Here is a 461,373-nt window from a genome sequence, read left to right as displayed (position 1 = left end):
CTGACCACGTCCCTACGCCTGTTGGGAGCAGACCCATGCAACTCACCACCGCCGCGCCCCAGCGCCGTAACGCCGTCCGTCGCGACGCCGACGGCATGGCCGTGGCGTCCTTCATCCTGGGACTCGTGGGCCTTCTGGTCTTCAACATCTTCCTGGGCCCCATCGCCATAGTCCTGGCGTCCGTGGCCCTCTACCGCAACACCACCCGCCCCGGCCGCGCCTACCTGGGCCTGGGCCTCGGCATCGCCGACCTCCTGGTCCTGGCGGCCTTCATGTCGGCGGACAACACCTTGTCGTGGAGCCTCGGCGGCTGACGGACCGGCCCGGCGGAGCCAGGAAACAGCGGGCTCTAGAATTGGGCCACCATGGCATACCTCGACCACGCCGCGACCACCCCGATGCTCCCGGAGGCGGTCGAGGCAATGACCGCCCAGCTGGGCGTCACCGGCAACGCCTCGTCCCTGCACGCAGGCGGCCGCCGCGCGCGGCGGACCGCAGAGGAAGCCCGTGAAACCCTGGCGGCAGCCCTCGGCGCACGCCCCAGCGAGGTGGTCTTCACCTCCGGCGGCACCGAGGCCGACAACCTCGCCGTCAAGGGCCTGTACTGGTCCCGCCGCGACGCCGACCCGGCCCGCACGCGGGTCCTGGCCAGCCCTGTCGAGCACCACGCCGTCCTCGACGCCGTGCACTGGCTTGGCGAACACGAGGGCGCCACGGTCGAGTACCTCCCGGTCGATCCGTACGGCCGCGTCCACCCCGAAGCCCTGCGCGAGGCCATCGCCCGTAACCCCGACGATGTGGCCCTCGCCACGATCATGTGGGCGAACAACGAGATCGGCACGGTGCTGCCGGTTCGCGAACTGGCCGACGTCGCCGCCGAGTTCGACATCCCGCTGCATGCCGACGCCGTCCAGGCCTTCGGCCAGGTCCCCGTCGACTTCGCCGACTCCGGTCTCGCAGCGATGACGGTCTCGGGCCACAAGATCGGCGGCCCGTACGGCATCGGCGCCCTGATCCTCGGCCGCGAGTACAGCCCCGTGCCGGTCCTGCACGGCGGTGGCCAGGAGCGTCACGTCCGCTCCGGGACGCTGGACGTGCCGGCCGTCGCCGCGTTCGCCGTCGCCGGGCGGACCGCCGCCGAGCAGCGCGAGTGGTTCGCCCGGGAGATCGGTGCGCTGCGGGACGACCTGGTCGACGCCGTACGCAAGGCCGTCCCCGACGCCATCCTCGGCGGCGACCCGGCGACTGAGGGCCGACTGCCCGCGAACGCCCACTTCACGTTCCCCGGCTGCGAGGGCGACTCACTGCTCCTCCTACTCGACGCCCAGGGCATCGAGTGCTCCACCGGCTCGGCGTGCACGGCGGGCGTCGCCCAGCCCAGCCATGTCCTCCTCGCCACCGGCACCGACCCCGACCTGGCCCGCGGCACTCTTCGCTTCTCCCTCGGCCACACCTCCACGGACGCGGACGTGGAGGCGGTCGCCAAGGCGATCGGACCGGCGGTGGAGCGGGCACGGACGGCGGGGCTCAGCTGACGAAGTACGTGTTGATGGAACGTGACGTGCCCTATGCCTGCGTGCTGCGCGCCTCTCGCACCATCCGCATGTACTTTTCCCAGTCCCAGCCGTCCCCAGGGTCCGTATGGGTCGCCTGCGGCACCTCCACATGCCCGAGGATGTGCTTCCGGTCCACGGGTATCTTGTGCCGCGCACATATCCGGGCGGTCAGCCGTGCCGAGGCGCGGTACATCTCGTCCGTGAAGTCCTCCGGACGCTCCACGAAGCCCTCGTGCTCGATGCCGATGCTCCGCTCGTTGTAGTCGCGGTTGCCCGCGTGGTACGCCACGTCCAGCTCGCGGATCATCTGGGCGACGTGCCCGTCCTTGCGGAAGATGTAGTGCGCCGCCGCGCCGTGCGCCGGGTTCTGGAACACCTTCACCGCCGAGTCGAAGCTGCCCTGGGTGACATGGATGATGACCATGTCGATCGAGTAGTCCGCGGGCCGGTCCGCCATCCGCCAGTTCGCCGACGACGCGGCGACCCACTGGGCGCCCGCGAAGTCGACCTCTCCCTCCTTCCGCGGCTTGCGCATGCCAGGGATCTTCCACATGTCCCGGGCCATCCCCTCGCGCATGGCGCCGTCCTGCGTCAACTGGTCCCAGCCCAGAACGGCCCCGCCCACGGCAGCCGCGGTCCCACCGACGATCAGCGCCCGCCGGCCGATGGGCCGCCCGTCCTCCTTCTCCCGGCGGTGTCTGCGAGGGGACTCCTGCCGAGGCTCCGGCAGGGACTCCTCCCGGGAGTCCGCAGCCCGCAGACCTGACCACTGATTCGTCCAGTCCTCTCCCATGAAAGGGCCAACGGATACCCGCGGGCCCCGGTTCCCGGGGACCCGTACCCTGGAAGGGTTATGACAGAGATCTCACAGCGCCCCCTCCGCGTACTCGCCGCCATGTCCGGCGGTGTGGACTCCGCCGTCGCCGCCGCCCGCGCCGCGGAAGCAGGCCACGACGTGACCGGTGTCCACCTCGCCCTTTCGGCGAACCCGCAATCGTTCCGCACGGGCGCGCGAGGCTGCTGCACCATCGAGGACTCGCGCGACGCCCGCCGCGCCGCGGACGTGATCGGCATCCCCTTCTACGTCTGGGACCTCGCCGAGCGTTTCCGCGAGGACGTGGTCGAGGACTTCGTCGCCGAGTACGAGGCCGGACGCACCCCGAACCCCTGCCTGCGCTGCAACGAGAAGATCAAGTTCGCGGCCCTGCTCGACAAGGCCCTCGCTCTGGGCTTCGACGCCGTCTGCACCGGCCACTACGCCAAGGTGATCGTGAACGACGACGGCACGCGCGAGCTGCACCGCGCCTCCGACATGGCCAAGGACCAGTCGTACGTCCTCGGAGTCCTCGACGACCGCCAGCTCGCGCACGCCCTCTTCCCGCTCGGCGACACGGTCACGACGAAGGACGAGATCCGCGTGGAGGCCGAGCGCCGGGGCCTGGCCGTCGCCAAGAAGCCGGACTCGCACGACATCTGCTTCATCGCGGACGGCGACACCCAGGGTTTCCTCGCGAACCGGCTGGGCAAGTCGGAGGGCGACATCGTCGACGAGTCGGGTGACAAGCTGGGCACCCACGACGGCGCGTACGGCTTCACGATCGGCCAGCGCAAGGGGCTTCGCATCGGCACGCCTGCCCCCGACGGCAAGCCGCGCTACGTCCTCGACATCTCGCCGGTGAACAACACGGTGACCGTCGGCCCCGCGGCCTCCCTGGACGTCCGCGCCCTGACGGCCATCAAGCCCCGCTGGTGCGGCGCGGCCCCCACCGGCCCCGGCACGTACACGGCCCAACTCCGCGCCCACGGAGGCGAGACGACGGTCACGGCCGAACTCGTCGACGACTCCCTGGAGGTCACCTTCACCGAGCCCGTCCGCGGCGTCGCCCCTGGCCAGGCGATCGTCCTGTACGACGGCACGCGCGTGGTGGGCTCGGCGACGATCGCGACTACGGTGCGGGCGACGTCGGCGGTTGCTTGATCGGCCTGGTCGGCGTCGGTCAGATGACTTCTACTTCGTAGAAGCACACGTGGTTCCTGATGTCCGCGACCTCCGGCTTCGGGTCCGGGTAGGTCCAGACGAGGTCGGGGGCGCCGGGGAGTGACCAGTAGGACGCGTCGCCCTTGAAGGGGCAGTGGGTGTGGGTGTTCGAGGGCGTCAGCAATTCGGTGCGTACGTCCTCGATGGGCAGGTAATAGCGCACGGGGAAGCCTGTTTCGCGTAGCAGCAGCGGGCGTGTACTCTCCGCGAGCACCTGTCCGTCGTGCACCACGCGTACGTGCTCGGTGCCTTGCTCGACGGTGATGCGGTGGCCTGCGGTCATGTTCCGGCTCCTCGGGTGGGGGTCTCACCGGGTGCAGCGCACGCCGCCGGCGGATTCTTCCCTGACGTCGTCCGATCGGGAGTCCCTATGGGAGCCACGCGACTGACCCGCTACCGCAAGAGCCTTGCCCATCAAGTGACTTACGCGCTGAAGCACCCGGAGAAGGTGCCCCCGTACGCCCGTCGGGCCGCGCGTGACGCCTGGCTGCGGCTCCGGTATCGCGACCACATCGCGTACTACCGGGCCGTGATGGCCTCCGACGCCGCGCGCAGCACGGAGGCGGCGGTGGGCCACAATCCGTCACGCGAGCGGTGGGAGCAGCTCGGGCGGATGCAGTTCGACTACCTGGTGAAGCACGGGCTGAAGCCGCAGCACAGGATGCTGGAGATCGGCTGCGGGAACCTGCGCGCCGGGCGGCTCTTCATCGGCTACCTGGAGAGCGGCAACTACTACGGGCTCGACATCTCGCCGGACATCCTGATCGCGGCCCAGGACACCCTCGTACGCGAAGGCCTCCAGGACAAACTGCCCCATCTGACGCTCACGGACGATCTGACCTTCGCATTCCTGCCCGACGCGTCCTTCGACGTGGTGCACGCGCACAGCGTGTTCTCGCATTCGCCGCCGGACGTCATCGAGCAGTGTCTGGCCAACGTGGGCCGCGTACTCGCGCCCGGAGGGTGGTTCGACTTCACCTTCGACCGGACCGAGGGCCGCGAACACCAGGTGCTGCACGAGGACTTCTACTACCGCACCGAAACGCTGGTCCAACTAGCCGCGAAACACGGCCTTTCGGCCAAGTTCATGGACGACTGGGAGAAGCTGCCCCACGGTCAGTCGAAGCTCCGCGTGACCGCGATGTCAGAGGCGGCCCGTACGGTGAAGTCGTGAATATCTGCGTCTTCCTCTCTGCCGCCGAACTCGACGAGCGCTATACGCGCCCCGCCCGCGAGTTCGCCGAACTCATCGGCAAGGGCGGGCACGCCCTGGTGTGGGGCGGTTCGGATGTCGGGCTCATGAAGGTCGTCGCCGACGGGGTGCAGGAGGCGGGTGGGCGGCTGATAGGGGTCTCCGTGGAGTTCCTGGCGGCCAGGACCCGGCCGGCCGCCGACGAGATGGTCGTGGCGCGCGACCTCGCGGAGCGGAAGAGACTGCTTCTGGAGAAGGCCGACGCCGTGGTGATCATGGTCGGCGGTACCGGCACGCTGGACGAGGCGACGGAGATCCTGGAACTGAAGAAGCACGGCCACACCACCAAGCCGGTGGTGCTGCTGAACACGGCGGGCTTCTACGACGGCCTCAAGGAGCAGTTCCGGCGCATGGAGGACGAGGGCTTCCTGCCGGTGCCGCTGACCGACCTGGTGTTCTTCGCCGAGGAGCCGGTGGGAGCGCTGGCCTACCTGGAGGAGTCGTTCGGCCAGCGGTGATGCGAGCATGGCGGGCATGGCTACACATGTGATCACCGGGGCCGGTTCCGGTATCGGCGCGGCCGTCGCCCGCCGGCTTCACGCGCGCGGGGACGAACTCGTGCTGCACGCGCGCGACGCGGGCCGCGCGAAGGAGCTGGCCGCAGAGTTCCCGGGGGCGAAGACCCTGGTCGGCGACCTCGCGGACCCGGACCGGCTGTCCTGGGCGTTCTCGCACCAGACCTTGCCCGACCGGATCGACTCGCTCATGCATATCGCGGGCGTCATCGACCTCGGCACGGTCGGCGAGCTGACCCCCAAGACCTGGCGCCATCAGCTGAACGTCAACCTGATCGCGCCGGCCGAGCTGACCCGGCACTTCCTGCCCCAACTCCGCGCCGCCCAGGGGCATGTGATCTTCGTCAACTCCGGCTCCGGCCTCAACGCAGGCCGCGAATGGTCCGCGTACGCCGCCTCCAAGCACGGTCTGAAGGCCCTCGCCAACTCGTTGCGCGAGGAGGAGCACGCGAACGGCGTCCGCGTCACCTCCGTCTACCCGGGTCGTACCGCCAGCCCCATGCAGGCCAAGGTCCACCAGCAGGAGGGCAAGGAGTACGACCCCGCGAAGTGGATCGACCCCGAGTCGGTGGCGACGACGATCCTGATGGCCCTGGACCTGCCGAGGGACGCGGAGGTCAACGACCTGACGGTGCGGCCGGGGCGCTGACCGCGCCCTCACGATTCCGTACGCTTCCGGCGTGAGCGACACTTCCCGCGTGAGCGAAAACAGCGAGTTCAGGCCCGGTCCCGCGACCGGGATCGGGTCGATGCCGGGCCAGGACGCCCGGGAGGCCGCCAAGACCGTGACCGGGACCCTTGAGGGGCCGGAGACGGGGATGCCGTATCTGGCGGAGCTGCCGGCCCGGGGGCCCGGGGCCGACATGATCGGGCGTACCGCCGGGATGCTGGTCGAGCTGTACGCGCGCGTGGAGCCCAGCGGATGGCGGATCGGGGACCGGCCGGGGCGGGACACCCGGCGGGCCAGGGCCTGGCTCCGTCAGGACCTCGACGCGCTGGAGGAATTCACGCAGGGGTACGAGGGGCCGCTGAAGGTGCAGGCGGTGGGGCCCTGGACGCTCGCGTCGGCGCTGGAGCTGAAGAACGGCCAGGCGGCGTTGTCCGACGCCGGTGCGTGCCGGGATCTCGCCGGGTCGCTCACCGAGGGACTGCGCGCCCACCTCGACGACGTACGGCGGCGGGTGCCCGGCGCCGAGATCGTGCTGCAACTCGACGAGCCCTCGCTCGTCGCCGTCCTGCGCGGGCAGGTGAAGACCGCGAGCGGTTACCGCACCCACCGGGCCGTGGACCGCCAGGTCGCCGAGAGCACGCTGCGGGACGTCGCCGGCGTGCAGGACGAGGGGCCCGTGATCGTGCACACCTGCGCCCCCGATGTCCCGTTCGCCCTGCTGCGGCGGGCGGGGGCTTCCGCGATCTCCGTCGACTTCGGTCTCCTCACCGAGCGTGACGACGACGTGATCGGGGAAGCAGTGGAAGGGGGCACGAAGCTGTTCGCGGGCGTCGTGCCGGGCACGGACGGCCCATTGTCAGACCCTGCCGGTAGCGTCATGGGTGTCAGGACGCTGTGGCGCAGGCTGGGGCTGAATCCGGGGCTTCTCGCGGAGTCGGTCACGGTCACTCCGACGTGCGGGCTCGCGGGTGCTTCGCCCGAGTACGCGCGCCGGGCGCTCGCCCGCTGCGTCCAGGCGGCGAGATCCCTCGCGGACAACCCAGAGTAACGGGAGGACGACACGGTGGCCGGCGACAAGGACGCACAGACTGGCTCGACTGCGGGGCCCGTGCCCGCCGAGGCACGGGAGAAGCACGCCCAGCTCGCGGAGCAGATCGAGGAGCACCGCTTCCGGTACTACGTGAAGGACGCGCCGGTCATCAGCGACGCGGAATTCGACCGGCTGCTGCGCTCCCTGGAGGCTCTGGAGGACGAGTATCCCGAGCTGCGCACCCCCGATTCGCCGACCCAGAAGGTCGCGGGGGCGTACGAGACGGACTTCACGGCCGTCCAGCACCGCGAGCGCATGCTGTCGCTGGACAACGCCTTCGATGACGCGGAGCTCGCAGCCTGGGCCGAGCGCGTCGCGAAGGAGGTCGGCACCTCCGACCACCACTTCCTGTGCGAGCTGAAGGTGGACGGCCTCGCCGTCAACCTCACCTATGAGCACGGCCGTCTCACCCGCGCGGCGACCCGCGGCGACGGCCGCACGGGCGAGGACATCACACCGAATGTCCGGACGATCGCCGAGATCCCCGACCGCCTGAGGGGCGACCGCATCCCCGACCTCGTGGAGATCCGCGGCGAGGTCTACTTCCCGATGGAGAAGTTCCAGGAGCTCAACGCCCGCCTGGTGGAAGCCGGCGACAAGCCCTTCGCCAACCCGCGCAACGCCGCCGCGGGTTCACTGCGCCAGAAGGACCCCCGCGTCACCGCCACCCGCCCGTTGCACATGGTCGTGCACGGCATCGGCGCCAGAGCAGGCTTCGACGGACTCGACCGGCTCTCGCAGGCCTACGACCTGCTGCGCGAATGGGGCCTGCCGACGACCCCGTACAGCAAGGTCGTCGACGACCTGGACGGCGTACGGGAGTTCATCGCGTACTACGGCGAGAACCGCCACTCCGTGCAGCACGAGATCGACGGCGTCGTCGTGAAGCTCGACGAGATCCCCCTCCAGGGCCGCCTCGGCTCGACCTCGCGCGCCCCGCGCTGGGCGATCGCGTGGAAGTACGCGCCGGAGGAGGTCAACACCAAGCTGGTCAACATCCGTGTGGGCGTGGGCCGCACGGGCCGTGTCACTCCGTACGCGCAGGTGGAGCCGGTCACCGTGGCGGGCTCCGAGGTCGAGTTCGCGACGCTGCACAACCAGGACGTGGTCAAGGCCAAGGGCGTCCTCATCGGCGACACGGTGGTGCTGCGCAAGGCCGGTGACGTCATCCCGGAGATCCTCGGCCCGGTCGCCGATCTGCGCGACGGCAGCGAGCGGGAGTTCGTGATGCCGGCCGAGTGCCCCGAGTGCGGCACACCGCTGCGGCCGATGAAGGAGGGCGACGTCGACCTGCGCTGCCCCAACGCGCGTACGTGCCCAGCCCAGTTGCGCGAGCGCCTCTTCTACCTCGCGGGACGCAAGGCGCTGGACATCGAGAACTTCGGATACGTCGCCGCCGCCGCGCTCACCAAGCCTCTGGAGCCGGCCGAGCCGCCGCTGAAGGACGAGGGCGACCTCTTCGACCTCACCATCGAGCAGTTGCTGCCCATCAAGGCATACGTCCTCGACCAGGACAGCGGCCTGCCGAAGCGGGACCCGGAGACCGGTGAGGAGAAGGAAGCCTGGGTCTTCGCCAACAAGGAGGGCGGGCCGCGGAAGAACGCGCTGGCGATGCTCGAGAACATCGAGGCCGCCAAGCAGCGCCCGCTCGCCCGTATCCTCACCGGCTTGTCGATCCGTCACGTGGGACCGGTCGCGGCCGAGGCGCTGGCCCGCGAGTTCCGCTCTGTCGACCGTATCGAGCAGGCCACGGAGGAGGAGCTTGCCGCCACCGAGGGAGTCGGCGCCATCATCGCGGCCTCCCTGAAAGAGTGGTTCGCGGTGGACTGGCACCAGGAAATACTGCGCAAGTGGCGGGCCGCCGGTGTCCGGATGGCGGAAGAGAGTTCGGGCGAGGACGAAGGACCGCGCCCGCTCGAAGGCCTCACCGTCGTCGTCACCGGAACGCTCGAACACCACACACGGGACGGCGCGAAAGAGGAACTCCAGAGCCGGGGTGCGAAAGTGACCGGATCGGTTTCGAAGAAGACGTCTTTCGTGGTCGTAGGTGACAATCCTGGATCGAAGTACGACAAGGCGATGCAGCTCAAAGTGCCTGTTCTGAACGAGGACGGCTTTGCCGTTCTGCTCGAACAAGGGCCGGAAGCAGGCGCTGAAGTCGCACTTCCGATCGAGGAGTAGGGATTGAAGGCCACCCGTTCGGCGCATACCAGATGCATGCGGGTGGCCTGGTCGCATTCGGGCAACCGTAGACGACCGGTGCCCGTAGAAGCCTTCTGCGGCCTACTGTTGAGATGTGCGCCTGCCGTGCCCAGCTGCGGTTGGGGCATCTTCCGCTCGTCAAGAGCGGGGGAAGAGTTTTCAGACGCGGTGCCGTTGAGGGTGTGTCGGGCATCGGGCCGCGTGGCGTGGGCACCGCCGGCTGTGAGAGGGACGGGAATGGAACCGACCGAGAGCGCCGCCCCGGACTCACGGCTGCGCCCGCGCTGGGTGACCGGCGTGCGGAGATGGGGGGCGTCCCTGGGGGCCGTCGGCCAGCGAGCCGTGGGTGGGCAGCGCAATGGAGTGGACGCGCAGGCGCCGGGCACGGACGCGCGCGGACAGGGGCGTGGGCAGGGCCAGATGAGCGCCGGCTCCGGGCTCGGGAATCCCGGCACCCGCTCCGGGCTCGGGAACCCTGGCACCCGCTCCGGGCTCGGGAACCCCGGCACTCGCCCCGCACTTGGGATGCCGGGCCGGGAGAGCACGGGTTCCGGGCTGGGAACATCCGGTCAGGGGAGCGCCGGCGCTGGGCACGGGCTGCCGGGACACGAATCCGAGCGGCACACGTACTGGCCCACCCTGCCCACCGCGGTCGTCGCGGCGGCCGGGTTCGTACTCGGCGCGGGCTTCTTCCGGGGACTCACCGGGCATCAGGCGCTCTTTCCGTCCGGCTCCGTCGGCTGGTCGCTCGCGGTGCTGGTCGGCATCATCGTCGGGCATCTGGTGGCGCTCGGCCGCGCCCGCTGGTGGGGCGGCACGGGCTCCGGCGCGGCCCTCACGCTCGCCGTCCTGCTGCTGTACGGCTGGGTGCCGGCCGGAATGGTCAGCCTCACCGTCGTCGTGCTCGTCGGCATAGCCCGACGGCACCGCTGGCGGCAGGGCGTGCTGCAAGGCGCGGTGGACATTCTCGGCATCGGCGGCGGTGCGCTGGTGCTCGCCGTGTTCGGCAGGGTCCCGTCCGTGGAGGAGCCCTGGAACCCGGAGAGCTGGACCGTCTACACCGCGCCCGAGGTGGTGTTGGTGGCCGTCGCGTACCTCGCTGTGACGCGCGCGCTCCTCTGGTACCTCCATGCGCCCCGTGCCGGAGTGCCGACTGTCGCCCGTACCGCCCTGGTCAGACACGGGCTGGTGGCCGTGGCGCTGCTCGGTATCGCCCCGCTGATCTGCGTCGTCGCCATGTCCCTCCCCGTACTGCTGCCGCTCTTCGCGATCCCCCTGATCGCGCTCGACTTCAGCCTGTGGATTGCCCGCGCCCGCGCTGAGGAACAACTGCGCGACCCGCTCACCGGGCTGCCCAATCGTCAGTGGCTCCTCGAACGCACCTGGACGGCGCTCGAGGACGCCGAGCGGATCGGTGCGCGTTCCGCGCTGATGCTGATCGACCTGGATCGTTTCCGGTCCGTGAATGACACGCTGGGGCATCTCGCGGGGGACCGGCTGCTGTTGCAGATCGCGGATCGGCTGCGGCTGGCGTTGCCGCGCGGGGCGGAGGCCGCGCGGCTCGGCGGTGACGAGTTCGCCGTACTGCTGCCCGTGGCCGACTCGACGACGTCCGCGACGCGGGTGGCTCGTAATCTCGTCGCCGCGCTCGGCTCGCCGCTGGATCTCGACGGGCTGACGCTCGTACTGGAGGCCAGTGCGGGGCTCGCCGTCTTCCCCGATCACGCGCTGGACGCGGAGGGGCTGCTGCGGCGGGCGGACGTCGCGATGTACCAGGCGAAGCGGGACCGTACGGGCGTGGAGGTGTACGAGTCCAAGCGGGACTCCAACACCCCCGACCGGCTGGGCCTGTTGGGGGATCTGCGCCGGGCCCTGGATTCCGGGGACGTCGAGCTGCACTACCAGCCGAAGGTCCGCTTCGACGGGCAGGTGGCTGGGCTCGAGGCGCTCGTACGGTGGGTGCATCCCGAGCGCGGGAAGGTGCCGCCGGACGAGTTCATAGCGATCGCCGAGTCGTCCGGACTGATGCCGCACCTCACGGAGTACGTGCTGGAGACGGCGCTCGGGCAAGTGGCCCGCTGGCGGGCTCAAGGGCTTTATGTGCCCGTGGCCGTGAATGTGTCGCCGCGCGATGTGCACACGCCTGGGTTCGCGGGATCGGTCGCCGCGCGGCTCGCACGGCACGGAGTCCCGGCGGGGGCCCTGCAGTTGGAGATCACCGAGCATGTGCTGCTCGAGGATCCGCACCGGGCCGCGGCCACGCTGGCCGCGCTGACCGGGCACGGCGTGAAGATGTCCCTCGACGACTTCGGGACCGGGTACTCCTCGCTGGTGCATCTGCGCCGGCTGCCCGTGAGCGAGCTGAAGATCGACCGGTCCTTCGTGGCCCGGCTGGCCGTCGACACGGAGGACGCCGAGATCGTCCGCTGCACCGTCGACCTCGCTCACTCGCTGGGGCTTCTCGTCGTCGCCGAAGGCGTGGAGGACGACGAGACGTGGGAGCGGCTCCGGGACCTCGGATGCGATGCGGTTCAGGGGTGGCTCGTCGCCGCGGCGATGCCCGCGGAGGAGACCACCGCGTGGCTCCGGGCTCGTGGATCCCGGGGGTGGCAGCGGCCACGGGCCGCCTTGCCCGCGGCTGCGGCGGACGATCCGGGGCGGGTCGTTTAGGGACCCCTCAGGGGCACGGTGCTCCACAGGGCGGGGGGCAGAACGGAAACCCGGGCGCAGCCACCCGCACCGGCGCCATAGGATTGGCGCAAAGCACACACACTCACCCCTGAGGATCGCTGCATGCCTGGCATCACGCGCGAGGAGGTCGCCCACCTCGCACGGCTGGCGCGTCTGGAGCTGAAGGGCGAAGAGCTCGATCACTTCGCCGGTCAGCTCGACGACATCATCGGCGCGGTCGCCCGCGTCAGCGAGGTCGCCGACCAAGACGTACCGCCGACCTCCCACCCGCTGCCGCTGACGAACGTCATGCGCGCGGACGAGGTCCGTCCGTCGCTCACCCCCGAGCAGGCGCTGTCCGGCGCCCCTGCCCAGGAGCAGCAGCGTTTCAAGGTGCCGCAGATCCTGGGGGAGGAGTAACCCGACATGACGGACAACAACGTCACCATCATCAAGCTCACCGCCGCCGAGATCGCCCAGAAGATCGCCGCCGGCGAGCTCACGGCCGTGCAGGTCACCGAGGCCCACCTGGCCCGTATCGAGGCCGTCGACGAGAAGGTGCACGCCTTCCTGCACATCGACCGGGAGGGCGCCCTCGCCCAGGCCCGTGGCGTCGACGAGAAGCGGGAGCGAGGCGAGAAGCTCGGTCCCCTCGCCGGCGTACCGCTCGCGCTCAAGGACATCTTCACCACCGAGGGGATTCCGACCACCGTCGGTTCGAAGATCCTCGAGGGCTGGATCCCGCCGTACGACGCGACCGTCACCCAGCGGCTGAAGGCCGCCGACGTCGTCATCCTCGGCAAGACCAACATGGACGAGTTCGCCATGGGGTCCAGCACCGAGAACAGCGCGTTCGGGCCGACCGGCAACCCGTGGGACCTGACGCGCATCCCCGGCGGCTCCGGCGGCGGGTCCTCCGCCGCCCTCGCCTCCTTCCAGGCCCCGCTCGCCATCGGCACCGACACCGGCGGCTCCATCCGGCAGCCCGCCGCCGTCACCGGCACGGTCGGCGTGAAGCCGACGTACGGCGGAGTGTCCCGGTACGGCATGGTGGCGTTCTCGTCGTCCCTCGACCAGGGCGGGCCCTGCGCCCGTACGGTCCTGGACGCGGCCCTCCTCCACGAGGTGATCGCCGGTCACGACCCCCTCGACTCGACCTCCATCGCCGCGCCCGTACCGCCCGTCGTCGAGGCCGCCCGCAACGGCTCCGTCGCGGGGATGCGCGTCGGCGTCGTCAAGCAGTTCCGCGGCGAGGGCTACCAGGCCGGTGTCGTCCAGCGCTTCGATGAGTCGGTCTCGCTCCTCAAGGAGCTGGGCGCCGAGATCGTCGAGCTGGACTGCCCGTCCTTCGACCTGGCGCTGTCCGCGTACTACCTGATCGCGCCGTCCGAGTGCTCCTCCAACCTCGCCCGCTTCGACGGCCTGCGCTACGGCCTGCGCACCGGCGACGACGGCAGCCGCTCCGCCGAGGACGTCACCTCCCTCACCCGTGAGGCGGGCTTCGGAGACGAGGTCAAGCGCCGCATCATGCTCGGCACGTACGCCCTGTCGAGCGGCTACTACGACGCGTACTACGGCAGCGCCCAGAAGGTCCGTACGCTCATCACCCGCGACTTCGAGAAGGCCTTCGAGCAGGTCGACGTGATCGTCTCGCCGACGACGCCGACCACCGCCTTCCCGATCGGCGAGCGCGCCGACGACCCGATGGCGATGTACCTCGCGGACCTGTGCACCATTCCGACCAACCTGGCGGGCAACGCCGCCATGTCGCTGCCCTGCGGTCTCGCGCCGGAGGACAACCTCCCGGTCGGTCTGCAGATCATCGCCCCCGCGATGCAGGACGACCGCCTTTACAAGGTGGGCGCCGCGGTCGAGGCCGCCTTCGTGGAAAGGTGGGGACACCCGCTGATCGAGGAGGCTCCGTCGCTGTGAGCAAGGCACTGTCGAAGGCCAAGGGCTTCAAGAAGTCGAAGTCCGGCACGTACCTGTCCATCGCCACGACCGCGTTCGGCGCGATCGGTGTCGCCAAGCAGATCAAGAAGGCGCGCATCGAGAACGACACACTGCGGCTCGTCGACGCCGTGGTGACCGCCGCCGGCGTCGTCACCGGTCTCGCACTGCTCTACCGCGAGCTGAAGCGGCTGGGCGACGACGACGTCCTGCTGGGCTGAGAGGGAAGTTTCACCGTGACCACCACGATCGACCTGGTGTCGTACGAGGACGCGCTGGCGTCGTACGACCCCGTCATGGGCCTCGAGGTCCATGTCGAACTCGGCACCAAGACCAAGATGTTCTGCGGCTGTTCGACCGAACTGGGCGCCGAACCGAACTCGCAGACCTGCCCCGTCTGCCTCGGCCTGCCCGGCTCCCTCCCGGTCATGAACGCGACCGGTGTCGAGTCCGCGATCAAGATCGGTCTCGCGCTGAACTGCGAGATCGCCGAATGGTGCCGTTTCGCCCGGAAGAACTACTTCTATCCGGACATGCCGAAGAACTTCCAGACCTCCCAGTACGACGAGCCGATCGCCTTCAACGGCTATCTGGACGTCCAGTTGGAGGACGGCGAGGTCTTCCGTGTGGAGATCGAGCGCGCCCACATGGAGGAGGACACCGGCAAGTCCACCCACGTGGGCGGCGCGACGGGCCGTATCCACGGCGCCTCGCACTCCCTCCTCGACTACAACCGTGCCGGCATCCCGCTCATCGAGATCGTCACCAAGCCGATCGTCGGTGCCGGCGAGCGCGCTCCCGAGGTCGCCAAGGCGTACGTGGCCGAACTGCGTGAGCTCATCAAGGCGCTCGGCGTCTCCGAGGCCCGCATGGAGATGGGCCAGATGCGCTGCGACGTGAACCTCTCGCTGCGCCCGAACGGCACCGAGAAGTTCGGTACGCGCTCCGAGACGAAGAACGTCAACTCGCTGCGGTCGGTGGAGCGGGCCTGCCGGTACGAGATCCAGCGGCACGCCGCCGTCCTGAGCAGCGGCGGCACGATCATCCAGGAGACTCGCCACTTCCACGAGGACACGGGCTCCACGACCTCCGGGCGCGTGAAGGAAGAGGCGGAGGACTACCGCTACTTCCCCGAGCCGGACCTCGTCCCCGTCGCTCCGACCCGCGAGTGGGTCGAGGAGCTGCGGGCGGGCCTGCCCGAACTGCCTCGCGTACGCCGCAACCGGCTGCGTGAGGAGTGGGGGATCTCCGAGCACGACATGCAGTCGATCCTCAACGCGGGCGCGGTCGATCTGATCGCCGCCACGATCGAGGCGGGTGCCGACTCGGTCTCGGCCCGCAAGTGGTGGATGGGCGAACTGGCCCGGAACGCCAACGAGTCGGGGCGTCCGATCGACGAACTGCCGATCACGCCCGAGCAGGTGGCCCGGGTGACCTCGCTGGTCAAGGAGGGCTCCCTCAACGACAAGCTGGCCCGTCAGGTCATCGAAGGCGTTCTCGCGGGCGAAGGCACCCCGGACGAGGTCGTCGAGAAGCGCGGCCTGAAGGTCGTCTCGGACGAGGGCGCCCTCACGACCGCCGTCGACGAGGCCATCGCGGGCAACCCGGCCATCGCGGACAAGATCCGCGGCGGCAAGGTGGCAGCGGCGGGCGCCCTGGTGGGCGCGGTCATGAAGGCCACGCGGGGACAGGCCGACGCGGCGCGCGTCAAGGAACTGATCCTGGAGAAGCTGGGCGTCGAGGGCTGATCCCTCGGGAGCGTGTCTGAACGCCGGTGGGGCTGGAGCACTCCAGCCCCACCGGCGTTCGTCGTTCAGGGGTCAGGGGCGGCGGTTCGGCAGCCGCAGCGCCATCGGCAACGCCAGTGCCATCAGCCCCACCCCGCACAGCAACGTCGTACGGAACCCGTCCGTAGCCGTCAGCAGCAATGCCGTCAGCGCTGTGCCGACGGACGCGGCGATCTGCATGATGATGTTCAACGATGTGCTGCCGGCCGCCACTTCACTTGGTTACGCCGCCGCCGGTGACCGGAAGCTCACCGTGCAGCCGGGGCGAGCGGTGGCTTTCGCGCATGCCACGCGGGATGCCCACGGCTGGTACGACGTGGAAGTGACCGCGGCCGGGGACGCCGCCTTCCGGAGGCGGCTGATGGGGCATATCGAGAACGGGCGCGCGAGGGTGTCCGGCTGAGACACGCGACTGCCCGCCGCTGAAACGCGCGAGCGTATCCGGCAGCCATTCGCCGCGTGGGGCGGACGCCGGGAAATGCGAGCGGGTTCACATATGCGCGCTGTGAACTCGCTCGCATTTCTGTGAGTAAGTCCACGAAAACGGCTAACGATCTCTACGGCCTGCAAGAGTTGTCCACGTATTGCTCATGTGTTCTTTGCTCGGCGGTTCCCGGTAAAGATCCACAGTCCCCACCCCCACTGGGAGCTCGTTCGTGGCAGCACTCGCACGCTGGTGTGTCCGGCACCGCCTTCTTGTCGTTCTGCTCTGGGTCCTGGCGCTCGGTGGTACAACCGTCGCCGCAATGGCTGCCGGATCCGCCTACTCGAACGACTACAAGGTGCCCGGCACGGAATCCGGCCAGGCGGCCCAGCTGCTGAAGAAGAGCTTCCCGGACATGGGCGGGGACAGCGACACCATCGTCTGGCACACCGCCTCCGACGCGGGTTCCGTACGCGCCGCCGACGTCGAGCAGACGATGAAGGGCACCCTCGACAAGATCGAGGAACTGCCCGGCGTGGCCTCCGTGACCGACCCGTACGACAGCCAGGGCGCCGGGCGGATCAGCGCCGACGGGCACACCGCCTACGCCTCGGTCACCTTCGACGAGCAGTCCAAGGACATCGACAAGGCCCACGTCCAGGCGGTCGTGGACACCGCAAAGGACGCCGAGACGGACGGCCTCCGGGTCGAGCTGGGCGGTAACGCCATCGGGCTCACCGAGTCCTCGGGCGGCCATATCGCCGAGGTCGTCGGCGTGATCGTCGCCGCCGTGGTCCTCTTTCTCGCCTTCGGCTCGCTTGCCGCTTCGCTGCTGCCGATCGCCACGGCTCTGGTGAGCGTCGGCACGGCGTACGCGGGGATCGTGCTGCTCGGGCATTTCATGACCGTCGCCGACTTCGCGCCGATGCTCGGCATGCTGGTCGGCCTCGGCGTCGGGATCGACTACGCGCTGTTCATCGTGACCAGACACCGGCGCGGTCTGAAGCGCGGGCTGCCGGTCGAGGAGGCCGCGCGCAACGCGGTGGCCACCACCGGGCGCGCGGTCGTCTTCGCGGGCGCAACGGTGTGTATAGCCCTGCTCGGCATGCTCATCCTGCGGCTCAGCTTCCTGAACGGCGTGGCGATCGCCGCGTCCCTGACCGTGCTGCTCACGGTCGCCGCCTCCGTGACCCTGCTGCCCTCGCTGCTCTCCTTCATCGGTATGCGCGCCCTCAGCGGACGCGAGCGCCGGCACCTGGACGAGCACGGTCCCGAGCCGGAGATCCCCACCGGGCTCGCCGCCCGCTGGTCCGCCTTCGTCGAGCGGCACCCCAAGCTGCTCGGAGTCGTCGCCCTCGCCGTCATGACCGTGCTGGCGCTGCCCACCCTCGGTCTGCACCTCGGCACCTCGGACCAGGGCAACAACCCGGAGACCGCCACCACCCGCCAGGCGTACGACCTGCTGGCCGACGGCTTCGGCCCCGGCGTCAACGGCCCGCTGACCCTCGTCACCGAGGTCGACGGCGGCCAGGACCGGCTCGCCCTCGACAACCTCGACGAAACCCTCCGGTCCACCGAAGGTGTCGCCTCGGTGACCCCGGTGACGTACGACCAGGGTGGCGACACCGCGTACCTCACCGTCATCCCTGAGTCCTCGCCGCAGTCCGAGAAGACCAGCGACCTCGTCGACCGGCTGCGCACCGACGTACTGCCGCGGGCCGAGGCGGACACCTCGCTGGACCTGCACGTCGGCGGTGTCACGGCCGGCTACGACGACTTCGCCGAGGTCATCATCGGCAAGCTGCCCCTGTTCGTGGGCGTCGTGATCGGGCTCGGCTGCCTCCTGCTGCTGCTCGCCTTCCGCTCCATCGGCATACCCCTGAAGGCCGCCGCGATGAATGTCGCGGCCGTCGCCGCCGCCTTCGGCGTCGTCGTCGCGATCTTCCAGTGGGGCTGGGGAAGTGAGCTGCTGGGCCTCGGCAGCGCGGGCCCGATCGAACCCTTCCTGCCAGTGATCATGGTGTCCGTGCTCTTCGGGCTCTCCATGGACTATCAGGTCTTCCTGGTCAGCCGGATGTACGAGGAATGGCTGGAGACCGGCGACAACCGGCGAGCCGTCCGCGTCGGCCTCGCCGAGACCAGCCGCGTGATCAACTCCGCCGCCGTGATCATGATCTCGGTCTTCCTCGCCTTCGTGCTCAGCGGCGACCGCGTCATCGCGATGTTCGGCATCGCACTCGCCGCCGCGGTCGCGCTCGACGCCTTCGTACTGCGTACGCTCCTGGTGCCCGCCCTGATGCACATGCTCGGCGGCGCAAACTGGTGGCTGCCACGCTGGCTCGACCGCCGCCTGCCCCGCATCAGCATCGAACCGCCCGACTCCGGCCCTGCCATCCCCTCCCATGCGACGATTCCGGCTGCGCGCGACGGTGCACTGATGGACGTACTCGTGAAGGAGCGGCAGCAGGATGTACGCGATATCCCTGGGTGAGGACGGCGCCGAACTGCGACCCCTGGAGCCCTGGCACGCCGAGGAGTTCCTGGCGCACTTGGAGCGGGGACGAGAGTTCATCGGGCAGCACATCCCCTTCGGGGTGAACGCCACGGATGCCGGCTCCGCGCGCGAACTCCTCCAGTCGTACGCCGACAAGCGCGCCGCCGACACCGGCAGCCTGCACGGCGTGTGGCTGGACGGGAAGCTCGTCGGCGGTGTGCTGTTCCTGCACTTCGACGCCGAGCTGGGCACCTGCGAGGTCGGCTGCTGGCTGGAGCCGGCCGGCGCGGGACGCGGACTGGTCACCCGCGCCATGCGGATCCTCATCGACTGGGCGATCGACGAGCGCGGCATCCACCGGGTCGAGTGGCAGGCGTCCACCGCCAACGAACCGAGCCTCAACGTGGCGCGACGGCTGGGCATGAGCCGCGACGGCGTGCTCCGGGAGAGCTACCCGTACCGGGGCGTGCGCCAGGACATCGAGGTGTGGTCCGTGCTCGCACCGGAATGGCGTGACGCACGCGCGCGTGCAGCGCGCGACGATCACTAAGACGCCTCGGCGATCATTAAGACACTTCTCAGACAGCGTCCGTACGGTGCGGGGCATGGGATCCAAGACAGTTGACGAGGCCGGCACCCACACCGGCACCGACGCAAAGCGCGACGAGGAGGACGTGCAGCTCACGAAGGACGGCGACACCGCCGCGGACCAGGCCGACGCCGAGGTGTACCAGGACGACGAGCAGGAACATCTGGACTCCGGTGACAGCGCCGGTTCGGCCGCCGGAGGCTCCGGTGTGGGCCAGGGTGCCGCCGCCGTCGTCTCCGCCGGGCTCGGCATCGTGTCGCTGACCGGCAGCTGGGTCGGCACGGTGGCCTCCGCGCGACAGGAGATCACCGGCCAGCTCGAGATGCAGGCCGCGGGCAACGCGAGCGTCGCCACGCAGCTCCAGGCGCTCTACGGCGATGCCTGGCAGGCCACCGCTCTGTGGGGCGGGCTCTTCGCGGTGGCCGCACTGATCGTCGGCGTCGTGGTGCTCGTGCGGCCCGCGTTCGGGAACCCCGACCGCGTACAGGCCCCGTGGATCAAGTCGGTCGCCTGGGCGGGCGTCTCGCTCGGCGTCATCGGTCTGCTGCTGGCGGCCCTCAAGTACTCCGGCGTCCTGCTCTCCGTGCCCTCCGCCGGCTGAACCACCTACCGGGAAGCAGTCTGGAACACCGCACGTCCTGAGGGGCCTTAGGTCCGCCGCGAGCTTCTTACGGCGGACCTAAGGCCCCTCCCGTGCGCAAGATGCGGAACTCTCCCGATGCGACGCACCCCCTTGGGAGACGAAGGTTGAGGCATCGCACAGAGCGACACCCGAAACCGACTTCTTCATGAGGGGTACGAGATGTTCGCGTACGAGATCCAGCAGATCCGTTCCGCCGAGATGATCCGCGAGGCCGACAACTACCGGATGGTGCGCGAGGCCATCCGCGCCCGCCGTGCCGCCCGCCGATCGGCGAAGGACACCGAAGGGCGGGTGAATCGCCGGCCGTATCCACGCCGCCACCGCTTCGCACGCGCGGCGTGATCGCGGCGTGATGGCGCCCGGGGAAGGCGCCGGGAGCGCCAGCAGCGCGACCGGAAGTGCCAGCAGTGCGACCGGAAGTGCCAGCAGTGCGACCGGAAGTGCCAGCGGTGCGACCGGAAGTGCCAGCGGTGCCGGGAGTCCGGGGGGACTCCCGGCACCGCGCCGTACGGGGCTGCCGCCGCGCCGTGCAGGGCAGTTGGGGACGGGCGGGGCGCCGGCGCCGGGGGACGGGCGGGCGCCGTTAATCGCTGCCGCGTTGTCAGCGCCCTGTGCGATGCTCGGCGTTGTGGAGACCAGGTCTGTGAGTCCGGTTTTCGTCGGTCGCGCCGACGAGCTGGACGTGCTGAACGACGCGCTCGCCCGCGCTGCCGGTGGGGGTACCTCCCAGGCGTTCAGCACTGGGGGAGAGCCACAGGCGTTGCTGGTCGGCGGTGAGGCGGGCGTCGGAAAGACACGGCTCATCGAGGAGTTCGCCGGCGCGGCCGACCGCGAGGGCGCTGTCGTGGCGCTCGGCGGCTGCGTCGAGATCGGCGCCGACGGGCTGCCGTTCGCCCCCTTCTCCACCGCTCTGCGCGCCCTGCGCCGTCAACTGCCCGACGAGCTGGCCGCCGCCGCGGCCGGGCAGGAGGAGGAGCTGGCCCGGCTGCTGCCCGAGCTGGGCGACACCTCGCGGGGGCGGCACGACGAGGAGGGCATGGCCCGCCTCTTCGAACTCACCGTCCGCCTCCTGGAGCGCGTCGCCGCCGAGCACACGGTGGTCGTACTCCTGGAAGACCTGCACTGGGCCGACGCCTCGACCCGCCACCTCCTCGCCTACCTCTTCCGTACGCTCCGCAGCGGCCGCCTCGTCGTCATCGCCACCTATCGCGCCGACGACGTCCACCGCCGCCATCCGTTGCGTCCGCTGCTGGCCGAGCTGGACCGGCTGCGCACGGTCCGCCGTATCGAACTCGGCCGCTTCAGCCGCGCGGAAGTCGGCCGCCAGATCGCCGGAATCCTCGCTTCCGAGCCCGCCCCGACCCTGATCGACGAGATCTTCGAACGCTCCGACGGGAACGCCTTCTTCGTCGAGGAGCTCGCCGTGGCAGCGAACGAGGGCTGCCGCACCGGCCTCACCGACTCCCTCCGGGACCTGCTTCTGGTCCGGGTCGAGAGCCTGCCCGAGAGTTCCCAACGGGTCGCCCGGATCGTCGCGGAGGGAGGCTCCACCGTCGAGTACGCGCTGCTCGCCGCCGTGGCGCAGCTCTCCGAGGACGATCTCATCGAGGCGCTGCGGGCCGCCGTGGGCGCCAACCTTCTGCTCGCGACACCCGACGGGGACGGCTACCGCTTCCGCCACTCCCTGGTCCGCGAGGCCGTCGCCGACGACCTGCTGCCCGGCGAGCGCTCCCGCCTCAACCGGCGGTACGCCGAAGCGCTGGAGGCCGACCCGACGCTCGTACCCGCCGATGAGCGCGCCGCACGCCTGGCCAGCTACTGGTATCACGCCAACGACGCGGCCAAGGCGCTGCCCGCCGTGCTCGAAGCCTCCGTGGCGGCCCGCCGCCGGCACGCCCACTCGGAGCAACTGCGGCTCCTGGAGCGGGCGATGGAGCTGTGGGACAGCGCCCCCGACGCCGTGCGGGCCGAGTTGCGCCCCGTCGACTACACCGAGGCCTATCCGCCCTGCGGCTGCGCCCCGTCTCCTGCGTGCGGCTGCGACCCGGGGAATCAGCCGCTGACCTATCTCGACCTGATGGCCGAGGCGGCCGTCGCGGGCCGGTACTGCGGGGAGCGCGAGCGCGCTCTGAAGATCACCAAGCGGGCCCTTCATCTCCTGGAGGGTGAAGACGAGGCCCTGCGCGCCGCCTGGTTCTGGACCCAGCGCTCCCGACTGGTGCAGGCGCTGGGCCGCGGCGACGGCTGGAAGGAACTCGGCACCGCCGAGGAGCTGGTGAGAGGACTGCCGCCCTCGGAGGTGCACGCCGAGGTCCTGACGTCCGTCGCCAACTGGTCGATGCTCCACACCCCGGGGCCCGACGCACTGACGGACGCCGAACGTGCCGTGGAGTACGCACGCATGGTGGGCGCCCGCGAGATCGAGCTGAACGCGCGCCTCACTCTCGGCGGCCTCATGGTCGAATCGGGCGATATCGAGGCGGGTCTCGCCGAGTTGTACGAGGTCCGGAGACAGTCGGTCGAGATCGGGGCCGCCCGGGAGGTGGGCCGCAGTCATGTGAACCTGCCGTCCATTCTGGAAGGCATCGGCCGCTCCAAGGAGGCCGTCGGCATCCTGCGGGACGGTCTTGAACTCACCCGCAGAATGGGTTTGTTGGAGTCGGAGTCCTGGGTTTGGGACAACCTCTCGGAGTCTCTCTACTCCCAGGGCCAGTGGGACGAGGCCAGTGAGGCCGCGATGCATGCTCAGCACGCCCTCCCGAGCGCCAAGCCGCGCGGCGGCTCTTTCCTGCGCCTCGTCGACATCGCGCTCGCCCGCGGGCACCTCGCAGAGGCGGGCCGCCACCTGGCCGCCGCCCGCGACGCGTACGGCACCCATGACCCCACGCCGCAGAACTCCCTGCCGCTGGCCCGGCTCACACTTACTCTCGCCGCCGCCCAAGGCCGCCTCCCCGACGCCCGCGCCGAACTCGACCGCGCCCTGGAAACCGGCCTGCCACCCGGCACCCAGCGCTACGGCTGGCCGCTGCTCCTCGCCGCCGCCACCGCGGAGGCCGACGCCCGCGGTCTGCCCGCCGCCGAGCAGGGCCGCGCCGAACACATCGAGCGCATCCGGGAGAACGCCAAGCCGCTCGCCACGAACGTGCCGCTCTGGCATGCGTACGAGCGCTGGGTGCGCGCCGAACTGCTGCGCGCCGAGGACCGGGACACCCCGGCCGACTGGTCCGCCGCCGTCGCCGCCTTCGAGTCGCTGGAGCGCCCCTACGACCTGGCCCGCGTCCGCCACCGCCTCGCCGAGTCGCTGCTGGTCTCCGGCCCGGGCGACGACGACGCCCGAGACCGAGCCACCGAGCTTCTGCGCCTGGCCGGAGCCGTCGCCGACCACCTCCGCGCCCGCCCGCTCATCGAGTCCATCGCCCTGCTCGCCCAACGAGCCCGTCTCACCCTGACGCACACCCCGGGGGCCCCGGAGCGGTCGGCCCTCGCCCCCGCCGACCCGGCCGAGGCGCTCGGCCTCACCAGCCGCGAGCGCGACGTCCTGCGCCTGGTCGCCGCGGGCCGCAGCAACCGCCGCATAGCCGAGGAACTCTTCATCTCCCCGAAGACCGCCAGCGTCCACGTCTCCAACATCCTCGCCAAACTGAACGTCTCCGGCCGAGGCGAGGCAGCGGCCCTGGCCCACCGGCTACGGCTGTTCCCATCCGAGACACCCGCTGCTGAAGCAGCCGGCTGAGGCCTAGGCTGTAAGGACCCCGGGCCGAGGGAGGCGCCGTGTTCAACATGTTCGAGGAACTGTTCGCCCCCGGCCGCAAGCACACCCAGGACGAGCGCAACCGTCTCGAGATGACCCGCGAGGACGCCGGGGACAGCGACCCGGGGCGGGGGCCGATAGACCTCACGTCCGGCAAGGTCGTCGTACGGCTGCCTGGTCTGGCGCCGCCGGAACCCGGCGCCGGGATGCCCACGGAACCGGACGCTGGGTCGCCCGCGAAGCCGGAGGCCGGGATGCCCGCGGAACCCGACGCCGGGATGCCCACGGAACCGGACGCTGGGTCGCCCGCGAAGCCGGAGGCCGGGATGTCCCCGGAATCGGACGCCGGGATGTCCCCGGAAGCAGATGCCAGGGCGCCCGCGAAGCCGGAGGCCGGGGTGCCCACGGAAGCAGATGCCAGGGCGCCCGCGAAGCCGGAGACCGGAGTTCCCGCGGAACCGGACGCCCGAGGGCGCACGGAACCGGACGCCGGGGCGCCCGCGAAGCCGGACCCCGGCGGGGACTGAAGGTACCCGGAGCTTCGGAGCTGCACCCCCAGCTACGTCACCTCCAGCTCAAGAATCTTGTCGTCCCCGTCCTCCGGGGTGCCCCGGCCGTCCGTTTCGCTGGTGACCAGCCACAGCTTGTTCTCGCCTGCCGAGACCACCGTGCGCAGGCGGCCGTGCTCTTCCTCCAGGAAGGCCTGGGGGTCGGCCGCCCGCTCCGTGCCGTTCAGGGGGATGCGCCACAGGCGCTTGCCGCGCAGGCCCGCCATCCAGATGGAGCCCTCCGCGTAGGCGATGCCGCTGGGGGAGGCCTCGGCCACGCCCCACTGGGCGATCGGGTTGTGGTACTGGGAGTCGTCGGACTCGCCCTCGGCGTCCGGCCAGCCGTAGTTGTCGCCAGGCTCGATGTGGTTCAGCTCGTCCCAGGTCTGCTGGCCGAACTCGGAGGCCCACAGGCGCTTTTCGGAGTCCCAGGCCAGGCCCTGCACATTGCGGTGACCGTAGGAGTAGACGGCGTTGTCGAAGGGGTTGCCCGGAGCCGGCTCGCCGTCCGGGGTCAGGCGGAGGATCTTGCCGCCCGGGGAGCCCTTGTCCTGGGCCAGGTCAGGTTCGTACCGCTCGCCCGTGCCGGCGTAGAGCATCTTGTCCGGGCCGAAGGCGATCCGCCCGCCGTTGTGATTCGTGCCCTTCGGGATGCCCCTGAACACCGTGTCGGGAGCGCCCAGTTGTTCACCGGCCGGCTTCTCCGCGTCGTACAGCATGCGCACGATGCGGTTGTCGGACGCCGAGGTGAAGTACGCGTAGACCATGCGGTCCGAGGCGTACTCCGGTGAGAGGGCGAGCCCCATCAGGCCGCCCTCGCCGGCGGCGGCGACGCCCGGCACCGTGCCCACCTCGGTCTTCTTGCCGCTCTTCGTGTCGACCCGGGTGATCGTCCCCTCGTCGCGCGAGGACACCAGCAGGTCGCCTTCGGGCAGTGGCGCGAGGCCCCACGGCGTGTTCAGGCCCTCGGCGACGGTCCGCACGACCTTCACGGAGCCCTTCGCGGGCGGCGCCTCACCGGTCGCCTGCCCGCCGGGGGAGGACCCCGGTTCCGTACGACTCGGGGCGGCGTTCGCTCCGCCGTCCGACCCCCCTTCGTCGCCGGAAGAACAGCCGGCCGTCAGCAGGAGGGCGGCAGCGGCCAACACGGCCGTCACAGCTCGACGTTGCACGATCTGGATCCCTTCGACGCGGCAGGTTCTACTGTTCATACACCGCAACCGCCTCACAGGTTCCCGATCTCAGAACGCGAAATGCGACGAGATCCGGCCGGGCATCACGGCGAGACCTTTACGAGCCCTCCGCACCACCCTCGCTCATCAACCTGTGAGTCTGTGCTCGAGCTGTAAGCCCGTGCTGCCGTGACCTCATGCTGCCGTGACCCCGTGCTGCGTTCCGCTCAGGCCGCTCCACTCAGCCCGTCCCGCTCAGTCCCACGACCCCTTAGCCGCAGGCAGCTCCGCCACCTCCGCCAGATCCCGCGCCGACAGCCGCAGCCCCGCCGCCCCGGCGTTCTCGGCCGCCCACCGCTCCCGTTTCGCCCCCGGCACCGGCACCACATGCCGCCCCTGCGCGAGCACCCATGCGAGCGCCACCTGCGCCGGAGTGACCTCCGCACCGGTCTCCTCACCGATCCGCCGTGCGATACGGCGCAGACCGGCCACGATCGGCTGGTTCGCGGCCATCATCTCGGCGGTGAAGCGAGGATGCCGGGCGCGTACGTCATCGGGTTCGAAGCCCTCGCCGGGCGTGAGCGTGCCGGTCAGGAAGCCGTTGCCGAGCGGCATCGCGGCCAGGAAACCCACGCCGCGCGCCTCGCACCACGGCAGCAGCCCGTCGAGTGCCTCCGGCGACCACACCGACAACTCCGCCTCCACCGCGCTCACCGGGAAGACCTGCTGCACCCGCTCCAGCTGCCGGATCGTTCCGTCGTGCAGGTGTGCCCCCGAGCGACGGCCGGAGCGGGCGCCCACCGCGCACAGCCCGAGTGCCCGCACCTTCCCGGCCGTCACGAGCTCGGCCATGGCGCCCCAGGTTTCCTCGACCGGCACCTCGGGGTCGGCGCGATGCAGCTGGTACAAGTCGATGACGTCCGTCTGCAGCCGCCGCAGCGAGGCGTCGCAGGCCCGTTTCACATACCCGGGGCGGCCGTTGGCCACGATGTGCTGCTCACCGACCAGCAGCCCGCACTTGGTGGAGACGAACGCCTCCGGCCGCCGCTCCTTGAGGACCCGGCCCACCAGCAGCTCATTGGTGAAGGGCCCGTACATGTCGGCGGTGTCGAGGAGGCTGGAGCCCCGGTCGAGGGCCGTGTGCAGGGTCCGCAGCGACTCATCGCCCCGCTGCCGGGAAGCCGAGTACGCCCAGCTCATCGGCATGCAGCCGAGCCCGACAGCCCCCACATCGAGCGCCGCAGCCCCGATCGTCCTCCGCTCCACCTGGCCGTGCCTCCCTTTTCCGACCCCCAAAACTAACCTCTGGGTCTGTCAATGCTTGGCCTAGCCTCCTGAGCATGACTTCCGAAGTGTGGCTCCCGTTTGATCCAGCCGACCTCGACGGCCGCCCCGAAGGCCTCACCTACCGTTTCTGGGACGGTGAGCAGGACTTCCCCGCCGATCCCGCCGACTGCGCCTTCTATGTCGTGCCCTACATGAAGAGCAGCGAGATCTCGGTGCGTCCGATGGCCGAAATGACGTCCGTACGGGTCGTGCAGACGCTGTCGGCCGGAATCGACCACGTCCAGCCCGGTCTCGGACTGCTGCCTACAGGCGTGCAGTTGTGCAACGCGCGCGGGGTGCACGACGCCAGTACGGCCGAGCTCACACTGACGCTGATCCTCTCCTCGCTGCGGGGCATCCCCGAGTTCGTACGCGGGCAGGAGCGCGAGGAGTGGCGGTCGGGGTTCCGCCCCGCGCTCGCGGACAAGTCGGTGCTGATCGTGGGCTACGGCTCGGTCGGTGCCGCGATCGAGGACCGGCTCGCGCCCTTCGAGGTCGCGCGGGTGGCGCGCGTCGCGCGCTCCGCACGTGAGACGGAGCGCGGGCCCGTGCATCCGATCACCGCACTGCCCGAACTCCTCCCGGACGCCGATGTGGTGGTGCTCATCACCCCCCTCACCGAGCAGACCAGGGGCCTGGCGGGTGCCGATTTCCTGGCGCGGATGAAGGACGGCGCACTGCTCGTGAACGTCGCCCGTGGCGGCGTCGTCGACACGAAGGCGCTGCTCGCCGAGCTGGAAAGTGGCCGGATCCGAGCGGCACTTGACGTCACCGACCCCGAACCGCTGCCCAAGGGACACCCGTTGTGGCATGCGCCGGGAGTGCTCATCAGTCCGCATGTGGGGGGCCCGACATCCGCGTTCTTTCCGCGCGCCGAGCGGCTCCTGGTGGACCAGTTCCATCGTTTTGTGAACCGGGAGCCGATGCGGAACGTGGTCCTTACGACGGGCGCGTAGCCTCTGCGAACACCCTCCGCAGTCCCCTGACTGCGGTCGGTTCACGTATCACCGCTGGTCGTCACGGAGAGTAGAGGGACTATGTCCCTGAGTGACGAGACTGGTGTATCGTCCGGACAGGGGATGCGCCGCGCACCGGACGGCGCCGGGGACGAGACGTGGACTGTGAGGGGGGCGACGGGCGATGTACGGCCTATGGACCAACGATCCGACGCGGCGGGGCCGCCGACGGCGAACCTCCCACGCACCACACAGAAGTGGCCACAGCCGCCCTGATCACCGCAGGCACAGCGGTCGCAGGTGGCACGCACCCCCACCCACGAACCGGCTTCGCACGGCTCGGGCGGGGACACCACCATCGGCAGGCCGGGACCAAAGGGACTCGGGGGCGGCGCGGACCGGAGGGGCACAGTGAGCTCCCAGGGGGCGCTGCTGGCCCGCCGTCCCCTCACCGCCGACGGCACGAGCGTGGTCCCGCAGGTGGTGCTGGCCCTGGTGTGCGCGGCCTACACCCTCGGCTGCGCGTTCAGTTGGGGCTCGGGGACGCTGGCGTTGATCATGGGTGACTTCGGGCTGAGCGCGGCCGCCGCCGCAGCGGCCGTCTCCTGCTTCCTCGGCGCCCGGCGCGGGCGCAGCCGTTTTCGACCCGCCTGGCTGCTGTTCGCCCTCTCCTCCGCGATGACGGCGGCGGGCAACTTCGTCTGGGGCTGGTACGAGGTCGTCCTGTCCCGCCCGATACCCAGCCCCAGCTACGCCGACCTGTTCTTCCTGTGCTTCGCCCCACCGGCCATCGTGGGACTCCTCGTGTTCGCCAAACGGCCCGTGACCAAGTCCGGCTGGATCTGTCTGTCCCTGGACGCCTGGCTCATCGGCGGCTCGCTGCTCACGCTCTCTTGGAGCCTCGCCCTGGCCCAGGCGGCCAAGACCGGGGGACCGAGTGTCGCGCACACCGCGCTGTCGCTGGCGTACCCCCTGCTGGACATCGCCCTGATCAGCATGGTCCTCGCGCTGCACTTCAGGCGGACGCTCGTTCATCGGGCCGCGGTGAACACCGCCATAGGAGCTCTCGCGCTGACGGTGATGTGTGACGCGCTGTTCACCTCACCGCTGCTGCACGACGGCTACCGCTCGGGCCAGTTGCTCGACGCCGGCTGGTTCGCCGGTTCGCTGCTGCTCGCCTACGCCCCCTGGGTGGGGCACCGACAAGGACAGACGGACACGGAAGAAGAGGGGCACACGCGCGTGGTGTCCGGCTACGTGCCACGGCCCCGAACGGGACAAGCAGCACCCCTGCCGGAACAACCGGCCCAGGTGCCCCTCCAGGAAGGAGGTTCCAGTCGGCATCCGGCAGGCCGGCCCATCGCCGGTTCGCTCGCGGCACTCACGCCCTATCTGGCCGCGGCCGTCTGCACGTTGGGCATTCTCTACAACGTGCTCAACGGCCGCAGCGTCGACCGCGTGGTGCTCATCACCGGCGGCACGGTCGTCCTCGCCCTCGTCGTACGCCAGGGCATCATGCTGCTCGACAACATCACCCTCACCCAGGAACTGGCCCAGACGGAGAGCCACTTCCGCTCCCTGGTGCAGGGCTCCAGCGACGTCATCATGATCGCCACGCCGAACGGCATCCTCCACTACGTCAGCCCAGCCGCCTTCGGCGTCTACGGACGGCCCGCGGAGGAGCTCGTCGGGACCGAACTCGCCTCGCTCATCCACCCGGAGGACCTGGGCTGCGTGGTGCACGAAGTGCGCCGCTTCCTCGCCGCCAGCCCCCTCGAGGAACCCACTACGCGCATCGAATGCCGCTTCCGGTCCGGCGACGGCGGCTGGCTCAACGTCGAGTCGACCGTCAACCGGCACCACGGCGGCCTCATCCTCAACAGCCGTGACGTGACCGAACGGGTGCGCCTGCAGGCCCAGTTGCAGCACAACGCCGAGCACGACCCGCTCACCGACCTGCCCAACCGCGCCCTGTTCACCCGGCGCGTCCAGCAGGCCCTGTCCGGCCGCCGCTCCTCCGACCGGGGCACCGCCGTGCTCTTCATCGACCTCGACGGCTTCAAGGCTGTCAACGACACGATCGGGCACCAGGCAGGCGATGAACTGCTCGTCCAGGCCGCCCGCAGACTCCAGGAGGCGGTACGGCACGGGGACACGGCCGCCCGGCTCGGCGGCGACGAGTTCGCGGCCCTCATCGTCGGCGACGGCACCCGCGACCGCACCGCGCGCGAGCGGCACATCCTCGAGCTCGCCGACCGGCTCCGCGTCACCCTCTCGCAGCCGTACTCCATCGACGGCAACGATGTCCGGGTGGCCGCCTCCATCGGCGTCGCCTTCGCCGAACCGGGCCTGGGCGCGGGCGAGTTGCTGCGCAACGCCGACCTGGCGATGTACCGCGCCAAGGCCGCGGGCAAGGGCCGAGTCGAGCTGTACGCGCCACAGATGCAGCAGGACGTCGTACGGAAGGCGGAGCTCGCGACCCGGCTGCGGGCCGCGCTGCACGACGGCGAGTTCGCGCTGCTGCACCAGCCCGTGGTCTGTCTCGACACCGGCCGGATCACGACGGTCGTCGCGCAGGCGCGCTGGCGCTCGGCACAGGGCGCGCTGCTCACGCCCGCCGACTTCCTGCGCGTTTCCGAGGACAGCGACCGTACCGCCGAACTCGGCCGCTGGATGCTGGAGGAGGCCATCGAGCAGGCCGCCGAGCGCGGTGCCACCGGGCTCGCCGTGCCCGTCGCCGTCCGGATGAACGCCCGCCGGCTCCTCGACCGTTCGATGCCCCTCAGCTCCATCGAGGCCCTGCTGACCCGGCACGGCGTGGCCTCCGGCGCCCTGGTCATCGAACTGGCCGAGACGGATCCTCGGGTCTCGATGGACGAGCTGGAGCGCCGGCTGAGCGCGCTCAGGCGTCTCGGCGTCCGGATCGCCCTGGACGGCTTCGGCAGCGGCTACGCGACGATCACCGCGCTACGGCGCCTCCCCGTCGACGTACTGAAACTCGACCGCTCCCTGGTCGAGGGCGTCGTCGAGTCGGCCCGGCTGCACAAGATCACCAGTGGGCTGCTCCGGATCGCCGGTGATCTCGGACTGCAGTCGGTGGCTGACGGCGTGGACCGGCCCGAGCAGGCCGTCGCCCTACGCGACATGGGCTGCACCCATGGCCAGGGCATGGCGTTCTCCGAACCGCTCGACGAGGTCCGGCTGCGCCGCGCGCTGGCCTCCGGCCGTTACCCCCTGCCCGGCCACCAGGCCGAGCCGGTCCTCGTGAGCGGCTCGGTGGCCGGGGTTTACGCAGGTGGAGGCTCTGGTGCCTATACGGTCGGCGGCCCTTCGGGGGCGTACGCCACTGGGACGGCTCTCCGCTCACATAATGAGACTCCCGTCCCACCCACTTGACAGGCACAGTGTGCCGGGGAGAGGGTCTGTGCCATGCGCACCCGAATTCTCGTACTTGGAAAGCGCGTCGGCTGAGCTGGGAACGACCGGATCGATGAACCGGAACTTCCAGCGACCGCACCCGACGCGCTCCCCTCGCTTGCCTCACGGCACGAGGGGTTTTTTGTTGCACAGGCCCAGCCGTACAAGAGTCGTACACCGCACAAACCTCGCAAAAACCCTCAGCATCGAGAAGAGAATGCCGATGACCGAGCAGGCCACCGGGGCCCACCATCCGCAGCCGCGGCCCCGTTCCTCAGGGCAGCCGTCCGCGCCCGAGCACATGACGGGTGCGCAGTCCCTCATCCGTTCGCTCGAGGAGGTCGGCGCCGAGACGGTATTCGGCATTCCCGGCGGCACCATCCTTCCCGCGTACGACCCGATGATGGACTCCAAGAAGGTCCGTCACGTCCTGGTCCGTCACGAGCAGGGCGCCGGTCACGCGGCCACCGGCTACGCGCAGGCCACCGGCAAGGTCGGCGTGTGCATGGCGACGTCCGGCCCAGGCGCCACCAACCTCGTCACCCCGATCGCGGACGCGCACATGGACTCCGTGCCGCTGGTCGCGATCACCGGGCAGGTCGTGTCCAAGGCGATCGGTACGGACGCCTTCCAGGAGGCGGACATCGTCGGCATCACCATGCCGATCACCAAGCACAGCTTCCTGGTCACCAAGGCGGAGGACATTCCCCAGGCGATCGCGCAGGCGTTCCACATCGCCGCCTCCGGCCGCCCGGGACCGGTTCTGGTCGACATCCCCAAGGACGTCCTCCAGGCGAAGACGACCTTCAGCTGGCCGCCGGCCATGGACCTGCCCGGCTACCGCCCGGTGACCAAGCCGCACGCCAAGCAGATCCGCGAGGCCGCCAAGCTGATCACCGCCGCCAAGCGGCCCGTGCTGTATGTCGGCGGCGGCGTCATCAAGGCCGGCGCGACCGGCGAGCTGAGGGTCCTCGCAGAACTCACCGAAGCGCCCGTCACCACCACCCTGATGGCGCTCGGCGCATTCCCCGACAGCCACCCGCTGCACGTGGGAATGCCGGGCATGCACGGTTCGGTCACCGCCGTCACCGCGCTGCAGAAGGCCGACCTGATCGTCGCCCTCGGAGCCCGCTTCGACGACCGCGTCACCGGCAAGCTGGACAGCTTCGCCCCGTACGCCAAGATCGTCCACGCCGATATCGACCCGGCCGAGATCGGCAAGAACCGCGCCGCCGACGTGCCGATCGTCGGGGACGCCCGCGAGGTCATCGCCGACCTGGTCCAGGCCGTGCAGAAGGAGCACAGCGAGGGCAACACCGGCGACTACAGCGCCTGGTGGAAGGACCTCAGCCGCTGGCGCGACAACTACCCGCTCGGCTACGACCAGCCCGACGACGGCTCGCTCTCGCCGCAGCAGGTCATCGAGCGCATCGGCCAACTCGCCCCGGACGGCACGATCTTCACGGCGGGCGTCGGCCAGCACCAGATGTGGGCCGCGCACTTCATCGAGTACGACAAGCCCGCGACCTGGCTCAACTCCGGCGGCGCCGGAACCATGGGCTACGCGGTCCCGGCCGCCATGGGAGCCAAGGCGGGGCAGCCGGACCGCGCGGTCTGGGCGATCGACGGCGACGGCTGCTTCCAGATGACCAATCAGGAGCTCACCACCTGTGCCCTGAACAACATCCCGATCAAGGTCGCCATCATCAACAACGGCGCCCTCGGGATGGTCCGCCAGTGGCAGACCCTGTTCTACAACCAGCGCTACTCCAACACCGTGCTGCACTCCGGGCCAGAGGCCGACGGCAAGCAGCCGAGCGCCGGCACCCGCGTCCCCGACTTCGTGAAGCTGTCGGAGGCCATGGGCTGCCACGCGATCCGCTGCGAGTCCCCCGACGACCTGGACAAGGTCATCGAAGAGGCGAACTCCATCAACGACCGTCCGGTCGTCGTCGACTTCATCGTCCACGAGGACGCGATGGTCTGGCCGATGGTCGCCGCCGGCACCTCGAACGACACGATCATGGCCGCCCGGGACGTCCGCCCCGACTTCGGCGACAACGAAGACGACTGAGCGAGCGAGACCGCAGAGACGAGAACACAGAGAAGAGACACAGAGAAATGTCCAAGCACACGCTCTCGGTCCTGGTGGAGAACAAGCCCGGTGTCCTCGCCCGGATCACCGCCCTGTTCTCCCGCCGCGGCTTCAACATCGACTCGCTCGCCGTCGGCGTCACCGAGCACCCCGACATCTCCCGCATCACCATCGTGGTCAATGTCGAGGACCTGCCGCTCGAACAGGTCACCAAGCAGCTCAACAAGCTCGTCAACGTCCTGAAGATCGTCGAACTCGAGGCAGGCTCGGCCGTTCAGCGGGAACTCGTTCTGGTGAAGGTCCGCGCCGACAACGAGACGCGCTCCCAGATCGTCGAGATCGTCCAGCTGTTCCGCGCCAAGACCGTGGACGTCTCCCCGGAGGCCGTCACCATCGAGGCCACCGGCAGCAACGACAAGCTGTCCGCGATGCTCAAGATGCTCGAGCCGTACGGCATCAAGGAACTCGTCCAGTCCGGCACCATCGCCATCGGCCGCGGCGCGCGCTCGATCACGGACCGGTCGCTGCGCGCGCTGGACCGGTCGGCCTAAGACGCCAAACGGGCGGTCGGAACGCGTCCGACCGCCCGTATTCCGAGACCCCGAGACTTCGCTTCCGCCCCCCGTCATACGGTGGGACGCAACACCTGCACTCCCGAGGAGAGAACCCAAAGTGGCCGAGCTGTTCTACGACGCTGACGCCGACCTGTCCATCATCCAGGGCCGCAAGGTCGCGGTCATCGGCTACGGCAGCCAGGGCCACGCCCACGCGCTGTCGCTGCGCGACTCGGGTGTCGACGTCCGCGTCGGTCTGCACGAGGGCTCCAAGTCCAAGGCGAAGGCCGAGGAACAGGGGCTGCGCGTGGTGACGCCGTCGGAGGCCGCCGCCGAGGCCGACGTCATCATGATCCTGGTGCCGGACCCGATCCAGGCGCAGGTCTACGAGGAGTCCATCAAGGACAACCTCAAGGACGGCGACGCGCTCTTCTTCGGCCACGGCCTGAACATCCGCTTCGACTTCATCAAGCCCCCGGCGAACGTCGACGTCTGCATGGTCGCCCCCAAGGGCCCCGGCCACCTTGTGCGTCGTCAGTACGAGGAGGGCCGCGGCGTTCCGTGTATCGCGGCCGTCGAGCAGGACGCGTCCGGCAACGCTTTCGCGCTGGCCCTCTCGTACGCCAAGGGCATCGGCGGCACCCGCGCCGGTGTCATCAAGACGACCTTCACCGAGGAGACCGAGACCGACCTGTTCGGTGAGCAGGTCGTCCTGTGCGGTGGTACGGCCGCGCTGGTCAAGGCCGGTTTCGAGACGCTGACCGAGGCCGGCTACCAGCCGGAGATCGCGTACTTCGAGTGCCTGCACGAGCTGAAGCTGATCGTGGACCTCATGTACGAGGGCGGCCTGGACAAGATGCGCTGGTCGATCTCCGAGACCGCCGAGTGGGGCGACTACGTCACCGGCCCGCGGATCATCACGGACGCCACCAAGGCCGAGATGAAGAAGGTCCTCGCTGAGATCCAGGACGGTTCCTTCGCCCGCGAGTGGATGGCCGAGTACCACGGTGGCCTGAAGAAGTACAACGAGTACAAGAAGCAGGACTCCGAGTCCCTGCTGGAGACCACCGGCAAGGAGCTGCGCAAGCTCATGAGCTGGGTCAATGACGACGAGGCGTAAGCCTTAGGCACGGGGCCGCAGCGATTGGCTGCGGCCCCTTTGCCGAACCCCCGGTAACCGCTCGTCCACGGCGCGCAGCCACGGATGAGTGATCCTTCCGCGGAGGCGCAGGACAGCCCCCGCAGCCGCACTAGACTGCTGAGATACATACGCGTCAGGCCCACAACGTCGTGCGTCTTCCACGCGGCCACCACCCTCCACCGCCTGCGGCCGTCGGGACGGCCGTCCGCATTGGACCTGTGAGGACTCACGTGAGCACTGCTGCCAACGGCAAACCGGTCGTACTCATCGCTGAAGAGCTGTCGCCCGCGACCGTCGACGCCTTGGGCCCGGACTTCGAGATCAGGCACTGCAACGGAGCGGACCGAGCCGAACTGCTCCCGGCCATCGCCGAGGTCGACGCGATCCTGATCCGTTCCGCCACCAAGGTCGACGCCGAGGCCATCGCGGCCGCCGGCAAGCTCAAGGTCGTCGCACGAGCCGGCGTCGGCCTGGACAACGTCGACGTCTCGTCCGCCACCAAGGCCGGCGTGATGGTCGTCAACGCACCTACCTCCAACATCGTCACGGCCGCCGAACTCGCCTGCGGCCTGCTCCTGGCCACCGCGCGCAACATCCCGCAGGCCAACTCCGCGCTCAAGAACGGCGAGTGGAAGCGCTCCAAGTACACGGGCGTCGAGCTCGCCGAGAAGACCCTCGGTGTCGTCGGCCTCGGCCGCATCGGCGCGCTCGTCGCACAGCGCATGTCGGCCTTCGGCATGAAGGTCGTGGCGTACGACCCGTATGTGCAGCCCGCGCGGGCCGCACAGATGGGCGTGAAGGTCCTCTCCCTCGACGAGCTGCTCGAGGTCTCGGACTTCATCACCGTGCACCTGCCCAAGACCCCCGAGACCCTCGGCCTCATCGGCCACGACGCGCTGCACAAGGTCAAGCCGTCGGTGCGGATCGTGAACGCCGCGCGGGGCGGGATCGTCGACGAGGAGGCGCTGTACTCGGCGCTCAAGGAGGGCCGTGTCGCGGGCGCGGGCCTCGACGTGTACGCCAAGGAGCCCTGCACGGACTCCCCGCTCTTCCAGTTCGACCAGGTCGTCTGCACCCCGCACCTCGGCGCGTCCACCGACGAGGCCCAGGAGAAGGCGGGCATCGCGGTCGCGCGTTCCGTGCGGCTCGCGCTCGCTGGTGAGCTCGTCCCGGACGCCGTGAACGTCCAGGGCGGCGTCATCGCCGAGGACGTCAAGCCGGGCCTGCCGCTCGCCGAGAAGCTCGGCCGCATCTTCACCGCGCTCGCGGGCGAGGTCGCGGTCCGCCTCGACGTAGAGGTGTACGGCGAGATCACCCAGCACGACGTCAAGGTGCTCGAACTCTCCGCGCTGAAGGGCGTGTTCGAGGACGTCGTCGACGACACCGTGTCGTACGTCAACGCTCCGCTGTTCGCGCAGGAGCGGGGCGTCGAGGTGCGGCTGACCACCAGCTCGGAGTCGCCGGACCACCGCAATGTGGTGACTGTGCGCGGCACGCTCGGCGACGGCGAGGAGGTGTCGGTCTCCGGCACGCTGGCCGGACCGAAGCACCACCAGAAGATCGTCGCAGTGGGTGAGTACGACGTGGATCTCGCCCTCGCGGACCACATGGTCGTCTTCAAGTACGCCGACCGCCCCGGCGTCGTCGGCACCCTCGGCCGCATCCTCGGCGAGGCCGGCATCAACATCGCCGGCATGCAGGTCGCCCGTACGGACCTGGGCGGCGAGGCGCTGGCGATCCTTACGGTGGACGACACGGTTCCGCAGAACGTGCTCAATGAGCTTGCGGAAGAGATCGGGGCGACGTCGGCTCGGTCGGTGAACCTTGTGTGAGGTGACCGCCACCTGAGGGCTCCGCCCCCAGACCCCCCGTGTCGGCCTAGCGGCCTCGTCCTCAAACGCCGGACGGGCTGGAAGCGTGGTTCGCTGCGGGTCCGTCGTGGCTGGTCGCGCAGTTCCCCGCGCCCCTAAGAGGCCTGCGGCCTCCTTAGGGGCGCGGGGGAACGCCTTAGGCGAGAGCCTTCTCGGACTCGCACGCGTACTCCATGGCCTTCGCCTCACGGGCCCGTACCCGCCGCAGTGTCACCGATGCCAGGACCGCCGCCCCCAGCAGCAGCACCGTCGCGGCGATCGCTGCCGCCTGCATGCCGTTGGTGAAGGCCTCGCGGGCCGTCGTCACCAGGGCTTCGCCCGTACGGTCCGGTAGCTGCCGGGCCACGGCGAGTGCGCCGCCGAGCGTCTCGTGGGCCGGGGCGGGTGCCGAAGCCGGGATCTCGTGGCGGTACACGGCCGTTCCGATGGAGCCCAGGACCGCCATGCCCAGCGCGCCGCCGAACTCCGCACCCGTCTCCAGGACGGAGGAGGCGGTGCCGGACTTCTCGGCCGGTACGGTGCCCAGCGCCAGGTCCATCATCTGGGACATAACAGCGACGATCCCGGCGGCGATGACACCGGAACCGGCGAGCACCTGCCACAGCGAGTCCGTACCGGCCGCGGTCAGCATCCCGTAGCCGCAGGCCGCGACCAGGAAGCCACCGGCGACGACGAACGCCCGGTTCACGCCCCGCTGCACCAGCTGCGCGGAGAGCGGAGCGGCGACTCCGACCAGGACGGAGGGCAGCAGCCCCCACAACGCGGCCTCCATGGAGCTCTTGCCGAGCACGGACTGGAGGTACTGCGTGGTGAAGTACGCCGAGCCCATCATCCCGAACGCGGAGAGCAGGTTCAGCGAGACGGCGGGCGCGAAGCCGTGGCCGCGGAAGAGGGCAGGCGAGATCATCGGGGAGGCGATGGTGCGCTGGCGGTGGACGAAGAGCGCGGCGAAGAGCAGACCGACCGTCACCGACATCACGTACCGCACGTTCCAGCCCTCGGACGGGATCTCCTTGATGCCGTAGATCACCGGCAGCACGGCGGCCATGGACAGCGGCACGCTCAGCAGGTCGAAGCGGCCGGGTGCGGGGTTCTTCGACTCGGGCAGCAGGACGGGGCCGAGGATCAGCAGGAGCGCCATCGCGGGCAGGTTGACCAGGAAGACCGAGCCCCACCAGAAGTGCTCGACGAGTACGCCGCTCATCACCGAGCCGAGCGCGACGCCGGCCGTCATCACGCCCGACCACATCCCGATCGCCTTGGCGCGCTGCGCCGGGTCCGTGAACATCGTGCGGACCAGCGACAACGTCGACGGCATCAGCGTCGCTCCGCCGATGCCGAGGACCGCGCGGGCCGCGATCAGCGTCTCGGCGCTGTCCGCGTACGCGGCCATCAGCGAGGCCGCGCCGAACGCCCCGGCGCCGATCAGCAGCAGCCTGCGTCGGCCGATCCGGTCGCCGAGCGAGCCCATCGTCATCAGCAGGCCGGCCAGGACGAAGGCGTAGATGTCGAAGATCCACAGCTGCTGGGTGCCGCTCGGCTCCAGGTCCGCGCTGATCGCCGGTACGGCGAAGTAGAGGACGGAGACGTCCATGGACACCAGGAGCAGCGGCAGCATCAGAACGCCGAGAGCGGTCCATTCGCGGCGTCCAGCGCGAGGGGGTGCGGGGCCGGTGGTGTCGCTCGGGCTCTTCGGATTCGTCATGCCGAGCAATGTACGAGCGTCTTAAACGTTTGTCTAGTACGAGCGTTTAAAACGTGCGTATGGGACGCTTGTCTGTCCCGGCGGTAGGCTGACTCGCATGGGACACCGTGAGGATCTGCTCGAAGGCGCCAAGCGCTGCCTGCTGGCGAAGGGCTTCGTGCGCACGACGGCGCGCGACATCGTCAAGGAGTCGGGGACGAACCTGGCGTCGATCGGCTACCACTACGGGTCGAAGGACGCGCTGCTCGCGGAGGCGTACGTCTCGATCGTCGAGGGGGTCTCCGATGCCTTCGACGCGGGCGAGCACGTATCGACCGGCACCGCGCCCGGCTCGATCGAGCGGTTCCACGCGGTCTGGTCGAACATCATCGGCACGATGATGGAGCCCGGTTCGGCGTGGCGGCTCAGTATGGAGATCGTGGTGATGGGCGACAAGGTGCCCGAGGTGCGCGACCATCTGGCCAAGGCTCAGCGTCGCGGGGCGAGCGGCATCATCCCGTTGTTCATGGGGGGCCGGGAGGAGGACGTCTCGGAGGAGGACGTCAACACGCTGGGCAAGTTCTACAACGCCCTGCTGCTGGGGCTCGTCGCACAGTGGACCTTCGACCCCGAGACGGCGGCCGACGCGGACGAACTCACCGAGGGCTTGCGGCGATTGATCGCAGGGATTCCAGAGAAGTCGTCCTGACGAGGCGGCCGTCCCGCATCTCCGCGATGCGGTCGCAGAAGTGGCGTACGAGTGCCATGTCGTGGCAGATGAACAGGTAGCCCAGGCCCAGGCGTTCCTGCAGCTCGGCCAGGAGGTTCAGGACTCCCGCGCGCAGGGACGGGTCTAGGGCGGAGACCGGTTCGTCCAGGATCAGGAGCTTGGGATCGCAGGCCAACGCCCGGGCGATACCGGCGCGTTGGCACTGTCCGCCGGAGAGTTCGTGCGGGCGACGGTCGCCGTGGGACGGGTCCAGGCCGACCTGCTCCAGGAGCTCGGCTACACGGGCGGGGCCGGTCGTACGGTCCCAAGTCCCCTGTACGCGCAGGGGTTCCGCGATGGCGTCGCGGATGCGGTGGCGGGGGCTCAGCGATCCGTACGGGTCCTGGAAGACGGGTTGCATCGCCTGCCGCAGCGGTCGGAGCCGGCGGTCGTCCAGGGCCGTCAACTCCTGGCCGTCGAACCAGACTTCGCCGCTGTCGGGGCGGCGGAGTTGCAGCACGGCCATGGCGGTGGACGACTTGCCGCAGCCCGAGGGGCCGATGAGGCCGAGTGTCTCGCCGGGGGCGATGTCGAAGGACACGTGGTCGACGGTGGTACGGGGGCCGTGGCGGACCACGAGTTCTCGCACATCCAGGAGGGGGCTCGCGCCTTGGGTCACTTGGTGCACTTGGCTCACACCGACTCCAGGAACAACTCGGCGGGGTTGTCGGGCAGTTCGCGCCAGTGGTGGCAGGCGATGGTTCGGCCGTCTTGGGTTTCGGGTGCGGGTTGCTCCGTACGGCAGAGGGTCGCGTCCGCTAGGGGGCAGCGGGGTTCGAAGGCGCAGCCTGTGGGGAGGGCGGTGGGGGCGGGGGGTGCGCCCGCGATCGCGGGGAGGCGTCGGAGCCCCGTGCTCCTGACGGGGTGCGCCTTCGGCAGCGACGCCAGCAAGCCCGCCGTATAAGGCGCCCGAGGCCCCGCAAAAACCTCCTCCACCGGCCCCTCCTCCACCAACCGCCCCGCGTACATCACCAGCATCCGGTCGGCGTGGTCCCGTACCGCCGCGAGGTCATGCGTGACCAGGACCAGAGCCGCGCCCGCGTCCCCCGTGCGGCGGGCCAGCAAATCCAGGACCTGCTTCTGCGTTTCCGGGTCCTGTGCCGTCGTCGGTTCGTCGGCTATGACGAGGTCCGGCTGGTGGAGCATCGCCATGGCGATGACTGCGCGCTGGCGCATGCCGCCGGAGAACTCGTGCGGGTACGCCCGTGCCTTGTCCGGTGCGATGCCGACCTCCTCCAGCGCGGCCACCGCACGGGCCCGCGCCTCCTTGCGGGAGACACCGTCCACGGACCGTACGGCGGCGGCGAGTTGGTCGGCCACCTGGTGTACGGGGGAGAGGGACGAGAGCGCGTCCTGGGGGACGAGCGCGACGCGGCGGCCCCAGAGGGCGGAGCGTACGGAGCGGGGGGCGTCGACGAGTTCGTCCGCGCCCAGGCGGACGCTCCCCGTCACCGTCGCACCGCGCGGTGGCATGCCCAGCAACGCCCGCGCCGTCAGCGACTTGCCCGCGCCCGACTCGCCCACCACGGCGAGGACTTCGCCCTCGTGTACGTCGAAGGAAAGGCCCCGTACCGCTTCGACTGCGCCGAAGGAGATGCGCAAGTCCCGTACGGAGAGGAGGACTTCGGTACTCGGCGTATTGCTCGGTGTGGTCATCGGGCGGGCTCCTTGAGAGACACCTTGGGCGACTCGTTCGGCAACTCCATGGGTGGCTGCTTGGGGGAACGGAGCGAGGCAAGAGCGACAGCGAACCGGCCGCGCCCCGAAGCCGAACCGGCCGAAGCCCCGGCCCCCGCGCCCCTCGCACCGCCCTCCGCATAAGCCGCCAACGACACCGCCAGCCCCGCCATCATCGCCAGCGCGACCGCCGGAGCCAGCGCCGCCCACGGGGCCCGTTCCACGTACGCGCGGGACTCGTCCAGCAGCAGCCCCCACTCCGGAGCGGGCGGCTGGGCGCCGAGCCCGAGGAAGCCGAGCGAGGCGAGGGCCAGGGCGATACCCGGTAGGCGCAGGAGCGCGTGGCGGCTGACCGGAGCCGCCACGGAGGGCAGCACGTGACGCGTGAGGATCCACCACGGGGTGGCGCCGATGGCCCGTTGGGCGTGCAGGAACGTCGAGGCGCGTACCTCCTGGACCAGTGCCGCCGCGTGCGCCGACAGCGCAGGCCAGGAGATCACGGCCACCGCGAACGCCGCGCCCCCCGTGCCGGGCCCCGAGACCGCGGCGACCAGGATGCCGGCGATGACCGGCGGCAGCGCGTTGGCGATGTCCGCGGCCCCGGACGCCACGGACGGCACGAAGCCCAGGGCGAGTGCGAGGATCAGGCCGACGAGGCAGACCGCGGCGGCCGTACCGACCGTTGACGCCGCCCCGTGCCCGAGCCGGGCCAGCACGTCACGGCCGAGACCGTCCGTGCCGAGCGGGTACGCCCAGGACGGGGCCTGGAGGCGTGCGGTCGTGTCCACGGCGTACGGGTCGCGCAGCAGGCCCCAGCCGATGCAGGTCAGCAGTACGACTCCGAGCGCCACCGGAATGGCCGGGTGCGCGCGGACCGGACGAACCGCGGGCAGCGTCAGTCCCGCGTCCCGCAGCGCCGGGCCCAGCATCTGGCGCCGTACGAGAGCCGCCAGCGCGCCCGCGATCAGGCCCAGCGTGAGCAGTGCGAGGACCGAGCCCTGGAGCAGCGGCAGGTCCTGCGACTTGGCCGCCCCCAGCGCCGTACGACCGATGCCCGGCACCGCGAACACGACCTCCACGGCGACCGCCCCGCCCGTGAGACCGACGGCGACCATGCCGAACTGCGGTACCAGCGGCGGCAGTACGCGACGCAGCGCGGCGGCCGAGATACGTGCCTGACGGACCCCGGCACCCCGCCACAGCTCCACACACCGCTCGTCGAGCACGGCGGGCAGCGCGTCGGCGACCAGGCGGCCGAGCAGACCTCCCGCGGGGATGCCCAGGGCGAGGGCGGGCAGCACCATGTACTGCGGGCCGACCCAGCCGGAGGTCGGCAGCCAGCCCAGCCACACCCCGCCGACCAGCAACGCGAGTGTGGCGAGCAGGAATTCGGGCAGCGCGACGATCATCGCGGCGAACGCCCCTGCCGACCCCCGGGCGCGTACGAGCACGGGCGCGACCAGGGCACAGGCGACCAGCAGCCCGACGCCGAGGGCCGCGCCCATCAGGGACAGTGACACCTGGAGACCGGCCACCACTGACGGCAGTACGTCGGTGCCCGACACCCACGAGGTGCCGAGGTCGCCGCGCAGCAGCCCGGAGGCCCAATTGCCCAGCAGGGAAAGGGGACCCGCGTCCAGGCCGAGGTCCGCGCGGATCGCGTCCAGCGCTTCCGGGGTAGCCTCCTGCTCGGCGGACCGGGCGCGCAGCACGGTGAGCGCGGGGTCGCGGCCGGAGAGCCAGGGGAGCAGTCCGACGGTGGCCAGGACGGCCACGAGGCAGCCGATCCGGGTGATTCCGGCCCGGCCGCTCGGTGTCCCCACCGCCTTCAACAGGCGTGCCACGAGCGTCACTTGACGTAGGTGTCCTTCGTGATCAGCTCACGCTCACGCGGGTCGTGCGCGACGTCCACGACGCCCGCCGCGTCACCCTGGATGACCCGCTCGTGCAGCATCGGGATGGCGCCGTCGGTGGCGAGCACCGCGGCCTCCGCCTCGATGACGGCCTTCCTGCGTGCGTCACCGGACTTCATCCCGGAGGCCTTGTCCAGGGCCGCGTCGACCGTCTTGTCCGACAGCTGGGAGATGTTGAAGGAGCCCTTGGAGCCGAAGTCGCTGTACAGGTACGCGGCCGGGTCGCCGGAGTCGAGCACGGTCGCCCGGGACAGGATGAAGGCGTCGAACTTGCCCGCCAGCGCGTCGGATTCGATGTTCGCGTACTCGCGCACGTCCAGCTTCACCTCGAACCCGGCCTTCTGCAGCTGCTGTTGCAGTGTCTGGGCCACCTCGGGGAGCTCGGCGCGGTCGGTGAACGTACCGATGGTGATGGTCTTCCCGGCCGGGTCACCGGCCTTGGCGCGCTTGACCGGCGTACGCAGGTCGGCGGCCCACGGCAGAGCGGGCCCGAGCAGGCCCTTCGCGACGTCGGCGCGGTCCTCGTACACACCCTTGACGATCGACTCGGCGTCGATGGCCTCGCGGGCGGCGGCCCTCAACGCGGCGTCCTTGAAAGGACCTTCGGAGGTGTTCAGGTACAGGGTGTTGGTGCGCGGCATCGGCACCTCGGTGATCTGGTCCTCTTCGAGCAGAGAGGCCTGCGAGACCGGTACCGCCTCGACGACGTCGGCCTCTCCGCTGCGCAGGGCGGCGGCGCGGGCGGTGCCGTCCGGCACGAACTTCACGTCGATTCCGGGGGACTTGGCCTTGCCGCCCCAGTAGTCGTCATAGCGGTCGAGGGTCGCGGAGGAGGTGCCGTTCACCTTCTTCAGCTCGAAGGGGCCGGTGCCCGCGCCGAGGGGGTTGACCGTCTTCCCCTTGTACGCCTTCGCCGACAGGATCGACAGCTGCGGCGAGCTCAGCCGCTGCGGGACGAGTGGGTCCTCGGTGGCGGTGGTGACGGCGACCGATTCGCCCTGGGCCTTCACGGTCAGGTCCACACCGTCGAGGATGCGGGGCTTGGGGGAGGCGCCGGCGGCCTCGGTGAGCGACCGTACGACGGCCTCTGCGGTGAGCTTCGTACCGTCGTGGAAGGTCACGCCGTCACGTATCTCGAAGGTCCAGGTCTTGCCGTTCTGCTGCCACTTGGTGGCGAGCGCGGGTTCGGCGTCACCTTCCACGTCGAGCTTGATGAGCGTCTCGGCGGTCGACCAGCGGGACAGCTTGAACGCGTCGTCGGACAGCGGCGAGAGCCCGGAGCGCGGCGGCAGCATGTGCGCGACGCGTACCCGCTTCTCGCCGCCCTCGGCGGAGCTGTCCGAAGCCGCTCCCGAGAAGCAGCCGGTGAGCAGGGCGGAGGCGGCGGCGACCGCGGAGACGGGGAGAAGGCGGGCGGGCAGACGCACGGGACCCTCCGGTAAAGGGGTGGTCAAAAGGGGTGGTCAGGAGACGTATGCATGACCGTAGCATGATGACAATCGTTTTCAGTAATCCCGTCCGAAATTCAACCTTCGGTGGGCTGAACTGTGGCTGATCTCTGATTGGCCTCTGCGTCAACGGCCGGTCTCTGGCCAACGCGTAACCCAGCGGTTACGCTTCTGGGTGTGGACGAACTGACCGAGGTGGCCGTAGCCGTCGCCGATCCGGTGCGCCGGGAGATCCTGGTCATGCTGCGCCACACCCCGCTGACGGCCGGCGAGATCGCCGCGCGGTTCAGCATCAGCCGGCCCGCGGTGAGCCGTCATCTGCGGGTGCTGCGGGAGAGCGGTCTGGTGCGGGACGAGCAGGTCGGACGGCACCGGCGTTACTCGCTCGTCCGCTCCCGGCTGGGCCAACTGGCCGCGTGGCTCGGCCAGTTCGACGACCGGCGCCCGGACTGGGCCACGCGCCTCGCGGCCCTAGACACCGAAGTGCACCGCACGCGCCGGGACCGCGGCCGGGCGGCGCCCGCCGACACCGCGCACCACTCCAGGGAGGACACGGCATGACTGACATGACCCCTGAACCCACCGGGCGGCTCGTACCCACGCCCACGGGATACGACCTGATCCTCACCCGCACCTACCGCGCCCCCGTCGCCGGCGTGTGGGCGAGCGTCACCGAGCCGGAGCGCACGGCCCGCTGGTTCGGGCCGTGGCGCGGCGCGGCGGGGCCGGGTCGCACCATCGAGGCGCAGATGGCCTTCGAGGACTCGGCACCCTGGATGCCGATGCGCATCGAGGCCTGCGAACCGCCGCACCGGCTCGCCGTCACCACCGAGGACGAGGCCGGCGTCTGGTCCCTGGAACTGCTCCTGGCCGAGACCGACGGCACCACCGAACTGCGCCTGATCCACCACCTCGCCTCCACGGACGACCTCGGCTCGACCGGCCCCGGCTGGGAGTACTACCTGGACATGCTCACCGCCGCCCGCACGGAGGGGCCCCGCCCGGACTTCGACGACTACTACCCCTCCCAGAAGGCCTACTTCGAGTCTCTGGCCTGAGTCGTCGCAGGCCATTTGCAGGATCCGCGACTTCGTACGCGCACGGGGCTGCGAGTCGATGATCGTTGCCGTTGCCGTTGCCGTTGCCGTTGCCGTTGCCGTTGCCGTTGCCGTTGCCGTTGCCGTTGCCGTCGCCGTCGCCGTGCGGCTGCAGGCGTACACTGCTGGATAAATCTGCTCTTAATTGTTCTTACCTTGCAATTCGGGCAGAAGTGCAGTCAGCACCGTCGGGTCCGGCGTCCGGTCTGCCCGAGGGGTCCGCAGCGAGTGGCCGTCTTCCGCAGTCTTGGGGGCGCGGGCAGATCACGTAGGCGCCAGGAGGAAGATGTCTCGATGACCTGGCCCGATGACCCGCGCACCGCGGCGGCCCGGGTGTTCGCCGAGGGCGGCGCGTTCGGCGAGCTTCTGGCAGGGATCGACTGGGCGGCGACGCCGCTCGGGCCCACCGTCTCCTGGCCGGGGCCCCTGGTGGACACCCTGCGCCTCATGCTCACCTCTGAGCATGCGATGGCTCTGTACTGGGGGGCCGAATTCGCCACGCTGTACAACCAGGGCTCCACACCCATTGTCGGCGCCAAACACCCCTGGGCGCTCGGCAGGCCCTACAAGGAAGTGTTCCCCGAGGTCTGGGCCCACCCCGTGAGCTCCCACTTCCACCATGTGACCGGCACCCGCAAGCCCCTGCTGGTCCCGAATGAGCTGCTCATCATGGAGCGCCACGGCTTTCTGGAGCAGTGCTACTTCGACTCCGCCTTCCAGCCCGTGCTGCTGGACGACGGCACCGCCGGCGGCGTGCTGCAGATCCTCACCGAGACCACCGGCCGGGTACTGGGCGAGCGCAGGCTGCGCCTGCTGAGCGAGACCGGCACGCGCACGGCCGGGCTGCCCACCCCGGGGGAGGTCGCCCGCGTGGTCGCCGAGGTGGCGGGCTCCTACCCCGAGGAGATCCCGTTTCTGGGCCTGTACCTGGCCTCCGAGCCGGGGATGCGGCGGCCGACGGCCTCCGCCGGGCTCCCGTCGGCGCCCGAGACCGGCTCGCCGAGTGCGGCCGATGGGTCGGAGGTGGCGGCCCGGCTGGCGCAGGTGGTCGACGACGGCGCCCCGGCCACGCTGCCGGCCGCCGCGTTCACCGGCGGCAGCACGGCCGGGCAGCACGCCGCGGCCACCTGGATCCCGGTCAAGGAGGCGCTGGCCCTGCCGCTGCACGGCGCGGGCCAGGTGGAGGGGGTCCTGGTGGTGGGCCTCAACCCTTGCTTCCCACCGGCCGGGACCTACCACGACTTCCTGGAAGTGCTCGCCTCCGCCGTGGCCGGGGCGCTGTCGGCCGGCCTAGCGCATGAGTCGGCCGCGCTCGCGCACGAAGAGCAGCGTCGGCGGGCGGAGGCGCTGGCCGAGCTGGACCGGGCCAAGACGACCTTCTTCGCCAACGTCAGCCACGAGTTCCGCACCCCGCTCACCCTGCTCCTGGGCCCGCTCCAGCAGGCCCTGGCCGACGAGGACCGGCCCGAGCGGCGCGAGCAGTTGGAGCTGGCCGAGCGCGGCGCCCTGCGCCTGCTGAAGCAGGTCAACACCCTCCTGGACGTCGCCAGGGCCGAGGCCGGGCAGACGCGCCCGGCCCTCGAACCGGTCGACCTCGCCGGTGCCACGGCCGATCTGGCCGGGGTGTTCCGCTCCGCCTTCGAGGCGGCCGGGCTGACGCTGGAGGTGGACTGCCCGCCGCTGCCCAAGCCGGTGCCCCTGGACCGGGAGATGTGGGAGAAGATCATCCTCAACCTGCTCAGCAACGCCCTGAAGTTCACCTTCACCGGGGGCGCCCGAGTGGAGTTGGTCGCAGCCGGTGACCGGGCGCGGCTGACCGTGACCGACACCGGCACCGGCATCCCCGCGGACGAGCTGCCGCGCCTGTTCGAGCGCTTCCACCGGGTCCGCGGCGCCCGCTCCCGCTCCCACGAGGGCAGCGGCCTCGGCCTGGTGCTGGTGAAGGACCTGGTGGAGGCGCACGGCGGCACCGTCGGCGTGGACAGCCGACCCGGCCAGGGCACCACCGTCACCGTGGACCTCCCCTTCGCCGCCGCCCACCGGCCGCGCCCGGCCCCGCCCGCGGCCGGCGCCGGATCCCCCGGGGAAGCCCCCAGGGAAGGCGGAGGCGGCCGGACCGGCCGCGCCGCGGCATTTGTGGACGAGGCGCTGGGCTGGCTGGCGGCCACGCCCGTCCCCGCCGCGGGCACGTCTGCTCCCGCCGCGGGCACGTCTGCTCCCGCCGCGGGCACCTCTGTCCCCGCCGCGGGCACGTCTGCTCCCGCCGCGGTCACCTCTGTCCCCGCCGCGGGCACCTCCGCGGCACGCACCCCGCAGGCCCTCGCGACCCACGATGCCCCCGACGCCCCCGGCCCGTACGAAACCGACCGCCCCCACCGGGCCCGCCTGCTGGTCGTCGACGACAACGCCGACATGCGCGCCTACCTCACCCAGCTCCTGCAGCCCGACTACGACGTGCTGCTCGCCGCCGACGGTCTGGCCGCCGTGGAGGTGGCCCTTGCGCAGCCGGTGGAACTGGTGCTCAGCGACGTGATGATGCCCCGCATGGACGGCTTCGAGCTGGTCCGGGCGCTGCGCGCCGACCCGCGCACCGCCCGCCTGCCCATCGTCCTGCTCACCGCCCGCGCAGGCGAGGAGGAATCCGTGCAGGGCCGGCACGCCGGCGCCGACGACTACCTGGCCAAACCCTTCTCCGCACGCCAGCTCCTGGCGCGCGTCCGCACCGGGCTGGAACTGTCCCGGCTGCGCGAACAGGCCCTGACCGAGACGCGCAACCAACTCGCCATGCTGGCCTCCCTGGCCGACGCCGGCCTGCGGCTGGCCGACACCCTCGACCCGGACCAGATACTGCGGACCGCCGGCCAGATCCTGCTGCCCGACTTCGCCGACCAGATCAGCATCCACCTCACCGCCACGGCACCCGACCCGGCGCAGTCGCCCCCGGCACACATGGCAGGCGCATCCCTTCTTGCCCACGAGGACCTGGCCACCGCCGCCACCCATGCGATCAACGGCACCGCCCCCGCCCCGGCCGGCCCGCCCCCGGCGCCCGCCGCCGTGCTGGCCCTGCCGCTGCACGCCCACGACCAGCCGCTGGGGGCCCTGGTACTGGTCCGGCACACCGGCGCGTACTCAGCGGTCGAGCACAAGTATCTGGAGAACCTCGCCAGCCGCCTGGCCCTGGCCTACGACAACGCCACTCGGTACCACAACGAGCGCCGCCTCGCCCTGACCCTGCAGGGCGCCCTGCTGCCCTACCGCCTGCCCCGGGTGCCCGGGGTGCGCCTGGCCACCCAGTACCGGGCCAGCAACCGCGGCGCCGAGGTCGGCGGCGACTGGTACGACGTGCTCGCCCTGCCCGACGGCGCCGTGGGGCTGGCCATCGGCGACGTCATGGGCCACGACGTGGAAGCCGCCACCGTGATGGGCCAACTCCGCTCCGCCCTGCACAGCCTCGCGATGGAGGGCGCCGGCCCGGCCCAGGTGCTGACCAGGCTGGACGCCTACCTGCAGTCGCTCGAAACCGACCGCTTCGCCACCTGCCTGTACGCGGTCTACGACCCCCACCGTCACCGTCTGCGTTACGCCGCGAGCGGGCACCCGCCGCCCCTGCTGGTGGCCGCCGACACCGCCTACCTGGAGCTGCCCCCGGCGCTGCCGCTGGGACTGGGCAGCACCCCGGTCCACCGCGAGGTGGCGTTCCCGCCCGGCACCAGCCTGCTGCTGTACACCGACGGCCTGGTGGAGAACCGGGCACTGTCCCTGGACGACGGCTTGGCGGCCCTGCGCCAGACCTGCGGCGCGTTGCCCGCCGCCGCCCGAACCGACCCCCAGCAGATCACCGAACGGGCCCTGGAGCTGCTGAACACCCCCGACAGGGTCGACGACGACGCCGCCCTGCTCGCCGCCACCGCCGAACCATCGCGTCGAACCGGTGTCGACCAGTAAAGATCAGAGGCGGAATCAGAGGCGGTGCGCCTTCAGCGTCATGTGCAGCAGAAGGCGGTCTTCGCCGTCGTCCAGGTCCAGACCGGTGAGCTGTTCGACGCGCGAGAGCCGGTAGTAGAGGGTCTGGCGGTGGATGCCCAGGTGGGCCGCCGTACGGCCCGCCTGCCCCGCGCAGTCGAGGAACGCCTCGGCGGTGCGGGCCAGTTCACGGTGCGCCGGGTCCAGCAGGGGGCGTACGACGGGGTCGTGGGCCGCCTCCGCGGGCAGCGCCGTCAGCAGGCGGTACGGCCCGATGGAGGCCCACTCGGCGATCGGGCCGAGCCCCGGTTCGGCCAGCGCCGCACCGGCGGCGGCCGAGGCCTCCTGCCAGGCGACGCCCAGCTCGGCGAGGCCACTGCGGGGCGCCGCGATTCCGGCCGCCGGGCCGCTGGAGGCCTCCCGCGTACCCGCTGCAGGGCCGCCTGAGACGTCCCGCGCCGCGTCCGCCCGGCCTCCTGAGGCCCTGCGGGTTCCCTCCGCCGGACCGGAGGTTCCTCGTGCTCCCGCCGCCGGGCCGCCCGAGGCCTCCCGCGTCCCGTCCGCCCGGCCACCCGGGGCCCTGCGGGTTCCCTCCGCCGGGCCAGAGGTCCCTCGTGCTCCCGCCGCCGGGCCGCCTGAGGCCTCCCGCGCCCCGTCCGTCGGGCCGCCTGCGGCCGCCCTGCGGGTTCCCTCCGCCGGACCGGAGGTTCCTCGCGTTCCCGCCGCCGGGCCGCCCGAGGCCTCCCGCGTCCCGTCCGCCCGGCCACCCGGGGCCCTGCGGGTTCCCTCCGCCGGGCCAGAGGTCCCTCGTGCTCCCGCCGCCGGGCCGCCTGAGGCCTCCCGCGCCCCGTCCGTCGGGCCGCCTGCGGCCGCCCTGCGGGTTCCCTCCACCGGACCGGAGGTTCCTCGCGTTCCCTCCACCGGACCGGAGGTTCCTCGCGTTCCCGCCGCCGAGTCGGCGTTGGCACCTCGCGGTCCTGCCACCTGGCCGTAGGCCCCCGTCGTTCCGGCCACCTCTCCGGAGGCACCCTGTGCTCCCCGGCCGGAGGCCCCCCGCATCCCCTCCGCCTCCCTCAACAGCCGCGCAGCCGCCGAAGTCGCCGGAGTCAGCACCGTCGACGAGCGCAGGCGCACCAGCAGGGCCAGGCTCTGGCCGGTGGTGCCCCACGGGACCGTGCACAGGGCCGTCGCCCCCGGGATCGTACGGACCGAAGGGGCGTCGTCCGGGTCGGCGGACGGCCAAGGGGTCACGCAGACCACCGTGTGCAGGCCCTCGCCTCGAATGCCCAGAGCCGTGCGGAGTTCCGCCACCGCCATGTCCCGTGGCCAGCCGCGTTCGGCGGTCAGGACGGCGCGCAGCTCACGGGTCAGGTCTGCGCCCGCCTGGGCCTCGTCGGCGAGGAGGTCGCCGATCCGGGCCGTCACCTCCATGGCCGCGTCGAGCTGCTCCTCGCTGGGGCCCGGTTCGTCGGCGAGCAGCCATACGTAACCGAGGACGAGCCCCCGATGACGTACCGGAAGGCACACCCGACCCCGATACACCCCGGCCTCCGGCGTCGGCGGGATACGGACCGGTCCTGTGGCATGGGCGATGCCGAAGCTCTCGAACCAGGTGCGGACCGCCGTGGTGGAGCGGCGGGTGAGGATCGAGCGGGTCCGCACGGGATCGAGGGCGGACTCGTCGATCTCGACGTCACTGTCGTACGCGCCGAAGGCGATCAGCTCGAAGTCCCGGTTCTCCAGCGTCGCGGGGGCGCCGAGGAGCTCCGAGATCTCGTCGACCAGTTCCTGGTACTCGCCTTTCGCCTCGTTCACTCGGGCATTCTCCCGCATTTCCCGCGCTCTTCATACAGATGTCTGAGATCCAGGGCACGGATGCGTGACGTCTGTCGATGGCCCACGATCGGAGGGATCCTTAAGTTTCACGGTGGTTCTCCGCGCCGTCGCCGCTCCGTTCACCCGCGAACGTTCGGCTACGGCCCCCTGCTGGTCGCTGTTGTGGAGGTTGCCCCGTGTTGGGACCCGTGATTCTCGCCGCCTCGCGCAGCGACAAGATGCGCCGGCTGGTGTCGGCGGCCCCGGTGACGAAGCCGGTCGTCCAGCGGTTCATCGCCGGTGAGGCGGTCGACGACGTCGTACCGGTCGTCAAGCACCTCACCGACCGTGGCCTCGAGGTCAGCCTGGACGTGGTCGGCGAGGACATCACCACACCCGAACAGTCCACTGCGGCGCGCGACGCGTACCTGAAGCTGATCGACCACCTCGAAGGCCTCGGCCTGGGCGAGCGGGCCGAGATGTCGGTCAAGCTGACCCTGTTCGGGCAGGCGCTCCCTGGTGGCCATGAGCTGGCGCTCGCCAACATCCGCCCCGTCGTCGAGGCCGCCGCGCGCATCGGTACCACCGTCACGCTGGACGCGGAGGACCACACCACCCTCGACTCGATGTTCGCCATCCACGAGGAGCTGCGGAAGGACTTCCCGCAGACCGGCTGCGTGATCCAGGCCTACCTGTACCGCACCGAGGCCGACGCCCGCCGTCTCGCCGCGAACGGCAGCCGCGTACGTATCGTGAAAGGGGCGTACAAGGAGCCCGCGTCGGTCTCGTTCCAGAAGAAGGCCGAGATCGACAAGGCGTACGTCCGCATCCTGAAGATCCTGATGGAGGGCGAGGGCTACCCGATGATCGGGTCCCACGACCCACGCCTGATCGCCATCACCCAGGAACTGGCCCGGCGCGTGGGACGCAAACTGGACGACTACGAGTTCCAGATGCTCTACGGCATCCGCGGCGAGGAGCAGACCCGGCTCGCCGCCGAAGGGCACCGCGTACGCGTCTACACGGCTTACGGCACCGACTGGTACGGCTACTTCATGCGCCGGTTGGCGGAGAAGCCGGCCAACCTGCGCTTCTTCGCCCGCTCGATCCTCACCAAGGGATGACGCTGTGGGTGGGCGGCAGCTGTCGACATCCGGGTGCATCCCGGGTGACGGCAGCTACCGCCCGACGGTCGACTGTGTCGACCCGGTTTTCCGGAAAGGAGTTACGGAAAACGTGACTCCGCCCCCGTGGGGGCTTCTCACTCGCACGCCGCAGCGAGCTCATGACGGTCAAGCCCTGACCGCCGCCCAACATACGTACACAACTTCGGCTCTCGTGGGCCGAAGGCCGGCATTCACTCGGAAGAGGTAGCTCATGGACGCTGTGACCCAGGTCCCCACCCCCGTCAACGAGCCGGTGCACGGCTACGCCCCCGGCTCTCCCGAGCGCACTCGCCTCGAGGCCAAGCTCAAGGAGCTGGCCGAGAACCCCATCGACCTGCCCTGCACCATCGGCGGCGAGAAGCGGATGGGCGGCGGCGAGCCGTTCCAGGTCGTGCAGCCGCACAACCGCAAGGCCGTGCTCGGCACCTTCCGCAACGCCACGCAGCAGGACGCGCAGGACGCGATCGACGCGGCCCTGGCCGCCGCGCCCGCCTGGCGCGCCATGTCCTTCGACGACCGCGCCGCGATCATCCTGCGCGCCGCCGAGCTGCTGTCCACGACGTGGCGCGAGACGCTGGCCGCCTCCACGATGCTCGGCCAGTCGAAGACCGCGCAGCAGGCCGAGATCGACACCCCCTGCGAGCTGATCGACTTCTGGCGCTTCAACGTCAAGTACGCCCGTGACCTGCTCGCCGAGCAGCCCGTGGCCAACTCGACGGGCGTCTGGAACCGTCTCGACCACCGCCCGCTGGAGGGCTTCGTCTACGCGATCACGCCGTTCAACTTCACGGCGATCGCGGGCAACCTGCCGACCGCGCCCGCTCTCATGGGCAACGTCGTCGTGTGGAAGCCGTCCCCGACGCAGACCCACGCGGCCGTTCTCCTCATGCAGCTGCTGGAGGAGGCGGGCCTGCCCAAGGGCGTCATCAACCTGGTGACGGGCGATGGTCTGGCGGTCTCGGAGGTCGCCCTGAACCACCGTGACCTCGCGGGCATCCACTTCACGGGCTCGACGAAGACGTTCCGTCACCTGTGGAAGACGGTCGGCGCGAACATCGACAAGTACCGCACGTACCCGCGTCTGGTCGGCGAGACGGGCGGCAAGGACTTCCTCGTCGCACACCCCTCCGCAGACCGCGCCGTGCTGAAGACCGCGCTGACCCGGGGCGCCTTCGAGTACCAGGGCCAGAAGTGCTCGGCGACCTCCCGCGCGTACATTCCGGCCTCCATCTGGAACTCCGGTTTCAAGGAGGAGTTCGCGGCCGAGGTCGACGGCATCAAGATGGGTGACGTCACCGACCTCTCGAACTTCATCGGCGCCGTCATCGACGAGCGCGCCTTCGCGAAGAACAAGGCGGCCATCGACCGGGCCGCCGAGGACCCGAAGTGCACGATCGTCGCGGGCGGTTCGTACGACGACTCGGTGGGCTACTTCGTCCGCCCGACCGTCGTCGAGTGCTCCGATGCGGCCAACGAGGTCTTCACGACGGAGTACTTCGGTCCGTTCCTCGCGGTGCACGTCTACGCCGACGAGAAGTACGAGGAGATGCTGACCCAGATGGAGTCGGTGTCCGACTACGCGCTCACGGGCGCCGTCATCGCGAACGACCGCGCGGCGGCGGCGTACACGGCGGAGAAACTCCGCTACGCCGCCGGCAACTTCTACATCAACGACAAGTCCACCGGCGCCGTCGTCGGCCAGCAGCCCTTCGGCGGCGGCCGCAACTCCGGCACCTGCGACAAGGCCGGCGCCCCCCAGAACCTCCAGCGCTGGACCCTCACCAGGGCCGTCAAGGAGACCCTGGTCCCGCCGACGGACTACACGTACCCGCACATGGGCTGATCCCTCGCCGGCCCAACAACCGCCCCCGCTCCGGTACTTCGGAGCGGGGGCGGTGTCGTATCGGTCTATCGGTCGTGTCGATCGGCCCGGTCAGCGGTCGCAGGTCGTGCGGCCCGGTGACCAGCGGCAGGCGAGGGCCGCGAAGCCGCCGTCCGCCACGACCGGGACGGTGATCGTGTCGCCACCGCGGACGACGCGCGGCTCCCGGACCAGGCCCGACGGGCCGTCGGTCACGGTCTCCACGAGCCACTTGCCCGCGCCGAGACGCATCGGTACGTCCACGTCCTGGGCCGCGCCCGCGAACGTACCGCCGATGAACCAGCGGCCGTCCGGCGCTTTCCGCGCGAGCACCGCGGACCGGGCCGGATCGCCGGTGAGCAGGCGGGTGCCCTCCCAGCCGGTGGGAAGCTGCTCCAGGTAGCGGCGGGCCTCGGGGCGGGCCTCGTACGACTCCGGGGTGCCCGCGAGGTTCTGGATGCCGGACTCGTAGAGGACGCTCAGGCCCAGCTCACCCGCGTCCGAGTTCACGTTGGGGCGGTACGGGCGGTGGAAGGCGCCCGGGGTGAAGTCCATGGAGCCGATGACGTTGCGGGTGAAGGGGAGCGCGGCCAGCTGCGCCGCCGTGTTGTTGCGCTTCTCCTCGCCGCCCACGCCCTCCAGTGTCATGACGTGCGGCCAGGTGCGCTGCATGCCCTTGGGGATCGTGGAGCCATGGAAGTTGACCATGAGGTGGTGCTTGGCGGTGTCCTCCAGCGCCTCGTCGTACCAGCGCATCCGCTCCTGCGACTCCGAGTCCATGAAGTCGATCTTCACGCCCTTGACGCCCCACTTCTCCAGTGTGGAGAGCCACTTCTCGCGTTCGGCGGGGTCGGTGAGCAGGGTGTAGTGCAGCCAGACCTGGATCTCGACGCCGCGTTCCTTGCCGTAGCGCACGAGCTCGGGCATCCAGTTGTTCGTCTGCCAGTCGGGGTCGATGACGTCCCACTCGCCGGGCTTGTAGTACCAGCCCGCGTCGACGACCTCGTACGGCCAGCCGCGCTCGGCCGCGTAGTCGACGTACTTCTTCTGAGCCTCCAGGCTCTGCCCCGCCTCCTTGCCGCCCGCGAGCCAGGTCCACAGCGCCGGGCCCGGCTTGATCCAAGAGGTGTCGCGGATACGGGACTTGGGCGCGAGGTCATCCGTGAACGTCGACTCGGTGACGGTCGCCAGGTCGCCGGTGACGACCGCGCGCCAGGGTGTGGTGAGCGGGCCGTCCGTCTGGACCGGCTCGTTGTTCCACAGACTCACACCGTACGTCGGCGAGTTGGCCGCGTGGCTGAGCTGGGCGCCCGCGTAGTCGCCGGTCAGGTCCGACTCGGCGACCAGGGCGTAGCCGCCGTCCGTCTTGAAGAGGCCCTGCATGGAATACGTGCCTTCAGGCGCGGCTGCTGCCGACTCGTAGCGGACGAAGGGGAGTTCGTTGTCCGCGCGGTAGCGGTTGATGACGGCTTCGGTGGTGGCGGGGAAGGTGAAGGCGGAGGCCTCGCGTACGACGTCGCCGTGGTCGCCCGGCAGGACGTACCGGTAGGCGACGCCGTCCCGGGCGACCCGCGTCAGCAGGTCGATGCGGGCGCCGTCTGCTGTACGGAACCGGAAGCGGGACTCGGTCATCCGGGCAACGCGCTGGTGGGACTTGCCGGTTGGGATGGTGTAGCGCTCGTTGATCGTGCGGTCGCTGCGGCCGGCGAAGGTCAAGTCCTTGGAGAAGTCGGCCTGTTCGGTGACGAGGCCGAGCGGGGACGGTTCGAGGACCGTACGGCCGGCGCGTCTCACGGTGAGCGTCGGCCGTCCTTCGTCGAGAGCCACCACGGCCGTGGGGGAGCCGTGCGGGCCGCGGACCTGCCAGGACGCGGGGGCCGCGGAGCCTTCGGGCGCCTCGGCGCGAGCGGGCAGCGCCGCCGTGGCGGTGGCGAGCAGTGCGGAACAGAGCGTCAACACGATGGTGCGGGCCCGGACTTGGACCGCCATGTGGAACCCCTCCTGTCACAGACATCGGATGACTGTGAGCGTGAAGGGGCTCAGGAGGGGTGTCAAGGAGTCTGACAGCAATAGACATCGGATTGCTGATGAGAGGTTCAGTACCAGGGAACCCGCTTCGTCAACGGGTTGACGCGTGGACTCCCGGCAAGTCGTCGAAGGCCGCGGAGTCGGGTCACGCCGTGCCCAGTTCATCCGTCGTGCCCACGCGCCCGGACAGCACATCCTCGGCGTAGTCGTCGTCCACACGGTGCGCGGCGAGGAACTCCCTCAGCGCTGCGCCGTTGCCGACGGGTGCGGGTGCGGGTGCGGGTGCGGGTGCGGGTGCGGGCGCCAGAATGGCCAGCCTGCGGCCGCCTCTCGTGATCACGATGGTCTCGCCGTGCTCTGCACGGTCGAGTACGGAAGTGAAGTTCCGGGAGACATCGGTTGCCGTCATCGTCTTCATGGAATCAGAGTGACGCGATGACCACCCGACTGCGTACCGCTCACACGGCCGATCTCGCCCCCGCAGAGCTCCGCGCCGTCCGCACCCTCCTGGACGACGCCTTCGAGGGCGACTTCAGCGAGGAGGACTGGGACCACACGCTCGGCGGCGTCCACGCCCTCGTGTACGACGACACCGGTCTCGCTGCGCACGGCGCGGTCGTCCAGCGCCGCGTGCTGCATCACGGCCGCTCCCTGCGCACCGGTTACGTCGAGGGCGTCGCGGTCCGCGCGGACGTCCGGCGGCAGGGGCTCGGCGGGCGGGTGATGGCTGCCCTGGAAGGGGTCATCGACCGTGCGTACGCACTCGGTGCGCTGTCCGCCACGGACGAGGGCGAGGGCCTGTATGCCGCTCGCGGCTGGCAGGAGTGGCCGGGACGGATCCACGCCTTCAGCCCGGACAGCCCGGACGGAATCGTGCACCTCCCGGACGAGGAGATCTGGCTCTTCCTCCGCCCTGTCCCCGCCGGTGCGCTCGACCCCGCGTACGAACTCGTCTTCGACTGGCGTGACGGTGACGTGCTCTGAGCGGATCGGGGATCGTCGCAGGTCAGCGAGGTGTGCCCCATTCCGCTGTCTCAGATAGTAGGAAGTCCGAATAATTGTGGAGACAGACGCTCCGTCCTCGCTTAGCTTTGTAGGAGCCGAACGTCTCGCTCGATCAAGCGAATGGCGGTCGCGAGCCGGAGCCCTAGGCAGGCAACCCCTGCGGCCCGCTCGCCCGCCCACCCGGCGTCTCGTAACCCTTTCCGCACTCCGTGCCGCCATAAGGAGTCGATTTCCCATGGCCGAGACGACCGCCCGCCGAGTCCGTCGCATCTCCCGTACGAGCGAGTCCGACCGTAAGAACGCCGCCGCCGCGCTCCAGCGCGCCCTCGACCGCAGGGACAACGGCGGCGAGACCGGCCACTGACCCATCGAGCCGTCGATGGGCCACTGAGCCCTCGAGTCGTCGATGTGCCGCTGAGCCCTCAGCTTCCGGGAGCCGCAACCCGTAAGTGGTGCGGCGCGGGCCTCAACTGCCGCGCCGCACCTCGAAGTAGTCGACGCGCCCGCCGTTCTGCGCGAGCGCCGACACCTTGAGCTTCGCGGACGAGCCGGTCTCCGCCTCGATTGCGAGGAACGAGAAGCCGGTGTATCGGACCCGGGACCACTCCACGGTCTCGGGGCGCTCCGACTTCCCCTTGGTCCAGTGGAAGCTGTCGACCGACTCCCGGTCGTTCACCTTGCCCTCGTAGCTGTCCTTCACCCCGTCAGGGAAGCCGTACAGCTTCTTGCCGGCGCCGCCCGCGGTGACGTACACGGTCCCGTCGCGCGTCGGATCGGTCGAGGCGCCCACGGGCACGCGCTTGCCCACCTTGCCGTCCTTGATCGCGTCGGTCCGTTCGTAGACGTGGTTGTGCCCGTTGATGACCAGGTCCACCTGGTGCTTGGTGAACAGCGGCAGCCAGGCGTCGCGCAGACCGCCGTCCGAGGCGTGCGTCGCCGTCGAGTACATGCAGTGGTGGAAGAACACCACAATGAAATCAACGGACTTGCGCAACTCCCCGAGCCGCTTGTCCAGCCACTCGCTCTGCTTCCCGTCCGAGTAGCCGAGGTTGGCGGGAATCTCGTACGAGACGTCGTTCGCGTCCAGCGCCACGATGCCTACATTGCCGTACCTGAACGAATAGACGCCCGGCGATTTCTTCGGATCGAAGCCGTTGTCGGGGAGTGACCAGCGGGCCGCCTGGCCGCCGTAGCCGTCGGGGGAGTACCAGGCCTCCATGTCGTGGTTGCCGGTCGTCACCATCCAGGGCACGGACTTCGCGACCGACTCGGTCTGCGCGAGGAACTGGTCCCAGACCCGGGCGTCGTACGTGTCCGAGTCCTTTCCATGGCCCGTCGTGTCCGCGTAGCAGATGTCGCCCGCGTGGAGGTGGAAGGACGGGTTCTGGCCGAGGATCACCTGGTCGCTGGCGAGTGCGTCGTAGCTGACGCCCTGGTCGCCGAAGGCCGTGAACACGAACTGCTCGGGGCGCGCGGGCGCCGTACGAAACGAGCCGATCGTCGACAGGCGTTCGGCCGACGTCGGGTCGAAGCCCTCGTGGCCGACGCCGTAGTAGTACGTCGTGCCGGGCTTGAGGCCGTCGAGCGCGGCGTGGAGGTAGTACTGCTCGACCGCGGGAAGCTTCTTCGACAGGGACGGGGTGCGCAGGTCCCGGACCTCGGCGTCGATCCTGCGGCTCAGATCCCAGGGCTTCGAACCCACCCGTACATAGGGCTTCTTGACGGCGAAGGGCACCTGCCAGGAGATCCGCATCTGCGTCTTGGGGTCGGCGCCGAAGGCCAGATGGCGGCCGAAGGGGGCGACCGCGGAGCCGGGGACGCGACCGGTGGCGGGATGCGTCACCGGTGCGGACGTCGTCCGCGCGGGGCTCGCCGAGTCGTCGCCCGTACAGCCGGACAGGAGTCCCGCGCCCGCGAAGGCGCCCGCGGTCACCAGGGCTCGTCGCGACAGTCTCGCCCGCAGGTACTCGTGCTGCTCGGCCATGCTCATACGGCGGGCCAGCTGCTCGGGGATGCCGACGTTCGGGACGGGGTGCTCGGGCGGTGACCCGCCGGGTGGAACAGTCATGGTGGGAAAACTGCCCAGCGAGCCCCAACACAGGCCTGACTTCTGGTTGAACGGAGATTGACGGGCCGATGCGGCGTCACCCGTCGGGTCGTCAGCCGTCGGCTCGTGGAAGGGCCGTAGACGGGCCGTAGACGGGCCGCCGACGGGTCCAGATGGGCCGTACGTGAGTCGTACATACGTGTCCGTATCGCGGACGTCCCGTGTCATCCCGTGGGATGGAGGAGTAGGGTGCCGACATGTCTCGCAGCCTCAATCTCGCAGTGATCCCCGGTGACGGCATCGGCCAAGAGGTCGTGGTCCAGGGGCTGAAGGTGCTCTCCGCCGTCCTTCCGCAGGATGTGAAGCTGGAGACCAAGGAGTACGACTTCGGCGCCAAGCGTTACCACGCCACCGGTGAGACCCTCACCGACGCCGACCTCGACGCCCTCAAGAAGCACGACGCGATCCTGCTCGGCGCGATCGGCGACCCGAGCGTCCCGTCCGGCGTCCTGGAGCGCGGCTTCCTGCTGAAGCTCCGCTTCGCCTTCGACCACCACGTCAACCTGCGTCCGTCGAAGCTGCTGCCGGGCGTCGCCACCCCGCTCGCGGGCCAGCCCGAGATCGACTTCGTCGTGGTTCGCGAGGGTACCGAGGGCCCGTACACCGGCAACGGCGGCACCATCAGGAAGGGCACCCCGCACGAGGTCGCCACCGAGGTCTCCGTCAACACGGCCTTCGGTGTCGAGCGCGTCGTCCGCGACGCCTTCGCCCGCGCGCAGGCCCGCCCGCGCAAGAAGCTCGCGCTGATCCACAAGAACAACGTGCTGACCTTCGCGGGTCACCTGTGGACGAACATCTTCAACAAGGTGGCGGAAGAGTTCCCCGAGGTCACCACCGAGTACATGCACGTGGACGCGGCGACGATCTACCTCGTCACGCAGCCCGAGCGCTTCGACGTGATCGTCACCGACAACCTCTTCGGCGACATCATCACCGACCTCGCCGCGGCCGTCTCCGGCGGCATCGGCGTCGCCGCGAGCGGGAACATCAACCCCTCCGGCGAGTTCCCGTCGATGTTCGAGCCGGTGCACGGCTCGGCGCCCGACATCGCAGGCCAGGGCAAGGCCGACCCCTCCGCCACAGTCCTGTCCGTCGCCCTCCTGCTGCGTCACCTCGGCTACGAGACCGAGGCCGCCCGCATCGAGGACGCCGTCTCCGCCGACCTCGCGGAGCGCGGCACCACGACCCGTACGACCGACGAAATCGGCGACGCGCTCGCCGCCCGAGTATCCGGCTGACCCGCCGGAACTCCTCGAGCCGCCGGGTCGCTTCCGCACCCGGCGGCTTTTCCTGTGCCCCGCCGGGTGCCACCATCATCCCCTGGGCCGCATTCACACCCATATCCTCCACGGCTCCGTTCACGCGATAATCGAACGCGGAGCCGCGGATTGAGGGAAAGCTCGGACGTCCTAACACTGGCCATCGGCCAGTATGGGCGTGAGCGCGGCCCGTACTGACAACCGGTGAAGGACAACCACTCATGACGACGCCCACGATCGAGCTCAAGCCCTCCGCGCACCCGCTCTCCGACGCGGAGCGGGAGGCGATCCTCGCCAACCCCGGGTTCGGCCGCCACTTCACCGACCACATGGTGACGGTCAAGTGGACCGAGGGCCGCGGCTGGCACGACGGGCAGCTCGTGCCGTACGGGCCGCTCTCCCTCGACCCCGCGACCAACGTCCTGCACTACGCGCAGGAGATCTTCGAGGGACTGAAGGCCTACCGGCAGCCGGACGGCTCGGTCGCCACCTTCCGTCCCGAGAAGAACGCCGAGCGTTTCCAGCGGTCCGCCCGCCGCCTCGCCATGCCGGAGCTGCCCGTCGAGACCTTCATCGAGGCCTGTGACCTGCTCGTCCAGCAGGACAAGGCATGGGTGCCGGCGCACGGCGGCGAGGAATCGCTCTATCTGCGCCCGTTCATGATCGCGACCGAGGTCGGTCTGGGCGTGAAGCCCGCGAACGAGTACCTGTTCATGGTCATCGCCTCCCCGGCCGGCGCGTACTTCCCGGGCGGCGTGAAGCCCGTCTCGATCTGGGTCTCCGACGACCGTGTGCGCGCCGTCCCCGGCGGCATGGGCGACGCCAAGACCGGCGGCAACTACGCCGCGTCCCTGCTCGCACAGGCCGAGGCCGCCGCGAAGGGCTGCGACCAGGTCTGCTACCTCGACGCCGTCGAGCACAAGTGGGTCGAGGAACTGGGCGGCATGAACCTGTACTTCGTGTACGGGAACAAGATCGTCACCCCGACGCTCACGGGCTCCATCCTGGAGGGCGTCACCCGCGACTCGCTGCTCTCGGTCGCCGCCGACCTCGGCTTCGAGTCCGAGGAGGCCCGCATCTCCATCGACCAGTGGCGCGACGACACCGCGAACGGCAGCCTCACCGAGGTCTTCGCCTGCGGCACCGCCGCCGTCATCACCCCCGTCGGCACGGTCAAGTGCCACACGGGCGAGTGGCAGCAGAGCGGCGGACAGCCCGGCGAGGTCACCGTCAAGCTGCGCGAGGCGCTGCTAGACATCCAGCGCGGGGTGAGCGAGGACAAGCACGGCTGGATGCACAACCTCGGCTGAACTTTGCGGTGAAGCCCAGTTGGTCCCCGCTCTCCTCAACTGGAGGGCGGGGACCGGCCGTTCACCCTCCCGGAACACCGATCACCTGACGCGCACGGACGCCTGACACACCGTCCAGGTTGTACGCAAACCGTCTGATTGACCCCGTACCGCTGATGCGTTTGTATCCCTGTGGGCCCCGGCACTGGGCCGGGGGAAACAGTGACCAACGGGGAAAACCGGGGGAGTTCATGAGCAGAGCCATGCGTGCCGTGTCCGTTGCGGCGATCGCACTGAGCACCATCGCGGTAAGCGCCACCACGGCGTCGGCCGCGCCGCGTCCGGACATCGAGCGAGTCACCGTGTCGGCCACCGGCGAGCAGGGGGCGGGCAGCTCGTCGGGGCCGTATCTGAGTGCCAACGGCCGCTACGCCGCGTTCGGATCCGATGCGCCGAACCTGGTGCCGGGCGACACGAACGACGCCGAGGACGCATTCGTGCGCGACCTGCGCACGGGCCGGCTGGAACGCGTCAGCGTCGCGACGGACGGCACCCAGGCCGACCGCGGGACCAAGCCCGCGGCCATCAGTGCCAACGGCCGGTACGTGGTGCTCGTCTCGACGGCCACGAACCTCGCCGACTGGACCGAGCCGTCGGTCGACTGGGCACAGGACGTGTACGTCCACGACCGCGCCACGGGCCGTACGGAACTGGTCAGCAAGACACCGAAAGGCGTGTCCTCGTACGCGAACGGATCCGCGGCGATCTCCGACGACGGACGCCACGTGGCCTTCAACGCCCGGCCCAGCCAGATGGAGACCGGCGACCAGCCCATCTATCCCGCCGTCTATGTCACCGACCGCCGCACCGGCACGATCGAGCGGATCACCAACCGCGCTCATCCGGGCCGGGGCTCGTACCACCTCGACATGAGCGCCGACGGCCGGTACGTGGCGTACTCACAGAACGACGTGCGCGGCGGAACGGGCCTGCTGATGGTGCACGATCGCCGCACGGGCGTCGAGGAGCAGGCCAATGTCACCCCGGACGGGTCCCCGGCCGCGCGGTTCGCCGTCGACCCGTCACTCTCGGCGGACGGCCGGACCGTCTCCTTCGACTACACGGGTGACGACCTGGTGGCCGGCGGCGCCGCGAACACGAACGCCTACGTACGCGACCTGAGGACGGACACGACCCGGGGTGTCGTCCATGACGGCGAGGGCGGCGCGGGGCTCTTCGGGTCCCAGCTCAGCGACGACGGCCGGTACGTCGCCTACACCTTCGTGGCGCCGCAGGGCGAGGAGAACGTGTACGTACGGGATCTGCGCACCGGGACGTCCCGGCTCGCCAGCGAGTCCGTCACGGGCGGCCCGGTCACGGACGGCGAGGTCTACGTCACGTCGTTCGGTGGCGGCGGCCGGTTCCTCGGCCTCGGGAGCGACTCCGCGCAGCTGGTGCCGGACGACACGAACGGCAGCTCCGACGGCTTCGTCCGGCGCCTGCGCTGAGTGACGTGACGTTCGCATACTGAGACACCCGGTGAACACGGGGGCGGTCTGTGCCAGACTGCCCCCGTGCTCTCGTTCGCCACGATTATTGGCAGCAGGCGCGCCGGTCCGCAGTGACCGCCCCGTACGACCACGTACGGGCGGACACCGTCGTCCTCGACCCGCGCGCAGACCTCTCGCACCCGCGAGGGGTTTTTCTGTTTCCCGGCCCAACCGCAGCCGGGGCCGGAGCGCGAGGATTATGAGGACGGTGGAGCCGGTCATTCCGGTAGACCGCATCCCACACAGGAGCCAGTAGAGATGACAGACGCAACCGACGAGAATCAGGGCCTCTCCCACGTCGACGACGACTTCCACGTCTTCGACACAACGCTGCGCGACGGTGCGCAGCGCGAGGGCATCAATCTCACCGTCGCGGACAAGCTGGCCATCGCACGGCACCTGGACGACTTCGGCGTGGGCTTCATCGAGGGCGGCTGGCCCGGCGCCAACCCGCGCGACACCGAGTTCTTCGCCCGCGCCCGGCAGGAGATCAACTTCAAGCACGCCCAGCTCGTCGCCTTCGGCGCCACGCGCCGCGCGGGCGGCAAGGCGGCCGAGGACGCCCAGGTCAACGCGCTCCTCGAGTCCGGTGCTCCCGTCATCTGCCTGGTCGCCAAGTCCCATGACCGGCATGTCGAGCTGGCCCTGCGCACGACGCTCGACGAGAACCTGGAGATGGTCCGCGACACGGTGGCGTACCTCCGCTCCCAGGGCCGCCGGGTCTTCGTCGACTGCGAGCACTTCTTCGACGGCTACCGCGCGAACCCCGCGTACGCGAAGGCCGTCGTACGGGCGGCCTCGGAAGCGGGCGCCGACGTGGTCGTGCTCTGCGACACCAACGGCGGCATGCTGCCGGCCCAGATCCAGGCCGTGGTCGCCACGGTCCTGGCCGACACCGGCGCCCGGCTCGGCATCCACGCCCAGGACGACACGGGCTGCGCGGTCGCCAACACCCTGGCCGCGGTGGACGCTGGCGCGACGCACGTCCAGTGCACGGCGAACGGGTACGGGGAGCGGGTCGGCAACTCCAACCTGTTCCCGGTGGTGGCCGCGCTGGAGCTGAAGTACGGCAAAAAGGTCCTCCCCGAGGGCGCGCTGTCCGAGATGACGCGCATCTCGCACGCGATCGCCGAGGTCGTGAACCTGACCCCGTCCACCCATGAGCCGTACGTAGGGGTCTCGGCCTTCGCGCACAAGGCGGGACTGCACGCCTCCGCCATCAAGGTCGACCCGGACCTGTACCAGCACATCGACCCCGAGCAGGTCGGCAACACCATGCGGATGCTGGTCTCCGACATGGCGGGCCGGGCGTCGATCGAGCTGAAGGGGAAAGAGCTGGGCATCGACCTCGGCGACGATCGCGAGCTGGTCGGCCGGGTCGTGGAGCGCGTCAAGGAGCGCGAACTCCAGGGCTACACGTACGAGGCCGCCGACGCCTCCTTCGAGCTGCTGCTCCGGGCGGAGGTCGAGGGCAAGGTCCGTAAGTACTTCGAGGTGGAGTCCTGGCGGGCCATCGTCGAGGACCGCCCCGACGGCAGCCACGCCAACGAGGCCACGGTCAAGCTCTTCGCCAAGGGCGAGCGCATCGTCGCCACGGCGGAGGGCAACGGTCCGGTGAACGCGCTGGACAAGACCCTGCGCGTGGCCCTGGAAAAGATCTACCCCCAGCTGGCCAAGCTGGACCTCGTCGACTACAAGGTCCGCATCCTGGAGGGCAAGCACGGCACCTCCTCCACGACGCGGGTCCTCATCTCCACGTCGGACGGTACGGGGGAGTGGTCGACGGTGGGCGTGGCGGACAACGTGATCGCCGCGTCGTGGCAGGCCCTCGAGGACGCGTACACGTACGGGCTGCTGCGGGCGGGGGTCGAGCCCGCGCAGTGACGTGCGGGGAGGCGGCACGGGCTCGTGCGGTGACGTGCGCTGAGGCGGAACCGGCTCGCGTGGTGAGCGTGCGTGGGAGGAGCCTGCGTGGGAGCGGTTCCGCATGACCTCTTGACGGGTTTCTGGGACGCCACTTGACTCTCGTTCTGCTGCCCAAATGACTGAGCCAGTACGAGAGTTGACCACCCCGCGTCCCGAAGCCCGGCCGAAGGGAAAGTCATGCGCAGAGCCGCCCTGCTCGTCTCCGCCTCACTTTTGGCGGGCCTGCTGCCGTTGGCCTCGTCGGCTGCCGTCGCCGACGAGGCACCGCAGCGGATCAGCAAAGACGCCCCCTACCTCAACGCCAAGCTGCCGATCAAGAAGCGCGTCGCGGACCTTCTTCCCCGGATGACCCTGGAGGAGAAGGTCGGCCAGATGACCCAGGCCGAGCGCGGCGCCGTCACCGACCAGAGCGACATCGCCACGTACGGCCTCGGCTCGATCCTCTCGGGCGGCGGCTCCACGCCCACGCCGAACACTCCCGAGGCCTGGGCCGAGATGATCAACTCCTTCCAGCGCAGCGCCATGTCCACCAGACTGCGGATCCCGCTGATCTACGGCGTCGACGCCGTACACGGCCACAACAACCTCGCCGGCGCCACGATCATGCCGCACAACATCGGCCTCGGTTCGTCGCGCGAACCCCAACTCGCGTACGAGGCCGCCAAGGTGACCGCCGCCGAGACCCGCGCCACCGGCATCCCCTGGGACTTCGCCCCCTGCCTGTGCGTGACCCGCGACGACCGCTGGGGCAGGGCGTACGAGTCCTTCGGCGAGGACCCGGGCCTGGTCGAGTCCATGGCGACGGTCATCCAGGGCCTCCAAGGAGCGCCCAGCGGCAAGGACCTGAAGCGGAACGACAAGGTCCTCGCCAGCGCCAAGCACTTCGTCGGTGACGGCGGCACCGAGTACGGCTCGTCCACGACCGGCACGTACACCATCGACCAGGGCGTCACCAAGGTCACCAGGAAGGAACTGGAGGCCGTTCACCTGTCCCCGTACCAGGACGCCGTGGACCGTGGTGTCGGCACGGTCATGCCGTCGTTCTCCTCGCTCGACATCGTCGGCGACGGCAAGGGCGCGGTGAAGATGCACGCCCGCGCGGACATGATCAACGGCGTCCTCAAGGACCGTATGGGCTTCGACGGCTTCGTGATCAGCGACTGGGAGGCGATCAACCAGCTCCCCGGGGACTATGCGAGCGACGTCCGTACGTCCATCAACGCGGGCCTCGACATGATCATGGTCCCGAACGCCTACAAGGACTTCCACAAGACACTGCTGGACGAGGCGAAGGCGGGCCGCGTCAGCGAGAAGCGGATCGATGACGCCGTCTCGCGCATCCTGACGCAGAAGTTCAAGCTGGGGCTCTTCGAGAATCCGTACGCCGACACCAGCGGGGCATCGAAGATCGGCTCGCCCGGACACCGCGCCGTGGCGCGCGAGGCGGCGGCCAAGTCGCAGGTGCTGCTGAAGAACGCGGGCGGCGTGCTGCCGCTGAAGAAGTCGCAGAACGTGTACGTCGCCGGGTCCAACGCCGACGACATCGGCAACCAGTCCGGCGGCTGGACCATCAGCTGGCAGGGCTCGTCCGGGGACATCACGGAGGGGACGACCATCCTGGAAGGGATGCGGAAGGCCGCTCCGGGCTCCACGATCACGTACTCCAAGGAGGCCACGGCCCCCACCTCCGGCCATGACGTGGGCGTGGTCGTCGTCGGCGAGACCCCGTACGCCGAGGGCATGGGCGATGTCGGCAACGGCCACGACATGGTGCTGAGCGCCGCCGACCAGGCCGCCGTGGACAAGGTGTGCGGTGCCATGAAGTGCGCGGTACTGATCGTCTCCGGCCGTACGCAGGTCATCGGCGACCGGCTCGGCGACATCGACGCCCTGGTCGCGTCCTGGCTGCCGGGCACGGAGGGCGACGGCGTCGCCGACGTGCTCTACGGGAGGCGGGACTTCACCGGGCAGCTGCCCGTCACCTGGCCGAAGTCGGAGGCACAGCTGCCGATCAACGTCGGGGACGCGGCGTACGACCCGCAGTTCCCGTACGGATGGGGCCTGACGACGCTGACGAAGGCGCCCGGCGGCGGGGCCGCGACCCTGAAGGGCCTCGCGGTCGCGGCGGCCGTGGCCGAGCGGATCGGGTCCGAGGAGGCGGGCCGCAAGATCGTCACCAAGGCGCGGCTGCTCGTGCAGCAGAAGATCGGCTCCGGGATCAACCAGGCGGTGGCGAAGCCGTTCGCCGAGGCCGACCGGCTGCTGCTGGCCGGGCGGTACGGGCAGGCGGTGGCGAAGCTGACAGCGGCGTACCGGGCGGCGTGACGGGCGCGGCGGCGGCGTGCCGGGTGACGTGACGGCGCGGCGGTGTGACACAGGGGGACGGTGCATGCGCCCGGCGTGCACCGTCCACCCCACTTTGCGCCGCACAGGAGTAACTTCGAAGGTATGAAGGCCGCACTCAACCGTGGACTGACCGTACTGGTGATCGCGTTCGCGGCCTTGGCGGTGCTCTCCGTCGGGGCTACACGCGCCCATGCCGCCACGGACGTGTCGGCGGTCGCGGAGGCTCTGAAGGAGAGCCCCGTGTACGTCGACCCGTCCATGTCCGGGCAACTGCCGAAGTCCGAAGCCGCCGCACTGGCCGACAAGATCGAGGACGCCGACAAGCCGGTCTTCGTCGCGGTACTCCCCGCCGACTTCCCGAAGCAGGACCTCTTCCAGAACCTGCGCACGGCGACCGGGGTCACGGGTCTGTACGCGATCCGGCTCGGTGACGAGTTCAACGCGAGGGCCGACTCCGTCGTCCTGCCGAAGGACGGCGTGCAGAACCTCGTCACCAGTGTCCGAGGCCAGGACACCGAGACGCAGCTCGACAACTTCACGGACCGCGCACTCGCCAACGTCGGCGGCTCCGCCCCCAGCAGCTGGACCGACGGCGGTAGTGCCGACCCGACCGGCGTGCTGATCGGAACGGGCGTCGTGCTCGCGGCCGGTGGCGCGGGCGCCTACACGCTCGTACGCCGCAACCGCCGCAAGAAGGAAGAGGAGCGGCAGGCCGCGCTCGAGAAGCTGCGCGTGGTCGTCGACGAGGACATCACCGCGTTCGGCGAGGAGCTCGACCGGCTGGACTTCCACCCCGCCGAGAAGGGCGCGGACGACGCGATGCGCGCCAACTACGAGCGCGCCCTCGACGCGTACGAAGAGGCGAAGTCGTTCATGGCCTCGGCCCAGCGCCCCGAGGAGGTGCGCGCGGTCACCCAGGCCCTGGAGGACGGCCGCTTCTCGCTCGCCGTGCTCGCCGCACGCCGTCAGGGCCGTCCGCCGCCCCCGCGCCGGGCGCCCTGCTTCTTCGACCCGCGCCACGGCCCGTCGGTCGCCGACGCGACGTGGACACCGGACGGCGGCACCCCTCGCGACGTCCCGGTCTGCGCCGCCGACCGCACCCGCCTGGCCGAGGGCCTCGAGCCCGTCGCCCGCGAGGTCGACACCGACACCGGCCGCCGCCCCTACTGGGAGGCGGGCCCGGCCTACGGCCCCTGGGCCGGCGGCTACTTCGGCGGCGGCATCCTCCCCGGCCTCCTCATCGGCACGATGCTCGGCTCGATGATGGCCAGCCCGTCGTACGCGGCCACCTACGGCTCCGGCTACGGCGACTTCGGAGGCGGCGGCTACGAGGGCGGCGACGTCTCCGGCGCCGACTTCTCCTCCGGTGACTTCGGAGGCGGGTTCGGCGACGGCGGCTTCGGCGGGGGTGACTTCGGGGGCGGCTTCTGAGGCGTCCCGAATGGAGTTACGGGTAACGGGAAACGGGTCCGGCGCGGAGAGCGCCGGACCCGCGTGCGTCCGTACGAGGCGAAGTCGGTCGGCGATCGTACGAGGCTTATGCCGGGCGTTCGGTCGTACGAGGCGAACGTCGACCGTACGAGCCTTACGCCGGGCGTTCGCTCGTACGAGCCCGACTTACGTCAGAGAGAAGCCGCCGCCGAAGCGATCGCCGAGGCGAACGCGGAGACCTCCGTGTAAACGCCCGGAGCGTTCGGCTGGGCGCAGCCGTCGCCCCAGCTGACTATGCCGACCTGGATCCAGTCACCGGCGTTGTCCTTGCGGAACATCGGCCCGCCGGAGTCGCCCTGGCAGGTGTCGACGCCGCCCTCCTCGAAGCCGGCGCAGATCTCTTCGCCCGGCACGAGGCCGCTGTAGTAACCGCCGTAGCCCTCACACGTGGCGTCGTCGATGAACGGCACGGTCGCCTTCAGCATGTATCGCTGCTGGCCCCCGCCCTGGGTGGCCGCACCCCAGCCGGCGACGGTGAAGTCACCGGTGTTGTACTGGCTGTTGGTGGCGATCTTCAGCGTCGGCAGGTTGATGGGCTGAGCGAGCTTGATGAGCGCCCAGTCCTTGCCGGTGCCGTTGTAGCCGGGGGCCTGGAGGACCTTGGTGGAGCGGACCTGGACCCGGCCGTTCGTGCTCTGCAGGTCCACGACGCCGGCGGTGGCCGTGATGCTGGTGTTGTTGCCCGAGCCGTTCACGCAGTGCGCGGCGGTGAGCACGATCTGCTGGGTGTAGAGCGAACCGCCACAGCCCATGGACAGCCGCACCATGAACGGGAACTCGCCCTGCGCGGCGCGGGTTCCGCCCACGACCGGCGGGGTGGCGGCGCTGGCGCTGACGGGCTGCAGGCTGACGATCGCGAGGGCGGCGGCGCCGAGAACGGCACATCTCTTGAACGCCTTGAGGAGCTTCTTCAACGTGATGCCTTCCGTGGGGGGTTGGGCACTGATGTTGAGAGTTGATGTTGGGGGTCGAATGACATCCATGGATGTCAGGCACATGCCAAAGAAGTAACAGACGATCGCGCCCTCAACGGCATGAGCTGGGGATTTCTGTTGGAGGATTATGAGAACGCGGTGCACGCCACCACAAGGCACGAATTCCGGCCACGCGTGTCCGATTCCCGGGCGGGAGCGTCCCGTTCGATCACCCGCCCCCGCCGCCCGCTCAATCGCACGCCCCTTCCGCCCGCTCAACTGACGCCGGGCCCACCGCTCACGAAGGTGGCCCAGGACGCGTGGTGAGCGTGGCGAGTTCGCCCAGGACTCGGGCCGCCGACGCCGGTTCGACCAGCCATTTCAGGTGGCTGCCCTCGAGAGTGCGGACGTCGTACGGGTTGTCCGGCGTCAGCTCGTTGCCCTCGCGGATCAGCCGGTCCTGCAGGGCGAGTGGCATGCTCGCGTCGTCGGCCAGGCGGACGAAGGTCTTCGGGACGCGGCCCCACGTCGCGGCCTGCGCCCGGTCGGTGGAGGCGCCTACGTCCAGGTTCTCGTCAGGCTGGAAGGTGCTCAGGAAGGTCAGGAACTCCTCGTCGGTGCCGTCGGCGAGGAAGGCCGCTTTGAGTGCCGCGAGGGCGTCGGGATCCGCGGTGCGGAAGTTGACGCGGAGCAGGCCGAGTTCGGCGGGGTTCCCGGCCATCGCCATGGCCAGAGAAGCGGCGTCGAACGTGGCCATCTCCGGCTCGGCGTAGTAGTCGCCGGCGTCGAGAGCGACCGGGCACCAGGCCGCGACATAGACGATGCGATCGATCAGGTCCGGCCGCGCGTTGGCCGCGGCCGTGGCCGTGACGCCGCCACGGCTGTGGGCGACGAGGATCACGGGGCCGTTCCGCTTGGCCCGTTCCAGGATCCCGATCAGGTGCGCGGCGTTGTCGGCGAGCGTGACACCCTTGATCGAACCGGGCGCGGTGGCGAGACCGTCCAGATCCTGCGGCGCCTGATAGGCGCGGGTGAAGGTAGCCCCGAAGCCGTGACCGGGCAGGTCGACGGCGACCGAACGGTGTCCCAGGAGGCCGAGTTCGGCCTGGAGCGGCGCCAAGGAGAAGGAGTTCGCGAAGGCTCCGTGAACCAGTACGAACGTCGGTTGCATCTGTCTACTCACTCTTCACTCTCTGGTCGCTGCGCCCTGTGTGGCGCACCGTCCCGCCGAAGCGACGTCTTGGTACGTGGCAAACGCTTCTGAGGATCCGGGGGTGGTTCAGCCGACATCCGGCAGAGCCAGCCACTCCTTCCACGACAGATCCCGCCCGATGAACCGCGGCCGCTCAAAGGGCCACGCCTCCTCGATCCACCGAGGCACGAACGCGTCGAGCTCCCGCTCCAGTTCACTCCCGACGACGTCGTCCACCACCCACCACGAGACCTCGGCATCAGCGCCCGCCTTCTCCGGCGGATCGATGTAGACACACCCGTACTCGGTGGTGCCCGCCGCGTCGAACAACACGTAATTGAACGACTCATGGGCGGCGATCTCAGCCGCATGCCGCTCAAGATCCGCCTTGTTCGCCTCATACGTGATGGTGGCGGCAGGCCATCCCCAGGCCTCCCCGAAGATGCTCCACAACCGCTCCCGCGACCCCATGACGGCGGGATAGTCGATGGGAGCGTCGGCTCCACTGATCGGCCGGAGGTACTGCCCACCTGGCAGTTCGACACGTACGGGATGGACGAAGTCCGAGGGAAGCCAGGTCATGGCGGAAGGGTACGGGCGAAGGGCTGGTCCCGCACCGGGTTAACAGCCGGATGGCCAACCCCCTCTGCCGAGAGGCGAGTCGCGAAAGCGTGACACTTTCCGGGAATGTGTCACGCTTTTCGCGGAGAGAGCGCCTGGACCTTCGGGGCATTCTCGTACGTGAGGACGGGGCGGAGCACTGTTCGACCTCGTTGGTCACACGGGCGGCGCCGCCGGAGCCGCGACGGCCCGACTCCGGCGGCCGGCCACTCCCACGACGAGGGCCACACCCACGAGCCCGGTACTCACCCACAGTGGCGAGCGATAACCGAACCCCGCCCCGATCACGACGCCACCGACCCACGGCCCCACCGCGGCACCGACATTGAACGCGGCCGTGGCGAAACCGCCCGCCAGGGTCGGTGCGTCAGCCGCCGCGTACAGCGCCTGGGAGATCAGCGTGGACCCGACGGCGAACGAGAGCGCGCCCTGAACGAAGGCGAGCACGACCGCGGCCACCGGATTCCCCGCTGTCAGCGCGAAGATGCCCCAGCCGACCAGCAGCGCCACCCCACCGACCACAAGGAGCGGTACGGGCCGGACATCAGCGATCCGCCCCCCGACACTCACCCCCACAAACGACCCCAGCCCGAACAGTGCCAACACGACGGGCACCCAAGCGGCCCCGAGCCCGGTGACCGAGGTGACCATCAGCGCGAGATAGGTGAACGTGCAGAAGGTCGCTCCGTTCACCAACGCACCCAGAAGCAGGGCCAGTTGAAGCCGAGGCCCGCGCAACGCCCGTACTTCCTGGCGCACGCTGACACGCGCGACGTCGGGAACCCCACCCGGCACGGACCGCAGAATCGCGAACAGGGCCGGTACGGACAGAACGACCACGGCCCAGAAGGCCGACCGCCATCCCCACATCTGCCCCAGCAAAGCCCCACCGGGGACCCCCGCCACACACGCGACGGGAACGCCACTGAGCAGCACGGACGTGGCCCGCCCCTTTTCCTTCGCGTCGACCATCCCGATGGCCGTCACGACAGCGACGGCAAGAAACCCGGCGTTGGCCAAGGCCCCCACGACCCGGGTGACCAGCAGCACGCCGAAGTCACTGGTGAGCGCCCCCACCACATGGACAACCAGAAAGGTCCCCAGAAACCCCAGCAGCGACCCACGCCGAGACCACCGCCGACTCACGACGGCCATCAACGGCGCCCCCACGATCATCCCGACAGCGAACGCCGAGGTCAGCGACCCGGCAGCCGGAACGGACACGCCCAGATCCCGCGCGATGTCCGGCACCAGCCCGGACAACATGAACTCAGAAGTCCCCTGAGCGAAGACAGCAAGCCCCAACAGATACAGCCCAAACGGCATGAAGAACTCCGCACACCCGAAAACGAACACGGCCGACGGCACGGCGTTCCGGCGACGGTGAGAGGTGACGTGGATCGTCGATCTTCGACCGCTGATCGCGAAGCTTCAGTCCAACATCCCAAACAGCCACCGGAGAGCCGGTGGCCGGAGTCTTGACGCCTCAGGACTGGACATGAGGGGCAGATTAGTTACGCCCGCTGCCCCCGGTCCAGTCAATTAACGCCGGGTCCGCCGCTCACGAACGCAGCCCAGGACGCGGGGCGACGGTGAGAACGAGGCCGGAAGGGACCGCCGCGGATGAACGATTTCCCGGCGCCCAAGGGCCGCCCCACATCCGGATCTTGACGAAGCACGTGCCCCGGCGCCGACAGGGCACGCAGACTGGACCGGTGATCGACATCACCGAGGAACTCGTGCGCACCCTGGTCTCGGACCAGTTTCCCGAGTGGAGTGACCTTCCGGTCGAGCCCGTGGCACGCCAGGGCTGGGACAACCGGACCTTCCGGCTCGGCGAGCAACTGGCCGTACGCCTGCCGAGTGCGGAGGGGTACGTGGCCGCCGTCGAGAAGGAGGACCGCTGTCTGCCTGTCCTGGCCGGGCACCTGCCGCTGCCCGTACCGGAACCGGTCGCCGTAGGCCGCCCGGCGGCGGCCTACCCGTTTCCCTGGTCAGTACGGCGCTGGTTGCCGGGAAACACGGTCGAGGCGTCGACGGACATCGGCCGAACCCGGCTGGCCCGCGACCTCGGCGGCTTCCTGACCGCTCTGCGCCAGGCCCCTGCCCGGCAGGGCCAGGCCGCCGGTGTCCACTCCTACTTCCGTGGCTGCCACCCCAGCGCCTACGGAGATCAGGTCGAGTCCGCCCTCGACAAGCTCAAGGGAGTCGTCGACGTAGCTGCCTGCGAGGCGATCTGGGCGAGCGCGCTGACCTCGGCCTGGCCCCTGCCACCGACGTGGTTCCACGGCGACGTCGCCGTCGGCAACCTGCTTGCCACCGACGGCGCCCTGTCCGCCGTCATCGACTTCGGCACGTCCGGCGTAGGCGACCCCGCCTGCGACCTCGTCATGGCCTGGACGTACTTCGAGGGCGCTGAGCGAAAGGTCTTCCGCGAGTCCGTCGGCCTGCCCGACGAAACCTGGCGCCGAGCCCGCGGCTGGGCCCTGTGGAAGGCACTGGTGACCATGGCCGGCCTGTCCAGCCCCGATCCCGAGGGCTTCCAGAGCCGGGTGCTCGTCCAGGTTCTCGAGGATCCGGTCGTCGACTGACTGACGTCTCGTCCTGATGGTCGTCAGGGGAAGTGTATTTCCGGCAAACGTACTTCCCTAAGTGCACCGACGCTGGGCTAGTAGGACAGAAATTGTCCTATGCCCGCCCTACCGTGCCCTCATGGACACTCTCGACGGCCTGGAGATCAAGGTTTTCGGCAGCGCGGAACAGCTGGACGCCTGGCTCAATGACCATGCCGGGAATGAGCGGGGGATCTGGCTGAAGGTCGCCAAGAAGGGCTCGGGCCGGACGACCGTCACTGCGGCGGAGGCCCTCGACGTGGTCCTCTGTCATGGGTGGATCGACGGTCAGCGTCGGCGCCATGACGAGACGTACTTTCTGCAGAAGTACACCCCTCGCCGGCCGCGCAGCGAGTGGTCCATGGTGAACGTGCGCAAGGTCGAGGCACTCACGGCGGCCGGGCGTATGCGGCCCCGTGGGCTCGCGGAGGTGGCGGCGGCCAAGGCGGACGGGCGTTGGGCGGCCGCGTACGAGTCGCAGCGGAACGCCACGGTTCCGGACGATCTGGCCGCCGCGCTGGAACGCGATCCTCGCGCGAAGCAAGCCTTCGAGCGGCTCGGCAGGACCGGGCAATACCAGGTCATGCTGGTGCTGTTGAGGGCCAGGACTCCGGAGGTCAGGGCCGCTCGGCTGGAGAAGGCGATCACCGAGCTGGGATCAGCCGGGCGCCAGGGTGGCCCGGGTCCAGGGCGGCCGGGGCCGGACAGACCCTAAGGCCGACCAGCCCCCGTCCAACGCCGAAAAGCCCCGGTCAAGCGCGCCGTCCAGCCTTCCTCCTGCGCGCCCTGCCCGTCAGCCTTCGTGTCCGGCGCATCCTTCGCGTACTTGATGAGCTGGGAGAAGTCGATCGCTCCGGGATCCCCGTGTTGATTTTCCGGGACATGCGTATGCCCGCAGACCCCTCTGAAGTCGTTCCACTCCGCGCTGCTCATCCGCTGCCCGCCCTCGTTCCCGTACGACTTCGGGTAGGCGGGCCACTCCTTCGGACCGGACAGGGGTACGTCGTGTTCGGCGTGCATCCAGGCCAGGAAGCGGGCGACGCCTTGCAGGGCCCAGTCGGGGGCCTTCGGCCAGTAGATGTGTGACTGGCCCGCCTCCTCCCACTTGGCGTGAGTGCTCGGGTCGCAGGTGCCGACGAGTTCGAGCTGGCAGACGTTGAGCGCGTTCGTCTCCACGCCGCCCGACTCGTTGACCAGGGCGCGGGACGAGGTCTCGATGTCGAAGTGCTGGTACCAGCGCAGCTTCTTGGCCGCCAGGTCCGGCACCGCCGTGAGGTTCGGGGCCGAGGCTCCGCCGCCGTAGTCCGGCAGGGTGCGGCCCTCCGTGGTGTGCAGGACTACGGCGTTGACCTCCATCGCGTCGCCGCCGTACTCGTCCTGGTACCAGTGCTTCCGGCTGGCGTAGGGGTAGCGCTGCGGTCCCGTCTTCGTGCTCAACTGCTTCTCCTGGAACTGGACTTCCCTGGACTCCCCATGCCGGGTCGCCAGGAACTTTCATCGTGCGTCAACAGCCGTACCGGGTACGGCTGTTGCACGTTACGCACACAAAAAGGTCGCAGGAGTTCCGCCCGGCAGGCCGGCCCAGAGCGGCGGGCCGTGACGGGGCGTGAGCAGAGACAGATCCCCAGGGATCAGCCGGCGTTCTTGATCGCCGAGATGTCGAAGTTCAGCTTGACCTTGTCCGAGATGAGCACGCCGCCGGTCTCCAGCGCCGCGTTCCACGTGAGGCCCCACTCCGAGCGCAGGATCTCCGCCTTGCCCTCGAAGCCGACGCGCTCGTTGCCGAAGGGGTCCTTCGCGGAGCCGTTGAACTCCAGGTCGATGGAGAGCTGCTTGGTGGTGCCGAGGATCGAGAGGTCGCCGGTGATGCGGTAGTCGTCGCCGCCGAGGGACTCCGCCTTGGTGGAGCGGAACGTCATCGTCGGGAACTCGTCCGTCTTGAAGAAGTCGGCGCTCTTGAGGTGGCCGTCACGGTCGGCGTTGCCGGTCTCGATGCTGTCCATCTTGACGTCGACGGTCGCGGTCGAGCGGGACGGGTCGCTGCCGTCCAGGTGCAGGGAGCCCGAGAGGTCGGTGAAGCTGCCCTTGACGTTGGTGACCATGGCGTGCCGGGCGACGAAGCCGATGGTGGTGTGGGACGGGTCGATGGTGTAGTCGCCGGTGAGGGCGGACAGGTCGGCGGTGGGGGTGGCAGTGGCGGTGTCGCCGGCGTCCTTGTTGCTGAAGAGACCCATGACTGGCTCCTTGGGGGACGAGCCTCGGCGCTGCACCGAGGCTGGTTTAATCTTCAACGAGGTCCCCGTGGGAAGTATTCCGGGTCTCAGGAAGTATCAGGAAGCATTTCGAGCCCCACGCGGACAGGACCCACGCGGACAGGACCCACGCGGACAGGACCCGCGCGGACAGGACCCGCGCGGACAGGACCCGCGCGGATAGGTCCCACGCGGGCACGGGAGTCGCGGGGTCGCTCGTACGGGGCACATTGAACCATCGGCGGCCTCGGGCGCCGGACCGGCCGGTTCCGGTCCCCACCAGGCCATCTCCCGTACCACTTCCGCTCGTTGACCGGTCAATCCTGGTCACGGGTCTAGGGACAGGCCATGCGACGCGCGTACGCTGATGTGGCATGGGGGAGCTACAAGCGGACTGGCGGTTGAGGCTGCGGCGCGGGGACGCGAGCGGGCCGGTGTGCGGTGCGGGCGTGCTGATCGATCCGGACCTCGTGATGACGTGTGCGCACGTGGTGACTGACCGCAACGACGTCATGTGGGTGGAGTTCGCCGAGAACCGGGAGATCGAACCGGTGGCGGCGCGCGTCGCCAAGGACGGCTGGCTGCCCGGCCCCGACGGTCAGGGCGAGGACGTCGCATTACTCCGGCTGGAGAGCCCGCGCCCGCAGGCCCGCCCCGCCACGCTGGAACCCCAGATGTGGGCCGGACTCCCGGTGTACGCCACGGGGTACGCGAAGGGCTTCGAAGATGGCATGGCCCTGCACGGCACGATCGGTGGCATGAGCGGTGAGTGGGTGCAGGTGGACTCCGTCCACCGCAGAGGGGTCGTCCGCCGGGGCTTCAGCGGCGCCGCCGTGTGCACCATGCCGGACGACCAGAATCCACCCCGCGTGGTCGGCCTGATCGTCAGCTGGCGCGGCGACAGGGGGATGCCGCTGCCCGAGGACAACGTGCTTGCCTTCTCGTATCTCATCCCCATCGAGCGCATTGCCGAACTGTCGCCCGGGGTCAAAGAGTTGATCGGTCCGGGTGCCTGGAACCAGGGCTTCGAGGACCGGCTGGGTACCTGGTTCGAGGACCCCCACGAGGATCCGGTGAAGATCACCGTCGTACCTCCGGGCAGCGGGAAGGACCGCGCGCTGCGGTTCCTGCTGAACCGCGCCGAGCTGCGCTACCAGGGCGGCCGCTCCAGCAGGCCCGCACTGGCAGACCGCGCCCTGGATTACATCGCGTACACGCCTGGACGAGAGTATCTGGCGTACTGGGACTGGCTGCTCGGCACCGGGCGCAGTCCGGGCGCGGTGAGGCTGCGCGAGCCTGAACCACCCGTCGCCGCGGTCGACGGCATGGACCAGAAGCCCAAGCCTCTACGACCCGTTGTCGCCGTCGACGGCATGGACCAGGAGGCCGACCCCCGGCCGCTGATAGAGCTTCTGGACAGGCTGCGCAGGGTGGGCTTCAGGCTGCTGATCGTCTTCCGTACCGAGGGCGGCACCGGCTGGACGGCGGCCCGCGACGTACTGCTGGCGCCCGCGCTCGAGGGCCACGCGGACCTGCTTCTCACCGATCTGAACAACTTCGAGGTCGACCACGCGGTAAAGATAGGTGTGGTCAGCAGCGGCTCGCTGGGCTCGGAGTCCTTGGTGGTCGATCTGCGTCGCACCGAACGCCGCGCGATCGACGGCATCAGCGATCCACAGGAGCGGCTGAAGCGGCTGCGCGAGCTGATCAAGAGGCTGCGCATGGACCTCAGCTTCTACAGGCGCGCGGGCCTCCGCTCCCACGGAGGACGGGCATGACCTCCTGCCCTCACCGCCGCTTCACCGGCGCCCCGTGCGGCGGCGCCGTCCTGCCCACCGGCTACTGCGCCGAGTGCGGTCGCGCCGCGACGAACGACCCGGGCCTGCCCCAACTCCCCGAGAAACCCATGGAGTTCGGCCCCAGGGAGCTGCTGGCCCTGCCCGAACACGACCCGCGGACCCCCGAGGAGCGCCTGATCAGCGCCGAGGCCCCGCTGCGTATCCGGATGACCTGCTCCAAAGCCGAGTGCGGCATCACCTTCGCCCCGCCCTACACCGAGGGCCCGGTGCCGATAGAGGGCCACTGCCCGGCCTGCGGCACGCCCTACTCGTACCGGCCCGAACTGACTCGGGGCGCCGTGCTGGGCGACAAGTACGAGATCATCGGGCCCATCGCGCACGGCGGCCAGGGTTGGGTCTATCTCGCCCGCGACAACAACCTCCGCGACTGGGTCGCCGTCAAGGGCCTGCTCAACCGGTACGAGGAGGACGGCCCCAAGCATGCGGACGTCGAGCGCCGCAATCTCGTCGCCATCCGCCACCCCCGTATCGTCCAGATCCGCGACTTCGTCAGCCACCGCGACAAGTCCGGCAAGGTCACCGGCGGCTACATCGTCATGGACGACGTAGGCGACCGTACCCTCCAAGCGGTCATGGAGGAGACCCGGCGAGGGGAGTACGTGCTCGACATCGAGGATGTCGCGGCGTACGGCTGTCAGATCCTCGAAGCGCTCGGTCATCTGCACGCCGGGGGCGAGAAGCAGTTCGTGTACGGGGACCTGAAGCCGTCCAACGTCGTGCACCACAAGGACGGCGTCAAAGTCATCGACCTCGGCGGGATGCGCGAGCAGGGCCAGAGCGAGCCGCCCGCCCACGTCACCCCCGGCTACATGGCGCCCGAGTCGGAGAACACCACCACCCTCACCGTCGCCCATGATCTGCACACCGTCGGCGTCACCCTGCGCGAACTGGCCACCTATGCCGTCGGCGACGACGTACCGGGGCTCGGCACCGCCTCCTTCCACTGGGTCGTCGAGCGCGCCACCCGTAGGGATCCCGGCCGCCGCTTCGCCGACGCCCAGGAGATGGCCGGCCAACTGCGCGGCGCGCTGCGCGAGATCCGGGCACTGCGCGGCAAGACCGACCCGCCCGAGCCCTCCGCGTACTTCCGGCCCTCCGCCCAACTCCTCGGCGCACGGCTCGGCACCGTGCCCGGACTCGACCACTGGCTGGCTCGCCCGCGCCGCGACCGGCACAGCCCGCCCACCGCGCCCGCCCTGGACCTCGGCGCACCCACCCCCACCGAGATCGCCCGCTATCTTCCGTTGCCACGGCGCTATCCAGGCGATCCGCAGACCAGCCAGTTCGAGATAAGCAGTGGCTACGACCCCGGCAAACTCCTGAGCCAGGACACCGAGAGGCCCACCTCGGTGGAGATCTGCCTGCACAACGTACGGGTCCTGGTGGGCCGGGACGGCAGGGACGACCTGGAGCGCGCCCAGGAGGAACTCGACACCGCCGACTCCATCCCCGGACCCCGGGCCGTACGCGACTGGCGGCTCCAGTGGCACCGCGGCCTGATCGCCCTGCGCCGCGCCGACCTTTACGACGATCCGCGCCAAGTCGCCGAGGCACAGGAGCACTTCACCGAGGTCCGCTTCGATCTGCCCGGCGAGTACGCGCCGAAACTGGCGCTCGCCTACTGCCTGGAAGCGCTCAGCGAGGCGGCCAGGGCAGGAGCGGGAGTGGGCGGGGGCGCCGAGCCCACCGCTCGGCAGCTGTACGAATCGGTGCTCGCCCGCAACCGCTCGCACGGCGGCGCCGCCCTGGGCCTGGCCCGGATCGCGCTGCGCGCCGGCGACCGCGCGGCCGCCCTGGACGTGCTCGGCCGGGTCCCCGTCGGCTCGCTCGACCACACCGTGGCCGCCATCGCCGCTCTGCGTGTCCGGGCCGCACGGCTGCCCGCCGGATCACACCTGCTGGCCGCCCCCGCCGACGTGGACGCCGGCCTCGACGAGCTGAAGCGCGCCGGCGAGCAGGTGCCGGGCGCCTCCGAGCTGCGGCTCTCCGAGGACGAGGCGCTGCGGCTGCGTACCGAGCTGTACGAGTGGAAGCTCGACGCGCTGTACGCACGCGGCGACCGTCTCGGGCCGCGCCGCCCACTGTCGGCCGCGGAGCGCGACGTACGCGAACAACTGGAGCAGCACTACCGGCAATTGGCCGTACGTCACCAGGACTCGGCCGCCGCGCACGAGCACCTGGTCGACCTGTCCCACGCGATACGACCGCAGACCCTCGTCTGACCCCGGCCCGACCCCGCACAGGCACAGCGACAGCCATAGCCGAAGCACACACGAGCGCACCAAGCCGAAGGAGCGCTGGAGGAGTCATGAGCAGCCCCACCCGGCCGCCACATCTGGACATTCGGCTCTCCGTCGATCACGAACGCGATCTGCGCCCGCATCGCGGCGCACAGCTCGAGGCCCATCTGCGCGTCGAGATCGCCGACACCGGCGTCCCCGCCGAACTCCCGGCCGTCGAACTCGCCGTGATCATCGCCCTCGACGTCGCCGAGCCGCGCCGCCACACCGTGCGGCACGCCCTGCCCGCAGCACTGCGCGCCCTCCCCGACGGCATCTCCTACGCCGTCCTCGGCTCCGGCCCCGAGCCGGACCTGTGCTACCCGGTCGGCGGCGAGGAGTGGGCCATAGCCGACACGCACGACAAGCGCCGCGCCGCCTTCGCGGCCCAAGCTCTCGCCCTCCACCGGGACGGCCCGCGCCCGGCCGGGTACGCCGTCTGGATGGCCCGGGTACGGGCCCTGCTCGCCGCCCGCCCCTTGTCCGTACGTCATCTGCTGCTGATCACCGACGGCAGCAGCGGCCCCGGCGAAACCCGCCTGGAGGAGGAACTCGACGCCTGCGCCGGGCAGTTCACCTGCGATGTGCTGGCCATCGGAAACGACTGGGCGCCCGACCCGCTGCTGACCATCGCCGAACGCCTGCACGGCACCGCCGAGTTCGTGGAGGAGCGGCTGGGCAACGCGATCACGGGGGCGATCCGGCGGCTGCGCCGGGTGCACAGCCCCGAGCTGCCCATCGAGGTGACCGCCCGGCTCGCCGTCCGCCAGGTCGCCCTCGGCGAGAAGGCGCCACGGCCGCACCGGCTCGGCGGCCTGTTCGAGCCGGGTGAGCCGGGACGCCCGCACCGCTGGCGGTTCCCCACGTACCAGTGGGAGTCCGGTGTCCGCGACTACCTGCTCACCCTGGCCGTCGACGCCGAGGGCGACCCGCTGGAGACCGACCTCCAGTTCGCCGTGGTCAGCATCGGCGATCACTCCGTGCCCGTGATAGCCCGCTGGCATCGCGCCGACGAGCGAAACCCCTGCGTCGTGGCCCCGGAAGGCGGCGCAAGCGTCCGCAGCATGCAGGACGTCACGGCCATGCACCTAGCTCTGCGCACCGGCCTCCGCGCCCTCGATCCGCTGCAACGCGAGCTCGCCGAGCGGCACTTGGGCGAGGCCGCGCGTCTCGCCACGCGGCTCGGCGTCGAGCGTGTGCTGGAGAACATACGTGTGTTCGCGGACATCATCGACGCCGAGGCGGGCCGGGTCCGGCTGCACGCCACGGTGAACACCGAAACGCTCGGCCAGAAGATCCTGTGGGCCGGATCGCGGCCCGGCGGACCGCTGATCGAGGCCCCGATCAGGACGGGCGGCGGCCCGCGCTGCAGGGAGTGTCAGCACCGCGCAGGTCGTGAGGCCCGCTACTGCATCAAATGCGGAGGACAACTGCTGTGAGCGACCAGGCGACGAAGCGCTCCGAAACACCGGCCGGCGCCCGCCCTCGCACAGGGACGGGGCCGTCAGCCGCGTACCGCAGACGACTCAGCCGCTACCGGACCCGCAGACTCCTGGAATTCCACCTCCTGGCGATGGCCCTCGCAGCGGTCGTCGCGGTCACCGCGCTGCTGGTCTCGTACCGCGAAGTGGCGCTGAGCGCCGACGGGCTGCGGTCACAGGCCGCCCCCGCCGTGCAGGACGTGGCCGCGACGCGGCTCGCGCTGCTGCGCGCCGACTGGGAGGCCAACTGGGTCAAGAAGAATCTCAACGGCGTGCCGGCAGCGGGGGAGAGTTATCAGTCGCAGCTCTCCGCGGCCGATCAGAGCCTGTCGCGGCTCGCCGAGAGAACCAGCGTCGACCTCGGCACGATCAACGGCCTGCTCGACTCGTACGGCACCTCCATCACCAACGGTGCCCTCTACTATCACGACGCCGGGCCTATGCAGGACCAGAAGTTCAGGGAGGCGCGCTCGCTGCTCATCCGCACCGACGTGGGCCTGGTGCCGCGCCTGGACAAGCTGCAGAACCGGCAGATGGATCGCGCGGAGGGGCTCGCCACAATGGGGGCACTCGGGTACACCGGCTGGGTCATCGCCGAACTCGCCCTGCTCGTCCTCGTGTTGGCACTGCTGTCCGCGCTGTGGGTACTGCGCGACCGCTGCGGCCGGGACTACAACCCATGGCTGCTCAGCGCCCTCGTACTCACCATCGCCCTCGCCGTGGTCCCACTCCTCGCTACGACAGTCACCCAGCGGCACATGGACAACGCCCGAGACAAGCTCACCGCGATCACAACCGTCGCGAAGCAGACCGAGCGCGAAACGAACGTGGACACCACTGACGCTCGCGTGAGGCTCGAAGGCGCCCAGACCGAGGTCTCCAAAAAGTCTCAGGAAGTACGCAAGGAACTCAGCGCAGGCGAGTGGCAGAACTCGGTGTACTACGGCGCGCTGGGCGGCGGCATCCTCGTCTTCCTCCTGCCCGCCACCGGCATCGGACGCAGGCTCAACGCCGACTACTGGAGGGCCCGTTGACCAGGTTCCGCACCGTACTCCTCGTCTGCGCCCTGCTCTTCACGGCATCGGGCTGTGAACTCGCCGCGCCGGGCCAGACGGAAAGCGAGGAGGAGGTCACCATCCTCGGCACCTGGACCGGCCCCCAGGAAACGGAGTTCAAGAAGCTCCTCGATAAACTCGACATCCCGTACGAGTACGAAGGCACCGCCGCGCAGCGCGAGGTGCTGCTCTCGCAGGTGCAGGCGGGCGAGCCTCCGGACATCGTGATCATGCCCGGCCTCGGTGAACTCGCCGAGTACGCCCATCAGGAGCGTCTCGAGAAGCTGGACGACGAGGTCTACAAGAAGAGCGAGTACGGCCCGCCCTGGCAGCCCTCCGGCAAGGGCGCGGAAGACGTGTTCTGGGTGCCGCTGAGGGCCGACCTGAAGAGCATCGTCTGGCATCGCAAGGGCACCGAACCGCCCAAATCGCCCGCACCGCCAACGAGTTGGTGCATGGGCATGGGCGAGGACGGCCCCTCGGGCTGGCCCGGCAGCGACTGGATCGAGGACCTGGTGCTACAGGGCTCCGGACCCAAGGTGTACGAGCAGTGGGTGCGAGGCGAGCTGAAATGGACCGACAAGCCGGTGATGGACGCCTGGAATGCCTGGGGTGACCTGCTCACGCAAGGCAAGAAGGGGTTGGCCGCGCGGGCGCTGATCGCCGACCACCGGGGGGCCGACGACGACAGCAATGGACTCCTGTTCAGCCAAAAGGGATGCTCGCTGGAGCATCAGGGGTCCTTCGCGCCCTTCTTCTATACCGAGGACAGCGCCAGGGATGTCGACTTCAACGAGAGAGCCAAGGATGTTGACTTCACGGACTCGGCCGACCTGCTGCCCCGCGGCCCTTACGGTGTGAAGGCCCACGAGGTGACCGGAGACTTCGCCGCCCTCTTCAGCAGCAGCCCTCAGGCCAAGGAACTGCTGAGCAAGCTCGCTTCCAAAGAGCACCAGCAAACTTGGGCCGACGACGCCGGAGTGTTCTCCGCCAACAACAAGGTCCGCTCCAGGAGGGGTGGCCTGGAGAGCGAAGTCGTCAAGCGGCTCACCTCTGAAGACACCCCCCGCTGCCTGGACGCCTCGGACGTGATGCCCCCCGCCGTACGCGACGTCTTCCACGAGGCGATCTTGCTGACCCTCACCCGCTACAGCGAGGGCAGGGGGAAGGGGAGCGTCAAGGACATCCTTGCCGACGTCCAGCGTGTGCAGGAGAACCAACCCAAGAACCAGTTCGCCCGCACCGACGTGTGCAGCACGCCACAGCAACCCCCTTTGTAGAACCCCAACAAGCCAGACCGCCCCTGAGCTGGTGGTTGACCCGCATGCCCCTGGCGTTCTGTTCAGGGGTACCAGGAAAACGACCCGGAGACTGTGAGGAATCGACGGCCCGGTTTCGACGGTGGACTTCGTAAGGTCGCTACATGACCGTTTTGGACGATGCCGGATCCTCCGCCCCAGAAGCCGCAGGAGAACCCACCGACGCCCGCGGGCGTGTGGCCGAACTGCACGCGATCCGTGCGGAGGCCCTGCGCGGACCCAGCGACAAGGCGACCGAGGCGCAGCACGCCAAGGGCAAGCTGACTTCCCGGGAGCGCATCGAACTCCTGCTGGACGAGGGCTCGTTCAACGAGGTCGAGCAGTTGCGCCGGCACCGGGCCACGGGCTTCGGCCTGGAGGCCAAGAAGCCGTACACGGACGGTGTGATCACCGGCTGGGGCACGGTCGAGGGCCGTACGGTCTTCGTGTACGCGCACGACTTCCGGATCTTCGGCGGAGCGCTGGGCGAGGCCCACGCCACGAAGATCCACAAGATCATGGACATGGCCATCGCCGCCGGGGCGCCGCTGGTGTCGCTGAACGACGGCGCGGGCGCCCGCATCCAGGAAGGCGTCAGCGCGCTGGCCGGCTACGGCGGCATCTTCCAGCGCAACACCAAGGCCTCCGGCGTCATCCCGCAGATCAGCGTGATGCTCGGCCCGTGCGCGGGCGGCGCCGCCTACAGCCCGGCGCTCACGGACTTCGTGTTCATGGTCCGCGACACCTCGCAGATGTTCATCACGGGGCCGGACGTCGTCAAGGCGGTCACCGGCGAGGAGATCACCCAGAACGGCCTCGGCGGCGCGGACGTGCACGCCGAGACCTCCGGTGTCGCGCACTTCGCGTACGACGACGAGGAGACCTGCCTCCACGAGGTGCGCTACCTCCTGTCGATGCTGCCGCAGAACAACCGCGAGAACCCGCCCCACGCGGACTCCGAGGACCCCGCCGACCGCCGCTCCGAGGTCCTCCTCGACCTGGTGCCCGCGGACGGCAACCGGCCGTACGACATGACCAAGGTCATCGAGGAACTCGTCGACGACGGCGACTACCTGGAGATCCACGAGCGCTGGGCCCGCAACATCATCTGCGCCCTGGCCCGCCTCGACGGCCAGGTGGTCGGCATCGTCGCCAACCAACCGCAGTCCCTGGCAGGCGTCCTGGACATCGAGGCCAGCGAAAAGGCCGCGCGCTTTGTGCAGATGTGCGACGCCTTCAACATCCCGATCATCACTCTTCTGGACGTCCCCGGCTTCCTGCCCGGCGTCGACCAGGAGCACGGTGGGATCATCCGCCACGGAGCGAAGCTGCTGTACGCGTACTGCAACGCGACCGTGCCCCGGATCTCGCTGATTCTCCGTAAGGCGTACGGAGGCGCCTACATCGTGATGGACAGCCAGTCCATCGGTGCGGACCTCACGTACGCCTGGCCGACCAACGAGATCGCAGTGATGGGAGCCGAAGGTGCCGCCAATGTGATCTTCCGCCGGCAGATCGCCGAGGCCGCGGACCCCGAGGCCATGCGAGCCCGCATGGTCAAGGAGTACAAGGCCGAGCTGATGCACCCGTACTACGCGGCCGAACGCGGCCTGGTGGACGACGTGATCGACCCCACCGAGACCCGCGAAGTACTGATCCGCTCGCTGGCGATGCTTCGCACGAAGCATGCCGATCTGCCGTCCCGCAAGCACGGAAACCCGCCGCAGTAACTCTGCGGTCCCCCTGCGGAAACCTCACTCACGGAGACTTACGCCCATGAGCACCCCTGACATCCGAGTCGAGAAGGGCCACGCCGAGCCCGAGGAGGTAGCCGCCATCACGGCCATCCTCCTGGCCCGCGCAGCCGCCACTCCCACGACCCCGACCCACCGCGGCCGCACCAAGGCCGGCTGGCGCCGCCTCGAGCGCGAGCCCGGCTTCCGAGCACCGCACAGCTGGCGCTAAGCCCAGCGCCCCGAAGGAGGCCGAAGGCCTTCTAGGGGCCGCGGGGAACTGCGCGAGCAACCACGACGGCTCGCAGGCGGCCAACTACACCTAGGGGCAGCCCGGTAGCCGCGCTAAGGCCAGAAAAGGGGGCGCCCTCTCCAACCGGAGAGGGCGCCCCCTTCGTGCACCGCGCGGCTAGCGCAACCGCGCCATCAGCGCATGCTCAACCAACGTGATCAGAGTCGACTTCGCATCGGCCCGATGCCGCGCATCAGTCGTGATGATCGGCGTATCCGGACCGATCTGCAGCGCCTCACGCACCTCGTCAGGGTTGTACGGCTGATTGCCGTCAAACCCATTGAGGGCGATCACAAACGGAAGCCCGCTGTTCTCGAAGTAGTCGACCGCCGGGAAGCAGTCGGCAAGACGCCGGGTGTCGACCAGGACGACCGCGCCGATGGCGCCGCGTACCAGGTCGTCCCACATGAACCAGAAGCGGTCCTGGCCGGGCGTACCGAAGAGGTACAGGATCAGGTCCTGGTCCAGGGTGATACGGCCGAAGTCCATGGCGACGGTGGTCGTCGTCTTGTCTCCGGTGTGGGTGAGGTCGTCGATGCCCGCGGACGCGGACGTCATGACGGCCTCGGTACGCAGCGGGTTGATCTCCGAGACGGCCCCGACGAACGTGGTCTTGCCCACGCCGAAGCCACCCGCCACCACGATCTTCGCCGAGGTGGTTGAGCGGGAAGGACCGCCGCTAGAGCTTGCGAAGTCCACTGAGCACCCTTTCGAGCAGTGTCACGTCTGGCTGGCCGCCGGCGTTCTCGTCGCCGCCGGGCTGATGGATGGCGACCAGGCCCGCCTCCGCCAAGTCGGCGACGAGAATCCTGGCCACGCCGAGAGGGATGGTGAGCAGGGCCGAGATCTCGGCCACCGACTTGATCTCCCGGCAGAGGTTGCAGATCCGCTGATGCTCGGGCAGCTGGCCCTGCATCTGGTGCGGCTGCGCGGTGGTGTGCACCAGTGCCTCGATGGCGAGCTGGTACCGCGGCCTGGTGCGGCCGCCCGTCATGGCGTACGGGCGCACCAGAGGGTTTGAGGCCCCGCCGGCAGGGGACGGCTCAGGGGAGCGGCGCTGCGGCTGTACCGGCTGGATGCGCGGCCCCGACGGCTGGTCGTACGGCGAGGGACCAGGGCCCTGGGGGCTCTGGGGCGCGTACGGTTGGCGCTGCCGGTGGCTGGGCGTGGAGGGGAAGTTGTACCGGTTCGGGTTCTGCGCACCGGCACCCTGGTCCTGGCCCTGGCCAGGACCGTAAGACCAGTTGCCCGAAGACGAACCGCCTGGGGGTGTTGCCACTTTCTCCTCCTCCGACTGTGCCGGGCACCCATCACTCTGGATAGCCGTGTCCGAAACCTTACGGCCACGGGACGCCAAAATGTATCGCTTGTCTGCTAGTTGAGAAGGCTGCCCTGGAGCTCAGCACGCAGATCAGGCGTCAGAACCGTACCGGCACGGTCCACCAGAAGGGCCATCTCGTACCCAACGAGACCGATATCCGCTTCCGGATGTGCAAGGACCGCGAGCGAAGAACCATCGGAAATGGACATGATGAAGAGGAATCCTCGCTCCATCTCCACAACCGTCTGGTTCACACTGCCACCCTCGAAGATGCGGGACGCGCCCGCGGTCAGCGAGGTAAGACCCGACGCGACGGCCGCCAGCTGGTCGGCGCGGTCGCGCGGAAAGCCTTCGGACATCGCCAGAAGGAGTCCGTCGGCGGAGACCACCACCGTGTGAGACACCCCGGGGGTGTTGTCCACGAAGTTGGTGATCAACCAGTTCAGGTTCTGCGCCGCCTGGCTCATCGGGCTCACACTAACGCTCCTGGTTGTAGGTGCTATCAGGACCGAAGCCCTGGCCGTTCGTTTCACTGCCTGCGTTACGTCCCCGCTGGACGCCCCGGCGCAGGTTGCTCAGCCTGCCCCGGACATCCTCGGGGGCGCGGGAGACCTGGGGGCCGCCCTGGTGGGTGGATTCGGCGGTGCCCTCGACCAGGTTGGCCTTGGGTACCCGCCGCGGCAGGCCGGAGGAGGTGACCCCGCCCGCCTTGGGCTTCTTCAGCTGTTCGGCGCGCTGCCACCGCTGGTCGTTGGCCGACCGCCAGTCGCCGCTGCCGTTGCTGCCGCTGCCGTTGGTGTCCGAGGTGGCCGGCGCTTCCTGGCTCACGGGCTGCCGACTGCTCGCGCCGTTCGCGGTGGAACCGCGGCGCGGAAGCCCGGCGTCGGTCAGCTCGTGGGCGGCGGAGGGGGCCGGTCCCGGACGATCGAAGCCTACGCGGTCCTGCTCGGCCACGTCAGCGGCCTGCGCGGATTCCGTTTCCGGAGCGTACTCGGACTGATACCCATTCCGGTATTCGTCCTGCTGGGGCCAGTCGTCCTGGTAGGACTGGGCTTCGAACGGCGAGAACCTGTCCTGCGAGGATCCGTGGGCCTGCGGCTGCTCCTCCTGCGCCGGCTCCGCATAGGACGGTTCCGGATAGCCGCCGTTCGACAGGTTCGACGGGAAGTACGTCTCGTCGTACGCCGGCTGCTGCTGCTCCTCGTACGCCGTTTGCTGGTCGTACGCGGGCTGCTCGGTGTACGCGGCCGGTGCGCCGTCGTACGCGGGCCTGCCCTCGTCGTAGGCGGGCTGCTGGGGCTCGTAGCCGGATTGGTTGCCGTCGTAGCCGGTCCGGCCCTCGTCGTACCCGGGCTGCTGCCGGTCGTAGTCCTCGCGGAAGGACCCGGCCTCGAGCTCCGGCTGCTGCGACTGGCTCTCCAGGGCCGCTCGGCGCTCCTCACGCATCAGCGAGCGGCCGACGGGGTCGAGCTCGCGTATGTCGTCCGGGACGTTGTCGTAGCGGCTGTCGTCGAAGCCCAGCTCGGCGGCCGTGCGCATGGGCGGACCCTGGAAGTTCTCGCCCTGGAAGGACTGCTGCTGCTCCGGGATGATCTGCGAGACGGTGAACTCGTCGCCCTGGAGGTTCTGATCGCCACCGCCACCATGGGTGATCGCGTCGGGCAGCATGACGAGCGACGTCGTACCGGCCTGCTCGCCGGAGGGGCGCAGCTGGACCCGGATGCCGTGCCGGTCGGACAGCCGGCCGACCACGAACAGGCCCATCCGCTGCGAGATCGCGGCGTCCACGGTCGGCGGGTTGGCCAGCTTGTGGTTGATGTCCGCGAAGTCCTCGGCGGTGAGGCCGATGCCCTTGTCGTGGATCTCGATCATCACGCGGCCGTCGGGGAGACGGGTCGCGGTGACGCGGACCTTGGTCTGCGGCGAGGAGAACGTGGTGGCGTTCTCCAGCAGCTCGGCCAGCAGGTGCACGAGGTCGGTCACGGCGCGGCCGTGGATCTCGGCCTCCGGGACGCCGGAGAGCTCGATGCGCTCGTACTGCTCCACCTCGGAGGAGGCGGCGCGCAGCACGTCGACCAGCGGGACCGGCTGGTCCCAGCGGCGGCCGGGCTCCTCGCCGGCGAGGACCAGGAGGTTCTCGCCGTTGCGGCGCATACGGGTCGCCAGGTGGTCCAGCTTGAAGAGGTTCTCCAGCTGGTCCGGGTCGGCCTCGTTGTTCTCCAGGTCGGTGATCAGGGTCAGCTGGCCCTCGATCAGCGACTGGTTGCGGCGCGAGAGGTTGGTGAAGATCGCGTTGATGTTTCCCCGCAGCAGGGCCTGTTCGGCGGCGAGCCGGACGGCCTCGCGGTGGACCTGGTCGAAGGCGCGGGCGACCTCGCCGATCTCGTCCGTGGAGGTGATCGGGATCGGGGCGACCCGGGTGTCGACCCGGCCGGGGTCGGTGCGCGAGAGCTGGTCGACCAGCATCGGCAGGCGCTGCTCGGCGACGCCGAAGGCCGCGTTGCGCAGCTGGCGCATCGAGCGGCTCATCTGGCGGGCCATGAGCGAGGCGATGATGAACGCGGCGAGCAGGGCGATGATGACGATCGCGCCGTTGATGATGGCGTCGCGCTGCGCGTCGGAGGCGATCTCACCCGCGTCGGAGACGGCCCTGTCGATGAGCTCGTTCTCGATCTGGTCGTAGCCGTCGAACTTGGCGGTGGACGCGGCCATCCAGGTGTCCGGGGTGATGCCCTTCGTGGCCAGTTCCTCGGGGCTCCTGGCGGCGACTCCCTGGACCATCTCGTTCAGCGCGGGCGGGGCCACGAACTCGCGGCCCGCGGCCTCGGCCTGCCGCTCGGCCTCGGCGACCCGCTGCTGGCCCTCCTGGGTCTTCTGCGCCATGACCGTTTTGAGCTTCTGGGCATCCTGCGCCGTGCCGCCGGAGATGTACTCCTGGACGGCGATGCCCTCCAGGTAGGCGTAGGAGGTGAACGCGACCCGCTGCCGGTTGTAGACGGCCTCGTCTTCGCTGGGCCTGACGAGCAGGTGCATACCGATCGAGCGCTGCAGCGAGGCGGCGCCCTTGGCCAGCGCGACGGCGTACACGGTCCGGCCGTAGCTGGTGATGTTTCCGGTGCCGAGACCCAGCTCGTTCGTGAACTCGAGCAGATAGTGCTCGATGTCGACGTAGTCCTCTTCGGTTTTCACCGGGTCCTGCGACGTTTTGAACGCGTCGTCGCGCAGTTTCGCGAGAGACGGCTCGGCCTTCTCCACGAGCTGAAGCCGGCGCTCCAGGCCGTATCCGGAGGGCATGCCCTCGACGGACTCGTGGAAGGCGTCGGCCTTCTTGTTGGTGGTGGCGCGGACCTGGTCGATGACCTTCTGGTCCTCTTCGGAGCGCTTCTCCTTGAGGAGCGGCTCGGCGGAGAGGTCGCGCTCGTTCAGCAGGGCCGCCGCGTACTCCGAGGCGGTTTCCACGATCTGCGCGATCTTCTCGGCGTCCTGGGCCTCGTTCCAGGTGTCGATCGAGGCCTTCACGTTGAAGCCGCCCATGACCAGGCCGACCAGCACGGGTATGAGCAGGATGGCATTCAGTCTGGTCGGTACGCGCCAGTTACGCGGAGACAACCGGCTGCCGCTGGACGCGGGTGGCGCCGTCGGCTCCGTCTTCCGGGGCACGGGTGCGGGTGCCGCTCCGCGCGGCGGCGGGGTGAAGTTGCCCCGCGCCGACGGCTCGGGACCGTTCTTGCTTCGCCTCACTCGACCAACAACCTCTCGGCGTCGGCACCAACGTTGTGCCGCGTGTGTCTTCCAGCCCTGGGCTACCGGGCAGTTCAGGCATTCCAGCACGTCAGGCTGTGCTCGTCCAAACACTCGGAACCGCGGATTCCGGGCTTCGTAAACCCCAGATAAAACGGTCATAAAGAGCGAGCCCCGCCAAAAGACGGGGCCGATGTGAGCACAGCGGCACCATGCGACCGCGACGCGTGTCGATGCCACTCAATTTCTCTGTCGAAACGTTATGAACAGCCTGGCCGGCCGTGTCAAAGGACACAGCCGGCTCCGAGGCTTCTACGACAAGTGTCGTATGGCATGGCTGATTTCGGTGCTACCGAAGACGCGCCATCAGCGCGTGCTCGACCAGCGTGATCAGCGCACTCTTGGCATCGGCCCGGTGCCGGGCGTCCGTCGTGATGATCGGGGAGTCGGGGCCGATTTGCAACGCCTCCCTCACTTCGTCGGGGGTGTACGGCTGGTGCCCGTCGAAGCCGTTGAGGGCGATCACGAAGGGCAGTCCGCTGTTCTCGAAGTAGTCGACCGCCGGGAAGCAGTCGGCGAGACGCCGGGTGTCGACCAGGACCACGGCGCCGATGGCGCCGCGTACGAGGTCGTCCCACATGAACCAGAAGCGGTCCTGGCCGGGCGTACCGAAGAGGTACAGGATCAGGTCCTGGTCCAGGGTGATACGCCCGAAGTCCATGGCCACCGTCGTGGTGGTCTTGTCTCCGGTGTGGGTGAGGTCGTCGATGCCCGCGGACGCGGACGTCATGACGGCCTCGGTGCGCAGCGGGTTGATCTCGGAGACGGCTCCGACGAACGTGGTCTTGCCCACGCCAAAGCCACCCGCCACCACGATCTTCGCGGAGGTGGTCGCCCGGCCTCCGTCAGAGCTTGCGAAGTCCACTGAGCACCCTTTCGAGCAGTGTCACGTCCGGCTGGCCGCCGGCGTTCTCGTCGCCACCGGGCTGATGGATGGCGACGAGTCCGGCCTCAGCGAGGTCCGCGACGAGAATCCGTGCCACGCCCAGGGGCATGGACAGGAGTGCCGACACTTCGGCGACAGACTTCACCTCACGGCAGAGGTGGCAGATCCGCTGATGCTCGGGGAGCAGCCCCATCAGCTGCGCCGGGTCGGCCGTCGTGCTGATCAGTGCCTCTATGGCGAGCTGGTAGCGCGGCCGGGTCCGGCCGCCGGTCATCGCGTACGGACGTACCAGCGGCTGGTCGCCCTCGTCCCCGTACGGCTCTGCGTACGGATCGTGAGAGGCGGTGGGCGGGGTCATGAATCCTCCGGGCGGGACAGCATGTCGGTCAGTCGTGCCGTCGATGAGGGCCGGTGGGGGAACGAGCGGCCTGACGGTGGTCTTGCCTTATGGGGCGATCTAGTGCAACAGGCTGCCTTGCAGTTCGGCCCGCAGATCGGGCGTCAGTACGGCGCCCGCACGGTCGACGAGCAGGGCCATCTCGTATCCGACGAGGCCGATGTCGCAGTCCGGGTGGGACAGGACCGCGAGCGACGAGCCGTCGGAAATGGACATCAGGAACAGGAAGCCGCGCTCCATCTCGACCACGGTCTGCGCCACCGTGCCGCCCTCGAAGATCCGGGAGGCACCGGCGGTGAGCGAGGTCAGTCCGGAGGCGACGGCCGCGAGCTGGTCCGCGCGGTCGCGCGGGAAGCCCTCCGACAACGCCAGAAGGAGCCCGTCGGCGGAGACGACGACGGTGTGGGACACCCCGGGGGTGTTGTCAACGAAGTTGGTGATCAACCAGTTGAGATTCTGTGCTGCCTGGCTCATCTGGCTCAACTAACGCTCCTGCTGGTGAGTGGGGCTGGGGAAGCTGCCGGTCTGGCCCGAACCGGCCTGGCGACCCTGTTGGATGCCCCGACGGAGATTGGTCAGCCGGCCGCGTACGTCATCGGGCGCACGCGAGACCTGCGGACCGCTTTGGTGCTGTTGCTGCTGAGCCGTCCCCGCGACGAGGTTCGCGCGGGGCACTCGGCGCGGCAGACCCGAGACGGTGACGCCACCCGCGGTGGGCTGGCGCACCTTCTCGGCCTGGCGGCCGAGTTCATCATTGGGAGAAGCACGCCAGGACGACGTGACGGCGGGAGCCGACTCCGGCGCCGGGCGCTGCGGGGCCTCGGGGGCCCGGCTGGGCGGCGGCGGGGTGTCCATGGCGGACGCCGAAGACGCCGACTCGGTCCGGGAGCCGTTGCTCCGGGCCTGGTCCTGGTCCTGCCCCTGGTGGAACCAGTTGGTCTCCAGGGTGTCGTACAGCGGCGTACGTCCGTCGCCGGGGCCCGTCGCCGGGGGCAGACCCTCCGGCTCCGGCACGCGCGGGGGCTGCGACGGCTGCGGGGGGAGCGAGGGGCGCCGACGCGGCTGCGGGCGCTGGGGGCGCCGATTGCCGTTCGCACCGTTCGTCCCGTTGGCTCCGGGGCGCTCGAACTGGCCGGTGTTGCCGCCGCCCTGGCCCTCTCGCTCCGGAGCGGAACCGTTGTAGCCGGACGCCGGGGTCCGCCCGTTCGCGGCCTGGTCCTGGCGGCCATCGCGGCCCGGAGGGGCGAACTGGCCGGTCGAGGACGGGTTCTGCCTGGCGGAAGGATTCGGCGGACCGAACACATCCGGGCGTACGAACTGCCCTGTGCCCTGGCCGGGACGAGGCATGTCGAAGTCGGCGGGACCCGCACCAGGACCGGAACCGGGACGCGGGGCGTCGAAGTCCGGCCGGGGGTACTCACCCGTGGAGCTCGGACCCTGACGGTCGTCGATCCGCGGGATCTCCTCGGTCGAACCCGGGCCCTGACGGTTGTCCACACGCGGTATGCGCGAGGTCGCGTCCGGCTCCTCGTGGCCGCGCGGGGCGTCCATCGGGTCGCGCCGGCCCGGCTCGTCGCTCCAACTGCTCACCTTCGGCTTGGGGTTGCCCCCGGGCAGCTCGGCACGCGGGCCACCGGGCGGCGGCAGCTGCGGCTGCCCGTCGGGACGACGGCCCTGCTCGGGGTGGTTGCTCTCGGGGCGCCGCTGCGGCGGTACGGGACCACGGCCGCCGAACGCCTCCTGGCGGCCGCCGCTGTCGCCGAAACCGTCGAAGCCCTGCGGAGCACCCGTACCGGCGGCCTGAAGACCCTGCGGCGCACCCGGCGCGGCACCTGCCGGAGCCGGCCTGCCCTGCGGGGGCGCGGGCGGCATGGGCGGCTGCGGACCACGCGAGCCGCCCGGCCCGCCCGGACGACCGCCCGAGTCGCTGCCGGTCAGCGCCGGACGCGGACCCGAGCCCGCACCGACCTGCCCGCGCTGCGGCCCGGAGTTCAGGCGACCGGGGCCACCCGGCGCACCAGCACCGGCACCCGCGCCGAGCGCGGGACCACTGCCGGCCCCGCCACGGCGGGCCGCCGCGACACCGGCCGCGGCCTGCGCGGCGGCCGGACCGCCGGAACCCGCGCCCTGGCCCGGCTTGCCCGGTGCCTTCTTGCCGCCCTGGGCGACATCGACGGGGAGCATGACCAGCGCGGTCGTACCACCGGAGTCGGACGGCCGCAGCTGAATGCGGATGCCGTGCCGCTGCGAAAGCCGGCCGACCACGAACAGACCCATGCGGCGGGAGACCGAGACGTCCACGGTGGGCGGCGAGGCGAGCCGCTCGTTGATCGCCGCGAGGTCCTCGGGGGAGAGGCCGATACCGGTGTCGTGGATCTCGATCAGTACGCGGCCGTCGGGCAGCGCGTGACCGGTGACCTTGACCTTGGTCTGCGGCGAGGAGAACGAGGTGGCGTTCTCCAGCAGCTCGGCGAGCAGGTGCACGAGGTCGTTGACGACGCGGCCCGCGACCTCGGTCGCCGGGACCGAGGACAGCTCGATGCGTTCGTACTGCTCCACCTCGGAGGCGGCGGCGCGCAGCACGTCGACCAGCGGGACCGGGCGGGTCCAGCGGCGGCCGGGCTCTTCACCGGCGAGAACGAGGAGGTTCTCACCGTTACGGCGCATGCGGGTCGCGAGGTGGTCCAGCTTGAACAGCGAGGACAGCTGGTCCGGGTCGGCCTCGCGGGACTCCAGCTCGGAGATCAGCGACAGCTGACGCTGGATGAGGCCCTGGGAGCGCCGCGAGAGGTTGGTGAACATCGCGTTGACGTTGCCCCGCAGCAGGGCCTGCTCGGCGGCCAGTCGTACGGCTTCGCGGTGCACGTCGTCGAAGGCCGCGGCCACCTGGCCGATCTCGTCCTTGGAGTGCACACCGACCGACTGCACGGAGGTGTCGACGTCCTGCGGGTCGGACTCGGACAGCTGCTTGACCAGCTCGGGCAGCCGGTCCTGGGCGACCTTGGTCGCGGTGTCCTGGAGCCGGCGCAGCGAGCGGATCATGGAGCGGGCCACCACGAAGGCGCCGACGAGCGAGACACCGAGCACGAGCAGGATCAGCGCACCGGAGATGATCGCTTCCTGCTCGGACTCGTTACGCAGCTCACGGGCCTTCTGCTCCATCTGGTTGAGCAGCGTGAGCTCGATCTTGGACATCTCCTGGATCTTGGCCGAGTCGGCGTCGATCCAGTCCAGGTACGAGCGCTTCTGGCGCTGCTCCAGGCCGTCCTCCCGGCCGAGCACGCGCTGCGCGTAGATGTCGGCTTCCTCGATGGTCGGGCTGCCCTCTTCGATCGGCCTCATCAGGGCCGCCGCGTTGCCCTCGTAGATGCTGGCGAAGCCGGAGAGTTCGGACCTCTGGTTGTCCAGCGCGGAAGCCGCGTACTGCCGGTCGTTCTCCGAGAGATTACCGAACGTCTTGTCGGTCGCGGGCAGGGCCGCGGCGATCACGGCGCGCTGGATGGACGCGTACTCCTTGGCGGAGGAGAAGGCCGTCAGGGCGCGCGTGCGCTGGATCATCTCCGGGTTGCTGGTCGCCTGGGCCATGTCCTGGGAAAGACCCAGCAGCCGGTCGATGAGCCGGTGGTACGCCTCGACCGTCTGCGCGGAGTTCTCGGTGTCCGCGTAGGCCTCGCTGCGGAGGGTCTTGAGCTTGCCCAGTTCGGTGGTGATGGAGACGACGTTGTCGCGGACACCGCCGATGGTCTCCTCGTTGCCCACGTCGTCGATCTCGCGCGTGCCCTCCTTGAAGGTGGCAAGCGCGCGGTCCGTCTTGTCGCGCAGACCCTTGACCGTGGGCTCGTCCGGCTCGGCGCCGTGCGAGAGCGGTCCGGCCGACTTGTCGCGCTCCTCCTGGAGCGCGGCGGCCAGCTCGGTCGCCTGCTTGGTCATGTCGGTCAGCAGCCTCATGTTGTCGAGCTGCTGGATGTCGTCCATGGAGTCGCTGATGCGCAGCGCACCGAGCGAGGTCGCGGCGACCACGGGGAGCGCGAGCAGCGACACCAGGCGCGTGGAGATGCGCCAGTTGCGCAGCGCTATTCGGGCGCCGGGGCCACTCGGACTCTTCGGATTCGCCGCGGGAGCGGCGGGCGCCGGGGCGGCGGGTCCGCCCGACGGGCCTCCCGGGCCTGGGCGCGAGCCGCGGTCACCGCTGTCGCCGGCCTGTGCCGGTCCTTGGTTCTGGGCGCGTTGGGGCGACGAACCGCGGTCGGTCCCGCCGTGCGGCTCCGGCTCCGCCGAAGCGCTGCCATCCCTCTTGAAACGTCCCTGCACTAGCGTCGCAACCTCTGGACCAGGCGTCCCTCCGCAGAACGGTTGGGACGGTGTCGGCGTCGTACCGGCGCAATGCGCCTTTTGTCGGTCTTTGGTGACCGGCGCTGCTCCCCCTATCCCGCCGCCATGCGGCGCTACGTTGCGCCCCCTGTGCGCCGGTTCGATCCCACGGCGGTTCGTGGAATTCCAGCACAGTGCCGGATCTCCAACAAGGGCCAAGGGTCATGCTGTGACCAACGTGACCCCTTGTGAGGGGCGGGTTACGGGTCGTAGAAAGTGATCCCACGCATAACGGGTACAATCCGGCGTCCCGCTCGTGCGCGAGGCGTGTCCCAGTCGCCATGATCAGCAGCGGAATGATGGCTTCAGGGGGTAAATGCCCGCTTTGTCGGTGTGAAAGTTCGGCGTGAATTGACCGTTTCGGTGGGCGGTTCGTGAGGAAACTCACACGGCAATCATGAGGCCTTCACAACTTTCTCCGGGAGCCGGACGTTTAGCCTGAGGCTTTACAGGTACAGCAAATCCGACAACATGCGCTTGTGCGACGGCCGTTGGCCGCGCAGGCGCCCGTACGACGGGGTCTAACACCGCACATGAAGACGCTGATGTTCCAGAACATAGCCAATCCGCGACGCACCACGCTGGCGCACCTCGAAGACGCCGACGAGCTGCAGATCCCGGAGCGGCGCGAACAGCAGGAGCACGCCGTCGAGCTCCCCGCCCAGACCGCCAACCCCCGCCGCACCGTCCTCGTGGACATCCCGGTGGGCGCGGGCGCCGAGAAGTAGGACGGCGGCAGGACTCAGAGTCCAGAACCAGGACTCCGAGTCCAGAACTCAGTGTCGAGGACGATCCCCACGGCCCCCGCGTAATCGCGTGAGGTCGCACCCCTTCCCCGCGTTAGCCTGGAGCGTCATACTCCGGCCGGCTCAGTAGAGGGGCGCAAAGTTCCCGTGCGCATCGCCAGGTTCTCCATCGACGGCAACGTCGCGTTCGGCGCGGTCGAGGGCGACAGCCCTCCTGGATCGACCGACGGGCTCGTCCTCGACATCATCAAGGGCATCCCCTTCACGGACTTCGAACTCTCCGGTACGAAGCTGCCGCTGAGCAAGGTCAGGCTGCTCCCACCGGTACTCCCGAACAAGGTCGTGGCCTTCGGCCGCAACTACGCGGAGCACGCGAAGGAACTCGGCAACGAGGTGCCCGACGCTCCGTTCGCCTTCTTCAAGCCGTCCACCTCGGTGATCGGCCCCGGCGACGAGATCGCGTACCCCTCCTTCTCCCAGGAGCTGCACCACGAGGCCGAGCTGGCCGTGGTCATAGGCCGGATGTGCCGCGAGGTCCCGCGCGAGCGCGTCAAGGACGTCATCCTCGGCTACACCTGCGCCAACGACGTCACCGCACGCGACGTCCAGAAGCGCGAGAAGCAGTGGGCGAGAGCCAAAGGCTTCGACTCCTCCTGCCCGCTCGGCCCCTGGGTGGAGACGGATCTCGACCCCTCCGACCTGACGATCCAGTGCACGGTCAACGGCGGGCAGCGCCAACTGGGCCGTACCAGCGAGATGATCCACCCCATCGAGGATCTGATCGTGAACATCACCGAGGCCATGACGCTGCTCCCCGGCGACGTGATCCTCACGGGCACCCCCGCGGGGGTCGGCCCCCTCAACGTCGGCGACGAGGTCGCCGTCACCATCGAAGGCATCGGCACTCTCACCAACAAGGTGATCAAGCGTGGCTAACGCGAACGTCCGCGTACGTTTCTGTCCCTCGCCGACCGGCAACCCCCATGTGGGCCTGGTCCGCACCGCCCTGTTCAACTGGGCGTTCGCCCGCCATCACGGCGGCAGCGGCGGTAAATTCGTATTCCGCATCGAGGACACCGACGCGGCCCGCGACTCCGAGGAGTCGTACGAGCAGCTGCTGGACTCCATGCGCTGGCTCGGCTTCGACTGGGACGAAGGCCCCGAGATCGGCGGCCCGCACGCGCCGTACCGCCAGTCACAGCGCATGGACATCTACAAGGACGTCGCCCGCAAGCTCCTCGACGCCGGCCACGCGTACTACTGCTACTGCTCCACGGCCGAACTGGACGCCCGCCGCGAGGCCGCCCGCGCGGCCGGCAAGCCCTCCGGCTACGACGGCCACTGCCGTGCCCTCACCGACGAGCAGATCGCCACGTACAAGACCGAGGACCGCGAGCCCATCGTCCGCTTCCGCATGCCGGACGAGGCGATCACCTTCACGGACCTGGTCCGCGGCGAGCTGACGTTCACCCCGGAGAACGTTCCGGACTACGGGATCGTACGAGCCAATGGGGCGCCCCTCTACACGCTCGTGAACCCCGTCGACGACGCCCTCATGGAGATCACCCACATCCTGCGCGGCGAGGACCTGCTGTCCTCCACGCCCCGCCAGATCGCCCTCTACAAGGCACTGATCGAGCTGGGCATCGCCAAGTCCGTCCCGGCCTTCGGACATCTGCCGTACGTGATGGGCGAGGGCAACAAGAAGCTCTCCAAGCGCGACCCGCAGTCCTCGCTGAACCTCTACAGGGAGCGCGGATTCCTCCCGGAGGGCTTGCTCAACTACCTCTCCCTGCTGGGCTGGTCGCTCTCCGCGGACCAGGACGTCTTCTCGATCGACGAGATGGTCGCGGCCTTCGACATCAAGGACGTCGTCCCGAACCCGGCCCGCTTCGACCTGAAGAAGTGCGAGGCCATCAACGCCGATCACATCCGACGGCTCGACCTGAAGGCCTTCGTCGAGGCCTGCGGCCCGTGGCTGAAGGCCCCGCACGCACCCTGGGCGCCTGAGGACTTCGACCAGGCCAAGTGGGAGGCCATCGCCCCCCACGCCCAGACCCGCCTGACGGTCCTGTCCGACATCACGCAGAACGTCGACTTCCTGTTCCTGCAGGAGCCGGTCTCCGATGAGGCGTCCTGGACGAAGGCGATGAAGGAGGGCTCGGACGCACTCCTGCGCACGGCCCGAGCAAAGCTGGAATCAGCGGACTGGACGAGTCCGGAGTCCCTCAAGGCCGCCGTCCTAGCGGCCGGCGAGGAACACGGCCTCAAACTGGGCAAGGCCCAGGCCCCCGTCCGCGTAGCCGTAACCGGCCGCACGGTAGGCCTCCCCCTCTTCGAGTCCCTGGAAGTCCTGGGCAAGGACAAAACCCTGACCCGAATCGACGCGGCCCTGGCGAAGCTGACCGCGTAGGGCCTCGTGCACGGAGGGGCGGCACCCGCGCCGGGTGCCGCCCCTCCGTGTTGCGTGCCGATGGTCAGGCGTCGTGCTCGTCGATCAGGTAGTGGCTCTCGTCGAAGATCTCCAGCACGACGACGACCATGATCGCGCCGGCCACCATGTACTCCAGCACCACGCCCGGGGCCACGTATGCCTTGCGCAGGTGTTCGTCTGGACCCAGCTGGGCGGTGGACGTCTTGCGGTAAGGATCGCGGGCCAGTATGCGCACGGCCTTGTCCAACTGGGCTCGGCGCTCTCCGGGCAGGGCGTCATACGCGGCGCGGGCCTCGACGGTGAACTGGACGCGATACTCGGTCATGGCTGTGGCTCGTGACTTTCGCTCGTGGGTCTCACCAGGTTAAGTCATCAGTGATGCGCAGGGCCGGGAAACGTGCGTCAGCTCTCGCCATGGGGTCTGGGGGGGAGCCCACAGTTTCGGGAAGGGGCGGGGCTGGGGAAGGTCACACCATGACGATCAGAGCCGTGGTCTGGGATGTGGACGACACGATCTTCGACTACTCCACGGCCGACCGCGCCGGAATGCGCGGACACCTCGCGGCCGAGGGCCTCCTCGAGGGGTACGCCTCCGTGGAGCAGGCCCTCGACCGGTGGCGGAAGGTCACCGACCAGCAGTGGGCCAGGTTCGCGGCAGGCGAGGCCTCCTTCGAGGGCCAGCGGCGCGACCGAGTGCGGGTTTTCCTGGGCGAGGAAATGACCGACGCCGAGGCCGACGCGTGGTTCCAGCGGTACATCACCCACTACGAAGCCGCCTGGGAACTCTTCCCCGACGTGCTGCCGGCCCTCGACACCCTCGCCGCCACCCACCGACACGCCGTGCTGTCCAACTCCAGCCTCCACGTCCAGGACCGCAAACTCCGCGTCCTCGGTGTATACGACCGCTTCGAGACGGTGCTGTGCGCAGCCGAGCTGGGCGTCTCCAAACCGGAGGCCCGCGCCTTCCACGCCGCCTGCGAGGCACTGTCGCTGCCCCCGCACCAGGTCGCATACGTCGGCGATCACCCGGAGATCGACGGCCAGGGCGCGGCCGGCGCGGGCCTCTTCTCGGTCTGGATCGACCGCACGGGCGTGAGCACGCTCACCGGAGAGGGCCCGGACACCGGCGTCGAGATCGCTCCGGATCAGCCCGCCGGCCTGCGCCGCATCACTTCTCTGGCCGAACTCCCCGTCCTCCTCGCGGCCGATACCCGTTTTGGAGCGCCGTCCACCTTCGGGTAATGTTCTTCCTGCGCCACCGCGAGCGGGCCGACAGGCCGGAACCGGGAAGCGCAAGCTAAGACAAAATCCCCGCCGGGGGTTGCGTTTCAGTGGCCTATGGTGTAATTGGCAGCACGACTGATTCTGGTTCAGTTAGTCTAGGTTCGAGTCCTGGTAGGCCAGCTCGCAGAGCTCATCTGCAAAAGCCCCCGTTGTGTAGCGGCCTAGCACGCTGCCCTCTCAAGGCAGTAGCGCCGGTTCGAATCCGGTCGGGGGTACAGATCCTTCCCAGGGAGCCAGTCCGGGTCGCACCCACTGGATCTCATGCAGGATCGCTAGGGCCCCCGTTGTGTAGCGGCCTAGCACGCCGCCCTCTCAAGGCGGTAGCGCCGGTTCGAATCCGGTCGGGGGTACGAACTGGTCTAAACCATATTGGTCTATGGTGTAATTGGCAGCACGACTGATTCTGGTTCAGTTAGTCTAGGTTCGAGTCCTGGTAGACCAGCTCGGATCTGCGGCGGTGCACATTAAACGCTTGCAAGATCCTCGCCCCCGTTGTGTAGCGGCCTAGCACGCCGCCCTCTCAAGGCGGTAGCGCCGGTTCGAATCCGGTCGGGGGTACGTCACGAAGAAGCCCTCCCCAGCAGGGGAGGGCTTCTTCGCGTTGGTTCTGCGAGGCGTTGGTTCCGCGAGCCGAGCTGAACTGAGCCGAGTTGAACGGCAGGACAACCTCAACTCCAGCCGGTCGCTGCGGCGTTGAAACGACCGGTTGGATCGACTCGGCGTATCAGCCGGTGCGGCGCAGCGCCTCCGAGAGGCGGGCCGCCGCGTCGATGACGGCCTGGGCGTGCATCCGGCCCGGGTGCCGAGTCAGGCGCTCGATCGGCCCGGAGACCGAGACGGCGGCCACCACCCGGTTCGAGGGCCCGCGCACCGGCGCCGAGACGGACGCCACGCCCGGCTCGCGCTCGCCGATCGACTGGGCCCAGCCCCGGCGCCGTACGCCCGACAGCGCCGTCGCTGTGAAGCGGGCGCCCTGCAGACCACGGTGCAGGCGCTCCGGCTCCTCCCAGGCCATCAGGATCTGAGCCGAGGAGCCCGCCTTCATGGTGAGCGTCGAGCCGACAGGGACCGTGTCCCTGAGGCCCGACAGACGCTCCGCCGCGGCGACGCAGATACGCATGTCGCCCTGGCGGCGGTAGAGCTGGGCGCTCTCGCCCGTGACGTCACGGAGGTGCGTGAGGACCGGCCCCGCGGTGGCGAGGAGGCGGTCCTCGCCCGCGGCGGCGGCCAGCTCGGCCAGCCGCGGACCGAGAATGAAACGGCCCTGCATGTCCCGCGCCACCATGCGGTGGTGCTCAAGTGCCACGGCGAGACGATGTGCCGTGGGTCGTGCCAGTCCGGTCGCCGCGACCAGGCCCGCGAGGGTGGCCGGACCGGACTCCAGGGCGCTCAGGACAAGGGCTGCCTTGTCCAGAACGCCGACGCCGCTACTGTTGTCCATGCAACGATACTCGCGTCTCACTCTGTGAAACGCAAGTTCAATTTTCCGTGGAACGCGCCACCCTGTACGTACAACGGCCCGTAGACCAGCGGGCCCGGCGGCAGACGTCCGGTGCGGGGGTGACGGACGCGGCCATCCCGAAGTCTCTAGTTGGGCCGGCGCCATTCAGGCCGGCCGGAGGGAAAGCGATGGGTAGGACACTCGCGGAGAAGGTCTGGGACGACCATGTCGTCCGGCGCGCGGAGGGCGAGCCCGACCTTCTCTTCATCGATCTGCACCTGCTGCACGAGGTGACCAGCCCGCAGGCCTTCGACGGCCTCCGCAAGAGCGGCCGTACGGTGCGTCGTCTCGACCTCACCATCGCGACCGAGGATCACAACACCCCGACCCTCGACATCGACAAGCCCATCGCGGACCCGGTCTCGCGCGTCCAGCTGGAGACACTGCGCAAGAACTGCGCCGATTTCGGCGTACGTCTGCACCCGCTCGGCGACGTCGAGCAGGGCGTCGTCCACGTCGTGGGACCCCAGCTCGGCCTCACCCAGCCCGGCATGACCGTGGTCTGCGGCGACTCGCACACCTCCACGCACGGCGCCTTCGGTGCTCTGGCGTTCGGCATCGGCACCTCCCAGGTCGAGCATGTGCTGGCCACCCAGACGCTGCCGCTGGCCCGCCCGAAGACCATGGCGATCACGGTCGACGGTGAACTGCCCGAGGACGTCACGGCCAAGGACCTGATCCTGGCGATCATCGCCAAGATCGGTACGGGCGGCGGCCAGGGCTACATCCTGGAGTACCGCGGCTCCGCCATCGAGAAGCTCTCGATGGAGGCCCGAATGACCATCTGCAACATGTCGATCGAGGCCGGTGCCCGCGCGGGCATGATCGCCCCCGACGAGACCACCTTCGAGTACATCAAGGGCCGCGCCCACGCCCCCGAGGGCGAGGACTGGGACGCCGCCGTCGCGTACTGGAAGACCCTCAAGTCGGACGAGGACGCGGAGTTCGACGCCGAGGTCGTCATCGACGCCGCCGCTCTCGCGCCGTTCGTCACCTGGGGCACCAACCCGGGCCAGGGAGCGCCGCTTTCGGCGTCCGTCCCCGATCCTGCTTCGTACGAGGACGCTTCGGAGCGCCACGCCGCCGAAAAGGCCCTGGAATACATGGGGTTGACCGCCGGACAGCCGCTGCGCGACATCAAGGTCGACACCGTCTTCGTAGGCTCCTGCACCAACGGCCGTATCGAGGACCTGCGTGCGGCCGCCGCGATCGTCGAGGGCCGCAAAGTCGCCGACGGCGTACGGATGCTGGTCGTTCCGGGCTCCGCGCGCGTGGGGCTGCAGGCCGTCGAGGAGGGACTGGACCTCGTCTTCAAGGAGGCCGGCGCCGAATGGCGGCACGCGGGCTGCTCGATGTGTCTGGGCATGAACCCCGACCAGCTGGCTCCCGGTGAGCGCTCCGCGTCCACCTCCAACCGCAACTTCGAAGGCAGGCAGGGCAAGGGCGGCCGTACGCACCTGGTCTCGCCGCAGGTCGCCGCGGCCACCGCCGTACTCGGCCACCTGGCGTCCCCCGCCGACCTGAACGACCAGTCTGCCGTCCGTACGCCCGCTGGAGTCTGAGAACCATGGCCATGGAAGCATTCACCACGCACACCGGACGGGCCGTCCCGCTGCGCCGCAGCAACGTCGACACCGACCAGATCATCCCGGCCCACTGGCTCAAGAAGGTCACCAGGGACGGCTTCGAGGACGGGCTGTTCGAGGCCTGGCGCAAGGACCCGTCCTTCGTCCTCAACCAGCCCGAGCGCAAGGGTGCCACGGTCCTCGTCGCGGGTCCCGACTTCGGTACGGGCTCCTCGCGCGAGCACGCCGTGTGGGCGCTGCAGAACTACGGCTTCAAGGCTGTCATCTCCTCGCGCTTCGCGGACATCTTCCGCGGCAACTCGCTCAAGAACGGTCTGCTCACGGTCGTTCTGGAGCAGAAGATCGTGGACGCGCTGTGGGAACTCACCGAGAAGGACCCCGAAGCCGAGGTCACTGTGGACCTTGAGGCGCGTGAGGTTCGTGCGGAGGGCATCACCGCCTCCTTCGAACTCGACGAGAACGCCCGCTGGCGGCTGCTGAACGGGCTCGACGACATCAGCATCACGCTCCAGAACGAGGCGGACATCGCCACGTACGAGTCCAAGCGCCCCGCCTACAAGCCGCGGACGCAACGAGTCTGAGCGGACGCACGGAGTCTGCGCGGAGAGCGAACGGACCCGAGCCCGCAAGGCTGATTCCAGCCAGCTCAACAGGCTTCAGTACCCCCAATCGTGGACGGTTGGGGGTACTGCCGTGTGTGCCGGAGGACGAGGTCAGCGGCCGGATCTGAATGGCTTCAACTCCCCTTGTTTCAAAGGGGCTTGTTGGGGTAACCGAGCCTTCGCACGGCCTTGTGCTGAGGTGTGCGGGAAGCGTCTGGCAGGCGGCAGTTGACCCTGCGCAGGCGACAACTCGCCCCAGATGGCACAATCTGTGCATGGAACACGACGGCCAACTCGAGCTCTATACGGCGGTCGCGTCCCAACTCAAGGAAGCGCACGCAAGGGTGCGCGCACTGCAAGTCCCGGAGGGCGTACGGATGGCGCTGACCCGGAAGCTGCTGGTCATTACGGCCGTGGCCAAGCACGATCTCGCCGAAGCGACGAGGCGTCTGGAGCGGTTCACCGCGGACCTCGATGAGGGGCGATTCCCCGAAGAAGGTCTCTGAGGAACTCCGCGACAGTCCTGGTTCGTTGCGGCACTAGGGTGATTAGCCCGTTTCGTGTTTGATTTGCGGTATATATCTGCCTAACGTGCGAAAAAGCTTGAACACTTTCGTTCTGGCAATGTCTCCGAAGGGGAAGACGTGAACAAGGCGCAGCTCGTAGAAGCGATTGCGGACAAGGTCGGCGGGCGTCAGCAGGCCGCCGACGCGGTCGACGCCGTACTGGACGCCGTGGTCCGTGCGGTTGTCGCAGGGGAACGGGTCTCGGTCACGGGCTTCGGTTCCTTCGAGAAGGTCGATCGTCCGGCCCGCTATGCACGTAACCCCCAGACCGGGGAGCGTGTTCGGGTCAAGAAGACCTCCGTGCCGCGCTTCCGCGCGGGCCAGGGTTTCAAGGACCTGGTGAGCGGTTCGAAGAAGCTCCCGAAGCACGATGTGGCGGTCAAGAAGGCGCCCAAGGGCAGCCTGTCCGGAGGCGCTGCCGCCACGGTCAAGAAGGCGGCGGCCAAGAGGACCGCCGCCAAGAAGGCGGCCACGCCCGCCAAGAAGACCACGGCCAGGAAGACGACCGCCAAGAAGGCGGCGCCCGCCAAGGCCGCGGCCAAGAAGACCACCGCCAAGAAGGCGGCGACCGGCAAGACCGCGGCTGCCAAGAAGACCGCTGCCAAGAAGGGGGCCGCCAAGAAGGCGCCCGCCAAGAAGTCGACGGCGCGCACGACCACCGCCAAGAAGACCACCGCCCGCCGGTAGACAGGGCGCTGGGACACTCACGCGCCGGGCCGGGCTCCGCACGGAAGAGAGCCCGGCCCGCGGCGTATTCACAGATCCCGAGGATCTTGGGTGCGGCCTTGAAGGTTTTCAGGGTGCCCAGAGGGGGGTCTTCACGGGCTGTTCAAGGGGCTTCAGAGGGTCTGCAGCGTGACCAGAGTGATCCGGCGCGCGTCCCCCTCGCCCTCCGTCTCGATCCGCACCCGCTGCCCCGGCCTGAGCAGCCTGAGCCCGCCCGCCTCGAACGCCGGGCCGTCGAAGGGCACCGGGGTGCCGTCGTCGAGCAGCACCTGACCGCTACGGGTCTCGGGGTCGTACGTGTACGCGGTCGCTTGCATGAGGCCAACCCTAGGCGACGTTCAGCTCGGCGACCGCCGCCGCCGTGCGCGGCCCCACGCCCAGGGCCAGAGCCGCTCGCAGATCGTCGCCGGTGTCCACGTCCTGGCGTACGGAATCCACTGCGTCCAGGGGGAGTTCCGCGGCACCCGAGGCCCGGTGCCGGGTGCGGGAATCCGGGCCGAACATGGGGAGCAATTCGCGGTCCGCGGACGCGGCCAGCAGAGTCGTGCCGGTTCCGGCGGCGTCCGCGAGAAAAGCGCGGGGGAATTCGGCGGCCGCGTCGAGGACGCGGGCCAATTCCAGGGGGCGCAGTGCGGGGAGATCGGCGTTCAGGGCCGCCAGGGGGCTTTCGGGGCTTTGGGAGCGTACGAGCGACGCCCCGTGTGTGAGGGCGGCGTTCAGGCCGCCCGCGGGCTCGTCCGGGACGATCCGGGCGCCCAGCGCGGCCAGTTCACGGCCGGCCAGCACATCGTCCGTGACGACCGCCACATCGCGTACCGCGGCGCAGGCGAGGGCCGCCGCCACGGTGTCCTGCGCGAAGGCGAGGGCGAGCCCCGGGCGCAGTCCGTCGGCGGCGGTGTCCGAGAGCCTGCTCTTCGCCCGCGTGAGGGCTTTCAGGGGTATGACCAAGGTCCACTGCACCGGAGATCCGTCCCTCTCTTGTCGCGCCCATTGTGACCTGGACGATGAGCCGGACACCCTGGCGGGGCTGGTCTCCAGGTGAGGGGGTGCGAAGCTCCTTGCAAGGGCGGGGGTGGGAGACGGGCGGGCGTAACGTGTTCTCGACAGACCGTCGGCCTGGAGCGACACTTGTGCGGCCCCCACCAGGCCCTAGAGGAAGGTGTCCGCGTGACCCGCCGCAGAATCGGCTTCTGGTACCGCTTCGCAGCGGTCCTCTGCAAACCACCCCTGGTGGTTCTGGTCAAGCGGGATTGGCGTGGAATGGAGAACATTCCGGCCGAGGGCGGATTTATCACCGCGGTGAACCACAATTCTCATCTGGATCCGTTCGCGTACGCGCATTATCAGTACAACACCGGGCGCGTTCCGCGTTTTCTGGCGAAGGCGGGGCTTTTCAAAAAGGGATTCATCGGAGCCGCGATGCGAGGCACCGGACAGATTCCCGTGTACCGCGAGAGCACCGACGCGTTGAGCGCCTTCCGGGCCGCAATCGCCGCGGTGGAACGCGGGGAGTGCGTCGCCTTCTATCCGGAGGGCACCATTACGCGCGATCCCGGCCAGTGGCCGATGACCGGCAAGACCGGTGCCGCACGCGTCGCACTGCAGACCAAGTGCCCGGTGATTCCGGTCGCCCAGTGGGGAGCCAACCTGCTGCTGCCGCCGTACGCGAAGAAACTCAACATCCTTCCCCGCAAGACCCATCACGTGCTCGCGGGCCCCCCGGTGGATCTGTCGCGCTTCTACGACAAGGAGATGACCCCGGAGCTCCTGAAGGAGGCCACCGAGGTCATCATGGCGGCGATCACCGCACAGCTGGAGGTGATCCGCGGCGAGACGGCACCCAGGACGCCGTACGACCCGAAACAGGTGCGCATCGAGCAGCGGCGCAGGGCGCGGGCACATGAGACGCGGCCACACGAAAAGGCAGAACAGGAAGAGGGGCACGGCAAGTGACGACATCCGGCAAGCCCGTCAGGGCGGCCGTCTTCGGGACCGGATCGTGGGGCACGGCCTTCGCCATGGTGCTCGCCGACGCCGGATGCGAGGTGACCCTGTGGGGACGGCGGGCCGAACTCGCCGAAGCGGTCAACTCCACACGTACGAACCCCGACTACCTGCCGGGCATCGAACTCCCGGAGAACCTCCGCGCCACCACGGACGCGGCCGAGGCGGCCCGCGACGCCGACTTCACGGTGCTCGCGATCCCCTCGCAGACGCTGCGCGGAAACCTCGCCGAATGGGCTCCGCTGCTCGCTCCCGGCACCGTCCTCGTCTCGCTCATGAAGGGCGTCGAACTCGGTTCCGCGATGCGGATGAGCGAGGTCATCGAAGACGTCGCCAAGGTCGGCGCGGACCGCATAGCGGTGGTCACGGGCCCCAACCTCGCCCGGGAGATCGCTGCCCGGATGCCGGCCGCCGCGGTGGTCGCGTGCAGCGACGAGTCGGTGGCTCAGCGCCTCCAGGCCGCCTGCCACACGCCGTACTTCCGCCCGTACACCAACACCGACGTCGTCGGCTGCGAACTCGGCGGCGCCATCAAGAACGTGATCGGTCTCGCCGTCGGCATCGCGGACGGCATGGGGCTCGGCGACAACGCCAAGGGATCGCTCATCACCCGCGGGTTGGCGGAGACGACCCGCCTGGGCCTCGCCATGGGCGCCGACCCGCTGACCTTCTCCGGACTCGCGGGCCTGGGCGACCTCGTGGCCACCTGCTCCTCACCGCTCTCGCGCAACCACACCTTCGGCACCAACCTCGGCAAGGGCATGACCCTTCAGGAGACCATCGCGGTCACCAAGCAGACCGCCGAGGGCGTCAAGTCCTGTGAGTCCGTGCTGGATCTGGCCCATCGCCACGGCGTCGACATGCCCATCACGGAGATGGTCGTCGGCATCGTCCACGACGGCAAGCCGCCGGTGGTCGCCCTCAAGGAGCTGATGGCGCGCAGCGCCAAGCCGGAGCGGCACTGACACTCGGGAGCCCGGCGGGCGCTGACTTGCCGTGCTACCTACGGGTACCCTCAACGCGATATGAGCACCGAGAACCTCCCCCAGAACCCTGGGCAGACGCCTCGTAAGCCGCGTGTGGCCGTCGTGTTCGGCGGCCGCAGCTCCGAACACGGGATCTCCGTCGTCACCGCCGGCGCCGTCCTGCGTGCCATCGACCGGACGAAGTACGACGTCCTGCCGATCGGCATCACCCAGGACGGCCGCTGGGCGCTCACGGCGGACGAGCCCGAGCGGATGGCCATCGTCGAACGGCGCCAGCCGAGCGTGGAGCAACTCGCCGAGTCCGAAGAGGGCGGGGTGATCCTCCCTGTCGACCCCTCCAACCGCGAAGTCGTCTACAGCGAGCCCGGTTCGGTCCCCAAGGCGCTCGGCGAGGTCGACGTCGTCTTCCCGGTGCTGCACGGCCCGTACGGCGAGGACGGCACCCTCCAGGGCCTCCTGGAGCTGTCCGGTGTCCCGTACGTCGGCTCGGGTGTGCTCGCCTCGGCCGTCGGCCAGGACAAGGAGTACATGAAGCGGGTGTTCACCTCCTTCGGGCTGCCCGTCGGCCCGTACACGGTGATCCGCCCCCGCGAGTGGGAGCTCGACGAAGCGGGGGCCCGCAGGAAGATCGTCGACTTCGCGGGCGAGCACGGCTGGCCGCTTTTCGTGAAGCCCGCGCGCGCGGGGTCGTCGATCGGCATCACCAAGGTCGATGATCTGGGCGGCCTCGAGGAGGCGATCGCGGCGGCCCAGCAGCACGACCCGAAGGTCATCGTGGAGGCGCTGCTGCGCGGTCGCGAGATCGAGTGCGGGGTCCTGGAGTTCGAGGACGGGCCGCGCGCCTCGGTGCCCGCCGAGATTCCGCCGGTGCAGTCCCACGAGTTCTACGACTTCGAGGCGAAGTACATCGACTCCGCCCCGGGGATCGTGCCCGCGCCGCTCACCGACGAGCAGACCGCCGATGTTCAGCGGCTGGCGGTCGCGGCCTTCGAGGCGGCGTCGTGCGAGGGTCTCGTACGCGCGGATTTCTTCCTCACCGAGGACGGCGAGTTCGTCATCAACGAGATCAACACGATGCCGGGCTTCACGCCGATCTCCATGTACCCGCGGATGTGGCAGGAGAGCGGGGTCAGCTACCCGGAGTTGGTGGACCTCTTGGTCCAGGCCGCGTTGCGGCGGTCAACGGGCCTTCGCTGAGCCCTGGCGCCCCCTTCGTAGAGTGCGATCTAGTCGGCGATCCCTTCTGGGATCGCCTTCTTGATGGGCTCGGCGAAGTCGACGAGCGGGCCCGCGCCCTTGGCGGCCTGCTCCTTGCTGAAGCCGATCTCCACGTACGCCTTGCGCAGGCCCGTGGTGAAGACGTACGAGCCGTCGTCCTCTTCCTGTACGAGCCAGGCCACGCCGTTCACCTCGGTCGTGGACGCCTTCGGGTCGAGCATCTCGGCGGGCCGCTCGACGCCGCAGCGCAGTATGATCGCCGGGCCTCCCCAGCCCGCGGTCAGTGTGGACCGGGGCTCGGGATCCTCCCGGTCGAGACCGTCCACCTTCGGCGGCAGCCGTTCGTCCAGGTTCTGGCACAGCTTGGTGACCTTCGCGTCCGGGCTGGGAACCGCGGCCGACGCACTGTCGTCTGCGGAGGAGCAGCCTGTGGCGGAGATCAGCAGGGCAAGGGCGGGAAGACCGAACAGCCGGGAACGGAGCGAGTTCACCGGCACAGGGTAGACGGGGGCTACAGGTGCACCACCGGGCAGGTCAGGGTACGGGTGATGCCGTCCACTTGCTGGACTTTCGCGACCACCATGCGGCCGAGATCATCAACGGTGTCGGCTTGGGCCCGCACGATCACGTCGTACGGTCCGGTCACGTCCTCGGCCTGGATCACCCCCGAAATCTTGCTGATCGTCTCAGCGACGGTCGACGCTTTGCCGACCTCCGTCTGGATCAGGATGTACGCCTGTACCACGGAACCTCCAGGGCGGCCACGAGGATCATGTGGGGAAAAGGAACGCCACGGTATCGCGTCGCCGCTCACCGCGGGGAGACCCGCGGGGGCCGATCTTGCACGCCGAGGTGTATGGACGACAGAAGTTGGCGGTCGACTCGACCGTACCCAGGTCGATGACGGCTCGCGACCGGGCAGCGGCAGTAACAGGCCGGGCAGCGGCAGTAACAGAAGGAGACGTACGACAATGAAGGGAACCGTGGGCGAGTTGGGGGAGTTCGGGCTCATCAGGGAGCTCACCTCACGGCTCACCACCACCCCGGCGGTACGCGTCGGGCCGGGCGACGACGCCGCCGTGGTGGCCGCCCCCGACCGCAGGGTCGTGGCGAGTACCGACATCCTCCTGGAGGGGCGGCACTTCCGCCGCGACTGGTCGACGGCGTACGACGTCGGGCGCAAGGCGGCGGCGCAGAACCTCGCGGACATCGCCGCCATGGGCGCCGTACCCACCGCACTCCTGCTCGGCCTGGTCGTCCCGGCCGAACTCCCGGCCACCTGGCCCTCCGAGCTGATGGACGGCCTGCGAGACGAGTGCCAGGTCGCTGGCGCGGCCGTGGTCGGCGGCGACGTCGTACGCGGTGACACCATCACCGTCTCGATCACCGCACTCGGCGATCTGCGCAACCACGAGCCCGTGACCCGCGGGGGAGCCCAGCCCGGCGACGTCGTCGCCGTCACGGGCTGGCTTGGCTGGTCCGCGGCCGGCCACGCGGTGCTCTCGCGCGGCTTCCGCTCGCCGCGCGCCTTCGTCGAGGCCCACCGGCGGCCCGAACCGCCGTACCACGCGGGTCCCGCGGCCGCCGGGCTCGGTGCGACTTCGATGACGGACGTCAGCGACGGGCTGATCGCCGACCTCGGGCATATCGCGGAAGCCAGCAAGGTACGGATCGACGTCCGCTCCGGCGCCGTCGACATCCCCTCGCAGATGAACGACATCGGACAGGCCGTCGGCGTCGATCCGCTCCAGTGGGTGCTCACCGGCGGCGAGGACCACGCGATCGTCGCCACCTTCCCCTCGGACGTGAAGCTGCCCGCTCGCTGGAAGGTGATCGGCGAGGTCCTCAACCCCTCGGCGCTGCCCCAGGTCACCGTCGACGGGGCGCCGTGGACCAGCAAGGGCGGCTGGGATCACTTCGGGGACATCGAGTCATGAGTGGCGAGGGTGGCGTGAGTGCCAGGGGGGCGGGCGTAGGGGGTGCTCCGCCGCGTGTGCTGACGGTCGCGGGTTCCGACTCCGGGGGAGGGGCCGGAATCCAGGCCGACTTGAAGACGATGCTCGCGCTCGGCGTACACGGCATGAGTGTGCTCACGGCGGTCACCGCCCAGAACTCCCTTGGCGTGCAAGGAGCTTGGGAGCTTCCGGTGGAGGCGGTGCGGGTCCAGTACCGCAGTGTGGTCGACGACATCGGGGTGCAGGCGGTCAAGACCGGGATGCTGTCCTCGGCCGAACTCGTCGAGACGGTCGCCGAGTTGATCGGGGGCACGGACGCGCCCGCCGTCGTCGACCCGGTCGGCGTCTCCAAGCACGGCGACTCCCTGCTGGCCGAGGACGCCCTGGATTCCGTACGTACGAAGCTGCTGCCCGTCGCCACCGTGGCCACGCCGAACCTCGACGAGGTCGCTCAACTCACGGGCGTACGGGTCGAATCGGAGGACGGGATGCGGCGAGCGGCGGCGGCCCTGCTCTCGTACGGGCCGCAGTGGGCGCTCATCAAGGGTGGTCATCTCGTCGGTGACGCCGTGGACTTCCTCACCGACGGATCCGAGGAGCACTGGCTGCGCGCTCCCCGTCTCGACAACCGGCACACCCACGGCACCGGGTGCACCCTCGCCTCCGCGATCGCCTCGGGGCTCGCGAAGGGGCAGTCCGTGCCGGAGGCGGTGGCGGCGGCCAAGGAGTACGTCACCGGGGCGATCGCGGCGGGGTTCGCGCTGGGGGGCGGGATCGGGCCGGTGGATCATGGGTGGCGGTGGGGAGCGGGGCGCGCGTAAGCGTTCGCGTAAACGATTGCGCAAGCGTTTACGCGAACGCTTACGTGAGAGCCGATGCAGCCGTGTTTGCGTCAGCGTTTACGCATCTGCCCGGAGCGCGCAGCAAAAAGCCGGCCCACCTTCCGGTGGACCGGCCATGCAGCGAACCAGCAGTGGCCGCGCGCTAGCAGAGCGTCAGCGCGAGACCTTGCCGGCCTTGATGCACGAGGTGCAAGCGTTCACGCGCTTCGGCGTCCCGCCCACCACGGTACGGACGCGCTGGATGTTCGGGTTCCAGCGACGGGACGTACGGCGGTGCGAGTGCGAGATGTTGTTGCCGAAGCCCGGCCCCTTGCCGCAGACGTCGCAGTTGGCAGCCACGGGTCACTCCAAAGACTTCAGATGCTCTTACGGTTGATCCCGGCATGCCGGGATCAAGATCAAGGAATCCAGGATCTGAGTGGCGGTGCCAGGGAGAAGGCCCGATCGGATCGGGCAACCGGAGCAGCATACAACGACTGCGTCCGTACAACGAAACTACCATGGTCGGCCCGGGGGCCTGCCCCGGGCCACTTCCGGCGGAAACCTGACCTGGGTCTACGCTGCGTCCCACGTTCGCTGCTCAAGGAGGCGCAGGTGCCGCAGGTGCCAGAGAGGGAGGGGCGGCCCGAAGGGCCTCGGTTGAGGGCGGCGGTGGGAGACGGGCGGGCATTGGACGCTCTCGCGGTGCGCGCCTGGTGCGGACTCGCGCTCGAGGCACTCGGCCGCGCGCGCGAGGAGATCGACGCGATCAACGTCTATCCGGTCGCGGACGGGGACACGGGTACCAATCTGTATCTGACCGTGGAGTCGGCGGCCGGGGCGGTCGAGGCGGTGTTCGCGGCGCACTCCGCTGTTTCAAGCGGTGTCTCCGGCGGTGTCTCCGGTGCCTACAGCGCTTCTAGTGAAGAGGCGGCGGGGGCGGCTGAGCGGCCGACGCTCGCCGATGCGGTACGGGCGATGGCGCACGGCGCGCTCATCGGGGCCCGGGGGAACTCCGGGACGATTCTCGCGCAGCTGCTGCGGGGCATGGCGCAGGTGCTGGCCGCCGCCAGCGAGACAGCCCATGCCGACGGCCAGGGGTTGCGGCTCGCCCTCAGGCAGGCGGCCGACTCTGCACGGCAGGCCGTCGCGCATCCCGTGGAGGGCACGGTGCTCACGGTCGCCTCGGCTGCCGCCGACGCGGCGTCCGGGGCCGAGGGCGACTGCGGGTCGGTGGCGAGGGCGGCGTACGAGGGCGCGCGGGCCGCTCTGGCGGCGACTCCGGGGCAGTTGGGCGCCCTGAAGCGGGCCGGAGTGGTGGACGCGGGCGGGCGTGGGCTCGTGGCCGTACTGGCGGCGCTGGTCGAGACGTTCACGGGGGAGGCGCCCAGCGCTGCGGGGGCGGTGCCGGTTCTTATGGGGCACGCGCGCGTGGATGACGCCCCCGTGGAGCCGCTGGGCGACGTGGGGGAGTGCGCGGACCCGGCCCCGGCCTTGGAGGAGGGTGGGCCCGCGTTCGAGGTGATCTACCTCCTGGAGGCGGAGGACGCCGCCGTGGACCGGCTGCGGGAGCGGCTCGACAGTCTGGGCGACTCGCTTGTCGTGGTCGGCGGTGACGGGCTGTGGAACGTTCATGTGCACGTCGACGACGCGGGCGCGGCCGTGGAAGCGGGCGTCGAGGCCGGGCGGCCGTACCGGATCCGGATCACGCACTTCGGGGCCGGTGACGCGCATATGGCGGGCGCCGCCGGGCGGCCGGTCCGTGAGCGGGTGCAGCGCGCGGTCGTGGCCGTGGTCCCCGGAGAGGGGCTGGCCGGGCTGTACACCGAAGCCGGCGCGACGACCGTTCTCGCGCGCCCGGAGGAGCCGCCCGCGAGCGGAGAGCTCGTCGAGGCGATACGGCGGGCCCACGCGCGCGAGGTGGTGCTGTTGCCCAACGACGCCGAGCTGCGGCACACGGCTGCCGCCGCGGCCGAGCAGGTCCGCGCGGACGGAGTCCGGGTCGCCCTGATTCCCACGCGTTCCGCGGTGCAGGGGATCGCGGCGCTCGCCGTGCACGAGCCGGAGCGGCGCTTCGACGAGGACGTCGTCTCGATGACCTCGGCGGCCGGGGCGACCCGCTACGCCGAACTCGCCGTCGCGGAACGGGAGTTCTGGACCAGTGCCGGCATCTGCCAGGCCGGGGACATCCTGGGCCTCATCGAGGGCGACGTCGCGGTGATCGGCTCCGACATCACGGCCACCGCCGAAACCGTCCTCGACCGCATGCTCTCGGCGGGCGGCGAGATGGTCACCCTGGTCCTGGGCGACGAGGCTCCGGACACGATCGCGGCCCACCTGGAAGCCCGGGTACGCGAGTCCTACCTGGCCGTCGACACGGTGGTGTATCGGGGCGGTCGGCAGGGCGCGTTGCTGCTGATCGGCGTGGAGTAGCCCCGAAGCCGAAGCCGAGGGCATGGGCAGGCCGCGCGCTCTACGGCTCCTGGTCCTCCGTTCCCGTCATGTACAGCAGTTCCTCCGCCTGCGCCCGTCGGGACGCCACCGTTTCGTCGTCATCGGTGGTGGTGTCGGCTTCCTTGCATGCCGCGAGAACCACGCGCGCGCGTGCCGCCGCCGCTTCGGGACGCCCGAGGTCGGCCTCCAGCCAGGCGGCGGCGAGTTCGGCGCCCGTACGACTGTGGAGGCCTGCCTCGCCCAGGGAGGCGAAGCCCGTGATGGCCCGTGTGATGTGGGCGAGGGACTCCTCGAACACGGCCTTGATCGACTCGTCGTCGGCGTCGTCGGTCACGGACCGGGCGATCAGGTCACCGAACTGCCTGTGCGTATCGGCGAGTTCGGCGATGAGCCGGTCACGCGCGGCGTCGTCCTCCGGTACGGCGGCCTCGCACTCCTGGACCGCCGCCGTCATCAACTCCCGTGCCGCGTCGAGCCCGGAACCCTCCTCGCGTGCCGCGACCCACGCGCGCGCCCGCAGGGAGCGGACCAGACCGTGGACGTTGCCGAGGGAGCGCCACAGGTCACCGGCGCGCTCATAGGCGCGCTCCGTCTGGTCGGGCAGCCCGGCGTTCCCCAGGGCCTCCGCTGCGAGGTGCGCGAGCATGGCGTGGTCGCGCTGCTCGGGCCAGTGCCGGGCGATCTCGGCGGCCTGGAGCAGGTGCTCGGCAGCTTCGCGGTGCTCTCCGAGCTCGGCGAGGCAGTCGCCGAGCCACCACCGGGTCTGTACGAGCGCACCCTCGCCGTGCGTCTCCGCGGCCAGCTCGGTCAGCGCCGACTCCAGTACCTCCGCTGCCTCCGCCCAGCGTCCCTGGTTCACCAGGAAGCCGCCGAGCTGATGCCGCGCCCAGGCGCCGAGTGTGGCCCCCTCGCCGCCCTCGTCGGCCCAGTACGCCGCCTCCAGTGCGTGATCCGCAGCAGGCCCGAACCGGCCGGTGGCGCCCAGGACTTCGGCCAGTTGGAGGTGCAGCTGGGCATGGCCCGTCGCCTCCAGGTACGGCCCACCGTGCTCCAGCGCCGCCCGGGCCGCCCGCTCCGCCGCCTCGGCATCACCCAGGTGGCGTGCCATGCCGGTGAGCCGGGCCTCGTACTCCACCGCGAACCACGGCAGCCCGGCCGCCACGAACGCCTCCGAGGCCCGCGTGAGTAGCTCTGTGGCCCTCTCCACGTCCCCGGCGTGCGCCGCGACCTCCCCGAGCATGGCGTGCGCCTCCGCGGCGCGTGCGGCGACCAGGAGGTCGTCCCCGGTGTGCGGCTCGGCGAGGGCCAGCAGCTCCCGCACGGCGGACTCCGCGGCGGCGAACGCTTCGTCTACCTCGCCTCCCTCGTCTCCGGAGAGGCCGTTCTCGCGCTCCTCCGCCGCCTCCTGCACCCGCTGCATCAGGATCCGGGCCCGCCCCACCAGCACGGAGGCGGCCTGCTGAACGCCGGTCCCGCCGTCCGCGAGGAGGGCGAGCATTTGCTCGTACGGCTCCGAGACCGCGGCCAGCGCCTCGTCGGTGCGCCCGGAGAGGGCCCGTACGTACGCTCCACGCGCGCGTGCCGCCAGGGCCTCGCCCGGGTCGCCGGCCTCGGTGTACAACTCGGCGGCGCGGGCGAACAGTTCCACGCCCTCGGGACCGAGGCCCATCGCCTGGTGGTCGGTCATCTCCGCGCGATCCCGGGGTGCCAGCTCCTTGTCACCGGCCGCCTCGGCGACCGCGGCCCACGCCGCCACGGACCCCGGGTGCAGCGAGGCCGAGAGCCGACGGGCCTCGGCGAGCAGTGCGGACAGGTCCGGCTCGGAGGGCGCGGCTGCGGCGGTCTCCGTGGCGGTCGGGGCGGACGTGGGCCTCAGGGGACCCGTCACGGTCCGGAACCGTATGCCCAAGGGCAGCCGGTCCACCAGCGGCTGCCGGCTCATACGCTCCCGGATGCGGGTGCCGACGTACGGCGTGCCGTTGCGTTCATCGAAACGGGCCGCCAGCGAAAGTGCCTCCCCGCGCGCGTGGGCGGCGAGTTCGCGTGCGGTCCAGCTACGTCCGGCCGGGCCGGGCACCGGCTGGTCGCCCCTGTCGAGTTCGGTGACGCGGTCCATCAGGAGGGCCACCACGGCCATGAAGTCGAGCTTGCTGAGCGGCTCCCCGGAGTCCGTGAAGTACGCCGGACGCTCCGCCAGCAGCTCCAGGCCGCGCGCTTCGTTGCCGGTGAGCGCACAGAACTCCACATGGTTGGCATACGCGCTCCGCATGCTCTCCATGGGCCGCACCAGCCGGAAGCCCCGCAGATGGTGGGCGCGTGCCTGGTCCAGGCGGCCAAGACGCAGCAGCGGGAGCAAGGAGGACGCCAGCGCCGCATGCGGCTCGTGGGCGCAGGTGTACTCGCCCTCCAGGACCGGCGACCACAGCTCCAGCGCACGGGCGTCCTCGACCCGCTGCGCCCGCCACCAGCCCTGGTCGTGCAGCTCACATGCGTGGCAGTCGGCCATGCTGTCCCGGTCGGCGGCCAGCCACGCCGCGAACGCCCGCTCGGCACGTGCCACGTCCCCGACGTGCGCGGCCACGCTGAACTCGGCGCTGCGCACGGCCCGTTCGGAGTGCCCGGCGAGGCGATAGCGGTGCTCCATCTCGCCGAGCCACTTCTCGATGGAGGCGAGCGGTATGTGCGGCTGGGTCAGCATGCCGGCCGACATCCACTTGAAGACCCAGTGCAGCGAGTGGGTCTCGTACTCGTCGAAGTCCTCGGGCCGTTCGTCCCACATGCGCAGCAGACGCGCGAAGGGGACGAACATCTTGTCGCTCTCGGAGCTGTAGTTGTAGACCTTCAGCTGGTGCCCGAGCGCCTCGATCACGGCGAGCGGGATGTTCAGCTTCTCGGCCTCCGCGAGCAGCTGCTCCGCGCGCGCGTTGCGGGCGGGGCCCTCCGGCCGCTCGTAGTTCTCGGCCATCGCCTGGCGCAGCGCCTCGAAGTCCATGGTCGCGCTCATCGGCCGCCCTCCTCGGGGGAGTTGCTGTGGGTGGCCCACTCCAGGAGGCCGATGAACGCGCGGTTCAGGAGTGCCGAATCCGCGGGGCGCAGCGGTCGCTGCGCCATCAGCAGGGCTTGCCCGTAGAGGGACTCCGTGGCCGTACCGATCAACTCCGGGTCGTCGAGTGAACTGACCTTCCGGATGAGCGGGTTGAGGTGGTTGAGCACCAGCCGCGCGCGTGGGGCGCTGCCGCGCAGAGAGCCGAGGATGCCCGCCCACAGGTCGTCGGCCTGTTCCTCGGCGTCCGCGCGCGCCTGTTCGTGACGCACCGACCGGTCGTCCAGGTGCAGCGCCGGCACGGAGAGGGGATGGAAGGCGCGCAGCACGACGTCGCACCCCAGGGGGTCGAGTTTCGCCCGCGCGGCCCCCAGGAAGCCGGACAGTGCCAGCTCCTCGGCCGGGTCGACCGCGTCCAGGTGGGCGGTCACCGTGTCGGCGTCCAGCTCGGCGACCACCGTTCCCGGGCGCACCGAGGGCAGCGCCTCGACGAGCTCACTGTCGTACGTGTAGCCGCCGTTGATCACCCCGACGCCCTGTGCGGAGGCGATCGGGGCGACCTGCCGGAACTCCTCCACGGTCCGCGTGAAGTGGACCACCGGGTGCCGCGACGCGAACTCCTCCAGGGACAGCCGTCCGTCGCTCGTCTCGAAGGGCAGCCACGGCAGCATCGTGCGCAGCATCTCCTTGTCGTGCCGCGCAAGGGACTTGACGCCCAGGTGGTGCACGGACAGGAAGGCCGCAAGCCGCTCCGGATCGCCCGCGGCGAGCCCGGTCAGCCAGGACCGGATCCGCTCGCCCAGCGCCTCCCGTACGGCCGCCAGGGTCTCGTCCTCGTACAGCGACTCCCTGGACGCGGTGGGCCGCAGACTGTCCGTGTCGATTACGCAGCGCACGAAGAACGCCCAGTCGGGCAGCAGTTGTTCGGCCCGCGCGGTGAGCAGCATGCCCTTCAGGTGCACACGATGACCGGCGCGCTGGGCGGGGCTGACCGCGGACGGCAGCACGTACGCGACTCCGCGGATCCCGGCGAGCGGCACGTCAAGGTCGATGGAGTCCAGCGGTGTGAAGCCGAACTGGTCGTGGCAGTGCCGCGCCAGGGCCACCCTTCGGGTGGCGGGAGACGGGTAAGAGCGGTCCCAGGGCGCCGGAAGGTCGGTCACGGCCTCGTCGCCCACCCGTACGTCGTACGGCAGCAACGAGCCGAAGTCCCGGGCCAACGCCAGCACACGCTCCCCGGACAGCCACTCGGCGGCGCCCGGGCGGGCCACCAGATGCACGGTCGTGCCCGGCTCTGTACGGGCCTCATCAGGCAGCGTACGGACCCGGTACGAGCCGTCGTCCGTCGCCGTCCACTCGACGGGCGGTGCCTCGGGCGTACGCGCGCTGCGGCTGACCACCCGGATGCGTTCGGCGACCACGAAACAGGCCAGCAGGCCTATCCCGAACTGCCCCAGGAAGTCGGAGCGCGCCGACTCAAGACCGTCGTCCCGCTTGGAGCTGCGGCCGATCGTCGCGAGGAGGTTGTGCACATCCGCCTCGGTGAGCCCGATCCCGGAGTCCTCCACGCGCAGCGCGCCGTCCTCCGCGAACAGACGCACCCGTGCGGGCGCCTCCGGCTGCTCGGCGCGGCGGGCCGTGATCGCGTCCACGGCGTTCTGCAGCAACTCGCGCAGGTAGACCTTGGGACTGGAGTAGAGATGGTGGGAGAGCAGGTCCACAAGTCCGCGCAGGTCGACCTGGAACGTATGGGGTGGCTGAGATGCCTGGGAGTTCTGAGAATCCGAAATCTGAGAGTCCATCGTCGCTGCGCCGGTGGGGGGACGTGCGACGGCGCGGGGTCGGGCGGTCCCGCGAGGTGACCGCGAACAAGGCCGGAGCGCGCCATCCTAGGCCTGAACGGACCCGCCTGACCAGCGGAATTCCGGGACGTATACGGCATTGTCAGTGGTGTGGTGTGCAATGGATCTCGTGCCCGCGCTAGAGGAACCACTGAGGAAGGTGCTCGGACCCGCCACCGCGAAGGTGATGGCCGAGCACCTAGGCCTGCACACCGTCGGCGACCTGCTGCACCACTATCCGCGCAGGTATGAGGAGCGCGGGCAGCTCACCCACCTCGCCGACCTGCCCATGGACGAGCACGTCACGGTGGTCGCCCAGGTCGCCGACGCCCGCCTGGTCACCTTCGCCTCGCCCAAGGCGCCCCGCGGGAAGGGCCAGCGCCTCGAAGTGACCATCACGGACGGCAGCGGCCGCCTCCAGCTGGTCTTCTTCGGCAAGGGCGTCCACAAGCCGCACAAGGAGCTCCTGCCGGGCACGCGCGCGATGTTCGCGGGCAAGGTCTCCGTCTTCAACCGCCGACTCCAACTCGCCCACCCCGCCTACGAGTTGCTGCGCGGAGACGGTGAAGAGGCCATCGACAAGTGGGCCGGATCGCTCATCCCGATCTACCCCGCCACCGCCAAGCTGGAGTCCTGGAAGATCGGCAAGTCCGTCCAGACCGTGCTGCCCAGCGCCCAGGAAGCCGTCGACCCGCTGCCGGACTCGCTCAGGGACGACCGAGATCTCCTCCCGCTCCCCGAAGCGCTCCTGAAGATCCACCAGCCGCGCACCAAGGCCGACTACACAGAGGCCCGCGACCGCCTCAAGTGGGACGAGGCCTTCGTCCTCCAAGTAGCCCTGGCCCGCCGTCGCCACGCGGACGCCCAACTCCCGGCCGTCCCCCGCAAACCCACCCCGGACGGCCTGCTCACCGCCTTCGACGCCAAGCTCCCCTTCACCCTCACCGAAGGCCAGCGAAAGGTCTCCAAGGAGATCTTCGACGACATCGCCACCGAGCACCCGATGCACCGGCTGCTCCAGGGAGAGGTGGGTTCCGGAAAGGCGCAGCCACTCGACTCCCTGGTCCTGACGCCCACAGGATTCAAGAGAATGGGCGACGTCTCGGAGGGCGATGCGGTGGTGACTCCCACGGGAGAAATCGCCCTGGTGGACGGAGTCTTCCCGCAGGGCCAGCGGGACGTTTGGCGGTTGATTCTGTCCGACGACACCGCCGTGGAATGCGATGACGAGCATCTGTGGATCGTGGGCACCAGTTGTGCCTGGGACCGGGGGCAGGCGCCGAAGGTGTTGACCACGCGGGAGATCAGAGCAGATACCTACAAGGCCAATGGCTCGTCGAAGTGGTATCTGCCTGAAGCGACGCCAGTGGACCTGAGCGACGGCACGATGCCGCCTCTGGATCCTTATCTTTTTGGACTGCTTCTGGGCGATGGATCATTTCGACACAACCTTCGTGTGTCGACGATCGACGAAGAGATTCTTGCTGCTGTGCGCTCCGCCGTGGTTCCGGATTGCGAGCTGGTGCCGGTGCCCGGCTCGCGCTGCGACTACACCATCAGACTGTCCGGGCCGAAAGGCGGGACACGGAGGAATCCGGTTATCGGTGTGCTGCGTTCGCTGGGGCTTTGGGGGGCAAGCTCGCACGACAAGTTTCTCCCCTCTGTCTTCATGAACACGTCGATCAAGGACCGCCTTGCCGTGTTGCAGGGGCTGATGGACACGGATGGGACGGTGGACGCTCAAGGCATGAGCGTCTCATTCTGTTCGGTCTCCAGGCAGCTGGCCGATGACGTTGCCTGGCTGGTCCGGTCGCTTGGAGGCCGGGCGAGGGTGCTGCCGAAGAAATCCGCCTTCAACGTGTCGATTGCCTTGCCCGAGGAGTTCGTCCCCTTCCGGCTTGCCCGGAAAGCGGGCCGCATGCGCCCCCGGCCGAAATACAACACGTTCCGGCGTGGGATCCGCGCCGTCGAGTACGTGGGGTGTAAGCCGGTCCAGTGCATCAGCGTCGCCCACCCGAGTCACGCGTATGTCACCGACAACTTCACAGTGACCCACAACACCATGGTGGCGCTGCGCGCCATGCTCGCCGTCGTAGACGCGGGCGGACAGGCCGCGATGCTCGCGCCCACCGAAGTGCTCGCGCAGCAGCACCACCGGTCGATCACGGAGATGATGGGGGAGCTGGCCGAGGGAGGGATGCTGGGCGGGGCCGAGCAGGCCACGAAGGTGGTGCTGCTGACCGGCTCCATGGGTGCCGCCGCCCGAAGGCAGGCGCTGCTCGATCTCGTCACGGGCGAGGCGGGGATCGTGATCGGCACGCATGCGCTGATCGAGGACAAGGTGCAGTTCCACGACCTGGGCCTGGTCGTGGTCGACGAGCAGCACCGGTTCGGGGTCGAGCAGCGGGACGCCCTGCGCGGCAAGGGCAAGCAGCCACCCCACCTGCTGGTCATGACGGCCACACCCATCCCGCGTACGGTCGCGATGACCGTCTTCGGTGACCTGGAGACCTCCGTTCTCGACCAGCTCCCCGCCGGACGTTCACCCATCGCCAGCCATGTCGTCCCCGCCGCCGACAAACCGCACTTCCTGGCGCGCGCGTGGGAGCGCGTACGGGAGGAGGTGTCCAACGGGCATCAGGCGTACGTGGTCTGCCCGCGCATTGGCGACGAGGAGGACGGTTCGGCCGGTTCGGCCAAGAAGAAGTCCCCGGAGGACGAGGCCGAGAAGCGTCCGCCGCTCGCCGTCCTGGACGTCGCCGAACAGCTCGCCAAGGGCCCGCTCCAGGGGCTCAAGGTCGAGGTGCTGCACGGCCGTATGCAGCCGGACGACAAGGACGCCGTGATGCGCCGCTTCGCCTCGGGCGAGACGGACGTCCTGGTCGCCACGACGGTGATCGAGGTGGGTGTGAACGTCCCGAACGCCACGGTGATGGTGATCATGGACGCGGACCGGTTCGGCGTCTCGCAGCTGCACCAGCTGCGCGGCCGGGTCGGCCGGGGCTCGGCCGCCGGGCTCTGCCTCCTGGTCACCGAGATGCCGGAGGCCAGCCCGGCCCGGGCGCGCCTCGGCGCCGTGGCCGCCACGCTGGACGGCTTCGAGCTGTCCCGCATCGACCTGGAACAGCGCCGGGAGGGAGACGTCCTCGGCCAGGCCCAGTCCGGTGTGCGTTCCTCGCTGCGCATGCTCACCGTCATAGAGGACGAGGACATCATCGCCGAGGCCCGCGAGGAGGCGACCGCGGTCGTCGCCGCGGACCCCGACCTCACGCGCCTGCCCGCCCTGCGCACGGCTCTGCAGGCCTTGCTGGACGAGGAGAGGGAGCAGTACCTGGAGAAGGGCTGACAGACTGGAACTGTCACAACCGCTCGTTCCACGACAAGGACAGAGATGACCCGCGTGATCGCCGGCCGGGCCGGCGGGCGCCGCCTGGCCGTCCCGCACGGAACCCGTACCCGGCCCACCTCCGACCGGGCACGCGAGGGCCTCTTCTCGACCTGGCAGTCCCTGCTAGGCGGCCCCCTGGAGGGCGAGCGCGTCCTCGATCTGTACGCCGGCTCCGGCGCCGTCGGCCTGGAGGCCCTGTCACGCGGCGCCGGACACACCCTCCTCGTCGAGGTCGACGCCCGAGCGATACGCACCCTCAGGGAGAACGTGAAAACGCTCGGGCTGCCCGGCGCCGAGGTGAGATCCGGCAAAGCGGCGCAGATCATCCGCGCGGGGGCGCCGACAGCCCCGTACGACCTGATCTTTCTCGATCCGCCGTACGACGTCCCGGACGACGATCTTCGCGAGATCCTGCTCACACTCGGTGCGGAGGGCTGGCTCGCGGGCGAAGCGCTCGTCACCGTTGAACGCAGTACTAGAGGCGGCGAATTCCGGTGGCCCGGCGGCTTCGAGGCACTGCGCTCCCGTCGTTACGGCGAGGGGACGTTTTGGTACGGTCGCGCCGCCTCAACGTGCGAAGACGCACGATGACCGGACTGGAGAGCGAGGGACCTCAGTTGCGCCGCGCCGTCTGTCCCGGGTCATTCGACCCGATCACCAACGGACACCTCGACATCATCGCCCGAGCGTCCAAGCTGTACGACGTCGTGCATGTCGCGGTGATGATCAACCAGTCCAAGAAGGGCCTCTTCGAGATCGACGAGCGGATCGACCTGATCCGCCAGGTCACCGCGGAGTTCGGCAACGTCGAGGTGGAGTCCTTCCACGGCCTTCTCGTCGACTTCTGCAAGCAGCGCGACATCCCCGCGATCGTCAAGGGACTCCGCGCGGTCAGCGACTTCGACTACGAGCTGCAGATGGCCCAGATGAACAACGGCCTCTCCGGAGTCGAGACCCTCTTCGTCCCCACCAACCCCACCTACAGCTTCCTGTCCTCCTCGCTCGTCAAGGAGGTCGCGGCCTGGGGCGGCGACGTCTCCCACCTGGTGCCGCCGCTGGTCCTCGAAGCCCTCAACGAACGCCTCAAGAAGGACTGAGACAGCACTCGGACGAGACCGGGACGGCCTCTGTGGGCTGACAGTGCGTCACCCGGTGTCGGATGGGGCGGGAGTGGCCGTACAGTCGATCCGTCCGTCTCCATCACAGCTGTAGAGAGTGGCGAGCACCGGTGGACGTGCAGAAGAAGCTCGATGAGATCGTCGCGGCGGTCGGCAGCGCCCGTTCGATGCCCATGTCGGCCTCGTGCGTGGTCAACCGCGCCGAGCTCCTCTCCATGCTCGAAGAGGTGCGCCAGGCGCTGCCCGGCTCCCTCGCCCAGGCCCAGGAACTCATCGGCGGGCGCGAGCAGTTGGTCGAGCAGGCCCGCGAGGAGGCGCAGCGGATCATCGAGTCCGCGCATGCCGAGCGCGGTTCGCTGGTCTCCGGCACCGAGATCGCCCGGCGCTCCCAGAACGAGGCGGACCGCATCCTCGCCGAGGCCCGTAAGGAGGCCGAGGAGATCCGCGCGGAGGCCGACGACTACGTCGACTCCAAGCTCGCCAACTTCGAGGTCGTGCTCACCAAGACCCTCGGCTCCGTCGGCCGCGGCCGCGAGAAGCTCCTCGGCACCGGACCCGGCCTCGACGAGCACGGCTACGAGGACGAGGACGCCCCCGAGCGCAGCCACGACCCCCAGACCCTGCGCCGCAACGCCGATGAATACGTCGACGTCAAGCTCGGCGCCTTCGAGGCCGTCCTCGCCAAGACCCTGGAGGCCGTCGGCCGCGGCCGCCAGAAGCTGCACGGCCGCATCGCCACCGACGACCTGGGCGCGCTCACGGACGACGGGACGCCCGTGCAGCACACCACCGACGCCGAGTACCTGGACGGCCTCGCGGCCCCTGCGGACGCCCCCGCCCGGCCGCCCGCCGAACCGGCCGCGGCTGTCCCCGCGCAGCAGTCGTACGGCCACCAGGATCAGCAGGGCCAGCAGCAGTACGCGTATCAGCAACAGTCCGACGCGTACGGCTATCAGCAGCCGTACGGCCAGCAGGATCAGCAATACGCGTACCAGCAGCAGGCCGATCCGTACGCCGCGTATCCGCAGCAGGGCTACGACCCGAACGTCCAGCAGGCCGGATACGACCCCAGCCAGGGGCAGCAGGCCTACGGGCAGCAGCAGCCCGAGCCGCAGGCGCACGCCCTCGACGAGACCAGCCTCTTCGACACGAGCATGATCAGCGCCGAGCAACTGCGTCAGTACGAGCAGGAGCGCGGCGGACGCTGACGAAGGGCGCCCACACCGGCGTACGCCGGTGCCCTGGACCGCCGGTGCGCACCGGATTGGGCCGAGAGCGCAAGGTCCAGTATCCTGGCTCTTCGGTCGCGCGTTCGTCCGCGATCTACGCTGCCCGGGAACATCTGGGGCGGCGAAGCTCTGAGTTTCAAGATCGAAAGCAGGAATGGCCCTGAACGCCCGCCTCGACCACCGCAACCCTCTCGTGTTCGACACGCACGAGCTGGGGCGACGTCCTGGTGCGCTGCAGCGGCTGACCCGCGCGGTCGACGCTCCCAAGGACCTCGGTATCCAGGGAGTGATCGGAGTGCCGGAAGGCGCGCCGGTGGAGCTCGAACTCCGGCTCGAGTCGGTCATGGAGGGTGTCCTGGTCACAGGGACCGCCCGGGCCGTCGCCGAGGGGGAGTGCGTAAGGTGTCTGGAGCCGCTTCAGCTGGAGCTCGAAGCGGACTTCCAGGAGATGTTCTCGTACCCCGACGCCGACGACCGGGGCCGCCCCAAGGCGGAGCCCGGCGACGACGCCGAGGAAGACGAGGACAGGCTTTTCATCGAGGACGGCTTGTTCGACCTCGAGCCTGTGCTGCGTGATGCGGTGGTGCTCGCACTGCCGATGCAGCCGGTGTGCCAGGAGGACTGCGAGGGACTGTGCTCCGAGTGCGGAGTGCGTCTCTCGGACGAACCTGGCCACCACCATGACGCCGTCGACATCCGTTGGGCGGCACTGCAGGGACTCGCCGGTTCACTCGAAGATGGCGAGAAGGACGAGATCAGCGGCGCCGAATCGGGCGTCGACGAGAAGCAGGAGAAGTAGCCGTGGCTGTTCCGAAGCGGAAGATGTCGCGCAGCAACACGCGCCACCGCCGGTCGCAGTGGAAGGCTGCGGTCCCCAACCTGGTTGCGTGTGAGCGCTGCCACGAGCCCAAGCTGCAGCACATCGCGTGCCCGGCTTGCGGCACCTACAACAAGCGCCAGGTCCTCGAGGTCTGAGCGGCTGGTGAGAGGCTTCATGTCTGACGCCAAGGCGGACGTAAACGCCAAGAAAAAGGCGGACACCACAGCCTCGTCCCACACGCTTCTGGAAGGGCGGCTCGGCTACAAGCTCGAGTCCGCCCTTCTGGTGCGTGCGCTGACCCACCGTTCGTACGCGTACGAGAACGGCGGTCTGCCCACCAACGAGCGCCTGGAGTTCCTCGGGGACTCCGTGCTCGGCCTGGTGGTCACGGACACGCTGTATCGCACCCACCCCGACCTGCCCGAAGGCCAGCTGGCCAAGCTGCGGGCCGCGGTGGTCAACTCGCGTGCACTGGCGGAGGTGGGCCGCGGGCTCGAACTCGGCTCCTTCATCCGGCTCGGCCGCGGTGAAGAGGGCACAGGCGGCCGGGACAAGGCGTCCATCCTCGCCGACACCCTTGAAGCGGTGATCGGCGCGGTGTACCTCGACCAGGGGCTGGACTCGGCGGCGGAGCTGGTGCACCGCCTGTTCGACCCGCTGATCGAGAAGTCCTCGAATCTCGGTGCCGGCCTGGACTGGAAGACCAGCCTCCAGGAGCTCACCGCGACCGAGGGGCTCGGCGTGCCCGAGTACCTGGTCACGGAGACCGGCCCGGACCATGAGAAGACCTTTACTGCTGCCGCCCGCGTCGGAGGCGTCTCGTACGGCACCGGCACCGGCCGCAGCAAGAAGGAAGCGGAGCAGCAGGCCGCGGAGTCCGCGTGGCGGGAGATCCGCTCCGCGGCGGACGAACGCGCGAAGGCGGCCGCGGAGGCCGACGGGGACGTCGGCGTCCCCTCGACCGCGGGGTCGGACGCGGCTCCCGCCTGACATACGGCCACAGCCGTCACCGATCGCCCGTCCCCGGCAGGGGGCGGGCGACCGTGTTCAGCAGCCACGGGCGGGCCCGGCCGAGCCCGCCCGAGGGGCGGCGGTACGCTGCGCGCGCGGCGCGACCAGCCACGGACGGCCCGCAGTTCCAAGCCGCCCTGCCGGCGGAGCGCCCACGCATCCGGAGGAGAAACCGTGCCCGAGCTTCCTGAGGTCGAGGTCGTACGGCGCGGGCTTGAGCGCTGGGTCAGCGGACGGATCGTCGCCGACGTACAGGTGCTGCATCCGCGCGCGGTACGTCGGCACATCGCGGGAGGCGAGGACTTCGGCGCCCGGCTCAAGGGGCACCGCATCGGGCTGCCTCAGCGGCGCGGCAAGTACCTCTGGCTGCCGCTCGCCGACCAGCCGAGCGCCGTCCTGGCGCACCTCGGCATGAGCGGCCAGCTGCTCGTCCAGCCCGAGGGCGCGCCCGACGAGAAGCACCTGCGCATCCGCGTCCGCTTCGACGACACCCTCACCACCGAGCTCCGCTTCGTAGACCAGCGCACCTTCGGCGGGCTCTCCTTGCACACGACCACCTCCGAAGGACTGCCCGATGTCATCGCGCACATCGCCCGCGACCCGCTGGACCCGCAGTTCGACGACGCCGCCTTCCACGAGAAGCTGCGGCGCAGACGTACGACCATCAAGCGGGCCCTGCTCGACCAGTCGCTGATCAGCGGCGTCGGCAACATCTACGCGGACGAGGCGCTGTGGCGCTCACGGCTGCACTACGACCGCCCGACCACCGGTTTCACGCGCCCGCGCACCGCCGAACTCCTCGGCCACGTACGGGACGTGCTGTACGAGGCCCTCACCGCCGGCGGCACCAGCTTCGACAGCCTGTACGTCAACGTGAACGGCGAGTCCGGCTACTTCGACCGGTCCCTCGACGCGTACGGGCGGGAGGGCGAGCCGTGCCGGCGCTGTGGCACCGCGATCCGGCGGCGGCCCTGGATGAACCGGTCCAGCTACTTCTGCCCGCGCTGTCAGCGAGTGCCGCGGGTCGCGTCGTAACGCTCGCGTGCCGTCAGGATCTCGCCCATGCGCCCCTCCACGAAGTGGATGAGGCTCAGCAGCCGCTCGGCGACCTCGCGGCCCAGCGGCGTGAGTTCGTAGTCGACGCGCGGCGGGTTCGTGGGCTGCGCCTCGCGGTGGACCAGACCGTCGCGCTCCAGGGCGTGCAGCGTCTGCGACAGCATTTTCTCGCTCACGCCGTCGACACGGCGGCGCAGCTCGTTGAAGCGGAACGGGCCTTCGTACAGCGCCCCGAGCGTGAGCCCGCCCCAACGCCCCGTAACGTGCTCCAGGGTGCCCCGCGAGGGACACGCCTTGGAGAACACGTCGAACGCGAGGTCCTGTGTCTCCGTGAGGTCCATACCTTCAGCGTACTCCGGCGCAGCGTGCACCGGCAGGTGGCGCTAACCAACAGAAACCGCTAGTGGGCGAATTCCAGCAGCCGAAGCTCAGTAGCCGAAATCCTGCGTCCACCAGGGGCCGCCCGGAGCGAAGTGGGCGCCGACTCCCAGGGTCTTGAAGTCGCAGTTCAGGATGTTCGCGCGGTGGCCGGGGCTTTCCATCCAGGCCGCCATGACCGCCTCGGCGTCGGCCTGGCCGCGGGCTATGTTCTCGCCGCCGAGGTTCGCTATGCCGAGCCCATCCGCACGGTCCCAGGGGGTGGCCCCGGTCGGGTCGGTGTGGTCGAAGAAGTCCAGTTCGGCCATGGCCTCGCTGAAGGACTGGGCCAGCTTGGCGAGCGTGTTGGACGCCGTCACCGGGCTGCAGCCCGCCTTCTCCCGCTCCTGGTTCACCAGCTTGAGCACCTCGGCCTCCGCCGCGGTCTGCGGGGACACCGCCTTGGGCGGGGTGGGCTTGGGCACCTTCGTGGCCGCACGCGGCGGAGTGGGCTTCGGCTTCTCCGGAGTCTTCGTGGTCGGCTTCGCGGAGGGTTCCTTGGTGGGTTCCTTCGTCGGCTCCGTGGGCGTCGGCGAAGGCGAAGGAGAACGGTTGGCGTCGCGGCTCGTACCGGAGTCGTCGCGGTCGTCCGAGGAGCCGTCCGCACCGCCCTGCGTGCCGAGGTCGGTCGGGAAGTCCGAGGTCTGCACCTTGCCCGCGTTGCTGCCGCCGACCGTGTTGGTGTCACCGCCGCCCGGGATCAGCCCCGAGGCGACCGCGACGGCACCCATCGCTACAGCCGCGGAGACACCGAGCAGACCGGTGCGCACCGGCACCGCGGCCTTGGCCTTCTTGCGGCGGCGGTGCGAGCCCCCTCCACGGGGGCCGGGGACGGACGCGAAGCTGGTCGTGGCGTAGGCGTCGACGTCGCTCGTCGCGTAGAGGTAGGCGGCGCTCCCCTGAGAGGTGTCGCCCGTCGCGAAGAGATATGCGTCACTGTGCGTGTAGGCATCGTTCTGCGGGTAGAGGGCATGCTGGTAGCGGCCCTGCCCGGCCGCCGAGATGGCGTCGGTCACGTAGTAGCCCGGGTCGGCCGTTGAGTAGCCGCCGGTGTGTGATCCGTACGTTTGCGTGACGCCGGTGGCGCGGCCTGTGGCGGCGCGGCCGGCGGCGGAGCGTCGGTGGCGTCCCATCTCCTGGCCTTCCTCATCTTGCAGTCAACGTTCCCCACTCGAACGAGTGAGGTGCATTGCGTCGGGACGGTACCGCATGACGCAAGAGTAAGAAGTGCTCAGAGGCCAAATGACTGGTTAGCGTGCAGCCATGAACGACGATGTGCGACTCGTGGCATGGGTGCGCGGAAGCGTCCAAGGTGTGGGTTTCCGCTGGTTCACCCGTGCCAAGGCGCTGGAGCTCGGCGGACTGAGTGGCTTTGCTCTCAATTTGCCGGACGGCCGGGTTCAGGTGGTCGCCGAAGGGCCGCGGGCCGGCTGTGAGGGACTGCTCGACTGGCTGCGGGGAGACGACACACCCGGCCGGGTCGACGGAGTCACCGAGATTTGGGACACACCCCGCGGCGGCTACGACGGCTTCGCCATCCGCTGAGATCCACTGTTCGTCACGGGCCGCAACACCGCAGGCCGGGGAGCGTGAGCGCTCTGGGGCACCTGCCCGAGGCAGAAACTAGCTGGTGGTTGCCAAGAACCGCTTGCCGTGGCAGGCTCGCGCAGCAAGGATGATCTCTACGCCCTCAGGGCCCCGAAGGAGACGCAGCGCCGCCCGTTTTCAGGCCGCGCGCCCCGGGTTGCCCGTCAATACGGGGCGTGATCGTGTTGACCGTCAAACTTTTTGGTGAGACGCTGAAAGCCCCGCGCACCTTAGCTGTTTGGCATGTAAGAACGGCAGCAACAACTGAACAGTGCCAAGCACCACGGGTGCGATTCCCTCACGACCCACACCGCTTCGGTCGGTCACTCATTGTGGAGGACCATCCATCATGGCAAAGGCGCTTCTCGGTTACGTCGGCGGCTCTGACCCGCGACTCCTCGCCGAGATGCGACGGCTCCAGCAGCGCGTCCAGGACCTGGAATCCGAGCTCGTACGGATCCAGGCCGAGAACGACGAGCTGACGGCTGCCGCTTCTCACGAACAGCTCCTGAAGAGCATCGACGTACCCCAGGCGGAGCCTGCGCTCACCTGACCACTCGGGCCCACAAGGCCGCCGGTGATCAGGCTGTCCGAGTCAGCCGCTAACCAGTGTTGCAAGGGACGCTTCGGCGTCCCTTCTTTTTGCCCCCGCCTCTGTCCCGCGCACTCTTTCACTCTCTTTAACGTCTGGTGTGCCCTGCACGTTCATGGGCGAAACCGTTCGTTCATGGAGTGAGACAGACCCGGAAGGTAGAGTCCGGCGGCGTGCACCTCAAGGCCCTGACCCTGAGAGGGTTCAAATCGTTCGCTTCGGCGACCACGCTCCGGTTCGAGCCGGGGATCACGTGTGTCGTCGGACCGAACGGTTCGGGCAAGTCCAATGTCGTGGACGCGCTCAGCTGGGTCATGGGCGAGCAGGGCGCCAAGTCGCTGCGCGGCGGCAAGATGGAAGACGTCATCTTCGCTGGCACCACCGGGCGCCCGCCGCTCGGCCGCGCCGAAGTCTCCCTCACCATCGACAACTCCGACGGCGCGCTGCCCATCGAGTACGCCGAGGTCACCATCACGCGGATCATGTTCCGCAACGGCGGCAGCGAGTACCAGATCAACGGCGATACGTGCCGATTGCTGGACATTCAGGAGCTGTTGTCCGACTCCGGCATCGGCCGCGAGATGCACGTCATCGTCGGCCAGGGCCAGCTCGACTCCGTACTGCACGCCGATCCGATGGGCCGCCGTGCCTTCATCGAGGAGGCCGCGGGCGTCCTCAAGCACCGTAAGCGCAAGGAGAAGGCGCTGCGGAAGTTGGACGCGATGCAGGCGAACCTCGCGCGCGTGCAGGACCTGACGGACGAACTGCGGCGCCAGCTCAAGCCGCTCGGCCGGCAGGCGGCCGTCGCGCGCCGGGCCGCCGTCATCCAGGCCGACCTGCGGGACGCGCGGCTGCGGCTGCTCGCCGACGATCTCGTACGACTCCGCCAGGCACTCCAGACTGAGATCGCCGACGAGGCCGCGCTCAAGGAACGCAAGGACGCCGCCGAGGCCGAGCTGAAGAAGGCGCTCCAGCGGGAGGCAGAGCTCGAGGGCGAGGTGCGGCGCCTCACCCCGCGCCTCCAGCGGGCGCAGCAGACCTGGCACGAGCTGTCGCAGCTGGCCGAGCGGGTGCGCGGCACGATCTCGCTGGCCGACGCCCGGGTCAAGAGCGCGACCTCTGTGCCCGCCGAGGAGCGGCGCGGGCGTGATCCCGAGGACATGGAGCGCGAGGCCGCACGGATCCGGGAGCAGGAGGCCGAGCTCGAAGCGGCCCTCGAGGCGGCCGAACGGGCACTGGAGGACACCGTTGCCCACCGGGCCGATCTCGAACGCGAACTGGCGGTGGAGGAACGGCGACTGAAGGACGTGGCTCGCGCCATCGCCGACCGCCGCGAAGGGCTCGCCCGGCTGAACGGCCAGGTCAACGCGGCCCGTTCACGCGCCGCCTCCGCCCAGGCCGAGATCGACCGCCTCGCCTCCGCACGGGACGAAGCCCAGGAGCGGGCGGTCGCCGCGCAGGAGGAGTACGAGGCGCTCAAGGCCGAGGTCGACGGCCTGGACGAGGGCGACGCGGAGCTGGCTGAGCGCCACGAGGCGGCCAAGTCGGCGCTTGCGGAGGCGGAGTCTGCCCTGGCGGCGGCCCGCGAGGCGGCCACCGCCGCGGAACGCAAGCGGGCCGCCACCCAGGCCCGCCACGAGGCCCTGGCCCTCGGCCTGCGCCGCAAGGACGGCACGGGCGCTCTGCTCGCGGCGAAGGACCGGCTCACCGGCCTGCTGGGCCCGGCCGCCGAACTCCTGACAGTCACCCCGGGCCACGAGGTCGCCCTGGCCGCCGCCTTCGGCACGGCAGCGGACGCCATTGCGGTCACCACTCCGAACGCGGCCGCCGACGCCATCCGCCTCCTCCGCAAGCAGGATGCCGGGCGAGCAGCCCTGCTGCTGGCGGGGGCACCCGAGGCGGTTCCGGCATCGGGAGACGGCGCTCCCAGCGACGTAACTCCGGAGCGCGACGGGCCTCTGTACGCCGCTGATCTCGTCCGTGGGCCCGCTGAACTCATGCCCGCCGTACGGCGCTTGCTGCGGGGCATCGTCGTGGTGGCGACCCTCGAAGACGCTGAGGACGTGGTGAGTGCGCGGCCGGAGCTGACCGCTGTGACCGCCGAAGGCGATCTGCTCGGGGCGCACTTCGCGCACGGGGGGTCCGCCGGGGCGCCGAGTCTGCTCGAGGTGCAGGCCTCCGTCGACGAAGCCGCGGCGGAGCTGGAAGAACTCGCCGTGAAGTGCGAGGAGTTGAGCGAGGCGCAGCATCTTGCTGCCGAGCAGCGGAAGGAACGGGTCGCGCTCGTCGAGGAGTTGGGGGAGCGGCGGCGGGCCGGGGAGCGGGAGCGGTCGGCGGTCGCCCAGCAGCTCGGGCGGCTGGCGGGGCAGGCCCGAGGCGCGGCAGGGGAGGCCGAGCGGAGCACCGCCGCGGCCGCGCGGGCGCAGGAGGCCCTCGACAAGGCCCTGGAGGAAGTCGAAGAGCTGGCCGAACGGCTCGCCGTGGCCGAGGAGATGCCCGTCGAGGAGGAGCCCGACACCTCCGTACGGGACCGGCTCGCCGCGGACGGCGCCAACGCGCGGCAGACCGAGATGGAGGCCCGGCTCCAGGCGCGTACGCACGAGGAACGCGTCAAGGGGCTGGCCGGACGGGCCGATTCGCTGGACCGGGCCGCGCGCGCCGAACGTGAGGCACGCGCGCGTGCCGAGCAGCGCAGGGCCCGGCTGAGGCACGAGGCCGCCGTCGCCGAGGCCGTCGCCTCCGGGGCGCGGCAACTGCTCGCGCACGTCGAGGTCTCGGTGAGCCGGGCGGAGGAGGAGCGGGCCGCCGCCGAAAGCGCCAAGGCCCTGCGCGAACAGGATCTCGTCGTGGCTCGGAACGAAGGCCGCGACCTCAAGGCCGAGCTCGACAAGCTCACCGACTCCGTGCACCGCGGCGAGGTGCTCGGCGCCGAGAAGCGGCTGCGGATCGAGCAGCTGGAGACGAAGGCGCTGGAGGAGCTCGGTGTGGAGCCCGCGGGGCTCGTCGCCGACTACGGCCCCGACCAGCTCGTACCGCCCTCACCGCCCGCCGAGGGCGAGGAACTGCCCGAGGACCCCGAGCACCCGCGCAACCAGCCCCGGCCGTTCGTCCGTGCCGAGCAGGAGAAGCGGCTCAAGTCGGCCGAGCGGGCGTACCAGCAGCTCGGCAAGGTCAACCCGCTGGCCCTGGAGGAGTTCGCCGCGCTCGAGGAACGCCACCAGTTCCTCAGTGAGCAGTTGGAGGACCTCAAGAAGACCCGTGCCGATCTCCTGCAGGTGGTGAAGGAGGTCGACGAGCGCGTCGAGCAGGTCTTCACTCAGGCGTTCTGGGATACGGCCCGCGAGTTCGAGGGCGTTTTCAGCAGGCTGTTCCCGGGTGGTGAGGGGCGGCTGATCCTGACCGACCCCGACAACATGCTCACCACGGGCGTCGATGTGGAGGCCCGGCCTCCGGGCAAGAAGGTCAAGCGGCTCAGCCTCCTCTCCGGCGGCGAGCGCTCGCTGACCGCCGTGGCGATGCTCGTGTCGATCTTCAAGGCGCGGCCCAGCCCGTTCTATGTGATGGACGAGGTCGAGGCGGCGCTCGACGACACCAACCTGCAGCGGCTCATCCGCATCATGCAGGAGCTGCAGGAGGCCTCGCAGCTGATCGTGATCACCCACCAGAAACGCACGATGGAGGTCGCCGACGCACTGTACGGCGTCTCCATGCAGGGCGACGGGGTCTCGAAGGTCATCAGCCAGCGGCTTCGCTAGCTCGGCTGCGCCGGCTCTCGGATCGCTCGGCGTTGCGTGGCGGTCACAACATGGGCACGGCATTTAAGCAACGAACACAAAATCCTTACCTGCTTATGGACTTGCTCTCATCTGCCCCGGTTGACTTCAAAACTTGAAGCAATAACCTCAAAAACGTTGCCTTTACCTTCAGTTCAAGGGCTTGCCCACCCCCCGGCAGCGAGGCCGGCGGCCCGAGGAGTACACGTGACCAGCGCAGCGCAGGTACCCAAGTCAGGAGCCCGGGAGGCTCATCCCGAACACCTCGGGCACGTCATCTTCATCGCGGCGGCGGCCGCGATGGGCGGCTTCCTCTTCGGTTACGACAGTGCCGTGATCAACGGTGCCGTCGAAGCCATCCGGGACCGCTACGACATCGGCTCCGCGGCCCTCGCGCAGGTGATCGCCATCGCGCTGATCGGCTGCGCGATCGGCGCAGCCACGGCGGGCCGGATCGCCGACCGCATAGGCCGCATCCGCTGTATGCAGATCGCGGCCGTCCTCTTCATCGTCAGCGCCGTCGGCTCCGCACTGCCCTTCGCGCTGTACGACCTGGCCTTCTGGCGCATTGTCGGCGGCTTCGCCATCGGCATGGCCTCAGTGATCGGCCCCGCCTACATCGCCGAGGTCGCCCCCGCCGCGTACCGCGGGCGCCTCGGCTCCTTCCAGCAGGCCGCGATCGTCATCGGCATCGCCGTCTCGCAGCTGGTCAACTGGGGCATCCTGAACGCCGCGGACGGTGACCAGCGCGGCACCCTGATGGGCCTGGAAGCCTGGCAGGTCATGCTCGGCGTGATGGTCATCCCCGCCGTCCTGTACGGACTGCTCTCCTTCGCCATCCCCGAGTCGCCCCGCTACCTCATCTCCGCCGGCAAGGAGACCCGCGCCCGCGAGGTGCTCGCCGAGGTCGAGGGCAAGGACGTCGACCTGGACGCCCGCGTGCGGGAGATCGAGCACGCCATGAAGAGCGAGCACAAGTCGACCTTCAAGGACCTGCTCGGCGGCAGCTTTTTCTTCAAGCCGATCGTCTGGATCGGCATCGGGCTCTCCGTCTTCCAGCAGTTCGTCGGCATCAACGTCGCGTTCTACTACTCCTCGACGCTGTGGCAGTCGGTCGGCGTCGACCCGACGGAGTCGTTCTTCTACTCGTTCACGACGTCGATCATCAACATCGTCGGCACCGTGATCGCCATGATCTTCGTCGACCGGATCGGCCGCAGGCCGCTCGCGCTCATCGGCTCCGTGGGCATGGTCGTCGGTCTCGCCCTGGAAGCCTGGGCCTTCTCCTTCGACCTCGTCGACGGCAAGCTGCCCGCCACCCAGGGCTGGGTCGCACTGATCGCCGCCCACGTCTTCGTGCTCTTCTTCGCTCTCTCCTGGGGCGTGGTCGTCTGGGTCTTCCTCGGCGAGATGTTCCCGAACAAGATCCGCGCCGCCGCCCTCGGCGTCGCCGCCTCCGCGCAGTGGATCGCCAACTGGGCCATCACCGCGAGCTTCCCGTCCCTGGCCGACTGGAACCTCTCCCTGACGTACGTGATCTACACCGTCTTCGCCGCCCTCTCCATCCCCTTCGTGCTCAAGTTCGTCACGGAGACCAAGGGGAAGGCGCTGGAGGAGATGGGATAGGCGTCGTAAGGCCCCCCGAACGCGAGGAGACGGGCCAAGTCCCCGCTGCCCCTCTCCTCGTCCCGTAAGGCGTACTGCCCCGGCTCAGCCCTCCGCGGCCTTGAGCCGGGGCAGCACGTTTTCGCAGAACAGATGCATGCTGCGCCAGCCCTCGTCGACCGGCATCCCGCCGGACAGCGGATGCAGTACGTAGTTCTCGAGGCCCTGAGCCAGGCACTCGTCCGGCGTCACGATCCGGTACACACCCTCCGCGCGCAGCTCGTCGACCGTCGTCGCCCCCGACTTCACCGCGGAACGGATGTCGCCGGACTGCCAGGACGCGTACGTCCGCGCCTCGTGCAGGAAGTGCCCGCCGTGCTCCGCCCACACCCGGTCCGGGTCCTCGGCCAGGTGCAACAGCGGGGTCTCGGCCGGAGGCATCATCGTCCAGCCCTCCGTGCCGTACTCCACGAGACGCTCCTTGTAGTACGCCTCCAGCTCCGGCAGATGCGCGCTCGGGAAGAACGGCAGCCCGAGCCGGGCGGCACGCCGGGCCGCCGCCTGCGAGGAGCCGCCGACCAGCAGCAGCGGATGCGGCCGGGTGTACGGGCGCGGGGTGATCCGAACTGTACGGCCCCGGTACTCGAACTCCTCGCCCGTCCACGCCTTGAGCAGCGTCTCCAGCAGCTCGTCCTGGAGCTTGCCGCGCCGCTTCCACTCGACGTCGAAGATCGCGTACTCCTCGGGGCGGTAACCGATCCCCGCGACCGTCACCAGCCGGCCGCCGCTGATCAAGTCGAGTACGGCCATCTCCTCGGCCAGCCGCAACGGATCGTGCAGCGGACCGATGATCGCCGAGACCGTGACCGCGATCCGCCGGGTGGCGCCGAAGACGGCTCCGGCGAAGGTGAAGGGGGAGGGCAGCCAGTTGTTGGCGGCGCCGTGGTGCTCCTCGGTCTGCACGGTGCTCATCCCGCGATCGTCGGCGTACTTGGCCATCTCCAGGGCGGCCTGGTAGCGGGCGCTGAGGGATTCGCTCGTCGCGTCGGGCTCCACCAGGTTGAAACGTACGACCGTCACGGGCATGGCGGGTCCTCCTTCGGGCGGGGTGCCGGAGAAGGGGGACGGTAGCTGACGGGGCGTCAGACGGCCAGGGGTCGACAGGCCCCTTTACGAGGGTTGTGGCAACCCACGTCATGAGCTGCCACAACCCCCTGTGCGCCTCGCGCACAATACGGGAACCGCATACTGGTCCCGTTGTGACTCCGCCCCAAGGGGCTTCTCGCCGAACCGAGGCCAGGCGACGGGCCAGCCCGGCCCGCAGGGAGGAAAAGTCCCTGCGAGGAGAACGAACGATCGCCCGACGGGTCACGCCATACTGGGTTGCGTTATGGAAATCGTCATCCTTCTTGTAGTCATCGCCGTAGTCGTGATCGGTGCGCTCGGCGGGCTCGTCGTCGGCAGCCGCCGACGGAAGCAGCCGCCCCCGCCGCCCCCCACCACGCCCGACATCACCGCCCCTCCGGCCGAGCCGCACGTCGGCGACGAGGCCGAGACGCCACGTGAGGAACCGCGCCGCACGATCGAGGAGGTGGATCTTCCGGACACCTCGGGGGCCGTCGCCGTCGAGGAACGTCCGGCCGCACCCGAGATCGAGATCCCGGAGCCGACCGCGGGGCGCCTGGTGCGCCTGCGCGCCCGCCTCTCCCGCTCGCAGAACGCGCTCGGCAAGGGGCTGCTCACGCTCCTCTCGCGCGAGCACCTGGACGACGACACCTGGGAGGAGATCGAGGACACGCTGCTCACCGCCGATGTCGGCGTGCAGCCCACCCAGGAGCTGGTCGAGGGGCTGCGTGAGCGTGTGAAGGTGCTCGGCACGCGTACGCCCGAGGAGCTGCGCGGCCTGCTGCGCGAGGAGCTGCTCAAGCTGGTCGGCACCGATATGGACCGCACCGTGAAGACGGAGCCCGAGGCCAGCAAGCCCGGCATCGTGATGGTCGTCGGCGTCAACGGCACCGGAAAGACCACCACCACCGGCAAGCTCGCCCGCGTCCTCGTCGCGGATGGCCGCACCGTCGTCCTGGGGGCCGCCGACACCTTCCGTGCCGCCGCCGCCGATCAGCTCCAGACCTGGGGCGAGCGGGTCGGGGCGTACACCGTGCGCGGGCCCGAGGCCGGCGATCCGGCCTCCGTGGCCTTCGACGCGGTCAAGGAGGGCAAGGAGATGGGCACGGACGTCGTGCTCATCGACACCGCGGGGCGCCTGCACACCAAGACCGGGCTCATGGACGAGCTCGGCAAGGTCAAGCGCGTGGTCGAGAAGCAGGCGCCGCTCGACGAGATCCTGCTGGTCCTGGACGCCACCACCGGTCAGAACGGCCTTGTCCAGGCCCGTGTCTTCGCCGAGGTCGTCGACATCACCGGCATCGTCCTGACGAAGCTCGACGGCACGGCCAAGGGCGGCATCGTCATCGCGGTGCAGCGTGAGCTGGGGGTTCCGGTCAAGCTCGTCGGCCTGGGGGAGGGCGCGGACGACTTGGCGCCGTTCGAGCCGGAGGCTTTTGTTGACGCTCTTATCGGAGATTGAGACCAGGTACGGAAATCCGTATGTGGTTGGAGAAGCGCCCGTCCCAAGGTGCAGTTGGGTCGGGCGCTTCGCTATGTGCGGCTACGCCCGCGACCGATGCGCCACGTAAGCCAGCGTCCCCAGTAACAGGCGAGCGGCGGGCGGCTTCGTCGCCGAGTCGAGGGCGGGGGAGCGGAGCCAGCGGACCGGGCCGAGGCCGGCGCGGTCGGAGGGCGGGGCCGTGATGTATGTGCCGGGGCCGAGGCCGTGCAGGTCGAGGGTGGCGTCGTCCCAGTCCCAGCCCATGCGGTAGAGGAGCTCGGGCAGTTCGGCCGCTGTGCCGGGGGCGACGAAGAAGTGGGCGCGGCCGTCCGGGGTCGCCGTCACGGGGCCCAGCGGGAGGCCCATCCGTTCGAGGCGGATCAGTGCGCGGCGTCCGGCGGGTTCGGCGACCTCGATCACGTCGAAGGCGCGCCCCACCGGGAGCATCATGGCGGCGCCGGGGAAGTCGGCCCAGGCCTCGGTCGCCTGGTCGAGGGTGGCACCGGCCGGGATGACCGGCGCGAAGTCCAGCGGGTGCGCGCCGGGTGCCGGGCAGTCGGCCCGGCCGCAGGAGCAGGAACCAGCTGCGGCCCGGGCGCCGGGCACCACGTCCCAGCCCCACAGTCCGGTGAACTCGGCCACGGTGGTGCATTCCGGCGTACGGCCGCGGCGACGTGAGCCGGGTCTGATCTCGCGCATCCCACGGCTACCGCCGATCGTGAAGCCCATGCCCCCTCCAACAGGTTCAGCGCACCGATGGTTACGTGACGGAATCGGAGCGTAACCCTGTGTTCCCGGCGCCGACTTGGGTCAAGCCGCGCCCGGAAGCGCTGCGGGTGGTGCGCTTGGCTGCGTGCGCCCCGGTGTGCTCCGTTCCGCCACTCCTGGCCGTCCTGTGTCAAGTGAATCGCGGACCGGCCACTGTGAGTTCATTCGAAGGGGTGGCGAATGGTGGCGTTTCCGCTTCCGCCATGGCCGGGGAGGTGATCGTAGGATTACTGTGTGTGCACGACTCCTGGGGGCGCTCGCACTCGTGAGTATGCCGGAGGCAAGTCGGCACTTCGTTCGACAGGTGAGAACCGCCGGACGGGCGACCGTATGTACCGGCAATCTGGTAGGGCTTGGCGCACACAGCGCAACAAGTGGTTTCAGAAATGGGGGCGTGCCAGTGGGCGGCAACGGCGGAAGCGGGACGAACGCCACGAACGCTGACAAGCGCCCCAATGAGCTGCTCGGCTCCTGGTTCGTGCGCAGCGGCTGGTCCAAGGGTGAGCTGGCGCGCCAAGTGAACCGCAGGGCCCGCCAGTTGGGCGCCAATCACATCTCCACGGACACCTCCCGCGTACGCCGCTGGCTGGACGGGGAGAACCCGCGCGAGCCGATCCCGCGCATCCTGTCCGAGCTCTTTTCCGAGCGCTTCGGCTGCGTCGTCGCCGTCGAGGACCTCGGCCTGCGCTCCGCCCACCAGTCACCGTCCGTGTCCGGTGTCGACCTGCCGTGGACCGCCCCGCAGACCGTCGCCCTGATCAGCGAGTTCTCCCGCAGCGACCTCATGCTCGCTCGCCGCGGCTTCCTCGGCACCTCGCTGGCGCTCTCCGCCGGCGCGTCACTGATCGAGCCCATGCAGCGCTGGCTGGTACCCAGCCCCGCGAACCCCCGCCAAGAACCCGAGCCCCAGTCCGGCCTGCGCCGCGCCAGCCGGCTGTCCAAGCCCGAGCTCGATCTGCTGGAGACCACCACGGTCATGTTCCGGCAGTGGGACGCGCAGTGCGGCGGCGGGCTGCGCCGCAAGGCCGTCGTCGGCCAGCTGCACGAGGTGACGGACCTCCTCCAGGAACCCCAGCCCGAGGCCACCGCCAAGCGCCTGTTCAAGGTCGCCGCCGAGCTGGCCGAGCTCGCGGGCTGGATGAGCTACGACGTCGGGCTGCAGCCCACCGCGCAGAAGTACTTCGTCCTCGCCCTGCACGCCGCCAAGGAAGCCGCAGAAAAGCCGCTCGGCTCGTACATCCTGTCCAGCATGAGCCGCCAGATGATCCACCTCGGGCGGCCCGACGACGCCCTGGAACTGATCCATCTCGCACAGTACGGAGGGCGTGACTGCGCGAGCCCTCGTACACAGTCCATGCTGTATGCGATGGAGGCCCGGGCGTACGCCAATATGGGCCAGCCCGGCAAGTGCAAGCGCGCCGTCCGGATGGCCGAGGACACCTTCGTAGACGCCGAGGATTTCGACGAGCCCGAGCCCGACTGGATCCGCTTCTTCAACGAGGCGGAGCTGCACGCCGAGAACTCCCACTCCTACCGCGACCTCGCCTATGTCGCGGGCCGCAGCCCCACGTACGCCTCGCTCGCCGAGCCCGTGATGCGCAAGGCCGTCGACCTCTTCGCGAAGGACACCGAGCACCAGCGTTCGTACGCACTCAACCTCATCGGGATGGCCACGGTGCACCTGCTGCAGCGCGAGCCCGAGCAGGGAGCGGAGCTCACCAGGAAGGCGCTCAGGGTCGCCAAGAAGGTCCGCTCCGAGCGGGTCAACACCCGTATTCGAAAGACCGTCGACACGGCCGTACGCGACTTCGGGGACCTCGCCGAAGTGGTCGATCTGACCGAGCAACTGGCCCTGGACCTGCCCGAGACCGCCGACGCGGTCTGACCCGCAAAGCCCCGGCCGCGGCCCGCCGTCCCTTACCGCCCGACTCGGCTCCCCACGCCAGGTCATCGGATGGCAGGCCGCGGTCGGCTGCCCGCCTTCGCCAGAAGGTTGCGCCACGATAACGATCGCGCGAGCGGACATCCGGCAGTTCATCAAGGCGTAACACGCGAGGGGTCTTCGTCACGGCGGCGAAACATCGAGGGGCTTCGACGGAAACGGCGCTGCGCCAATCTCATGGCGCATAACCGGCCCACCGCTCTGCCCGCTCAGGCTTCCCCCGCACGGGGCCGTACCAACGACGAGGAGACGCCGATGGCACCAGCCATCACCCTGGCCGCGGACGCACCCACGCTGTCCGCCGCCAACACCGGGTTCATGCTCATCTGTTCTGCTCTGGTGATGCTCATGACACCGGGCCTGGCCTTCTTCTACGGAGGCATGGTCCGCGTCAAGAGCACCCTCAATATGCTGATGATGAGCTTCATCAGCCTGGGGATCGTCACCATCCTGTGGGTGCTGTACGGCTTCTCCATGGCGTTCGGCACCGACTCCGGCAGCATCATCGGCTGGTCTTCGGACTACGTCGGGCTCAGCGGCATCGGTCTTACGCAGCTCTGGGACGGCTACACCATCCCGATCTACGTCTTCGCCGTCTTCCAGCTGATGTTCGCGATCATCACGCCCGCCCTGATCAGCGGTGCGCTCGCGGACCGTGTGAAGTTCACGGCGTGGGCCCTGTTCGTCGCCCTGTGGGCCACGGTCGTCTACTTCCCGGTCGCGCACTGGGTCTGGGGCGCCGGCGGCTGGGCCTTCGAGCTCGGTGTGATCGACTTCGCCGGTGGTACGGCGGTGCACATCAACGCGGGTGCCGCGGCGCTCGGCGTGATTCTGGTCATCGGCAAGCGCGTCGGCTTCAAGAAGGACCCGATGCGCCCGCACAGCCTGCCGCTGGTCATGCTCGGCGCCGGTCTGCTGTGGTTCGGCTGGTTCGGATTCAACGCCGGCTCCTGGCTCGGCAACGATGACGGCGTCGGCGCGCTGATGTTCATCAACACGCAGGTCGCCACCGCCGCCGCCGTACTCGCCTGGCTCGCCTACGAGAAGATCCGCCACGGCGCGTTCACCACTCTCGGTGCCGCCTCCGGCGCGGTCGCCGGTCTGGTCGCGATCACCCCGGCCGGTGGCGCGGTCTCCCCGCTCGGCGCGATCGCCGTCGGTGCCATCGCCGGTGTGCTGTGCGCCATGGCCGTCGGCCTGAAGTACAAGCTCGGCTACGACGACTCCCTCGACGTCGTCGGCGTCCACCTCGTCGGCGGTGTCGCCGGCTCCCTGCTCATCGGCTTCTTCGCCACCGGCGGCGGCCAGTCCGACGTGGCCGGTCTCTTCTACGGCGGCGGCCTGGACCAGTTCTGGAAGCAGTGCGCCGGTGTCTTCGCGGTCCTCGCCTACTCCCTCGTGGCCTCCGCGATCCTCGCCTTCCTGATCGACAAGACGATCGGGATGCGGGTCAGCGAGGATGACGAGGTCGCGGGCATCGACCAGGTCGAGCACGCCGAGACCGCATACGACTTCAGCGGCGCCGGCGGCGGCTCCGCTCGGAGCACCGCTCCGGCCCCGGCCCCGACGGAGTCCAAGAAGGTGGACGCATGAAGCTCATCACCGCAGTCGTCAAGCCCCACCGGCTCGACGAGATCAAGGAAGCCCTCCAGGCCTTCGGAGTGCACGGCCTGACGGTCACCGAGGCCAGCGGTTACGGTCGTCAGCGGGGACACACCGAGGTCTACCGCGGTGCCGAGTACACCGTCGACCTGGTCCCCAAGATCCGTATCGAGGTGCTGGCCGAGGACGACGACGCCGAACAGCTGGTCGACGTCATCGTCAAGGCGGCCCGTACCGGCAAGATCGGGGACGGCAAGGTCTGGTCCATCCCGGTCGAGACGGCGGTCCGGGTCCGGACCGGCGAGCGCGGACCCGACGCGCTGTAAGAAGAAGAAGAACAGGAGTCGCTGGGTGACGAGTACGGACGTACGTACGGAAGCAGAGGACTCGGGACCCAGCGGCTATGCGGCGGCCCGGCTGCGCCTCCTCCAGGAGGGGGCGCGGTCCGGGCCGCCGCGCCGTGCGGCCCTCGCGGAACTGACCGACGACTGGCTCACCGGTCTGTTCGACGCCGGAGCCGAAGGGCTGCGCGGCGTCTCCCTCGTGGCCGTCGGCGGCTACGGCCGCGGTGAGCTGTCCCCGCGCAGCGACCTCGACCTGCTGCTCCTGCACGACGGCAGCGCCGACGCTGACGCGGTCGCCGCCCTCGCGGACCGCATCTGGTACCCGGTGTGGGACCTCGGCCTCGCCCTCGACCACTCCGTCCGTACGCCCGCCGAGGCGCGCAAGACCGCGGGCGACGACCTGAAGGTCCAGCTCGGATTGCTCGACGCCCGCCATCTCGCCGGCGACCTCGGCCTGACCGCCGGACTGCGTACGGCCGTCCTCGCCGACTGGCGCAACCAGGCGCCCAAACGCCTGCCCGAACTCCAGGAACTGTGCGCCGAACGGGCCGAGCGCCAGGGCGAGTTGCAGTACCTCCTCGAACCCGACCTCAAGGAAGCGCGCGGCGGCCTCCGCGACGCCACCGCCCTGCGCGCCGTCGCCGCCTCCTGGCTCGCGGACGCCCCGCGCGAGGGCCTCGCCGACGCCCGCAAGCGGATACTCGACGTCCGCGACGCCCTGCACCTCGCCACCGGCCGTGCCACCGACCGGCTCTCGCTCCAGGAGCAGGACCAGGTCGCCGCCGAGCTCGGCCTGCTGGACGCCGACACCCTGCTGCGCCAGGTGTACGAGGCCGCCCGCGTCATCTCGTACGCCAGTGACGTCACTTGGCGTGAAGTGGGGCGCGTACTCAAGTCACGCGCTGTACGCCCGCGCCTGCGCAAAATGGCAAGGGAGCGTAGCGACTTCCTTAGAAGGGCGGTGGTGGGCGACGGGAGGGCGCTGGGCGGCGGCAAGCCCGCCCCCGAGCGGTCCCCGCTCGCAGAGGGCGTCGTCGAGCAGGACGGCGAAGTCGTCCTCGCCCGCGCCGCACGCCCCGACCGCGACCTCGTGCTGCCGCTGCGCGCCGCCGCCGCGGCCGCCCAGTCCGGACTGCCGCTCTCGCTGCACGCCGTCCGCCGGATGGCCGCCGCGGCCCGCCCGCTCCCCACGCCCTGGCCCGCCGAGGCCCGCGAACAGCTCGTCACGCTGCTCGGCTCCGGGCGCCCCACCGTCGACGTCTGGGAGGCGCTGGAGGCAGAGGGCCTGATCACCCAGCTGCTGCCCGACTGGGAACGCGTACGCTGCCGCCCGCAGCGCAACGCCGTGCACATCTGGACCGTCGACCGGCACCTCATCGAGACCGCGGTGCAGGCCTCCGAGCTGACCCGCCGCGTCGGCCGCCCCGACCTCCTCCTGGTCTCCGCGCTGCTGCACGACATCGGCAAGGGCTGGCCCGGCGACCACTCCGTCGCCGGCGAGATCATCGCGCGCGACGTGGCCGCCCGGATCGGCTTCGACCGCGATGACGTGGCCGTGCTCTCCACCCTGGTACGCCACCACCTGCTGCTCATCGACACGGCTACCCGGCGCGACCTCGAAGACCCGGCCACCGTGCGCTCGGTCGCCGACGCGGTCGGCTCACAGGGCACGCTGGAACTGCTGCACGCCCTCACCGAGGCGGACGCGCTGGCCACCGGACCCGCCGCCTGGTCCTCGTGGCGCGCGTCCCTGGTGGCCGACCTGGTCAAACGCGTCTCGGCCGTACTCGCCGGGGACGCCCCCGAGGAGCCGGAGAGCGCCGCGCCCACCGCCGAGCAGGAGCGGCTCGCCATCGAGGCGTTCCGCACCGGCAGCCCCGTACTCTCCCTGCGCGCCCAGACCGAACCGCCGGCCGAGGACCCCTCGGGCGAGCCCGAACCCCTCGGCGTGGAGCTGCTCATCGCGGTTCCGGACCAGCCCGGGGTGCTGCCCGCCGTGGCCGGAGTACTCGCGATGCACCGGCTCACCGTGCGTACGGCGGAACTGCGGGCGCTGGATCTGCCGGACTCCGTCCAGGACTCCGAGGGTTCCCCGGGTTCCGACGGCTCTGTACTGCTCCTCGACTGGCGCGTCGCCGCCGAGTACGGCTCGCTCCCGCAGGCCGCCCGGCTCCGCGCCGACCTCGTCCGCGCCCTCGACGGCTCCCTGGACATCGCGGGGCGGCTGGCCGAGCGGGACGCCGCGTATCCCCGCCGCCGGGGCATCATCGCGCCACCGCCGCGGGTGACGGTCGCCTCGGTCGGATCGCGGCGGGCCACGGTGATCGAGGTACGGGCGCATGACGCGCCTGGGCTGCTGCACCGCATCGGGCGAGCCCTGGAGGACGCGAACGTCCGCGTGCGCAGCGCCCACGTCAGCACCCTGGGCGCGAACGCCGTGGACGCCTTCTACGTGACGGGTCCCGAGGGGGCACCCTTGCCGGGCGAGGAGGCGGCTTCGGTGGCTCGCTCGCTGGAGGAGACGTTGCGGGAGTGAGGGCGTGACCTAGGGGGTGCGTGTACCGAGGTTTCCGTCCCTGCCCGCTGACTGCAGCGGGCAGGGACGATTCGCTTGCCGGGCCAGATACCCTGGAGGGCGACCCATACCCGTCACCGATGCGAGGACCGACGCCGCCGTGTTCGATACTCTCTCCGATCGCCTTGCAGCCACCTTCAAATCCCTCCGAGGGAAAGGCAGGCTGAGCGAGGCGGATATCGACGCCACGGCACGCGAGATCCGTATCGCCCTGCTGGAGGCGGACGTCGCGCTCCCGGTGGTGCGCGCCTTCATCAAGCAGGTCAAGGAGCGGGCGACCGGCGCCGAGGTCTCCCAGGCCCTCAACCCGGCCCAGCAGGTCATCAAGATCGTCAACGAGGAGCTCGTCGGCATCCTCGGCGGCGAGACCCGCCGGCTGCGCTTCGCCAAGCAGCCTCCTACCGTGATCATGCTCGCGGGTCTGCAGGGTGCCGGTAAGACGACCCTCGCCGGAAAGCTCGGCAAGTGGCTCCAGAGCCAGGGCCACGCCCCCGTGCTCGTCGCCTGCGACCTCCAGCGCCCGAACGCCGTGAACCAGCTGAGCGTCGTCGCCGAGCGCGCGGGCGTCGGCATCTTCGCGCCCGAGCCGGGCAACGGCGTGGGCGACCCGGTCCAGGTCGCCAAGGACTCCATCGAGTACGCGAAGCAGAAGCTGCACGACGTCGTCATCGTCGACACCGCGGGCCGCCTCGGTATCGACACCGAGATGATGCAGCAGGCCGCTGACATCCGTGACGCGGTCTCGCCGGACGAGGTCCTCTTCGTCGTGGACGCGATGATCGGTCAGGACGCGGTGAACACCGCGGAGGCCTTCCGGGACGGCGTCGGCTTCGACGGCGTGGTCCTGTCGAAGCTCGACGGTGACGCCCGCGGTGGTGCGGCGCTGTCGATCGCACATGTCACCGGCCGCCAGATCATGTTCGCCTCGAACGGCGAGAAGCTGGACGACTTCGACGCGTTCCACCCGGACCGCATGGCGTCCCGCATTCTCGGCATGGGCGACATGCTCACGCTGATCGAGAAGGCCGAGCAGACCTTCTCGCAGCAAGAGGCCGAGAAGATGGCCTCGAAGCTGGCGTCCAGCAAGGGCAAGGACTTCACGCTCGACGACTTCCTGGAGCAGATGGAGCAGGTCAGGAAGATGGGCTCCATCTCCAAGCTGCTCGGCATGCTCCCGGGCATGGGCCAGATCAAGGACCAGATCAACAACCTCGACGAGCGCGACGTCGACCGTACGGCCGCGATCATCAAGTCGATGACTCCGGCCGAGCGCCAGGAGCCGACGATCATCAACGGCTCGCGGCGCGCCCGTATCGCCAAGGGTTCCGGTGTCGAGGTCAGCGCGGTGAAGGGCCTGGTCGAGCGGTTCTTCGAGGCGCGCAAGATGATGTCGCGCATGGCCCAGGGCGGCGGCATGCCGGGTATGCCCGGGATGCCGGGCTCGGGCGGTGGCGCCGGCCGGACGAAGAAGGCTCCCAAGAAGGCCAAGGGCAAGCAGCGCTCGGGCAACCCGATGAAGCGCAAGCAGCAGGAGCAGGAAGCCGCCGCCCGCCGGGAGGCCGCCAGCCAGGCCGGCGGCGCCTTGGGCCTGCCGGGCGGTCAGCCGCCGCAGGACTTCGAACTGCCCGACGAGTTCAAGAAGTTCATGCGCTGACGGGTTCGTCCCACACGCTTTTCGCTCGTACGTCGCTGGGGGCGCCCTTCTTCGGGAGGGCACCCCCAGCGACGTATCTGCGCTACGGCGTACGCGCGATCAGGTACCTGAACACATTCGGCATCCACACCGTGCCGTCGTGCCGCTGATGAGCATGGAGTGCTTCCGTCAGCTCCTTGTCGACCTGGGCCTGGTCGGTCGCGGCGGCGGCCGCGTCGAAGAGGCCGGTGGACAGCAGTCCGCGTACGGCGTTGTCCATGTCGGCGTACCCGAAGGGGCAGGCCACGCGTCCGGAGCCGTCGGGCCGCAGGCCGGAGCGCTGGGCGACCTCCTCCAGGTCGTCGCGGCGGGCCGGGCGCCAGCTGCCCGGGCTGCGCAGGGGGTCCGCCAGTTTGGTGGCGACCCGCAGCACGGACGAGGTGGTGCAGCGTTCCGGCGGGCCCCAGCCGACGAGGACCACCGGGGTGCCGCGGGCGGCGAGCGGTGTCGCGGCCTGAAGGAGTTCACCGAGACCTTCGGAGTCGCCGGCCGTGCAGCCGATCGGTTCGAAGGCGGTCACCAGGTTGTACGCGGGCGCATCCGCGTTTTCGGCCTCCTCCGGGGGCCCGTCGACCAGCCGTACGTCTTGTGCGCCCGCACGCGCGCGCGTGCCCCACGCTTCGGGCAGCAGACGTTCCCGCGCGAGGGCCAGCCGTTCGGGTGTGCACGCGTCGACACCGGTGACCGTGGCGCCCCGTGAGGCCGCCATCAGGAGGGCGAGGCCGGAACCGCAGCCGAGGCCGAGTAGGCGGGTCGAGGGGCCTACTTCGAGTCGTTCGTAGACGGCTTCGTAGAGCGGGACGAGCATCCGTTCCTGGATCTCGGCCCAGTCACGCGCGCGTGAGCACGGGTCCACACGGGACGTGGGTCCAGTGTGAGGCAGGTGCTGCCGCACGAGCGTAGGTGTCATAAAGCGCCCCAATCCACCGAGAGTTGCTACTGTGCCCCGTTTCCTTTGCCCCCGTGCAGTGCGCTCCGCACTCCCCCCGTATGCCAGGAAACTCCGCGCTCGTCGTGGCGTCCAGGGGTTGAGGCCGTCTGCTTGAGTGCCACCCGTATGCGCCTCAATGCGCCCTGGCTGGTTGGCGTGCGGAGGAATAATTCGGTGACGATCGGGACAGTGGCCGCCGTACTCTTCGCGCCATGGCAAAGGCACCTGTTCTCACTCTCCAGGCGGACGATTTTCCGCGCTGGTACCAGGATCTGATCACCAAGGCCGAGCTGGCCGACAACGGTCCGGTCCGCGGCACCATGGTGATCCGACCGTACGGGTACGGGCTGTGGGAGCGGATGCAGCAGGACATGGACGCCCGCATCAAGGAGACGGGCACCCAGAACGCGTACTTCCCGCTCCTGATCCCGCAGTCGTACCTCGCCAGGGAGGCCGATCACGTCGAGGGCTTCGCACCCGAGCTGGCCGTCGTCACCCATGGAGGCGGCAAGGAGCTCGAGGAGCCCGCCGTCGTCCGCCCCACCTCAGAGATGATCACCAACGCTTCCTTCTCGAAGTGGGTGCAGAGCTACCGCGACCTGCCGCTGCTGATCAACCAGTGGGGGAACGTGGTGCGCTGGGAGCTGCGTCCGCGCCTCTTCCTGCGGACCACCGAGTTCCTGTGGCAGGAGGGGCACACCGCGCACGCCACGTACGAGGAGGCGCGTGATTTCGCGGCCCGCATCCAGCGCCACGTCTATGCGGACTTCATGGAGAACACCCTCGCGATGGATGTCGTCCTGGGCCGCAAGACCACCAGGGAGCGTTTCGCGGGCGCCATCAACACCCTCACGCTCGAGGGCATGATGGGCGACGGCAAGGCGCTCCAGTTGGGCACCAGCCATGAACTCGGCCAGAACTTCGCGAAGGCGTTCAACACCCGCTTCCTGTCGAAAGAGGGCACGCAGGAACTGGTCTGGCAGACCTCCTGGGGATCGACGACCCGCATGATCGGCGCCCTGGTGATGATGCACGGCGACGACGACGGTCTCCGGGTCCCGCCCCGACTCGCCGCCGTCCAGGCCGTCGTCCTCGCCGTGAAGGGCGATGACGCGGTTCTGACCAAGGTCCGGGAGTTGGGCGACCGGCTGAAGGCAGCGGGTGTACGCGTCCAGGTGGACGACCGTACGGACGTGCCGTTCGGCCGCCGAGTCGTGGACTGGGAACTCAAGGGCGTACCCGTACGCATCGAGGTCGGCCCCCGTGACCTGGAGAACGGCACCGCGATGCTGGCCCGGCGCATCCCCGGCAGCAAGGATCCGGTGGCGATCGACTCACTCGCCGGCCTGCTTCCCGCCGTCCTGGAGGACGACCAGGCGCTGCTCCTGCGGCAGTCGCGGGAGCGCCGTGAGTCCCGTACGGCTGCGGTGTCGACGATCGAGGAGGCCGTCGAGGCGGCGGCGTCGGGTGGCTGGGCGCGGATCCCGTGGGCCGCTCTCGGCGCGGAAGGTGAGGCCAAGCTGGCCGAGCACGCGGTGACCGTACGGTGTCTGGTCGCGGAGGACGGGTCGGTTCCCGAGTCCGAGGACGCACCCGGTAACGTCGCCGTTGTCGCGCGCGCCTACTGAGGCCCACTAGGGCCTGACGAGAGCGGCTGAAACGCCTCTTGCGCCGTTGATGGCCACAGGTGCCCCGGCGCGTGGACATGGTCTACGTGTCGAACAGAAGGGGTGGCCCGAAGGGGCTCGTTTGAGGGTGGCGGTGGGAGACGGGTGGGCGTACGTATTACTACGTACCGGCTTGGTATGAGCTGTGAGGCTTCTCCGCAGATCAGCGCACCCGCCCTCGTCCGGACGTATCAGCGGCAACTGACGGGTACGTGCAATTTATTTGGGATGCCCCGGAATAGGAACACACGGGCACTCAGGCTCGTTGTCACGACGTGAGCACGACACCACCTGTTCTCGCCGCAGAGCTGGCAGGGGCGTGGGCCGATATTCAGCGGCACCACCCCGAACTGCCGGATCTTGCCGCGCCCGAGTCCCTGATCGGAGAATCGTCGTCCGCCTGCGGACACGAGCTCTCCTTCGAACGACTGCTTCACGAAGCAGTCCACGGCATCGCCGCCGCCCGAGGAGTCCGAGACACCTCGCGCGCCGGCCGGTACCACAACCGCAGATTCCTGGCGATCGCCGAGGAGTTGGGCCTCGACCACCCCGAGGAGCCGCATCCCAGCAGTGGCTTCTCGCTGGTCACGCTCAGCCCCGAGGCGAAGCGGCGCTACCGCCCGACGATCGAGCGGCTGACCCGCGCCCTCAAGGCGCACTCCGCCGCGACCTCCGCCGACACGGCCCGCAGCTTCCGGGGCCCGGCCGCCCGGCACGGCTCCTCCGGAGGCGGTGTCCGGGTCAAGGCGGTCTGCGACTGCGGGCGTAACGTCCGCGTCGTCCCGTCGGTCCTCGCCCAGGCACCCATCGTCTGCGGCGGCTGCGGGAAGCCGTTCCGCATCCCCGAGGTGGTCGGCGCCGCAGCGGGCTGAGCGGCGCCCCGCACGGGGCCGGTGACGCCCGTGGCCGTCCTGGTGACGGCCACGGCCCCGGTTCGGCATGCCCGTCCACGTATGGCAGAATGGCTGGCTGTACTCGACAGCCGCACAGGACCCCTCTCTCCTCCGGCTGACGCGTCCATCGGGCACTCGGGTACCGCAACCCCACGCGGCAATCTCGCCGTGCCCAACCACGTCAAGACCAGGAGACACCACTTCCGTGGCAGTCAAGATCAAGCTGAAGCGACTGGGCAAGATCCGTTCGCCTCACTACCGCATCGTCGTCGCCGACTCCCGTACCCGCCGTGACGGCCGGGCCATCGAGGAGATCGGCCTGTACCACCCGGTACAGAACCCCTCGCGTATCGAGGTGGACTCGGAGCGCGCGCAGTACTGGCTGTCCGTCGGCGCCCAGCCGACCGAGCCCGTTCTCGCCATCCTGAAGAAGACCGGCGACTGGCAGAAGTACAAGGGCGAGCCCGCCCCGCCGCCGCTGCTGCAGCCGGCCGAGAAGGCCGCCCGTCCGTCGTTCGAGGCCCTTGGCGGCGACGACGAGGGCAAGGGTGAGGCCATCACCCCGAAGAAGAAGGCTGAGAAGAAGGACGAGGCCAAGGCCGAGTCTTCTTCCTCTGAGTCGACCGAGGCCTGAGCATGCTCGAGGAGGCTCTCGAGCACCTCGTGAAGGGCATCGTGGACAACCCCGACGATGTGCAGGTCGCCTCGCGCAACCTGCGCCGCGGACGGGTCCTCGAAGTCCGGGTGCACCCCGACGACCTCGGCAAGGTGATCGGGCGCAACGGTCGCACCGCGCGCGCCCTGCGCACCGTCGTGGGCGCCATCGGCGGCCGTGGAGTCCGCGTCGACCTCGTCGACGTGGATCAGGTTCGCTGACGTATTAGCAACACCGGCTCGGGCCGGGGAGGGCCACTGGGCCGTCCCCGGCCCGCAGTCGTCTACGAGTAGTGCCGTAGGCACACGACAGGAGACCGAACACAGTGCAGCTGGTAGTCGCTCGCGTAGGCCGCGCCCACGGCATCAAGGGCGAGGTCACCGTCGAGGTACGCACCGACGAGCCGGAGCTGCGGCTCGCGCCCGGCGCCGTACTGGCCACGGAGCCCGCCTCGGCAGGTCCGCTGACCATCGAGACGGGCCGGGTGCACAGCGGCCGGCTGCTGCTGCGCTTCGAGGGCGTACGCGACCGGAACGCGGCCGAGGCGCTGCGCAACACCCTGCTGATCGCCGAGGTCGACCCGGACGAGACGCCCGAGGAGCCGGACGAGTACTACGACCACCAGCTGATGGACCTGGACGTCGTCACGAAGGACGGCGCCGAGGTCGGACGTATCACGGAGATCTCGCATCTGCCTTCGCAGGACCTCTTCGTGGTGGAACGGCCCGACGGCAGCGAGGCGCTGATCCCGTTCGTCGCGGAGATCGTCGTAGAGATCGACCTGGAGGAGCAGCGGGCGGTCATCGACCCGCCTCCGGGGCTGATCGACGACCGGGCCGAAATCGTGTCCTCCAGGGAGGCCGAAGCGGAAATCGACTCCTCCAGGGAGGCCGAAAACGCGCCCTCCGGAGAAGAGGCGTAATGCGGCTCGACGTCGTCACGATCTTCCCCGAGTACCTGGAGCCCCTGAACGTCTCCCTCGTCGGCAAGGCACGCGCGCGTGGACAGCTGAATGTGCACGTCCATGATCTGCGGCAGTGGACATACGACCGGCACAGCACCGTCGACGACACCCCCTACGGCGGCGGCCCCGGCATGGTCATGAAGACAGAGCCCTGGGGCGACGCCCTGGACTCCGTGCTCGCAGACGGCTACGAGACCGGCTCTCACAAGCCCGCCCTGGTCATCCCGACGCCCAGCGGACGGCCCTTCACTCAGGAACTCGCCGTCGAGCTCTCGGAGCGCCCCTGGCTGCTCTTCGCGCCGGCCCGCTACGAGGGCATCGACCGCCGAGTCATCGACGAGTACGCGACCCGGATGCCCGTCCACGAGGTCTCCATCGGCGACTACGTCCTGGCCGGCGGCGAGGCGGCCGTACTCGTGATCACGGAGGCCGTGGCCCGGTTGCTGCCCGGAGTCCTGGGCAATGCCGAGTCACACAGGGACGACTCCTTCGCACCAGGCGCCATGGCGAGCCTCCTGGAGGGGCCCGTTTACACGAAGCCACCCCAGTGGCGCGGCCGAGGCATCCCGGACGTCCTGCTCAGCGGCCACCACGGGAAGATCGCCCGCTGGCGCCGGGACGAGGCCCTGCGGCGTACGGCAGCCAACCGGCCAGACCTCATCGAGCACTGCGACCCCTCGGTCTTCGACAAGAAGGACCGCGAAATGCTCTCCATCCTGGGCTGGGCGCCGGACCCGGAGGGGAAGCCCTACGGCCGATTTTGGCGCAGGCCAGAGGGCGTGGAAGAATAGAGCGCTGCTGTACGTCGTCCAGCGTGCGCCCCTGCCACAGGGGGATACGACGCCCGCCCCGACACGGCAGCCCACCTCCCGGAAACCTAGTTCCCGTTGATGACCTGTGGCATCAGCGAAGAAAGCAGACGATCATGTCTCACCTGCTCGACTCCGTCGACGCCGCGTCGCTGCGCAGCGACGTCCCGGCCTTCCGCCCGGGCGACACGGTCAACGTCCACGTCCGCGTCATCGAGGGCAACCGCTCCCGTGTGCAGCAGTTCAAGGGCGTAGTCATCCGTCGCCAGGGCGCCGGTGTCCGCGAGACCTTCACGGTCCGCAAGGTCTCGTTCTCCGTCGGCGTCGAGCGCACCTTCCCGGTGCACACCCCGATCGTCGAGAAGATCGAGCTCGTCACCCGCGGTGACGTCCGTCGCGCGAAGCTGTACTACCTGCGCGACCTGCGCGGCAAGGCCGCGAAGATCAAGGAGAAGCGCGAGAGCTGAGCTCGCGCCGGGTTCATATGCGGGCCGGATAGCATCTGGCCCGATGGACGCCGAAGCACAGTCGACGGAGCGCGACCGCTCCTCCCGCCCCACCGAAGCCGAGGAGATCTCGGCCACAGAGGGGACGGAAGGACGGTCGCGTTTCTCGTTGGTGTCCCGGACAGCCGACTGGCTTCCCGGTGGTCGCATCAGTCTCACAGTGCTCGCCTGCTTGGTTTTTCTGCTGCTTTTGAGTCGGTTTGTGATGCAGCCGTTCCAAATTCCCAGTGGTTCGATGGAGCCAGGATTGAGGATCGGGGACCGCGTTCTCGTAAATAAGTTGGCGTACCGTTTTGGTGCCGAGCCGAACCGCGGCGATGTCCTCGTGTTCGACGGCACGGGCCATTTCGGTGCCGCCGACTACATCAAACGAGTCGTCGGTGTGGGGGGAGACCACGTGGTCTGCTGCGACAGGCAGGGGAGGATCGAGGTGAACGGCCGGTCGGTCGACGAATCGACGTTTCTGTACCCGGGGAACAAGCCGTCCGAGGCGCCCTTCGACGTCGTTGTGCCGGACGGCACCCTGTTCGTCCTCGGAGACCACCGCGGCGACTCCAGCGACTCCCGCGACCACCTGGGCTCACCGGGCGGCGGCATGGTCCCCGTCGGCGACGTGATCGGCAGAGCCGACTGGATCGCCTGGCCCACAGACCACTGGACCCGCCTGGACCCCGCCGACGTCTACGCGCGCGTGCCCGAACCGGAGGCGAACGAGCTGAACACCACGGTCGGTGCGCATGGGTAACCGAGGACGACCACGCGGAAGCCACCGCGTCGACACCCGACTGCCCACCGGATACCGGCCGACGAGCGGCCGCGTAGGCCCCGGCCGGGCCGAGCGGCGCAAGCTCGCCCGCAAGGTCAAGCGGCGCAGGCAGCGCTCGGCGATCAAGGAGATTCCGCTCCTCATAGGTGTCGCCCTGCTCATAGCTCTCGTTCTGAAGACGTTCCTCGTCCAGGCCTTCGTGATCCCGTCGGGCTCCATGGAGCAGACCATCCGGATCGGCGACCGTGTCCTGGTCGACAAGCTCACCCCGTGGTTCGGCTCCAAGCCCACCCGTGGCGACGTCGTCGTCTTCAAGGACCCCGGAGGATGGCTCGAGGACGAGCAGCCGATCCCGAAGCAGGACGACCCCATCGTCGTCAAGCAGGTCAAGCAGGTGCTGACCTTCATCGGCCTGCTGCCCTCCGAGAACGAACGGGACCTGATCAAGCGGGTCGTCGCGGTCGGCGGCGACACCGTCAAGTGCTGCGACGCCCAGGGCCGCGTCACCGTCAACGGCATGCCCATCAATGAGGCTTACATCCATCCCGGCAACAAACCCTCCTCCTTTCGGTTCGAGGTGAAGGTGCCCACGGGCCGTCTGTGGGTCATGGGCGACCACCGGGAGAACTCCGCCGACTCCCGTTTCCACCGCAACGAGGCCTATAACGGCACCGTTTCCGAAGAGGAGGTCGTCGGCCGTGCCATGGTCATCGCCTGGCCCATCGGCCACTGGCGAGGCCTGGATGAACCGGAGACCTATGCGTCCGTACCCGACGCGCCAGGCGGGTCGACCACCGCCCTCGGCGCGTCGCATAGGGTGGCCAATGCGGATCGATATGGATTGATCCCGCTCCCGAGCCCTGCGGAACTCCCGCTCGTTATGGGAGTGGTGGGCCTGCGCCGCATCGGGCGCAGTCGGTGGCACGGAGTGAGGAGTGGATGTGGGGGATTTGGCGGTCGGAGCACGGTCCGGACACGAGGGTCCGGAGGACAAACCGGAGCGACCCGAGACGACGGCTCCCCCGGCCACTGAGCATGTCGTGCCCTCCGGGGGTGACTCCGGAGCCGGAGATGGCGGTGACGGGCACGAGCAGGGCGACGGGGATGCCCCGAAGCCGAAGAAGCAGCGGTCCTTCTGGAAGGAACTCCCGCTCCTCATCGGTATCGCCCTGGTCCTCGCGCTGCTGATCAAGACCTTCCTGGTACAGGCGTTCTCGATCCCCTCGGACTCGATGCAGAACACCCTTCAGCAGGGGGACCGCGTCCTGGTCGACAAGCTCACCCCGTGGTTCGGCTCCGAGCCCGAGCGCGGCGAGGTCGTCGTCTTCCACGACCCCGACGGCTGGCTGGCGGGCGAGCCGGCCCCCAATCCGAACGCGATCCAGACGGCCCTCAGCTGGATCGGCCTGATGCCGTCCGCCGACGAGAAGGACCTCATCAAGCGGGTCGTCGCGGTCGCCGGAGACACCATCGAGTGCAAGGGCACCGGGCCGCTGAAGGTCAACGGCAAGGAACTGGACGAGCCTTACGTCTACCCCGGGAACACGCCGTGCAGCGTCGACGACTCGGGCGGCCAGTTCAAGAAGACGGTACCCACGGGCAAAATCTGGGTCATGGGTGACCACCGGCAGAACTCGCTGGACTCCCGCTACCACCAGCAGGACGACAACAAAGGCTTCGTCCCCGTGGACAACGTCGTGGGCCGCGCCATCGTGGTCGCCTGGCCGCCCACCCGCTGGTCCACGCTGCCGGTGCCGGACACCTTCGACCAGGGACTCAGTGCCGCGGCTCCGGGCGCGCTCGGCCTCGCGGGCGCGGTGCCCCTGGTGTTGTGGCGCAGGCGCCGGATCACCGTTGAAAACGCCAGGGTTTCTGGGCGCGCTACCGCCAGGTAGGGTGCCGTCCCAGATCGCCGATCTTCCGAGGGCCGGAACCAGGGCTCCGGGGTCGATTCTCCGAGTTGGGGGAGCACTGGGATGAGCCAGACACGTCGTACGGACGAGGGCCACGGACGGCTCGGCAGCAAGCTGTCGAACCTGGCTGTGGCCCTCGGCTGTGTGCTCTTCCTCGGAGGATTCGCCTGGGGCGTCATCGTCTACCAGCCGTACACCGTGCCGACGGCATCGATGACGCCCACCATCGCGGTCGGCGACCGGATCCTCGCCGAGCGGATCGACGGCAGGGAGGTCCAGCGTGGCGACGTCGTCGTCTTCAGGCAGGACAGCTGGGGCAACGTCCCCATGGTCAAGAGGGTCGTCGCGGTCGGCGGCGACACGGTCGCCTGCTGCACGGACGGCAAGCTGACCGTCAACGGCAAGCAGATCGACGAACCGTACCTGGCCAAGGGTTCCGAGGCCCGGGCGAGCAAGATCCCGACCGTCAAGGTTCCCGAAGGCCGGCTCTTCCTGCTCGGTGACGAGCGCAGCGGCTCCCTCGACTCGACCGCCCATCTCACGGAGGCCGGCAACGGTTCGGTGCCGCGCAGCTCGGTGGACGCACGGGTCGACGCGGTGGTGTGGCCCATGAACGGGGTGCTGGACCGAGCCACCGGCTTCGAGACGCTCGGCGGCATTTCCCAGCCCGGGCCGCTGAGGCTGGTCCTCGCCGCGATCGTGACGGGCGCGGTACTGGTCCTCGGCGGCGCCGCGTACGGGCCGCTCGCTCAGCGGGCGGCGCGGCGGCGGAGCGCTACGCCGGCCAAGGAGCAGGTCCTTGCCGGCTGACGCGCCTCAGGATCTCGGTGAGCCTCCCAAGGGGCGGGAGGGACTCGGTGAGCTGCGGAAGGTCGCGCGGGTGGTGCTTCTCGATCCGCGGGACCGCATCCTGCTGCTGCACGGCCATGAGCCCGAGGATCCGTCGGACGACTGGTGGTTCACCCCGGGCGGCGGCGTGGAAGGCGAGGAGACGCGCGAGGAAGCCGCATTGCGGGAACTCGCGGAGGAGACCGGCATCACCGACGTCGAGCTCGGTCCGGTGCTCTGGCGGCGGACATGCTCGTTCCCGTTCGCAGGACGCCGCTGGGACCAGGACGAATGGTATTTCCTGGCCCGTACGTCTCAGACGGCCACCGAGGCCCTCGGTCTGACCGAGCTGGAACGACGCAGTGTCGCAGGAGCACGCTGGTGGACGTGCCAGGAACTACTCCAGGCACATGAGACGGTGTATCCGACCAGACTCGCCGGGCTGCTGAGCAGGCTGCTCGACGAGGGTCCCCCGGCCAGGCCCGAGATCCTGGACACCGAAATCGTCTAGGGGCTCGCGGGGCTGGCGCACAATAGGGGGACGCACGGCTGAAGGGGAACATGCCATGAGCGCCGAGGACCTCGAGAAGTACGAGACCGAGATGGAGCTGAAGCTCTACCGGGAGTACCGCGACGTCGTCGGTCTGTTCAAATACGTGATCGAGACCGAGCGGCGCTTCTACCTCACGAACGACTATGAAATGCAGGTTCACTCGGTTCAGGGTGAAGTGTTCTTCGAGGTGTCCATGGCGGACGCCTGGGTGTGGGACATGTACCGGCCTGCTCGATTCGTGAAGCAGGTCCGAGTACTCACGTTCAAGGACGTGAACATTGAGGAGCTGAACAAGAGCGACCTCGAGCTGCCGAGCAGCTGATTCGCAGCTGCTGGCGGCCGGTGATCCGGAGGTGCCGACGGCCGCTGACCGGAGGTACCGACGGTCGCTGATCACTCACAAGAGTGGCCGTCTTATCCACAAGCCCAGACTTGTCCACCAAGATCCAATAGCTTGCTGAGCTGCCCTCATCGTTGGCGCCGGAGGTGGTGCCGACATGAACGCACGCACTGCACGAGGCGCACTCGGCAAGTACGGCGAGGACCTGGCCGCGCGGCGGTTGGGCGAGGCCGGGATGACGGTCCTGGAGCGCAACTGGCGCTGTGGCAGGACCGGTGAGATCGACATCGTGGCCCGGGACGGCGACGCGGTCGTCGTCTGCGAGGTCAAAACCCGCCGGGCCGGTGCCTTCGAGCACCCGATGGCCGGCATCACGCCCCTCAAGGCGGAGCGGCTGCGGGGACTGGCCGAGCGCTGGGTGCAGGAACACGGAGGAGCGCCACCAGGCGGCGTACGGATCGATGTCGTCGGCGTTCTTCTCCCCGACCGCGGCGCGCCCGTCGTCGAGCATGTACGGGGGGCGGCCTGATGGGTTTCGCCCGTACGTGCTCAGTGGCGCTGGTCGGCGTAGAGGGCGTCGTCGTCGAGGTCCAGGCGGACCTGGAACCGGGGATCGCGGCCTTCACTCTGGTCGGACTGCCCGACAAGAGCCTGAGCGAGAGCAGGGACCGAGTCAGAGCGGCCGTCGTCAACTCCGGCGGCGAATGGCCCCAGAAGAAGCTCACCGTGGGGCTCAGCCCCGCCTCGGTGCCGAAGGGCGGCAGCGGTTTTGATCTTGCTGTTGCTTGCGCCGTACTGGGAGCCTCCGAGCGGATCGACCCCCGGGTCCTCCCCGACATCGTGATGATCGGGGAGCTCGGCCTGGACGGCCGGGTGCGGCCGGTACGGGGCGTACTGCCCGCGGTGCTCGCCGCGGCCGACGCCGGATACGAACAGGTGGTGGTACCCGAGTGCGCCGCTGCCGAGGCCTCGCTGGTGCCCGGCGTCTCGGTGCTCGGCGTCCGTAGCCTGCGCCAGCTGATCGCCGTCCTCACCGACGAGCCGGTGCCCGAAGAGGAACCGGACGAACCGGGCCGCCCCGACCCGCTCCTCGCGGGCTTGCGCATGCCGGGCACCCGTGCAGCTTCCGGGATGCACAGCATGGGCGCCGCACAGCACGACCATGGCCATGACCTCGCCGATGTCGTCGGCCAGCGTTCGGCGCGGACAGCGGTGCAGGTCGCCGCCGCCGGAGGTCACCATCTTTTCCTGGAAGGTCCGCCGGGTGCCGGCAAGACGATGCTCGCCGAGCGGCTGCCGGCCATCCTGCCGCCACTCGACAGGCAGGAGTCGCTGGAAGTCACGGCGGTCCATTCCGTCGCGGGCCTGCTTCCTCCGGGAAAGCCCCTCATCGACACCCCGCCCTACTGCGCGCCCCACCACTCGGCCACGATGCAAGCGCTGGTCGGTGGCGGCCAGGGAATCGCACGACCCGGCGCGGTGTCGTTGTCTCACCGTGGGGTTCTTTTTCTCGACGAAACCCCGGAGTTCAGCAGCCGGGCGCTGGACGCGCTGCGCCAGCCTTTGGAGGCGGGACACGTTGTGATCGCGCGCACCGCAGGTGTCGTGCGCTTCCCGGCGAGATTCCTGATGGTGCTCGCGGCCAATCCGTGCCCCTGTGGCCGCTTCTCGCAGACGGGCAACGCCTGCGAGTGCTCCACTCTGATGATCCGCCGCTACCAGGCCCGGCTCTCCGGTCCGCTGCTCGACCGGGTCGACCTCAGGGTCGAGGTGGACCGCGTCACGCGCTCGGAGCTGACCGACGCCGGTCTGCGGGGCGAACCCACCTCGACGGTCGCCGACCGGGTACGAGCGGCCAGGGAGCGCTCGGCGGCCCGTCTCAAAGGCCAAGGCCATGAAGTTATGGGCTGATGGCTGTTGTCGAGAGGATGTCGATGCTGATGGTGGCCTTGTAGGTGCGTCGGTCGACGCGGAGACTTTTATAGGCGTAGCGGGACAGGGGGCGTTTGACGGCGCGGGGGCTGACGCGCAGGCGGCGGGCGGGCATGAGCTGGTTCAGGACCGCGTGGCCGATGGCGCCGACGAGGTCGATGGTGGTGCCGGCGATCACGTTCGCGGCCTGGACGACCTGGTCGCGGGCGGCTTGGAGGGCGGCGGAGAAGCTTGCGCGGTCTGGGTCGGTGCCGGGGACGGTGCCGGTGGCGTCGGCGATGGCGGTCCTGATGGCCTGGTAGACGGTGAGCAGGGCGTAGACCTCCTGGGCGATGCCGGGCATGGTGCGGGCGCGCAGGACCCGGCGGCCGAGCATGGATTTCTTGATCGCGAAGTAGGCGGACTCCACTTCCCAGCGTTCGTGGTAGAGCTTGACCAGCTCGAACGCGGGATGGGTGCGGTGGTCGAGCAGGGTGGTCGCCAGACGGTAGACGCCGGTGTGGCGTCCGGCGGTGGTGGTGATGGTGATCTCGCATTCGATGATGCGGACGTCGACGGTGGCGATGCGGGAGAGGAAGGAGCCGTCCGGCAGGCGCCGCAGGAGGGGCGGTTTGCGGGTGGCGGTCAGGCGGGCCAGGAAGTCGGCTCCGGTGGCGGCGGTGTGCTCAAGGAAGGCGTTGCCGCTGAAGCCGCGGTCCAGCAGCACGATCATTCCGGGTGTCAGGGAGCGCAGCAGGCGCCGGCCGTAGGTGGTCTCGCCGGTGCTGCGTGGTCCGAAGGCCGCGTCCAGGACGGCGCGGGTGCCGCAGGCGACCAGGGCGGTCAGGCAGATCTGCGGGTAGCCGGCGGTGTTGAACCGGTTGGACCCCTTGCCCAGGCAGGCGCGGGTGTGGGGGCTGTCGGGGACGTCGAGGTAGGTGCCGTCGATGGCGACGACCAGCAGGTGGGCCCAGCGTGCCCCGGTGGTACCGATCGTGCTCGCCGGGCCGCGCAGGAGGTCGAACAGGGCCTGCAGCGGGCGGGGTCCCAGGCGGCAGCGGGCATGCCACAGGGCTGTTGCCGTGACACTCGGCAGCGGCAGCGCATCCAACGCGGCAGTCAGCTTGCCCCACACGGCGCGGTAGCCGCAGTCCTCGAACAACGCGGCGGCCAGCAGCAGGTAGACGACGACGCGGGCAGGCAGCTTGCGCAGCCGACGCTGAACGGCCCCGCACTCGGCGAGCACCGTATCGACCATCTCGAACGGCACGATCTGGGTCAGCTCGCCCAGATGGCCTGGCGCGTAGAGGCCCTCGGCTACCGCGATCTCGCGGGTGATGACACACTGCACGGACAGCGGAGCCTCCGGTCTTTGTGAACGACATGTCTTGGTCGACTGTCAGTTCTACCGGGGCTCCGCTTCCTGCACTCTGCGTTCCGCCAGATCAAGCACCCCTTGCCACCAGCCGCTGAACCATAACTTCATGGCCTTGTCTCAAAGGCACACCATGGCGGACGAACAGCGAGGTCCCGGGAAGCGAGCTGCGCAGCCGGTGGTATGCGTCGATCGGCGCCATGGACGACGCCGAACGAAGCCTGGAGCGCGGCCTCCTCACCGCCCGCGGCCTCGATCGCGTACTGCGCGTCGCCTGGACCATCGCGGACCTCGTCGGCCACGACCGGCCTGACGCCACGGATGTCGCCCTCGCCCTGCAACTGCGCACCGGTGTGCCGCAGGGGGTGCCGATGGCGATCGGAGCGATGTCGTGAGCGGAGGCAATGAGCGCGTGAGCTGGGGCGAAGGACGCGTGAGCGTGGGTGAAGAGCGCGTCAGCGGTGGCGATGGGCGCCTGAGAGGGGGCGATGAGCGCGTGAGCGGTGGGGATGAGCAGGTGAACGGAGATGGCGAGCGGGTGAGCGCGGGCGACGAGCGGCTGCACCGGGTTTTTCTCGCGCGCGTCATCGAACCTGGGGACGAGGTCTGCGGGCGCTGGCTCCGGCAACTCGGGGCCGGCGAGGTGGTGCGGCGCCTCTTTGGACGCGGAGAACAGCTGCCGGGGGTGACGGACAAACGGTGGGCGGGCCTGCGAGCCAGAGCCCAGCAGACGGATCCGGAGCGGGACCTGGCGGCCGCGCGCGACGCCGGGATGCGGTTCGTATGTCCCGGCGACCCCGAGTGGTCGGCGCAGCTCGACGACCTGGGGGACGCGCGGCCCATCGGACTATGGGTACGAGGGCGGCCCAATCTGCGGATATGGGCATTGCGCTCCGTCGCGGTCGTGGGCGCCCGGGCCTGCACCGAGTACGGCGCCCATATGGCAGCCATCCTCGGCGCGGGGCTCGCGGAGCGGGGTTGGGTCGTGGTGTCCGGAGGCGCGTACGGAGTCGACGGTGCGGCGCATCGCGGTGCCCTCGGGGCCGGCGGAGCCACCGTCGCCGTGCTCGCCTGCGGGGTCGACCAGCCGTACCCGCGCGGACACACCCAGTTGATCACCAGGATCGCGGAACAGGGCCTGGTCATCGGAGAGTTGCCACCCGGCGATCACCCAACGCCGAGCAGATTCATCCTCCGCAACAGGGTCATCGCGGCGCTGACCCGCGGCACGGTGGTCGTCGAGGCCGCCTACCGCAGCGGCGCACTCGTGACCGCGCGCGCCGCACAGCGCTTGGGGCGCTACACCATAGGAGTGCCGGGCCCCGCCACCAGCGGGCTCTCGGCCGGTGTGCACGAACTGCTGCGTGGCGACGCGGTGCTCGTCACCGACGCCGCCGAGATCGCCGAGCTGGTCGGCGACATGGGTGACCTGGCGCCGGACCGGCGCGGGCCGGTACTCCCGCGGGACCTCCTGGACCCGGACGCTCGCCGAGTGCTTGCCGCGCTGCCCGCCCGAAGGATCGCGTCGGCCGAGGAGATCGCCAGGGGCGCCGGGACGACGCAGGACGACGCGGTCGGGAAGCTGTACGAACTCCGGTCACTTGGCTACGTCGAACGACACGGCGACGGCTGGAAGTTGACACGCGAGGCGATGATCCCCGTCCACCTGGATCGGGGGCGATGCTGACCCAGCGTGTTCCCCCGTCCGGGCGACACCCCGATGTCCCTGGCAGTTCCCGCAGTTGGCGCCTTGCGACGGTCACGTACGGCGACGGACGTGACCCTGTGGGGCGCCCAGCGGAACGTATCTGCGCATGGTGGATCCCCCGCTCTTCGCTCACTGCGACTCTCCAGTCACGCTACGCTCACGGGGATTCCGACTGCGACAAGCAACCGAAACAAGTAACCCAGCCAAGCAACCCAAACAACCGAGCCAGCCAAGCAACCCAGCCAAGCAACCCAGCCAAGCACCTCGACCTCGGACCGACAGCTCACTCAGGCACCCCCTGTTCACGGCAGAACGGCACAAGACGACGAATGCCCCAGCACACCTCCGGGTCTGACCGGGCGGCTGTTCCCCCCGCTGCCCACGGCGACGTGCGGCCGCCCGCGCCCTCGACGCTCGACGAGTTGTGGAGGTCGTACAAGGCAACGGGCGACGAGCGGTTGCGCGAGCAGCTGATCCTGCACTACTCGCCGTTGGTCAAGTACGTCGCGGGCCGGGTGAGTGTGGGGCTGCCGCCGAATGTGGAGCAGGCGGACTTCGTCTCGTCCGGGGTGTTCGGGCTGATCGATGCGATCGAGAAGTTCGACATCGAGCGGGAGATCAAGTTCGAGACGTACGCGATCACCCGGATCCGGGGCGCGATGATCGACGAACTGCGGGCCCTGGACTGGATTCCGCGATCCGTGCGGCAGAAGGCGCGCAACGTCGAGCGGGCCTACGCGACGCTGGAGGCCCGGCTGCGGCGCAGCCCCTCGGAGGGCGAGGTGGCCGACGAATTGGGCATCGGGGTCGATGAACTCCACGCCGTCTTCAGCCAGTTGTCGCTGGCGAACGTGGTCGCCCTGGAGGAGCTGCTGCACGCCGGAGGCGAGAGCGGCGACCGGCTGAGCCTGATGGACACGCTCGAGGACACCGCGGCCGACAACCCCGTGGAGGTCGCCGAGGACCGCGAGCTGCGGCGATTTCTCGCACGGGCCATCAACACGCTGCCCGAGCGCGAGAAGACCGTGGTCACGCTGTACTACTACGAGGGCCTCACACTTGCCGAGATCGGCAACGTGCTCGGGGTGACGGAGAGCCGGGTCAGCCAGATTCACACGAAGTCGGTGCTCCAGCTACGGGCGAAGCTGGCGAGCTTCGGACGCTGACTGCTGGTGACGGTGGCTGACAGCCGCCGACTTCCGCTGGCTTGGCCAGCTCGGGCCTTCTGCCCCTCTCCGCTGCCTTGGGCCGAGGCGTCGTCTCGATCGGGGATCCTCTCGGTCGGGCCGTCGTCTCGGTCCGGGAATCCTCATGGTTGGGACGACGTCTTGGTCAAGGATCGTCTCGGTCGGGGCGTCTCGGACCGTCCGGGCCGAGAGGTCCTGATCAGACCCCGTCATGCGGAGCCACTCCCGTCGCGGGTGGTCCATCCGTAAAGTGGAGGCGTGCCAAGGATTCGAGCGGCCTCCGTGGCCGAGCACCGGTCGATGCAGCGAGCCGCCCTGTTGGACGCGGCCCGATCACTGCTGTCGCAGGGTGGGACTGAGGCGCTGACGTTCCCCGCGCTCGCCGAGCGCACGGGACTCGCGCGGTCCTCCGTCTATGAGTACTTCCGGTCACGGGCGGCCGTGGTCGAAGAACTCTGCGCGGTCGACTTCCCGGTATGGGCGGCCGAGGTCGAGGCGGCGATGTCGCAGGCCCAGACGCCCGAGGGCAAGGTCGAGGCGTATGTCCGCCAACAGCTCGCCCTGGTCGGCGACCGCCGGCACCGGGCCGTTGTCGCCATCTCCGCGAGCGAACTCGACGCGGGAGCACGAGAAAAGATCCGCGCCGCGCACGGCGGCCTCGTCGCCATGATCGTGGAAGCGCTCGGGGACATGGGCCACGACCAGCCCCGTATGGCCGCCATGCTCCTTCAGGGCATCGTGGACGCGGCGGTACGGCGCATCGAGCTGGGCGCGGCCGAGGACCCGGATGCCATCACCGAAGCCGCTGTGAAGATGGCGTTGCGGGGGGTACGGGGCTGAGGGCCTTCTCGGCTGGTTGGCTCGGCTGGTTGGAGGGTGAGTTCGCTCTTCCGGGCTTCCCACCCTCCCCCTCCGCCCCTGCGGCAAAACAGTCAACCGGGCGCGACATCCGGCAACGCCAGTTTGGACGCGACACCCAGCCACGTCAGTCTGGACTCGACGCCCAGCCACGTCAGTACTGCTCCCCCTACGTCGGTGGCTCCTCCGGTACGCCGATGACCGGAAGCAGGCGTGAAGGACCCCGGCGGAGTAGCCCTGGGGGCAGCAAGGAAAGCGGGTCCAGGTAGGTGCCGGCTCGGAGTAGGCCCCAGTGCAGGCAGGATGCCTGGCAGTGGGAGCCCGTGGGTTCCACGACGCCGACGATGTCGCCCGGGGCTACCTCGTCTCCCTTCTTCGCTGTCGCGCGCACGGGTTCGTATGTGGTGCGCAGAGGAGGGTCGCCGGTGCTGTCGAGTTCGATCGAGAGGACTCCGCGGCCCGCGACCCTGCCCGCGAAGGAGACACGGCCGGGGGCTACGGCGCGGACCGGGGCACCCGGTGGTGCCGCGAGGTCCACGCCGCGGTGGCCCCGGCCGTACTCAGTCGTCGGCGGGACCCAGCCGCGGGTCACCGGCGGGCGTACCCCAACAGGCCAAGCGCGGCCGGCAGCCGGGACCGGGGGATCGGTTCCCGGCGGTGCCGGATCGTCCGCGCCGCCGGGAGCCGGTGCCCCGGCAGCGGGTAAGGCGATGCCGAGGGCGGCCACCGTGAGGCCCAACAGCAAGGCCAGCCATGTACGAAGGCATCGTTGACGTCGTCGGTCTCGTCGGAATCGTTCTGCTCGCATGCGAGAACGGTCCCGCGATCTGCGGGAAAAAGCGGATCATGGCCAGGATCTGTGGAGTACCGGGCGGTTGTGGACATCGGCGTCACCCGGTGCCTCGCGTGTCCCGTACACTTCTGGTGGCGATCCGGGTCACCGGGTCGACTTCGCACGCCCCGACATCGGGCCCCCAAAAGCCGGTGTCAGCGCCCCTCGGTCCCTAGTGGCAGGCGCATCGCGGGCGTCAGGCGCGGGTGCCGTCCGGCACGCGCGGCACAACCGAGAACACCAAGGAGTACGGCCATGGCCGTCGTCACGATGCGGGAGCTGCTGGAAAGCGGCGTCCACTTCGGTCACCAGACCCGCCGTTGGAACCCGAAGATGAAGCGATTCATCTTCACGGAGCGCAACGGCATTTACATCATCGACCTGCTCCAGTCGCTGTCGTACATCGACCGCGCCTACGAGTTCGTCAAGGAGACCGTCGCCCACGGCGGCACGGTCATGTTCGTCGGCACGAAGAAGCAGGCGCAGGAGGCCATCGCCGAGCAGGCCACCCGCGTCGGCATGCCCTACGTCAACCAGCGCTGGCTGGGCGGCATGCTCACCAACTTCTCGACCGTCTACAAGCGCCTGCAGCGCCTGAAGGAGCTCGAGCAGATCGACTTCGAGGACGTGGCCGCCTCCGGCCTCACCAAGAAGGAGCTGCTGGTCCTCTCCCGCGAGAAGGCCAAGCTGGAGAAGACCCTCGGCGGTATCCGCGAGATGCAGAAGGTGCCCAGCGCCGTCTGGATCGTGGACACCAAGAAGGAGCACATCGCGGTCGGCGAGGCCCGGAAGCTCAACATTCCGGTCGTCGCCATCCTCGACACCAACTGCGACCCCGACGAGGTCGACTACAAGATCCCGGGCAACGACGACGCGATCCGCTCCGTCACCCTGCTCACCCGTGTGATCGCCGACGCCGTCGCCGAGGGCCTCATCGCCCGCTCCGGTGCCGCCGCCGAGGCCAAGGGCGAGAAGGCCGCGGGCGAGCCGCTCGCCGAGTGGGAGCGCGACCTGCTCGAGGGTGGCGAGAAGAAGGCCGAGGAGGCCACCGCCACCACCGAGGCGCCGGCCCCCGACGCTGCCGAGGCCCCGGCCGCTGCTGAGGCCCCCGCCGAGGCTGCTGCCGAAGCCCCCGCCGAGGCTGCCGCTGAGGCCCCCGCCGCCGAGGCCGAGAAGCCGGCCGAGGTCGAGCAGGCCTGACCCCGGCGTCGCAGGCCTTGACCCCCGCGTCGTAGGCCTGGCTCCAGCGTCACGGCTCAAGTGACGGCGGGCGGCGCCAGCGCGCCGCCCGCCGTTCACCCGTAGACCGTAGATCTTCGGTGGACGCCCGCCCGATCAGCGGCGGACGCCGACTTCGAGACTTCGAACTCCGAGAAGAGATTCACTGATCATGGCGAACTACACCGCCGCCGACGTCAAGAAGCTCCGTGAGCTCACCGGCGCCGGCATGATGGACTGCAAGAAGGCGCTCGACGAGGCCGACGGCAACGTCGACAAGGCCGTCGAGGCCCTGCGCATCAAGGGCCAGAAGGGCGTCGCCAAGCGCGAGGGCCGCTCCGCCGAGAACGGCGCCGTCGTCTCCCTGATCGCCGACGACAACACCTCCGGTGTCCTCGTCGAGCTGAAGTGCGAGACGGACTTCGTCGCCAAGGGCGAGAAGTTCCAGGCCGCCGCGAACGCGCTCGCCGCGCACGTCGCCGCCACCTCCCCGGCCGACCTCGAGGCGCTCCTCGCCTCCGAGATCGAGCCCGGCAAGACGGTCCAGGCGTACGTCGACGAGGCCAACGCCAACCTGGGCGAGAAGATCGTCCTGGACCGCTTCGCCCAGTTCTCCGGCGCGTACGTCTCCGCGTACATGCACCGCACCATGCCCGACCTGCCCCCGCAGATCGGTGTCCTCGTCGAGCTGGACAAGCCGGACGCCGAGACCGCCAAGGGCATCGCCCAGCACATCGCCGCCTTCGCGCCCAAGTACCTCTCCCGTGAGGACGTTCCGGCCGAGGTCGTCGAGAGCGAGCGCCGGGTCGCCGAGGAGACCACGCGTGCCGAGGGCAAGCCCGAGGCCGCCCTGCCGAAGATCGTCGAGGGTCGCGTCAACGCCTTCTTCAAGGACGCCACGCTCCTCGGCCAGCCGTACGCGCTCGACCAGAAGAAGTCCGTCCAGAAGGTCCTGGACGAGGCCGGTGTCACCCTGAAGCGCTTCGTGCGCATCAAGGTCGGCATCTGAGTCCGTACCGCGCTCCACGCGAGAGCCCGCTAGGGTCGACAGCAGTCGTCCTCGCACGTGGGCACGCGCGCGTGCGTGACGGACGACAGCAGATCTGACGAGGAGGCCATTGCCGCGCATGGGATGAGAACACCCCACCGGCAATGGCCTTCTTCGTATGTGCGACACGTAAAAGAGGCGAGATCTCCATGACCACCACCAAGGCCGACAAGGACGACAAGAGCGATCACGGCAAAGGCGCGGGGCGCTTTCTGCTGAAGCTTTCCGGTGAGGCGTTCGCCGGTGGCGGGGGGCTGGGCGTCGACCCCGACGTGGTGCACAAAATCGCCCGAGAGGTGGCCGCCGTCGTCCGCGGTGGTGCCCAGATCGCCGTCGTCATCGGCGGCGGCAACTTCTTCCGCGGCGCCGAATTGCAGCAGCGCGGCATGGACCGGGCCCGCTCCGACTACATGGGCATGCTCGGTACGGTCATGAACTGCCTTGCCCTTCAGGATTTCCTGGAGAAGGAGGGCATCGACTCGCGCGTCCAGACCGCCATCACCATGGGGCAGGTCGCGGAGCCGTACATCCCGCTGCGTGCCGTACGCCACCTGGAGAAGGGCCGCGTGGTCATCTTCGGCGCCGGTATGGGCATGCCGTACTTCTCCACCGACACCACCGCCGCCCAGCGCGCCCTGGAGATCGACGCCGAAGCCCTCCTGATGGGCAAGAACGGTGTGGACGGGGTCTACGACTCCGATCCGAAGACCAACTCCGAGGCCGTCAAGTTCGACTCGCTCAGCTATGGCGAGGTCATCACGCGGGACCTGAAGGTCGCCGACATGACGGCCATCACGCTCTGCCGGGACAACAAGCTGCCCATCCTGGTCTTCGAGCTTCTGGCGGAGGGCAATATCGCGCGCGCCGTCAAGGGTGAGAAGATCGGCACTCTCGTGGGTGATCAGGGCAGCCGGGCCTGACAGGCGCAGTCCCTGCCAGGAGGACGGACCCTGACCGGGGGATGGACAATGTCCTGCCGGTCGGGAACCGTGCAGTAATAAGACGCGACGCAGCCGGCTGCCGACCCCGACCAGGAACAGCTGCCGGGCCTACTCAAGACACGCAGGAGCAAGTGGTGATCGAAGAGACCCTCCTCGAGGCCGAGGAGAAGATGGAGAAGGCCGTCGTGGTCGCCAAGGAGGACTTCGCCGCGATCCGCACCGGTCGTGCGCACCCGGCGATGTTCAACAAGATCGTGGCCGACTACTACGGCGCACTGACGCCGATCAACCAGCTCGCCTCGTTCTCGGTGCCGGAACCGCGTATGGCCGTGGTGACCCCGTTCGACAAGAGCGCGTTGCGCAACATCGAGCAGGCGATCCGCGACTCCGACCTGGGCGTCAACCCGAGCAACGACGGCAATATCATTCGGGTGGTGTTCCCCGAGCTGACCGAGGAGCGCCGCAGGGACTACATCAAGGTCGCCAAGACCAAGGGCGAGGACGCCAAGGTGTCGATCCGGTCCGTCCGCCGCAAGGCCAAGGACGCCATCGACAAGATGATCAAGGATGGCGAGGTCGGCGAGGACGAGGGCCGCCGTGCGGAGAAGGAGCTCGACGACACCACCGCGAAGTACGTCGCCCAGGTGGACGAGCTGCTCAAGCACAAGGAATCAGAGCTGCTCGAGGTCTGATGAACGACTCTTCCTGGGGGGCGCCGCCACAAGCCGGGTACTGGGGGCCGTCCGACCAGGGGCCCGCTCAGGGGGCTGCCCCGGCGGGTCCCGCGTACGACACGCACAACGCCCAGCAGACTCGCCCCATGCCCATCGTGCCCGACGTACCCGCGCATGGCGGAGACCAGGATGACGACCGGGGGGCCGCCGTGTCGGGTGGCCCCCTGTTCCGCGACGAGACGCCGTCGACGCCGCCGCACCGGGCCCCGTCGCACCACCAGCCCCAACCCCAGCACCAACCGCATCCTCAGCCTCAGTCGCAGGAGCCCATGTCCAGCGCCTCAGAGCCGGCGTCCGCACCGCAGAAGAAGAACGCGGGCCGCGACCTGGGCGCTGCCATAGGAGTCGGCGTCGCGCTCGGCGCGGTGATCGTCGTATCGCTGTTCGTCGTCAAGGCCGTCTTCGTCGGCGTCATAGCGGTCGCCGTCGTGGTCGGCCTGTGGGAGCTGACCTCGCGGCTCCAGGAGCGCAAGAGCATCAAGGCACCTCTCGTGCCGCTCGCGCTCGGCGGTGCCGCGATGGTCGTCGCCGGATACGTACGGGGCGCAGAGGGCGCCTGGGTGGCGATGGCGCTCACCGCACTCGCCGTCCTCGTCTGGCGCATGACGGAACCTCCCGACGGCTACCTCAAGGACGTCACGGCGGGCGTTTTCGCGGCCTTCTACATCCCGTTTCTGGCCACGTTCGTGGCGATGATGCTCACCGCCGACGACGGTGCGAAGCGGGTCCTCACGTTCCTGGCGCTGGCCGTGGTGAGTGACACAGGCGCGTACGCCGTCGGCTGGCGCTTCGGCAAGCACAAGCTGGCCCCGCGCATCAGTCCTGGCAAGACCCGCGAGGGCCTGCTCGGCGCGGTCGCCTTCGCCATGGTGGCGGGCGCACTGTTCATGCAGTTCCTGATCGAGGACGGCACCTGGTGGCAGGGCCTGCTCATGGGCCTCGCGGTCGCGGTCACCGCCACCCTGGGCGACCTCGGCGAGTCCATGATCAAGCGGGACCTCGGCATCAAGGACATGGGGACACTGCTGCCGGGGCATGGCGGCATCATGGATCGCTTGGATTCGCTGCTGCCTACGGCGCCCGTGGTGTGGCTGCTGATGGTGATCTTCGTCGGTTCTGGGTGACCCTTGTGTATCGCTGCTGACCTGCACATTCATACGTGAGGGGCTCGTTGTCCACAGGTGGCGAGCCCCTCTTCGTATGTCTGCGACACTTGTATGGCCATGCCTAAGCCCGGAGAACTCACTTTCGTCGCCCCCCGCGCAGCCAAGAAGCCGCCGCGGCACCTTGCCGATCTCTCGCCAGCCGAGCGCAAGGAAGCCGTTGCCGCGATCGGTGAGAAGCCGTTTCGTGCCAAGCAGCTCTCGCAGCACTACTTCGCGCGGTACGCGCACGATCCGGAGCAGTGGACCGACATTCCCGCCGGTTCGCGCACCAAGCTTCAGGAAGCGCTGCTTCCCGAACTGATGGCGGTCGTACGGCATCTGTCGACCGACCAGGACACCACCCGCAAGACCCTGTGGCGGCTCTTCGACGGGACGCTCGTCGAGTCCGTGCTGATGCGCTACCCGGACCGGGTCACCATGTGCATCAGCTCGCAGGCGGGCTGCGGCATGAACTGTCCCTTCTGCGCCACCGGACAGGCCGGGCTCGACCGGAACCTGTCGACCGCCGAGATCGTGCACCAGATCGTGGATGGGATGCGGGCCCTGCGCGACGGGGAGATTCCCGGAGGGCCGGCCCGGCTCTCCAACATCGTCTTCATGGGCATGGGCGAGCCCCTCGCCAACTACAAGCGCGTCATCGGCGCGATACGGGCGCTCACCGACCCCGAGCCGGACGGGCTCGGGCTGTCGCAGCGCGGCATCACCGTATCGACCGTCGGACTGGTCCCCGCCATCCACCGGTTCGCCGACGAGGGCTTCAAGTGCCGGCTCGCCATCTCGCTGCACGCGCCGGACGACGAACTGCGCGACACCCTCGTACCCGTCAACACCCGGTGGAAAGTGCGGGAAGTCCTCGACGCCGGATGGGAGTACGCGGCCAGGTCCGGGCGTCGGCTGTCCATCGAGTACGCGCTGATCCGGGACATCAACGACCAGGCGTGGCGCGGCGACCGGCTCGGCCGACTGCTCAAGGGCAAGCCGGTGCACGTCAACCTGATCCCGCTGAACCCGACGCCCGGCTCCAAGTGGACCGCCTCCCGGCCCGAGGACGAGAAGGCCTTCATCGAGGCGATCGCCGCGCACGGAGTGCCGGTCACCGTCCGGGACACCCGTGGCCAGGAGATCGACGGGGCCTGCGGACAACTCGCCGCGACCGAACGGTAGCCAGGAGCCGTCGAGCTGTCGCGAAATGGCGGGCTGTACTCTTGCCCCGTACGTACACCTACATATTCCGACAGGGGAGCGCCACAGCGCTGAGAGTGCGGTAGCAGACCGCAGACCCTCTGAACCTTGCCCAGGTCATTCTGGGTAGGAAGTTCGGTCATTACTCAAGCTGTTGCGCCCTGCCCGGGAACTCAGAGGTTCCCGGGCAGGGCCGCGTCTCTTCCTGGTAACCCAGGAGGGATCCAGTGAGCACCAAGAAGTTCGTGGCCATGGCCGTCGGGCTCGGTCTGGTCACGCTGTCCGCTTGCACATCGTCCGACTCCGGGGACGGGGAAGGGGCCTCGGAGTCCAAGACCGTCACCCTCGTCAGCCATGACTCGTGGGCGGCGTCCAAGAGTGTGATCAGCGACTTCGAGAAGCAGTCCGGCTACCAGGTGAAGGTCCTCAAGGACGGGGACGCGGGCCAGGCCCTCAACAAGGCGATCCTCACCAAGGACAATCCGCAGGGAGATGTCCTCTACGGCGTCGACAACACCCTGCTGTCCCGGGCGTTCGACAACGACCTCTTCCAGTCGTACGAGGCCAAGGACTCCGATCTGCTGCCCCTGGAGTACCGGATCGACCAGCAGAAGAAGCGGGTCACGCCCGTCGACTTCGGCGACATCTGCGTCAACTACGACAAGGCCTACTTCGAAGAGAACAACCTGACCCCGCCGGAGTCCTTCGACGACCTCGTCAAACCCGAGTACAAGGACCTCCTCGTCACCGAGAACGCCTCCACCTCCTCGCCCGGCCTCGGCTTCCTGCTGGGTACGGCCGCAAAGTACGGCGGTGGGGGCACCTCCCGCTCGAGCGAAGCCGAGAGTGGGGGAGGCTGGCAGGACTACTGGACGAAGCTCAAGGCCAACGGCGTGAAGGTCGTCGACGGCTGGGAGCAGGCCTACAACGAGGAGTTCTCCGGGTCCGCCGCCGGCAAGAAGGCGAAGGGGGACCGGCCGCTCGTCGTCTCCTACGCCTCCTCTCCGCCCGCCGAGGTCGTCTTCGCCGACCCCAAGCCGGACACCGCACCGACCGGCGTCGCCTACGGCACCTGCTTCCGGCAGGTCGAGTACGCGGGGCTGCTCAGCAACGCCAAGAACGCCAAGGGCGGCAAGGCCCTCATCGACTTCCTCATCTCGAAGAAGTTCCAGGCCGACATGCCGCTCAACATGTTCGTGTACCCGATGCGCGAGGACGCGCAGATCCCCGAGGAGATCACGAAGTACGGCGCCCCGGCGGAGGACTACGAGACCATGGCGCCCAAGGACATCGCCAAGAACCGTGACCAGTGGGTCAAGTCGTGGACGTCGCTCGTACTGAAGTAAGGGCCGGACGCTCCAGGACACCGGCTCCCGGGAAGAGCGCGGCGCAGCTTGGGCTCATGGCCCTGCCCGTCGCGTTCTTCGCGGTCTTCTTCGCCTACCCCGTCGCGGCCATTGTGGCCCGTGGCCTGAAGGTCGACGGGGCCTGGCAGTTCGGGCGGCTCGGCGAGGTGCTCGCGCAGCCGGACATCCGGCACGTCCTGTGGTTCACGACCTGGCAGGCGCTCGTCTCGACCGCGCTCACACTGCTGATCGCACTCCCCGGCGCATACGTCTTCGCGCGCTTCGATTTCAGGGGCAAGCAGCTGCTGCGGGCCGTCATCACCGTCCCGTTCGTGCTGCCGACGGTCGTCGTCGGGACCGCCTTCCTGGCGCTGGTCGGACGTGGCGGACTCCTCGACGAGCTGTGGGGCGTACGCCTCGACACCACCGTCTGGGCCATCCTGCTCGCGCATGTCTTCTTCAACTACGCCGTCGTCGTACGCACCGTCGGCGGCCTCTGGTCGCAACTCGACCCGCGTCAGGAGGAGGCCGCACGGGTCCTCGGCGCCTCACGGTTCGCGGCCTGGCGCAAGGTCACGCTCCCTGCCCTGGGCCCGGCCGTGGCCGCCGCCGCGCTGATGGTCTTCCTCTTCACCTTCACCTCCTTCGGTGTGGTGCAGATCCTCGGCGGGCCCACCTTCGCCACCCTCGAAGTCGAGATCTACCGGCAGACCTCGGAGATCTTCGACCTCTCCACCGCCGCCGTGCTCACCATGATCCAGTTCGTGGCGGTGGGCGCGATCCTCGCGGTCCACGCGTGGACCGTACGCCGCCGGGAGACGGCCCTGCGCCTGGTCGACGCCTCCGTGACCGCGCGCCGGCCGCGCGGCGCCGGGCAGTGGACGCTGCTCGCCGCCGTCCTCGGCACCGCCGCACTACTGCTCGTACTGCCACTGGCCGTGCTGGTCCAACGCTCGCTGGACGCACCTGGGTTCGCGTACTACAAGGCGCTGACCAGCGGCGAGAGCGAGGTCTTCCTCGTCCCGCCCATCGAGGCAGTCGGCAATTCACTCCAGTACGCCCTCGCCGCCACCGCCCTCGCCCTGCTGATCGGCGGACTCGCGGCCGCCGCGCTCGCCCGGCGGGACGCCGGCCGTCTCGTACGGGGCTTCGACGCGCTGCTCATGCTCCCGCTCGGCGTGTCCGCGGTGACCGTCGGCTTCGGCTTCCTGATCGCGCTCGACGAGCCGCCGCTGGACCTGAGAAGCAGCTGGATCCTGGTGCCGCTGGCCCAGGCGCTGGTCGGTGTCCCCTTCGTCGTACGGACCATGCTGCCCGTCCTCCGCGCCGTGGACGTACGGCTGCGTGAGGCGGCGGCCGTGCTCGGGGCCTCGCCATGGCGGGTGTGGCGTGAGGTCGATCTGCCGATGGTGCGGCGCGCCCTGCTGATCGCGGCCGGGTTCGCCTTCGCCGTGTCGCTGGGCGAGTTCGGCGCGACCGTGTTCATCGCGCGGCCCGACAACCCGACGCTGCCGGTCGCCGTGGCCCGCCTCCTCGGGCGCGCCGGCGAGCTCAACTACGGCCAGGCGATGGCCCTTTCGACGATCTTGATGGTGGTGTGCGCAGTGGCCCTGCTCATGCTCGAACGCGTCCGCACCGACCGGACGGGGGAGTTCTGACGATGGCCAAGCGCGATGCGGTCGACAGGCGCGATGCGATCCACAAGCAGAACGCGATCCACAAGCGGGACGCGAGCGACAAGCGGGACGGCAAGCTCACGCAGGACGCGAAGCTCACGCAGGCATCGATGCTCACGCTCGATGAGGCGACCGTACGGTTCGGACGGGGCACCGCCCTCGATGCCGTCGGCCTCGACGTCGCCGAGCACGAGATCGTGTGCGTGCTCGGGCCCAGCGGGAGCGGCAAGTCCACGCTGCTACGGGCGGTCGCGGGGCTGCAACACCTCGACTCCGGGCGGGTGTTCCTGGACGGCCGCGACCTCGGCGGTGTCCCCGCGCACAAGCGGGGCGTCGGCCTGATGTTCCAGGACCACCAACTGTTCCCGCAGCGCGACGTGGGCGGCAACGTGGCCTTCGGACTGCGGATGCACGGGGCGTCGAAGGCACAACAAGACGTACGGGTACGGGAGTTGCTGGAGCTCGTCGGCCTGCCGGGAGCCGCGTCCAGGGCCATCGCCTCCCTCTCCGGAGGCGAGCAGCAGCGTGTAGCCCTCGCCCGGGCCCTCGCCCCGCGCCCCCGGCTGCTCATGCTCGACGAACCGCTCGGCCAGCTCGACCGCTCCCTGCGCGAACGGCTCGTCGTCGAACTCCGCGAACTCTTCGCTGAGTTGGGCACCACCGTGCTCGCGGTCACCCACGACCAGGGCGAGGCGTTCGCGCTCGCCGACCGCGTCGTGGTGATGCGCGACGGGCGGATCGCCCAGTCCGGCACGCCACTTGAAGTGTGGCAGCGGCCGGCGGACGCGTTCGTGGCCCGCTTCCTCGGCTTCGAGAACGTGACCGGCGACGCGAGCGTCAGCGGGGAGGCCGCGGACACGCCGTGGGGCAAGGTCCCGGTGCCCGCCGGTGCCCCGCAGGGCGAGGTCACGCTGCTGATCAGGCCCGCGGGCGTACGGCTCGTACCGCCGGCGGAGGGGTTGCGCTGCACGGTCGCGGCGCGCACGTTCCGCGGCACGCATGTCTCGGTACATCTGCAGCCGGAGGCCGCGCCGCGCCTGGAGGCGGCGTGCGCGCTGCGGGATGCGCCGGAGGCCGGGGACGAGGTCGGGGTGGCCTTCGACGCGGCGGAAATTGTCGTGCTGGACCAGGATCAGGCCACCTAGGGTGCGGGCATGACGCAACTCGGAGTCGATCTCGGACATGACCGCTACTGCGACGAAATCGTCGCGCAGACCGCGCTGTTGAGGGAGCACCTGAAGGACGCTGATCTCGCAGTCACGGTCCCGACCTGTCCGGACTGGACCCTGCGGGAACTCGCCGTGCACGTGGGCGGCGCACACCGCTGGGTCGAGCACATCGTGCGTACGGGGGCGACCGAGGAGGTCCAGGACTCCCAGGTGCCCGACTTCGCGGGGCCCGAGCACGACGACCCCGCCGCTCTCGACGCCTGGCTGGCCGAGGGCGCCGAGAAGACCGCCGCGACCCTGCGCACCGCCGGGCCCGAGGCCGCCGCCTGGACCTGGTCCTGGGAGCGGACGGCCGGTTTCTGGGCGCGGCGTATGACGCTGGAGACGGTGATCCACCGCGCGGACGCGGCGATCGCGGCGGGTGCGCCCTACGAGCTCGCGCCCGAGCTGGCTGCCGACGCGATCGACGAGTGGCTGCAGATCGTCCGGTACGCGCAGCAGGTGATGCCGCAACACGCGGCGAGCGAACTCCGCGGCTCACGCCGCAGCATCCACCTCCACGCAACCGACACCCCGGCCGAGTTGAACGCCGAATGGTTCATCCAGCTCACGGAGGACGGCGTGACCTGGCGCCGCGACCACGAGAAAGCGACAGTCGCGCTACGCGGGCCACTCACCGACGTACTGCTCGCCTTCTACCGGCGACTCCCGCTGGACGGAGGGAAGTTGGAGGTCCTGGGAGAGCCGGGGCTACTGGGGTTCTGGCTGGAGCGAGCCACGTTCGAGTGACGGGTCCGGCCCGCCCTACCCCCTGGCTTCAGCCCACGCTTGTCTCAGCCAGCCGGACCAATGCCTCCGGTGCCTCCTCGACGTGGTCCACAAGCGCGATCCGCGGCTCCATCGAGCGGTTCCTGGCCAGCGACTGGAGCAGTGGCCACACCGGCAGCCGCTCCGTCCAGTGGGCGCGGTCGACCAGGACCATGGGGGTCGGCTCGCCGCGGGACTCGTAGTAGTTCGGTGTTGCGTTGTCGAAGACCTCCTGTACGGTGCCGGCGGCGCCCGGCAGGAAGACGACGCCCGCGTTCGAGCGGGCCAGCAGACCGTCTTCGCGGGTGGCGTTGGCGAAGTACTTGGCGATGTGGGAGGCGAAGGCGTTCGGCGGCTCATGGCCGTAGAACCAGGTGGGGATCCCGACCGAGTGGTTGCCCTTCGGCCAGCGCTCGCGCACCTCGAAGGCGGACCGTGCCCATTCGGTGATCGAGGGCGTGAACGAGGGTGCCTTGCCCAGGAGTTGGCAGGCCTCCTGGAGCATCGCGTCCTCGTACGGAGCCGCGTACGCGCCCAGGTTCGCCGCCTCCATGGCGCCCGGACCGCCGCCCGTCGCCACCGTGAAGCCGGCCCGTGCCAGCGCGCGCCCGAGCCGAGCCGCGCCCTCGTACGTCTCCGTGCCGCGGCGCATCGCATGGCCGCCCATCACACCCACCACCCGTGTCCCGCGCAGCAGTTCGTCGAGGGCGTCGGAGACGGAGTCGTCGTGGACGGAGCGCAGCATCGACGCGTAGACGTCGCCGTCGGCCTTGGTCTGCTGGAACCAGGTGTAGGCGAGGGCGTCCGGCGTCGCCTCGTACCCCTTGTCGAGCGAGGCGAACAGCTCACCGGGCGTGTAGACATGACCGCGGTACGGGTCGAAGGGCAGGTCCGGGACCGGCGGGAAGACCAGGGCGCCGGCGGCGCGGACCTTCGCCGCCGCCTCCTCGCGCATCGGGCAGCCGAGGAAGACGGCCCCCGCGGTGTCGGTGGTGAGCAACTCCCGCGTACGGTCCGTCAGATCAATGGCCTGGACGCGGAACCCGGCGAGAGTCCCGCGCGCGGAGACGATCGCGTCGAACTCTTCGAGGGTCTCGATCTCGTTGTCTTGGTGGTGGGCCGCATGGGCGGGCATAGTCTGCACCCGCCCATGCTAGGAGTGGCCGCGTAAGCAATGCGTTGTGCCCTGGACCTCAGCCCTGGACGGCCGCCGGGTCCATCCACATGATCTCCCAGGTGTGGCCGTCCGGGTCGTCGAAGGCGCGGCCGTACATGAAGCCGTGGTCCTGCGTCTCGCCCGACGGGGAACCGCCCGCCGCCAGCGCCTTGTCGACCAGCTCGTCGACCTTCTCGCGGCTCTCGGCGCTCAGCGCCAGCAGCACCTCGCTGGTCTTCGTGGAGTCCGCGATCTCCTTCTTCGTGAAGTCCGCGTAGCGCTGCTTGTCCATGATCATCGCGACGATCGTGTCGCTGATGACGATGCTCGCGCAGTGCTCGTCGGAGAACTGCTCGTTGATCCCATAACCGAGCGCCGTGAAGAACTTCTTCGAGACGTCGAGGTCGTTGACGGCGAGGTTCACGAAGATCATCTGCTGGTACATGGCGGTCTCTCCCCTTTTGTACGGTCAAGTTGTCGTTCGCAGGGTTAGACCAGAGCCTCGCCGAAAACTCATCGGCTGTCCTGAACTTTTTTCGTACGGAGGATCAGTCGGTCAGCGGCACAGCCGCCAGCCCTGCGATCGCCCAGGTCAGCGGGCCGAGGACGGCGAGCAGCGCGCCCGCGCGAAGTGCGGCGGCGCCGCGCAGCAGGGCGGCGGGGGCGCCGAGCCCCAGCAGTGCCGCCGTGGTGTCGGCACGGTTCTGCCTGGCCTCGACCGCGGCCGTCAGCAGCGTCCCGACGGCACAGCCCGCCACGATCAGCACGCCCAGCACGGTGAGCGGCCCGATCTCGGGGCGCGCGTCGGCATAGAGCGCGGCCATGGCGTACGCCCCCGATGCCACCGCGCACACCACGCCGAGCGGCCGGCCGATGCGCCCCGCCTCCTCCATGAGGATGCGCCCGGCCAGCAGCCGCACCGCGCCCGGCCGCACCGCCTGGAGCAACCGGCCGCTCAGGTGGGTCAGCGCTGGGCCCGCCATCGCCAGGCCCAGTGTGGCAAGCACCCAGCCGATGAGGACACCGGCGGAGCCGCCCGCCTGAAGACCGGGCAGGGCGGGACCGGACGCGGGGCCGCTGCGACTCGCGTACGTCTCGACGGCGAGCCCGGCCGCGAGCACCGCCACACCCCAGGGCAGGCCGGTGGGAGTGGGGCCGGGAGCGGGGTACGGGTGCTCGGGCGGGCCGGGGTCGTCCGGGTGAGCGTCACTGAGCGCGGAGCCGTCGGCTTCGGTGGCGGCTGCCTGTGCGCCGGTCCCGAAGGCCGTACGAGCGCCGGACTGCCGGCCTCCGCGCGGGCGCAGGGACAGCGCGCTCGCCACGGACGCGGCGATCGGTACCAGCGCCAGCAGGGTTAGTGTGGCCGCGAGGGGCAACGGCCGGTTCCCGGCGAGCAGTTCGGCGGCCTCGCCGTCGAAGGGCAGACCGCTCAGATCGCCGCGCAGATGCAGCACGCAGAGCAGGGCGATCAGCGAACCGAGCGTGCAGGAAACCGCCGTGGAGATCGCCGCGAGCAGCATCAGCCGGGCCGGTCCCAGGCCGATCGCGAAGAGGCCGGGCCGGGGACGGGTGGCCGGGTCGGTACGGGCCACCGCCACCGCGAACTGCACGGTGGCGGCGAGCGGCGCGAGACACCACGCGAGCCGGATGACCGCGTCCGAGGACTCATGCGGGTGCCCCATGGCGAACCCCAGGGTGCACAGGAGCAGGAAGCCCGTGCCCGCCGACGCCACCGCCACCAGGAACCGGCGCAGTTGGACGGCGGGCCGGGCGCCCCGGGCTAGGCGGAGAGCGAGCACGCGGCCCGGCCTTCCGACTCGGTCTCGGCGGCCGGAGGCAGATGGACGGTGTTCACGCGCCGCCCGTCGAGCAGCGACACCCTGCGGTCGGCGAGGGCCGCGGTGTCCGCGTCGTGCGTGGCCAGCACGACCGTGATGCCGTGTGAACGGGCCGCCGTCGTGAGCGTGCGCAGCACATTGGCGCGGTCGACGCGATGCAGCGGGGCGGTCGGCTCGTCGGCGAAGAGCACGGTCGGCGCGGGAACCAGCGCACGGGCGATGGCGACGCGCTGACGCTCGGCCTGGAGCAGGGCGTACGGGCGGCGGCGGGCACAACCGCCGATGTCCAGGCGCTCCAGCCACTCCAGGGCGGTGGTCTTGGCCTCGCGGCGCCCTACGCCGCGCAGCATCAGCGGCAGTGCGGCGTTCTCCCAGGCGTTCAGCTCGGGTACCAGGACGGGTGCCGGGTCGATCCAGCCGAAACGGTCGCGGCGCAGGCGTTCGCGGGTGTGCGGGCCCATGGTGTGCACGGGCGTGCTGTTGAACCAGACCTCACCCTGCTGCGGCAGGAGTTGCCCCGACAGGCATCTCAGCAGTGTGGTCTTGCCGCTGCCGCGCGGGCCGCCGACGGCGAGGATCTCGCCCACGCGGACCCCGAGCGAGACGCCGCTGAGCGCGGGGGAGCCGTTGTGCTTGACATGCAGAGCACGTGCCCAGAGCACGTCGTTGTCCGGCGGAGCCACCATGGGCGTACACCTCGGTTCGGATCAGAAATGCCGCGGAATCCCCCCGGACCGGGAGGAAGTCCCCCCGTCCGGGGGAACGAAGGCGGAGCCGATCGGTCACTGGGCACGCTAGGGATTCGACGCCGGGAGGCCGGACGTACGCGGCCCCGGTGCCGCCCAATCTCACTCGAACGGGCGGCAACGGGGCCGGTGTTGATCATCCCAAAGGAAGATCAGAGCTGATCGGAGCCGGGGTTCAGAACCCGGTCTCAGCCGCAGTCTCAGAGCTGGGTCCAGGCCTCCGTCAGCACCTGGCGGACGATCGACTCGATCTCGTCGAACGTCGACTGGTCCGAGATCAGCGGCGGCGAGAGCTGCACCACCGGGTCACCGCGGTCGTCGGCGCGGCAGTAAAGACCGTACTCGAAGAGCTTTTTGGAGACGTAGCCGTACAGGATCCGCTCCGACTCCTCGTCCGTGAAGCTCTCCTTGGTGGCCTTGTCCTTCACCAGCTCGATGCCGTAGAAGAAGCCGTTGCCGCGGACGTCGCCGACGATCGGCAGGTCGTGCAGCTTCTGGAGGGTCGTCAGGAACGCGTTCTCGTTGTCGAGTACGTGCTGGTTGAGCTTCTCGCGCTCGAACAGGTCGAGGTTGGCGAGGGCCACCGCGGCGGAGACGGGATGGCCGCCGAAGGTGTAGCCGTGCAGGAAGGTGTTGTCGCCCTTGTAGAAGGGCTCGGCTATGCGGTCCGAGATGATGCAGGCGCCTATGGGGGAGTAGCCCGAGGTCATGCCCTTGGCGCAGGTGATCATGTCCGGGACGTAACCGAACTTGTCGCAGGCGAACATCGTGCCTAGCCGGCCGAAGGCGCAGATGACCTCGTCGGAGACGAGCAGCACGTCGTACTGGTCGCAGATCTCGCGGACCCGCTGGAAGTAGCCGGGCGGCGGCGGGAAGCAGCCGCCCGCGTTCTGCACCGGCTCCAGGAAGACGGCCGCGATCGTCTCCGGGCCCTCGAAGAGGATCTGCTGCTCGATCTGGTCGGCGGCCCAGCGGCCGAAGGCCTCCGGGTCGTCGCCGTGGATCGGTGCGCGGTAGATGTTGGTGTTCGGGACCTTGTGGGCGCCCGGGACCAGCGGCTCGAACGGGGCCTTCAGGGCGGGCAGTCCGGTGATGGACAGGGCGCCCTGCGGGGTGCCGTGGTAGGCGACCGCGCGGGAGATGACCTTGTACTTGGTGTACTGCCCGCGCAGCTTCCAGTACTGCTTGGCGAGCTTCCAGGCGGTCTCGACCGCCTCGCCGCCGCCCGTGGTGAAGAAGACCTTGTTCAGATCACCGGGGGCGTGGCCGGCGAGGCGCTCGGCCAGCTCGATCGCCTTGGGGTGGGCGTACGACCAGACCGGGAAGAAGGCCAGTTCCTGCGCCTGCTTGGCGGCGGTCTCGGCCAGTTCCACCCGGCCGTGCCCGGCCTGGACCACGAACAGGCCCGCGAGACCGTCGAGGTAGCGCTTGCCCTTGTCGTCGTAGATGTAGGTGCCCTCGCCCCGGACGATGGTGGGGACGGGCGCGTTCTCGTACGAGGACATGCGGGTGAAGTGCATCCACAGGTGGTCGTACGCGGTTCGGCTGAGGTCCTTTTCGGTCACGGCTATCGGGTTCCCCACATGTAGGTCTGCTTCTTGAGTTTCAGGTAGACGAAGCTCTCGGTGGAGCGCACGCCGGGAAGGGCCCGGATGCGTTTGTTGATGACATCCAGCAGGTGGTCGTCGTCCTCGCAGACGATCTCGGCGAGGAGGTCGAAGGAGCCGGCGGTCATCACCACGTACTCGACTTCCGGCATGTCGCTCAGCGCGTCGGCCACGATCTCCGTGTCGCCCTCGACGTTCATGCCGACCATCGCCTGCCGGCGGAAACCCACGGTGAGCGGGTCCGTGACGGCGACGATCTGCATCACGCCCTGGTCGAGCAGCTTCTGGACGCGCTGGCGGACGGCCGCCTCCGAGAGGCCGACCGCCTTGCCGATCGCGGCGTACGGCCGCCGGCCGTCTTCCTGGAGCTGCTCGATGATGGCGAGGGAGACGGAGTCCAGCGGGGGAGTGCTGTTCCCCGACCGGGTTTCCTGGGAGCCCTTCGGCCCTGTGCTGCGACTGACCACGTGCTCACTGTGCATGAGACATCGGCAGTTCCGCAAGGTTCGATCGATGAAATTCGTTGTTTACATGGCTGGCAATTGCGGATTTCGCAGTTCTGGGCCGATCGGGGGTGTTGAAAACGTGGAGCCTCGGACTAGGCTGGGTGTCTCAAGGAATGGACACCCGACAGGAGGGCCGGCAGTGAGCACTGAGCTGCGTCGTCTGCGCAACTACATCGACGGAGAGTTCCGCGATGCCGCCGATGGACGGACCACCGAGGTGGTCAACCCCGCGACGGGCGAGGCGTACGCCACCGCGCCGCTGTCCGGGCAGGCGGACGTCGACGCCGCGATGGCCGCCGCGGCCGCGGCCTTCCCGGCCTGGCGGGACCTGGTCCCGGCCGAGCGCCAGAAGGCCCTCCTCAAGATCGCGGACGCCTTCGAGGAGCGGGCCGAGGAACTCATCGCCGCGGAGGTGGAGAACACCGGCAAGCCGATCGGGCTGACCCGGTCCGAAGAGATCCCGCCCATGGTCGACCAGATCCGCTTCTTCGCGGGTGCCGCCCGGATGCTCGAGGGCCGCGCGGCCGGGGAGTACATGGACGGCCTGACCTCCATCGTCCGCCGCGAGCCCGTCGGTGTCTGTGCGCAGGTCGCGCCCTGGAACTACCCGATGATGATGGCCGTATGGAAGTTCGCCCCGGCGCTCGCCGCGGGCAACACCGTGGTGCTGAAGCCGTCCGACACCACCCCCGCCTCGACCGTCCTCATGGCCGAGATCATCGGCTCGATCGTCCCGAAGGGCGTCTTCAACGTCATCTGCGGCGACCGTGACACCGGCCGGCTGATGGTCGAGCACCCGACCCCCGCCATGGCCTCGATCACCGGTTCCGTACGGGCCGGCATGCAGGTCGCCGAGTCCGCCTCCAAGGACCTCAAGCGCGTCCACCTGGAGCTGGGCGGCAAGGCGCCGGTCGTGGTCTTCGAGGACACCGACATCGCCAAGGCCGTCGAGGACATCTCCGTCGCGGGCTTCTTCAACGCGGGCCAGGACTGTACGGCCGCCACCCGCGTCCTCGTCCAGGAGTCCATCCACGACGAGTTCGTGGCCGCGCTCGCCAAGGCCGCCGCCGACACGAAGACGGGCCAGCCGGACGACGAGGACGTGCTGTACGGGCCGCTGAACAACCCCAACCAGCTCAAGCAGGTCAGCGGCTTCATCGAGCGGCTGCCCGCCCACGCGCGCGTGGAGACCGGCGGCAAACGCGTCGGCGACAAGGGCTTCTTCTACGCCCCGACCGTCGTCTCCGGCCTCAAGCAGGACGACGAGATCATCCAGAAGGAGGTCTTCGGGCCGGTCATCACCGTCCAGTCCTTCACGGACGAGAACCAGGCCCTCGAGTGGGCCAACGGCGTCGAGTACGCGCTGGCCTCCTCGGTCTGGACGAAGGACCACGGGCGGGCGATGCGCATGTCCAAGGCCCTCGACTTCGGCTGCGTCTGGATCAACACGCACATCCCGCTGGTCGCGGAGATGCCGCACGGCGGCTTCAAGAAGTCGGGTTACGGCAAGGACCTGTCGTCGTACGGCTTCGACGACTACACGCGGATCAAGCACGTGATGACGTCGCTGGGCTGATCCCACGACGAGCTGAGCGGTGCGGGCCTGCGCTGGACGGCGCGGGCCCGCACTCGTGCTCAGAAGTCGAACGCGGCGCGGAGGATCTTGTACTCCACCGGGTTCATGTCCACGGACTTCGCCTTGGTCGCGTTGATCGAGTGGACGAGGGTGCGGGAGAGGTCGGGAGTCGTGGCGATCATCGTGCGATAGCCGGGGCGGGAGCCGGACTTGAGCCAGAGGGCGAGGCCGTCGTTCTCGTAGTACTGCAGGCCCGCACTCATGGTCGCCTCCCCCTCCTCGACCTTCGGCAGTGTGAGCATTTCCTGCTTCAGCAGGGGCTTCGGGACGACCTTTCCGCGGAACAGGCCGAGGAGCAGGCGTTCCAGGTCCGCGGTCGTGGAGATCATGTCGCCCGCCGCCCAGCGGTCCGACATGTTCCATTCCGTGGCGTCCACGAGGCGGCCGTCGGTGAGTCTCTGGTAGCCGCGGTTGTGGGGGCCGTGGATGCGGGGGTCGGGTCCGCAGGGGAAGGATGTGTCCCGCATGTCGAGCGGCTTGAAGATCCGTTTGGCTGCCTGGTTTTCGTACGAGTCGTTCGTGACCTTCTCGATGAGCATGCCGAGGACGGTGTAGTCGATGTTGCCGTACTGCTGCCGCTTGCCCGGATCGAAGGCGCGCCCCTTGGCGACGGAGGAGGCCACGACCTCCTCGGGCGTCAGCGTCTTGTAGCGGTTCTTGAAGCCCTCCCCGTCCTCGGGGCCCAGTGAAATGCCCGGCTTCAGCCCACTGGTGAAGGTCAGCAACTGCCGGACGGTGATGGGGTCGAAGTCGTCCGAGAGCAGGCCGGGAAGGTACGTCTGGATGTGCCCGTCCAGGTCCACCTCCCCCTTGGCCGCGAGCTGAAGCACGACGGCCGCCGTGACCACCTTGGTCGTGGAACCGGCCCGGAAGCGTCCGTGCTCCAGGGCGGCGCGACCGGTGGCGAGGTCGCGTACGCCGGAGCTGCCGTGCCAGCTGCCTCCCGTGCCGCCGACCCGTACGAGTGCGGCCGTCGCTTCCTTGTCCGACAGGTCCGGTAAGTCGGCGATCGCGGCGCGCAGGGCCTTTTCGTTCGGGCCGGGGGCCTCCCGTACGACCGTTGTGGCGGGTGAAGCCGCGGCGGCCCCGGCCAGGGGGCCGGCTGCCAGGCCGAGGACGACGAGAGCGGCGCAGGCGGTACGGACACGGATATGCATCGGGCGGCTCCTCAAGGCGGGTGGATCTTCATCCTCCGTGCGTACGCCGCCCGTGCGGATCATCACCGAGGAGGGTGCCGCCCCTTGGTTGGCCCCCCAGTCAACTGACGTGCGGGCCAAGGGTGTTGTCAGGGGGCTCCCCTAAGGCTGTCCGCCGAACCCGTGCAAAAACTGTTATCGCGGTGAGGTTCCCGCCGTCTCCTGTGCACACACGGCACGCGTGGCACGCAGGCCCACCTGGCACCATGCCTCACAGCGATGGCTGAGATTGTGCGTCCGGAAGGCGGCGTAGGAGATGACACGTGTGCGGGAAGGGACGTACGTGGACGGTCGGCAGTGGCGTACGACCATCGCGGCAGCGCAGGCCGGTGACCGGCGGGCCCTCGATGAGCTGGTCGAGGGCTGGCTGCCGCTGGTCTACAACATCGTCGGCCGTGCGCTGAACGGTCACGCCGACGTCGACGACGTCGTGCAGGAAACCATGCTGCGGGCCGTGGACAACCTCGGCTCGCTGCGTGATCCGGACAGTTTCCGCTCCTGGCTGGTCGCCATCGCAATGCGGCAGATACGCGACCGGGCCCGCCGCCGTACGTCCGAGTCGCTGGCCGAGGACGCCGCGCACGACGCCGCCGACTTCGCCGAACTGACCGTGCTGCGGCTCCAGTTGGAGGGGCAGCGGCGCGAGGTCGCGGAGGCGGTGCGCTGGCTCGACGACGAGGACCGGCAGCTTCTGTCGCTGTGGTGGCTGGAGGTCGCGGGCGAGCTCACCCGGCGCGAGCTGGCGTCGGCCCTGGGCATCAGCCGGCAGCACACCGCCGTACGCGTCCAGCGGATGAAGGCACGTCTGGAGACCGCGCGGGGCATCGTGCGGGCGCTCGACTCGTCGTGCGGCGAACTGCGTGAGGTCACCGCCCGCTGGGACGGGCAGCCCGACTCGGTGTGGCGCAAGCGGCTGGCCCGGCACATACGGGACTGCCGCCAGTGCTCAGGGCGGCACGAGAAGGTTGTACCGGCCGAACGCCTGCTGGTCGGGCTCGCCCTTGTCCCCGTCCCGGTCGGCTTCACGCTCTCGCTGGTCTTCGGCGGCAAGACGGCGGTCGCCGCGACGACGGCCGCCACGACCGTCGGCTGGTCCGCCAAGATCGTCGGTGCCCTCACCAAGCCGGCGGTGGCGGTGACGGCCGGGGCGACGATGGCCGCGGGCGGCGCGTACGTGGTCACACAGCCGCCGGACTCGCCGCCACCCCGGGTCGCGGCGCCCACGGCGGCGAGCACGACCCGCCCGAGTCCGTCGCCCACGCCGACCCCCACGCCCTCACCGACGAGACGGGCCAGCCTGTACGGAACGGTCGTCGACGGCGTCGACCGGGCCCCCGACCCGAACGCGCGCCCCGCCGAGCTGCCACGCCGGCCCGAATCCGGCATCACCAGCACCGGCGGCCCGCGAGCCGTGATGCAGCACCGCGGCAACAACGTGACGCTCAGCGGCCAGGGCTACGTACTGGTGCGCTGGCAGATATCCCCGCACGACCGGCCCGGCGGCCTCACCATGCCGACCTGGACCGGCCTGAGCGGCAAGCTCTTCCACGTCGCGTCCGGCGGCGGCCGACGGATGGACGACGCCGGCGGCACCCGGCCCGGCTACGCCACCGGAATGGGCGGCCCGGACGTCGGCTTCACCGTCCTGCCGGAAGGCACCCAGCAGATGTGGCAGAACGAGTACTTCTACGTCGACGGCACCGTCACCTTCAACGTGAACGAGCGCGGCGCCTCCTACGGCGTCGCGGTCTCCCCCACGGACTGGGAAGCGGTGAACAAGGACATCAACACCGGCCCCGACCAGGGCGCCATCCGCTACGGCCTCACGCGGGACAACGGCAAGGACACGGCACCGGTGCCGCAGTACGTCACACGGTCGCGGCCGGCTGATCCGGCGACGGTGCCGCAGAGGTCCCAGGTGAGGACTTAGGGCGTTTCGCCCCTCGCTCCACGAAGAGCGCGCAGCGTGTCGATGCGGTTCGTCGTGATCGAGTCGGCTCCCGCGTCCAGGAGGCGGCGCATGGAGCGGCGGGTGTCGGGGGTCCACGCCGACAGGAGGTAGCCGTCGCGGTGGACGCGGTCGGCGAGGCCGCGGTCGACCAGGCTGAAGCGGTAGTTGAGCCAGCGGGGACGGATCGCTTCGAGGAGGGCGGGGCGTGGGGGCGCGAGCGTGGTCCAGGTGAGGGCGATCTCCGCGGCGGGGTCGGCCGCGCGGACGGCGAGCATGGTCTCGGCGCCGGCGCTGTAGTACACGCGCTCGTCGGCGCCGAGATCGCGGATGACGTCGACGATCCGGCGCACGGCCCGGGGGTTCGCGGCGCCCGGCAGGTCGACCATGAAGCGGCCGTGATCGGTCGCCTTCAGGGCCTCCTCCAGGGTGGGAACCCCACCCGAGGTGAGCCCGTGCACCTCGTCCGCCGAGAGCGAGAGCAGCGGCCGGTCGTGCTCCCACAACCGCTTCAGCGTCGCGTCGTGCAACAGCACCGGCACATCGTCGCGGGTCAGCCGGACATCGAACTCGACGGCGTCCGCGCCCCGCCCGAGCGCGGAACGCAGCGAGTCGATGGTGTTCTCGCGGACGCGATAGGGGTCGCCGCGATGGGCCACGGCAGTCACGGAGCGCATGGGCCCATTGTGCTGGGTCAGTTCGCGAGCCACGCAGCGGTGTACGTGTCGATCTCTCCGGCCAGCTTCGCCTTGCCGACCGGGTCGAGGAAGGACGCCTCGACGGCGTTCTTGGCGAGCGCGGCGAGACCCTGTTCGTCGAGGTCGAGGAGGCGGGCGGCCACCGCGTACTCGTTGTTGAGGTCCGTGCCGAACATCGGCGGATCGTCGGAGTTGATCGTCACGAGTACCCCGGCCCGTACGAACTCCTTGATCGGGTGCTCGTCGAGCGTGCGGACCGCGCGCGTGGCGATGTTGGAGGTCGGGCAGACCTCCAGCGCGATGCGGTGCTCGGCGAGATGCACGAGCAGCTTCGGGTCCTGCGCCGAACTCGTGCCATGCCCGATGCGCTCGGCGCGCAGCTCGGTGAGGGCATCCCAGACGGTCCCAGGACCGGTCGTCTCACCCGCATGCGGCACCGAACGCAGCCCGGCCGCGATCGCCCGGTCGAAGTACGGCTTGAACTGCGGCCGGGCCACGCCGACTTCGGGCCCGCCGAGCCCGAACGAGACCAGGCCCTCCGGACGGAGCTTGTCCGTGGTGGCGAGCCGGGTGGTCTCCTCGGCGGCCTCGAGACCCGCCTCTCCCGGAATGTCGAAGCACCAGCGCAGTACGGTCCCGAAGTCGGCCTCCGCGGCCTTGCGGGCGTCCTCGATCGCGGCCATGAACGCGCCCTCGTCGATGCCGCGACGGGTCGAGGAGAACGGCGTGACGGTCAGCTCGGCGTACCGGATCTGCTGCCGCGCCATGTCGCGGGCGACCTCGTACGTGAGGAGGCGTACGTCCTCCGGGGTGCGGATGAGGTCCACGACGGAGAGGTACACCTCGATGAAGTGGGCGAAGTCCGTGAACGTGAAGTAGTCGACCAGTGCCTCGGGGTCGGTCGGCACCTTGGAGTCGGGGTGGCGGGCGGCCAGTTCGGAGACGATACGGGGGGAGGCGGAGCCGACGTGGTGCACGTGGAGTTCGGCCTTGGGGAGCCCGGCGATGAAGGTGTGCAGGTCGCGCGGGACCTGCCCGGTGGGCACGGTGGGCGGGACGCTCGGGTCGCGGTGGTCGGTCACGGGTTCCTCCCCGGGAACGGCGCCCTGCCTTTGTGCGGCGGGCGCGGGTGATCGGCTGATCGGGTGGTGCGTGGATCATCGTAAGCCGGGGTGTTGGGGGCGTGGTCCGGCCGTAGCATGACGGGACGTTCGAGAGAGGGGACTCCGCGTATGTCCGACGCCGCGCAGCCGCCGGGTACGCCGGGGGGCGGTGCCCCGAACCCTTGGGCTCCGCCCGAGCACCGGGCTCCCGCGGGCGGAGCCCCTGGTTCCGGGCCGCAGGACGCGACTGCCCAGCCGGGGGTTCCTTTGGGCAAGGCGGGTGCTGGGGCGGATGCGGGGAGTCGGGCGCCTTCCGTGCATGATCAGCCGACGGTCACCTCGATGCCGGGGGCGGGGGCGCCGCCTTCGCCGGGTGTCCAGGGCTGGGCCGATCCGGTGGCGCCGCCGGGGGTGGCTGGCTCTGGTGGTCCGTTCGTGGGGCCGGGCGGTGGGTCCGGGGATCCCGTTCCGCCGCCGCCCGTCTCGCCGGAGGGGCCGGGGCAGGTGCCCTATGGGTATGGGTACGGCTACCCGGGGCAGGCCTACTACCCGGCCGCCCCGGGGGCCGGGCCCGGTTATGGCTGGCCCGGGATGCCTATGGGGCCGAGCAATGGGATGGGTACGACCGGGCTCGTGCTGGGGATCGTCTCGGCCGTCGGTTTCTGCCTCTGGCCGGTGGCCATCATCACGGGCATTCTTGCGGTGATCTTCGGTGGGATCGGGCGGGGTAAGGCGCGGCGTGGTGAGGCCACGAACGGTGGCCAGGCCCTGGCCGGGATCATCTGCGGAGCGGTTGGCACCGCGCTGGGCGTGGCCATGCTCGTGCTGCTGCTCATAGCTCCGGGCCTGCGCTAGGGGCTCCGCCGGGCGAGGGTTTCTTTTCCCCAGCCCCGCCCCTTCCCGAAACTGGGGGCTGCGCCCCCAGGCCCCTCTGCCTCCGGCGGGGTGGGTGGGGCACCTTCGGCGGGGTGGGTGGGCGCCTACCGCGGGTGGGTGGGGTGCTCACCGTGAGTGGGTGGGTGCCTACCGGGGTGGGGTGTTGGGGTCGTGTCGCGGCTGCGGGTGCGTTGTGGCTGGTCGCGCAGTTCCCCGCGCCCCTGAAAAGCCTGCGACTGCCCGCGCCCCGAAGAGCCAGCGAACCGAAATAGCCCGCGATCTGAAAAAGTCCGTGCCCGGAAGGCGCCTGCGCCCCGAGCAACCCCGCGGCCCGGAAAGCCAGCCCCCGGAGGGAACCCGGACCCCCTACTACTCGCACCCTCCCGCCGGCGGGAGGGGACGTGGGCCGGTGCGTCGTATGCCCGTCGCTTAGCTTCGGTCTGGGCATACCAGCACCCTGTGGAAGCAAGGGGTCGTATGCCCTGTTGGCGACGGGCTGACGCACCGGACCGCGGCCCCGCACCCACCACGCACCCCAGGGGCGCGGGGAACTGCGCGAGCAACCACAACGCACCCGCAGCCGAAAACGAACCCGACCGCCCAACCGACGGAGGCACCCCGCGGGGCGGTGTCAATTTGCGGCTCCGCCGCGTGGGCGCGACCAGCCACGACGGCGCCGCAGCCGACAACGAACCCACTGCGCGAGCAACCACAACGCACCGTCAGCCGAAAACGAACCCAACCGCCCCACCGCCGGAGGCACCCCCACCCCAACCGATTCCGTCGCTTAACCAAATGGCAACAACGGAATCACTTGTTGGACAGGCCCCCCTCTGTCAGGATCGGCCTTCAAATCGAGCTGGAGCCACGCCACCCCCTCCCTGGAGGGGATTGCGACGGCGGAGGAGATCGACATGGACCACCTACGCAACGGCCGGACCTCCCTCAGCCGCCGCTCGCTGCTGCGGGCCACCACCGGTGGCGCGCTCGCCCTCGGTGGCGCCGCAGCGCTGAGTGCTTGTGGGATCCCCGCGGCTAAGAACACCGCTGGGGTCGACTCCGAGGACCACTCGGCCAAGGAGAAGCGGATCAGCTTCTCCAACTGGACCGAGTACATGGACGTCGACGAGAGCGAAAAGCGGCACCCCACCCTCGACGCGTTCACCAAGCGCACCGGCATCAAGGTCAAGTACACCCAGGACATCAACGACAACGTCGAGTTCTTCGGCAAGATCAAGCCACAGCTGGCAGCGGGCCAGGACACTGGCCGCGACCTCATCTGCGTCACCGACTGGCTCGCAGCCAGGCTCATCCGCTTCGGGTGGGTCCAGAAACTGGACCCGTCCAACCTGCCGACCGCGTACGCCAACCTCTCCCAGCAGTTCCGCAACCCCGACTGGGACCCGGGACGGGCGTACTCCTATCCCTGGACCGGTATCTCCACGGTCATCGCGTTCAACAAGAAGGCGCTCGACGGCGAGGAGGTGAAGTCCGTCTCCGACATGCTCGACAACCCCAAGCTCAAGGGACGCGTCGGCTTCCTGTCGGAGATGCGCGACAGCGTCGGCATGACGATGCTCGACATGGGCAAGGCCCCGGGGAAGTTCACCGACGACGACTTCGACGCGACGATCGACCGCCTCCAGAAGGCCGTCGACAAGGGCCAGATCCGCCGGTTCACCGGCAACGACTACACGGCCGACCTCACCAAGGGTGACTTCGCGGCCTGTCTCGCCTGGGCCGGTGACGTCGTCCAGCTCAAGGCGGACAACCCGGACGTGGACTTCGTCATCCCGGACAGCGGCTACCTGACCTCCACCGACAACCTGCTGGTCCCCAACAAGGCCCGCCACAAGACCAACGCCGAACGGCTCATCGACTACTACTACGAGCCCGGCCCGGCGGCACAACTCGCGGCGTACATCAACTTCGTATGCCCCGTGGACGGTGTGAAAGCCGAACTCGCGAAGATCGACGAGGACGCGGCGAACAATCCCTTGATCATTCCCGACGCGGCCATGGCCGCCAAGTCGCGCTCCTTCCGCTCCCTGAGCAGCAAGGAAGAGACGGCCTACGAAGAGAAGTTCGCAAAGCTGACAGGGGCGTGACCTCCATGACGAACGACAACAGCGGTGACGTCCGCCTCTCCGGGATCAGTAAGACGTACGGCTCCTTCACCGCCGTGCACCCGCTCGACCTGACCGTCCCCCAGGGATCGTTTTTCGCCCTCCTAGGGGCCTCGGGTTGCGGAAAGACCACCACCCTGCGGATGATCGCGGGTCTGGAGGAGCCCACTTCGGGAAACGTGTCCCTGGGAGACCAGGATGTGACGAACCTGCCCCCCTACAAGCGGCCGGTGAACACCGTCTTCCAGTCGTACGCCCTCTTCCCGCACCTCGACATCTTCGAGAACGTCGCCTTCGGTTTGCGCCGGCGCGGCATCAAGTCGGTGAAGAAGCAGGTCGGGGAGATGCTCGACCTCGTCCAGCTCGGCGAGCAGGCCCGCAAGAAGCCGCACCAGCTCTCCGGCGGCCAGCAGCAGCGCGTCGCCGTCGCCCGCGCCCTGATCAACCACCCCAAGGTGCTGCTGCTCGACGAGCCGCTCGGCGCCCTCGACCTCAAGCTGCGCCGCCAGATGCAGCTCGAACTCAAGCGCATCCAGACCGAAGTGGGCATCACCTTCATCCACGTCACGCACGACCAGGAGGAGGCCATGACGATGGCCGACACGGTCGCCGTGATGAACGCGGGCCGGGTCGAGCAGCTCGGCTCGCCCGCCGACCTCTACGAGAACCCGCAGACCACCTTCGTCGCCAACTTCCTCGGCACTTCCAATCTCATCGAGGCCGAGGTCGACACCACCAGCGGTGACGAGATCGTGCTCAAGGCGGGCGGCGGCAAGCTCTCCCTGCCGGCCGCACGCTGTTCGGCGCCCACCACGACCGGCGGCAAGGTCCTCGTCGGCATCCGCCCCGAGAAGATCTCCCTCACACACGCCGACGACGCGGGCTCGATCTCCGAGGGCCGTAACCGCATCTCCGGGAAGATCGCCGACACGAGTTTCATAGGCGTTTCCACGCAGTACGTCATCGACAGCCCCGTCTGCCCCGAGTTCGAGGTCTACGCCCAGAACATCGACCGCGATGCCCGGCTCGTCCCCGGCACCGAGGTCGTCCTGCACTGGAGCCCGGCGCACACCTTCGGGATGGACGCGACCCAGGACATCGACGCGGGTGTCGAGACCGTCGGAGAAGAGGCCTCGGCATGACGACCGTCACCGAGGCGCCACCGCCTCTCGCACCCACCCCGCAGAAGAAGCCCCCGCGCAGAAGAGGCCGCCTCACCCCGTACTGGCTGCTCCTGCCCGGCATCCTCTGGCTGCTGATCTTCTTCGCGCTGCCGATGGTCTACCAGGCCTCCACGTCCGTGCAGACGGGCTCCCTGGAGGAGGGCTACAAGGTCACCTGGCACTTCGCGACCTACTGGGACGCGATCTCCGAGTACTGGCCGCAGTTCCTGCGCTCGGTCCTCTACGCAGGCACCGCCACCGCCCTGTGTCTGCTGCTCGGCTACCCGCTCGCCTATCTGATCGCGTTCCGCGCCGGCCGCTGGCGCAATCTGATCCTGATTCTGGTGATCGCGCCGTTCTTCACCAGCTTCCTGATCCGTACGCTCGCCTGGAAGACGATCCTCGCGGACGGCGGCCCGGTCGTCGGCGCCCTCAACTCGCTGCACCTGCTGGACGTCACGAGCTGGCTCGGCCTCACGGCCGGTGACCGCGTACTGGCCACGCCGCTCGCGGTGGTCTGCGGACTCACGTACAACTTCCTGCCGTTCATGATCCTTCCGCTCTACACCTCGCTCGAGCGCATCGACGGACGCCTCCACGAGGCGGCGAACGACCTGTACGCCAAGCCGTTCACGACCTTCCGCAAGGTGACGTTCCCGCTGTCCATGCCGGGTGTCGTCTCCGGCACGCTCCTCACGTTCATCCCCGCAAGTGGTGATTACGTCAATGCCGATCTGCTCGGCTCCACGGACACCCGGATGGTCGGAAACGTGATCCAGGGCCAGTTCCTGCGGGTTCTCGACTATCCGACGGCCGCGGCTCTTTCGTTCATTCTCATGGCCGCGATCCTCATCATCGTCACGCTCTACATTCGCAAGTCGGGGACGGAGGATCTGGTCTAAATGTCCCTCGTACGCTGGCTCAAGCGCCATCTCGTCGTCATCGCGGGCCTGTTGACGCTCGGATATCTGCTCCTGCCGAACGTCATCGTCACGGTCTTCTCCTTCAACAACCCCAAAGGGCGCTTCAATTACGAATGGCAGCAGTTCTCCACGGAGGCGTGGACCGATCCGTGCGGGGTCGCCGATCTGTGCGGCTCGCTCGCGCTCAGCCTGCAGATCGCGGCCTGGGCGACGCTCGGCGCCACGGTGCTCGGCACGCTGATCGCCTTCGCGCTGGTCCGCTACCGCTTCCGCGCGCGGGGCGCCGTGAACTCGCTGGTCTTCCTTCCGATGGCGATGCCCGAGGTCGTGATGGCCGCCTCCTTGCTGACGCTTTTCCTCAACATGGGGGCTCAGTTGGGTTTCTGGACGGTCCTGATCGCCCACATCATGTTCTGCCTCAGCTTCGTGGTGACAGCCGTCAAGGCTCGCGTCATGTCGATGGACCCGAAGCTGGAAGAAGCCGCACGCGATCTGTACGCCGGACCGTTCCAGACCTTTGTCCGGGTCACCCTGCCCATCGCGGCCCCCGGAATCGTCGCGGGAGCGCTGCTCGCCTTCGCGCTCTCCTTCGACGATTTCATCATCACCAATTTCAACGCGGGCGCGACGGTCACCTTCCCCATGTTCGTCTGGGGCTCGGCACAACGCGGCACACCGGTCCAGATCAATGTCATCGGTACGGGAATGTTCATCGTCGCCGTACTGATCGTGCTGGCCGGAATGGTCATCAGCGGTCGCCGGAACAGGCAAAAGGCATGACCACACAAGGCATGTCCCGTTGGACAAAGTCGCTCTCCGACGCCCAGCCCGGCTCCTACTGGCTGGACGACCCCGCAAAACCCCACCCCGAGCCCGCCCTCACCACCGCCGAGACCTGCGATCTGCTCGTCGTCGGGGGCGGCTACAGCGGACTGTGGACTGCGCTGCTCGCCAAGGAACGCGACCCGCAGCGGGACGTCGTACTCGTCGAAGGCAGGGAGACGGGCTGGGCCGCCTCCGGCCGCAACGGCGGCTTCTGCGCCGCCTCGCTCACCCACGGCCTGGCCAACGGACTCGCCCGCTGGCCCGACGAAATCCACACCCTCGAGAAGCTGGGCGCCCGCAACCTCGACGCCATCGAGGCCACCGTCACCCGCTACTCCCTCGACTGCGACTTCGAGCGCACCGGCGAGATCGACGTCGCCACCGAGCCGTACCAGGTCGCCGAACTCCGCGACTGGCACGGGGAGTTGGAACGCCACGGACTCGCGGACGGCCTCGAGTACTTGGACACCGACGCCGTACGGCAACAAGTCGACTCACCGACATTCCTCGCCGGCCTCCACGACCGCCACGGCGTAGCGCTCGTGAACCCCGCCCGACTCGCCTGGGGCCTCAAACGCGCCTGCGTCGAGCAGGGCGTCCGTGTGTACGAGCACACGCCCGCGCTCACCTTGAAGGCATACGGCGCCGGTATGGCCGTACGCACTCCGTATGGCAGCGTCCGCGCCCGCCACGTCGCCCTCGGCACGAACATCTTCCCCAACCTGGTCAGACGCGTGCGCCCGTACACCGTCCCGGTCTACGACTACGCGCTGATGACCGAGCCACTCACCGAAGCCCAACTCGCCTCCCTCGGCTGGAAGAACCGCCAGGGCCTCGGCGACAGCGCCAACCAGTTCCACTACTTCCGCCTGTCGGCCGACAACCGCATCCTGTGGGGCGGCTACGACGCGGTCTATCCGTACGGCGGCCGGGTGCGCGCCGAGTACGACGACCGCCCGGAGACCTACGCCAAGCTCGCCGGGCACTTCTTCACCTGCTTCCCGCAGATGGAGGGCGTCCGCTTCACCCACGCCTGGGGCGGCGCGATCGACACCTGCTCCCGTTTCTCGGCCTTCTTCGGCACGGCACACCACGGGCGGGTCGCCTACGCGGCGGGCTACACCGGACTCGGCGTCGGAGCGACCCGCTTCGGCGCGGACGTGATGCTCGACCTGCTGGCCGGGGAGCACACGGAACGTACCTCCCTGGCCATGGTCCGCAAGAAGCCACTCCCCTTCCCGCCGGAACCCCTCGCCTGGACCGGCATCACCCTCACCAAGTGGTCGCTGGCACGGGCGGACGCGCACGGCGGACGGCGCAATCTGTGGCTGAAGGCGATGGACAGACTGGGCCTCGGCTTCGACAGCTGAGGCGGCCGCGGTACGGGCTGCTAGCGGCGGGAGTGCAGGAACGCCCGCAGCCCGATCAACAGCATCGCGCTCAGCACCAGACTCGCCACCACATCCAGCGGCCAGTGGTAGCCGCGCCGGACCAGCCCGAAGCCGACGGCGCCGACCAACACCAGGCAGCCGAGGGCGAGTTCACGACGGACGTACGGGCCGCGCAGCCAGGGCAGCAGAAGGAGTACGGCCGCTCCGTAGGCGACGGCGGCCGTCGCCGTGTGACCCGAGGGGTAGTAGCCGTCGCCCGCCATGCCGGGCGGTCCCGTGCGCCCCACGGCTTCCTTCAGCGGGACGACCAGCGCGGGTACGGCGGCCATGGTGACCAGGGCCGCGAGTGCCGGCAGCCACCAGCGGGGCGTACCGGCGTGACGCGCGCGCCAAGCGACGTACGCGAGCGTCACGACCAGGACGGGGACGGCGACCGTGAAGTTGCCGAGATCAGCGAGGAGTTCGGCGAAGCCGTTCGGCAGTGGGCCGTTCGCGATCGCCCGGCCGAGGCGCTCGTCGGCGCGGCGCAGCGGGCTGTCGACGGCGACCTGCCAGGTGAGGAACGCGAAGAGCAGGGCCAGAGCCGCGAGGGAAAAGGTCGGCCGCCCCGGAACAGGGGGGGTAGTTCCGAGGCGGCCGCAAAGACCGGGTCGTCGCTCGCCCCGGGGGGTTTGGGGCGGGCGACTGTCCGATCGGTGAGGAGACCCTCCGGAGCCGGAGGCTCCAGTAGTGTGCGCGAGGGCACGACCAGGGCGAAGCTGGGGAGGCCTCGACCCTGTATCGCCCACAGTCCCCTGTGGGCGGGGTGTATCTCTCATCTGGGTAGAACCTACGACAGGGGATCGGCGTCCGACAGACCGATAGGCCTCCCCTCATGCACCTCGCACACGTTCTTCACATGCTGCGCGCGGTAGCGGAACCGGATGAGAGAGTTCCTGCTCAGATGGGGCTCAGATGCGGGTGAACGCCTGCTCCAGGATGTCGAGGCCCTCGTTCAGCAGCTCGTCGCCGATGACCATGGGCGGCAGGAAGCGCAACACGTTGCCGTACGTGCCACAGGTCAGGACCAGCAGGCCCTCCTGGTGGCAGGCCTTGGCGAGTGCGGCGGTGGCCTCCGGGTTCGGCTCCTTGGTCGTAGGGTCCTTGACGAGCTCGATGGCGATCATGGCGCCCCGGCCGCGGACGTCGCCGATGATCTCGTACTTCTCCCGCATGACACTCAGACGGGCCTTCATGACCGACTCGATGTGCCGCGCCCTGGCGGCCAGGTCGAGCTCCTTCATCGTCTCGATCGAGCCGAGGGCGCCCGCGCATGCGACCGGGTTTCCGCCATAGGTGCCGCCCAGTCCGCCCGAGTGCGCGGCGTCCATGATCTCGGCGCGGCCGGTGACGGCGGCCAGCGGCAGACCACCCGCGATGCCCTTCGCCGTGGTGATCAGATCCGGGACGACGCCCTCGTCCTCACACGCGAACCACTGACCGGTGCGGCAGAAACCTGACTGGATCTCGTCGGCCACGAAGACGATGCCGTTGTCGCGGGCGAACTCGCTGAGCGCCGGCAGGAAGCCCTTCGCCGGCTCGATGAAGCCGCCCTCGCCGAGGAGCGGCTCGATGACGATCGCGGCCACGTTCTGGGCGCCCACCTGCTTGCTGATCTGGTCGATGGCCTGCGCGGCGGCCTCGGGGCCGCAGTTCTCCGGGCCGGTCGGCCAGCGGTAGCCGTACGCCACCGGTACGCGGTAGATCTCCGGCGCGAAGGGGCCGAAGCCATGCTTGTACGGCATGTTCTTCGAGGTCAGCGCCATCGTCAGATTCGTACGGCCGTGATAGCCGTGATCGAAGACGACGACGGCCTGGCGCTTGGTGTGGGCGCGGGCGATCTTGACGGCGTTCTCGACGGCCTCGGCGCCCGAGTTGAACAGGGCCGACTTCTTGGCGTGGTCGCCGGGGGTCAGCTCGGCCAGTGCCTCGGCGACGGCCACGTAGCCCTCGTACGGCGTGACCATGAAACAGGTGTGGGTGAAGTCCTGGAGCTGGGCGCTCGCCCTGCGTACGACGGCCTCGGCGCTCGCGCCCACGCCGGTCACGGCGATTCCGGAGCCGAAGTCGATCAGCCGGTTCCCGTCGACGTCCTCGATGATCCCGCCGTCCGCGCGCGCGGCGAACACGGGCAGCACGGACCCCACACCGGCCGCGACCGCGGCAGTGCGGCGGGCCTGCAACTCCTGCGACTTCGGGCCGGGGATGGCGGTGATGACGCGGCGCTCCTGCGGAAGTGCGCTCATGAGGGCTCCCTGGGGTGGTGCGGCGGGTCCGCACGGACAGTCGGTTTCTTTCATCGCACGCTAGGGCTGGGCCCGGGGAGTGGGCATGCTCCATGTGGGCGTTGTCGGCCTGCTGGGTTGTCCGCGGTGGACATGGCAGTGGCCGAGGGGTCGGCCACCGCCCGGCCCGGTAAGCGGTGAACTCCCCCTGCGGGGGCATTAGATTGGCTCGCTGATGGTGGATCGAACGGCTGGTCAGGGGACAAGGGCGATGGACAGCGACGGCATGCAGGACGCACGGGGCACACACGCCGATCGTGTGCCGCGCCCGGCGGGGCCGCCTCAGGTACCGCCACGGCCCGCGCAGGCGCCGGGCACGCCGCCGATGCCGGACGGTTCCGCCTTCCTGGCCTGGCTGCGGGCGCCGCGGCCCGAGGCGGCGCCGGGGGTGTGGCGGTTCGGGCACCGGCCGCGGCCGGACGAGGAGCCGGAGGTCGTTCCGACCCGGCAGTTGCTTAGTGGGGCGCTGATCGCTTTCCTGGTGGGGTGGCTGATCTGGTCGCTGTTGCAGAACGGTTACTTGGGCGACTGGTGGTGGGTGCCGCTATTCCTGCTCACACCCGACTCCTGGCGTGGCGGCAACAGTGCGATCGGCGACGTGGGCAATCTCTTCGTGTATCGGAGCTATCAGCTGCTTGTCGCCCTGGGCATCATGGTGGCGGTCGGGCGGCTCGGCCGCTGGAGTGAGGTCTGGCGACGCTTCGTCGCGCCTCTCTTCCGGCGCCGAGAGCCCCAGCAGGCGGCTCTCGAGCCCCAGGCCGACCCCGCCGAGTGGCCCGGCCTCCGCGATGCCGGAGCCACCGACGCCGCCGAACGGCTCGCCGCCGAGGCCCGCTCCGGGCTGATGTGCGACGTCGACCATGCCCGCATCACCCGCGCCTGGCAGGGCGTACGCAGCGGCCGGCACAGTCTCGCCACCTTCACCGGCGCCGTACTCAAGGACGGTGCCGCCGCCTGTCTGCACCCTTCTGGCGCGCGTGACCTTCCCGGCCGCCTCGCCCAGCACGACCTGGTCACCGGGCAGGTCCGGCTCGGCACGACCGCCGACGACCCGCGCAATCCGTACTCCTACCGCGGCACCGGCCTCGGCGTCGGCCCCGAACTCCTCTGCACCTCCCTGCTCGCCGTCGGCCCGGCCGGATCCGGCAAGACCAGTGGAGTCGTCTGGCCGCTCGCCGAGTCGCTGTGCCTGCACGCGCTCGCAGGACGGGCCGCCGTCGTAGTGGTCGGTGCCGCGGGCGCGGGGCTCGGGCCCGTCGACGCGTATGACGTCGTCGTACGGGTCGGAAACCCCGAGTCCGTCTACGACCTCGACCTGTACGGGGGCACCACCGACCCCGACGAGGCGGCGGCCGTACTCGCCGAGGCACTGGTCGGCGACCTCACCGATCCGCACCCCGGCGGAGACCACCGCCGCTCCACCACCGTGCTCGCCCAGCTCCTCGGCCCGTATCGCGCGGTCCACGGGCGCTTCCCCTCCGTGCCCGAACTGCGGCAGCTCCTCGACGGCGCCCCAGGCCCGCTCGGCGCGCTGCGCAAGGCGCTCACGGAGGCTGGACAGGAGTCGCTGCTGCGCGAACTCGACGCCCGGGAACGGCAGTTGGGGCAACCGGGCGATGTCGGCGGAGTACTGGCCGATCGAGTGGCGCTGCTGGACCGGCCCGCCTTCGCCGGTTTCTTCGATACGTCCGGTCAGTCCCGGCCCTTCTCCCTGCGCGCCCTGGACCACCCGGTGCGGGTACGCATCGACCTGCCCGCACGCGGGCACGCCGACGCCTCGCGGATCCTCGCGCGGCTGGTGCTCGCGCAGTTCACGGCGAGCGTGGCGGTACGTGAGGACCGGTCACTGTTCGCGTGTCTGGTGCTGGACGACGCGACGGGCGTCGTCACTCCCGAGGCCGTACGAGGAGTCCAGCGGCTGCGGTCGGCCAACGCCGGGGTGGTCATGACCCTGCGTACGCTCGACGATGTGCCGCGTCCGTTGCGATCGCCGCTGCTCGGGGCGATCGGCTGCCGGATGGCGCTGTCCGGGCTCACCCCCTGGGACGGGCAGGACTTCGCCGAGGTGTGGGGCAAGGAGTGGACCGAGGCGACGGACGTCACCGACCGGCAGATCATCGCCGAGACCCCGCTCGGCAAGACGGCCCACGCACTGCGCCGCGTGATCACGGGACGTGCGCCCACCGCCCGGGCCGTCACCGTCCGCCAGGTCGAACGTGAGCGGTGGTCCGCCTCCGACCTGGCGCATGCCGTGCCGCCCGGGCATGCGGTGCTGTCGCTCACGAGTGTGCGCGGGGAGCATGCGCCGCCGCTGCTGGTGGATCTACGCGGCTGAGCGGTCTCGGGGAGGTGGGGGCGTGCCTCACTTCGGCGAGACCGCTCAGTCCGACAGGTGGCAGAACATCTGGACATAAGGTGACGCGGTCACCGTACAGTGAGGCAGAATCGACACAGGTCGTTCATACGTGGCGGCCAAAAGTGCACATCCTCTGCCAGCCACGGCACTTCCGCCGCTTCGGTGAAGGCCTCGCCAGGAAGACCTGAAGGTCCCATGCCTCCGACGCTCGCCTCGCTCGTCCAGCACTCGGCGCTCAAACTCACCGTGCGCGCGGGCGAGGAGCACCTGGACCGGCCCGTCCGCTGGGCCCATGCCAGCGAACTCGCTGACCCCGTGCCGTACATGGACGGCGGGGAGCTGCTCCTGATCACCGCGCTCAAGCTGGAGGCGGAGAACCCCGAGGCCATGCGGCGCTACGTGAAGCGGCTGGCGGGGGCGGGGGTCGCGGGGATCGGGTTCGCTGTCGGGCTCCACTACGAGGAGATCCCGAAGGCGCTGGTCGACGCCGCCGAGAACGAGGGCCTGCCGCTCCTCGAAGTCCCGCGGCGCACCCCCTTCCTCGCCATCACCAAAGCCGTCTCCGCCGCGATCGCCGCCGATCAGTACCGCGCCGTGACCGCCGGCTTCGCCGCTCAACGCGAGCTGACCAAGCGGGCCTTGAGCGAGGGACCCGAGGGCCTGCTGGCCGCGCTGGCCTCGCAGGTCGACGGCTGGGCCGCTCTGTACGACGCGACCGGTGCCGTCGTCGCGACGGCGCCCGAGTGGGCGGGGCGACGGGCGGCTCTGCTCACCGCCGAGGTGGAGCGGTTGTGGGAGCGGCCCTTGCCTGCCAGTTCCGTCGTCGGGGGGTCCTCCGAGGAGGGTGAGGACGAGGACCGCGTCGAGTTGCACTCGTTGGGGACGGGGAAGCGGCCGCTGGGGGTGCTGGCCGTGGGTACCGCCGCGGCACTGGGCACGGCCGAGCGGTACGCCGTGCATTCCGCGATCGCCCTGCTGACGCTCACGACGGAGCGGTCGCGGTCGTTGTATGCCGCGGAGCAGCGGATCGGGGCGGCTGTGCTGCGCATGCTGCTGGCGGGGCAGCCGGATCATGCGCGGGCCGCTGCGGGGGATCTGTACGGGGAGCTGCTCGATGCTCCGTATCGGGTGATCCTTGCGGAGGCTGGGGCGGTGCCGGGGACGCGGGGGCGGGGTGTGGGTGGGGGGCTTGTCTCGGCCTCGCCCTCGGCTTCGGGGGCCGACGCCGGTGTGGCCGAAGCCGAGGGGGATCCGGTGGTTGGGTTCGCGGAGGTGGTCGAGGCCGCGGCTGCTCGGTCGGGGGAGGCCGTGCTGGTTGTGCCCGATGGGGAGCGGCTGGTCGTGTTGGCCGCTGACGGGGGTGCGGTGGTGGCGTCCTGCGCCCAGTACGCGGAGGCCCTGTTGGCCGAGCGGGGTTCCGCTGAGCAGGGCGGGGACGACGACGAGCTGGTGGTCGGGTTGTCGGCGCCCGCCGGGCCCATTGCCGCGGCGGCCGCCTATAAGCAGGCCGAACAGGCGCTGTCCGTTGCGCGGCGGCGGGGACGGGTGCTGGTTGAGCACGAGGAGTTGGCGGCGGGGTCTGTGGTGCCGTTGCTTGCGGATGACGCTGTGCGGGCGTTTGCGGATGGCTTGTTGCGGGCGTTGCATGAGCATGACGCCACGGGGCGGGGGGACTTGGTGGCTTCGTTGCGGGCCTGGTTGTCGCGCCATGGGCAGTGGGATGCGGCTGCGGCGGATCTTGGGGTGCATCGGCATACGTTGCGCTACCGGATGCGGCGGGTCGAGGAGATCCTCGGACGCTCGCTGGACGATCCGGATACGCGGATGGAGCTTTGGCTGGCCCTGAAGACGTCGGCGTCCGGCGGCTAGTAGACTGTCGCGACTAAGTGTCGTTCTGGTTGGTGGAGTTGGGGTCGGGCAGGCTTCGCTTGATGCTTCCGTTCGGCCGGGCAGGGGTGCCGTGTCCTCGCAGAAGAAGTATCCGGTTGTCTTGAGTGCCGAAGACCGTCGGGCGTTGGAGCGTGTGACGACGACGGGGGTCCGCAGCGCGTCGATGATCAGGCGGGCGCGGGTGCTGCTCGCGTTGGACACCTCGGCCGGCGAGGTCGCTCCGCGGGCGGTGATCGCGGAGCGGGTCGGGGTCTCGTGCGATTCGGTCCGCCTGATCTCGAAGCGGTACGCGGAGACCGGCGGCGATGTGTGGGCCACGGTCGGCCGGAAGGAACGCGCACTGCCGCCGGTGCCCTCCCCGGTGACCGGCGAGGTCGAGGCAAGGCTGATTGCGCTGGCCTGCTCGAAGCCGCCCAAAGGACACGCCCGCTGGTCGCTGCGCCTGCTGGAGAAGCACGTCGCGCTGGCCGAGGACATCCCGGATCTGGACCACTCCACGATCGGGCGGGTCTTAAAAAAACGGAACTGCGCCCTCACGTGAAGAAGTGCTGGACCATCCCGCCCGCTGCGAATGCGGCCTTCGCCGCGGCGATGGAGGATGTCCTGGCGGTCTACCACCGGCCCTTCGACCCGACGCGCCCGGTGGTGTGCATGGACGAGAAACCGTACCAGTTGCTCGGCCACGTCCGTGATCCGCTTCCCGCGCGGCCGGGCCGTGACCGCCGCGAGGACAACGAGTACGTCCGCTCGGGGACCTGCTCGATCTTCTGCTGGGTCGAGCCGCTGCGCGGATGGCGACGCGTGGACGCGCAGCCCCGCCGGACCAGGGTCGACTGGGCGCACCAGGTCGAGCACCTGCTGACCGTGGACTACCCCGACGCCGCCACGGTCGTGCTGGTGATGGACAACCTCAACACCCACACCACCGCCTCGCTCTACGAGGCGTTCGACCCGGCAAAGGCCTTCGCGCTGACCCAGCGCCTGGAGATCCACCACACCCCCAAACACGGGTCCTGGCTCAACATCGCCGAGATCGAGCTCTCCGCGCTCACCCGCCAGTGCCTGGACCGCCGCCTCGACGACCTCGCCGTACTCAACGCCGAACTTGCTGCCTGGCAGCAACAGACCAACAGCAACCAGCGCCAAGTCGACTGGCAGTTCACCACCGACGACGCACGCGTGAAACTACGCCACCTCTACCCAACCACACAGCGAAATTAAGCCGCGACAATCTACTAGGCGGATTTTTCCCCAGCTCCGCCCCTTCCCGGCTGTAACAATTTGCGGCTCCGCCGCGTGGGGGGTCTGCGCCCCCAGGCCCCTCTGCCTCCGGCGGGGTGGGTGGGCGCCTACCGCGGGTGGGTGGGGTGCTCACCGTGAGTGGGTGGGTGCCTACCGGGGTGGGGTGTTGGGGTCGTGTCGCGGCTGCGGGTGCGTTGTGGCTGGTCGCGCAGTTCCCCGCGCCCCTGAAAAGCCTGCGACTGCCCGCGCCCCGAAGAGCAAGCGAACCGAAATAGCCCGCGATCTGAAAAGCCCGTGCCCGGAAGGCGCCTGCGCCCCGAGCAACCCCGCGGCCCGGAAAGCAAGCCCCCGGAGGGATCCCGGACCCCCTACTACCCGCGGCTTTCCGCCGGTGGGAGGGGCCGTGGGCCGGTGCGTCGTATGCCCGTCGCTTAGCTTCGGTCTGGGCATACCAGAACCCTGTGTCAGCACGGGGTCGTATGCCCTGTTGGCGACGGGCTGACGCACCGGACCGCGGCCCCGCACCCACCACGCACCCCAGGGGCGCGGGGAACTGCGCGAGCAACCACAACGCACCCGCAGCCGAAAACGAACCCGACCGCCCAACCGCCGGAGGCACCCCGCGGGGCGGTGTCAATTTGCGGCTCCGCCGCGTGGGCGCGACCAGCCACGACGGCGCCGCAGCCACCCAACCGCCATCCGCCAAAGTGGAGCACCGACCACGGCGAGTGGTACAGGCCGGACAAGCGACCCGCCCAGGCCGGCAGGCCTACCGTGGACCGCGTCCAAACACACGTACAACGCCACCCCAAACCGAAGGGCCGGACCCCATGAAAGACACGCACGCCTTCTGGCTCGCCGGCCGCCAGGCCACAGGTGACACCACGTTCGAGGTGACGTCCCCGTGGGACGGCCGCATCGTCGGGACCGTGAGCGTGCCGAGTGACGCGCAGGTCGACGAGGCCGTCTCCGCCGCGCACGCCGCCCGTGACGAGTTCGCCGCCACCCCGGCCCACATCCGCGCCGCCACCCTCGACCACGTATCCCGCCGCCTCCGCGAGCGAGGCGAGGAGATCGCCCGCCTCATCTCCGCCGAGAACGGAAAGCCGCTCAAGTGGGCCCGCGGAGAAGTCGGAAGGGCCGTCTCCGTGTTCCGGTTCGCGGCCGAGGAAGCCCGGCGGTTCAACGGCGGCGAGGCTCAGCGCCTCGACACCGACCCCGCCGGACAGGGGCGGCTGGCCGTCACGCGCCGCTTCCCCAAGGGCGCCGTCCTCGGCATCGCACCCTTCAACTTCCCCCTCAACCTCTGCGCCCACAAGATCGCCCCAGCCATCGCCGCAGGCGTCCCGATCATCCTGAAGCCCGCCCCTGCGACCCCGCTCTCAGGCCTGATGATCGGCGAACTGCTCGCCGAAGCCGAGAGCGAAGCCGGGACCAAGCTCCCCAGCGGAGCGTGGAGCATCCTCCCCGTCGCCAACGACCGCATGCCCGCCCTCGTACAGGACGAGCGCCTGCCCGTCATCTCGTTCACCGGCTCCGAGAAGGTCGGCTATTCGATCATGGACTCGGTGCCGCGCAAACACTGCACCCTGGAACTCGGCGGAAACGGCGCCGCCGTCGTCCTCGCCGACTACGCCAGTGACGAGGACCTGGACTGGGCGGCAACCCGTATCGCCACCTTCTCCAACTACCAGGGCGGCCAGTCCTGCATCTCCGTCCAGCGAGTGATCGCCGACGCCTCCGTGTACGACCGGCTGGTGCCCCGCATCATCGCCGCCGTCGAGGCTCAGGTGACCGGCGACCCCTCCGACGAGGCGACCGACGTCGGCCCGCTGGTCAGCGAGGACGCCGCCGAGCGCGTGGAGGCGTGGGTCGACGAGGCGGTCGCGGCCGGAGCCCGGCTGCTGACCGGCGGCAAACGCGACGGGGCCACGTACGCACCGACCGTTCTCGCCGATGTGCCCACCGACGTCACCCTGTACTGCGAGGAGGTCTTCGGGCCCGTCCTCACCCTGCAGAAGGTCGACGGAGAGGCCGCCGCCTTCGCCGCCGTCAACGACTCCAAGTACGGCCTCCAGGCAGGGGTGCTCACCCACGACCTGCAGACCGCCTTCCGCGCGCACCGGGCGCTGGAGGTCGGCGGCGTGATCATCGGCGACGTCCCCTCATATCGCGCCGACCAGATGCCATACGGCGGAGTGAAGCAGTCCGGCGTCGGGCGCGAGGGCGTGAAGTTCGCGATGGAGGACTACACCTACGAGCGGGTCATGGTGCTGACCGGGCTCAACCTCTAGCCCAGAATTTAGCCTTAAGCCCATAAATCGTCCGCAAGCCGACAGCTCAGCCGCCCCTGGCTTGTGACAATCGTTTTCATGTAGGCTCGACCCGTATCCCGGGATGAAGGGGCCCGGCACCGATGCCTTCCGGTGCCGGGCCCTCCCTGTGCGTCGGCCTGGTCCGGACCCTCAACCGGAGAAGCCGACGCGCGCAAGCCGAACCCGGCCGCGCAGCCTGATGTGCAGGTCGTGAACCCCGGTGACGTGCGTCGTCATCGGTCCGGTCACGGTGGTGTAGTCGTACGGACCTGTCGTCGCCGGGATGTCCAGCCGCGCCAGCACCCGGCCATCCGCCAGCACTCGGCCATCCGCCAGTGCCACCTCGACCGAACCCTCACCCGCCACCTCGACGGAGACCGCACCCGCACCACCCCCGAAGTCGCAGGCCCGGAAGATCAGTTCGGCCTCAGCTCCGCCCTCACCCGCCGCCTCACTCCCGCCCGCCGGCGTCACCGCATCCCCCGACACCTTCGTTCGGTCGACGATCTCGGCCGCCCGTTGCTCGTCGAAGTCGGCGGCGTTCAGGCCGAGTCCGAGGACCGGACGGGGAGGCGTGGGAGTGCCGTCGAGGTCGATCGTGCAGCGCAGGCGGATGTCCTCGCTGGACGCGCCCACGAGCACCTCGTACGCTCCCGGCTCCAGCCGCCACCTCCCGTGGGCCACATCCCAGAACTCGAAGGTGTGCAGCGGGAGTTCGAAGGAGAGCTCGGCGGAGGCGCCGGGGGCCAGGTGGATGCGGCGGTGTGCCGCAAGTTCCCGGCGCGGGCGCGGGACCGAGGGGTGCACCGCGCGCGTGTAGAGCTGGACGACCTCGTCGGCGGCCACCCGGCTCGTGTTGGTGACCGTGACGGAGGCCTTCAACTCGCCATCGCCCGGCTCGACTTGAAGGCCGTCGTAGGCGAAGGACGCGTACGACAGGCCGTGGCCGAACGGGAAGAGCGGGGTGCCCTCGAAGTAGAGGTACGTCTGGCGGCTGCCGATCACGTCGTAGTCGAGGAGGTCGGGAAGGTCCGCGTCGGAGGCGTACCAGGTCTGTGGGAGGCGCCCTGCCGGGGAGACGTCGCCTGCCAGGACGCGAGCCAGGGCGGGGCCGGCCGCCTGGCCGCCGTGGGCCGTCCACAGCAGGGCCGGGAGGTCCTCGGGGTCCACCGCGTAGGGGTAGGCGGAGACGAGGGTCAGGGCCGTGTTCGGGTTCGCGGCACGGGCGGCCCGCAGCAGGCGCTCCTGGTGCTCGGGGAGGCGGAGCGTCGTACGGTCCTCCGTCTCGCGGCCGTTGATGTGCGGGTCGTTGCCCGCGACCACGACCACCACGTCCGCGGTGGCGGCGGCCCGCGTCACCGCGTCCTCGCCACGCTCCGTGACGACGACCTCGAAGGTCTCCGCGTCGCGCGGATCGTCGGCGGCAACCTTCACGCCGTCGGCGGCGACAGTGACGTACCGACCAGTCCCCAGGTGCTTCAGGAGGTGCCCGTTCGCGTGGGAATCACTGGGTTCCAGGGGTTCCAGGGGTTCCAGGCGGAATGTCTCCTGGACGATCCAGCCGCCGGGCTGGTCCGCCGACGCCCGTACGCAGCCGTCGTCGGCCACGGAGAGGTAGCGGCCGTCGGGGGCGCGGAGAGTGAGGACGCCCTCGCCCCAGTCGATCAGCGCGAGGTCCGTACCGGTGACGTCGGTGGTCAGCGGGGGCAGGTCGGTGCGGCCCGCGAGGAGGGCCGGGTCCAGCGCGCCCTCGGCGCCGCGGGCTTCGTCGGTCACGTCGTCGGCGAGGGGCACGCTCAGATACGTACCGGCCGAGGTCTTCAGGCGTACGCGGTCCACGCCCTCCGCGAAGTCGACGTGCTCGGCGCCGAAGCGCTCGTACAGGCCCTCGAGGGGTGTGGAGCGGTGGATGAGCGTGCCGCTGTACCAGTCGAGCTTGCACTCGTCGGCGAGGAGGCCGACCACGGCGATGCGGGTGCCTTCGGCGAGGGGCAACAGGTCGTCGTTCTTGAGGAGGACGATCGCCTGTTCCGCGGCCTCCTGGGCGAGTGCGCGGTGGGCCGGGGTGTCGAAGGTCTTCGTGTCCGCGTACGGGTCCAGGTGGGGGTCGAACTCGCCGAGCCGGAAGCGGACCGCGAGCTGGCGGCGGACCGCGGTGTCGATGTCCGCCTCGGTCAACAGGCCCTGGTCCAGGGCGCACTGGACACGTTCGACGATCTTCGAGCTGTCCGTGCCGTGGTCCGTGAAGCTGTCCACGCCCGCGCGCAGGGCCGCGGCCGTCGCCTCCTCGTGGGTGTCGAAGTAGTGCTCGGAGTCGACCAGGTTGGAGGGCGCGCCCGCGTCCGAGCAGACCAGGAGGTCCTGGTCCGTCCAGGTGCGCAGGTGCTCGTTCAGATACGGCGATACGTGGTTGGGGCGGCCGTTGACCAGGTTGTACGCGGGCATCACGCCGGCCACCGTGCCCGCCTCGACCGTCGCGCGGAAGGCGCGGAGGTCGTACTCGTGCAGGACGCGGGGCCGGACGGACGACGAGGTGATGTCCCGCTGCGTCTCGTTGTTGTGCGCGAGCCAGTGCTTGAGGACGGGGGCCGTGCGCCAGTACGCGGGGTGGTCGCCGCGCAGGCCGCGGGTGTACGCCGTCGCGATCGCCGAGGTGAGCCTGGGGTCTTCGGAGTAGCCCTCCTCGTTGCGGCCCCAGAGGGGGTGGCGCAGGAGGTTGACCGTGGGCGCCCAGACGTTGAGGCCGATGCGGTCGTCGCGGGCGCGCATCGCGCGGGCCTCGGTGGAGACGGCCTCGCCGACGCGGCGTACGAGATCGTCGTTCCAGGTCGCGCCGAGGCCCACCGCCTGCGGGAACACGGTCGCCGGGCCCATCCAGGCCACGCCGTGCAGCGCCTCCTGGCCGGTGCGGAACGCGGCGACGCCGAGCCGCTCCACCGCGGGCGCGAACTGGTGCAGCAGCGCGATGCGTTCGGCCACGGTGAGCCGCGACAGGAGATCGTCGACGCGCTTCGCGAAGGGCAGCTGCGAGTCGCGGAAAGGCGGCGTTTGTGCGGTCACGCTGGCATCCCTTTGTGGAGGAGCGATGAAGAGCTTTCGAAGCGCTTCGATGCTCATTCGACCGGAGGGTGGGTGTCAAGACATCCCGCGGCAACATCTCCGCATCCTCTCGGGGGTTACAAGGCCCAGATCAGACTGGTTCAGTCCTTTGCACCTCGGAGGAATGTTCGGAACGACTCTTGTGCACCCTTGGGTGTTCACTTAACCTCGCAGCAACATCGAAGCGCTTCGACTGGTCGAACAGGCCGCACCTGCGGTCACAGTTCCTCCGAGCTCCGCTTCAGCTCAGCCAGTTCCACTCAAGACACCACAGCCGACGACCTCTCCGCCGGGTGTCCTGCTGTGCGCCATGAAGGGTTGACGCAATGACGCCGAACACCTCCGCCCCCAGCCGGAGAAGCTTCCTCGCCTCCACGGCGGTCGCCGCCGCCGCGGTGGCCGGAGGCGTGCCGCTGCTGTCCGCCTGCGGCGGCTCCCAGGAGGGCCGCAAGGAAGGCACCACGTCCGGCAAGGACGCCGCGAAGCTCCTCCCGGCCTACGTGGCATCGACCGTGGTGGCGCCCGACATCCCGGCGAAGAACGGCTCGGCGGCCGGTTTCACCAAGGCGATCCCCACGGCCGAGCTGAAGGCGTCGGTGGCCAAGAAGATGGGCAGCGGCGGCAAGCTCACGATCCTGTCGCCGTTCTACGGAACCCCGCCGAAGACCGACAACCCGTACTACAAGGCCATGAACGAGGCCATCGGCGTCGACGTCACCTGGCAGAACCAGGACGGCGTCACCTACGACCAGAAGCTCGGCGCGGTCCTCGCCGGCAACAACATCCCCGACGTGGTGACCGTGCCGGGCTGGAACATGATGGGCCGGATACCCAGCGCCATCAACGCCAAGTTCGCCGACCTCGGCCCGTATCTGTCCGGCGACAAGGTCAGGGACTACCCGAACCTCGCGGCCGTCCCCACCGAGGCCTGGCAGCGCGCCATCTTCGGCGGTCAGCTGCGGGCGATCCCGATGCCCGCCTCGTACGTCACGGACATCGCGCCCATGTACCGCAGGGACCTGTTCAAGGAGAAGGGCTACAGCCTCCCCACGAGCCCCGACGAGTTCCTGTCCTGGGCGAAGGAAGCGAACGACCCCAAGTCGAAGCTCTGGGCCTGCGACGACATGAAGTGGTCGGCGTTCAACATCTTCGGATGCCTGTCGGGCAGCGACAAGGCGCTGTGGTGGAATCTGCAGGACGGCAAGCTGATCAACCGCGTCGAGACCGAGCAGTACCTCGAAGCCCTGGAGTGGACGCGCAAGCTCTACGCGGCCAAGGTGGTCCACCCGGACGCGGTCAGCGGCAAGGACGGCGGCACCTCGGGCAACCGTTTCACCGCCGGCGAGGTGCTGGTCTACAACAACAACATCTCCGACTGGTGGGGCAAGACCGCCGAACAGGCCACCCAGAACCCGGACTTCGACATGGCCGCGTTCGACTACTTCGGCCCGGACGGCGGCGACCCGACGCTGTGGGCGGTCCAGCCCGCCAACATCTTCACCTTCATCAGCAAGAAGGCGACCGAGGCACAGATCAAGGACTTCCTGGCCCTCTGCAACTTCTGCGCGGCGCCGTACGGCACCAAGGAGTTCATGCTCACCGCGTACGGCGTCGAGGGCGTCGACTACGAGATCAAGAAGGGCCTGCCGGTCAAGACGACCCAGGGCGTCAACGAGGTCAACGGCGCCTACGACTACACCGGCAACCCCGCCCCGTACGTCGCCTTCCCCGACTTCCCCGAGGTCACCAAGGGCATGGTCGAGTGGCAGCAGCGGATGGGCGCCTTCACCAAGAAGTCCTCCTTCTTCGGCCTGTACGTCACCGAGCCCAACCGCTGGGCCAACCTCGCCGACGACTTCGAGCAGCTCGAGGACGACGTGGTGCGCGGCCGCAAGAAGATCAGCGATGTCCAGCAGGCCGTGTCCGACTGGAAGAAGAAGGGCGGCGACGACCTGCGCGACTGGTACAAGAAGCTGCTCGACGACAACGGGTCGGCGAACTGACCCGGGGCTGAGGCGAGGAGAAGACCGTGTCCCACAGCACGGTGCCCCGGTCCAGGGCCGAGGCGAAGACCCCAGCGGAGGATCCGGCGTCGTTCGACGGCGCCGGACGCCGCTCCTGGTTCCGGCCGCCGTTCCGATCCGGGTCGCGGTCCCGGTCGCGCGAGGACAAGCGCCGGGGGAAGCTGAGCCTCCGGCTCCGGTTCAAGCGCGACCGCACGCTGATCCTGATGACCCTGCCGGCGGTGCTGTTGATCCTGGTCTTCAACTACGTGCCGATCCTCGGCAACGTCGTCGCCTTCCAGGACTACGACCCGTACCTCAGCGAGAACGGTTTCGTCGCCATCTTCCAGAGTCCCTGGATCGGCTTCGAACAGTTCGAGCGGATCTTCGCGGACTCGGCTTTCTGGCACGCGGTGCAGAACACGTTCGTACTGTTCTTCCTGCAACTGGTGCTGTTCTTCCCGATCCCGATCCTGCTCGCGCTCCTCATCAACAGCGTGGTCAGGCCCCGGGTACGGGCCCTCGCCCAGGCGATCATGTACCTGCCGCACTTCTTCTCCTGGGTCCTCGTCGTCACCGTCTTCATGCAGATCTTCGGCGGCGCGGGCATCATCGCGCAGACCCTCCGCCAGCACGGCTACGAGGGCTTCGATCTGATGACCAACCCGGAGACCTTCAAGTACCTGGTCACGCTGGAAATGGTCTGGAAGGACGCGGGCTGGGGCATCATCGTCTTCCTCGCGGCACTGTCGTCCGTCTCCAACGACCTGTACGAGGCCGCCACCATGGACGGCGCCGGACGCTGGCGGCGCATGTGGCACATCACGCTGCCCGCCCTGCGCCCGGTGATCGCTCTGCTGCTGGTGCTGCGCGTCGGCGACGCCCTCACCGTCGGCTTCGAACAACTGCTGCTCCAACGGCAGGCGGTGGGCGTCGCCGCCTCCGATGTGCTCGATACCTATGTGTGGTGGAACGGCATCCGTAACCAGGACTTCAGCTATGCCGCCGCCGCAGGACTCGTCAAGGGCTTCGTCGGCCTGGCACTGGTGCTGACCGCCAACAAGGTCGCCCATCTCATGGGTGAGCAGGGGGTGTACAAGAAGTGAGCGCTGTCCTCGACAAGCCGGCCGACGAGAAGCCGGCGGCGAAGAAACCGAGTCCCTGGGCGGCCCCTCCCCGCCCGGTCTGGGAGGAGGAGCCGGCCAAGGCCGGCCTTGCGGGCAAGGGTCTCGTCCTGAGCCTCGCCTGCTTGGCGATCCTCTTCCCGCTGTGGATCGTCATCGTCACCAGCCTCCAGTCGAAGAAGACCATCGACGAGGCCGGCGGTCTGGTGGTGATCCCCAAGGGCATCACCTTCGTCGCCTACCAGGAACTCCTCAGCGGCGGCCAGGTCCAGCGCGCCGCACTGGTCAGCGTCGGGGTGACCCTGGTCGGCACGCTGTTCAGCATGGCCGTGTCGGTGCTGTGCGCATACGGCCTCTCGCGCAGCGGCTCGCTCGCCCACCGCGGGATCCTGATGACGCTCCTGGCGACCATGTTCTTCGGCGCCGGCCTGATCCCGACGTACCTGCTGGTGCAGGGGCTCGGACTCACCGACACGTACCTCGCGCTGATCCTCCCCAGCGCGGTGAGCGTCTTCAACATCCTTGTCCTGCGGGCGTTCTTCATGGGCATCTCCCAGGAACTCATCGACAGCGCTCGCATCGACGGGGCCGGCGACTGGCGCATCCTCTGGAAGATCGTGATGCCGCTGTCGCGCGCGGTGCTCGCGGTGATCGCGCTCTTCTACGCGGTGGGTTACTGGAGCGCCTGGTTCAACGCGTCGATCTATCTGACCGACCAGGACATGATGCCGCTGCAGAACGTGATGATTCAGCTGGTGCAGAAGCAGGAGCGGCCGGTCGGTCTCTCCGCCCAGGTCAACACGGGTGAGCTGTCCGCTCTGGCTTTGCAGATGGCCGTGATGGTGCTGGCGCTTATTCCGGTGGCTGTGCTTTCGCCGTTTGTGCAGCGGCATTTCAAGAAGGGCATGTTGACCGGCGCGGTCAAGGGCTGACCACGCCAGCCTGCTCCTATGGGGCAGTTGGACAACTGCGGGTCCGTTGTGGCTGGTCGCGCCCGCGCGGCGGAGCCGCAAATTGACACAGCCCCGCGCCCCTAAAGGGGCGCCCCACCCCCGTTTCGCTATAGGGCACCGTCCGCTGCTCTTCACGCGCAGCCGTCCCCACCCCCACTCCTCTCTCGCAGAACGAGGTATGTCATGCACACGCCCCGCCCGAGCAGACGCGTCGTCCTCGCCGGGACCGCCGCTGCCGCCGCGCTCTCCGTCGTCAGCCCTCTGGCACAGGCAGCCCCAGCCCCCGCCCCATCGCCGGCCGGCGACCCCCGCTACCGCTGGCGCAACGTCGTCATCGGCGGTACCGGATTCATCACCGGTGTGCTGTTCCACCCCTCCGTGCGCGGGCTCGCCTACGCCCGTACCGACATCGGTGGCCCCTACCGCTGGGACGACCGGGCCGCCCGCTGGACGCCGCTCACCGATCACCTCGGCTGGGACGACTGGAACCTCCTCGGGGTGGAGGCGATGGCCGTCGACCCCAAGCACCCGAACCGGCTGTACCTCTCCCTCGGCACCTACGCCCAGCCCTGGGCCGGCAACGGCGCCGTCCTGCGCTCCGAGGACCGCGGCGCCACCTGGTCCCGCACCGACCTGACCGTGAAGCTCGGCGCCAACGAGGACGGGCGCGGTACCGGCGAACGGCTCCTCGTCGACCCGCGCGACAGCGACACCCTGTGGCTGGGCACCCGGCACGACGGGTTGCTCAAGTCGACCGATCGCGGCGCCACTTGGGCAGCCGCGACCGACTTCCCGGCGAAGGCCGGCGCCTCCGGACAGGGCGTCACCTTCCTCCTCGCGGCCGGGCGCTCCGTCTACGCCGGCTGGGGTGACGGCGACGGCACGTCCGGCACGGCGAACCTGTACCGCACCGCCGACGGCACGAGCTGGGAGGCCGTGCCCGGGCAGCCGTCCGGCACCTCGGTGAAGGTCCCGATCCGGGCCGCGTACGACAGGCACACGCGCGAGCTGTACGTGACGTACGCCGACGCGCCCGGACCCAACGGCCAGTCCACCGGCAGCGTGCACAAGCTGCGTACCGCCACCGGCAAGTGGACCGAGGTGACCCCCGTGCAGCCCGGCGGCACCACCGAAGACGGCTCGGCTGACAACTTCGCCTACGGCGGGGTCGCCGTCGACGCCCGCCGCCCGGGCACCGTCGTCGTGTCCACCAACAACCGCTGGGCGGCCATCGACACGCTCTTCCGCTCGACCGACGGCGGCCGTACCTGGACGTCCCTCAAGGACGCGGCTGTCTTGGACGTATCGGAGACTCCCTTCCTCAACTGGGGTGCTGACAAGGCGAAGTTCGGCTGGTGGATCCAGGCGCTCGCCCTGGACCCGTACGACTCGAAGCACATCGTGTACGGGACCGGGGCGACCCTCTACGGCACCCGCGACCTCAAGCGCTGGGCGCCGCAGATCCGCGGCCTGGAGGAGACGTCCGTGCGCCAGCTGATCTCGCCCCCGGTCGGGGAGGCGCATCTGCTGAGCGGGCTCGGGGACATCGGCGTGATGTACCACGAGCGGCTCACGGCGTCTCCGTCGCGCGGCATGGCGGCGAACCCCGTGTTCGGGTCGGCGACGGGACTCGCGCAGGCCGCGGCCAAGCCGTCGTACGTCGTCCGGGCGGGCTTCGGCGACAACGGCAACGGCGCGTACTCGAACGACGGCGGCCGGACCTGGGCGCCCTTCAAGGCCCAGCCGGACATCGCCAAAGACGCACCGGGGCCGATCGCCACCAACGCCGACGGCAGTACGCTGTTGTGGTCCTTCGTGCACTGGGACGGCACGAAGTACGCAGCCCACCGCTCCACGGACAACGGCGCGACCTGGTCCGAGGTCTCCTCCTTCCCGAAGGGCGCCACGCCGGTCGCCGACCCGGCCGACCCGACGCTCTTCTACGCATACGACACCGACACAGGAACGCTATACGCCAGCACTGACAGTGGCCGTTCCTTCACGGCCCGTGCGGGCGGACTGCCGTCCGGGGACGCCCAGTTCAAGGTGGTCGCGGCCCCGGGACGCTCCGGTGACCTGTGGATTTCCGCGAAGGAGAACGGCCTCTTCCGGTCCACCGACGGCGGCGCCGCCTTCTCGAAGGTCGCGAGCTGCCGGTCATCCCACTGCCTCGGTTTCGGCAAGGCGGCCCGCCGCGCCGGCTACCCCGCGATCTATCAGGTCGGCGCGATCGAGGCAGGGTCCGTCACCGGCGTCCTCCGCTCCGACGACGGGGCCAGGACCTGGGTCCGTATCAACGACGACGCCCATCAATGGGGCTGGATCGGCGAGACCATCACCGGCGACCCACGCGTCCACGGCCGCGTCTACATCGCCACCAACGGACGCGGCATCCAGTACGGGGACCCGGCCTGATGTCCCCGCACTCGAACCCGCACCAGCGACCGGGCCTCGCTGACGCCACCCGCGGCCGCATCCTCTTCGGCGGCGACTACAACCCCGAGCAGTGGCCCGAGGAAACCTGGCACGAGGACGTACGCCTCATGAAGGCGGCCGGCGTCAACTCCGTCACCCTCGGCGTCTTCTCCTGGGCGAAGCTCGAACCCCGGCCCGGAGCAAGGGAGTTCGGCTGGCTCGACCGGCTGCTGGACCTCATGCGCGAGAACGGCATCGGCGTCGTCCTCGCCACGCCCACCTCCTCGCCCCCGCCCTGGATGGGCCGCCTGCACCCCGACACCCTGCCGCGCGACGAGGACGGCCGCACCGAATGGTGGGGCGGCCGTCAGCACTTCTCGCACTCCAGCGCCACCTACCGCCGTTACGCCGCCGCCATCACCGAGGACCTGGCCGCCCGTTACGGCAGCCATCCCGCCCTCACGATGTGGCACATCAACAACGAGTACTGCACCTACGACTGGGGCGACGAGGCCGCCGCCACCTTCCGCCGCTGGCTCCAGGACAAGTACGGCACCCTCGACGCCCTCAACACCGCCTGGGGAACGGCCTTCTGGAGCCAGGGCTACGGCGACTGGGACGAGGTCCTGCCACCCCGTCACGCCCACTACCTGAAGAACCCCACGCAGGTACTGGACTTCAAGCGCTACACCTCCGACATGCTCCTGGAGTGCTACGTCGCCGAGCGCGACATCGTCCGCAGGCACACCCCGCACATCCCGGTGACCACCAACTTCATGCCGATGTGGGCGGGACAGGACGCCTGGAGATGGTCCGAGGAGGAGGACCTCGTCTCCGTCGACATCTACCCGGACCCGCGCGACCCCTTCGGCGCCCAGAACGGCGCCCTCATCCAGGACATGACGCGCTCCCAGGCCTGCGGCGGCCCGTGGATGCTCATGGAACAGGCGGCCGGACCGGTCAACTGGCGGGGCGTCAACCACCCCAAGCCACGCGGCATGAACCGCCTCTGGTCGCTCCAGGCCGTCGCCCGCGGCGCCGACGCCGTCTGCTACTTCCAGTGGCGGCAGTCCCGGCAGGGCGCGGAGAAGTTCCACTCGGGCATGGTCAGCCACGCGGGGGAGGAGGGGCGTACCTACCAGGAGGTCAAACGGCTCGGCGCCGAACTCGCCGCGCTCGGCCCCGAAGTGATCGACAGCCGCATAGAGGCAGACGTCGCGATCCTGCACGAGTGGAATGCCTGGTGGGCGGGCGCCCAGGATGGCCGCCTCTCATCCGAGGTCGACTATCCGCAGGTCGTACACGCCTGGCACCGCGCCCTCTGGGAGGCCCACCTCACCGCCGACTTCGCCCACCCCGAGCACGACCTGTCCCCCTACAAGCTGGTCGTCGTCCCACAGTTGTACCTGCTCACGGACGCCGCGATCGACAATCTCCTGTCGTACGTACGAGCCGGGGGCACCCTCGTCTGCGGATTCCTGACCGGAGTCGCGGACGAGGACGACCGGGTGCGGCCCGGCGGCATGGACGCGCGGCTGCGGGAACTCTTCGGCATCCGCACCCTGCACGAGTGGTGGCCGCTCGATGCGGGGGAGAGCGTCGAATGCGACGGCTTCCGGGGGACCCTGTGGTCCGAGGAACTCGAAGCGGCGGGCGATGCCGAGCTGGTTGTCCCATACAAGGGCGGCGAGTTGGACGGCCTGCCCGCGCTGCTGCGCAAGGGGCGCGCCTGGTACATCTCCACGCTGCCCGAACCGCCCGCGCTGCGTGACCTGTTGGCGGACGTGGCGGCCGGTGCGGGAGTCCGGCCGCCACTCGACGGCCTTCCCCCGCAGGTCGAGGCTGTCCGCCGGGGCGAGTTGCTCTTCGTGTTCAACCACAGCCGAGAGACGGTCACCGTGGAGATTCCGGGCACCCATCGGGACCTCCTCACCGGCGAACTGGTCACCGACTCCGTGGAGTTGGCGCGCTACGGAGCGGCGGTGCTCGCGCCGTGAACACCCGATCCCAGGACTTCCTCCGGACCGCGCGACCGTTCTCGCCACGCGCCGGAGAAGACCGCGACTTCCCCCTGGAGCCGCGGTAGATCCACAGCATTTCCCCCCACCCATGGAAGGGACAGCCATGGCAACACGCACCCGCAGAAGGGTCGCCAAGGCCCTCATCGCCCCCGCACTCGCACTCGGCGCCACCATCGGCCTCGCCTCCGCGCCCGCCTCGGCCGCCGTCTGGAACTCCTGCGACCAGTGGGGCAACACCAGCCTGAACGGCTACACGCTCTACAACAACATCTGGGGCTCCGGAGCCGGCAGCCAGTGCATCTGGGCCAACTCCGGCACCAACTGGGGCGCCTGGGCCAACCACCCCAACACCGGCGGCATCAAGTCCTACCCCAACTCCAAGAAGGTGATCAACAAGTCGATCACCTCGCTCCGTTCGCTCAGCAGCAACTACAACGTCACGGTCCCGTCCTCGGGCGCGTACAACTCCTCGTACGATATCTGGGACACCGACTACGACTACGAGATCATGCTCTGGGTGAACTACAACGGAGCCGTCGGCCCGATCGGCACCTCGCAGGGCAGCGTCACCCTCGGCGGCCACACCTGGAACGTCTACAAGGGCAACAACGGCGCCAACGAGGTGTTCTCGTTCCTGCGCACCTCGGACTCGAACTCCGGCAGCGTCGACATGCTCCCGATCCTCAAGTGGATCAAGGACACCAAGGGCTGGATGGGCAACGAGACCATCGGTGACGTCCAGTTCGGCTACGAGATCACCTCGTCGTCCGGCGGTCTGGACTTCCGCACCAACAACCTGACCGTCAGCAGCAGTTGATCCAGGAGCAAGCCCAGGCATAAGAGTGCGGCCGGTCCTCCCCAGGTCCGGCCGCACTCCTGTGTACGCGGCTACTCCGCTACGGGCAGCCGCGCACCGTCCCGCAGGAACAGCGGAATGCGGTCCAGCGGGGCGTCGACGGTCACGGCCGCGCCGCCCTCGTACGTCTCGCCGGTCCACGCGTCGGTCCAGCGCGCGCCCGCCGGGAGATAGGCCGTACGGGCCGTCGCGCCCGCCGTCAGCACCGGCGCGACCAGCAGATCCGGGCCGAAGAGGTACGCGTCGTCCACCGACCAGGTCGTCTGGTCCTCCGGGAACTCGAGGAACAGCGGGCGCATCACCGGCAGCCCCTCCTGGTGAGCCGCACGCATCACATCCAGGACGTACGGCTTCAGGCGCTCACGCAGCCGCAGGTACTTCTCCATGATCGCGGCGGCCTTCTCGCCGTACGACCAGACCTCGTTCGGACCGCCGGTCATGGCCGGGCCGAGCGGCATGCCCGGGTCGCGGAAGCCGTGCAGACGCATCAGCGGGGACAGCGCGCCGAACTGGAACCAGCGGACCATGACCTCCTGGTACGCCGGGTCGTTCGGATCGCCACCGTGGAAGCCGCCGATGTCGGTGTTCCACCAAGGGATGCCGGACAGCGCCGTGTTGAGGCCTGCCGCGATCTGGCGGCGCAGGGTCGCGAAGTCGGTGCCGATGTCGCCGGACCACAAGGCGGCGCCGTAACGCTGACTGCCCGCCCAGGCCGAGCGGTTGAGGGTGACGACCTCGGTCTCGCCGGCGGCCACCATGCCCTCGTAGAAGGCACGGGCGTTCTCGCGCGGGTAGAGGTTGCCGACCTCCAGGCCGGGGCCCGCCCAATAGCGCAGGTTCTCCTGGAAACCCGGCTTGATCTCCGGCTCGCAGGCGTCCAGCCAGAAGGACTGAATGCCGTACGGCGTGAGGTAGTTGTCGCGGACCTTCGACCACATGAAGTCGCGCGCTTCGGGATTCGTCGCGTCGTAGAAGGCGACCTGGACCGTGGAGGCGACCTCCTTGTCGGGCCAGTCGGCGTGCGCCATCGGGCCGTACTGCGTGCCGATGAAGTAGCCGCGCTGCTCCATGAGGTCATGGTTCTCGGAGAGCGGGGACACCGACGGCCACACCGACACGACCAGCTTGACGCCGAGTTCGTCCAACTCCCGCACCATCGCCGCAGGATCGGGCCACTCGGCGGGGTCGAACTTCCACTCGCCCAGATGCGTCCAGTGGAAGAAGTCGCAGACGATGACGTCCAGGGGGAGCCCGCGGCGCTTGTACTCCCTTGCCACGGCGAGGAGTTCATCCTGTGTGCGGTAGCGCAGCTTGCACTGCCAGAAGCCCGCGGCCCACTCGGGCAGCATCGGCGTACGGCCGGTCACCGCGCTGTAGCGGCGCTGGGCGTCCGCCGGGTGGCCCGCCGTGATCCAGTAGTCGATCTGCCGGGCCGAGTCCGCAACCCAGCGCGTGCCGTTGCCCGCCAGCTCCACGCGGCCGATTGCCGGGCTGTTCCACAGCAGGGTGTAGCCGCGGCTGGAGGTGAGCACCGGGATGCTGACCTCGGCGTTGCGCTGCACGAGATCGAGGACGGCGCCCTTCTGGTCGAGCATCCCGTGCTGGTGCTGGCCGAGGCCGAACAGCTTCTCGCCCTCGTACGCGGCGAAGCGCTGCTCCAGGCGGTGGTAGCCGTTGCCGACGGGGGTGTAGAGGCGCGGGCCAGGCCACCAGAAGTGGGCGCGCTCCTCGGTGAGGAGTTCCGAGCCGTCGTCGGTACGGGTGAAACGCAGGAGGCCCTCGGCTGTGACCTCGACCGTGAGCGCGCCGACGGTCAGCAGACCGAGCCCGTCCTCGATCTTGACGCTCGCCTCGGTGACCGGCGCCTCGTCGAGCAGCGCACCCGGCAGCCCCTCGACGACCGGGCCGCCGAGCCGCGCCCGGACCCGTACCGCGTCCGGGCCCCACGGCTCGATACGTACGGTCTCCTGGCGCCCGCTCCACTCCAGGGCGCCGTCACGCTCGCGGAACGTGCCGACGGTGGGGGAGGACTGGGCGAGGCTGACCGCCCCCTGCTGGGGCTGGATCTCGGCAGGCTGATTCACGTGAGGTGCTCCCTGCAGGAGTAAAGGCGGGGTGGGGGTGCCTTGCGAGGCCGTGACCGGGTGGCGCCTAGGACTTGGCGGGCGCCGGCCCCGTACTGGCCCGTGTCGTCAACTCCGGCGCGATCAGGACGACTTCGTCGGTGCCGCGGCCGTCGAGCTTGGCGACCAGCAGTTCCACGGCGTTCCGTCCCATCTCCTGCGCGGGGATGGCGACGGAGGTCAGCCGCACCGATGCCTGGGTGGCGACCTGGTCCGGGCAGACCGCGACCACCGACACGTCCTCGGGTACGGCACGCCCCTGCTGGCGCAGCAGCCCGAGCAGCGGCTCCACCGCGGACTCGTTCTGCACGACGAAGCCCGTGGTGCCCGGGCGTTCGTCGAAGATCCGCGCCAGGGTCACGGCCATCGCGTCGTATCCGCCCTCGCATGGGCGGTGCAGCAGCCGCAGTCCCAACTCGCGGCTGCGGGAACGCAGTCCGTCGAGGGTGCGCTCGGCGAAGCCCGTGTGGCGCTCGTAGACCGCGGGCGCCTCGCCTATGACAGCGATGTCGCGATGCCCGAGCATGGCCAGATGCTCGACGCACAGGGCGCCCGTCGCGCCGAAGTCGAGGTCGACGCAGGTCAGACCGCTGGTGTCGGCGGGCAGTCCGATGAGGACAGAGGGCTGGTCTGTGCCGCGTAGCAACGGCAGCCGCTCGTCGTCGAGTTCGACGTCCATCAGGATCATCGCGTCGGCGAGACCGCTGCCGGTGACGCGGCGTACGGCGTCGGGGCCCTCCTCGCCGGTGAGCAGCAGTACGTCGTATCCGTGGGTGCGGGCGGTGGTCGCCACCGCGATGGCGATCTCCATCATCACGGGTACGTACATGTCCGTACGGAGCGGGACCATCAGCGCGATGATGTTGGAGCGGTTGCTTGCCAGCGCCCTGGCGCCCGCGTTGGGGTGGTAGCCGAGCTCCTGGATGCTTCGCTCGACCCGCTGCCGGGTGCCCACGGAGATGGATCGCTTGCCGCTGAGGACATAGCTCACCGTGCTGGCCGAGACTCCGGCGTGCTGGGCGACCTCGGCGAGGGTGACCATCCAGCTCTCCAAGGTGTGTGAAGCGCTTCGACAGCGCGGGTGTTCGTTTACTTTCGAGCGGGGGTGGCTCGACAGTAGCTTGGTGGACGCTACGTGTCCATACTTTGTCGAAGCGCTTCGACTCCGTCGGTTCAGCGGGGCGCCTACGGGGGTGGTTCGATGGGGTTTGTGGGCGTGTGCGGGTTGTTGTGGGTTGCTCGCGCCCGCGCGGCGGAGCCGCAAGTGTCACAGCCCCGCGCCCCTGATGGGGCCCTGCGGCCCCCAAAAACCTTGCGCGCCGTCCCAGCCCAAGGATTCCGCGGCAACCTTCGACCTCCCCGGCGGCGCCGACTGGCAGGACGAATCCATCGACGAGATCATGGTGTGGCTCAACCGGCAGGACAAGCAAGGCCACCCCTCAATCTCGACGACTTCACCCAGGCACTCGTACGGCGCAAGCTGCTGAGCAACGACAAGTACGTCTCCGGCATCGAGGCCGATACCGAGGTCTTCCGCGGCTCCGGCCGGCTGGCCACCAAGGCGTTCTCGGTGGACATCGGCTGAAATCGGAGTACGTGCGGAAGGGCTCATCCGGCGGGGAGGTGCGCCAGGACTGGTGACGTTGCCCGTAATCGGGTACATACGATCCAGTAGCACCGGCCAGTAACCAAACTGTTCCGAAGATCCCGACTCGCGGCGAGGTGAAGCCCCTCATGTCCGCACCAACCAAGAAGCCCGCCGTCACCGAGCGCGAAGCGCGCCAAGTGGCGGAGGCCGCACGTGAGCAGGACTGGCGCAAGCCGAGCTTCGCCAAGGAGCTGTTCCTCGGCCGCCTCCGGCTCGATCTGATCCATCCGCACCCGATGCCCACCGACGAGGAGGCGCAGCGCGGCGAGGAGTTCCTCGCCAAGCTGCGCGACTTCTGCGAGACGAAGATCGACGGGGCGCGGATCGAGCGCGACGCGCAGATCCCGGACGAGACCATCAACGGGCTCAAGGAGCTCGGCGCCCTCGGCATGAAGATCGACACCAAGTACGGCGGTCTCGGCCTCACCCAGGTGTACTACAACAAGGCGCTCGCTCTGGTGGGCTCCGCGAACCCGGCGGTCGGCGCGCTGCTCTCCGCGCATCAGTCGATCGGCGTACCGCAGCCGCTGAAGCTCTTCGGCACGCAGGAGCAGAAGGACACCTTCCTGCCGCGCTGCGCCCGCACCGACATCTCGGCCTTCCTGCTGACCGAGCCGGACGTGGGCTCCGACCCGGCACGGCTCGCCACCACGGCGGTCCCGGACGGCGACTCGTACATCCTCGACGGCGTGAAGCTCTGGACGACCAACGGCGTCGTCGCGGACCTTCTCGTCGTCATGGCGCGGGTGCCGAAGTCCGAGGGCCACAAGGGCGGCATCACCGCCTTCGTGGTGGAGTCCGCCTCGGAGGGCATCACCGTCGAGAACCGCAACGCCTTCATGGGCCTGCGCGGCCTGGAGAACGGCGTCACGCGCTTCCACCAGGTCCGCGTCCCGGCGGCCAACCGCATCGGCCCGGAGGGTGCGGGCCTCAAGATCGCGCTCACGACGCTGAACACCGGGCGGCTGTCCCTGCCCGCCATGTGTGTGGGCGCGGGCAAGTGGTGTCTGAAGATCGCCCGCGAGTGGTCGGCGGCGCGGGAGCAGTGGGGCAAGCCGGTGGCCTTCCACGAGGCCGTCGGATCCAAGATTTCCTTCATCGCGGCGACGACCTTCGCCCTGGAGGCCCTACTCGACCTGTCCTCGCAGATGGCCGACGAGGACCGCAACGACATCCGTATCGAGGCGGCTCTGGCGAAGCTGTACGGCTCCGAGATGGCCTGGCTGATGGCCGACGAGCTGGTCCAGATCCGCGGCGGACGCGGCTTCGAGACCGCCGAGTCTCTCGCGGCCCGCGGCGAACGGGCCGTCCCGGCCGAGCAGATCCTGCGTGACCTGCGCATCAACCGCATCTTCGAGGGCTCGACCGAGATCATGCACCTGCTGATCGCACGCGAGGCCGTCGACGCCCATCTGAAGGTCGCGGGCGACCTCATCGACCCGGAGAAGACCCTCCAGGACAAGGCGAAGGCGGGCGCGAACGCCGGTGTGTTCTACGCCAAGTGGCTGCCCAAGCTGGTCGCGGGCCCCGGCCAACTTCCGCGCTCTTACGCCGACTTCCACCCGGAGGGCCACCTCGACCTCTCCGGTCACCTCCGTTACGTGGAACGGTCCGCCCGCAAGCTCGCCCGGTCCACCTTCTACGCCATGTCGCGCTGGCAGGGCCGGATGGAGACCAAGCAGGGCTTCCTCGGCCGGATCGTGGACATCGGCGCCGAACTGTTCGCGATGAGCGCGGCCTGTGTGCGCGCCGAGCATCTGCGCACCACCGGGGACCACGGCCGCGAGGCCTACCAGCTCGCCGACGCCTTCTGCCGCCAGTCCCGCATCCGGGTCGAGGAACTCTTCGGCCGGCTGTGGAGCAACACCGACGACCTCGACCGCAAGGTGGTCAAGGGCGTCCTCGGCGGTACGTACACCTGGCTGGAGGAAGGCGTCATCGACCCCTCCGGTGACGGCGCCTGGATCGCGGACGCGACACCCGGGCCGGCGAAACGGGACAACGTCCACCGCCCCATTCGCTGACCTTTTCCCCAGGAATGCACTGTCGTCCCCGTGGTGATTCTGTTGCTTGCCGCAGTGAAGGCGAGCGGCACAGAATCGACCTCGGGGACGTCGATGCCCCCACCGGGCCGAGGGGGAATTCCAGTGGCCACTCTCGAGCGGATCACCGGCCGGATCATGCGGGCCGGCGAGGGACGCATGCTGCGCAGGCTGCAGCGCATCGCCGAACAGGTCAATTCCCTGGAAGAGGAATTCGAGGGGATGACCGACGACGAACTACGGGATCTCACCCCGGAGTTCAAAAAGCGCCTCGCCGACGGCGAAAGCCTCGACGATCTGCTGCCCGAAGCCTTCGCCGCGATGCGTGAGGCCTCCCGGCGCACCCTCGGAATGCGTCATTTCGACGTACAGATCATGGGCGGCGCGGCACTTCACTTCGGCAATATCGCCGAAATGCATACCGGCGAGGGCAAGACCCTCGTCGCGACCCTGCCCGTCTATCTGAACGCCCTGACCGGCAAGGGCGTCCACCTCGTCACGGTGAACGACTACCTCGCCCAGCGCGACGCCGAGTGGATGGGCCGGGCCTACCGCTTCCTGGGCCTGACCGTCGGCGTCATCAAGACGCAGTCGACACCGGCCGAGCGGCGCGAGAGTTACGCCCGCGACATCACCTACGGCACCAATACCGAGTTCGGCTTCGACTACCTGCGCGACAACATGGCCTGGTCGCAGGACGAGCTCGTGCAGCGTGGCCACCACTTCGCGATCGTCGACGAGGCCGACTCGATCCTCATCGACGAGGCCCGTACGCCGCTGATCATCTCCGGTCCGGCCGATCAGGCCACGCATTGGTACGAGTCGTTCGCCAAGATGGTCACGCGGATGAAGGGCGTCTCCATCCAGGCGGAGCACTTCACATCGCCGATGGACAAGGAACGCCTCGCCGAACTGCGGGCCACGCACGACTACGAGTACGACCCGAAGAAACGCACCGTGGCGATCCTGGACAGCGGGGTCGAGTACCTCCAGGACCAGCTCGGCATCGACAGCCTCTACGAGTCCGACCACACGCCCCTCATCGGCCACCTGAACAACGCCCTCAAGGCCAAGGAGCACTTCAAGAAGGACAAGGACTACGTGGTCATCGACGGCGAGGTCCTCATCGTCGACGAGCACACCGGCCGCGTCCTCGCAGGTCGCCGCTACAACGAGGGTCTGCACCAGGCGATCGAGGCCAAGGAGGGCGTGACCGTCAAGGACGAGAACCAGACCCTCGCGACGATCACCCTGCAGAACTTCTTCCGGCTGTACGAGAAGCTCGCGGGGATGACCGGTACGGCGATGACCGAGGCCGCCGAGTTCCACCAGATCTACAAGCTGCACGTGGTGCCGATCCCCACGAACCGGCCGATGATCCGCGCGGACGACGCCGACCAGATCTACCGCACCGAGGACGCGAAGTTCACGTCGATCGTCGACGACATCGCCGAGCGGCACGCCAAAGGCCAGCCGATCCTGGTGGGCACCACCTCCGTCGAGAAGTCCGAGCTGCTGTCCGCGCAGCTGAAGCGGCGGGGCATCCGGCACGAGGTGCTCAACGCCAAGAACCACCAGCGCGAAGCGCAGATCGTCGCCCAGGCCGGCCGCAAGGGCGCGGTCACCGTGGCCACGAACATGGCGGGCCGCGGCACCGACATCATGCTCGGTGGCAACCCGGAGGCGATGGCGCGTGCGGAACTGGACCGGCGGGGGCTCGATCCGGAGGAGCACCCCGAGGAGTACCAAGCCGCGCTCGACCGGATGACGCAGTCCGTGGCGGCCGAGCGCGACGAGGTGATCGCCCTCGGCGGGCTGTACGTCCTCGGCACCGAACGCCATGAGTCCCGCCGTATCGACAACCAGCTGCGCGGACGCGCAGGCCGGCAGGGCGACCCCGGCGCCTCCCGCTTCTACCTGTCCCTGGAGGACGACCTGATGCGGCTGTTCCGCGCCCAGGTCGTCGACCGCGTCATGGCGATGGCGAACGTCCCCGAGGACGTCCCCATCGAGAACAAGATGGTCACGCGCGCCATCGCCTCAGCCCAGTCCCAGCTCGAGCAGCAGCACTTCGAGTCCCGCAAGGACGTCCTGAAGTTCGACGAGGTGCTCAACCGGCAGCGCACGCTGATCTACGAGGAACGCCGCCGGGTCCTCGCGGGCGAGAACCTGCGCGAACAGATCATCCACTTCATGGACGACACCATCCGCGCGTACATCACGGAGGAGACCGCCGAGGGCTTCCCCGAGGAGTGGAACCTGGAGCGGCTGTGGGCTGCCTTCAAGCAGCTGTACCCGATCAAGGTCACCATCGAGGACGTGGAGGACGAGGCCGGCGGGCGCGCGAACCTCACCGCAGACGACCTGATCGAGACGATCACCGAGGACATCCACGCCCGTTACGAGGAGCGCGAGGCCGAGCTCGGCTCCGACGCCCTCCGCGACCTGGAACGCCTCGTCGTCCTCTCGGTCCTGGACCGCAAGTGGCGCGAGCACCTCTATGAGATGGACTACCTCCGCGACGGCATCGGCCTGCGCTGGACCCTGGGCCGCGAGCCGATCATCGAGTACGAGCGCGAGGGCTACGACATGTACGCCGCGATGACGGAGGCCATCAAGGAGGAGTCCGTCGGCTACGTCTTCAACCTCGACGCCTCGGGCAAGGCCCGCGCCGGCCAGGAGACCCTGGAGGCCGGCCGACGGGATGAAGATCTCCACTTCAGCGCGCCCACGCTGGACACGGCGGAAGGCGTGGTCGAGGGGGACTTCAGCCGCTCCGACGCGGTGCCCGCGCCTGCCAAGTCCGCTGCTTCGGCGGCGGGTTCGGGTCCGAAGGAAGCGGTCACCGGCACGAAGGCGGCCCCGGCCCGGCGGCCCGCCAAGAAGTCGGCCAAGTCCGCCAAGTCCAACAGGTCGAAGAACCGCCGCCGACGTAAGTAACGGCTCGCGCCGACGGCAGCGGTGGTCCTACGCGGTTCAGCAGTAGCGGTAGTCGCCGCGCGAACCCCAGGTGCAGTCGTCGGCCTTGGCACCGCTGGGCTTGTAGAGATAGGCGGTGTCGCCGTCGTTGTTCCAGACGTACCAGCCACGGCCCCAGTACTTGTCGTACGCGTTGTTGGTGCCCTTGCCCGTGTGCACCTTCTTGGTCTTGCCGGCGCCGATCGTCACGTTGCCGAAGGTGTACGTGTAGCCCGTCTCGTCCTTGATCTTCCAGTTCTTCAGGTTGACGGTCGACGACGTCGAGTTCTTGATCCGCACCCACTCGGCGTTCAGGCTCGAGTTGGAGCCTCTGTCCGAGCCCGGGCTGTCGTAGTAGACCTGGTAGATGAAGACGCGACCGGCGGCCTGAGCCGGAGTGCTGAGAAACGTGCCGGTCAGAGCCACGGCGCCGATGAGCGCGGGCAGGGCAGCGCGTATCCGCATGGAGATCCCCCCTGGGTGTCGTCCAGTGTTCAGGGAGAAGAAGTATCACGCTTTCTTCACTTGAGCTTCACAAGTGCCGATATGGCTCTGTCTTGTGGCACATGGAGGTAAGAGGCCCTCGAAGGGGACACCCTGTCCGGTCGGTGACTCGATGCGGCCACAATGGAGGGATGAGTGACAGTCCAGCGCCCCTCGCTGATCCGCATCTTGTCTTCGATCCCGTGGCCTCGGACGGGCCACGGGACGTGGTGATCCTGGGATCCACCGGGTCGATCGGTACGCAGGCCATCGACCTCGTGGAGCGCAATCCCGGCAGGTTCCGGGTGAGCGGGCTCTCCGCCGCGGGCGGGAGGATCGGGCTGCTGGCGGAGCAGGCGTGGCGGCTTCGGGTACGTACCGTCGCGGTCGCCCGCGAGGACGTCGTACCGGCGCTGCGGGAGGCCCTGAGCGAGCGGTACGGGAGCGGGGAGCCGCTGCCCGAGATCCTCGCCGGAGCAGATGCGGCCACACAGCTCGCCGCCTCCGAGTGTCACACCGTACTCAACGGCATCACCGGGTCGATCGGGCTCGCGCCCACCCTCGCCGCGCTCGAAGCGGGCCGCACCCTCGCGCTCGCCAACAAGGAGTCGCTCATCGTCGGCGGCCCGCTGGTCAAGGCGCTCGCCAAGCCGGGGCAGATCATCCCGGTCGACTCCGAGCACGCGGCCCTGTTCCAGGCACTCGCCTCCGGCACCAGATCCGACGTACGCAAGCTCGTCGTCACCGCCTCCGGGGGCCCGTTCCGGGGACGTACGAAGGCGGAACTCGCGAACGTCATCCCGGCCGACGCCCTCGCACACCCCACCTGGGCCATGGGCCCGGTCATCACCATCAACTCCGCGACCCTCGTCAACAAAGGGCTGGAAGTCATCGAGGCGCACCTCCTCTACGACATTCCCTTCGAGCGGATTGAGGTGGTCGTGCACCCGCAGTCGTATGTCCACTCGATGGTGGAGTTCACGGACGGATCGACGATCGCCCAGGCGACGCCCCCTGACATGCGCGGGCCGATCGCCATCGGGCTCGGCTGGCCCGAGCGGGTCCCCGACGCCGCTCCCGCCTTCGACTGGTCGAAGGCGTCGAGCTGGGAGTTCTTCCCGCTCGACAACGACGCGTTTCCGTCGGTCGGGCTGGCTCGCCATGTGGGGGAACTCGCGGGGACGGCCCCGGCCGTGTTCAATGCGGCGAACGAGGAGTGCGTGGACGCGTTCCTGAAGGGCGCCCTGCCCTTCAACGGGATCATGGACACCGTGACCAAGGTGGTCGAGGAGCACGGCACGCCCCGTAACGGACGTACGGGAACCTCGCTCACCGTCGCGGACGTCCTCGAAGCGGAGACCTGGGCACGCGCCCGGGCCCGGGAACTCACGCAGACGCAGACCACGGCGCGACAGACGGCGCAGACGACCACGGCGGAGGCCGGTGCATGACGACCCTGATGATGATCCTCGGCATAGTCGTCTTCGTGATCGGCCTGCTGTTCTCGATCGCCTGGCACGAGCTGGGACATCTCTCGACGGCCAAGCTCTTCGGCGTCCGCGTACCGCAGTACATGGTCGGTTTCGGCCCGACCATCTGGTCGCGGAAGAAGGGTGAGACCGAGTACGGCGTCAAGGCGATCCCCCTCGGCGGCTACATCCGCATGATCGGCATGTTCCCGCCAGGACCGGACGGCAGGCTCGAGGCCCGCTCCACCTCGCCGTGGCGCGGCATGATCGAGGACGCCCGAGCACAGTCCTTCGAGGAGCTGCAGCCCGGCGACGAGAACCGCCTCTTCTACACGCGCAAGCCCTGGAAGCGCGTGATCGTGATGTTCGCCGGCCCCTTCATGAACCTGATCCTTGCCGTCGTGATCTTCCTCGGCGTGATGATGACCTTCGGCATCCAGACCCAGACCACCACGGTCGGCAAGGTCTCCGACTGCGTCATCCAGCAGAGCGAGAACCGCACCAAGTGCGCGAAGGGCGACCAGGCCGCGCCCGCGAAGGCCGCCGGCCTGGAAGCGGGCGACAAGATCATCGCGTTCAACGGCACACGCGTCGAGGACTGGTCCACCCTCCAGAACGACATCCGCGCCAACCCCGGCAAGGACGTCACGATCACCGTTGAGCGCGGGGGCGAGCGGCTCGACCTGGACACGCACCTGATCAGGAACCAGGTCAGCAAGTCGGACGGCAACGGCGGCTATGTCGAGGGCGAGTACGTGTACGCCGGCTTCCTCGGCTTCACGCCCGCATCCGGCATCGTCGAGCAGTCCTTCGGCCAGTCCGTGGACCGCATGGGCGACATGATGCAGAACGGCGTCGAGGCGCTGATCGCCCTCCCGTCCAAGGTCCCCGCCCTGTGGGACGCGGCGTTCGGTGACGGCCCGCGCGAGGACGACTCCCCGATGGGCGTGGTCGGCGCGGCCCGCGTAGGCGGCGAGGTCTTCACACTGGACATCCCGCCGGAGAACCAGATCGCGATGATGCTGTTCCTCGTCGCGGGCTTCAACCTCTCCCTCTTCCTGTTCAACATGCTCCCGCTGCTGCCGCTCGACGGTGGACACATCGCGGGCGCCCTGTGGGAGTCGCTGCGACGGAATGTGGCGAAGGTGTTCAGGAGGCCCGACCCGGGCCCGTTCGATGTGGCGAAGCTGATGCCGGTGGCCTATGTGGTGGCGGGGATCTTCATCTGCTTCACGTTGCTGGTCCTGGTGGCAGACGTCGTTAACCCGGTACGTATCTCCTAGTAAGGCGGAGTTCGCGGCGACCGGGCATGCTTTGAGCCCGGTCGCCCTCGCTTGTGGCGGCCTGTGCGGGGGATGTGCTCCCGTGTTCGGGGGTGCCGTAATCTCGTTGGCTGGAGCCCGTCAGCTTTCGGGACCGACCGATCCTTACCTTGGGGTTGCACAGCAGATGACTGCGATTTCTCTCGGCATGCCGTCCGTTCCGATCAAGCTCGCCGAGCGCCGGAAGAGCCGGCAGATCCAGGTCGGGACCGTGGCCGTGGGCGGAGACGCACCCGTCTCGGTGCAGTCGATGACGACGACGCGTACGTCGGACATCGGTGCCACCTTGCAGCAGATCGCCGAGCTGACGGCGTCGGGCTGCCAGATCGTACGGGTGGCCTGTCCGACGCAGGATGACGCTGACGCGCTGGCCACCATCGCCAGGAAGTCGCAGATCCCGGTGATCGCGGACATTCATTTCCAGCCGAAGTACGTGTTCGCCGCGATCGAGGCGGGCTGTGCGGCGGTGCGGGTGAACCCGGGCAACATCAAGCAGTTCGACGACAAGGTGAAGGAGATCGCGCGGGCCGCCAAGGACCATGGCACGCCGATCCGGATCGGGGTGAACGCCGGTTCGCTGGATCGGCGGCTGCTGCAGAAGTACGGCAAGGCGACCCCCGAGGCACTCGTCGAGTCGGCGCTGTGGGAGGCCTCGCTGTTCGAGGAGCACGACTTCCGGGACATCAAGATCTCGGTGAAGCACAACGACCCGGTGGTGATGGTCAACGCCTACCGGCAGCTGGCCGCCCAGTGCGACTACCCGCTGCACCTCGGCGTGACGGAGGCCGGCCCCGCCTTCCAGGGCACCATCAAGTCGGCGGTGGCCTTCGGCGCACTGCTCAGCGAGGGCATCGGCGACACCATCCGCGTGTCCCTGTCGGCGCCTCCGGCGGAGGAGGTCAAGGTCGGCAACCAGATCCTGGAGTCGCTGGGGCTGCGGGAGCGGGGCCTGGAGATCGTCTCATGCCCGTCCTGTGGCCGTGCCCAGGTGGACGTCTACAAGCTGGCCGAGGAGGTCACGGCCGGTCTGGACGGCATGGAGGTCCCTCTGCGGGTCGCGGTCATGGGCTGCGTGGTGAACGGTCCGGGCGAGGCGAGGGAAGCGGACCTGGGGGTCGCCTCCGGCAACGGCAAGGGGCAGATCTTTGTGAAGGGCGAGGTCATCAAGACGGTGCCCGAGTCGAAGATCGTGGAGACCCTGATCGAGGAGGCGATGAAGATCGCCGAGCAGATGGAGGCGGACGGGGCCGCGTCCGGGGAGCCCTCGGTTTCGGTGGCGGGCTGACGGGGGCGGGGCCGTCGGGGTTCGATCGGCCACCGGCACGGCCACCCCAGACGCCACGGCCGGCACTCGCGTCTCCCAGGCTGCCCGGAGGGCTCCGGCATCGGGCGGCGGCGCCTATTTTCGCCAGGTACAGTGCGGGGAATCAGCAGATCCCAGGGTGAGGCCCCCGTACGTGTTGACGCAGACCACCACCAGGGTCCTCGAACCGAGTGACCTGGACGCCGCGCTCGCCGTCCTCGACCGTGAGCCGGTCGTGAACGCCTTCGTGACCTCCCGGGTGCAGATCGCGGGCCTCGACCCGTGGCGACTCGGCGGCGAGATGTGGGGCTGGTACGAGGACGGCATGCTGACGTCCCTCTGCTACGCCGGCGCCAACCTGGTGCCGATCTGCGCCACTCCCCGTGCCGTACGCGCCTTCGCGGACCGGGCCCGTCGCGCGGGCCGCCGCTGCTCCTCCATAGTCGGCCCGGCCGAGGTCACCGCCCAGCTGTGGCGGCTCCTCGAGCCGAACTGGGGCCCCGCACGCGAAGTCCGCCCCCGCCAGCCCCTGATGGTCACCGACCGAGTTCCCTCCGACATCGCCCCCGATCCGTACGTCCGCCGGATCCGCAAGGACGAGATGGAGACGATCATGCCCGCCTGCGTGGCGATGTTCACGGAGGAGGTCGGCATCTCGCCGCTCGCCGGTGACGGAGGGCTCCTGTACCAGGCCCGGGTCGCCGAACTCGTAGGCTCCGGGCGCTCGTTCGCCCGCCTCGGACACGACGGCCGGGTCATCTTCAAGGCGGAGATCGGCGCCGCGACATCCCAGGCCTGCCAGATCCAGGGCGTCTGGATCGCCCCCGAGTACCGAGGCCAAGGCCTCGCGGCCCCCGGCATGGCAGCCGTCCTCCGCTACGCCCTAGCAGACGTGGCCCCAGTCGCCAGCCTCTACGTCAACGACTTCAACACAGCGGCCCGCCGCACCTACCAGAGGGTGGGCTTCCAGGAAATCGGCGCGTTCATGAGCGTGCTGTTCTGAGAGAAGGTCTGCTCCTCCAAGCCGGCAGGGCATGAGCGCCCCGTCAGGGGCGCGGGGAACTGCGCGACCAGCCACAATGAACCCGCAGTCAACAGACAACCTCGGTACCCGGGCGCAACCCAGCGGAGTCCGAAGGTAGTCTCCGCTCATGTTGCGCATCCCCGGCCAGGGTTCTCGTACGCCCGACGAAGTCGTCATCGGCCCGCTGGATCTGGCCGCGCGGATCGACGAGGCGCTCGGCGTGCAGGCCGTGGCCTTCGGGCTCGGCGCGGACGAGATCGCCGTACGGCGGCAGATCGTACTGCGGCATCTCACCTACCCCGGTGCTCGCGCACTCGGCGCCACCACGCCCGACGGCCGCCTCGTCGGCTTCGTCTACGGCATGCCCAACGACCGCGCCCACTGGTGGTCCACCGTCGTCGAGCCCTATCTGCGCAGTCAGGGTCACGAGTCCTGGCTCGAGGACTCCTTCGTGATCACCGAGCTGCACGTCCACCCGCACTACCAGAACCGCGGCATCGGCCGTGCCCTGATCACCACCATCACGGACGGCGCCACCCAGCCCCGCTCGATCCTCTCGGCCATCGACACGGACAGCCCGGCCCGCGGCCTCTACCACTCGCTCGGCTACGAGGACCTGGCCCGCAACGTCCTCTTCCCCAGCGCCCCGAAGCCGTACGCGGTGATGGGCGCCCACCTGCCCCTCCGCCGCAGGCGATAGGGGCCGGGACGCCAATCGATTTCCACCGCCCGGTACCGCCCGGCTAACCTCCTAGCCATCACCGTTATCCGGCAGGAGTTAAGAATCATGGCCCAGGTCCAGCGCATGTCCCGATTGATGATCAAGACACTGCGCGACGACCCGGCGGACGCCGAGACGCTCAGCCACAAGCTGCTCGTCCGCGCCGGTTACGTACGCCGCACGTCGGCCGGTATCTGGAGCTGGCTGCCGCTCGGCAAGAAGGTCCTCGAGAACGTGGCGCGCGTGGTGCGCGAGGAGATGGACGCCATCGGCGGCCAGGAGGTCCTGCTGCCCGCGCTGCTGCCGCGCGAGCCGTACGACGCGTCGGGACGCTGGGACGAGTACGGCGATCTCCTCTTCCGCGTCAAGGACCGCAAGGGCGCCGACTATCTCCTGGGCCCCACGCACGAGGAGATCTTCACCCAACTCGTCAAGGACCAGTGCTCGTCCTACAAGGACCTGCCGGTGATCCTCTACCAGATTCAGACCAAGTACCGGGACGAGGCCCGTCCCCGCTCCGGTGTGCTGCGCGGCCGTGAGTTCCAGATGAAGGACTCGTACTCCTTCGACACCACGGACGAGGGCCTCGTCGAGTCGTACGCGCTGCACCGCGAGGCGTACCAGAAGATCTTCGCCCGCCTCGGCCTCGACTACCGCATCGTCTCCGCCGTCTCCGGCGCGATGGGCGGCTCGGCGTCGGAGGAGTTCCTCGCGCCCGCCGCGGCCGGTGAGGACACCTTCGTGGACTGCCCGGCCTGCGACTACGCGGCGAACACGGAGGCCGTCACCTTCGCGCTCACGCCGGTCGAGGGCGTCGAGCACGGTCCGGTCGAGGAGCTGGACACCCCTGACACTCCGACCATCGAGACCCTCGCCCAGCACCTCGGCGTGACGGCGTCCGCCACCCTCAAGAACCTCCTCGTCAAGGTCGACGGCGAGATCGTCGCCGTCGGTGTCCCCGGTGACCGCGAGGTCGACCTCGGCAAGCTGGGCGAGCATCTGGCCCCGGCGGTGGTGGAGTTGGTGACCGCCGAGGACTTCGTGGGCCGTGAGGATCTCGTACGCGGCTACGTCGGCCCGCAGGGCATGGACAAGGTCCGCTACATCGCCGATCCGCGCGTGGCGCCCGGTACGGCCTGGATCACGGGTGCCAACAAGCCCGACAAGCACGCGCGCAACGTCGTCTGCGGGCGGGACTTCGAGGTGGACGACTACCTCGACGTGGTCGTCGTCGAGGAGGGCGACCCCTGCCCCGTCTGCGGCACCGGCCTCAAGATGGACCGCGCCATCGAGATCGGTCACATCTTCCAGCTCGGCCGTAAGTACGCCGACACCTTCCAGCTCGATGTCCTCGGGCAGAACGGCAAGCCGGTTCGCGTGACGATGGGCTCGTACGGCATCGGTGTCTCGCGTGCGGTGGCGGCGCTGGCCGAGCAGTCGGCGGACGGGCAGGGGCTGTGCTGGCCTCGCGAGGTCGCCCCGGCCGACGTGCACGTCGTCGCCGCCGGCAAGGCCCTGCAGACCGAGCTCGCCCTCGACGTCTCGGAGAAGCTGGGCGCGGCAGGCGTACGCGTCCTGGTGGACGACCGGGCCGGCGTCTCGCCGGGCGTCAAGTTCACGGACGCCGAACTGATCGGCGTCCCCCAGATCCTGGTGGCCGGCCGCCGCTCGGCCGAGGGCGTCGTGGAACTCAAGGACCGCCGCACCGGGGAGCGCGAGGAGCTGACGGTGGCGGAGGCGGTGGCTCGCCTGACGGCGTAGCGGGGCCTGTACGCCGTGGGTGCGGCGGGTTTGTTTCGCCCCCGCCGCCCCTACCCTCCCCCACGCTCGGCTTCGCTCGAGCGGGGGGACCCCCATCGTCCCCTGGGCTTCGCCCAGACCCACAGTCCGCGAAGGCGGAGGGGCTCCGCCCCTGGACCCCGCTGGGGCTGCCGCCCCAGACCCCGCATCGGCCTAAGGGCCTCGTCCTCAAACGCCGGACGGGCTGAAAAATCAGCCCCTTGGGGGCACCTCTGGGGGCACCCCCAGCGGTAGCTGGGGGAGTTTGAGGACCCGGGGGTCCGGGGGCTGGCCCCCGAAACGGGGTCCGGGGCGGAGCCCCGAGCGGGGTGCGGGGCAGAGCCCCGAGCCGGGCCCAGGGGCGCAGCCCCGAGGGGGCCTGGGGGCGCAGCCCCCAGCGGGGCTCCGGGGCTGGCCCCGGGATGGGACGGGTAGGGGCGGCGGGGGGCGAAACCCCCCAACGGCCACCCACCCCCCTACAACCACCCCGCGAACTCCAGCAACAGCTCCGCATCCTGCCCCCGCCCCACCCGCCGAGCCCGCACCCCCGACTCGACCGCCCGGAACAGCGTCCACCCCCGCAAGCGTTCCTGGTCCACGTCCAGCGACTCCGCGAGGCGCTTGACCCGGCGACGGGTCGTCGCGGGGCCGGACGGTGAGGCGATCAAGTCCTCGACGCGATCGCGGACCAGGCGGGCCAGGTCGAAGGCGCACTCGCCGACGACGGGATCGGGCCCCACGGCCAGCCAGGGACTGCGTTCACCGGCGAGCACCTTGCTCTGGCGGAAGGTGCCGTGCAGCAGACGCTGCTCCGGCGGAGCCGCGAGCAACTGCTCGCGCACCGCGAGCGCCGCGTCCACCAGCGGCAGTGCCTCCGCATCGGCAGACGCCCGCATCGCCTCGGCCTGCCGCCCCGTCCGCTCGGCCACGGTCTCGAAGGCGTGCCCGGCAGGCGGCTCGACCCACAGCCGCCGCAAGGTCCCGGCCGCCTCCAGCATCGACTTCGCCTCGGGCAATGACCGCACGGACACATCGGGATGCAACCGCTCCAGCAGCAGCACACCCCCGGCCCCGGAGGCACTGGAGGGACGCGGGGAACCGGGCGGCGCCTCAAGGAGCCGTACCGCCCCCCGTCCATCCCAGTGCGCCAGCGCGGCCCGCTCACTCTCCGGACGCGCCCGCGGCGGCGCGAGCTTGAGGACCGCGGGGGTCCCGTCGGGCAGCCGCACCAGCACCACAAGACTGCTGCGCCCGCCGGGCACCTGCACCCGCTCCACGGTCAACTCGCGTACCGCGACAGCCTGTTGAGCCGTCTCGGGCAGCTTCTCCAGCCAGTCGTCACCGGCCGGCGCCGTCTCGCCGAGCGCCCGGACGAGCCGCTGCGGCGGTTCGAAAGCCATACGCGAGTGTTCCCTTCCGATGTGCTCGACGCGCTCGCCGTGCTCCGAGATGCGTTACGTGCGGGGTGTCGACGGTGGCCCGGCCTGGGCGGCCCGCTCGGCGAGACCAGGGAAGGCTACGCTCCCGCCACGCCATCGCGCCGCCCGCACCGCAGCCTCCCGCAAGGCCTCGGCGGCATCACGCCGCCGCTCACCCCCGGAGGCCCGTACGACATCCGAGTACACCCCGGCCACCCGCTCCTCCAACTCGACGGCCAGCCGCACGGCCGCATCCGAGTCGGTCACCGGGAACGGCAGTGCGTAGGCGGCCGCCGCCGGTTCGGGCTTCCCGTCCAGGTCCCGCACGGCCCGCGCGAGCGCGTCACGCCGGGCCCGATGCGCGTCGTACGCCGCTTGAGCCTCGGCCCGCCGCTCCTCGCCGACCTTCCCGCCCACGACCCCGTACCCGTACACCGCCGCATGCTCGGCGCGCAGCGCGGCCTGCACAGCCTTCAGCTCGGCCGAAGCCTCCGCATCCCCGGAATTCTGGGCCCCGCTCATTTCCCGCCCTCCGTCAACAAGTACACGTGCACCGCACCGGCCGCCGCCACCGAGGCCAGCAGCCGCGCCAGCTCTCCCGGCACCTCCTCCAGCGCCTTCGTACGCCGGTCCGCCAATGCCCGCTCGGCCGAGGCGAGTTCGGCGAGGGCGTCCTCCTCGCGGGCCGGCACACTCGCGGCCGGAGCACTCGCCGAAGCAGCGGGAGACGAAGAGGCCGAGGCGCTAGGGGTGGCAGAGGCCCGTTTCCCGCCCCCGAACGCCTTCGCATGCCGTACGACCTCCGCCCGCAGCGGTGTCAGCCGCGACGCCAGCGCCGGATGCGCGGCGAGCACGGCCTCGTACCGCGCCGCGAGCCCCTCGCTGTCGCGTGCCGCACGCGCGCGTGCCCGATCGGCGGCGGAAGCGGCCTCCTCGGTGGTCTCGGAAGAGGACTCGGAGGTGGAGCAGCCCGTGAGCAGCGCGGCGCCCGCACCGGCGGCTGAGGCGAGCAGGCTCCTTCGGCGCGGCCCCGAGGGCGAGCGCGACGGCGGGGTGAACGACAAGGCAGACGTCCTCGGCAGACTCGTACGAAAGGAAGGGCGGCGACCGGAGCTCCGGGTGGCTGGGCTGCCCGGATCAAGGTAACCCGCGGTGATGCCGGTGGACGGCAACACCCTTCTGGACCCGATACCCTTTGACCTGACACGCGACCTACCCACAACAGCACACGCGGCCGAGGAGTCACCCGGATGAGCACCACCCAGAGCGAGAGGCTGCGAGGACTGCTGGAACCGCTCGTCAGCTCCCAGGGACTCGATCTCGAGGAGATCGAAGTGGACTCGGTCGGGCGTAAGCGTGTGCTGCGCGTCGTCGTCGATTCCGACGAAGGTGCCGACCTCGACCAGATCGCCGATGTGAGCCGCGTGCTCTCGGCGAAGCTCGACGAGACGGACGCGATGGGCGCGGGCGAGTACACCCTCGAGGTGGGAACGCCCGGTGCGGAGCGCGAGCTCAGGGAACACCGTCACTACGTACGTGCCACCGGCCGGCTGGTGAAGTTCCAGCTGACCGAAGGTGGCGAGGTGGTCGCCCGGATCCTGAAGGTGGACGACGAGGGCGTGGACCTCGAAGTGCCCGGTGTGAAGGGGCGCAAGGCCACTGCCAGAAGGCTCGCCTTCGAGGAGATCGCCAAGGCGCGCGTCCAGGTCGAGTTCAGCCGTAAGGACAAGAAGGAAGAGGAGGCGTAGCCGTGGACATCGACATGAGTGCCCTGCGGGGCTTGGTACGGGAGAAGGAGATCTCCTTCGACCTGCTGGTCGAAGCGATCGAATCGGCCCTCCTCATCGCGTATCACCGCACCGAGGGAAGCCGTCGCCACGCGCGCGTGGAGCTCAACCGTGAGAGCGGCCATGTGACCGTGTGGGCGAAGGAGGACCCCGAGGACCTCGAAGAGGGCCAGGAGCCCCGCGAGTTCGACGACACCCCGACCGGCTTCGGCCGTATCGCAGCCACCACCGCCAAGCAGGTCATCCTGCAGCGCCTGCGGGACGCCGAGGACGACGCGACGCTCGGCGAGTACGCGGGCCGCGAGGGCGACATCGTCACCGGCGTCGTCCAGCAGGGCCGCGACCCCAAGAACGTACTCGTGGACATCGGCAAGCTGGAGGCAATCCTGCCCGTGCAGGAGCAGGTTCCCGGCGAGACGTACCAGCACGGTATGCGGCTGAGGTCGTACGTGGTCCGGGTGGCGAAGGGTGTGCGTGGGCCCTCCGTGACGCTGTCGCGGACACATCCCAATCTGGTGAAGAAACTCTTCGCTCTCGAGGTGCCGGAGATCGCCGACGGGTCCGTCGAGATCGCCGCCATCGCCCGGGAGGCCGGGCACCGCACGAAGATCGCCGTCCGCTCCACCCGTTCGGGCCTGAACGCCAAGGGCGCCTGCATCGGGCCCATGGGCGGCCGTGTGCGCAATGTCATGGGCGAACTCAACGGTGAGAAGATCGACATCGTCGACTGGTCCGACGATCCGGCCGAGATGGTGGCCAACGCGCTGTCCCCCGCCCGGGTCTCCAAAGTCGAGGTCGTGGACCTGGCGGCCCGCTCCGCGCGCGTGACGGTGCCGGACTATCAACTGTCCCTGGCCATCGGCAAAGAAGGGCAGAACGCCCGGCTCGCCGCCCGGCTGACGGGATGGCGGATCGACATCCGTCCGGACACCGAACAGACCGGTGAGCAGACCGGTCAGCAGGCCGGGGACCAGGGCAGGGAATAGATCACGCCCCCAGATCGCTGAGATCACGACAGTTTGATACGCGGCAACCGTTCGATTCTTGCCCCAAAGGGGTGAGGTCGGTGCGGGGAGGTAGACTTTGATTGTGTCTGGCCGGACGCCAGTCCGAGCATGCCCTGAGCGCACGTGTGTGGGGTGCCGGGAGCGAGCGGCCAAGGACGATCTGCTGCGCATCGTGGCGATCGAGGGCGAGTGCGTCCCCGATCATCGCGGTACGCTGCCCGGCCGGGGTGCCTACGTTCACCCCGCCCTGGTCTGTCTCGACCTGGCGGTCCGCCGCCGGGCGTTCCCTCGGGCGCTGCGTGCCCAGGGACCGCTCGACACGGAGGCATTGCGCCAAGCTGTCGAGAAGACCGTTGCCGAGAAGGCAACACCGTAAGACGTGTCGCACGGAACCCCCGTGCGGCCCTGGTACCCCGCGAGTTGGAAGTAGGTCGAGATTGCGATGAGCACTCGATGAGCACGCGATGAGTACGCCCATGAAGTAGCGACGGTCCGGACGCAACCCGGACCTAAAAGGAGCGAAGTGGCTAAGGTCCGGGTATACGAACTCGCCAAGGAGTTCGGGGTTGAGAGCAAGGTCGTCATGGCCAAGCTCCAAGAACTCGGTGAATTTGTCCGTTCTGCGTCCTCGACCATCGAGGCGCCCGTTGTACGCAAACTGACCGACGCCCTCCAGCAGGGCAACGGCGGCGGCAAGCCCGCCCCGCGCAAGGCCGCGCCCGCCAAGCCGGCCTCCCCCTCTCCGGCGCAGGCCGCCCGTCCGGCTGCCCCGCGCCCGCCGGCCCCGAAGCCGGCTGCCGCGGAGAAGCCTGCGGCTCCGGCCGGTGGGCCCGTAACCCCGGGGCCGCGTCCGACTCCGGGTCCCAAGCCGCCCGCGCCGAAGCCCGCTCCGGCGTCTCCGGCTCCTGCGGCGCCCGAGTTCACGGCGCCTCCGTCGGCTCCCGCGGCATCCTCCGGTCCCGCGGCATCCTCCGGTCCCGCGGCATCCTCCGGTCCCGCGGCATCCTCCGGTCCCGCGGCATCCTCCGGTCCCGCGGCTCCCTCGGGTCCGCGTCCCGGCGGCGCCCGTCCCGGTGCCCCGAAGCCGGGTGCCCGTCCGGGTCCCGCTCAGGGTGGCGGCCAGGGCCGTGGCGACCGCGGTGACCGTCAGGGCGCTCCGCGTCCCGGCGGCCAGGGCGGTCGTCCGGGCGGTCGTCCGGCCGGCCCGCGTCCGGGCAACAACCCGTTCACCTCTGGTGGCTCCACCGGTATGGCGCGCCCGCAGTCGCCCCGTCCGGGTGGTGCCCCGCGTCCCGGTGGCGCCGGTGCGCCGGGTGGGGGTCCGCGTCCGCAGGGTGCGGGCCAGGACCGTGGTCCTCGTCCGCAGGGTGGTCCCGGTGGCGCTCCGCGTCCCGGTGGCGGCCCCGGCGGCAACCGTCCGACTCCGGGCGGCATGCCTCGTCCGCAGGGTGGTCCCGGTGGCGCTCCGCGTCCCGGCGGCGGCCCCGGCGGCAACCGTCCGAACCCCGGCATGATGCCGCAGCGTCCTGCTGCCGGTAGCCCGCGTCCCGGCGGCGGTGGCCCCGGTGGCCGCGGTCCTGGTGGCGGCGGTCGTCCCGGTGGCGGTGGCGGCGGTCGTCCTGGTGGCGGCGGCTTCGCAGGTCGTCCCGGTGGCGGCGGCGGTGGCGGTTTCGCCGGTCGTCCCGGTGGTCCCGGTGGCGGTGGCGGCGGTTTCGCCGGTCGTCCGGGTGGTCCCGGTGGCGGCGGTGGCCGTCCCGGCTTCGGCGGTCGTCCGGGTGGTCCCGGTGGCCGTGGTGGCACGCAGGGCGCCTTCGGTCGTCCCGGCGGTCCCGCGCGTCGTGGCCGCAAGTCGAAGCGGCAGAGGCGCCAGGAGTACGAGGCCATGCAGGCCCCGTCGGTCGGCGGCGTGATGCTGCCTCGCGGCAACGGACAGACCGTCCGCCTGTCGCGCGGTGCGTCCCTCACCGACTTCGCGGAGAAGATCAACGCCAATCCGGCGTCGCTCGTCGCCGTGATGATGAACCTCGGCGAGATGGTCACTGCCACGCAGTCCGTCTCCGACGAGACCCTCCAGCTGCTCGCCGGCGAGATGAACTACGTCGTCGAGATCGTCAGCCCGGAGGAGGAGGACCGCGAGCTGCTCGAGTCCTTCGACATCGAGTTCGGCGAGGACGAGGGCGGCGAGGAGTTCCTCGCGCCGCGTCCGCCGGTCGTGACCGTCATGGGTCACGTCGACCACGGTAAGACCCGCCTCCTTGACACCATCCGCAAGACGAACGTCGTCGCGGGCGAGGCCGGCGGTATCACGCAGCACATCGGTGCGTACCAGGTCGCCACCGAGGTCAACGAGGAAGAGCGCAGGATCACCTTCATCGACACCCCGGGTCACGAGGCGTTCACCGCCATGCGTGCCCGTGGTGCCAAGTCGACCGACATCGCGATCCTCGTGGTGGCGGCCAACGACGGTGTGATGCCCCAGACGATCGAGGCGTTGAACCACGCCAAGGCGGCCGGTGTGCCGATCGTGGTCGCGGTCAACAAGATCGACGTCGAGGGTGCCGACCCGACCAAGGTGCGCGGTCAGCTCACCGAGTTCGGTCTGGTGGCCGAGGAGTTCGGCGGCGACACGATGTTCGTCGACATCTCCGCCAAGCAGGGCCTCAACATCGAGAGCCTGCTGGAGGCCGTGGTCCTCACCGCGGACGCCTCGCTCGACCTGCGGGCCAACCCGGAGCAGGACGCGCAGGGCATCGCGATCGAGTCCCACCTGGACCGTGGCCGCGGCGCCGTCGCGACCGTCCTGGTCCAGCGAGGCACCCTGCGGGTCGGCGACACCATGGTGGTCGGCGACGCGTACGGCCGTGTCCGCGCGATGCTCGACGACAAGGGCGAGAACGTGGAAGAGGCGGGTCCCTCGACCCCGGTCCTCGTCCTCGGTCTCACCAACGTCCCGGGCGCCGGCGACAACTTCCTCGTCGTCGACGAGGACCGTACGGCCCGTCAGATCGCTGAGAAGCGTGCCGCTCGTGAGCGGAACGCCAACTTCGCCCGCCGGGGCGTCCGGTTCTCCCTGGAGAACCTGGACGAGGCCCTCAAGGCCGGTCTGGTGCAGGAACTCAACCTCATCATCAAGGGCGACGCGTCCGGTTCGGTGGAGGCTCTCGAGTCCTCGCTGCTCCAGCTCGACGTCGGCGAAGAGGTCGACATCCGCATCCTGCACCGTGGTGTGGGTGCGGTCACCGAGTCGGACATCGACCTGGCGACCGGATCCGACGCCATCGTCATCGGCTTCAACGTCCGCGCGGCCGGCCGTGCCTCGCAGATGGCGGAGCGCGAGGGCGTCGACGTCCGCTACTACTCGGTGATCTACCAGGCCATCGAGGAGATCGAGGCGGCCCTCAAGGGCATGCTCAAGCCGGAGTACGAAGAGGTCGAGCTCGGCACGGCGGAGATCCGCGAGGTCTTCCGCTCGTCCAAGCTGGGCAACATCGCCGGTGTGCTGGTCCGCTCCGGCGAGGTCAAGCGCAACACCAAGGCGCGGTTGCTGCGCGATGGCAAGGTCATCGCGGAGAACCTCAACATCTCCGGCCTGCGTCGCTTCAAGGACGACGTCACCGAGATTCGCGAAGGGTTCGAGGGCGGTATCAACCTCGGCAACTTCAACGACATCAAGGTCGACGACGTCATCGCGACGTACGAGATGCGCGAGAAGCCCCGCGGCTGACGCCTGCGGCGCGCTGAACCGGGTTGGCGCCACCCCCGCCGGGATTCTTCCCGCGGGGGTGGCGCCGACCGGGGTTTTTCGACCCCCGCCGCCCTTACCCGTCCCATCCCTGGGGCTGCGCCCCAGATCCCACCCGGGGCTCTGCCCCGGACCCCGCTGGGGGCTGCGCCCCCAGACCCCCGATCGGCCTGAACGGCCTCGTCCTCAAACTCCCCCAGCTACCGCTGGGGGTGCCCCCAGAGGTGCCCCCAGACGGGCTGGTTGGTGCTGGCCTTGGCTGACAGAGCTCGGGTGCGGAAGATCTGCCCGTCCGGCAGAAATCAGCGCCGGTCGGCGAAAATCAGCCCGTCCGGCGTTTGAGGACCGGGGGTTCGGGGGCTGGCCCCCGAAACGGGGTCCGGGGCGGAGCCCGCCCCGAAGGGGGTCGGGGGCGCAGCCCCAGGGGGGTCCAGGGGCAGCGCCCCTTGGTATGGGACGGGTAAGGGCGGCGGGGGCGAAAACCCCCTCGAGCCGCGCCAGCCTCCCGTTGTACCGTTCTCGACGTCCCTGCCAAGAGCTTGGCGGGTCATCTACCCCGTACCGGCGGGACATCCGGACACACAACATGTACGTGGGGACTCTGTCCTTCGACCTGCTCCTCGGCGACGTACGGTCGCTGAAGGAGAAGCGTTCCGTCGTCCGCCCCATCGTGGCGGAGCTGCAGCGCAAGTTCGCGGTGAGCGCGGCGGAAGTAGGCGATCAGGACCTGTACCGACGGGCCGAGATCGGTCTGGCGGTGGTGTCGGGGGACGCGACGCATCTGACCGACGTACTGGACCGGTGCGAGCGCATGGTCGCCGGCCGGCCGGAGGTGGAGCTGTTGTCCGTACGACGGCGGCTGCACGGCGACGACGACTGACCGTGCACGACGATGGACAGTGCACGCGGTGCAAGACGATGGACCGTGCACGCCGTGCACGACGATGAATGTGCACGCGGACACACGCGGGCACCCGCGGATACGCGGAACAGGCAAGAAAGAGGGAGACGGACCAGTGGCCGACAACGCGCGGGCGAAGAGGCTGGCGGACCTCATCCGAGAGGTGGTGGCCCAGAAGCTGCAGCGCGGGATCAAGGACCCGCGGCTCGGTTCCCACGTCACCATCACGGACACCCGGGTCACCGGGGATCTGCGGGAGGCGACCGTCTTCTACACGGTGTACGGGGACGACGAGGAGCGCGCGGCGGCGGCAGCCGGCCTGGAGAGCGCCAAGGGCGTGCTCCGCTCGGCCGTCGGGGCTGCGGCGGGCGTGAAGTTCACGCCGACGCTCAGCTTCGTGGCGGACGCCCTGCCGGACACCGCCAAGACCATCGAGGACCTGCTCGACAAGGCACGGGCCTCGGACGCGAAGGTGCGCGAGGTCTCGGCCGGCGCCAGCTTCGCGGGTGACGCGGACCCGTACAAGAAGCCGGACGAAGAGGACGAGACGCCAGAGACGGACGGCGACGCCCCGGCATGACCCAGAACAACCGCACGCCCGACGGCCTGGTCATCGTCGACAAGCCGTCGGGCTTCACTTCGCACGACGTGGTCGCCAAAATGCGCGGGATCGCGAAGACCCGCCGAGTCGGACACGCCGGCACCCTCGACCCCATGGCGACGGGCGTACTCGTCCTCGGCGTCGAGAAGGCGACCAAGCTCCTCGGCCATCTCGCGCTCACCGAGAAGGAATACCTCGGGACCATCCGGCTCGGGCAGACATCCGTCACCGATGACGCCGAAGGGGACATCACGGCCTCCGCGGACGCCTCGGGGATCACCCGGGACGCCATCGACGCCGGGATCGCCAAGCTCACCGGCGGCATCATGCAGGTGCCGTCCAAGGTCAGTGCCATCAAGATCGACGGGGTGCGCTCGTACAAGCGGGCCCGCGAGGGCGAGGACTTCGAGATCCCGGCCCGGCCGGTCACGGTCTCCTCGTTCTCCGTGTACGACGTCCGGGGCGCCGTCGCCGAGGACGGTACGCCCGTACTGGACCTGGTCGTCTCGGTGGTCTGCTCCTCGGGGACGTACATCCGCGCGCTGGCCCGCGATCTCGGCGCCGGTCTGGGCGTCGGCGGCCATCTGACGGCCCTGCGCCGCACCCGTGTCGGCCCCTACAAGCTCGACTCCGCGCGCACGCTTGACCAGCTCCAGGAGGAGCTGACCGTGATGCCGCTGGCGGAGGCGGCCGCAGCCGCGTTCCCGCGCTGGGACGTGGACGCGAAGAGGGCGCGACTGCTGACGAACGGGGTGCGCCTCGACATTCCCGACGTGTACGCGGGAGCCGGCGCCGTCGGGGTGTTCGATCCTGAGGGGCGGTTCCTCGCGCTGGTGGAGGAGCAGAAGGGCAAGGCCAAGAGCCTGGCCGTCTTCGGCTGACCAGTGCTGACCCGGGGCTGACCTGTGCTGATCGGGGCTGACCGGTGGGTGCGGACCGTCACAGGCCCCATGCCGATGCTGGGCGAGCGGGTGCGGCATGGCACTCTTGGACCTGCGTATGAGAGACCTGCGTATGAGGCGATCGGTACGCAGCCAATACGGAAGCGGTTTCGACGAGGAGCGGTCACAGTGCAGCGCTGGCGTGGCTTGGAGGACATCCCCCAGGACTGGGGGCGCAGCGTCGTCACCATCGGCTCGTACGACGGCGTCCACCGCGGACACCAGCTGATCATCCGGCATGCCGTGGACCGGGCGCGCGAGCTGGGCGTTCCGTCCGTGGTCGTGACGTTCGACCCGCACCCGAGCGAGGTCGTGCGCCCCGGCAGCCATCCGCCGCTGCTCGCCCCGCACCACCGCCGCGCCGAACTGATGGCTGAGCTGGGTGTCGACGCCGTGCTCATTCTCCCCTTCACCACCGAGTTCTCGAAGCTCTCGCCCGCCGACTTCGTCGTCAAGGTCCTCGTCGACAAGCTGCACGCCAAGGCCGTCGTCGAGGGCCCGAACTTCCGCTTCGGCCACAAGGCCGCCGGGAACGTGGCGTTCCTCGCCGAGCAGGGCAAGACGTACGACTTCGAAGTCGAGGTCGTCGACCTGTACGTGACCGGATCGGCCGGCGGCGGCGAACCGTTTTCCTCCACGCTCACCCGGCGGCTCGTCGCCGAGGGCGATGTCGAGGGCGCGCGCGAGATCCTCGGCCGCCCGCACCGCGTCGAGGGCGTCGTCGTGCGCGGCGCCCAGCGCGGCCGTGAACTGGGCTTCCCCACCGCCAACGTCGAGACGCTCCCGCACACTGCGATCCCCGCCGACGGCGTCTACGCCGGCTGGCTGCACACCCAGGGCGAGGCCATGCCCGCCGCGATCTCCGTCGGCACGAACCCGCAGTTCGAGGGCACGGAGCGGACCGTCGAGGCGTACGCCATCGACCGCGTCGGACTCGACCTGTACGGCCTGCATGTCGCGGTCGACTTCCTGGCCTTCGTCCGCGGACAGGCCAAGTTCGACTCCCTCGAGGGCCTGCTGGAGACGATGGCGCAGGACGTGAAGCGCTGCCGGGAGCTGGTGGAGGCGTACGAGGGGGAGTAGGCGGTTGCTGTACGTGGCTGGGGGCGCCCGGTGCTGCTGACGGCACCGGGCGCCCCCAGCGACGCATCGACAAAGCCGGCTACTGCTGCACGTGTTCCACGCTCAAGGGCCGGACGACCTGTGCCCAGTGGCAGGCCACCTGGATCTGACCGCCTCCGGCCAGTACCGGCAGGTCCTGTTCGCGGCAGGCGTCCGCGACCGAGGCGCGGTCGGCCTCGCCGCTTGCGAGGATCTGGCAGCGGGCGTGGAAGCGGCAGCCGGAGGGGATGCGGGAGGGGTCCGGGGGCTCGCCCGTGAGGACCACCGGATCGCCGGGGGACTCCGGCAGGACGGACAACAGGGCCTGGGTGTAAGGGTGTTGGGGTTCCGTGAGTACCTGCTCCACGGGTCCCGTCTCCACGATCCGGCCCAGGTACATCACCGCGACCCGGTCGGCGATGTTCCACGCGAGGCCGAGGTCGTGCGTCACCACGAGGGCGGACAGGCCGAGTTCGGTGCGCAGGTGCAGCAGGAGGGCCAGGATCTCGCCGCGTACGGAGGCGTCGAGGGAGGCCACCGGCTCGTCGGCGACGATGAGTTCGGGCTCCAGGACGAGGGCGCCCGCGATGACGACGCGCTGCCGCTGGCCGCCGGACAGTTCGTGCGGGTAGCGGAGGAAGAAGCGCTCGGGAGGACGCAGCCCGGCCCGGGAGAGGGCTTCGGCGACCGCCGCCCGCTCATCACCCGCGTACCCGTGGATACGCAGGCCCTCCGCCACCGCGTCGTACACCGTGTGCCGCGGATTGAGCGAGCCGCTCGGATCCTGCAGCACCAGCTGAACGCGTCTGCGGTACGCCTTGAGGGCTCGCGAGGAGTAGCCGAGGGGCTTGCCCCCGAAGGCGATACGGCCCGCGGTCGGCCGGACGAGCCCCAGCAACGAGCGCGCCAGCGTCGTCTTGCCGCAGCCCGACTCCCCGACCAGCCCGACGATTTCACCGGGCCGGATGTCGAGGTCGACGCCGTCGACGGCGCGGGCCTGGGCTGCTCCGTGGCGACCAGGGAAAGTGACGTGCAGACCTTCGGCGCTGAGGAGGGGCGCCGTCCCGGAGGGCGGGGGAGGAGTGGTGCTCGTCATGGCGTACTGCTCCTCGCTTCTCCGGTGGCGTCTCCGACGGCATCTCCGGCGGGGCCTCCGATTGCATCTCCTACGGCTTCGCTTGCGGGTTTTCCGACGGCTTCGTCGGCGGCGGATGCGCTGCCTGCCTCGGTCTCGGCCCTGGCCTCGGCCTTGGTCTCGACCCCGATCCTGAGCCCGACCTCGACTCCGACTCCGGCCGACGTCGCGTCGGCACATCCGTCTGGCCCGGCCGACCCCGACACCCCCACGTGTACGCACGCCGCCCTGCGCGCCGGCCCCGCGTCGCGCAGCGGCTGGTCCTCCGTCGCGCACCCGTCCAGAGCCACCGAGCAGCGCGGATGGAACGTGCAGCCCGAGGGCAGAGCGGCCGGATCCGGAGGGTCGCCCGGCAACCCGCGCGGCGCGAAGCGCGAGGTCGGGTCGCCGATCCGGGGGAACGCCGCGGACAGAGCCCGGGCGTACGGGTGGCGGGCCTGCTCGTAGACCGACCGCGCCGGGCCTTCCTCGACCACCCGCCCCGCGTACATCACCGCGAGCCGGTCGCAGGTGTCGGACAGGACCGCGAGGTCGTGGCTGATCATGATCAGACCCAAGTCCTGGTCGGCGACGAGCTGTTCGATCAGGCGGAGGATCTGCGCCTGGATCATCACGTCGAGGGCCGTGGTCGGCTCGTCGGCGATGATCAGGCGAGGGGCGCAGGCCAGCGCCATGGCGATCATGACGCGCTGCCGCTGGCCGCCCGACAACTCGTGCGGGTACGCGGACGCGCGTGCCGCCGGAAGGCCCACGTGCTCCAGGAGTTCACCGGCCTTCTTGCGGGCGCCCGCAGGCGTCGCCTTCCTGTGCAGCAGGATCGGCTCGGCGATCTGGTCGCCGACGCGGTGCACGGCGTTGAGCGAGTGCATCGCGCCCTGGAACACGATCGAGGCACCGGCCCACCGGACCGCCCGTACCCGCCCCCACCGCATGCCCAGCACATCCTCGCCGTCCAGGAGAATCTCCCCGGACACCCGCGTCCCGGACGGCAACAGCCGCAGCAGCGCGAGCGCCAGCGTTGACTTGCCGCAGCCCGACTCACCCGCCAGGCCCAGCTTCTGGCCCGCGTCGACGGTGAGGTTCACCCCGCGCACGGCGGCGGCCCCACCCGCGTACGTCACTTCGAGGTCGCGTACCTCCAGGAGCCTCAACGGGCCACCCCCAGCCTGGGGTTGAGAACGGACTCGACCGCACGCCCGCACAGCGTGAACGCGAGCGCGACGACGGCGATCGCGATACCGGGCGGGACGAGGTACCACCACTTCCCGGAACTGACCGCGCCCGCCTCCCGCGCGTCCTGGAGCAGCCCGCCCCAGGAGACCACCGTCGGATCGCCGAGCCCGAGGAACGCCAGCGTCGCCTCGGCGAGGATCGCGGAGGAGATGATCAGCGTGGTCTGGGCCAGCACCAGCGGCATGACGTTCGGGAGGACATGGCGGGACATGATGTGCCAGTGGCCGCCGCCGAGCGCCTTGGCGCGTTCGATGTACGGCCGCGACTCCACGGCGAGGGTCTGGGCGCGGACCAGGCGGGCCGTGGTCGGCCAGGTCGTGACGCCGATCGCCAGGATGATCGTGCTGAGCGAGCGGGACATCACGGTGGCGAGTGCGATCGCGAGCACCAGCGTCGGCATGACCAGGAACCAGTCCGTGATCCGCATCAGCACGGTCGCGTACCAGCCCCGGAAGTGCCCGGCGGTGATCCCGATCAGCGCCCCGATCGCCACCGAAAGCACCGCCGCGAGCAGCCCCACGAGCAGCGAGACCCGCGAGCCCCACACCACGAGACCGAGCAGACTGCGCCCGAACTGGTCCGTGCCCAGCGGGAATTCGGCACTCGGGCTCTCCAGCGGCCCGCCCGGCGCGTCCGTCACGCTCTGCACGTCGGAGCCGATGGTCAGCGGCGCGGTCAGCGCGATCAGCGCGAAGAGCACGAGGGCGGCGAGGCCGAACAGACCGGCGCGGTGCGTGCGGTACTGCTTCCAGAAGCGGGCCGCCGAGTGACGGCGGCGCTGCCGGGCGAGTGCGCGCGGACTCGCCTTCGCAGCCTGAGGCGGGGGAGTTGCTTCGGTCGTCATCGGCCTACCCGGGGGTCGAGCAGCGGATAGATCAGGTCGGCCAGCGTGTTCATCACGATCACCGCCGCCGCGAAGATGAAGAACAGCCCCTGGACCAGGGGAAGATCGGGCACGCTCAGCGCCTGGTAGAAGAGCCCGCCGAGGCCCGGCCAGGAGAAGACCGTCTCGACGAGAATCACCCCCGCGACGGTCCGCCCGAGATTGACGAAGATCAGCGTCACGGTCGGCAGCATCGCGTTCGGCACGGCATGGCGACGGCGTACGAGATCGTCCCGAAGTCCCTTGGCCCGCGCGGTCGTCAGGTAGTCGCTGCCCATCTCGTCCAGCAGCGCGGACCGCGTGACGAGCAGGGTCTGCCCGTACTCCACCGCGACCAGCGTGATGACGGGGAGGATCAGATGGTGGGCGACGTCGAGGACGTACGCGAAGCCCTCCTCGCCGCCCGACTCCATACCGCCGGTCGGGAAGAGACCGGGAATCGGGCCGATGCCCACCGAGAAGACGATGATGAGCAGCAGACCCAGCCAGAACGACGGAATCGAGTAAAGGGTCAGTGCCAGACCGGTGTTGAGCCGGTCGCCGAGCCCGCCGTGGCGCCAGGCGGCACGCGTACCGAGGAAGACGCCGAGCGCCGTGTAGAGGACGAATGCCGTGCCGGTCAGCAGGAGCGTGTTCGGCAGCGCCTCGCTGATCTTGTTGATGACCGGTGCGTTGAACTGGTACGAGGTGCCGAGATCGCCGGTGAGCGCCTTGCCGCAGTACTTCGTGAACTGCTGCCACAGCGGCAGATCGAGCCCGAACTCCCGTCGGTACGCGGCGAGTTGCTCGGCCGACACCTGGCGCCCGCCCGTCATGTACTTCACCGGGTCGCCGGGGATCAGCCGAAAGAGGAAGAAGCTGGTGACGAGGACGGCGAGCAGCGAGACGGCCGCGCCGCCCACCTTGCCTGCCACATACCGCAGATACGCGGCTCTGGTGCGCGCTCGTGGTCCGCGGACCGACGGCCCGGCCTCGACGGGGCCGTCGGTCTTCCCGGCCTTCTCGACCAGCGAGGGTGTCGCTTCAGCGGTCATAGGGTCATGGACTCTCACTCGGCTCACTCGGTGGAGGGGGGCACTCGGGTGCGCTCAGCGGTGGCGCGGCGGCACGGTGGCGCGGTGGCTATTCGCGGTCTTCGGCGGTCGCGCGGCGGCGCATCCCGAAGAACGAACCGACGCCCGCCAGGACCACGACCCCCGCGACGATGCCGATGACGACGCCTGCGGAGCTCGACTCCGCGGAGGCTTCGTCGACGGCGGCCGGAGTCGCCGACCACCAACTCCAGTAGCCGTCCTGGCCGTAGATGTTCCCCGCGTCCCGAGGCATCGTCATGATCGACTCGATCTGGTCGGTGCGATAGGCCTCGACCGCGTTCGGATACGCCATGACATTCATGTACCCGGTGTCGTACAGCCGCGACTGCAACTGCTTGACGAGGTCCGCCCGCTTGGCCGCGTCGTACTCGGCGAGCTGCTTCCCGTACAGCTCGTCGTACCGCTTGTCGCAGATGAAGTTGTCCGTCGCGCCGGTGTCCTTGGGAGTCGCCGGGAGCGCGGCGCAGGTGTGGATGGACAGGACGAAGTCGGGGTCGGGGTTGACGGACCAGCCGTCGAAGGCGAGGTCGTACTCACCGGCAAGCCATGGATCGGTCACGTTGTCCAGGCAGTTGAGGGTGACGCCGATACCGAGCTCGCCCCACCACTCCTGGAGGTACTTGCCGACTGCCTTGTCCTGGGGGTCGGTTGCGTGACACAGAATGCGGTAGTTGATCGGCTTGCCGTCCTTGCCGACCCGCTTGCCGTCCGCGTTTTTCTTGTAGCCCGCCTGGTCGAGGAGTTGGCTCGCCTTGTCAGGGTCGTACGACAGTTTCTGACCGTCCGTCGGCTTCCAGTGGTACGTCGAGAAGCGCGGCGGGACATAGCCCTCGCCCTCGACTGCGTAGCCCTGGAAGACCTTGTCGATGATGGTCTTGCGGTCCACGGCCATGAACAGCGCCTGCCGGACCTTCTGATCGAGCAGCGACTCGTGTCCGTCGCCGAACTTCTCGCCGTTCTTGGCCCGCGCCCCCGGATTGGTCGCGAGCGCGTAGAAACGGCGGCCGGGCGCGTCGTTGACCTTGATGTTCTCCTCGCCATCGAGGGACGCGGCCTGCGCCGGCGTCAGGGCGGGCGCGCCCGCGACGAAGGAGACCTCGCCCTTGCGCAGGGCGGCGACGGCGGCGTCCTGGTCCTTGTAGTAACGGAAGACCAGCTCGTCGAACTTCGGAGCCCCACGCCAGAAGGACGTGTTGGCCTTCAGCCGTACGTAGCTGTCGGCGGCGTAGTCGGTGACGACGAACGGCCCGTTGCCGACGATGGGGTACGTCCTGTCGTTGTTGAACTTCGAGAAGTCACCGACGTTCTCCCACACATGCTTCGGCACGATCGGCACGTCCAGCGCGGCCATCGTGGCCTGCGGCTTCTTCAGTTCGATCACGAGCTTGGTGGGGCTCGGAGCGGTGACCTCGCGGAAGTTCGCGACGAAGCTGCCGTTCGCGGTGGCCGCGCCGTCGTCGGTCATCATCTTGTTGAACGTCCACGCCGCGTCCTCGGCGGTGGCCTGCTTGCCGTCCGACCACTTGGAGTTGTCACGGATCGTGTATGTCCAGGTGAGCTTGTCGGCGGACGGCTCCCACTTGGTGGCCAGGCCCGGAATCGCGTGGTTGTCCTTCGGGTCGTAGTTGGTCAGGTACTCGTACATGAGCCGGTGAATGCTCGTACTGACCAGCCGCGTCGCCAGGAACGGGCTCAGCGAGTCGACGCTCTGCGCCACGGCGACGGTGAGTACGTCTTTGCCGTCGTCGTCCGCCGCCTGGGCGCGCTGGGGTGCCGGGTTGAGGGGGGTGGTGAGGCCTGCGGTGAAGGTGAGGGCGGCGGTGGCCGCGGCGGCGAGGAGACGGCAGGGGTGGAGGCGGAGGGCGCTGCGGCGGGGGGTGCGCTTGGTTCTGTCGTACGGGGCGTATGTGTCCATGGCTCGCAGACCTCGCTGACCTAGCGTCATCACCGGGCGTTGGTGTGCGTGTTTATCAGCGACGCTCGGCGTGCGTCAACGGCGGATACACCCCATGTGGCCTGCGGAAATAACAAGTTGAGGCCTATTTGACGACCATTGGTCCAGGCCGGTGAAGGGCGCCTGGTGGGGACCTGGCGGTGAGTCTGGGGGTGGGGGATCGGTGCTGGTGTGAGGGTGTTTCGGGGGTGGTGGGTGGGGTGCGTGTCCGGTCTCGTACGGGGACTGTGCGGGCGTACGCGAAAGGCCCGCACCGTTGGGAAACGGGGCGGGCCCTTCGCGTGGAACTGGGCGGGTGGGATTCGGCCGGATGGGTTACTGCGGGGGTGCGGGTGGTGGGGTTTGGCTCTGGTTCTGACCTTGGGCCGGGCCCTGGCCTTGGTTCTGCCCGGGGGCCTGGTTCGGGTTCTGGTTCTGGCCTTGGTCTGCCTGGGGTGGCTGGTTCGGCTGGAAGGGCTGACCCGGCTGGAACTGCTGGCCCGGGGCGGGGGGTTGGAAGGGGGCGCCCGGTTGGGGGTGTGCCGGGTGGCCGGGTGCGCCGGGCTGGCCGGGGTGAGGTTGTGCGGGTGACGGGCCGCCGGGCTGCGGGTGAGGCGGTTGTCCCGGCTGGGGTTGGGCTGCCTGGCCGGGCTGCGGGAATCCGTAACCGCCGGGCTGGGGCTGGGGCGGTTGGCCTGGCTGAGGCTGTCCCGGCTGGGGTTGGGCTGTCTGGCCGGGCTGCGGGAATCCGTAACCGCCGGGCTGGGGCTGGGGCGGTTGGCCTGGCTGAGGCTGTCCCGGCTGGGGTTGGGCTGTCTGGCCGGGCTGCGGGAATCCATAGCCGCCGGGCTGGGGCGGAGTGGGTCCGCCCGGGTGGGGCTGCCAACCCTGGGGTGCGGGTGCGCCGGGGTGGCCTGGCTGCGCGGGGGGCTGGGGGTGGCCGCCGGGCTGGGCTCCTGGCTGGGGCTGGGCGCCCGGCTGGGTCCCTGGCTGAGGCTGGCCTCCGGGTTGAGGGCCGGCTTGGAGGCCGGGCTGCGGCTGCGCGCCGGGCTGCTGCGGGTACGGCTGACCGCCAGGCTGGCCTGGGTGCTGTGGGTACGCCTGGCCCGGCTGGCCCGGCTGGCCCGGCTGGCCCGGCTGCCCCGCATGCCCCGGCTGGGGCATGGGCGGCTGCTGGCCCTGGGCCGGGAACGGGCCGGGAACGGGCTGGCCCGGCAGGGGCGGCGCGGCGACCGGCGGCGGGTTGCCGTCCGATGTCCACAGGCCCTGCGACTGCTGGTGCCGCGCGATGTCCTCGGCAACCAACGCCGAGAGGTTGAAGTACGCCTCGCGCACCTTCGGCCGCATCATGTCGAGGTCGACCTCGGCACCGGCCGCCAGATGCTCGTCGAACGGCACGACGATCACGCCACGGCACCGTGTCTCGAAGTGGCTGACGATGTCGTCCACCTTGATCATCTTGCCGGTCTCGCGCACTCCGGAGATGACGGTGATGGACCGCGACACCAGGTCGGCGTACCCGTGCGCGGACAGCCAGTCCAGCGTCGTACTGGCGCTGCTCGCACCGTCCACGGAGGGCGTCGAGATGATGATGAGCTGGTCGGCGAGGTCGAGTACGCCGCGCATGGCGCTGTAGAGAAGGCCCGTACCGGAGTCGGTCAGGATGATCGGGTACTGCTTGCCGAGCACGTCGATCGCGCGCCGGTAGTCCTCGTCGTTGAACGTCGTCGAGACCGCCGGGTCGACATCGTTGGCGATGATCTCGAGGCCCGAGGCCGCCTGCGAAGTGAACCGCCGGATGTCCATGTACGAGTTGAGGTATGGGATCGCCTGGACGAGGTCACGGATGGTGGCCCCGGTCTCGCGGCGCACGCGGCGGCCGAGCGTACCGGCGTCCGGGTTGGCGTCGATCGCGAGGATCTTGTCCTGCCGTTCGCTGGCGAGCGTGGACCCGAGCGCGGTGGTCGTGGTCGTCTTGCCGACGCCGCCCTTGAGGCTGATGACGGCGATGCGGTAGCAGGAAAGGACGGGCGTCCGGATGAGCTCGAGCTTCCGCAGCCGCTCGGCCTCCTCCTTCTTGCCCCCGATCTTGAACCGTGAGGACGCGGCCGCCGTACGCCCGCTCTTCGCCTTCTGCTTCTTGTTGTTGAGCAGCCGGTCCGACGACAGCTCAACGGCCGCCGTATACCCGAGCGGCGCCCCCGGGTTGGTGGGCTGCCGCTGATCATGCTGCACGGCCTGTGGCCAGGCGGCACCAGCACGGGGGTCGACGGGCGGCTGCCCGCCCGGCTGACCCGGCTGGGGCATGGGCGGCTGCTGCCCCTGCGGGTGCGGATGCGGTACGCCGGGCTGGTGCTGGTCCGCACCGGGTTGGGGGTTCGGCTGATGCGGGAGGGGCTGGCCGCCCTGCGGCGGGTACGGCTGGCCGGGGTGGGGCTGAGCGTGGGGCGGCTGAGGCGCGCCCTGCGGCATCGACGCGGAGGTTCCGGCACCGGGCTGACCGGGCGCCTGTCCCTGCTGACCGGGTGCCTGGGGGAACCCATAACCTCCCTGCTGCGCAGGCGAGTTGGGCGCAGCAGGGTTGGGCGCGCCGGGTGTGCCTGGCTGCGGGAATCCGTACCCGGCCTGAGGGCTGGGTGCCTGTGGCGGCTGGGCATGTGGTTGTGCGCCGGCGGGCGGTTGAGTAGCGGCCTGCCCTGGCGCCGTAGCTGGGGGCTGACTGGCGCCTTGCGCTTGCTGTCCGGGTGCGGGCGGCTGGGGGAAGCCGTAACCGCCCGGCTGGGCAGGCGAGTTGGCGTCGCTTGCGGGCGTGCCGGGTTGCGGGAGCCCGCCGACGGGCCGGCCCGGTGTGCCAGGAGCGGCGTTCCCCGGCTGCGGGAATCCGTACCCGGCCTGCGGGGTGGACGCCTGTGGCGGCTGGGCATGTGGTTGTGCGCCGGCGGGTGGTTGAGCAGCGGCCTGCCCCGGTGCCGGAGCCGGGGGCTGACCGGCACCTTGCGCTTGCTGTCCGGGTGCGGGCGGCTGGGGGAACCCGTAACCGCCCGGCTGGGCAGGCGAGTTGGCGTCGCCTGGGGGCGTGCCGGGTTGCGGGAGCCCGCCGACAGGCTGGCCGGGCGTGCCCGGAGCCGGATTCCCCGGCTGCGGGAACACATAACCCCCTGCCTGTCCAGGCGTGTTGGGCGCTCCCTGCCCCGGAATGTTCGAGTTCTGGGGAGCGGGGCCGGCGCCCGGTCGCGGGAACCCGTAGCCACCCTGAGCCGAGGGCTGGCCGGGGCTGTCCTGCGGAGCCGTCGTCGCGGCACCCGACTGCGGGAATCCGTACCCACCTTGGGCGGCCGGCGGCGCAGTCGGGCCCCCGGCCTGCGGGAAGCCGGGGCTGCCTTGCGGTGCCGCCGGTGTCGTACCCGGGCTGCCGCCCTGCGGACTCGGAGCCTTACCAGGTGGCGTACCGAACTGTGGGAAGCCCTGGCCCCCCGGCTGCCCAGGAGCCGAACCAGCCCCGGAACCGTCGGAGTTCGGCGCCGAAGGCGTGGAGTCGGCGGCCGGAGCGGACGCCGATGCCGCGTCCGCACGCTGCCCCGGCACGGCAGGCGTACCCGGCGTAGCAGGCCAAGCCGGAGGCGCAGGCTGCGGTGCCTGCGGCTGGAACGGCTGCCCCTGCGGCGGAACCGACGGCTGCGCCGGGCCCCCCGCCTGTCCACCGCCTTCGCCCTGGCTGTCGCTCTCCGCGGACGCGGGCCACTGCGCCGCCGTAGCGGGCGCGGCAGGCTGATAGGCGGGCGGCAACGGCGGAAGCCCGCCCTGCGGCAACGGCGGCGGAGCCCACGCCGGAGGCGCGTCCTGCACGGCATCGCCGGCACCCGCCGAACCAAGCCCCGGCACTACGTCCTGAGGCTCGGCGTCCTGCGGCTCCTGAGGCCCCGCATCGCGAGGCCCCGCATCCTGAGGTTCCGCGTCCGCAGGCTCACTCTGCCCTGGCGGAGCGTCCTCCGGCTCGGCATCGTCCCTCGGCCGGGCATCCTCGGGCTCGGCGTCCTGGGGCTCCAATTCCCCAGTAGGAACTGCGTCGTTGACCTCGCCATCCTCGGCCTGATCCTCGCCCCCGGCCTCGGCAACCTCACCGGAACCCTCGGAGACAACATCCTCCACGGGGAGATCGACAACGTCCGCGGACTCATCCGCGACGTCACCTGCGTCCTCCGCCTCACCGGACCCCTCAACCACACGCTCCGAGGACGCCCCCGCGTCGCCCCCCTCGACCTCTTCCTCTTCGTCTACGCCATCGACGCCACCGTCAACGTCACTAGACCCACTCCCGAACACCACCTCATCAGCATCCGAAGCATCCGAGTCGTCACCGACTTCCGCGTCGGCGTCGGCGTCAGTGACTTCCTCGACCTCACCAGAGCCGACGGAGTCGTCCTCCTCCTCAAGCCCAGCGCTCTCCTCAGCCGAAGCCGAACCGACGGATTCATCGACAGCCGACTCGTCACCAGCCGACTCATCGACAGGCGGCTCGTCGACCGCCGGCTCCGCGGCAGCAACCGACTCCTCGGCAGTCGCCGAACCGTCGCCACTCTCCGCGCCCGCGCCCTCGGCCTCCGCCCCCGCGGCCCGCTCCTGAATCTCCCTCTTAAGAGCGACAGAGGAGATCCGCATGGTGGCGCCACTCTCCAGATCGCCGTTCGCCGCGTCCTCCTCCTCGCCCCCGTCAGGAGCGTCGGCAACGGGAGCCGGAGGCGGAGACGCAGCCCAAGGAGACTGAAAACCGCCCCCTACAGGCAGGTTGGGCAGAGCGGCAGGACTACCGGCGTCAGCGGCAGGCGCCCCGGCCGGCGCATCGGACGTACGCCACGCCGGCTCGAAGCCATTCCCCACAGGCAACTTGGGCACAGCCGTCGGCCCACCGACAGCCGACGAACCCTCGGGACCGGAAGCGCCCTCCGCAGCCGCGGAACCTTCGGCGGAGTCAGGAGAAACCGGCGAGAGCGGCGAGACCGGAGAAACCGGCGATACTGGAGAAATCGGCGAAGGAGACGCCTCCTCCGAACTACCCGACGCATTCTGCGTATACCAGGCAGGCGGCGCGTAATCGATGGTGAACTCGCCCGTCGTCTCGACGGCGGACTCGGCGTCGGACTGGTCATCGCCGGGTGTGGCCCAGCCCCCGCGGATCCCGTCCCGATCGCTGTTCACAATTCCTCCTGGTGTGGTCGAGCACCGTCATGCCGTACTGGGGCGACCGTTCTCGTCGTCCGAGGCGGCCTGATCCGCCCGGCTCTCCCCCTGTGACGCGGCCGACCCGCCCACGGGTTCTGCTGCCGCACCCCACCCAGCCTAATCACCACAACGACCCCCTCGGCAGGCCCGCCCGCCCCTCGGCACCTACCCACTACGTCACACTCCGCCTCAGAAGTGACATACGCGATTGGCCAAACAGCGAACATCCGCGCAAAACGCGAACATCGAGCCCCCTGTAACTCGTGTCCAAATCACCCGAGTCAGTTCAAAGGTTCGCAAATCCGAACCCTCAATCCATCCGTCGTGGCGTACCCAACAATCCGGTCTCGGCGTCCGTCGGCTGCGTCATCACGTACTGCCGGTCACGATCGCTGCACCAGAGGGTGAGGCCGTCGGAGAGACCGGGCAAGGATTCCACCTCCGCTCGCGGCAGCGCCATCGTGCGGCCGAGCTCCGCCGCCTCGTCCGGCGAGACTCTCTGTACGCCGACGAGGTGTGCCTGCCGCACGAGTCGCGGAGCCACCGGGCTGAGGTACGGCAGCAGGGTCAGCACCGACTGCCAGGGCCCGGAGACGACCCGGCCGCGCGGCGGCCGCATACCGCAGTCCCGGACCACCAGTACGGGCGTACCGGCCGAAGTGCCCTGCGGCGGCACCCGCCCGACGTCATACACGGACAACCCGTTCTGCCCGCCGCCCATGGCGTGCACCATCTGTATCCAGGCCTGCGGCCGCCCCGTCTCCACGGCCACCCGCGCTCCCGTCGCCGCCGCCCTGAGCGCGATGACCTGCACGGTCCACAGCCCACCGATGAGGACGACGTCGTACGGAGTCGGCCGGTTGAGCCCCAGCACCGAGGGGCGCCCCTCCGCGTCCACGCCGACGACGACACCGTCGTCACCGATGGGGAGGGCGAGGGCGGCCAGCTGGTCGACGGGCAGCGAGTGCCGAGCATGCCGCGGACCGATCAACCCCAAGCCGCTGCGCAGCAGTTCGCGCGCCCGCTCGGGGACAGAGGGTTGCGGCTGGGCGCGACCGGTGGCCGCCTGTCCCACGCGTGTGGGCATCGACGTCATCGGGCACCTCCGAGGGGCAGAGTGGCGAGCATGCCGGGTACTTGCTCCCGGTCGAGGCGGGCGAGCCCCGTGCCCGTGTGCCGGGCCGCTCCCTGCAACGCGCGCCGGGCGGCGACGAGTTCGTCGTCACTGCGCCCGGTCACCCGCAGGTGCCCGCTCATGGAGACCTCCTGCCGCTCCCCGCGCGTGAGCGTGAGACTGAAGGTGGTGGCCAGCGCGGGGACGGCCGTCACGAGAGCGAGGAGCTGTGGCAGCGACGGCGCTCTTTCGCCGCCCAGCGTGGGCCAACGGCGGATCCAGTACGTGGTGTGTCTGCGGTTGTCGCAGCGCCAGCTCCGGCCCGTCTCCTCGGTCCGCCGCTCCCGCGTCTCCGCCCGCCCGGCCTCCGCCGTCACCAGCGGGTTCGCGCAGGCGGAGGTGGCGATGGCGGAGGTCAGCTCCTCCTCGTCTAGAAGCCGCGCCCGGAACCCGGCACCGGTCAGCCGGCTCGCGAGGTGATCGGCGGCACGTACGACGCACTTCTGCGCCCCGACGAGACCGCCCCCGCGCGCGGCCACGGCCTCCGGGCACAGCTCCGGGTCGAGCTTCAGCGCTATCCACGTGATCCGCACGGCCGGCGCACCCGTCTGCTCCTGCAGGGGCGCATAGTTGGCGACGGCCACGGACTGCTGGGGCAGATGAATCGCCGGCGCGGGCTGGGTGTGCAGCACGACCTGTGCCGACTCCAGCCGGATCCCGTCCACTTCCAGGGCGTCGTACACCAGGGAGACAGGCAGCGGCTGACGGTTCCGCTCGGCCCGTACCGCGGTGGCGTCGGCCTCCACCTGCAGCACCGCGGTGACGAACGTGCCGTCCCCGATGATTCCGACCGGCCGCCGGTCACGGCCGACGTATGTGTACGTCCGCAGACTCGGGTCGCACTCCACGGCCGGTGTGAGCCCCGGCTCCGTGCCCTCCGGTATCGGCGTACTCGCCGCCCGGCGCTGCCGTGCTTTCAACGCCCGTGCCGTGCCCAGCCATTCGGGCAGGGAGCGGCCGCGGCGACGTACGAAGGAGAGCAGCACCAGGCCGACGGCGACGACGGCCGCCGGTACCAGGGCCACCGGATGGATCACCCATCCGATCAGCAGGACGGCGGCCGCGATCTCAAACAGTACGAATCGTTGCAACCGGAATGCCCCGGCCTGACCTGAACGCACCTTGAAGTGGAGCGTGCCCGGCGAGGACTGCCCCCGCGCCGGTGTCTGCTGGGGCGCCGGCGAACCCTGTGACCGTGATCGGTCACGGGACCGGACCCGCGTTCCGGATGCCACCATTCCAACCCCCCGTTTTTACTGACAACTCGCTGCTATTTCCGCACCGCACAAGGCCCTTGAGGGCCCGGGTACCCTACCCGCTCCACAAGTCCCCGCGGATAACAGGCATAGTAGGGGGCCGCTCTGACATCGAAGGCGGGGACGGCGGTGGATCAGGTCGCCCCGGCGAGCGCGGACCATGTGAACACGGGGAGAGACAGGCACAGATGGCATCTCGGCGCGACCAGCTCAATGCCTACACCTTCGCGAAGCGCCGTATGCTCGCGGCCTTTCTGCAGCCGTCACCCGACGGCTCCGAGGAGGGCGCACCCCGCCCGCTGCGCGGAATCCTTCCCGGCATCATCGTGGGCGTGATCGTGCTCGCCGTCTTCGGGGCCTGGGGCATGTTCAAGCCCACGGCACCCAAGGGCTGGAACGAGCCCAAGGCCAAGGTGATCGTCGCCAGCGACTCGACCACGCGCTACGTCGTCCTGAAGACCGGCAAGCAGGTCCAACTGCACCCCGTCCTCAACATGGCCTCCGCCAAACTGCTCCTCGACGAGGGCCAGGGCGATGTGGTGACCGTCGAGGAGTCCGTACTCGACGACGGCAAGATCCCGCACGGCGTCACCATCGGCATCCCGTACGCGCCCGACCGACTCCCCTCGGCCTCCGAGGCGGGCAGCGAGAAGCGCTGGGCGGTCTGTGAACGCCCCAGCGCGGGCGGCGAGATCCAGAAGGCGGCCCTGGTCCTCGCCTCTCGCGACATGAAGGAGACCGAGGGCAAGGGAGAGAAGCTGAGGGGCGGCCAACTCCTCTACGTGGCGGGCCCGGACGGGAACCGCTATGTAGTGGACGGGAGCGGACGGTCGTACCCCATCGGCAAGAGCGACGAACTGCTGCTGCGCGCCATCGTCGGCTCCGACCGGCAGCCGCAGAAGGTGTCCAAGGAGTGGCTGGACACCCTGCACCGGGGCGACCCGATCTCCTTCCCCGAGATCACCGACCAGGTGGGCGCCGCGGCCGACGCCCCCGGTCAGCTGGACGAGACGACCAACAGGGTCGGCATGGTGCTCAAGTCGTCCGACCTGAACAGCGACCAGTACTACGTAGTGCTGCCCGGCCGGGTCGCCCCCGTCTCGGATTTCGTGGCCCAACTCCTGCTGTTCAGCAAGGACTTGGTCTCTCTCGGCCAGGCCGACGAGGCCAAGGAGATGAGCCCCGGCGCGATCGTCCCGGGCAAGCCGTTCGGCACGGAGTACACCTGGCCGACCGGGGACCCCCAGCCCGTCAACGAGGCCTCCGGAAAGCGCGGCAGCCGCAGCACCGTCTGCAACGTCCTGCGCGACGTGAACTCCGGCTCGGGCGCCACCACTTTGAGCACCTGGGCGGGCACGGACTTCCCGGCCAAGCTGCCCACCGGCTCCTCCAGCGCGTACGTCACGCCCGGTTCCGGTCAGCTCTACCGCCAGTTCCAGGGCGAGGACACCAAGTCCGGCCCCGTCTTCCTCGTCACCGACACAGGCCTGCGCTACGTACTGCAGTCCAACGCCGACAGCGGCACGGACGACGCCGGCATCGGTACGACGGCCAAGGACCGCAAGCAGGCCCAACAGGAAGCAGAACAGGCCCAGATCCGGCTCGGCTACAAGGACGTGGACGCCGCTCCGATCCCCGCCGCCTGGTCGGAGTTCCTGCCCACGGGCCCACGCCTGTCGACGACGGCGGCACGCCAGCCGCAGGGTTCGTAAGGGGCACGGCATGCGACGTATGAACACCGTGGTCGCTGCGCTGGCCGCGACCCTGCTCACGACTGCACCCGCCGTCCTCGCACCCCCCGCGGCGGCGGCCGACCTCCCGTACTCGGACCAGTGCTCGTTCCCCAACGGGGACTACCCGGGCCGCCCTTGGTCCCTCCAACGGGTCCTGTTGGACGAGGTGTGGAGCCAGTCCAGGGGCAAAGGCGTACGGGTGGCGGTGATCGACACCGGCGTTGACGTGACGAATCCACAGCTCACGGACGCGGTCGACGCGAAGAGCGGCCGTAACTTCCTGGACAAGAACCTCAAGGACGAGAACGGCAACCCGATCGAGCGGGGCAAGGAGAACGGCACCTCGGACACCGTCGGCCACGGCACCAAGGTGGCGGGCATCATCGCGGCCCGCCCCGCCGAGGGCACCGGCTTCGTGGGCCTGGCCCCCGAAGCGAAGATCATCCCGATCCAGCAGAACGACGAGGAGGGCCACGGCACCGCAGACACCCTGGTACAGGCGATCCACCACGCCATCCAGGCCGACGCCGACGTCATCAACATCTCCCAGGACACGTCGAACGCGACGAAGCCGACGCCCAAGCTTGAACTGGCCATCAGGGAGGCCCTGTCCCAGGAGATGGTCGTAGTGGCCTCGGCAGGCAACGACGGCCTCGGCGGCAACGCCAAGAAGACGTACCCCGCCTCTTACAAGGGCGTCCTGGCGGTCGCGGCCTCCGACCGCAACAACGAACGCGCCTCCTTCTCCCAGGCAGGCGACTTCGTCGGGGTAGCGGCCCCCGGCGTAGACATGATCTCTACGGTCCCGGAAGGCGGCCACTGCTCCGACAACGGTACGAGCTTCTCGGCCCCGTACGTCGCCGGCGTCGCAGCCCTGATCAAGGCCAAGCACCCCACGTGGACGGCCCAGCAGATCGTCGCCCAGATCGAGCAGACGGCTGAGCGCACGATCGCGGGCCATGACCGCAATGTGGGCTGGGGAGTCGTAGACCCGGTCCGGGCTCTGACGGAGGACGAACAGCCACTGGAGTCCCCCGACCCTCAGCAAGGTCTGGGCAAGCCGGAAGCCCCGGCGGCGGCCAAGTTCCAGGTGGGCGAAACGGCGGAGGAACGTAACGCTCGGTTGGCTACGTATGTGGCTGTGGGGGCGGTGGTTCTTGTGGCTGGTCTCGGGGGTACGGCGGTGGCGATCCGGGATGCGCGGAGGCGGAGGCGACGGGTTGTGGGGGCGCAGTAGGAGCGGTCGCCTGCCTGGGCCATGCCAGTGCTGGGGCGTTGGATTCCGGTCAGGTTGTCGTGGAGTTCCGTGGAGTTGGCCTCCGGTGCGCACCCAGTGGGTGAGCGACGACGGGTGCGCGTTGGCATCGCAAAGATTGCGGCGCGCAAAGCATCCCACCCCTTGGAGGGAATCTGCCATGGGAGGTGAAGTGGTTGAGCGAGGTAGCCGCTGTGCCCAATATTCAGGCATTTCAAGGCAGTTGGGAGCGTGGCTGATTGACGCTGCCTCGACAACTTCGTAACTGATCTAACACCAGACTCAGTTGGGCTCGATTTACACAATGACTACTGTGGTCATCGAGTGTGTACATCAGGTCACTGCCTGCACAGCGCTCGTCAGCTGACAAACGGGGAACGGGGAGGGAAGGCATGCTGCCTGCGGAGGGCCTCAAGATCGGCCTGGAGGCGCTCGGAACCTTCAAGAAGCGTGTGGATGCGGTGCTATCCACCTTTGACGGCTCACCAGCCAGCCCTCAGAAGCTCGCGGCGCACGCTCTCTCGGAGGCCTCGTTCAGCGGCGCAGGCGGCTTCGCCGAGGCGAAGGGCCTCCACAGCCAGTACGAACGCGTCCACGAGCGGTTGACCACGCTGTCCAGGCATCTGGGGCTCCAGATTGAGGCGATGCAGATCGCCGTCATGGGCGCGGACGGCAACTTCAGCAACCTTGAAGAGGAGCAGCGGCGGCGGTTCCACGAGATCGGGGAGGAAATCCGCCGCCAGCAGGAGGAAGCGAAGCTGGCACAGCAGTTGGAAGCGGCGCGGGAGCAGAGGGCTGCGGCGGAGGCTGCGCAACGGGAGGCGGCTGCGAAGGACGGCCAGGCCCCGCCGAAGGAGAACAACGAGGCGGCAGGGGGCGCGTACTGATGAGCGACGAGCAGAACCAGGGCCCGCATCAGGCGGAGAAAGAGCAAGCCGCTCAGCAGGTGAGCGTCATCAACCTGGTGAGCAAGATGACGGAGATCGACTTCCTCCCCTTCGGCGGGAAGCTCCCCCGCATCTTCGGCAAGACGAACTTCGAGGGCCACGACCTGAACGCCATGATCGACATGGTCGAATCCGCGAAACCGGAGGACTTGGAGACCGCGGCCACTGCTCTCCTGAACGCCCAGACCGCCATCGAGGACGCTGCTGGGGAGCTCGAGGGCCACATCAGCCGGGTCGACTGGGAGGGCGAATCGGGCGAGGCCTTCCGTAAATGGGGCGCCAAACTCGTCATCCACGCCCGCAAACTCGCCGACTTCGCAGAGGCCGCTGGCACCCAGATGACGGCATCAGCCACGGGCCTCGCCTCCGTACGCAACGCCATGCCGCCCCGCGACACCCGGCAGGACCCGAAGACGGTCGCGGACATTCCGACGCCCAAGCGAGTTGACGGCAACGAGGAGTACGCAGCGGCGCTCAAGGCCGAGCAGGACCGCCAAGAGGCGATCAACCAGATGAACCGGCTGGCGTCTTTCTACGAGGTGTCGGAGACGACGCTGGCGCAGCAGGAGCCTCCTGTTTTTGAGGCTATGCCGGATGTGGGGGTGCCTAAGCCCCAGGACTACGGGACTCCCATCAGGCCAGGCGCTGAAGTGCAAGGTGCCGGGGGGCTTGGGGCTGCTCGTGAGTCAGCGGTGGCGGGACAAGAGTCCTCGGGCACAGCATCAGGCCAATCCCGTTTCGGAGACACCACCCCGTCGCTCAAGGATGTGGATGGTTCGGCTGTCTCCTCGGATGGGGCCGTCGGTACGGAGATCGACAGCGTAGGCACCCTGCAGCCTCCTCAGGAAGCCGCGAGGTCAACGCCCAATTCGGCGCAGCCGATTACCAGTTCAGGCAGTTCCAGCGGAGGGGCGCCTCTTCCGTTCGCTTCGGGACCGGCCTCTCTTGCTCGCGGCGGGCAGAGCGGCCGCACCTCGGGCTTCGGTGGAACGACCGGAAACAGGTCCCCGATCTCGGCTCAGGGTCGTGCGGGCGCTCCCGGCGGCACGGTCGGCGGCCGCGGGGCCACGGGGCCGATCTCGGCACAGGGACGTACAGGTACTCCCGGCGGCGCTGTTGGCGGGCGCGGCGTCACAGGGCCGATCTCGGCTCAGGGCCGCGCAGGTGCTCCCGGCGGCGTCGCCGGAGGGGGCGGCGCGGGTCCAATGGGGCGTGCCGCGGCTACGGGACCGTCAGGGGTCCGTGCCGGTGGCACGGCGGCAGGCAACTCTCCCGTGGGCCGAGGCATTTCCGGCGGAACGCCTCGCCCCATAGGGGGAACGGTGAGCGGCCGTGCTGGTGGCATGGGCCCGACGGGGGCGGTGCACGGCAACGGTGTCGTCGGAGGAAGGCCGATCAGTGGTGCGGCACCGGGGGTGACCAGTTCCAGGGTTCCTCGGGGGACGGTCGTTGGCGCCGAGGGCAGTAGCGGTTCCCGCTCGCCTGTCGGCAAGATCGAGCAGCGAGGCGTCATCGGGGCGCCGCAGTCCGCCCCCGGCGCTCGTCCGGCGCAAGCTGTCCGCCCCGCTTCGGGCAATCCCGACGGGGTTGTTGGTACCCCCAAGGGGCGAGTTCGGGCAGGCAGGAACGGTGTATCCGCCAGCGGTGGTGCTGGAGTCCCGCAAGGCCTGAGGCCGAATCGGCGCAACACCAACCGCGAGGACCGCCAGGACCAACGTCAGCCCGAGACCCAACGACGCAACGCGCCGCCAGCGACTGACTGAACACGAGCGAGGATCTACAGCGGCATGACAGGGACCAGGCCCCGTGGCAGATGGATTGCGCCTTTCGCGGGACGTGCCAGAAGACGAGTGTCCATCGTGTGCACAGCACTTGGCGCTTTCGCCATTGCGTCCTCCTGGCTGGCTCCGAGCGCCGTAGCCGCCGACGTCCAATCACGACAGTGGTACTTGGACGAGATGGACGCCGAAGGCATGTGGAAGACCAGTACGGGCAAAGGCGTCAAAGTTGCCGTGTTGGACACAGGTGTGAATCCCGACACTTCCTCACTAAAGGGCCAGGTACTGGAAGAAGAAGTGCCACGGTCGGTCTCGTACAACGCCACCAAGGACTACGACAGCCATGGCACCACTATGGCTGAGGTGATTGCCGGTACTGGCGCAGGAGGCGGTTTGCAGGGACTGGCGCCCGACGCGAAGATCGTCCCCTATCGGGTGCTCGCCAAGAGCGAGATGAACGCCACTGACAGAAAGAAAACACCTACGGTCGAGGATGCGATCAAGGCGGCCGCTGACAGTGACGCTCAGATCATCAGCATGTCCTTCACTGGAATCACCTTCGACTCGGACGACGTGGAGGCCATCAAGTATGCTCAAACAAAGGGCAAGTTGATGTTTGCTGGCACTGGCAACGACGCTGAATCCAAAAATCTCATAGGTTATCCGGCCAGGTATCCTTATGTCGTCGGGGTTGCTGCCGCAGACGAGACGGGAAAGGTCGCAAAGTACTCGGAGCACGGCCATGGTGTTGATCTGGCGGCTCCGGGACTGAATCTGCCTCAGTGGTGCGATGCAACGTTCCGCTCGTACTGTGACGGCGGCGGGGGCACAAGTGCTGCCACCGCCATCGCCTCGGCCTCCGCCGCTCTCATCTGGTCCGCCCACCCCGACTGGACAGCCAACCAGGTCCTCCGCAGCTTGATCGACACCGCAGGCCGCACCTGGCCGGAGGGTGAGCGGAGCAACTACCTCGGCTACGGCCTGGCTCGTCCCCGCAAGGTGCTGGAAAACAGCAGTATCGATCCAGGCCCGGCTAATAAGGACCCCCTCAGCTTCGAGAACGGCATTAGCCTCAAGGTGATGTCCCCCTCGGAATCGCCCTCTCCTTCACCTTCCACGTCAGCGCCGTCGAAAGCACCGAAGAATCCCTCAGGCGGCGGGACTTCTGCTGCAACAACAAACTCGGACACGTCCGACAACACCGTGCTCTGGGTAGCCCTTGGAGCCGCCGGGGCTCTGGCGGTGATCGGAGGCGGCGCCTTCGCTGTGGTTCGTTCAAGGCGTGGTACATGACGAATCACGCGGTATCGATCCCGTCGCACACAACAATTCCGGCGCAGGCCAACCACAACTGCGCGGAAATGCGACGACCAGCGCACCACCACTCGGTGAAGTGCGCAGAAATGAACCACAGCTCTCAGGAAATGGAGTGCCGTAATGGCGGACCGCGTTCTTAATGACAGCGACGTACAGAGGCTTCAGACCGAGATCGTCGATCGATACGACAACATCAGGGCATCCCTCGCGAAGCTCCAGGGCACGATCGACATGATCGAGAAGGCCTGGAGGGGACAGGGCGCCCAGGCGTTCAACGTGAAGCAGACGGAAATCAACCAGCACATGGTCGCGATCGGCAAGATGCTCGATGACTTCCTCGAGGGCATCAACTTGAACAAGACCGACAAGCGCAACCTCGAAGCCCAGATCGAGGCCGACCTCAAGCGGATCTCGGTAGACGATCTCGGTGGAAAGACTTCGGCGCTCAACAGCTACTGACGAGCCATCAGCGGCATTGAACCGCACCCCTTTCCGGACTGTGCAGTCCGGCTGAAATCTTCACAGAAGCGAGGGAAACATGTCCGGAGTCCACTACGACGAACTCGCCGTTACGTACGGCACCATGGACGCGCTTGCCACCGAGCTGGGCAATCAGGCCAAGAAGCTCGAGGAAGACCTCGAGGCCCTGAAGCAGGCCGTGCTCAACGTGTCCTCGGGCTGGGGTGGCGAGGCGTACCAGGAATTCCAGAAGAAGTCCAAGGAATGGGACACGCACGCACGCGGCATCCACCAGGCCCTGGTCAACATCTCGCAGCGGGTCCAGTCGGCCGGCGGTGACTACCGGGGCGGCGACTTGAAGGGCGCGAGCTACTTCCAGTAGGAGGCGCGCAGTTCGCGGAACCGGGGTGGGCATGCACGGGAGGTGCCCACCCCGGCGCGTTGTTCCGGCAGTGAGATTCCGTCTCGCTGGGGCTCAGCGCAACTGCCCGTCGACCAGCGCACCAGTGAACCGACCCCATGCCTCACGCCCGACCGTGGCATACTGCAACTCCGGATGCTTGGAGTCTCGTACGGTGATGAAAGAGCCGTTCTTGGCGAACTCGACGCAGGCGTTGCCTGACGCCTCCGAGTACGAGGACTTGAGCCATTTCAACTTGAGCAAGGGTGGCACCTCTTACAGCTCTCCGGCGATTCCGAGAATCAGATCCATCGACTTGTTCGGATTCAACGCTACCTGTTCGACCAAGTCCAGTCGCTTGCGAAAGTTGGCTAGTTGGGCCGGTGCGTCGAAGATGACAGCACCAAGCGGAGAGTCCACCCTCGACCGTGTCCAGGTGAGGGCTGGCGGCGGAACCTCTCCCTGACGGTAGCGTCCCGCACGTGTGTATTCGTTGGCACCGGTACTTGATCAGGGCAGCCGCTCTTCGGCTACTGCATGGGCGAATCGCGACCATGCAGCTCGGCCTACAGTGGCCCAAGGAAGCTTCGGGTTCTTCGAATCGCGGATGGCAATCAAGTGTTTATTCTGGGCTATCTCGACACAGTTATTGCCAGACGCCTCCGAGAAGGACGACTTGACCCACTTCAACTCGGACAAAACATCTTCCTCTTATAGATCCTTGGCGATTTCGAGGATTCGGTCCCTCGAGTGCTTGGGATCCAAGGCTACTTGTTCGACCGCGTCCAGGCGGCGGCGGAAGTTGGCCAGTTGGTTGGGGGAGTCGAAGAAGACAGCTCCGATCGGGGTGTCTACCTGAACGGTGTCCAGATGTGGGCTTTCGGCAGCTGCGTACAGTACTGAGTCGCCTGCCATCGGGAACTCTCCAGCGCTGAACGGGATGACGAGGAACGTGACGTTCTCGCGCTCGCCTTCCTCGAGGAGACGGTTGAGTTGCTGCTTCGCGACTTGCCGTCCGCCCACCCGCATGTGTAAGGCGGCTTCATGAATCACACCTGTGTACGTCACTGGCGGCGCCTTGGTGATCACGGTGTGGCGGGCGAGTCGTTGAGCGATGCGGAGCTCAACCTCAAGGCGCGGTAGTGCGGGGATGAACAGGTCGAAGAGGGCGCGGGCGTGGTCCTCGACCTGGAACATGCCGGGGATGTGGGCCGTCTGCAAGGTTCGGAGCGATGTGGCGTGATGCTCCAGCTCCGCCACATCGAGGAAGTCGGGCGGTACTTTGCCGCGGTACTCGTCCCACCAGCCTGAGCTGCGGCCGCCCGTCATGGCTGCCAGGGCGTCGATCAGCGTCGGGTCGTCACACTCGTAGATGCTGGCGAGGCGGCGCAGCCGCTGCTCGCTGATACCGAAGCGGCCGGCTTCCACGTTCGAGATGGTCGTACGGTCCGTGCCGAGCAACTCGGCAGCTCTCGGGGCGGACAGGCCGGCGGCGTCACGCAACCTCCGCAATTCGGCGCCGAAACGGCGCTGACGGACTGTGGGTGTCTGCCGTGGTGCCATGTCCCTCTCTCCTCGCTCGCGCTCAGTGTGCATGCCGAGCCTGTACGCGTCCATCGAACATGTAACTTCAACTCGTTGGAGGGAAATTGGTATCACGCGTTGAGTTTCAGGATCTATGGTGTGGCTCAGCTCACCGTCAAGTCTCCTTGCGAGGTGCACGTTGGACACCCCGATCTCTCCCAGCTCAACCTTCGACGCCACTCCTACTCGAATCGGCTGGGACGTATCTGTGCTGGATCCGCACCGCCCAGTGGCCGAAGCCCGCCATCGTGCCCGCGTGTGGCTTCAACAGCACTGGAATCTCCCCGACTTGGCGGACTCTGTGGAGCTGGCGGTCGGAGAGCTGTGCGCGAACGCGATACGGCACGGTGGAGGGCTTGCAGGGCTGGAGTTGATTCTGGGATCGCGGAGACGCTTCGCCCCGCGGGTCCTGCGAGTCATCGTGATCGACCATGCCCCGGACAGGTCCCCGGAACTGCCGGGCGGCAATGATCTGTTCAGCGAACAGGGGCGTGGGCTGCGCATGGTGGAGTCCCTGGCGTGGAGGTGGGGTTGGCATCGCACGGGCCTCGACGAGAAGCAGGTCTGGTGCACCTTTGTCATCGAGCCCTGATGGGGACGTTCAGGTCTCCGGAGCGGCTTCTCAGGAGCTTGAAAGTGTTGTGCCGCTGTTCCGTTCAGAGCCCACTGGCGCCGTTGGCGGTTCAGCTCGGCAGCTTCAGGTCCGTGCAGCCGTGCCGGGCTGCCGACCGTTCGGCGAACGCGCGCAGGGCCGTGATGAGGAAGTTCTTCTGCGGATAGGCGTACTCCGTCGCGTAGATGGAGAAGATCGCCCGAGGGGCACCAGGGCAGGCAGCGGTCGCCCGCGCCATGTGGTTGCTCACTCCCGTCCCCGCGTTCAGCGCGTCTGGTTCATCGGCCGATGAACGCAGGCGCTGGGCATAGGGGCCGAACGCGGCCTCGAGGTGATACAGAGCCTCTTCATTCGCCCCGTACTCACCCAACACGCACGCCTCCAGCGGAGTGGCGCCCGATCCTTCCGCCGCCTTGACCCAGTCGATCTGCAAGTCGTTATCGATCGGAATGCCGTCGCACGTACCCGTCGCGGAGCTGGGGGAATCCATCGACGGTCTAGATACTTTGGGGATCCGACCTCCGTATTCGGCCTGGCACGACCAGCGGTCAGCCGCCTTCCGGGCAGTGGCGGCAGCCAGTTCTCCCATAGCCTGGGCCTCGCTAGGGTTTTCGTGCGACTCATCGCCGGCGATGGACACGATGATAGAAGCTGGCTTGTTGTCGCAGGACAATACGACTGCGGTGTCGAGCATGTCCGTATAGCCGTACCAGCCGCCGCCGAGGGCCACCGGCGGGTGATCCGACGTGCCGGACTGCAAGTTCTCAAACACCTCGGCGGCACCCAAGCCGGAGCCGACGGCATCGTCGTCTATCAGCGCGATGGTCATTTCCATGTCGGCGACTTTGCAGTAGTTGTAACTGTCGTCGCCGTAGCCATGGCGCACGTCGTACGCCAAGCTGATCTCCGTGTTGAGGCCGGTGAAGACAGCCGACTCCTTGTAGGGGATCAAGCCGTCGCAGTACGTCGCCAGCTTGTCCTCGTAGCGCCAGCCCTTGCCGGTGTCGCTCAGTCTGTACCAGCTGTAGCCCGCGGCAAGGATCAGTGCCAACGGCAATACCGAATACAGCGCCGCCCGGCGTATGGCCTTCATCTGTCTGCTTTGCCTATCTCATGGAAGCCTGGTCGATTTCCTTCGGAGGGGCGCTGAACTGCCCGTTCAGTACAAGGACTTACGATGGCCCGCCTCATGAGCAGGGGGCACGTGCCTCACCAGGAGTGCGCCCCGGGGGCAAGACTGCGCCTCAACCTTGATCGGCGGCAGCACCAAGCGGGACACCATTTCAGGCCGGTGCTCGAAGGTCATTCCGGTGAAGAGTCCGGAGTAACGGAAGGCGATGGCGCTGGCGGAGGCGGGTAGGGCGGCTGGGGCGGGACTTGGGACCTGGGCGGGGGCGGCGGTGGAGGCGGCTGGGGTTCCAGCGACCGCCGGGGGCGGGATCGGGGCTGCTGGGGCGTGAGGGGTGGAGCCGGGCGTGGCGGCGGGGGCGGAGGAGGCTCGACAGTTGGCAGCGCCGGGCCGCCAGCACGCAGCCGTTCGATGGTTTGCTCGGCCCGTTGGCGGGCGTCCGGAGTGTCGTCGCGTTCATAGAAGCGGGGGAATTCTCGGCGGCCGAGAGTGTCGGTGAACAACGGTTTGTAGCCAAGCGCGTGGGCAATCGCCATCATGCGGCGACATTTTTCGGCACTCGTAGTGTAGGGAAACTGCAGATGTACGCGGCCGCGTCCGTCGAAGTGCCTGATAATTTCCTCGTCCGTCATTTGTCGTCCTCGTAACGGGGCAGTTTATCGGGAAGGGTGCGAGGGTCCCGGCATTCAGCCAGTTCGTAGGTGTGCTGGGTGAGTTGGTAGGCGAAATCGGTCACTGCTTGGCGAAGTGCCGCTCCTGAGGCTCTGCCGTCCCCGATCACGCTGGCCTCGGTGATGATCGCGTAGGACTCGTTCGCCTCCTTGGCCCTGGATCCGCGAGGGACGCAAGGGACATAGACGGAGGAGATGCCACTGCCCGAGTCGAGTTGTGCCAATGCCTCGACGCCGACGGCTGAGACGCGTACGGCATCGCCGTCTGTGCTGGCTCCATAGTGGTTGAGCCATTGCTGCGTTGAGGCGTCTTCGACTCGCGCCATGCCTGAGAGAATTGAATCCGCGCTGGTGTATACGTGGCAGGAGAACGTGAGGTCCTCACCTTCATGCCTTTTACTGGACCCCTCCTCCGCTGTTCGTGTGCGCGGCAGTGTTCGGATCACCAGATCGCGTTCGACGGCCCTGTCGCACACCTTTGTCGGTAGGCGCTCTAGCCCCTTAGTGAAGATCTGTATGTATCCGAACCAGGCGGCTGTGCCCGCAAGGCAGAGGACCATGAGGGAGATGGCAAATGATTTCGCACTGTACTCAGAGGCTGTGATCCGTCCCTTACTCCCGGTGTTCTCAGCCACTCGGCCGCTCCTTAGATCGGCTCAGGAATTCACTGGCGTCATTCCAGCCCTCGTTGACAGCGACGTTGATGGTGCCGCCGGTTCCGTCTTTGGGGAGGTCCACGTGATGCTGCTCAAGAGCGTCCTCGACCGACCACTGTGTCTGCCGGCTGACCGAATCCCGCATGTCGTAGAGGTCCTTGGCACTCGCATACAGGGCCTCATCCCGGGCGCCTTTCAATTCTTGACCCTCAACGAAACGATCAACGGCCAAGCCGACGACGCCCCCAGCAAAGCCACCAACTGCAGCGCCAGCCGCTGCTTGGCTGCCAGGAAAAAGGGAGACGGAGCCGTACCCCAATCCCGTCGCGATCCATGTCTTGATGAAATCTCCCTTCTTCTGCAGAGCGTTATTGTAGTCCTCCTCCCCATCAACAGCAGCTTGAACATCTTCATCCGCCATGGAATGCCCGACAACGCCCTCGATGGTGCCTGCATTTCTGCCAATTCCTTCAAGGGCTTGATCGCGCGGGCCGTCGAACAGAGATGGGTCCGAAAGGTGTGCGTCCAGGAGTCCACTGGTGTAGACGATTTCTCCAACGATGATCCCGGCCCTTCCTGCGGGATCTAGGGAGACTGCCGAAAGGAATCGCGTCACGTCCGCCGTTTTCAGTGCTTCCGGAAGTTCGCTGTTGGTAAGGAATACCTCCGCATTGGGGCCTGCGAAGGCCCGGCTGATCTCCGGCATATAGGAAGCTGCCATGTTCCCGAAGCTTTCGCCCAGCCCATTGCTCACCAGGTCCGCGCCTCCGTCGGGCTGTGCCACCGCGTTCATGATGTTGGCCATGATCTGCACTTGCTCGGCGCTGTGAGGCGGGGCCGGTGATGTGTAGTCACCGGCGGCGACTCCTGTTACCGCTGCCTCCAGAGCCCGCCCAAGAGACTCTCCCCGGTCCGTGTACATGGTGGTGCCCAGCATGTGATCCAGGTCCGACTTGGACTCGAACGCGTGCACCGCCGCCTCGGGATTGTGGGATAGACCCTCGAAGAGCCCTTCCAACGGATCTCGTCCGTTGCCGTCGCCGAAGACGAGGTCCAGGGCGTCGTGCCCCTTGACCCACAGGTCGTGGGTGCCCGCGTCCCCGGCTCCCTTGTCCGCATTGAACAGCTTCTCCCGATAGCCGTCGAGGAACTCGGTGTCGTACTCGCCCTTGCGCATGAGGCTGCTGATGACCTGGGAGCCGAGGGCGCCGACAGGATTGGGTGAGTTGGCGGCGAGGAAGTTCGTGTTGCGCTCGGCGATGAGGTCCTTCTTCCAGTCCTGCATGCCGGCCGAGTCCGAGAAGGACGCCGTTGCCAGGGTCAGGCCCAGGTTCTGCTGAAGGCTCTTCATCGTCTCGAGTTCCGAGCCCCTGACGCCGGCGTGGGCGTAGGTCATCTCTGTCCAGAACTGGAGCGTTCCCTTGGCCCCCAGGTCCTTCGCGAACTGCTCCGCGAACAGGGGGTCGCCGTTGTATTTCTCCATCGTGCGGTTGAAGTTGGCGATGTCGCCGAGGCTCATGTCGCCGGGCTTCTTAGCCATCTTCGCCAGCTTCTCCGCGGCTGCGACGGCCTTGGCCGCGGAGTCCCGGTCCCCGTAGGAGGCGTCGCCGAAGCCGTACTTGGTCTGGTTGACGAGAAGTCTCAGGACCTTCGCGGCAGTGTTGTCGCTCTGCGTCGCTTTGGTCAGGATGTCTTCGATCTCCTCGCGGAGGGCGTTCACTGCCTTCTGGTCCGTCGCGCCGGTCTTTCCGCTGGGGTCGGACGCCCAATCGGGTCGGGTGTTCCCGGTGACGGTGAACGTGCCCTCGCCGGTGTCAATCACGGTCATGTTCTGCTGTACACCCCGCGCGATCGCCTCGTTCAGCTGGGTGCGGTATCCGATGAGTTCGCCGCGGGCGTCGCTGAGAATCTTGGTGATGGAGCCTGCCTGGGTGTGCGCGTCGGCGAACTCGGCGGCGGTCTTGGTGATGAACTCGCGGCTGACGGTGGCGTTGACCCCCGCCCAATTGGCCTTGTCGGCCTTGGGCTTCAGGTTGGTCTCGGCGTCCTTCTGCAGGTCTGCGAGCTTTTTCGTCATCTGTTCCCAGTCGGTGATCGCTTCACCGAGCTTCGAGAAGTTGCCGTGGCGCAGTGCGTCGAGGTCCATCGGCGTCAGTGACCCTTCCGGTCGTCAAAACCCTCGTCGAGCAAGGCGATGCTGCTGACCGCGCCAGCGATGTAGGACTCATCGGCAGCGTGCTGGTTCTTGGTGAACCGCAGGTGGTTGGAGATGTGGGCGCAGGCGTCCAGCAGCGTCTTGGTCTGCTGGCTCCAGCGCTCTGTCACATGCTCCAGTGCGCCCCCCAGGGCGAAACCCTCCCCTTTGAGTCCGCCCGCGGCTGCCTCAGAGGCCACGCGCGCGTGACCGCTGTAGTTCGTGAAGTCCACGAACAGGTCATGGGCCGCTCTGCCGACTGCCTCCAGATCCTGTTGGCCTGCTACGAGGTCTCCCTGCGTGCCGTCCCCTCCCTGATCGGCCGGATACTGGTTCAGCTGCATCTGCGTCGACTGCCGCTCCGCAGCCTGCGACTTGAGCTGTTCCCACTCATCCCACGCCATCGGTGTGCCTCTTCCCCCGTGTCTTCGCCTGGCTGAATCCCGAACGATTGCGCTCCGCCGTGCCTACCCTGACCATCAGAACGCCCTCTCCGGCACGAAACCGACCTGCACCAACGGCTTCCCCCGCCGCCGAGAAACAAAGATCCCCCGCCCCGCAGGCATAGGCCGAGGCCGAACCCCACCCAGCAGGTCCCCCTCGCCCGGATCGCCGGCCAGCACAACCCCCTGCGCCCCCAACTCCTTGACGCGCTGCATAAACGCCTCATACGACGCGCGCCCCGCTCCCGCCGTAGACCGCGCGATGATGAACCGCACCCCCACGTCCCGGGCGAACGGCAACAGCTCCGTCAAGCCCGCCAGCGGATTGCCACTCGACGTCGCCACCAGGTCGTAGTCGTCGATGACGACGTACACCGTCGGACCGCGCCACCAACTCCGGTCACGCAGCTGCTGAGCCGTCACGTCCGCCGTAGGCGTGCGGCGTTTCATCAGATCGGCCAGGGCGGACACGTGGTGGTCCATGGCGTTGGACATGGGGATGTACTCGGCCAGGTGGGACGACGGGGTTACGTCCAGGAGCGCGCGGCGGTTGTCGATGACGAAGAGCTTGGCCTCGTCGCCCGAGTAGCGTTCCGTCAGCTGCTTGATCAGCAGGCGCAGCACGTTCGACTTGCCCGACTCGCTTTCGCCGAAGACGAGGAAGAACGGGTCCTGTTCGAAGTCGACGAAGACCGGTTCGAGGTTGTCCTCGTCGAGGGCGAAGGCGACACCACGGCGCGGGAAGCGGTCGCCCGGAGGCAGCTGCTCGGCCGGGAACTCGCGGGGCAGCAAACGGACTTCGGGCGCGCCGGGCGCCTGCCAGTGCCGGGAGACCTCGGTGGCCAGCGCCGCCGTGGCGTCCGCCAGATCCGTGTCGGAGGTCAGACCGTCGATGCGTGGCACCGCCGCCATGAAGTGCAGCTTCTGCGGGGCCTGCCCGCGGCCGGGCACGCCTGCCGGTACGTTGGCGGCGACCTTGCGGTCCAGCTCGGAGTCCATCGTGTCGCCGAGCCGCAGCTCCAGGCGGTTCATCAGGTGGTCCTTGAGGTTGGCCCTGACCTCCATCGAGCGTGAGGCCGTGAGGATCAGGTGGACGCCGTAACCGAGACCGCGCGACGCGATGTCGAGGATCACCTGGTCCATCGCCTCATAGTCCGCACGGAAGTTGCCCCAGCCGTCGATGACCAGGAAGACGTCGCCCCACGGCTGATCCGTGACCGAGATGTCGCCTCGGACTCGTCGCGCCCGGAACTCCGCGATCGAGGAGATGCCCGACGAACGGAAGTACTCCTCCCGACGCGTCAGTACCCCGTACACCTCGGCCACCGTCCGCCGCACCCGCTCCGGATCCAGCCGCGAGGCGACCCCGCCCACGTGCGGGAGTCCGGCCACGGCCGTCATGCCGCCACCGCCGAAGTCGAGCCCGTAGAACTGGACTTCGTGCGGTGTGTGCGTGAGCGCGAACGCCGAGATCAGGGTGCGTACGAGCGTCGACTTGCCGGACTGCGGGCCGCCGAGGATCTGCATATGGCCGGCCGCGCCGGAGAAGTCCACCCAGAGCGGGTCGCGGCGCTGCTCGTACGGCTTGTCCACCAGGCCCGCCGGTACGACCAGGCGGCCGGCGCCTTCGTAGTCCGGCTGTGTGAGGCCGCGGCCCTGCACCGCCGTGAGGCCGGGCAGGAGCCCGTCCAGCGACGGCGGGCTGTCCAGCGGCGGCAGCCACACCTGGTGGGCCGCCGGGCCCTGCGCCTCCAGCCTGCGCACGATCACATCCAGCACCGTGTCCGCGAGCGCGTCGTCGACCTCCGGACCGTCCGGTGACGAAGTGCGCTGCTGCGGCACCGGCGCGTACTGCACCGGTACCTCGGCCGCCGTGAACAGCACCGGCCGCCGGTCCACCGGCAGGGGGCCGCCGCCCAGCGACGCCCGCTGCGTGCCGGAGCGGTACACCCCGGAGACGTACGCCGCCTTGAAGCGCACCATCTCGCCCGTGCCGAACTTCAGGAGCCCGGAGCCGGGGACGTTCGGCAGTTCATAGGCGTCCGGGACACCGATCGCCGCCCGGGACTCCGCGGCGGAGAAGGTCCGCAGACCGACCCTGTACGAGAGATACGTCTCCAGGCCGCGCAGGCGCCCCTCCTCCAGCCGCTGCGACGCCAGCAGCAGATGCACGCCCAGCGACCGGCCGATACGGCCGATCTGCACGAACATCTCGATGAAGTCCGGCTTCGCCGTCAACAGCTCACTGAACTCGTCGATCACCAACACCAAAGAAGGAATGGGCTGCAGCGCCGCACCCGCCGCGCGCGCCTTCTCGTAGTCGTGGATGTTGGCGTAGTTGCCCGCGTCGCGCAGCATCTCCTGGCGGCGGTTGAGTTCGCCGCGGATGGAGTCCCCCATGCGGTCGACCAGGGTCAAGTCGTCGGCGAGGTTGGTGATGACGGCCGCCACATGCGGCATCTGCGCCATACCCGCGAAGGTCGCGCCGCCCTTGAAATCGGCGAGTACGAAGTTCAGCGTCTCCGAGGAGTGCGTCACCGCCAGGCCCAGCACCAGCGTGCGCAGCAGCTCCGACTTGCCGGAGCCGGTCGCGCCCACGCACAGGCCGTGCGGGCCCATGCCCTCCTGCGCCGCCTCCTTGAGGTCCAGCATCACGGGGCGTCCGTCCTCGCCGACACCGATCGGCACGCGCAGCCGCTCGGCCAGCGAACGCGGCCGCCAGGTGCGCTGGGTGTCGACGGACGCCGCGTCACCGAGGTTCAGCAGGTCGGTGAACTCCAGGTTGGCGAGCAACGGTTCGTCGTCGTCCCCGCCGGAGGCCATCCGTAGCGGGGCCAGTTGGCGGGCGAGGGCCTCGGCGGATTCGTACGAGAGGGCGTCGGGGGTCCCTTCGTAGGCGACACCGTGCACCGACTCCAGGTGAAGTGCCTCGGGTCGTACGACGATGGACAACTCGCCGCTTCCCGTGGTCAGTTCGCCGGGTACGACCTCGAGGACGGTGACGCCCTGCAGCCCTTCGGGGTTGGCCAGGACCGAGTCGGGGGGCAGGGATCGACCGTCGAGTACGACGACGATGTGGGGCTCTTCCGCCAGGGGCGCCGCGTTCGGGTGGAAGCGCGGACGGCCGGTCAGCCGGGTGGCGAGCAGGTTCTCCAGCTCGCGGGTGTCGCTGTCGATCAGCCTGCGGCTGCCCGCGCCGTCCACGGCGCCGGGGGCCTGGACGTGCGGCAGCCACTTGGCCCACTCCCAGTGGGGCAGGTCCTCGCGGCCCGCCGCGACCACGATGAGCAGGTCTTCGGGGGAGTGCAGCGCGGCCAGCGATCCGACCATGGCCCGCGCTGAGGACCGTACGGACTGTGGTTCGCCGCTGATCGTCACGTGGTAGAAGGCGCGCAGCGAGACCGCCATCGGCAGGTCGTCCAGGGTGCTGTGCACGGCGAGGAAGCGCTGCATCGCACCCGCGGTCAGGGGCTCCAATTGCTCGACGGGGGCGGTCTCCGGGGCGACGAGGGTGCTGGCGAGGGACTGCGAGCCGAGGCCGATGCGGACCTGGGCGAAGTCCTCGTCGCCGGGGCGGCGTTCCCATACGCGGCTGCCCTCGGCGACCAGGGCCCACAGCTGCTCGGGGGAGGGGTGGAGGAAGTACTGCGCGTCGCGCTGGGCCTTCGCCGTGTCGACGGCCGTGCGCCGGGTCTGCGCCAGGTAGCTCAGGTAGTCGCGGCGCATGTCCGCCAACTGCCCCTGGTTGCCGCGGCGGAAGCGGATCACCATCGCGATGGCCATGGCGATGGTCGAAGCGATCATGATCATGCCCATGATCCGCATGAACGGCTGCCCGCTCGTGAAGAAGAAGACCACCGAGCCACCCATGCCGAGCGTCGGCAGGAGTTGCATCAGCACGCTTTCCTGGTAGCCCCGCGGCAGTTCGGGCGGAGGCTGCAGAACGATCTCCTGTGTGGACACTTCGGACGGCAGCGCTCGAGGCGGGCGCTTCACGACGATGTGGCTCACTGTCACCCATTCTGTGGTCGGCCGGGAGTCCGTCCGCCGCCCCGTGCCGGGCGGACGCAGGCCGCCGCGTGATCCTACTGACTCAGGCGGAGACCGAGGGACGGTAGGGTGCCGGAAGTTCGCGTCAGCACACGGGAGTTGAGCTGGAGCAGCTGGGGCATTCACGTACGAGCCCAGGACCTCCGGACCACTTCCGGATCGCCGACACAGAATCATCACTGAGGGGGAGCAGCAGGTGAGCATGACGGCCTCCGCGGCAGTCACCGGAGGGGGACCCGGTACGGGAACTCCGGCCGGGGCGGGCACGGGTCTCGGGTTCTGCCGGGTCACGATCGTCGCGCCCGACAGCCGGATCGACGTGGCGTTGCCCGACGACATCCCGGTCGCCGACATCTACCCGGAGATCCTCAGGCTCTCTCAGCAGAGCCCGGCCCAGAGCGCACCCGTCGGCTACCACCTGGTCCGCCGCGACGGCACCGTCCTCGACAGCGCCCGTTCCTTCGCCGCCCAGCGCATCCTCGACGGCGAACTCCTCACACTGCGCCCCTTCTCCGAGTCGCTGCCGCCCGCCGTCTTCGACGACGTCTCCGAAGCGGTCGCCTCCGCCGTGACCAGCGAACGCACCTTGTGGAGCGGCGACTTGACGCGGGCCGCGGGCCTCGTCGGAGGAGGCGTACTCGCCGTCCTGCTCGCCTTCGTGGCCTGGATGGGCGACCCGCGACACGACATGCACAGCCTGCCCGGCATCCTCGCCGGGGTCGCCGGTGTCCTTCTGGTCGTCCTCGCATGCGTACGCGCCCGGGTCTACGACGACCGGGCCTCGGCCATCGCGCTGGGACTCGGCGCCCTCCCCAACGTCGGCGTGGGCGGCTCAGGCCTCCTGCCGCTCGCCGACGGACAGGGCATCGGCAAGCTCCAGTTCCTCCTCGCCTGCGCGGCGGTGCTGCTGGCCTCGGTCCTGCTCACCCTGTGCTCCCCGAGCGGGGACGGCCCGTTCGTAGCCTTCGTCTTCGCCTCCGCCATCGGCCTGCTCGCCGTGTTCGCGGCGACCCTCGCCGACTGGACCCCGTCCGAGATCGGCGCCCTGTGTGCCCCGATCGCGGTCGGAGGCCTGGCCTTCCTGCCCGGCCTGTCCATGCGCTTCGCCCGGCTCCCGATCGGCTTCGACACCCCGAACACCGCCCCCCGCAGCGCGTACGACACCGACCCCGCCCCCCGCGAACCGGTCGACGCCGAGCGGGTGGCCGCCCAGGCGCGGCGCGGACACGAACTCCTGGTCGGCCTGGTGGGCGGCTGCGCACTGATCGCCGTCGGTTCCTCGGCCGTCCTCGGCTTCTCCTCGAACGTGTGGGCCCAGCTCCTCGCCCTCGCGACCGGCGTGGCCCTGCTGATGCGCGCCCACCTCTTCCGCTACACCGCCCAGGTCGCCCCCGTCCTGGCCGGCGGCCTCGGCTCGCTCATGCTGCTCGGCCTCGGACTGGCGCTGAACCCGCCGGACGCGATCGGCCGCGCTGCCCTCGCGGGCGACCGCGCCGACCTCGACATCCGGACCATCTGGCTGGTCGCGGCGGTCGCGGCGGTGGCCGCGCTCGTCACGGCGATCGGCCTGATCGTCTCGCGCGGCGGCCTCACCCCGTTCTGGGGACGCTTCCTGGAGATCGCCGAGGGGTTCGTGCTGCTGACCCTGGTGCCGCTGGCACTGGCCGTCTTCGACGTGTACGCGACGGCCCGGTCGATGACGAGCTGACCTCGCGGCGAGCCGCACACACGTGGGGGCCGACGAGACGCGCGTCCCGTCGGCCCCGAACAAGCCACCGCGGAGCCCTACTCCGCCGGGAGCCCTCCGTTGTGCGGAGCCGGCTCCAGGTCGAACTCCCCGTCCCGGGCGCCCAGGACGAAGGCCTGCCACTCCGCCTCCGTGTAGCGCAGCACCGTGTCCGGGTCGAGAGACGACCTCATGGCCACCGCGCCGCCGGGGAGATAGGCGATCTCGACCCGCTCCTCGTGCTCCTCCGTACCCGGCGCGCTGTGCCATTCGACCCCGGAGATGTCGAGGGCGTAGAGCTCGTTCTTCTCCCGCTCCTTGCGCGCCTTGACGTCCTTGTCCTCTGCCTCGGCCATGGCGAAGCGACCCCTTCCAGACCTACGAATTCCCGACCTGTGAACGACCTGTCGCGTCACCCTACTGGGACCGGCCCCGGCCTCTCAGGACTCCCGGAACCCCGGTCAGAGGGCCCGCAACCTCCTGGTACCCTGTGTAACGGCCGTATGTGTACGCACCCCCGGATCGCCCCTCAGGGCCCTGGAGGACGCGCCCAGCGGATCCCCGCCTCCCGAGTAACGGAAGCTCCCCTGAGAAGTGGACCAGGGGCACTCGGTGGCTATCAAAGAAGACTACGAGGAGTACGCGTGTCGCTCGACGCCGCTACGAAGAAGCAGATCATGTCCGAGTTCGGTACCAAGGAGGGCGACACCGGCTCCCCCGAGGTCCAGGTCGCCATGCTCTCGCGCCGGATCTCGGACCTGACCGAGCACCTCAAGACCCACAAGCACGACCACCACTCCCGTCGTGGTCTGCTGATCCTCGTCGGTCAGCGTCGCCGCCTTCTCCAGTACCTGGCCAAGAAGGACATCCAGCGCTTCCGTGCGCTGGTCGACCGCCTCGGCATCCGCCGTGGTGCGGCGGGCGCCCGTTAAGACGCCGTGAAGGGAGCGGTTCCCACACTGAGGGGGCCGCTCCCTTTGCTGTACGTGCGGAGTGTCACCGCCGCTTTGTAGTGTGGTAGCACAACACCAGACGTACGACACGACGTGGTTCCGCGACAGCGCACAGCGACGGAGCGGACACCACACCTGAACGAGGAGAAGCGCGCCTCGCCGCCGCCGGTCCTCGGTAGTGGCCCCCGGGGGAATGCGAGCCCCGGGTGCTTCGATCGAAGACCGGCCCGCACCAGACGGAGCGCTTCTCCGACGTCCACCCGCCACACGGGCGGGACGGGACGAAAGACGAAAAGCATCGGAGAAAACGCTAGTGGAGAACGAGACCCACTACGCCGAGGCCGTTATCGACAACGGTTCCTTCGGCACCCGCACCATCCGTTTCGAGACGGGCCGTCTGGCCCGCCAGGCCGCCGGCTCCGCCGTGGCCTATCTCGATGACGACACCATGGTTCTGTCGGCCACCACGGCCTCCAAGAACCCCAAGGACCAGCTCGACTTCTTCCCCCTGACGGTGGACGTCGAAGAGCGGATGTACGCCGCCGGCAAGATCCCCGGCAGCTTCTTCCGCCGTGAGGGCCGCCCCTCCGAGGACGCGATCCTCACCTGCCGTCTGATCGACCGCCCGCTGCGCCCGTCCTTCAAGAAGGGCCTGCGCAACGAGATCCAGGTCGTCGCCACGATCATGGCGCTCAACCCCGACCACCTGTACGACGTCGTGGCGATCAACGCCGCGTCCGCGTCCACGCAGCTGGCCGGTCTGCCCTTCTCCGGCCCGATCGGCGGCGTCCGCGTCGCGCTGATCCGCGGTCAGTGGGTGGCCTTCCCGACGCACACCGAGCTCGAGGACGCCGTCTTCGACATGGTTGTCGCGGGCCGCACCCTGGAGGACGGCGACGTCGCGATCATGATGGTCGAGGCCGAGGCCACCGAGAAGACCATCCAGCTCGTCAAGGGCGGCGCCGAGGCGCCGACCGAGGAGATCGTCGCCGCCGGTCTGGACGCCGCGAAGCCCTTCATCAAGGTGCTCTGCAAGGCCCAGGCCGACCTCGCCGCGAAGGCCGCCAAGCCGACCGGCGAGTTCCCGATCTTCCTCGACTACCAGGACGACGTCCTGGAGGCGCTCACCGCCGCCGTCAAGGACGAGCTCTCGCAGGCCCTCACCATCGGGGGCAAGCAGGAGCGCGAGAGCGAGCTGGACCGCGTGAAGGCGCTCGCCGCCGAGAAGCTGCTCCCGCAGTTCGAGGGCCGCGAGAAGGAGATCTCCGCCGCGTACCGCTCGCTGACCAAGTCCCTGGTCCGTGAGCGCGTCATCAAGGAGAAGAAGCGCATCGACGGCCGCGGCGTCACGGACATCCGTACGCTCGCCGCCGAGGTCGAGGCGATTCCGCGGGTACACGGCAGCGCGCTGTTCGAGCGTGGCGAGACGCAGATCCTGGGCGTCACCACCCTCAACATGCTCCGCATGGAGCAGCAGCTGGACACCCTCTCCCCGGTGACCCGCAAGCGGTACATGCACAACTACAACTTCCCGCCGTACTCCACCGGTGAGACCGGCCGCGTCGGCTCCCCGAAGCGCCGCGAGATCGGCCACGGCGCCCTCGCCGAGCGCGCGCTCGTGCCGGTGCTGCCGCTGCGCGAGGAGTTCCCGTACGCGATCCGTCAGGTGTCCGAGGCCCTCAGCTCGAACGGCTCGACGTCGATGGGCTCGGTCTGCGCCTCCACCATGTCGCTGCTGAACGCCGGTGTGCCGCTGAAGGCCCCCGTCGCCGGTATCGCCATGGGCCTCATCTCCCAGGAGATCGAGGGCGAGACGCACTACGTGACGCTGACGGACATCCTCGGTGCCGAGGACGCCTTCGGCGACATGGACTTCAAGGTCGCCGGCACGAAGGAGTTCGTGACCGCCCTCCAGCTCGACACCAAGCTGGACGGCATCCCGGCCTCTGTCCTGGCCGCGGCCCTGAAGCAGGCCCGTGACGCCCGCCTCCACATCCTCGACGTGATGATGGAAGCGATCGACACCCCGGACGAGATGTCCCCCAACGCCCCGCGGATCATCACCGTGAAGATCCCCGTGGACAAGATCGGCGAGGTCATCGGCCCCAAGGGCAAGATGATCAACCAGATCCAGGAGGACACCGGCGCCGACATCACGATCGAGGACGACGGCACGATCTACATCGGTGCGGTCGACGGCCCGTCCGCGGAGGCGGCCCGTACGACGATCAACGGCATCGCCAACCCGACCATGCCGGAGGTCGGCGAGCGCTACCTGGGCACGGTCGTCAAGACGACCACCTTCGGCGCGTTCGTCTCGCTGCTCCCGGGCAAGGACGGTCTGCTGCACATCTCGCAGATCCGCAAGCTCGCCGGCGGCAAGCGCGTGGAGAACGTCGAGGACGTGCTCGGTGTGGGCTCCAAGGTCCAGGTCGAGATCGCCGAGATCGACTCCCGCGGCAAGCTCTCCCTGATTCCGGTCATCGAGGGTGAAGACACCGACGACAAGAAGGACGACACCGACAAGTGACGTCTCGTAGCTCCACGGCGACGGCCCGCTCCTCCTCCGAGGCGCGGGCCGTCGCCCGTACCCAAACCCTGATCAAGGGCCAGAACGGCATCGGTACGGTACGCAAGACGACCCTCCCCGGAGGCCTGCGCGTCGTCACCGAAACGCTGCCCTCCGTGCGCTCCGCCACCTTCGGCATCTGGGCACATGTGGGCTCCCGCGACGAGACGCCGGCTCTGAACGGTGCCACGCACTACCTGGAGCACCTGCTCTTCAAGGGCACGTCCCGTCGTAGCGCGATGGACATCTCCTCCGCCATCGACGCGGTCGGCGGCGAGATGAACGCCTTCACGGCCAAGGAGTACACGTGCTACTACGCGCGCGTGCTCGACGCCGACCTCCCCCTCGCCATCGACGTCGTCTGCGACATGCTCACCGGCTCGCTGATCCTCGAAGAGGACGTGAACGTCGAGCGGGGCGCGATCCTCGAGGAGATCGCGATGACCGAGGACGACCCGGGCGACTGCGTACACGACCTGTTCGCGTCCACCATGTTCGGCGACACCCCCCTCGGCCGCCCCGTCCTCGGCACGGTCGACACGGTCAACGCCCTCACCGCGGACCGCATCCGCCGCTTCTACAAGAAGCACTACGACCCGACGCACCTCATCGTCGCCTGCGCGGGCAACGTCGACCACAACAAGGTCGTACGCCAGGTCCGCGCCGCCTTCGAGAAGGCCGGCGCCCTGACGCAGCCGGACGCCACGCCCATGGCCCCGCGCAACGGCTCGCGCGCCATCCGTACCGCGGGCCGCGTCGAACTGCTCGGCCGCAAGACCGAGCAGGCCCATGTCGTCCTCGGCATGCCCGGTCTGCCCCGCACCGACGACCGCCGCTGGGCGATGGGCGTCCTGAACACCGCGCTCGGCGGCGGCATGTCCTCCCGGCTCTTCCAGGAGGTCCGCGAGAAACGCGGCCTGGCCTACAGCGTGTACTCGTACACCTCGGGCTTCGCCGACTGCGGACTCTTCGGTGTGTACGCGGGTTGCCGGCCGAGCCAGGTCCACGACGTACTGAAGATCTGCCGCGACGAGCTCGACCAGGTCGCCGAGCACGGTCTGTCGGACGACGAAATCGACCGCGCCATCGGCCAGTTGAAGGGCTCCACCGTTCTCGGCCTGGAGGACACGGGTGCGCTCATGAACCGCATCGGCAAGAGTGAGCTGTGCTGGGGCGAGCAGATGTCGGTCGACGACATGCTGGCCCGGATCGCCGCGGTCACTCCCGACGACGTACGGGACGTGGCCCGCGACATCCTGGGCCGGCGCCCCTCGCTGTCGGTCATCGGCCCGCTCAAGGACAAGCAGGCATCCCGGCTGGACGACGCGGTCGCGTAAGTCATCGACTAAGGAATCACGAACATGAGCAAGCTGCGCGTGGCGGTCCTCGGCGCCAAGGGCCGGATCGGATCCGAGGCGGTACGAGCCGTCGAGGCGGCCGAGGACATGGAGCTGGTGGCCGCCCTCGGCAGCGGCGACAAACTGGAGACGCTGGTCGAGACCGGCGCCCAGGTGGCCGTCGAACTGACCACGCCCGCCTCGGTCATGGGCAACCTCGACTTCTGCGTACGACACGGCGTCCACGCCGTGGTCGGCACGACGGGCTGGACCGACGAGCGCCTCGCGCAGCTGAACACCTCGCTGGCCGCCTCCCCTGAGACGGGCGTACTGATCGCCCCGAACTTCTCCATCGGCGCCGTGCTGACCATGAAGTTCGCGGAGGCCGCCGCGCCGTACTTCGAGTCCGTCGAGGTCGTCGAACTGCACCACCCGAACAAGGTGGACGCCCCGAGCGGCACCGCCACCCGCACCGCCCAGCTCATCGCCGCGGCCCGGGAACGCGCGGGCAGTGCCCCGCAGCCCGACGCCACGGTGACGGCACTGGACGGCGCCCGCGGGGCGAACGTCGACGGCGTGCCCGTACACGCGGTGCGGATGCGTGGGCTGCTCGCCCACCAGGAGGTGCTCCTCGGCGGCGAGGGCGAGACCCTCACCATCCGCCATGACTCGCTGCACCACAGCAGCTTCATGCCGGGCATCCTGCTCGGCGTACGCCGCGTCGTGGACACCCCCGGCCTCACCTTCGGCCTGGAACACTTCCTGGACCTGAACTGAGCGGTCGGACGACCACCATGCGCGCAAAGATCACGTACGCCGTCACAGCCGCCGTCCTCGTCGTCTACTTCGTCCTGGTCGGCAGCCGTGGCGTCATGCTCATCGAGACCGGCACGGCCCTGACGGTCACCTTCGGGGTGGCGGTCCTCATCCTGCCGGTGATCGGCCTGTGGTTCCTCTGGAAGAACACGCAGTTCGTCCGGAAGGCCAACCGGCTCGCCGCCGCCCTCGACGCCGAAGGCGGCCTGCCCGTCGACGAGTTGAAGCGCACCCCGGCCGGCCGTATCGACCGCGACTCGGCCGACGAGGTCTTCGCTCGCCGCAAGGCCGAAACCGAGGATGCCCCCGACGACTGGCGCAGCTGGTTCCGCCTCGCGATCGCCTACCACGACGCTCGTGACACCGCGCGCGCCCGCAAGGCGATGCAGCGCGCCATCGCCCTGCACGAGGGCAAGCCGGTGCGGGCCTGAGCTTGGGCGGCACGACGAGTGGTACGACGAAGGGGCCGGCCCTGCGCGGACCGGCCCCTTCGCGCTGTCGATCACGCGTGCCGGTACTCGTCCGACCACACCTCGACGCCGTCCGCCGCCCGGTCGAAGGCCGCGGGGCGCCCCAGGAAGTCCGCGTTGTGCGTGGTCAGCAGCGGTGTCGGTTCATCGCCCGCCCGGTCCCTGCGGACGAGAACGAGCGCCTGCCCCTGCACCGTGCGCGGCAGCCCGAGCCAGCGCACCGGCTGCTGCACCGTGCGGACCTCCACGACCTGCGCCCAAGGCGCCGTACGCGTGGTGAAGAAGCGCACCTGACGCAACCCGGACGCACTCACCCACGCGCCCACCCGCAACAGCCGCAGCGCACAGCCGATGACGAACAACGCCAGACCAAAGACGATCGCGCCCCCGCCCAGCGTGCCGGCCACCGCGATGATGACCGCCGCGAACAGCACGTACGAGGCGAGCAGCAGCAGGAGCGCCGCCATGGCGACCCGCCACGGGCCGGGCCGGTAGGGGCGTCGCCAGCGGTCGCGGTCGTCGAACGGCAGCGGGAGATCGTCCGCCACCTCGTCGAACGCGCGGTCGGCCGTCAGGAAGGGCAGGGGCACGACTGATCCTCACTCAATCCACGCACGGTCTGTGCCTGGTGAGGCTACCTAGCCATGTCCCTGCTCACCACCCTCGGGGGCCCGGATGAGCCCCCGGCCGCCGACGGCGCTCAGCGGCTGTTCGAGGCCTCGGACTGCTGGGTCTGAGCGGGCGACTGGTCCTGCGACAGCGCGGGCATCCCGAAGAGCAGGGAGCCCGCCAGCCCGGCGACGACGGTGAGGCCTATGAGCCAGCGCCCGACCACCTCCGAGGCGGAGGCACGCTCGCGGGGCGGGGGAGTGACATTACTGCGGAACTTGTCGGCTTCGGCGATGAAGGCGAACGGAACAGGCTCGCGCCGACGGAACATGGAAACTGCTTCTCCTCAGGGGACTCGAACGGATCGTTCTCAACAAGACAGACGAACGAACGCCCCAAAAGGTGCCCCGTTTCACCGAATTCGCAGAAGTTCGGCGAAGAATGTCGCAGCCCGCCATCGAACGCCCCGTTGTCAGAGCAGGGTCGTAGAGTGGGCGCCGCCCAGCCAGCGATGGGAAGGACCCCGCAAGCCGTGACCGACAGCCCCGCCGACGACCTCAAGCCCGGCTTCCGCAGCGAAGTGACCGTCGAGTTGGTCAAGCACAGCGCGGCCGACTCCGACGTGCTGTTCGCCGCCCGCGTCTCGACCCTCGGGGAGCAGTCCCTGGACGAGCTCCAGAAGGACCCCGAGCGCTCCAAGGGCCTGATCAACTTCCTGATGCGGGACCGGCACGGCAGCCCCTTCGAGCACAACTCGATGACGTTCTTCATCAGCGCCCCGATCTTCGTCTTCCGCGAGTTCATGCGCCACCGCGTGGGCTGGTCGTACAACGAGGAATCAGGTCGGTACAGGGAGCTCCAGCCGGTCTTCTACGTCCCCGACGAGTCCCGCAAGCTCGTCCAGGAGGGCCGCCCCGGGAAGTACGTCTTCGTGGAGGGCACCCAGGCCCAGCAGGAGCTCGTCGGCCGCGTCATGGAGGACTCGTACGTGCACGCGTACGAGGCGTACCAGGAGATGCTGGCCGCCGGCGTCGCCCGCGAGGTCGCCCGCTCGGTCCTCCCCGTCGGCCTGTACTCATCGATGTACGCGACGTGCAACGCCCGCTCCCTGATGCACTTCCTCGGCCTGCGTACGCAGCATGAGCTGGCCAAGGTGCCGTCCTTCCCTCAGCGGGAGATCGAGATGGTCGGCGAGAAGATGGAGGCGGAATGGGCCAAGCTCATGCCTCTCACGTACGCAGCGTTCAACGCCAACGGCCGGGTGGCGCCGTAGCGCGCACTCGCTCGCGGCATGCGGCACAGATGTACGGGTCAGCCGAGCGAAGTGTCCGTATTGCGGCATTTCTAGTAGTTCATCTAGCCTGATCAAACGGGTCCGGCACTGCCTGAACCCCCGAGCAGGCAGTGCCGGGCTCCACCTTTGTCGCGACTTGTCGCCCGACCCGAGGGCAGACCGCGCGCTGAGCAGCGAGTAGCGTGTTACCCATGGCTCCGACCTCCACTCCGCAGACCCCCTTCGGGCGGGTCCTCACCGCAATGGTCACGCCCTTCACGGCGGACGGAACTCTCGACCTGGACGGCGCGCAGCGGCTCGCCACCCACCTGGTGGACGCAGGCAACGACGGCCTGATCATCAACGGCACCACCGGCGAGTCCCCGACCACCAGCGACGCGGAGAAAGCGGACCTCGTACGGGCGGTACTGGAAGCGGTCGGCGACCGTGCCCACATCGTCGCCGGAGTCGGCACGAACTACACCCACCACAGCATCGAGCTGGCCCGCACCGCCGAGCAGGTGGGCGCACACGGCCTCCTCGCGGTCACGCCGTACTACAACAAGCCCCCGCAGGAGGGTTTGTACCGGCACTTCACGGCGATCGCCGACGCGACCGAACTCCCGGTCATGCTCTACGACATCCCCGGCCGCAGCGGCGTACCGATCAACTCGGAAACGATCGTGCGCCTGGCCGAGCACCCGCGTATCGTCGCCAACAAGGATGCCAAGGGCGACCTCGGCCGCGCCAGCTGGGCCATCGCCCGTTCCGGCCTCGCCTGGTACTCCGGCGACGACATGCTGAACCTGCCACTGCTGTCCGTGGGCGCGGTCGGCTTCGTCTCCGTCGTCGGCCATGTCGTCACCCCCGACCTGCGGGCCATGATCGACGCGTACATCAGCGGCGACGTCCAGAAGGCCACTGAGATCCACCAGAAGCTGCTGCCGGTCTTCACCGGCATGTTCCGCACCCAGGGCGTCATGACCACCAAGGCCGCGCTCGCGCTCCAGGGCCTGCCCGCCGGACCGCTGCGCCTGCCCATGGTCGGACTCTCCCCCGAGGAGACCGCCCAGCTCAAGATCGATCTTGCCGCCGGCGGGGTACAGCTCTGATCACAGACTTCACAACTGAATACGTACGACCCGCAGGCCCAAGGCCTGCACGACCAAGACAACTGCTACTGCACGAACGTCATGCGCGCCACGTGCCCTGCCAGGTACGTGGCGTGCGTGGTGAGGAGAGAGTCTTTTGAGTCATCCGCATCCTGAACTCGGCCCCCCGGCGAAGCTCCCCGAGCGCGGCCTCCGGGTCACCCCACTCGGCGGGCTCGGCGAAATCGGCCGAAACATGACGGTCTTCGAGTACGGCGGCCGACTGCTGATCGTCGACTGCGGAGTGCTCTTCCCCGAGGAGGAACAGCCCGGAATCGACCTGATCCTGCCGGACTTCACGTCCATCAGGGACCGCCTCGACGACATCGAGGGCATCGTCCTCACGCACGGCCACGAGGACCATATCGGCGGTGTCCCCTATCTCCTGCGCGAGAAGCCGGACATCCCGCTGATCGGCTCCAAGCTGACCCTCGCTCTCATCGAGGCGAAGCTCCAGGAGCACCGCATCCGCCCCTACACACTCGAGGTCGCGGAAGGCCACCGCGAACGCATCGGTCCCTTCGACTGCGAGTTCGTGGCGGTCAACCACTCCATCCCGGACGCCCTCGCGGTCGCCATCCGCACCCCCGCGGGCATGGTGGTACACACCGGCGACTTCAAGATGGACCAACTCCCGCTGGACGGCCGCCTCACAGATCTACACGCGTTCGCGCGACTGAGCGAGGAGGGCATCGACCTCCTTCTCTCGGACTCGACGAACGCCGAGGTTCCGGGCTTCGTCCCGCCCGAGCGCGACATCTCGAACGTGCTGCGGCAGGTCTTCGCGAACGCCCGCAAGCGGATCATCGTGGCCAGCTTCGCCAGCCACATCCACCGCATCCAGCAGATTCTCGACGCAGCCCACGAATACGGCCGCAGGGTCGCCTTCGTCGGCCGCTCGATGGTCCGCAACATGGGCATCGCCCGAGACCTCGGATACCTGAAGGTCCCGCCGGGCCTGGTCGTCGACGTCAAGACGCTCGACGATCTGCCGGACGGCGAGGTCGTGCTGGTCTGCACGGGTTCGCAGGGCGAGCCCATGGCAGCCCTGTCGAGGATGGCCAACCGGGACCACCAGATCCGTATCGTCCAGGGCGACACGGTGATCCTGGCCTCGTCACTCATCCCCGGCAACGAGAACGCGGTCTACCGCGTCATCAACGGCCTCACCCGCTGGGGCGCCAACGTCGTCCACAAGGGCAACGCCAAGGTGCATGTCTCCGGCCACGCCTCGGCCGGCGAGCTCCTGTACTTCTACAACATCTGCAGGCCCAAGAACCTGATGCCGGTCCACGGCGAATGGCGTCACCTGCGCGCCAACGCCGAGTTGGGCGCCCTGACTGGAGTCCCGCACGACCGGATCGTCATCGCCGAGGACGGCGTCGCCGTCGACCTCGTCGAGGGCAAGGCCAAGATCTCGGGCAAGGTCCAGGCCGGATACGTGTACGTCGACGGCCTCTCGGTCGGCGATGTCGGCGAGCCCGCGCTGAAGGACCGCAAGATCCTCGGCGACGAGGGCATCATCTCGGTCTTCGTGGTGATGGACTCCAGTACCGGCAAGATCACCGGCGGCCCGCACATCCAGGCACGCGGCTCGGGAATCGAGGACTCGGCCTTCAGCGACGTCCTCCCGAGGATCACCGAGGTCCTGGAGAGGTCGGCCCAGGACGGTGTCGTCGAACCCCACCAGATGCAGCAGCTCATCCGCCGCACGCTGGGCAAATGGGTCTCGGACACCTATCGCCGTCGGCCGATGATCCTTCCTGTCGTGGTCGAGGTCTGACACCTCGCACGCGTGCAACTGGGAGCGGGGCGCCTCGATTTGCATCGAGGCGCCCCGCTCCAGTACGTTTACGGCTCCGCCTGAACGGGAACCCGGCGCAACTGTGCATGGGGAACCAGCCCGAGCGGGACGGGAATTCCGACTCAGAATCTTCTGATAAAGTCGGAAACACCGAAGGGAAGCCCGGAGGAAAGCCGCGAGATTTGGTATCTCGGGTGAGTACAAAGGAAGCGTCCGTTCCTTGAGAACTCAACAGCGTGCCAAAAATCAACGCCAGATATGTTGATACCCCGACACCGGGATTGTTCCTGGTGGCGAGGTTCCTTTGAAGAAAACACAGCGAGGACGCTGTGAACCCTTCCGTTCATTCCGCGGGGGGTTCCGCTCTCGTGTGTGTCATCCCGATTACGGGAATACATTCACGGAGAGTTTGATCCTGGCTCAGGACGAACGCTGGCGGCGTGCTTAACACATGCAAGTCGAACGATGAACCACTTCGGTGGGGATTAGTGGCGAACGGGTGAGTAACACGTGGGCAATCTGCCCTTCACTCTGGGACAAGCCCTGGAAACGGGGTCTAATACCGGATAACACTTTCACTCTCCTGAGTGGAGGTTAAAAGCTCCGGCGGTGAAGGATGAGCCCGCGGCCTATCAGCTTGTTGGTGAGGTAATGGCTCACCAAGGCGACGACGGGTAGCCGGCCTGAGAGGGCGACCGGCCACACTGGGACTGAGACACGGCCCAGACTCCTACGGGAGGCAGCAGTGGGGAATATTGCACAATGGGCGCAAGCCTGATGCAGCGACGCCGCGTGGGGGATGACGGCCTTCGGGTTGTAAACCTCTTTCAGCAGGGAAGAAGCGCAAGTGACGGTACCTGCAGAAGAAGCGCCGGCTAACTACGTGCCAGCAGCCGCGGTAATACGTAGGGCGCAAGCGTTGTCCGGAATTATTGGGCGTAAAGAGCTCGTAGGCGGCTTGTCGCGTCGGTTGTGAAAGCCCGGGGCTTAACCCCGGGTCTGCAGTCGATACGGGCAGGCTAGAGTTCGGTAGGGGAGATCGGAATTCCTGGTGTAGCGGTGAAATGCGCAGATATCAGGAGGAACACCGGTGGCGAAGGCGGATCTCTGGGCCGATACTGACGCTGAGGAGCGAAAGCGTGGGGAGCGAACAGGATTAGATACCCTGGTAGTCCACGCCGTAAACGGTGGGCACTAGGTGTGGGCAACATTCCACGTTGTCCGTGCCGCAGCTAACGCATTAAGTGCCCCGCCTGGGGAGTACGGCCGCAAGGCTAAAACTCAAAGGAATTGACGGGGGCCCGCACAAGCAGCGGAGCATGTGGCTTAATTCGACGCAACGCGAAGAACCTTACCAAGGCTTGACATACGCCGGAAAGCATCAGAGATGGTGCCCCCCTTGTGGTCGGTGTACAGGTGGTGCATGGCTGTCGTCAGCTCGTGTCGTGAGATGTTGGGTTAAGTCCCGCAACGAGCGCAACCCTTGTCCCGTGTTGCCAGCAACCTCTTCGGAGGGTTGGGGACTCACGGGAGACCGCCGGGGTCAACTCGGAGGAAGGTGGGGACGACGTCAAGTCATCATGCCCCTTATGTCTTGGGCTGCACACGTGCTACAATGGCCGGTACAATGAGCTGCGATACCGCAAGGTGGAGCGAATCTCAAAAAGCCGGTCTCAGTTCGGATTGGGGTCTGCAACTCGACCCCATGAAGTCGGAGTTGCTAGTAATCGCAGATCAGCAGTGCTGCGGTGAATACGTTCCCGGGCCTTGTACACACCGCCCGTCACGTCACGAAAGTCGGTAACACCCGAAGCCCGTGGCCCAACCAGCTTGTCTGGGGGAGCGGTCGAAGGTGGGACTGGCGATTGGGACGAAGTCGTAACAAGGTAGCCGTACCGGAAGGTGCGGCTGGATCACCTCCTTTCTAAGGAGCACCTGGCCGCCAAGCCTTGCTTGGTGGTCCAGAGCCATTACGTCGGCGTATGTCCGACGGTGGTCAGCTCATGGGTGGAACGTTGATTAATCGGCCTGGTCACGGGTCGGAGGCTGCCAGTACTGCTCTTCGGAGCGTGGAACGCATGATCTTCGGACGGGACCTGGTCGGGCACGCTGTTGGGTGTCTGAGGGCACGGGTGATGAGCCTGGTGTCTTCGGTGCCGGCCCCAGTGAACTCGCCGAGTGCGGCGGGGTGGTGGGTGGTTGGTCGTTGTTTGAGAACTGCACAGTGGACGCGAGCATCTGTGGCCAAGTTTTTAAGGGCGCACGGTGGATGCCTTGGTACCAGGAACCGATGAAGGACGTGGGAGGCCGCGATAGTCCCCGGGGAGCCGTCAACCAGGCTGTGATCCGGGGGTTTCCGAATGGGGAAACCCGGCAGTCGTCATGGGCTGTCACCCACTGCTGAACACATAGGCGGTGTGGAGGGAACGCGGGGAAGTGAAACATCTCAGTACCCGCAGGAAGAGAAAACAACCGTGATTCCGGGAGTAGTGGCGAGCGAAACCGGATGAGGCTAAACCGTATACGTGTGAGACCCGGCAGGGGTTGCGTGTACGGGGTTGTGGGATCTCTCTTGACCAATCTGCCGGTTGGTCGGCGAGTCAGAAACCGTATGGATAGGCGAAGGACATGCGAAAGGTCCGGCGTAGAGGGTAAGACCCCCGTAGTCGAAATCTGTACGGCTCGTTGGAGAGACACCCAAGTAGCACGGGGCCCGAGAAATCCCGTGTGAATCTGGCGGGACCACCCGCTAAGCCTAAATATTCCCTGGTGACCGATAGCGGATAGTACCGTGAGGGAATGGTGAAAAGTACCCCGGGAGGGGAGTGAAATAGTACCTGAAACCGTGTGCCTACAAGCCGTGGGAGCGTCGGAATGAAGACTTGTTCTTCATTCTCGTGACTGCGTGCCTTTTGAAGAATGAGCCTGCGAGTTTGCGGTGTGTTGCGAGGTTAACCCGTGTGGGGGAGCCGTAGCGAAAGCGAGTCCGAACAGGGCGATTCAGTAGCGCGCTCAAGACCCGAAGCGGAGTGATCTAGCCATGGGCAGGCTGAAGCGCGGGTAAGACCGTGTGGAGGGCCGAACCCACCAGGGTTGAAAACCTGGGGGATGACCTGTGGTTAGGGGTGAAAGGCCAATCAAACTCCGTGATAGCTGGTTCTCCCCGAAATGCATTTAGGTGCAGCGTCGTGTGTTTCTTGCCGGAGGTAGAGCACTGGATAGGCGATGGGCCCTACCGGGTTACTGACCTTAGCCAAACTCCGAATGCCGGTAAGTGAGAGCGCGGCAGTGAGACTGTGGGGGATAAGCTCCATGGTCGAGAGGGAAACAGCCCAGAGCATCGACTAAGGCCCCTAAGCGTACGCTAAGTGGGAAAGGATGTGGAGTCGCAGAGACAACCAGGAGGTTGGCTTAGAAGCAGCCATCCTTGAAAGAGTGCGTAATAGCTCACTGGTCAAGTGATTCCGCGCCGACAATGTAGCGGGGCTCAAGCGTACCGCCGAAGTCGTGTCATTGCAGCATGAGGGCCAACGCCCGCTGTGATGGGTAGGGGAGCGTCGTGTGCCGGGTGAAGCAGCCGCGGAAGCGAGTTGTGGACGGTTCACGAGTGAGAATGCAGGCATGAGTAGCGATTCACACGTGGGAAGCGTGTGCGCCGATTGACTAAGGGTTCCTGGGTCAAGCTGATCTGCCCAGGGTAAGTCGGGACCTAAGGCGAGGCCGACAGGCGTAGTCGATGGAGAACCGGTTGATATTCCGGTACCCGCTGTGAAGCGTCAAACATCGAATCCAGTGATGCTAAGCCCGTGAAGCCGCCCTGATCTCTTCGGAGTTGAGGGGAGTGGTGGAGCCGGTGACCCGATCTGGTAGTAGGTGAGTGATGGGGTGACGCAGGAAGGTAGTCCAGCCCGGGCGGTGGTTGTCCCGGGGTAAGGGTGTAGCCCGAACGATAGGCAAATCCGTCGTTCACCAAGGGTGAGACCTGATGCCGAGCCGATTGTGGTGAAGTGGATGATCCTATGCTGTCGAGAAAAGCCTCTAGCGAGTTTTATGGCGGCCCGTACCCTAAACCGACTCAGGTGGTCAGGTAGAGAATACCGAGGCGTTCGGGTGAACTATGGTTAAGGAACTCGGCAAAATGCCCCCGTAACTTCGGGAGAAGGGGGGCCATTCTTGGTGATCCGTTTTACACGGTGAGCTGGGGGTGGCCGCAGAGACCAGCGAGAAGCGACTGTTTACTAAAAACACAGGTCCGTGCGAAGCCGTAAGGCGAGGTATACGGACTGACGCCTGCCCGGTGCTGGAACGTTAAGGGGACCGGTTAGTCTAGTTTCGGCTAGGCGAAGCTGAGAACTTAAGCGCCAGTAAACGGCGGTGGTAACTATAACCATCCTAAGGTAGCGAAATTCCTTGTCGGGTAAGTTCCGACCTGCACGAATGGCGTAACGACTTCTCGACTGTCTCAACCATAGGCCCGGTGAAATTGCACTACGAGTAAAGATGCTCGTTTCGCGCAGCAGGACGGAAAGACCCCGGGACCTTTACTACAGTTTGATATTGGTGTTCGGTTCGGCTTGTGTAGGATAGCTGGGAGACTGTGAACTTCGCACGCCAGTGCGGGGGGAGTCGTCGTTGAAATACCAGTCTGGTCGTGCTGGATGTCTAACCCGGGTCCGTGATCCGGATCGGGGACAGTGTCTGATGGGTAGTTTAACTGGGGCGGTTGCCTCCTAAAGAGTAACGGAGGCGCCCAAAGGTTCCCTCAGCCTGGTTGGCAATCAGGTGGTGAGTGTAAGTGCACAAGGGAGCTTGACTGTGAGACCGACGGGTCGAGCAGGGACGAAAGTCGGGACTAGTGATCCGGCGGTGGCTTGTGGAAGCGCCGTCGCTCAACGGATAAAAGGTACCCCGGGGATAACAGGCTGATCTTCCCCAAGAGTCCATATCGACGGGATGGTTTGGCACCTCGATGTCGGCTCGTCGCATCCTGGGGCTGGAGTCGGTCCCAAGGGTTGGGCTGTTCGCCCATTAAAGCGGTACGCGAGCTGGGTTTAGAACGTCGTGAGACAGTTCGGTCCCTATCCGCTGTGCGCGTAGGAGTCTTGAGAAGGGCTGTCCCTAGTACGAGAGGACCGGGACGGACGAACCTCTGGTGTGCCAGTTGTTCTGCCAAGGGCATGGCTGGTTGGCTACGTTCGGGAGGGATAACCGCTGAAAGCATCTAAGCGGGAAGCCTGCTTCGAGATGAGGACTCCCACCCCCGTTGAGGGGTTAAGGCTCCCAGGAGACTACTGGGTTGATAGGCCAGATCTGGAAGGCGGGTAACCGCTGGAGGTGACTGGTACTAATAGGCCGAGGGCTTGTCCTCAGCTGCTCGCGTCCACTGTGTTGGTTCTGAAACCACGAACAACCCCTGTCCTGGGCCACAGGACGGTTGCCGGTTGAGTGTTTCACAGTGTTTCGGTGGTCATAGCGTGAGGGAAACGCCCGGTTACATTCCGAACCCGGAAGCTAAGCCTTACAGCGCCGATGGTACTGCAGGGGGGACCCTGTGGGAGAGTAGGACACCGCCGAACAAATATTGAAAGAGCTGGTTCCCGAACTTCGGTTTGGGGACCAGCTCTTTTTTGTTGTGCGTCACTTCGTGTTCACGTTGTGAGATAAGCATCCCGAGTATGGGGACTGTGGGAATGCTCAGGGCCGCGGGCGTCGGACTTGGTGACGAGGTCATCGTGCCGGCGTTCGGGAACGTCGAGGTCGCCGAGGCCGTGAGCCTGACCGGTGCGATGCCGGTGTTCGCCGATATCGACCCGGCCACGTACTGCCTCGATGCCGCAGCCGTCGATGCCGTCGTCGGACCGCGGACGGTGGCTGTCGTCGCCGTACACCGCTTCGGTCGGTCTGCTGATCTCGCGGGGCTGCGGCGGACTGGGCAGCGGCACGGTCTCCTGGTGCTGGAGCAGAGCGAGTCGAAGGCGCCGTACGACGAGGTCGGGCAGCGTAGGGCTCATGCCGCGTATCTGGACAGGCGGTTGAGCGGGGTGCGGACGCCTGAGGGCGGCATGGGGCACACGTATCAGCAGTACGTCGTGCGGGTGCCGGGCAATGGGCGGCCGGACCGGGACGCCTTCGCACGGGCCGTGCGGGCCAGGGGAGTTGAGTGCTGGGTGCCGGTGAAGACTCCTGTGCACCGCATGCCGGGGTTCCGGCGGGACGTGTATCTGCCGGAGACCGAGCGCGCCTCCGACGAGACGCTGGCGCTGCCAGTGCACGCTGCTTTGACGAAGCGTGAGATGCATCGGATCGTGTCGGCTTGCAATGCGCTCGGTGGGTTGTTGCAACCTGCTTTCTAGCCGAGCAGGGGGTCGAACACGGTTGGGAGCACTCTCCTGTTCGGGGTATGATCTATGCCGTCGCCGCGCGGAAAATCCCAACGAGCGACAGGCCCCTATAGCTCAGTCGGTAGAGCGTCTCCATGGTAAGGAGAAGGTCAACGGTTCGATTCCGTTTGGGGGCTCTGATGGCAAAGGCCTCCGTCCGATTCGGGCGGAGGCCTTTTTCGTATGCCAGGACTTGATCAGTCCTTGTGGAGGCCTGGAACGCGCATGGCCAGGATGGCCATGTCGTCTGACGGGGCGTCGGAGGCGAAGCGTTCTACTGCGCGCATGATGCGGGCGGCGACCGCGCCGGCGGTCAGGCCCGTGCATGTGGTGAGGACGTCCGTGAGGCCGTCGTCGCCCAACATGCGGGTGCCTTCGCGTCGTTCGGTGACGCCGTCCGTCACGCACAGGAGGACGTCGCCGGGATCGAGCGTCACCGTCTGCTCGTACAGTTCGAGATCGTCCATGACGCCGAGGAGGGGCTGTGGTTCGGCGGCCGGTTCGACTGTGCCGTCCTGGCGCAGGCGCAGGGGGAGTGGATGGCCGGCGCAGACGATCTTCAGTAGGGCGCTGCCGTCGTCCTGGGGCCACAACTCGCCGTACAGCAGCGTCAGGAAGCGGCTGCGGGCTCCCTCGTCGAGGATCGCGGAGTTGAGGCGCTCCAGGACGGCCGGGCCACCGAAGCCCTCGCGGGCGAGGAGGCGGAGGGCATGGCGGGCCAGGCCTGTGACCGCGGCCGCCTCCGGGCCCGTACCGCAGACATCGCCGATGGCGAAGCCGTACGCGCCGTCGCGGATCGGGAAGACGTCGTAGAAGTCGCCGCCGACTTCGTTGCCCTCGCCTGCCGCGCGGTAGATGACCTCGACCTCCACGCCCTCGATGACCGGGAGTTCGGGCGGCAGGAGGCTGCGCTGGAGGGACTGGCTGATGGCCATGCGCTCGGAGTACAGGCGGGAGTTGTCCAGGGCCAGGGCGGCCCGTCGGGAGAGGTCCTCGGCGAGTTCCAGGATCTCCTGGCGGAAGTGTTCGTCCGTCGGCTTGCCGAGCGTCAGCATGCCGATGACGCGGTTGCGGGCCACCAGGGGGAGTACGACCGTCTCGCCGCCGACCGCCGAGGCCGTGGCGAGGGTCGTGCCGATGCCGGAGCTGACCGTCGCGGGCTCGCCGCGGCCCAGGCTGCGCATGGAGGTGCGCAGGGCCGCCTCGTGGGCTGCCTCGGCCGGGGCCGACCAGACGCGGGCGCCGGGGGTCGGGACCGGGTCCGGTGGGGCGATCTTGGAGAGGAGGGCCTTGAGGCCGTCGATGCGCTCCTCGTCCTCATGCAGGACGTACGAGAGATACGGGTCCGAGGCCTGGTCGGCAATCGTGTAGACGGCACACCAGGTGGCCAGGGTCGGGACCGTCATCTGTGCCATGAGGGCCAGCGTCTGATCGCGGTCCAGGGTGCCCGCGAGGAGGTCGGAGGCCTCTACGAGGAAGGACAGCGAGCCCCGGCGCAGACGCTCCAGCTCGCCCAGTCGGGCCGATTCGACGGCGAGCGCGATGCGGTCGGCGGCGAACTGGAGGCGCAGGGCCTCTTCGTTCGAATACCGCGCGGGGGACTCGGCCGCGACGCCGAGCGAGCCTGTGAGGCGGCCCTCGACCTTCAGCGGGACCGTGACGACCGAGCGCATGCCCGTGCCGCTCAGCAGCGGTACGGCGCCAGGAACGGCCGTGAGGTCGTCGTGGACGGCCGGCATCCTGGCCGAGCCGTACCGGCCGGGGCCCGCCTCCACGGGGACGCGAGCGAAGCGCTGGCGGGCGGAGGGGAGCCCGGTGGAGGCGCGTACCTCCAGCTCGGTCTCGTCGTCGGTGGCCAGGAGGAGGAAGGCGGAGTCGCCGTCGAGCATGTCTCGGGCGCGCTCAACGGTGCGCTGGAGGAGGCCGTCGAGGTCGTCCGGGGCCGGGGAGCCGATGAACACCTCGAAGGGGTCGGTTGCCTGGCCGCCTTCGGAGAGTGTCGCCGAGTCGGCGGAGGGTACGCGCAGGGGAGTCTGAAGGACGGCGCGCTCGTGATCCCGTACGAGGAGGCAGACCGTGGAGGGTTCGCCGCCGGTGTCGCGGACGCGCAGATGCGAGGCGTACACGGGTGTCACGCGGCCGTTGGCGTCGCGGATGCCGTAGCTGCCCTCCCAGCGCGAGAGCTGGAGGGCCTCGGCGATGCCGGTGCTGGTGCCGGGGGTGTGCGGCCAGGCCGCGAGGTCGGTGAGCGGCTTGCCGATGACCTGCTCGGCTGCGTACCCGAAGAGTTCCTCCGCGTCTTCGCTCCAGGCGGAGATGGCGCCGGTGCGGTCGATCTGGACGACGGCGACGCGTACGCGGCCGTCGGCGAGGGGCAGGAGGTCGGCCGGGAGGGCGGGGCCGGCGGCGCGGGTGCCCACGGGGCGGTCCGGGAGGTCGAGTTGGAACCAGACCTGCTTGTGGGTGGGCGTGTACTCGACTCCCCAGCCGGCGGCCAGGGCGGCGCACAATTGGAGGCCGCGGCCGCCCTCGCGGTCGGGGCTGCCCATGTTGACGGCCGTCGCCTGGAGTGGAATCTCCCGCTCCGGGTAGCGGTCCGCTACTTCGATGCGTACGCCGTCCTCGGTGCGCAGGCACAGGACATCGGCGGACGTGCCCGCATGTACGACGGCGTTGGTGACGAGCTCGCTGGTGAGGACCACGGCGTCGTCGACGATGTCACCGAAACCCCAGCCCTGGAGGGTGTCACGGACAAAGGACCGAGCGGTTGCGACGGACCGTCCGACGGGGTCGAAGCTGGCGGCCGCGCGAGCGGTGATCACAGCACTCCTTGTCCGGGTCTCTTCGGGCAGGGCCTCATGGCCGACTCGCCCCTGCCGCGGCAGTTGGCCGTTGCCTGTCTGTCCGGGATCCTGTGGCTGTCCCCCAGGATGCACTCCGGTGGTCATGGTGAGGCCGCCCCTCCGATGCCTGCCCGCTCGTGCTCGTGCCACCGCCCAGGCCGGTCGGACCGGCGTGGCTGGACAGCCGCATGCAAGGTTACTTACCTTCGCCGTCCATGCGGATGCCGGTCACCACAGTGTTTCCGTCCGGGAGGGTGTGTGCGGACCATGTGCGAAGCTGCCGAACTGTTATGGCCTGGTTCAGGCACGGTGAAACACTGGGCAAGCTTCAAGAGATGGTGCAAACACGCAGTGCACTACCCGAACACGCCGAGCAGTAGTGGTCGACCCTTGCGGGAGGGACACAGTGGAGTCTGGCGCAGCGACGCGGGGCAACAAAGCGCGCGCGAAAGGCGGACAGTCCCTGAGTAACCAGCGCAAACCGCGCAACGGAACCACCGAGGTGGACACCGCTGCGCTGAACAGACTGCTCGCGGCTCTGGAGTCGATGCGGGACGGGAACTTCCGTAAGCGGCTGACCGTGTCCGGCGACGGCGTTATGTCCGAAATTGCGGCGGTTTTCAATGAGGTGGCCGACCGTAATCTGCATCTGACGGGCGAACTGTCGCGCGTACGGCGCATGGTCGGCCGGGAGGGAAAGCTCACGGAGCGCCTGGAGACGGGCGTCTGCGAGGGTTCCTGGGCCTCGGCGATCGACGCGTCCAACGCGCTGGTCGACGACCTCGTGCGCCCCGTCTCCGAGGTCGGCCGGGTGCTGTCCGCGGTGGCCGACGGTGATCTGTCGCCGCGTATGGAACTGCGGACGCAGGCTCCGGACGGCAGTGGGCATCCGCTGCGCGGGGAGTTCCTGAAGGTCGGACGTACGGTCAACAACCTGGTCGACCAGCTGTCCATCTTCACCGACGAGGTCACGCGTGTGGCCAGTGAGGTCGGCACGGAGGGCAAGCTGGGCGGGCAGGCCAAGGTGCGCGGGATGTCCGGTTCGTGGAAGGACCTCACGGATTCGGTCAACACGATGGCGTACCGGCTGACGGCTCAGGTGCGTGACATCGCGCTGGTGACGACGGCGGTCGCCAAGGGGGACTTGTCCCGGAAGGTCACGGTTCATGTGGCCGGCGAGATGCTGGAGCTCAAGAACACCGTCAACACGATGGTGGACCAGCTGTCCTCGTTCTCCTCCGAGGTGACGCGAGTCGCGCGCGAGGTCGGCACGGAGGGCGAGCTCGGCGGGCAGGCGCAGGTGCCCGGTGTGGCCGGTGTGTGGAAGGACCTCACCGATTCGGTGAATCTGATGGCCGGCAATCTGACGGCTCAGGTCCGCGGGATCGCGCAGGTGACGACGGCGGTTGCCAACGGTGACCTGTCGCAGAAGGTGACGGTTTCGGCGCGCGGTGAGATGGCGCAGCTCGCCGAGACGATCAACCAGATGACCGAGACGCTGCGTACGTTCGCGGATGAGGTGACCCGGGTCGCCAACGAGGTCGGCGGCGAGGGCCGGCTCGGAGGTCAGGCGAATGTGCCGGGTGCGGCGGGAACGTGGAAGGACCTCACCGACTCGGTGAACACGGTCTTCCGGAATCTCACCACTCAGGTGCGGGACATCGCCGCGGTGACGACGGCGGTGGCCAACGGTGACCTGTCGCAGAAGGTCAGCGTCGAGGTCGCCGGCGAGATGCTGGAGCTGAAGAACACCGTCAACACGATGGTCGACCAGTTGTCGTCCTTCGGTGCCGAAGTGACGCGAGTGGCGCGGGAGATCGGCGTCGAGGGTGAGCTGGGCGGTCAGGCGGCGGTGCCGGGCGCGGCCGGTACGTGGAAGGACCTGACGGACTCCGTCAACACGGCGTTCCGGAATCTCACCGGACAGGTGAGGAACATTGCGCAGGTCACGACGGCGGTGGCCAACGGCGACCTGTCGCAGAAGGTCACGGTGGACGTCTCCGGCGAGATGCTCCAGCTGAAGAACACCGTGAACACGATGGTGGATCAGCTCTCCGCGTTCGGCGCCGAGGTCACGCGTGTGGCCCGGGACGTGGGCACCGAGGGCCGGCTGGGCGGCCAGGCCCGCGTGGACGGCGTCTCCGGCACGTGGAAGGAACTCACGGACTCCGTCAACTTCATGGCGGGCAACCTCACCTCGCAGGTGAGGCAGATCGCCCAGGTGACGACGGCGGTGGCGCGCGGTGACCTGTCGCAGAAGATCGATGTGGACGCGCGCGGGGAGATCCTGGAGCTGAAGAACACCCTCAACACGATGGTGGACCAGCTCTCCGCGTTCGCCGACCAGGTGACCCGGGTGGCCCGCGAGGTGGGCACGGAGGGCCGGCTGGGCGGTCAGGCCCAGGTGCCCGGTGTCGCCGGCGTGTGGCGCGACCTCACCGACTCCGTGAACGGCATGGCCGGGAACCTCACCGCCCAGGTCCGCAATATCGCGCAGGTCGCGACGGCGGTGGCGCGCGGTGACCTGTCGCAGAAGATCGATGTGGACGCGCGCGGGGAGATCCTGGAGCTGAAGAACACCCTCAACACGATGGTGGACCAGCTCTCGAACTTCGCCGAGCAGGTGACGCGAGTGGCCCGTGAGGTGGGTACGGAGGGCATCCTCGGCGGTCAGGCCGAGGTGCAAGGCGTCTCCGGTACCTGGAAGGACCTCACGCAGTCCGTCAACTTCATGGCGAACAACCTCACCATTCAGGTGCGGAACATCGCCGAGGTCACCACGGCGGTCGCCAACGGCGACCTCTCCAAGAAGATCACCGTCGACGCGAAGGGCGAGATCCTCGCCCTGGTCACCACCGTCAACACGATGGTGGACCAGCTGTCCAACTTCGCCGAGCAGGTGACCCGGGTGGCCCGCGAGGTGGGCACGGACGGCAATCTCGGCGGACAGGCGCGGGTGCCGGGCGTCACGGGCATCTGGAAGGACCTGAGCGACAACGTCAACGTGATGGCGGCCAACCTCACCAACCAGGTGCGGAACATCTCGCAGGTCGCGACGGCGGTGGCCAACGGCGACCTCACCAAGAAGGTCACCGTCGAGGCGAGCGGCGAGGTCGCTCAGCTCGCGGACACCGTGAACACGATGGTGCGGACGCTCAGTTCGTTCGCCGACCAGGTGACCCGGGTGGCCCGCGAGGTGGGCACGGACGGCATCCTCGGCGGCCAGGCGCACGTCCCGGGGGTCGCCGGTACATGGAAGGACCTCACCGAGTCCGTGAACGGCATGGCGTCCAACCTGACCGGCCAGGTGCGCAACATCGCGATGGTCACCACGGCCATCGCCAAGGGCGACCTGACCAAGAAGATCGACATCGACGCGCGCGGCGAGATCCTGGAGCTCAAGACCACCATCAACACGATGGTCGACCAGCTCTCGTCCTTCGCCGAAGAAGTCACCCGCGTCGCCCGCGAGGTGGGCACCGAGGGGCAGTTGGGCGGCCAGGCGCGCGTACGCGACGTCGACGGCACCTGGCGCGACCTGACCGAGTCGGTGAACGAGATGGCCGGGAACCTGACCCGGCAGGTACGAGCCATCGCGCGCGTGGCGACCGCGGTGACCCGTGGTGACCTCAACCTGAAGATCGACGTGGACGCCTCCGGCGAGATCCAGGAACTTCAGGACTACATCAACAAGATGATCGCCAACCTCCGCGACACCACCATCGCCAACGAGGAACAGGACTGGCTGAAGGGCAACCTGGCCCGTATCTCCGGTCTGATGCAGGGCCGCCGCGACCTCGCCGACGTGGCCTCGCTCATCATGAGCGAGCTGACTCCGGTGGTCTCGGCGCAGCACGGCGCGTTCTTCCTGGCGATGCCCCTGGACGACGGCAAGGACGTGGGCGCCGCGGGCGACGACTCGTACGAACTGCGCATGCTCGGGCACTACGGCTACTCCATGGGGTCCATGCCGACGTCCTTCCGGCCCGGAGAGACGCTGATCGGGACGGCCGCCAAGGAGAGGCGGACGATCCTCGTCGACAATGTGCCGCCGGGGTACCTGAAGATCGCCTCCGGGCTCGGTGAGGCGCCTCCGGCGCATGTCATCGTGCTGCCGGTGCTCTTCGAGGGGACCGTTCTGGGAGTGATCGAGTTGGCGTCGTTCCAGCCGTTCACACAGATCCAGAAGGACTTCCTCAACCAGATCGCCGAGATGATCGCGACGAGCGTCAACACGATCGCCGTCAACACCAAGACCGAGGTGCTGCTCAAACAGTCGCAGGAGCTGACCGAGCAACTGCGGGAGCGGTCGGCCGAGTTGGAGAACCGGCAGAAGGCCCTCCAGGCGTCCAACGCCGAACTGGAGGAGAAGGCCGAGCTGCTGGCGCGGCAGAACCGAGACATCGAGGTCAAGAACACCGAGATCGAGGAGGCGCGGCAGGTCCTGGAGGAGCGCGCCGAGCAACTCGCGGTCTCCATGCGCTACAAGAGCGAGTTCCTCGCCAACATGTCGCATGAGCTGCGTACGCCGCTCAACTCGCTGCTCATCCTCGCCAAGCTGCTCGCGGACAACGCGGACTCCAACCTCACCCCGAAGCAGGTCGAGTTCGCCGAGACGATCCACGGAGCCGGTTCCGACCTGCTCCAGTTGATCAACGACATCCTCGACCTGTCCAAGGTCGAGGCGGGCAAGATGGACGTATCGCCGACGCGCATCGCGCTGGTCCAACTCGTCGACTACGTAGAGGCCACTTTCCGTCCGCTGACGGCAGAGAAGGGCCTCGATTTCTCCGTACGGGTCTCTCCGGAACTGCCCGCCACGCTGCACACGGACGAGCAGCGGCTCCTCCAGGTGCTGCGCAACCTGCTCTCCAACGCGGTGAAGTTCACCGACTCCGGAGCGGTCGAACTCGTCATCCGGCCGGCCGGAGCGGACGTGCCGGTCGCCATCCGGGAGCAGCTCCTGGAGGCGGGCTCGCTACGGGACGCGGACGCCGATCTGATCGCGTTCTCCGTGACCGACACCGGCATCGGCATCGCGGCAAGCAAAATGCGGGTGATCTTCGAGGCGTTCAAGCAGGCGGACGGCACGACGAGCAGGAAGTACGGCGGTACGGGACTGGGGCTGTCCATCTCGCGGGAGATCGCACGGCTGCTGGGCGGTGAGATCCATGCCCAGAGCGAGCCGGGACGGGGCTCCACGTTCACGCTGTATTTGCCGCTGCACGCGAGCGAACTGCCGCCCCAGGGCTACCCGCAGCTCGCGGCACCGGCGATGGACAACGGAGCGCTCGCGCTGCCCCCAGGGGCCGATGACGGGGCACCTGTGGAGACGCCCGCCGAGGTCAAGTCGTACCAGGAGACTCAGAACGGGGCGGCCGCGCTCTTCAGGCGGCGCCGCAGGTCGGTGCCCTCTGCCGGGCAGCGGCAGGCGCTGTCGGGGCAGCAGGGTCAGGCCCAGGAGCCCTGGGCCACGCGCGATGAGGAGACGTCCGGCCGGACGAGGGACGTCTTCCACTTCGAGGGCGAGAAGGTGCTGATCGTCGACGACGACATCCGCAACGTGTTCGCGCTCACCAGCGTCCTGGAGCAGCACGGACTGTCGGTTCTGTACGCCGAGAACGGCCGCGAGGGCATCGAGGTCCTGGAGCAGCACGACGACCTCACGGTCGTCTTGATGGACATCATGATGCCCGAGATGGACGGGTACGCGACCACGACGGCGATCCGTCGGATGCCCCAGTTCGCCGGCCTGCCGATCATCGCTCTCACGGCGAAGGCGATGAAGGGTGACCGCGAGAAGGCGATCGAGTCGGGGGCTTCCGACTATGTGACGAAGCCGGTCGATCCCGATCATCTGCTCGAGGTGATGGACCGGTGGATGCGCCAGCGATGACCGGATCGGGTCCCCGCTGTTCACGTGCACAGCGAACATGGGGGACCAGGGCACGCGGACCTGCTGACTGACCGTGCCCGAACCTGTGTAGAAACCCGGGAATCGGGGAACCTTCTGGTCTCCTGCCGCGTTTCTGCTACGTGCACAGTGACATCGCGGTGACAGGGTGTGGCGACAGGCGGGGTGCGGCTACCATGACCGGCACAAGGACGGGCGGCGTAAGGGAGTCGTCCCCTGGGGCGGCGCCCGGTGCACTGCCGGGGCGAGGAGGACGGGCCATGGTGCAGAAGGCCAAGATCCTCCTGGTCGATGACCGGCCGGAGAATCTGCTGGCGCTGGAGGCCATCCTCTCTGCGCTCGATCAGACACTGGTTCGGGCATCGTCCGGGGAGGAAGCGCTCAAAGCACTGCTCACGGACGATTTCGCGGTCATTCTGCTGGATGTCCAGATGCCGGGCATGGACGGTTTCGAGACCGCTGCGCACATCAAGCGGCGGGAGAGGACCCGGGACATCCCGATCATCTTCCTCACCGCCATTAACCACGGTCCGCACCACACCTTCCGGGGATACGCGGCGGGCGCGGTGGACTACATCTCCAAGCCGTTCGACCCGTGGGTGCTGCGGGCGAAGGTCTCCGTGTTCGTCGAGCTCTACATGAAGAACTGCCAACTCCGGGAGCAGGCAGCTCTGTTGCGGCTCCAGTTGGAGGGCGGTGGCGGCAAGACCGCCGAGGCCAAGGAACCGGCCGGACTGCTCGCCGAACTCTCCGCGCGGCTCGCGGCCGTGGAGGAGCAGGCCGAGGCGCTGTCCAAGCAGCTCGACGACGACTCGGCGGATGCGGCGGCGGTAGCGACCGCGGCGCATCTGGAGCGCAAGCTCACGGGACTGCGCAGGGCGCTGGACGCGCTGGAACCGGGCTCGGGGAACGGCGCGGCTTCGCTCCCTTCGCAGAACTGAGTTTGCACAACGCCGGCGATCCGGTACGGCGGTTGAGGCCCCGTCAACTTGACGCCGCGCTGGGGTGCGACACGAATGGGTGAAGCGCAAGGCACACGTGTCCACAGTGGTCTGCCCCGGTAACCTCACCCTCATGGCCTCACGTCAGCCCGCAGCCAAGAAGTCGACCGCGAAGAAAGCGGCCGCTCCGAAGAAGGCTGCGGCGAAGAAGGCCCCAGCGAAGAAAGCCCCGGCCAAGAAGGCTCCCGCGAAGAAGGCCGCGGCCAAGAAGGCGCCGCCCAAGCCGGCGCCCAATCCCACCGGGGGCGTGTTCAGGCTCGTACGCGCCCTCTGGCTCGGTGTCGCACACGCCGTCGGTGCCGTGTTCCGAAGCGTAGGGCGGGGCGCGAAGGGGCTCGACCCGGCGCATCGAAAGGACGGACTCGCCCTGCTGCTGCTCGGCCTCGCCCTGATCGTGGCCGCGGGCACCTGGTCCAACCTCCGCGGCCCCGTCGGCGACCTCGTCGAGCTGCTGGTGACCGGCGCCTTCGGCCGCCTTGACCTGCTCGTGCCGCTCCTGCTCGCGGTGATCGCCGTACGGCTCATCCGGCACCCCGAGAAGCCCGAGGCAAACGGACGTATCGTCATCGGCCTGTCCGCGCTCGTCATCGGCGTGCTCGGCCAGGTCCACATCGCCTGCGGGGCGCCCGCGCGCAGCGACGGCATGCAGGCGATACGGGACGCCGGCGGGCTCATCGGCTGGGGCGCGGCGACGCCGCTGACGTACGCGATGGGCCAGGTCTTGGCCGTACCGCTCCTCGTGCTGCTGACCGTCTTCGGGCTGCTGGTCGTCACGGCGACGCCCGTGAACGCCATTCCGCAGCGGCTGCGGCTGCTCGGCATCAAGCTCGGCCTCGTACAGCCGAAGGCGGCCGAGGACGAGGTCAGCGAAGACGACGAGCGCTACGACGACCAGTGGCGCGAGGCTCTGCCCGCGCGCTCCCGAAAGCGCCGCTCCGCCCCCCGGACGTCCGAGGAGTACGACCCGGACAGCGCCGAGCAGGAGGCGCTCTCCAAGCGCCGCAGTCGCTCCAGGCGGCCCGCAGCACAGCAGCCTGCCGCTGACCGGCAGAGGGACGCGGTGGACGTGGCCGCGGCGGCCGCAGCGGCGCTCGACGGTGCTGTGATGCACGGGATGCCGCCCTCGGCGCTCGTGGCCGATCTGACGCAGGGCGTCGGGGCGGACCGCGGGGACCGCGAGGACACGGGTGGTGGGTACCAGGAGACAACGCCGGTGCCGGCAGCGCGCAGCAAGGGCGGCAAGCCCAAGCAGGAGATGCTGAAGGCCGAGGTCGCCGACCTCACCAAGGCGCCCCCCGCGGAGCCGCGCGAACTCCCGCCGCGCGCCGAACAGTTGCAGCTCTCCGGCGACATCACCTATTCACTGCCGTCGCTCGACCTCCTGGAGCGCGGCGGCCCGGGCAAGGCGCGCAGCGCCGCCAACGACGCCATCGTCGAGTCGCTCACCACGGTCTTCACCGAGTTCAAGGTCGACGCCTCCGTCACCGGCTTCACGCGCGGCCCGACGGTCACGCGGTACGAGGTCGAGCTCGGCCCCGCCGTGAAGGTCGAGCGCATCACCGCGCTCACCAAGAACATCGCGTACGCCGTCGCCAGCCCGGATGTGCGGATCATCAGCCCGATCCCCGGCAAGTCGGCGGTCGGCATCGAGATCCCCAACACCGACCGCGAGATGGTCAACCTGGGCGACGTACTGCGGCTGGCCGACGCGGCCGAGGACGACCATCCGATGCTCGTCGCGCTCGGCAAGGACGTCGAGGGCGGCTATGTGATGGCCAACCTCGCGAAGATGCCGCACGTACTGGTGGCCGGAGCGACCGGTTCCGGTAAGTCTTCGTGCATCAACTGTCTGATCACGTCGATCATGGTCAGGGCGACCCCCGAGGACGTCCGCATGGTGCTCGTCGACCCCAAGCGCGTCGAACTCACCGCGTATGAAGGCATTCCGCACCTGATCACGCCGATCATCACGAACCCGAAGCGGGCCGCCGAGGCGCTGCAGTGGGTCGTACGGGAGATGGATCTGCGTTACGACGACCTCGCGGCCTTCGGCTTCCGGCACATCGACGACTTCAACGAGGCCATCAGGAACGGCAAGGTCAAGCTGCCCGAGGGCAGCGAGCGTGAGCTCCAGCCCTACCCGTACCTCCTGGTCATCGTCGACGAGCTCGCGGACCTGATGATGGTCGCCCCCAGGGACGTCGAAGACGCCATCGTGCGCATCACGCAGCTCGCGCGCGCGGCCGGCATCCATCTCGTCCTCGCCACCCAGCGGCCCTCCGTCGATGTCGTCACCGGTCTGATCAAGGCGAACGTGCCGTCCCGGCTCGCCTTCGCCACCTCCTCGCTCGCCGACAGCCGCGTCATCCTCGACCAGCCCGGCGCCGAGAAGCTGATCGGCAAGGGCGACGGGCTCTTCCTGCCGATGGGGGCCAACAAACCGGTCCGTATGCAGGGCGCCTTCGTGACCGAGGACGAGGTCGCGGCGGTCGTACAGCACTGCAAGGACCAGATGGCGCCGGTCTTCAGGGACGACGTCGTGGTCGGTACCAAGCAGAAGAAGGAGATCGACGAGGACATCGGCGACGACCTCGACCTGCTGTGCCAGGCGGCCGAACTGGTCGTCTCCACGCAGTTCGGATCCACCTCGATGCTCCAGCGCAAACTGCGCGTCGGATTCGCCAAGGCCGGGCGGTTGATGGACCTCATGGAGTCCCGCAACATCGTCGGGCCGAGCGAGGGTTCCAAAGCTCGTGATGTTCTTGTGAAACCTGACGAGCTGGACGGAGTGCTAGCGGTGATCCGTGGGGAGGCTCAACCGTAAGGAATCACCGTCAGGAATCGGTGCGGGCCGGGTCCCTGTGCGAGTGGGTCGACGATGCGCGAACGTGACTCATCCGTAAAGAAGCGGCGAGCAACCGTTTCCCTTCGGCGCACGTCAAGTTGAGGGGAGGGACAGGTACGTGTCCCACCCTCAGGATGTCCGGCCATTCTGATGGCGTACAAAGTCATACCGCCCGGTTGCCCCACCCTTTCGTACCCCCCATAAACTGAACCTCCAGCACAGGTGGCTATACGCTCGAAAGGCGCCCCCGTGTCCATCGGCAACTCCCCTGAGGACAACTTCCCTGAGGACAAGCGTCCCTTCGAAGAAGACGACCGTCCCTCGATCGGCAGCGTGCTGCGACAGGCGCGTATCGACGCGGGGCTGACCGTCGACGATGTCAGTAACGCCACCCGGGTCCGCATCGCCATCGTGCAGGCGATCGAGCAGGACGACTTCGCTGCCTGCGGTGGAGATGTCTATGCTCGCGGTCACATCCGGACCCTGGCGCGCGCTGTGCGCATCGATCCGGATCCGCTGCTCGCGCAGTTCGCGGCCGAGCACGGCGGGCGTCCGGCGCCGACGCCGGCGGCACCGCTGTTCGAGGCGGAACGTATCCGTCCGGAGCGTCAGCGGCCGAACTGGACCGCGGCCATGGTCGCCGCGATCGTCGCCGTGATCGGTTTCGTCGGGTTCACGCTGGTCAACGGCGACGACGGAGCCGATGCGAAGACACAGGTCGCCGAGGGTTCCACGCCCGCCGCCACCAAGTCCCCCGACCGCAAGCCGAACAAGACCGCCGACCCCACGCCCGACCCGTCGGACAGCGCCATCGCGGCCGCGCCGCAGGACAAGGTCACCGTCAAGGTGACCGCCCCCGACGGGCGCAGCTGGATCTCGGCCCACGACCACAACGGCCGACGGCTGTTCGACGGCTTCCTGGAGCAGGGCGACTCCAAGACCTTCCAGGACAAGGAGAAGATCGACCTCGTCCTCGGTGACGCGGGTGCACTCCAGCTGTACGTCAACGGCAAGAAGATCGATGACGAGTTCCGGCCCGGAGGGGTCGAGCGGCTGACGTACACGAAGGGCGATCCCGAGGTCGGCTGAGTCACACGGCATTAAGGGGCAGCTGGGCACCGGGTTTTTCGGGCAGGCGGGCACGGGGTTGGCCAAGAACGGCCAACCCCGTCGACGTGGGCTGTCAGTGGGACGAAGTAGTCTTGAGCGCATGCCTGAACGCCGTACCGTCGCACTCGTCACTCTTGGCTGCGCTCGTAACGAGGTGGACTCGGAGGAGCTCGCAGGCCGCTTGGAGGCGGACGGCTGGCATCTCGTGAAGGACGCCGAGGAAGCCGACGTCGCCGTCGTGAACACGTGCGGCTTCGTCGAAGCCGCCAAGAAGGACTCCGTCGACGCCCTCCTTGAGGCCAACGACCTCAAGGGACACGGCAGAACCCAGGCCGTCGTCGCCGTCGGCTGCATGGCCGAGCGGTACGGCAAGGAGCTCGCCGAGGCCCTTCCCGAGGCCGACGGCGTGCTGGGCTTCGACGACTACGCGGACATCTCCGACCGGCTCCAGACCATCCTGAACGGCGGGATACACGCCGCGCACACCCCGCGGGACCGCCGCAAGCTGTTGCCGATCAGCCCTGCCGAACGGCAGGAGTCCGCCACCGAGGTCGCGCTCCCCGGGCACGGCCCCGTGGACCTCCCGGAGGGGCTCGCTCCCTCTTCAGGCCCCCGTGCACCCCTGCGGCGCCGCCTCGACGGCTCTCCGGTCGCCTCGGTGAAGCTGGCCTCGGGCTGCGACCGGCGCTGCTCCTTCTGCGCCATCCCGTCCTTCCGGGGCTCGTTCATCTCGCGGCGGCCGTCCGACGTCCTGGGCGAGACGCGCTGGCTGGCCGAGCAGGGCGTCAAGGAGATCATGCTGGTCTCCGAGAACAACACCTCGTACGGCAAGGACCTGGGCGACATCCGGCTCCTGGAGACGCTGCTGCCCGAACTCGCCGAGGTCGACGGGATCGAGCGCGTGCGGGTCAGCTATCTACAGCCCGCCGAGATGCGGCCCGGGCTCATCGACGTACTGACCTCGACGCCGAAGATCGCGCCCTACTTCGACCTTTCCTTCCAGCACTCCGCTCCCGGCGTGCTGCGCGCGATGCGGCGCTTCGGGGACACCGACAGGTTCCTGGAACTGCTCGACACGATCCGCACCAGGGCCCCGCAGGCGGGCGTGCGGTCCAACTTCATCGTGGGCTTCCCCGGCGAGAGCGCGGACGATCTGGCCGAGTTGGAGCGGTTCCTGAACGGCGCGCGGCTGGACGCGATCGGCGTCTTCGGGTACTCCGACGAGGAGGGCACGGAAGCGGCGACGTACGAGAACAAGCTGGACGAGGACGTCGTTGCCGAGCGGCTGGCCCGGGTCGCGCGGCTCGCGGAGGAGCTGGTCTCGCAGCGGGCCGAGGAGCGTGTCGGCGAGACCGTGGAGGTGCTGGTCGAGTCGCTCGACGCCGCCGAGGGCGCGTTCGGCCGTGCGGCGCACCAGGCGCCGGAGACCGACGGCCAGGTGCTGTTCACGAGCGGCGAAGGCCTGACGGTCGGCCGTATGGTCGAGGCGAAGGTGGTCGGTACGGAAGGTGTCGACCTGGTGGCCGAGCCCCTCCCGGGCTCGCTCGCAGGTCCTGAGGAGGCTGCCAGATGACGGGAGTCCCGGCATCCGCGGCGGGCGGCCCCGGCGCGCCGGGCACGCGTGGTGCTGCCGCAAGCGCCTCCGGTACGGGCGCTTCCGGTGCTCAGGGCTCGAAGTCGTCCCGCGGCGGGAAGCTGGGCGCCGTGGCCGTCAATCAGGCCAGCGTCTGGAATGTCGCGAACCTCCTGACCATGCTCCGCCTCCTGCTGGTGCCGGGCTTCGTCGCGCTCATGCTCGCCGAGGGCGGCTACGACCCCGTCTGGCGGGCCTGGGCCTGGGCTGCCTTCGCGGTTGCCATGATCACCGACATCTTCGACGGCCACCTTGCGCGGACGTACAACCTCGTCACCGACTTCGGGAAGATCGCCGACCCGATCGCCGACAAAGCGATCATGGGGGCAGCGCTCATCTGTCTGTCCTCGCTCGGCGATCTGCCGTGGTGGGTGACGGGTGTCATCCTCGGCCGGGAACTTGGAATTACGCTGCTGCGTTTCCTGGTTATCCGCTACGGCGTCATTCCCGCGAGCCGCGGCGGCAAGATGAAGACGCTCGCCCAGGGCACGGCGGTCGGGATGTACGTCCTGGCGCTGACGGGGCCATTGGCGACCCTGAGGTTCTGGGTGATGGCTGTGGCGGTCGCCCTGACCGTGGTGACCGGGCTCGACTATGTGAGACAAGCCATTGTGCTGCGACGCCAGGGTCTCGCCGAGCGGAAAGCAGCGGCGAAGGAGGCGGAATGATTGCTGCCCAGGCCGCTGAAGTGCTGAGACTACTGACAGTGAGAGGCGAGACGCTGGCCGTCGCCGAGTCGCTGACGGGTGGTTTGGTGGCAGCGGAGATCACCGCGGCCCCGGGGGCGTCCAAGGCCTTCCGCGGCTCCGTGACCTCGTACGCCACCGATGTGAAGCGGGATGTACTCGGCGTCGACGCCACCCTGCTGGAACAGCGCGGGGCGGTGGATCCGCAGGTCGCGGCCCAGATGGCGGTCGGCGTTCGTAAGGCGCTCGGCGCGGATTGGGGCCTTGCGACGACCGGTGTCGCGGGGCCCGAAACCCAGGACGGGCAGCCGGTCGGCACGGTTTTCATTGCCGTCGACGGGCCTTCCGTGGAGGTCGGCGGCCGTTTTGGTGGCGGGAAAGTGGCGTCGCTGCGGTTGAACGGCGGCCGGACGGAAATCCGTATGGAGAGTGTACGGAGCGTGCTCGGGCTTCTCCTGGCGGAGCTCGAGCAGGAACAGTTGGGAAATGAGCGGGCACAGGATACGGAACAGAACGGGGGGAATTGATGTTTGCAGCCCTGAGTGAACACGACATCGCTCCCCGCACGGCCGCGGCGCAAGGCGGTACGGTGGGGCGAGAAGGATCCGGCTACACGGCCCGAGGAGGGAGCCACCGATGATTCTGCTCCGTCGCCTGCTTGGTGACGTGCTGCGTCGGCAGCGCCAGCGCCAGGGCCGTACTCTGCGCGAAGTCTCCTCGTCCGCCCGAGTCTCACTCGGCTATCTCTCCGAGGTGGAGCGGGGGCAGAAGGAGGCTTCCTCCGAACTGCTCTCCGCGATCTGCGACGCGCTGGACGTACGGATGTCCGAGCTCATGCGAGAAGTGAGCGACGAACTCGCGCTCGCCGAGCTGGCCCAGTCGGCAGCGGTCACCGAGCCTGTGCCCACGCCAGTACGCCCGATGCTCAATTCCGTGTCAGTGACCGGTGTTCCACCGGAACGAGTGACGATCAAGGCGCCGACCGAGGCGGTCGACGTAGTCGCTGCCTGACGGCTGCGGGTCTGTGCTCGGCCGGTCGTGAGAGGCATGAGAGCCGTGAGTCGGCTCACATGAGCTGAGAACCGGCTGAGGACTGTGTGAGGGCCCCGATCGGGGCCTCTCCGGGGAGACCTGGAGGGGTGCGGTCGGGGTTTTTGCGTTGGTGGAGGGCGGCGGCTGGGGGATCTGTACGTTCCGGATGGATGCTGTCGTGGGCATGTGGGCATGTGGGCATGTGGGCATGTGGGCATTCGGTTTCGGTTTCATCACTATTGCTCCGTTTGCCGGGTTGTCCGTGGACGGCGATGGTTGAGGGGCCGGGGCGCTTGAAGCTGAGTCGCGGCGCCTTTGGTGTGTGGGTGCGTTGGGTGCGCCTCGGGGATTGATGCGCCCTGCCGGTGGTTGACGGCCGCGGTTTAGCGGCGGTTGGCGGTTGGAGGTGGTGCTATGGCGGGGCGGGCGGTGCGAATAGGGCGGTGGGGGCTGGTTCTGGGGGGCGGGGCGCTGTGGTGGTGGGGGGTGGTGCGATGGGCGTTTGCGTCGGATGCCGGGGCGTGGGAGGGGATGGTCGTGGCTGGGGGGTGGGGGTTGAGTCTGCTTCCGGTGCACTGTGTGCCGAAGGCTCGGGTCAAGGCTGAAGATCCGGCCCGAGGTTGAAGGGCCGTCCAAGGCTGAGTCCCGCCCAAGGCTGATGGTCCCGCACAGGGCTGACCGGGGCCTGGATTGCGCTCTGGGGAGTGGTCCGCGCGGTGCCTACCAGGGCATGGCTACGCCGCCGTTCGGGCGGAGGATCTGGCCGGTTGTGAAGGCTGAGGCGTCGCAGGCGAGATGCAGGACGGCGTGCGCGATGTCCTCCGGTTCGCCGACCCGGCCCAGTGGTGACATCCGTGCCATGACCGCTTCGGTCCGCGCTTGGGCCTCGTCGTCGTGGCGGTCCGTCATGGGCGTACGGATCCAGCCCGGTGCGACCGCGTTGACGCGGATGCCGTGCGGCCCCATCTCGGTCGCCAGGGTCTTCGTCAACTGGACGACTGCCGCCTTCGCCGCCCCGTAGCAGAGCAGCCCGGGCCCTCCGGTGTCGACGGCGCCCGAGGCCATGGTGACGATGCTGCCGCGCGTCCCGGACGCGATCATGGCGCGGGCTGCCTCCTGGCACGCGTAGAGCACGCCCTTGAAGTTGACGCCGAGTACTCGGTCGAGGTCCTCGTCGCGGGTCTCCAGGACCGGGCTGTTGTGCATGATCCCGGCGACGGCGGCCATCACATCGAGGCGCTCGCAGGCCGCGACCGCCTGGCCGAGCCGGGCGCGGTCGGTGACGTCGAGGGCGTATGTGTGGGCCACGCCGCCCTTGTCCTTGATCAGGGTCGCTGTCTCGTCGAGGCCCTGGTCGTCGCGGTCCGCGCAGTGGACGACGGCTCCCGCCTCGGCGAGCAGCACTGCACAGGCGCGGCCGATGCCGCTTGCGGCGCCGGTGACGAAGGCGGTGCGTCCGGTGAGGTCGTACGCCGTGACAGGCATGTAAGGACCGTACGAGGGTTTCTGACGGGTCGTCAATTACTCGTACGAGATGGGTGGCGTCCTAGGTGGCGGGCTTGTACGTGACGAGGGTGTACGTGATCGGGAGGGCCTTGTCTCGGGGACCGGGCCGGACTGGCATGTCGGGCACCAGTACGTGGGCCGCTCTCGCGAGCCGTCGCCCTGGTTCGCCGTACGGATCGAGGTGCGGCAGCGCAGGCATGGGCGGGGCGCGCGGCCGTAGACGTAGAGGTTCTGGTCGCGGCGACCCGTGGTGCTGCGGGCGGGGCGGTCGCGGTTGGCTTCCAGGAGTTTCTTGGCGAGGGCGGGCAACTGGGCGGCACGTTCGGCGTCGAGGTCGCTGATGGGCAGCCATGGGGTGACCCCGAGCAGGAAGCAGAGCTCACTCTTGTAGACGTTGCCGATTCCGGCGAGATTGCGCTGGTCGAGGAGGGCTTCGCCGAGCGGGCGGGCCGGGTCGCGCAGGAGGTTCTCCAGGGCCTTGTCGGGGTTCCAGTCAGGGCCCAGAAGGTCGGGGCCGAGGTGGCCCACGGCCCGGTGCTCCTCGGTGCTGCGGAGCAGTTCGAGTACGGGGAGCCGGTAGCCGACCGCTGTGTGCTCCGCGGTGCCGAGGATCACGCGGATCTGGTGACCGGGGCCGCCGCTCCAGCGCTGGCCGGACGCGTACACCTTCCAGGAACCGTCCATCCTCAGATGCGTATGCAGCGTCAGCCCGCCCTCGATGCGGATGAGCAGGTGCTTTCCGCGTGGGGTGACGTCCAGGACGGTGCGCCCGGTGAGGTCGGCCGTCGCGTACTGGGGCACCCGGAAGTCTGAGCGCGTGAGCACGCGGCCCGCGAGCGCCGTGTGCAGGCGCCGGGCGGTCTGCCAGACGGTGTCTCCTTCGGGCATGGGGTCCAGGGTGGCATGGGGTGGGCGGGTGCGTCTTGGTCGGGAACGCGGGGAGGCTGGTGGAGGGTAGGTTGCGCGGCTGAGGGCGGGAGGCGTGGCTGGTCTGCCGGGTGGGGAGCGGCGGCTGGGAGGGGAGCGGTTATGGGGAGGGAAGTGGTGGCGGGGATCAGGCAGGTCCGGGCCGTGGCCTCGAGCGGGCATCGGTCTGCTGGTACGGGTGTACGGCCTCGGCTGGTCCTATGCCCGGAGGCGTAGGCCCCGCGGTGTCGCGTGGAAACCGGCTCCTTCCAGGAGCGTGCCGAAGGGCGACGTCAGGGCCGAGGCGCCGTTCACACGCTCCACCGTGACCGTGCCGAGGGAGCCCGCGCGGGCGGCCGCGGAGAGGGCCTCGGCGGCTATGCGCAGACGCGGGTCGTTCAGCGGTATGTCATCCGAGGTGGAGGGCCAGGCCAGGAGGGTCTTGCCGCCGCGCTCCATGTAGAGGGCCAGCTCGCCGTCGACCAGCACGACCAGGGAACCCGCCTTGCGGCCGGGCTTGTGACCCGCCCCGTCCGGAGGGTCGGGCCAGGGAAGGGCCGCCCCATAGGCGTTCGCCGGGTCGGCGGTGGCCAGGACGACGGCACGGGTGGCGTTGCTCGGACGGGGACGGGAGGCGGGGCCGCCGGGGAAGCCGGTGCCGGAGTGGGCGTCGGCGTAGGGGTCTGGGAAGCCGTTGGTGTCGCCCAAGAACTCGGGCGCGCTCGGGAACCCCGGCTCTGGCAGGGTTTCGCCTCGCTCGCGTGCGTTCGCCGCCGCGCGCAGCCGGTCCACCGCGCCGTCCATCGCGAACTGCGCGGCACCGAGCCCCTCCACCACATAGCCACGGCGTGCCTGTCCGCTGTCTTCGAAGGCGGACAAGATGCGGTACGTCGCCGAGAAGCCGCCCTCGACTCCTTCCGCCGTGACCGCGCCCCGGGTGACCACGCCGTGCCGGTCGAGCAGGGTGCGGGCCAGGGCGTGGGCGCGCACGGTGGGATCGGCCTCGCGGTCAGGGAGCAATGACCAACGGCCCGCGACGGTGGGAGGGCCGCTACGGGAGGCGGGGCGCGCCGCGGCCGTCAGGCTGCCGTACCGCCCGCGCGGGACCGTGCGCTTCGCGCGATGGGCGGTGGAACCCGCGGTGCGGCCCGATCCCAGGAGCGAGCGCATTGGGCCGAGGGTGTCGTTCGTCAGCCGGCCCGACCAGGCCAGGTCCCAGAGGACGTCGGCGAGTTGGGGGTCGGTGGCGTCGGGGTGCGTGGTGGCGCGGATCTGGTCGGCGATCTGTCGGAAGAAGAGTCCGTAGCCCCCCGAGAGGGTGTCGAGGACCGACTGGTGGAGCGCGGTCAGCTCCAGAGGATGCGGGGCTGGCAGCAGCAGGGGAGCGGCGTCCGCCAGATACAGGGACACCCAGCCGTCCTTGCCGGGCAGCGCGCCGGCTCCGGCCCATACCACCTCGCCGGCGGCGGTCAGCTCGTCGAGCATCGCCGGTGCGTAGTTCGCGACCCGGGACGGCAGGACGAGTTTCTCGAGGGCGGAGGCGGGCACCGAGGCACCCTGCAGCTGCTCGATGGCGCGGACGAGACCGTCGATGCCGCGCAGTCCGTGTCCGCTGCCCAGGTGCTGCCACTGCGGCAGGAACTGGGCGAGCGCGGCGGGCGGCACCGGCTCCAGCTCCTGTCGCAGCGCCGCGAGCGAACGGCGCCGCAGCCGCCGCAGCACCGTCGCGTCGCACCATTCCTGGCCGATGCCAGCGGGGTGGAACTCTCCTTGTACGACACGGCCGCTCGCGGCGAGCCGCTGCAGGGCGCCCTCGGTGACCGCCGTGCCGAGGCCGAAGCGCGCCGCCGCCGCGGTCGAGGTGAACGGGCCGTGGGTGCGTGCGTACCGCGCGAGGAGGTCGCCGAGCGGGTCCTTGACCGGCTCGGTGAAGGCTTCGGGGACGCCGACAGGCAGTGCCGTGCCGAGCGCGTCACGCAGTCGGCCCGCGTCCTCGATCGCCGCCCAGTGGTCGGCCCCGGCGACCCGGACCCGGATGGCGCGCCGGGACGCCGCCAGCTCCGGGGCCCACTCCGGTTCGGCGCCGCGCTCGGTCAGTTCCGCGTCCGTGAGGGGGCCGAGCAAGCGCAGCAGGTCCGCGACGCTCTCGACGTCCTTGGCACGGCGGTCCTCGGTGAGCCACTGGAGTTCGCGCTCCAACTCGCTCAGGACGTCGGCGTCCAGCAGCTCGCGCAGCTCGGCCTGGCCGAGAAGTTCGGCGAGGAGCCGGGAGTCCAGCGAGAGGGCTGCGGCGCGTCGCTCGGCGAGCGGGGAGTCGCCCTCGTACAGGAACTGTGCGACGTATCCGAACAGCAGTGACCGCGCGAACGGTGACGGAACCGGCGTGGTGACCTCGACCAGCCGCACCTTGCGGGACTCGATGTCGCCCATCAGTTCCGCGAGGCCGGGGACGTCGAAGACATCCTGAAGGCACTCGCGGACCGCCTCCAGGACGATCGGGAAGGAGCCGAACTCGCTGGCCACCTGGAGCAGTTGGGAGGCACGCTGGCGCTGCTGCCACAGCGGGGTGCGCTTGCCGGGATTGCGGCGCGGCAGCAGCAGGGCGCGGGCGGCGCACTCGCGGAAGCGAGACGCGAACAGGGCGGAGCCGCCGACCTGGTCGGTGACGATCTGATCGACCTCGCCCTTGTCGAAGGCGACGTCCGCCGCGCCCACGGGTGCCTGCTCCGAGTCGTACTCCGTGCCCAGCTTCACGGGCTCCTGGTCGAGCAGGTCCAGGCCCAGCAGATCGGCGTCAGGGAGGCGCAGTACGATGCCGTCGTCGGCGTGCATGACCTGCGCCTCCATGCCGTACCGCTCGGAGAGGCGGGCGCCCAGCGCGAGGGCCCACGGGGCGTGGACCTGGGCGCCGAAGGGGGAGTGCACGACGACTCGCCAGTCGCCCAGTTCGTCGCGGAACCGCTCGACGACGATGGTGCGGTCGTCCGGGATGTGACCGCAGGCCTCACGCTGTTCGGCCAGATAGGACAGGACGTTGTCGGCGGCCCAGGCATCGAGGCCGGCGGCGAGGAGCCGGAGCCGGGCGTCGTCCTTGGGCAGGGAGCCGACCTCGCGCAGGAAAGCGCCCACCGCGCGGCCCAGTTCGAGCGGGCGGCCCAGCTGGTCGCCTTTCCAGAACGGCAGCCTGCCCGGCACACCGGGCGCGGGCGAGACGAGGACGCGGTCGCGTGTGATGTCCTCGATGCGCCAGGAGCTGGTGCCGAGCGTGAAGACATCGCCGGTCCGGGATTCGTAGACCATCTCCTCGTCGAGCTCGCCGACCCGGCCGCCGCCCTTCTTGGGATCGGCGCCCGCGAGGAACACCCCGAAGAGGCCCCGGTCCGGAATCGTGCCCCCGGAGGTGACGGCGAGGCGCTGCGCACCGGGGCGCCCGGTGACCGTCCCGGCAACCCGGTCCCAGACGACGCGCGGCCTCAACTCCGCGAAGGCGTCGGACGGATAGCGGCCCGCGAGCATATCCAGCACCGCCGTGAACGCGGACTCCGGAAGCGATGCGAAGGGAGCCGCCCGGCGGACCGTCGCGAGCAGGTCGTCGACCTGCCAGGTGTCCAGGGCGGTCATGGCGACCAACTGCTGAGCCAGCACATCCAGGGGATTGGCGGGGACACGGAGGGACTCGATGGAGCCGGTGCGCATCCGCTCGGTCACGACGGCGGCCTGGACGAGATCCCCTCGGTACTTCGGGAAGACGACACCGGTGGAGACAGCCCCGACCTGGTGCCCCGCGCGGCCGACGCGCTGCAGCCCGGAGGCCACCGACGGCGGGGACTCGACCTGCACGACGAGGTCCACCGCGCCCATGTCGATGCCCAGTTCCAGACTGGAGGTGGCGACCACCGCAGGCAGTCGGCCGGCCTTGAGGTCCTCCTCGACCAGCGCGCGCTGCTCCTTGGAAACCGAGCCGTGGTGGGCGCGCGCGATGACGGGCGGGGCACCCTGCGCCGCGCCCGAACCGCCCATCAGCTCGGCCGGACCATGGTGCTCCTCCAGAGGCTCACCCGTCGCCCTCTCGTACGCGATCTCGTTGAGCCGGTTGCACAGCCGCTCTGCGAGCCGCCGGGAATTCGCGAACACGATCGTCGAGCGGTGTGCCTGGACGAGATCGGCGATCCGCTCCTCGACATGCGGCCAGATCGACGGGCGCTCGGCACCCTCCTCGGAGTCCGCGACCGGGGAACCTCCCAACTCGGCGAGATCCTCGACCGGAACCACCACCGACAGGTCGAACTCCTTGCCGGACGGCGGCTGGACGATCTCCACCTTGCGGCGCGGCGAGAGATAGCGCGCCACTTCGTCCACCGGACGCACCGTCGCGGACAGGCCGATGCGGCGCGCCGGCTTCGGCAGCAGCTCGTCGAGCCGCTCCAGGGTCAGGGCGAGATGGGCGCCGCGCTTGGTGCCCGCGACCGCGTGCACCTCATCCAGGATCACCGTCTCGATACCGGTCAGCGCGTCGCGCGTGGCCGAGGTGAGCATCAGGAACAGCGACTCCGGAGTCGTGATCAGGATGTCCGGCGGCCGCGTGGACAGCGCGCGGCGCTCGGCTGCCGGGGTGTCCCCGGAACGGATGCCGACCTTGACTTCGGGCTCGGGCAGCCCGAGGCGCACCGCTTCTTGCTTGATGCCGGTCAGCGGACTGCGCAGGTTCCGCTCGACGTCGACCGCGAGCGCCTTGAGCGGCGACACGTACAACACCCGGCAGCGCTTCTTGGGGTCGGCCGGGGGCGGTGTCGAGGCCAGCTGGTCCAGCGCGGCGAGGAACGCGGCCAGCGTCTTGCCGGAGCCGGTCGGCGCAACCACGAGCACGTCCGAGCCCTCCCCGATAGCTCGCCACGCCCCGGCCTGGGCGTCGGTGGGCGCGGAGAAAGCACCCGTGAACCAGCCGCGGGTCGCGGGCGAGAAGCCGTCGAGGGCATCGTGTGCAGACCTGACCATGCCCCCATCCTGCACCTCGCCACTGACAATGCGTCTGACCTGCGAAAATGGTCTCGCGGCGGGGGTCGGCGCGAGGCGCCGGAGCCAGAGGAACGGGCTGTGGCGAGGGCCGGCGCAGGCTGCGGTGCGGGGTGCTACGCGCCGCGATGAGGGCATACGCACCTGATGGGGGCGTACGCACCTGCCGCCCCGCATCGTCGCCCCGAACCGCTCAGCTCCCAGCGGAGGACCGAGTCCGGGCCCGGCAGCATCCCATGCCCGCACTGCTCGAAAACCCCCCGAACCCAACGGGCGACCTGACGCAGAATGGGCACATGGCAAGTTCCGGCGAGCGAGCGCGGCACTGGCGGTACCCGGAACTGCCAGACGTCGATCTGCTGCGCGCCCGGTACATCCGGAAGACCTTCGTCCGGCACACCCACGAGAACTTCGTCATCGCCGCCATCGCAGACGGCGTCGAAGTCTTCCACCACGGCGGCGCGGACCAGTACGCGGGACCCGGCTCCCTGGCCCTGGTCAACCCAGACACCCCGCACACCGGTCGCGCGGGCAGCCCCGAGGGCTGGCGGTACGGGGCGGTCTACCCGTCCCCCGACCTGGTGGCCGAGATCGCCGCCGAAACCACCGTGATCCGCGGCACCCCCGGATTCACCGCCCCTGTGCTCGACGACCCCTACGCCGTGCGCCTGGTCCACCAAGTCCTGCGCGCCGCCGACGAAGGCAACGCACTCGCCGCCGACACCCTGCTGAGAGTCGCCGTGACCCGACTCCTGCGACTGAACGGAGGCCCGCTCCCGCAGCGCACCCCGCGCACGGCAGGCGCCCGAATCGCGGCACGCGCGCGTGCCGTCCTAGAGGAACGCATGACCGAGCCGCCCACCCTGGAACGGCTCGCCGCCGACCTCGGCACCAGCCCCTTCGCGCTGCTGCGTGCCTTCCGGGACACCTACGGCATGCCTCCCCACGCCTGGCTCACCGACGCCCGCGTACGCCGCGCACGCCACCTCCTCGACGCCGGCACCGCACCCGCCGAAGCCGCCCACGCCGTGGGCTTCACCGACCAGCCGCACCTCAACCGCCACTTCACCCGGATCGTGGGCGTGCCGCCAGGGGCGTACCAGCGCGAGCGCAAGAACGTACAAGACCCACAGGAGAGGCTCCTTCTACCGTCCGAGGCGTGGCAGAACAGACAGCACTCCCAGACACACACCGTGAAGAACGCGGAAAACCCGACGCCGCCGTCGTACGAGACGCCCTCGGCGTCGGGGTCGCCGTCGGACTGTCCGGCTTCGCCTTCGGAGTGACCTCGGCAGGAAGCGGCCTCACCCTGCTGCAGACCTGCGCACTCAGCCTCCTGGTGTTCACCGGCGCCTCGCAGTTCGCCCTCGTAGGGGCGCTGGCGGCCGGAGGAAACCCCTTCACCGCCGCCGCGGGCGCGTTCTTCCTGGGGGTACGCAACGCCTTCTACGGGCTGCGTCTGTCGCAGTTGCTGGCCCTCCCGCGCGCGACGCGGCCGTTCGCCGCCCAGTGGGTCATCGACGAGACCGCGGCCGTCGCGCTCGCCCAACCCACTCGACGCAGTGTGCGCATCGGCTTCACCGTCACCGGGCTGACCCTCTACGTGCTGTGGAACCTCACCACATTGCTCGGCGCACTGGGGGCCGAAGCAATCGGCGACACCAACGCCTGGGGCCTGGACGCCGCCGGGCCCGCCGTCTTCCTGGCCCTCCTCGCGCCGATGCTCAAGACGACCACGGAGCGGGCCGTCGCAGGCCTCGCAGTCGTCCTGGGCCTCGGACTTCTGCCCGTACTGCCCGCCGGTGTGCCCGTCCTGGTGGCCGCGCTTTCCGCACCGGCCGTCCTGTGGGCGGAGGGCCGCCGCAGGGGTCGTACGACCACTGAGGAGCCCGCCGACGACGTACCAGACGCACTGGGGGAAGACCGTTGAACATCTGGATCGCGATCGGCGTGACCGCCGTCGGCTGCTACGCCGTCAAGCTCATCGGTCTCCTCGTCCCCGCGGGGGTCCTGGAAAGGCCGCTCGTCCAACGGATGGCCGCCCTACTACCCGTCGCTCTGCTGGCCGCTCTTACGGCCCAGCAGACCTTCGCCGACGGCCGGGTCCTGCACCTTGACGCGAAGGCCGCGGGGCTTGCGGCAGCCGCCGTGGCGCTGCTTCTGCGGGCTCCCTTCCTGCTCGTCGTCGCGGCGGCCGTGTTGGTCACGGCAGGGGTGCGGGCGATGACCGGCTGACGCAGCGGGCGGGGGGCGGCACGCGCGCGTGGAGGCCGGTTTACGTACGCGCCGCCCTAGACGCCCGGCCCTGGGCACGTCAGCCGACAGGCCGCCCGTACGCCCGCAGAGTACGCAGCGCCTCGATCGTGACGATCGGACGCGCCTCCAGGGCGGTGCCCGGCGCCCACTGTCGCCAACGGATCGGCCAACCGCCGTCCTCCTCCTGCTCGTTGGCCAGGAAGTCCAGCGAGCGATCCATCTCCTCGTCGGTGAACCACGCGCGCGCGAGCGAGTCCGGCGTCTTCGCGTAGTCGTGCGCGAAGTGGTGCTCGCCCGGTGCGTAACCCGGCGCCACCGGAAACTCCTCACGCCGCTCCGGGGCAAGCGCAACGAGCCGATGCTCGCGCACCAGACGGCCGAGCCGGTCGGCCGCCGCCTCCGCACGCGAACGATCGGGCGCGGAGTCCAGAAAAGCCACGGCCGCCTCGATCTCGTACGGATGCGACTTCTCCAAGGACTCCACCGCCTGCCAGCAGAAGTCGGTGGCCCTGAACAGCCAGGCGTGCCACACCTCGTTGCGGTGCAGCAAGCCCACGACGGGTCCTGTGGCGAGGAGTTCACTGGGCGGGTCGTCCACGACCGGCACGAAGGGCGCCACCGGATAGCCGCGCTGGCTGGGATGGATCGCCGGCAGCGCGCCGTCCTGCGTCGACACGGCGGTCAGATAACGGCACACACGCTCTACCCGCTGCCCGCCGCACCGACCGATCGAGTCCAGGACGCGCAGCGCGTGCCCGGTGTGCAGGGGCTGGCTGACCGGGCCCCGGAGATCGGGCTCGAGCGCGTGACCGTACCCCTCGTCGTCATTGCGGTACGCCGCCAGCGCGGTCTCCACCGCGTCGGCACTGCCACCGAGGAAGTGGTACGCGAAACGCCGCTGCTCCAGCACGCGCGCGGTCAGCCAGACGAAGTGCTCGGCGCGGGTGAGCAGGGAGTGCGCCGGGCGCTTCGGGGGGAGTGGGGATGCTCCAGTTTCGGCCATGGCCCGACCGTAGGGCGGAAAGCGTTCTCGACAAGCGGTCCCGGCTCGGACCCACCCTCAGGGGCGGGATACTGGAGTCATGCGGTTGACGGTCTTCTGGCAGCGGATGGCGGAACACTTCGGCAAGGGATACGCCGACACCTTCGCGCGCGATCACGTCATGTCGGAACTCGGCGGACGCACCGTCCACCAGGCGCTGGACGCGGGCTGGGAGGCAAAGGACGTGTGGCGCGCGGTGTGCACCGCCATGAACGTTCCGCACGAAAGGCGCTGAGCGACCACGAGGATCCGAAGACCGGGACCGATTGTCGGTGGCGTGGGCGAGACTTGGACGGTGGCATCGACAGACGAGACCGCCCAGGTCGCACAGCAGGCATCCCCGCTCGGCACGACGCCGCCCACGCGGCCCTCGACCGAAGACCCGACGGGGCGCACCCGCATGCCACGCTGGCTGCCACGCGCCATGGTACTCGCCCTCACCCTCATCGCCTGCTTCCAACTGGGCAGTTGGGCCTTCCACCAGCTGACCGGGCTGCTGATCAACATCCTGATCGCGTTCTTCCTGGCACTCGCCATCGAACCCGCGGTGAGCTGGATGGCCGCGTACGGCATGCGCAGAGGACTGGCCACCGCCCTCGTGTTCTTCGCAGTGATGATCGCGGGCGCAGGCTTCGTCACCCTGCTCGGCTCGATGCTCGCCGGACAGATCATCGACATCGTCGAAGAGTTCCCGAAGTACGTCGACTCGGTGATCAGCTGGATCAACACGACCTTCCACACTGAGCTCAGCCGCGTCGACATCCAGGACAGCCTGCTCCGCTCCGACTGGCTCCGCAGATACGTGCAGAACAGCGCAGGCGGCGTCCTCGACGTGTCCGCCCAGGTCGTCGGCGGTCTCTTCCAACTCCTGACGATCACACTGTTCTCGTTCTACTTCGCCGCCGACGGACCGCGACTGCGGCGCGCGCTGTGCTCCGTACTGCCGCCCGCCCGCCAGGCCGAGGTGCTGCGCGCCTGGGAAATCGCCGTCAACAAGACCGGCGGATACATCTACTCACGCGGCCTGATGGCACTGATCTCCGGCATAGCGCACTACATCCTGCTGGAGACCCTCGAAGTGGACTACGCCCCCGTGCTCGCCGTCTGGGTGGGCCTGGTCTCGCAGTTCATCCCCACGATCGGCACCTACCTCGCCGGCGCCCTGCCCATGCTGATCGCCTTCACGGTCAATCCCTGGTACGCGCTGTGGGTGATGATCTTCGTCGTGGTCTACCAGCAGTTCGAGAACTACGTGCTGCAGCCCAAGCTGACCGCCAGAACCGTGGACGTCCACCCGGCAGTGGCCTTCGGGTCCGTCATCGCGGGCACCGCGCTGCTCGGCGCCGTCGGCGCACTGATAGCCATCCCCGCCGTCGCCACGCTGCAGGCGTTCCTGGGGGCGTATGTGAAGCGGTACGACGTGACGGACGACCCTCGGGTGCAGGGGCACCGTAGGCGGGGCTCGAGCGCTCTCCTCGCGCGCCTACGAGGCGTTTTGAGCGGGCCAGGGAGGGCGCAGCCGGTAGTGGAAAGCGAAGCGGCGGAGGAAGCGGACGGGGAAGCGGTGCGGGACTCCTCGTAGCGCATCCGCGCACACGCCCACGGGTCGCGATTGAGGCGGGTGGTGCGCTTGACACCAAAATCGAACATCCATTCTTATGGAATCTCCGGCGGGGCTCTCGACGGCGATTTCGCGGGGAAGTGCCCGAGTTATCCACAGGCAGGACGGGCGTCGGGGCGCATTGTCAGTGGTAGGCGTTAGCGTCTTTGACGTGAAGCGATCGACTCAAGCAAATCGGGTGGAACCCATGGCAGGAACCGACCGCGAGAAGGCCCTCGAAGCCGCACTCGCACAGATTGAACGGCAGTTCGGCAAAGGCGCAGTCATGCGCATGGGCGAGCGGCCGAACGAGCCCATCGAGGTCATCCCCACCGGGTCGACCGCACTCGACGTAGCGCTCGGCGTCGGCGGCATCCCGCGCGGCCGAGTGGTGGAGGTGTACGGACCGGAGTCCTCCGGCAAGACGACCCTGACCCTGCACGCGGTGGCGAACGCGCAGAAGGCCGGCGGCCAGGTGGCCTTCGTGGACGCGGAGCACGCCCTCGACCCCGAGTACGCGAAGAAGCTCGGCGTCGACATCGACAACCTGATCCTGTCCCAGCCGGACAACGGCGAGCAGGCCCTGGAAATCGTGGACATGCTCGTCCGCTCCGGCGCCCTCGACCTCATCGTCATCGACTCCGTCGCCGCCCTCGTGCCACGCGCGGAGATCGAGGGCGAGATGGGCGACTCGCACGTGGGTCTGCAGGCCCGCCTGATGAGCCAGGCCCTCCGGAAGATCACCAGCGCACTCAACCAGTCCAAGACCACCGCGATCTTCATCAACCAGCTGCGCGAGAAGATCGGCGTGATGTTCGGGTGCTTCAACTACTCGACTCGGGTCACCCTCGCCGACGGTACGCAGGAGAAGATCGGCAAGATCGTCAACCAGCGGATGGATGTTGAGGTCCTCTCCTACGACCCGGACACCGACAAGATCGTCCCTCGACGCATCACCAACTGGTTCGACAACGGGAACGCCGAGCGGTTCCTTCAGTTCACCGTGGCCAAGTCTGGAAAGAACGGCAAGGCGCAGTTCGCCGCGACGGAGAACCACTTGATCCGCACACCAGGAGGCTGGCGTGAGGCGGGTGAACTGATCGCCGGAGACCGCGTGCTCATCAGTGAGAAGAAGGCGCTGAGCGGGCAGCAGGAGCAGGTCGTCCTCGGGGCACTGATGGGCGACGGCAGCCTTTCCCCGAACAGGAAGGGCCGCACCGGAGTTCGTTTCCGTATGGGGCACGGTGCCAAGCAGGCCGAGTACCTGGACTGGAAGGTCTCGTTGCTCGGGAACATCGGATGCTCTCGGACACAGAACGAGAAGGGTGCGGTCTTCGCGGACTTCACTCCGCTTCCGGAGCTGGACGAGCTGAGGGAAGTCGTCTACCTCGGCGGAGACAAGAAGCACATCACCTGGGAGCACCTCAAGGCGCTGACCCCGCTGGCCCTCGCCGTCTGGTACATGGACGACGGTTGCTTCACGGTGCGCTCCCAGGGGCTTCAGGAGCGTACGGAAGGCGGCTCGGGCCGGATCGAGATCTGCGTCGAAGCCATGAGTGAAGGCTCACGGGAACGCATCGTCGACTACCTGCGAGACACGCATGGCCTGGACGTGCGACTCCGCCTCGCAGGTGAGCGACAGATGGCCGTACTGCACTTCAGCACCGACTCATCGGCGCGCTTCCAGGAGATGGTGGCTCCCTTCGTGCACCCCTCCATGCAGTACAAGCTCCTTCCGCGCTTCCGTGGGCGGTTCGGTGTCGAGCCGGAGTTCGTCGAGGAGACACAGCGCCTGGTGGCCTCGAGGATCCTTGACATCCACGTCAAGCCGCCGACGCGTTCCATGAAGAAGTTCGACATCGAAGTCGAGGGCACGCACAACTACTTCGTGGACGGCGTCATGGTGCACAACAGCCCGGAGACCACGACCGGTGGCCGGGCCCTGAAGTTCTACGCCTCGGTGCGCATGGACATCCGCCGCATCGAGACCCTGAAGGACGGCACGGACGCGGTAGGCAACCGCACGCGCGTCAAGGTCGTCAAGAACAAGGTCGCGCCCCCCTTCAAGCAGGCCGAGTTCGACATCCTCTACGGGCAGGGCATCAGCCGCGAGGGCGGCCTGATCGACATGGGTGTGGAGCACGGCTTCGTCCGCAAGGCCGGCGCCTGGTACACGTACGAGGGCGACCAGCTCGGACAGGGCAAGGAGAATGCTCGCAACTTCCTGAAGGACAACCCCGACCTCGCCAACGAGATCGAGAAGAAGATCAAGGAGAAGCTGGGCGTCGGTGTGAAGCCGGTGGAGCCGACCGTCGAGCCGGGTGCGGACGCGGCGGTCTCGGCCGTCCCGAACGAGGCTGCGAAGACGGCGCCTGCTCCGGCGGCCAAGGCCACCAAGTCCAAGGCCGCGGCGCCCAAGAGCTGATCCGTGACGCGACGAACCGACTGGGCTGAGTACGTCTATCCCGGTGGCCCGGAAGGGCAGAGCCACCGAGGTGACGTCGGCTCCGTCGGAGGCGGAGACAGGGCAATGGGCGGTGACGGGCTGGACGGCACTGGCGCGAGCGCCGAGGGGGCGTACGGCAGTGATCCGGACGGTGACGGCCGGCGTGGCCCGCGCCGTGGTGACGGTTCGCCTCGCGATGACGGTGCGCCAAGTAGCGGCGTAAGTCGGGGCGGTGGCCGTGATGGACGGTCTCGTGGCCGCCGGAGGCGCGGCTTCGGGGAGTCGTCCGGCGGCCTGAAGAACGGAAGCCCCCCTTCCTCGTCGAGGGCCGAGGCGGGGGAGCCTTCAGGGGACCCGGTTGAGCGGGCGCGGGCCATCTGCCTGCGCCTGCTCACCGGGACCCCCCGCACGCGAAAGCAACTCGCGGACGCGCTGCGCAAGCGCGAGATCCCGGACGACGTGGCGGACGAGGTGCTGTCCCGCTTCGAAGAGGTTGGCCTGATCAACGACAGCGCCTTCGCGGACGCCTGGGTGGAGTCCCGTCACCACGGCCGGGGCCTGGCCCGGCGAGCGCTGGCGCAGGAGCTGCGGACCAAGGGCGTGGACTCGACGCTGATCGACGAGGCCGTCGGACAGCTCGACTCCGAGCAGGAGGAGGCAACGGCGCGGGAGCTCGTGGCCCGCAAGCTGCGCTCCACCCGAGGCCTCGACCGCGACAAACGGCTACGGCGCCTTGCGGGCATGCTCGCCCGCAAGGGCTACTCCGAGGGCATGGCTCTCAGAGTGGTCCGGCAGGCGCTGGAGGAAGAGGGGGAGGACACGGAGGGGTTGGGAGACGAGGGGTTCTGAATGCGGGGCTAGAGGCAGGGACTTCCAGGGCGTCACGGAGGCAGGCTGTCTAAGACGTCACCGGAAGCCCAGCCGCCCGCCACGCCTGGAAGCCTCCCACCAGATCCGTAGCCCGTCGCAGCCCCAACTGCCGCAGTGACGCGGCAGCGAGGCTCGACGCGTAGCCCTCGTTGCAGATGACCACGACTCGTAGATCGTGGCCTGTGGCCTTGGGGGCGCGATGGCTGCCCTGGGGGTCGAGTCGCCACTCGAGTTCGTTGCGCTCGACGACGAGGGCGCAGGGAATCAGGCCGTCGCGGTCGCGCAGAGCAGCGTAACGAATGTCGACCAGTAGGGCCTCGCCGGCCTGCGCGGCATCGTGGGCGTCCGCAGCCTCGACGCGGTCGAGGTCTGAGCGGACGCGCTCGAGCAACTCGTCGATTCCCATGGGCCGTTCAGCGCTCATTAGAGGACCCTTTCTTGTGCAGCCCTGGATAGGGTTGTGACCTCTCGGTCCCGGTGGGTGCATGGCCGTGGGTGCGCGCTACGCGATAGCCACAGTGAGTGACGCCAGCCCCGCCGGGCCGAGGCCGTCTGATCGGCATCAGGGACACGCCCCGTCGAGGGCCGATTAATGAGCTCCCGGCAGACGTCCTCGCCACCGGGCAGGTGCTCCGCGCACAACTCAGGAGTACTTCTTTCGTGTACTTCGTGTACATCGGATGGGACTGGGCGACCGAGACTCATGACGTGACCGTCATGGACAACACCGCTGCCCGTGTGGACCGTTGGGAACTGGCACACACCGAGGAAGGAATCACCAAGACTCTGGCCCGGCTGCGCCGTCACGGCACGCCGGCGGATCTGCCCGTGCTCATCGAGACCTCGCGCGGCCTGGTGGTGGACCGGCTGCTGGCCGCGGGCCACCCCGTGGTCCCCGTGCACCCGAACGCGTTCCACGCGATGCGGCCACGCTGGGGAGCGTCGAAAGCGAAGACCGACGCCGGTGACAGCCACAAGCTCGCCGACTACCTGCGCACCGACGGCCACCTGCTGCCCCGGCTGGAGCCCACCGACCAGGCCACTCTGGACCTCCAGGCACTCACCCGGCAGCGGGCCGACCACATCGAGGCCCGCGTCGCCGCCGTCAACCAGCTGGTCGCGCTGCTGGATGCGCACTGGCCAGGCGGAAAGGCGGTCTTCTGCGACCTGGACAGCGACATCGCCCTGGCCTTCCTCGACCGTTACCCCACCCCGGCCTCCGCCGCCAAGCTCACGGCCGGACGCCTCGAAGCATGGTGCAAGCGGCGCGGCTACTCCGGAAAACGGCCCGGCAGCGTGCTCATCGAGCGGCTGAGGTCCGCTCCGCAGGCCGCGTCCCGGCTCGGCGAGAGCATCATCGCTCAGCTGGTTCGCGTCCAGGTCCAGCTGGTGAAGGCGGTCCGCGCGACCATCCGTGAGCTGGACACCGCGATCGCCACGGCGGTCAAGACGCACCCTTACGCGCCGCTGTTCGCCTCGATGCCGCGCATCGGCAAGGTCAACCTCGGGCAGGTGATCGGCGAACTCGGCCCGATCCTCGAACGCGCGCAGACGAGCGAGCAGTTCATCGCCGAAGTCGGCGTCGTTCCCGTCACCCGGGCATCCGGGAAGTCCCACTCGGTGACCTTCCGGTTCGCGACCAACCAGAGAGCCCGCCAGGCCATCACCACCTTCGCCGACAACAGCCGGCACAGCAGCGACTGGGCCGCGAAGATCTACCGCGACGCCCGGGCCCGCAAGAAGCGACATCCCCACGCCACCCGCATCCTCGCCCGCGCCTGGCTGCGCGTGATGTGGGCCTGCTGGCGCGACGGAACCTGCTACGACCCCGCCATCCACCAAGCCAACGGAAAGATCAACACCACAGCCGACACCTCCGTGGCGGCATAGGGGTTGACTCAGGGAACTCACTGCCAGTCCTCCGGGCGTTCGACCTGCTCAAGACGCATGATCTGGCCGGTACGGCTGTAGCGGCGGATCCGGGGCAGCGGCGGGTAGTACGCGTGGACGGAGATCGCGTGCTCTTCGGGGGACTCGTTGAGTACCTCGTGCACGTGGTTACGGCCGAAGGCGCGTCCCTTGCCGGCCGGCAGTCGTCGTTCCTGGTCGATTCCCTCGGTGAGTTCCAGGGTCTTCCAGCCGTCGGTGGGAAGCCTGGCCGTGAGCGAGTTCTCCTTGAGTTCGCCCGACGCCGTGAGGAAGGCCCCGACCGACTCGGCGTGGTCGTGCCAGCCGGTGCCGGTGCCGGGTGGCCATCCGATGAGCCAGGCCTCGCTGCCACCGGGGCCTTCCAGACGTACCCAGGTACGGCCCTCGATGTCGAGCGGGAGTGAGGCGATCAGCTCTGTGTCGGCGGCCGTACGCCGGACGAAGTCGAGCAAGTCGGCCTGGGTGGGGGTGGAGCGTGTGGGCGTGGTGTCAGCGGGAGCGGAGACAGAGGGTGACACAGACACGGGTACCGTCCTGATGAGTGTTCGCGCGGGGGCGCGGGCCGAACAGTGGGTGGCGCGCGCGGGTGAGAGAGATGCGAATTCAGCAGGACGAGTGACACACGCAGCCCGCATAGCGGACGAGGTCCATATGGACCCTCCGCCACAGGTGCACACAGGTGTCGGTCACGATCCGGAGTACACCATGGCGGTGCGGGCCGGTCAACTCGGGGTCGCCGTATGTACAGGCGGTCCGGTGGCACCGTGCGGACAGGGTGGCTCAGCTCGTTCCCGCCGTGGCCTCGGTCGTGGACAGTGATCTGCCCAGCGTCGCCTCGGCGGCCTGGTACAGATCGGCCGGGCGCACGCCGCTAAGCGCTGTGACCAGGTGTCCGTCGGGGCGGATCAGCAGCACGGTGTGCGCGGCGGCGCCCGGATAGGCCTCGGCGACGAGCAGTTCGGCGGGGTGAGGCAGTGCGGTCACGGCAGCTGCGAGCCGCGGCATGATCCCGGCCGTCATCCAGTGCTTGCGTTCCCACACACCCGTACCGGGCGCGATCAGCAGCACGAGGAGCGCGCCACGGCCCAGCCGATCCCGCAGTTGCACAAACGAACCGTCCTCCGCCGTCACCCGTACATCGACGACCGGAGCACCAACCTCCGTGGCGACCTCGGCCGCCGACTCGGCGCGTCGAGGCGTGAGCGGCGAATCGGTGTACGCCCCCGGCGTGCCCAGCGGGCCGCGCCCAAGGTGACCGTCCGTGAGCAGCGCATCGTGGCCGCGCGCCGAGCCGGGCACGACGGAGCGCAGGCCTCCGCCGGCGCGCAGCAGCGGCAGCGACTGGTCGGCCGCGCGCAGCCGGGCGGCGACGATTGCGCGCCGTTCCACCTGGTAGCTGTCCAGCAGCGCCTCGTGCGGACCGTGGTGCCAGGCGAGGGCCAGCTTCCATGCGAGGTTGTCGGCGTCCCGCAGGCCCTCGTCGAGCCCCTGGGCGCCGAGTGCGCCCAGCAGATGCGCGGCGTCTCCGGCGAGGAAGACCCGGCCGACGCGCCACCGGCGGGCCAGGCGGTGGTGGACGGTGTGGACTCCGGTGTCGAGCAGTTCGTACGGAGGTGTGGAGCCCCCGCTCCAGCCTGCGAGGGTCTCGCGGACGTGTGCCACCAGCAGGTCGGGGGTGACCAGGTCCTTCCCTGGCGGCAGCAGCCAGTCCAGCCGCCACACGCCGTCGGCGAGAGGACGCCCGGTGACCTCCCCGGCCGAATGCCCGGACATCCGCCATGGCGGCATCCGATGCAACAACGCCTCACCCGGCCACGGAAGTTCCGTACGCAGCGCCGCGACGGCGTGCCGCTCCACGGCTGTACGTCCCGCGAAGCGGACGTCCTGGAGCTTGCGCACGGTCGAGCGCGGACCGTCGCAGCCGATCAGGTAACTGCCGCGCCACCACGTGCCCTTGGGGCCGCGCGTGTGCGCCGTTACTCCCGCCTTCTCCTGCTCTATCGAGTCGAGGCGGTTCTCCACGGCAACCTTGATCAGGCGCTCGCCCGCGATCGCGTCCCGCAGGGCGGCCGTCAGCACGTGCTGGGCGATGTGCAGCGGCGCGGGCTCGTCATCGCCGAACGTGATCTGCTGCATCACCTGCTTGCGCCGCATCGACCGCCATCCGGCCCAGCGGAAACCGGCCTCGGAGACCGGGAATCCCGCGAGCCGCACCATGAGCGCGGCGGTGTCCTCGCGCAGTACGACGGTTCGTGCGGACCGCTGTTCGTCCTTGCCGGGGCCCTCGTCCAGGACGACCGACGGGACCTCCTGCCGCGCCAGCGCCAGGGCGAGCGTGAGTCCGACAGGCCCCGCTCCGACGATGATCACCGGGTCCACGGCGTGGCTCCCCCTGCCCGGAGTGGTGTCCTGAGTGTCCTGTCGGGACTTGCAGCTGGAGCAGGGTGCACGATCACAGAACGTATGCAACCTATTGGTGGTGCTTGCGTCAAGTGACGGAGGCAGTGGCGATCATGCCACTGCCTCCGTACGGGTCACGCCGTTTGACTCCCCATCAGATGCCGCCGCCAGCACCGGTCGCCGTCGTGCCCCCCACCTCGCCGGCGTTGATGTCGTCCACGTTGTCGGCCCCGAGGACCGCACCCGTGCTCTTCTTGCTGCGGCGAAGCCTGCGCTCCAGCCAGCTTGCGAAAGTGGTGAGCGCGAAGTTCAGAGCAACGAAGATCAGCGCGACGATGGTGAAGGATGCGATGGTGTTCGCCCCGTAGAAGGAGCTCATCGGGCGGACGGACGCGAGCAGTTCGGAGAAGTTGAGCAGCGCGCCGCCCAGAGCGGTGTCCTTCACGATGACCACGAGCTGACTGACGATGGCTGGAAGCATCGCGGTGACCGACTGCGGCAGAAGTACGCTCCGCATGACCTGGCCCTTGCGCATTCCGATGGCCAAGGCCGCTTCCCCCTGCCCCTTCGGGAGGGACAGGATTCCCGCCCGTACGACCTCGGCGAGCACCGAGGCGTTGTAGAGGACGAGGCCCGTGACCACGGCATAAAGAGGCCGGTTGTCCGAGCTGATGCCTTCGAACTGTGTGTAGAGCTCGTTGGCGAACAGCATGAGGATCAGAACCGGAATGGCGCGGAAGAACTCCACGACGACGCCGGAGGGCAAACGGACCCACAAGTGGTCCGAGAGCCGGGAGATGCCGAAGAGTGCACCGAGCGGAAGCGCGATGACCATGGCGAGGGACGCGGCGATAAGTGTGTTCTCGAGTCCCGGCAGAATGTACGTCGTCCAGGCACGGGAGTCGGTGAAGAACGGGCTCCACTTGTCCCAGTCGAGTTGGTTCCGCTCATCCAGCGTCAGATAGACCCACCACAGTACGGCCGCGAAAGCGGCCAAAGAGACCACGGTGAGCAGGACATTCCGGCGCTTGGCGCGGGGGCCAGGGGCGTCATAGAGAATGGAGGTCATCGCTTCACCGCCACCTTCTTGCTCACCCAGCCGAGGATCAGGCCCGTCGGGAGGGTGAGGCAGACGAATCCGAACGCGAAGACGGCGGAGATCAGCAGGAGCTCAGCCTCATTCTCGATCATTTCCTTCATCAGGTAGGCCGCCTCCGCCACCCCGATCGCTGCCGCCACAGTCGTGTTCTTGGTCAGGGCGATCAGAACGTTGGCCAGCGGCCCGACCACCGAACGGAAGGCCTGCGGCAGCACGATGAGCCCGAGGACCTGGGTGAAACTAAGCCCGATGGCACGAGCTGCCTCGGCCTGGCCGACGGGCACAGTGTTGATACCGGAGCGCACCGCCTCGCAGACGAAGGCGGAGGTGTAGGCGATCAGCCCGAGCACCGCGAGCCGGAAGTTGATCGTCGTGATGTCCTCCGCGCCGAGTGTGATGCTCAGCGTCTGGTACAGGCCCAGCGAGGTGAAGATGATGATGACAGTAAGGGGGATGTTCCGCACAACGTTCACGTACGCCGTGCCGAAGCCACGCATGAGAGGCACGGGGCTGACCCGCATGGCGGCCAGCAGTGTTCCCCAGATCAGTGAGCCAATGGCGGAGTAGACGGTGAGTTGCACCGTTACCCAGAACGCCCCCAGCAGGTCGTAGCCTTCAAGAAAGTCGAACACGATTTCCCGCGCTTCCGCGTGTCTGGACGAGACGGCGCGCCGCTGCGGTGGGCGGCGGCGCGCCTATGCTGCTTGCTGACATTGCGTCAGCGGAGTCACTCGACGATCTGGCCGATCTTGGGGGCCGGCTCGTACTTGTAGTTGGCCGGGCCGAAGTTCTTCTTGACGGACTCCTCCCAGGAGCCGTCCTCGACCATCTTCTCCAGCGCCGTGTTGATCTTGGCCTTGAGGTCGCTGCCCTCCTTGACGCCGATGCCGTAGTTCTCGTTGCTCAGCTTCAGGCCGGCCAGCTTGAACTTGCCCTTGAACTGCTCCTGTGCGGCGTAACCGGCGAGGATCGAGTCGTCGGTGGTCAGTGCATCGACGACCTTGTTCTCCAGGCCGGTCAGGCACTCCGAGTAGCCGCCGTACTCTTGCAGCTGAGCCTGGGGAGCGATCTCATCCTTGACGTTCTGCGCCGAGGTGGACCCTGTGACGGAGCAGAGCTTCTTGCCGTTCAGGTCCTCGCCCTTGGTGATGTTGTCATCGGCCCGGATGAGCAGGTCCTGGTGCGCGAGCAGGTAGGGACCGGCAAAGTCCACCTTCTGGTCGCGCTCGTCGGTGATCGAGTACGAGGCGGCGATGAAGTCGACGTCACCGCGATCGAGCATGGTTTCCCGGTCGGCGCTCTTCGCTTCCTTCCACTCGATATCGCCGGCCTCGTAGCCGAGTTCCTTGGCGACGTATGTCGCCACGTCGATGTCGAAGCCCTCGTACGTGCCGTCCGCGGTCTTCTGGCCGATGCCCGGCTGGTCGATCTTGACACCGATCGTGATCTTGTCGCCGCCCCCGGACCCAGACCCGGTGTCAGCACTGTCACTATCGCCGTCTCCACCACAGGCCGTCGCGGTAAGGGAGAGGACGAGCGCAGTGGCCGCCGCGGCGGTGACCTTGCGAAGCTTCATGGTGAACATCCTTTGAGTGGTAAAGAGAATGCCGTTGTTGCTGGTGGCGCAGGTCGTCAGTGGTGCAGGATCTTCGACAGGAAGTCCTTGGCGCGGTCACTGCGCGGGTTGCTGAAGAACTGGTCCGGCACAGCCTCCTCGACGATTCGGCCGTCCGCCATGAAGACGACACGGTTGGCAGCCGAACGAGCGAAGCCCATCTCGTGCGTGACGACGATCATGGTCATGCCGTCGCGTGCGAGCTGCTGCATGACCTCCAGGACCTCGTTGATCATCTCCGGGTCGAGAGCCGAGGTCGGCTCGTCGAAGAGCATGACCTTGGGGTCCATCGCCAGCGCCCGAGCGATCGCTACACGCTGCTGCTGACCGCCCGAGAGCTGTGCGGGGTACTTGTCCGCCTGGGCGGTGACACCGACCCGGTCGAGCAGTGCCCGTGCCTTCTCCTCCGCAGCCTTCTTGTCCGCCTTGCGGACCTTGAGCTGGCCCAGCGTCACGTTCTCGAGCACGGTCTTGTGTGCGAACAGGTTGAACGACTGGAAGACCATGCCGACGTCGGCGCGCAGCCGGGCGAGTTCCCTGCCCTCCTCGGGCAGCGGCTTTCCGTCGATCGAGATGGTTCCCGACTCGATGGTCTCCAGGCGGTTGATGGCGCGGCACAGGGTGGACTTTCCGGACCCGGAGGGTCCGATGACCACGACGACCTCGCCACGGGCGATGGTCAGGTCGATGTCCTGGAGCACGTGCAACGCGCCGAAGTGCTTGTTGACGTTCTTCAGCACGACCAGATCGTCGGCCGTGGGTACGGCGTCCTTGGTCACCGATACTTCGGTCATCGGCCTCTTGCTCCGTCCTCCTCGGTTGCGGAGGACAGTAGTAACGCCTTACGACCAGCGTCATTACATCTGAGGGGAAATTGAGCATAACGATCTGGCAGCAACCGGACACTTTTCGTGAACGGTCGCCTCCGGTGCGTACCGGCTGGGTAACGGAAGCCCGCCGCGACTCGAACCCTCTTGACGCCGTACTTGTGCATCGGCGTGACTGCCTGGGTGCACGCGTGCGTGCCCATGTCTACGCGCCGAGACTGTATGGCCGATGAACCGAAGGGGGCCGGAATGCGACTGCTCCTCGTCGAGGACGACAACCATGTCGCCGCCGCTCTGTCCGCGGTACTCGCGCGCCATGGCTTCGACGTCACACACGCCCGCAGCGGGGAGGAGGCGCTCCAGGCGCTCGTGCCCGAGGGCGCGGGTTTCGGAGTGGTTCTGCTCGACCTGGGGTTGCCCGACCAGGACGGCTACGAGGTTTGCGGGAAGATCCGTAAGCGCACCAGTATTCCGGTCATCATGGTGACCGCGCGCTCCGATGTACGTTCTCGGATCCACGGACTCAACCTAGGCGCCGATGACTACGTAGTGAAGCCCTATGACACCGGTGAACTGCTGGCTCGTATCCACGCCGTCAGCCGGCGCACCGTCCCCGAGGAAACGGCTGCCCCTGTAGAGACCTCTCTGCACTTGGGTCCCGTACGTATCGAACTGCCCACTCGCCAGGTCAGCGTGGACGGTTCGGTTGTCCAACTGACCCGCAAGGAGTTCGACCTTCTCGCGCTTCTCGCCCAGCGCCCCGGAGTGGTGTTCCGGCGGGAGCAGATCATCAGTGAGGTGTGGCGCACCAGTTGGGAAGGGACCGGCCGCACCCTGGAGGTGCATGTTGCCTCCCTGCGCTCCAAGCTGCGCATGCCCGCCTTGATCGAGACCGTGCGCGGCGTCGGCTATCGGCTCGTCGCGCCCGCGGCGTAGCGGGTTCAGGTGCGCTCACGTCTCCTTCCGCTGCTCATCATCCTGATGGCGGCCGTCCTGCTCGCCCTCGGTATCCCGCTCGCCGTGAGCCTGGCGGCGGCCCAGCAGCAGAGGGTGGTCGTCGACAGGATCGACGACACGGCACACTTCGCGTCGCTCGCACAGTTCGTCGACATCGACAGCCCGAACGGCTCACCGCTCGCCCCCCCGGGCGAGCGCGGTAAGACCCTGCAGAAGGAACTCGTCAAGTACCACAAGGTGTACGGCATCAAGGCCGGCGTCTTCTATCGCGGCCGAGGACCGATGGCCCACGCACCCACGAACTGGAACCTCCCGGAGGTGGGTGAGGTCCTCGACCCGGAGGAGGGTGAGGTCCTCGACTCGTTCAACGAGGCGCTCGCGAGCCGCCGCAGCCACGAGCCCGCGCAGGTCTGGCCGTGGCAACGCAACCGTCTCGTCGTCGCGTCTCCTGTCATCCGGGACGGCGACGTGGTGGCGGTCGTGGTCACCGACTCGCCCACCGGGCAGATGCGCTCAAGAATCCTGTACGGCTGGCTGATCATCGGCGCGGGCGAGGCCGCCGCGATGCTCCTCGCGCTCGGCGCCGCGCTGCGCCTGACCGGCTGGGTGCTGAGGCCCGTACGCGTCCTCGACGCCACCACCCACGACATCGCGACCGGGCGCCTGAAGTCCCGGGTCGCGGCCGCCGGCGGTCCGCCGGAACTCAGGCGCCTGGCCCGGTCGTTCAACGAGATGGCCGACAACGTCGAGGACGTACTGGAACAGCAGCGCGCCTTCGTCGCCGACGCCTCGCACCAGCTGCGCAACCCCCTGTCCGCTCTGCTGCTGCGCATCGAACTGCTCGCCCTGGAACTCCCCGAGGGCAACGAGGAGATCGCCTCTGTCCGCACCGAGGGCAAGCGCCTCGCCCAGGTCCTGGACGATCTCCTCGACCTCGCCCTCGCTGAGCACAGCGAGGCGGACCTGCGGCTCACCGACATCGGCGAGCTGACCGCCGAGCGCGTGGCGTCCTGGTCGCCGGTGGCCGACGACAAGGGCGTGCGACTCGTCGGGGCCTGCCCCGCCACGACCGCCTGGGCCGACCCCATCGCCCTCTCCAGCGCGCTGGACGCGGTGATCGACAACGCGTTGAAGTTCTCACCCGAGGGTGAGTGCGTCGAGGTCGAGGTGGCCTCCGACGGCAAGGTCTCGACCATCGTCGTCACCGACCGCGGACCGGGCCTCAGCGACGAGGAACTCGCCCGCATCGGCGATCGCTTCTGGCGCAGCGCCGGCCACCAGAACATCAAGGGGTCGGGTCTCGGGCTGTCCATCTCCCGGACGTTGCTCGCGGCGGGCGGCGGCTCGATCGCGTACGACCGCCACGAGCCGCACGGTCTGAAGGTGACGGTGATTGTGCCGCGCTCGGGGCCTGCGGCCTGAGCGGGCCGCCACGGCTTGCGGAGAGCTTCGTCAGCCCCTTCGGGCTGCCCCCCACCACTACCGTTTGTACGGGCCCCTTCAGCGCCTGCCTGGTGTCTGCTACGGCTTGACCGAGCGGTAGTAGCGCCGCGCGCCCTCGTGCAGATCCAGCGGGTCGGTGTAGATCGCCGTGCGGAGGTCCACCCGCTGTGCCGCGTGCACCTTGCCGCCGATGCGGTCGCGGCTGTCGATCACCGTCTGGGTCAGCCGCTCTGTCAGCTCGGCATCGGTGCCGACGCGTGTCACGAGCAGGTTGGTCACCGCGATCGTCTGCACTGGGGAGTCCTGGGCCTTGGGATAGGCGTCTGCGGGCATGACGGCGGCCCGGTAGTAGCCGGACGCCCCGCGCTGCTGGTGCAGCTTCTCGACGAGTTCTTCACCAATCTCGACCAGCCTGATGTCGAGGCTGGTCGAGAGGTCGGCCACGGCAGACGTCGGGAGCCCCCCGGACCAGAAGAAGGCATCGATCTTGCCCTCCCGGAGCAGCTCCGGCATCGTTCGTATGCCGTCGGGCAGTGGCTCGATGTCTTTCTTCGGGTCGAGGCCGGCCGCCTTGAGCACATGCTCCGCGATCAGCCGCACCCCGGAACCGGCCGGTCCGACGGCCACTTTCTTGCCCCGCAGCTCCGCGATGGAGTCGACGGAGGAGGCGCGCGGGACGACGACGTGCACGTAGTCGTCGTACAGCCGCGCGCAGCCGCGCAGCAGGTCTGCGCCCGGCTCGCCGTCAAGCTTGTACTGCTCCACCGCGTCGGCCTGCGCGATCGTGTAGTCGACCTTCCCGGTAGCCACCCACTCCAGGTTCTCCTTCGACCCCTCGCTGTTCCGCAGCTGCACGTCCAGATCCGGCATGTCCTTCGCGAGCTCTTTTCGCAGCAGCTTCCCGTACAGCTCGTAGACCCCGGTGCGCGTCCCCGTGCTGAAGACCATCGTGCCGCCCGGCGAGCTCTCGCCCAGGGGCAGCAGCCACCACAACAGCAGCCCGAAGGTCACGAAGGCGGCGGCCGAACCCTGCAGGGCCCGACGTCTGCCGATGCGGGAGAGTTCCTGGAACATGCGCGCGATCCTGCCAGCTCACCGATGGGGATGACCAGGGCCGGACGTCCAGGGCGCCCGCTACGCGCGCGTGGGGGCCGTACGGCCCGGAAATACCCGGCAACGCGCGCGTGGGGACCCCGTACTCTGGTGTACGAGATGAGCGCGAAGACTTACGAGGTGCGCACCTACGGGTGCCAGATGAACGTCCACGACTCCGAGCGGCTTTCCGGGCTGCTGGAGGACGCCGGCTACGTACGTGCGCCCGATGGGGCGGACGGGGACGCGGATGTCGTCGTCTTCAACACGTGCGCCGTGCGGGAGAACGCCGACAACCGCCTGTACGGCAATCTCGGCCGCCTCGCGCCGATGAAGTCGAAGCGGCCAGGGATGCAGATCGCCGTCGGCGGCTGTCTCGCGCAGAAGGACCGCGACACCATCGTGAAGAAGGCACCCTGGGTGGACGTCGTCTTCGGCACGCACAACATCGGCAAGCTGCCCGTCCTCCTGGAGCGCGCCCGCGTACAGGAAGAGGCGCAGGTCGAGATCGCCGAGTCGCTCGAGGCGTTCCCGTCGACGCTGCCGACCCGCCGCGAGAGCGCGTACGCCGCTTGGGTCTCCATCTCCGTCGGCTGCAACAACACCTGCACCTTCTGCATCGTCCCCGCGCTGCGCGGCAAGGAGAAGGACCGCAGGACCGGCGACATCCTCGCCGAAATCGAGGCACTGGTCGGCGAAGGCGTCAGCGAGATCACGCTGCTCGGCCAGAACGTAAACGCTTACGGCTCCGACATCGGCGACCGTGAAGCCTTCAGCAAGCTGCTGCGAGCCTGCGGGAAAATCGAGGGCCTGGAGCGCGTCCGCTTCACCTCGCCGCATCCGCGCGACTTCACCGACGACGTGATCGCCGCGATGGCCGAGACGCCGAACGTGATGCCGCAGCTCCACATGCCGCTGCAGTCCGGCTCCGACCCCGTCCTGAAGGCGATGCGCCGCTCGTACCGGCAGGAGCGGTACCTCGGGATCATCGAGAAGGTACGCGCCGCGATCCCGCACGCCGCGATTACCACCGACATCATCGTGGGCTTCCCCGGAGAAACCGAGGAGGACTTCGAGCAGACCCTGCACGTGGTCCGTGAGGCCCGCTTCGCGCAAGCGTTTACGTTCCAGTACTCCAAGCGGCCCGGGACCCCGGCGGCCACCATGGAGAACCAGATCCCCAAGAAGGTCGTACAGGCGCGGTACGAGCGTCTTGTCGCCCTCCAGGAGGAGATCTCCTGGGAGGAGAACAAGAAGCAGGTCGGCCGCACCCTGGAGCTGATGGTCGCCGAGGGCGAGGGCCGCAAGGACGGCGCCACGCACCGTCTCTCCGGCCGCGCCCCCGACAACCGTCTGGTGCACTTCACCAAGCCCGACGCCGAGGTCCGCCCCGGCGACGTGGTCACCGTGGAGATCACCTACGCCGCACCTCACCACCTGCTCGCCGAGGACGCCGTCCTCGACATCCGCCGCACGCGCGCGGGCGATGCCTGGGAGAAGCGCAACACGACCGACACCGCGAAGCCGGCGGGCGTGATGCTCGGGCTGCCGGCCGTGGGCGTCCCGGCGCCGCTGCCGGCTCCGACGGGCGGCTGCTCCGCCCACTGATCGACCCAGGCGGGCTTGCTGTTCCGGGCCGCCGAGTCGCCCTGGAAAACCCGTTGGGAACCACGGCAGTAGGCTGGCGATCATGCTGGTCGCCGCCGCTGTCTGCCCCTGTCCGCCACTGCTCGTACCCGAGGTCGCCGTGGGCGCGGCGCCCGAGATGGACTCCGCGCGCGCGGCATGCGAGGACGCCCTAGGGATACTGGCCGCCGCCCGCCCCGATCGGCTCGTGGTCGTCGGCCCCGCCGAGCAGAGCGGGCAAGGGCCGTATCAGGAGGGCGCGAGGGGTTCGTTCCGTGGGTTCGGCGTGGACCTCGGGGTGCACCTCGGTGTCGGCCCGCGTGCTTGTCCGGGCGGAGACAGGACGGATTCGGCTGCGCCGGAGCGTGAGCTTCCGGCCTCGCTCGCCGTCGCCGCCTGGCTGCTGCAGCGAACGGACTGGTCCCACGCTCCCGTAGAAGGTCTCGGTGTGGGGGAACCTCTCGCGGCCGAGCGGTGTATTCAGATCGGGAAGGAAATTGTCGCGCGGGCCGAGAGGGTGGCACTGCTGGTGATGGGCGACGCCAGCGCGTGCCGGTCGCTCAAGGCGCCGGGGTATCTGGACGATCGAGCGGCAGGGTTCGACGCGGAGGTCGCGCGTGCGCTGGCGGCGGCGGATGTGACGGCGCTCAAGGCGCTGGACGCCGCGCTGGCGCGCGAGTTGATGGCCTCCGGCCGCGCGCCCTGGCAGGTGCTCGCGGGCGCCGCCGAGGGCGTGGGGCTCAGCGGCGCCCTGTTGTACGAGGACGCGCCTTATGGCGTGGGGTACTTGGTGGCTGCCTGGTCGTAGGCGCGCGGCGACGGGAGCGGCCGTAGCGGGCGTGGCTCGACCTGGCGTAGGCCGAGCGCCACTGGGGTGGAGCTGAGCCCGGCACTGAGTCACAAGCGGGCGCTGAGCCCCAGGTTGCGGCGCTGAGTCTGCGTGCCGCCGGGCGTCGGCCAACAAGCCGACAACACGACGGACGGCCCGGAGCCTCCAAGGGCTCCGTGACCGCCCGCCGATGTGCCGTCTCTCAGGATGCCGAGGGCGGTGGCGGTGCGGGTGGCGGTGGCGTCGCGCCGCCGTCCGTCCTGTGACTCTCCTTGTGCGCGAGCCGGTCCAGGGCACCCTTGGCCTTGCCCGTGCCCGTCTGGATCTTGCCGCTGTACTTGCCCTTGGTCTTCTTGTCGGCCAGCTTCGCGGCCTTGTCGAGACCGTGTTCCATCTTGCCCCCGTGCTGTTGCGCGAGGTGCGAGACCTTCCCCTTGGCGGGCGTGAGCTTGGTCTTCAGACTTTCCAGGAGACCCATGGTTCACCTTCCCTCGCGGGACAGTTACTGGCGGGCGCCCTCGTCGACCTCGTTGTCGGCCGCCTTCTCGGCGGACTGCTGCTTGGGGATCTCGACATCGTCCGATGCCTCGGAATCGGGGGACTCCGCCGACTTCTCCGCGGCCTCGTCCTCGGTCTCAGCCGCCTCCCTGCCCTCCTCAGCCGCGTCGGTCGTGTCAGTCTTCGCCTCCGGTTGGGCCGTCAGGGTGTCGGCCGACTGCTCGGTGGTTGACGCCTCCTCCGACTCCTTGGACTTAGGCTTATCTTTCCGAAGAAGCCGTGCAAAAACGCCCATATCAACTCCATACCCTACTCGTGTGGGCGAAATTCCGTGCCGACCGGTGCGTCCCATTGCGTCGCCCGGGCCGCCGGTCCTCAAAACCGGCGGCTGGAACCTCGCAACAGGCAACGACCCTGGACCCGTGGCGTCACGTAACTCGTTCGAGGAGCGGCCCAGAGGTTTGCGAGACTGTTGCGGTGAGTAGTGCAGCCCCCGCCCCGCGGGTCATCGCCGTCGTCGGTCCCACCGCGGCGGGAAAGTCCGATCTGGGAGTCCAACTTGCCCAGCACCTCGGCGGCGAGATCGTCAACGCCGACTCCATGCAGCTCTACCGGGGGATGGACATCGGCACCGCCAAGCTGACGCCCGAGGAACGCAGAGGCATCCCGCACCACCTCCTGGACATCTGGGACGTGACGGTGACCGCGAGCGTGGCCGAGTACCAGCGGCTGGCGCGCGCCCGTATCGACGCACTCCTTGCCGAGGGGCGCTGGCCGATCCTTGTGGGCGGCTCCGGCCTGTATGTCCGGGGCGCTGTCGACAACCTGGAGTTCCCCGGTACCGACCCCGAAGTACGGGCCCGCCTGGAGGAGGAGCTCACTCTGCGCGGCTCGGGTGCCCTGCACGCCCGGCTGGCGGTGGCGGACCCCGAGGCGGCCCACGCGATTCTGCCCAGCAACGGACGCCGGATCGTCCGCGCCCTCGAAGTCATCGAGATCACCGGCAAGCCCTTCACCGCCAACCTGCCCGGCCATGACTCCGTCTACGACACCGTGCAGATCGGCGTCGATGTGGCGCGTCCCGAACTCGACGAGCGCATCGCCCGCCGGGTGGACCGGATGTGGGACGAGGGACTCGTCGACGAGGTGCGCGCGCTGGAGGCGCGAGGCTTGCGCGAGGGGCGTACGGCATCGCGGGCGCTCGGCTACCAGCAGGTTCTGGCGGCGCTCTCCGGGGAGTGCACCGACGACGAGGCGCGGGCCGAGACCGTACGCGCCACCAAGCGCTTCGCGCGCCGTCAGGATTCCTGGTTCAGGCGCGATCCGCGGGTGCATTGGCTCAGTGGGGCCGCGGCCGATCTCACCGAACTTCCGCGGCACGCGCTGACATTGGTCGAACGACCGGTTACAGCCTGATCACGTCATGGCATCGGGACGCTCCGCCCGTCATCCCGGCCTCTGACACCGTGCCATCATCGAGCTTCGATCGACCAAGTGGAGTCCGAGTTGGGAGGGCGCGTGGCGATGGAGGCCGGCCCTCGCGACACCGCACAAGGCACGGAGCACGACACCGTAAGGGATCAGCAGGATCCGGACGGGGACCGACTGAGCCCCGACGGACCCGACGAAACCCCGGGCGGTGTGACCGCCGACGGCCCCGAGCCCGACGAGATGTTCGCGGAGCCCGAGGTCGAAGTAGAGCTGCGCCCGCAGCGCAGACTGCGGATCTGGCAGCTCGCGCCCATCGTGGGCCTGGCCGCGGTCGGCTCCCTGATGTTCGCTTTCCCGCTGGCGTTCGACTTCGGCGACAGCGGGGCCATGATCGCCATGCTCGGCCTGCTGATCTCCTCCTGCGCCGCGGGCTGGGGCATGATGGCCGCCCGCCGCGTCGGCTACACCTGGCCCGGCCTGCCACAGCGCGGCTCCGGCCGCCGCCCGGACTGGCGAGTCGTGATCGCGTACGCCGTGATCGTCGCCGTGATCGTCGTCCTGGCCGTATGGCGGGTCGCCCGCCTCCGCTGAGGCCGGGCCGCGGTGTCCTACCCACCCCGTACGATCGAGGAATGAGCACGCGGATCGCCTTCCTCAAGGGACACGGGACCGAGAACGACTTCGTGATCGTCCCCGACCCCGAGAACACCATCGACCTGCCACCGGCCGCCGTCGCCGCCCTCTGCGACCGCCGCGCGGGCATCGGCGGAGACGGTCTGCTGCATGTCGTGCGGTCCGTAGCGCACCCCGAGGCCAAGGAGATGGCCGCCGAGGCGGAATGGTTCATGGACTACCGCAACGGCGACGGCTCGATCGCGGAGATGTGCGGCAACGGAGTGCGGGTGTTCGCGCGCTACCTCCAGCGCGCCGGGTATGTGACCGAAGGGGACATCTCGGTCGCCACGCGCGGGGGTGTGAAGAGGGCGCACATCGCCAAGGAGGGCGACATCACCGTCGGCATGGGCAAGGCGCTCCTCCCCGAAGGGGACGTCACCGTGAGCGTCGGTGACCGCAGCTGGCCCGCGCGCAACGTGAACATGGGCAATCCGCACGCGGTCGCCTTTGTCGACGACCTCGACCATGCCGGCAACCTGTTGGCACCCCCGCCGTTCAGCCCGGCGTCCGCATACCCGGACGGGGTGAACGTCGAGTTCGTCGTCGACCGCGGCCCTCAGCATGTAGCCCTGCGCGTGCACGAGCGCGGCGCCGGCGAGACCCGCTCGTGCGGCACGGGCGCGTGTGCCGTGGCGGTGGCGGCGGCGAGACGTGACGGCGCCGATCCCGCCGTCACGGGCGCCCCGGCCACGTACACCGTCGATGTGCCCGGCGGACGCCTGGTGATCACGGAGCGGCCCGACGGCGAGATCGAGATGACCGGACCCGCGGTGATCGTCGCCGAGGGCGAGATCGACGCCCCGTGGCTCGAAACCGTAAACCCCTGAAGCGTCGCTCGAATGGGTGATCCGTTTCACGCTCGGCGTGAGGCGGTCAGCCGAGCGTGTTGCGCTCGATAGCATCAAGCACCGGCCCGGACGGGGGAACGACACCATCCCCAGAGCCGTGTACGCCATGGGGTGCCCCGTCCGTCGGTCAACGCAGTCGGAGGTGCCCATGAGTGCGGAGGCCACGAACCCCGCGACGCCCGGCCCGATCGCGCCCGAAGCGCATCGCAGGAGGAGCCGCCCGCGCATCGATCTGCGCCGCCTCGGCCGGGCTGCGCTCCTGGGATCCACGGGCCGCGGTCGGCTGCCCGACGCGATCAGCCATGTGGTCGAGGCTCATCGCGCCCACCATCCCGACGCCGACCTGGAGCCGCTGCGCCGGGCTTACGTCCTCGCCGAGTCCTCGCACCGAGGCCAGATGCGCAAGAGCGGCGAGCCCTACATCACACATCCGCTCGCCGTGACCTTGATCCTGGCCGAACTCGGCGCGGAGACCACGACATTGACCGCCTCTCTGCTCCACGACACCGTCGAAGACACGGAGGTGACTCTCGATCAGGTGCGGGAGGAGTTCGGCGAGGAAGTCCGCTATCTCGTCGACGGCGTCACGAAGTTGGAGAAGGTCGACTACGGAGCGGCTGCCGAACCGGAGACGTTCCGCAAGATGCTCGTCGCCACCGGCAACGACGTACGCGTGATGTCGATCAAACTCGCCGACCGGCTGCACAACATGCGCACCCTGGGCGTCATGCGCCCCGAGAAACAGGCGCGCATCGCCAAGGTGACCAGGGATGTGCTGATCCCGCTCGCCGAACGGCTCGGCGTCCAGGCGCTCAAGACCGAGCTCGAGGACCTCGTCTTCGCGATCCTGCACCCCGAGGAGTACGAGTACACCAGGGGGCTCATCGTCGAGAGCGCGGCGCGCGCCGACGACACCCTCGCGGAGATCGCGGAAGAGGTGCGCAGGATCCTGCGCGAGGCCGGACTGCAGGCCGAAGTGCTCATCCGGCCACGGCACTTGGTCTCCCTGCACCGCACCTCCCGCAAGCGCGGCAAGCTGCGCGGCGTCGACTTCGGACGCCTCCTGGTGCTCGTGAACGAGGACGCCGACTGTTACGGAGTCCTCGGCGAACTGCACACCTGCCTCACGCCGGTGGTGTCGGAGTTCAAGGACTTCATCGCCGTTCCCAAGTTCAACCTGTACCAGTCGCTGCACACGGCCGTCGCCCTCCCTGAGTCTCGAACAGACTCGCCGGAGGGCACGCCCATGTCCGGCCAGGTCGCCGAAGTGCTCATCCGTACGCACCAGATGCACAAGGTCGCCGAGGCCGGCGTCATCGCCCTGGGCAATCCGCTTGCTCCTCCTTCGGAGGAGCAGGGCGACAGTGACGGCGAGCGCGTCGACCCCACCCGCCCCGGCTGGCTCTCCCGCCTCCTCGACTGGCAGGAGGCCGCGCCGGACCCCGACACGTTCTGGTCCACCCTGCGCGAAGACCTCGCCCAGGACCGGGAGATCACCGTTTTACGCCCCGACGGCGGCACGATCGGGCTGCCTGAGGGCGCGAGCTGCGTGGACGCCGCGTACGCGCAGTACGGCGAGGACGCGCACGCCTGCATGGGCGCGCGCGTCAACGGCCGCCTGGCGACGCTGAGTACGGTCCTGCGGGACGGCGACACCGTGCAGCTGCTCATGGGGCAGGACGCGTCCTCGGAGCCCTCCAGGGAGTGGCTGGAGCACGCGCGTACGCCCGCCGCGCGCATCGCCATCCAGCGCTGGCTCGCCACGCACCCCTCGCCCGGCGACACCCCTGAGGCGGAGACCCCGGCAGCGACTCTCAGGCCGACCGTCGACGGGTCTGCCACGCCGCTCTCCGAAGCGAACGCCGTCGTCGACGAGCCCGGCGCGACCGTACGCCTCGCGGGCTGCTGTACGCCCGTACCGCCCGACGAGGTCACCGGCTTCGCCGTACGCGGGAGAGTGGTGACCGTGCATCGCGTCGAATGCGCCGCAGTGGTGCGCATGAAGGACGCGGGGCGCAAGGAGGTCGACGTGCGCTGGGGCGACACCACGGAGTGCCGTGTCACGCTGGTCGCCGAATCCTTCGGACGGCCCCATCTGCTCGCCGACCTGACCGAAGCCATCGCCCTGGAGGGTGTCGCCATCGTCTCGGCGACCGTCGAACCGCCCAGCCAGCAGCGCGTACGCCACACCTACACGCTCCAACTCCCGGACGCCGCACACCTGCCCGCGCTGATGCGGGCGATGCGCAACGTGCCGGGCGTGTACGACGTGGGCCGGGCCCAGCGTCACGCTACGACTCCGTAGCAGGCCATCAGCGGGCCATCGGCAGGCCATCGGCCACTCGTTCGAGTGTGCTCGGTGCGCGTCGTCGCCGCACGCCGGGCGGGCGCTGGTAGCCGTGGTCCATGCCGCTCACCTCCAGGACCCGGGACCTGCTCCCTAAGGCCGTCGGACCGCTCCGTAGGGCGCTGCTCGCCGCCGTCTCCTCCTTGTGCCTCATCGCGGCGAGCGGCCCCGCGCCGGCGGAGCCACTCGGCATCGGTGACCGCCTTTTCCCGCACTTGGGCAACCCCGGGTACGACGTCATGGCGTACGACCTTGCCTTCAGCTATTCCGGGAAGAACAGCGAACCGCTGCCGGCCATCACCACGATCGACGCCCGGACGACAGACTGGTTGGAGCAGGTCAATCTTGACTACTCGCACGGAACAGTGCGATCCGTCGAGGTCAACGGTGTGCCCGCGGATTTCCGCAGCGCGGAGGAGGACTTGGTCGTGAGGCCCGCGGAGCGCCTGGCCCCCGGTAGCCGGATGCGGATCACGGTGCGCCACGACAGCGATCCGACGCCCGGAGAAGACGTGGAGAGCGGCTGGGTGCGGACCGAGGACGGGCTCGCCATGGCCAACCAGATCGACGCCGCCCACCGGGTCTTCCCGGGCAACGACCATCCCTCCGACAAGGCGATCTTCACCATCAGCGTCACCGCGCCCGACGCATTCACGGCCGTGGCGAACGGACTGCGGCTGGGGACGGTCCGCCACACGGGGACCACCACCTGGACGTACCGAACCGAGCACCCCATGGCCACCGAGCTCGCCCAGGTGTCCATCGGCCGCTCCTCCGTGGCGCACAGGAGCGGGCCGGGCGGTCTTCCCGTACGCGATGTGGTGCCCTCCAAGGACCGCAAGAAGCTGGAGCCCTGGCTCAGGAAGACGCCCGAGCAGATCGCCTGGATGGAACGGAAGGTCGGGCGCTACCCCTTCGAGACGTACGGGCTGCTGATCGCCGAGGCGCGGACCGGGTTCGAACTCGAGACTCAAACGCTCTCTCTCTTCGAGAGAGAGCTCTTCACGCGCCCCGAGTTCCCGAAGTGGTACGTCGAGTCGATCATGGTGCATGAGCTGGCGCACCAGTGGTTCGGCAACAGCGTCACCCCGCGCACCTGGTCCGACCTGTGGCTGAGCGAAGGACACGCCACCTGGTACGAGGCCCTGTACGCGGACGAGACGGCAGACAAGCCCCTCGAGAGACGGATGCGCGATGCCTACCGGGCGTCCGACACCTGGCGAGCGGACGGAGGCCCGCCGGCAGCGCCCAAGGCCCCCGAGCCCGGCCAGAAGGTCAGCATCTTCAGGCCGAACCTCTACAGCGGCAGCGCCCTGGTCCTGTACGCACTGCGGCAGGAGATCGGCCGCCCGGCCTTCGAGCGGCTGGAGCGGACCTGGGTGACGATCCACCGTGACGGCACCGCGACGACCACGGAGTTCGAGAGACTCGCCTCGGACATCGCGGGACGCGATCTGAACGCCTTCTTCAAGGCCTGGCTTTACGGCAAGAAGACCCCGCCCATGCCGGGGCACCCGGAATGGCGCAGCGCCGCACCCGCGCAGAAGGGCACGAAGCCCGCGCGACAGCCCTCCACCACGCAGATCAAGAGCCCTCGGTAACTCAGGTGACGAGACGTGGCGTGCCGTGCAACCATCATCAGGTCGACGACGCCGCACCCCGGGTCACCGGCATGATCCGACGGTCGGACTCCATGGCCGGGAATCTCCCGGCGACCCCGGACGTTGTCTCCGATAACGGACGGCAGTTCGTCGCCCCACAGGTATCCCCATCGACGTAAGGACCCAATGACCTCCTCTTCTTCCCCTTCCCAGGACAAGCAGAGCTTCGCGCAGAACCAACCCGAACGTCTTCGGGCCGATGCCCTGATGGAAGAGGACGTCGCCTGGAGCCATCCGATCGAGGGCGAGTGGGACGGCGACCAGTTCGACCGCTCCGACCGCGCGGCACTCCGCCGTGTCGCGGGCCTTTCCACCGAGCTCGAGGACGTCACCGAGGTCGAGTACCGGCAGCTGCGCCTTGAGCGAGTGGTGCTCGTCGGAGTGTGGACCTCGGGGACCGCTGCCGACGCGGACAACTCCCTCGCGGAGCTGGCCGCCCTCGCGGAGACGGCCGGTGCGCTGGTGCTCGACGGCGTGATCCAGCGCCGCGACAAGGCGGACCCGGCCACGTACATCGGCTCCGGTAAGGCCAAAGAGCTGCGTGACATCGTGCTCGAGACCGGCGCGGACACCGTCATCTGCGACGGTGAGCTCTCGCCGGGACAGCTGATCCACCTCGAAGACGTCGTCAAGGTCAAGGTGATCGACCGGACCGCTCTGATCCTTGACATCTTCGCCCAGCACGCCAAGTCCCGAGAGGGCAAGGCGCAGGTCGCGCTCGCGCAGATGCAGTACATGCTGCCGAGACTGCGAGGCTGGGGTCAGTCGCTGTCCCGTCAGATGGGCGGCGGCAAGGGCGGCGGCCTCGCCACCCGCGGTCCCGGTGAGACCAAGATCGAGACGGACCGGCGTCGGATCCGCGAGAAGATGGCGAAGATGCGCCGGGAGATCGCGGCCCTGAAGACCGGCCGCGAAATTCAGCGCCAGGAGCGTCGTCGCAAGAAGGTGCCCTCGGTCGCCATCGCCGGCTACACCAACGCGGGCAAGTCCTCGCTGCTGAACCGGCTGACGGGCGCGGGTGTACTGGTCGAGAACGCGCTGTTCGCGACCCTCGACCCGACCGTGCGCCGGGCCGAGACACCCACCGGGCGGCTCTACACGCTCGCGGACACCGTCGGGTTCGTACGACACCTGCCGCACCACCTCGTCGAGGCGTTCCGCTCCACGATGGAGGAGGTCGGCGACTCGGACCTGATCCTGCACGTGGTCGACGGCGCCCACCCGGCGCCGGAGGAGCAGCTGGCCGCCGTGCGCGAGGTCATCCGCGACGTGGGTGCGACCGGCGTCCCCGAGATCGTGGTGATCAACAAGGCGGACGCGGCCGATCCGCTGGTGCTTCAGCGGCTGCTGCGGATCGAGAAGCGCTCCATCGCGGTCTCGGCCCGTACGGGCCAGGGCATCGACGAGCTGCTCGCGCTGATCGACGTCGAACTCCCGCACCCCTCGGTCGAGATCGAGGCACTCGTGCCGTACACCCACGGCCGACTCGTCGCCCGCGCCTACACCGATGGCGAGGTGATCTCCGAGGAGCACACCCCGGAGGGCACGCTGCTCAAGGTACGGGTGCACGAGGAACTGGCGGCTGAGCTGGCACCGTACGTTCCGGCGCCCGCCGTCTGAACACGAAGCTCCTCTGACCCAGAGAGCTGATGCTGAAGGCCCGCCCCCTCGCGCAGGGGGGCGGGCTTTCAGCATCAGCGGGCGGTCACTGTCCCGCGAACTTCTCGCTCACCGCGTCGTAGATCCCCTTGGCCTCCGAGCCCAGATGCGGGCCCGCCAACCAGCCCGCGGTGATCGGGCCGATCGAGGTGTTGGACACCAGCGCGGGCTTGCCGTCGGAGCCCGTCGCCACCCAGCCGCCGCCGGACGAACCGCCGGTCATCGTGCATCCGATGCGGTACATCGTCGGCTCGGACTTGGCGAGTGAGAGCCGTCCTGGCCCATCCTTGCACTGGTACATCGTCTCGCCGTCGAACGGCTTCGCGGCCGGGTAACCCGTCGCCGTGATGCTGCCGACCTCGGAAACGGCCGGAGCGTCGAACTCCACGGGAAGGGCCGAACCGACCGTCTCCTCCAGGGACTTGCCGCCGCTGCCCTCCTCCGGCGTCACATGAATGACGGCGAAGTCGTACGAGGCACCCTGGCCGCCCGTCGCGCCGCCCTGCTCGATCCACTGGTCCGAGGTCTGCGCCCAGTCACCCCACCAGACGCCGTAGGGAGCGACTTCCTCCTGGGTGGCGTTCGTGAGTTCCGCCGCCGACTTGGCGTCGTTGTTGTACGAGGGCACGAAGGCGATGTTGCGGTACCAGCCGCCGGACTTGCCGGCGTGTACGCAGTGGCCCGCGGTCCACACGAGGTTGGACTTGCCCGGGTTGGCCGGGTCCTCGACGACGGTCGCCGAGCAGACCATCGTGCCCTGCGGGGAGTCGAAGAACACCTTGCCCGCCTCGGGGGCGTTGTCGTGGTACGCCGCCTGCACGGCCTGCGCCTCCACGGGCGCCGGCTCCGGGTCGGTGACCCCCTGGTCACCCGCCAGGTCGCTGTCGTCGACGCCCTTGCCCTGGTCCGGGTCCTCGGCCTCGCGCATACGGTCCGGGTCCCACAGGTCCTCGATGATCGGGTTGACGAAGTCGCCGGCCTCGCGCAGCCAGTCGTCCTTGTCCCAGTTCTTCCAGGCGCCGCCCTTCCACTGGTCCAGGTCGATCCCGTGCTCCTTGAGCCTGTCCTGGATGTCCTGTGGGATCTGGATCTTGTCGTCGCCGCCGGTGGTCGCGGAGGCGGACGCCTCGCCGCCTGCGTTCGCGTCGTCGCTTGATTCACAGGCGGTGGCCGTCAGGGCCAGTGCGGTGGCCAGACCGACCGCCGCCAGTGCGGGGGAGGGCCCGCGGCGCGTGCTCCTCCCTCGACGGGCGGCGAAGAGCGGGCGTATGGATCGCATGGTGTAACTCCCCCTGGACGTAACGAGATTGCTGGGCTGCCATATGCAGCTTCGTACGGATCTGCCGTCCCGGACTTGCATAGGACGGGACCGTTTTGGCCGTTCAATTGGGATCGCCGAACGGCACCACACACTATGCCGTCGCTGTGGGGGACTTCCGATGGAACGGCAACAGTTCCGTCACGGCATGGATCTTCGTCCCGCCGTTGCCCCTCAGAGGCCACGTCGTTGGTACGTACGGGGGTGTTCCGCCTGCGTGCGTCCCCTGCCGCCCGCCCGGGTGGCCGAGCAACTCGCCTCTGGACAGCGGGAGGACCGACAACGTGGCCGTGACCGAGTCTGCGCCCGACGTGGCGCCCGCGATGCGCGAGGCCGAGGTCCCACTCGTGGCGCAGGAGGGGATTCTGCGGCGGCAGTCGGCGCGTGAGTCCGCGGCGCGCACCTATGCGCGCGCCCTGCCGATCGTGCCCGTCCGGGCGCGTGGGCTGACGATCGAGGGAGCCGACGGGTCGCGCTACCTCGACTGCCTTTCGGGCGCGGGGAGTTTGGCCCTCGGGCACAACCACCCGGTCGTGCTGGAAGCGATCAGAAGGGTCCTCGACTCGGGGGCGCCGCTGCACGTCCTCGATCTGGCCACACCCGTCAAAGACGCGTTCACCACCGAGCTGTTCCGTACGCTGCCGCCCGGTTTGGCCGACCACGCGCGCGTGCAGTTCTGTGGGCCCGCGGGCACAGACGCGGTCGAGGCCGCCCTGAAGCTCGCGCGTGCCGCGACCAGGCGTACCGAGATCGTCGCCTTCTCCGGCGCCTATCACGGCATGACCGCGGGGGCGCTCGAAACGTCTGGGGGCGCGTCGGATGTACGGGTCGCGCGCCTGCCCTATCCGCAGGACTACCGCTGCCCGTTCGGTATCGGTGGCGAGCGGGGCGCCGAACTCGCCGCGCGCTGGACGGAGTCCCTCCTCGACGACCCCAAGTCCGGAGTGCCAAGTCCCGCAGGGATGATCGTGGAGCCGGTGCAGGGAGAGGGCGGAGTGATTCCGGCGCGCGACGACTGGATGCGGCGGATGCGGGACATCACGGCCGCCCGCTCCATCCCCCTGATCGTCGACGAGGTCCAGACGGGCGTCGGCCGGACCGGCGCCTTCTGGGCGGTGGAACACAGTGGCATCACACCCGACGTGATGGTCCTCTCCAAGGCCATCGGCGGCAGCCTGCCGCTGGCCGTCGTGGTCTATCGCGATGACCTCGACGTGTGGCAACCCGGCGCCCACGCCGGCACGTTCCGCGGCAATCAGCTCGCCATGGCAGCCGGCGCGGCGACTCTCGCATACGTCCGGGAGAACCGTCTCGCCGAGCACGCCGCCCGCCTGGGCGCCCGCATGCTGGCCCAACTGCGCAGCCTGGCAGCCGACTTCCCCTGCATCGGCGATGTGCGCGGCCGGGGACTGATGATCGGCGTTGAACTCGTCGACCCCGAGGAGCGGCCCGAGTCCGCAGCTGAGGCCGCCGCAGCCGCCGGGGCCACCGGCGGCGGGCCGCGCCACGCCGCCCCCGAAGTCGCGGTCGCCGTGCAGCGGGAGTGCTTGCGCCGCGGCCTGATCGTGGAACTCGGCGGACGACACTCCGGCGTCGTGCGGCTGCTCCCGCCTCTGACCATCACCGACGAGCAGGCGAACGCGGTGCTCGACCGGCTGTCGGACGCGGTCGAGGCGGTCGCGGAGGCGCCAACTGGCCTGCGATCGCGGGGTGTTGAGCATGGCGGACGTGGCGGCAGTCGGCGCGTGAGTCCGCGGCGCGCACCTGGCGAGTCGGCCGGGCGCGCGGAACGAGCCGAGTGAGCCGGGCTGGCCGCCCCGCGATGAAACCGCACGGCATCGCCGAGCAGCCCGACCTCCACGCAGGCGCCACGGGGACGCCGACATCACACCACCCGAAGCAACCACGAAACGCCCAGGTCCAACGAAGCCCGGAACAGCCCCATTTCGTCGCAGCACAACCCTGAACCACCTCCCAAGGAAACCCACTTGAACGCCATCCCTGCACCACACAGCCACACCGGCACCCGCACCTTCGAGCCGGGCCCGGGAGCAGAATCCATCCCCAGCCAGCAGGGGCGGCCCGGACCCGCGCCCGGGAACTCCGCACGGCTGCACGGTGCCGCCGTCGGCCCGGACCCGCTGGATCATCCCGATCCGTACACCACCGCCCAAGCCGCAGCCGTGGAGAACCTGCTGCGCTGCTGGGTACGGGAGAACAACCTCCCTGCTCCGAAAGACGGCATCCTCCGCATCCAACTCCCCGCCAGCGGCACAGCCTTGGTCGTCCTGGTGCACTACTGGTCCCCCACAGGCTGGCACCGCCTCGGCCTCCCCCACCTTTCCGACGCCCCCCACCAGGCACCCCCCGCAGACGGGGCCACGCTTGCGGCGCTCCTCGCACGAGAAACCCTGGCGAACGGTCCGGAGGGCGGGGCGGAGGCCAAGGCCGGCGACAGCGGCGACCTGGTGCGTCGCGTCGCCGACTCCGCCCAGCGAACCGTCGAGTTCATCCGTGACCGCAGGGAGCACCCCGCCGACGGCTTGGATCTCTTCCTCTCCGCCGAACAGTCGCTCCTTCTCGGTCACCCGCTGCACCCCACCCCGAAGAGCCGCGAGGGACTTTCCGAGGCCGAATCCCGGCTCTACTCACCCGAGTCACGCGGCTCCTTCCCTCTGCACTGGATGGCTGTCGCTCCCTCCGTACTCGCCACCGACTCGGCCTGGACCGAGCGTGGCCGTCCTGTACCCGCTCAGCAGCTCGCCGCCCGGCTCGCCGGCTCCGGACTGCCGCTGCCCGACGGGTACGCCGCGCTGCCGATGCACCCCTGGCAGATCCGCGAGGTCCGCCACCGCTCCGCGACGGCGAAACTGCTGGACGCCGGTCTGCTCCAGGACCTCGGTCCCCATGGCGCCCCCTGGCACCCCACCTCCTCCGTACGCACCCTCTACCGCTCCGGCGCCCCCGCGATGCTGAAGCTCTCCCTGGGCCTGTGCATCACCAACTCCCGCCGGGAGAACCTCCGCAAGGAACTCCACCGCGGTGTCGAGGTCCACCGCCTGCTGCGTACTGGCCTCGCCGAACAGTGGCAGGCAGCGCACCCGGGCTTCGACATCGTCCGCGACCCGGCCTGGCTCGCCGTCGACGACCCGGACGGCAGCCCCGTTGCCGGACTCGACGTGATGATCCGCCACAACCCGTTCACGCCGACGGACTCCGTCTCCTGCATCGCCGGACTCGTCTCGGTCAGGCCGGCGGACCCGTCTGGCGAACCGTCCGCATCCGGGCAGGGCAGACCCACGATGCGGTCACGGCTCAGCGAGATCGTCACCCGCCTCGCCGGGCACACCGGACGCTCGCGCGGCGCCGTCGCCACCGAGTGGTTCCTGCGCTACCTGGAACAGGTGATCCGCCCCGTCCTCTGGCTGGACAGCGAGGCAGGCATCGCACTGGAGGCCCACCAGCAGAACACCCTGGTCCTGCTGGACCCGCAGGGCTGGCCCGCGGGCGGCCGCTACCGTGACAACCAGGGCTACTACTTCCGCGAGTCCCGGCACGCGGAGCTGGACAATCGGCTCCCCGGCATCGGCGAGCACAGCGACACCTTCGTCTCCGACGAGGTCACCGACGAACGCTTCGCCTACTACCTCGCCATCAACAACGTGCTCGGCCTCATCGGCGCCTTCGGCTCCCAAGGCCTCGCCGACGAGCGGCTGTTGCTCGCCGCCTTCCGCCGCTTCCTCGCCGACGTCGCCTCCGGCCCCGCCCGGCTGCGTACACCCCTGCCCGCATGCCTGCTCGACTCACCCGTGTTGCGCTGCAAGGCCAACCTGCTGACCCGGCTGCACGGGCTCGACGAACTCATCGGCCCGGTGGACACCCAGTCCGTCTACGTCACCATCGCCAACCCCCTTCACTACTGAGGAACATGACCCACCCCGACTCCTGAGAGGAGCGTCGCCGTGCCTCCCACCGATGCGAGCACCGACGCCGGTACCGCCCCCATGACCCCCCTCGGCAGCGACCCAGGCTCCGACGTGGACAGCGAGGACACACTCGACCTGCGTCTGCCCGACGAACTCGTCGCCCTCTTCGCCGAGGAGGCCGCAGCAGCCAGGGGAGCCGAGTGCGCAGCGGAACAGGGCCAAGGGAACGGCATGGCGGCGCCTGGCCCCGTCACGCCGACGACCGTCACCCCAACCATTGACGACCTCCTCGACGGCGTCGGCGGCTGGGGCCCCATTGCTAGCCCCGTCGGCCACTTCCAGCTCGTCCCCGTACGCATCGACCGTGACCTGACGCTCATCAGCCGCTGGATGAACGACCCCGCTGTCTCGGCGTTCTGGGAGCTGGCCGGCCCCGAGACGGTCGCCGAAGATCACCTGCGCGCCCAGCTGGACGGGGACGGCCGCAGCGTTCCCTGTCTCGGCGTACTGGACGGCACCCCGATGAGCTACTGGGAGATCTACCGCGCGGACCTCGACCCGCTGGCCCGCCACTATCCCGCTCGTCTCCATGACACAGGAATCCACCTCCTCATCGGTGCTGTCGCCAACCGCGGACGGGGACTCGGCTCAGCACTGCTCAGAACCGTCTCCGACCTCGTACTCGACGGGCGCCCCTCATGCACACGCGTCGTCGCGGAACCCGATCTTCGCAACACCCCCTCCGTGTCCGCCTTCCTGAGCGCCGGCTTCCGGTTCTCCGCCGAGGTCGACCTGCCCGACAAACGGGCCGCCCTCATGGTCCGAGACCGGGCCCTGCGCGATGTGCTGTAGCGCCATCACTTTTGGTACACCGCTCGACCCGATCCGGTTCCCACTCGACCCCGATCCGGTTCTCGGCTCCTTGATCGAGCCCCTGCCTCGGGCGTTGATCGCCCGGGTGTCAGTGCGGCGCCGTAGGGTGGACGCGCTATGACAGAGCACTCACTCCCCGAACTCCTGCATGCCGCCGTCACAGCCGTCGGCGGTACGGAGCGCCCTGGCCAGGTGACCATGGCCGAAGCCGTCGCGGAGGCCATCGACGCAGGCTCCCATCTGCTGGTCCAGGCCGGCACCGGTACCGGAAAGTCGCTGGGTTACCTCGTACCCGCGCTCGCGCACGGCGAGCGCGTCGTCGTGGCGACGGCCACCCTGGCGCTTCAGCGGCAGCTCGTGGAGCGGGACCTTCCGCGCACGGTCGACGCACTGCATCCGCTGCTGCGCCGCCGCCCCGAGTTCGCGATGCTCAAGGGCCGCTCGAACTACCTGTGCCTGCACCGTCTCCGTGAGGGCATGCCGCAGGACGAGGAGGAGGGACTCTTCGACCAGTTCGAGGCGGCCGCGCCCACCAGCAAGCTGGGCCAGGACCTTCTGCGGCTGCGGGACTGGGCGGACGACACCGAGACGGGCGACCGCGACGATCTCGCCCCCGGAGTCTCCGACCGGGCCTGGTCGCAGATCTCCGTGTCGTCCAGGGAATGCCTGGGCGCCTCGAAGTGCGCGTACGGCGCAGAGTGCTTCGCCGAGATGGCCCGCGAGCGCGCCAAGCTCGCCGAGGTCGTCGTCACCAACCACGCGCTTCTCGCGATCGACGCCATCGACAACGCCCCGATCCTGCCGCAGCACGAGGTGCTGATCGTCGACGAGGCCCATGAGCTGGTCTCTCGCGTCACCGGAGTCGCGACCGGCGAGCTGACCCCTGGCCAGGTCAACCGTGCGGTGCGCCGCGCCGCGAAACTCGTCAACGAGAAGGCCGCCGATCAGCTCCAGACGGCCGCCGAAGGCTTTGAGCGACTGATGGAGCTGGCTCTGCCTGGCCGCCTGGAGGAGATCCCGGAGGACCTCGGGTACGCGCTGATGGCACTGCGCGATGCCGCCCGTACGGTGATCTCGGCGATGGGGACGACACGCGACAAGTCCGTCGGCGACGAGGACGCGGTACGCAAACAGGCTCTCGCCTCCGTGGAGTCCATCCACGATGTGGCCGAGCGGATCACCAACGGCTCCGAGTGGGACGTCGTCTGGTACGAACGCCATGACCGCTTCGGAGCCTCCCTGCGCGTCGCGCCGATGTCCGTGTCGGGCCTCCTCAGGGAGAAGCTCTTCGCGGACCGTTCCGTGGTCCTCACCTCGGCGACACTGAAGCTCGGCGGTGACTTCAACGGAGTCGGGGCCTCGCTGGGGCTGGCTCCCGAGGGCACGGAGGGCGAAGACGTCCCGCAGTGGAAGGGCGTCGATGTCGGCTCGCCTTTCGACTACCCGAAGCAGGGCATCCTGTACGTCGCCAAGCATCTGTCGCGTCCCGCACGCGACGGCGACCGCACGGACATGCTGAACGAGCTGACGGAGCTGATCCAGGCGGCGGGCGGCCGGACGCTCGGGCTCTTCTCGTCGATGCGGGCGGCGCAGCTGGCGGCAGAGGAACTGCGCTCCCGCATCCCCGAGTTCCCGATCCTTCTCCAAGGCGAGGAGACCCTGGGCGAGCTGATCAAGAACTTCGCGGCCGACCCGAAGACCTGCCTCTTCGGCACCCTCTCGCTGTGGCAGGGCGTAGATGTCCCTGGCGCCAGCTGCCAGTTGGTCGTCATGGACAAGATCCCCTTCCCACGCCCGGACGACCCGCTGATGAGCGCCCGCCAGAAGGCCGTCGAGGACGCGGGGGGCAACGGCTTCATGGCCGTCGCCGCCACGCATGCGGCACTGCTCATGGCTCAGGGCGCCGGCCGCCTCGTACGAGCGATGGGGGATCGTGGCGTCGTAGCCGTACTGGACCAGCGTCTGGCCACGGCCCGTTACGGCAGCTATCTGAAGGCGTCACTGCCCGACTTCTGGTACACGACGGACCGTAACCAGGTACGGCGGTCGCTGGCCGCGATCGACGAGGCGGCCCGCAAGGCAGAGAGCGAGTAGGGGGTCTTTGCCCTATGAGCGGCCGAGGAGGCCGCTCATAGGGCAAAGACCCCTAAGTACTGCCCTGTCCCCAGGCATCGGCGGGGACAGCACAGGGCCCCGGAACCGGCGCAGTTGGTTCCGGGGCCCGGTCAGGGGCGGAGGGTCAGACCCGCCGCAGCACCGCCACGACCTTGCCGAGGATGGTCGCCTCGTCGCCGGGAATCGGCTGGTACGCGGAGTTGTGAGGCAGCAGCCACACATGACCGTTCTCGCGCTTGAAGCGCTTGACCGTGGCTTCGCCGTCCAGCATCGCGGCCACGATGTCGCCGTTCTCGGCGACCGGCTGGCGGCGGACCGTCACCCAGTCCCCGTCGCAGATCGCGGCCTCGATCATCGAGTCACCGACGACCTTCAGGACGAACAGCTCGCCGTCCCCGACCAGCTGTCGCGGCAGCGGGAACACGTCCTCGACCGACTCCTCGGCGAGGATCGGGCCACCGGCGGCGATCCGGCCGACCAGCGGGACGTACGAGGCTGCCGGCTTGCCCGCCGTGTCGGTGGGCTGGACCGTGGACTGGTCGGATCCGCGGACCTCGTAGGCGCGGGGCCGGTGCGGGTCGCGCCGCAGGAAGCCCTTGCGTTCGAGTGCCATCAGCTGGTGGGCGACGGAGGAGGTGCTGGAGAGGCCCACGGCCTGCCCGATCTCCCGCATCGACGGCGGGTACCCGCGCCGCTGCACGGAGTCCCTGATGACCTCGATCACCCGGCGCTGCCGGTCGGTGAGTCCGGAGCTGTCCGCCCGGATTCCCGGAGGTCGGCCCGGCAGGGAGCGTGTGGGCTTGGGTCCCTCCTGATTCAATGCTTCATTCATGGCATGCACCGGCTCGAGTCGGCCCTGGGAGCGGTCCTGGGCGGTGATGGTGGCGCTATCTGCGGTGGTGGTCACGGTCGGCCCCTCTCGTTCGTCTCCCTGCTGCACAACGGTAGTTGCTTTCGAAAGGTTGCGCCAAACACACGTTCGAGTGAAAGATTGCGAATCACCTGGCGTGATCATGTGTTTGGGTGTATGGCCAACACTGCACCTGGCGGACAAAACGGCTGATTGCTGTACTCTTCGCCGCCGGGACGACGACCTCGTGGGTCGGCGCCCAGTCTGCCATCCGGTATCCCGTCAACCGGATACCGGCCCCTGCGTGCGGCGCCCACGTTATCCCTGCAGGCCCCGGCGCCGGTATGGGTGTGCGGCACATGTTCAGATCGGTTGCCGCATGCGCGCTCGCGGGAGACGACACGCGCGAGCGCAGAAAATTTACGGCCAAACCCCAGATCTAGTGGTTGGATGGCCACAGCAGCCCAGAAGTTGTGGTCCCCCGGGTCCTCCGGGGTCTGATCATCGCCTATGCTGGGGACTGCTTCGAGGGGCCCAAGTGGCCTGTCGAGGCTATTGAGTCGTGCTGTGAAGGAGGGATGGAGTTCGATGCACTGCCCCTTCTGCAGGCACCCCGACAGCCGCGTCGTCGACAGCCGTACGACCGACGACGGTACGTCGATCCGCAGGCGCCGCCAGTGTCCGCACTGCTCCCGTCGGTTCACGACGGTGGAGACGTGTTCGCTCATGGTGGTCAAGCGGTCCGGAGTCACCGAACCCTTCAGTCGTACCAAGGTCATCAATGGCGTCCGCAAGGCGTGCCAGGGGCGGCCTGTCACCGAAGACGCACTCGCCCAGCTCGGCCAGCGGGTCGAAGAGGCGGTGCGGGCCACCGGAAGCGCCGAACTGACCACCCATGACGTGGGGCTGGCCATTCTCGGCCCGCTGCAGGAGCTGGACCTCGTCGCCTATCTGCGGTTCGCGTCCGTCTACCGGGCGTTCGACTCGCCGGAGGACTTCGAGGCCGCCATCGCGGAACTCAGGGAACAGACGAAGCGCCCCACCGCGGACGACGATGACGCGGGCGAGGGGCGCCAGGGGAGCGATCGCGGGTCCGGAGGGACTGCCGAAGTCCCCGTGCCCGCCAACGCCGCCGACTGACCAGCGGGTCGACCCGCGTCGGCCGGTCGACGGCGATTCAGGAACCTGTTGCGGGCGATCGCGCATGCGCTGCGCGCAACACAGATACACACCGTGCCCAGGAAGAACGAGGCACTTCAGGGCGTTTTGCCCGATACAGGGAGGCGGCATGACAGAGACGGCGAGCGGTCCGGCGCGGAGTTCCCGAGCTAAGGGCACCAAGGCGAACAAGGGGCTGCGGATCGAGCGCATCCACACCACCCCGGGCGTGCATCCGTACGACGAGGTCGAGTGGGCGCGTCGTGACGTCGTCATGACCAACTGGCGCGACGGCTCGGTCAACTTCGAGCAGCGTGGCGTCGAGTTCCCCGAGTTCTGGTCGGTGAACGCGGTCAATATCGTCACCAGCAAGTACTTCCGCGGTGCTGTGGGCACCCCGCAGCGCGAGGTGAGCCTCAAGCAGCTCATCGACCGCATCGTGAAGACCTACCGGAAGGCCGGTGAGGACTACAAGTACTTCGCCTCGCCCGCCGACGCCGAGATCTTCGAGCACGAGCTGGCGTACGCACTCCTGCACCAGATCTTCAGCTTCAACTCGCCGGTGTGGTTCAACGTCGGCACACCGCAGCCCCAGCAGGTCTCCGCCTGTTTCATCCTGGCCGTCGACGACTCCATGGACTCGATCCTCGACTGGTACAAGGAAGAGGGAATGATCTTCAAGGGCGGCTCGGGGGCCGGCCTGAACCTCTCCCGGATCCGTTCGTCCAAGGAACTGCTGTCCTCCGGTGGCAACGCCTCTGGTCCTGTGTCCTTCATGCGCGGTGCCGACGCCTCGGCAGGAACGATCAAGTCCGGTGGCGCCACCCGCCGCGCCGCCAAGATGGTCATCCTCGACGTCGACCACCCCGACATCGAGGACTTCATCCAGACCAAGGTCAAGGAAGAGGAGAAGATCCGCGCCCTGCGTGACGCGGGCTTCGACATGGATCTGGGCGGCGACGACATCACGTCCGTCCAGTACCAGAACGCCAACAACTCGGTGCGCGTGAACGACGCGTTCATGAAGGCGGTCGAGAACGGCGAGAAGTTCGGCCTGCGCGCGCGGATGACCGGCGAGGTCATCGAGGAGGTCGATGCCAAGGAGCTCTTCCGCAAGATGGCCGAGGCCGCGTGGGCCTGCGCCGACCCGGGCATCCAGTACGACGACACCATCAACCACTGGCACACGTGCCCGGAGTCCGGCCGGATCAACGGCTCGAACCCGTGCAGCGAGTACATGCATCTGGACAACACGTCCTGCAACCTCGCCTCGTTGAACCTGATGAAGTTCCTGAAGGACGACGGCTTGGGTAACCAGGCTTTCGAAGTCGAGCGCTTCTCCAAGGTTGTCGAGCTCGTCATCACGGCGATGGACATCTCCATCTGCTTCGCGGACTTCCCGACTCAGAAGATCGCCGAGAACACCCGCGCCTACCGTCAGCTGGGCATCGGATACGCCAACCTCGGCGCCCTCCTGATGGCCACGGGTCACGCGTACGACTCCGACGGTGGCCGGTCCCTCGCCGGCGCCATCACCTCCCTGATGACGGGCACGTCGTACAAGCGCTCCGCGGAACTCGCCGCGGTTGTCGGCCCGTACGACGGCTACGCCCGCAACGCGCAGCCGCACCAGCGCGTCATGAAGCAGCACGCCGACGCCAACGCCGTGGCCGTCCGCATGGACGACCTGGACACCCCGGTCTGGGCCGCCGCCACGGAGGCCTGGCAGGACGTGATCCGTCTCGGTGCGAAGAACGGTTTCCGTAACGCGCAGGCGTCCGTCATCGCCCCGACCGGCACGATCGGTCTGGCGATGTCCTGTGACACCACCGGCCTCGAGCCCGACCTGGCACTGGTCAAGTTCAAGAAGCTGGTCGGCGGTGGCTCGATGCAGATCGTCAACGGCACCGTGCCGCAGGCCCTGCGCCGCCTGGGCTACCAGGAGGAGCAGGTCGAGGCGATCGTCGATCACATCGCCGAGCACGGCAATGTGATCGACGCCCCCGGCCTCAGGCCCGAGCACTACGAGGTCTTCGACTGCGCCATGGGCGAGCGTTCCATCTCCGCGATGGGCCACGTCCGCATGATGGCCGCGATTCAGCCCTGGATCTCCGGCGCGCTCTCCAAGACGGTCAACCTGCCGGAGTCGGCGACTGTCGAGGACGTCGAGGAGGTCTACTTCGAGGCATGGAAGATGGGCGTCAAGGCGCTCGCGATCTACCGGGACAACTGCAAGGTCGGCCAGCCCCTCTCCGCGAAGAAGTACGAGGAGAAGGTCGCGGAGAAGGCGGAGGAGACCATCCGCGAGACGGTCGAGAAGATCGTCGAGTACCGCCCGGTCCGCAAGCGCCTCCCGAAGGGCCGTCCCGGTATCACCACCTCCTTCACGGTGGGCGGCGCCGAGGGCTACATGACCGCCAACTCCTACCCGGACGACGGGCTCGGCGAGGTCTTCCTGAAGATGTCGAAGCAGGGTTCCACCCTCGCGGGCATGATGGACGCCTTCTCGATCGCCGTCTCCGTAGGCCTGCAGTACGGCGTGCCCCTGGAGACGTACGTTTCGAAGTTCACCAACATGCGCTTCGAGCCGGCGGGTATGACGGACGACCCGGACGTGCGGATGGCGCAGTCGATCGTCGACTACATCTTCCGCCGCCTGGCACTCGACTTCCTGCCCTTCGAGACGCGTTCCGCGCTCGGCATCCACTCCGCCCCCGAGCGTCAGCGTCACCTGGAGACCGGTTCGTACGAGCCGACCGATGACGAGCTAGACGTCGAGGGTCTCGCCCAGTCCGCGCCCCGTGCGCAGGAACTGAAGGCCGTCGCATCCCCGAGGGCCGAGGTCGAGGCGGCCAGGCCTGCCCCGCAGCAGGCGCACACCAACGCCGAGTTGGTGGAGATGCAGCTGGGTATCCAGGCGGACGCACCCCTGTGCTTCTCCTGCGGTACGAAGATGCAGCGGGCCGGGTCCTGCTACATCTGCGAGGGCTGCGGCTCCACCAGCGGCTGCAGCTGATTCATGACCGTAAGGGGCGTACGCATGGGCGTACGCCCCTTACGGCTTGAGTGGGTCAGGATGCGTGGCGGCTGCCCATGGTCCTGGCGAAGGACGCCGGGTCCGTGTCGAAGCCTCGGACGCCGGGGTGGAAGGACCACTCTCCGGAGTCGTCGCGTACGAACTCCGCGACTGTCGCGGACGTCGCTCCCAGTACGCCGCCGAAGTCGTCCTCGGCCAGGACGGTGTAGCCCTCGCTGATGCGCAGCGAGGGGTTGCCAACCCCGACGAAGGTCCTGCGTCCGGAGCGCTGCTGGATGCAGACGCCGACGACCACGCGCGCGTACCGGTTGTCCAGGCGGCCGAGCTCCAGGGTCATCACCTCGTCCCAGCCGAAGCCCTTGCCGTCTTTGCTGTCCCGGTTGAGGGTGATGGTGCCGTCCGGGGACCGGCTGTCGAAGTGCACTACGTAGTCGGGGTTTTCGTGGGTGTCCGTCGCCAAGTAGGTCGCGGCGACGAGGTCGAGATCCGTGGGTGGCTCACCGGCGGGACTCGGGTCCCACTTCACCCCGACCTCCACCTTGCTGATGCCCTTGCTGAGGCCGTCCACCAGATCTCCCTCCTGATCCTCAGTGACAGTCGCCCCAACTGCTGGGCAGCTGAGGCATGTTGTCCATCGTGTCACGCAACAGGGGGCGCTCGCGCGGATGTACTGCGCCAGAGCGTGACCAAGGCCACGTTGTGTGGCCTTACGATGGCGCGGTGCTGGTCAAGTGGATTCGCTGCACCGTGGTGGACCGCCGCGGTTTTGAACGGGGGCAGCGGAAATGGGCGGGGCTTCTGGGGGAGCCGGGATTCCGGGGGCAGGGCGGGGGCTGGAGTCGGGTACGACCCGGAGTGGCCCATATCTTCGCCTTCTGGGAGAGCCGTGCCTTCTACGACTCCTTCATGGCTCGCTCCCATGACCGGCTTGCTGCCGCGCAGGCCGGCACCTTCAAGGATCCACATATCAAACTCTTCGATCACAGGTTCGATGTGAAGACCGGCTTCGAGCCGCGCTTCACGGACGCCGACCTGGTACGCGTGGCGCACTGCCGCGTCCACGAGGAGAGGGCCGAGCACTTCGCGCTGATGCAGGAGAAGGTGTGGAATCCGGCGATGGCCGGCTCACCCGGCATGGTGCGCGGGCTGTTCGGTGAGGCGCCCGGTTATGAGTTCCTGGTGCTGTCGATGTGGCAGTCTGCCGCCGAACACGGCAAGTACCGCGTCGAGCGCGTCGAGCGGCTTGCCCTGCGGGCCCAGATCGAGGCGGATGTGGCGGCCCTCGCGGGCGACATCGTGGAGCTGGAACCGAGCTGGACGGTCTGAAAGCCGTTATGGGCGGTCACGGGCGGTCACGGACGATCTGAAGCGGTCACAGTTGTGTGACCTCCGCCGTATGAGGCCCGTACGAGTGCTCGATCCGGCGCGATCCGATCTAGGGTTTTGGCATGGCACGACCACGGCGCATCGTCCTTGTCCGGCACGGCGAGTCGGTGGGCAATGCCGATGACACCGTGTACGAACGCGAACCCGACCACGCACTGGCCCTCACCGAGACGGGATGGCGGCAGGCGGAAGAGACGGGCAAGCGGCTTCGGGAGGTCTTCGGCCATGAGCGCGTAAGCGTTTACGTATCCCCGTACCGCCGTACGCACGAGACATTCCGCGCCTTCCATCTCGACCCCGAACTCGTGCGCGTACGCGAGGAGCCGCGGCTGCGTGAGCAGGACTGGGGCAACTGGCAGGACCGGGAGGACGTACGCCAGCAGAAGGCGTACCGCGACGCGTACGGGCACTTCTTCTACCGCTTCGCGCAGGGGGAGTCCGGTGCCGACGTGTACGACCGGGTCGGCGGCTTCCTGGAAAGCCTGTTCCGCAGCTTCGAGGCGCCCGACCATCCGCCGAACGTGCTCATAGTGACGCACGGGCTGGCCATGCGGCTGTTCTGCATGCGCTGGTTCCACTGGTCGGTCGCGGAGTTCGAGTGCCTGGTGAACCCCGGGAACGGGGAGACGCGGATGCTCGTTCTCGGGGAGGACGGCAAGTACACACTTGACCGGCCTTTCGACCGCTGGCGTGATCCGAAACCGTACGGAGTCACCGGATAGAAGTGGCAGGGCGATGACCGCTGACTCCTCTCGCGACGGGCGCTTGGCCCGCACCCTGGCCAGCCTGAGCGGGCTCGCGGTGGGGGACGCGCTGGGCTCGCAGTTCTTCGTGCCCGAGAACTATCCGCTGCTCAAGCGCTGTGCCCTGCCGGCCGGCACCTGGCAGTGGACCGACGACACCGAAATGGCCTGCTCCGTAGTGGCCGTTCTGGCCGCCCACCGCCGTATCGACCAGGACGAGCTGGCCCGCTCCTTCGCGGAGCACCACGACTTCGACCGGGGCTATGGGCCCGCGGTCAACCGTCTGTTGCGGCTGATCCGGGAGGGCGGCGACTGGCGCGAGCTTGCATCGGCCCTCTTCAACGGGCAGGGCTCGTGGGGGAACGGCGCCGCGATGCGCATCGCGCCCCTGGGCGCGTGGTATGCGGACGATCCGGAGCAGGCGACGCACCAGGCGGAGATTTCGGCGTATCCCACGCACCAGCACCGAGAGGCCGTGGTCGGCGCCATGGCCGTAGCTGCTGCGGCCGCGTTGACCGCCGCCCCAGGTGGTCCGCCCAGCGCAGGGGCACTGCTCGACGGCGTCATAGCTCTCGTGCCGCGCAGCGCTGTGGAGGCCGGGCTGCGGCGTGCCCGGGACATGCTCGACTACGACGATGCGTCGACGGTCGCCGCGGTGCTGGGCTGCGGGCGGCGTACGAGCGCGCACGACACCGTGCCGTTCGCGCTCTGGTCGGCCGCACGTTCGCTCGGCGACTACGAGCAGGCCTTCTGGACGACCGCCCAGGCGGGCGGGGACGTGGACACGAACTGCGCCATCGTGGGTGGAGTGGTGGCCGCCGGGAAGGCAGGCGCGCCCCCGGTGGAGTGGGCGGAACGGACGGAGGCCCTGCCAGGCTGGATGTCGGTGGAGAGCGGGGCGTAGCCCGAACTGTCACAGACCTGACACAGAGCCCCCGCTCCCCGCCGCGTCGGCTTACCCGCGGATACCCTGTCCGCCACGCCGCTCGTTGATCATCTCGGGCGCGCGCCGACGAGACACCGGTCCCCTGGCTTCGGCCCAGCCATGTGCTGCGCGCCGTCCGTGGACCGGTCGGGAGGGGGTCCCGTGTCAGACAGGCCATCCGAGGCCGAACCGAGAAAGCCGGGGGTTGAAGAGGGAACGGACGCCGATCGGAGCGCTGGTGAGCGCTCCGAAGGAGGAGGTGCTTCCAGTGGGCGCACTGCCGCCCTGACCAAGAAGCCTGCCGCCGATGCCGATGAGCCCGAGGACGCTGTCCCCGCCTCGTACTCCGGCGACGCTTCCTCGAAGGGGGGCGCCGACGAGGACGACTCGGACGGAGAGGACGTCGACTGGGGCTACCCGGTCGCCGAGTCCGCCTGGTGGTTCGCGGACCTTCAAGCGGAGCCCCCGGCACCGGTCCGCCCCGCCACCCTCTGGGCCGCCCTGTCCACCGGCGTATTGAGCATGCTCCTGCTCGCCGACGGACTGGCCCTGAACCTCCTGCTGGTGGCGGTTCCGGCCGCGCTCGCCGCGTACTTCGCCGCCCAGGCGGCCGGCCGCGGTCCGCGGCGCTGGACGCTGGTGTGGGGCGTCGGCGGCCTCGCCCTGCTGACCGTGCCGGCGCTGCGTGACGCCGACTGGCCGACCTTCCTCGCCGTGGTGGCCGCCGTGGCCGCGGGCTCGCTCGCGCTGCACGGCGGCCGTACCTGGACCGGAGTGCTGTTCGGCCCGATCGGCCTGTACACCTCGGTACTCACCGGACCCGTCTGGGGCTGGCGAGGCCTGCGGGAACGGTTCGGCGGCGCCCGAGGCAACGTGGGCCCGGTGCTGCGCGCGCTCGCGGTGGCCGCGGTTCTGCTGCTGGTCTTCGGCGCCCTGTTCGCGGGGGCCGACGCGGCCTTCGCGGATCTGCTCGGCGGCCTCATGCCGGACGCCTCCGTCTCCGGCGGCCCCTGGCATCTCGTCCTGCTGGTGCTCGGCCTGGTCGGCGCGCTGGCGGCGGCACACACGGCCGCCGCGCCCGTTCAGTGGGACCGCGTCGAGGTGCCCCCGGGCCGGGAGCGTGGGCGGGTCGAGTGGGCGCTGCCCCTGATCGTGCTCGTCGTGCTCTTCGCGGCCTTCAACGCCGTCCAGCTCGCCGTCCTGTTCGGCGGATACGACACCGTGCTGGAGAAGACCGACCAGAGTTACGCAGAGTACGCGCGCCAGGGCTTCTGGCAGCTCCTCCTGATCACATTGCTGACCCTGCTCGTCATCGTCTTCGCCCTGCGCTGGGCCCCGCGCGACGGTGCGCGCGACTGGACGCTGGTGCGCGCCGTGCTGGGAACTCTCTGTGTTCTCACGCTCGTTGTCGTGGCATCGGCGGTGCGACGTATGGACATGTACGTGGAGGCGTATGGACTGACGCGACTGAGGATCTCGGTGGTGGCCGTGGAGCTCTGGCTCGGCCTGGTCATCGTGCTCATCATGGCGGCCGGCGTATGGGGAGCCCGCTGGCTGCCGCGTGCCGTGATGGCCACTGCCGCCGCTGGTGTGCTCGCCTTCGGGCTCATCTCGCCGGACGGCCTGGTCGCCGAGCGTAACGTCGAGCGGTACGAGGCCACGAGCAAGGACGGCGAGGGCAAGTTCGACGTCGACTACGCGCGCGGCCTGTCGGCGGACGCCGTACCGGCCCTCGACAAGCTTGAGGAGCCGCTGCGCTCCTGCGCGCTCGAGCCCATCGCGAGGGAACTGGAGAAGGAGAACAAGCCCTGGTACGCCACCAGTTGGGGTGAGGCCCGGGCCCGCGGCATCCTCGAGGACCGGCCGCTGTCGGCCGAGGCGGACTGGCGCGAGTGCCTTCGGCTCCGTGACGAGTTCCAGTACCGCTGAGGCACGGGAACGTACCGAGCGGGCTGGACCCACGTCCACGGGACGTCGGTCCAGCCCGCTCGCATCGGTGGTGTCAGCCTCCGGCCGGTCCTGCGGTGCCCGACAGAGCCTCGAGGTCGCTCTTGCGGACCCGGATCACCAACGCGGCGACGGCCAGGGCCAGTACGGCCATTGCCGCGGCCGGGATGAAGGCCGTTGATATGCCCTGGGCCAGCACTTCATTGCCCCAGGGAGCCGGCAGTTGCTGCGTCTGCGCGAACTCCGCCTTCTGCTCCGCCGAGGCGTTCGCCATGAACGCGGGCAGCTGCTTCTCCGCCTCGTCACGGCTCGCCGTACCGAAGACCGTGGTCAGGATGGCGAGGCCGAGCGAACCGCCCACCTGCTGCGTGACGTTGAGCAGCCCGGACGCCGCGCCGGCCTCGTGCTGGGCGACACCGGAGACCGCGGTGAGTGTCAGCGTCACGAAGTTCAGCCCCATGCCGAAGCCGAACACCAGCATCGGGCCCAGTACCCCGCCGGCGTACGAGCTGTCCGGGCTGATGAAGGTCTGCCAGCCGAGCCCGATCACGGCGAGCGCCGAGCCCACGACCATGAAGGGCTTGGGGCCGAGCACGGGGAGAAGCCGCTGCGACAGGCCCGCACCGATCGCGATCGCGACCGTGACCGGTAGGAAGGCCAGCCCCGCTTCGATCGGCGTGTAGTCCAGCACGTTCTGCACGAACAGGACGATGAAGAAGAACATGCCGAACATCGCCGCGGCCAGGCTCAGCATGATCACATACGTGCCTGAGCGGTTGCGGTCGGCGAACATGCGCAGCGGCGTGATCGGTTCCTTGGCCCGGGACTCGATCAGTCCGAAGGCCAGCAGCAGGACCGCCGCCGCCCCGAAGGACCCGAGGGTGAGGCTGTCGCGCCAACCCTCTTCCGAGGCCCGGATGAATCCGTAGACCAGGGACGCCATACCGGCCGTCGAGGTCAGCGCGCCCGCGATGTCGAAGCGCCCCGGATGCCGCTCGGACTCGCTGATGTAGAGCGGTGTGAGGAACGCGATCAGCAGGCCGATGGGTACGTTGACGAAGAGCACCCAGCGCCAGTCGAGCCACTCGGTGAGCATGCCGCCGGCCAGCAGACCGATCGCGCCGCCGCCGGCCGAGACCGCGGCGAAGACACCGAACGCCCTGTTGCGCTCGGGACCTTCGGGGAAGGTCGTGGTGATGAGCGCCAGCGAGGTGGGCGACGCGATCGCGCCACCGACGCCCTGGAGAGCGCGTGCGGCCAGCAACTGCCAGGGTTCCTGGGCGAAACCGCCGAGCAGCGAGGCAAGTGTGAAGAGCAGGATGCCGGTCATGAAAACCCGGCGCCGGCCGAGGATGTCGCCGGCCCGGCCGCCGAGCAGCAGCAGACCGCCGAAGGTGAGCGTGTACGCGCTGACGACCCAGGTGAGGTCGGTCGTGGAGAACTTGAGCGCGTCTTGAATGTGCGGGAGTGCGATGTTCACAATCGTCGCGTCGAGTACCACCATGAGTTGGCAGGCCGCGATGACGGTGAGCGCGATGCCGGGACGCCCCTCCCGGCGGGCTGCCCCCGGCTTCTGGTCCTTTGTCAGTTGAGAGGTTGTCACTATTGGGTCCCCCACAAGTACGTTAGTGAACGCTCGCGTTCACTGTCGCGTCAACGTTAGTGAGTCCCCATCAGTGAACGCAAGCGTTCACTGAATCGCTTTCGTGCCGCGTCACCGATCCGCTCGCCTTACCCGAAGATCCCCGCTCCCCCTGCACAACGGAGACGCTCAGATGGCTACTTCGCGCTTGACGGCCGCCCCCGCTCAGCCGGCCTCCCTACGTCGGCGCGGCGCCGTACTCGAACGCGCGATCCTCGAGGCCGCGCTCGATCAGCTCAGTACGGTCGGCTGGAACGGCCTCACGATGGAGGGCGTCGCCGCGGGCGCCCAGACCGGCAAGGCCGCCGTCTACCGTCGCTGGCCGTCCAAGGAGGATCTCGTCGTGGACGCGCTCCGGTCCGGGCTGCCGGAGCTGGAGAACGCGCCCGACCTCGGCAGCGTGCGGGAAGAACTCCTGGATCTGTGCCGCCGGGTGCGCGAGGCGATGTTCTCGCGCCCTGGATACGCGCTGCGCTCGGTACTTTACGAGTGCGACTTCGGTGCGGCCGAGCGCTTCCATGCCGTGATCCTGGAACGGGTCGTGGAGCCGGGTGCGCGGCTCGTCGGGGAGGTCATTCGCCGTGGGATCGCGCGAGGAGAAGTGCGGCCCGATGCCGCGAACGGGTATGTCTTCGACGCCATGCCGGCGATGATGATGTACCGCTCGAAGGTGTGCGCCTGCGAATGGAACGAGCAGGAGCTGGAAGCGCTGGTCGACCAGTTGATGGTTCCCCTGCTGCGTCCGAGCGAGGCATGACGTGATGCAGCCACTGCCTCCGAGCGGTGGCTGAACTCCCCGTCTGGTTGCCCGGAGAAACCTGGGTGTCGCAAGGGGTTCCGGACGGCGTACTCTGGTGCCGCCATGGCGTACGAAGCACCCACACACCGCGTCGAGCGCTCCTTGCGCGCCACCACCGGAGCGAAGGTCATTGCCGGTGTCGACGAGGTGGGGCGCGGTGCGTGGGCCGGTCCGGTCACCGTCTGCGCGGCGGTCACGGGCCTGCGCCGACCGCCCGAAGGCCTCACCGATTCCAAGCTCCTCACCATCAAGCGCCGTACCGAGATGGCCGAGGAGCTGACGAAGTGGGTGACGTCGTACGCCCTGGGACATGCCTCTCCTGAGGAGATCGACGACCTGGGGATGACGGCCGCGCTGCGGCTTGCCGCCATGCGCGCCCTGGATGCCCTGCCGGTTCGCCCCGAAGCGATCATCCTCGACGGGAAGCACGACTATCTCGGCACTCCTTGGCGGGTCCGTCCGGTCATCAAGGGCGACCAGTCGTGCGTGGCCGTCGCGGCGGCCTCGGTGATCGCCAAGGTCGAGCGTGACAAACTGATGGCCGAACTGGGCATCGAACATGCAGACTTCGGTTTTGCGACCAACGCCGGGTATCCGTCACCCGTGCACAAGGCCGCGCTGGAGTTGCGGGGCCCCACCCCGTACCACCGGCTTTCGTGGGCGTATCTTGATGCGCTGCCCCAGTGGCGGCACCTCAAGAAGGTCCGCAACTGGGCGGACGGAAGCGTTCCGGAGATCGAAGGTCAGCTCGGTTTCGATTTCTGACGGTTCCGCTCGCATCCATGTGCCACCCGCCGGGGTGAGTCGCACCGGCGTTTGATAAAAATCAGCTCATGCCTCTCATTCCCGAGGAGCCTCAGATTCACGAGAGTGCCCAGGGTCCCCGCGCCACTCCGGCCAACGGCCGCACCGCGCCGACCCCCCGCCCCGTACCCGGTCCCCGTCCCGCGGCTCCGCCGCGTCCCGGTCGTCCGAGTGCCGTCCGGCCGATGCCGCCGGCGCAACGTGCGCCGCGCGACACGCCTGTGGCCAAGCCGGAGTCGTCCGCCCCGGCCGCCCCCGCCGCTTCCTCCACTCCGCAGATCCAGCTGATCCCGGCCTCGGCCGAGGGGGCGCTGGACGCCGCCGAGGAAGCGGTCGACCTGCTGCTCGACACGGGCCGTGCCCCCGGTGAGGTGCTGGTGATCACCACCGGCGATCCGCATCCGTGGGCCGCGCACGAGTTGTCCTTCGGCGACGCCCCGTACTGGGCGCAGCACGACGCGGGTGACGACGTCTTCTACGCCGACGCGTCCGTCGCCGGTCGGGTCGCGTCCCGTCCCGTGGTCGTCGTCGCCGTCAACGGCGGTCCCGACGCTTCCGCCGCTACGGCCCTGCCGCTGGCCCTCGGCCGAGCCGGCACCCTGCTGATCGTCTGCGGCGACCCGCAGAAGATCAACTCGGTGCTGGGGGCGGGAGTCTGAGAGCCCGCTTCCCTTGACGGGGGTGGGTGCCGCCGTTGGCGGCATGTGCACGGTGGATGGTTCGACGTGTGCCGGTACGGGGGGACGTACCGGCGTGACCAGGGCCGCAGCGCCCGAGTTCATGTGCGGCGCCGTCGAGGCTTGTCATGCGTCAGTACGTCATCGGGGCCGGGCTCCACGCGCGCGTGGTGGACGCCCGTGACCCCTGGCGGAGATCGGACGGGCTTCGTTCGTCGGGTCAGCGAGCCGCCGCGCGGCGCAGTACGTCCGAGGCGGCGCCCCCGGTGCGCGGCTGGGTTGTCTCCGCCATGGCGAAGGACTCGAAGGACTCCGGCGCCGAGTCCGCGTTGGGGTGACGGCCGCCGCGCCCCTCGCCCAGGACCTGCCAGCCCTCACCCGTCAGCGTGATGTACGCCCCGCAGCGCAGTCCGTGCAGCGTGCACGCGTCTCGCAGCCCCCACATCCACGCCCCGTCCTCCTCCGTCCAACGCGCGTCGCCCTCACGGCAGTAGAGCAGCACTGCCGTATGCACCGGGGTGCGGCGCCGCAGATCGTGCGGGATGACCCGGCGCAGTTGCGCGAGCAGCGCGTTGCGGAACATCCAGCCGTCCGCCGGAGCCGAACGCCGGGTGAACGAGGCGCTCGCCCGCAGCCGTTCCTCCGGATCGAGGACGGCCACGATGGCGGTCGCGGGCCGGGGCCGATGCCGGGAGTGCAGCCCGTTGACGACCTCCCGGGGATTGCGCAGCAGAGGAATCCCCGCAGCGGCCCACTCGGCGGGTTCGAGCATCCGGGCCAATGAGTTGGCGGACGCGGCGGACGTCGGCATCGATGCCGCCGGGGACGGAGCGAATCCGAAGGTCACGGTCCTCCCTTCGGCTACGCGCCCACACTGCGGGCGGGGTCGGACGGGGGAGCGCACCGCGACATGGCCCTACCGGGCTTCGGGCAGGCCATGCGGGGCGCGTCCCCAATTCTTCCTGCCGAACTTGATTGCGGCAACGAGCAATCAGGGCCACTGACTGTTATCTGGGGATGCGTCTCATATATCCCCGCACAGTGCTCTCCTCAGCGGCACTTGCATCACGCTTGCACGGCGAGCACCAGCGGCAACACCCCCTGCGCACCGGTTCTCCGGAGCATGCGTGCGGCCACCGCGAGCGTCCAGCCGGTCTCGGTCAGATCGTCCACGAGCAGTACAGGCCCTTGAGCTTCCGCGAGGGCCTCGGCCAGGGCGGGCGGCACGGCCAGCGCCCCGTCGAGTGCCTTGAGCCGCTGCGTGCTGTTGCTCCTGGAAGCCGGCGCTGCCTCAACTCCAGCGGCGTACTCCAGGGACCCCAGCAGTGGAAGGCGTCCGATCTCGGCGATCCGCGCCCCGAGCGACTGGATCAGCCGCGGTCGGCTGTGCGAGGCCATGGTGACGACGCCGACCGGACGCGGCTGTGCGTCGGGGCTCCCTGCAGCCCAGCCGCCAGGCCCCTTCGCCCAGTCGGCCAGTACTCCGACGACGGCCTTCGCGACATCGTCCGGGACGGGACCATCCGGTGCTTGAGGGGCCAGCATCGGCCGCAGCCGGTTGCCCCAGCCGATGTCCGAGAGCCGCCCCAACGCCCGCCCGGTCGCGGCCTGTTCGCCGGCCGGGATGCGTCCCTTCAGGTCGACACCTATCGAGGGCAGACCCGTCGGCCACATCTTCCGGGGCTCCACCTCGACACCCGCGCGGCCGAGCTCACCACGCGCCGAGTCCAGAGCGGCAGGGGAGACCGTGTCGGCGAACCGCGGCCCGGCACAGTTGTCACAGCGGCCACACACGGCCGCCCCCTCATCGTCCAACTGCCGCCGCAGGAACTCCATCCGGCAGCCGGTCGTCGTCACGTAGTCACGCATCGCCTGCTGCTCGGTGGCCCGCTGCTTGGCGACCCAGGCATAGCGCTCGGCGTCGTACGTCCATGTGGCGCCCGTGGAGATCCAGCCACCCTTGACCCGATGGACTGCGCCGTCCACGTCCAGGACCTTGAGCATCGTCTCCAGCCGGGACCGGCGCAGCTCCACCAGCGGTTCGAGCGCGGGCAGCGAGAGCGGCCGGCCCGCCTGCGCGAGGGCATCCAGCGTGCGCCGCACCTGCTCCTCCGGAGGGAAGGCGATCGAGGCGAAGTACTGCCAGATCGCCTCGTCCTCCTTGCCCGGCAGAAGCAGCACCTCGGCATGGTCCACACCGCGCCCCGCCCGTCCCACCTGCTGGTAGTAGGCGATCGGAGAAGACGGCGACCCCAGGTGCACCACGAAGCCCAGGTCGGGCTTGTCGAAGCCCATGCCCAGCGCGGATGTGGCGACCAGGGCCTTCACCCGATTCGCGAGCAGGTCCTCCTCGGCCTGCTGCCGGTCCGCGTTCTCCGTCTTCCCGGTGTACGACGCCACCGGGTGCCCGCACTGTCGCAGGAACGCGGTGACCTCCTCGGCCGCGGCCACCGTTAGCGTGTAGATGATTCCGGAGCCGGGCAGCTCGCCCAGGTGCTCGGCGAGCCAGGCCATCCGGTGAGCGGCGTCCGGCAGCCGCAGTACGCCGAGGCTCAGGCTCTCCCGGTCCAGCGGGCCGCGCAGGACGAGCGCGTCGGTGCTGCCACCGGTGCCGAGTTGCTCGGCCACATCGGCCGTCACGCGCGCGTTGGCCGTCGCGGTGGTGGCCAGGACTGGTACGCCCGGCGGGAGATCGGCGAGCATGGTGCGCAGCCTGCGGTAGTCCGGCCGGAAATCGTGGCCCCAGTCGGAGATGCAGTGCGCCTCGTCGACCACGAGGAGGCCGGTCGCCGCGGCGAGCTTCGGCAGTACCTGGTCGCGGAAGTCGGGGTTGTTGAGTCGCTCCGGGCTCACCAGGAGCACATCGACCTCACCCGCGGCCACCTCGTGCTGGATCGAGTCCCACTCCTCCGTGTTGGACGAGTTGATCGTCCGCGCGCGGATCCTGGCGCGCGCCGCCGCCTCGACCTGGTTGCGCATGAGCGCGAGGAGCGGGGAGACGATGACCGTGGGGCCCGCGCCCCGCTCACGCAGGAGCGCGGTCGCGACGAAGTACACCGCGGACTTGCCCCAGCCGGTGCGCTGCACGACCAGGGCTCTGCGCTTGTCGGCGACGAGTGCTTCGATGGCTCGCCACTGGTCCTCGCGCAGCCGGACGTCGCCCGCCGCGGCGCCGACGAGGCGGGCGAGTACGGTATCGGCCGCTGTGCGCAGGTCTTCGTTGGTCATGGCCCCATGCAACCCGATGGGTCTGACATCGCGCGAACGCGTCCGCCGAACTGTGGATAACTTCTGACACGATCATGATCATGGTTATCCACAGGCCAAAGCGGGATTTCGGAATTCGCGGGATGGTCACCACATGACGAATCACAGCGAAGCCGCCGGGACTTCCGGCAACGGTGACATCAGCGGGCACGACGAGCGTGGGGAAGGGAACGAGCACGGCGGCCACAGGGAAGATCACGCGGGGGGAGGTGCCGCTGGTGCGGGGAGCGGGGCGGACGGTATTCCGTGCGCCGAGCACCAGGTCACGCTCCGGACTCCGGCCGAACTGGCCGATGCGCTGCCGTACTTGCTCGGGTATCGGCCCGAGGACAGCATCGTGCTCGTAGCCCTGCATGACCGGGACGGGCGGGGTCGGTTCGGCGGGCGAGCACGCCTCGGCATTCCTGCCAACGAGGACGACTGGCCGGCCGTGGCCGATCAGTTGGCGCAGGGCCTCATCAAGGGAAGCGAACGCAGGGGCGCGCCGGTCGAGAGCATGGTGGCCTTCCTCTGTCAGGACCCCAGGGTCAATGAGTCCGGGTGGGAGGTCATGTCGCGCCTGCGCCAGCTGGCACAGTTGCTGCGCACGGCATGCGGTGCTCTTGACGTCCCCGTGGTCGAGGCACTGTGCATCTCGGACAACCGCTGGTGGTCTTATGTCTGCCCCAGCGAAGAGTGCTGCCCTTCCGCCGGTACGCCCCTGGGCCTGCCCGGCACCTCGGTCCTGGCTGCCGCAGCGACGTACGCCGGACTCCAAGTGCGCGGCTCACTGAAGGAGTTGAGGGCAAGGCTCAGTCCCTGGGAGACCGCGGCGGCGCTGGAACAGGAGTCCGCGCTGAATGCCGTGAGCGTGGCGCTCATTCCCAGGATCCTGGACGACGAGAGCCGCGCGGACGTGGCGGACCAGACGCTGGAACTGGCCGACCGGCTCATGCGGCGGTTCGCCGACGCCCCACCCTTGTCCGGCACGCTTCCGGCAGATCTCCGCGATGACGAGCTACTGGCCCACGACGAAGCGGCCACTCTGATCCTCGGCCTCCAGGACCGCGGAACGCGCGACAGGGCGGCGGAGTGGATGGAGGGTGACGAGGCGGGTCCGGCATTGCGCCTGTGGCGCGCCCTGGCCCGGCGCTGTGTCGGTGCGTACGGGGAGCACGCCGCGGCTCCGCTCACCCTCGCTGGATGGGTCGCATGGTCCACCGGCGACGAGCTGGAAGCCCGAGAAGCCCTTGCGATGGCGCTCGGCGCGGACCCCGAATATCTCTTCGCACGCCTTCTGCACCAGGCGTGCAACGAGGGGCTGGATCCCGAGTCGATCCGCCGGTGCCTTCGGAAGGAGCGCGCCGATCGCGGGGGTGCGGTGGCGGGATCCGAGGCGGGCGCTGCCTCGGTGCCGCGGGCCGGCTCCGACAGTCCGTCCGATCAGACCCCGGCAGCGCCGACGCGGACGGTGTCCCGTCGCCGACGCAGGACGCGGTCCACAGGCAGCCCTATCAGCCATCCGAGCCGACGTCCCACCGGGCCGGGCGGTACGCGCCGTCCCCGGCCCGCCACCGAGGGCTCTACCGCGACGGACGGACGAGGCCGGGGCGGCGACAGCAAGGGCGCCCCTTCCCGGTCCCGGCGAGGAGCCGGACGTCGGGAAACAAGGAGCGACACATGAGGACGGGGGAGCGGTGCGGGGCATTGTTGGCGGTCTGGTCTCGGGGTTGGTTCCGGCTGCTACGGGTGACGATCCGGGCGTGGGTCGGGATCGCGTACGTACTCCCAGTGGTCGCGGAAGTGGTCAACATGGTGCGGCTGGAAGCCAGGGCTCGTAGGGCCGGGTGGGATCCGGAGCCGGTGGCCTCCCATGACGTCCGTATCGGGGCGGAGTGGATCAGTCGTCCCGGTGACCGGCGAAAGGAGTGCTTATCGTCAGGCAGACGACTATGATCGCGACATGCCCTACGACCCGTCAGCCTTCCCGCCCTTTGCCGTCACCGTTGACCTGGTCGTATTGACCGTGCGTCGCGATGCTCTGTGCGCGTTGGCGGTACGGCGGGGCGAGCCTCCGTTCCAGGGGCGGTGGGCGCTGCCCGGCGGATTCGTGCGGCCCGACGAGGACCTTGCACAAGCCGCCGCGCGGGAACTGGTTGAGGAGACCGGGCTGTGTGCCCACGACCCGGATGCCCCCGCGCAGGACAACGGTGCGCACCTGGAGCAGCTCGCCACCTATGGCGATCCCAAGCGTGACCCGAGGATGAGGGTCGTCAGCGTCGCCCACCTCGCGCTCGCCCCCGATTTGCCCGCGCCCAGGGCGGGCGGCGATGCGAACAGCGCTCGCTGGGCCCCCGTCGAGGAGCTGCTCCAGCGGGGCGGATACGGCCGCGACGGCGAACAGGCGGCACCGCTCGCCTTCGATCACGCGCAGATCCTGGCCGACGGCGTGGAGCGCGCCCGGTCCAAGATCGAGTACTCGTCGCTGGCCACTGCCTTCTGCCCGACCGAGTTCACCGTCGGCGAGCTGCGTCGTGTGTACGAGGCGGTGTGGGGAGTGGCGCTCGACCCCCGCAACTTCCACCGCAAGGTGACCGGCACTCCCGGCTTCCTGGTGCCCACCGGAGGAACGACCACCCGGCAGGGCGGCCGCCCCGCTCAGCTCTTCCGCGCCGGTGGCGCCACACTGCTCAATCCGCCGATGCTGCGCCCCGAGGTCTGACCCTGGCGTCAGCTCGACCGGTGCGGGAGCCGTTCCGGGGCGGTGTCAGGGTGCCCGAAAATCCGTACATACCGCGCTATCTTGCCTTGGGTGATCCAGGCCATCGGACTGACCAGCAGCCCCCGCAAGGAGCTTCCGCCCGCCGTCGACGACCTGTCCTTCGAGGCGCACCCGGGACGCGTCACGGCGCTCCTCGGAGCCCCGGGCGCAGGCAAGACGACGGCGCTGAGGCTGATGCTCGAGCTCCAACAGGGCCGCGGAGTCACCCACTTCAGGGGTCGGCCGCTGCACCGTATCCCCCATCCAACACGCGAAGTGGGCGTGCTCCTCGGAGAGGTGCCGGGCCATCCGGCACGCACGGTGCGCGGTCAACTCCGCATGCTGTGCGCCGCCGTGGGCGTGCCCGTGCGTCGCGCCGACGAAGTCCTCGAAGTGGTGGGCCTAGTCAGCCTCCGCGACGAACGCCTCGGCGCCCTCTCGCGGGGTACGGACCGTCGTCTGGGACTTGCCTGCGCGTTGCTGGCCGATCCGCACACGCTCGTTCTCGATGCCCCTACGGACGGGCTGTCGGTCCGTGAAAGCCGCTGGCTGCACGGAGTTCTGCGCGCTTACGCCGCCGGAGGCGGCACCGTGCTCTTCACCACGGACGACCCGAAGGAGGCCGCGCGGAACGCCGACCGGGTCGTCACGATCGAGGAGGGCCAGCTCGTAGCAGACCAGGAGGCCGCCGACTTCGCCCGTACCCGGCTCCGTCCCCGCGTCGCCGTGCGCAGCCCTCACGCCGCCCGGCTCGCCGCCCTCCTGGCCAAGGAGGCTCGCGCCACACGGTGTTCCGTCGAAGTCGTGTCAGAGGACGGCAACCGCCTCTCGGTGTACGGCAGCACCTGCGCCGACGTGGGTGAAACCGCGTACCGCCACGGCATCCTCGTACATCAACTGGCCGACGAAATCGGCGACATGGGGCCCACGGCCGCCCGCCCGCCCGCGGATGATGCTCAGGAGGCCGAGGAGTCGCCGGGGCCGACCGAGGCGGAGATCGCGGATGACCTGTCCCCGCTCCCGCTCCCCATCACGGTCCGCCAAGGCCGCAACCCGCTGCGTCCTCTGCGCTATGAACTGCGCCGCGCGGCAGGAGTCGGCACCGGTTACCTCACTGCGGCAGCCGTGCTCGTCACTTCTGCCGTCACCGCCGTACTCCTGGCCCGGGTGGGACACACGCCGCAGCCGCGGCTGCTCGCCGCGTGGCCGCAGCAGTTCCCGCTGCCGCCCGCGGCGCTCGGCGCGGGGCTGCTCGGCGCCCTCGCATTCGGCGACGAGTTCCGCCACCCCGCCCTGGCCGCGGACCGCGGCACCGTCCCCCGCCGCCTGGGACTGCTCGCCGCCAAACTCCTCGTCGCCGCCGCCACCGCGCTGATCCTGGCCATCCTCACGGTGGGCGTGGACGCCGAACTGCTCTACATCGTCTACGGACGGGAGATCGCCGGAGTTCCCGCCGACTGGCTTTCGCTGAGCGCCAGTTGGATCGGACTCGTGGTGGGCTGCGCCTGGGCAGGCGTGCTCGGCGCGGGCGTCTTCCGGTCGACGACCGCCGGACTCGCGGCCGTTCTCGCCGTACCGATCGTCGTCGTACCCCTGGTGCACAAGTTCCTGGAGGGACAGTCCGTGCGGACCGCGACCGGGTTTTCGACCCGACTACGGGAGTTCGTGCTGATGCAGTGGCCCTTCGGTGGCGAGCGAATTCTGGCCGCCGGAGTGCGGGTGATGACCCAACCCGTCGGCAGTGCACTGGTGTTGTCGCTCACCGTCCTGCTCTGCACGTACCTGTTCACGACCCTGCGAGGCAGGTTCCGGTGGTCGTTCTGAGCGGCACAGGCGTTCCCCGATGGGCACAACTCCTCGGTGAACGCCCATTTCTTTCCGATAAGGCGTCAATTGCGATGGGGTGAGCGATCACCCTTTCGTGTGCTTTTCACCAAAGACCTCAAGGCAGTTGAGGGCGACGCCGACAAAGGATGCGTGAGTACCCTTGCGCACACCATGATGACCGCCGCCCGCTCCGCAGACTCCGGCCTGGCCGGCCCGGGCGAACTCGACCGCTACCCCTACGCGGAGGCCCCCGGCGTCGATCGCGTCGGCGCCCCCGCGTGGGAGGGCACGGACCCTGAGCTGGGCCGCGTGGGCAGGCGGGCCGCGGGCTCCCGCGGCCGCGGCCTGCACGGCCAACTCGTCCAACAGCTGGGTCAGATGATCGTTTCCGGCGACCTCGGAGCAGACCGCCCGCTCGTCCCTGAGGAGATCGGCCAGCGGTTCGAGGTCTCCCGCACCGTCGTCCGTGAGTCACTCCGCGTCCTCGAGGCCAAGGGCCTGGTCAGTGCCCGCCCCAATGTCGGCACACGGGTACGGCCCGTCAGCGACTGGAACCTCCTCGACCCGGACATCATCGAGTGGCGGGCCTACGGACCGCAGCGCGACGATCAGCGGCGCGAGCTGAGCGAGCTGCGCTGGACGATCGAGCCGCTGGCCGCCCGCCTCGCCGCCGGACACGGACGCGAGGAGGTGCAGCAGCGGCTCGCCGACATGGTCGAGATCATGGGGCACTCCATGGCGCAGGGCGACGCGCTCACCTTCTCGCGCGCCGACGCGGAGTTCCACTCGCTCCTCATCCAGGTCGCCGGCAACCGCATGCTGGAGCATCTCTCCGGGATCGTGTCGGCGGCCCTGCAGGTCTCCGGCGGCCCGGTCGCCGGCTGTGACCGGCCGAACGAGATCTCCCTGGCGCACCACTCCCGGATCGTGGATGCCCTGGCCGCCGGTGATGGAGCGGCGGCCGAGGCCGCCATGCGTCAACTGCTCACCGTTCACCCCGAGGTGGAGCGCGTGGTGCCCGCCCCGCGCGAGCACTGACCGCGCACCGAGGAGTAGTCGGGGGCGTGTCCCCTCGCCCGGCACCGCGCGGTCGGCGACCGATCCGCCGCCCGACTCTGCCGCACCCTGCCGCCGGACTCTGCCGGATCTCTCTGGGATTCGGCAGAGTCCGGCGGTATGAGGAAGCCTTGCGCCACCAGGTTGACCACCTTTGACCGTATCTGGTCGCATTTGGACGCTTACGGGGTGTGACTCGGGCCACGCAGATTGGGCGTAACACTCCTGGGAACAGCGCGATGACCTAAGAGGTGACAGCCGACGAGGGAATACGGACGCCGTTCATGGCGCTGTGCATCTTCGCGGCCCCGCCCGCGCCGTTGGCTCATCCCCCAGTCGACGGTCGTCGGCTCCGGTCCACAGTGGACGGGGCCGGAAGCCGCTTTCCAACGTTCCGAGAGGTTGTTCGTGTCGGCCAGCACATCCCGTACGCTCCCGCCGGAGATCGCCGAGTCCGTCTCTGTCATGGCGCTCATTGAGCGGGGAAAGGCTGAGGGGCAGATCGCCGGCGATGACGTGCGTCGGGCCTTCGAAGCTGACCAGATTCCGGCCACTCAGTGGAAGAACGTACTGCGCAGCCTCAACCAGATCCTCGAGGAAGAGGGTGTGACGCTGATGGTCAGTGCCGCGGAGCCCAAGCGCACCCGAAAGAGCGTCGCAGCGAAGAGTCCGGCCAAGCGCACCGCCACCAAGACGGTCGCGGCGAACACGGCGACGGCCGAGCAGGCCACCGCCACCGCAGCTCCGGCGATGCCTGCCGTCGACGCTCCCGCCGAGGACGCTCCCGTCAAGAAGGCCGCTGCCAAGAAGGCGACCGCCAAGAAGGCCGTCGCGAAGAAAGCCGTCGCCAAGAAGGCGCCGGCCAAGAAGACCGCCGCCAAGAAGGACGACGTCGAGGCGATCGACGAAGAGGCGGTCGAGGAGACCCCGGGCACCGCCAAGCCCGGTGCCGAAGAGCCCGCCGAGGACGGCGCCCAGGGCTTCGTCCTGTCGGACGAGGACGAGGACGACGCGCCCGCGCAGCAGGTCGCCGCGGCCGGTGCCACGGCCGACCCGGTCAAGGACTACCTCAAGCAGATCGGCAAGGTCCCCCTCCTCAACGCCGAGCAGGAGGTCGAACTCGCCAAGCGCATCGAGGCCGGCCTGTTCGCCGAGGACAAGCTGGCCAACGCCGACAAGCTCGCCCCCAAGCTCAAGCGCGAGCTGGAGATCATCGCCGAGGACGGCCGCCGCGCCAAGAACCACCTCCTGGAGGCCAACCTCCGTCTGGTGGTCTCCCTGGCCAAGCGCTACACCGGCCGCGGCATGCTCTTCCTGGACCTCATCCAGGAGGGCAACCTCGGTCTGATCCGCGCGGTGGAGAAGTTCGACTACACCAAGGGCTACAAGTTCTCGACGTATGCCACCTGGTGGATCCGCCAGGCGATCACCCGCGCCATGGCCGACCAGGCCCGCACCATCCGTATCCCGGTGCACATGGTCGAGGTCATCAACAAGCTCGCGCGCGTGCAGCGTCAGATGCTCCAGGACCTGGGCCGCGAGCCCACCCCGGAGGAGCTGGCCAAGGAGCTCGACATGACCCCGGAGAAGGTCATCGAGGTCCAGAAGTACGGCCGCGAGCCCATCTCGCTGCACACGCCGCTGGGCGAGGACGGCGACAGCGAGTTCGGTGACCTCATCGAGGACTCCGAGGCCGTCGTCCCGGCCGACGCGGTCAGCTTCACGCTCCTCCAGGAGCAGCTGCACTCCGTCCTCGACACCCTGTCCGAGCGTGAGGCGGGCGTCGTCTCCATGCGCTTCGGTCTCACCGACGGTCAGCCGAAGACCCTCGACGAGATCGGCAAGGTGTACGGCGTCACGCGCGAGCGCATCCGCCAGATCGAGTCCAAGACGATGTCGAAGCTGCGCCACCCGTCGCGTTCGCAGGTGCTGCGGGACTACCTCGACTAGATCCCGCCGTACGTCACCCAGGGCCCGGTCTCCCGAACAGGGGAGCCGGGCCCTCGGTGTGCGTGGAGTGCGCGCCACTGCCTCGTGAATCACTCTGGGTTTTCCATGACCACCTCAGAGTGAGGAGCGCTTATGCGTCGGCCCTATGTACGAGCGCTGGCTCTCACGGCCATGGCGGCCGTGATACCGCTGGCATCCACCGCTCCGGCGGCTGCCGACAGGATCGTCATCGGCGGATATCCCGTCGAGGCCTCTCAGAGCCCCTGGACGGTGGCGCTGGCGAGTCGTGACCGGTTCGGGGGTACGCGGGCCGGGCAGTTCTGCGGGGGCGCGGTGATCGGCCGGTCGACCGTGCTGACCGCGGCCCACTGTCTGGGCGAGGAAACGCTTGGCGCACCACTGCGGCAGATCCACGATCTGAAGGTGATCGCCGGGCGCGGGGATCTGCTGGGGGACGAGGGCAGGGAGATCCCGGTGCGCGCGGTCCGGGTCAACCCGGCGTACGACAGCTATACGAACGCCGGGGACTTCGCTGTGCTCACTCTTGCCGAGCCGCTGCCGGAGAGCTCGGTGATTCGCATGGCGGGCTCCGATGACGCGGCCTACCGGCCCGGTACGGACGCTGTGGTCTACGGCTGGGGCGACACGACGGGCAATGGTGACTTCGCACACGCTCTGCGGGCAGCCCGGGTGGAGGTACTGTCCGACGCCGTCTGTGAGGAGGCGTATCCGGACAGTGCGGAAGGGAAGTATCTGGCCGACTCCATGCTGTGCGCCGGGGAGTCGGGTGGTGGCCAGGATGCCTGTCAGGGGGACAGCGGTGGGCCACTGGTCGCCCAGGGGCGGCTGATCGGCCTTGTGTCGTGGGGGAACGGCTGCGGACGGGCCGAGAGCCCAGGGGTCTATACGCGGGTCTCAGGCGTCGTCACGGAGTTGGGCGCGGGCCGCTGACGAGTACGTCACAGTCGCGGCCGGCGACAGGGACCGTAAGCCATGGTCGGCGACCGGCACGCACAGGCACGGTCGTCAGCTGAGAGGTACAGCCACGACGGGCGACAGGGACGTACAGGCACGGTCTTCGGCTGGAACGTACAGGCGTGGTGGCCTGCTGGGTCGTTCGGGCCGGCCGGGCATGACTACGGGCGGCTGCCCCTGTTGCCAGGGACAGCCGCCCGGTCACCGGCCTGTGCCGTGCTGGCTCGTCGTGGATGCGAAGTGTCAGCGCTCTTCTTCGTTGGCGCTTGCCGGGACGGCCGTCAGCCGCTCCGTCTCGTCCTGTATCTCAGCGGCGATCTTCTTGAGTTCCGGCTCGAACTTGCGCCCGTGGTGGGCACAGAAGAGCAGTTCACCACCGCTGAGGAGGACGACGCGCAGATATGCCTGGGCGCCGCAACGGTCGCAGCGGTCAGCGGCCGTCAGCGGGCTCGCGGGGGTCAGAACAGTAGTCACGTCGCCTCTTCTCTAGCTCGACGAGCTGTCGTACCAGGGTCAACATCCAACCAGGCCCAAAACGTTCCCGCTCGGGACTCTGCCTCGGAAAAAATCTCGCTCCGAGTCGGCTGTCTGCTGCCGGTTGGCGGCGAATGAGCCGTATTGCGTGTCTTTGTATCTTTACGGGTTCGCGCTGTCTGTCAGGGTCAAGTCCTCCCGGCTGGGTTGCCGGTTGTTCATGAGGACGTGCCCGGAGCCTAAATGGTTCATGCCTGGAAGGGAACGTGATATGTACTTCACTCCATCGAGGGATCGAACAGGCATGCGACGCTGGACTACCCTGAGTCTCAGACGAGGGTGGCGTTACAACGGCTCTACCAGGCCTCGGTACCCTCGGACCGGCGACCGAAGCCGGTCCTTACCCTAAAGGGCCCCACTTGAAATTCAGCGAGGAGCGAACCGCGTGACCGCCGAGACGTCCGTGCCGTCCACAGCGCTGCTGACCGGAGCAGACCGGGACGGTTCCAACTACACCGCGCGGCACCTGCTCGTCCTCGAGGGGCTCGAGGCCGTGCGGAAGCGCCCGGGCATGTACATCGGGTCGACCGACAGCCGCGGTCTGCTCCACTGCCTCTGGGAGATCATCGACAACTCCGTGGACGAGGCCCTGGGCGGGTACTGCGACCACATCGAGGTGATCTTGCACGACGACGCCTCGGTGGAGGTGCGGGACAACGGCCGCGGCATCCCTGTAGACGTGGAGCCCAAAACGGGCCTCTCCGGTGTCGAGGTCGTGATGACCAAGCTGCACGCCGGCGGCAAGTTCGGCGGCGGCTCGTACGCGGCTTCCGGCGGCCTGCACGGTGTGGGTGCCTCCGTGGTGAACGCGTTGTCGGCCCGCCTGGATGTCGAGGTGGATCGCAATGGGCACACGCACTCCGTGAGCTTCCGGCGCGGCACGCCCGGTGCCTTCACGGGGGCCGGTCCGGACGCGGCCTTCGACGCCTCGGCCGGTCTGCGCAAGCTCAAGAGGATCCCCAAGACCCGCACCGGCACGCGCGTGCGCTACTGGGCCGACCGCCAGATCTTCCTCAAGGACGCCAAGCTCTCCCTGGACACACTGCACCAGCGCGCCCGCCAGACGGCCTTCCTGGTGCCCGGACTGACGATCGTCGTCCGCGATGAGTACGGGCTCGGCGAGGGCGGCAGCAAGGGCGAGGAGTCCTTCCGTTTCGACGGAGGCATCAGCGAGTTCTGCGAGTATCTGGCGAACGACAAGCCCGTCTGCGACGTCCTCCGCCTCTCTGGACAGGGCATCTTCAAGGAGACGGTCCCGGTTCTGGACGACCACGGCCAGATGACGCCCACCGAGGTCACCCGAGAGCTCGGCGTCGACGTCGCGCTGCGCTGGGGCACCGGCTACGACACGACGCTCAAGTCGTTCGTCAACATCATCGCCACGCCCAAGGGCGGCACCCATGTCGCGGGCTTCGAGCAGGCCGTCACCAGGACGGTCAACGAAGTGCTGCGCACGAAGAAGATGCTGCGCGTCGCCGAGGACGACATCGTCAAGGACGACGCCCTGGAGGGCCTCACCGCGGTGGTCACGGTGCGCCTCGCCGAGCCGCAGTTCGAGGGCCAGACCAAGGAAGTGCTCGGCACCTCGGCGGCCCGTCGCATCGTGACGAACGTCGTCTCCAAGGAGCTCAAGGCATTCCTGACCTCCACGAAGCGGGACACGGCCGCACAGGCCCGCGTCGTCCTGGAGAAGGCGGTCGCCGCGGCCCGTACGCGTATCGCGGCCCGTCAGCACAAGGACGCGCAGCGCCGGAAGACGGCCCTGGAGTCCTCGTCGCTGCCCGCGAAGCTCGCCGACTGCCGTAGTGACGACGTGGAGCGCAGTGAGCTGTTCATCGTCGAGGGAGACTCCGCGCTCGGCACCGCCAAGCTCGCCCGGAACTCCGAGTTCCAGGCACTGCTGCCGATCCGCGGCAAGATCCTCAACGTCCAGAAGGCGTCCATCTCGGACATGCTCAAGAACGCCGAGTGCGGGGCGATCATCCAGGTCATAGGAGCCGGGTCCGGCCGGACCTTCGACATCGACGCGGCTCGCTACGGCAAGATCATCCTTCTAGTCGACGCCGATGTCGACGGCGCGCACATCCGCATCCTGCTGCTCACGCTCTTCCAGCGCTATATGCGGCCGATGGTCGAGTCGGGCCGAGTGTTCGCCGCGGTTCCGCCGCTGCACCGCATCGAGCTGACCCAGCCGAAGAAGGGCCAGGACAAGTACGTCTACACGTACTCGGACCGCGAACTGCGCGACAAGCTGCTGGAGTTCCAGAGCAAGGGCATCCGCTACAAGGATTCCATCCAGCGCTACAAGGGCCTCGGCGAGATGGACGCCGACCAGCTGGCCGAGACCACGATGGACCCGCGCCACCGCACACTGCGCCGCATCAACATCTCCGACCTGGAGGCCTCGGAGCAGGTCTTCGACCTGCTGATGGGGAACGAGGTGGCTCCGCGTAAGGAGTTCATCTCTAACTCGGCGGCTACGTTGGACCGTTCTCGCATCGATGCGTAGGCGCTCCGCTGGGTTGGGCAGGTTTGAAGCTGCGGGTTCGTTGGGGCTTGTCGCGCAGTTCCCCGCGCCCCTAAAGGAAGGCCTGCGGCCTCCTTTAGGGCGCGAGGAAATCACCGGACTCGACAAGTCCGCCTAGGCGCCCCGAGCCGCCACGTGCCTCAGGGTGCCACCCACGCGTAGCGGTGCTCTGGGCGGCCTGTGTCGCCGTACTTGAGGGTGAGGCGTAGGCGGCCGGCCTGTTCCAGGTGGCGGAGGTAGCGCTGGGCTGTGGAGCGGCTTAGGCCGGTTCGGGCTGCTACCTCGTGGGCCGAGAGCGGATGGTCGGCGTCGTGCAGGACTTTGCAGATCAGGTCCGTGGTGGGTTCCGAGTGGCCGCTGGGCAGGCCGGGCGAGGAGGCGGGGGGCGTCGTACGTAGCGCGCCGAAGATCCGGTCGACCTGCTCCTGGCCTGCCACACCCTGGCCCTCGACCCGCTCTACGGTGCGGTGCAGGGCTGCGTACGAGTCGAGTCGGGCGCGCAGCGCGGCGAAGGTGAACGGCTTGACCAGATAGTGCAGGGCGCCGAGGCGCATCGCGGCCCGTACGGTCTCCACATCACCGGCCGCAGTGATCATGATGACGTCGCTGTCGTGGCCGAGTTCCCGCATCTGCTGGACGAGTTCGAGACCCGTACGGTCGGGCAGATAGTGGTCGAGCAGTACGAGGTCGACGGGTTCGCGGGCCACCGTGGCCAGGGCCTGGGCCGCGGTGTGCGCGCGGGCGGTGACCCGGAAGCCGGGCACTTTGCCCACGTACTGGGCGTTGATCTCGGCGACACGGAAGTCGTCGTCCACGACCAGGACGTCAATCATCGGGCCTCTCTCCCCGAGCTCGGGCCTGAGTCGGGCCCGTTGCTCCGGCTCCAGTGTTGTAGCGCGCGCGAAACGAGCACAACACGCTTTTGCGAGCAGAAGAAGGCCTTGCGGTCACAAGACTGCTGCTCTTGCACACGGCACCTCTACGGTCGCAAGGCAGGTGCGCACACGCAGAGTTGGTGAAGATGCAGGCCGCGGGCTGAGTTTCCTCGCACGGCTGGCCTCCCCTGACAGCTGTGCTGAGGTGGGCGCGGTCGTGACTCCCGTACCTCGGTCGTGCCCTCAGGCGCGGGTCGCCCAGACGTAACGGTGCTCCGGGCGGCCCGCGTCGCCGTATTTGAGGCTCAGCGTCGCCCTCCCGGTGCGCTCCAGGAGCTTCAGATAGCGCTGGGCGGTCTGCCGGCTGAGCCCCGTGCGTTCCGCGATCTCCTGGGCCGACAGAGGGCCCTCGGCGCTCAGCAGCGCCTGGCGTACGGCCTGTGCGGTGGTGGGGGAGTGTCCCTTGGGCAGATTCGGCTCCGAACCCGCGGAGAGGGCGCCGAAGATCCGGTCGACCTCGGCCTGTTCGGCTTCGCCTCCGCCGTCGAGGGTCCGGCGCAACGTCGCGTACGCCTCCAACTTGGCGCGCAGTCCGGCGAAGGCGAACGGCTTGACCAGGTACTGGAGCGCGCCCTGCCGCATGGCCGCCTGGACCGTGGAGACGTCACGGGCCGCGGTCACCATGATCACGTCAGTCTGGTGGCCGCGCCGCCGCATCTCCTGGACGACCGCGAGTCCCGTTTCGTCGGGCAGATAGTGGTCCAGGAGCACCAGATCCAGTTGTGGCAGCGCCTCCACCTGCCGCAGTGCCTCGGCCGCGGAGTGCGCCTGGCCGGCGACATGGAAGCCCGCGACCTTCTCGACGTAGGCGGCGTTGACTCGGGCGACCCGGGTGTCGTCGTCCACGACCAGCACCTCGATCATCGCGACTCCTCCTTGGTGGCCGTGGTGCCTGCCACAGCGGCTTGCCGCGCCTCGTACCTGGCGTCGGCCCGTCCGGGCCCCGGCGTGAGTCCCGGCTCCGCCAGCGCCTCCGGCAGCACGATGGTGAACTCCGCGCCCCCGCCGTCCGCCTCCGCGACCCGCGCGCTGCCGCCCTGCCGCTCGGCGAGCCGACGCACCAAGGAGAGGCCGATCCCGCGCTTGCCGTGTGCCGGAGGCTTCTTGGTGGACCATCCGTCGGTGAAGACCAACTCTCGTTGTTCGGCGGGGATTCCGGGCCCGGTGTCCCGCACCCTGAGCACTGCCGTACGCCCCTCCGCACGCAATTCGACCTCCACGCGCGCGTGCTGCTTGCCTGCGACGGCGTCGAGCGCGTTGTCGACCAGGTTGCCCACGATCGTGACGAGTCCACGTGGATCGATCAACTGGTCGGGGAACAGCGTGCTGTCCGAGATCGACAGTGCCACTCCGCGCTCCGCCGCGACAGTGGCCTTGCCGACCAACAGGGCGGCGAGCAGCGGGTCGTGGATCTTCTCGGTGACCTGTTCCGCGGTGACCCTGTGGTCGCCGACCACCTCGCCGACGAACTCCACGGCGTCGTCGTACATCTCCAGCTCCAGCAGGCCGAGGAGCGTGTGCATACGGTTGGCGTGCTCGTGGTCCTGGGCGCGCAGGGCGTCGATCAGGCCGCGAGTGGAATCGAGTTCGCGGCCGAGCTGCTCCAGTTCGGTGCGGTCGCGCAACGTGGCGACGGCGCCGCCGTCGTCGGTGGGCATCCGGTTGGCGACCAGGACGCGCTGACCGCGGACGGTGAGCAGATCGGTGCCGGTGACGCGTCCGGCCAGTACATCGGTCGTACGTCCCTCGCCGAGGGCCTCGTCGAGCGGCTGCCCGACCGCCTCGTCGCCGATGCCCAGCAGGCGCTGAGCTTCGTCGTTGAGCAGCCGGATCCTGCCGCCGCGGTCCAGGGCGACGACGCCCTCCCTGATGCCGTGCAGCATCGCCTCGCGTTCCGCGAGGAGCGCGGCGATGTCCGAGAAGGCCAGGTCGCGGGTCTGTCGCTGGACTCGCCTGGAGATCACATACGCGGCCAGCGCGCCGACGGCCATGGCCCCGCCCGCGTACGCGAAGAGGCCCGGGATCGCGTTGAGGAGCCGGGCGCGCACGCTGTCGTACTCGATGCCGACGGAGACCGCGCCGATGATGTCGCCGTCGGCGTCGCGCAACGGCACCTTGCCGCGGGCCGAGCGGCCCAGCGTCCCGCTGTCGATCTCCATGACCTCCTGGCCCGCCAGGGCCTTCCCGGGGTCGGTCGAGACCTTGTCGCCGATCCGCTTGGGGTCGGTGTGCGACCAGCGCACGCCGTCCGTGTTCATCACCACGACGTACTCGGCCCCGCTGGCCTTCCGGATCCGCTCCGCCTCGGCCTGTACGGGTCCGTCGGCCGTGGGCCGCGTCGACGTCAGGTCCTCGGCGAACTGCGGCTGCGCGGCCGTGGTCTGCGCGATCGCGAGGGCGCGGCGCATCGCCTGGTCGTCCAGCTGGTCGCTGAGCGGAGCGAGGAACAGCCCGGTTGCGAGCACGGCGACTCCGGCGGCGATCGCCACCTGCATCAGCAGCACCTGCGAAAACATCCGTTTCGGCATGCCGAGGCGGAGTCGTCGGGCAGGGGGAGTGGGACTCATGCCTATGACGGTACGGGGGTGGACGCGCCGTGCCGTAGGGGTGTGGCGTTGATCTCTTGAGCGAGGCGTGATCAGAGGGCCACGAGGCTCGCCGCGGCCGGACGGGAGAGCTCGCGTATCGCCAGTACGTCCATCCGGGCCGGGGAGCCGAGGGCCGAGCCGCAGCTCTCCTGGCGGGGCGGCAGCGAGGCGCCCTGGGCGACGGTGACGCGCCAGATGCGTCCGTCGGTGTGGGCGACGGTCACCTCCCAGCGCGGCGCCGTGCCGTCCGTGTGGACGACCGTCAGCGTGTCCGCGACCTCCTCGCCGGCCGCCGTGCGGATCGCCAGCTCGGCCGCCTGGCCGGGGCGCTCCCAGGCGGAGCTCCCGCGGCACCCTTCGGTGACCACACGCCCTTCGCGTACGCCCTGGAGTATCTCCTTGACGGCATGGGCCTCCGCGCGCCCGTACGCGTAGCCGAACGGCAGCACGAGCAAGGTCGGCGAAAATCGGTGGCCTCCCAGGTGGGTGACCTCCCATGCGCCGTCCACTCCGGAGGCGGCGAGCTCGGCGGCGAGGGGGCGGCCCAGGAGGGCGCAGCAGCGGTCGCGCTTGCCGTTGGTGCAGACGAGGGCGAGGGGGTCGCCGGTGTGGGGGCGGCCGTCGAGAACGGTGTCGAAGGTGTCGGACGCGCCTCCGCCCAGTGCGGCGAAGTCAAGTTCGAGCAGTTGCTTGGGGGCTGACGTTGTGGCGCTGTGCAGCCAAACGTTTCCAGGAGCGGTGTGGGCCGCGTACACCTTGCGCTCGGCAGCTGTGTGGCAGTCGGCGTGCCGTCCCGGGCGGCGGATCAGCGCGATGCGTACGCCGGTTCCCTCCGTGGCCTTCTCCAGAGCGCGGCCGAGGTCCGGATCCAGATGGCTCGAGGTCAGCGCTCTGGCGCCCCAGGGCCCGGGCTGTTCCACCAGCAGCCACGTCCGCGCGGTGGCTGCGGTCCCCGCAAGGGGCTCGTCCAGCTCCCGGGAGACCTTCGTGCACGTACTCACGGAGGTAAGCCTAACCTGAGTTACCTGGGATGGCTTTCGGGGCCTTTGGCGTCAGAGTTCCGTGGAGGGGCTGAGGTGGCTGTGGCCCTACGTAGTGTCCGCTCGGGCGCATGCGCATCGGCGTCTCCTCGTACTCTTCCAGCACGTGGGCGATCCAGCCCGCCGTGCGAGCCACGGCGAAGATCGTCTCGCCCGCGGACGCGTGCATGCCGGACGCCACTGTCAGGACGGCGAGGGCCAGGTCGACATTGGCGTGCAGGGGGGCGTGGCGGGCGGTCGTGGCCACGATGTCGTGCGCTGCAGCCAGGGCGGGCGCGGCCTCGGAGACCTCCTCCAGGAGTGCGAACAGTGCACGCGCGCGTGGGTCCTCGCCCGGGTAGAGATAGTGGCCGAGCCCCGGGACGCGGCGTCCGGCGCGCAGTTCGTCCGCGACAACGGGGGCCGCCGTGCCCCGGTCCAGCACGTCGAAGATCAGCCGGTGCGCGAATCCGCTGGCTGCTCCGTGCAGTGGGCTTTCCAGGGCGCCGAGGCCCGCGGACACGGCGGCGTATGGGTGCGCTCGGGCCGATGCGGCGACTCGGACCGCGAGGGTGGAGGCGGCCAGGTCGTGGTCGAGGAGGAGGGCAAGTGCCGTGTCCAGGGCATGCAGTGAGGCGTCGTCGGCCTTTCGGCCGCTGAGTCGCGCCCACAGGCGGTGCGCCAGCGGGCCCCGGTCCCGATGATCGCGCCGCAGAGGCGGCAGTGCGGCGACCAGTGTGGGGATCAGGGTGCGCGCGGTGCCGAGCACTGCCTCCTCGGAGAGGTCGAAGCGCAGCGGGTCCGCGATCGCCGCGGCGATGGCCGCGACGCGGAGGCGGTCGGTGGGGCCGGTGTGCTCGGGCAGTGCGTCGACGGCCTGGCGGGCGACTGCGACGGATGCCTCCGGGGCGGTGAAGGTGACGCCGGGGCGCAGCACGCCCGTCCACAGCCACTCGGCGACTTCTTCGTAGGAGTGGCGCGCGGCCAGTTCGGTCGCGTCCACGCCACGGAAGTAGTAGCGGTCCCTGTCGATCAGAGTGATGCGGGTGCGTACGGAGAATCCGCCCGCACTCGGTGAACTCCCGCTCGCCTCCCGCCTGTTGCGTTGTGCGAGCGACTCCACCTCCTTGGCGTCGAACGTGCTGCCCCGGCTGCCCGGTTCGCGGCGGCTGCTCAGCTGACCGCGACTCACATACGCGTACACCGTCTCGGGCTTCACGCCGAGCAGCTCGGCGGTCTCCTTGGTGCTGATCCGTCGGCCTTCGCGGGTGGGAGCCGGTTCTTGATCCTTCATGGCGTCACCGTATCTGTGTGGACCTATTCAACTGTATAGATTGATTCAATCAATATTGACAGAGATTAAGTCAATCATGGACAGTCGGATCAATTCCAGGGAGGGAACCATGCCGATCAACCGTGCCGAGACCGCCTCTGTAGACGTACCGCGGGGACTCGCCGGCGTCGTTGTCACCGACACAGCACTGGGTGATGTCCGGGGCGTCGAGGGCTTCTATCACTATCGCCAGTACTCGGCCGTCGAACTCGCGCAGACCCGCGGATTCGAGGACGTCTGGCATCTGCTGGTCCACGGCGAACTGCCCGATGCGGCACAGCGTTCCGCCTTCATGGCGCGGACCGCCTCGTTGCGGCGGCTGCCCGACGAGGTGCTGTCCGCCCTGCCCGCGATCGCGGCGGGGAGTGGGCGGTCCGGGCCGCTCGCAGGCATGCGGACCGCGTTGTCGCTGCTCGGTGCAGCGCGCGAGTTTCGGCCGGTGTACGACATCGACGCGGACCAGCGTCGTGCGGACGCGCTCGCTGCGGCGGCCGCCGTACCGACGCTGTTGACGGCGCTCTACCGGCTGGACCGTGGCCTCGACCCGGTAGAGCCGCGGGACGATCTGCCTCATGCCGGCAACTACCTCTACATGTTGACGGGTTCGGAGCCGGAGCCGCAGCGGGCCCGGGCGATCGAGCAGTACTTGATCTCAACCATTGACCACGGATTCAACTCATCAACGTTCACGGCCCGGGTGATCACGTCGACGGGAGCGGATGTGGCAGCCTGCCTCGTAGGTGCGGTGGGTGCCCTCTCCGGGCCGTTGCACGGCGGAGCCCCGAGCCGGGCGCTGGACACCCTCGATGCGATCGGGACACCCGACCGCATCGACTCCTGGGTCCGTCAACGAGTCCTCACCGGCGAACGCATCATGGGCTTCGGCCATGCCGTCTACCGCACCGAAGACCCCCGCTCCCGCATGCTCCGCGGCATCGCCCAACAGTTCGGCGGCCCGCTTGTCGACTTCGCGGTCGAGGTGGAGCGCCGAGTGGAGGCGATCCTCGCGGAACTCAAGCCCGGCCGTGACCTCCACGCCAACGTCGAGTTCTACGCCGGGGTCGTCATGGAGCTGTGCGGCCTCCCGCGCGCGATGTTCACCCCCACCTTCGCCACGGCCCGCGTCGTCGGCTGGAGCGCCAACATCCTGGAACAGGCGCAGGACTCGAAGATCATCCGCCCGGTGGCGCGGTACGTGGGGCCGGTGGCGCCCGTGGCGGTGCCGTCGGTGGCTTGACGAACGAAGGCCCGGCGCCGTCATGGCGCTGGGCCTTTCAGGTCGCAAGTCACCGCCGCCGTTGACGGCTTTGGTGACCGTGGTTGCCTCAAGCGTCGGGAATATCGGCCTTTGCCCGTACGAGGGTCTCGCGCGTGATCACCACGATTCGTTCGTAGTCGGCGCGCGCCGCGTCGGCGGGTAGCTGTGAGTCGAGAGAGGTGGTTGCGTCTGTGCCGATGATGGCGAAATTTCCGTCGGCCAATTCGAAAATATCTGGGCAAGTTGCACCAGAAGCGCTACCTCGCGCGCGCGGAGATACACCGAGGCGACGGATGATCTGACTCACAGTTGTTTTCCCTTAGCGGTCTCAAGGCATATGTGCCTCCGCACTGTCGACGCGCGGACGCGAGTACATCCCTGTAGGGCTGAGCCTCGGCAACCGGACGGCTGGAGTGACGGTTCCTCGTGGTGGTCGACTCCTTGCGCGGTTGCGTGGCAGTCAACTCTGGCCCCAAGGATGGCAGAGAACCGCTTGTCATCGAGGATGAACGCGCCGCTTCGTTATCGTTCGGCTACAGAATCCACCCGGAAGTGGCATGAAGCGTAGGCGGAGTTTACATATCGCGTCGAAGCGGGCACCGGAGTTATTGGTCGCCGGGCGGCTCCCCAACCACCCACCACTCGTCGATGTCCGCTTCCTCTAGTTGGCGCAGTAGGTCGTCGACCATCAGTCCGAGTTCGGCCTCTTCTGAGTTCGCGATGCTTGCCCGCTGCTGCTGAGTGGCGTGCCAGTACTCCCGCACTATCGGGTTCTGGAAAATACCCCGAACATGCCCGAAGAACTCATCACGGCTTATATTGCCGATGCGGTAATAAAAGAGCAGATTCGTGTATAGGGCGTTGGCGAAGAGGTACTGGCGGCGCTTCTTGGGGGACACGGGCACCTCATAGAGGTCCAGTACCTCGGCGAGCTCGGGGTCGTCTATGGCCTTGCTCAGCAGTTCCCAGTGCAGGCGCTGTTGGTTGGCGATGTTGGTGTGCTGCTGCGTGTGCGCGGTCTGCTCCAGGTGCTCCAGGCGCAGACGCAGTGACTCGAGTGTGTGACGGTGTGCGGCCATGGTGGCGAGAACACCTGCCACCATGCCGATCCCTGCTGCTGCCGCGGCGGAGCTCAGCCCCCGGATTCCGCGCTTCTGTGTGACCATGTCAACCCCCGAATCAGGCGACCGTCCGCCGGTCGTCGGGTGCGGGTCGACAGGGAACGGACCGGCGAGCGGGTGGGCGGCGCGCTTGCCGTCTTCCAGGGTGCCGAGCGGCTCTGATCGGCTGGGAGGCGGCTAAGAGGGCGCACAGGGGGAAGCGCGGGTCGCGTTTCCTGGCGCCATGTCCAACGTGTGCCCCCTGAACGCCGCTAACAATCGTTCACTTCGCGGGGTTTCCACCGGCTCGTATCCTGAGTCGGCATTCAATCCTCGTAACGAGAGCCGGTCCACGAGCCGGTGCACGCATCGGTGTGAGAGAGGTCGCGCGTTGAGTCCTGTGAGCCACCAGCAGATCCCGGTCGTCGTCCTCGCGGGCTTCCTCGGGTCCGGCAAGACCACGCTGCTCAACCACCTCCTGCACAGCAGCGGAGGCAGCCGTATCGGGGCCGTCGTCAATGACTTCGGGGCGATCGAGATCGACGCGATGGCGGTCGCCGGGGCGCTCGGGGACTCGACCGTTTCCCTAGGGAACGGGTGCCTGTGCTGCGCGGTCGACGCAAGCGAACTCGACGTCTTCCTGGAACGGCTCGCCCAGCCCTCCGCCGGTATCGACGTCATCGTCATCGAGGCGAGCGGCCTCGCCGAGCCGCAGGAGCTCGTGCGGATGCTGCTCGCCAGTGAGAACCCGCGCGTCGTCTACGGCGGGCTCGTGGAGGTCGTCGACGCCGCCGAGTTCGACGACACGAGGCAGAAGCATCCCGAGATCGACCGGCATCTCGGCATCACCGATCTCGTCGTCGTCAACAAGGCGGACCGGGCCGAGGAGCCTGAGCGTGTACTCCGACTCGTCCGGACGCTGACCGACCGTGCCGCCGTCGTCCCCGCCACGTACGGGCGGATCGACCCGGAGCTCCTCTTCGACTGCAAACCGTCAACGGAGCGGATCGGGCAGCTGTCCTTCGACGACCTTCATGAGCACGCCCATGAGGATGGCCCCGAGCACTCCGGACACCTGCACTCCGCCTACGAATCCCTAGCCTTCACCTCTGAAGTGCCGCTCGGGCCGCGCCGGTTGATGGACTTCCTCGACAGCAGGCCGGAGGGCCTCTACCGCATCAAGGGGTACATCGATTTCGGCGCGGCCGACCCGCGCAACCGGTACGCCGTTCACGCCGTGGGCCGGTTCCTGCGGTTCTACCCGGAGGCCTGGGCGCACGGCGAGGAGCGTCGCACCCAGCTCGTCCTCATCGGCTCCGGCATCGACGCCCCCGCGCTCGGCAAGGAGTTGGAGGCGTGCAAGGAGGACGCCCCACACGCCGACGAGCACAGCATGTGGGGCGTCCTCCGTTACGTACAAGATCCAGACGTGCGGGAGCAGAGCCTGGAGCCCGTGCAATCGGGCCCCGAGGCCTGATCAGACCGGTCCCGCCACCACCGACACCGTCTTCGGCAGTGAGACGCCCGAGCCGTCGCGGCGCGGGTCCATCTCCGGCAGGTCGGCCGGTGTGCCGTTCTTCTGCGCGGCCCGGGCCGGAGCGGGGCCGGCCCAGGCCAGGCTGAGGCAGTCCTCGCCCTTCAGGAACCGCTGGCAGCGCACACCGCCCGTGGCGCGGCCCTTGCGGGGGTACTGGTCGAAGGGCGTCAGCTTCGCGGTCGTCTGGACCGAGTCGTCGAGCGTGCCGCGCGAGCCCGCCACCGTGAAGACCACCGCGTCCACGGCCGGGTCGACGGCGGTGAAGGAGATCACCTTGGCCCCTTCGGTGAGCTTGATGCCCGCCACGCCGCCCGCGGGCCTGCCCTGCGGACGGACCTGGGAGGCCTGGTAGCGCAGCAGTTGGGCGTCATCGGTGATGAAGACCAGGTCCTCCTCGCCCGTGCGCAGCTCCGCCGCGCCGACGATCCGGTCGCCCTCCTTAAGGGTGATGACCTCCAACTCCTCCTTGTTGGACGGGTAGTCGGGCACCACACGCTTGACCACACCCTGCTGTGTGCCGAGCGCCAGACCCGGCGAGGACTCGTCGAGCGTGGCCAGGCAGACGACCTCCTCATCGCCCTCCAGGGTGAGGAACTCCGAAATCGGCGCTCCTCCGGCCAGGTTGGGCGCCGCGGTCGTCTCGGGCAGCTGCGGCAGGTCGATCACGTTCATCCGCAGCAGGCGTCCCGCCGAGGTGACCGCGCCGACCTCGCCCAGGGCCGTCGCCGGGACGGCCGAGACGATCAGATCGTGCTTGGCGCGCTTGCCGTCACTCTCCCCGAAGGGGTCACCGTTCGCCGTACGGGCGAGAAGTCCCGTCGACGACAGCAGTACCCGGCACGGATCGTCGGCCACCTGCAGAGGTACGGCCGCGGCGGTGGCCCCCGAGGACTCGAGTAGCACCGTCCGCCGCGGAGTGCCGAACTTCTTGGCCACCGCGGCCAGTTCGCCCGACACCAGCTTGCGCAGCTCGGCGTCCGACTCCAGGATGCGGGTCAGCTCCTCGATCTCCAGGTTGAGCCGGTCGCGCTCCGACTCCAGCTCGATGCGGTCGAACCTGGTGAGCCGGCGCAGCGGGGTGTCCAGGATGTACTGCGTCTGGACCTCGCTCAGCGAGAAGTGCTCGATCAGGCGCTCCTTGGCCTGCGCGGAGTTGTCGCTGGAGCGGATGAGGCGGATGACCTCGTCGATGTCCAGGAGGGCGACCAGCAGACCCTCGACCAGATGCAGCCGGTCCCGCTTCTTGCCACGGCGGAACTCCGACCTGCGCCGTACGACCTCGAAGCGGTGGTCGAGGTAGACCTCCAGGAGCTCCTTGAGGCCCAGCGTGAGGGGCTGGCCGTCCACCAGCGCGACGTTGTTGATGCCGAAGGACTCCTCCATGGGCGTCAGCTTGTAGAGCTGCTCCAGGACGGCCTCCGGCACGAAGCCGTTCTTGATCTCGATGACCAGGCGCAGGCCGTGCGAGCGGTCGGTGAGGTCCTTGACGTCGGCGATGCCCTGCAGCTTCTTGGCGCCGACCAGGTCCTTGATCTTGGCGATCACCTTCTCCGGGCCCACGGTGAAGGGCAGCTCTGTGACGACGAGGCCCTTCCTGCGCGCCGTCACGTGCTCCACAGAGACCGTCGCGCGGATCTTGAAGCTGCCGCGGCCCGATTCGTACGCGTCCCTGATCCCGGAGAGGCCGACGATCCGCCCGCCCGTGGGCAGGTCGGGTCCCGGGATGTGCTTCATGAGGGTCTCGAGATCGGCGCCCGGGTGCCGGATCAGGTGCCGGGCGGCGGCGATCACCTCGCCGAGGTTGTGCGGCGGCATGTTCGTGGCCATTCCGACCGCGATGCCCTGCGCGCCGTTCACCAGCAGATTCGGATACGCGGCCGGGAGGACGCCCGGCTCCTGCTCCTGGCCGTCGTAGTTCGGTGAGAAGTCGACCGTGTTCTCGTCGATCGACTCCGTCATCAGGGAGGTCGCGTCGGCCATCCGGCACTCGGTGTACCGCATGGCGGCCGGCGGGTCGTCGTTGCCCAGCGAGCCGAAGTTGCCGTGGCCGTCCACCAGGGGCAGGCGCATCGAGAAGGGCTGGGCCAGGCGCACCAGGGCGTCGTAGATCGACGCGTCGCCGTGGGGGTGCAACTTACCCATGACCTCGCCGACGACGCGGGCGCATTTAACGTATCCGCGGTCGGGGCGCAGCCCCATCTCGTTCATCTGGTAGACGATGCGGCGGTGTACGGGCTTGAGGCCGTCGCGGGCGTCCGGCAGGGCCCTGGAGTAGATCACCGAGTACGCGTACTCGAGGAAGGAGCCCTGCATCTCGTCGACGACGTCGATGTCGAGGATGCGCTCCTCGAAGTCGTCTGGCGGCGGGGTCTTCGTGCTGCGGCGGGCCATCGCTGCTGCGACTCCTTCACAGTGTCTGCCGGGGCATGAACGGGATCTGACGAGCTCCATTGTGGACCGCCCCACTGACAACCCGGACCACGCCCCATGCACAGAGGTCCGGGAGGACACGCGCCCGCTCGCTCTCGGCGTAGCCGTTCCGGGAACTTCGCCAGCTGTCAGCGCGCTTGCATACAGTGGCATGACTAGCAGGAATTCAGCAGTTTTCCGCGATCGAAGGGACGTACATGCCCATGGGTCACACGGCCACCGTCGAGGCCGGCTCCGGCGGGCTGACAGCGACCGAGCACCGCCTGGCCAACGGCCTGCGCGTGGTGCTCTCCGAAGATCATCTGACCCCGGTCGCGGCGGTGTGCCTCTGGTACGACGTCGGCTCGCGCCACGAGGTCAAGGGCCTGACCGGACTTGCTCACCTCTTCGAGCACCTGATGTTCCAGGGCTCGGCCCAGGTGAAGGGCAACGGCCACTTCGAGTTCGTGCAGGGCGCGGGCGGTTCGCTCAACGGCACCACCAGTTTCGAGCGCACCAACTATTTCGAGACCATGCCCACGCACCAGCTGGAGCTCGCCCTCTGGCTGGAGGCCGACCGCATGGGCTCGTTGCTCGCCGCGCTCGACGACGAGTCGATGGAGAACCAGCGCGACGTCGTCAAGAACGAGCGCCGCCAGCGCTACGACAACGTCCCCTATGGCACCGCTTTCGAGAAGCTGACCGCCCTCGCGTACCCGGAGGGCCACCCGTACCACCACACCCCCATCGGGTCGATGGCCGACCTGGACGCGGCCACCCTGGAGGACGCCCGCGCGTTCTTCCGCACCTACTACGCGCCCAACAACGCCGTTCTGTCGATCGTCGGCGACATCGACCCGGAGGCGACGCTCGCCTGGGTCGAGAAGTACTTCGGCTCCATCCCCGGCCACGACGGCAAGCCCGCCCCGCGCGACGGCTCCCTGCCGGACATCATCGGCGAGCAGCTGCGCGAGGTCGTCGAGGAGGAGGTCCCGGCGCGCGCGCTGATGGCCGCCTACCGGCTCCCGGAGGACGGCACGCGCGCGTGCGACGCGGCCGACCTCGCCCTGACCGTCCTCGGCGGCGGTGAGTCCTCCCGCCTCTACAACCGGCTCGTACGCAGGGACCGTACGGCTGTGGCGGCCGGTTTCGGTCTGCTGCGCCTGGCCGGAGCGCCCTCCCTGGGCTGGCTCGACGTGAAGACCTCCGGAGACGTGGAGGTCCCCGTCATCGAGGCGGCCGTCGACGAGGAGCTCGCCCGGTTCGCCGAGGAGGGCCCCACGGCCGAGGAAATGGAGCGCGCCCAGGCCCAGTTGGAGCGCGAGTGGCTGGACCGGCTCGGTACGGTCGCCGGCCGCGCCGACGAACTGTGCCGGTACGCCGTGCTGTTCGGCGACCCGCAGCTCGCCCTGACCGCCGTACAGCGCGTGCTCGACGTCACGGCCGAGGAGGTCCAGGAGGCCGCCAAGGCCCGACTGCGCCCCGACAACCGTGCGGTGCTCGTGTACGAGCCGATCGCCACCGACGAGGAGACCGCCACCGACGAGGAGAGCGCCCAGTGACCGAGGCCACCGTGACCATGGACTTCCATCCCCAGCCCCAGGCCGGCGAGGCCAAGCCCTGGGCCTTCCCGGCGCCCGAGCGCGGTGCGCTCGACAACGGCCTGACGGTGCTGCGCTGCCACCGCCCCGGCCAGCAGGTCGTCGCCGTGGAGGTCCTCCTGAACGCACCGCTGGAGGCCGAGCCGCAGGGCCTGGACGGTGTCGCCACGATCATGGCGCGAGCGTTCTCCGAAGGCACCGACAAGCACTCCGCCGAGGAGTTTGCCGCCGAACTGGAGCGCTGCGGCGCCACGTTGGACTCGCACGCCGACCACCCGGGCGTACGGCTGAGCCTCGAGGTCCCGGTATCGCGGCTCCCGAAGGCGCTCGGTCTGCTCGCCGACGCCCTCAGGGCGCCCGCTTTCGAGGACAGCGAGGTCGAACGGCTCGTCCGTAACCGGCTCGACGAGATCCCGCACGAGACCGCCAACCCGGCCCGCCGCGCCGCCAAGGAGCTCTCCAAGCAGCTCTTCCCGGCGAGCTCGCGCATGTCGCGCCCGCGCCAGGGCACCGAGGAGACGGTCGCGGCCATCGACTCGGCGGCGGTACGCGCCTTCTACGAGAAGCATGTACGCCCCGCCACGGCCACCGCGGTCGTCGTGGGCGACCTCACCGGTGTCGACCTCGACGCGCTGCTCGGTGACACGCTCGGCGCCTGGACCGGCTCGCCGGCCGAGGCGCGTCCCGTGCCTCCGGTGACCGCCGACGACACCGGCCGCGTGGTCATCGTCGACCGCCCTGGAGCCGTCCAGACGCAGCTGCTCATCGGCCGCGTAGGCGCCGACCGGCACGACCGCGTCTGGCCCGCTCAGGTGCTCGGCACGTACTGCCTCGGCGGCACCCTCACCTCGCGTCTCGACCGCGTCCTGCGCGAGGAAAAGGGCTACACCTACGGTGTGCGGGCGTTCGGCCAGGTGCTGCGCTCCGCCCCGGACGGTACGGGCGTCGCGATGCTCGCCATCAGCGGCTCGGTGGACACGCCGAACACCGGCCCGGCGCTGGACGACCTCTGGAAGGTGCTGCGTACGCTCGCGGCCGAGGGGCTGACGGACGCCGAGCGCGATATCGCCGTACAGAACCTGGTGGGTGTGGCGCCGCTCAAGTACGAGACCGCGGCCGCCGTCGCCGGCACGCTCGCCGACCAGGTCGAGCAGCACCTGCCGGACGACTTCCAGGCGACCCTGTACCGCCAACTCGCCGCGACGGGCACCGTGGAGGCCACCGCGGCCGCCGTGAGCGCCTTCCCGGTGGACCGTCTGGTGACCGTCCTCGTCGGGGACGCCGCCCAGATCGAGGAGCCCGTCAAGGCCCTCGGAATCGGTGAAGTGAGCGTGGTCCCGGCCGAGTAGAGCCGCCGCACATCCCGGGGACCCTGGAGGCTGATGAGCCTCCAGGGTCCCTCTTTGTCCAAATTGATTGGATTGGTTGCGAGTTGGTATGGAGGTTGTGTGTCTGGCCTGTGGCGTGCGCTACAAAAGCCGTCATCCGTTTGTTATTTGAGAGATGACCCGCTTAGCGTCAGTCCGGCTGTCCGTCAGGCACTGCGCCGCACCCGCGGCACCGGACAGTCATCGCCGAGTCCCCGTACGGCGCGAGCCAGGGGAGCCGGGGACCCATCGCAGTCCCTGGGGTGAATCGGGCGCCCTCCTGGAGGGGGCCCGTAGGAGACCTTCCTGCTCCGAACCCGTCAGCTAACCCGGTAGGCGAGAAGGAAGGAAAGGACAAGCCACTTCATGGCGTTCACCCGCGCCACCGGGAAGCACCGTCGCCCGAGCCGTACGAAGCGCACGTCCTCGAGGACCGTTGGCGTAGCGACGCTCGCCACCACCGGTGTCATCGGCACTCTGGCCGCCCCGGCGTTCGCCGGCCCGTCCACTGCCAAGCAGACAGGGCTGACCCAGGCCGTCACCATGGGCGACTCGGTCGCCGACCAGATCGACGCCCAGGCCCACGCCCAACGCCAGGCAGCCGAGGAGGCCGCCGCCCGTCAGGCAGCAGAAGAGGCCGCCAAGAAGCGGGCCGCCGAGCAGAAGGCCCGCGCCGAGGCGAAGGCCAAGGCGGAGCGTGCGGCCGAGGAGCGCGCCGCCCGTGAGGCCGAGCGCAAGCGCCTGCTCAACTCCTTCGTCTCGCCGATCAGCGACTCGTACGTCTCGACCGGCTACAAGGCCGGCGGCTCCGTCTGGTCCTCCGGCAGTCACACCGGCGTCGACTTCCACGCCGCAAGTGGCACCACCGTCCGCGCCGTGGGCGCCGGCACCGTCGTCGAGGCCGGCTTCGAGGGCTCGTACGGCAACCAGGTCGTCATCAAGATGAACGACGGCACGTACACGCAGTACGCCCACATGTCGTCCCTCTCCGTCTCCGTCGGCCAGAGCGTCACCCCGGGCCAGCAGATAGGCCTCTCCGGGGCGACCGGCAACGTCACCGGAGCGCATCTGCACTTCGAGGCGCGTACGTCCCAGGAGTACGGCTCGGACATGGACCCCGTCGCCTACCTCCGCTCGCACGGCGTGAACGTCTGACGACTCACCGCACCCTTCCCGAAGGCCCCGGCTCACCGAGCCGGGGCTTTCGTGCGTCTTGACCGGACGTCTGCCTGTTCTGCGCGACTATGTGTCCAAAAAAACGCCATGGATTCCGGCCCGCCATCGGAATTTCCCGCACTCTGCAATAGAGTCACCGAACGAGCGTCAATCGACCGCGTTTCGCGGGGATTAAGGCGGAGGTCCGGTCATGCGTATTCCCGCGCACTCGGTATGCACGGCGATCCGTGACGACATCGTGGCGGGTGTCTACGAACGCGGCAGCCGGCTCACCGAGGAACTCCTCGCGCGTCGCTACGGCGTCTCGCGGGTCCCCGTGCGGGAGGCGCTGCGCACGCTGGAGGCGGAGGGCTTCGTCGTCACCCGCAGGCACGCGGGCGCGTGCGTCGCGGAACCCACCGAGCAGGAGGCCGCCGACCTGCTGGAGATGCGCATGCTCCTGGAGCCGCTGGGCGCCGCGCGCGCCGCACAGCGGCGTACGGAGGCGCACCTCAAGGTGCTGCGAGGCCTCGTCAGGCTGGGCCAGGAGCGGGCCAGGAAGGGCCAGGGCGAGGATCTGCGCTCCCTGGGCGGCTGGTTCCACGAGACGCTCGCGCAGGCCTCCGGCAGCCCCGCGCTGACCTCGATGCTCACCCAGCTGCGACACAAGATCGCCTGGATGTACGCGGTCGAGGCGCCGGCCCATCCCGCCGAGTCCTGGTCGGAGCACGGCGGCATCGTGGACGCCGTCGCGCGCGGCGACAGCGAGCGGGCCCGGGCGATCACGGCCTTGCACACCGAGCGGGCGACGGCCGCGCACCGGCTGCGCTTTCCCGGGCACGGTGATCGCGTGGAGCGTGTGAGGACTTCGCAACACCCCGTAAACACGGCGAGCCTGCGGCATTAACAGTGGCGCCGTATACAAAGGGGGAGTAATTCGCGGGGGATTATTTCTGCTGCCCGCAACCTGGAATTGCAAAGGGCCCGCCCGGTATTTCGGGCGAGCCCTTTTGGTGCGTGTGCGGGACGGCGTCTTTTGAACGCGACCCTTGAGTCACACGGTTTCGGGCAGTTCCTCAAGCCCCTCCGAAACCAGCTTGGCCAAGCGGTCGAGCGCGGCGTCCGCTCCCTCGGCGTCGGAGGCCAGGACGATCTCCTCGCCGCCCTTGGCGCCCAGGCCGAGCACCGCGAGCATGGATGCGGCGTTGACGGGGTTGCCGTCCGCCTTGGAGATCGTCACAGGGACGCCGGCGGCTGTGGCCGCACGGACGAAGATGGAGGCGGGGCGGGCGTGGAGGCCCTCGGCCCAGCCGACGTTGACGCGGCGCTCAGCCATGTGATGCTGCCCTTCAGGTGTGCTCAGGTTGTCTAGACCACTATTCCATACGTGAAGCGTCCCCTGGCGGGCGCCGGCCCGGCAGAGGCCACGAGCCCATGCGGGGGCCCGAGTCGGGCCCCGGACTGCCTCGCGCCATTGTCGGACACGAGCCGTACTCTGGGGCCCATGCAGACCTCGTCGGATCGGCACGAGTATCCCGCCCACTGGGAGGCCGACGTCGTGCTGCGCGACGGCGGCACCGCGCGCATCCGGCCGATCACGGCCGACGACGCCGACCGCCTGGTCAGCTTCTACGAGCAGGTGTCCGACGAGTCGAAGTACTACCGCTTCTTCGCGCCGTACCCGCGCCTGTCCGCCAAGGATGTCCACCGCTTCACGCACCACGACTTTGTGGACCGGGTGGGACTCGCGGCCACGGTCGGCGGCGAGTTCATCGCCACCGTACGCTACGACCGCATCGACGCCGAGGGGCTGCCCGCCTCGTCTCCCGCCGACGAGGCCGAGGTCGCCTTCCTCGTGCAGGACGCCCACCAGGGCCGTGGTGTGGCCTCCGCGCTGCTGGAGCACATCGCCGCGGTGGCCCGGGAGCGCGGCATCCGCCGGTTCGCCGCCGAGGTGCTGCCCGCCAACAGCAAGATGATCAAGGTCTTCACGGACGCCGGCTACCAGCAGCAGCGCAGCTTCGAAGACGGCGTCGTACGCCTGGAGTTCGACCTGGAACCCACCGACCGCTCACGCGCGGTGCAGTGGGCCCGGGAGCAGCGGGCCGAGGCGCGGTCCGTGGCCCGGCTCCTCGCACCCGGTTCCGTCGCCGTCATCGGGGCGGGCCGCGCGCCCGGCGGAGTGGGGCGCAGCGTCCTCGACAACCTCCGCGACGCCGGGTTCGGCGGACGGCTGTACGCGGTGAACAGGGCCCTCCAGGAGAAGGAACTCGGCGGAGTCGCGGCGTACCGCTCGATCCGTGACATCCCCGACCCCGTCGATCTCGCCGTGGTCGCCGTCCCTGCTGAGCACGTCCCCCAGACCGTCGCCGACTGCGGTGAACACGGTGTGCAGGGGCTCGTCGTACTCACCGCGGGGTACGCCGAGAGCGGCCCCGAAGGACGGGAGCGCCAGCGTGAACTCGTGCGCCACGCGCGCGCGTACGGCATGCGCATCATCGGACCCAACGCCTTCGGAATCATCAACACCGCACCGGATGTACGGCTCAACGCCTCGCTCGCGCCCAAGATGCCGCGGGCCGGACGCATCGGTCTGTTCGCGCAGTCCGGTGCCATCGGGATCGCGCTGCTGTCCCGGCTGCAGCGGCGCGGCGGCGGCGTCACGGGCGTGACCGGGGTGTCCACGTTCATCTCCTCGGGCAACCGCGCGGACGTGTCCGGCAACGACGTACTGCAGTACTGGTATGACGACCCCGACACCGATGTCGCGCTGATGTACCTCGAATCCATCGGCAACCCAAGGAAGTTCACGCGCCTCGCGCGCCGGACCGCCGCCGCCAAGCCGCTCGTCGTCGTCCAGGGCGCACGGCACAGCGGGTCCGCGCCTCCAGGCCATGCCGTACGGGCCACACGGCTGCCGCACGCGACCGTGTCCGCGCTGCTGCGGCAGGCCGGGGTGATCAGGGTGGACACGATCACCGAGCTCGTCGACGCCGGGCTGCTGCTGGCACGCCAGCCGCTCCCCGCCGGACCTCGTGTGGCGATCCTCGGGAACTCCGAGTCGCTGGGGCTGCTCACGTACGACGCCTGTCTCGCCGAAGGGCTTCAGCCGTTGCCGCCGCTGGACCTGACCACGGCGGCATCGGCGGAGGACTTCCATGCGGCCCTCGCGCACGCACTGGCCGATGACGCCTGTGACGCCGTCGTGGTCACCGCCATACCAGCGGTCGGTGAGACCTCGCCTTCCGACGCCGCTCTCGCCGAGGCGCTGCGTTCGGCCGCGGCGGCGTCCCCGGCGAAGCCGGTCCTCGTGGTCCATGTGGAACTCGGCGGGCTCGCCGAAGCCCTCTCCGCCGCCACCAGCACCGCGCCCCACGCCGTCGAGCTCCAGGTGCCGCCGCCCGCCGAACGCCCCGCGGCGCGGACCCCCGCGGACGATTCCACTCTCATCCCCGCCTACCCCGCGGCCGAGCGCGCCGTCCGCGCCCTCGCCGAGGCCGTCAGGTACGGGCACTGGCGCGGGGACGCCGCCGAGCCCGGCCGGGTGCCCGAGTTCGAGGACATCGACGAGAAGGGGGCCGCCGAGCAGATCGACGCTCTGCTGGCCGAGGGCGACCCGGCCGGGCTCACGCTCGGCCTCGAGGACACCTGCGCGCTGCTCGGCCGGTACGGCATCGACGTACGCCGCGCTCTGCCCGCCCCGACGCCCGACGAGGCCGTGGCGGCGGCCGAGCGCTCCGGCTACCCCGTGGCGCTGAAGGCCACCGCCGCGCACCTGCGGCACCGGGCCGACCTGGGCGGCGTACGACTGGATCTGGCGGACGAGGAGCAACTGCGGCGGGCGTACACGGAATTGACCGAGCTCTTCGGGACGCCCGCCGAACTGCGCCCGGTGGTGCAGGCCATGGCGCCCCGCGGCGTCGACACCGTCGTCCGCGCGGTGATCGACCCGGCGGCCGGGCCGGTGCTCTCGTTCAGCCTCGCCGGAGCCGCCTCGGAGCTGCTCGGAGACACCGCGCACCGGCTGATTCCGGTCACCGACCGGGAGGCGGCCTCGCTGGTCCGGTCGATCCGGACGGCGCCGCTCCTCTTCGGCTGGCGGGGCTCGGCACCGGCGGACACGGCGGCACTGGAGGAACTGCTGTTGCGCCTGTCGCGCCTTGTGGACGACCACCCGGAGGTCGTCTCCGTCACCCTGGAACCCGTGGTCGTCGCCCCGCGCGGGCTGACCGCGCTCGGTGCCTCCGTGCGGCTCGCGCCCCCGCCCGCCCGCGGCGACCTCGGTCCGCGCACGCTTCCTGTGTACTGATCGGTGCCTCGCAGTCAGTGCGCCCCCGTAGGATGGGCGCCATGGCCAAGACCAGTACATCGACCCAGGGGCTGCGAGCGGCGATCGAGCGCAGCGGCTACTACCCGGCCCTCGTGGCCGAGGCGGTGGAAGCCGCTGTCGGCGGCGAGGCCATCCGGTCGTTTCTGGTCCACCAGGAGACGACGTTCGACGCCAACGAGGTGCGTCGGCATGTGACGGTGCTTGTCCTCACCGACAACCGCTTCATCGTGAGCCACACCGACGAGCAGGCCGCGGACAGCACGTCGCCGACGCCGTACGCGACGACATCCACCGAGTCCGTAAAGCTTGGCCGGATCTCGTCGGTCGTCCTCAGCCGGGTCGTCGCCAACCCGGAGAAGTACGTGCCCGGGACGCTGCCCCGCGAGGTCGTCCTCACCATCGGCTGGGGCGCGGTCTCCCGCCTCGACCTGGAGCCGGCCGCCTGCGGCGACCCCAACTGCGAGGCGGACCACGGCTATACGGGCAGCTCGACGGCCGACGACCTCAGCCTGCGCGTCAGCGAAGCCGGGGACGGACCGGACGCCGTGCGCCAGACGCTCGCCTTCGCCCAGTCGCTCTCCGAGGCGACCGCGGACGTCACCCCGTAATGGCGCAGCCCCTCTGGGACCACCCGGAACCCTTGACCATCGAGTCCGCGCCCGTGCCCGAGTACGGCTCCGGTTCACTCGCCGATCTGCTGCCCACGCTCGCCGCGGGCATGGGCGTACCGAATCTGGCCGCCACGCTCACGGACCTGACTCCGGCCGACCGGAACTGCGTCTTTCTGATCGACGGCCTCGGCTGGGAGCAGCTGAGGGCGCATCCCGAAGAGGCCCCGTTCATGAGCTCCCTCCTGGGCAGCTCCCGCGGCGGCACCGGCCGCCCGATCACCGCCGCCTACCCCGCGACCACCGCCACCTCGCTCGCCACGGTCGGTACGGGTCTGGCGCCGGGCGTCCACGGCCTGCCCGGCTACACGGTGCGCAATCCGGACACCGGCGAGCTGATGAACCAGCTCCGCTGGAACCCCTGGACACCGCCGAACGTCTGGCAGCCGTACCCCACGGTCTTCGAGCTGGCCGACCGGGCGGGCGTGCACAGCGCACAGGTCTCCTCGCCGACCTTCGAGAACACGCCCCTGACGAGGGTCGCGCTGAGCGGCGGAACGTTTCACGGGCGCCTGTCCGGCGAGGAGCGCATGGACCTCGCGGCCGAGCAACTGGCCGCCGGGGACCGCTCGTTGGTCTACACGTACTACGCCGAGGTGGACGGCAAGGGCCACCGCTTCGGCGTCGACTCGGACCCCTGGCGCGGACAACTCATGTACGTGGACCGCCTGGTCCAGAGGCTGGCCGAGCAACTGCCGCCGCGCACGGCCCTGTACATCACCGCCGACCACGGCATGATCGACATCCCCTTCGGCGAGCCGCACCGCATCGACTTCGACGAGGACTGGGAGCTGCGCGCCGGCGTCGCCCTGCTCGGCGGCGAGGGCCGCGCCCGGCATGTGTACGCCGTACCGGGCGCCGAATCGGACGTACTGACCTGCTGGCGCGAGGTGCTCGGCGAGCAGTTCTGGGTGGCGTCCCGGGACGAGGCGATCGCGGCGGGCTGGTTCGGGAAGCCCGACCGGATCGAGGAGCGGGTGTACGCCCGTATCGGCGACGTGGTCGCGGCGGCCCGCGACGACGTCCTGCTCATCGCCTCACAGCGGGAGCCCAAGGAGTCGTCGATGCTCGGCAACCACGGTTCGCTGACCCCCGCCGAGCAGCTGGTCCCGCTGCTCGAAGTACGCTCCTGATCGTCGGCCGCCTCGCCACTGAACCGCCCCCGCTGAAAGGTGCTCAACTCGCCATGCCCGAGCTGGTGTTCTTCTCCGGGACGATGGACTGTGGGAAGTCAACTTTGGCGCTTCAGATTGGGCACAACCGGTCGGCAAGGGGTCTGCAGGGTGTGATCTTCACGCGGGATGACCGTGCCGGCGAGGGTAAGTTGTCGTCGCGTTTGGGCTTGGTCACGGACGCGGTTGAGGCGGCTCCGGGCATGGATCTGTACGGGTACCTGGTGGAGCAGATGTCGCACGGTGCCAAGGTCGACTACGTGATCGTGGATGAGGCGCAGTTCCTCGCGCCGGTGCAGATCGACCAGTTGGCCCGGATCGTGGACGACCTCGTCCTGGACGTCTTCGCGTTCGGCATCACCACGGATTTTCGCACCAAGCTCTTCCCTGGCTCGCAGCGTTTGATCGAACTTGCAGACCGCGTGGAGACGTTGCAGGTCGAGGCGATGTGTTGGTGCGGTGCACGGGCCACCCATAACGCGCGCACGCTGGCTGGGGAGATGGTGGTCGAGGGCGAGCAGGTGGTGGTAGGGGATGTGGCCGGCTCGGCGGCGGAGGTGGGGTATGAGGTGCTGTGTCGGCGTCATCACCGCAGGCGGATGACGAGCGCCGCTGCCCATGCAGGGGCGTTGTCGCCGGACGTATTGCCGGTCGCCTCCGCCTGATTTCCTGTCGGAGGGACGTCAGTGGACACGTTTTCGGTCGTGCTGGTCATGGTTGTTGCTGTATGACGCGAATGTGGTGGAGTTCCGCTTCAACGTTTAGTGCCTGCGTTAGCAGATCGTTTTCGATCTGGCAAACATGCAGGTCAGGTGGGGTCAGTCCCTTCGGGGGGTGGCCCCGTTGCCGTTCCCTATGCTGGATCCGTGCTGGATCATCTGACACATCGTCACCTGTCATCATTCCTGGTTATCCGTACCGCTGCTGGATCGGCGCTGCATCCGCCTGACGGCTCGTCAGCAGGATGGGATGCTGTCCGGCCGCGGAATCCGTAGCCGACGGGCCTGCTGCGGGGCGTCCGGGGCCGGTGGTGAGGCGGCGTGCGGCCCGTCGTGGCGGGTGGGTCGGTGGCTCGGGGTCGAGCGCTGGACCCCGAGCGGGTGTTGGCCGCAGGTTCGAGCCCTTGGCGGGAGCCACGGAACATGGCCGGTCGTGCGCGAGCCGCTGACCTGCATGTTTGCGCCACGGTGATGGTGGAGGGGCGCTCTAGGCTCGTTCCGGTCGACCCGGGAGTGGGTCGGTGAGTGGTCCAAGCCTTTACGGGCGCTGTCGCGTTGGTGGAGTCCACGCTGTACCTATGAGGTGGCTCGGCTGTTGGCCGCAGATTCGAGTCCTGGGCCGAAGTAGCAACCAAGGGCTGGTCGTTCCGCATCCCCTCTGACCTGTGGAGATTCGCTAGTTGTGATGGCGTCGGCACGTCTGCCCAAGACCTGTATGGGGTGATCTCAGGGGAGGAAAGCGGCCGCGTGGGCCGTGGACGTGGGCGTGATGCGCAAGCGCCTGGAGGCCCCACCGGGCGGACTGATCCCTGGCCCGCGTCAGCCACTCCGTGGTCGGGGCACTCCTGTCCGCCACGCGGTACGGCTGCGCGGACGCGCCGTCCGTCTGATGCCGCCACGGTGCGCCCCGCACTACGCGCGGCAGAACTGGGAGATCAAGGGCTGCCCGAACGGCTACCGGCTGGAGGAACTGGGCACCCGCCCGGTCGATGGCGTACGCGGCTGCCCCGTCCGGCACGGGGAGCGGCCTGTCGCCGACTGAACTGTCAGTCCTCGCGGACAGCCAGCGCCAGGAACTGCGCGTCCGCGTGGACGTACGGCGCCATACACCGGCCCGAAAGGGTCGGCAGCGGGCGGAGGTCGGGCTTCGCCCGCAGGCGGTCCGGGATGGATGGCCGTGTAGACGTCCTCAAATTTCGCGATCGCTACGCTCCGCAAGGCCGTAGCTGGAAGCAATCGGATTCCACAACTCTACAAATGCTTCTTTGCTCTCGGTGGCCAACTCGTCAGTGAACTGTGCGGCTCGGTGAGCTTCGGTACGCGGTGCTGGCCCACCACGCGGACACCCTTCGTCCTGTGCTTCTCGTGCCCAGTCCGCGTAATTGCGGTCGGAATCTGCTGACGCGTCCCATGCGTCTTCCAGGTCAACCCTCAAGGTTTCATTGTTCGGCAGATCGGATAGATCTGTTTGATTGAGATCGTCCACGAGATCCTCCCGGTCGGCCGCTACATCCAGGAGGTTCTGACGGGCTGCAGTAAGGCTCTCGCATCGGTCGATCTGCCCAGTGGCAGTAGCGGCCCGCTCCCGCTGCAGGGCACTGCGGTCGAGGAGTTCGTCGAGCGTCGTTGCCTGCTGTTGTGGCTGGTGGGGGGTAGCCGATGAGCCTTCGATCCGTGTCATGGCGAGCGTGTCCGTGGTCGCCTGCAGATTGCCTGGCGATGCGGAGACGGCCGCGCTGCCAGCAAGGGCGAGGGGGACAACTATGGCCGCAACGGTAAGTTGACGTCGCATGATCGAGCCCTCCAGAAGAGATCTGTCTTTCTATCCACGATGCTCTTCAGCTTTGCCAATTGCATCTCAGCACAACGACAGGTTCATAGTTACTGAGCAGCATGTTCCATAGCTGGAAGCCGTGAAAAAGGGTTGTAGAATCAGCGACTTTCTGGAGTGCTCCGATGCCACACCCGGCGTTCCGTCCCGCCCTGGGGACGGCCAACTGCCAGGAGCGGCTACGCCCTGGTGACGGCCTCTCGCTCCCATGTCCGCCAGCGTCAGCGCGACCACAGACAGTGGTCAAGAGGCCTCACACCGAGGGAAACGCGACAGCCGATTACGCGAGGTCGCCAGTTTCATTCTCCCGACGCGACGACTTTCGACGACGGCCGAACGCTGACCCTCTGACGACTGACAACGCTTCTGTGACTCTGGTCAACTCACGCGGGCGCCCGGGGCGAGGGCACCCGGGGAAGCGCTGACACGGCGGTCTCAATCGCTACCGCAGGGCAGGGGAACAGCGAACTCCTCTTCCCCGGCTATGAAGCGGTCTACCTCACCGTTGTCGTCCATGGCAAAGGTGATGACCTTTCCTTGGAACTGTGCTCCGCTCGGGGTGAAGACGAGTTCGTCCGTGGATGGCTCCTGGATTTCACCGGCGTATGTCGCCAGTATCTCGGCTCGTGTGCTGCCCCGGTGGATTCCCGATGCGGTCGAGATTGACGAGGGTGAGAGGACATAGACCGCGACGAGGCGGTCGTCGTTGCTGAAACGCAGCAGCAGTCCGTCCGGACCGCCTTCGATGGACAGGTCCTTGCAGTCTGGGCCGCCCGGACCTTCGGGGATGCGGGCTCCGATCGCCTGCTCGGCCTCACTGCGGCTCATGCCCAACCGCAGCGGGCCAATTCCGTTGACGGTAACGCGATGTGTGCTCAGATCGGTCCGCTTGGGCTTCCCGGCGTCGATCTCGGATTGCTTGACGAATTGGCTGCCGTCCCAGCGCCAGGTGACGTGTCGGAGTATCGACGGGCCGGTGGCATGGGTGTCGCCCGATCCGTAGAACTTGACGTCTGTGAGGAGGAGTCCGCGGATGATCCTCACGGTGTCCGGTTGGTACTGCGGGGGAAGTTCGGCGACCTGGAACGTTGGTGTGCGGCCGACTTCCCTGCCGTCGGTCGTGCGGTAGACGCGCAGCTCTTGGAGGCTGAAGTTGCTCGGCTGGGGGCTGCAAGAGAACAGCACGGCGGTCACATCACCAAGGCGCGGCACGGTGCCCCGGGTGATTCGCTGAATCTGCACCTGCCAGCGCTCATAGTCCCCGATACCGCTGCCTCTCGCGGTGCCTTTGCCGTTGCGCACTGTGACAGGCGCCGCCTTGCTGACGATGTCGTCACAGGTCAAATGGTAAGTGCGGTTGGTCCAGTCGGTGTTGACTCTGGAGGCCAGGAACTGCCCGCCCTGCGTGGTGGACTGGCCGGAGTAACAGTGGGGGGAGCCGGGGCACTTCACGTTCAGCGCATCCACGGTCCGGCGCGTGAGGTCCAGTGTCCCGGCGCGGTATCCGGTCCCGCAGATAGGATCCCGCTTCGGTTGGTCCGCCTTCGCGGCGACCGCGGACTCGAACGTCTTCCAGGTCGCGTTGATGGGCGGAGAGTGCAGATCGCTCTCCTCATTCAAGCCGTGCAGACCAAGGAAGTGCACCGGGCATGTCGCTGCGACGGCAGCTGCGGACGGCAGGCTCACGGAAAGCCCGGCAGGCACCACCAGAGCCGCGGCGAGGGCGATGCTTCGGCAGACGCTCCGTGTCATGTCCAGTGGCTCCGTAAGTGCGGTGGCCCACCCCGAGCTGGACCCTCGGACTCTTCCAGAACACCACAGTGCTCGGCGTCGTGCACCCGGTCCGCCGGACCGCACCCCCGCTGAAAGGCGGCCCCTGCCATCTACTCCGAGCTGCCCGCAGTGGGCGCTGTCGGAACGCTCAGGGCCGTCGCCAGGCGAGCGTTTTCCACAGGCGTTCGAACTTCGCTGTAGTCGGTTTCTGCCGCAACCCCGGTGTGTCGAGCCTCCTCTTTCCTTCGGACAGGGCCGGCTCGAACCTCGTGGTACCTCACGGGCGCGGCCGTGATGAAGGGGATCGCGGAATGCATCGCGGTGGACGCGGGCGCGCCGCCCGCGCGAGGCGGTCGGCTGATCGAGGAAACGATCCGGACGGCCGAGCAGTGCCTCGTGGATTCGGTGCGCGACCTGGGGATAGGGCGGCCCCACGTTTCGGAACCACAGGTGGTGGGCCAGCGGCCCGGGGTGCGATATGAGGCTGCTGCGGCAGCGGTGCGAGGCCGGCATGGTCGCTCGCAGCCTGAAAACCGACCCTGCCCACCATGGGGCAGCAACTGGAGTACGAACGAACTCGGTCATCGGTCGGCTGAGGTACGAGGCGTATTTCCTGGCGGTCGCCCAGTCGCATCGTGGCGGCTGCGCGACCAAGCGTCCAGGTCTGGGCCTGTTATGTCTGCTTCAGGTGCTGGGTGAGCTGTTGGAGGGTGCTCCAGGTGCGGGGGTCGATGCCGTCGCCGAGTGGGTAGTGGAGGGCGGGTGCGGCTGCGGCGCCGAGTTGGACGGGGGTGAGGTTGAGGGGTGGGCGGCGGGCGTGGGCGAGGCCGATGTCGCTGACCGCGTCCGAGCCCAGCGTGAACGAGACGGGGATGGGCGGGGTCTCGAAATGCGGGGGAACGGTCAGGTCGCGGCGGGCGGTCCGGAGCGAGGTCAGCATGGTGGTGAGGCCGTGCTGGGCGGTGAGGGTCTCGGCGAGCGGTGCGATCGCGTCCAGGGGGGCGGTCTCGTCCTTGCCGTAGCCGAGGGTCAGGGTGATGTCTTCCTCGACTCCGGCGGGGGTGCGGGTGATGCGGAGGGTGGCGAGGGCGGGGCGGTCGGGGTGGCCGACGGCGATCAGCCAGGTGGGCTGGGGTGCGCGGCTGCGGGCGAGGTCGGTCAGCTGGCGGGTGTTCCAGGGGAGGTTGACGGGTTCGGCGGTGCTCCAGTCGGCGGGTGGGGTGCCGGTGAGGTGCTGCCAGGCGGTTTCCAGAGCGTGGCCGAGGGTGAGGTCTTGGTCGGCGGGGTGCCGGGTGCGCAGGGAGAGGATCAGCTGGCGTTCGCCGCTGTCGGACGCCGGGGCGAAGGCCTTGTCGGTGGAGGCCGTGCCGTTCTCGTCGCGGGTGGGGGCGAAGGCGCCGTCTTGCCAGTGGAGCTGGGCGCCGGAGAGACCGTCGTAGTAGCCGTGGTCGGGGTCTTGGATGACCCAGCGGTTGGGGTGGCCGTGCAGGGCGGTGCGGGTGGGCAGGGCGTCGGCCAGCCAGCTGGTCATGGCGATGAGGGGGCGGTCCTGGATGACGACCGCGGCCTGGTCGGTAAGAGCGTCGACGGCCGGTGGTGCCGCGTCGGGTGAGGGGGCGGCGGTGGCGGTTTCGGGGGTGAGGGGGACGACGTGGGTGTGGGCGGCCCGCGGGGGCCAGACGGTGCCGCCCAGGACGGCGGCCAGGCGTCCGGCAAAGGAGCCGGCGAGTTGCTCGCCTTCTGCGACGGCGGTGGAGGCGCGGGCTTCGGTCCACCAGAACGGGCCCTCGGGAACGGAGACTTCGTTGCCGAGCAGACGGGCGGCCTCGCCGGGGACCTGGACCAGAAGGGGTGCTTCGACGGAGAGCAGGGGGCGTCCGCCCGGGGAGCAGAGCTGGACGACGGCTCCCTCGGCGAGGGTGTTGATGCCCAGGTCGGGGCCACCTGCGAGGAGCCCGGCGAGCACGGTGTGGATGTCGGGCATCTTCGGGGTGAGGGCGATGACGTCCTTGGTCACGGGTGCTCGTTTTCTGCGGTGGCCGCGGAAAGGGTCGCCCGACCAAGCAGCCCCCCGAGGCGTGACCGTCAGCGCGGGTGTGCGACGGCCCCCCGGGGGGCTGCTTCCTGTTCGAGGATGGAGAGGATTTCGTGGAGCAGGTCGTCACATGGCGACGGTCTTCGCCGCGTCGGGGGACTTTTCCCGAACGCCGGGGCGGTACAGCAGGAAGGTCACGACGAGGCCGACGGCTGCGAGGCCGGCTGCCCACCAGTACGCGGTGGAGTAGCTGTGCAACGCCGCCTCGGCGACCACCTCGGGCGTGGCCTGCCGGCTGCTGAGATAGCTGCCCGCGGCGCTCGCCGCGAGCGTGTTGAGGATGGCGATCCCCAGCGAACCACCGATCTGCTGCGTGGTGTTGACCGCCGCAGAGGCCACACCGGAGTCGTCCTCGTGCACCCGGTAGGTGGCCAGGTCGATCGCCGGCGCATAGACCATGCCGAGACCGAGGCCCAGGACGACCAGCGGCGGCAGAATGCCTCCGACGTAAGTGCTGTCCAGCTCCAGGCGGGTGAACCAGACCATGCCCACGCCCAGCAGCGCCATCCCGAGGGGAATCACGATCTTCGGCCCCACCCGGGGCATTAGGACCCCCACGGCCAGGCCGGAGGCAACGACCAGGGCGACCGGGATGGGCAGGAAGGCGAGCCCCGCCTCGACCGGGGTGTACTTGAGCGTCTGCTGCATGTAGTAGGCGAGGAACAACGCGACCGCGTACATGCCTCCGGTGGCGACCAGAATGGCGATCTGCGAGGCTCCCCGGTCCCTGTCGAGGAGGATGCGCAGGGGTAGCAGCGGCCGGTCCGTCGTCGACTGCCAGTACGTGAAGAGGGCGAGCAGGGCGAGACCCCCGACCAGCAGACCCCAGCTGGCGGGAGAACCCCACCCGTGCGACTCGGCGTTGGAGAACCCGTACACCAGGCCGAAGAGTCCCAGGGTGACCAGCACCGCGCCGGGGACGTCGAGCTTGGCGCGTTGGGCCGCCCGGGGCTGACGCTCGATCAGCAGCAGACCGCCCAGGAACGCCGCCGCCGCGAACGCCAGGTTGATGTAGAGGGTCCAACGCCAGTTGAGGTACTCGGTCAGCACGCCGCCGAGCAGATTGCCGAGCGCCCCGCCGGCGCCCGCGATGGCACCGAAGATCGCGAAGGCCCGGCCCCGTTCCTTGACGTCGGTGAAGATGGTCGTCAGCAGAGAGAGAGCCGCCGGCGCCAACAGGGCACCCGAGACACCCTGGAGCGCTCTGGCCAGCACCAGGAGTTCGAAGTTGCCGGCGGCTCCGCCGAGCACCGAGGCGGCGGCGAAACCGACGACACCCGCGAGGAAGGTCTCCTTGCGGCCGAAGAGATCGGCGATACGCCCCCCGATCAGCAGCAAGCTGCCGAAGGTGAGTGCGTAGGCGGTGACGATCCACTGCCTGTCGTTGTCGGAGAAGCCCAGGTCGGCCTGTGCGGACGGCAGCGCGATGTTCACGATGGTGGCGTCCAGCATGATCATCAGCTGGGCCAGAGCGATCACGGCCAGCGCCCACCACCGCCGCGAGGACCGCGGGGACGAAGGTCCTGACTCGTGCGGAATGCTGGTGGGTTCGCCGGTGGATAACGACATGGCGGGGCCACTCCGTTCACCGACGTCGACGCGCTGATGGAACGCCTGGGCCGGATCCGCCGCCTCGGCTACTCGGTCACCCGCGGCGAGCCGGACCCTGACGTGGTGAGCATCGCAGCGCCGATCCGGGACGGCAACGGGCATGTGGTGGCGGCGGTGAGCGTGGCCGCCTTCGCCTCCCGGGTCTACCCGGAGGCTGAGGCGGGGATCGCCCAGAAGGTACTGGACACGGCACGCGAGATCGGCGACCGGATGACCGTCGTCGCGGGGTAACGCTGCTCGTACCGAGGGGGACCGGCGGGCGCCCCGGCTGGCCGTAGCCCCGGTCACGGGGTGCTTCAGCGCCCTTTCAATCACTCGGGCTCTCAAGCACGGGATCTGTCAGCTGCCTCGATCGACGTGCGCCGACGTGTAGCTCCTTCCGCGGGGTCTTCGCGGATATAAGCCACTGATGGCACACCCTGCCCGCAGGCAGGAGGCGTTCGAGGTTCTGATGTCCCGGACAGCGGGCCGGTTCGCGCGGGTCGAACCCCGGCGCCGGGTAAGGGACTTGGTGATGGGGTTGCTGTCGGACCTGCCGCGCAAGGACTGCTGGAGCATCGCCGAGTGGGTCGGGGAGGCCACCCCGGACGGCGTGCAGCATCTGCTCGGCCGGGCCAAGTGGGATGCCGTGAGATCGTGCAGAGAGCCCTACGGCCGGGTGCCCCTGAGAGGCCCTGCTGAACAGCGGAAATGACCCTCTCGGGGGCGCAGTCTGGGCGTCCACGACCGTGCTGGATATGCGCTGGATCGTACGACACGATGCGGCGTATCCGCAGGTGGCAGCCCTGGCGTCAATGTTCCGCTTCAACGTTTAGTTTTGGCTCGAATCGCCCCCTGGTCTGCGTTTATGCAGGTCAGGGGGCGATTCGTTGCCCGGTTCCGTGCGTTGCGGCGGAACGTTCAAGGTCTGGATTCGTGAGTTGCGGCAAGGTGTTTGTGCAGGTCAGGGTGTTTCCGCCCGGTAGTTGAATCCGGGTGGGATTTCCGATTGCTGGATTCTTGCTGGGGCGGTCGGCGTGGCTGGAAGGCCAGGACGGGTCGGGGTGGGCGAGTTGGAGCTTTGCCGAATGCCAAGGCCAGGTTTCGGCGGGTGCTCAGGTGCGGGCGGCTCCGCCATGCAATGAGGCGCAGATGACGGCGAGCAGCGCGTCGAACGCCTGCTTGTGGCTGTGCGGCTTGGCGGCGGCCAGGAGCCGGCGGTCTGACTGGCCTCGCGAGCGGACGGCTCGCGAGCACCTTGACGGGCTCTCTGGCGGCAGGGCTGCGGCCGACGAAGCGTCGCGGATCACCGAGGGCGCCCTTGTCGATGGGCTTGTGGCGCAGCGGGCACAGGCACAGTCCGTGGTCGACGTCGTCCGGGCAGCCGAACGCCTGCATGACTCTGCCACGCACGTGCATCTCACACCGGTCGCGGGGTCGCACTCGTGCGTGCGTACAGGTGTACTGAGTGGGTACGAATACGCATATACAGGGCTCTGATGACCATCGCGCCCACGCTCGCACGTGTATGAGCACATGGGGGTCAGGGGTGGCACTTGCCCTTGACGCTGCGGACTTTCCGCACACGGGGACGGGGGACGCCGTGCGGGGACGGCTGGTGAGTGGGCGGTATCGGCTCTTGGAGAGGCTGGGCGCGGGTGGAATGGGGGAGGTCTGGCGGGCCCGGGATGAGGACTTGGGCCGGGAAGTCGCCCTCAAGGTCTTCTCTCCGCCGGAGGGCAGCGACGCGGAGGAACGCGCGGAGCTGCTCGGCCGTTTTCGACGGGAGGCGCGCGCCGCGGCGGGGCTGGACAGCCCGCACATCGTTACCGTTCACGACCACGGTACGGACGGGGACACCCCATACCTGATCATGGAACTGGTTGTCGGCCGTTCCCTGGAACAGGTGCTGCGCGCCGAGGGCCGGGTTCCGTTGCGGCAGGCCCTTGACTGGGCCGGACAGATCTGTCGTGCTCTGGCCCTCGCGCACGTGGCGGGAATCGTCCACCGCGACATCAAGCCCGCCAATGTCATGGTGCGTCGACGGCACGGCTGTCGTCCTCGACTTCGGCATAGCGGGATTGCTGGAGGCCGCAGAGGCGGAGTCCGGGCTGGCCCGGCCGGGCCAGCTGCCCGTGGGCAGCGTGCTGTACATGGCCCCGGAGCGGTTCCGGCAGGAGCCCAGCGACGGGCGCACCGACCTGTACGGCCTGGGCTGCGTGCTGTACGAACTCCTGGTCGGCCGACCCCCGTTCACCGGCCCGGCCGCCGGGGTGATGTACAACCACCTGCACGACCAGCCACTGCTCCCCAGCCGGGCCCGCGCCGAACTGTCCACCACTGTCGACACGCTGATCCTGGACCTGATGGCCAAGGAGCCGGACCAGCGCCCCGGCGACGCGCAGCAGGCGCGGGTGCGTATCGAGGCCCTGCACACCGCACAGGACGTGCGCGAGGAGTCCGTGCCGGAGTCGCAGTCCCCGCCCGCAGCCGCTCCGGACCCAAATCCGCAGCGCGGCACCGGACAGGCTCCGGCGTCGGTCGGGCCCTCCCGGCGCGCCACCCCTGCCACGCTCGCGGCGGAAACTGCGACGGAGCCGAAGCCCCTCGGCTGGCAGCCGCAGCCGGAGCGAGAGGCGGGAACGGAACCTCGCGACCCCAGGGAAACGACTCCGGCATCCGCAAAGCTCGTGGCGGGGGGCCTCGGAATGGCCCTGTTGATCTCCCTGGGCGCGGTGGCTGTGGGCACCGATTACTTCAGCTCGGGCTCCCAGAGCGCGCCCCCAAAGCCGACCGAAGAGGTCCGGGAGCCGAGCGTGGAGGGCACAGAGCCGACCGCGGAGGGCACAGAGTCGACCGAGGAGGCTGCAGAACCTGTCCCGAAGGCTCCGGACCGATACCTCATTGCCCTCGTCGGCGACGCGAAGGCAATGAACCCCATGGTCAAGGTCGTCGAGAACGTACTCGCCTCGAGGAAGAAATCGTTCCGCATCGAGAAACCGGTCAAGGTGGTTGCCATCGAACCCGGCACCGGAAGATGGGACGAAGTGGAGGAGGACCCCGGCCTGCTCGCGGTGATCGGGGACACATACGCCGAGAAGCCACGGCTGCTCCCCGATTCGGTCAAGCACCTCATCGCGTTCGACACCTGCGGCGTTCGCGATGGCTTCACCGACTATGCGGCTGACCGTACGCTGGGCTGGCCCGACACCGCTCCGTTCCCGCTCCACGCGTCGGAGTCGGCACTCGCCAAGGCACTCGCGTCCTACCTCGGAGACGTCCGTAACGTTCGGTCCGTGGCGCTCATGATCATGAACAAGGCCAGCACGTTCGGGCCGGAACTCCGCTCTGCCCTTCAGGGGAAAGGTGTGCGAGTCGCCGTTACTCATATGACGGAGTTCTACGAGGATGCCGACGCGCAAATCGACCGCATCAAGAACTCCGGTGCGGAAGCCCTGTTGTTCGAGACCTTCGACTACGACAAGGTCAGATTCGGCGAGCCCTCCCACCAGTGGCGGCTTGCGGCGGAGTTCGACGGGCCGGTTCTCGTCCCCGACCTGCCGGAGATCTCCTGCGGACAGACCGATAAGAAACGGGCACCCGGCCCGACGGGACTGCTGCGCTACCGCACCGTTTCCGACGACGGTTCCGCATACGCGGCCTCACTCCCCGCGCAACGGGGGGCGGCGGAGATCCACGACGCCGCGGTGCTCCTCGCTGAAGCACTGACCGACCCGGGCGTCGAACGCGGCGCCGGGGGCACCACCGGAAACATCCGCGAACGTCTCGGCGAGGTCATACGGAACAACGACGAAGTGACGGGCCTCCTCGGCCGGTACACCTTCGCCGGCGACCCGTACGCCAAATCCCTCCGCACCAACGCTCCTGCCTGGATCGACCGCTACAACGGCAAGCGGTGGGAGGAACTGGCGACCATCACCCAGCCCAACAGCGGCTGAATCCCATGGCTTCCGCGTACGGGGCCGAACCGCGCGTCTGCCGAACCGCGGCCGCCACGTCCTGGGAGTCCGACTTGCCAGGCCGGGCGGAGGAAAGGCGGGGGGTGCCTCTATGTCCTTCGTCAACCCTGCCGTGTCTGCCTTGTTCCTGAATGTGCCGGTTATGCGGGGGCTGTTTCGGGGGTGCGGGGTTCGTAGACGGTGCCGTCGCGGAGCATCGCGAACAGGACGCTGATGCGGTGGCGGGCGAGGCGGAGGAGGGCTTGGGTGTGGGTCTTCTTGCGGTCGCGTTGTTTGTCGTAGTAGGTGCGGGAGGCCGGATCGTGCAGGGCGGCGAAGGCGGACAGGAACATCGCGCGTTTGAGCTGCCGGTTGCCGCCTCTGGGGGCGTGTTCGCCGTGGATCGACGTGCCGGACGACTTCGTGGTGGGGGCAAGGCCGGCGTAGGAGGCGAGGTGGGCGGCGGTGGGGAAGCTGGTGCCGTCGCCGACGGTGACCAGCAGGACGGCGGCGGTCCTGACGCCGACGCCTGGCATCGAGGTCAGGACCGGGGAAAGAGGGTGGGCCTCCAGCAGCGCGTTGATCTGGGCTTCCAGGGCCCGGCGCTGTTCGTGGACGGCTCCGAGCGAGCGGGCCAGCGACGGGATCACGACATCGAGGGTGCCGCTCCCGGGCACCACGACGGTCTGCTCGTCCAGCGCGGTAAAGACCTCGTCGATCAGCCGCTGGGCCATGCGCGGGGCCTTGGGCCGGATCACCTCCACGAGCCTGCGGCGGCCGGCTTTCCGCAAGCTCGCCGGGGATCCGTAGCGTTCCAGCAGCCAGGTGACGGCGGGGTGGTCGAGGCGTGGGCCCAGGACGCGTTCCAGGCTGGGGTGGAACTGGGTGAGCAGGCCGCGTATCCGGTTGGAGGTGCGGGTGGCCTCGGCCGCGAGGTCCTGGTCGAAGCCGACGAGCACGGTCAGCTCGGCGGTGATCTCGTCGGTGAGTTCCAGCGAGCGCAGCGCGTGGGGCAGGGTGCGGGCGGCGTCCGCGATGACCGCGGCGTCCTTGGCGTCGGTCTTGGCCTCGCCCGGATACAGGTCGGCGATCCGGCGCATGGCCAGGCCGGGCAGGTAGGCGACCTTGCAGCCCGCGTCGCGGGCGACGGTCAGGGGCAGGGCGCCGATGGAGGCGGGCTGGTCCACGATCACCAGCACGGTGCCGAACTTCGCAGTCAGCTTGTCGAAGACGGCCCGCAGTTTCGGCTCGCTGTTCGGCAGCTGCTTGTCGAAGACCTTCTTGCCGGCCGGGGTCAGCCCGTGCCCGTGATGGGCACTTTTGCCGACGTCCAGGCCGAGGAACACGCCCACGTCTTCGGTGTCGAACATCGCGCCCTTCCAGGGAAGTTGCATGGTCTGGCCTCGGCAGCGGTGTCGTACGCGCGCATCCACGTTATGCAGACCTGCCGCCCGCGAGCTGTCCGGCATTGCGCCGGACCGGGTGGTGGTCGGGCCTCTGATCAGCGTCTCCGACGGCACCTTCCGGGCCCGGTGACACCACCCCCCAGGTCATCCCTTCGACAGGGGGGAACAGTCATGCCGGGCCCGGAGGCCAGCGGCCCTCTTGCAGGACCGCGGAAAACATAACGGGGGGGCGGTTCGTCGTCGTCCTGCCCTTCCGGCGCAGGCTCCACATCGATGCCGATGACGGTCGGCGGCCACGCCTGGAGTCCGGCGCCGAGGAAACGATCACGTGGCCCGTTCTTGCGGACTTCGCGTACGTACGGCAGTACGTGAGCCTGTGCACCCGCTGGACCAGTGTGCAGGGCGCCGGACAGCCTCGCGCTGAGCTGTTGCTGGGCCGCATACCGGTCGACCACGAACACGCCCCAGACTCCGATCGGTGCGGTGAGCGCTGCCCAGCCGATGGTGAGCGCACCGCTCACGCCCGCCCAGACAGCGCGGCGGCCGCCTACCGCCGATGCACGTGTCGCACGGCGTTGTCGCAGCGCGTCTACCGGCTTTTGACCGAAGGCACAGGCGGGCACAGGGCGGGCCGCACTCTTGATGCCTCTGCGGACCCAGGCCGCATACTCCCCGCCGACTATGACCGACGGGGCCTGTGGCTCGCCTTCCGCGGACCCGTTCGGCTCGCTGGGGGAGGCTTTCCAGGGCACGCGTTCGCGTACGGCACGCTTCGCTTCCGCTTTCCCCACGTCGATCTGGTTGCGGAGGTTGGCGGGCAGGTCCTGGTGTACGTAGGCGGCGGCGCTCAGCCGCCGGGTGATCTCCTCGGTGTAGGCGTCCGCTGCATGATGGCCTCGGCACCTACAGGCACCGCCTGCACCGAGAACACCGACTCGTGGTGGCCGGGCGGGTCGAGTGAGCACAGCTGAGGGGAGGGCGCTTCTCCACGCCGGTCGGCTATCTCAGTCATGGCGTAGCACGAGCAGATCCACCTCCTTGGAGACGTCCCCACGCAGCAGGAGCGCGGGCAGTGACAGGAGGCGGCGGGGCACGGTGTATATCACGGACAAGATCATGCGCCATGAGGCCGGACGACCGAACCTGTTGTGCACGAACTCGCCCACGCCAGATCCGGGAGGAGCGCGAACTTCAGCACTCAGGATTGCCCGGTCGGCGCCAGGCTAGTCGGCGGTTCCGGGCTCCACGACCCATTGGCAGCGCTGGCCGGTGAGGCTTGCGATCATGTCGTAGTCGGCGTCGTGGTGGAGTACGGTGGCGTCGTTGCGCTCGGCGGTGGCGGCGACGAGCAGGTCGGGGAGGGGCAGGGCCCGGTGGAAGCCGCGTTCGATCGCTGCGCGCTGCACCTCAAGTGCGCGGTCGAAGACCCAGTCGTCACCGTAGAAGTAGTCGAAGCCGCGCAGCCATTCGGCCACGGCGGGAGCTTCGCTCTTGCCGCGGATGCTGTACATGAGCTCGTACTCGACGGCGGGGCAGATCGCCAGCAGGCCACGCTCGTGGAGCGGGTCGAGGGCAGCGGTCACCAGCGGTCGGTGCCAGCGGGCGAGAGCAGACTTGTCGACCAGGAACGGGGCGTTCACTCAGGCAGCCTTCGCGTCCTTGGCGGAGTCGGGCACCTTTGTCTCCTCGACGATCTCGCTGAAGTCGAGATCGCCTGATTTGACAGCGTCGATGAACTGCTGCCGAAGGTGACGCTTGACGGCGTCCTCCACCGCGGCCCGTACGGCAGCGGCTTTGGTCTTCGTTCCGTAGATCTCCTTGGCCTGTGCGACCATCTCGTCATCGAGGTCAATCATGGTTCGAGCCATCAGTGACTCCTCTCACTCATCGAAACGACACCAAATTTTAGCGTGAAGTGGTGTCGTTTTCGGTTGGCGTGACGGTTGCTGGATCCCTGCTGGATCGAGTGGCGGGCCGCGGTATTCCTGCAGGTCAGAACGCTTCCCCGGGTGGTTGAAGCTGGGCGGGGTTTCCCGTTGCTGGATCTCTGCTGGTTCGGTCGGTATGGCTGGAAGGTCAGGAGGGGCCGGGTGGGCGGTGGCTTGGAGCCCCGCCGCCGGTGCACTCAGGCCGGTGTCCTGGTGCTGCGCATGGCGCGGGAGAACCCCAGCCGGGTGTATGCCCTACTGGCCTGCGACTTCTTCGGGACAGTCACCCTGTCTGGGGCGCGGCTGTATGTGTTGGCGGTGATCGCGCACACCGGTCGGCGGATCCGGGCGCTGGGTGCCGCCGGACATCCGACCGCATCCCAGCGACGGATGCGGGGTGCCGGTCACGCAAAGACCTCATACACCCCGCAGGTATGCTCCCGCGCGCGCAGCAGCTGCGGCCGCATCGGCGGCCCGGTCTGCGGCGGCTTCGTTGAGGCTCTCGCCGCTGGTCAGCAGGCGGTAGTAGAGGGGGGCGGAGACGGCGCGGATCACCTCGTGGACATCGGTGTCCTCAGGCACCTCGCCCCGGTCGATGGCCTGCTGAACGCACGGTGCCCACTCCTTGACGCGGATGTCGTAGAAGCGGTGCAGGGCCTCGGCCGTCTTCGCCTCGCAGGTGGCGGCCGCGATCACTGCCTTGAACAGGGCTCCCTGCCGCGGGTCGGCCAAGGTGCGCTGCACGAGCCGGGCGTTGGCCTTGAGATCACCGAGCAGCGAGCCGGTCTCGGTGCGCGGCAGTGACTGTTCGGCCATGTCTACCAGCAGGTCGGCCACCAGGCGGGTCACGGTTCCCCAGCGGCGGTAGACGGTGGTCTTGCCCACTTCGGCACGGCGCGCGATGTCGGCGAGGTCCAGGTGGGTAAAGCCGTGCTCCGCCAAGGCGTCACCAGTCGCCTGCAGCACCGCCGCCCGCACCCGCGCCGTGCGCCCTCCGGGACGGACGGTTCCCGGATCCGCTCCCTCAGACCCCATAAAGGGACTCCAGTTTCGTTAGTGGCGTACGCCTGCTACGTTGAGAGGCAAGCTAACGGAACTCTAGAACCATTAGCCAGGTTGGACAACGAGAGAGGAGCAGCCATGGAATACAGGCGACTGGGGGCATCCGGCCTCAAGGTTCCCGCACTGAGCCTCGGCGCGGGCACCTTCGGCGGCCAAGGACCGCTGTTCGGTGCCTGGGGCAACACCGATGCGCAAGAAGCACGCCGCCTTGTGGACATCTGTGTCGACGCTGGGATCACGATGTTCGACACCGCCGACGTCTACTCCAGCGGCGCCTCCGAGGAGGTGCTGGGCGAAGCGATCAGGGGCCGCAGGGATCAGGTGATCGTGTCCACCAAGACCAGCCTGCCGATGGGCGACGGCCCAGGAGAGGCGGGCTCCTCCCGTTCGCGTCTGATCACCGCATGCGAGGACGCCCTGCGCCGGCTGGGCACCGACTACATCGACCTGTTCCAGCTGCACGCCTTCGACGCCGGCACACCGATCGAGGAAGTCCTGTCCACACTCGACACTCTCGTACGAGCAGGAAAGGTCCGCTACCTCGGCATCTCCAACTTCTCCGGGTGGCAGGCGATGAAGTCCCTTGCGGTCGCGGAGAGGTACGGCCACCCGCGCTACGCCGCACATCAGGTCTACTACTCCCTCATCGGCCGCGACTACGAATGGGAGCTGATGCCCCTCGGGCTGGATCAGGGCCTCGGAGCCCTCGTCTGGAGCCCTCTCGGCTGGGGACGGCTCACCGGGAAAGTCCGCCGCGACCAGCCGCTGCCGGCCAATAGCCGACTGCACCACACCGCGGACTACGGCCCGCCGGTCGAAGACGAACACCTCTACCGCGTGGTCGACGCCCTCGACGAGATTGCGCAGGAGACCGGCAAAACCATTCCGCAAATCGCCATCAACTGGCTGCTGCAGCGTCCGACCGTCTCCTCCGTCATCATCGGCGCCCGTAACGAGCAGCAGCTTCGGCAGAACCTCGGCGCCGTCGGCTGGACGCTCACGCCCGACCAGATGGCGAAACTCGATGCCGTGAGCAGCAAGACGGCGCCCTACCCGTACTTTCCCTACCAGCGCCAGGAAGGCTTCGCCCGTCTCAACCCAGCAGTTGTCGGGCCTCCGCCTGCTGTATGACATCGGCATCAAGTAGCTGGACTGCAGCCGCGCCTCCATGTCCGCCAACTCGGCGCCCACGTGGACCACGGACAGTGGCCACGAGACCTCACACCGAGGAATGCGCGACAGCCGATTACGCGAGGCCCCGGTTTCATGGCCCGCGATCAGGGCGTCGAGGTGGGTCAACTGGCCTTCGTCGTCAAGGTCGTTGGCGTGCCACCACTTCCGCAGCCGGTCATCGGCGTCCGTCGAGCCGGAACCCTTCTGCGCCCAACTGCTGTTCGAGCGCGTCGACATACATGGCTAGCCAGTCGACCACTGTCGACAGCTGTTGCATCTCCCGCGGGCGAGCGAGGCCGATGGACGCGGGCCGTACTCGGCCCTCGTAACGGCGGTCGAGGCGGGCACGGGTGTTGGCTCCGCTGGTTCAGCATGCGGTCGAGCCCGGCCATCGCGGTGGCATGGTCGAGGCGAAGGTCGAGCCCGAGTGTTCGATGCGGCCACTTTCAGGGATGGACCAGTGGGTTCAGGGGACTTGCTGCGCCAGCTTCGAGAAGCTGGCGCGCGGAGTCCCGTAGCAGATGACGGCGGGGAGAAATCCGGTCGACAGGCGAGTGCGCGACGCACTGTGATGGCCCTGACTGCCCGCCGTACGGAGTGGGCCGACTTCAGGAGCTGCTCTTGGCAACCGAGAGGAAACCGGACGCCCGCCCGGCAATCGACGCCACGTTGGTCAGGCGCCTGGTCGATACTCAGTTCCCGCAGTGGGCCGGGCTCCCTCTGCGGCTGCTCGACCCGGCCGGCTCGGACCATGTGATTCACCGGCTGGGCGAGGAGCTGTCCGTCCGGCTGCCCCGCCATGCCGGCGCCATCGGGCAGGCCAGGAAGGAGTCCGAGTGGCTGCCCCGGCTCGCCCCGCACCTGCCCCTGGCCGTCCCTGTCCCGGTAGCGGTGGGGGAACCCGACTTCGGCTACCCGTGGCCATGGTCGGTCTCCCGCTGGCTGGACGGCGAGGTGGCGACCGTCGAGGCACTGGCCGACTCGTACGAGGCTGCCGTCGAACTCGCCGGGTTCCTGACCGCCCTCCAACGGTTCGCACCCGAGGGGATCCCGGCCGAGGGAGCCCGCGACGATCTCACCGTCCGGTCACTGGTCGCACGGGACCGGGCGACACGGGCCGCCCTCGCGGAGGTCGACGGCGCGTTCGACACCGCGGCCATGACCGAACTGTGGGACGCGGCGATCAGCGCCCCCGCATGGGATCGCCCGCCGGTCTGGTTCCACGGCGACTTCCACACCGGCAACCTGCTGACCGCGGGCGGCCGCCTCAGCGCGGTCATCGACTTCGGCGAGCTCGGCATCGGCGACCCGGCCTGCGACCTGACCATCGCCTTCACCCTGATGTCGGCCGGGCCCCGGGCTGCCTTCCGCGCCGCGCTCGGCGTGGATGACGCCACCTGGGCCCGAGGCCGCGGCTGGGCCTTGGCCACGGCCCTGAACGCCCACATTTCCTACGCTGCTGTCGACTCCCGGGTCGCCGCGCAGACCACCCGTCAGATCACCGAGGCTCTCATCGGCTGATTCGGCCAATAGCGTTCCATCAGCAGGCAGCCCAACCAGGGCAGCAGTAACGAGATTGAGGGAAGAAAACGGCATGAAGTACACCAGGCTGGGCTCGACAGGGCTGAAGGTTTCGCGGGTCTGTCTCGGCATGATGAGCTACGGCGATCCCGCCCGGCGCGCGTGGTTCCTGGACGAGGAGGCGGCCGAGCCCATCGTGCGTCGGGCTGCGGAGGCCGGGGTGACGTTCTTCGACACCGCGGACATGTACTCGCGCGGCGTGAGTGAGGAGATCACCGGGCGGCTGCTCGACAAGTTCTTCCCCCACCGTGACGACTACGTGCTCGCCACGAAGATCTACTTCCCGATGGGCTCCGGACTCAACGACGGTGGCCTGTCACGCAAGCACGTCCTGTCCGGCATCGATGCCTCGCTGCGGCGGCTGCGGACCGACCACGTGGATCTGTACCAGATCCACCGGTGGGACTACGAGACGCCGATCGAGGAGACCATGGAGGCGCTGCACGACGTGGTGCGCTCCGGCAAGGCTCGCTACATCGGCGCGTCCAGCATGTTCGCCTGGCAGTTCGCCAAGGCCCAGCACGTCGCGGAGACGCACGGCTGGACGAAGTTCGTGTCGATGCAGAACCACTACAACCTGGCCTACCGCGAGGAGGAGCGCGAGATGATCCCGCTCTGCCTCGACCAGGGAGTGGGCTGCATCCCGTGGAGCCCGCTGGCGCGCGGGCTGCTCGCCGGTTCCCGCGAACGCGGCGGCAAGCAGCTCACGGTCCGCGCGGGCAGCGACCAGTACTCCGAGAAACTGTACGGGGACGCCGACTTCGACGTGGTCGACGCGGTGCGCGAGGTCGCCGCTGAGCGGGGGCTGCCGCCCGCGCAGATCGCCCTGGCGTGGCTGCTCGGCAAGCCTGCGATCAGCGCACCGGTCGTGGGCGCGACCAAGCTGAACCATCTGGACGACGCGGTCGCGGCGGTGGAGGTGTCTCTGAGCGAGGAGGAGATCGCCCGCCTGGAGGCCCCGTACCAGCCCCACCGAGTCCTCGGCCACTCCTGACGTGACCGCCTGTCAGCATCGGTGACTGCTCCCGTGGACCGCCTGCGGCCAGGGCCATCCGCGGCGGCCAGGCCGCTCAGCTCCGGCCCCTACTGCTGGGGCGCAGCGGGTCGGTTTTGGCGGCGACGGCCCGCGCCGGGACGAGCACGGCGAGCAGCACGGCGGAGGCAAGCACGCCCCTGTTCCACCCACCCTGCCCCAAGATGCTGCGGCGTCACGCTCCGTCCTGCTTCCTTGTCTCGGACCGGCGTTCGGCCCAGTGCTCGACCTCGGCGCCGTACTCGCCGTCCAGCGCCTTGTCGCGGATCTCCTGGCGCGCGTCACGCAGTGCGTCGCCCTCAAGTCCGCGCAACTGCTTGAGGTCGTCGCGCAGTTCCTCAGGCAACGTCTGGAAGCGCTGCTGGGCCTCGACGGCCCGGAACTGCACCCGGGCGCCATACTCACCGGCCAGCGCGTCCCGCCAGATACGTTCCGCTGCCTCACCCCGCTGCCGCGGCTCCATGGTGCGCAGTTGTCGCAGGTCGGCCCGCAGCTCCATCGGCAGCCAACCGGGCAAAGGGCGCGGCTGAGCGTCGGCAAGGGCGAGAGGATCCGCGCCGGCGAGTAGGACCGCGGAGGTGTCCACAGTGGCCGAGGTGGCGCTGGTCGATCCCGAGGACGCCGCCCACACCAGCGCAGTCGTTGCGGCGGCGGTCGCGATAGCCAGCGTGGTCATCCGGGTCCGGCGGGATACGGCGGTGGCGATGCTGTTCACGAGGTCCTCCCGTTCCTCCATGGATTTGGGCCCCAGCCTGTCGACGGCGTACGAGCGGAAGGTTCGGCGAATGTTCGGGCGCTGTAAGGATCGGCGGCGGGCGTGCTCCGCCGCTGCGGCCCTGGGTAGCATCGGTGGCATCCCCGGTGCCCCGGGACGGCCCCCGCGTCCCCGGGGTGCGAGGAGAGAAGCACATGCCGGAGAACACGGGCCCGGAGAGCAGAGGACCTGAGAGCAAGGGGCTCGTCCTGGTCGTCGAGGACGAGCGGCACATCGCCGACCTGGAGCGCCGCTACCTGGCCCGGGAGGGTTTCGGTGTCCACGTCGAGATCGACGGCGACGGCGCCCTGGCCGCCGCCCGCAGGATGCGCCCGGTGGCGATCGTGCTGGACATCACCCTGCCCGGCATGGACGGCATCCAGGTCTGCCGTCGGCTGCGTGAGGAGGGCGACTGGACCCCCGTCGTGTTCGTGACCGCCCGCGACGAGGTGACCGACCGCATCCTCGGCCTGGAACTCGGCGCCGACGACTACCTCACCAAGCCCTTTGCCCCCCATGAACTCGTCGCCCGCGTCAAGAGTCTGTTGCGCCGCGCCCAGGGCCCGCAGCGCAACCCGGTGTGCAGGCTGGGGCGGCTCACCCTCGACACCGGTCGGCGCACCCTGCAGGTGGACAACGACCCGGTGGAGCTGACGACCACCGAGTTCAACCTGCTCGCCTATCTGATGGGTCACCCCGGGCAGGTGTTCTCCCGAGAACAGCTGCTCGCGCAGGTCTGGGGCTACGCGGGCTACCGAGACACCCGCGTGATGGACGTCTACGTCTCGCAGCTGCGGGCCAAGCTCGGCGACGCCAGCCCGATCCGTACCGTCCGCGGGGTCGGGTACGGCGTCAGCGACACCGGCCGATGACCACCGCACGCCGCCACGGCTCCCTGGCCGTGAACCTGGTCCTGCTCACCACCTCTGTGGCAGCGGTGGCCGTTGTACTCACCGGGCTGTTCGCCTGGCGGATGATCCGTACGAACGCCGAGGCCCAGGGACGCGAACAGCTCTCCCGTCAGGCCGAGATCCTGGCCCGAACGCCTCCCCTGGCCTCCGTGCTGCTGGGCCGCGAGCAGCGGATCGCCGGCCCGAGCGGCACCGCGCTCGCCCTCGTCCGGCCCTCCGGCAAGGTGGATGGTCCGGCCGCGGCGGTCGTGGGCACCGACGCGCGCCGGACGCTGCTCGCGGGCGACGGCCTGTCCACGACCGCGACCCTCGACGGTCATGAGGTGCTGGTCGAGGGGGTTCCAGCACGCGACGGCGGCGGCCTGGTCCTCGCGCAGCCGATGAGTTCCGTCGACGAGGCCACCGACCGGATGCGCGGCGGCCTGGTGCTCCCTCTCACTCTGGGACTGACCGGCTCGGCCGTGGCCGGTGCGCTGCTGGCCAGGCGTCTGGCCAGACCGCTCACCTCGGCAGCCGCCACCGCCCACCGGCTGTCCGAGGGCGAGCGGGGACTCCGCGTCCCCACGGAGGGACCCGCCGAAGTGGCCGAACTGGCCGCCGCGCTCAACTCCCTCGACTCGGCGCTGGCCCACAGCGAGAACCGGCAGCGGGACTTCCTGATGTCCGTCTCCCACGAGATCCGCACCCCGCTGACCGCCGCACGCGGATACGCCGAGGCACTGGCCGACGAGGTGATCACGGGAGACGAGGTTCCCGAGACCGGTCGCATCCTGCGCTCCGAGATCCGGCGGCTGGAGCGGTTCGTGGGCGATCTGCTCGCCCTGGCCCGCCTCGAAGCCGACGACTTCCGGCTGGACAACACCGAGGTCGACCTGAACGCACTGGTCGCCGAGGCCGCGACCGCCTGGTCGGCCCGCTGCGCCCGCCACGACGTCGACTTCCGCCTCGAACGCCCACGGCACCCCCTGCCGGTCACCACCGACGGCTTCCGGGTACGCCAGCTCATCGACGGCCTCGCCGAGAACGCCCTGCGTGTCACCCCGGCGGGCCGCCCCCTCGTACTGGCCCTGTACCAGGACGACCCCGGAGCCCGGTTGGAGGTCCGCGACGGCGGTCCCGGCCTCACCGAGGAGGACATGGCCATCGCCTTCGAGCGCGGCACCCTCACTGACCGCTACAGCGGCATCCGGGCCGTCGGCAGCGGCCTCGGCCTGGCCATAGCCCATCGCCTGACCACCCGGCTCGGCGGCACGATCACCGCCCATGGGCCCGCCCCCGAAGGCGGCGCCTGCTTCACCGTCCGTCTGCCGCCCCGCCCCGGCACCATCCCGCCGGAGGCCCAGACCGGCGCCCCCGACACGCCCCGAACACGACGCTGACCTTGCGCCTGCATGCCCGGCGGCGTGATCACCTGGTCCCAACAGCGGGGGCGGCTCCACGGTCACCGTCTGCGCTGCTCCGGAAGGCCGAGACGGCGGCGCAGCCGCTTCGGACGCGCCACCGGTCGGCCGGACGCCGCAGGCCCTGCCCACTCGGAGGCGGGGCAGGGCCTGCGGGCAATCAGGACGTGCGGCAGGGCACGGACGCGATCACCTACGTTCTCGCCTCGCCCTTCGTCAGCAGCCACTCCTCGTGTACCGCGCCGAGCGGGATCTTCGTCTGGAAGATCGGCGTGCCGAAGATGGAGAGTTGGAGGTTGAGGGTTCCGGTGAGGTCGATGCCGCCGTACAGGGCCCAGGAGCCGGAGCCCGAGCCGGTGCCGTCCGCAGAGCCCTCAGCCGACGCGTCGGCCTCGGCGCGGAGGTACGGGGCGACGTCGGCCGTGACGCCGACCGTGCCGTAGAGGCCGATCGTCGCCTCGGCTCCCATCGCGGCCTTGACGTCGCCGGCGGCGGTGACCGTCGTCTTCAGCGGCTCACCGGCCATGTGGGACTCGCTCACGCCTTGCCAGCCCTTGGCCCAGGTGAAGTTGCCACCGACCTTGAAGTCACCCTTGAGGTCCTGTTCGACGTCGACCGTCACGCGGCCGTCGGCGTCCACCTGGAAGTAGCAGACGAGGTCCAGATTGACGACGATCGGGACCGGGCCGACCTGGATCACGGGGTCGGCGTGCAGTTCGGCGAAGGGAATACGGATCGGCTCGCCGTTGGTCGAGCCGGCCGCGCGGCCCTTCAGGGACCACTGGGAGGCCCAGTCGCCGGTCAGGCCCAGGAACGCGCCGCCGGGCGAGGAGCCCGAGCCGGATCCGGAACCGTCGTATGAGAAGGCGACCTCGGGGGCGAGCTGGACGAAGCCCTCGACGGACGCGGCGGCCGAGGCGGGGGCGCCCGCCGCGGTCTCCACCGAGGCGCCCACGTCGATGCGCAGGCTGCCCAGTGGGAGCTTCGCGCCCTCGGGGCCGACGGTGAGGTCGCCGGTCTTCGCCCAGGAGACCTTCACGCCCTGGACGAGCGGGTCGACCTCCATGGTGGACGGGTCGACGGGGACCGTGCCGTCCGCCTCGCTCTCACCCAGGACCGAGTTGAGTTCGGCAGGCTCCGTCTCGACCGTGGTACCGCCGTCGGCCGCCGTCTCGACGACCTCCGTGACCTTGGCGAGTACGCCGTCGGGGGCGCCGGGGGCCGGGGCGCTGGCTATGACGTCGCCGACGGCGACGGCGGCCTTCGGCTTCGTGCTGGAGTCCTGCGAGGTGTCCGCGTCCGGCGAAGCGCCGGAGTTCGCGTCCGGGGTCGCTTCGGACTCCGTGTCCGCGCCCGGGTCCTCGGAGGCCGTCTCCGACGGGGGCGCCGACGGTTTGGCGTCCGAGGCGGACGACGGTGCGGAGATGACCGCCCGGCCGCTCTTCCTGTCGTACGACGCGACCTTGAGCGCGGACTTCTTGGCCTTGTCCTGGTCGACCGCGTTCGCATCGGCCACGGCGGTGGGGGTGGCATCGCCGTCCGGGGCGGACACGACGGCGAGTTGTTCCTCGGCCGCCCCGGGCTCGGGGGTCTCGGCCGTCGTGGCGGCCGCCTTGTCGGCGGTAGAAGGGGAGTTGGTGGCGGAGCAGCCGGTGGTCAGCAGGGTCGCGACGGTGATTGCCGACAGGGCCGAAACCAGGGCATGTCTTCTGAGCTTGTGCACGCGTGAGTCCTCGGGAACGGTGACAGGGGGTGCGCTTCAGGAGGGATGAAAGGGACGAGAAATGACCGGGAGCTGCCAAAGCGAGATGGCACAGATCTCTCTGTCATCGATGCCAGAGAGTGATGACATCTGGCGGTGGAGGGTGTGCCGCGACGACACAGCTGTCCTCGGGACAGTGCGCACACGCCGGTTACCCTCCAGTAGCCGTGCATGAGCATGCCAGGCTTACGGGGGCTTCGCAGACCACTTCCCTCAGGTCCCGCCAGTGACGTGAGTCACATCGCCGTGGGTCAACTGCCGCCGCTTGTAGGGAAGTTGAGGAATTCGGCCATCGCCGCGTGCGGGCGATGAGGATGGGCCAGATGTACGCCGTGGCCCGCGTCCTTGACGACGGCGAGGTCGGTCCTGGTCGCGTACGACCAGGGTGGGGCAAGGGGGGTCGACCCGCTGAGGGTTGTACGCGGTTTCGGCCAACTCCTCGATCACGGCGAGCATCGTGGCGCGGTCGGCTCGGGGGTGCCAGCCGTCGGAGCGGCGTTCGAGGTTGCGGGATCGGCCGGCGTGACCGAAGAAGTCGGCTGCCCAAGAAAACGGACACCACCTCACGAACCGCACCCTGAGTGGGCATTTAGATATGACCTGCGGCGTTACGCCGCTGCATGAGTTTGAACGCCTTGGCCATGTCCTTCCGTGACGTGGCGTCGTATCGGGTCGAGCCCGCGATGTTCACGCTGAAGGGCCAGTAGCCGTAGTGGTGCACAGTGGCGATCAGGCGCTTGTCGTGCAGGGACTTGATGGTGGTGGCCAGGTCGTCGATCAGCACCATCGGCATCAGCTTCGCCTGGCGCTTCATGCGCTTCTCGCGGAGCCCACCGGTGGGCGATGCCGAGCTGGCTGAAGCACCTGCCGACCGGGTGTCGACACGCCTGCGGATCGCTCATGTGTACGCCACCAGAAGGGAGTTGTACGCTGCGAAGGTGGAGGGGGACACATATCGCTTTGGGGAGTACGAGCTGGACACGGCTCGTCATCAGCTCCGCCGGGCCGGCGAGCCGGTCCACGTCGAGCCCCGGGCCCTGAACCTGCTGTGCCACCTGGTCGAGCGCCGGGACCGGGTGGTGTCGAAGAACGAGCTGCTGGACGAGGTGTGGGGTGACCGCTTTGTCAGCGAGGCGGCCCTCACCACGGCGCTGCGGACCGTGCGGTTGGCCGTGGGCGACACCGGCAGCGAGCAGCGACTGATCCGCACGGTGCACCGGCGGGGATATCAGTTCGTGGCCCCGGTGACGGTGGTCGAGGCCGGTCCGCCCGCCGGGTCCGATCTGGGATCCGGCATTGAGGCGACAACAGCGGGTGGGTCGGATGGCACGGGACGTCAGACCATCCGGTTCTGCCGGGCCGACGACGGTACCCGCATCGCCTATGCCACCGTCGGCTCGGGCCCGCCGTTGCTCAAGGCGGCCAACTGGCTGACCCATCTCGACCTCGAGTGGATGAGCCCGGTGTGGTCGCACTGGCTGGGCGGTCTCGCCCGCAACCGCCAACTGGTCCGCTACGACGAGCGGGGTTGCGGCCTCTCGGACTGGGCCGTGCCCAGCTTCACGTTCGACGACTGGGTCGACGACCTCGAGAGCGTGGTCGAGGCCGCGGGGCTCGATCGCTTCCCTCTGCTCGGGGTGTCCCAGGGTGGTGCGGTGGCGGTCGCCTATGCCGCGCGCCGTCCCGAGCGGGTCAGCCGGCTGATCCTCGCCGGGGCGTACGCCCGAGGACGGCAGATCCGGGCACAGAACGAGACCGAGCGCGAGGAGGCGGACCTCGACCTGGATCTGGCCCGGGTGGGGTGGATCCACCAGGACCCCAGCTTCCTGCGGGTCTTCGCCTCCCAGTTCCTGCCCGAGGGCACGCCGGGGGACTGGGAGGAGTTCAGCGACTTCCAGCGGCGGACGACCTCGCCGGCCAACGGGGTTCGCTTCCTGGAGGAGTTCGCCCGGATCGACGTGTCCGACATCGCTCACCGGGTGGAGTGTCCGACGTTGATCATTCATTCGCGTGACGACGGGCGGGTGCCGGCCTCGCAGGCCAGTGAGCTGGCCGCTCTCATTCCCGACAGTCGGCTGGTCCTGCTCAAGAGCCGTAATCACCTGCTCACCGCGTTCGAGCCGGCCTGGGACGAGTTCCTGTCCCACATCGACGCCTTCCTGGCCGAGTGACCTCAGCGGCCGACAATCGGCCGGCTGCCGGCTGCCGGGTCCGGGTCAGGCCGTAGGCCGCCTGCGGGCCGAGGGCGCGGCGGGCATTTCGACCCCCGCTGGGGAGCGGCGGGCAGCCAGCAGCACCCGGAGGGCCATGGCCGGGGTCATCAGTGACTCCGGTCGAGCCAGCAGGTTCTGCACCCGTAGAGTCTGGCGGGCCACCGGGATGGAGGTGTGACAGGCCCCGAGCACCTTGTCGAGGTAGCGGTTGACGAGGCCGGTGCCGGTCGGCTCGGGCCCGCTGGTGCGCGGGTCGGCGAAGTCGGCCCCTGCTGCGATCTTCCACGGCACGTCGACCACCCTGGCGGCCCGCCGGTAGAAGTCACCCGCCAGCGCGGGTGAGGCGGGGCCGTGGCGTTCGACGGCCTGGCTCAGGGCCCGGGCCTGCAGGGCCGCCGACGACATCCCCTGCCAGTGGACGGGGTTGAGGCTGCAGATGGCATCCCCCAGCACCACGAACCCCGGCGGGGTCCGCTCCAGCCGCTCCACGCGGCGGCGCCGACTGGTGGGCATCCGATGGCTCAGGACCGGCGTGAAGGCATCGGCCCGGGCGAGGACGTCGGCGATCACGGGCGACGGCAGGGAGCGGGCGAAGTCCTCGTACTCGTCCGGCTCGGTCGGGGGCACATCACCGTGGAACGAGCCCACGGTGATGATCCACCGGTCGCCCTCCACCGGCACCATCATGCCCATGCGGTGACCGCGGGCCGGGTCGTCGACCACGAGGGCGAGGGTGCCGTCGAGATCGTCCGGCCGCCGCCGCACGATCCGGGTCCCGTAGGCCGTGTCGACGCGGACGGCCGAGACCTCGGGTGCCGGGAATCCCGCTTTGGCCAGCTGGTCGGGGAAACGGGTGTTGCGGCCGGAGCAGTCGACCACGAGCTCGGCCCGGTGCTCGGTTCCGTCGACCCGGACACCGGCCACGCGGTCGCCCTCCAGGATCAAGCGGTCCACCGCGGCCTCGTCGGTGAGGGACACGTTGGACCGTTGCCGCAAGAGCCGCTCGCGGACCGTGCTCTCCAGCAGGGGCCGGCTCATCGACACCGCGAGAAAGCCGAGGTCGGTCCGTACCCGGTAGGCGCCCGCCTGGTGCCACACCAGGTCCTTGGCGTCGAGAGGGACCGCACCTGCCTGCACCAGTTCGTCGACGAGACCCGGAAACCAGCCGTCCAGCAGTCGCTGGCCGCGGGCCAGCAGTACGTGGGCGTGACGTCCCTGGGGAACGCTCCTGCGCGTGACCGCGTCCTGCGGCAGGCGGTCCCGTTCCAGTACCGTCACCCGGTCGACATGGTCACTCAGGACCCGTGCGGTCACCAGACCCGCCATGCCCGCTCCGATGACTATGGCGGTGGTGCCGTTACGCTCCCTCATCTCTCACCTCTCTGGCTCGAACCCGGGCCAAGGTGGCCCCGGGCCCGTTCGATCATCGGGCCCGTCACCAGGCCAGGACTTGGTGGAAATCTGAGGCTTTCCTGAGGGGGAGCTGAGGGCGGCCGGAAGCCGGCCCGTGGCGGACCCGAAAGCCATCGTGAAGCGATCACGAGGCCGAGCTCGGGAGTGGTCAGCGCTTCCGGCGTGGGGCCGGAGTGAACGGGAGGCGATGTCGGCGACGTTCGCATGTACGCCGACAGACGACGGTGTGTGGGCGTGCACCGGCATCGACGTGCGCAGCCGTACACCCGTCGGCGTGGCCCGGTTCATCAACCAACGGCAGCCCACACACAACCAGGCCGGGCCCGAGCACGCCACCAGCTCCGCCGGCCGCGGCGACCGGCCCGAGCCGACCTGGATCGACCACCTGAACGCCTTGGACGGGAACCGCTTCGCCGATCCGGCCCGCCGGATCTGAGGGCGGCGCCCTCAGAACCCCCTCAGGGAAGCCTCAGACCTCCACCAAGTCCTGGCCTGGTGGCGGGCCCGATGCTTGAACGGTGCCGGGCCGAGGAGCAGTCGTACGGACATCGCCCCCAGCCCGGCCTTCACCTCAGACGCGAGACACAAGAGAGAAGGACACACCATGCGACTCGACAACACCAGGACGTCCGGCCAGATCCGGACTCGGCGGGGGCTGGCGCTGCTGATCGCGACGGGGGCCGGGCTGGGCTCCCTGCTGCTGGGAACGATTCCCGCGCACGCCAACGCCACCACCAAGCACGTCGCGTCGGACGGCCAGTCGGTCGAATTCAAGACGAGCGACAGCAGCAAGCGCGTGCGCGGCGACATCACGTTCACCGTGAAGGCGGACGGCAACTGGAAGATCGACGCGAAGGCGACCAACCCGCGCCCCGCGGGCCGCAACGTCCACTGGATCTGCGACCTGTCGTGGGACGCGTCGGACGTCAGGCACTCGACCGGGACGAAGTGGGTGCCCCGCAAGTCGACCCGCACCCTCACCGCGGAGGCGTACGACCCCTTCATCCAGGCGGACTTCGCCACCATCGTCGCCCGCGGGACGGCCGACTGCGACATCGTCATCGGCTAGCCGGACCGAGCTCCGTCAAACCGTGACCTGCGCGAACGATGACCGCGTCACACGCGCTCTTCCCGAACCATTCGTGCAGGCCCACGGGCTCACGGACCCGGCAAGACCGTCGACAACCATGACGGAACGGCCTTCCGACGTGAGGGAGCCCCGCCAGAAGACTACTGAAGATCTTGTTGAAGGGCCGTCCGGAAGCCGGGCGGCCCTTCGCGCCATCCGTCAGCGCGCGATCTCAAGGACGCGCCGGTCTTCCACACGGGCAGGGACGTTACCGCAGGCGGCGCGATGGGTGCCCCGACAGCCGCAGACGGTTGGTGCACCAGCCCGTTGACGTCCCTGAGCGTCTTCTCCAGGAAGGCTTCGGCTTCGCCTCGTCCCCTGCGCGCGGCGCCGCCGTGGTACCTCTCCCGGCTGTCGAGCACGAGCGCGGAGTACGACTGGCGAAATCCAAGCGCCGGCCGCTCCACCGACCGTGCCGCCGTCCACGCCGCGGGGCGCGAACTCCACTTACCGGAGCGGGTATCGGTTGTTGGCGCACATGCACTCGCAACCGGTTCGGGGACCGGTGCGCACCCTCCCGTCGTCGGACGCGTCCCGTCTGCCGGTTACTCGGAGAGGAAGTTGTCGAGGTGGGAGAGGAAGGTGGGCCAGGCCGGGTCGGCGGCGGTGAACAGGTGGTTGCGGCTTTCGAGGAGGATCAGCCGGCTGTCGGGGATGAGAGTGGCCAGTTCCAGGGCCTGTGCGACGGGGACTCGCGCGTCGTCGCGGGAGTGGATGATCAGCGTGGGGCAGGTCACCTGGTGGGCGATGCCGGAGACGTCGATGCGGGTGAACTCTTCGAGGAAGCGGAGACCGTTGGCAGGCGAGGTCGTCTGGCGTTGGTAGGCGGCGAACGCGTCCCATTCCGCGGGTGTGGCGTCGGCGAGGAACTGGGAGGCGAAGAAGCGCAGGAAACTGCTGTCATGGGAGCGCCATCCGGCGCGGGCGATGTTCAGGTCGACCTGAGCGGCATCGCGCTCGGCGTCGTCGGCGGCTCGGATCTGCCGTCCCCGGGCGTAGGCCGCGGTGAGGACCAGTCGGCTGACCCGCTCGGGACGGCGCGCGGCGTAGGCGACTGCCACCGCGCCGCCCTGTGACACCCCGATCAGGGGGAAGCGGTCGAGGCCTGCGGCATCGACCACGGAGTCGAGGTCGTCGACCAGGTCGTCGAGGGTGAAGCTGGGCACGGTCCATTCGGAGAGGCCGCAGCCCCGCTCGTCGTAGCGGATGAGCTGCCGGCCGCGGGTGAGACCGTCGAACCAGTGCGCCCACATCGGGGTGGTCCGGTCGAGGTCGAGGTGGGTCAGCCAGTTGGCGGTCTTCACCAACGGCGGGCCTTCGCCGGTGGTGGCGTAGGCGATGCGGGTACCGTCGGCGGACCGGCAGAACCGGATGACCTCGCGGTCCGCCTCTGCCGCTGCCGTAACGGCGGGGACGGTGGGCAGAGTGGTGGAGGCCACCGTCACGCGCGCGACGAACTGATAGCCGCGCTCGCGCACCGTGCGAATGAACTGCTGTCGCGTGGCGTTGTCACCGATCGCGAGGCGGGCGGTGCGTAGCCAGGTGGTGAGCGCGGCCTCGCCGACCGGGCGTCCGCGCCTCACCGTGTGGAGAAGCTCCTCCTTGGGCACGACGCGGTCGCGGTGCTCGACGAGGTGGCAGAGCAGATCCACGGCTTGAGGTTCGGTAGGGACCGGCTGCCCGTCACGGCTGAGCCGACGGCGATCCGTGTCCAACTCGTACTGTCCGAAAGAGTAAACCGCGCCGCCCACAACCATGACTGTATAGCGTTTGTTCGATTCTGAGGGCGTCGAACGTCCGATCCCGATGGTTGCTCGGCCGAGTTGATCAGGCACCGTCGGCAGATCAGTGTGCCGGTGCGGTCGACTCGGCCGGCGGCCGGGAATCCAGGGACCCGGCTCCCGGGGCCCGCGACGACTCGTCAACGCGCCCCGGGCACAGGAGCCACCTTCTGGCCAAGGGCCCGCATCCCCGGCGGACTTGTTCCGCGGAGGCTCTCCGCATGGCGCGGGCAGGTGCGGTCACCAGTCAGGGACGCGCCGGCTCGCCCTCCCGCAGCTGCCTCCGCAAGATCTTGCCGGAGGCCGCCTTCGGTACCGCCTCGATGAACTCGACCCGGCGGATCTTCTTGTACGGGGCGACCTGGCCCCCGACGTGGGCCATCACCTCGTCGGCGGTGATCGACGCACCGGGCGCCGGCACCACGAACGCCTTGGGTACCTCGTTGTTCTCCTCGTCGTTGACGCCGATCACCGCCGCGTCGGCGATGTGGGGGTGGCTGAGCAGGATCGCTTCGAGTTCGGCCGGTGCCACCTGGTAGCCCTTGTACTTGATGAGTTCCTTGACCCGGTCGACGATGAACCAGTTCCCGTTCTCGTCGACCCGACCGATGTCGCCGGTGTGCAGCCATCCGTCGGCGTCGACCGTCGCGTCGGTGTCCTCCGGGCGGCCGAAGTAGCCCTTCATCACCTGCGGTCCCTGGATCCACACTTCGCCCGGTTGGCCTGCCGCCACGTCCAGCCCGGTGACCGGGTCGACCAGGCGCGCCCGAGTCGACGGGAGCAGGTGTCCCACGCACGCGACGGGTTCGTCGAGGTTGCCGTCGGCATGGAGATGCGAGGCGGGGGACAGCTCGGTCATTCCGTACGCCTGCCCGATCTCCACGCCCAGCCGGTCGGCCACCGCCGCCTGCAGTCCGGCGTCGAGTGGCGCCGCGGCGCAGATGACGCGCCGCAGATGCGACAGGTCCAGGTTTCCGACCGCGGGGTGCTTGGCCAGCACCAGCATCACCGGCGGGGCGACGTAGGCGTGGGTGATCCGGTCGCGCTCCAGGCTGGTCAGGAACGCGTCGAGGTCGAACCGGGAGTGCACGTACACGGTCGCACCACGGTGCAGCGCGTTGTTGACCAGCGCGGTCAGCCCGAAGATGTGGAAGAAGGGCAGGATCGCGATGACGCGGTCGTTCTCGTCGATCCGATGCAGGCCGTTCATCTGTTCGAGATTGGTGCACAGGTTGCGATGGGTCAGCATCACGCCCTTGGGCACACCCGTCGTGCCGCTCGAATATGGCAGTACGGCGACATCCACGGCCGGATCGAGCTCGAACGTCGGCACGTCGCCGTCCCTCAGCAACCCCAGCACCGAACGGTGACCGTCCGCCGTGTCACAGACCAGGATCTCGATGTCCCGGCCGGTCTGCCGCCGGACCAGTTCGACCGCGGCCCGCGCGCTCTCGATCAGCGCGGACACACTCACCATCAGCCGTGCCTCGGCGTCGATCAACTGCTTGGCGATCTCAGCCGGCGTGGCCAGCGGCGACAGCGTGGTCACCGTCCCGCCCGCCGTGGTGGTGGCATAGAGGACCACGGGGAACAGGATCGTGTTCGGCGAGTGCAGCGCGACCACGTCCCCCTTGCCGATGCCCTCGGCGGCAAGGCCCGCCGCCAGTTGGCGGACCAGCGCGGCCAACTCCCCGTAGGTGAGTGTCCGTCCGCTGGACACGTCCACCATGGCCGGCCGCGTTGCGCGTCGTGCGGCCTCGCCGAGCACCCATTCATGGACGGGGCGATCGACGACGGCGACTTCCGGGTACTTGCTCTTGTAGATCATTGAATCTCCGCTTCTTGGTCTGCTGCATCGGTCGAAACAGCCGTTGGTCGTTGTCCGGGCGGCCACTGGTTGGGGAGCCGAACGGTCTGCCGGGGCCTGGTCGTGCGGGTTCGGTGGCATGTACAGATGGAGGTTTCCAACCCGCGCGGACCCGGGCCGGGGTGAGCCGGCCGGGGTCCACGGGCCGATCCGAGGGGCCGCGGAATCCGCGACGAGTGGGCGGCCCGGCCGCAGGTGGATGCGGGACGGTGACGACCAGCCACACATCCAGCGGTCCGCCCCCCCCCCTCGGAGTACGTATCGTCGGGGCCCCGGTGTCTGCTCGGCCATCCGGAACGTGCGTTCCGGGCCGAATCCGCAGGCTTCAACCGGATCAACCTGCCCTATCAACCTGCCCTCGATGACAGGGAGTTCGCCGTGGTAGCCGATCCAGGCCGAACAGCTGGCGAGCCGGGGACGGATACCGGCGCCGAAGACGATCAGGATGCCCACGTGGCCCCGCGCTCCTCCACCACGCGGCGGCCGAGGGGGCACACCGGCAGGGCGTCGGCCGGTGTGCCCCCTCGGCCACCGGGCGGGGTTACTGCGTGATCTCGGTGACGTCGGCCAGGATCTCGGGGGTCGATACCCAGCTCCTCCGCGGCCTTGATCTCCTCGTCGGAGACCTTGCGGACGACGGACACCTTGCCGCGGGCGGTCTCCGGGAAGGTGCGGCCCACGTAGGAACCGGAGTCGCCGGCGTTCAGCCTCAGGTTCGCGTTGGTGACCAGGGTGCCGTCACCGCGGACGGGGACCAGCTGGTGGGTGTCGGTCCACAGCGCGCCGGCATGGTTGGCGGGCACGTCGAACGTCACACTTACGCTCTTGTTCTCGAAGGCGGACACGCCATAGCGCGTGGTGAAGCCCAGCTCGACAGACGCGCTCACCGAGGTTTCCACGGAGACGCTCGCACCCACGCCGAAGGGCGTGGCCGATGCCTCCACGCCCGCCGTGACGCCGACGGTGATCCCGGTGCTGAGGGCGAACTCCTCCCACCTCTCCTTCGAGACGCCCTCCTCGACCGTCTCGGAGATCTGCCCGCCGCCAGCGCTCCGGAAGTCGACGTGGCGGATGAGGTCGTACTGGCGCTTGCGCTTGATCTTGTAGAAGGGGGAGTTCGCCACCTTCCACGCCTCGGTGCGCGCATCGTCCTTGCCCATGAAGTAGGGCACGGTCACGGCCCGGTCGGTGACGATTGCCTGGGCCGGGGGCGCGTTGTAGGACTCCAGCCGCAGTTCGGGAGCGTGGTCGGCCTTGCCGACGACGGCGGGCAGGTCCAGCACCCAGGTCACGGCCGTCGGCCCGTGCGGCGTGTTGGGGCCGCAGCTGAACGTACCGGCGGGCAGGAACAGGTGCTCCTCGGTGTCGTCGAACGGATACAGCGAGGGCGTGATGGCCCAGAGGCCCTTCCCGTTGTCGATCGTCCGAAGGGGAAGGCGTCCGAATTCCGCGCGGCGTACGTAGGGGCGTCCGTTGTGCTCCTTCTTCACGCACGCGATGCCCAGGACGGAGGTGCCGGGCTTCTCCATCTGCCTGGCGGCGACCGCCGTCACCACGTCTCCCAGAGCCATGCACCCGGCCGGCGGGACAGGACGCCACACCACGATGCCAAGGAAGCCGGGGAGGGTGGGGATACGCCCCATCAACTGGAAGCCGGCGGGCGGCTTGAGCAGGTTCTGGCCGGCAGAGCGGTCCCTGACCACGAGCTCGCCGTACTTGCCCTGCCGAATCGACACGACGAAGCCCCCGTAGACGCTTCCCAGTGTGCGCCATTTCCCGGTCCGGGAAGCGATTCCGGCATGTAACAAGCCGTTCCATTGGGTGGTGTATCCGATCTCCAGGTCGCCGTAGCGTTGAGTGATCATCTGGTTGTCCCCCTGTGGGTCTTCCGGCAGGATTCCGTCACGTCTGTCGGGACCTTGCCGACTCGGTCATCGGTGTCCTGTCGGACCGGCGGCGCCGGCCCGCGCGAAACGGTTTGCCAGGACCGTCGCAGCGCGTGTGTTCCGATGGTCGGGCCTGCCGCCAGGCCACCGCTTGGTGGAACTCTGAGGCTTTTCTGAGGAGCAGCTGAGGGCAACCTCGGCCAACAGGTCGTGTCGGCGAAGAGCGTCAGCGCTTGTGTCGGCGAGGGCCGTCCAGTCGCTGGTGCAGGGTGACTGTGGCGTGGCATGAGCCCGGCGCCTTCACCTGCTGGCAGGTCGTTACCGCTCAGGTCGACCATCGGTACTGTCGGTATCGGTTTCGGACATGGCCGTGCAGCCACGGTCGCGGCTGACCTGAATCGACAGCCGGGAAAGCCGGAATGCCGCTTCGGGCTGTGCCGGGGGAGCCCTGCCCTGCAGAGAAGCAATCCCGGACTGCCGTTCGCCGGCCCATGGCGGCGGCGGTCGCGACGGTGACCGTCGCCTCGGCCATGGGCCCGGCGGTAACTCCGCGGGGCCGGTCAAGCCGGGGCGGATCACGCGGTGTTCATGCAGGGCAACGAGCTCGACGGCAGCACGGCCCATCTCTTCGGGCGCGGGAGGGGTGGCGCCCTGAGCGCCGGCGGCCGCTACGCCACCGGCGGTAGAGGGTGTGACCAGGTCGACGCGCCTATCGACTCCTTCGCCTCCCAGTGTTGCAGCGCCGAGGTGTCGTCGCAGACGAGGGAGTACGTCCGCACCCGCATGCCGCTCCCGGACCAGGCCCAAGCTCTCCGCCTACCGGACGGGACGCATCGTTCGCGCAAATTCCTCCCGCCCGAGTGCGAAGCAAAACGCCTGTAATCGGGTGAACCAGACAACCCGTCACTTTGCCCAGGCCCTGCCGTGAGCTCACCAGGACCCGGTGAGCGGGAAGATCACAACGATGAGGAGTACAAACCAAACTTCTTCCTCGAAGAAATGGATCAGTTGGAGCGTGTGCTTCCACCACTGGTGTGCATGCTGGTCTCTTCACCCTGCCCGACCTGAGCGATGGATGGCGTGACGCGGTTGCCACCAAACGGCGATCACGACATCGTGGCCCAGCGAGTCATCGACGTTGCGATGCAGGGCGAGATCGACGATTCGATCATCGCTGGGCCGGAAGGGACGGTCCGGATCCGGCATGCCGAGCAGCGGCCCCAATGCATCGATCGCCGGCTTCCAGAGTGTTGACCAGTTGCGTCCGGCGGACACCCGGAAGCAGAGCTGGACCTGCAGCGGCCCCTCCGGAGCCGGTTCCGGGTGCGCCGCCCGGCATGCCTGGTGGATGGCTTCTTTCCATGCGGCCGAGGTGGCGGACACGCTGGTGCGCACGGACAGTAGGGGCGGTACTGCGGCACGGTCCGGCCCCTGCCGTAGGGCCGGTCCGACGGCGATCGTGGAGGAGGCGTCATGGCGCTTGCGGGCGAAGACGGCGTCGAATCGCCCGGCCCCGAATCTGCGTGCCAGGGGAAACAGGTAGTTGTCGAGGTCGTGGCCGCCGCGAGTCAGCGCCACGTGGTCGGCGAGGCCGACATCGAGCGCCAAGGCCAGGTGGGTGGTGTCCTCGGCGAGGACGGGGCCGAACAGGGCCGCGACGGAGTCCAGGTAGCCGCGCAGACGCTGCTGGCTCGGGTGTGCGGTCGCGTCCCAGCTCTCCAGGACGGGCGGTTCCGAGAGCTTGACGGGCGTGACAGCGGGGCGTGAGAACAGTGAGGACATGCGGTCCAGTCTCCTCGGCCGACGACCCTACCCAGAGGTCTGCGGAGCCTGCTGAGTCTCTGGACAGTTGTCTCCCATGCTTCGGGTTACCGGTGTTGTTGGAAGGCGACTGCGTCAGGGTTGTTGGTGAGCCACCAGTGGCACACGTTCCAGTGATTGTTCTTGCTCCCGGCGTCGTCGAACGTCACGACGGCCACGACCAGGCCGCTGCAGTTGGGGCTCGGCGAAGTGTGCATGCTGCACGTGCGGTCGTTGTCGGGCGATGCCGCTTCGATGGCCGTGATGACGGACTTCATGGCGGGAGCGTACGGGCGCTGACGGTCACACTGCCAGGCGGGGAACCACGCCGCCGGGAGTGCGTATGGCGGAAGGGGTGTTCGTCCATGCCGCAGGTGACGGAGAGGCACCGGCCGGTCGAGGCCGCGGAGCGGTACATCATGCCGAAGGAGAGCCTGCCGGTGGCCAGGACCGCGTTTTCGGCCGGGTCGCCCGCGAACGTGACCTGCCCCCAAACCGGACCAGCGCCGGCAGGGGTTGGCTCCTCATCCCCTCAGCGTCCTTGAGGAGACAGGGCGAGGCCCATGACCGGCCGTGCTCACGAAGCGGGGTGCCCATGGAACCTCGGCAGGCCGTTCGCAGCGGCGTCCGACGGAGTCTCGCCTATTGGAAACCGCCGGGTTGATCCTTTGCCCACCATAGGAACGCGGCGGAGTGCTGTTGGTTGGCGAAGCCATCCCCGGCCAGCGTGTGGAGGAGGTCGTTGCTCCACAGGATCAGCCGCCCGAGAGTCCAGTTCACCGACTCGGGCGCCGGCAGCTCCAGTCCGTAGACCATCCGCGCGATCTCGCGCTTGCCGCCCGCCTCCGTCGTGTACTTGAGGATCGTCAGGAACCGGTCGGACTGCATGACGCAGAGAACCCTCGTGAGGAGTGCCTCCTTGAAGCCGGTCATGGCGAACGGCTTGGTGCCGTCCAGCAGATGCTGCACCCGGTCTTCGAGCGGCACGTCATCAGGTCCGTACAGGAGGTACGCGATCGTCTCGCGGGTCGCCTTCCCGGCAGCGGCGTCGCCCATGTCGTTCCACGCGGAGTTGAAGGTGGCCTGGTTGCCGGGGCGGGCGCCGACGTCGGAGTTGGCGAAGTCCTTGAGCACCCTCGGGTGGCACGTTCGCAACCCGTCGGGGGAGAAGATCCTCTGGTACTTCGCCCAGTAGGCCGCTACGTGAATGTCGAAGTCCGGCTTGGTGGCAAGGTACTGCGACTTGAGTCGAGCCGCCCGTTCCAGCCACTGGGGCTTGACGTCCTCGGCTTTCGGGAAACGAGCCTTGAGGTCGCTGAAGGAATGGGACGGCCTTTTCGTCGGGGGCGTGGGCTGCCGGTGCTCCCATTCGTAGCCGCACCGGTGCTTGACGACCCGACATCCGTCATCGAGAGTGCGCACCAACTCGATGTCCTCGTCGTCGCTGCACAACGGGCACATGGCCAACCCCACGACTACCCCCGCTCCACCAGTGCTCGCGCCTCACCATGAGCCGATGCGCTCTTCACCCAAGGGCCACATTCTCACAATCTGGATCCGTCTCGATACCAGGTGCGTGCGTACCTGAACCGGCCTTTGTGGGGCTTCTCTTGATGCATCGGACGGTGTCGATGGCGGGGACTTCAGGGTTCCGGCAGCGTGCTGGTAGGCGCGGATCGAGGTGGAGCCGATGGTGGTGTGCCAGTCGATGCTGTGCCCGGCGTCGCCGACAGGTGGACCAGGGCGCGTATACGGAATCGAGACCATCGTGTGTCCCTTTCTCCTGCAACCTCAGAGCTGCCCAGCGTGTCCAGGAACGGGGCGGTGGCCGGACGCCCGGCGGTCGCACGCTCTGTCGCAGGTCGTGGCAGAGGCTTCATCTGTGGAGAAGAGGACTCGCCATGCTCGATCTCAGAGGTGTGTCGGTGATGGCGGTGATGGGCGGCATCCTGGTGCTGACAGGTTGCGAGGATTCGTCAGGCTCGCACGCCGGACCGGGCGCCCCCTCCTTGTCGCCTTCCGTGAACGCCTCTGTCTCGGCAGGCGCCCCTTCGCACGTCCCTGCCGACACCATGCCCTCGGCATCTGCCGGCACCACGCCCACGCCATCGCGCACCTCTGCCGCTCCGGCCGGGGTGACGACGTCCCCCACTCCCGCCGGAACCGCTGCTTCCGCAGACCGCTCCAGCTGCCACAACCTGACCGCCACCAACGCGGTGAAGGCCGCTGTGACGGCGGCATACCAGCGCCGCTTTCCCCGCTTCGCCCATATCCAGCCGGTGCCGGGGCAGTTCTTCTACGGCCAGTGCGGCGGCGTCCGCTACGCCGCCACCCGTTTCGAGTCCACTCCAGGTGCCACGTACGAGCAACTCGTGAGCATGCAGGACGAGGGCGGCGCCACGAAGTACTTCCGCAGTACGTCCGCAGGGAACTGGAGCTACGTCGCCAGTGACGGTTTCCCCCGTGGGCCGCAGGGCTGCGGCGATGTCCCACAGATTCCCGAGGCCCTGGCCGCGGTCTGGAGGAACTGCTCGGTCATGTAGCCGAGCTTGTGAACGGCTGCGACTCGAGCAGCCTTCCGGTCCGGCTCGGCGGGCTCGTTGTGTTTCCGCTTCGCCGCCCTTCTTGGTGTCCTTGCCGCTGAACAGGAGCGGGTCCCGTCGAGCCGGCCCCGGGCCCTGGTCCCTGACGGACCAGGTGAGCGGCCCGGTGGCGGGCTGCGGTACCCGCGCAGTCCGGACGGGCGGAGACTTCCGGATTCCGGCAGCGACGACGGATCGTGCGCGGGGGCAGACTTCGCGCTGAGGAAGCGTGGAAAGGGAGCGGGACGTGACGGTTTTCCTGTGGTGCTGGATCGGCCTGTTCACTGCGGTATTGCTGCCTCTCGGCATCGCCATGCTCCGTGGCTGGGCACCGAGGAGGGCCCGCACACGGTGGTCCCCGGCGCGGATCCGAGTGCAGGGGGTCTCCGCGCTCGTGCTGTACGTGGGCGGCGTGGTGCCGGCGGTGGCCGAACTGGCGGGCATGCCCAGCGAGGCAGCCGGCATCCTGGGCTCCGCGACCTCACCCCACCTGCTGTTCCTGAGCCTCGGGTTGCAGGGCGGCGCGGCCATGACCGACTGGTTCGGACGGCGGACTCAGCCGCTGACGGGCCCGTCCGAGGCGCAGCCTCGGCGACTGGACCGACCCACATCCGGAAGGCGAGGGCCCACGGTGCTGAAGAGCCGGGTGCGAGCGAAGTACACGCACCTGTTCACGTCTCCTGCGGCCGCCCGGCAACGGGCCCGCCGCTGGACCGCCGTCGCTGGCGCACTGGTTACGCCCGTCACGACACGCCAGTCACGGCTCGCCCTCACTCTGTCCGAGCCCTGTCTCGACGAAACCACCACACCGCTGCAGAACTCCGATCCATGCAGGGGGCGTCGTGCGGTTTGAGGGCTGCGGGGCCGGGGCGAGACTTGGCTTTCTGGGGAGCGCGAAGCCGGGAGGTACTGCTCGTGCACGCTGGTCGGGAACTGGACCGATGCGGCAGCGCGACCTGGCGACCGAAATCGCCACGTTCGAAGCCGACCCACCGGAAGAGACTGGACGACCACCGCCCACCAGGTGACCCGTACAAGAACGAAGAACAACCCCACAACGCGATCACAGCCAGCCTCGGACCACCGGGGCTGGCTGTGATGCATACAACGCCGCACCACAGCAGGCCAGTGCGGCCACAACCCCGTGCCGCTGCCATCCGTCACCCCGAACAGGCTCGAACAGACCCAAGGAGCAACGAAAATCCCGCCCGATCCGAAGATCAAGCGGGGTTCCGTCAACCAATCCTGAGCTAACTCAAGAACGGTGCACTTGTCGAGATCAGAGCGCTTGAAGGGAGGGAGACCGCCGGAGACGTCCGTGTCCATCGTTCACGCGACGATTCTTGCGTCGCGACCGGGAGTATCGACCCAGTGCTGGATATGGTCCCGCTGGCGGGGGATCGCGGTCGAGTTGTCGGTTTCCGCGGAGAGGCGGAGGGAACCCAGAACGCGCAATGTCATGGTCGGGACGCCACCCACACATGGTCGATACCCGAGCAAAAAGACTTTGGCGCTTCAGATTGGGCACAACCGGTCGGCAAGGGGTCTGCAGGGTGTGATCTTCACGCGGGATGACCGTGCCGGCGAGGGCAAGTTGTCGTCGCGTTTGGGCTTGGTCACGGACGCGGTTGGGGCGGCTCCGGGCATGGACCTGTACGGGTACCTGGTGGAGCAGATGTCGCACGGTGCCAAGGTCGACTACGTGATCGTGGACGAGGCGCAGTTCCTCGCGCCGGAGCAGATCGACCAGTTGGCCCGGATCGTGGACGACCTCGTCCTGGACGTCTTCGCGTTCGGCATCACCACGGCCTTCCGCACCAAGCTCTTCCCCGGCTCCCAGCGCCTGATCGAGCTCGCCGACCGTGTGGAGACCCTGCAGGTCGAGGCGATGTGCTGGTGTGGTGCGCGGGCGACGCACAACGCCCGTACCGTGGGCGGGGAGATGGTCGTCGAGGGCGAGCAGGTCGTGGTGGGGGATGTGTCCCGGTCGGCGGCCGAGGTGGGGTCCGAGGTGCAGTGTCGACGCCATCACCGTCGGCGGATGACGAGTTCCGCGTCGAGGGCGGGGACGCCGTCGCCGGACGTGCTGCCGGTCTCCTCCGCGTGACTACCGGTCGGAGGGGGAGGCGAGAGGCTGCTCGCTGATCGTGCCCGTCGCAGTGGAGCGAGCGTTCGGGGCGTGGTGCGGCGGTGAGTTCTGGAGCGGATGGCGCGGGGGAGGCTCTGGGTGGTGGACTCAGGAGGTGTATGGGCCCTGGCGGATGCTCTTGGCCGCAGGCGTGGGTCCCCGCCTGGGACCCGGAAGAGGCGGGCCCCGCTCGCTACGGGCCGAGGAAAGCTCGATCCTCGCCACGGATGACACGGCCTTCCCAGGTCTCCCGTTGCAGGGAGTTCTGTCCCGCTTGCCGTAGACGGAGCTTCTGGATGGTCGGGGAGCCGCCCCATGATGCCCAGAGCGTCTCCTGAACCTTCTGCCCTTGGTGACGCACGAGTTCAGCCAGGACGATCGGGCCGCCGGCCAGCGAGAGCGCGGTGAGAACCCGATACAACATCCGGAGCCTTGCCGAGCCCCTTCTCCATCAGCGCCATCACGATACTCATCAGTATGGTCACGATCGGCGGAGCCGTCGTGCTCCCGCCGCCTGTGGTGTGGGATGACTGGAACCAGGAACACGATCAAGAGGGCGCACAAGGCGTACAGGGCACCCAGCCAGTAATACGGGCCAGGCCAGTAATACGGGCACGAGAAGAGAAGGAAAAAGGGGGAACGATGGCACGAGCGAAAGCGCAGAGCGTACGGAGGATGGCCTCAGCGGTGGCCTCCGGTGCCGATCCCCGGCAGGCGGCCGAGGAGGAAGTCCGGCGGCGCACAGGGCGGTCGGCCGGCAGGCCGCAGAGCCGGGGGCAGGCCGGCCAGGGTCGGGACGACGCCGACGAGGAGTCGTACGCGCCGGAGGAAGAGGGCATGGACCCCGCCGACTTTCCGGCCGCGAGGGAACAGGGCGGCTCCATCGCCACGGTCATGGCGCAGAAGACCGTCTCTCTCGACGAGGCCGGCGAGGCGCTCAACCAGAGCGAACAGCAGCGTGAGGGCGGCGAACAGGTCCATGCGATCTGCCCGATGGTGCTCCCGAAGGGTCGCTCGTTCCTGAGCATGCTCCCGGTGCTGTCGCTGCTCGTCCTGGGCGCGGTGGGCACCGCGGTCGTGTCGACGGTGGACGACTCCCCGCTGACCAACCCGCTCTTCGGGCTGCACTACTGGGTCATCTCCGTGGTCGCGGTCGCCTTCGTGTGGTGGCGGCAGGGCATGGTGATGGTCCCGGACGGCTGCCAGGCCCTGATCACGCGCTTCGGGAAGCTGGAGAAGGTCGTCGGCCCCGGCCGGGTGATCCTGATCAGCCCGTGGAAGCGGGTCTCGTACATCCTCAACACCACCCGCGAGTACCCGTTCAATGCGCCCGTGCGCGAGGCGCCGACCAAGGGCGGCGTGAAGGCCTCGATCGACCTGTTCATCCAGTTCCGGATCAGCGACGCGACCGAGTTCGTCTACACACTGGGTGCGGTACGCGGCTTCGAGGAGAAGCTGAGCAACGCGGTGAGCGAGACGATTCGCAGCCTCATCTACGAGCAGGAGGCCGCCGGGATCTACGACATGGTCGGCGAGGACACCGGCCGGCTCCTTGAGCAGCTGAACCAGCAGTTCCGGCCCGCGGTCGAGCTGACCAACGCCAACATCACGCACGCCGAGCCGTCCGATCGCAACTACCGGATGGACCTGGCCGCCCCGGAGATGGTGCGGATGGCCAAGGAGGCGTACACCCACGAGTACGCGCTGATGCTCCGCAAGGAGCAGGACGAGGGCGACCTGAGCAAGGAGCTGGCGACCAGCCACGAGACGCTCTCCGCGATCCAGGCCGATATCGCCCAGTACCAGGCCCAGATGGACACCGCCGTGGAGCGCGAGACCAACCGCGCCCAGGCCCTTGCCCGCCAGCGCTACGTACAGGCCGAGTCCGAGGCGAAGGCCAACGCGGCGCTGCTGGAGGCACAGGCCCTCGACATCCGCGCGGTCACCGCGGCCGAGGCTCCCGAGATCCTCGAGTACCGCTACCAGCAGCAGATCCTCGACACCCTTGAGCAGGTCGCCGACCATCTGCCGCGCCTGGTCCGCATCGGCGGCTCGGCGGACGGCAACAGCGCCGCCGGGGTCGACTTCCTGCAGCTGGCCCGGGAGATG

Annotated in this window: 358 protein-coding genes, 6 tRNA genes, 3 rRNA genes, 15 pseudogenes and 1 riboswitch (2 of these 383 running past the window's edge); of the genes and pseudogenes, 249 read left to right on the top strand and 133 right to left on the bottom strand. The window is 69.1% G+C overall.

The window, feature by feature from the left end; translation table 11 throughout:
• The 3 genes in view from OHT21_RS13305 to OHT21_RS13295 are tightly spaced (at most 51 nt apart) and all read left to right on the top strand, a layout consistent with a single transcriptional unit that may run on beyond the window.
• A protein-coding gene (locus tag OHT21_RS13305) for a hypothetical protein (RefSeq protein ID WP_328774460.1) crosses the window boundary here: on the top strand, positions 1–4 show its end. 191 nt of this gene lie to the left of the window's left edge; only the last 4 of its 195 coding nucleotides appear in the window; its start codon lies off the left edge, out of view; it ends in the stop codon at positions 2–4.
• Positions 5–35: 31 nt separating this feature from the next.
• Positions 36–314 (top strand): DUF4190 domain-containing protein, encoded by a 279-nt coding sequence (locus OHT21_RS13300; RefSeq protein WP_328768479.1) that lies wholly within the window; start codon positions 36–38, stop codon positions 312–314.
• Positions 315–365: 51 nt separating this feature from the next.
• Positions 366–1,535, top strand: a complete 1,170-nt coding sequence (locus tag OHT21_RS13295) for a cysteine desulfurase family protein (RefSeq protein WP_328768478.1) — start codon at positions 366–368, stop codon at positions 1,533–1,535.
• Positions 1,536–1,566: 31 nt separating this feature from the next.
• On the opposite strand, the gene OHT21_RS13290 is transcribed toward OHT21_RS13295, so the two are convergent.
• The gene (locus tag OHT21_RS13290) at positions 1,567–2,349 is read right to left on the bottom strand and encodes an N-acetylmuramoyl-L-alanine amidase (protein ID WP_328768476.1); all 783 of its coding nucleotides are present in this window, start codon (positions 2,347–2,349) and stop codon (positions 1,567–1,569) included.
• A 60-nt stretch (positions 2,350–2,409) separates the two neighbouring features.
• On the opposite strand from OHT21_RS13290, the gene mnmA reads away from it, so the two are divergent.
• Entirely contained in the window at positions 2,410–3,534 is a 1,125-nt protein-coding gene (gene mnmA / locus OHT21_RS13285; RefSeq protein ID WP_328768475.1) for a tRNA 2-thiouridine(34) synthase MnmA, read from the top strand.
• Between the two features lie 19 nt (positions 3,535–3,553).
• Here mnmA and OHT21_RS13280 read toward each other — a convergent pair whose 3' ends face one another.
• Positions 3,554–3,877: a DUF427 domain-containing protein gene (locus OHT21_RS13280; protein ID WP_328768474.1), complete on the bottom strand. Its 324-nt coding sequence runs from the start codon at positions 3,875–3,877 to the stop codon at positions 3,554–3,556.
• Positions 3,878–3,964: 87 nt separating this feature from the next.
• Here OHT21_RS13280 and OHT21_RS13275 point away from each other — a divergent pair, with 87 nt between their 5' ends.
• The 10 genes from OHT21_RS13275 to gatB all read left to right on the top strand — a co-directional run bounded on the left by OHT21_RS13275 (position 3,965) and on the right by gatB (position 15,691).
• Positions 3,965–4,768: a class I SAM-dependent methyltransferase gene (locus tag OHT21_RS13275; protein WP_328768473.1), complete on the top strand. Its 804-nt coding sequence runs from the start codon at positions 3,965–3,967 to the stop codon at positions 4,766–4,768.
• A complete protein-coding gene (locus OHT21_RS13270) occupies positions 4,765–5,304 on the top strand; it encodes a TIGR00730 family Rossman fold protein (RefSeq protein ID WP_328768472.1) in 540 nt (179 codons plus the stop codon). The genes OHT21_RS13275 and OHT21_RS13270 overlap by 4 nt, the downstream gene beginning before the upstream one ends.
• A gap of 7 nt (positions 5,305–5,311) precedes the next feature.
• Entirely contained in the window at positions 5,312–6,010 is a 699-nt protein-coding gene (locus tag OHT21_RS13265; protein WP_328768471.1) for an SDR family oxidoreductase, read from the top strand.
• 49 nt (positions 6,011–6,059) lie between these two features.
• Positions 6,060–7,079 carry a methionine synthase gene (locus OHT21_RS13260; RefSeq protein ID WP_328774070.1) on the top strand — a complete coding sequence of 340 codons (1,020 nt, stop codon included), beginning with the start codon at positions 6,060–6,062 and terminating at the stop codon, positions 7,077–7,079.
• Between the two features lie 15 nt (positions 7,080–7,094).
• A complete protein-coding gene (gene ligA, locus OHT21_RS13255) occupies positions 7,095–9,302 on the top strand; it encodes an NAD-dependent DNA ligase LigA (protein ID WP_328768470.1) in 2,208 nt (735 codons plus the stop codon).
• Positions 9,303–9,560: 258 nt separating this feature from the next.
• Positions 9,561–11,993: a putative bifunctional diguanylate cyclase/phosphodiesterase gene (locus tag OHT21_RS13250; RefSeq protein WP_328768469.1), complete on the top strand. Its 2,433-nt coding sequence runs from the start codon at positions 9,561–9,563 to the stop codon at positions 11,991–11,993.
• 123 nt (positions 11,994–12,116) lie between these two features.
• Entirely contained in the window at positions 12,117–12,413 is a 297-nt protein-coding gene (gene gatC / locus OHT21_RS13245) for an Asp-tRNA(Asn)/Glu-tRNA(Gln) amidotransferase subunit GatC (protein WP_165339132.1), read from the top strand.
• Positions 12,414–12,419: 6 nt separating this feature from the next.
• On the top strand, positions 12,420–13,925 hold the full coding sequence (gene gatA, locus OHT21_RS13240) for an Asp-tRNA(Asn)/Glu-tRNA(Gln) amidotransferase subunit GatA (RefSeq protein WP_328768468.1): 1,506 nt from the start codon (positions 12,420–12,422) through the stop codon (positions 13,923–13,925).
• Positions 13,922–14,164: a hypothetical protein gene (locus OHT21_RS13235; RefSeq protein ID WP_328768467.1), complete on the top strand. Its 243-nt coding sequence runs from the start codon at positions 13,922–13,924 to the stop codon at positions 14,162–14,164. Before gatA ends, OHT21_RS13235 begins: the two co-directional genes overlap by 4 nt.
• A 15-nt stretch (positions 14,165–14,179) precedes the next feature.
• A complete protein-coding gene (gene gatB / locus OHT21_RS13230; RefSeq protein WP_328768466.1) occupies positions 14,180–15,691 on the top strand; it encodes an Asp-tRNA(Asn)/Glu-tRNA(Gln) amidotransferase subunit GatB in 1,512 nt (503 codons plus the stop codon).
• Positions 15,692–15,763: 72 nt separating this feature from the next.
• On the opposite strand, the gene OHT21_RS13225 is transcribed toward gatB, so the two are convergent.
• Positions 15,764–15,910 (bottom strand): hypothetical protein, encoded by a 147-nt coding sequence (locus OHT21_RS13225; RefSeq protein WP_328768464.1) that lies wholly within the window; start codon positions 15,908–15,910, stop codon positions 15,764–15,766.
• Between the two features lie 37 nt (positions 15,911–15,947).
• On the opposite strand from OHT21_RS13225, the pseudogene OHT21_RS13220 reads away from it, so the two are divergent.
• The 7 genes and pseudogenes from OHT21_RS13220 to OHT21_RS44655 all read left to right on the top strand — a co-directional run.
• Positions 15,948–16,133: pseudogene (locus OHT21_RS13220) on the top strand (phospholipase domain-containing protein); the annotation flags it as partial.
• Positions 16,134–16,386: 253 nt separating this feature from the next.
• Positions 16,387–18,645: an MMPL family transporter gene (locus OHT21_RS13215; RefSeq protein WP_328768463.1), complete on the top strand. Its 2,259-nt coding sequence runs from the start codon at positions 16,387–16,389 to the stop codon at positions 18,643–18,645.
• Entirely contained in the window at positions 18,623–19,198 is a 576-nt protein-coding gene (locus OHT21_RS13210; protein WP_328768462.1) for a GNAT family N-acetyltransferase, read from the top strand. Before OHT21_RS13215 ends, OHT21_RS13210 begins: the two co-directional genes overlap by 23 nt.
• A 55-nt stretch (positions 19,199–19,253) precedes the next feature.
• On the top strand, positions 19,254–19,838 hold the full coding sequence (locus OHT21_RS13205; RefSeq protein ID WP_328768461.1) for a hypothetical protein: 585 nt from the start codon (positions 19,254–19,256) through the stop codon (positions 19,836–19,838).
• A 201-nt stretch (positions 19,839–20,039) separates the two neighbouring features.
• Entirely contained in the window at positions 20,040–20,222 is a 183-nt protein-coding gene (locus OHT21_RS13200; RefSeq protein WP_328768460.1) for a hypothetical protein, read from the top strand.
• 274 nt (positions 20,223–20,496) lie between these two features.
• Entirely contained in the window at positions 20,497–23,613 is a 3,117-nt protein-coding gene (locus tag OHT21_RS13195) for a helix-turn-helix transcriptional regulator (protein ID WP_328768459.1), read from the top strand.
• A 47-nt stretch (positions 23,614–23,660) separates the two neighbouring features.
• A complete protein-coding gene (locus OHT21_RS44655) occupies positions 23,661–24,158 on the top strand; it encodes a DUF6191 domain-containing protein (RefSeq protein WP_443050631.1) in 498 nt (165 codons plus the stop codon).
• A 32-nt stretch (positions 24,159–24,190) separates the two neighbouring features.
• Here OHT21_RS44655 and OHT21_RS13185 read toward each other — a convergent pair whose 3' ends face one another.
• On the bottom strand, positions 24,191–25,390 hold the full coding sequence (locus OHT21_RS13185; protein ID WP_328768458.1) for a PQQ-dependent sugar dehydrogenase: 1,200 nt from the start codon (positions 25,388–25,390) through the stop codon (positions 24,191–24,193).
• A 216-nt stretch (positions 25,391–25,606) separates the two neighbouring features.
• A complete protein-coding gene (locus tag OHT21_RS13180; RefSeq protein WP_328768457.1) occupies positions 25,607–26,617 on the bottom strand; it encodes an aldo/keto reductase in 1,011 nt (336 codons plus the stop codon).
• Between the two features lie 74 nt (positions 26,618–26,691).
• Here OHT21_RS13180 and OHT21_RS13175 point away from each other — a divergent pair, with 74 nt between their 5' ends.
• The 6 genes from OHT21_RS13175 to serA all read left to right on the top strand — a co-directional run bounded on the left by OHT21_RS13175 (position 26,692) and on the right by serA (position 36,672).
• The gene (locus tag OHT21_RS13175; protein WP_328768456.1) at positions 26,692–27,633 is read left to right on the top strand and encodes a 2-hydroxyacid dehydrogenase; all 942 of its coding nucleotides are present in this window, start codon (positions 26,692–26,694) and stop codon (positions 27,631–27,633) included.
• Between the two features lie 411 nt (positions 27,634–28,044).
• A complete protein-coding gene (locus OHT21_RS13170; RefSeq protein WP_328768455.1) occupies positions 28,045–31,029 on the top strand; it encodes a putative bifunctional diguanylate cyclase/phosphodiesterase in 2,985 nt (994 codons plus the stop codon).
• A gap of 238 nt (positions 31,030–31,267) precedes the next feature.
• Entirely contained in the window at positions 31,268–33,124 is a 1,857-nt protein-coding gene (locus tag OHT21_RS13165; protein ID WP_328768454.1) for an acetolactate synthase large subunit, read from the top strand.
• A gap of 47 nt (positions 33,125–33,171) precedes the next feature.
• Positions 33,172–33,696, top strand: a complete 525-nt coding sequence (ilvN, locus tag OHT21_RS13160; RefSeq protein WP_328768453.1) for an acetolactate synthase small subunit — start codon at positions 33,172–33,174, stop codon at positions 33,694–33,696.
• A gap of 121 nt (positions 33,697–33,817) precedes the next feature.
• Positions 33,818–34,819 carry a ketol-acid reductoisomerase gene (gene ilvC, locus OHT21_RS13155; RefSeq protein ID WP_328768451.1) on the top strand — a complete coding sequence of 334 codons (1,002 nt, stop codon included), beginning with the start codon at positions 33,818–33,820 and terminating at the stop codon, positions 34,817–34,819.
• 251 nt (positions 34,820–35,070) lie between these two features.
• Entirely contained in the window at positions 35,071–36,672 is a 1,602-nt protein-coding gene (serA, locus tag OHT21_RS13150; RefSeq protein ID WP_328768450.1) for a phosphoglycerate dehydrogenase, read from the top strand.
• A gap of 175 nt (positions 36,673–36,847) precedes the next feature.
• Here the strand turns inward: serA and OHT21_RS13145 are convergent, their stop codons facing one another.
• Complete coding sequence (locus tag OHT21_RS13145) at positions 36,848–38,416, bottom strand: MFS transporter (RefSeq protein WP_328768448.1); 1,569 nt, start codon at positions 38,414–38,416, stop codon at positions 36,848–36,850.
• A gap of 97 nt (positions 38,417–38,513) precedes the next feature.
• Here OHT21_RS13145 and OHT21_RS13140 point away from each other — a divergent pair, with 97 nt between their 5' ends.
• Positions 38,514–39,104 (top strand): TetR/AcrR family transcriptional regulator, encoded by a 591-nt coding sequence (locus tag OHT21_RS13140; protein WP_328768447.1) that lies wholly within the window; start codon positions 38,514–38,516, stop codon positions 39,102–39,104.
• On the opposite strand, the gene OHT21_RS13135 is transcribed toward OHT21_RS13140, so the two are convergent.
• The 4 genes from OHT21_RS13135 to OHT21_RS13120 are packed head-to-tail and all read right to left on the bottom strand — an operon-like array spanning position 39,052 to position 44,181.
• Positions 39,052–39,753, bottom strand: coding sequence for a dipeptide/oligopeptide/nickel ABC transporter ATP-binding protein (locus tag OHT21_RS13135; protein WP_328768445.1), 702 nt, complete (start codon positions 39,751–39,753; stop codon positions 39,052–39,054). The genes OHT21_RS13140 and OHT21_RS13135 overlap by 53 nt on opposite strands.
• Before the next feature lie 44 nt (positions 39,754–39,797).
• On the bottom strand, positions 39,798–40,820 hold the full coding sequence (locus tag OHT21_RS13130; protein WP_328768443.1) for an ABC transporter ATP-binding protein: 1,023 nt from the start codon (positions 40,818–40,820) through the stop codon (positions 39,798–39,800).
• On the bottom strand, positions 40,817–42,664 hold the full coding sequence (locus OHT21_RS13125; RefSeq protein ID WP_443050630.1) for an ABC transporter permease subunit: 1,848 nt from the start codon (positions 42,662–42,664) through the stop codon (positions 40,817–40,819). Before OHT21_RS13125 ends, OHT21_RS13130 begins: the two co-directional genes overlap by 4 nt.
• A 26-nt stretch (positions 42,665–42,690) precedes the next feature.
• Positions 42,691–44,181: an ABC transporter substrate-binding protein gene (locus tag OHT21_RS13120; RefSeq protein ID WP_328768442.1), complete on the bottom strand. Its 1,491-nt coding sequence runs from the start codon at positions 44,179–44,181 to the stop codon at positions 42,691–42,693.
• A 198-nt stretch (positions 44,182–44,379) separates the two neighbouring features.
• Here OHT21_RS13120 and OHT21_RS13115 point away from each other — a divergent pair, with 198 nt between their 5' ends.
• The 3 genes from OHT21_RS13115 to OHT21_RS13105 all read left to right on the top strand — a co-directional run bounded on the left by OHT21_RS13115 (position 44,380) and on the right by OHT21_RS13105 (position 49,247).
• Positions 44,380–44,763, top strand: a complete 384-nt coding sequence (locus OHT21_RS13115; RefSeq protein WP_328768441.1) for a metalloregulator ArsR/SmtB family transcription factor — start codon at positions 44,380–44,382, stop codon at positions 44,761–44,763.
• Positions 44,760–45,260, top strand: a complete 501-nt coding sequence (locus tag OHT21_RS13110) for an SRPBCC family protein (protein WP_443050357.1) — start codon at positions 44,760–44,762, stop codon at positions 45,258–45,260. The genes OHT21_RS13115 and OHT21_RS13110 overlap by 4 nt, the downstream gene beginning before the upstream one ends.
• Before the next feature lie 333 nt (positions 45,261–45,593).
• Positions 45,594–49,247, top strand: a complete 3,654-nt coding sequence (locus OHT21_RS13105; protein ID WP_328768440.1) for a SpoIIE family protein phosphatase — start codon at positions 45,594–45,596, stop codon at positions 49,245–49,247.
• A 15-nt stretch (positions 49,248–49,262) separates the two neighbouring features.
• Here OHT21_RS13105 and OHT21_RS13100 read toward each other — a convergent pair.
• Both OHT21_RS13100 and OHT21_RS13095 read right to left on the bottom strand, forming a co-directional pair.
• Positions 49,263–49,706: pseudogene (locus tag OHT21_RS13100) on the bottom strand (PucR family transcriptional regulator); the annotation flags it as partial.
• A gap of 555 nt (positions 49,707–50,261) precedes the next feature.
• Positions 50,262–51,098: pseudogene (locus OHT21_RS13095) on the bottom strand (PucR family transcriptional regulator); the annotation flags it as partial.
• Positions 51,099–51,277: 179 nt separating this feature from the next.
• Between OHT21_RS13095 and OHT21_RS13090 the strand changes: the two are divergent.
• Positions 51,278–52,204, top strand: coding sequence for a proline dehydrogenase family protein (locus tag OHT21_RS13090; protein WP_328768439.1), 927 nt, complete (start codon positions 51,278–51,280; stop codon positions 52,202–52,204).
• 253 nt (positions 52,205–52,457) lie between these two features.
• Positions 52,458–54,089 (top strand): L-glutamate gamma-semialdehyde dehydrogenase, encoded by a 1,632-nt coding sequence (gene pruA, locus OHT21_RS13085; RefSeq protein ID WP_328768438.1) that lies wholly within the window; start codon positions 52,458–52,460, stop codon positions 54,087–54,089.
• A 90-nt stretch (positions 54,090–54,179) separates the two neighbouring features.
• Here pruA and OHT21_RS13080 read toward each other — a convergent pair whose 3' ends face one another.
• Complete coding sequence (locus OHT21_RS13080; RefSeq protein WP_328768437.1) at positions 54,180–56,096, bottom strand: glycoside hydrolase family 97 catalytic domain-containing protein; 1,917 nt, start codon at positions 56,094–56,096, stop codon at positions 54,180–54,182.
• A 184-nt stretch (positions 56,097–56,280) separates the two neighbouring features.
• Positions 56,281–56,553 (bottom strand): type II toxin-antitoxin system Phd/YefM family antitoxin, encoded by a 273-nt coding sequence (locus OHT21_RS13075; RefSeq protein WP_328768436.1) that lies wholly within the window; start codon positions 56,551–56,553, stop codon positions 56,281–56,283.
• A 17-nt stretch (positions 56,554–56,570) separates the two neighbouring features.
• Here OHT21_RS13075 and OHT21_RS13070 point away from each other — a divergent pair, with 17 nt between their 5' ends.
• Positions 56,571–57,119 (top strand): GNAT family N-acetyltransferase, encoded by a 549-nt coding sequence (locus OHT21_RS13070; protein WP_328768435.1) that lies wholly within the window; start codon positions 56,571–56,573, stop codon positions 57,117–57,119.
• A 256-nt stretch (positions 57,120–57,375) separates the two neighbouring features.
• A complete protein-coding gene (locus OHT21_RS13065) occupies positions 57,376–57,504 on the top strand; it encodes a hypothetical protein (RefSeq protein WP_328768434.1) in 129 nt (42 codons plus the stop codon).
• 102 nt (positions 57,505–57,606) lie between these two features.
• Here OHT21_RS13065 and OHT21_RS13060 read toward each other — a convergent pair whose 3' ends face one another.
• Positions 57,607–59,208 (bottom strand): purple acid phosphatase family protein, encoded by a 1,602-nt coding sequence (locus OHT21_RS13060; RefSeq protein ID WP_328768433.1) that lies wholly within the window; start codon positions 59,206–59,208, stop codon positions 57,607–57,609.
• A 236-nt stretch (positions 59,209–59,444) separates the two neighbouring features.
• Between OHT21_RS13060 and OHT21_RS13055 the strand changes: the two genes are divergently transcribed.
• The 6 genes and pseudogenes from OHT21_RS13055 to OHT21_RS13030 all read left to right on the top strand — a co-directional run bounded on the left by OHT21_RS13055 (position 59,445) and on the right by OHT21_RS13030 (position 69,048).
• The gene (locus tag OHT21_RS13055) at positions 59,445–60,485 is read left to right on the top strand and encodes a 3-isopropylmalate dehydrogenase (RefSeq protein WP_328768432.1); all 1,041 of its coding nucleotides are present in this window, start codon (positions 59,445–59,447) and stop codon (positions 60,483–60,485) included.
• A gap of 242 nt (positions 60,486–60,727) precedes the next feature.
• Positions 60,728–61,816, top strand: coding sequence for a branched-chain amino acid aminotransferase (locus tag OHT21_RS13050; RefSeq protein WP_328768431.1), 1,089 nt, complete (start codon positions 60,728–60,730; stop codon positions 61,814–61,816).
• Positions 61,817–62,046: 230 nt separating this feature from the next.
• Positions 62,047–63,303: a TolB family protein gene (locus OHT21_RS13045; protein WP_328768429.1), complete on the top strand. Its 1,257-nt coding sequence runs from the start codon at positions 62,047–62,049 to the stop codon at positions 63,301–63,303.
• 300 nt (positions 63,304–63,603) lie between these two features.
• Positions 63,604–65,229, top strand: coding sequence for a citramalate synthase (gene cimA / locus OHT21_RS13040; RefSeq protein ID WP_328768428.1), 1,626 nt, complete (start codon positions 63,604–63,606; stop codon positions 65,227–65,229).
• Between the two features lie 327 nt (positions 65,230–65,556).
• Positions 65,557–67,596, top strand: a pseudogene (locus OHT21_RS13035) (glycoside hydrolase family 3 protein); the annotation flags it as partial.
• Positions 67,597–67,719: 123 nt separating this feature from the next.
• On the top strand, positions 67,720–69,048 hold the full coding sequence (locus OHT21_RS13030; protein WP_328768426.1) for a hypothetical protein: 1,329 nt from the start codon (positions 67,720–67,722) through the stop codon (positions 69,046–69,048).
• 191 nt (positions 69,049–69,239) lie between these two features.
• Here OHT21_RS13030 and OHT21_RS13025 read toward each other — a convergent pair whose 3' ends face one another.
• The 4 genes from OHT21_RS13025 to OHT21_RS13010 all read right to left on the bottom strand — a co-directional run bounded on the left by OHT21_RS13025 (position 69,240) and on the right by OHT21_RS13010 (position 73,161).
• The gene (locus OHT21_RS13025; protein ID WP_328768425.1) at positions 69,240–70,022 is read right to left on the bottom strand and encodes a S1 family peptidase; all 783 of its coding nucleotides are present in this window, start codon (positions 70,020–70,022) and stop codon (positions 69,240–69,242) included.
• A gap of 298 nt (positions 70,023–70,320) precedes the next feature.
• Positions 70,321–71,193, bottom strand: a complete 873-nt coding sequence (locus OHT21_RS13020; protein ID WP_328768424.1) for an alpha/beta hydrolase — start codon at positions 71,191–71,193, stop codon at positions 70,321–70,323.
• 108 nt (positions 71,194–71,301) lie between these two features.
• A complete protein-coding gene (locus OHT21_RS13015; RefSeq protein WP_328768423.1) occupies positions 71,302–71,796 on the bottom strand; it encodes an N-acetyltransferase in 495 nt (164 codons plus the stop codon).
• Positions 71,797–71,991: 195 nt separating this feature from the next.
• Positions 71,992–73,161 carry a Cmx/CmrA family chloramphenicol efflux MFS transporter gene (locus tag OHT21_RS13010; RefSeq protein ID WP_328768422.1) on the bottom strand — a complete coding sequence of 390 codons (1,170 nt, stop codon included), beginning with the start codon at positions 73,159–73,161 and terminating at the stop codon, positions 71,992–71,994.
• A 389-nt stretch (positions 73,162–73,550) separates the two neighbouring features.
• Here OHT21_RS13010 and OHT21_RS13005 point away from each other — a divergent pair, with 389 nt between their 5' ends.
• Positions 73,551–74,426, top strand: coding sequence for an aminoglycoside phosphotransferase family protein (locus OHT21_RS13005; RefSeq protein ID WP_328768421.1), 876 nt, complete (start codon positions 73,551–73,553; stop codon positions 74,424–74,426).
• 121 nt (positions 74,427–74,547) lie between these two features.
• The gene (locus OHT21_RS13000) at positions 74,548–75,162 is read left to right on the top strand and encodes a YdeI/OmpD-associated family protein (RefSeq protein WP_328768420.1); all 615 of its coding nucleotides are present in this window, start codon (positions 74,548–74,550) and stop codon (positions 75,160–75,162) included.
• On the opposite strand, the gene OHT21_RS12995 is transcribed toward OHT21_RS13000, so the two are convergent.
• Both OHT21_RS12995 and OHT21_RS12990 read right to left on the bottom strand, forming a co-directional pair.
• Positions 75,159–75,884 (bottom strand): hypothetical protein, encoded by a 726-nt coding sequence (locus tag OHT21_RS12995; RefSeq protein ID WP_328768418.1) that lies wholly within the window; start codon positions 75,882–75,884, stop codon positions 75,159–75,161. The genes OHT21_RS13000 and OHT21_RS12995 overlap by 4 nt on opposite strands.
• Positions 75,885–76,078: 194 nt before the next feature.
• Positions 76,079–76,681 (bottom strand): YceI family protein, encoded by a 603-nt coding sequence (locus OHT21_RS12990; protein ID WP_328768417.1) that lies wholly within the window; start codon positions 76,679–76,681, stop codon positions 76,079–76,081.
• 392 nt (positions 76,682–77,073) lie between these two features.
• On the opposite strand from OHT21_RS12990, the gene OHT21_RS12985 reads away from it, so the two are divergent.
• The 7 genes from OHT21_RS12985 (at position 77,074) to OHT21_RS12955 (ending at position 86,636) form a co-directional block, all read left to right on the top strand.
• Positions 77,074–78,477 (top strand): S1 family peptidase, encoded by a 1,404-nt coding sequence (locus tag OHT21_RS12985; protein ID WP_328768416.1) that lies wholly within the window; start codon positions 77,074–77,076, stop codon positions 78,475–78,477.
• Positions 78,474–80,780 carry a tetratricopeptide repeat protein gene (locus OHT21_RS12980; RefSeq protein ID WP_328768415.1) on the top strand — a complete coding sequence of 769 codons (2,307 nt, stop codon included), beginning with the start codon at positions 78,474–78,476 and terminating at the stop codon, positions 80,778–80,780. The genes OHT21_RS12985 and OHT21_RS12980 overlap by 4 nt, the downstream gene beginning before the upstream one ends.
• Before the next feature lie 86 nt (positions 80,781–80,866).
• On the top strand, positions 80,867–82,276 hold the full coding sequence (locus tag OHT21_RS12975) for a hypothetical protein (RefSeq protein WP_328768414.1): 1,410 nt from the start codon (positions 80,867–80,869) through the stop codon (positions 82,274–82,276).
• Positions 82,273–83,352, top strand: coding sequence for a hypothetical protein (locus OHT21_RS12970; RefSeq protein ID WP_328768413.1), 1,080 nt, complete (start codon positions 82,273–82,275; stop codon positions 83,350–83,352). The genes OHT21_RS12975 and OHT21_RS12970 overlap by 4 nt, the downstream gene beginning before the upstream one ends.
• On the top strand, positions 83,349–84,653 hold the full coding sequence (locus tag OHT21_RS12965) for an ABC transporter substrate-binding protein (protein WP_328768412.1): 1,305 nt from the start codon (positions 83,349–83,351) through the stop codon (positions 84,651–84,653). The genes OHT21_RS12970 and OHT21_RS12965 overlap by 4 nt, the downstream gene beginning before the upstream one ends.
• Positions 84,654–84,796: 143 nt before the next feature.
• Entirely contained in the window at positions 84,797–86,401 is a 1,605-nt protein-coding gene (locus OHT21_RS12960; RefSeq protein ID WP_328768411.1) for an acyl-CoA carboxylase subunit beta, read from the top strand.
• A gap of 46 nt (positions 86,402–86,447) precedes the next feature.
• Complete coding sequence (locus tag OHT21_RS12955; protein ID WP_328768410.1) at positions 86,448–86,636, top strand: acyl-CoA carboxylase subunit epsilon; 189 nt, start codon at positions 86,448–86,450, stop codon at positions 86,634–86,636.
• A 177-nt stretch (positions 86,637–86,813) separates the two neighbouring features.
• Here OHT21_RS12955 and OHT21_RS12950 read toward each other — a convergent pair whose 3' ends face one another.
• The 8 genes from OHT21_RS12950 to OHT21_RS12915 form a co-directional block, all read right to left on the bottom strand.
• Entirely contained in the window at positions 86,814–87,395 is a 582-nt protein-coding gene (locus OHT21_RS12950) for a GTP-binding protein (RefSeq protein ID WP_031224757.1), read from the bottom strand.
• Positions 87,376–87,975, bottom strand: coding sequence for a DUF742 domain-containing protein (locus OHT21_RS12945; protein ID WP_328768409.1), 600 nt, complete (start codon positions 87,973–87,975; stop codon positions 87,376–87,378). Before OHT21_RS12945 ends, OHT21_RS12950 begins: the two co-directional genes overlap by 20 nt.
• A gap of 95 nt (positions 87,976–88,070) precedes the next feature.
• Entirely contained in the window at positions 88,071–88,484 is a 414-nt protein-coding gene (locus OHT21_RS12940; protein ID WP_033321188.1) for a roadblock/LC7 domain-containing protein, read from the bottom strand.
• Between the two features lie 10 nt (positions 88,485–88,494).
• Positions 88,495–91,758 (bottom strand): sensor histidine kinase, encoded by a 3,264-nt coding sequence (locus tag OHT21_RS12935; protein WP_328768408.1) that lies wholly within the window; start codon positions 91,756–91,758, stop codon positions 88,495–88,497.
• A 349-nt stretch (positions 91,759–92,107) separates the two neighbouring features.
• Positions 92,108–92,683 carry a GTP-binding protein gene (locus tag OHT21_RS12930; protein WP_033321071.1) on the bottom strand — a complete coding sequence of 192 codons (576 nt, stop codon included), beginning with the start codon at positions 92,681–92,683 and terminating at the stop codon, positions 92,108–92,110.
• Complete coding sequence (locus OHT21_RS12925) at positions 92,664–93,062, bottom strand: DUF742 domain-containing protein (protein WP_165339911.1); 399 nt, start codon at positions 93,060–93,062, stop codon at positions 92,664–92,666. The genes OHT21_RS12930 and OHT21_RS12925 overlap by 20 nt, the downstream gene beginning before the upstream one ends.
• Before the next feature lie 99 nt (positions 93,063–93,161).
• The gene (locus tag OHT21_RS12920; RefSeq protein WP_033321189.1) at positions 93,162–93,575 is read right to left on the bottom strand and encodes a roadblock/LC7 domain-containing protein; all 414 of its coding nucleotides are present in this window, start codon (positions 93,573–93,575) and stop codon (positions 93,162–93,164) included.
• Positions 93,576–93,584: 9 nt separating this feature from the next.
• A complete protein-coding gene (locus OHT21_RS12915) occupies positions 93,585–97,412 on the bottom strand; it encodes a sensor histidine kinase (RefSeq protein WP_328768407.1) in 3,828 nt (1,275 codons plus the stop codon).
• Positions 97,413–98,017: 605 nt separating this feature from the next.
• Here OHT21_RS12915 and OHT21_RS12910 point away from each other — a divergent pair.
• From OHT21_RS12910 to gltX, 3 genes are all read left to right on the top strand, one after another.
• Positions 98,018–98,200: a hypothetical protein gene (locus OHT21_RS12910; protein ID WP_443050356.1), complete on the top strand. Its 183-nt coding sequence runs from the start codon at positions 98,018–98,020 to the stop codon at positions 98,198–98,200.
• A 165-nt stretch (positions 98,201–98,365) separates the two neighbouring features.
• Positions 98,366–99,154, top strand: coding sequence for a fumarylacetoacetate hydrolase family protein (locus tag OHT21_RS12905; RefSeq protein ID WP_328768405.1), 789 nt, complete (start codon positions 98,366–98,368; stop codon positions 99,152–99,154).
• Entirely contained in the window at positions 99,147–100,631 is a 1,485-nt protein-coding gene (gene gltX / locus OHT21_RS12900) for a glutamate--tRNA ligase (protein ID WP_328768404.1), read from the top strand. Before OHT21_RS12905 ends, gltX begins: the two co-directional genes overlap by 8 nt.
• Before the next feature lie 64 nt (positions 100,632–100,695).
• On the opposite strand, the gene OHT21_RS12895 is transcribed toward gltX, so the two are convergent.
• Positions 100,696–100,977 carry a type II toxin-antitoxin system RelE family toxin gene (locus tag OHT21_RS12895; protein ID WP_328768403.1) on the bottom strand — a complete coding sequence of 94 codons (282 nt, stop codon included), beginning with the start codon at positions 100,975–100,977 and terminating at the stop codon, positions 100,696–100,698.
• Between the two features lie 149 nt (positions 100,978–101,126).
• Between OHT21_RS12895 and OHT21_RS12890 the strand changes: the two genes are divergently transcribed.
• From OHT21_RS12890 to OHT21_RS12865, 6 genes are all read left to right on the top strand, one after another.
• Positions 101,127–101,894, top strand: a complete 768-nt coding sequence (locus tag OHT21_RS12890) for an HAD family hydrolase (protein WP_328768402.1) — start codon at positions 101,127–101,129, stop codon at positions 101,892–101,894.
• 90 nt (positions 101,895–101,984) lie between these two features.
• Positions 101,985–102,056 (top strand) — tRNA-Gln (locus OHT21_RS12885).
• A gap of 22 nt (positions 102,057–102,078) precedes the next feature.
• Positions 102,079–102,151: transfer RNA gene (locus tag OHT21_RS12880), tRNA-Glu, on the top strand.
• A gap of 62 nt (positions 102,152–102,213) precedes the next feature.
• A tRNA-Glu gene (locus tag OHT21_RS12875) sits at positions 102,214–102,286 on the top strand.
• 20 nt (positions 102,287–102,306) lie between these two features.
• A tRNA-Gln gene (locus OHT21_RS12870) sits at positions 102,307–102,378 on the top strand.
• 43 nt (positions 102,379–102,421) lie between these two features.
• A tRNA-Glu gene (locus tag OHT21_RS12865) sits at positions 102,422–102,494 on the top strand.
• Between the two features lie 166 nt (positions 102,495–102,660).
• On the opposite strand, the gene ndgR is transcribed toward OHT21_RS12865, so the two are convergent.
• Positions 102,661–103,377, bottom strand: a complete 717-nt coding sequence (ndgR, locus tag OHT21_RS12860) for an IclR family transcriptional regulator NdgR (RefSeq protein ID WP_015036427.1) — start codon at positions 103,375–103,377, stop codon at positions 102,661–102,663.
• Positions 103,378–103,565: 188 nt separating this feature from the next.
• Here ndgR and leuC point away from each other — a divergent pair, with 188 nt between their 5' ends.
• The 4 genes from leuC (at position 103,566) to OHT21_RS12840 (ending at position 106,878) form a co-directional block, all read left to right on the top strand.
• Complete coding sequence (leuC, locus tag OHT21_RS12855; protein WP_328768401.1) at positions 103,566–104,999, top strand: 3-isopropylmalate dehydratase large subunit; 1,434 nt, start codon at positions 103,566–103,568, stop codon at positions 104,997–104,999.
• A gap of 11 nt (positions 105,000–105,010) precedes the next feature.
• Entirely contained in the window at positions 105,011–105,604 is a 594-nt protein-coding gene (gene leuD / locus OHT21_RS12850; protein ID WP_328774067.1) for a 3-isopropylmalate dehydratase small subunit, read from the top strand.
• A 296-nt stretch (positions 105,605–105,900) separates the two neighbouring features.
• A complete protein-coding gene (locus tag OHT21_RS12845) occupies positions 105,901–106,131 on the top strand; it encodes a hypothetical protein (protein ID WP_328768400.1) in 231 nt (76 codons plus the stop codon).
• A gap of 138 nt (positions 106,132–106,269) precedes the next feature.
• A complete protein-coding gene (locus OHT21_RS12840) occupies positions 106,270–106,878 on the top strand; it encodes an HU family DNA-binding protein (RefSeq protein WP_328768399.1) in 609 nt (202 codons plus the stop codon).
• A gap of 152 nt (positions 106,879–107,030) precedes the next feature.
• On the opposite strand, the gene OHT21_RS12835 is transcribed toward OHT21_RS12840, so the two are convergent.
• The gene (locus tag OHT21_RS12835) at positions 107,031–107,234 is read right to left on the bottom strand and encodes a hypothetical protein (protein ID WP_235990986.1); all 204 of its coding nucleotides are present in this window, start codon (positions 107,232–107,234) and stop codon (positions 107,031–107,033) included.
• 10 nt (positions 107,235–107,244) lie between these two features.
• The gene (gene cofC / locus OHT21_RS12830; protein ID WP_328768398.1) at positions 107,245–107,877 is read right to left on the bottom strand and encodes a 2-phospho-L-lactate guanylyltransferase; all 633 of its coding nucleotides are present in this window, start codon (positions 107,875–107,877) and stop codon (positions 107,245–107,247) included.
• Positions 107,878–108,084: 207 nt separating this feature from the next.
• Between cofC and OHT21_RS12825 the strand changes: the two genes are divergently transcribed.
• Genes OHT21_RS12825 through OHT21_RS12815 form a run of 3 tightly spaced genes read left to right on the top strand, consistent with a single transcriptional unit; the run spans position 108,085 to position 111,104 of the window.
• On the top strand, positions 108,085–108,870 hold the full coding sequence (locus OHT21_RS12825) for a lysophospholipid acyltransferase family protein (protein ID WP_328768396.1): 786 nt from the start codon (positions 108,085–108,087) through the stop codon (positions 108,868–108,870).
• Positions 108,867–109,886, top strand: coding sequence for an NAD(P)H-dependent glycerol-3-phosphate dehydrogenase (locus OHT21_RS12820; protein WP_328768395.1), 1,020 nt, complete (start codon positions 108,867–108,869; stop codon positions 109,884–109,886). Before OHT21_RS12825 ends, OHT21_RS12820 begins: the two co-directional genes overlap by 4 nt.
• Positions 109,887–109,946: 60 nt before the next feature.
• On the top strand, positions 109,947–111,104 hold the full coding sequence (locus OHT21_RS12815; RefSeq protein WP_328768393.1) for a D-alanine--D-alanine ligase family protein: 1,158 nt from the start codon (positions 109,947–109,949) through the stop codon (positions 111,102–111,104).
• Between the two features lie 29 nt (positions 111,105–111,133).
• Here OHT21_RS12815 and OHT21_RS12810 read toward each other — a convergent pair whose 3' ends face one another.
• The gene (locus OHT21_RS12810; RefSeq protein ID WP_328768392.1) at positions 111,134–111,616 is read right to left on the bottom strand and encodes a DUF3515 domain-containing protein; all 483 of its coding nucleotides are present in this window, start codon (positions 111,614–111,616) and stop codon (positions 111,134–111,136) included.
• A 20-nt stretch (positions 111,617–111,636) separates the two neighbouring features.
• Positions 111,637–111,870 (bottom strand): Lrp/AsnC ligand binding domain-containing protein, encoded by a 234-nt coding sequence (locus tag OHT21_RS12805; protein ID WP_165258562.1) that lies wholly within the window; start codon positions 111,868–111,870, stop codon positions 111,637–111,639.
• Between the two features lie 226 nt (positions 111,871–112,096).
• Here OHT21_RS12805 and OHT21_RS12800 point away from each other — a divergent pair, with 226 nt between their 5' ends.
• Together OHT21_RS12800 and thiD are read left to right on the top strand one after the other, a co-directional pair.
• Positions 112,097–113,062 carry a thiamine-phosphate kinase gene (locus tag OHT21_RS12800; protein WP_328768391.1) on the top strand — a complete coding sequence of 322 codons (966 nt, stop codon included), beginning with the start codon at positions 112,097–112,099 and terminating at the stop codon, positions 113,060–113,062.
• 14 nt (positions 113,063–113,076) lie between these two features.
• Positions 113,077–113,901 (top strand): bifunctional hydroxymethylpyrimidine kinase/phosphomethylpyrimidine kinase, encoded by an 825-nt coding sequence (gene thiD, locus OHT21_RS12795; RefSeq protein WP_328768390.1) that lies wholly within the window; start codon positions 113,077–113,079, stop codon positions 113,899–113,901.
• Between the two features lie 174 nt (positions 113,902–114,075).
• Here the strand turns inward: thiD and rpmB are convergent, their stop codons facing one another.
• Positions 114,076–114,261, bottom strand: a complete 186-nt coding sequence (rpmB, locus tag OHT21_RS12790) for a 50S ribosomal protein L28 (RefSeq protein WP_003993230.1) — start codon at positions 114,259–114,261, stop codon at positions 114,076–114,078.
• A gap of 264 nt (positions 114,262–114,525) precedes the next feature.
• Here rpmB and OHT21_RS12785 point away from each other — a divergent pair, with 264 nt between their 5' ends.
• On the top strand, positions 114,526–116,334 hold the full coding sequence (locus tag OHT21_RS12785) for a DAK2 domain-containing protein (RefSeq protein WP_443050629.1): 1,809 nt from the start codon (positions 114,526–114,528) through the stop codon (positions 116,332–116,334).
• 40 nt (positions 116,335–116,374) lie between these two features.
• Here the strand turns inward: OHT21_RS12785 and OHT21_RS12780 are convergent, their stop codons facing one another.
• Together OHT21_RS12780 and OHT21_RS12775 are read right to left on the bottom strand one after the other, a co-directional pair.
• Complete coding sequence (locus OHT21_RS12780; RefSeq protein WP_328768389.1) at positions 116,375–119,359, bottom strand: tetratricopeptide repeat protein; 2,985 nt, start codon at positions 119,357–119,359, stop codon at positions 116,375–116,377.
• The gene (locus OHT21_RS12775) at positions 119,356–121,200 is read right to left on the bottom strand and encodes an HSP90 family protein (protein ID WP_328768388.1); all 1,845 of its coding nucleotides are present in this window, start codon (positions 121,198–121,200) and stop codon (positions 119,356–119,358) included. The genes OHT21_RS12780 and OHT21_RS12775 overlap by 4 nt, the downstream gene beginning before the upstream one ends.
• 160 nt (positions 121,201–121,360) lie before the next feature.
• On the opposite strand from OHT21_RS12775, the gene OHT21_RS12770 reads away from it, so the two are divergent.
• The 8 genes from OHT21_RS12770 to mutM all read left to right on the top strand — a co-directional run bounded on the left by OHT21_RS12770 (position 121,361) and on the right by mutM (position 129,840).
• Positions 121,361–124,585 carry a helicase-related protein gene (locus OHT21_RS12770; protein WP_328768387.1) on the top strand — a complete coding sequence of 1,075 codons (3,225 nt, stop codon included), beginning with the start codon at positions 121,361–121,363 and terminating at the stop codon, positions 124,583–124,585.
• 45 nt (positions 124,586–124,630) lie between these two features.
• Positions 124,631–125,218, top strand: coding sequence for a 16S rRNA (guanine(966)-N(2))-methyltransferase RsmD (rsmD, locus tag OHT21_RS12765; RefSeq protein WP_328768386.1), 588 nt, complete (start codon positions 124,631–124,633; stop codon positions 125,216–125,218).
• Positions 125,219–125,244: 26 nt separating this feature from the next.
• Complete coding sequence (coaD, locus tag OHT21_RS12760; RefSeq protein WP_328774065.1) at positions 125,245–125,724, top strand: pantetheine-phosphate adenylyltransferase; 480 nt, start codon at positions 125,245–125,247, stop codon at positions 125,722–125,724.
• A 131-nt stretch (positions 125,725–125,855) separates the two neighbouring features.
• Positions 125,856–126,953, top strand: coding sequence for an ATP synthase F0 subunit B (locus tag OHT21_RS12755; protein WP_328768385.1), 1,098 nt, complete (start codon positions 125,856–125,858; stop codon positions 126,951–126,953).
• A 175-nt stretch (positions 126,954–127,128) separates the two neighbouring features.
• On the top strand, positions 127,129–127,773 hold the full coding sequence (locus tag OHT21_RS12750; RefSeq protein WP_328768384.1) for a YceD family protein: 645 nt from the start codon (positions 127,129–127,131) through the stop codon (positions 127,771–127,773).
• A 2-nt stretch (positions 127,774–127,775) separates the two neighbouring features.
• On the top strand, positions 127,776–127,949 hold the full coding sequence (rpmF, locus tag OHT21_RS12745) for a 50S ribosomal protein L32 (protein ID WP_033321093.1): 174 nt from the start codon (positions 127,776–127,778) through the stop codon (positions 127,947–127,949).
• Positions 127,950–127,968: 19 nt separating this feature from the next.
• Complete coding sequence (rnc, locus tag OHT21_RS12740; RefSeq protein ID WP_328768382.1) at positions 127,969–128,784, top strand: ribonuclease III; 816 nt, start codon at positions 127,969–127,971, stop codon at positions 128,782–128,784.
• Between the two features lie 195 nt (positions 128,785–128,979).
• Positions 128,980–129,840: a bifunctional DNA-formamidopyrimidine glycosylase/DNA-(apurinic or apyrimidinic site) lyase gene (gene mutM, locus OHT21_RS12735; protein WP_328768381.1), complete on the top strand. Its 861-nt coding sequence runs from the start codon at positions 128,980–128,982 to the stop codon at positions 129,838–129,840.
• On the opposite strand, the gene OHT21_RS12730 is transcribed toward mutM, so the two are convergent.
• Positions 129,813–130,202 (bottom strand): winged helix-turn-helix transcriptional regulator, encoded by a 390-nt coding sequence (locus OHT21_RS12730; protein ID WP_328768380.1) that lies wholly within the window; start codon positions 130,200–130,202, stop codon positions 129,813–129,815. The genes mutM and OHT21_RS12730 overlap by 28 nt on opposite strands.
• 87 nt (positions 130,203–130,289) lie before the next feature.
• Positions 130,290–131,411 carry a CAP domain-containing protein gene (locus OHT21_RS12725; protein WP_328768379.1) on the bottom strand — a complete coding sequence of 374 codons (1,122 nt, stop codon included), beginning with the start codon at positions 131,409–131,411 and terminating at the stop codon, positions 130,290–130,292.
• 130 nt (positions 131,412–131,541) lie between these two features.
• Here OHT21_RS12725 and OHT21_RS12720 point away from each other — a divergent pair, with 130 nt between their 5' ends.
• From OHT21_RS12720 to OHT21_RS12705, 4 genes are all read left to right on the top strand, one after another.
• Positions 131,542–131,823, top strand: a complete 282-nt coding sequence (locus tag OHT21_RS12720; protein ID WP_328768378.1) for an acylphosphatase — start codon at positions 131,542–131,544, stop codon at positions 131,821–131,823.
• 391 nt (positions 131,824–132,214) lie between these two features.
• Positions 132,215–132,418 carry a hypothetical protein gene (locus tag OHT21_RS12715; protein ID WP_165338055.1) on the top strand — a complete coding sequence of 68 codons (204 nt, stop codon included), beginning with the start codon at positions 132,215–132,217 and terminating at the stop codon, positions 132,416–132,418.
• 212 nt (positions 132,419–132,630) lie between these two features.
• Entirely contained in the window at positions 132,631–136,212 is a 3,582-nt protein-coding gene (gene smc / locus OHT21_RS12710) for a chromosome segregation protein SMC (RefSeq protein WP_328768377.1), read from the top strand.
• 225 nt (positions 136,213–136,437) lie between these two features.
• Positions 136,438–137,856 (top strand): sugar porter family MFS transporter, encoded by a 1,419-nt coding sequence (locus tag OHT21_RS12705; RefSeq protein WP_328768376.1) that lies wholly within the window; start codon positions 136,438–136,440, stop codon positions 137,854–137,856.
• 84 nt (positions 137,857–137,940) lie between these two features.
• On the opposite strand, the gene OHT21_RS12700 is transcribed toward OHT21_RS12705, so the two are convergent.
• On the bottom strand, positions 137,941–138,921 hold the full coding sequence (locus OHT21_RS12700) for an LLM class flavin-dependent oxidoreductase (protein WP_328768375.1): 981 nt from the start codon (positions 138,919–138,921) through the stop codon (positions 137,941–137,943).
• Positions 138,922–139,225: 304 nt separating this feature from the next.
• Here OHT21_RS12700 and ftsY point away from each other — a divergent pair, with 304 nt between their 5' ends.
• Positions 139,226–140,422, top strand: coding sequence for a signal recognition particle-docking protein FtsY (ftsY, locus tag OHT21_RS12695; protein WP_328768374.1), 1,197 nt, complete (start codon positions 139,226–139,228; stop codon positions 140,420–140,422).
• An 81-nt stretch (positions 140,423–140,503) separates the two neighbouring features.
• Here the strand turns inward: ftsY and OHT21_RS12690 are convergent, their stop codons facing one another.
• Positions 140,504–141,172 carry a bifunctional DNA primase/polymerase gene (locus OHT21_RS12690; RefSeq protein ID WP_328768373.1) on the bottom strand — a complete coding sequence of 223 codons (669 nt, stop codon included), beginning with the start codon at positions 141,170–141,172 and terminating at the stop codon, positions 140,504–140,506.
• 439 nt (positions 141,173–141,611) lie between these two features.
• Between OHT21_RS12690 and nsdA the strand changes: the two genes are divergently transcribed.
• The 5 genes from nsdA (at position 141,612) to ffh (ending at position 149,328) form a co-directional block, all read left to right on the top strand.
• Positions 141,612–143,096: a transcriptional repressor NsdA gene (gene nsdA / locus OHT21_RS12685; RefSeq protein WP_328774064.1), complete on the top strand. Its 1,485-nt coding sequence runs from the start codon at positions 141,612–141,614 to the stop codon at positions 143,094–143,096.
• Positions 143,097–143,408: 312 nt separating this feature from the next.
• Positions 143,409–144,746, top strand: a complete 1,338-nt coding sequence (locus OHT21_RS12680; protein ID WP_328768371.1) for an ammonium transporter — start codon at positions 143,409–143,411, stop codon at positions 144,744–144,746.
• Complete coding sequence (locus OHT21_RS12675) at positions 144,743–145,081, top strand: P-II family nitrogen regulator (RefSeq protein ID WP_165263595.1); 339 nt, start codon at positions 144,743–144,745, stop codon at positions 145,079–145,081. Before OHT21_RS12680 ends, OHT21_RS12675 begins: the two co-directional genes overlap by 4 nt.
• Positions 145,082–145,106: 25 nt before the next feature.
• Positions 145,107–147,635, top strand: coding sequence for a [protein-PII] uridylyltransferase (locus OHT21_RS12670; protein WP_328768370.1), 2,529 nt, complete (start codon positions 145,107–145,109; stop codon positions 147,633–147,635).
• A gap of 139 nt (positions 147,636–147,774) precedes the next feature.
• Positions 147,775–149,328 (top strand): signal recognition particle protein, encoded by a 1,554-nt coding sequence (gene ffh / locus OHT21_RS12665; RefSeq protein WP_328768369.1) that lies wholly within the window; start codon positions 147,775–147,777, stop codon positions 149,326–149,328.
• Between the two features lie 82 nt (positions 149,329–149,410).
• On the opposite strand, the gene OHT21_RS12660 is transcribed toward ffh, so the two are convergent.
• Positions 149,411–150,277, bottom strand: a complete 867-nt coding sequence (locus tag OHT21_RS12660) for an SAM-dependent methyltransferase (RefSeq protein ID WP_328768368.1) — start codon at positions 150,275–150,277, stop codon at positions 149,411–149,413.
• 233 nt (positions 150,278–150,510) lie between these two features.
• Here OHT21_RS12660 and proS point away from each other — a divergent pair, with 233 nt between their 5' ends.
• From proS to OHT21_RS12585, 15 genes and pseudogenes are all read left to right on the top strand, one after another.
• Positions 150,511–151,926, top strand: coding sequence for a proline--tRNA ligase (proS, locus tag OHT21_RS12655; RefSeq protein WP_328768367.1), 1,416 nt, complete (start codon positions 150,511–150,513; stop codon positions 151,924–151,926).
• A 314-nt stretch (positions 151,927–152,240) separates the two neighbouring features.
• On the top strand, positions 152,241–152,837 hold the full coding sequence (locus OHT21_RS12650; protein ID WP_328768366.1) for a hypothetical protein: 597 nt from the start codon (positions 152,241–152,243) through the stop codon (positions 152,835–152,837).
• A gap of 226 nt (positions 152,838–153,063) precedes the next feature.
• Positions 153,064–153,492, top strand: coding sequence for a 30S ribosomal protein S16 (gene rpsP / locus OHT21_RS12645; protein WP_328768364.1), 429 nt, complete (start codon positions 153,064–153,066; stop codon positions 153,490–153,492).
• Between the two features lie 2 nt (positions 153,493–153,494).
• Positions 153,495–153,734, top strand: a complete 240-nt coding sequence (locus OHT21_RS12640) for an RNA-binding protein (protein ID WP_014176063.1) — start codon at positions 153,495–153,497, stop codon at positions 153,732–153,734.
• Between the two features lie 104 nt (positions 153,735–153,838).
• On the top strand, positions 153,839–154,435 hold the full coding sequence (gene rimM, locus OHT21_RS12635) for a ribosome maturation factor RimM (protein ID WP_328768362.1): 597 nt from the start codon (positions 153,839–153,841) through the stop codon (positions 154,433–154,435).
• Positions 154,435–155,268 (top strand): tRNA (guanosine(37)-N1)-methyltransferase TrmD, encoded by an 834-nt coding sequence (gene trmD, locus OHT21_RS12630; RefSeq protein ID WP_328768361.1) that lies wholly within the window; start codon positions 154,435–154,437, stop codon positions 155,266–155,268. Before rimM ends, trmD begins: the two co-directional genes overlap by 1 nt.
• 134 nt (positions 155,269–155,402) lie before the next feature.
• Positions 155,403–155,753: a 50S ribosomal protein L19 gene (gene rplS / locus OHT21_RS12625; protein ID WP_019760519.1), complete on the top strand. Its 351-nt coding sequence runs from the start codon at positions 155,403–155,405 to the stop codon at positions 155,751–155,753.
• 43 nt (positions 155,754–155,796) lie between these two features.
• Positions 155,797–156,537, top strand: a complete 741-nt coding sequence (lepB, locus tag OHT21_RS12620; RefSeq protein ID WP_328768360.1) for a signal peptidase I — start codon at positions 155,797–155,799, stop codon at positions 156,535–156,537.
• On the top strand, positions 156,530–157,591 hold the full coding sequence (gene lepB / locus OHT21_RS12615) for a signal peptidase I (protein ID WP_328768359.1): 1,062 nt from the start codon (positions 156,530–156,532) through the stop codon (positions 157,589–157,591). The genes lepB (OHT21_RS12620) and lepB (OHT21_RS12615) overlap by 8 nt, the downstream gene beginning before the upstream one ends.
• The gene (lepB, locus tag OHT21_RS12610; protein ID WP_328768358.1) at positions 157,500–158,453 is read left to right on the top strand and encodes a signal peptidase I; all 954 of its coding nucleotides are present in this window, start codon (positions 157,500–157,502) and stop codon (positions 158,451–158,453) included. The genes lepB (OHT21_RS12615) and lepB (OHT21_RS12610) overlap by 92 nt, the downstream gene beginning before the upstream one ends.
• An 81-nt stretch (positions 158,454–158,534) precedes the next feature.
• On the top strand, positions 158,535–159,281 hold the full coding sequence (gene lepB, locus OHT21_RS12605) for a signal peptidase I (RefSeq protein ID WP_328768357.1): 747 nt from the start codon (positions 158,535–158,537) through the stop codon (positions 159,279–159,281).
• 52 nt (positions 159,282–159,333) lie between these two features.
• Positions 159,334–159,810: an NUDIX hydrolase gene (locus OHT21_RS12600; protein WP_328774063.1), complete on the top strand. Its 477-nt coding sequence runs from the start codon at positions 159,334–159,336 to the stop codon at positions 159,808–159,810.
• A gap of 55 nt (positions 159,811–159,865) precedes the next feature.
• A complete protein-coding gene (locus OHT21_RS12595) occupies positions 159,866–160,174 on the top strand; it encodes a DUF2469 domain-containing protein (RefSeq protein ID WP_055510545.1) in 309 nt (102 codons plus the stop codon).
• Between the two features lie 175 nt (positions 160,175–160,349).
• A complete protein-coding gene (locus OHT21_RS12590) occupies positions 160,350–160,721 on the top strand; it encodes a YraN family protein (RefSeq protein ID WP_328768356.1) in 372 nt (123 codons plus the stop codon).
• Positions 160,721–162,079 (top strand): annotated as a pseudogene (locus tag OHT21_RS12585) (YifB family Mg chelatase-like AAA ATPase); the annotation flags it as partial. The gene OHT21_RS12590 and the pseudogene OHT21_RS12585, both read left to right, overlap by 1 nt.
• Before the next feature lie 13 nt (positions 162,080–162,092).
• On the opposite strand, the gene OHT21_RS12580 reads toward OHT21_RS12585, so the two are convergent.
• A complete protein-coding gene (locus OHT21_RS12580) occupies positions 162,093–163,454 on the bottom strand; it encodes an IS4 family transposase (protein WP_328767071.1) in 1,362 nt (453 codons plus the stop codon).
• Between the two features lie 143 nt (positions 163,455–163,597).
• On the opposite strand from OHT21_RS12580, the pseudogene OHT21_RS12575 reads away from it, so the two are divergent.
• From OHT21_RS12575 to OHT21_RS12560, 4 genes and pseudogenes are all read left to right on the top strand, one after another.
• Positions 163,598–163,873: pseudogene (locus tag OHT21_RS12575) on the top strand (ATP-binding protein); the annotation flags it as partial.
• Between the two features lie 101 nt (positions 163,874–163,974).
• Positions 163,975–165,165, top strand: a complete 1,191-nt coding sequence (gene dprA / locus OHT21_RS12570) for a DNA-processing protein DprA (RefSeq protein ID WP_443050355.1) — start codon at positions 163,975–163,977, stop codon at positions 165,163–165,165.
• Positions 165,166–165,515: 350 nt separating this feature from the next.
• Complete coding sequence (gene whiG / locus OHT21_RS12565) at positions 165,516–166,352, top strand: RNA polymerase sigma factor WhiG (protein ID WP_328768355.1); 837 nt, start codon at positions 165,516–165,518, stop codon at positions 166,350–166,352.
• Positions 166,353–166,655: 303 nt separating this feature from the next.
• On the top strand, positions 166,656–167,213 hold the full coding sequence (locus OHT21_RS12560; protein ID WP_328774061.1) for a TetR/AcrR family transcriptional regulator: 558 nt from the start codon (positions 166,656–166,658) through the stop codon (positions 167,211–167,213).
• A 187-nt stretch (positions 167,214–167,400) separates the two neighbouring features.
• On the opposite strand, the gene OHT21_RS12555 is transcribed toward OHT21_RS12560, so the two are convergent.
• A complete protein-coding gene (locus OHT21_RS12555) occupies positions 167,401–168,039 on the bottom strand; it encodes a M23 family metallopeptidase (RefSeq protein ID WP_328768354.1) in 639 nt (212 codons plus the stop codon).
• A 279-nt stretch (positions 168,040–168,318) separates the two neighbouring features.
• Here OHT21_RS12555 and rpsB point away from each other — a divergent pair, with 279 nt between their 5' ends.
• The 10 genes from rpsB to OHT21_RS12505 all read left to right on the top strand — a co-directional run bounded on the left by rpsB (position 168,319) and on the right by OHT21_RS12505 (position 179,332).
• Positions 168,319–169,263: a 30S ribosomal protein S2 gene (rpsB, locus tag OHT21_RS12550; protein WP_328768353.1), complete on the top strand. Its 945-nt coding sequence runs from the start codon at positions 168,319–168,321 to the stop codon at positions 169,261–169,263.
• Between the two features lie 190 nt (positions 169,264–169,453).
• Positions 169,454–170,290: a translation elongation factor Ts gene (gene tsf / locus OHT21_RS12545; protein WP_328768352.1), complete on the top strand. Its 837-nt coding sequence runs from the start codon at positions 169,454–169,456 to the stop codon at positions 170,288–170,290.
• 188 nt (positions 170,291–170,478) lie between these two features.
• The gene (gene pyrH, locus OHT21_RS12540; RefSeq protein ID WP_328768351.1) at positions 170,479–171,249 is read left to right on the top strand and encodes a UMP kinase; all 771 of its coding nucleotides are present in this window, start codon (positions 170,479–170,481) and stop codon (positions 171,247–171,249) included.
• Positions 171,250–171,404: 155 nt separating this feature from the next.
• A complete protein-coding gene (gene frr, locus OHT21_RS12535; RefSeq protein ID WP_033321128.1) occupies positions 171,405–171,962 on the top strand; it encodes a ribosome recycling factor in 558 nt (185 codons plus the stop codon).
• The gene (locus OHT21_RS12530) at positions 171,962–173,128 is read left to right on the top strand and encodes a phosphatidate cytidylyltransferase (RefSeq protein ID WP_328768350.1); all 1,167 of its coding nucleotides are present in this window, start codon (positions 171,962–171,964) and stop codon (positions 173,126–173,128) included. Before frr ends, OHT21_RS12530 begins: the two co-directional genes overlap by 1 nt.
• 99 nt (positions 173,129–173,227) lie before the next feature.
• Entirely contained in the window at positions 173,228–174,334 is a 1,107-nt protein-coding gene (rlmN, locus tag OHT21_RS12525; RefSeq protein ID WP_328768349.1) for a 23S rRNA (adenine(2503)-C(2))-methyltransferase RlmN, read from the top strand.
• Positions 174,335–174,603: 269 nt separating this feature from the next.
• Positions 174,604–175,698, top strand: coding sequence for a thiamine ABC transporter substrate-binding protein (locus OHT21_RS12520; RefSeq protein ID WP_328774060.1), 1,095 nt, complete (start codon positions 174,604–174,606; stop codon positions 175,696–175,698).
• Positions 175,674–177,356, top strand: coding sequence for an ABC transporter permease (locus OHT21_RS12515; RefSeq protein ID WP_443050354.1), 1,683 nt, complete (start codon positions 175,674–175,676; stop codon positions 177,354–177,356). The genes OHT21_RS12520 and OHT21_RS12515 overlap by 25 nt, the downstream gene beginning before the upstream one ends.
• Positions 177,357–177,484: 128 nt before the next feature.
• A complete protein-coding gene (locus OHT21_RS12510) occupies positions 177,485–178,519 on the top strand; it encodes an ABC transporter ATP-binding protein (protein ID WP_328774059.1) in 1,035 nt (344 codons plus the stop codon).
• A 9-nt stretch (positions 178,520–178,528) separates the two neighbouring features.
• Entirely contained in the window at positions 178,529–179,332 is an 804-nt protein-coding gene (locus tag OHT21_RS12505; RefSeq protein WP_328768346.1) for a maleylpyruvate isomerase family mycothiol-dependent enzyme, read from the top strand.
• A 28-nt stretch (positions 179,333–179,360) separates the two neighbouring features.
• On the opposite strand, the gene OHT21_RS12500 is transcribed toward OHT21_RS12505, so the two are convergent.
• From OHT21_RS12500 to OHT21_RS12475, 6 genes are all read right to left on the bottom strand, one after another.
• Positions 179,361–180,494, bottom strand: coding sequence for an LOG family protein (locus tag OHT21_RS12500; protein ID WP_328768345.1), 1,134 nt, complete (start codon positions 180,492–180,494; stop codon positions 179,361–179,363).
• 49 nt (positions 180,495–180,543) lie between these two features.
• Positions 180,544–180,951, bottom strand: a complete 408-nt coding sequence (locus OHT21_RS12495) for a VOC family protein (RefSeq protein ID WP_328768344.1) — start codon at positions 180,949–180,951, stop codon at positions 180,544–180,546.
• Positions 180,952–181,054: 103 nt separating this feature from the next.
• Entirely contained in the window at positions 181,055–182,305 is a 1,251-nt protein-coding gene (locus OHT21_RS12490; RefSeq protein ID WP_328768343.1) for a hypothetical protein, read from the bottom strand.
• Positions 182,287–183,030: an ABC transporter ATP-binding protein gene (locus OHT21_RS12485; RefSeq protein WP_328768342.1), complete on the bottom strand. Its 744-nt coding sequence runs from the start codon at positions 183,028–183,030 to the stop codon at positions 182,287–182,289. The genes OHT21_RS12490 and OHT21_RS12485 overlap by 19 nt, the downstream gene beginning before the upstream one ends.
• 260 nt (positions 183,031–183,290) lie before the next feature.
• Positions 183,291–184,673, bottom strand: a complete 1,383-nt coding sequence (locus OHT21_RS12480) for an aspartate aminotransferase family protein (RefSeq protein ID WP_328768341.1) — start codon at positions 184,671–184,673, stop codon at positions 183,291–183,293.
• Positions 184,658–185,179 carry an Lrp/AsnC family transcriptional regulator gene (locus OHT21_RS12475; protein ID WP_328768340.1) on the bottom strand — a complete coding sequence of 174 codons (522 nt, stop codon included), beginning with the start codon at positions 185,177–185,179 and terminating at the stop codon, positions 184,658–184,660. Before OHT21_RS12475 ends, OHT21_RS12480 begins: the two co-directional genes overlap by 16 nt.
• Positions 185,180–185,342: 163 nt before the next feature.
• Between OHT21_RS12475 and OHT21_RS12470 the strand changes: the two genes are divergently transcribed.
• Positions 185,343–186,779: a gamma-aminobutyraldehyde dehydrogenase gene (locus tag OHT21_RS12470; protein WP_328768339.1), complete on the top strand. Its 1,437-nt coding sequence runs from the start codon at positions 185,343–185,345 to the stop codon at positions 186,777–186,779.
• Between the two features lie 59 nt (positions 186,780–186,838).
• Here the strand turns inward: OHT21_RS12470 and OHT21_RS12465 are convergent, their stop codons facing one another.
• Positions 186,839–187,996: a serine hydrolase domain-containing protein gene (locus OHT21_RS12465; protein ID WP_328768338.1), complete on the bottom strand. Its 1,158-nt coding sequence runs from the start codon at positions 187,994–187,996 to the stop codon at positions 186,839–186,841.
• A gap of 295 nt (positions 187,997–188,291) precedes the next feature.
• Here OHT21_RS12465 and OHT21_RS12460 point away from each other — a divergent pair, with 295 nt between their 5' ends.
• On the top strand, positions 188,292–189,965 hold the full coding sequence (locus tag OHT21_RS12460) for an RNA polymerase sigma factor (RefSeq protein WP_328768337.1): 1,674 nt from the start codon (positions 188,292–188,294) through the stop codon (positions 189,963–189,965).
• On the opposite strand, the gene OHT21_RS12455 is transcribed toward OHT21_RS12460, so the two are convergent.
• On the bottom strand, positions 189,962–190,660 hold the full coding sequence (locus OHT21_RS12455) for a glycerophosphodiester phosphodiesterase (RefSeq protein ID WP_328768336.1): 699 nt from the start codon (positions 190,658–190,660) through the stop codon (positions 189,962–189,964). The genes OHT21_RS12460 and OHT21_RS12455 overlap by 4 nt on opposite strands.
• 17 nt (positions 190,661–190,677) lie before the next feature.
• Positions 190,678–191,882 (bottom strand): annotated as a pseudogene (locus tag OHT21_RS12450) (adenosine deaminase).
• Positions 191,883–192,399: 517 nt separating this feature from the next.
• Here OHT21_RS12450 and OHT21_RS12445 point away from each other — a divergent pair.
• The 6 genes from OHT21_RS12445 to OHT21_RS12420 all read left to right on the top strand — a co-directional run bounded on the left by OHT21_RS12445 (position 192,400) and on the right by OHT21_RS12420 (position 199,067).
• Entirely contained in the window at positions 192,400–192,639 is a 240-nt protein-coding gene (locus OHT21_RS12445) for a DUF4190 domain-containing protein (RefSeq protein WP_328768335.1), read from the top strand.
• Between the two features lie 935 nt (positions 192,640–193,574).
• Positions 193,575–194,768 (top strand): polyamine ABC transporter substrate-binding protein, encoded by a 1,194-nt coding sequence (locus tag OHT21_RS12440; RefSeq protein ID WP_328768334.1) that lies wholly within the window; start codon positions 193,575–193,577, stop codon positions 194,766–194,768.
• A 5-nt stretch (positions 194,769–194,773) separates the two neighbouring features.
• Entirely contained in the window at positions 194,774–195,928 is a 1,155-nt protein-coding gene (locus OHT21_RS12435) for an ABC transporter ATP-binding protein (protein ID WP_443050353.1), read from the top strand.
• Positions 195,925–196,851 (top strand): ABC transporter permease, encoded by a 927-nt coding sequence (locus OHT21_RS12430; protein ID WP_328768332.1) that lies wholly within the window; start codon positions 195,925–195,927, stop codon positions 196,849–196,851. The genes OHT21_RS12435 and OHT21_RS12430 overlap by 4 nt, the downstream gene beginning before the upstream one ends.
• A complete protein-coding gene (locus tag OHT21_RS12425) occupies positions 196,852–197,652 on the top strand; it encodes an ABC transporter permease (RefSeq protein WP_328768331.1) in 801 nt (266 codons plus the stop codon). It begins immediately after the preceding gene.
• Positions 197,649–199,067, top strand: coding sequence for an NAD(P)/FAD-dependent oxidoreductase (locus tag OHT21_RS12420; RefSeq protein ID WP_443050352.1), 1,419 nt, complete (start codon positions 197,649–197,651; stop codon positions 199,065–199,067). Before OHT21_RS12425 ends, OHT21_RS12420 begins: the two co-directional genes overlap by 4 nt.
• A gap of 20 nt (positions 199,068–199,087) precedes the next feature.
• Here OHT21_RS12420 and OHT21_RS12415 read toward each other — a convergent pair whose 3' ends face one another.
• Both OHT21_RS12415 and gabT read right to left on the bottom strand, forming a co-directional pair.
• The gene (locus tag OHT21_RS12415; RefSeq protein WP_328768329.1) at positions 199,088–199,501 is read right to left on the bottom strand and encodes a phosphatase PAP2 family protein; all 414 of its coding nucleotides are present in this window, start codon (positions 199,499–199,501) and stop codon (positions 199,088–199,090) included.
• A gap of 537 nt (positions 199,502–200,038) precedes the next feature.
• Positions 200,039–201,373, bottom strand: a complete 1,335-nt coding sequence (gene gabT, locus OHT21_RS12410; protein ID WP_328768328.1) for a 4-aminobutyrate--2-oxoglutarate transaminase — start codon at positions 201,371–201,373, stop codon at positions 200,039–200,041.
• Positions 201,374–201,623: 250 nt separating this feature from the next.
• On the opposite strand from gabT, the gene OHT21_RS12405 reads away from it, so the two are divergent.
• The 5 genes from OHT21_RS12405 (at position 201,624) to OHT21_RS12385 (ending at position 209,194) form a co-directional block, all read left to right on the top strand.
• Positions 201,624–203,747: an ATP-binding protein gene (locus tag OHT21_RS12405; protein WP_328768327.1), complete on the top strand. Its 2,124-nt coding sequence runs from the start codon at positions 201,624–201,626 to the stop codon at positions 203,745–203,747.
• A 216-nt stretch (positions 203,748–203,963) separates the two neighbouring features.
• Positions 203,964–205,637, top strand: coding sequence for a PucR family transcriptional regulator (locus OHT21_RS12400; RefSeq protein WP_328768326.1), 1,674 nt, complete (start codon positions 203,964–203,966; stop codon positions 205,635–205,637).
• Positions 205,638–205,758: 121 nt separating this feature from the next.
• Complete coding sequence (locus OHT21_RS12395) at positions 205,759–206,199, top strand: helix-turn-helix domain-containing protein (RefSeq protein WP_328768325.1); 441 nt, start codon at positions 205,759–205,761, stop codon at positions 206,197–206,199.
• Positions 206,196–206,879 carry an IS630 family transposase gene (locus tag OHT21_RS12390; RefSeq protein WP_328766012.1) on the top strand — a complete coding sequence of 228 codons (684 nt, stop codon included), beginning with the start codon at positions 206,196–206,198 and terminating at the stop codon, positions 206,877–206,879. The genes OHT21_RS12395 and OHT21_RS12390 overlap by 4 nt, the downstream gene beginning before the upstream one ends.
• Positions 206,880–207,730: 851 nt before the next feature.
• Positions 207,731–209,194 carry an aldehyde dehydrogenase family protein gene (locus tag OHT21_RS12385; protein ID WP_328768324.1) on the top strand — a complete coding sequence of 488 codons (1,464 nt, stop codon included), beginning with the start codon at positions 207,731–207,733 and terminating at the stop codon, positions 209,192–209,194.
• 171 nt (positions 209,195–209,365) lie between these two features.
• Here the strand turns inward: OHT21_RS12385 and OHT21_RS12380 are convergent, their stop codons facing one another.
• Complete coding sequence (locus tag OHT21_RS12380; protein WP_328768323.1) at positions 209,366–212,275, bottom strand: glycoside hydrolase family 3 C-terminal domain-containing protein; 2,910 nt, start codon at positions 212,273–212,275, stop codon at positions 209,366–209,368.
• A 365-nt stretch (positions 212,276–212,640) separates the two neighbouring features.
• On the opposite strand from OHT21_RS12380, the gene OHT21_RS12375 reads away from it, so the two are divergent.
• The 6 genes from OHT21_RS12375 (at position 212,641) to OHT21_RS12350 (ending at position 221,647) form a co-directional block, all read left to right on the top strand.
• A complete protein-coding gene (locus tag OHT21_RS12375; RefSeq protein ID WP_328768322.1) occupies positions 212,641–214,317 on the top strand; it encodes an extracellular solute-binding protein in 1,677 nt (558 codons plus the stop codon).
• A 26-nt stretch (positions 214,318–214,343) separates the two neighbouring features.
• Positions 214,344–215,423 carry an ABC transporter permease gene (locus tag OHT21_RS12370; protein WP_328768320.1) on the top strand — a complete coding sequence of 360 codons (1,080 nt, stop codon included), beginning with the start codon at positions 214,344–214,346 and terminating at the stop codon, positions 215,421–215,423.
• Positions 215,420–216,373, top strand: coding sequence for a carbohydrate ABC transporter permease (locus OHT21_RS12365; RefSeq protein ID WP_328768319.1), 954 nt, complete (start codon positions 215,420–215,422; stop codon positions 216,371–216,373). The genes OHT21_RS12370 and OHT21_RS12365 overlap by 4 nt, the downstream gene beginning before the upstream one ends.
• Positions 216,374–216,577: 204 nt before the next feature.
• The gene (locus OHT21_RS12360; RefSeq protein WP_328768318.1) at positions 216,578–218,809 is read left to right on the top strand and encodes a 1,4-beta-glucanase; all 2,232 of its coding nucleotides are present in this window, start codon (positions 216,578–216,580) and stop codon (positions 218,807–218,809) included.
• Complete coding sequence (locus tag OHT21_RS12355; RefSeq protein WP_328768317.1) at positions 218,809–220,806, top strand: beta-galactosidase; 1,998 nt, start codon at positions 218,809–218,811, stop codon at positions 220,804–220,806. Before OHT21_RS12360 ends, OHT21_RS12355 begins: the two co-directional genes overlap by 1 nt.
• Before the next feature lie 127 nt (positions 220,807–220,933).
• Positions 220,934–221,647 carry a glycoside hydrolase family 12 protein gene (locus OHT21_RS12350; protein WP_328768316.1) on the top strand — a complete coding sequence of 238 codons (714 nt, stop codon included), beginning with the start codon at positions 220,934–220,936 and terminating at the stop codon, positions 221,645–221,647.
• A gap of 71 nt (positions 221,648–221,718) precedes the next feature.
• On the opposite strand, the gene OHT21_RS12345 is transcribed toward OHT21_RS12350, so the two are convergent.
• Together OHT21_RS12345 and OHT21_RS12340 are read right to left on the bottom strand one after the other, a co-directional pair.
• On the bottom strand, positions 221,719–223,770 hold the full coding sequence (locus OHT21_RS12345; RefSeq protein ID WP_328768315.1) for a glycoside hydrolase family 31 protein: 2,052 nt from the start codon (positions 223,768–223,770) through the stop codon (positions 221,719–221,721).
• Between the two features lie 67 nt (positions 223,771–223,837).
• The gene (locus OHT21_RS12340) at positions 223,838–224,851 is read right to left on the bottom strand and encodes a LacI family DNA-binding transcriptional regulator (protein WP_328768314.1); all 1,014 of its coding nucleotides are present in this window, start codon (positions 224,849–224,851) and stop codon (positions 223,838–223,840) included.
• A gap of 363 nt (positions 224,852–225,214) precedes the next feature.
• On the opposite strand from OHT21_RS12340, the gene OHT21_RS12335 reads away from it, so the two are divergent.
• The 3 genes from OHT21_RS12335 (at position 225,215) to secA (ending at position 230,439) form a co-directional block, all read left to right on the top strand.
• A complete protein-coding gene (locus OHT21_RS12335) occupies positions 225,215–225,394 on the top strand; it encodes a hypothetical protein (RefSeq protein ID WP_328768313.1) in 180 nt (59 codons plus the stop codon).
• Between the two features lie 149 nt (positions 225,395–225,543).
• Positions 225,544–227,481: an acyl-CoA dehydrogenase family protein gene (locus OHT21_RS12330; RefSeq protein ID WP_328768312.1), complete on the top strand. Its 1,938-nt coding sequence runs from the start codon at positions 225,544–225,546 to the stop codon at positions 227,479–227,481.
• A 93-nt stretch (positions 227,482–227,574) separates the two neighbouring features.
• Positions 227,575–230,439, top strand: a complete 2,865-nt coding sequence (gene secA, locus OHT21_RS12325) for a preprotein translocase subunit SecA (protein WP_328774058.1) — start codon at positions 227,575–227,577, stop codon at positions 230,437–230,439.
• Between the two features lie 36 nt (positions 230,440–230,475).
• On the opposite strand, the gene OHT21_RS12320 is transcribed toward secA, so the two are convergent.
• Positions 230,476–230,922: a lamin tail domain-containing protein gene (locus OHT21_RS12320; protein ID WP_328768311.1), complete on the bottom strand. Its 447-nt coding sequence runs from the start codon at positions 230,920–230,922 to the stop codon at positions 230,476–230,478.
• Positions 230,923–231,092: 170 nt separating this feature from the next.
• Here OHT21_RS12320 and dxr point away from each other — a divergent pair, with 170 nt between their 5' ends.
• The 6 genes from dxr (at position 231,093) to OHT21_RS12290 (ending at position 238,540) form a co-directional block, all read left to right on the top strand.
• Positions 231,093–232,391 carry a 1-deoxy-D-xylulose-5-phosphate reductoisomerase gene (gene dxr / locus OHT21_RS12315; RefSeq protein WP_328768310.1) on the top strand — a complete coding sequence of 433 codons (1,299 nt, stop codon included), beginning with the start codon at positions 231,093–231,095 and terminating at the stop codon, positions 232,389–232,391.
• Positions 232,388–233,692: a M50 family metallopeptidase gene (locus OHT21_RS12310; RefSeq protein ID WP_328768309.1), complete on the top strand. Its 1,305-nt coding sequence runs from the start codon at positions 232,388–232,390 to the stop codon at positions 233,690–233,692. Before dxr ends, OHT21_RS12310 begins: the two co-directional genes overlap by 4 nt.
• A 166-nt stretch (positions 233,693–233,858) precedes the next feature.
• Positions 233,859–235,016: a flavodoxin-dependent (E)-4-hydroxy-3-methylbut-2-enyl-diphosphate synthase gene (gene ispG, locus OHT21_RS12305; protein ID WP_328768308.1), complete on the top strand. Its 1,158-nt coding sequence runs from the start codon at positions 233,859–233,861 to the stop codon at positions 235,014–235,016.
• Between the two features lie 172 nt (positions 235,017–235,188).
• Complete coding sequence (locus OHT21_RS12300; RefSeq protein WP_328768307.1) at positions 235,189–236,037, top strand: GNAT family N-acetyltransferase; 849 nt, start codon at positions 235,189–235,191, stop codon at positions 236,035–236,037.
• A gap of 148 nt (positions 236,038–236,185) precedes the next feature.
• Positions 236,186–236,758, top strand: a complete 573-nt coding sequence (locus tag OHT21_RS12295; RefSeq protein WP_328768306.1) for a GNAT family N-acetyltransferase — start codon at positions 236,186–236,188, stop codon at positions 236,756–236,758.
• Positions 236,759–236,845: 87 nt separating this feature from the next.
• Entirely contained in the window at positions 236,846–238,540 is a 1,695-nt protein-coding gene (locus OHT21_RS12290; protein WP_328768305.1) for a proline--tRNA ligase, read from the top strand.
• 494 nt (positions 238,541–239,034) lie between these two features.
• Here the strand turns inward: OHT21_RS12290 and OHT21_RS12285 are convergent, their stop codons facing one another.
• The 3 genes from OHT21_RS12285 to OHT21_RS12275 are packed head-to-tail and all read right to left on the bottom strand — an operon-like array spanning position 239,035 to position 241,040.
• Positions 239,035–239,958 (bottom strand): aminoglycoside phosphotransferase family protein, encoded by a 924-nt coding sequence (locus OHT21_RS12285; protein WP_328768304.1) that lies wholly within the window; start codon positions 239,956–239,958, stop codon positions 239,035–239,037.
• A gap of 54 nt (positions 239,959–240,012) precedes the next feature.
• Positions 240,013–240,498, bottom strand: a complete 486-nt coding sequence (locus tag OHT21_RS12280) for a DUF4439 domain-containing protein (RefSeq protein ID WP_328768302.1) — start codon at positions 240,496–240,498, stop codon at positions 240,013–240,015.
• Complete coding sequence (locus tag OHT21_RS12275) at positions 240,495–241,040, bottom strand: hypothetical protein (protein ID WP_328768301.1); 546 nt, start codon at positions 241,038–241,040, stop codon at positions 240,495–240,497. The genes OHT21_RS12280 and OHT21_RS12275 overlap by 4 nt, the downstream gene beginning before the upstream one ends.
• A 186-nt stretch (positions 241,041–241,226) precedes the next feature.
• Here OHT21_RS12275 and rimP point away from each other — a divergent pair, with 186 nt between their 5' ends.
• From rimP to OHT21_RS12235, 8 genes are all read left to right on the top strand, one after another.
• Positions 241,227–241,724 (top strand): ribosome maturation factor RimP, encoded by a 498-nt coding sequence (rimP, locus tag OHT21_RS12270; RefSeq protein WP_328768300.1) that lies wholly within the window; start codon positions 241,227–241,229, stop codon positions 241,722–241,724.
• 2 nt (positions 241,725–241,726) lie between these two features.
• Positions 241,727–242,749: a transcription termination factor NusA gene (nusA, locus tag OHT21_RS12265; protein WP_328768299.1), complete on the top strand. Its 1,023-nt coding sequence runs from the start codon at positions 241,727–241,729 to the stop codon at positions 242,747–242,749.
• Between the two features lie 103 nt (positions 242,750–242,852).
• The gene (locus tag OHT21_RS12260) at positions 242,853–243,146 is read left to right on the top strand and encodes a YlxR family protein (RefSeq protein ID WP_328768298.1); all 294 of its coding nucleotides are present in this window, start codon (positions 242,853–242,855) and stop codon (positions 243,144–243,146) included.
• Positions 243,147–243,293: 147 nt separating this feature from the next.
• Positions 243,294–246,494: a translation initiation factor IF-2 gene (gene infB, locus OHT21_RS12255; protein ID WP_328768297.1), complete on the top strand. Its 3,201-nt coding sequence runs from the start codon at positions 243,294–243,296 to the stop codon at positions 246,492–246,494.
• 604 nt (positions 246,495–247,098) lie between these two features.
• Entirely contained in the window at positions 247,099–247,392 is a 294-nt protein-coding gene (locus tag OHT21_RS12250) for a DUF503 domain-containing protein (RefSeq protein WP_328768296.1), read from the top strand.
• A gap of 136 nt (positions 247,393–247,528) precedes the next feature.
• Positions 247,529–247,993 (top strand): 30S ribosome-binding factor RbfA, encoded by a 465-nt coding sequence (gene rbfA / locus OHT21_RS12245; protein WP_328768295.1) that lies wholly within the window; start codon positions 247,529–247,531, stop codon positions 247,991–247,993.
• Positions 247,990–248,895, top strand: a complete 906-nt coding sequence (gene truB / locus OHT21_RS12240) for a tRNA pseudouridine(55) synthase TruB (RefSeq protein ID WP_328768294.1) — start codon at positions 247,990–247,992, stop codon at positions 248,893–248,895. The genes rbfA and truB overlap by 4 nt, the downstream gene beginning before the upstream one ends.
• A gap of 189 nt (positions 248,896–249,084) precedes the next feature.
• Positions 249,085–250,038, top strand: coding sequence for a bifunctional riboflavin kinase/FAD synthetase (locus tag OHT21_RS12235; RefSeq protein ID WP_328768293.1), 954 nt, complete (start codon positions 249,085–249,087; stop codon positions 250,036–250,038).
• A gap of 79 nt (positions 250,039–250,117) precedes the next feature.
• On the opposite strand, the gene OHT21_RS12230 is transcribed toward OHT21_RS12235, so the two are convergent.
• The 9 genes and pseudogenes from OHT21_RS12230 to eccE all read right to left on the bottom strand — a co-directional run bounded on the left by OHT21_RS12230 (position 250,118) and on the right by eccE (position 263,966).
• A complete protein-coding gene (locus OHT21_RS12230) occupies positions 250,118–251,152 on the bottom strand; it encodes an ABC transporter ATP-binding protein (RefSeq protein WP_328768292.1) in 1,035 nt (344 codons plus the stop codon).
• Complete coding sequence (locus OHT21_RS12225) at positions 251,149–252,342, bottom strand: ABC transporter ATP-binding protein (protein ID WP_328768291.1); 1,194 nt, start codon at positions 252,340–252,342, stop codon at positions 251,149–251,151. Before OHT21_RS12225 ends, OHT21_RS12230 begins: the two co-directional genes overlap by 4 nt.
• Positions 252,339–253,268, bottom strand: coding sequence for an ABC transporter permease (locus tag OHT21_RS12220; protein ID WP_328768290.1), 930 nt, complete (start codon positions 253,266–253,268; stop codon positions 252,339–252,341). The genes OHT21_RS12225 and OHT21_RS12220 overlap by 4 nt, the downstream gene beginning before the upstream one ends.
• Positions 253,265–254,341 (bottom strand): ABC transporter permease, encoded by a 1,077-nt coding sequence (locus tag OHT21_RS12215; protein WP_328768289.1) that lies wholly within the window; start codon positions 254,339–254,341, stop codon positions 253,265–253,267. Before OHT21_RS12215 ends, OHT21_RS12220 begins: the two co-directional genes overlap by 4 nt.
• An 88-nt stretch (positions 254,342–254,429) precedes the next feature.
• Complete coding sequence (locus OHT21_RS12210; RefSeq protein ID WP_328768288.1) at positions 254,430–256,316, bottom strand: ABC transporter substrate-binding protein; 1,887 nt, start codon at positions 256,314–256,316, stop codon at positions 254,430–254,432.
• Positions 256,317–256,670: 354 nt separating this feature from the next.
• Entirely contained in the window at positions 256,671–260,120 is a 3,450-nt protein-coding gene (locus tag OHT21_RS12205; RefSeq protein WP_443050627.1) for a nucleotide-binding protein, read from the bottom strand.
• 1,281 nt (positions 260,121–261,401) lie between these two features.
• Positions 261,402–261,530, bottom strand: a pseudogene (locus OHT21_RS12200) (SCO5717 family growth-regulating ATPase); the annotation flags it as partial.
• A gap of 334 nt (positions 261,531–261,864) precedes the next feature.
• Positions 261,865–262,641 carry a hypothetical protein gene (locus OHT21_RS12195; RefSeq protein ID WP_443050351.1) on the bottom strand — a complete coding sequence of 259 codons (777 nt, stop codon included), beginning with the start codon at positions 262,639–262,641 and terminating at the stop codon, positions 261,865–261,867.
• A gap of 5 nt (positions 262,642–262,646) precedes the next feature.
• Positions 262,647–263,966, bottom strand: coding sequence for a type VII secretion protein EccE (gene eccE / locus OHT21_RS12190; RefSeq protein WP_328768286.1), 1,320 nt, complete (start codon positions 263,964–263,966; stop codon positions 262,647–262,649).
• A 206-nt stretch (positions 263,967–264,172) separates the two neighbouring features.
• Between eccE and eccB the strand changes: the two genes are divergently transcribed.
• From eccB to OHT21_RS12155, 7 genes are all read left to right on the top strand, one after another.
• Positions 264,173–265,696: a type VII secretion protein EccB gene (gene eccB / locus OHT21_RS12185; protein ID WP_328768285.1), complete on the top strand. Its 1,524-nt coding sequence runs from the start codon at positions 264,173–264,175 to the stop codon at positions 265,694–265,696.
• Between the two features lie 19 nt (positions 265,697–265,715).
• Entirely contained in the window at positions 265,716–266,954 is a 1,239-nt protein-coding gene (gene mycP, locus OHT21_RS12180) for a type VII secretion-associated serine protease mycosin (protein ID WP_443050626.1), read from the top strand.
• Positions 266,955–267,364: 410 nt separating this feature from the next.
• The gene (locus OHT21_RS12175; RefSeq protein ID WP_328768283.1) at positions 267,365–267,859 is read left to right on the top strand and encodes a hypothetical protein; all 495 of its coding nucleotides are present in this window, start codon (positions 267,365–267,367) and stop codon (positions 267,857–267,859) included.
• On the top strand, positions 267,859–269,682 hold the full coding sequence (locus OHT21_RS12170; RefSeq protein WP_328768282.1) for a WXG100 family type VII secretion target: 1,824 nt from the start codon (positions 267,859–267,861) through the stop codon (positions 269,680–269,682). Before OHT21_RS12175 ends, OHT21_RS12170 begins: the two co-directional genes overlap by 1 nt.
• 87 nt (positions 269,683–269,769) lie before the next feature.
• Positions 269,770–270,990: a S8 family serine peptidase gene (locus OHT21_RS12165; RefSeq protein WP_443050350.1), complete on the top strand. Its 1,221-nt coding sequence runs from the start codon at positions 269,770–269,772 to the stop codon at positions 270,988–270,990.
• A 144-nt stretch (positions 270,991–271,134) separates the two neighbouring features.
• On the top strand, positions 271,135–271,473 hold the full coding sequence (locus OHT21_RS12160; protein WP_328768281.1) for a WXG100 family type VII secretion target: 339 nt from the start codon (positions 271,135–271,137) through the stop codon (positions 271,471–271,473).
• A gap of 79 nt (positions 271,474–271,552) precedes the next feature.
• Complete coding sequence (locus OHT21_RS12155; protein WP_328768280.1) at positions 271,553–271,855, top strand: WXG100 family type VII secretion target; 303 nt, start codon at positions 271,553–271,555, stop codon at positions 271,853–271,855.
• Between the two features lie 93 nt (positions 271,856–271,948).
• On the opposite strand, the gene OHT21_RS12150 is transcribed toward OHT21_RS12155, so the two are convergent.
• The 3 genes from OHT21_RS12150 to OHT21_RS12140 form a co-directional block, all read right to left on the bottom strand.
• Positions 271,949–272,137: a DUF397 domain-containing protein gene (locus OHT21_RS12150; RefSeq protein WP_328768279.1), complete on the bottom strand. Its 189-nt coding sequence runs from the start codon at positions 272,135–272,137 to the stop codon at positions 271,949–271,951.
• A 246-nt stretch (positions 272,138–272,383) separates the two neighbouring features.
• On the bottom strand, positions 272,384–272,563 hold the full coding sequence (locus tag OHT21_RS12145; protein WP_328774055.1) for a DUF397 domain-containing protein: 180 nt from the start codon (positions 272,561–272,563) through the stop codon (positions 272,384–272,386).
• A 21-nt stretch (positions 272,564–272,584) separates the two neighbouring features.
• Positions 272,585–273,436, bottom strand: coding sequence for a helix-turn-helix domain-containing protein (locus OHT21_RS12140; protein WP_328768278.1), 852 nt, complete (start codon positions 273,434–273,436; stop codon positions 272,585–272,587).
• Between the two features lie 115 nt (positions 273,437–273,551).
• Here OHT21_RS12140 and OHT21_RS12135 point away from each other — a divergent pair, with 115 nt between their 5' ends.
• Positions 273,552–274,049, top strand: a complete 498-nt coding sequence (locus tag OHT21_RS12135; RefSeq protein WP_328768277.1) for an ATP-binding protein — start codon at positions 273,552–273,554, stop codon at positions 274,047–274,049.
• A gap of 91 nt (positions 274,050–274,140) precedes the next feature.
• On the opposite strand, the gene OHT21_RS12130 is transcribed toward OHT21_RS12135, so the two are convergent.
• The 5 genes from OHT21_RS12130 to eccCa all read right to left on the bottom strand — a co-directional run bounded on the left by OHT21_RS12130 (position 274,141) and on the right by eccCa (position 283,174).
• Positions 274,141–275,163 carry a hypothetical protein gene (locus tag OHT21_RS12130; RefSeq protein ID WP_328768276.1) on the bottom strand — a complete coding sequence of 341 codons (1,023 nt, stop codon included), beginning with the start codon at positions 275,161–275,163 and terminating at the stop codon, positions 274,141–274,143.
• A gap of 664 nt (positions 275,164–275,827) precedes the next feature.
• Positions 275,828–276,505 carry a hypothetical protein gene (locus OHT21_RS12125; RefSeq protein ID WP_328768275.1) on the bottom strand — a complete coding sequence of 226 codons (678 nt, stop codon included), beginning with the start codon at positions 276,503–276,505 and terminating at the stop codon, positions 275,828–275,830.
• Positions 276,498–278,672 carry a hypothetical protein gene (locus tag OHT21_RS12120; protein ID WP_328768273.1) on the bottom strand — a complete coding sequence of 725 codons (2,175 nt, stop codon included), beginning with the start codon at positions 278,670–278,672 and terminating at the stop codon, positions 276,498–276,500. The genes OHT21_RS12125 and OHT21_RS12120 overlap by 8 nt, the downstream gene beginning before the upstream one ends.
• Positions 278,673–278,677: 5 nt before the next feature.
• On the bottom strand, positions 278,678–279,124 hold the full coding sequence (locus OHT21_RS12115) for a hypothetical protein (RefSeq protein WP_328768271.1): 447 nt from the start codon (positions 279,122–279,124) through the stop codon (positions 278,678–278,680).
• Between the two features lie 75 nt (positions 279,125–279,199).
• Positions 279,200–283,174 carry a type VII secretion protein EccCa gene (gene eccCa / locus OHT21_RS12110; protein ID WP_328768270.1) on the bottom strand — a complete coding sequence of 1,325 codons (3,975 nt, stop codon included), beginning with the start codon at positions 283,172–283,174 and terminating at the stop codon, positions 279,200–279,202.
• Between the two features lie 235 nt (positions 283,175–283,409).
• On the opposite strand from eccCa, the gene eccD reads away from it, so the two are divergent.
• Entirely contained in the window at positions 283,410–284,921 is a 1,512-nt protein-coding gene (gene eccD, locus OHT21_RS12105) for a type VII secretion integral membrane protein EccD (RefSeq protein WP_328768269.1), read from the top strand.
• 77 nt (positions 284,922–284,998) lie between these two features.
• Here eccD and OHT21_RS12100 read toward each other — a convergent pair whose 3' ends face one another.
• Entirely contained in the window at positions 284,999–285,295 is a 297-nt protein-coding gene (locus OHT21_RS12100; RefSeq protein ID WP_328768268.1) for a DUF397 domain-containing protein, read from the bottom strand.
• A 288-nt stretch (positions 285,296–285,583) separates the two neighbouring features.
• Here OHT21_RS12100 and rpsO point away from each other — a divergent pair, with 288 nt between their 5' ends.
• From rpsO to OHT21_RS12075, 5 genes are all read left to right on the top strand, one after another.
• Entirely contained in the window at positions 285,584–285,871 is a 288-nt protein-coding gene (gene rpsO, locus OHT21_RS12095) for a 30S ribosomal protein S15 (protein WP_033326844.1), read from the top strand.
• A gap of 334 nt (positions 285,872–286,205) precedes the next feature.
• Positions 286,206–288,422, top strand: coding sequence for a polyribonucleotide nucleotidyltransferase (locus OHT21_RS12090; RefSeq protein WP_328768267.1), 2,217 nt, complete (start codon positions 286,206–286,208; stop codon positions 288,420–288,422).
• Positions 288,419–289,798: a M16 family metallopeptidase gene (locus OHT21_RS12085; RefSeq protein WP_328768265.1), complete on the top strand. Its 1,380-nt coding sequence runs from the start codon at positions 288,419–288,421 to the stop codon at positions 289,796–289,798. Before OHT21_RS12090 ends, OHT21_RS12085 begins: the two co-directional genes overlap by 4 nt.
• Before the next feature lie 24 nt (positions 289,799–289,822).
• A complete protein-coding gene (dapB, locus tag OHT21_RS12080) occupies positions 289,823–290,575 on the top strand; it encodes a 4-hydroxy-tetrahydrodipicolinate reductase (protein ID WP_328768264.1) in 753 nt (250 codons plus the stop codon).
• A gap of 17 nt (positions 290,576–290,592) precedes the next feature.
• Positions 290,593–291,045: a hypothetical protein gene (locus OHT21_RS12075; protein ID WP_328768263.1), complete on the top strand. Its 453-nt coding sequence runs from the start codon at positions 290,593–290,595 to the stop codon at positions 291,043–291,045.
• 71 nt (positions 291,046–291,116) lie between these two features.
• Here the strand turns inward: OHT21_RS12075 and OHT21_RS12070 are convergent, their stop codons facing one another.
• Together OHT21_RS12070 and OHT21_RS12065 are read right to left on the bottom strand one after the other, a co-directional pair.
• Entirely contained in the window at positions 291,117–291,674 is a 558-nt protein-coding gene (locus OHT21_RS12070) for a PH domain-containing protein (RefSeq protein ID WP_328768262.1), read from the bottom strand.
• 110 nt (positions 291,675–291,784) lie between these two features.
• Positions 291,785–292,024 carry a hypothetical protein gene (locus tag OHT21_RS12065; RefSeq protein ID WP_165344405.1) on the bottom strand — a complete coding sequence of 80 codons (240 nt, stop codon included), beginning with the start codon at positions 292,022–292,024 and terminating at the stop codon, positions 291,785–291,787.
• Between the two features lie 201 nt (positions 292,025–292,225).
• Here OHT21_RS12065 and thyX point away from each other — a divergent pair, with 201 nt between their 5' ends.
• From thyX to OHT21_RS12025, 8 genes are all read left to right on the top strand, one after another.
• The gene (thyX, locus tag OHT21_RS12060; protein WP_328768261.1) at positions 292,226–292,966 is read left to right on the top strand and encodes an FAD-dependent thymidylate synthase; all 741 of its coding nucleotides are present in this window, start codon (positions 292,226–292,228) and stop codon (positions 292,964–292,966) included.
• A 212-nt stretch (positions 292,967–293,178) separates the two neighbouring features.
• Entirely contained in the window at positions 293,179–294,078 is a 900-nt protein-coding gene (dapA, locus tag OHT21_RS12055; protein WP_328768260.1) for a 4-hydroxy-tetrahydrodipicolinate synthase, read from the top strand.
• A gap of 136 nt (positions 294,079–294,214) precedes the next feature.
• On the top strand, positions 294,215–295,900 hold the full coding sequence (locus OHT21_RS12050) for a ribonuclease J (RefSeq protein ID WP_328768259.1): 1,686 nt from the start codon (positions 294,215–294,217) through the stop codon (positions 295,898–295,900).
• 418 nt (positions 295,901–296,318) lie between these two features.
• Positions 296,319–297,845: ribosomal RNA gene (locus OHT21_RS12045) — 16S ribosomal RNA — on the top strand.
• 318 nt (positions 297,846–298,163) lie between these two features.
• A 23S ribosomal RNA gene (locus OHT21_RS12040) occupies positions 298,164–301,289 on the top strand.
• 91 nt (positions 301,290–301,380) lie between these two features.
• Positions 301,381–301,497, top strand: a 5S ribosomal RNA gene (rrf, locus tag OHT21_RS12035).
• Together the 16S, 23S and 5S rRNA genes form the textbook arrangement of a ribosomal RNA operon.
• Positions 301,498–301,611: 114 nt before the next feature.
• Positions 301,612–302,274, top strand: coding sequence for a DegT/DnrJ/EryC1/StrS family aminotransferase (locus OHT21_RS12030; protein WP_328774054.1), 663 nt, complete (start codon positions 301,612–301,614; stop codon positions 302,272–302,274).
• A 91-nt stretch (positions 302,275–302,365) separates the two neighbouring features.
• Positions 302,366–302,438 (top strand) — tRNA-Thr (locus tag OHT21_RS12025).
• 60 nt (positions 302,439–302,498) lie between these two features.
• On the opposite strand, the gene OHT21_RS12020 is transcribed toward OHT21_RS12025, so the two are convergent.
• A complete protein-coding gene (locus OHT21_RS12020) occupies positions 302,499–305,249 on the bottom strand; it encodes a SpoIIE family protein phosphatase (protein WP_328768258.1) in 2,751 nt (916 codons plus the stop codon).
• A gap of 301 nt (positions 305,250–305,550) precedes the next feature.
• Here OHT21_RS12020 and OHT21_RS12015 point away from each other — a divergent pair, with 301 nt between their 5' ends.
• The 8 genes from OHT21_RS12015 to OHT21_RS11980 all read left to right on the top strand — a co-directional run bounded on the left by OHT21_RS12015 (position 305,551) and on the right by OHT21_RS11980 (position 319,344).
• Complete coding sequence (locus tag OHT21_RS12015) at positions 305,551–311,040, top strand: HAMP domain-containing protein (protein WP_328768257.1); 5,490 nt, start codon at positions 305,551–305,553, stop codon at positions 311,038–311,040.
• A gap of 278 nt (positions 311,041–311,318) precedes the next feature.
• Positions 311,319–311,999, top strand: coding sequence for a response regulator (locus OHT21_RS12010; RefSeq protein WP_328768256.1), 681 nt, complete (start codon positions 311,319–311,321; stop codon positions 311,997–311,999).
• Positions 312,000–312,132: 133 nt separating this feature from the next.
• Complete coding sequence (locus OHT21_RS12005) at positions 312,133–314,883, top strand: DNA translocase FtsK (RefSeq protein WP_328768255.1); 2,751 nt, start codon at positions 312,133–312,135, stop codon at positions 314,881–314,883.
• Positions 314,884–315,153: 270 nt separating this feature from the next.
• Positions 315,154–315,993 (top strand): helix-turn-helix domain-containing protein, encoded by an 840-nt coding sequence (locus OHT21_RS12000; RefSeq protein WP_328768254.1) that lies wholly within the window; start codon positions 315,154–315,156, stop codon positions 315,991–315,993.
• A gap of 121 nt (positions 315,994–316,114) precedes the next feature.
• Positions 316,115–317,587 carry a 30S ribosomal protein S12 methylthiotransferase RimO gene (rimO, locus tag OHT21_RS11995; protein WP_328768253.1) on the top strand — a complete coding sequence of 491 codons (1,473 nt, stop codon included), beginning with the start codon at positions 316,115–316,117 and terminating at the stop codon, positions 317,585–317,587.
• Positions 317,584–318,315, top strand: coding sequence for a CDP-diacylglycerol--glycerol-3-phosphate 3-phosphatidyltransferase (gene pgsA / locus OHT21_RS11990; protein WP_328768252.1), 732 nt, complete (start codon positions 317,584–317,586; stop codon positions 318,313–318,315). Before rimO ends, pgsA begins: the two co-directional genes overlap by 4 nt.
• Entirely contained in the window at positions 318,312–318,860 is a 549-nt protein-coding gene (locus OHT21_RS11985) for a CinA family protein (RefSeq protein WP_443050349.1), read from the top strand. The genes pgsA and OHT21_RS11985 overlap by 4 nt, the downstream gene beginning before the upstream one ends.
• Positions 318,861–318,969: 109 nt before the next feature.
• Entirely contained in the window at positions 318,970–319,344 is a 375-nt protein-coding gene (locus OHT21_RS11980) for a helix-turn-helix domain-containing protein (RefSeq protein ID WP_328768251.1), read from the top strand.
• 741 nt (positions 319,345–320,085) lie between these two features.
• Here the strand turns inward: OHT21_RS11980 and OHT21_RS11975 are convergent.
• The 3 genes from OHT21_RS11975 to OHT21_RS11965 form a co-directional block, all read right to left on the bottom strand.
• Positions 320,086–320,850 carry an SDR family NAD(P)-dependent oxidoreductase gene (locus OHT21_RS11975; protein ID WP_328768250.1) on the bottom strand — a complete coding sequence of 255 codons (765 nt, stop codon included), beginning with the start codon at positions 320,848–320,850 and terminating at the stop codon, positions 320,086–320,088.
• 36 nt (positions 320,851–320,886) lie between these two features.
• On the bottom strand, positions 320,887–321,759 hold the full coding sequence (locus OHT21_RS11970) for an Fpg/Nei family DNA glycosylase (RefSeq protein ID WP_328768249.1): 873 nt from the start codon (positions 321,757–321,759) through the stop codon (positions 320,887–320,889).
• A 237-nt stretch (positions 321,760–321,996) separates the two neighbouring features.
• Complete coding sequence (locus tag OHT21_RS11965; RefSeq protein WP_328768248.1) at positions 321,997–326,772, bottom strand: ATP-dependent helicase; 4,776 nt, start codon at positions 326,770–326,772, stop codon at positions 321,997–321,999.
• 47 nt (positions 326,773–326,819) lie between these two features.
• On the opposite strand from OHT21_RS11965, the pseudogene OHT21_RS11960 reads away from it, so the two are divergent.
• From OHT21_RS11960 to OHT21_RS11950, 3 genes and pseudogenes are all read left to right on the top strand, one after another.
• Positions 326,820–327,836 (top strand): annotated as a pseudogene (locus OHT21_RS11960) (AraC family transcriptional regulator); the annotation flags it as partial.
• Positions 327,837–327,949: 113 nt separating this feature from the next.
• On the top strand, positions 327,950–328,720 hold the full coding sequence (locus OHT21_RS11955) for an AzlC family ABC transporter permease (protein WP_328768247.1): 771 nt from the start codon (positions 327,950–327,952) through the stop codon (positions 328,718–328,720).
• The gene (locus OHT21_RS11950; RefSeq protein WP_328768246.1) at positions 328,717–329,025 is read left to right on the top strand and encodes an AzlD domain-containing protein; all 309 of its coding nucleotides are present in this window, start codon (positions 328,717–328,719) and stop codon (positions 329,023–329,025) included. Before OHT21_RS11955 ends, OHT21_RS11950 begins: the two co-directional genes overlap by 4 nt.
• Before the next feature lie 79 nt (positions 329,026–329,104).
• Here OHT21_RS11950 and OHT21_RS11945 read toward each other — a convergent pair whose 3' ends face one another.
• On the bottom strand, positions 329,105–330,049 hold the full coding sequence (locus OHT21_RS11945; protein ID WP_328768245.1) for a hypothetical protein: 945 nt from the start codon (positions 330,047–330,049) through the stop codon (positions 329,105–329,107).
• A 79-nt stretch (positions 330,050–330,128) separates the two neighbouring features.
• On the opposite strand from OHT21_RS11945, the gene OHT21_RS11940 reads away from it, so the two are divergent.
• From OHT21_RS11940 to recX, 6 genes and pseudogenes are all read left to right on the top strand, one after another.
• Entirely contained in the window at positions 330,129–330,323 is a 195-nt protein-coding gene (locus OHT21_RS11940; protein WP_328768244.1) for a DUF3046 domain-containing protein, read from the top strand.
• A 60-nt stretch (positions 330,324–330,383) separates the two neighbouring features.
• On the top strand, positions 330,384–331,670 hold the full coding sequence (locus tag OHT21_RS11935; protein ID WP_328768243.1) for an AI-2E family transporter: 1,287 nt from the start codon (positions 330,384–330,386) through the stop codon (positions 331,668–331,670).
• Between the two features lie 226 nt (positions 331,671–331,896).
• Positions 331,897–332,745, top strand: a pseudogene (recA, locus tag OHT21_RS11930) (recombinase RecA); the annotation flags it as partial.
• A 57-nt stretch (positions 332,746–332,802) separates the two neighbouring features.
• Positions 332,803–333,576, top strand: a pseudogene (locus OHT21_RS44650) (LAGLIDADG endonuclease); the annotation flags it as partial.
• A 6-nt stretch (positions 333,577–333,582) separates the two neighbouring features.
• Positions 333,583–334,113 (top strand): annotated as a pseudogene (locus OHT21_RS11920) (recombinase RecA); the annotation flags it as partial.
• Between the two features lie 3 nt (positions 334,114–334,116).
• Positions 334,117–334,983 carry a recombination regulator RecX gene (gene recX / locus OHT21_RS11915; protein ID WP_328768242.1) on the top strand — a complete coding sequence of 289 codons (867 nt, stop codon included), beginning with the start codon at positions 334,117–334,119 and terminating at the stop codon, positions 334,981–334,983.
• Between the two features lie 49 nt (positions 334,984–335,032).
• Here the strand turns inward: recX and OHT21_RS11910 are convergent, their stop codons facing one another.
• Complete coding sequence (locus tag OHT21_RS11910) at positions 335,033–335,428, bottom strand: rhodanese-like domain-containing protein (RefSeq protein WP_328768241.1); 396 nt, start codon at positions 335,426–335,428, stop codon at positions 335,033–335,035.
• 236 nt (positions 335,429–335,664) lie between these two features.
• Here OHT21_RS11910 and OHT21_RS11905 point away from each other — a divergent pair, with 236 nt between their 5' ends.
• Positions 335,665–336,894 carry an IS110 family transposase gene (locus OHT21_RS11905; protein WP_328768240.1) on the top strand — a complete coding sequence of 410 codons (1,230 nt, stop codon included), beginning with the start codon at positions 335,665–335,667 and terminating at the stop codon, positions 336,892–336,894.
• 17 nt (positions 336,895–336,911) lie between these two features.
• Here the strand turns inward: OHT21_RS11905 and OHT21_RS11900 are convergent, their stop codons facing one another.
• The 7 genes from OHT21_RS11900 to OHT21_RS11870 form a co-directional block, all read right to left on the bottom strand.
• Positions 336,912–337,457 carry a cysteine dioxygenase gene (locus OHT21_RS11900; protein WP_328768239.1) on the bottom strand — a complete coding sequence of 182 codons (546 nt, stop codon included), beginning with the start codon at positions 337,455–337,457 and terminating at the stop codon, positions 336,912–336,914.
• A gap of 79 nt (positions 337,458–337,536) precedes the next feature.
• Positions 337,537–337,608, bottom strand: coding sequence for a putative leader peptide (locus OHT21_RS11895; RefSeq protein ID WP_328774051.1), 72 nt, complete (start codon positions 337,606–337,608; stop codon positions 337,537–337,539).
• A gap of 105 nt (positions 337,609–337,713) precedes the next feature.
• Positions 337,714–339,312 (bottom strand): FAD-dependent monooxygenase, encoded by a 1,599-nt coding sequence (locus tag OHT21_RS11890; RefSeq protein WP_328768238.1) that lies wholly within the window; start codon positions 339,310–339,312, stop codon positions 337,714–337,716.
• 175 nt (positions 339,313–339,487) lie between these two features.
• Positions 339,488–340,402, bottom strand: a complete 915-nt coding sequence (locus OHT21_RS11885; RefSeq protein WP_328768237.1) for an amino acid ABC transporter permease — start codon at positions 340,400–340,402, stop codon at positions 339,488–339,490.
• Positions 340,399–341,064: an amino acid ABC transporter permease gene (locus OHT21_RS11880; RefSeq protein WP_328768236.1), complete on the bottom strand. Its 666-nt coding sequence runs from the start codon at positions 341,062–341,064 to the stop codon at positions 340,399–340,401. The genes OHT21_RS11885 and OHT21_RS11880 overlap by 4 nt, the downstream gene beginning before the upstream one ends.
• A gap of 95 nt (positions 341,065–341,159) precedes the next feature.
• The gene (locus tag OHT21_RS11875) at positions 341,160–342,008 is read right to left on the bottom strand and encodes a glutamate ABC transporter substrate-binding protein (protein ID WP_328768235.1); all 849 of its coding nucleotides are present in this window, start codon (positions 342,006–342,008) and stop codon (positions 341,160–341,162) included.
• Positions 342,009–342,064: 56 nt separating this feature from the next.
• Positions 342,065–342,841: an amino acid ABC transporter ATP-binding protein gene (locus OHT21_RS11870; RefSeq protein WP_328768234.1), complete on the bottom strand. Its 777-nt coding sequence runs from the start codon at positions 342,839–342,841 to the stop codon at positions 342,065–342,067.
• A 282-nt stretch (positions 342,842–343,123) separates the two neighbouring features.
• Here OHT21_RS11870 and OHT21_RS11865 point away from each other — a divergent pair, with 282 nt between their 5' ends.
• Both OHT21_RS11865 and OHT21_RS11860 read left to right on the top strand, forming a co-directional pair.
• Positions 343,124–343,810 (top strand): response regulator transcription factor, encoded by a 687-nt coding sequence (locus tag OHT21_RS11865; protein WP_328768233.1) that lies wholly within the window; start codon positions 343,124–343,126, stop codon positions 343,808–343,810.
• A 9-nt stretch (positions 343,811–343,819) separates the two neighbouring features.
• Positions 343,820–345,253 (top strand): sensor histidine kinase, encoded by a 1,434-nt coding sequence (locus OHT21_RS11860; protein ID WP_328768232.1) that lies wholly within the window; start codon positions 343,820–343,822, stop codon positions 345,251–345,253.
• 99 nt (positions 345,254–345,352) lie between these two features.
• Here the strand turns inward: OHT21_RS11860 and OHT21_RS11855 are convergent, their stop codons facing one another.
• On the bottom strand, positions 345,353–346,348 hold the full coding sequence (locus tag OHT21_RS11855; protein WP_328768231.1) for a TAXI family TRAP transporter solute-binding subunit: 996 nt from the start codon (positions 346,346–346,348) through the stop codon (positions 345,353–345,355).
• Between the two features lie 138 nt (positions 346,349–346,486).
• Here OHT21_RS11855 and miaB point away from each other — a divergent pair, with 138 nt between their 5' ends.
• Both miaB and OHT21_RS11845 read left to right on the top strand, forming a co-directional pair.
• On the top strand, positions 346,487–347,974 hold the full coding sequence (miaB, locus tag OHT21_RS11850) for a tRNA (N6-isopentenyl adenosine(37)-C2)-methylthiotransferase MiaB (RefSeq protein ID WP_328768230.1): 1,488 nt from the start codon (positions 346,487–346,489) through the stop codon (positions 347,972–347,974).
• Between the two features lie 82 nt (positions 347,975–348,056).
• Positions 348,057–348,800, top strand: coding sequence for a class III extradiol dioxygenase subunit B-like domain-containing protein (locus OHT21_RS11845; RefSeq protein ID WP_328768229.1), 744 nt, complete (start codon positions 348,057–348,059; stop codon positions 348,798–348,800).
• 223 nt (positions 348,801–349,023) lie between these two features.
• On the opposite strand, the gene OHT21_RS11840 is transcribed toward OHT21_RS11845, so the two are convergent.
• A complete protein-coding gene (locus OHT21_RS11840; RefSeq protein ID WP_328768228.1) occupies positions 349,024–349,299 on the bottom strand; it encodes an antitoxin in 276 nt (91 codons plus the stop codon).
• 24 nt (positions 349,300–349,323) lie between these two features.
• Positions 349,324–349,614 (bottom strand): hypothetical protein, encoded by a 291-nt coding sequence (locus tag OHT21_RS11835; RefSeq protein ID WP_328768227.1) that lies wholly within the window; start codon positions 349,612–349,614, stop codon positions 349,324–349,326.
• Between the two features lie 182 nt (positions 349,615–349,796).
• Here OHT21_RS11835 and miaA point away from each other — a divergent pair, with 182 nt between their 5' ends.
• The 6 genes from miaA to hflX all read left to right on the top strand — a co-directional run bounded on the left by miaA (position 349,797) and on the right by hflX (position 357,901).
• Positions 349,797–350,735, top strand: a complete 939-nt coding sequence (miaA, locus tag OHT21_RS11830; protein ID WP_328768226.1) for a tRNA (adenosine(37)-N6)-dimethylallyltransferase MiaA — start codon at positions 349,797–349,799, stop codon at positions 350,733–350,735.
• Positions 350,736–350,843: 108 nt separating this feature from the next.
• The gene (locus OHT21_RS11825; protein WP_328774050.1) at positions 350,844–351,341 is read left to right on the top strand and encodes a hypothetical protein; all 498 of its coding nucleotides are present in this window, start codon (positions 350,844–350,846) and stop codon (positions 351,339–351,341) included.
• Between the two features lie 41 nt (positions 351,342–351,382).
• Positions 351,383–352,252: a diaminopimelate epimerase gene (gene dapF, locus OHT21_RS11820; protein ID WP_328768225.1), complete on the top strand. Its 870-nt coding sequence runs from the start codon at positions 351,383–351,385 to the stop codon at positions 352,250–352,252.
• Positions 352,253–352,421: 169 nt separating this feature from the next.
• The gene (locus tag OHT21_RS11815) at positions 352,422–354,578 is read left to right on the top strand and encodes a RelA/SpoT family protein (protein ID WP_328768224.1); all 2,157 of its coding nucleotides are present in this window, start codon (positions 352,422–352,424) and stop codon (positions 354,576–354,578) included.
• Positions 354,579–354,679: 101 nt separating this feature from the next.
• Entirely contained in the window at positions 354,680–356,221 is a 1,542-nt protein-coding gene (locus tag OHT21_RS11810; protein ID WP_328768223.1) for a M1 family metallopeptidase, read from the top strand.
• Positions 356,222–356,407: 186 nt separating this feature from the next.
• A complete protein-coding gene (gene hflX / locus OHT21_RS11805) occupies positions 356,408–357,901 on the top strand; it encodes a GTPase HflX (RefSeq protein WP_328768222.1) in 1,494 nt (497 codons plus the stop codon).
• Positions 357,902–357,986: 85 nt separating this feature from the next.
• On the opposite strand, the gene OHT21_RS11800 is transcribed toward hflX, so the two are convergent.
• Positions 357,987–359,219, bottom strand: coding sequence for a trypsin-like serine peptidase (locus OHT21_RS11800; protein ID WP_328768221.1), 1,233 nt, complete (start codon positions 359,217–359,219; stop codon positions 357,987–357,989).
• Between the two features lie 323 nt (positions 359,220–359,542).
• Between OHT21_RS11800 and OHT21_RS11795 the strand changes: the two genes are divergently transcribed.
• From OHT21_RS11795 to OHT21_RS11780, 4 genes are all read left to right on the top strand, one after another.
• Positions 359,543–361,060, top strand: coding sequence for a diaminobutyrate--2-oxoglutarate transaminase family protein (locus tag OHT21_RS11795; RefSeq protein ID WP_443050348.1), 1,518 nt, complete (start codon positions 359,543–359,545; stop codon positions 361,058–361,060).
• 186 nt (positions 361,061–361,246) lie between these two features.
• Positions 361,247–363,181 carry an IucA/IucC family protein gene (locus OHT21_RS11790; RefSeq protein WP_443050347.1) on the top strand — a complete coding sequence of 645 codons (1,935 nt, stop codon included), beginning with the start codon at positions 361,247–361,249 and terminating at the stop codon, positions 363,179–363,181.
• Positions 363,182–363,220: 39 nt separating this feature from the next.
• Positions 363,221–364,036: a GNAT family N-acetyltransferase gene (locus OHT21_RS11785; RefSeq protein ID WP_328768220.1), complete on the top strand. Its 816-nt coding sequence runs from the start codon at positions 363,221–363,223 to the stop codon at positions 364,034–364,036.
• 138 nt (positions 364,037–364,174) lie between these two features.
• Positions 364,175–366,151 (top strand): ATP-dependent DNA helicase, encoded by a 1,977-nt coding sequence (locus tag OHT21_RS11780; RefSeq protein ID WP_328768219.1) that lies wholly within the window; start codon positions 364,175–364,177, stop codon positions 366,149–366,151.
• Positions 366,152–366,296: 145 nt separating this feature from the next.
• Here OHT21_RS11780 and lexA read toward each other — a convergent pair whose 3' ends face one another.
• Positions 366,297–367,079, bottom strand: coding sequence for a transcriptional repressor LexA (lexA, locus tag OHT21_RS11775; RefSeq protein ID WP_033318887.1), 783 nt, complete (start codon positions 367,077–367,079; stop codon positions 366,297–366,299).
• Positions 367,080–367,610: 531 nt separating this feature from the next.
• Here lexA and nrdR point away from each other — a divergent pair.
• Both nrdR and OHT21_RS11765 read left to right on the top strand, forming a co-directional pair.
• Positions 367,611–368,162, top strand: a complete 552-nt coding sequence (gene nrdR / locus OHT21_RS11770) for a transcriptional regulator NrdR (RefSeq protein ID WP_328768218.1) — start codon at positions 367,611–367,613, stop codon at positions 368,160–368,162.
• Between the two features lie 148 nt (positions 368,163–368,310).
• On the top strand, positions 368,311–371,196 hold the full coding sequence (locus tag OHT21_RS11765) for a vitamin B12-dependent ribonucleotide reductase (protein ID WP_328768217.1): 2,886 nt from the start codon (positions 368,311–368,313) through the stop codon (positions 371,194–371,196).
• A gap of 55 nt (positions 371,197–371,251) precedes the next feature.
• Here the strand turns inward: OHT21_RS11765 and OHT21_RS11760 are convergent, their stop codons facing one another.
• Entirely contained in the window at positions 371,252–371,785 is a 534-nt protein-coding gene (locus OHT21_RS11760) for a TerD family protein (RefSeq protein WP_328768216.1), read from the bottom strand.
• Between the two features lie 152 nt (positions 371,786–371,937).
• Here OHT21_RS11760 and OHT21_RS11755 point away from each other — a divergent pair, with 152 nt between their 5' ends.
• The 4 genes from OHT21_RS11755 (at position 371,938) to OHT21_RS11740 (ending at position 376,200) form a co-directional block, all read left to right on the top strand.
• Positions 371,938–372,543 (top strand): YdbC family protein, encoded by a 606-nt coding sequence (locus OHT21_RS11755; protein ID WP_328768215.1) that lies wholly within the window; start codon positions 371,938–371,940, stop codon positions 372,541–372,543.
• Between the two features lie 122 nt (positions 372,544–372,665).
• Complete coding sequence (locus tag OHT21_RS11750) at positions 372,666–373,325, top strand: histidine phosphatase family protein (RefSeq protein WP_078491628.1); 660 nt, start codon at positions 372,666–372,668, stop codon at positions 373,323–373,325.
• A gap of 13 nt (positions 373,326–373,338) precedes the next feature.
• Positions 373,339–374,250: an ADP-ribosylglycohydrolase family protein gene (locus OHT21_RS11745; protein WP_328768214.1), complete on the top strand. Its 912-nt coding sequence runs from the start codon at positions 373,339–373,341 to the stop codon at positions 374,248–374,250.
• Positions 374,251–374,433: 183 nt separating this feature from the next.
• Positions 374,434–376,200 (top strand): DUF4153 domain-containing protein, encoded by a 1,767-nt coding sequence (locus OHT21_RS11740; RefSeq protein ID WP_443050346.1) that lies wholly within the window; start codon positions 374,434–374,436, stop codon positions 376,198–376,200.
• A gap of 73 nt (positions 376,201–376,273) precedes the next feature.
• Here the strand turns inward: OHT21_RS11740 and OHT21_RS11735 are convergent, their stop codons facing one another.
• A complete protein-coding gene (locus OHT21_RS11735) occupies positions 376,274–377,821 on the bottom strand; it encodes an MFS transporter (protein WP_328768213.1) in 1,548 nt (515 codons plus the stop codon).
• Positions 377,822–377,993: 172 nt separating this feature from the next.
• On the opposite strand from OHT21_RS11735, the gene OHT21_RS11730 reads away from it, so the two are divergent.
• From OHT21_RS11730 to OHT21_RS11720, 3 genes are all read left to right on the top strand, one after another.
• Positions 377,994–378,617, top strand: coding sequence for a TetR/AcrR family transcriptional regulator (locus tag OHT21_RS11730; protein ID WP_328768212.1), 624 nt, complete (start codon positions 377,994–377,996; stop codon positions 378,615–378,617).
• A 105-nt stretch (positions 378,618–378,722) separates the two neighbouring features.
• Positions 378,723–379,424, top strand: a complete 702-nt coding sequence (locus OHT21_RS11725) for a ribonuclease HII (RefSeq protein ID WP_328768210.1) — start codon at positions 378,723–378,725, stop codon at positions 379,422–379,424.
• A gap of 68 nt (positions 379,425–379,492) precedes the next feature.
• Positions 379,493–380,122 (top strand): hypothetical protein, encoded by a 630-nt coding sequence (locus OHT21_RS11720; RefSeq protein WP_328768209.1) that lies wholly within the window; start codon positions 379,493–379,495, stop codon positions 380,120–380,122.
• A 238-nt stretch (positions 380,123–380,360) separates the two neighbouring features.
• Here OHT21_RS11720 and OHT21_RS11715 read toward each other — a convergent pair whose 3' ends face one another.
• Positions 380,361–380,987, bottom strand: coding sequence for a hypothetical protein (locus OHT21_RS11715; protein ID WP_328768208.1), 627 nt, complete (start codon positions 380,985–380,987; stop codon positions 380,361–380,363).
• A gap of 218 nt (positions 380,988–381,205) precedes the next feature.
• The gene (locus OHT21_RS11710; protein ID WP_328768207.1) at positions 381,206–383,368 is read right to left on the bottom strand and encodes a RecQ family ATP-dependent DNA helicase; all 2,163 of its coding nucleotides are present in this window, start codon (positions 383,366–383,368) and stop codon (positions 381,206–381,208) included.
• A 133-nt stretch (positions 383,369–383,501) separates the two neighbouring features.
• Here OHT21_RS11710 and OHT21_RS11705 point away from each other — a divergent pair, with 133 nt between their 5' ends.
• From OHT21_RS11705 to OHT21_RS11680, 6 genes are all read left to right on the top strand, one after another.
• Positions 383,502–385,070: a DUF4192 domain-containing protein gene (locus OHT21_RS11705; RefSeq protein WP_328768206.1), complete on the top strand. Its 1,569-nt coding sequence runs from the start codon at positions 383,502–383,504 to the stop codon at positions 385,068–385,070.
• 279 nt (positions 385,071–385,349) lie between these two features.
• Positions 385,350–386,108, top strand: a complete 759-nt coding sequence (locus OHT21_RS11700) for an NUDIX hydrolase (protein WP_165339202.1) — start codon at positions 385,350–385,352, stop codon at positions 386,106–386,108.
• A 90-nt stretch (positions 386,109–386,198) separates the two neighbouring features.
• Positions 386,199–387,971 (top strand): ABC transporter ATP-binding protein, encoded by a 1,773-nt coding sequence (locus OHT21_RS11695; RefSeq protein WP_328768205.1) that lies wholly within the window; start codon positions 386,199–386,201, stop codon positions 387,969–387,971.
• A gap of 153 nt (positions 387,972–388,124) precedes the next feature.
• Entirely contained in the window at positions 388,125–389,012 is an 888-nt protein-coding gene (locus OHT21_RS11690; protein ID WP_328768204.1) for a FadR/GntR family transcriptional regulator, read from the top strand.
• Between the two features lie 426 nt (positions 389,013–389,438).
• The gene (locus OHT21_RS11685; RefSeq protein WP_328768203.1) at positions 389,439–390,980 is read left to right on the top strand and encodes an RNA polymerase sigma factor; all 1,542 of its coding nucleotides are present in this window, start codon (positions 389,439–389,441) and stop codon (positions 390,978–390,980) included.
• 132 nt (positions 390,981–391,112) lie between these two features.
• Positions 391,113–391,931, top strand: a complete 819-nt coding sequence (locus OHT21_RS11680) for a S1 family serine peptidase (protein ID WP_328768202.1) — start codon at positions 391,113–391,115, stop codon at positions 391,929–391,931.
• Positions 391,932–392,198: 267 nt separating this feature from the next.
• Here the strand turns inward: OHT21_RS11680 and OHT21_RS11675 are convergent, their stop codons facing one another.
• A complete protein-coding gene (locus tag OHT21_RS11675; RefSeq protein WP_165339198.1) occupies positions 392,199–392,429 on the bottom strand; it encodes a DUF7455 domain-containing protein in 231 nt (76 codons plus the stop codon).
• Positions 392,430–392,874: 445 nt separating this feature from the next.
• On the opposite strand from OHT21_RS11675, the gene OHT21_RS11670 reads away from it, so the two are divergent.
• Complete coding sequence (locus OHT21_RS11670) at positions 392,875–394,998, top strand: DNA gyrase/topoisomerase IV subunit B (RefSeq protein ID WP_328768201.1); 2,124 nt, start codon at positions 392,875–392,877, stop codon at positions 394,996–394,998.
• A gap of 158 nt (positions 394,999–395,156) precedes the next feature.
• Here OHT21_RS11670 and OHT21_RS11665 read toward each other — a convergent pair whose 3' ends face one another.
• From OHT21_RS11665 to OHT21_RS11645, 5 genes are all read right to left on the bottom strand, one after another.
• On the bottom strand, positions 395,157–395,849 hold the full coding sequence (locus OHT21_RS11665; protein ID WP_328768200.1) for a response regulator: 693 nt from the start codon (positions 395,847–395,849) through the stop codon (positions 395,157–395,159).
• A 285-nt stretch (positions 395,850–396,134) separates the two neighbouring features.
• Positions 396,135–396,815, bottom strand: coding sequence for a response regulator (locus OHT21_RS11660; protein ID WP_328768199.1), 681 nt, complete (start codon positions 396,813–396,815; stop codon positions 396,135–396,137).
• Positions 396,812–398,518 carry a sensor histidine kinase gene (locus tag OHT21_RS11655; protein ID WP_328768198.1) on the bottom strand — a complete coding sequence of 569 codons (1,707 nt, stop codon included), beginning with the start codon at positions 398,516–398,518 and terminating at the stop codon, positions 396,812–396,814. The genes OHT21_RS11660 and OHT21_RS11655 overlap by 4 nt, the downstream gene beginning before the upstream one ends.
• A gap of 71 nt (positions 398,519–398,589) precedes the next feature.
• Positions 398,590–399,540, bottom strand: coding sequence for a sucrase ferredoxin (locus OHT21_RS11650; protein ID WP_328768197.1), 951 nt, complete (start codon positions 399,538–399,540; stop codon positions 398,590–398,592).
• 10 nt (positions 399,541–399,550) lie between these two features.
• Entirely contained in the window at positions 399,551–400,852 is a 1,302-nt protein-coding gene (locus tag OHT21_RS11645) for a citrate synthase (RefSeq protein ID WP_328768196.1), read from the bottom strand.
• Positions 400,853–400,961: 109 nt separating this feature from the next.
• Between OHT21_RS11645 and OHT21_RS11640 the strand changes: the two genes are divergently transcribed.
• Positions 400,962–402,128 carry a citrate synthase/methylcitrate synthase gene (locus tag OHT21_RS11640; protein WP_328768195.1) on the top strand — a complete coding sequence of 389 codons (1,167 nt, stop codon included), beginning with the start codon at positions 400,962–400,964 and terminating at the stop codon, positions 402,126–402,128.
• A gap of 88 nt (positions 402,129–402,216) precedes the next feature.
• On the opposite strand, the gene OHT21_RS11635 is transcribed toward OHT21_RS11640, so the two are convergent.
• Entirely contained in the window at positions 402,217–402,456 is a 240-nt protein-coding gene (locus OHT21_RS11635) for a hypothetical protein (protein WP_328768194.1), read from the bottom strand.
• Positions 402,457–402,754: 298 nt separating this feature from the next.
• A complete protein-coding gene (locus OHT21_RS11630) occupies positions 402,755–403,315 on the bottom strand; it encodes a DUF6082 family protein (RefSeq protein ID WP_328768193.1) in 561 nt (186 codons plus the stop codon).
• Positions 403,316–403,649: 334 nt separating this feature from the next.
• Here OHT21_RS11630 and OHT21_RS11625 point away from each other — a divergent pair, with 334 nt between their 5' ends.
• Positions 403,650–404,726: a CobW family GTP-binding protein gene (locus OHT21_RS11625; protein WP_328768192.1), complete on the top strand. Its 1,077-nt coding sequence runs from the start codon at positions 403,650–403,652 to the stop codon at positions 404,724–404,726.
• Here OHT21_RS11625 and OHT21_RS11620 read toward each other — a convergent pair whose 3' ends face one another.
• Positions 404,727–407,177 carry a DNA gyrase/topoisomerase IV subunit A gene (locus tag OHT21_RS11620; RefSeq protein ID WP_328768191.1) on the bottom strand — a complete coding sequence of 817 codons (2,451 nt, stop codon included), beginning with the start codon at positions 407,175–407,177 and terminating at the stop codon, positions 404,727–404,729.
• A 242-nt stretch (positions 407,178–407,419) separates the two neighbouring features.
• On the opposite strand from OHT21_RS11620, the gene OHT21_RS11615 reads away from it, so the two are divergent.
• The 4 genes from OHT21_RS11615 (at position 407,420) to OHT21_RS11600 (ending at position 412,225) form a co-directional block, all read left to right on the top strand.
• A complete protein-coding gene (locus tag OHT21_RS11615) occupies positions 407,420–408,757 on the top strand; it encodes a M16 family metallopeptidase (RefSeq protein WP_328768190.1) in 1,338 nt (445 codons plus the stop codon).
• Entirely contained in the window at positions 408,754–410,145 is a 1,392-nt protein-coding gene (locus OHT21_RS11610) for a M16 family metallopeptidase (RefSeq protein ID WP_328768189.1), read from the top strand. The genes OHT21_RS11615 and OHT21_RS11610 overlap by 4 nt, the downstream gene beginning before the upstream one ends.
• 213 nt (positions 410,146–410,358) lie before the next feature.
• Positions 410,359–410,516: riboswitch (cyclic di-AMP (ydaO/yuaA leader) on the top strand.
• 13 nt (positions 410,517–410,529) lie between these two features.
• Positions 410,530–411,318 carry a M23 family metallopeptidase gene (locus OHT21_RS11605; RefSeq protein ID WP_328768188.1) on the top strand — a complete coding sequence of 263 codons (789 nt, stop codon included), beginning with the start codon at positions 410,530–410,532 and terminating at the stop codon, positions 411,316–411,318.
• Positions 411,319–411,529: 211 nt separating this feature from the next.
• The gene (locus tag OHT21_RS11600) at positions 411,530–412,225 is read left to right on the top strand and encodes a GntR family transcriptional regulator (RefSeq protein ID WP_328768187.1); all 696 of its coding nucleotides are present in this window, start codon (positions 411,530–411,532) and stop codon (positions 412,223–412,225) included.
• A gap of 147 nt (positions 412,226–412,372) precedes the next feature.
• On the opposite strand, the gene OHT21_RS11595 is transcribed toward OHT21_RS11600, so the two are convergent.
• Positions 412,373–412,654, bottom strand: a complete 282-nt coding sequence (locus OHT21_RS11595; protein WP_165339183.1) for an HPr family phosphocarrier protein — start codon at positions 412,652–412,654, stop codon at positions 412,373–412,375.
• Between the two features lie 168 nt (positions 412,655–412,822).
• On the opposite strand from OHT21_RS11595, the gene OHT21_RS11590 reads away from it, so the two are divergent.
• From OHT21_RS11590 to OHT21_RS11570, 5 genes and pseudogenes are all read left to right on the top strand, one after another.
• On the top strand, positions 412,823–415,627 hold the full coding sequence (locus tag OHT21_RS11590) for a bifunctional acetate--CoA ligase family protein/GNAT family N-acetyltransferase (protein WP_328768186.1): 2,805 nt from the start codon (positions 412,823–412,825) through the stop codon (positions 415,625–415,627).
• A 41-nt stretch (positions 415,628–415,668) separates the two neighbouring features.
• Positions 415,669–416,256: a DUF5998 family protein gene (locus OHT21_RS11585; protein ID WP_165339181.1), complete on the top strand. Its 588-nt coding sequence runs from the start codon at positions 415,669–415,671 to the stop codon at positions 416,254–416,256.
• Positions 416,256–417,449: an alkaline phosphatase family protein gene (locus tag OHT21_RS11580; RefSeq protein ID WP_328768185.1), complete on the top strand. Its 1,194-nt coding sequence runs from the start codon at positions 416,256–416,258 to the stop codon at positions 417,447–417,449. The genes OHT21_RS11585 and OHT21_RS11580 overlap by 1 nt, the downstream gene beginning before the upstream one ends.
• Before the next feature lie 53 nt (positions 417,450–417,502).
• Positions 417,503–418,153, top strand: coding sequence for a thymidine kinase (locus tag OHT21_RS11575; RefSeq protein ID WP_328768184.1), 651 nt, complete (start codon positions 417,503–417,505; stop codon positions 418,151–418,153).
• 901 nt (positions 418,154–419,054) lie between these two features.
• A pseudogene (locus tag OHT21_RS11570) lies at positions 419,055–419,249 on the top strand (oxygenase MpaB family protein); the annotation flags it as partial.
• A 147-nt stretch (positions 419,250–419,396) separates the two neighbouring features.
• Here the strand turns inward: OHT21_RS11570 and OHT21_RS11560 are convergent.
• From OHT21_RS11560 to OHT21_RS11545, 4 genes are all read right to left on the bottom strand, one after another.
• The gene (locus OHT21_RS11560; protein ID WP_328768183.1) at positions 419,397–419,999 is read right to left on the bottom strand and encodes a hypothetical protein; all 603 of its coding nucleotides are present in this window, start codon (positions 419,997–419,999) and stop codon (positions 419,397–419,399) included.
• Positions 420,000–420,473: 474 nt separating this feature from the next.
• Positions 420,474–421,790, bottom strand: a complete 1,317-nt coding sequence (locus OHT21_RS11555) for a hypothetical protein (RefSeq protein WP_328768182.1) — start codon at positions 421,788–421,790, stop codon at positions 420,474–420,476.
• A gap of 694 nt (positions 421,791–422,484) precedes the next feature.
• Positions 422,485–423,828 carry a DUF6177 family protein gene (locus OHT21_RS11550; RefSeq protein WP_328768181.1) on the bottom strand — a complete coding sequence of 448 codons (1,344 nt, stop codon included), beginning with the start codon at positions 423,826–423,828 and terminating at the stop codon, positions 422,485–422,487.
• Positions 423,829–423,972: 144 nt separating this feature from the next.
• Positions 423,973–425,475: an MFS transporter gene (locus OHT21_RS11545; RefSeq protein WP_328767497.1), complete on the bottom strand. Its 1,503-nt coding sequence runs from the start codon at positions 425,473–425,475 to the stop codon at positions 423,973–423,975.
• Positions 425,476–425,511: 36 nt separating this feature from the next.
• Between OHT21_RS11545 and OHT21_RS11540 the strand changes: the two genes are divergently transcribed.
• From OHT21_RS11540 to OHT21_RS11525, 4 genes and pseudogenes are all read left to right on the top strand, one after another.
• Positions 425,512–425,748 carry an IclR family transcriptional regulator domain-containing protein gene (locus tag OHT21_RS11540; RefSeq protein WP_443050345.1) on the top strand — a complete coding sequence of 79 codons (237 nt, stop codon included), beginning with the start codon at positions 425,512–425,514 and terminating at the stop codon, positions 425,746–425,748.
• A gap of 220 nt (positions 425,749–425,968) precedes the next feature.
• Positions 425,969–426,145 (top strand): annotated as a pseudogene (locus OHT21_RS11535) (IS701 family transposase); the annotation flags it as partial.
• 879 nt (positions 426,146–427,024) lie between these two features.
• Positions 427,025–427,489 (top strand): annotated as a pseudogene (locus OHT21_RS44645) (protein kinase domain-containing protein); the annotation flags it as partial.
• 34 nt (positions 427,490–427,523) lie between these two features.
• A complete protein-coding gene (locus OHT21_RS11525; RefSeq protein WP_328768180.1) occupies positions 427,524–429,455 on the top strand; it encodes a protein kinase domain-containing protein in 1,932 nt (643 codons plus the stop codon).
• A 161-nt stretch (positions 429,456–429,616) separates the two neighbouring features.
• Here the strand turns inward: OHT21_RS11525 and OHT21_RS11520 are convergent, their stop codons facing one another.
• The 4 genes from OHT21_RS11520 to OHT21_RS11500 all read right to left on the bottom strand — a co-directional run bounded on the left by OHT21_RS11520 (position 429,617) and on the right by OHT21_RS11500 (position 433,824).
• Positions 429,617–430,825: an IS110 family transposase gene (locus tag OHT21_RS11520; RefSeq protein ID WP_328774046.1), complete on the bottom strand. Its 1,209-nt coding sequence runs from the start codon at positions 430,823–430,825 to the stop codon at positions 429,617–429,619.
• A 1,259-nt stretch (positions 430,826–432,084) separates the two neighbouring features.
• Positions 432,085–432,501, bottom strand: coding sequence for a PIN domain nuclease (locus OHT21_RS11515; protein ID WP_328768179.1), 417 nt, complete (start codon positions 432,499–432,501; stop codon positions 432,085–432,087).
• Positions 432,502–432,729 (bottom strand): type II toxin-antitoxin system VapB family antitoxin, encoded by a 228-nt coding sequence (locus OHT21_RS11510; protein ID WP_328768178.1) that lies wholly within the window; start codon positions 432,727–432,729, stop codon positions 432,502–432,504.
• Between the two features lie 477 nt (positions 432,730–433,206).
• Positions 433,207–433,824: a TetR/AcrR family transcriptional regulator gene (locus tag OHT21_RS11500; protein ID WP_328768177.1), complete on the bottom strand. Its 618-nt coding sequence runs from the start codon at positions 433,822–433,824 to the stop codon at positions 433,207–433,209.
• 105 nt (positions 433,825–433,929) lie between these two features.
• Here OHT21_RS11500 and OHT21_RS11495 point away from each other — a divergent pair, with 105 nt between their 5' ends.
• The 3 genes from OHT21_RS11495 to OHT21_RS11485 all read left to right on the top strand — a co-directional run bounded on the left by OHT21_RS11495 (position 433,930) and on the right by OHT21_RS11485 (position 437,599).
• A complete protein-coding gene (locus tag OHT21_RS11495) occupies positions 433,930–434,982 on the top strand; it encodes an aldo/keto reductase (protein ID WP_328768176.1) in 1,053 nt (350 codons plus the stop codon).
• A gap of 663 nt (positions 434,983–435,645) precedes the next feature.
• Complete coding sequence (locus tag OHT21_RS11490) at positions 435,646–436,545, top strand: aminoglycoside phosphotransferase family protein (protein ID WP_328768175.1); 900 nt, start codon at positions 435,646–435,648, stop codon at positions 436,543–436,545.
• A 73-nt stretch (positions 436,546–436,618) separates the two neighbouring features.
• Positions 436,619–437,599: an aldo/keto reductase gene (locus OHT21_RS11485; protein WP_328768174.1), complete on the top strand. Its 981-nt coding sequence runs from the start codon at positions 436,619–436,621 to the stop codon at positions 437,597–437,599.
• Between the two features lie 214 nt (positions 437,600–437,813).
• On the opposite strand, the gene OHT21_RS11480 is transcribed toward OHT21_RS11485, so the two are convergent.
• Positions 437,814–438,353 (bottom strand): hypothetical protein, encoded by a 540-nt coding sequence (locus OHT21_RS11480; protein WP_328768173.1) that lies wholly within the window; start codon positions 438,351–438,353, stop codon positions 437,814–437,816.
• 194 nt (positions 438,354–438,547) lie between these two features.
• On the opposite strand from OHT21_RS11480, the gene OHT21_RS11475 reads away from it, so the two are divergent.
• Together OHT21_RS11475 and OHT21_RS11470 are read left to right on the top strand one after the other, a co-directional pair.
• A complete protein-coding gene (locus tag OHT21_RS11475; protein WP_328768172.1) occupies positions 438,548–439,264 on the top strand; it encodes a response regulator transcription factor in 717 nt (238 codons plus the stop codon).
• Positions 439,261–440,682 carry a sensor histidine kinase gene (locus OHT21_RS11470; protein WP_328768171.1) on the top strand — a complete coding sequence of 474 codons (1,422 nt, stop codon included), beginning with the start codon at positions 439,261–439,263 and terminating at the stop codon, positions 440,680–440,682. Before OHT21_RS11475 ends, OHT21_RS11470 begins: the two co-directional genes overlap by 4 nt.
• Before the next feature lie 214 nt (positions 440,683–440,896).
• Here the strand turns inward: OHT21_RS11470 and OHT21_RS11465 are convergent, their stop codons facing one another.
• Both OHT21_RS11465 and OHT21_RS11460 read right to left on the bottom strand, forming a co-directional pair.
• Positions 440,897–442,426, bottom strand: coding sequence for a hypothetical protein (locus OHT21_RS11465; protein WP_328768170.1), 1,530 nt, complete (start codon positions 442,424–442,426; stop codon positions 440,897–440,899).
• Between the two features lie 628 nt (positions 442,427–443,054).
• Positions 443,055–443,279: a hypothetical protein gene (locus tag OHT21_RS11460; protein WP_328768169.1), complete on the bottom strand. Its 225-nt coding sequence runs from the start codon at positions 443,277–443,279 to the stop codon at positions 443,055–443,057.
• Positions 443,280–443,301: 22 nt separating this feature from the next.
• On the opposite strand from OHT21_RS11460, the gene OHT21_RS11455 reads away from it, so the two are divergent.
• On the top strand, positions 443,302–444,636 hold the full coding sequence (locus OHT21_RS11455) for an alpha/beta fold hydrolase (RefSeq protein ID WP_328768168.1): 1,335 nt from the start codon (positions 443,302–443,304) through the stop codon (positions 444,634–444,636).
• Positions 444,637–444,681: 45 nt separating this feature from the next.
• On the opposite strand, the gene OHT21_RS11450 is transcribed toward OHT21_RS11455, so the two are convergent.
• Positions 444,682–446,049, bottom strand: a complete 1,368-nt coding sequence (locus tag OHT21_RS11450) for an FAD-dependent oxidoreductase (RefSeq protein ID WP_328768167.1) — start codon at positions 446,047–446,049, stop codon at positions 444,682–444,684.
• A 229-nt stretch (positions 446,050–446,278) separates the two neighbouring features.
• Between OHT21_RS11450 and OHT21_RS11445 the strand changes: the two genes are divergently transcribed.
• Both OHT21_RS11445 and OHT21_RS11440 read left to right on the top strand, forming a co-directional pair.
• Positions 446,279–446,527, top strand: coding sequence for a hypothetical protein (locus OHT21_RS11445; RefSeq protein WP_328768166.1), 249 nt, complete (start codon positions 446,279–446,281; stop codon positions 446,525–446,527).
• A gap of 168 nt (positions 446,528–446,695) precedes the next feature.
• The gene (locus OHT21_RS11440; protein ID WP_328768165.1) at positions 446,696–447,160 is read left to right on the top strand and encodes a hypothetical protein; all 465 of its coding nucleotides are present in this window, start codon (positions 446,696–446,698) and stop codon (positions 447,158–447,160) included.
• 605 nt (positions 447,161–447,765) lie between these two features.
• Here OHT21_RS11440 and OHT21_RS11435 read toward each other — a convergent pair.
• The 6 genes from OHT21_RS11435 to OHT21_RS11410 form a co-directional block, all read right to left on the bottom strand.
• On the bottom strand, positions 447,766–448,977 hold the full coding sequence (locus OHT21_RS11435; protein WP_328768164.1) for an alpha/beta fold hydrolase: 1,212 nt from the start codon (positions 448,975–448,977) through the stop codon (positions 447,766–447,768).
• A 271-nt stretch (positions 448,978–449,248) separates the two neighbouring features.
• Entirely contained in the window at positions 449,249–450,829 is a 1,581-nt protein-coding gene (locus tag OHT21_RS11430) for an AMP-binding protein (protein WP_328768163.1), read from the bottom strand.
• A 479-nt stretch (positions 450,830–451,308) separates the two neighbouring features.
• Positions 451,309–452,733 (bottom strand): hypothetical protein, encoded by a 1,425-nt coding sequence (locus OHT21_RS11425; RefSeq protein WP_328768162.1) that lies wholly within the window; start codon positions 452,731–452,733, stop codon positions 451,309–451,311.
• A gap of 1,071 nt (positions 452,734–453,804) precedes the next feature.
• A complete protein-coding gene (locus OHT21_RS11420) occupies positions 453,805–454,536 on the bottom strand; it encodes a hypothetical protein (protein ID WP_328768161.1) in 732 nt (243 codons plus the stop codon).
• Between the two features lie 86 nt (positions 454,537–454,622).
• Positions 454,623–454,832 (bottom strand): hypothetical protein, encoded by a 210-nt coding sequence (locus OHT21_RS11415; RefSeq protein ID WP_165339163.1) that lies wholly within the window; start codon positions 454,830–454,832, stop codon positions 454,623–454,625.
• Between the two features lie 364 nt (positions 454,833–455,196).
• On the bottom strand, positions 455,197–456,027 hold the full coding sequence (locus OHT21_RS11410) for a hypothetical protein (protein WP_328768160.1): 831 nt from the start codon (positions 456,025–456,027) through the stop codon (positions 455,197–455,199).
• Between the two features lie 428 nt (positions 456,028–456,455).
• On the opposite strand from OHT21_RS11410, the gene OHT21_RS11405 reads away from it, so the two are divergent.
• The 4 genes from OHT21_RS11405 to OHT21_RS11390 form a co-directional block, all read left to right on the top strand.
• Positions 456,456–457,097 (top strand): hypothetical protein, encoded by a 642-nt coding sequence (locus tag OHT21_RS11405; protein WP_328768159.1) that lies wholly within the window; start codon positions 456,456–456,458, stop codon positions 457,095–457,097.
• 286 nt (positions 457,098–457,383) lie between these two features.
• On the top strand, positions 457,384–457,989 hold the full coding sequence (locus tag OHT21_RS11400; RefSeq protein WP_328768158.1) for a hypothetical protein: 606 nt from the start codon (positions 457,384–457,386) through the stop codon (positions 457,987–457,989).
• A gap of 606 nt (positions 457,990–458,595) precedes the next feature.
• Positions 458,596–459,243 carry a thymidine kinase gene (locus OHT21_RS11395; protein WP_328768157.1) on the top strand — a complete coding sequence of 216 codons (648 nt, stop codon included), beginning with the start codon at positions 458,596–458,598 and terminating at the stop codon, positions 459,241–459,243.
• 663 nt (positions 459,244–459,906) lie between these two features.
• Positions 459,907–461,373, top strand: partial view of an SPFH domain-containing protein gene (locus OHT21_RS11390; RefSeq protein ID WP_328768156.1) — the 5' portion only. 246 nt of this gene lie beyond the right edge of the window; the window shows 1,467 of its 1,713 coding nt (coding positions 1–1,467); it begins with the start codon at positions 459,907–459,909; the stop codon falls past the right edge of the window.

The organism is Streptomyces sp. NBC_00286, from assembly GCF_036173125.1.
GTDB lineage: Bacteria > Actinomycetota > Actinomycetes > Streptomycetales > Streptomycetaceae > Streptomyces.
Note: the sequence above shows the minus strand (reverse complement) of the source record. Positions and strands in the feature narration are given on the sequence as shown.

Coding starts and splice junctions, on each gene's coding strand:
- hflX (WP_328768222.1), top strand. CDS start 356,408: ATGACCTCCTCTTCTTCCCCTTCCCAGGACAAGCAGAGCTTCGCGCAG.
- OHT21_RS13010 (WP_328768422.1), bottom strand. CDS start 73,161: ATGCCGTTTGGGCTGTATCTGTTGGGGCTTGCTGTCTTCGCTCAGGGG.
- gabT (WP_328768328.1), bottom strand. CDS start 201,373: ATGAGCGCACTTCCGCAGGAGCGCCGCGTCATCACCGCCATCCCCGGC.
- OHT21_RS12360 (WP_328768318.1), top strand. CDS start 216,578: ATGCACACGCCCCGCCCGAGCAGACGCGTCGTCCTCGCCGGGACCGCC.
- OHT21_RS11700 (WP_165339202.1), top strand. CDS start 385,350: ATGCCCTACGACCCGTCAGCCTTCCCGCCCTTTGCCGTCACCGTTGAC.
- OHT21_RS12775 (WP_328768388.1), bottom strand. CDS start 121,200: ATGGACTCTCAGATTTCGGATTCTCAGAACTCCCAGGCATCTCAGCCA.
- OHT21_RS11470 (WP_328768171.1), top strand. CDS start 439,261: ATGACCACCGCACGCCGCCACGGCTCCCTGGCCGTGAACCTGGTCCTG.
- OHT21_RS12435 (WP_443050353.1), top strand. CDS start 194,774: ATGACGAACGACAACAGCGGTGACGTCCGCCTCTCCGGGATCAGTAAG.
- OHT21_RS13265 (WP_328768471.1), top strand. CDS start 5,312: ATGGCGGGCATGGCTACACATGTGATCACCGGGGCCGGTTCCGGTATC.
- rplS (WP_019760519.1), top strand. CDS start 155,403: ATGTCTCACCTGCTCGACTCCGTCGACGCCGCGTCGCTGCGCAGCGAC.
- OHT21_RS12475 (WP_328768340.1), bottom strand. CDS start 185,179: ATGCACAGTGAGCACGTGGTCAGTCGCAGCACAGGGCCGAAGGGCTCC.
- tsf (WP_328768352.1), top strand. CDS start 169,454: ATGGCGAACTACACCGCCGCCGACGTCAAGAAGCTCCGTGAGCTCACC.
- OHT21_RS11940 (WP_328768244.1), top strand. CDS start 330,129: ATGCGGTTGACGGTCTTCTGGCAGCGGATGGCGGAACACTTCGGCAAG.
- OHT21_RS12590 (WP_328768356.1), top strand. CDS start 160,350: ATGAACGCACGCACTGCACGAGGCGCACTCGGCAAGTACGGCGAGGAC.
- OHT21_RS11870 (WP_328768234.1), bottom strand. CDS start 342,841: ATGACCGAAGTATCGGTGACCAAGGACGCCGTACCCACGGCCGACGAT.
- trmD (WP_328768361.1), top strand. CDS start 154,435: ATGCGGCTCGACGTCGTCACGATCTTCCCCGAGTACCTGGAGCCCCTG.
- miaB (WP_328768230.1), top strand. CDS start 346,487: ATGAGCGCGAAGACTTACGAGGTGCGCACCTACGGGTGCCAGATGAAC.
- OHT21_RS11435 (WP_328768164.1), bottom strand. CDS start 448,977: ATGGTTGTGGGCGGCGCGGTTTACTCTTTCGGACAGTACGAGTTGGAC.
- OHT21_RS11545 (WP_328767497.1), bottom strand. CDS start 425,475: ATGTCGTTATCCACCGGCGAACCCACCAGCATTCCGCACGAGTCAGGA.
- OHT21_RS11555 (WP_328768182.1), bottom strand. CDS start 421,790: ATGACACGGAGCGTCTGCCGAAGCATCGCCCTCGCCGCGGCTCTGGTG.
- nrdR (WP_328768218.1), top strand. CDS start 367,611: ATGCACTGCCCCTTCTGCAGGCACCCCGACAGCCGCGTCGTCGACAGC.
- OHT21_RS11800 (WP_328768221.1), bottom strand. CDS start 359,219: ATGCGATCCATACGCCCGCTCTTCGCCGCCCGTCGAGGGAGGAGCACG.
- OHT21_RS11645 (WP_328768196.1), bottom strand. CDS start 400,852: ATGAAGGATCAAGAACCGGCTCCCACCCGCGAAGGCCGACGGATCAGC.
- OHT21_RS12660 (WP_328768368.1), bottom strand. CDS start 150,277: ATGACACCTACGCTCGTGCGGCAGCACCTGCCTCACACTGGACCCACG.
- OHT21_RS11395 (WP_328768157.1), top strand. CDS start 458,596: ATGGTCGGGACGCCACCCACACATGGTCGATACCCGAGCAAAAAGACT.
- OHT21_RS11985 (WP_443050349.1), top strand. CDS start 318,312: ATGATTGCTGCCCAGGCCGCTGAAGTGCTGAGACTACTGACAGTGAGA.
- OHT21_RS11965 (WP_328768248.1), bottom strand. CDS start 326,772: ATGGTCAGGTCTGCACACGATGCCCTCGACGGCTTCTCGCCCGCGACC.
- OHT21_RS12210 (WP_328768288.1), bottom strand. CDS start 256,316: ATGGACACATACGCCCCGTACGACAGAACCAAGCGCACCCCCCGCCGC.
- OHT21_RS11730 (WP_328768212.1), top strand. CDS start 377,994: ATGGCTACTTCGCGCTTGACGGCCGCCCCCGCTCAGCCGGCCTCCCTA.
- OHT21_RS12170 (WP_328768282.1), top strand. CDS start 267,859: ATGAGCGACGAGCAGAACCAGGGCCCGCATCAGGCGGAGAAAGAGCAA.
- OHT21_RS12465 (WP_328768338.1), bottom strand. CDS start 187,996: ATGCATATCCGTGTCCGTACCGCCTGCGCCGCTCTCGTCGTCCTCGGC.
- OHT21_RS11500 (WP_328768177.1), bottom strand. CDS start 433,824: ATGGGGTCTGAGGGAGCGGATCCGGGAACCGTCCGTCCCGGAGGGCGC.
- OHT21_RS11595 (WP_165339183.1), bottom strand. CDS start 412,654: ATGGCTGAGCGCCGCGTCAACGTCGGCTGGGCCGAGGGCCTCCACGCC.
- OHT21_RS11560 (WP_328768183.1), bottom strand. CDS start 419,999: ATGCGACGTCAACTTACCGTTGCGGCCATAGTTGTCCCCCTCGCCCTT.
- OHT21_RS13020 (WP_328768424.1), bottom strand. CDS start 71,193: ATGCAACCGACGTTCGTACTGGTTCACGGAGCCTTCGCGAACTCCTTC.
- OHT21_RS12135 (WP_328768277.1), top strand. CDS start 273,552: ATGGTGTGGCTCAGCTCACCGTCAAGTCTCCTTGCGAGGTGCACGTTG.
- OHT21_RS12770 (WP_328768387.1), top strand. CDS start 121,361: ATGGATCTCGTGCCCGCGCTAGAGGAACCACTGAGGAAGGTGCTCGGA.
- OHT21_RS11840 (WP_328768228.1), bottom strand. CDS start 349,299: ATGGGTCTCCTGGAAAGTCTGAAGACCAAGCTCACGCCCGCCAAGGGG.
- OHT21_RS12385 (WP_328768324.1), top strand. CDS start 207,731: ATGAAAGACACGCACGCCTTCTGGCTCGCCGGCCGCCAGGCCACAGGT.
- OHT21_RS12925 (WP_165339911.1), bottom strand. CDS start 93,062: ATGACCCCGCCCACCGCCTCTCACGATCCGTACGCAGAGCCGTACGGG.
- OHT21_RS12230 (WP_328768292.1), bottom strand. CDS start 251,152: ATGACGAGCACCACTCCTCCCCCGCCCTCCGGGACGGCGCCCCTCCTC.
- OHT21_RS12075 (WP_328768263.1), top strand. CDS start 290,593: ATGCGCGCAAAGATCACGTACGCCGTCACAGCCGCCGTCCTCGTCGTC.
- OHT21_RS11420 (WP_328768161.1), bottom strand. CDS start 454,536: ATGTCCTCACTGTTCTCACGCCCCGCTGTCACGCCCGTCAAGCTCTCG.
- OHT21_RS11680 (WP_328768202.1), top strand. CDS start 391,113: ATGCGTCGGCCCTATGTACGAGCGCTGGCTCTCACGGCCATGGCGGCC.
- OHT21_RS12250 (WP_328768296.1), top strand. CDS start 247,099: ATGTACGTGGGGACTCTGTCCTTCGACCTGCTCCTCGGCGACGTACGG.
- OHT21_RS11710 (WP_328768207.1), bottom strand. CDS start 383,368: ATGACCAACGAAGACCTGCGCACAGCGGCCGATACCGTACTCGCCCGC.
- OHT21_RS11580 (WP_328768185.1), top strand. CDS start 416,256: ATGGCGCAGCCCCTCTGGGACCACCCGGAACCCTTGACCATCGAGTCC.
- OHT21_RS13070 (WP_328768435.1), top strand. CDS start 56,571: ATGACCACCCGACTGCGTACCGCTCACACGGCCGATCTCGCCCCCGCA.
- OHT21_RS12175 (WP_328768283.1), top strand. CDS start 267,365: ATGCTGCCTGCGGAGGGCCTCAAGATCGGCCTGGAGGCGCTCGGAACC.
- OHT21_RS13030 (WP_328768426.1), top strand. CDS start 67,720: ATGAAGGCCGCACTCAACCGTGGACTGACCGTACTGGTGATCGCGTTC.
- OHT21_RS11835 (WP_328768227.1), bottom strand. CDS start 349,614: ATGGGCGTTTTTGCACGGCTTCTTCGGAAAGATAAGCCTAAGTCCAAG.
- OHT21_RS11845 (WP_328768229.1), top strand. CDS start 348,057: ATGCTGGTCGCCGCCGCTGTCTGCCCCTGTCCGCCACTGCTCGTACCC.
- OHT21_RS11855 (WP_328768231.1), bottom strand. CDS start 346,348: ATGTTCCAGGAACTCTCCCGCATCGGCAGACGTCGGGCCCTGCAGGGT.
- OHT21_RS12440 (WP_328768334.1), top strand. CDS start 193,575: ATGGACCACCTACGCAACGGCCGGACCTCCCTCAGCCGCCGCTCGCTG.
- OHT21_RS12155 (WP_328768280.1), top strand. CDS start 271,553: ATGTCCGGAGTCCACTACGACGAACTCGCCGTTACGTACGGCACCATG.
- OHT21_RS13290 (WP_328768476.1), bottom strand. CDS start 2,349: ATGGGAGAGGACTGGACGAATCAGTGGTCAGGTCTGCGGGCTGCGGAC.
- OHT21_RS12975 (WP_328768414.1), top strand. CDS start 80,867: ATGAGCAGCCCCACCCGGCCGCCACATCTGGACATTCGGCTCTCCGTC.
- OHT21_RS13050 (WP_328768431.1), top strand. CDS start 60,728: ATGACGACGCCCACGATCGAGCTCAAGCCCTCCGCGCACCCGCTCTCC.
- OHT21_RS12420 (WP_443050352.1), top strand. CDS start 197,649: ATGACCACACAAGGCATGTCCCGTTGGACAAAGTCGCTCTCCGACGCC.
- mnmA (WP_328768475.1), top strand. CDS start 2,410: ATGACAGAGATCTCACAGCGCCCCCTCCGCGTACTCGCCGCCATGTCC.
- OHT21_RS12290 (WP_328768305.1), top strand. CDS start 236,846: ATGGCCCAGGTCCAGCGCATGTCCCGATTGATGATCAAGACACTGCGC.
- OHT21_RS13300 (WP_328768479.1), top strand. CDS start 36: ATGCAACTCACCACCGCCGCGCCCCAGCGCCGTAACGCCGTCCGTCGC.
- OHT21_RS12140 (WP_328768278.1), bottom strand. CDS start 273,436: ATGGCACCACGGCAGACACCCACAGTCCGTCAGCGCCGTTTCGGCGCC.
- OHT21_RS12375 (WP_328768322.1), top strand. CDS start 212,641: ATGACGCCGAACACCTCCGCCCCCAGCCGGAGAAGCTTCCTCGCCTCC.
- OHT21_RS11425 (WP_328768162.1), bottom strand. CDS start 452,733: ATGATCACTCAACGCTACGGCGACCTGGAGATCGGATACACCACCCAA.
- OHT21_RS12800 (WP_328768391.1), top strand. CDS start 112,097: ATGAAGGGAACCGTGGGCGAGTTGGGGGAGTTCGGGCTCATCAGGGAG.
- ndgR (WP_015036427.1), bottom strand. CDS start 103,377: ATGGACAACAGTAGCGGCGTCGGCGTTCTGGACAAGGCAGCCCTTGTC.
- OHT21_RS12065 (WP_165344405.1), bottom strand. CDS start 292,024: ATGTTCCGTCGGCGCGAGCCTGTTCCGTTCGCCTTCATCGCCGAAGCC.
- OHT21_RS11655 (WP_328768198.1), bottom strand. CDS start 398,518: ATGAGTCCCACTCCCCCTGCCCGACGACTCCGCCTCGGCATGCCGAAA.
- OHT21_RS12720 (WP_328768378.1), top strand. CDS start 131,542: ATGAACGACGATGTGCGACTCGTGGCATGGGTGCGCGGAAGCGTCCAA.
- OHT21_RS12910 (WP_443050356.1), top strand. CDS start 98,018: ATGTTCCAGAACATAGCCAATCCGCGACGCACCACGCTGGCGCACCTC.
- OHT21_RS11415 (WP_165339163.1), bottom strand. CDS start 454,832: ATGAAGTCCGTCATCACGGCCATCGAAGCGGCATCGCCCGACAACGAC.
- gatC (WP_165339132.1), top strand. CDS start 12,117: ATGCCTGGCATCACGCGCGAGGAGGTCGCCCACCTCGCACGGCTGGCG.
- OHT21_RS12690 (WP_328768373.1), bottom strand. CDS start 141,172: ATGGGCTTCACGATCGGCGGTAGCCGTGGGATGCGCGAGATCAGACCC.
- pyrH (WP_328768351.1), top strand. CDS start 170,479: ATGACCACCACCAAGGCCGACAAGGACGACAAGAGCGATCACGGCAAA.
- OHT21_RS11780 (WP_328768219.1), top strand. CDS start 364,175: ATGACAGAGCACTCACTCCCCGAACTCCTGCATGCCGCCGTCACAGCC.
- OHT21_RS11525 (WP_328768180.1), top strand. CDS start 427,524: ATGTCATGGTGCGTCGACGGCACGGCTGTCGTCCTCGACTTCGGCATA.
- OHT21_RS11750 (WP_078491628.1), top strand. CDS start 372,666: ATGGCACGACCACGGCGCATCGTCCTTGTCCGGCACGGCGAGTCGGTG.
- OHT21_RS11615 (WP_328768190.1), top strand. CDS start 407,420: ATGGGTCACACGGCCACCGTCGAGGCCGGCTCCGGCGGGCTGACAGCG.
- OHT21_RS12895 (WP_328768403.1), bottom strand. CDS start 100,977: ATGACCGAGTATCGCGTCCAGTTCACCGTCGAGGCCCGCGCCGCGTAT.
- OHT21_RS13275 (WP_328768473.1), top strand. CDS start 3,965: ATGGGAGCCACGCGACTGACCCGCTACCGCAAGAGCCTTGCCCATCAA.
- OHT21_RS12160 (WP_328768281.1), top strand. CDS start 271,135: ATGGCGGACCGCGTTCTTAATGACAGCGACGTACAGAGGCTTCAGACC.
- OHT21_RS11510 (WP_328768178.1), bottom strand. CDS start 432,729: ATGGCTCGAACCATGATTGACCTCGATGACGAGATGGTCGCACAGGCC.
- OHT21_RS13105 (WP_328768440.1), top strand. CDS start 45,594: ATGACCTGGCCCGATGACCCGCGCACCGCGGCGGCCCGGGTGTTCGCC.
- OHT21_RS12715 (WP_165338055.1), top strand. CDS start 132,215: ATGGCAAAGGCGCTTCTCGGTTACGTCGGCGGCTCTGACCCGCGACTC.
- OHT21_RS13295 (WP_328768478.1), top strand. CDS start 366: ATGGCATACCTCGACCACGCCGCGACCACCCCGATGCTCCCGGAGGCG.
- OHT21_RS12955 (WP_328768410.1), top strand. CDS start 86,448: ATGAGCACCCCTGACATCCGAGTCGAGAAGGGCCACGCCGAGCCCGAG.
- dapF (WP_328768225.1), top strand. CDS start 351,383: ATGAGCACGCGGATCGCCTTCCTCAAGGGACACGGGACCGAGAACGAC.
- OHT21_RS12010 (WP_328768256.1), top strand. CDS start 311,319: ATGGTGCAGAAGGCCAAGATCCTCCTGGTCGATGACCGGCCGGAGAAT.
- OHT21_RS12445 (WP_328768335.1), top strand. CDS start 192,400: ATGGGTACGACCGGGCTCGTGCTGGGGATCGTCTCGGCCGTCGGTTTC.
- OHT21_RS12700 (WP_328768375.1), bottom strand. CDS start 138,921: ATGCCCGTGACGGTCGTACGTTTCAACCTGGTGGAGCCCGACGCGACG.
- dxr (WP_328768310.1), top strand. CDS start 231,093: ATGAGTGACAGTCCAGCGCCCCTCGCTGATCCGCATCTTGTCTTCGAT.
- eccE (WP_328768286.1), bottom strand. CDS start 263,966: ATGGTGGCATCCGGAACGCGGGTCCGGTCCCGTGACCGATCACGGTCA.
- lepB (WP_328768360.1), top strand. CDS start 155,797: ATGGACGCCGAAGCACAGTCGACGGAGCGCGACCGCTCCTCCCGCCCC.
- OHT21_RS12940 (WP_033321188.1), bottom strand. CDS start 88,484: ATGAGCCAGGCGGCGCAGAACCTGAACTGGTTGATCACCAACTTCGTG.
- rimP (WP_328768300.1), top strand. CDS start 241,227: ATGAGCACCACCCAGAGCGAGAGGCTGCGAGGACTGCTGGAACCGCTC.
- OHT21_RS12120 (WP_328768273.1), bottom strand. CDS start 278,672: ATGGACCTCGACGCACTGCGCCACGGCAACTTCTCGAAGCTCGGTGAA.
- OHT21_RS13060 (WP_328768433.1), bottom strand. CDS start 59,208: ATGACTGTTCCACCCGGCGGGTCACCGCCCGAGCACCCCGTCCCGAAC.
- OHT21_RS13130 (WP_328768443.1), bottom strand. CDS start 40,820: ATGACCACACCGAGCAATACGCCGAGTACCGAAGTCCTCCTCTCCGTA.
- lepB (WP_328768359.1), top strand. CDS start 156,530: ATGGGTAACCGAGGACGACCACGCGGAAGCCACCGCGTCGACACCCGA.
- OHT21_RS12985 (WP_328768416.1), top strand. CDS start 77,074: ATGGGGGAGCTACAAGCGGACTGGCGGTTGAGGCTGCGGCGCGGGGAC.
- proS (WP_328768367.1), top strand. CDS start 150,511: ATGGCAAAGGCACCTGTTCTCACTCTCCAGGCGGACGATTTTCCGCGC.
- OHT21_RS11575 (WP_328768184.1), top strand. CDS start 417,503: ATGCCCGAGCTGGTGTTCTTCTCCGGGACGATGGACTGTGGGAAGTCA.
- rsmD (WP_328768386.1), top strand. CDS start 124,631: ATGACCCGCGTGATCGCCGGCCGGGCCGGCGGGCGCCGCCTGGCCGTC.
- OHT21_RS12460 (WP_328768337.1), top strand. CDS start 188,292: ATGACACGTGTGCGGGAAGGGACGTACGTGGACGGTCGGCAGTGGCGT.
- OHT21_RS12750 (WP_328768384.1), top strand. CDS start 127,129: ATGGCCCTGAACGCCCGCCTCGACCACCGCAACCCTCTCGTGTTCGAC.
- cimA (WP_328768428.1), top strand. CDS start 63,604: ATGACAGACGCAACCGACGAGAATCAGGGCCTCTCCCACGTCGACGAC.
- OHT21_RS11485 (WP_328768174.1), top strand. CDS start 436,619: ATGAAGTACACCAGGCTGGGCTCGACAGGGCTGAAGGTTTCGCGGGTC.
- OHT21_RS11620 (WP_328768191.1), bottom strand. CDS start 407,177: ATGGCCCGCCGCAGCACGAAGACCCCGCCGCCAGACGACTTCGAGGAG.
- dapA (WP_328768260.1), top strand. CDS start 293,179: ATGGCTCCGACCTCCACTCCGCAGACCCCCTTCGGGCGGGTCCTCACC.
- OHT21_RS11665 (WP_328768200.1), bottom strand. CDS start 395,849: ATGATTGACGTCCTGGTCGTGGACGACGACTTCCGTGTCGCCGAGATC.
- OHT21_RS12195 (WP_443050351.1), bottom strand. CDS start 262,641: ATGCCCACACGCGTGGGACAGGCGGCCACCGGTCGCGCCCAGCCGCAA.
- rnc (WP_328768382.1), top strand. CDS start 127,969: ATGTCTGACGCCAAGGCGGACGTAAACGCCAAGAAAAAGGCGGACACC.
- OHT21_RS12355 (WP_328768317.1), top strand. CDS start 218,809: ATGTCCCCGCACTCGAACCCGCACCAGCGACCGGGCCTCGCTGACGCC.
- OHT21_RS12280 (WP_328768302.1), bottom strand. CDS start 240,498: ATGAGCGGGGCCCAGAATTCCGGGGATGCGGAGGCTTCGGCCGAGCTG.
- OHT21_RS13185 (WP_328768458.1), bottom strand. CDS start 25,390: ATGAACAGTAGAACCTGCCGCGTCGAAGGGATCCAGATCGTGCAACGT.
- OHT21_RS11590 (WP_328768186.1), top strand. CDS start 412,823: ATGCAGACCTCGTCGGATCGGCACGAGTATCCCGCCCACTGGGAGGCC.
- OHT21_RS11630 (WP_328768193.1), bottom strand. CDS start 403,315: ATGGTCACACAGAAGCGCGGAATCCGGGGGCTGAGCTCCGCCGCGGCA.
- OHT21_RS11405 (WP_328768159.1), top strand. CDS start 456,456: ATGCTCGATCTCAGAGGTGTGTCGGTGATGGCGGTGATGGGCGGCATC.
- OHT21_RS11450 (WP_328768167.1), bottom strand. CDS start 446,049: ATGAGGGAGCGTAACGGCACCACCGCCATAGTCATCGGAGCGGGCATG.
- rpsB (WP_328768353.1), top strand. CDS start 168,319: ATGGCCGTCGTCACGATGCGGGAGCTGCTGGAAAGCGGCGTCCACTTC.
- ilvN (WP_328768453.1), top strand. CDS start 33,172: ATGTCCAAGCACACGCTCTCGGTCCTGGTGGAGAACAAGCCCGGTGTC.
- mycP (WP_443050626.1), top strand. CDS start 265,716: ATGAACACCGTGGTCGCTGCGCTGGCCGCGACCCTGCTCACGACTGCA.
- OHT21_RS12835 (WP_235990986.1), bottom strand. CDS start 107,234: ATGCAAGCGACCGCGTACACGTACGACCCCGAGACCCGTAGCGGTCAG.
- OHT21_RS12555 (WP_328768354.1), bottom strand. CDS start 168,039: ATGCGAGCAGAACGATTCCGACGAGACCGACGACGTCAACGATGCCTT.
- OHT21_RS12005 (WP_328768255.1), top strand. CDS start 312,133: ATGGCCTCACGTCAGCCCGCAGCCAAGAAGTCGACCGCGAAGAAAGCG.
- OHT21_RS11445 (WP_328768166.1), top strand. CDS start 446,279: ATGTCGGCGACGTTCGCATGTACGCCGACAGACGACGGTGTGTGGGCG.
- lepB (WP_328768357.1), top strand. CDS start 158,535: ATGAGCCAGACACGTCGTACGGACGAGGGCCACGGACGGCTCGGCAGC.
- OHT21_RS11660 (WP_328768199.1), bottom strand. CDS start 396,815: ATGATCGAGGTGCTGGTCGTGGACGACGACACCCGGGTCGCCCGAGTC.
- whiG (WP_328768355.1), top strand. CDS start 165,516: ATGCCCCAGCACACCTCCGGGTCTGACCGGGCGGCTGTTCCCCCCGCT.
- OHT21_RS13165 (WP_328768454.1), top strand. CDS start 31,268: ATGCCGATGACCGAGCAGGCCACCGGGGCCCACCATCCGCAGCCGCGG.
- OHT21_RS13145 (WP_328768448.1), bottom strand. CDS start 38,416: ATGACGAATCCGAAGAGCCCGAGCGACACCACCGGCCCCGCACCCCCT.
- OHT21_RS12295 (WP_328768306.1), top strand. CDS start 236,186: ATGTTGCGCATCCCCGGCCAGGGTTCTCGTACGCCCGACGAAGTCGTC.
- OHT21_RS13205 (WP_328768461.1), top strand. CDS start 19,254: ATGGGATCCAAGACAGTTGACGAGGCCGGCACCCACACCGGCACCGAC.
- OHT21_RS12530 (WP_328768350.1), top strand. CDS start 171,962: ATGAACGACTCTTCCTGGGGGGCGCCGCCACAAGCCGGGTACTGGGGG.
- rimO (WP_328768253.1), top strand. CDS start 316,115: ATGCCTGAACGCCGTACCGTCGCACTCGTCACTCTTGGCTGCGCTCGT.
- OHT21_RS12845 (WP_328768400.1), top strand. CDS start 105,901: ATGGAACACGACGGCCAACTCGAGCTCTATACGGCGGTCGCGTCCCAA.
- ispG (WP_328768308.1), top strand. CDS start 233,859: ATGACTGCGATTTCTCTCGGCATGCCGTCCGTTCCGATCAAGCTCGCC.
- OHT21_RS12680 (WP_328768371.1), top strand. CDS start 143,409: ATGGCACCAGCCATCACCCTGGCCGCGGACGCACCCACGCTGTCCGCC.
- eccB (WP_328768285.1), top strand. CDS start 264,173: ATGGCATCTCGGCGCGACCAGCTCAATGCCTACACCTTCGCGAAGCGC.
- truB (WP_328768294.1), top strand. CDS start 247,990: ATGACCCAGAACAACCGCACGCCCGACGGCCTGGTCATCGTCGACAAG.
- OHT21_RS13250 (WP_328768469.1), top strand. CDS start 9,561: ATGGAACCGACCGAGAGCGCCGCCCCGGACTCACGGCTGCGCCCGCGC.
- OHT21_RS12510 (WP_328774059.1), top strand. CDS start 177,485: ATGCTCACGCTCGATGAGGCGACCGTACGGTTCGGACGGGGCACCGCC.
- OHT21_RS11430 (WP_328768163.1), bottom strand. CDS start 450,829: ATGATCTACAAGAGCAAGTACCCGGAAGTCGCCGTCGTCGATCGCCCC.
- dapB (WP_328768264.1), top strand. CDS start 289,823: ATGAGCAAGCTGCGCGTGGCGGTCCTCGGCGCCAAGGGCCGGATCGGA.
- OHT21_RS11440 (WP_328768165.1), top strand. CDS start 446,696: ATGCGACTCGACAACACCAGGACGTCCGGCCAGATCCGGACTCGGCGG.
- OHT21_RS12990 (WP_328768417.1), bottom strand. CDS start 76,681: ATGGGTCTCTTCAGCAACAAGGACGCCGGCGACACCGCCACTGCCACC.
- OHT21_RS13065 (WP_328768434.1), top strand. CDS start 57,376: ATGGCCGAGACGACCGCCCGCCGAGTCCGTCGCATCTCCCGTACGAGC.
- OHT21_RS12920 (WP_033321189.1), bottom strand. CDS start 93,575: ATGAGCCAGGCAGCACAGAATCTCAACTGGTTGATCACCAACTTCGTT.
- OHT21_RS11585 (WP_165339181.1), top strand. CDS start 415,669: ATGGCCAAGACCAGTACATCGACCCAGGGGCTGCGAGCGGCGATCGAG.
- pgsA (WP_328768252.1), top strand. CDS start 317,584: ATGACGGGAGTCCCGGCATCCGCGGCGGGCGGCCCCGGCGCGCCGGGC.
- OHT21_RS12725 (WP_328768379.1), bottom strand. CDS start 131,411: ATGGGACGCCACCGACGCTCCGCCGCCGGCCGCGCCGCCACAGGCCGC.
- OHT21_RS12455 (WP_328768336.1), bottom strand. CDS start 190,660: ATGCGCTCCGTGACTGCCGTGGCCCATCGCGGCGACCCCTATCGCGTC.
- OHT21_RS12425 (WP_328768331.1), top strand. CDS start 196,852: ATGTCCCTCGTACGCTGGCTCAAGCGCCATCTCGTCGTCATCGCGGGC.
- OHT21_RS12485 (WP_328768342.1), bottom strand. CDS start 183,030: ATGGTGGCTCCGCCGGACAACGACGTGCTCTGGGCACGTGCTCTGCAT.
- OHT21_RS13175 (WP_328768456.1), top strand. CDS start 26,692: ATGACTTCCGAAGTGTGGCTCCCGTTTGATCCAGCCGACCTCGACGGC.
- OHT21_RS13110 (WP_443050357.1), top strand. CDS start 44,760: ATGACTGACATGACCCCTGAACCCACCGGGCGGCTCGTACCCACGCCC.
- OHT21_RS13015 (WP_328768423.1), bottom strand. CDS start 71,796: ATGACCTGGCTTCCCTCGGACTTCGTCCATCCCGTACGTGTCGAACTG.
- OHT21_RS12400 (WP_328768326.1), top strand. CDS start 203,964: ATGCCTCCGACGCTCGCCTCGCTCGTCCAGCACTCGGCGCTCAAACTC.
- OHT21_RS13210 (WP_328768462.1), top strand. CDS start 18,623: ATGTACGCGATATCCCTGGGTGAGGACGGCGCCGAACTGCGACCCCTG.
- OHT21_RS12495 (WP_328768344.1), bottom strand. CDS start 180,951: ATGTACCAGCAGATGATCTTCGTGAACCTCGCCGTCAACGACCTCGAC.
- OHT21_RS12310 (WP_328768309.1), top strand. CDS start 232,388: ATGACGACCCTGATGATGATCCTCGGCATAGTCGTCTTCGTGATCGGC.
- OHT21_RS11460 (WP_328768169.1), bottom strand. CDS start 443,279: ATGAAGCGCCAGGCGAAGCTGATGCCGATGGTGCTGATCGACGACCTG.
- OHT21_RS12520 (WP_328774060.1), top strand. CDS start 174,604: ATGGCCGTCGGGCTCGGTCTGGTCACGCTGTCCGCTTGCACATCGTCC.
- OHT21_RS12130 (WP_328768276.1), bottom strand. CDS start 275,163: ATGAAGGCCATACGCCGGGCGGCGCTGTATTCGGTATTGCCGTTGGCA.
- OHT21_RS12100 (WP_328768268.1), bottom strand. CDS start 285,295: ATGGCCGAGGCAGAGGACAAGGACGTCAAGGCGCGCAAGGAGCGGGAG.
- OHT21_RS12320 (WP_328768311.1), bottom strand. CDS start 230,922: ATGCGGATACGCGCTGCCCTGCCCGCGCTCATCGGCGCCGTGGCTCTG.
- OHT21_RS11910 (WP_328768241.1), bottom strand. CDS start 335,428: ATGAGCGCTGAACGGCCCATGGGAATCGACGAGTTGCTCGAGCGCGTC.
- OHT21_RS13225 (WP_328768464.1), bottom strand. CDS start 15,910: ATGCAGATCGCCGCGTCCGTCGGCACAGCGCTGACGGCATTGCTGCTG.
- OHT21_RS12430 (WP_328768332.1), top strand. CDS start 195,925: ATGACGACCGTCACCGAGGCGCCACCGCCTCTCGCACCCACCCCGCAG.
- OHT21_RS11810 (WP_328768223.1), top strand. CDS start 354,680: ATGCCGCTCACCTCCAGGACCCGGGACCTGCTCCCTAAGGCCGTCGGA.
- OHT21_RS13140 (WP_328768447.1), top strand. CDS start 38,514: ATGGGACACCGTGAGGATCTGCTCGAAGGCGCCAAGCGCTGCCTGCTG.
- OHT21_RS13200 (WP_328768460.1), top strand. CDS start 20,040: ATGTTCGCGTACGAGATCCAGCAGATCCGTTCCGCCGAGATGATCCGC.
- OHT21_RS11540 (WP_443050345.1), top strand. CDS start 425,512: ATGGAACGCCTGGGCCGGATCCGCCGCCTCGGCTACTCGGTCACCCGC.
- ftsY (WP_328768374.1), top strand. CDS start 139,226: ATGGAAATCGTCATCCTTCTTGTAGTCATCGCCGTAGTCGTGATCGGT.
- OHT21_RS11980 (WP_328768251.1), top strand. CDS start 318,970: ATGATTCTGCTCCGTCGCCTGCTTGGTGACGTGCTGCGTCGGCAGCGC.
- OHT21_RS11825 (WP_328774050.1), top strand. CDS start 350,844: ATGGAGGCCGGCCCTCGCGACACCGCACAAGGCACGGAGCACGACACC.
- OHT21_RS13195 (WP_328768459.1), top strand. CDS start 20,497: ATGCTCGGCGTTGTGGAGACCAGGTCTGTGAGTCCGGTTTTCGTCGGT.
- gatA (WP_328768468.1), top strand. CDS start 12,420: ATGACGGACAACAACGTCACCATCATCAAGCTCACCGCCGCCGAGATC.
- OHT21_RS12815 (WP_328768393.1), top strand. CDS start 109,947: ATGAGCACCGAGAACCTCCCCCAGAACCCTGGGCAGACGCCTCGTAAG.
- OHT21_RS11815 (WP_328768224.1), top strand. CDS start 352,422: ATGAGTGCGGAGGCCACGAACCCCGCGACGCCCGGCCCGATCGCGCCC.
- OHT21_RS12220 (WP_328768290.1), bottom strand. CDS start 253,268: ATGACGACCGAAGCAACTCCCCCGCCTCAGGCTGCGAAGGCGAGTCCG.
- OHT21_RS12330 (WP_328768312.1), top strand. CDS start 225,544: ATGTCCGCACCAACCAAGAAGCCCGCCGTCACCGAGCGCGAAGCGCGC.
- OHT21_RS12285 (WP_328768304.1), bottom strand. CDS start 239,958: ATGGCTTTCGAACCGCCGCAGCGGCTCGTCCGGGCGCTCGGCGAGACG.
- OHT21_RS12780 (WP_328768389.1), bottom strand. CDS start 119,359: ATGAGCGCGACCATGGACTTCGAGGCGCTGCGCCAGGCGATGGCCGAG.
- OHT21_RS11875 (WP_328768235.1), bottom strand. CDS start 342,008: ATGAAGCTTCGCAAGGTCACCGCCGCGGCGGCCACTGCGCTCGTCCTC.
- OHT21_RS11475 (WP_328768172.1), top strand. CDS start 438,548: ATGCCGGAGAACACGGGCCCGGAGAGCAGAGGACCTGAGAGCAAGGGG.
- OHT21_RS12960 (WP_328768411.1), top strand. CDS start 84,797: ATGACCGTTTTGGACGATGCCGGATCCTCCGCCCCAGAAGCCGCAGGA.
- leuC (WP_328768401.1), top strand. CDS start 103,566: ATGGGTAGGACACTCGCGGAGAAGGTCTGGGACGACCATGTCGTCCGG.
- OHT21_RS11745 (WP_328768214.1), top strand. CDS start 373,339: ATGACCGCTGACTCCTCTCGCGACGGGCGCTTGGCCCGCACCCTGGCC.
- OHT21_RS12340 (WP_328768314.1), bottom strand. CDS start 224,851: ATGGTCACCCTCGCCGAGGTCGCCCAGCACGCCGGAGTCTCGGCCAGC.
- OHT21_RS11765 (WP_328768217.1), top strand. CDS start 368,311: ATGACAGAGACGGCGAGCGGTCCGGCGCGGAGTTCCCGAGCTAAGGGC.
- OHT21_RS11520 (WP_328774046.1), bottom strand. CDS start 430,825: ATGTTCGACACCGAAGACGTGGGCGTGTTCCTCGGCCTGGACGTCGGC.
- OHT21_RS11725 (WP_328768210.1), top strand. CDS start 378,723: ATGGCGTACGAAGCACCCACACACCGCGTCGAGCGCTCCTTGCGCGCC.
- OHT21_RS12020 (WP_328768258.1), bottom strand. CDS start 305,249: ATGACCACCGGAGTGCATCCTGGGGGACAGCCACAGGATCCCGGACAG.
- OHT21_RS11705 (WP_328768206.1), top strand. CDS start 383,502: ATGACGAATCACAGCGAAGCCGCCGGGACTTCCGGCAACGGTGACATC.
- OHT21_RS11865 (WP_328768233.1), top strand. CDS start 343,124: ATGCGACTGCTCCTCGTCGAGGACGACAACCATGTCGCCGCCGCTCTG.
- leuD (WP_328774067.1), top strand. CDS start 105,011: ATGGAAGCATTCACCACGCACACCGGACGGGCCGTCCCGCTGCGCCGC.
- OHT21_RS12890 (WP_328768402.1), top strand. CDS start 101,127: ATGACGATCAGAGCCGTGGTCTGGGATGTGGACGACACGATCTTCGAC.
- OHT21_RS11885 (WP_328768237.1), bottom strand. CDS start 340,402: ATGACCTCCATTCTCTATGACGCCCCTGGCCCCCGCGCCAAGCGCCGG.
- OHT21_RS13000 (WP_328768420.1), top strand. CDS start 74,548: ATGGACACTCTCGACGGCCTGGAGATCAAGGTTTTCGGCAGCGCGGAA.
- OHT21_RS13055 (WP_328768432.1), top strand. CDS start 59,445: ATGTCTCGCAGCCTCAATCTCGCAGTGATCCCCGGTGACGGCATCGGC.
- OHT21_RS13280 (WP_328768474.1), bottom strand. CDS start 3,877: ATGACCGCAGGCCACCGCATCACCGTCGAGCAAGGCACCGAGCACGTA.
- OHT21_RS11600 (WP_328768187.1), top strand. CDS start 411,530: ATGCGTATTCCCGCGCACTCGGTATGCACGGCGATCCGTGACGACATC.
- OHT21_RS12980 (WP_328768415.1), top strand. CDS start 78,474: ATGACCTCCTGCCCTCACCGCCGCTTCACCGGCGCCCCGTGCGGCGGC.
- OHT21_RS12595 (WP_055510545.1), top strand. CDS start 159,866: ATGAGCGCCGAGGACCTCGAGAAGTACGAGACCGAGATGGAGCTGAAG.
- OHT21_RS11640 (WP_328768195.1), top strand. CDS start 400,962: ATGCCGATCAACCGTGCCGAGACCGCCTCTGTAGACGTACCGCGGGGA.
- OHT21_RS11495 (WP_328768176.1), top strand. CDS start 433,930: ATGGAATACAGGCGACTGGGGGCATCCGGCCTCAAGGTTCCCGCACTG.
- OHT21_RS13045 (WP_328768429.1), top strand. CDS start 62,047: ATGAGCAGAGCCATGCGTGCCGTGTCCGTTGCGGCGATCGCACTGAGC.
- OHT21_RS44655 (WP_443050631.1), top strand. CDS start 23,661: ATGTTCGAGGAACTGTTCGCCCCCGGCCGCAAGCACACCCAGGACGAG.
- OHT21_RS12505 (WP_328768346.1), top strand. CDS start 178,529: ATGACGCAACTCGGAGTCGATCTCGGACATGACCGCTACTGCGACGAA.
- pruA (WP_328768438.1), top strand. CDS start 52,458: ATGGACGCTGTGACCCAGGTCCCCACCCCCGTCAACGAGCCGGTGCAC.
- OHT21_RS12350 (WP_328768316.1), top strand. CDS start 220,934: ATGGCAACACGCACCCGCAGAAGGGTCGCCAAGGCCCTCATCGCCCCC.
- OHT21_RS12215 (WP_328768289.1), bottom strand. CDS start 254,341: ATGACCGCTGAAGCGACACCCTCGCTGGTCGAGAAGGCCGGGAAGACC.
- OHT21_RS12405 (WP_328768327.1), top strand. CDS start 201,624: ATGGACAGCGACGGCATGCAGGACGCACGGGGCACACACGCCGATCGT.
- OHT21_RS11720 (WP_328768209.1), top strand. CDS start 379,493: ATGCCTCTCATTCCCGAGGAGCCTCAGATTCACGAGAGTGCCCAGGGT.
- OHT21_RS12640 (WP_014176063.1), top strand. CDS start 153,495: ATGCTCGAGGAGGCTCTCGAGCACCTCGTGAAGGGCATCGTGGACAAC.
- OHT21_RS11970 (WP_328768249.1), bottom strand. CDS start 321,759: ATGCCCGAAGGAGACACCGTCTGGCAGACCGCCCGGCGCCTGCACACG.
- rlmN (WP_328768349.1), top strand. CDS start 173,228: ATGCCTAAGCCCGGAGAACTCACTTTCGTCGCCCCCCGCGCAGCCAAG.
- OHT21_RS11975 (WP_328768250.1), bottom strand. CDS start 320,850: ATGCCTGTCACGGCGTACGACCTCACCGGACGCACCGCCTTCGTCACC.
- OHT21_RS13075 (WP_328768436.1), bottom strand. CDS start 56,553: ATGAAGACGATGACGGCAACCGATGTCTCCCGGAACTTCACTTCCGTA.
- OHT21_RS11945 (WP_328768245.1), bottom strand. CDS start 330,049: ATGGCCGAAACTGGAGCATCCCCACTCCCCCCGAAGCGCCCGGCGCAC.
- OHT21_RS11605 (WP_328768188.1), top strand. CDS start 410,530: ATGGCGTTCACCCGCGCCACCGGGAAGCACCGTCGCCCGAGCCGTACG.
- OHT21_RS12115 (WP_328768271.1), bottom strand. CDS start 279,124: ATGGCGTGGGATGAGTGGGAACAGCTCAAGTCGCAGGCTGCGGAGCGG.
- OHT21_RS13080 (WP_328768437.1), bottom strand. CDS start 56,096: ATGGCGGTCCAAGTCCGGGCCCGCACCATCGTGTTGACGCTCTGTTCC.
- OHT21_RS12675 (WP_165263595.1), top strand. CDS start 144,743: ATGAAGCTCATCACCGCAGTCGTCAAGCCCCACCGGCTCGACGAGATC.
- secA (WP_328774058.1), top strand. CDS start 227,575: ATGCCCCCACCGGGCCGAGGGGGAATTCCAGTGGCCACTCTCGAGCGG.
- OHT21_RS12730 (WP_328768380.1), bottom strand. CDS start 130,202: ATGGACCTCACGGAGACACAGGACCTCGCGTTCGACGTGTTCTCCAAG.
- OHT21_RS12030 (WP_328774054.1), top strand. CDS start 301,612: ATGCTCAGGGCCGCGGGCGTCGGACTTGGTGACGAGGTCATCGTGCCG.